This is a genomic window from Paenibacillus naphthalenovorans (genome assembly GCF_001465255.1).
Lineage (GTDB): Bacteria > Bacillota > Bacilli > Paenibacillales > NBRC-103111 > Paenibacillus_G > Paenibacillus_G naphthalenovorans.
In genome coordinates, this window is sequence record NZ_CP013652.1 from 4,270,001 (window position 1) to 4,731,373 (window position 461,373).

A 461,373-nucleotide genomic window follows, 5' to 3' on the forward strand; every position below is an offset into this window, starting at 1 on the left:
ACCAAAGGATTCATTCAAAAGCTGTTCCAATACCAAATATGGAGAGGCTCCACTCTTATGATAACGATTGGTTTTCATTGCGTGAAAGACATCGGTGATGGCCACAATTTTTGAATATAAATGAATCTTATCACCGCGAACACCCAAGGGATATCCGGATCCATCTTCACGTTCATGATGCTGCAGTGCGCAAAGCTTCACTCCATCGTTAATGGCAGGTACGCTTTTTAACAGATTATAGCCGATAATCGTGTGCTTTTTCATATCTTCTCTTTCAGCAGCATTCAGCGCGCTCGGTTTGAACAAAATCCCCGCGTCCACCTTCGCATTCCCGATATCGTGCAATAATCCGCCCAGCGCTACCGGCATCAAATCTTTAGAAGACAAACCGTGCCACTTGGCCAAATTGTAGGAAGTAAGGCTGACCATAATACTGTTATGATAAATAAAATCACTCAATTGAAAATGTCTTGGACTGAATGTGAGCACATTGTAATCATCAATATGCTGGATCAGCTTTTCCAATGTCGTGCGTATCTCCAGTATCGGCAAGTTTTGACCGCCGGCGTTCGCAATATTATAAACACGCCGCATCAGCTGCAGCATTTTTTCATAATGTTCGTAAAAAGACAAGACCGTCCCTTGTTGTTTTTCATCCAAAGCGGTTTCGTCCGATGAGCTAACGGCTTGTCCATTCTTGGATTCGATTTGAACAGCAGGAATTAAAAACGCTCGAAGTACTTCCAAATCGTGCTCCGAGATGATTTTTCCTTTGCGAAGAAGAACGTTGTTATATTTGGTTAGCACATCTTCAGAGAGTTTCTCGCCGGATTTTAACTGGGAAACGGGGACAGTAGCCATGGAATTCCCTCACTTTACCTTCAGCTCCGCTGAAAAATTATCTTTGTATATATTTTAAACGAAAAAGAATGGGGATGTAAGCCCCATTCTTTAACCCTTGAAGCATAAGACGGTCATTCTTCTGCCGTAATGTCCGGCGTCTCGCCGTCTTCTTCTGTTTCAGGCTGATCTTCATTCTTCTCTACCCGCGCTACGGTGGACACTTCATCCTCATCACGGATATTGATCAGTTTAACCCCTTGTGTATTACGTCCCATCATGGAAATACCCGACATGCTTGTGCGGATAATCGTTCCGAGCGCAGTGATGACCATAAGATCCTCGTCTTCCCGAACAACCTTCAAGCCGACGACCGGGCCGTTCTTTGACGTCACATTGAGTGTTTTTATGCCTTTACCGCCGCGGGACTGCATCCGGTACTCTTCAACCGGAGTCCGTTTACCGTAGCCTTTGGACGTTACGATAAGCACGCTGTTATCCTCTTGAACGACGTCCATATCAATAACGACATCATGATCATCCAGATGAATACCTTTCACTCCGGTAGCCCCCCGACCCATCGGGCGAACATCCTGTTCCGGGAAATGAATGGACATCCCTTGCTTCGTACCCATAATAATCGATTGATTTCCATCCGTCAGCCTCACTCCGATCAGGTCATCGTCTTCACGGAGCGTGATGGCGATCAACCCGCCCTTACGAATATTGGAGTAGTCTTCCAGAGGCGTTTTCTTCACCAAACCGTTCTTGGTTGCAAAGAACAAATATTTATCGGATTCGAAGCTTTCCACAGGAATGACGGCATTTACCGTTTCTCCCTGCTCGATCTGAATCAGATTGATGATCGGCGTTCCTCTGGCCGTACGGCTGAGATCCGGAATTTCATAAGCTTTTAGACGATATACCTTTCCTTTGTTCGTGAAGAACATCAGATAATGGTGTGTATTCGTTACGAACAAATGTTCTACGAAGTCATTATCTTTCGTATCCATACCGATAACGCCCTTACCTCCGCGTCTCTGACTGCGGTAGGTAGTCACCGGCAAACGCTTGATATAGCCAGTATGCGATATCGTAATCACGACTTCGGATTGAGGAATCAGATCTTCATCCTCGATGCTTTCTTCACCGATCGTAATCTCCGAGCGGCGTTCATCACCGAATTTTTCCTTAATTTCATTCAGCTCTTCGCTGATGATATTCAATACCAACTGTTCGTCAGCCAGGATGGCTTTGTACTCGGCAATTTTCTTGAGCAATTCAGCATACTCTTCTTCGATTTTCTCGCGCTCCAAGCCGGTTAAACGCTGCAGACGCATATCGAGAATCGCCTGTGCCTGTTCAAAGCTAAGGCCGAAGCGGTTGATCAGGCCCTCACGGGCATCTTCCGTCGTGCGGGATGAACGGATCAGCGTAATCACTTCATCCAGATGATCCAGCGCAATGCGCAAGCCCTCCAAGATATGCGCACGGGCTTCCGCTTTGCGAAGGTCAAATTCCGTCCGGCGGCGAATGACTTCTTTTTGGTGCTGCAGATAATGGTAAAGCATATCACGAAGATTAAGCACCTTCGGTTCACCGTTTACCAGTGCAAGCATAATGATACCGAAATTGGACTGCATGGCCGTTTGCTTGTACAAATTGTTCAGTACGACATTCGGATTAACGTCACGGCGCAGCTCAATAACGATACGCATTCCGTTGCGGTCCGATTCGTCCCGCAAATCGGTAATGCCGTCGATTTTTTTCTCGCGGACCAGTTCGGCGATTTTTTCGATTAAACGAGCTTTGACGACTTGATAGGGCAGTTCATGAACGATGATTCGCGCTTTGCCGCCGGTTTCCTCGATGGTCGCTCTGGCTCGCATCGTTACGGAACCGCGGCCGGTGGTGTATGCATGTTTAATTCCTTCACGCCCCATAATAAAACCGCCGGTAGGAAAATCGGGTCCTTTGATCGATTGCATCAGATCGAGCGGTGTCACGTCCGGATTTTCAATGAGCTGCTGAACGCCGTTGATGACTTCCGTAAGGTTGTGGGGCGGAATATTGGTTGCCATCCCTACGGCGATACCGGACAATCCGTTGACGAGCAGGTTGGGAAAGCGTGCCGGCAATACGGCGGGTTCCTGCTCCTCACCGTCATAGTTCGGCACAAAATCGATCGTTTCTTTGTTGATGTCGCGAAGCATTTCCATCGCGATTTTGGACAGCCGCGCCTCCGTATAACGCATAGCCGCGGCAGCGTCGCCGTCAATCGAGCCGAAATTTCCGTGGCCATCGACAAGCATATAGCGCAACGAAAAATCCTGCGCCATGCGCACCATGGTTTCATATACGGCAGAGTCACCGTGCGGATGGTATTTACCGATGACCTCGCCAACGATTCTGGCCGATTTCTTATAGGGTTTGTCAGGTGACATGCCCAGCTCCGACATGGCATACAGAATACGCCGATGCACCGGCTTAAGACCGTCTCTGACATCCGGCAGAGCGCGGCTGACAATAATGCTCATCGCGTAATCCATAAAGGAAGTGCGCATTTCCGAGCCGATATCTATTTCTCTAACCTGTGAACGGGATTCTTCCGACAAGATTTTTTACCTCCTACGGTTCATGGCGATGAATTAAATATCCAAGTTTTTGACGTATTTCGCATGCTGCTGAATAAATTCACGCCGCGGCTCAACGTTGTCGCCCATCAGCGTATCGAAGACCAGGTCCGCTTCGATCGCGTCTTGAATGCTTACCTGCAGCAAGGTACGGCTCTCCGGGTCCATCGTCGTCTCCCACAGCTGGCCCGGATTCATTTCTCCAAGCCCCTTGTACCGCTGTACATTCACTTTAGCGCCTTCCCCAAATTCAGCCATAATGGCTTCCCGCTGTTTGTCATTGTAGGCATAACGCACCGTTTTGTTCCGCTCAAGCTTGTAAAGCGGCGGCTGTGCGATGTAGACATATCCAACCTCGATCAGTCTCCGCATGTAGCGGTAGAAGAAGGTGAGAAGCAGCGTCCGAATGTGCGCTCCATCGACGTCGGCATCCGTCATAATAATGATTTTATGGTACCGCGCTTTTGAAATGTCGAAATCATCGCCGATCCCTGTGCCAAGCGCCGTAATGATCGCGCGAATTTCCGCATTGGATAAAATTTTGTCCAGCCGCGCTTTTTCCACGTTGAGAATCTTGCCGCGTAGCGGCAGGATCGCCTGAAAATGCCGGTCGCGTCCTTGCTTGGCCGAGCCGCCGGCGGAGTCCCCTTCGACGATGTACACTTCGCTGATGGAAGTATCCTTAGAAGAACAATCGGCCAGCTTGCCAGGCAAAGAGCTCACTTCAAGGGCGCTTTTGCGGCGCGTCAGCTCTCTCGCTTTTCTTGCCGCTTCGCGGGCTCTTTGCGCCTGTACGCCTTTTTCTACGATTTTTTTTGCAATGGACGGATTCTCATCCAGGAACTCCTGGAGCTTCTCCGCAAAAAGCGATTCCACGATACCGCGAACCTCGCTGTTCCCGAGCTTCGTCTTCGTCTGGCCCTCAAATTGCGGATCCGGAATCTTGACCGAAATAATGGCTGTCAAGCCTTCGCGCACGTCATCGCCGGACAGATTGGCATCGTTATCCTTAATCGCATTGTTTTTACGGGCATAATCGTTTAAAACTCGTGTAAGCGCACTTTTGAATCCGGATTCGTGTGTACCGCCCTCATGCGTATTGATATTATTCGCAAACGAATAAATGTTCTCCGTATAGCTGTCGTTATACTGAAGGGCGACTTCGACATGAATATTGTCTTTATCTCCTTCGACGTAGATCGGAGGCTGGTGCAAAGCTTCCCGCGTACGGTTCAAATATTCAACAAAGGAGACGATCCCTCCTTCGTATTTGAACGTGTGGGACTCATTCGAACGCTCATCCGTCAGCGTAATTTCGATCCCTTTATTCAAGAATGCAAGCTCCCGGATACGGGATTGAAGCGTATCGAAATCGTATTCGGTTGTTTCCGTGAATATTTCTTCATCGGGCCAGAACGTCACCTGCGTTCCGGTTTCCTCCGTCTCCCCGATAATCCTTACGTCATACTGGGGAATGCCGCAGCTGAATTCTTGTTCATGGATTTTACCGTCGCGTTTCACCCGGACAATCAATTTCTTGGACAAAGCGTTCACGACGGATACGCCTACACCGTGCAAACCGCCGGATACTTTGTAACCCTCACCGCCGAATTTGCCGCCTGCATGAAGCACGGTAAGCACGACCTCCAAGGTCGGACGCTTGAGCTTCGGATGCTCCCCGACCGGGATGCCGCGCCCGTTATCAATAACCGTTACGCTGTTGTCCCGATGAACAATCACATCAATTTTCGTGCAATATCCGGCTAGTGCTTCGTCGATACTATTATCGACGACTTCCCATACCAAGTGATGAAGGCCTCGGCTACTCGTGGATCCGATGTACATCCCCGGTCGTTTGCGAACCGCCTCTAGACCTTCAAGCACCTGAATTTGACTTTCATCATAGCTTGTACCTGGATTTACAGACATGCAGACACCCACTTTTCCGTAGTAAAAAGAGTAAATCTCTCCTGAACATGCGCTGTCAAGGAGGAAATCTCATTTATTATGTTCAACTAGCTGATGAAATCGCGGAGCGACATGGTCTCTAGTTCGTTAACAAATGATGCGCCCGTTTTTTCAAAGTCATGGACGATATCGGAGAGTAATAGACTTTTGTATGTGTCACAACAAGGGATTTGCTTTCCTCGTCGCCAATCACTTCCACGCGCTTTTCCTTATTGGCATAGGTGACAAATTGCTTGGATATTTTGGAAGATTTCTCGATCGACAGGTCAAAAATGGCGACAAGCTCCGATGCGCGAATAATTTTTTCGCCGCCCAAATGAATGAACATGCTGACCCACTCCTTCCCGGCAAAACGATGGCAATCCATTTATGTTAAGCTTCCGTCTCGAACATGGATGACAGAAGCGTTTTCCAGTTTTGACAAATCTATGCTTTCAATGCCGGTTGTCGTAATGAAGGTTTGCACCTTCCGTTGGAACGTCTCAATAAGCTGGGTTTGACGATATCGGTCAAGCTCTGACAACACATCATCGAGCAAAAGCAGGGGATATTCCCCGACTTCTTCGCAGATGAGCTCGATTTCGGCCAGTTTAAGCGAAAGGGCCGTTGTTCGCTGCTGCCCCTGGGAACCGAACGTTTGTACCTCTTTATCATTAATGTAAAAGCGGAGATCGTCGCGGTGCGGTCCTGCCAGCGTGACGCCGCGGCGGATTTCCTGATCCTTCACCTGTGATAACTTTATCATAAATCGGTCAAATAAGACAGCTTCTTCTTCTTCAAGAGCGTTGGCAAAGGCACTGTCATACTCAATTCGAAGCCGTTCCATGCCATTGGTGATGCCGGCATGTATCTTTTCCGCCCATATTTGCAGCTTCTTTATAAAGCTTTGACGTTTTTTCATTATTTTAATACCAAATTGAGCAAGCTGCTCATTCCAAACTTCAAGAAGGGGAGCGTCGCCGGAGGATGAGAACAGCTGCTTCAAGTAATTGTTCCGCTGCTGCAGTACTTTGTTGTACTGGGAGAGATCGTATAAATACGCAGGATGCACCTGTCCGATTTCCATATCGAGAAAACGTCGGCGGACGCTTGGAGACCCTTTGACGATCTCTAAATCCTCAGGCGCAAACATGACAACGTTCAAAGCTCCTATAAAGTGGCTAAGTCTTTTTTGCTCCAGCCCATTGATTTTGGCACGTTTGCCTTGCTGCGATATGATCAGATCCAATTGCAGCGTACCATACCGTTTTTCAATCTCCGCATGTAAACTGGCCTTTTTTTCGTTCCAGCGAATCAGCTCTTTATCCTGGTTGGTCCGATGGCTCTTGGTAAGCGCGAGCACGAAAATCGATTCCAGCAAATTCGTTTTTCCCTGTGCATTCGGTCCAACGATGATGTTCACCATCCGGTCGGTTTGGAATTCGACCTGCTCGTAATTGCGATAATGCTGCACTAACAGCCTTTTTAATTGCAAGACGGTTCCTCCTGAGTGCTTTGCGTAGCAAAGCCTGCTTCATAAGCAATCGCGGGGCTTTGCCGAACAAAGCCTTCTGCCAAAGTCGGCGGTTATGTCGGCCCATCGACCTGAAACTCGCCGCAGCCCGCCACCTTAATGATATCGCCCGGAACCAGCTTGCGGCCCCGTCGATGTTCCGGTTCTCCATTGACAAAGATTTCGGTTTCCTGAAGAAAACTTTTGGCCTGACCTCCGGTAGAAATGCAATCGGCCAGCTTCAAAAATTGACCAAGGGTTATATAGTCCGTGCTTATGCCCACTTTTTTCATACGGATTATCCTTCTTTCTAGCCCGTAGTCCGGTAGGGCAGGATCAGCTGCAGCAGGCTGGAGTTCTCATTCGGCCTGATGATAATCGGCTGCATAGCGCCGGTAAAGCCGATATGAATCTGTTCGCTGTCCATGACCTTTAAGGCATCGAGCATATATTTGGAGTTAAAGGAAATGCGCAGCAGTTCCCCCTTCATGCTTGAAGTCATCAACTCTTCGGTCACTTTTCCAAGCTCAGAAGAGGTAGAAGAAATCTCGATTGATTGGTCCTCAAGCATCATCAGCTTGACGATGTTGCTTTTGTCCTCTCTGGATAGGAGGTAGGCGCGGTCAATCGCATCGATCAATTCATTCGTATTGACGACAATTTCCGTTTGATAGAATTGCGGAATGAGCTTCGACGTATCCGGATATGTCCCTTCTAGAATCCGGGTATAAAACAAGATGGAATTGATTTGGAACAGCACTTGATTTTCGGCAAAAACGACATCGATCAGCGTGTTCTGGTCCGGTAATATTTTGGCAAGCTCGTTTAACGTTTTTCCGGAAATGGTTACATTGTTAAGCGTCATGCCTTCTTCCGTATCGATATTCGTTTCGCGGCTCGCTAACCGGTGACGGTCACATGCGGTGAATTTCAGTTTTCCGTCTGTAATGGTCCATAAAATTCCAGTGAGCACGGGAGTAGCTTCATTCGTTGAAACGGCAAACGAAGTTTGCTTGATCATCGTTTTCAGCAGGTCGCTAGGAATTTGGATCCGTTTATTCTCCTCGATGCCGGGCATAATCGGATATTCCTCCGGATCGAGACCCACAAGCTGAATTTCCGATGAACCCGAACGAATCGTCGTTTGAAAATGGTCTTTAACCTCAATTTCTACCTGCTGCGCCGGCAGTTTACGTATAATCTCCACAAAAAATTTGGAAGGAAGGACAACGCTGCCGGATTGTTTAAGATCAATGACCTGTATTTCATTATCCTCGGCAGGAATAAAGCTTTGGATCGAAATATCGGTATCGCTGGCTGTCAGTATCATTCCGCTGGAATCGACGTCTATTTTGATCCCGTTTAAGATGGGAATGGTCGTTCTGCTTGAGATGGCTTTAGAAACGTGACCGATGGATTCATTCAAATATTGCTTCAGTACCGTTAATTTCATGTATGTCACTCCTACTGGTTCTAATCGGGAAACGATGGGCATATACTTCTATATTACATTTTTTTTTTAATTAGTAATAGTAGTAGGGAGCCGGGATATGTGGATATGTGAGTGAATAAGGCAAAAAGAAGGCCTATCCACATGTGTATAAGATTGTGCATAGGCCTTCTTTTATGCAGCTGTGGATAAGACGTTCATCGCATCGTTTCCCGTTTACATCGTTACGTTTCTGATTTTTTCTGTAATGTTCTGAATGATTTTGAATAATTCCTGATCTACTTTCAGTGCTTCGCTTATTTTCTCATGCGCATGAATAACCGTCGTATGATCTCGTCCACCGAATGCCTCCCCGATCTTCGGCAGTGAGAAATCCGTCATCTCCCGAGCCAGGTACATGGCAATTTGTCTTGGAAAAGCTACGGTTTTGGTCCGTTTACGCGCTTTGAAATCCTCGATTTTCATGCCGTAGAATTCGCCGACCTTTTGTTGGATATCCTGTATCGTAATCACTCTTGGACGGCTGCTTGGAATAATGTCCTTCAGCGCTTCGGCGGCCAAATGCGATGTAATGTCCTCGTTAATTAAAGAAGAGTAAGCCACCACACGGATTAATGCGCCTTCCAGCTCCCGAATGTTCGAATCGATCTGATTGGCGATGTAAACCATGGCTTCATTGGGAATGTCGAGATTTTCAGCTTTCGCCTTTTTGCGCAATATCGCAATCCGCGTCTCCAGGTCCGGAGGCTGAATATCGGTGATCAGACCCCATTCAAAGCGTGAGCGGAGACGCTCTTCAAGCGTCGGAATCTCCTTGGGCGGCCGATCGCTGGAAATGATGATCTGCTTGCGTTCTTCATGCAAAGCGTTGAACGTGTGGAAAAATTCCTCTTGCGTTTGTTCTTTTCCGGCTAGGAACTGAATATCATCTATAAGCAGTACATCGATATTGCGGTATTTGTTGCGGAAGCTTTCGCCGCGGTTGTCACGGATGGCATTGATGAATTCGTTCGTGAATTTCTCGGACGAGATATAGAGCACGCGTGCACTGGGGTTATGCTCAAGAACATAGTGGCCGATGGCATGCATAAGGTGCGTTTTGCCTAATCCCACGCCTCCATACAGAAACAGCGGATTATACGCTTTGGCCGGCGCTTCCGCAACCGCGAGCGATGCCGCGTGGGCAAACCGGTTTCCTGCACCGATGACGAACGTATCGAACGTATATTTCGGGTTCATCATATGACTGAACGTTTCCTCCGGAGCAGAGGCTTGATGTGCTTTGGCCGGAGCAGCAGCCGATGCTGCTGATATGCTGGGCGGTTCAGGCTGTTCTTCGGATTCAATGATGAATTTGAGCTCGACTTGTTTGCCGGTATAATCGTAAACCGCTTCTTTAATATGTTTGGTATAGCGGTTTTCCAGCCAGTCGCGCGCGAAATTGTTCGGGGTACAAATCGTTACCGTGGTATCGTTAAATACGACAGCTCTTGTGGAGGTAAGCCACGTTTCGTAGCTCGGTTTGCTCACCCTTTTTTGCAATATGGATAATACTTGCTGCCACTGGTCGTTAGGATGGCTTTCCACAATCTATTCACTCCCTTAAAAAAATAACCGGTGTGGCGTAAGCCGCGACCCTGTAGAAAAAAAGCGGTGAGTTGTCGAAACTATCCACAATATGCAGAAAGTCGATAACCCAATTATACATAAGCCGTGTAAATTGTTCACAAAGATATCCACAGGCTGTTGATAAAGTTGTTGAAAAGTAATCGTATCCACAACAGAAAACATATTCATGATATCAAAAAAGACCCTGATAAGCAACGAAATGTTAAGATTTATCCACATACCCTACAACTTGTATGTATGACTTATCAACAGCACTATATATTGTTTATAATGTGTTCATAATTCGACAAAATCGGAGAAATTCCGATTATTTTTATTCACAAGTGGATAACCGGTTGGATTTTTATTTATTCTATATGTTAGTCATTGACGGCGGATGGACCGAAACTTTCCTGGCAGATGTTGTTTGAAGGCAGTGAGGGGATCCGAGTTGACTTTTATTGTGAAAATGTGCTTTAATGTTTAAAGGTATTTTTGGGATTGGAACAAATCCTTCGAGGAGGTGCACGATAGATGAAACCGACATATAAACCGAACGTCCGTAAACACAAGAAAGTACATGGCTTCCGTAAGAGAATGAGCACGAAGAATGGTCGCAAAGTACTTGCAGCTCGCCGTCAAAAAGGAAGAAAAGTATTGAGCGCATAAGGGCGTAAGACCACTGATAGGTGGTCTTTTTTGTTATTATGGACCGGAATCGTCTGATTTGGATAATGATCATGTGAGTTTGCCGCTATTGGGGCTGATAATGGAGCGTGCGTTCGTGGAGAAAAAGAACCGACTGACGAAAAGAGAATATTTCGATAAAGTTTATCGCCACGGCAAGTCGACTGCGAACCACCAATTTGTACTTTATTATAAAGCCCGCCCGGAGCAGGAAACCTTTCGTCTTGGGGTGTCGGTCAGCAAAAAGCTCGGAAACGCCGTCGTCCGAAACCGTATCCGGCGTATGTTGAAAGAGATTGTAAGGCTTAACGCAGCCCGAATTCCGGGGGGATACGATCTGATCATCATCGCTCGTAAGCCGGCTGCCGAGATGGATTACCATGATATGGAGAAAAGTGTGCTTCATGTGCTCAAACGCGCGTCTCTTCTGGTTCGTAAAGAGAGATGATACGCAGCGATTAGTTTCTTTGTGCCTGAAGATATGATATAGTTTAGAATGGAAAAGATGAAGCTGGGAGGATATGATTTTGACGCGTCGATTATTGAAATACATTCCGCTTTTATTCGTATTTTTACTGCTTGCGGGATGCAGCCCGGCGAATGCGCCGATTGACCGGGAAAACAGCTTTTGGGACAAGTGGTTTGTCGGTCCTCTCTCGGATGGGCTGGATTGGTTTGCACACATGCTTTGGGGCTCTTACGGGTTGTCCATTCTTGTTGTAACGATTATTATCCGGTTCATCATATTACCGCTTACGCTAAAACAATATCGCAGTTCGAAACGGATGCAGGAATTGCAGCCCGAGTTGAAGAAGATTAAAGACAAATACAAAGACGACGCCAAAAAACAGCAGGAAGAAACGATGAAGCTGTTTCAAAAGGAAGGCGTGAATCCGCTTGCCGGATGTTTTCCGATTCTCATACAGATGCCGATCCTGATTGCTTTGTATGCCGCGATCATGCGCAATGGACATATCGGTGAACATACTTTCCTTTGGATGCAGCTTGGAACGAAGGATCCTTATTATATATTGCCTCTGCTTGCAGCGGTCACGACATATTTGCAACAAAAAATGATGTCTTCGCAGACGCCTCCGCAGATGCAAAGCCTGATGATTATATTCCCGGTGCTTATCTTTGTCATGGCGATGAATTTTGCGTCGGCCCTCCCGTTATACTGGGTTTACAGTAACATTTTCACGATCGTTCAAACTTATTTCATATATAAGCCGGGTAAAGCACAACCAGCTGTAGCAACGGCAGAAGCTAAACCGAAATCGAAAAAGAAAAAATAATTTCATTACTCTTCAGTTAAGGGTGATCGGATGACGAAGAAAATCGTGGTAACAGGTAAAACGATCGATGAAGCAGTAAATAACGGGCTTCAGCAGCTGGGGACAACCGAGAACCGAGTCCATGTGAATGTGCTGGAGCAGCCTGCCAAAGGTTTGTTCGGACTCTTCGGGGCTAAGGAGGCGAAGGTAGAATTGACTTTGCTTCCGGATGCGATCGAAGAAGCGGTCTTGTTCCTTGAGGATGTGTTTCGTTCCATGAAGCTTGATGTTCGGATTGAGCAAAAACAGGACAAGGAAGTTACGGAGCTGCACCTGCACGGCTCGGAGCTCGGCATGCTGATCGGGCGGCGAGGGCAGACGCTTGATGCGCTGCAATATCTGGTCAACATTGTAGCCAACCGGTACTCTGACCGGCATTTGCGCATTGTGCTGGATGCCGAGCAATTCCGTGAGCGAAGGAAAAAAACACTGCAGGAGCTTGCCGATCGTTTGGCCGATCGCGTCATCCGTACCAGAAAAGAAGTCGTTCTCGAACCGATGTCTCCTCAGGAACGTAAAATCATTCATTCGCAGCTTCAACATCATCCGAAAGTCCGCACGTTCAGCCGGGGAGATGAGCCCAATCGCCGTGTCGTGATTGTTTTACGCTGATTACCACATGCAATGATGTCATGTTCGTATGACTTCATTGCTTTTTCTTTAGTATTGAAGCTTACAAATAATTGAGGTGCAACCATGATTCAGGATACCATAGCGGCGATTGCCACTCCGATGGGGGAAGGGGGGATCGCGGTCATTCGCGTCAGCGGAGACCAAGCCGTTCGGATCAGTGAACGTATTTTTAAAGGAAAAAAGAAGCTTAGCGAAGTACCTTCGCATACGGTACATTACGGTCATATTGTGGACCCGGACACCGGGGCAAGAACGGAGGAAGCGCTGGTAACGGTGATGCGGGCTCCGAGATCCTTCACCAAAGAGGATGTAGTGGAGATCAGCTGCCATGGGGGATTCGTCTCCGTGCGGAAAGTGCTGGACCTGCTTCTGGGGAACGGGGCTCGGCTGGCAGAGCCGGGGGAATTCACAAAACGTGCTTTTCTCAATGGGAGAATTGATTTGTCCCAGGCCGAGGCGGTTATCGATTTAATCCGGGCGAAATCCGATCGTGCCTTCCGAATCGCTTTGAAGCAGTCCGAAGGAACCTTATCGAAGAGAATCAAAGAGCTTCGTCATCGTTTGGTTGAGCTGATGGCTCATATCGAAGTGAATATCGACTATCCCGAGCATGACGTAGAAGAAATGACGAACGCCTATATTAAAAACAAGTGTTCGGAGGCGATGACGGATATCGACGGGCTGCTGAGTACAGCGGAACAGGGAAAAATTTTGCGCGAGGGCCTTGTTACGGCGATCGTCGGGCGCCCCAATGTAGGAAAATCGTCGCTGCTTAATGCTCTGGCACAAGAAGAGAGGGCTATTGTTACCGATATTGCGGGTACGACAAGAGATGTTGTGGAAGAATATGTGCATGTAGGTGGTATTCCGCTAAAACTGCTCGATACGGCCGGGATCCGCGAAACATCGGATATTGTTGAGAAAATTGGCGTGGAGAAATCCCGTCAGGCGCTGGCCGATGCCGATCTCATTCTGCTGGTGTTCAATGGGGCGGAGCGATTGCAGCCGGATGAGCTGCAGTTGATCGAACAGCTGAAGGGACGTCAGGTGATCGCAATTATCAACAAGCTTGACCTGCCTCAGCAGCTGGAACAGCATATACTGGTCGATGCGTTCGGCGAAGAGCGGGTCGTCCGGATGTCGCTGTTGTCGGATCAAGGCATCGCCGATTTGGAGAAAGCCATCGCAGGGTTATTCTTCAGCGGTCAGGTTGAATCCAGCGATTTGACTTATGTAAGCAACGCGCGGCATATTCATTTGCTGAAACAGGCCCGGACAGCTCTTTCGGAAGCTTATTCAGCCGCGGAATCGTTCGTGCCGATCGATATGATTCAGATTGATATTCGAAACGCCTGGGAGCACCTGGGGGAAATTATAGGAGATTCCGTGAGCGATTCTTTGATAGATCAGATTTTTTCACAGTTTTGCTTAGGTAAATAAGATCACTTGTTAGGAGGTCGGATCGATGAGTTATGTAGCGGGAGAATATGATGTTATTGTTATCGGTGCAGGCCATGCAGGCGTCGAGGCGGCCTTGGCGGCAGCGCGTATGGGATGTGAAACGCTGGTGCTGACGATTAATCTGGATATGATTGCGTTTATGCCCTGCAATCCCTCGATCGGCGGACCGGCCAAGGGCCATGTTGTGCGCGAGATTGATGCCCTTGGAGGCGAAATGGGCCGCAACATTGATAAGACCTATATTCAAATGCGGATGCTGAATACCGGGAAGGGTCCAGCAGTTCATGCTTTGCGCGCGCAAGCCGATAAATTTCTGTATCAGCATACCATGAAAGAAACGTTGGAGAAACAAGAACGGTTAACGCTTCGCCAGGGGATGGTGGAGGAACTGATTGTCGAGGACGGGGTATGCAAGGGAGTCATCACCAAGACTGGAGCACGGTATCTGGGCAAGGCAGTTGTATTGACGACAGGAACGTACCTTCGCGGCAAAATCATCATGGGCGAGCTGATGTATGAGAGCGGTCCGAACAATCAGCAGCCGGCCGTTAAGTTGTCGGAGAGTCTGCGCAAACACGGACTGGAGCTGGTCCGGTTTAAAACCGGTACGCCGCCGCGGGTGCATAAGGACACCATTGATTTTTCAAAAACCGAAATTCAGCCGGGGGATGAAAAACCTAAATTTTTCTCTTATGAAACGACGGAAGAGGTTCCAAATCAACTGCCGTGCTGGTTAACGTATACATCTGCAGAGACACATCAAATTATTAACGATAATTTGCATCGCGCTCCAATGTTTTCTGGAGCGATTGAAGGCACGGGTCCAAGATATTGTCCGTCGATTGAAGACAAAATTGTGCGTTTCAGCGACAAACCGAAGCATCAAATCTTCCTGGAGCCGGAAGGAAGGAACACCAAAGAATATTACGTGCAGGGTCTGTCGACAAGTATGCCCGAGGATGTTCAGCTTAGAATTCTGCGTTCAATCCCTGGCCTGGAAAAGGTAGAGATGATGCGGACGGGCTACGCGATTGAATATGATGCGGTGATTCCGACGCAGTTATATCCGTCTCTTGAGACAAAGGTAGTGAAGGGGCTTTTCACCGCTGGACAAATCAACGGTACGTCCGGTTATGAAGAAGCGGCGGGGCAGGGAATTATGGCTGGAATTAATGCCGCCCGTAAGGTTCAAGGTAAAGAACCTGTGATCCTTGATCGTTCCCAAGCTTATATCGGCGTTTTGATCGATGATCTGGTAACGAAGGGAACCAATGAACCTTACCGATTGTTGACTTCCCGCGCGGAGTACCGGCTTCTTCTTCGTCATGACAATGCCGATCTGCGTCTGACTCCCATTGGGTATGAGATCGGACTCATATCCCAAACGCGCTATGAACGGTTCCAAGACAAGGTGAAGAAGGTTGAGGAAGAGATCGAACGCCTCAAAACGACGAAAGTGAAGCCGACACCGGAGGTACAGCAGATGCTCACCTCATTAGGGAGTGCCGTTTTGAATAACTCTGTCGACATGCTTTCGCTGCTTCGTCGTCCGGAGGTTACTTATGAGCATCTTCATGCGCTCTCGCCGGCTCCTTATGAACTGACGGAAGATATGAAAGAGCAGGTCGAAATCCAGGTCAAATACAGCGGTTATATCGAAAAGCAATTGGCTCATGTAGAACGGCTGCGTAAAATGGAGAAAAAACGGATTCCGGAAGATATCATTTATGAAGAAGTCCATGGCCTTGCAACAGAAGCGAAGCAGAAGCTGGCCAAAATCCGGCCGATATCGATCGGGCAAGCTTCTCGAATTTCCGGCGTGACGCCTGCGGATATTTCTATCCTACTGGTTTATTTGGAGCAATATAACAAAGTACTCGCAGCCAGAGGATAACTATGGATAATATATTGAATAATTTTACAGATTTGCTAAATAATAGAGGAATCCGGTTATCGGAGTCTCAGCTTCATCAATTTGAGCTTTATTACAGGGAGCTGGTGAATTGGAACGAGCGAATGAACCTGACCGGTATAATCGAGAGGGAACAGGTATATATTAAACATTTTTACGATTCTCTCTCTGTTGCTTTTTTTGTTCCTATGTCGGATCATTTGAAGATAGCCGATATCGGTTCAGGAGCAGGATTTCCCAGTATTCCCTTGAAAATTGCTTTTCCCCATCTACGGGTCACCATAGTGGATTCTTTAAACAAGCGGATTCACTTTTTAAATCATGTAACGTCTTTTTTAGGGTTATCCGACGTTCAATGTGTGCATGCTCGGGCCGAAGACGCGGCCCGTCTCCCCATACATCGTGACCAGTATGATTTAGTTACGGCAAGAGCAGTGGCACGTATGGCCGTGCTTAATGAATTTTGTTTGCCTTTTGTTTCGGTCGGAGGATTATTTGTGGCAATGAAAGGGCAGGGGGTCCAAGACGAAATAGAGGAAGCCTCTTTCAGCTTAAGAGAACTGAGGGGTCAATGGCTGAACACTCATCGTTTTGAGCTTCCTGTTGAAGAGTCAACCAGACATATCGTGCTTATTACAAAAACGGGTCCGACGCCGAAAAAATACCCCAGAAAAGCAGGTACACCGTTAAAATCTCCTTTGATTTAATTTTGTTTCACGTGGAACATTTTAACGGATGTCTTTTCAGGGATAGGCTAAAGTTCTTTGTCGGTACTAGCAGGAGTTTAGACTTTTCTGGAGAATTAATTAATAAAGGGATATTATATATATCGGTTAAAAAGATCGGGTGGTTATCGTAATGAAGGAACAAATCTCGAAGTTGTTTGGTTTTGCTGATAAGGCGTCAACAAGCGAAGTGAAAAATGTTCCTGTCCATGAGATCGTTCCAAGTCCATACCAGCCTCGAACAATATTCGATGATGAGCGGATTGAAGAACTGTGTCAGACGATTAAAACACACGGCGTAATTCAGCCGATTGTAGTTCGGATGCGGAACAATATGTTTGAATTGATTGCGGGAGAACGTCGTTTGCGAGCCGTGAAAAAATTGGGTTTAGAAACGATCCCTGCCATCATACGTGATTTTAATGATTCGCAAGCGGCTTCTATAGCTTTAATTGAAAATCTTCAGCGTGAAGGTTTAACAGCTATTGAGGAGGCCATTGCTTATCAGCAATTAATTGATTTGCACAGTTTGACACAGGAAAGCTTGGCTCAAAGGCTGGGGAAAAGTCAGTCCACCATTGCCAATAAAATCAGACTTTTGCAATTGAGTGAACCGGTGAAGCAAGCGTTAATTGAACGTAAAGTGACGGAGCGGCATGCCAGAGCTTTGCTTTCTTTGGATCAAGAAGAACTTCAGGTTAAAGTGCTGGAAGACATCATTTCTAAAGAATTAAATGTGAAACAGACAGAAGCGAGAATTGCTTTTTTGAAGGAATCGGCTAAAGTAAAAAGCAAAGCCAAGAGGGTTTCGTATTCTAAAGATGTGAGATTGGCGCTGAATACAATCAGGCAATCCGTTGATATGGTTTCATCTTCCGGTTTAACGATAAATACTACGGAACAAGATCATGAAGATCATTACGAAATTGTCATTCGGATACCAAAACGCTAAAATAAATTATACATTTTTTATTCATCGTGCTGTTCTTAATTATAGTTCACTCCGTTGAATTCATAATCAAAGGATTGGCCTCATTAGGAGGCTTGTTTATCTCTTTAGGCATTTTGCTGAACATATCATTGGGGAGTTTCTAAGCTTCTCTAATGATTCTTTTTTTTGAAATTGCGTCAAGTCGTGTCGATCTATTTACATTTATTTTGGAACCGTCTTAAAAGAAATGAAAAATTCGAATTTTTTCTAGTGTATTTATTCATTATTGTTTCGTGAAATGGAATTCGAAAAAGTTTTGAATCATTTAAGTTTTTAATTATATGAGGTGAACTCATTGGCTAAAATTATCGCCATAACCAACCAAAAGGGCGGGGTTGGCAAAACTACAACGTCTGTTAACTTAGGAGCTTCTCTGGCATCTTTGGGAAAAAAAGTATTGTTGGTTGATATTGACCCTCAGGGCAATACGACAAGCGGTATTGGGATCAACAAAGCGGATGCCGTATATTGCATTTATGATGTTCTGATTAATGATGTACATCCCAAAGATGCCATGTGTGATACGGCAATTGAAAATTTGAAAATTATTCCTGCTACTATACAGCTTGCCGGCGCGGAAATAGAGCTTGTTCCAACCATATCAAGAGAAGTTCGTTTAAAAAAATCGCTTCAGCTAGTGAAACACATGTTTGATTACATATTGATCGATTGTCCGCCATCTTTAGGTATTTTAACTGTAAATTCATTAACGGCTGCCGATTCGGTCATTATTCCAATTCAATGCGAGTACTATGCTTTGGAGGGACTAAGTCAGCTTTTGAACACTGTGCGCCTTGTACAGAAGCATCTTAACACGACATTGCAAATTGAAGGCGTTCTTTTAACGATGTTTGACGCCAGAACCAATTTGGGGATGCAGGTTATTGAAGAAGTGAAGAAATACTTTCAGCAGAAAGTATATCAGACGATTATTCCCCGTAATGTGAGATTAAGTGAAGCTCCGAGCCATGGTCAGTCCATCATTACTTATGATCCGAAATCAAAGGGTGCAGAGGTATATATGGAGTTGGCAAAGGAAGTGATTGCACTGTGAGTAAGCGATTAGGTACGGGACTGGGAAAAGGGTTGGATGCGTTACTGCCCTCACTTAACATCAATGAAGATGATAAGGTTGTTGAAATTCCACTTGGTCAATTAAGACCGAATCCATATCAGCCGAGAAAAAACTTTAATGATGAATCGATTCAAGAGTTGGCTGCATCGATCAAAGAGCATGGAGTCATTCAACCCATTATTGTAAGAAGCGTTTTAAAGGGATTTGAAATCATTGCGGGCGAACGACGGTATCGTGCTTCACAAGCCAGCGGGTTGGCGACGATCCCGGCCGTTGTCAGAAAATTTACCGATCAGCAAGTTATGGAAATTGCTTTAATAGAAAATGTACAGCGTGAAGATTTGAATGCGATGGAAGTGGCCGTTGCATATCAAGCTTTGATCGATCAGTTTAATATGACGCAAGAAGAGCTGTCAGTGAAGGTCGGAAAGAGTCGTTCACACATTGCCAATTTTCTCCGGTTATTGCAGCTGCCAGAAGAAGTCAAGCAATATGTTTCACGTGGAACATTATCGATGGGTCATGCAAAGGCTATTGTAGGATTAAAAGATAAAAAGATCGTCAAAGCCTTGGCGGATACAACTATTAAAGAACAGTGGAGTGTACGCCAATTAGAAGAAGAAGTTAAAAAGCTGGAAGAAAATACGGAGAAAAAAACCAAATTAAAACCGAAACGCAAGGATCCTTATATTAATCAGCTGGAAGAAAGCTTGAGGGAAACTTATCGCACTACAGTGAAAATCAAACATAATAACAATAAAGGTAAGATTGAAATTTTATATTATTCAAAAGATGATTTGGATCGCCTGTTGGAAATGCTGCAAGGGAAAAGTTCATGAAGCTATTTTGTATAGCATACCTGAGTTATATACCTGATTTTCTCAGGTGATTCGGGTATGCTATCTTTATGAAAATGAAAAGGTGGGGTGATTGAAATTGTCGATAATATATTTGGATCATGCAGCTTCCTCTTGGCCAAAACCCCCGGAGGTATTAAAAGCAATGTACGACAATATGGAACACTTTGCTGCGAACCCGGGCCGGGGCAGTCATGAAATGGCTGTAAAAGCAAGCCGCACTCTGTTTGAAGGACGCAAGCAATTAGCCAAACTTTTTCATATTAAAAATCCGAACGATATTGCCTATGCACTAAATACAACCATGGCTCTCAACTTGGCCTTAAAGGGATTTCTTCATGAGGGAGATCATGTCATTTGTACTGCTGTAGAGCATAACTCCGTCAGAAGACCATTGGAATATTTGAAAAAAACAAAAAACATAAACATTTCTTACATTAAAACAGATCAGAAAGGGCATCTGGCAATTGATGATCTGGTTTCGGAAATAAATGGTAATACAAAGTTGGTTGTTTGCAGTCACAGCTCTAACCTGCTTGGAAGCATACTGCCTGTATCAGAAATAGGAGAACTGTGCAGAGACAGAGGAATCAAGCTATTAGTGGATGCTGCGCAAACAGCAGGGATATTAGAAATTGATGTGGAAAAAATGGGGATTGATATGTTGGCTTTTCCCGGCCACAAAGGACTTCTTGGACCGCAAGGAACGGGCGGGTTGTATATCCATCCCGATATTGATTTGGATCCGCTGCTGCATGGGGGGACGGGGAGCCAATCGGAAGCCATTGATCAGCCTACCGTACGGCCGGATCGATATGAGGCAGGGACACAAAATACGGTGGGGATAGCGGGACTCATTGAGGGCGTGAAATACATACAAAAGGAAACGGTTGAAAGCATTCATAAGAAGGAATGGCAGCTGACTCAAAGAATGATGTCAGGGCTATTGGAAATTGATGGCGTTACTGTATTAGGTCCTGAAGTGGGGCAAAATAAAACCGGTATCGTTTCGTTTACCGTAGGAAATGCGGATTCCTCTGAGATTGCTTTTATTTTGGATCAATCGTTTCAAATTGCCGTTCGGGCAGGATATCATTGTACGCCTATGGCCCATGAGATGGCCGGGACCATGGAACGTGGAGCGGTTCGGGCGAGTGTAGGCTGTTTTACAACGAATGAAGAAGTCGATCAATTCGTTTATGCGATCAAGGAAATCGTGAAATATACCAACTAAGAGTGTGGATGTGGGGGCCATCACATGGGGGAACTTGGAGCAAGTATTCCGTTAGAAGCTGTATTAGCATTTGTGGGAATCATCATATTGTTTTTTAGTATTATCGTTGTTTCCTTATGGGCGAAGCTGAATAAACTCCGCAAAAGATACGAACGTATGCTGAACGGAGCGGAGGCTGTCAATGTTGAACAAATATTAATTGACCTGCAGCAAAAGTTAAATGACCAAGAGGCCAGGAATAATGAAATTGATGAAAAAATCAAACAAATCAGACAACATATGCGTCATATGAAATCACATATCGGATTTTGCCGTTACAATGCTTTCGCGGAACGAGGAAGTGATCTAAGTTTCTCCATAGCGATCCTGGATGATCAGAGGGATGGGGTAGTGCTTACGGGAATACACAGCCGGGAACAAACTTATATGTATGCTAAGCCGATAGAGCAAGGACAGTCCAAGTATACGTTGTCCCCGGAAGAAATCGAAGCCATTAATCGATGCGGACTAAAGGTGTAGGTTTCCACCGCAGTTTACTGGTTAGAGCGGTGTAGAATGATTTGGCTATGATGTCGGACATATTCATGACCAAGCTTAGTCGCGTATTCTGAAGCACGAAATATTCCATAAAACCGCCGACGTTAACAATACCGGTAATATGCATATTTCCTACAGGAGGAAGCTCTTTATTGACGCCGGCACCGGGCTTGACCGGACCTTGCCCGATCTGGATGCAGCCCACGCTTGTTAATTGACCAAGACAAGCATCGACGGCAATAATATACGGATTATTAAAGTGTTGGTTTATGGTGGTGAGCGTTTCGCTTAGGTTCATTGCATGAACCGGATGATCCAACGTTCCAAATAAATGAAGGCCTTCTATCGCATACTTTTTTAATTGAGTTCCCACGAGTGGACCTAATGAATCGCCGGTGGAACGATCCGTGCCGACACAAACCAGAACGATAGGCTGATGGGGAGGCACTTGTTGGAGAAAAGCAAAAAGGCGTTCGGAGAGCAATTCGATGCTGTTTGATTCCGAATGCATTACCTTAAGAATTTCATTGTTTGTTGTCTTTTGCGCATCTCTATGAAAAGGAATTTTCATATTTACGCCTCCCATTAAGAGTTCATACACAAAAATCAGGGCAAAAACTGTTACTAGTATACGGTTAATAGGAATGAATTATACGTAGGTCTGAAAAAAACGGAAAAGGCGGGAGAGCGTTGCTGTTGATGGCTTTTGATTCAACTCAACAAGCGTTAAGAGCGGAGATGCTGCTCGATTATGCCGGCATTGAGAATGATATGTGTCCGACTCCGAAAGAAATAACGGCCGGGTGTGCCCTATCTTTGGAATTTCCGGATGAATGTTTACATCAAGTAGCGGACATTATCCGCCAAGAAAATGTAGAGATCAGGGGCATTTATTTTAAAAACGGTGATAAATATGTTACGATAGATCTGTAAGGTGGGAAGGAAATGAACCAATCTAATCCTGAAGTTCAAACGGAGGAAATAACATTAGAAAATTTACCGCAAATATGGAAAAAACTTCGAACGGAATTGACGGACTATATTTCCAATCCTGAAGTATGGACTGGATTACTGTTTACCTTATTGAAGGTAATTCTGATTTATATAGCCGCTCGGGTCATTATTAAAATCGCTAATAAGGCTTTAGAGCATATGTTGAGAGAAAGATCGCGGGGTCCGATCCAATTCGACCAGAGAAGAACCAAAACGATCGGTAAATTAGCTGCGAATATCATTACTTATGTGGTCAATTTCATCATGATCCTGATGATATTGAGTCAATTTAATGTAAACTTGGGTCCTGTGCTGGCCGGTGCAGGCGTTGTCGGACTTGCCATCGGTTTCGGAGCCCAGAGCTTGGTGAAGGATGTCATTACCGGCTTTTTTATTATATTTGAGGATCAATTTGCCGTCGGAGATGTCATACAAACAGGAACCTACAAAGGAACAGTCGAAGAAATCGGCTTGAGAGTAACCCGGATCAAAAGTTGGACGGGAGAGGTTCATATTATTCCTAATGGAACAATTAATCAGGTAACAAACTTTTCGATTAATAATTCACTTGCAGTAATCGATGTAAATGTTGCCTATGAAACGGATATCGATACCGCTTTGAAGGTATTAAAGGAAGTTGCAAATGCCTTTTATGAACATAGCGTGGATATGGTGAAGGCTCCTGACGTGCTTGGTGTTCATATGATAGGGACTTCAGATATTACATTGAGACTGACTGCCGAATGTAAACCCAACACTCATTTTGCGGTGATGCGCCAATTGAATGCGGAAATCAAAAAGGCATTCGAGTCACACGGGATCGATATCCCTTATCCGAGACTCGTCACTTATCATCGGACGGAAAAGGCGGAATCTTAATGGAAAAGAAACAATATCAGCTTGGTGATGTAGTACAGATGAAGAAACCTCACCCATGCGGCACGAACGAAATGGAAATTATCCGGATGGGCATGGATATCCGGATCAAGTGCGTCGGGTGTAAACATAGTGTGCTCGTACCCAGGGCGAAGTTTGAGAGCAAATTAAAAAAGGTGCTTAGGTCTGCCGCTGTATCAGAAGAGGCTGGAGCGGACGGTACGGAAGCAGGACAATAGGTAAAGAAACCAGCAAACAAAGGCTTTGATAATCTGCTTAATTAGGTATTGCATTTATAAGAGGGGCTGTGATATTATATTACTTGTCCCTTTTGGAATGCGGAAAGGTACCCAAGTGGCCCAAGGGGGCTGACTCGAAATCAGCTAGGCGGCGCAAGCCGTGCGTGGGTTCGAATCCCACTCTTTCCGCCATACATACAATAACCAAACGACCGATGACGGTCGTTTTTTTTGTTGGCGGAAAGGGGAGAGAACCCGAGGGGTTCATCGGAGCATAAGCATCGGCAGGAATACATCGCAGTCGGCCGGTAAAGCGGAATATAAAAAAGAATATTGCGGCCTATCAACGGCCTCAAAAACGTTTGTATACATGTTGAGAACGTGAAGCAGCGAGTTAATTAAGTTATCAACAGGACAATATCAGTTCGTCTAACCCAAAAGTTAATCACATGTTGATAAGTTTTGCTTTGCCGGATATGCCGGGGTTATCCACATATCCCATAACCTGCTGCTGCAAATGAGTGGTATATAGCTCAAGGGCTTCATTTTAATAGTGTAGAAAAAAATTGCAGCCATAACCAAAAGACCCGGCCATGTTTCCAACATGGATAGGGTCTATGCCTGGAAGGCCTATTGACTGCGGGATTGGCGGTAAATCGAGAAGCGGTCAATGACGTAACCCATGACGGTCCACGACAAAGTCGTGAGAAAATAGAGAAGCAGGGGATTTACGTCCGTATAAGTGAAGATAGGGTAAAACCAGGCCGGCACGCTGAGAGAGTAAAACAGTAAATAAATCGGGTCGTATTCGTGTCCGATATAATGGATCAGGCAGAGCGCGGCACCGATAATGGTAAGAATAAGGGTATATTTATATCGCATATCGTAATCTCCTTTTGAGTTGTCATTTACATGAAGTTATTGGTTCCCCGACGCGCCTTCCGATTCCGCGGCGGTCGGGGAGAGGGGGTCAGCCCCGAAACACTTTTTTCCACTTTCGGTTATGATTGGTGGTTTCGGGGAAGCGTTCCCCTTTTTTTAATGTGATCATTTTGGGATTGTTAATGCCCATATGGAAGGCATTTTCGCCAACTTCCATATACTCGCCGTCGTTCGGCGCCCTGTCGCCAGGACGGAATTGCGACCATTCACCCATGGCGGGTCACCTCCTGTTGTTGGTGTATTGTTAGATTTTCCACAAAACGACTTTAGCATTAGGGTTAATAATTACCATCCTGCCCTGTTAAAACAACATGATCGTGTGATGGTTTCTCTTGCTTTGGCATTCTATTTTTGCTATAGTATTATGGTGCGAGTTTAGGAAAACATTCTCGCTCCTTGCTTCTGACGGTACAAGCCGAATCAGAGGCCTTTTAGTCCAAAAGGAGGTGGCAACATGCGCAAATACGAAGTGATGTATATTATCCGTCCTGATCTGGAACAAGAAGCGGTTCAGGCTACGGTGGAGAAGTTCCAAAACATCATCAACAACGGTGGCGAAATTACGAAGCACGATCTGATGGGTAAGCGCCGTCTTGCGTATGAGATCAACAAGCATCGTGACGGTCATTATGTGTTGGTTCAATTCAACGCTAATAGTGAAGTCGTCAGCGAGCTTGACCGTGTATTGAAGATTTCCGACGAAGTCATTCGATACCTGATCGTCAAAGACGTAGCTTAAGGCTCCAGTGCCGTAATTGAGTTTGTTGACAACGGACAACGTAAATCACGGCTGTACGTTGCAACGGATCCGGGAGGGAAATACATGCTGAATCGTGTGATTCTGATCGGAAGACTGACACGTGACCCTGAACTGCGCTATACGCCCGCAGGTGTGGCTGTAACCCAGTTTACACTTGCAGTTGACCGACCTTTCTCAAATAATCAAGGCCAAAGAGAAGCGGATTTTATTCCGGTCGTAACTTGGCGCCAACTCGCGGAGACTTGTGCGAATTATCTTCGCAAAGGTCGTTTGGCAGCAGTGGAAGGCCGTATTCAGGTACGCAGCTATGATAACAATGAAGGACGTCGCGTTTATGTGACGGAAGTCATTGCGGACAATGTGCGCTTTCTGGAGTCGGCTAACAGCGGCAATCGCGATGAGGGTATGGGAATGGGTGCCGGCAGCGGCGGCGATGGAGGCGGCTACCGTGGAGGTTACGGCGGAGGACGCAGCCAACAGCAGGATCCTTTCCAGGATGACGGAAAACCGATTGATATTTCTGATGATGATTTGCCGTTTTAAGAGGCTTGGAACGGTAGGAAAACCCACGTAGAAAGGATGGAGAAACATGGCATTCGAAAAAAGAGAACGCTCTGAAGACCGCGGCGAACGCGGCGAAAGAAAGTTCAGCGGCCGTGGCAAAAAAGGCGGCAAGCGCCGTAAAGTTTGTTACTTCACCGTAAACAAAATCAAGCACATTGATTATAAAGATATTGAAACGCTCAAGAAGTTTATCAGCGAGCGCGGCAAGATTCTTCCTCGCCGTGTAACCGGTACTTCCGCCAAGTATCAGCGTGCACTGACGATCGCAATCAAGCGTGCGCGTCAAATTGCTCTGCTGCCGTACACGACGGAGTAATGTTATCTAAATAAGACAATCGGGGTAACCCGGTTGTCTTTTTATTTGGGCGTGCAAACGAAAAAAACGTGAAGTAAAAGTCCATGAGGATGGTTCCTGCAAGCGGTGATTATTTTTCTTCCCGGGGCATATCATGATATGATGGAAAGGTGAGAATCGCAGGACCTTTTAGATAGAGAAAGGAAGGGAGCAGCGTTGAACATCGCATTTTTTTTGGTGCCCAAGGATGACGTTATTTATTTATCTCCTCATTCCACCATACGTCAAGCACTCGAGCGAATGGAGTATCACCGGTATTCGGCCGTTCCTCTGATTGATGAGAATGGAAAATATGTCGGAACCATTACCGAAGGGGATTTATTATGGAAGCTCAAGCGTTCCCCTGAGATCGGATTTGAGAACGCACACAAAGTGCAGTTGAAGGAAGTACCTCAGCATATGGTAATAAAACCGGTCCGGATCGACCAGCAGATGGTAGATTTGATTACGCTGGTCACGAACCAGAACTATGTTCCTGTCATAGACGATAATGAAGTGTTTATAGGCATTATCCGCAGAAGGGAAATTATTGATTATTGTTTTAAGCTTTGGCAGTCCGAACAACGGGTCTAAAAGTGTGGTATAATTAACTAAAGCTTCATGGTAAGGAGAGAATCAGCTTGTCTAATATCGATAGAGACGTTGATTTGGCCAAACGGGCCAAAATTATCGAATGGCTGAAAACTGAGCTTGTGGATCAAATGGCACACCTGCTTAAAGGCATATGGGAAGGCAGTCATCACAGAATCGTTGACGGTCTGGCCAGTCTCATTGCCTATTGTTATATTCTCGGCCGCCGACTTGGCATCTCTCTACGCAATTTGGATGAGGTTATTCTGGACAAAATGAAGAAGCACCGTGAGGAAGGTCATCAATTGGAAGAATGGTACGGAGACATTTCCGCTTTGGAAGAACATTTGCGTAAGAGGTGAAAGGCTTGGAAGAACCACAGAAAAAGCGAATGTTCGGATGGGGATTCGCTTATATTTTTTTGCTCTTAACGATTTTTTTACCTCCGTTAAGTTTGATTACGGCTGCACTATTGATGGTGCCTGTGCTGGTCATGTATGTGAAGTTAGGTAATAAGCAGTTCTTGGCGCATTACACCATCTGCTTGGCAGTTGTATATTTAATTACATCGCTGCTTTTGGCCGGTTCTCTTGGAGCACTGCTTGTGTCGATATCGCTTTTCTTTCTGCCCCCGGTCATCCAGATGGGCAACTTGTATAAAAAAAGCGCCCCGGCACGAACCGTCCTTACGGCAGGTACGGTGACGCTCCTTGCGCAGCTGCTGCTTACCCTTGTTGTGACACAACTGTTTGGTCTCAATCCGGTCGGCAAACTAAAGCAGTTTATGATGGATAGTGTGAAGACGCTTCCTGTGGAACTGCAGAATATGATGGGAGTCGATCCGGATACGCTGATCCATATGATGGTGCTGATGCTGCCGCTGTACATGATCGGGTTTTCGCTTTTTTACGTGGTGGTGTCCCATGCTCTGGCCCGCAGGGTGCTTGTACGCTCGGGAGAATCCATTCCTGCCTTTAAGCCGATCAAGGATTGGATGCTTCCAAAATCGTTTGTCTGGTTTTATTTGATCGCGCTGATCATGGAAATGTTCGTAAGCGATACGAAATCGATGTCTTACACCGTGCTCTTGAACCTACTTCCGCTGCTGACGTTCCTGTTTTCCATTCAGGCGATATCCTTCTTGTTCTATGTAGCGCATGTGATGCATTGGAACAAGACCTTACCGATTGTTGGAATTCTGCTGCTGCTGCTTTTTCCGCCGGTATCTTTTTTGTTCAGTTTGCTTGGAGTATTCGATGTGGCGTTTCCGATCCGTGATCGTATTATGACTCGTAAGTGACTTTATAGGGATTAGGAGCGAATGAAATGCCGAAGTTCCTGTTGAAGCGATGGCATGGGATGCATATCGTATGGATTTTTGCCTTGCTGGCCGCGTTGACCTTAATTCTTTTTATATACCAATGGGTCATTGCTCTCATAGCCTTGATTTTGTGCTGCGTTCTCGGGTATTACACACTGAAGGCGGAGCAAGCGTTCCGTAAGGACTTAAACCGCTATGTGGCCACGTTATCGCATCGGGTCAAGCGGGCAGGAAGCGAGGTTATCCATGGGCTGCCGTTTGGCATTGTGCTTTATAATGAGGAAAAAATCATTGAGTGGCACAATCCTTTCGTGGCTCACATGCTGGGTGAAGATTCACTGATCGGGAAATCCTTGTTTGAGCTGTTTCCGGCACTTAAGAATCGCAAGGAAAAAGAATTAAAACTCGAAATGGCCATGAACAATAACATCTACGAAGTGCAGATCAATCCGGAAGAACGGCTGCTCTATTTGACCGATATTACACAGCTCAAATCGCTTCAGCTCCGCTATGACGAGGAAAAGCTGGCTCTTGGCATCGTGATGCTGGATAACCTGGATGAAGCGACGCAGGGTCTTGACGACCAGACACGCAGCATCATGATGGCTAAAGTGACCGGTGAAATTACGGAATGGGCGCAAAAACATAACGTTTATCTCCGCCGTACTGCGTCAGACCGGTATTTAGTCCTGATGGATCAAAAAGGGTTGAAGGCGCTGGAGCAATCCCGGTTCGAGATTCTGGACGACGTTCGGGATATCACGATCGAGCATAAGCTGCCGCTGACGTTAAGCATCGGCATCGCTTCCGGCACTTCGTCCATAACCGAGCTTGGGCATTGGGCCCAAACAAGCTTGGATATGGCTCTCGGTCGGGGCGGCGACCAGGCGGCTGTGAAGGTAGGCGAGCGGTTGTCGTTCTACGGAGGACGCTCCAATGCGCTCGAAAAGCGGACACGTGTCAGGGCTCGGGTAATTTCCCATGCGCTTCGGGATTTGATCAAGGATTGCGACAAGGTCATCATCATGGGACACAAATACCCGGATATGGACGCGATTGGGGCGGCCATCGGCGTGTTGAAGATGGCGCATGTCAGCAATAAAGAAGGCTACATTGTGCTGGAGGGAGTGAATCCTTCGATCCAGAAGCTGATGGAGATGATCTACGAGGATGAGACGCTGAACCGCTGGTTTATTACTCCGGAGCAGGCGCTGCAGATTACGAACTCACGGTCTTTGGCCGTTGTTGTAGATACGCACCGGGCGGTGATGACGCCGGAGCCGCGGCTGCTGCAGATGACGCAGCGGAAGGTAGTCGTAGACCATCACCGCAGGAGCGAGGATTTTATTCAAGACGCTACACTGGTTTATATGGAGCCCTATGCGTCTTCCACATGCGAACTGGTGACAGAGCTGCTCCAATATTTTCATGAGCGGCTTACCATGGGCATACTTGATGCGACGGCGCTGCTCGCCGGGATTGTCGTCGATACGAAAAGCTTCAGTCTCCGCACGGGGGCACGGACGTTCGAGGCGGCGTCCTTCTTACGGCGCAACGGGGCCGATTCCTTGTTGATACAGCAGCTGTTGAAGGAAGATTTGGAATACTTCATTCAGAAAGCCGAGGTCATCAAGAACGCGGTCGTCATCTTCGACCATATTGCGCTTGCGGTGAATGAGCCGGGACGTAAATATTCACAGTTGCTCATCGCCCAAGTTGCTGATACATTGTTAACTATGACGGGTATTATGGCCTCGTTTGTGATCAGCGAACGCCCGGACGGTCTGATCGGGATCAGCGCAAGGTCGCTCGGACAGATGAACGTCCAGTTGGTTATGGAACGGATGGGCGGCGGCGGTCATTTGACGAATGCGGCAACCCAGATTGAAGGCACAGTGGCGGAAGCCACACAGCGGCTCAAGCAAGTGTTAAGCGAGATACACGCAGAGGAGGGGCTGTTTGAATGAAAGTCATATTGTTGAAAGATGTGAAGGGCCAAGGAAAAAAAGGGGAAGTTAAAGAGGTTTCCGAGGGCTATGCCAATAATTTCTTGTTTAAACAAAACCTGGCCGCTCCGGCTACCGAGGGATCCATGAAGGTGCTGGAGCAGCAGAAGAAAGCCGAGGAACGCAGGAAAGCGCAGGAGAAGGCTGATGCGCAGGAGCTGGCCCGGAAATTGGAAGAGCTGACGGTGCAGTTGAAGGCAAAATCCGGTGCGGACGGCCGGTTGTTCGGCGCCGTTTCGAATAAGCAGGTGGCCGAAGCGCTGGACAAGCAAGGGATCAAGCTGGATAAGCGGAAGATCGTTATGGACGAACCGATCCGCACGCTGGGCGTGACAGAGGTTGTCGTCAAGCTGCATCCGGAAGTAAGCGCGAAGCTGAAAGTGCACGTAGTGGAAGAATAGGAAAAAAGCCTGATTCGGCAAAGGAATGGATAACGGACGTGAATGTCCGTTATTTCCCTTGTTATCCATGATGAGAAGCTTGAATATCAGGAGGAGATCAGGTGAACGAGAGTTTATTTATGGATCGTATCCCTCCACAAAATATAGAAGCCGAGCAGGCGGTGCTCGGCGCTATTTTGCTTGATGGAGACGCGCTGGTTACGGCGATGGAGCGGGTGACAAGCGACGATTTCTACCGCGGGGCACACCAGCGGATTTATGAGGCCATGATCGAGATTGCCGAGGCCAATGAGCCTGTCGATCTGATTACGCTGACCGCCCGGCTGCAGGATAAGAAGCAGCTGGAGGAGGTCGGCGGCATCAGCTATCTGTCGGAGCTCGCCAATGCGGTGCCTACGGCAGCCAACGTCGATTATTATGCGCAGATTGTAGAAGAAAAGTCGATGCTGCGTCGTTTAATCCGGGCGGCTACGCAGATTGTTACGAACGGGTACTCCGGGGAAGACGAAGTGGGGACGCTGCTCAGCGATGCGGAGCAGCGCATCATGGAGATTTCACAGGCCCGCTCCGGCTCCGGCTTCATTGCGATCAAGGATGTGCTGATGGAGGTCTTCGACAAGGTAGAGTTCCTCTTCAATCAAAAGGGGGGGACAACCGGGATCCGCTCCGGATTTACCGACTTGGACAAGATGACCTCAGGTTTTCAACGGTCAGACCTGATTATCGTTGCGGCCCGTCCTTCCGTAGGAAAGACGGCGTTTGCTTTGAATATAGCGCAGAATGTCGGGGTGCGGGAAAAAGAGACGGTCGCCATTTTTAGTTTGGAGATGGGCGCGGCTCAGCTCGTGCAGCGGATGATTTGTGCGGAGGCGAATGTGGATGCCGGACGAATGCGGACGGGTTTCCTGGAGCCGGACGATTGGGAGAAGCTGACAATGGCCATCGGATCGCTGTCGGAGGCCAACATCTATATTGACGACTCCCCGTCCGTTACCGTAGCCGATATTCGGGCAAAGTGCCGCCGCCTGAAAAAGGAGAAGGGTCTTGGCATGATCTTGATCGACTATCTCCAGCTCATTCACGGGCGCGGCAAAGGCGATAACCGCCAGCAGGAGGTCTCGGAAATTTCCCGTACGCTGAAGCAGATTGCGCGTGAACTGGACGTTCCGGTCATCGCGCTTTCGCAGTTGAGCCGGGGGGTGGAGCAGCGGCAGGATAAGCGGCCGATGATGTCGGACCTCCGGGAATCGGGATCGATCGAGCAGGACGCCGATATTGTGGCATTCCTGTACCGTGACGACTACTACGATAAAGAGTCGGAGAAGAAAAATATTATTGAGATTATTATTGCAAAGCAGCGTAACGGACCGGTCGGGACGGTGGAGCTTGCCTTTCTGAAAAATTACAATAAATTCGTAAATCTTGATCGAACCCATCAGGAGCCGGCGATGGCCCGGTAAGATTTGCGCCGGCCTGGCTTGTTGCACGGGGAACATTTTTTGTTTTAAAGAAAAGGAAAAGAATATGCGGACTACAGATAGGCATCCCGATTGGAATGCCGCTGTAGACCTGCTACATATGAATAAATTCCGAACAATGGGCAACAGACTATGTTCATTGTTCGTTTTTGTTGACTTTGCAGAGCGGTACTGCTAAACTAATCAATGGTGTATTGTGCCTTTAGGGCAAATAACAGGTGGTTTCCACCTCACGGGGGTAAGTGAATATGTCAACGGTAGTAGTTGTCGGAACCCAATGGGGAGACGAAGGGAAAGGGAAGATTACCGACTTTCTTGCAGAGTCTGCCGAGGTTGTCGCCCGTTATCAGGGGGGCAATAACGCGGGACATACGATTCTTATTAATGATAAAAAGTATAAGCTTACGATGATTCCATCGGGCATTTTTTATGCAGATAAAATATGTGTCATCGGCAACGGTATGGTTATCAATCCAGGCGCGCTGCTCGAGGAAATTCAATATATTCATGATAACGGCTTTACGACGGACAATCTGCGCATCAGCGATCGTGCCCATTTGATTATGCCTTACCACCTTTTGTTAGACGGTTTAGAGGAAGAACGCAAAGGCGAGAACAAAATCGGGACGACACGTAAGGGGATCGGCCCTTGTTACATGGATAAAGCAGCACGCAACGGGATCCGCATTGCCGATTTGATGGATGCGGAGGAGTTTACCCGGAAGGTCCGCCAAATGGTGAAGGAGAAAAACGAATTGATCGAACAGGTGTACGGATCTAAAGGTCTTGATGCCGATTCGATCATTCAGGAATATCTCGGTTATGCGGAGAAAATCCGTCCTTATGTTACCGATACGTCGGTAGTTCTGAACGATCTGATCGACGAAGGCAAAAAGGTGCTTTTCGAAGGCGCGCAGGGTGTCATGCTGGATATCGACCAAGGAACATATCCATATGTCACCTCTTCGAATCCTTCTGCGGGCGGCGTCTGCATCGGATCCGGAGTGGGTCCGTCCAAAATTCAGCACATTATCGGCGTAGCCAAATCTTACACTACACGCGTTGGAGACGGTCCTTTCCCGACCGAACAGATAAATGCAACCGGTGATTGGATTCGCGAACGCGGCAATGAATATGGTACGGTTACCGGAAGACCGCGCCGCGTCGGTTGGTTCGATAGCGTCGTTGTTCGTCATGCCCGCCGGGTGAGCGGAATTACGGGCTTATCCTTAAATTCGCTCGATGTGCTGTCCGGTCTGGACAAGGTGAAGATTTGCACGGCTTACAGATACCGCGGTGAAATCATCGAGCATTATCCGGCCAGTCTGAAGGTGTTGGCTGAATGCGAAGCCGTGTATGAGGAACTCCCGGGCTGGAACGAGGATCTGTCTGATGTCCGCAAGCTCGAGGATTTGCCGGAGAACGCAAGACGGTATGTCGAGCGGGTGTCTGAGCTGACCGGCATCCCCATTGCGATTTTCTCCGTTGGACGCAATCGTGAGCAAACCAACCTGGTGAAGCCCATTTTCTAATTGGAATCCGATCTTATAAAAAACATGGCCCTGTTCTCCTGATGACGGAGAGCGGGGTTTTTTTGCATATGTGCGGACAGCCCGATTGATTTCCCAGAAAAAGGTCAATACTGGAACTATGAACAACAGGCTGATGGGAGATGGGAAGAGTAATGAAATGGATGAGCTGGTTGCTGAAGCTAGGAGTCAGCGCAGCGGTCACTTCTTTATGCTGCGTGGTGGTGACCTTTCTCGCCGTGAATGCCTATGTGGATGTATTGTTGGACCAATATCAGATTCAACGTCCGGGAAATCAAAAGATCGAGTGGAACCGGTTTGTGAACCGTTTTACCGCGCAGTTGGGGTTCGGGACGAACGAGGCGGCTACCCCGCAGCAGCCCAGGGATCTGGCCGTTTCTGCCGATCCAGGCTCGACTTCTTCCGAAACCGGGTCGGAAAAAAGCGGAGGGGCAGACCATGATGGCAAGGCAAGCAAAGACACGGCTGACCCTTATCCGGTTCCGGAGGACGCGGTAGCTGTATGGAGCCGTCAATCCGGTCAGACGGAGCTGCCGGAAGAGGAAAGAAGAATTGTTGTCTCAAGTGAAGAGTTTGCCAAGAAGAAGGATCAATTGTCCGAAGCAAACAAAGCGAAAATTTTTTCTCTGCTGGTCCCCCGGGTACCGCAAGAGGAGATGCAGAGGATTTCCGTTATTCTGGAAGACGGAATCACCGCGGCAGAGCTGAAGGAACTGGAGGAGCTGCTTCAGAGGCATTTAAAGCCGGAGGAGTATCAACAGCTGCAATCTTTAATTGGAGCGCCCTGACCCCGGTTTTTGGGCTTCTGATGCGGCATCTGAAAATAGGGCATGGCAAAAGACTGACCTCATGATCGTTGAAGGTCAGTTTTTTCGTCTTCGTTAGAACCAGCATACGCCGCCATATTTGCGGATGGTATCCTCAGCTTGCCGCCTCCGTGACGATTCCACGATAACCTGCAGCTTGGCTGCGGTTTCAGAGATCGACGTACCGATTCTCCCAAGGAGAGTGATATCAGGCTGCTCGCCTTTCGGGTGTAAAGCACCCGGTTCGAGCTTGAGATTAATGACGCCTTGCTTTAAAAGTGCCTCTGCGGCTTTTTCCATATCGTGTGGATTGCGGAAAGCCGCAATGATATTTTCCATTGTTTTACTTCACACTCCTGTCAGAATTTTTTCTGAAAATAAGGGATCACATGGGGTTTGGTTGAAATAAATAGACGGGGTATGGTAAATTTATAAAGGAGTTTGGGCACTTTGGTTGTTGTCCCTGATTTTAGGTGTTTTTATGTGCTAGGGTCTCAAGAAAGCAGTAGTTCCGTGTTATGTAGCACGGATGCCTATCCAATGCGGCAAAAAACAGCTTAAAAGGAGAAGAAGATGACAGTTTTCAAGATGATGGATCAATTCAAGGGTCTGGTAAAAAAGCTTCAACGCCAGAAGGCTGAGAATGGATCCGAGGGCTTGGCTGAGAGCTTAAGGGTCGAACCGGTGACAAAGGAACAAGGAACAACCACTCCTATCCCATTAAAAAACCGTATTATTAAACATAAAAGATTGGTTATTAAGTCCGCAGCCGTATTAAGTTTAATCGCTGCCGTCATCTGGAGCGGAAACCAATACGTGCAGGCGAATATGAAGGATTATTATCATGTGTATGCGAATGGGGACTCGATCGGAACCATATCCGATCCGGCGAAGGTCGAACAATTCAAGCAGAAGAAGCGGGAGCAGCTGACCAAGAGCGATGCGGACATCCAGATGGTCGTAAAGGAACCCAGACTCGAATTTACTCCCGAGAGGGTTTTTGGAACACCGGCAGAGGATGAAGCTGTTCTTAAGCAATTGGAACGTTATTTTTCGGCCTATCCTGTAGGCGTTCAATTGTTGGTGGACGGCAAGCCCGTAGGTATTGTAAAAGACGAAGCGACGGCCAAGCAAGTGCTGGAGCAGCTAAAAGCTAATGTCATTGCCTCTCTGCAGCAGAAAAAAGAACCGGGGAAGGTCGGCATATTGTCCGCTTCATCTGCCGGCGACGCTCCAGTAACTACGGAATTGCAGAAAGCGGATTTCGTTCAGGATGTAGAGATGAAACAATTGGAAATTAATCCTGACCAGCTCATGAAGCCGGACGAGCTTCTGAATAAGCTGGCGACGGGCAACGCGCGGCCTACAAAATATACGGTTGTAGACGGCGACTGCGTATCGTGTATCGCCAAGAAGCTGAATATTCCAAAGCAAGTGATATACCAGAACAACCCCTGGATTTATAATGATATGATCAAAGTCGGAGAGCAGCTGGATCTTACCGTGATGAACCCGACACTGTCCGTGCGGACAATAGAGAAGGTTGTGGAAAATCAGGAGATTCAACACGAGACGGAATACAAGCAGGACGACAGCATGCGGCTCGGAGAGACGAAGGTGCTTTCGGAAGGAAAGAACGGCATGAAGAAAGTGACCCTTCAACTGACGAAGGTCAACGGACTGATGGAAGAAGAAAGCGTATTAAGCGAGGAAATCGTCCAGCAGCCGGTGAAGGCCGTCGTGAAAAGAGGCACCAAGGTTGTATTAGGGGAAGGCACGGGCAAGTTTGCGTGGCCGGTCGTTTCGGCTACGATTACCAGTACGTTCGGGAAACGCTGGGGCGCTTTTCATAAGGGGATTGACCTGACGGGCAACCGCAGTATTCTCGCCTCCGATAACGGCAAGGTTGAGTTTGCAGGTGTGAAAGACGGTTACGGCAATATGATCATCATTAATCATATGAACGGGTATCGTACGGTGTATGCGCATCTAAGCAAGATTGAGACAAGCAGCGGCAAAATTGTGGAGAAAGGCGAAAAGATTGGAACGATGGGCAGTACCGGGGACTCTACAGGGGTGCATCTGCATTTTGAAATTCTGCTCAATCAATCGCCGCAAAATCCGCTTAAATATTTAAACCGCTAAGGATGCAAGCGGCACATAGATCAAGGGACATGGAGAAAGCAGGGCGGGAGGCCTTGCGCGCCATGTCTCTTTTTGCTTCAAGTTGTGGTAAAATAGTAGAATAGCTTCCATGAACAGCTGTTAGTCTTTGACAGGCGGTGAAGGAACGAATGGCGAAAATACTCGTTGTAGACGACGAACAACCGATTGCGGATATACTGAAGTTTAATTTGGAAAAAGAGGGCCATGAGGTCATCTGCGCTTACGACGGCGGAACGGCGGTGGATCTGGCTTACACCGAAGAACCGGATTTGATCCTGCTGGATTTGATGCTGCCGGTGAAGGACGGTATGGATGTGTGCCGGGAGGTACGGGCGAAGCTGAATACCCCGATCATCATGCTGACAGCCAAGGACAATGAGATTGATAAGGTGTTGGGTCTTGAGCTTGGCGCAGACGATTATGTGACCAAGCCTTTTGGAACGCGCGAGCTGCTTGCCCGGGTGAAAGCACACCTGCGCAGACAGACCAAGGTATCGTCCGTACCTGTGTCCCAGTCTCCGGAGGAAGAGCAACCACGGCAGGGCTTCCGAATCCTCAGCTTGTTCATCGATACCGACATGTATGTCGTTTATAAGGACGGTGTACCGCTCGATCTTACTCATCGGGAGTTCGAACTTGTGCAGTACATGGCCAAGAACAGCGGCAAGGTCATGACGCGCGAGCACCTGCTGCAGGCCGTGTGGGGCTTTGAGTATTTCGGGGATGTACGTACGGTTGACGTGACGATCCGCCGGCTCAGAGAGAAGCTGGAGGACGATCCGAGCCGTCCGGAATATATTATCACCCGGCGGGGGCTTGGCTACATGATGCGCAATCCGAAAACAATCGCCGGCAGCTACTAGGCGGGGGCGGTCCTGATGCAGAAAAATCGCATCCGCTTTTTTCAATCGATTCAAGCCAAGCTGATTATTATTTACGTTTTGCTGATTTTGATCGCGATGCAGCTCATCGGCGTGTATTTTATCCGTACGCTGGAAAGCTCGCTCAAAAACGAATTTATGGATAACCGCAATAAGCAGGCGCAGCTGCTTGCGCAATATGCGGAGACGTATTTGAGCGAAAGCCAAGATAACAAAAACACGGAAGCCTTGAAGAGGTCGTACGCGGATTTAAACGAGTTCGTCAACCGGTTGTTTGTGATCAGCAATGCGGAAATCCAGGTGATTGATGCGGGCGGTGTAGTCCTTACTACCTCGTTAGCCAGCAATCAATCGGTGATAGGCAATAAAAATACGCAAACCGAGGTCACCCGGGCGCTGCAGGGCATTAAGGACAACCAGCGCATGTTTACGGATTTTGACGGGGTCCGCAAGGTGGTCATCGCCAAACCGATCGGCTCGGGGGTAAGGGTGCTCGGAGCGGTGTATATCATTGCTTCGATGGAAGAGGTATACGATACGATGAACCGGATTAACCGTTTCTTCATATCGGGTACGCTCATCGCGCTTGCGCTGACGGCGCTGCTTGGAGTCATCCTGTCGGCGACGATTACCAATCCGATTAAGGCGATTACGAGACAGGCTACGGCGGTGGCGGAAGGCCGGTTTGACTTTGACGAGCAGATTCGGGTCATGGGTCAAGACGAGATCGGCCAGCTCGGAACGACGTTTAATATTATGGTGAAACGGCTTCGGGAGGCCTTGCTGCTGAACGAAGAGGAAAAAGAGAAGCTGGCCTCGATTTTGTCCAATATGAATGATGGACTGATTGCAACCGATGACCATGGGCGCGTGATTGTGATCAACCGCAGGGCCAAACAAATATTGAAGGTGAACGAGGATACGACGTTGGGGATGCATTTGGGAGAGCTGCTGAATCTAACCCCGGAGACGGCCCAGATGAAGGAAGAAAACGGAAACCGGTTGATGATGCTGCAATTGGTTCACGAACCGGAGGAAGAGCCGGTGTTTGTGCGCGTGACGTTCACCACCATTTACAGTAAAGGAAAAGGCGCGGCCGGAACGATAGCCGTCCTGCAGGATGTCACCGAACAGGAGAAGCTGGAGCAGTCGCGCAGGGAGTTTGTGGCCAATGTGTCTCATGAGCTAAGAACGCCGCTGACGACGATCAAAAGCTATCTGGAGGCCTTGGAGGACGGCGCCATCGAGGAGCCGCAGCTGGCGGCCAAATTCGTAGGCGTGGCGCGTAATGAGACCGAGCGGATGATTCGGCTCGTAACGGACCTGCTGCAGCTGTCCCGGCTCGATTCGAAACAGGCGATCATCAGTAAGGAAACGACGGATGTGGCTGAGATGCTGGAGGAAATGACGGATCGGTTTTCTTTTCAGCTGGAGCAGCGGTCGATTTCTGTTGATTTGGAAGTGGAGCAGGGTGTGGGTGAGATTATGCTCGATCGGGACCGTATAGACCAGGTGCTGGATAACCTCGTATCGAATGCGATTAAATATACACCGGACGGCGGGCATATCCGGATTCAAGCTACAAGACCGGTACAGTCGGTGCTGGAAATCTCTATACAGGATAACGGCATCGGGATTCCCCGGAAAGATTTGAGCCGGATTTTTGAGCGGTTTTACCGGGTAGATAAGGCACGATCGCGCAGTATGGGGGGGACGGGTCTCGGCTTGTCGATTGCCCGAGAAATAGTGAAAGCCCACGGCGGAACGATTCATTTGGACTCTGAACTCGGCCAGGGGACGCGGATTACGTTCACACTTCCGTATCAACAGGAGGAGGCGACCGGATGATAGAGCAGTTGAAGACGGCGGTACTGACCCTATTGGTTCTGGCAAGTCTGGTGCAAAGCTACTTCCTTGCTTACAGTTATCCGAAGTTTGATCCGCTGATGCCTCCGGATGAATACGTGAAGACCGACATGCTGGGAACGCAGGCCTCGATTGAGGAGATGCTGTTTTCGGATCAATTGGTGCTGCACCTGGGCAATGGGCAGCATACGGTGCTCTATCCCAATACGCAGCAGTATAACGATGTATGGGAGAATGTAAAGCAGCGTTTCATGGAGGATTTCCGTAAGACGAATGCGCTGCAATTAGGCTTGGATTTGGAGGAAGTGGGCAGCAAACAGCAGGGAGTGGAAATCCGCTTCCGTGACGGGCTGCCTATGAATGTGCTTCAACGGGTGATGCAGCTTAAAGGGGACTTGATTAATGAGAGTGACCTGATTACGCGGATATGGATTTTTGCCAAGGATGCCAACGAGGTTCGTACCATTCTTTTTACCGATACGCCGAACACCTTGTACGAGGTCACGAGGGCGGATTTTACGGTGAAGGATATCGAGCGTTTTGTCACCGTCGACCCTGATTTCATTCCGTATCGCAAGGCAGCCGCTGGCGATTTTTATTTACCGACAAAGCCGCTGCCGATGACAGGGTATCAAATGGGCTTTACGCAATTCACAGCAGATCAGCTGAAGCGAACCTTTTTCGTTGATCCGAGCGTAACACGGAATTTGACGGAGCGGGACGGATCGGAGATCCACACCGATGGCAAGAGAGGATTGCAGCTCAAAAATGAACAGCACTGGATGACCTATTCCGATCCTGTGGCGCCGGCGGACAGTAAATTGAATATTCTCGATAATCTGCTTTCGGCGGTGCAGTTTATTAACCAGCATGGAGGATGGAACGGAACGTATGCGGTGCAAAAGGTGCCTCAGCAGATGCTTTCAAACCATCAGGCCTTTGTTTTTCGCCAATATTATGGATCGTATCCGATCATAAATACGGGCAACGAAAATATGGGGTTTATGAAAATATCGCTGCAAAAAGGGATTGTCGCGAGCTATGAACGTTCGATTATAACCCCCGATACGAAGGAGGTTATCCGCAAAGAAGTTCAGCTTGCCGGCGGTGAACCCCTTGAGCAAAAGCTTGCGCAGTTTACCGGTACAAAGCAGGTGTACTCGGTATTTCCCGGTTACCGGCCCGTTATAAGGGAGCAAACGATGGAGCTGGTGCCTGCATGGGCGGTCGAGCTTCGCGATGGGACGTATGAGTTTCTAGAATAGGGGGAACAACGGATGGATTGGAGCCGGGCCAAAACGATATTGATTATGTCCTTTCTGCTGCTCAATATAGTGTTGGGCATCCAGCTCTGGTCCAGCCGTGCCGACATTCTTGAACTGGAGGCGAACCAGAGCGCGACGGCGGAGGAGCTTCAGCGGCTGGTGAAAAGCAAAAATATTCAAGTGCCCGCGGACATCCCGAAAGAACTGCCGAGGCTAAAGGAAATTGTGGTCAAATTCGACGAGAACCTGACGCCGGAGGAGCCGATTCCGCTTAAAACGCACTTCAAATTCGACCCTCTGATCAACAAGGGGTCCTTCAAGGATGTGCTCGGCCGGACCGGGATTGCGCATGCCGGAGAGTACCAGTTCGATCCAATGACAAGCCTTGGGGGAACCTATGTATTCCATCAGATGTACCGTTCACTTCCGATGTTCGAGGTGCAGCTGGAGCTGATCGAGGAAAACGGGCAGGTGACTGCCTATCGGCAGGGCTATGTGGAGGTGCAGTCCGAAGATGACCAGAAGGAACAAAAGGTCATTTCACCCTATATTGCACTTCGCAGCATGATAGAGAATTATTTGCCGTCGGGTTCTGTCATTACCGGCGTGAGGCTGGGGTATCACGGACAGGTTTACAATTCGCAAACGATGTATATGGTGCCGTCCTGGCGGGTATCGCTCGCCAACGGGGATGTTTATTTTGTTCATGCATTTAACGGTGCGGTGGAAGAACCGCAGCAAAACAATAAGTAAGCGATTGGGAGTTATGGGGATGGGAATGCGTTTTTGTATGCTGGGCAGCGGTTCTACGGGGAACGCCATGGTGGTGGCTGCCGACGAAGGCAAGGTGTTGATCGATGCGGGGCTAAGTGCAAAGAAGGTGGAGCAGCTTATGCAGGAGCGGGGAATGTCGCCGCAGGAGCTGGATGCCATTCTGGTGACGCACGAGCACGCAGATCATATTAAGGGGCTCGGGGCGATCGCGCGCAAGTATGATTTGCCGATTTATGCCAACGAGAAAACGTGGGAAGCTCTCGACAAACAGATCGGCGAGATTGCCGAAGCGAACAAATGCGTTATGCAGACAGGAGAAATTCGCGAATTCGGCTCTCTGCAGATTGAGTCTTACGCCATTTCGCACGATGCCGCAGAGCCTGTGGGCTACTGCTTTTATCATGGGGAAGAAAAGTTAAGTCTGGCAACCGACCTCGGCTATATGAGTTCAAAGGTGAAAGAGAAGATTGAAGATAGCGATGTGCTGATCCTGGAAGCGAATCACGATATCGAGATGCTGCGAATGGGCCGTTATCCCTGGAACATTAAACGTCGTATTCTAAGCGATGTAGGGCATTTATCCAATGAAGCGGCAGGCAGCGGACTGGTGGATGTGGTGACGGCGAAGACGAAGCGGGTATACCTTGCTCATCTGAGCCGGGACCACAATATGATGGATTTGGCCAGGCTGACCGTGAATAATATGGTAGAAGAGCGTCTGGAGCCGGATGATCACCGGGCTAAGCTGATGGATACATATCACGACCGTCCCACGGCCTGGGACCGGCTCAGCGAGGAGTAACCCTCTTCATCCTTCAAAACATTGGATCTGGCGGATCGCTGCGGCATCTTGAATTTCCAAAGCCTGTGCTTTGGCGGAAATCTCCTCCGCAGAGAGTATCCTTTTCTCCATGAGCAGTTCAATGACGGCGCTGAGCAGAAGGGAGTTGCGGTAATGTTCTTCCTTCAGGTCGGCTAATTGACCGATCCATGCGATTTCTTCGAGATGGGAATACATACGGCTGCTGGTCATAGGGCTTAACCTCTCTTATTTTCGGGGATGAAAGACTCATGTTCTTATTCTAGTCCAGTGTGAAGGAAAACATTCCTATTTTTTTAGATTCTCAGAATTCGAGATTTTAAGGTACAATAGTTGAAGCAAAAGATGCGGCTGGGATGATGGCTGAAAAGGTCTGGGATTCGCTGCATCACATCTATGTATGGGAATTGAGGGGGCGGCTGCGGTGAGTTTATTTGACGACGATTTCTATTCAACTAAGGTGTCATACAAGGAATCCTTGCGTTATTCCGCGGGCCGTCTGCCCAAAGGGTGGCTTGGCTGGCTGCTCCCGGCTATCGTCGGAGCGGCAGTTACGGCCGTGCTGTTTGTGCTTTTCGGCGGCGGCTCGTCGAACGATCCGGTGCAGCCGCAAGCGTTGGCTGCCTTTGCTCCCGTCCCGGGGAATGTCGCAGTCGGAGAAGAGAATGACCGGGAAATCAGCGATACGGTTGTAAGCGCCGCGGAGAGAGTATCTCCTACCGTAGTGAGCATCCTGGGTACCCGCCGGGAAGGGGAGAAGGAGCGGGGGAGTTCCATGGGGCTCGGCTCCGGCGTGATGTTCGAACGGGCTGGGGATAAAGTACGCATCGTAACAAACAACCATGTGGTTGACGGCTTTACGAAACTGGATGTCGTGACCATTACCGGTGAGAAAAGGGAGGCAGTCTTGGTCGGCAGCGATCAGATCACGGACTTGGCGGTACTGGAGATCGATGGGAGCGGGATTAAGCAGGTGGCGGAGTTTGGCGATTCCGACGCGCTGCGGGCAGGGGAGACCGCTATCGCGGTAGGCAATCCGCTAGGTCTTGGCTATGCTCCAACCGTTACGAAGGGCATTATCAGCTGGCCGAAGCGGACGATCCCGGTAGCTCTTGGCCGTGAAGGCGAGTTCGATTGGGAGATGGAGGTCATCCAGACCGACGCGGCGATCAATCAAGGCAACAGCGGCGGCGCGCTGGTCAATCTGTCCGGCAAGGTCGTTGGCATTAATACGCTGAAGGTTGCCGATATGGGCGTAGAGGGTCTCGGGTTCGCAATCCCGATTAATCAGGCGAAGACAGTGATTCAGGCGCTGATTACAGATCAAAAGATTAAACGCCCTTATATGGGGGTCGTCACCCAGGATCTCCATTTGTTCGCCGGGACCGAGGACTTGAAGATTCCATCGGATGTCAAGCGCGGCGTCATCGTACTGGAGGTCACTGGACCGGCCAAGGTTGCGGGACTCAAAAGCGGAGACGTGATCGTAGAGCTTGACGGTAAGCCGGTGGACGGAACATTGGCTCTGCGCAAATACATATACGGTTATAAGCAGGTGGGTGATAAGCTCGATGTTACCTTTTACCGCGGAGCCAAGAAGAACACCTTGAAGCTGAAGCTGGAGGAGCTGCAGAATCGGTAAGCCATGAGCAGAGTTATCCGCTTGTTAGACCGGTATACATTGAGGTAAACTAGAAAAACATAAGATGATCAATTGTCTGAAGCATTCACGGCTGTTCGGGTTTGTGGGCAAAAGAAAAAGGGGTTTGACGATGTACGTGGTTTGTAAAGATCATTTGGAGCTGGCGATCGATATGTTCGTTGATGAATTCGAGGACGCGCCGGATATTGTCGATTTGGAGGAAGTCCATTTTACGGACTGGACACCCCCGGCGCATTGCGAGCGCTGTTCCGCGCCGGGGCGGTTTTTGGTGGTATAGATGAAAAGAGGCTTATGCCGGAGATGTCGGAAGGCTCGCTTAGGTTAAGCGGTCTTCTTTTTTTGTTTTGTTGGATCGTGAGGAGGATGGATTGGAGTTGAACATTCAAATGATTGCGGTGGGCAAGCTCAAGGAATCGTACCTGAAGCAGGGTATAGCGGAGTATGTAAAGCGGCTTGGCCCCTATGCCAAGCTGCAGATCGTCGAGGTGCCCGACGAGAAGGCGCCGGAGTCCATGAGCGCCGCAGAGGAGGCGCAGGTCAAACAGCGTGAAGGCGAGCGGATCCTTGCGCAGCTGCGGAGCGACGCCTATGTTGTGGCGCTCGCTATCGAGGGCCGTCTGCTTTCGAGCGAGGAGTTCGCGCGGCACGTGCAGGACCTGGCTACATACGGGCGCAGCAGCGTCGCTTTCGTGATCGGCGGTTCGCTTGGCCTCGCTCCCGATGTGCTTGCCCGAGCCGACCTGAAGCTTTCGTTCGGGCGCATGACGCTGCCCCACCAGCTGATGCGTCTTGTGCTGGTGGAGCAGATTTACAGGGCTTTTAAAGTGATGCGGAGAGAACCTTACCATAAATGACGGCTAAATTTTTCGTATGGAAGAGCGTAGAGGCGCGGAAAGAGGCTGGAGCGGGTAAGGTGGAATATGAGATAGATGAGGCCCGATTAGCTTGTTTAGAGGCTAATACGGGCCTTTTAAATAACACGAACAGGGATTCCAGATGACGAACCTTGGCGTGGCAAATCAACAATTCCGCCGCGTGATGATTCGGATGTTCGGAGGGGTGGCGTAGGGCCTAAGCGAAGTAGGCGGTTCCCTTATGAAACATCACCATCTCTAGCGTCGCGTACAACAATCGCTTTCACTATTTACACCACTATATACGCAGTAGGATATTGACCGGAGTGGGATGACCAAACGAAGACAAAATTGTACCTGGAGGGGAGACTTTGCTTGTAGAAAGCATAAGTCCCTTCGCCGTTTTAAAAAAATGCCTTTATCGTATCCGTAGGTCTCCTGTAACCTTTTTGTTTTGTGATACGCCTATAGAATGAACGCGCGTATCAAACAAAAAGAGGGAGAATCGGTGAACAGGTTCGTTTTCGCCTTATTGGGGCTTTTTCTCTTGGCTCAAACGGTGGCTGGGGTAGTTCAAGAATCCATCCATCCTGTCTATTACCGTGATAAAGCCATCGTGTTGTTGTACCATGATGTCGTGGAAAGTTTTGAACCCGGAAAGCAGAATCATTCTACCGTGACCATCGACCAATTTAGAGAGCACTTGCGTATGTTGAAAGAGAAAGGATTCCGGATCATTACAATGGATGCGTTTGTCCGATTCATGCTAGACGGAAAGCCAGTGCCGGCCAACGCGGTTGTGCTCACCTTTGATGACGGGTATGAATCATTTTACAACGTAGCCTTTCCCGTTTTGCAGGAGTTTGGCGTTACCGCAAGCAATTTTGTGGTAGGCGTTTCATCGGATTTGTTCAATCCGGATGCGGAGCCCCACTTAACTTGGGATCAAATGCGTGAACTCAAAGAGAAAGGCATGGGAATTTACAGCCACACTTATAATCTGGACCGTTATGTTCAGACCGACCTTCAGGGTCAAGTTGGACCGGCTCTAACCTCTCAGTTATATTTGGAGCAGAAAAAGAGACAAGAGGATGAAAGTGAGTATCGTAATAGGATATCCACAGATATGAAGTTCATGGAAAAAAGGCTGCAGCAAGAACTGGGTTTCCAGCCGAAGCTTTTGGCTTTTCCATTCGGTGCTTATAATACGGCAGTCGTAGAGGAGGGAGGAAGGGTGGGAATCGAGTTGTTTTTTACAATTGAGGAAGGTATGAACGTGCCCGACAGTCGGTTCGTACGAAGAATCAACGCAGGTGAGCCCTATATGACTGCAGAAGCGTTATGGCATTATATAAAAAATATTTTTGAAAAGCACCAAAATGAAGAACCAAAAACCGATTATAGACGCCTATATAATAGTTGAACAGAAATGAAAGGCGGTACTTTATGGAATCCCAAAGTGAACATCGATTACTTGAAGAAATTCGAAGCGGTAAAAAGGAAGCTTTCGCTAAACTGGTGGAACCATTAATTCCAAAAGCTTATCATACCGCTTTGGCCATTTTGCGCTCACCGCATTTGGCGGAGGAAGCCGTACAAAATGCGATGATCGAAGCGTACCAATCGATCAAGGCAGGCAAGGAAATCCGACATTTTAATGGCTGGTTCAGCCGCGTTATAGCAAACAGGGCATTGGATCTTGTAAGAAAGGAAAACCGATTTGATGGTTTGGATATTGAATCGGTTATCGTAAACGACACTTCCTCATCACCTGTAGAAAAAATACTTCGAAAAGAGCAATCAAGTGAGATTTTGGAAGCGGTCATGTCCTTGGATATACAGCAGCGAACGGTCATTGTCCTTTATTATTTTCAAGAAATGAAAATCGATGAGATTGCGAATGTGTTGCATGTTAATGAGGGAACTGTCAAAACCCGGCTTCATCGTGCGAGAATCCGACTTAGCAAATTAGTATCGTTTCCGGACTTAAATACAAAGGTGGCTCAACTATGAAAAATGAATTGCAGTTCAAATCAGAGTTGCAACAGTCCTTATCCAAAGTTGCCGTTCCGAATTCCCTATATCGTTTCGCAAAAGAAGTCTCCGATATTTATGAGAGGGAGCGGGAAACTTCTGTGATCAAAAGTAGACCCAACGGGCGGCACAAGCTCAATCTTTTTTCGATTTTGTCGAAGTCTGCGGCGGCTATTGCCATCTTAACCGGTACATTTTCTGTGGGTGTATCCATGTCCCCCGCATTTGCCGCTTATATGAAAGAAGTCCCCGGATTTGATATTGCTGTTGATTGGCTCAATCACTTAAGAGGTCAAGATGGAGTTCAAGTAGCTATTGAAAACGGGTACACGCCTATTGAGGCGAAAACCGCGCAATTTGGCGGGACCACCGTAACGATAAGTGATATCTATTTAACCGACGAGGAACTATTGTTTAAGGCATTCATTCGCACAAACGAATATGACGTAAGGGATGGCAGAAGCAACGTTCATATTGAAGTCGCTCCGATCAATTTACGAGGTGGTGGTTCAACTACGGGCACCACGATTGCCGAAACAACGGATGAAAGCAAAGGACCGGTCCTTCAAGTTTCTTATAAATTTCAGCTACCGGAAAATGCGGCGCGAGAGTTTCTGGCAAAGGAAAAAGAGCTTCAATTTGAAGTGAGGAAGCTTATTTTAAACCGAGAGATTAAACGTGCGGATATCGAGCAAATGGGAATGATTGCTGTTCCAGTCGATCAAAATAAACTGCTTCATAATAAAGTGTACGAACCCAATCAATCGCTTCCAATTGCGGTCTTCGACCCCGATCTGAAGGAATTCATTTTGGAAAAGTTGACCATTCAACCGACAACGATGAATGCGATTCTTTACGATAAAAATGGCTTGACTTTGGATTTCCCGAGAGAAGAGGGGATGGCTCCGTATCTGAAAGATGAGAAGGGAAATGTATACAAGTACGATCCGTCCGGTCCCGCCCTGATGCTGGAGGATGGCAAACAACAGTTGCCGTTTTCGTCGTCAATATTTTTCGAAAAAGATACGGCGGCATTGCAATTGCATATCGGTACGGTTTCGGTAACCGAAAAAGATCCGAGCGGCACCTTCGAACTCTCAAAGAATGATACTTTTCCCAAAACCGTGCAATTTAAAAAAAGACTTATCGTTATTGAGGGAGCGGAGTTCAAAAACGGATACATCCATCTAAAAATTAAAAAGGAATACCCTGATCAAAAGATTTTAGATGGCGTAAGGTTCTATATTCCGGATTATTACGCCAAAATGGAAAAAAATAAGGAAATTGGTATAAACTTGGATGCCTTGAGTGAGGAGTTCAAGATAGAAGGATGGGAGAGGGCTGAAAGCAGCGATATAGGTTTGCCATACCTTGACCTTTATATCCCCGCACCTATGCTGGATAGCTATACGATCTCATTGCAGCGTGTGAACGCCAAAGTTGCTGTCAATCAAGATTACTTGATAAAATTAAAATAATAATATTCGGGAGTACTGAATATTTTAAAAGCGACCCCCAGTTCCATATTAAATGGTCTGGGGGTTTTATTGTTTTAGATCGCAAAACTGTGAAGATTTAGCCGTTATAGCGTGTAAGGTGAACCGTATCATCGCTAAGGGTAAAATATTAAGGGACTTCATCAAGTCCCTGAGGCTGTCAGTATGTGTTTGATTCAGGCTGTCCAATACGAAGGATTCCAGAGGGGCAATATAATCTAATTGTTGGGCGACCGCTAGACGGCTAAGCAATGTTGCGGAGTCCTTTTGTAATGCATCGATAGTAAAGTCGAAAAAGAAGATTAATCTTGGTGATCTGCCGCCCGACTCTTCTTGGTGCCTGCGAACAATGACGACCTCATTTTCATTGTGACTAGTTCCTTATCCATGTTGTCGTACCCCAGCACTCTTCCTCCATTGAACTTGCCTTCCATTGCCCGCTTTTCCATTCCCAGCCTCAATCGGAATTCCAGAGATATATTACGAATGCCTCTTTCCACGTCATTTATATAGCTGAAGATAAGGCCTGATTGTTCAGCCAACTGTTCTCGCGTCATTCCTCTGAGTTTACGTACCCTACGAATTTGTTCACCTACCGTTTGCTTGAAATCCATTAAGTATCACCTCAACTTCATCTTAGCAGAGTGTGATTGGGACGATTATCCTATGACAGTGACAATTGAACTACACATAGATGGGCAGCTTGTTGTATAATGTCCTCGTATAGCGACTTCCAAGATTCTACATTTTTTGATAGGGGGTATCACAAAACAGAAAGACACTGAACAAATTGCTCCATGTTACCTATAACGGTCAGGACACTCCAAAGAAAAGGGGAAACAAAAGCAATGAAGAAAATGACAACTCTGCTTATCACCTTTGTATTACTGTTTGGTACAGTCGGCGCGGCGTCAGCGGCACTGCCTGAATACGGAGAGGAGTGGCAAAATGCACCTGCCAATTCGCCGACCGTGTCATTTACTGACCTTCCACCGACGCATTGGGCGTACAAGTACATAGCTGAAATGGTCAACAGAAAAGTGATCGATGGCTATCCTGACAAAAAGTTCCGTCCAGACAACACCATCATACGTGCTGAATTCGCCAAGATCATGCTGACCGCTTCAGGAATTCAAGCGAAAAAGGTGAATTATTCATCGTTTTCTGATATTCCGGTTACAAATTGGGCATCTCCTTTTGTGGAAGCCGTCAAGGACTACATGAGCGGATACCGTACTGCGAGCGGGGAGTATATCTTCAATCCTGCGTCACCTGCATTACGGGAGGATATCACGGTTGCCCTTGTGAAGCTCAAAGGATACGATATGAGCCGCTTGCCCGACCATAGCACGATCCAAGCTATGTTTAAGGACTATGATGGTATCTCCGAGTCTGCTAAGGATTACGTAGCCATCGCAGTTGAAAATGGGCTGGTTTCCGGGTTCCCGGATGAAACGTTCCGTCCGCAAGCAACAGTTACCCGGGCTGAAGCTACGGTAATGCTTTGGCGGGCCTTCCAGTTTGGAAATGACAACAAAACCATAGGCGGCGAACAAACGACCACACCGTCTGTACCGCCGGTAACTCAACCGGGTCAAACACCGAACCCAACATCGCCAACAACAAATCCGTCAACACCAAGCAACCCGCAACAACCATCACAGGCGGTGAAATTCAGTGTAGATACTTTAGTTGGCGGTAACGGTCAAGGGGATGTGGACGGGCCTGTACGCATGGCGAAAATCAACGTTGTCGACAGTATGGTTGTCGATAAGAATAACAACGTCTTTTTCTTGGACAGTCAAAAGAAGAAGATTCGCAAATTCAACAGTTCCAATGGAACGGTCGAAACGTACAAGACGATTAACCATGAGTTCAACTGGGATCTCAAGAATGGAAGTCAGGTGACTCACTTCGATTACACAAATTTGACGCCAATGAAACTGGCTTATAACTATGCAAACGATAAGCTGTATTTGGCATCAAATGTTTACCTGCCATCCAAATATGGAACCGATGCTGTTATCTATGATATTTCAACCGGCATCAACATGGCCGCTTATGGGCAAAAGTCCGGACGCTATTATGACTTCATTGCATTCCCAGATAACAACTCTGTTATTTATGGTATAACCGGGGCTCATGAATCGAGCATCTTTCAGGGGCAACTTTCCGCTCAGGCAGACCTTCTCGCCAGCAGTTCAACATACAACGACATTGATGTGTCTGACTATTATGGCTATGCTCCGGTTGCCACGGCATTTGCGACAGACAACAAAGTATTTGTTTTCGGTCGAAGCAAGCTCTATAGTGTTCAGTTATTTCCCCTCAAGGTGGATAAAGTCGTTGATTATGATAATACCCAATATGACAGCGTCACGGCTCACGAGGGCAAATTTTATTTGACCAGCGGAGCTACCATCTACGAATTGAGTACAGATGGAAATATGTCTACCTTTGTAGATGGAAATGACCTTATCTACAATGATGGCCTGCCCATTAAAAGGATCGATCTGATAAGCTTCGATAATAACGGCGATGTCATCCTCTATGATAAAGAAAGCAATGCGATCCGGCGTATCAACCTGTAAAATTCCGCATCATTACAAAGGAGGGAGCCGCGTGCTCCCTCTGCTTTTTTAGTCTGGATTCATGGAGGAAACCGTTTGAACAACAGCTACTACTGCAAGAAATGCCGAATGGATCACGAAATCACGAGTACTATCGGCGTCCGGCATCTGCATCATAATCTCACCGAGAAAGAGATCGCTAATTTCATTAATATCGCCACAACCATCCCTACGTATGAGGTAGCCCGTTACGGAATCCCAAATGTGTTCGAGGGAACCGATGCATTTGTACGTGAAGTAAAAATCACTCAGACGCTTCAGGAGAAATTTCCGAATGTGGATGCATTTAAGACAACCGATGGATTGAAAGAGTGGCTTGAAGAGCAGTTGCAGGGAAGCAATAACGCTGCCGCTAATGCTCTAAGCCGTATTCAAGGGGACGCTGCTGGCGAAGTCGATTTCATCCGTGAAATGCAAGGCAATATCCGCAGTATATTCACGAAAACCGACTTTCCGCGTAATGCGGATGGCAGAATCGTCAGCAACAACCCCGGCATCGATGCAATAGAGTACAACCGCCTGACCGGGGAGATCATCAACGAGTACCAAGTCAAGACGCTTCGTTCCGCAGACAGCATCAACGAGACGTTGAAGGATTTTCTGAACAACGACCATTACAAACCGACCACTGTCCTTGTTGGCCCACAGGAATTGATTGATCGTGCCCATGAACTGGGCATTCCGAATCCGACAAAGGTGATGGGTACGCTTCAAGACAATCTGGACTCAGCCAATGAGTTGAGCAATAAAATCCTGAACGAGCAGCTTGCCGTTGGGATGACACCGGGTTCGGTTGCAGGTGAAATGATTAGCGGGGCGGCAATCGGAGCAGTTATTTCCGTAACGGTATCCGGCCTCGTCACTTACTTGCAGTATAAATCGGGGAAGATGACATTTGACGAGATGAAGATGAAAATGGCAAAGGACGGTCTAAAAGGGACCATAACCGGAGGTGCGTTGGCAAGCTTATCGTTGTTCATTCCGGGCGGTATCATCGGTGCTGGCGTCGGTTTCGTCGTTGGTGTAACACTTCGCCGGTTGCTGGATGAAGCATACGGCGATGGTATGTTTGGCGGAGTGCTGGAAACAACAAGAGCCGTACATGCTAATGTGAAACTCTTGAACAACGGTACGGTTTACGTCGCACAGCTTACCGAGATGAACGGATATACATTGGCAAAGGCTCTCTCCACCGTTGATGATATGATTGCCGACCGCATGCAGGCCGACAACATCTACACCAAGTTGGAGCGGGACAACGACAATAGGATGCGAATCGACTACAGTCAACAGGCAGACAGCATTCTATCCCGATTGGATAGCATGCGAAACCGTCTGCAAGGAGGACGATAACCTGTGACGCAAATGAATGAAAAAGCAGTTAGCCTCCCAAGCAAACGGCAGGTTAATGAAGTTGTTAAAGAAAACCCGCGGCTGGTTGATCAAAACCAGGTAAAGTCCATTGTTCAACAATCCCTTTCTCAGCTCTCATCTATTGAGCACCGGCTGGATCGGCTTGAAAATCAGGGAGTGATCGGGCGTGTCATTGGATCGATTACCGGTTCCACAAACAAAGAAATGATATCGCTCATGAGGGATTTGACACAAGCCCAACAGACAACAATCAAGCTGGTGCTGACGTTGGCCGTCTACCATGCACAAAATGTCGCGGTCATGGATGAAATCCTGGATGAGTTGGACAAGGCCAAGAGCGTCCATACGCGGACTGCATCGCATATTGAGTTTCTGTACGATCAAGTGCAGATGATCCGGGATACGCATCGACCGCAGAAAAAGCAATTGGCTGGAAGGTGGGCTATGTTTGCGGCAGGGTTGCTTGTATCGGTTATCGTGGCGACATATTTATTCTGGAATTAATAATATTAATATGCTGCGTGTTAGAATGATCAAGGAGCCCATTTTTTGGGCTCCTGTTTCATGTTAGACATATCTATGGTAAAGCAGAGATTGAAGTAGCAGTGGAAAGTAAAGATTTATGTCGCAATAACATGACTGACAATTATTCTTGACAAAAGTACTGACAGTACTGCATATAAGCTTTTGTTTTTGAATAAAATTTACTTTTTGTCCGCTTTCATCCTCATTGCTTGTTTGTCTATGTTTTGCGCAACCTCGATCAATTGGTTTATGGGTTGGGTTCCGGCTAAAATAAGTGTAAACCCATTTCGCTGCCAAGTTATATAGCTGGTGCGATCATCCGGATTCTTTGTACTGAATTGATAAGAAAGAACATCCGCTTCCAGTCCGTTTAAATCCGTCGTTGATTTGATAACAGGATTTACACTACTTCCTTCAAACTGTGGAAGGTTGACCGCATTAGGAACGACGTCTAAAAGCATCCCCGATCTGTTAAAGGCATGGATTTCATAGCCTATTCCATTATAATCTGTAACCCGGATGCTCCCCTCTTGATCAGGAATCCGTGGTATTTCCATCCCAATATATTGCTCCAATTCGGAGTAAGCAATAAATTGCTTGATATTTGGGCCCATTTTATCTATAACGTCAAACGGACCATGATTGCCAAAATGAAACTGCGAACCTCGAAGCAAATGTGGGTCTTCAGGTTGTTTTGAAACATCTTCATAGGTCGCGGAGTATATAAAATGTAAACCTGGTATTTTCATTAGGATCGAAGCCATTGCGGGCGAAGCAAATCCGGAATAAATGATGCAGGAGAAAACAATGGATGCTGCCGCCGTGGTTTGTACCCAGCCCCACTTTAATCTCTTCTTCGTCTCTGTTTTCGCTTCATTCATTTGTTCAGGCAAGCGTGTTAATACTTCGTCTATACCATTACTGAAAAACTCGGGGACGGAGTTTTTCCTTTTTTGCCTCATATGTCTCAACGCTTGATCGATATTATATTCGTTCATTCACAAAACCTCTTTCGTTGTAGTGATCGCTCATGAATTGGGATAATCTTTTTCGTGCGCGATTAAGCCTGGATTTTATTGTTCCCTCCCTCTGTTCCAAAATCTCGGCGATAGCCTTAATCGATAAATCTTCCATATAGTGTAAGAGGATGACAGTCCGATGATCTTCTTCCAAGCTGTTGATTGCTTCCTGCAGTTCAATACGGTTTTCGAAACGTTGATCGGCTGCAGGTTCGACTATTTCCCCTATGGGGATTACTTTTTTACGTGATCGGGCGATGTTCATACATTCCCGAATAAGGATGCGAATCAACCATGTTTTAAAGAAGCGAGGATGGTTCAATGTTGGAAGCGAAACATACGCTTTGATGATCGCCTCCTGCGCTGCGTCTAATTTTTCCTGATCAGATTTCAATATCGACGATGCTATGCGATACAGATTTCCCTCCATATTTTTTATCAATCTCGTAAAAGCATCTCGATCACCTTGCTGAGCTTTCCTTAAGTCTTCTTCCATCCAGGATTTCACCCCCTTGAAGTTATTTTCATCTATTTGAGTCCGTAACTATGGGGAAAGGTTCCCACATCCGTTTAATTTAGATCAACTTTTTTTCATTTTTTATTGAATTCTATGAGCACTCGTGATGTCAATTATTGTTAATTATTATTCTCTAGTAGACAGAAATGAGAATTCGTTTTATGCTAATTTAGTATTTTAGTAAACATCTAGAGAACAGGAGAACTATCATGAGAAAGATACCAGCATCCCAGTCTTCTCCTAAGGCAGGGCTAAGCGAACGGTTTACTTCCACCGGGTTTATTTTGGCGGCAATCGGAAGCTCGGTAGGTTTGGGGAATATGTGGAAGTTTCCCTATATTACAGGACAATACGGTGGAGCCGCATTTTTCCTATTGTTTATCATTTGTCTCATTGTAGCAGGACTGCCGATTTTGCTTGCAGAGTTGACGATCGGCCGCGGAGGAAGGGGCAATGCATCCACTTCCTTGTTTAACCTGTCAGGCAAAAAATATTGGGGCATCCTCGGACTGTTCCCTGTCATAACGGCTTTTCTGGTCATGTCTTATTATGCCGTTGTAGTCGGATGGACATTGCATTATACAGTAGAATCGTTCACGGGCTTGCTGTTTCAATCGGGCGTCGACTATAAAGAGAAATTCGAATCCTTTGCCGGCGGATATATGCCGTTGTTTTGGCAAGCCGTAGTTATGCTGCTCACGGGGTGGATTATAGCCAAAGGCATTTCCGGTGGAATTGAAAAGTTTAATAAGATTTTGATTCCAGGCTTTTTGCTGATTTTGCTTATTCTTATGGTTCGATCCCTTACGCTTCCGGGGGCAGAAGAGGGGGTAAGCTTTTTCTTAAAGCCCGATTTTACAAAACTTAATGCGGAATCGGCGCTAGTGGCACTGGGGCATGCATTCTTCTCCTTATCACTCGGATTCGGCTGTATGCTCACTTACGGGTCTTATGTCAAGAAAGAGCAATCCCTGGGTGCCGCTACGCTAGCTGTTGGATTTGGCGATTTGTTTTACGCGTTGATTGCTGGCCTGGTTATTTTTCCTACCGTTTTCTCCTATGGGCTTCAGCCCGGCGAAGGTGTAGGATTGGTCTTTATGGCACTGCCTGTGGCTTTTTCGCAAATGCCGTTTGGATTTTTCTTTGGGGGCTTATTTTTCCTGCTGCTGGCTATTGCTGCACTAACCTCTGCGGTCTCTATATTAGAAGTGCCCGTAGCATACGTTATGCGCAAATGGCAGCTGAGCCGTAAAAAAGCTTCGGTGTATACATCAATCATCTGTTTTTTAGTGGGTATTCCGTCAACCCTTTCCGTTGCGGGAATCCTCGCCCCATTCCAAATTGGAGGCAAAACGATTTTCAATTTGGTCGATTTTACTACCTCATATATATTAATGCCGCTGGGCGGTCTTATCATTACATTGTTTACCGGGTATGCATGGAAACGTGCAGGTGAGGAAGCGGGACTGTCGGGTATCTGGTATAAGCTATGGATGTTCTTGCTGCGTGTAGTGTCTCCGATCCTGATTGTGCTCATTTTCCTGTATTCGGTAGGGCTGATTTCCTTAAAATAACTATATATGAACAAGAAAAGGGGAACAGGTATACTGTTCCCCAATCATTTAAGTAAAGCCTATTTTCATTCCAGGCTTAATTATAAAGCTTTGCGAAGAAGCTCCTCAAATCCTTTTTGTGTAGGAACCCTTGGATTGTTTCGGACAAGACGCGCGATGGTTAAAGCGGTTTGAGCAATATGCGGAATGTCTTCCTCGCGGATACCGATCTGGGACAGCTTTGTAGGCAGACCGATTGCGCGCAAGGTGTCCAATACCGCAGAGGATGCTTTTTCCGCGATCTCCCGGTCCGTTAATCCGTCCACATTCACATGAAACGCTCTTGCGATATTGGCCATTTTTTCAGGTTCAACATCGCCGTTGAAATCCATGACATATGGCAGAAGGAGCCCCGTCACTTCGCCGTGAGGCGATTTGACCAGACCGCCGATCGGATAAGCCAGCGCATGGGCTGCAGCTGTCCCGGCATTCGAGAAAGCCAAGCCTGCGAGCAGGCTGCCAAGAAGCATATTCGATCTGGCTTCTACGTTGCTGCCCTGCTGTACGGCGACGGTTAAATTGCCGGCAATGAGGCGAATGGCTTCCATGGCCAGCGCATCACTGATCGGAATGGAGCCTTGGAACAAGATGCTGCCTTCCGCTTGAATATACTTATGGTTTTTGGCTGTATAAGCCTCAATGGCATGCGATAAGGCATCGATTCCGGCACACGCCGTTACGTATGGGGGAAGCCCAAGCGTTAATTCGGGATCCAGCAAGGCGACAGCCGGGCGAAGGTAATTGTCGGAAACGCCTACCTTAAGATTGTTGTCCGTATCGGTAAGTACCGCAACGGATGTGACTTCGGAGCCCGTTCCTGCTGTCGTTGGTATGGCAACTAAAGGAGCAATCGGCCCCGGAACCAGATTCTCTCCAACGTAATCCAGCGGATGTCCGCCGTGAGCCATCAATAAGGCCACCACTTTCGCCAGATCAATGCTGCTGCCTCCGCCAAGAGCGATAACGGCATCGGGATTCAATTGATCCTTGGCGAATGCGAAACACTCTAATACCGAGCTTACCGGAGGTTCCGGTACAGCTTTGTCATACACGACGATCGTATAACCGGCGTCTTGCAAAATAGAAATGACTTTATCGGCAATGCCCGCTTGCTTGATTCCCGGGTCGGTAACCAGCAGAACGCGGTTTGCTTTAAGACGCTTCAACACTCTGTCCAATTCACGGATGGCACCATTACCAAATACGATTTGTCCCGTTGAGAAATACTCCCAGACGTTTCTCATGTTCATACCCCATTATCTATTAAGATATAATAATCATTCCGGCTGCTTATTGCATATGAATAACAACAATCTTCTCATCCGTCATTTCTTGAACCGCATGATGAGGGCCTTCTTTTCCGGTTCCGCTGTCCTTGACACCGCCATAAGGCATAACATCCGCACGATAAGTGGAAACGTCATTGATGATTACGCCGCCGAACTCCAGTTCATGAGCGGCACGCATGGCCAATTGAAGATCATTGGTGAAGAACCCGGCCTGAAGTCCGAAGCGGGAATCATTGACCTGACGGAATGCATCGTCAATGTCCTCGTAAGGCACAATACTGATGACAGGCGCGAATACCTCTTGGCACATCACTTTCATGTCAGGGGTGGTGTTCGTTAAGATGGTAGGCTGTAAAACAGCTCCCTCCCGTGTGCCTCCGAAAGCGATCTTGGCGCCTTGCGCCACCGCTTCTTTAATCCAGGATTCAGCACGAATCGCTTCTCTCTCGGCAATCATCGGGCCGATATCGGTTGAAGGGTCTTTCGGATCGCCGACCTTCAGCTTTTGGGCAACTTGGATGGCTTTGTCTACAAACTCGTTAAATACGTCTTGGTGAACATAGACGCGCTGAACCGAAATACATGCCTGACCGGCATTGGAATAGCCGCGTGTGACGCAGAGCTCCGCCGCTCTTTGCAGATCAGGGGCGTCCCGATGCACGATGTTGGGAGAGTTGTTGCCAAGCTCTAACGTCACTTTGCGGATGCCTGTCGCGCTCTTGATATGACGTCCGACACCCGGGCTGCCCGTAAAGGTGTACATTGCGATGCGCTCATCTTCCAACAAATATTGGCCCATTTCCGAGCCTAGGCCGTTGACCACATTTAAGAAACCTGCGGGAAGTCCGGCTTCCGTCAAAATTTCAGCCAATTTGCAAGCGATGATGGGCGTCATCTCCGCCGGCTTTAATACAATGGTATTTCCGGCTGCAATGGCCGGCCCTACTTTATGGACAGTCAAATTGAACGGAAAATTAAAAGGAGTAATCGCACAGACTACGCCTACCGGAACCCGAATGCTGAAAGCCATTTTTTGGTCATTGCCGGGCTGTCCCAAAGGAATGCCTGTACCGGCAATGCGCTTGGCTTCTTCCGCCGATGCGATGAGCGTTTGGGTGCCTCTGTCGATTTCGGCAAGCGCGTCTTTCAGCACTTTTCCTACCTCGCGCACCATCACAAGCGCCAATTCTTCCTTACGGTCTTGAATGATGCCGGCGGCTTTCATCAAGATATCGTAACGTTGGGTAGGGCTCAGTTTACGGGAACGGAACGTTTCGAGTGCAGATTCAACAGCTTTATTTACGGTTTCTTTCGATGCATTCCCTACGGTGGCTATCGCTTCTCCCGTGTACTTGTCGTAAACCGTAAAGTTGTTCTCATCATGGATCCATGTTCCGTTAATGTAATGACCGTAAGTTTCCATGTTCTCTCTCCTCCTCAGGCATGAGTAAAATCTGTTTTTGGAAAATAACCTGTCGAATCGAAGCTCATCTCTTCCGGTTCCCCGAGCACCTCAATGTGAGGCTGATTGAGAATTTCCGGCAAAAGCGGTTCCGAAACGTATAGATATTCCAAATGAAGCGTATTTGGAATGCGGACAATTCTGGCCCGCTCCGGTTCTACGCCCCAATTGGAGCGGAGTGCAGTCTTCAATGCCTCACGGTCGTTGTCGAGCACAATCGGCACGGCCGCCCGGGTCAAAAATGTGCTGGTGATGACATTCTCGTTCATCTTTTGAAAATCAATTTGATCAAACAATCGTTTGGTCGTTACATCCGCAAGCCCGATGCCCAGCGCATTGCCATGCGACTCCTCGCTGACATCGCTCGCGATAATATATTTGATACGCGGACTGCTGGGCTCAGGAACGCCCAAAATCCGGATACGTCCGATAATGTTCGTATCCATTCCGGTTCCGCTGTAGTTTTTTCCAATTTCATCAACAATAAGAACATCGATATCCTCAACAGGAAGCTTAGGCATTAAAGCGGCGGATTGCCGAAGCAGCTCTGATTCACGCTGCGGGATAAGCGGCGTCGGGATCGCTTCAATGATAGCGGTTTGTTCAAAGGCATTTTCTACAATGCCCACGCCGCACACAATATTCACTTTTTGGAGCATCACCTTGGCGACTTCTGGCATGATGTCGCGAATGCCATGCACGCCATAGCTGTGAATCAGCAGCGCTTGCTTGTGCTTGCCCATACCAATCGCAGCCATTTTCATCAGACCGCTCTCAATGCCGATCGGTGATTTGAAATCGGTATGCACCTTGATTCTTCCCATGAGCAGGACGCCGTCAGCTTCTACAGCATATTTATCTACATAGACCGGCATCCCTTGGGGAGTTTCACCTACCTGGACCACTTCCATGGAAGACAGAATAGGCGCGCCGCAGAAGTCCTCGGTGACTCCTAAGCTTTCCAGCACTTCGACTTGGCCTTCCGCTGTTGCGCCGCCGTGACTTCCCATCGTTGGAATAATGAAGGGGATTGCACCGATCTTCTTCAGCTCTTGAACCGCCGCTTTCACGATGGTCGAGATATTGGCAATTCCCCGACTTCCCACGGTAATCGCAATGCGTTGGTCCGGCTTGATTTTTTCAGCCAGGCCGACCTTTGCGAATTCCTGCGCGATGGTCGCATCAATGTCGGTTACAACAGGTCCGGTAAATCGCTGCTTAATCTTCACCCATTTTGGAAACAGCATGGTTTAGACAGCACCTTTCTAATCCGAATAGTGTATTCTATCTCTCTACCCAAAATAACCAGACTTTGCGCTTATTTAAATAGTTGAGGCAAGAGTAGTGAAATTTTTGGAACATAAGTAATGATTAATATATCCACGACAAGCACGAACAAGAAAGGAACCAACGGTCTCATAATTTGTTCCAATCGTATACCTGCAATTTGACAAGCGACAAACAGATTCACGCCGACAGGTGGTGTAACCATACCCATAGCCAGGTTGACGATCATGATCATACCGAAATGAACGGGATCGACTCCAAGTGCGATCGCTACAGGTGTCAACAGCGGGGCCAGGATAATGATCGCTGCGGAAGTTTCAAAGAACATACCCACAAACCAAAGCAAGAGGTTGACCAGGAACAGGAAAACAATCGGGCTGCTGGAGATGGAAGTGAAGAACTCTCCAATTTGCTGCGGAATCTGTTCACGGGTCAAGATCCATCCGAACATACCGGCATTGGCAATGATGACCATGATGATCGCAGTCGTAATGGACGACTTGGCGAAGATATTCACAAGATCCTTCCATTTAACTTCCTTATAAATAAATACTCCTACGATAAACGCATAGGCAACGGCGACAACGGACGCTTCCGTCGGTGTAAACAATCCGCCGTAAATTCCCCCGAGAATGATGACAGGCATAAGAAGTGCGAGCAAAGCTTCTTTGAAGGCTTGGACTTTCATCGCCATGGTGATTCCCGATTTTCCTTTATAGCCTTTACGCTTGGCAATAAACCAGCAGGTGAGGATCAGGGAGAACGAAATCATAATCCCGGGTATAAAACCGGCCAAGAACAAATCGCCAATGGATACACCTGCGGAAATACCAAACAGAATCATTGGAATAGAAGGAGGAATGATAACCCCTAATTCACCGGATACCGCTTGAGTAGCGGAAGCAAACCGGATATCATAGCCGCGCTGCACCATGGCCGGAATCAGAATCGACCCGATGGCTGCAGTCGTAGCCGCACTGGAACCGGAAATGGCGGAGAAGAACATGGCCGTTACGACGGTTACAACCGCCAGACCGCCCGTCATGCCCCCAACGAGGGAGTTAGCCAGGTTGACCAATCGACGTGAGATTCCGCCGGTTTCCATAAGAGAGCCGGCTAAAATAAAGAAAGGGATAGCCATTAGCGGAAAAACGTCCAATGCCGCAAACATCCGCTGAACCAGAACAAGCAAAGGCATGTTGCCGTCGCTAAGAACAGCGATCGTAGAAGCAAGTCCTAATGACAGTGCTACAGGCACGCTGAGCAGCAGTAAAATCAATAAAGAAACAAGCATAATCAGCGCCATACGTTATTCACTCCCCGAAAATACTTCTTTTTGTTGTCCTGCTTTCCCCTTAATCGTTTCCAACAGCACAGCTATTGCGTTTAAGAGCATGAATATACCGCTAACGGGAAGTGCCGCATAAGGAATCGACATCGGGATACGCAGGCTTGGGGATTCTTGCGCCGAAACATGACCCAGCATCTCGAATCCGTAATAGACGAGAATAAAAAAGAAAATCATGGTAATCACTGTAACCAGAACGCGGACAATCCGCTTCAAGGTCGGATTCAAGCGTTCAACAATGGCCTCCACGCCGATTAATGCGCTGTAACGAACCGCCAAGGCCGTACCCAAAAACACAAGCCAGATCATGCAGTAACGCGCCAGCTCCTCCGACCAGTCGGGCATTTCAACATCAATATATTTACCTGCAAAGCGAATGACGACCTGGAATACGACAGCAACCGACATCACGGCCAACAGCAGCGCGCACAGGTAGCGCAACAGCTTATTCAATCCGTCTATATATTTAATGATCGTAGTCATACGTTCACATCCTGTCCTTATCTGTGGGATGGTGAATGGCGGATGAGATTCTCATCCGCCACGGTGGCTCTCTTGATAGCTTATTTTACATCCTGAATTTTTTTGATTAAATCACCGAACTGCGGCTGATACTTGTCATATACCGGCTTCACGGCATCTACAAAAGGCTGAATGTCCGGCTTTTCGTTAATCGTCATACCTTTTTGAGCCAACTCTGTGAGGTATTGCTTCTCCATGTCTTGTACTACTTGACGCTCGTATTTTCCTGCTTCCAAAGCGGCCTCGCTAAGCGCTTTCTGCTGCTCCGGCGTCAGCCCGTTAAATGTGTTTTTGGAAACCATCAGCAGCGACGGAGAGTAAAAATGGCGAGTCAACGTCAGATGATGTTGCACTTCATTAAACCGGGAGGTGTAAATAACCGGAACCGGGTTTTCCTGTGCGTCGATGACACCCTGCTGAAGCGCGGTGAACAGCTCCGTAAAGGACATTGGTGTCGGTTGGGCGCCAAAAGCTTTAAAGGTATCGCTGTGAATAGGATTTTCCTGAATACGGATTTTAATGCCTTTCAGATCTTCAGGCTTGGTAATGGCAGCGTTTTTATTTGTGACACTACGGAAGCCATTCTCCCACCAGGCCAGTGTTGTTACGCTCGGCAGTTTCTCTTCCACTTTCTTACGCAGATCTTGTCCAATTTCCCCGTCGAATACTTTATGTGCATGATCGGCGTCGCGGAACAAGAACGGCAAATCTACAACGCTAATTTCCGGAACGAAACCGTTCATCGGAGCCGTCGAAGTCAATACCATATCGAGGCTGCCCACATTCAAGCCTTCAATCATATCGCGCTCGCCGCCAAGCGATCCGTTAGGGAAGATCTGAAGCGTAAGCTCGCCGTTGGATTTTTGCTCAACCAGCTCTTTAAACTTTTCCATCCCTTTTTGATAATGGGACGTATCCGCCAGCGTATGTCCGATTTTCAGAGAAACCTTTTTCGCTCCTCCTTCTGTGGAGCCTTGCGATTGTCCGCCTCCGCCGCATGCCGTTAAGGTGAGGACAGAGGCAAGTGTCAAAACAGATATTAGTTTTTTCATGATATACCCCCTGATACAATGTTTTGAAGAAATCGTTTTCAATAATAAAATACACGAAATTGTTGAATATTACAATACCTAAATTTCAAAAAAAGTGATGTAAAATAAAACGATTTTATATTTTGCATCATTATTTTTTCAAAATAAAACAATTTCAAGGAATTATTATCCAATATTATTTGAATCCATCCAGCCGTTATTAAACCAAATACAGGATTCATTACCCATTTGTGCAATAAAGCAACATGATCCAAAAACAAAAAAGTCACCCTTCCGTTTAAGGTGATATTTCACCTGACGGTTTCAAGTGACATGGTAAAACTTTGCTTATTATGCTATCAATGCTTGTCCCTTATCCATCGGCTTTTTCAATTTCCTTGATTTTACGCCACAATGTCGAACGATTAATGCCGAGCCGTTTGGCTACCGCCGTTTGGTTATAATCCTCCTCCTCCAGAACCCTGGAAATGATTTCCTTCTCCAATTGATCTAATGTTTTGCCCGCAATATCAATCCCCTGAACATGTGGATGGTGGTTTGCGTTCATATCCATTTCCTCTAAAAAAGGCAGCACTTCTTTCAGTTCGATGAAAGGGCCGGATGTAAATACACACATTCTTTCCACCATATGCTTTAATTCCAACACGTTGCCCGGCCATGAAGCATGGGTTAATCTGTCCAAAACCTCTTCCCGGCAGCCTACAATTTGTTTTCCGAATTTCGGATTGGCCGATACGATAAACCAGCGCACCAATTCCCGGATATCTTCTCTCCGTTCCCTTAAAGGAGGGATAACAATCGTTCCTCCATTCAAAAGATGGTATAAATCCTCACGGAAACGGCGTACTTCCACCAGCTCATGCAGGGACTCGGAGTGGGCGGCAATGATACGGACATCAATAGGGATCGTTTTGCCGCCGTTTTGACGGGCCACCTTCTTTTCCAGCAAAACGTTAATCAGCTTGGCCTGCAGTGGGAGCGATAATTTTCCGATGGCATCCATAAATACCGTTCCGCCATGCGCAAGCTCAAAAATCCCCGGCGTCTGCTCTTCGTGATCGCCCAGGAGTTCAAGCTCCATGTTTTTTTCATTGAAGGCTTCGCAATTGATAAATAAAAACGGCTGGTTTTTGCGACCGCTTTCATTATGAATTGCTTGAGCCAGACTGTGCTTGCCTGTTCCCGGTTCACCGTAAATCAAAAGAGGTGTGTCTGATTTGCAAAATCGCTTGGCCGTGCGGATCACCTCTTTCATAGCCGGGGAACTGGCAACGAGGTGATTGAAATGCTTGGTAGCCCGCGAGCTTTTGAGCGATTGCTTTTGACGAACCAGGCTCTCCGTTTCCTGGATATCGCTTACCGTCTGCAGAATCGTCAGCTCGCTTGGCGGGTTCCCCTGAACGGCTAAAGGCCCTTTGTTCAAAATGATGGTTTCCCCGTTCACTTCGATAATTTCCTTGGTACCGGGTCCGTTTGTCGCATCACAGGGGGCGCCTAGTGCAGGATGAATCGACTTCAGCTTTTGTGCCGTCGCTTGCTCTTTCGTAAGATCAAGCAGCTTTTCCGCTTTATCGTTCAGCACCTGAACCTTGCCTTGTTTATCTGTCACCAGAATTCCGTCAGGATAGTCCCGTATAATCGATTCGTATAATTGGCGGAGAGTCCTCTCTTTGGCCGTATAGTAAGCGACCTTCTCCGCTTCTTTGAGCGCCTCTTCCACCGATTCTCTTCCGGAGGTGATCAAGATGGCCTTCAGACCGAATTGGGATGCGGTATAAGTAGATATCTGGTCCCCTATAATGACTTGGATGTTTTGCTCTATGGCCGATCGGATCTGGTCTTCAATTTCCGTTTCCGTACTGATCGGAAAGAAAGTAAGATCCATTTCGAGCAGCTTTCCAACCTCGTCCGCACCTTGAATCGTATTGTGATAGCTCATGACCCCGATTTTTTCGGGATACCCCTTGATCAGCGTGAGCGTCCGCAAAATATCATAGCCTGAAATTTTCACATCTACTACGGGAAGCTGACAATGCTCCTGGAGCAGCAGGGCTGTAGCCCCTCTGCTGATAATCACGTCAAATCCCTTATTCTCGTACTCCTTGGCGATGGCCAGGCCTTTGTATAAATCGCCCATTTCCACATGAATATTTTTATGCAGGTCCTCATTGACTTCCAGAAACAATTCCTTTAATCCTTGATAAGGTGCTATTACTAAGATTTTGTTCATAGGAGGACCTCCGGATCGATGTGTTGCATTTTAGTACACTCATTGTAGCCCAACTCCTACAAGGTTTCAACACTGAAAATAAAACTTGCCGCTGGCAAACAGTAACCAGAATCGTACTGTCGGCAGCGGCAAGTTTTTTATTTTACAGTAAAGCCTTTAACTTGAACAAATCGGGCTTGGGTTTAGAGAGGGGGTCCGGGTTTTGGGCATTTACGGGTATAGGAGGCGCTGGGCGGCGCAGCTCGGTTTGAATCCCCTTTAGGACGGCTTGAATGATGTGATTGACGGCTTTATTCATCTCCGTCTCATCCGCAGCAGGCGATGGCCGTTTTTCCTTTTCCTGCACCGCATCCAGGATGTAGTCTATCCCTTTTGACTTGATATAGTAATTGAGCAAGGTATATTGCTCCTCCTGCCCGTTCAGTTGGCGCTCGGCCTTTTCAATAAAAGCCTCTTTGCAAAATCGCGTCAGACGACGGTTTTTCAGCAGTTGTCTATAAAAGGTCATTAAACGATCAGCTTTGCCCTTGCTTTCAAGGTCACTGGAATTCAAATGAAAAACAATAGATCCAGCCTTGGCCACGTTGATCAGCTCCTGATTAGGACGGCCTGCCGATTCTGGCTTTCCACCGCGTCTTCATTAGTTTTGGAAAGCAATAATCCGAATTTCCAGAACCCCCGGGCATTGGATAATTGATAATCCTCAATTACGGTGATGTCTTTAATAAAATCTTTAAACCAAGGATGCAGTACCTTTACACCACCGCCTGTTAAAATCACCATGTCAAATTTGCTTCGGTTTCTCCAACGGATTTGAAGCTCATTGATGATGTATTCAGCGGTTTCACGGACAATTTTTTCTTTCATGTCCTGAATAGGAATCGTCAGGCGTTTGGAAGCCTGGTAGATGGAGCGGTCGAACTGCATCTCAACACTTTTTGGCGTGGCGAAGGCATCAGGGCTTTGGGCATTGATGTAATCGGCGAGACGTTGATAAATTTCATGAACGCCTACGGGGATGGTATGCCGGTCTTCGGGGATCGCCCTCAAGGAATCGATTCCGTCAATATCCGTCGTACCGGAACCGATGTCTACAATGCCGATATAAGAGGTTGCGATTTCTTTTCTGTCAATCAGTCCTTCTTCGTCAATGTATAAGTCCAGTATACTTCCAAGCGGCTGAGGCAGAATCTTGCATTCCTTCACATGAATGATCTTCTGTTGGCCGTTCATCAGGATATTGTGTTTACCCTTGAATACACGGGCAAGCTCCTGTTCCCGCTTCGTGCCTTTTTCTCTTGAAGGACATCCGGTAACCAGAAAGACGTCGAATGACCCTTCTTCATTGATCAAGCTGGCTAAGCCGAATTGACTCAGCAACTTGTAATATTTTTGGGCATACCGGTCTTCGCTGGTATAGGTGGACAGGAATTTACCTTTGGTTGCATTCACCTCCTGCCCCCACATATATTGTTCACCTTCATACAAGCTTGACTCAAACTCGTTATATTGGATATCGCCTACGCCTGTGGAATCCTCTCTTCTCACGCTCTCTTTCGTCAGAAAGCCGCTCGGAAGAACCAGCCCGTTCACATCCTTGCTGTATCCCTTAAAATACCCGTTTCCATGATCAATTCCCATTACTATAAGATTGCTCAAGTATATCCCTCCATATCCTTATGTTTGGGTGAAAATCCAATATACAAAATAATATGGCGACGGGGGCAAGGATGTGACAAATACCTAAGCATTGCCGTGAAGCCAAATGTGTAATAAAATATAACATATGAAACCGAAAGGTTTCGTATTCTTTAGAAAACGGCCGAATGGAAAATCGGCGATCGATCCTGGAGGTAAGATGATGGAAAATAAAAGCCCGAATACACTGCCGGACATCCGGCAGACGCAGCTGTTGAATGCTCCGATTCAAAAAGTGTGGGATGCCGTCGCCACATCGGAGGGCCTTGCCGCCTGGTTTATGCCTAATGATTTTCAACCTGTAGTCGGACATGAGTTTCATTTGGAAGCGGGGCCCTTCGGAAAATCCCCTTGTAAAGTGACCGAAATCGATCCGCCTCACCGTCTGTCTTTTGAATGGGGCAAAGATTGGCTTCTTACGTTCGAATTAATCGAAAAAGACGGTCAAACCGAAGTTACACTGATTCATTCCGGCTGGGATGCGGACAAGGTTACCGAATTCGGACAAGCACATGCGATGGTTCGCGAACGGATGGGTCATGGCTGGATCGGCCTTCTTCAAAAGCTCGGCCAGTACGTCGAGGGTTAAGATGACGGCACCGGCACCGAAGCATGACGTTTTTCAAGCGATCGCCGATCCGACCCGGCGTAAGCTGCTCCAACTGCTTGTCGATCGGGAGATGCCTGTGACAGTCATCAGCGGATACTTTCCGATGAGCCGGACGGCGGTGTCCAAGCATCTGCGCGTTCTGGCCGATGCGGGACTCGTCAAAGAGAGAAAGGTCGGACGGGAGACCCGATACCGGCTTGATCCGGATCCCCTGCTCGAGTTGAAGCGTTGGCTGGCTTACTATGAACGGTTCTGGGAAAATAAACTCATGGCCTTGAAGCATTATGTTGAATCGGATGAAAGGGACGGAGACGTTCCTGCTGGGGCGCTTGGAGCAGTTGAACTTCAGACAAAGGAATAATTTCCATACCAAAAAGAGAGGAGCTCGGCGCTGCCTCTCTTTTTGGTTGACGTCCCATATTCACAGCCATGATGTGTTTAGTTAGTTTCCGTTCATGACCTCGGCGAGGATTTCATAGGACCGCAAACGGGCCTGGTGATCATAAATCTGGCCCGTCACAATCAATTCATCGGCCTGTGTGAGTTTAAGATAACGGTTCAACTGCTCCCGAACCGTATCTTTATTCCCGGCAACGGTATAGCTCAGCTGACTTTGAACGATCGCTTTTTCTTGAGCGGTCCACAACGGCTCCATGCTTTCCACCGGCGGATTTAATTGGCCCGGGCGGCCGCGGATGAGATTGAGAAATTGCTGCTGCTGGGAGGTCGCCAGTCTCTGGGCCTCTTCCACCGAATCAGCGGCGAAGACGTTAATGCCGATCATGGCGTAAGGCTCTTCCAACGCTTCCGAAGGACGGAAATGGCTGCGGTAGAGCTCCAGGGCCTGCAGGATGTAATCCGGCGCAAAATGGCTGGCAAAGGCGAAAGGCAGACCAAGCTGTCCAGCTAACTGTGCGCTGAAACCGCTGGAGCCAAGCAGCCAGATCGGGATATTCAGTCCTTCGCCGGGAACGGCTCGCACACCCATCGGGCGATTGCCCAGCGAGGGGTTCAGGTAACTGCGAAGCTCGCTCAGCTGCTCGGGAAAATCGTGACCATCGCTTCCCAGTCCCCGCCGCAGTGCACGCGCTGCAAGCTGATCTGAACCAGGGGCTCTCCCCAATCCAAGATCAATGCGTCCCGGGTATAAGGATTCCAGCGTCCCGAACTGTTCGGCGATGACTAACGGGGCGTGATTAGACAGCATGATTCCTCCGGAGCCCACGCGGATTTTCTCCGTACCTGCAGCTACATGCCCGATAACGACCGATGTAGCCGAGCTGGCGATCCCTGTCATGTTGTGATGTTCCGCAAGCCAGTACCGGTGGTAACCCCACTTTTCGGCATGACGCGCAAGGTCGAGTGTATTTTTAAAGGATTCTGCCGCTGTGCCGCCAACGACGATAGGGGCAAGATCCAAAATGGAAACAGGAATTTCATGAATTTGTTTAACTGTAGAACTGCCTTTAACCATGGCGGGTTCCCCTTCCGTCCGGAAATATAGCATCGTAACGATGAATTCCAGGTGTATAGTAAATTCTTACAGTATATTTCCTCACATCAATAGATAGTTATTCATATATTTATATTTTTAGATATGGAAACCGAATATATACATGGAGAATTTCTGTAAGAAACCCAGCCATGTATAATAGGTATTTCATCTATAATTGTTCCTGAATATAACCGGCCAACACTTGAAAAGCCCGTTCGTTTCTTCTGTAATATGTCCATTGGCCGTGACGTGTCGCTTCCAACAGACCGGCTCTCTGAAGCATCAGCAGATATTGGGAAACCGTCGATTGCGATAATCCGGCCTTTTCTTGAATATGACCGACACAAACCCCGATTTTTTTACTATCACCGCCTTCTTGCGAGGGAAAGTGCTTCTCCGGTTCCTTTAGCCAATGGAGTATTTGCAGGCGCGTTTCGTTCGATAAAGCTTTAAACACTATTATTGGGTTCATGACACCTATTATATCGCGAGTTCTCGATATGTCAATGTTCATAAAAGGAGGCGGGGTTCAGTTGTGCACAGGTGTCATTGACAGAATTACATGTCGGAACTATAATTGCTATAGCAAATAAATGGGGGTCTGTCCTTGAATAATATTGATCATTCGTTAGGCTTTATCATCAATCATGCCGGCCGCAGATTAAGTCAGCTGCTTTCGCTTCATTATCAGCCGTACGACATCACCACGGAGCAGTGGACGGTATTAAACCGGTTGTCGGAGCGGGATGGAATCACTCAAAAGGACTTGGCCCATAGAGCGGAAAAGGACCAGACCAACATCACGCGAATACTGGACCAACTGGAGCGCAAGGGCCTCGTCGAAAGAAGGCCGAACGCCGTCGACCGGAGATCCTTTTTAACGTTCATTACAGACAAGGGGAGATCGTTAAATCAAGTGCTGCTGCCTATTGAAAGTCGGGTAGTCAGCTCCGTTCTGGACGGACTGTCGGAGGAAGATGTTGAACGGCTTAGGGCGGCGTTGATCCAAATTACCAAGAATGCGAACAGAACCATTAACGAGTTGGAGGAAACGCTTTGAACAGGGAAAGAGACTTATGGAATCGTGATTTTGTTGCTGTATGCCTCAGCAGCTTTTTTTTATTTATGACTTTTTACATTTTGGCGGTTACGCTTCCGATCTTTGTCACGGATTCATTAAAGGGAGGACAGGAGCAAATCGGGCTTGTGATGACGGTTTTTGTCATTGCGGCGGTGATTTTCCGGCCTTTGGCAGGCAAATGGACCGACGAGTTGAATAAGCGCAAAATCGTCATGCTGTCGCTTCTGCTTTTTATGGGTTGTACGGCTGTATATACGATCATCGATAATTACTATGCGCTGCTTGCCTTGCGTTTTATACACGGCATTGGATTCGGAATCGCTGCGACGGCGACGGGGGCGATTGCCGTTGGATTGGTTCCCGACCGCCGTAAAGGGGAGGGGATCGGCTATTTTAGCTTGTTTATGAGCCTGGCGATGGTCATCGGGCCCTTCCTGGGGCTGACGATTATAGAGCGCTACAATGCGTTTATTTTATTTGTTTTTTGTGTCATTCTCGCCTTATTGTCGTGTATCTTCGGGTTCGTTGTCCGGGTCCCGGGACAGGAGGGGCGGAAGACGGCAGAGCGAGCCACAGGCTGGAGGAAATGGTTCGAACCGAGGGCGCTGCCCATTTCTTTGGCCGGAAGTACGTTGGCTTTTTCCTACGGAGCGATTACCACTTTTATCTCCGTTTATGCCAAGGATCTGGGAATGGGGCCTTTGGCAAGCTATTTCTTTATCATTTTTGCTGCGATAATTGTTTTATCCCGTCCGTTTACAGGAAAAATATTCGATCGATTAGGCGCGCACGTGCTGGTTTACCCGGGGTTACTGCTGTTTACGCTAGGCATGATCGGGTTAAGCCTGGCTCAAACACCGTTTGTGTTTTTGGTTACAGGCGGCATCATCGGGCTCGGATTCGGCGCGCTTATCCCGAGCTTCCAAACCATAGCGGTTCAATCATCGCCGAACCATCGGCGAGGCGTGGCCACGGGCACCTACTTTGTGCTGTTTGATACCGGTTACGGCCTGGGCGCTTATCTGCTGGGCATCATAGCAGCCAGTACAAGCTATCATACGATGTATTTCATCGCGGGCCTTATCGTTGCTTGTACGGGGGCCATTTATTATGGCCTGCACCACCGGAAGTTCGCCGTTATGAAATCTTCCGGTGCGGTGGATAAAAAGGCGATTTGAACTGGATATCTGTTTACATCAAGAGGTGCCGGAATGAATTTTACGATTGTCATCTTATGTTTAATATGGGGATTTAACTGGGTTATTATGAAGCAGGCGAATTCGGTTTTTCCCCCGGTGTTGTTTGCAGGCTACAGGTTTGGGCTGGGCGCGGCAGTGCTCCTGGCCTTTTATGTTTATAAAAGGGTTCCGCTGCCGGATAAAAAGGATTGGAAATGGATTATCGCTTGCGGTCTCCTCCATACGACTTACTTCAATATAGCGATACAACTTTCTTTGAATGAGATGAGCGCGGGATTAACCTCCGTTCTGACGTACAGCATGCCGCTTTGGCTAACGGTGATGGCTCATTTTTGGATCCCGGGAGAACGGTTGACCCTCTCCAAAATGGCGGGAGTGCTCCTGGGCATAGCCGGATTGTTGTTGGCCCTCGATGTGCATTGGGGAGGGGGATTTGGCTCTTTTCTTCTGGCCTTGTCGTCGGGGATGGCATGGGCGGTATCCACGGTCATTATGAAGCGGAAGCTGGTTCATTGCGATAATATGCAGTTTACGACATGGCAGATGGCTGTGGGGGCCGTCGGGCTTTACCTGTATTCCTTGTGCTTTGAGCATGGCGAAAGCCGCTGGGGGATCATGCCTGTCATTTATATTGTTTTTGCGGGAGTGATCGCGTCGGCGCTTGCGTTTATACTTTGGTTTCGTATTTTGTCTACACTGGAAGCGAGCAAAGCGTCGATCTCGCTGCTGATGGTTCCGGTTATCGGAGTTTTATCAGGCTATCTTGTGCTGAACGAAAGTCTTAACCCTGCAACCCTGGGCGGAATCGTCTGTATTCTTGCCGGGGTATGGCTTGTTCATGCCCAAAAACCGGAGCTGCGCAAAAAAAATACAATGGTGAATTTTCCTGCGGAAAATGATACACTTTAAACGGCTGAAGCACTTTAGGTACCCGAACAAAGGGAGGGGCTTACAGTGCTTTACTGGTTTAAGGCATGGCGTTATGGTATGAAAATCAAGCGGGTTGGAGGATCTGGTTTGCTATGAAGATCAAGATTTTACTGCTGGCCCCCTATCGAGGATTGAAAGAATTAGCTTTAAGCCTTGCGTCGGAACAGACGGATTTGGATATTACGGTAAAAGAAGGCGACCTTGAAGAAGCCTTGGCCATATATAAGCATCTGGAAAACGAGAAATTCGACATCATTATCAGCCGGGGAGGAACGGCGAATCTTCTTCGGGACCATGTGCCCCAGCCCGTGGTTGAAATTCCCTTGTCGGGCTTCGATCTCCTTCGTACGCTAACCTTGGTCAAAGACTATAAGGGGAAGCTCGAAATGGTGGCTTTTCCGAATATTTGCGATGACGTGATTGCCGTCTCCCACTTGATGGGGATTGATATTCCTTATACAGTGATCCATGAAGAATTGCAGGTGGAGGGGATTATCCGGCAAGCCAAAAAAAAGGGCGTTCAAGTGATCGTAGGAGATACCGTCACCATACGGTTGGCGAAGAAGCACGGATTGCAGGGCGTCTTGATTACATCGGGAAGAGAGTCTGTCATCGAGGCCTTTCATCATGCCAAACAGGTATATCAGGTGCTGCTACAGGCGAATAAGAAATACCGGGCTTACGAAGCGCTGCTCCATGAGCTGGAAGAAGGGATTGCGATGGCAGACGAGCAGGGGAGGATCAGCTTTTCCAATCCCGGCTTTCGCCGTTTCATGCAGCTGTTCGGAGAACCCGGGGAAACGGCCAATCCCTCTTTAGTAGAATTGTTTCCGGATTGGATGTCCATGGTGCAGACCGTCAATGAAAATAAAAAAGCGATCTCCTACGTAAACATTGGAGGACGGCAGCTGCAGTGGACCTTGGGGATTTTTGAAGAGGACAGGCATCGGCGTCTTTATTATGTAAGAATAAAATCACTCCGGGATGCAGAGGACGAACTGGAGATCAAGTATGCGCAGCCTCCCGTCCATTCGTTTACCCAGATTCTAGGGTCGGCCAGGGAAGGCAAGAAGGCCATTGAGCAAGCGAAGAAAGCCGCCGCCGAGCATCTGATTACGTTGTACGGAGAAGAGGGGACGGGCAAAAAATATATAGCAGGGGCCATTCACGGATCACTGGAACCCAAGAACGATTGGTTTATTGAATTGACTGTCAAGGAGGGCACCCCCGGTGCGCTTTCCAGATTAACAGATGCGCTGTCCGGGATTGAAAACGGAACGGTTTATCTCAAAGGGTTGGAAAAGTTCGATGAGCTCAGTCAAGCCGCCATTAGCCGATGGCTGGAGCGGCAGCCCAACAAGGTTATCATGTCCTTTAAGGAATCACCCGAGGTCATGTTGGACAAAGGGGCCGTAGGCCAAGAGCTGTATGAGCTGATTTCAAAACACTCTGTTTATATTCCGTCCCTGCGCGAAAGGATGGAAGATCTGGATGAGTATATCCGTTATTTTATTGGAAAATGCAATGAAAAGTACGGAAAACAAATCGTCGGCATCCGCAACGATGTGCTGGAAAGGATGTCTGAATATGCTTGGAAAGGAAACCTCGAAGAGCTTGAACAAATGGTCGATTCTTTCGTGAGAATTTCGAAAGGGCATTATATTGAAAATGATGTGCTGTCCCTGATTCCATCAGATACCGGAAAAAGCGCGTCCCGCAGCGGCACGGTGGAAATCGATATTCATCAAACGCTGGAGGAAATCGAGCAGGAGATTATTCAACGCGTGCTTGCGGAGGAAAAGATGAACCAATCCAGAGCGGCCAAACGGTTAGGCATCACGAGAGCTACCTTATGGAGAAAGCTGAAGGAGACAAAAAACGGGTAAGAGTGTTTTAATTTTAAACACTTTTGCCCGTTTTTTTATAAAATCAAAAGTTTATATTGATTTACTATGCATTAACTATTATGATTTAGAATAGTAAGAGTTAGAAAATAAAAGCGATTTTACAGGAATGTGTATAAATTTTAAACAGTCCGTGTTTAAAAGAGGTGAATGTGTTGAAATTAGCGATGATTGCCGATGATCTGACAGGAGCCAATGATAGCGGAGTGCAGTTGGCCAGATACGGTTTGAATACGTCGGTATTGTTCGAGCTGGATGAAACGGCCTTCGATCAGGACGCGGTTGTCATTGATACGGATAGCCGATGGCTGCCTCAAAGCCAGGCGTATGACAAAGTAAAAAAAGCGTCACAGGTGCTTAAATCGGGCAGCTTTGATGTAATTTACAAAAAAGTGGATTCTACCCTGAGAGGAAATCTGGGTACGGAGATCGATGCTTTATACGACGTTTTTCATCCGGATTTTGTCGTCATTGCACCGGCGTATCCGAGGAATGGCAGAACGACCGTCAAAGGTATTCACTACCTTTATGGAAAGCCCTTGGGCGAGACGGAAATCGCAAGGGACCCGAAAACCCCTGTCCGTGATTCCTATATCCCGAGCATTGTGCAGGGTCAATCGGAGCGGCCGGTGGCTCTGGTCACTTATGAGGAGCTGCGATCCGGCTTTGAACAGGTGCAGGCCAAGCTAAAGCAATGTCGGGGGGATCAGATCCGGTATATCGTATTTGACGCCGAACGGGAAGAAGATTTGCGGCTTATTGTTCAACTGATGTCCCGAAGCGGCCACTCCGTTTGCTGGGTAGGCTCTGCAGGGCTGGCTAATTATTTGCCGGAGGTCTACGGGCTGCATCCGAAGCGGATTGAGCTGGATATCCCGCGGGATCCAAAGCCGGTGCTGCTTGTGGCCGGCAGTGTAAGTTCAACGACCCGGAAACAGCTGGATATTGTCCTTGAGCAGCCTCATATTAAAGGTATTGAAATGCGTTCCTCTTTACTTGTCGCTGATGAGGCGTCCCGTGAGGCGGAAATGCAAAGAGTATATGAGCAAGCCAAGCGGGCGCTCGAGGATCAGGTGGATATTGCTTTATTTTCCTCCGGAAGGCCTGAAGATATTGAAGAGGCCCAGCGGCTGGGAAAAAAGAACGGAATGGACGAAAGTGCAGTGAGCAATTCGATATCCGCCGCGCTGGGAACGGTCACTTCCCGTCTCACCGAAGCCTGCGAAGTAAAAGGCTTGGTGTTAACCGGAGGGGATACGGCAAAGCAAGTTTGTATGCAGCTTGGTGTGACCGGATTTCATCTCATAGCCGAAGTGGAAACCGGTATTCCGCTCGGCCGAACGATCGGGTCCAGGCCCATGTATGCCATCACCAAAGCGGGGGCGTTCGGAACGGATTTATCGCTGCTTAACTCCATACAAAAGCTCAAGGGGGAATAAATCGTATGAAACCAGTAATTGGCATAACGATGGGTGATGCGTCCGGTATCGGTCCGGAAATTATCGTGAAAGCGCTGCAATCGGCTCAGGTATACGAGCAGTGCAAGCCGGTTGTCATAGGCGATTATAAAATTCTGGAACGCGCCAGAAATATCGTGCAGGCCGATGTGAAGATTCATAAAATCAGTCAGCTTAGCGAGGCCCTGTTTCAGCATGGCACGATAGACTGCGTCGATCTGGATCTGTTGCTTGAAGACCTGCCGTTCGGGCAAGTATCGAGCGAGGCGGGCAACGCAGCCTTCCAATTTATTAAAAAGGCCGTGGAACTCGCGCAAGCAAAGGAAATTCATGCCATCTGTACCGCGCCGCTGAATAAAGAAGCCCTTCATAAGGGAGGACATCTGTATCCGGGACATACCGAAATTCTGGCTGAATTAACCGGCACGGAGGACTACTCCATGCTGCTGTCCTCTCCGAATTTGAAAGTCATTCATCTCACCACCCATGTGGGATTGATTAAAGCGATCGAGATGATTAATCCGGAAAGAACGTATACGGTCATCAAGCTGGCTCATGAGACGCTTACCCGTGCGGGGAAGATCCGGCCGAGCATTGCGGTATGCGGGATTAATCCTCATGCCGGCGAGAACGGATTGTTCGGAAACGGGGAAGAAGAAGAGAAGCTGATTCCGGGCATTGAGAAAGCCAAGGCAGAGGGCATCAACGTCACGGGGCCGTACCCGGCGGATACGTTATTTTTCCGTGCGGTCCGCGGGGATTTCGATATCGTGGTTGCCTGCTACCATGACCAAGGCCATGGTCCGATCAAGGTATTGGGATTGGAAGAGGGAGTCAATATCACGGTCGGATTAAAGGGCGGGATCATTCGCACCTCTGTAGATCATGGAACCGCCTTTGATATCGCCGGTAAAAATATTGCCGACGAGCGGAGCATGCTGGCCGCCATACGGGATGCCATTGAGCTGGCACCTAAAGATCTGCAATAAGAATAGGAAAGAGCCTGTGATCCTTGATAGGAAAGCAGGCTCTTTCTTGACCGCCGGTTCACATATAGCGTATCATGAATATAATTGGATAAAGCGTGGGGGTCCGAGGAATCGGGCTGAGAGTACGGCTAGTCCGCCGTTAACCATTTGAACCTGTTGGGTCATGCCAGCGTAGGGAGAGGTGAGAGACACACTTTGCTATGGGCAAGGTGTGTTTTTGTTAGTAGAAAGCAGGGGGGATCAAGGTGGTCTACCTGGAGTTTCAAGGCGTTAGTCACAACTATAACGGAGAGCAGCAGGTCATTCATGGCCTGCATCTGCAGGTGCAGGAAGGGGAGTTCGTTTCCCTGGTCGGCAGAAGCGGCTGCGGCAAGACGACCTTGTTAAAGATGGCGGCGGGCCTGCTCGCGCCTGACGAAGGGACGGTCCGGATCGCGGACAAGCCGGTCACGGAGCCGCAAACCCAAGTTGGCGTTGTCTTTCAAGCGCCTACTTTACTGGAGTGGCAGACGGTAAGGGATAATGTCCTGCTGCCGGTGTCTTTGGTCCGCAAGCCGACCCGAGCCGACCGGGAGGCCGCGGACGCCTTTTTGGAACGCATGGGCCTGGCTCAGCATGCCGATAAGTATCCCGCCGAGCTGTCCGGCGGTCAGCAAAGCCGTGTGGGCATTGCCCGGGCTTTGATGCGAAACCCGTCCTTGCTGCTGATGGACGAGCCTTTCGCCGCATTGGACGCTTTGACAAGGGAGTCTTTGCAGGAGGACCTTCTCCAGCTGTGCAGGAGCAGGAAGATGACGGTCCTTTTTATCACCCATGACATTACGGAAGCCGTGTATTTATCGGATCGCGTCATTGTTCTTCATGGAGGAGGCATTGCCGGGGAGTACTCCGTGCCATTACCCGATTTACGCCATTATGAGATGCGCTATGACGGCGAATTTAACCGGGTGTGTCTGGCGGTGAGACAGGCGATGGAAGGAGGGGAGCGGAAGTGATTCGGAATGCTGTCCTGCCGGTCGGGCTTTTGGTGCTGATGATCGCCGCGTGGGAGGGCTTTGTCCGCTCCAGCGGGGTCTCGGAGTTGGTACTGCCTGCCCCGTCTGTCATAGCCGATACCTTGTGGACGGGCCTGGTCACGGGATATTTTACGAAGCATATCGGCCAAACGCTGCTGGAAATTGTGCTCGGCTTGCTGCTGGGCGGCTTGTTCGGGGTTCTTTGCGGGATCGCGATGGGCGAATGGGCGTGGCTAAGACGGCTTTTATCCCCTTATATCGTGGCCAGTCAAGCGGTGCCCAAGCTGGCGCTGGCGCCGCTGTTTATGATCTGGTTCGGATTCGGGACCACCCCCAAAGTTGTCATCACGGCGCTAATTTCCTTTTTTCCTTTGCTGGAAAGCACCGTTACCGCTATTCACTACGTAGATCCGTTGAAGCGGGACTTGTTCCGGGTGCTGGGAGCCTCCCGGTGGCAGACGTTGATCCGGCTCAAGCTGCCGGCGGGATTGCCCGGTATGTTCTCAGGGCTTCGCGTCGCTGTGGTACTGGCTGTAGTCGGGGCGGTGGTCGGCGAATTTATCGGGGGAAACCAGGGCCTCGGGGCTTTGATCATCGCCTCCCAGGGGATGATGGACACGCCTCTGATGTTCGCTGTACTGCTGCTGCTCACCGTGCTCGGAATGATTTTATATCAGATCATTATTGTTCTGGAGAGGGTCAAGTTAAAACCGTATAAAAGGGAGAAAGACAAATGAAAAAATATACTATCGCAGCAATCCTGATGTTGGCGGGGAGCCTGCTGTTATCGGCATGCGGGACCCCATCGTCGAATGAAACCGGTTCGGCTCAACCGGCCGCCGGGACGCCGGCGCAAACGCAAAAGGTGATCATGGCCAGCTGGAGCAAGCCGATCACCGAACAAACGAATCTTTATTATGCGGAGGAGCAAGGCTGGTTTAAGGAAAAGGGCATTGACTTTACGTTTGTTCCGGGCGCCGGAGGCGGAGATGCGATTAAGAACATCCTGTCCAAGCAGGCCGACATTGCGTTTACAGACCCGGGTTCCTTGTACTTTGCTTTGGATAAAGGCGAGAAGCTGCGCGTCATTTATAACATTTATCCTCAAAATGTATTTAATATCGTTTCTTTAAAGGATAAGAACATCCGGGAACCTAAGGATCTCAAAGGGAAAAAAATCGGCGTATACAGTTTATCCAGCGGCACCCGCCATAACCTGCTGGTTGTTCTCCATCAGGCGGGCCTGACGGAGAAGGATGTCACGATCGTGGAAACCGGAGTATCCAATTTCGCTCCTCTGATCCAAGGGCAGGTAGACGCAACGGCAGCCACCGATACCGGTCTGGCCGATGCGATGCTGAAAGGACTCGGAGATGTGAATGTCATCAACGTGAAGGACTACCTGAATGTACCGAGCGACGTGTTCGTTGTGACCGAGGAGACCTTCCAGCAGAAGAAAGAAATGCTGAGGAGCTTTCTTGAGGTCTATAAGAAAAGCGCCGAATGGATGATTCAGAATCCTGACGCGGCGGCTGAACTGGCTTTGACGAAAGCGATCGACGGAAAAGATAAGCAGCGCAACGGAGAAATCATCAAGCTGCGCAATGAATCGACGGTATCCGAAGATACGGACAAAAACGGACTTGGATGGCTGGATGCGTCTATTCTGCAGGAAGGCGCCGACGTATATAAGAAGCTGGGTTTGATCCAAAATGACTTGAAGCTCAGCGACATCGTGACCAATGACCTGGTTCCGAAGAAGTAATCGCCGCAGATGTGAGCGGTATCGGGCTTTACAATAATGGGAGTGGTGCTATAGGGAGGGGGAATCCAAATTGAAGGCGGAATCGAGAGAAATCGTACAACATATTCTGGGGTATATCGGACGCTTTTCGGCAGGCGATGTGACGGAGGCTGAATCGGAGGCTTCGTTTCAGGAAGCGGCTTTAAAGCTGTTTCGCTATCAGTTTCAACACAATGCAGCGTACAAGAAATATTGCCAGGCCCGGCGTAAATCCCCGTTAACGGTTAGGGATTGGCGGGAGATTCCGCCGATCCCGATTCAGGCGTTTAAAGAGCTGACGCTATCCTGCGAGCCGGCGGAGGAAGCGGAAGCCGTATTCATGACCAGCGGAACGACGAATGCGGACAAGCGGGGCAAGCATTATCATCCGACCTTGGAAGTATGGGATGCATCGATGGTCCCTCCTTTCAAGCATTATGTGCTTCCGGACCGTGACCGGATCACGGTATTGGTGCTGTCTCCCGCGGCCGATTTGAACCGCAATTCGTCCCTCTCCCGTTATTTGACGAAGGCTGTGGAGCATTACGGCACATCCGGCAGCCGTTATTTTTACTCGCAGGAGAACGGTTTGGATATGGAAGGGGTTCTGGCGTCACTTCAGGAGTGTACGGCTCGTAACGAACCGGTGCTTCTGATCGGGGCTACTTTTGCTTATGTGCATTTGCTGGATTACTGTGCAGACCATTCATTTCAAGTCGAGCTTCCGCAGGGCAGCCGCCTGTTTGATACAGGCGGTCTGAAAGGGCAGTCCCGGGAGATCACGGCGGAGGAGCTGTACCGGAAGATCGAAGATCATTTCGGGCTGAATCGCGAGTCCTGTGTGAATATGTACGGGATGACGGAGCTCAGCTCGCAAATCTATGATCAAACGATACGCAGCCGCGTACTGACGGGCCGTGCCGTACATGAGAAGGCGAATCCCCCCTGGATTCGGACGCTTGTTCTTAACCCCGACACATTGGAGCCGGCTCCAGACGGGGAAACCGGTGTTCTGGCCCACTATGATCTGGGCAATTGGAACTCGGCATTCGCTGTTCTCACGGAGGACATGGGGTATAAGAACGAACGCGGGCTTGTCCTGCTGGGACGGATCAAAGGCTCGGAGGCCCGCGGGTGCTCCATAGCCATCGATCAGCTGATGAGTTCCCATAAGAAGCAGGTGAAAGCATGAACTCAAGTGAGGCGGTGACCGTAAGACCTGCGTACAAAGTCCCAAGCGGCATCCGGCCGGGTTCGTTTACGGAGCGGCTTTACGATGGTCCGCAGGGAACGCTGGTTCTTCAATACCCGGATTTGACACCGGAGTTGATGGCGGACATTACCCGGGAACTATCCGTACGGCGGAGGGAATATTTGGCCCGCTTAAGAACGGAACAGATTGTTGAGCGATTGGACCTGGCCGTTCGCCAATGGCTGGACCCGGACTATGAGCTCCGCCGGTTGGCGGAGGCTTGGCTGCCGGTGATTACGGGCTACGACGGGGAAATGATTCGGCTCGAACTCAAACGCTTCTTCCGGACCTTTCGCCGGAAGGAGCTGCTTCGCTTTCTGGACGTGGAATTCGATGCCTCGGAGGTGCTTGATGAGTTCCGGCCGATGAAAAACGGCGGAATGAGCCGGGCGTACGGGCCTGAGCTGTTATTTCACGTCTTTTCCGGCAATGTGCCCGGGCTTCCGATCTGGAGCCTGGTCATGGGAATCTTGTTGAAATCGGCGAATCTGGGCAAGACGTCCTCGGCCGAGCCGCTGATGGCTGTGCTGTTTGCGGAATCGTTGGCGGAAGTGGACCCCGCACTCGCGGACTGCCTGGCCGTGCTGCCGTGGAAGGGCGGCAATGAAGTGCTGGAGCGGCCTGTCATCGAGGCGGCTGAGGCGGTCGTCGCTTACGGCTCGCAGGAAACGGTGGAAAAGCTGCGGTCGCGAGTGCCGGGGACCAAGCGCTTTGTCAGCTACGGCCATAAGGTCAGCTTCGCGATGATCGGGCAGGAGGCGCTGACCCCAGACCGCTATCGCGAAATCGCCCGGAGGCTGGCGGAGGACGCATCGATCTATGATCAGCAGGGCTGCCTGGCTCCGCACAGTGTATTCGTCGAAGAAGGCGGTGCGGTATCGCCGCGGCAGTTCGGGCAGCTGCTCGCCTCCGAGATGGAACGCTATCACGAGAAGAAGCCCCGGGCCGTGCTGTCGGACGAGGAATCGATGGCTATTCACGCGGTGAGACAGCGGTTTGAAATGATGAGTTTGCGGGGAGAACCCGCAGCGGTCTATACGAGTCGGACCGGAACGGATTGGACCGTCATTTATCACGGGCGGCCCGGCTTCGAGGCTTCCCCATTGAACCGGACGATTCATGTGTTTGCGTGCGAGTCCCTGGAGTCGGCCGCCGAACAGATCCGGCCTTACCGGGAGGTTTTGCAGACGGTGGGCCTCGCTGTCGGTCCGGACCGGTTAGAAGCGGTGGCAGGGCTGCTTGGCATGTACGGCGCCACCCGCATCTGCGCGGTCGGGGAGATGTCGCGGACGCCCTCGGGCTGGCACCATGACGGACGCTTGAATCTGCTCGATTTGGTCCGCTGGGTTGATTTGGAGAGAAGCGTGGAGCAGGATGCCGAACGGTATGATCCCGATGTGGAGTAGGGGGGATAGGAATGGACTTTGCGGGAAAAACGGTTTTGGTCACAGGCGCAAGCCGGGGCATCGGCGCAAGTATTGCCAAGGCGTTCGGTGCTCTGGGCGCTTTGGTTATCGTCAACTATAAAAGCAATGAAAAGTCGGCCTCGGAAGTGGCGGAGCACATCCGGCAGACGGGAGGAGAGGCCGTGGCGCTGCAGGCCGATGTCACGGACGGGGCGGCGGTGCAGCGGATGGTCTCCGAAGCGGTGGAGGCTTTCGGCGGAATCGACATCGTTGTCAATAATGCGCTCAGCCATTACAGCTTCAACCCGAAGCAGCGCGCAACGGCATGGAATATCGAATGGGACGACTATCAAAGACAACTGGACGGCAGCCTCGGCGGGGCGTTTCATGTTTGCAAGGCGGTGATTCCCCACATGAAGGAACGAAACGGCGGCCGGATCGTGAATATGGTCACCAATCTGATTGATTTTCCGGTTGTCCCGTATCATGATTACACAACGGCCAAATCGGCCCTGCTTGGTTACAGCCGCAATCTGGCTGCAGAGCTTGGAGCTTTCGGAATTACGGTCAACTGTGTGGCGCCCGGACTGACGTACCCCACCGACTCAAGCCGGGAGACGAAGGAAGATGTCAAGAATGCGATCATCCGTCTGACGCCGATGGGACGGTTGGCTTCTCCGAATGATATTACAGGAGCCGTTTTGTTTTTTTCCTCGGAGTGGGCGGCCTTTATCACAGGACAATGCTTAAGGGTAGACGGCGGATTGACGATGCATTGATCAAAATGAGGAACGAGTAAGGAGGTTCATATGGTGGACATTCAACAAGCGGTCGCTGTGTTGGAAAAGGTACGGGAAAAGAGCCCGTTGGTACACAATATTACCAATATCGTTGTGACGAACTTCACCGCCAACGGGCTGCTCGCCTTAGGCGCTTCTCCCGTCATGGCTTATGCCAGGGAAGAAGTGGCGGATATGGCCAAAATAGCCGGGGCGCTGGTATTGAATATGGGCACGCCGAATGAAGAGGTTGTTCATGCGATGCAGGTTGCCGGCCAATCGGCGAATGAGCACCGGGTACCTGTGGTATTCGATCCGGTAGGAGCGGGAGCCACCCCTTATCGAACGGCAACGGCACGCCGAATCATGAAGGACATCAAGGTCTCAATTCTTAGGGGGAACGCCGCCGAAGTGGCCAATGTCATTGGGGAAGCGCGGAGCATCAAGGGCGTCGATGCCCTGGAGGCGGGAGGCGATGCAGCGGAGCTTGCCCGTCAAGCGGCCCGGACGCTGGGGGTCGTCGTGGTCGTTACCGGGAAGGACGATATGGTAAGTGACGGAAAGATCGTCTATAAAGTCAGCAACGGTACCCCTTTGCTTACCAGGGTCACCGGGACGGGCTGTTTGCTAACCTCGGTGATCGGCGCATTCGCGGCCGTCGAAAAGGATCTGACATTGGCCGCGGCAGCCGCCCTGGCTTATTACGGAGTGGCCGCAGAGAAGGCTGTCGAGGTGTCCGGAGCCGATCGCCCGGGCACTTTTCAGACCGAATTTCTAAATCAGCTGCACCTGACGGATGGGGCCGCGCTGCGTGAACATGCGGCGATTCACGTAGAGTAGGTGCCGTACGTGACCAAGGAAACCGAGAATGCCAAATCCTGTCCGCTTTGCGGTATTTGCAAAGCCTGTCTTGATGCATTGAAGGGAAAATGACAGGCGAATAATTGGATATATCGTATGGCACAGGCCCTGCCGGTTGTCGGATGGTTTACCGCGGTTTGAAGTCATTCATCCGTGATCCGGCACTAGCGGGGCCGCTGCATAAAAAAATATTTTTAGTCATTGACAAAAGCTGCAAGTGTGTTATATAGTTCATTTAAAGCGTTTTCAAATCATTTATATAAAACTATGTTTTATAATATAAAACAAATTGCGGCAAAATCTCTTGACGATGAGCAGCACTATCCCGTGAAGCCTTTGTATTTTGACTTGATATCTTGGGACTCACGCATGTCTCTATATAAACAGGAAATAAAACATAGTTTTATAATATAAAACTAACATAACAAATTTAACCGCTTTCATCCCGGTTATTTGCTGGAAATCAAACTAACCCGATTTCCAGAAATAATAAATGATCCAACTTTGTAAAAGGGGAGTGTCATTTATGAGCGTAAAAAGAGGGTTTAAAATGACAGCTGTTCTGCTTCTGGCCGCTTCCGTTGTGCTTGCCGGCTGCGGCAGTTCCAATCAGGGTACCGGTTCCGGCACGGGAGCATCAGGGGGCTCGGGTCAGGCAGCGAAAACGATCAAAGTTGCGAATTACTTTGCCCCCGAGCATCCGCAGAACGTTGCACTTCGCGAGAAATTTAAGCCGCTGGTCGAGACCAATTCGAATGGCACACTCAAGGTTGAAATTTATGACAACAACAAGCTTGGCGCCGAGAAGGAATTTTACAACGGAGTTCGCAGCGGAACGATCGAGATGGGAATTCCGGGGCTGATTATGCAGTCCGATATCGAGAAAATGCAGGTTGGCGAATGGCCGTTTTTGTTTGAAAATTTCGCCCATGCCAAGAAAGTGTTTGACGGTCCGATCGGACAAGAGATGGCGGAAGATATGGAAAGCAAGCACGGCGTGAAAGTGCTCGCCTGGAGCGCTAACGGGTTCCGGATGTTCTCCAGCACCAAGCCGCTTAACAGCATTGAGGATTTCAAAGGCTTCCGTCTCCGTATGCCGAACATTCCGAACTATATCGCACTGGGCCAAGCTTTGAAAGCCAACGTATCGCCGCTGCCGATATCGGAGGTGTTTACCGCACTTGAGCAAAAGGTTGTGGACGGTCAGGATAATCCGATCGCTACCTTACGCGCATCCGGCTGGTACGAAGTTCAAAAGTATGTTTTGGAATCCAACCACATGTTCAGTCCTAATATGTATATCATCAACAAGAAATTCTGGGATGCACTGACGCCTGAACAGCAGAAGGTCATCCAGGATGCATCCAAAGTAGCGGCGGACCATGAGTGGAAGCTGCTTGAAGACAGCTTTGAGGAGGATAAGAAATTCCTGCAGGAAAAGGGCTTGCAGTTCATTACGCCGGATGACAGCTTCAAGAAGGCGATGCAGGATGCCGCAGCTCCATTGTACGAGGAATTCTACAAGAAATACCCGTGGGGTAAGGACATGGTAGAAAAGATTAAGGCGGCAGCGCAGTAACGCTGGTAAGAAGTAAGCGCAAACAGGCCCGGACCGACCATCTGGCGACTTGGAATGCCCCGACAACACGTTTTCTCGATTACAACAGAGGAGGGAGTATCCGCGTGAAAAATGTAGGAAAAGTGGTTGAAAATCTGTTTAACGGTTTCATTGCTTTGGCGCTATCGCTCATGGCTATCCTGGTTTTTGGAAATGTCGTGCTGCGCTATTTGTTTAACTCCGGCATTACATGGTCCGAGGAAATGGCCCGATTTTTATTCATATGGCTTGTGCTTCTCGGCGCAGTTATTGCATTCAAGGAAAATTCCCATCTGGGTGTCGATATGCTGGTCAAAAGATTATCGAAGCCGCTGAAAAAGATAGTATTCATCATCAGTAATGTGATTTTGCTGGCCGTTATCTACCTGGTGGTCGAAGGGAGCTGGAAAATTACGCTGCTTAACGCCGGCAGTACGGCACCGGCGACAGGCTTGCCGCTAACGTTGATTTACGGAACGGGTATTATCATGGGTATAGGTATGGGGCTGATCATCATTTTTAAGCTGTACCGTGTGCTATTCGCTAATGAGGATGTCAATAAATACATGCAAATCCACGAATCTGAGGAAATCATTACGCATGTGAACACCTCTGGAAATAAGGAGGTCCCAAGATGATCGTTACCGTATTTCTCGGATCTCTGCTGGGCGCTATGGCGCTTGGCATCCCGATCGCCTTTTCGCTGCTCGTCAGCGGGATGGTGCTAATGTATACGATGGATATTTTCGACAGTCAGATTATGGCCCAGAACCTGATTGACGGCGCCGACAATTTCCCGCTGCTCGCGATTCCGTTCTTTATCCTGGCGGGGGAGCTGATGAATGCGGGAGGTATTTCCAAGCGCATCATTAACTTCGCTATGGCTCTCGTCGGTCATATCAAAGGCGGCCTCGGTTACGTTGCGATTATCGGAAGCGTCATGTTCGCAGGACTATCCGGTTCCGCTGTAGCCGATACGGCTGCACTCGGAGCGATTTTAATTCCAATGATGGTGGCGGCAGGGTATAACAAAAACCGGTCCGCCGGGTTGATCGCCGCCGGCGGGATCATTGCGCCGACCATTCCGCCAAGCATCCCTATGATCATTTTTGGCGTGACCAGCGGTGTTTCGATTACCAAATTGTTTATGGCCGGTATTGTTCCCGGTTTATTGCTTGGCGTCGGTTTGACCATTGCCTGGTATTTGATCGTACGCAAAGATAACTACAAAGTATTCCCGAAAAAATCCGCGAAGGAAATTTTGAAGGCCTCGGTCCAAGCGATATGGGCGCTTATTTTGCCGGTCATTATTATCGTCGGTTTGCGCGGTGGAGCCTTTACACCGACGGAAGCCGCCGTCGTTGCCGCCTTTTATGCGCTGTTCGTCGGTCTCGTCGTCTATCGCGAGCTGAAGCTGAAGGATTTGTACCAGGTTTTGGTGGCGGCAGGCAAAACGACCAGCGTCGTGATGTTCCTGGCTGCTGCTGCGCTGGTTTCCTCCTGGCTGATTACCGTAGCCAATATTCCCAACGAGCTGACGAACATGCTTAGCCCGTTAATGGATAATCAATTGCTTTTATTGATGATGATTAATCTTGTCGTTTTCCTGGTTGGAACGGCGATGGATTTGACGCCTACGATTTTGATCCTGACGCCGGTGCTTATGCCGATTATCGATGCTGCAGGAATCGATCCGGTGCTTTTCGGACTTTTGTTTGTCCTCAACTGCTCCATTGGATTGCTTACTCCGCCGGTAGGAACCGTACTGAACGTAGCGGCCGGGGTCGGAAAGCTCAGTATGGAAGATATTATGAGGGGCGTTTGGCCATTCTTACTGGTTGAAGTGATTATTCTGCTTCTTCTCACCCTGTTCCCGCAAATTGTACTTGTACCGCTTGATTGGTTTACTTGATAGAGGAGGACACAAGAGATGAAAAAATGGAAAGTTGTCGTTACCGATTGGGAATACGCAGATCTGCGGTTTGAGGAAAACGTGCTGCTTCGCCACGACTCCATCAAATTGGTTTCCGCCCAATGCAAAACCGAGGAAGACGTGATCGAAGCATGCCGTGACGCCGATGCGCTCATCAACCAATACGCGCCGATCGGCCGCAAGGTGATCGAGGCGCTCGAGAAATGCAAGGTGATCACCCGCTACGGAGTCGGCGTGAACACGATTGATCTCGATGCGGCTACGGAAAAAGGAATTTGCGTTGCCAACGTGCCGGATTACTGTATGGATGAAGTGGCCGACCATGCGCTGGCGCTGCTTCTGAGCTGGACCCGAAAAATCACGCTGGCCAACCATCATGTGAAAAACGGCAAATGGGATTTCAAAGTCACACAGCCGATTTATCGTCTTCGCGGAAGAACGATCGGTTTAGTCGGCTTCGGCAAAATCCCTCAGATGCTGGCGGAAAAAGTAAAGCCGCTCGGCTTGAAGGTCCTGGCTTATGATCCTTATTTTCCGAAGCATTTGGCTGAAGAGAAGGGGGTTGCGCTGGTCGAGCTGGATGAGCTGTGCGCCCAATCCGATTTTATCTCCGTGCATGCCCCGCTTATGGAAGCCACGCGCGGGATGATCGGGGAGCAGCAATTTGCCCGGATGAAGAAGGATGCCATTATTATTAATACTTCCCGCGGACCGGTCATTCACGAGAAAGCGCTGGTCGACGCCCTGACCAAAGGGCAGATTGCCGGAGCAGCGCTGGATGTGGTGGAAGAAGAGCCGATTCCTAAGGATCATCCGCTTCTCTCGATGGATAACGTCATCCTTACGCCTCATGCGGCATGGTATTCCGAAGAAGCGGCGGCGGAGATGCGCTCCAAAGCGGCTATGGGCGTAGTCGACGTATTGATTGCCGGCGAATATCCGAAGTACCTGGTGAACCAAAAGGTGAAAGAGCGGGTAGAGCTGAAGCCTTCCCGGCCGGAGCAGCGCTACCAGAGCCTTTAACCCGATAAACAAAAAATAAGAATGGGGGAATCAAACATGAATTGGTTCAAAAAAGCGATGATCGGCATTACACTGCCCAGCCTGCTTGTCGTTAGCGCCTGCGGCGGCGGGGGATCGGCGACCCAGGAAGCGGGCGGTCAGGCGGGGGGAGCGCCGGCCAAACAAACGCGTACCCTCAAAGCGGGAATCGGTTTGAATGAGGATCATCCGCAGGGCCAAGGGCTTAAGAAATTTGCCGAGCTGGTGGAACAGAAGAGCGGTGGCAGCATGAAGGTGCAGACTTACTTTGCAGCTCAACTGGGCGATGATTTAAAAATGACGAATGCGTTAAAATCCGGAACGCAGGAGATCACCATTCCATCCACTTCACCGCTCACCTCGATGGTGAAAGAATTCGGCGTGTTTGACTATCCGTTCGTGTTTAATAACGAGCAAGAAGCGGATGCCGTGCTTGATGGACCCGTAGGGAAAAAATTACTCGATATGCTGCCGCAGCAGGGACTTATCGGATTAACTTATTGGGAGAACGGGTTCCGCAATTTGACCAACAGCAAGAGACCGGTTGCTGCGCCGGAGGATTTTCAGGGACTGAAGATCCGTACCCTTCAAAGTAAAGTGCATATAGAAGCATTTAGTGCTCTAGGGGCAAATCCGACACCGATGCCGTTCTCCGAAGTATTCAGCGCATTGGAGGGGAAAACCGTCGACGGCCAGGAAAATCCGCTGCCGACGATCGAATCCAACAAGTTCTATGAAGTGCAGAAATACTTGAGCTTGACGAATCACGTCTATACGCCGTTTGTATTTCTGGTCAGCAAGAAGTTCTGGGACGGTCTGACACCGGATGAACAAAAGATTTTGCAAGAAGCATCCATAGAAGCGGGTAAATTCCAACGTGAAAAGAACCGGGAGCAAAATAAGCAATCGCTGGAAAACCTGAAGTCTAAGGGCATAGAAGTAAATGAGGTGAAACCGGAAGACCGGGAGAAGATGCAGGAAATCGTCAAGCCTGTCCTCGATAAATTTTCCAAAGACTTAGGTGAAGCTTTGGTCAAAGAAATGTACGATGAAGTGAATAAAGTGCGCGGGAAATAAGACGCAACCCAAGTGATGATTCTTCTTAAGCAGCCGCCTTACTTGGATAACGGCTGAAACGGAAGAGGCACCAATTAATTCAAGGATGGACATGGTCAAGGTGGGGGGAGCTGGAACAACGGTCTCCCCATCTGTATTGCTTCCCGAAACCAGGGACAACAACGGAAGGAATGGTTATGGGATCGGAACCGTCTTCCATGAATGCAGCGCCGTTAAGCCACAGGCCGGGATCCATGGAAAGATGGTTTGGATAAGAACATGAATACGTTTATAAAGGGGATGCGACTCTTGCAAAAAACTCGTGATGTCATTGAACAGCTTGGGTTCCCGCGTGGTGACCTTCATGATCTGCCGTCCTCCACAAAGACATTTCCGGATGGCGCCCAATACCGGATTGAAATTCCCAGCGTGGAAGGGCCAGCTTCCTTTGAGGCGGTTATCGAAGCCTGCAAGCAATATGATGTGTTGATTCATCGCGTGTCTCAAGGCAGCGGCATCATGCTGCTGACGGATGACGAACTGAAGCAAATGGCGGAAATCGGCAAGCGCGAAAACTTGGAGGTCAGCTTGTTTGTAGGACCTCGCGGTACGTGGGATACCACTGCAATGCCTTGGGCGAGTGCCGGCAAGGTCATCGGTCTTCGCGTGGAAAGCATGGATCAGCTCGTTTATTCGATCGAGGATATCAAGCGTGCGTGCGATGCGGGCATTCGCGGCATTCTCGTAGCGGATGAAGGGCTGCTTTGGCTTGTCAATGAGTTCAAAAAGAAGGGCGAGCTGCCGGAAGATTTGGTCGTGAAAATTTCCGTGCAAATGGCGCAGGCGAACCCGGTTTCCATTAAACTGATCGAAAGCATAGGGGCGGATACCTACAACGTACCGACCGATCTTACCCTGGCCCGCCTTGCTGCGATTCGTCAGGCCGTTGATATTCCGATTGATATTTATGTTGAAGTTCCGGACGATATCGGCGGATTTATCCGGCATTACGAAATTCCGGAAATCATCCGTGTGGCTGCTCCCGTCTATATTAAGTTCGGATTGCGCAACTCGCCTAACATTTATCCTTCCGGCACCCATTTGGAGCAAACCTCGATTGCGCTGTGCAAAGAGCGCGTGAGACGCGCAAAAATCGGAACGGATATGATCAAACGGTACAGTCCCGAATTGCGAACATCGGAAAAAGGCGCCGCCGGCTTGGGTGTCCCTGTGAAGAAGTAAACAAATGAAAGGTTTCCGTAAAAAGGGTGAATAAACATGCCGATGATTCAAGCTGTAGAACGGGCACTTTTGATTTTGGATTTGTTCGATGAGTATGATACCGAGTTGAAAATCACTGAAATCAGCGACCGCATGGTTCTGCACAAGAGTACCGTTCATTCTCTCTTAAAAACGCTTCAGGTTCATCGCTATATTGAACAAAACCCCGAGAACGGAAAATACCGTTTGGGCATGAAGCTGCTCGAGAGAGGGACCATCGTCATGCATAATCTCGATATTCGGAACGTTGTAAGAAAGCACCTGATCCACTTATCGAACATCACGGGCCAGACGACGAATTTGGTCATTCTGGACGGCAAAGAGGGCGTGTACATCGATAAAGTCGAAGGTTCGAAGGCGATCATCCGTTATTCGCGTATCGGCAAACGAATTCCAATCCACTGCAGTGCGGTTGGCAAGGTGCTCGTCGCCTATAAAGAGCCGAAGGAGTTAAAGCAATTACTGAAAGGTTATGTTTACAGGCAGCATACCGCGAAAACCATTATGAGCGAATCTTATTTTATGCAAGAGCTTGAAAAGGTACGTGGACAGGGCTACTCCGTAGACAATGAAGAAAATGAGCCGGGAGTGCGCTGCATTGCCGTTCCGGTAAGGGATCATTCGGGGCAGGTGATCGCTGCGATCAGTATGTCAACGCTCGTTGCACGCGTGAGCGATGCGGAGTTGATGGAGCACGTACAATCCCTGCAGCAGGCTGCGGAGGAAATTTCAGAACAGATGGGATTCGGCATTCCTTCATTTCATGGCAAGGAAGTGCTCTAGGGATATGAAGGAGTTCACTATATACCAACTTGGGAGGCATATTTCATGCGTATAATTCGATTTTTAAATGAGTCTGATGTACCTACGGTTGCTGCTTTAACGGATGAGAATCAAGTGTTTGCGCTGCCGTATCAAGGTTTTATAGAGCTGGTGGATGCCGCTAATGCACAGGGAACGACCCCGCTGAAGCTCGTTTTGCGTGAGATCGAAAACGGCAGCCCGCTGCCAACGGCGTTCGAGAACCTTCGTCTGCTGGTGCCGATTGAAGCCCCTGAAGTATGGGCATCCGGCGTCACCTATGCCCGGAGCAAGGAAGCGAGAAATTATGAGGCTACCGGCGGCAAGCTGGATTCAACGACGTTCTACGATAAAGTATACGATGCGGAGCGTCCGGAAATTTTCTTCAAATCGACTGCCGCAAGGACCGTGGGGCCCAATGACGATGTTTACCTGCGCAGCGATTCGAACTGGCAAATTCCGGAGACCGAGCTCGGCCTTGTCATTGACAGCAAAGGTACGATTCTCGGCTATACCGTCGGTAACGATATGAGCTGCCGTGACATCGAAGGGGAGAATCCGCTCTATCTTCCGCAGGCGAAGCTTTGGAAAAGATCGTGCTCCATCGGACCGTCGATCCGTTTGGCGGAAACGGTGGAGGATCCGTACAAGTTCGAAATTGCCTGCCGGATTTACCGTAACAATGAGAAGGTTGTAGATGGTACGGCAAGCACCGGGCAGTTAAAGAGAAAGCTCGAAGAGCTGGTTTCCTTCCTGATCAGAGATAATGAAATCTTTGACGGCACTATCCTTCTTACCGGAACCTGCATCGTCCCCCCCAATGAGTTCACGTTGCAGGATGGCGACCGCATTGAGAATGAAATCTCCGGTATCGGTGTACTGACGAACTTCGTAAAACGCCCATAAGCGGAGTGGAGGGATCGGAATGGAGCCGACACAGGCCAAATACAAGGTCATTATGATGAAGCCGCAGGACAACGTCGCTGTCGCTTTGGAGAATGTACCGGCTGGAGCGCTTCTTCAGGTCACATGTCAGGATAAGACCTTTGAAGTCGAGCTCAGGCAGGCGATCGAGTTCGGCCACAAATTCGCCGTCTTACCGATCAGCTCGGGTCAGGATATCCTCAAATACGGCGAGGTCATCGGCGTTGCCGTCAAAGATATTCAAGCCGGCGAGCATGTGCATGTGCATAACCTGGAAGGCAAACGAGGAAGAGGTGATAAGCTTGGCCAATCAACCTGAACCGACATTTTGGGGATACCGTCGTCCGGACGGACGTGTAGGCGTACGCAACCATGTGCTGATATTACCTACCATTACTTGCGCCACTCAAGCGGCGAAGCAAATTACGGAGCTTGTGCAGGGCACGGTATCCTTCATTCATCAGCATGGCTGCGCCCAGGTCGGCGTCGATTATGAACAAACCTTCCGAACCTACGTGGGCATGGGGACCAATCCTAACGTTTACGGCGTTGTCGTACTTGGACTGGGCTGCGAAACGCATCAAGCGCGCAGCGTTGCCGGTGAAATTGCCAAGAGCGGCAAGCCTGTCGAGCTTGTATCGATCCAGGACCACGGAGGCACCCTGTCTGCCATCGCCCAGGGCGCAAAAATCGCGGCACAAATGGTGCAGGACGCCTCTGAGCTCATGCGCGAGCCGTTTCCGTTCAGCGAGCTTATCGTCGGTACCGAATGCGGCGGCTCAGATGCCTGTTCCGGCTTATCCGCGAACCCGGCGGTCGGATTCGTCAGCGACCGGATTGTCGATTGCGGAGGCACTTCGATTCTGGCGGAAACGACGGAACTGATCGGCGCCGAGCATTTGCTTGCGAATCGTGCCGTTGACGACAAAGTGGCGAAGCGGGTCTATGAAGTCATTCAGGCCATGGAAAACCGCGCCTTTACGATGGGCGTGGATATCCGTACCGGCAATCCGAGTCCGGGCAATATCCGCGGAGGGCTGAGCTCTCTTGAGGAAAAATCGCTCGGAGCGGCGAATAAAGCAGGAACCCGGCCGCTTCAGGAGCTGATCGATTATGCCGAGCGGCCGACCCGCAAGGGACTGGTTTGGATGGATACGCCAGGCCATGATATCGAGCAGTTAACAGGAATGGTCGCCGGCGGAGCGCAAATCGTGCTGTTTACTACAGGAAGAGGGACGCCAACAGGTTCTCCGATCGCACCAACGATCAAAATATCCACGAACTCGGCGATCTTCAATAAAATGCGCGAGAATATCGATATTAACGCAGGGACGATTATTGAAGGCACGGAAACGATCGACTCGGTCGGCCAGCGGATTATGGATCAAATTGCCAAGGTGTGCTCCGGAAAGCTGACCAAAGCGGAAATATTAAAGCAGCATGATTTCGGGATCTGGCGCATCGGACCTACATTCTAAATTTGTTATTCGGAAGGAGTAAATAGACCATGACCGTACAAACAGAAGCCAAAACCTATTTGAACTATATCGATGGAGAGTGGGTTGCCGCCTCCACGGGCAAGACGGACGCGAGCATTAACCCCGCGAACAAGCATGAAATTGTCGGCTACATTCAAAAATCCGGCAAAGAAGACCTGGATCGTGCCGTAGCTGCTGCGAAAAAGGCCTTCGCGCAGTGGAGAAAGCTGTCCGGCCCGGCGCGCGGAGAGTACCTGTATAAGATGGCGAATGCTTTGGAAAGACGCCTCGATGAAGTAGCGGAAACCATGACAAGGGAAATGGGCAAGACGTTCCCGGAAGCCAAGGGCGAAACCGCCCGCGGTATAGCGATTTTGCGTTATTATGCCGGTGAGGGCATGCGTAAGAACGGTGACGTTATCCCGTCTACGGATGCGGAAGCTTTGATGTTCACTACACGCGTTCCGCTTGGAGTTGTAGGCGTCATCACGCCTTGGAACTTCCCTGTGGCCATCCCGATTTGGAAAATGGCGCCGGCGCTCGTATATGGAAATACCGTAGTGCTCAAGCCGGCCCAGGAAACGGCTGTCACTGCGGCGAAAGTGATCGAGTGCATGGCGGAAGCAGGACTGCCCGCAGGTGTCTTGAATCTGGTTACAGGCAACGGTTCCGTTATCGGTCAGGGCATTATCGATCACCCCGATATTAACGGCATTACCTTCACCGGTTCCGACAACGTGGGTAAATTGGTCGGACAGGGTGCGCTTGCACGCGGTGCCAAATATCAGCTGGAGATGGGCGGTAAAAACCCGGTCATCGTGGCGGCGGATGCGGATTTGGATCTTGCGGTGGATGCGACCGTCAGCGGAGGTCTTCGCTCTACCGGTCAAAAATGTACGGCCACCAGCCGTGTTATCGTTCAAAGCGCCGTATATGAGGAATTCAAACAAAAGCTTCTGGCCAAAGTGAAGGAAATCAAAGTCGGTCACGGGCTGCAAAGCGATACATGGATGGGCCCTTGCGCCAGCCAAAGCCAATTGGATACCGTTCTTTCTTATATTCAAAAAGGAAAGGAAGAAGGGGCCACTCTTCTTTACGGCGGCAGCCGACCTGAAGGAGAAGGCTTGGAGCATGGCTTCTATGTACAGCCAACGGTATTTGAGAACGTCAAGACTAACATGACCATCGCGCAGGAAGAAATTTTCGGACCTGTGCTTGCTTTGATCAAGGTAGATACCATTGAGGAAGCGATAGAGATCGCCAATGACGTGAAGTTCGGTCTCAGCGCGTCCATCTTTACCCGCGATATCGCGAACATGCTCAATTTCATCAAGGATATCGATGCGGGCCTCGTCCGTATCAATGCGGAAAGCGCGGGCGTAGAACTGCAGGCTCCGTTCGGCGGAATGAAACAATCGAGCTCCCATTCCCGTGAACAGGGTCAAGCGGCAATCGAATTTTTCACTTCCATCAAAACGGTATTTGTTAAACCATAAAAAGCTCTCATAGGTACAGCAATAGAGGACCGGGTTTGCGATTGAAAAGCGAATCCGGTCCTCTTTTTCTCATAGGTAAAGCCGTTTAGCTAAAGTCATTTGCAGCCCGAAGAGAAATCTCCCGAAAAAATGTTAACGTGAACAATTTTGTATTGTAATTGCGTGATAAAAGAAGTACTATTAAAGCACACGTGAACATTAATCTAAAAAGGGCAGAGGTGGAATGTTTATGAAAACATTTTTGGATGAAAATTTCTTGTTAAACAACGAAACGGCAGTCCATTTATACAATCATTATGCAAAAGAAATGCCGATTATCGACTATCACTGCCATTTGAGCCCTCAGGAAATATATGAGAACAAAACGTTTAAAAATATAACGGAAGTATGGTTGAACGGAGATCACTACAAATGGAGAGTCATGAGAGCTAACGGTATAGAGGAGAAGTATATTACCGGCGATGCTAGCGACTATGATAAATTCCTGGCGTGGGCCAAAACCGTACCGATGACGATTGGAAATCCGCTTTTCCAATGGTCCCATCTGGAGCTCCGGCGCTTTTTCGGCATCCATGACTTGATTAATGAAAAGAATGCGCCGTTGATTTGGGAGAAGGTAAACGCTCTGCTCCAAGGGGAAGGCTTCGGCGCAAGAGATCTGATTACCAAGTCCAATGTCAAAGTGGTTTGCACGACGGACGACCCAACCGATTCCTTGGAATATCATATCAAACTGAAGGAAGAGAACGATTTTGACGTGGCCGTACTGCCTGCTTTCCGGCCGGATAAGGGGCTGGAAATCAACCGGGCTACGTTTGTGCCTTGGATTGAGAAGCTTGGGCAAGTAACCGGACAGCCGATTTCCAGCTACGATCAATTTTTGGCAGCTCTCGATGCAAGGGCCAGATTTTTCCACAGCGTGGGCTGTACGGTTTCCGACCATGCGTTGGACTATGTAGCTTATGCCGAGACGACCAAAGAAGAAGCGGCAGAGATTTTTGCTTATGCCTTGCAGGGAAGAGCGGTTAGCTTAGAGGAAGAAAAAAAGTTTAAGACATATACATTGATTTTCTTGGGCAAAATTTATGCAGAGCTGGGCTGGGCCACTCAGTTCCACATTAATGCATCAAGAAACAACAACTCGCGGATGTTTGAGAAGCTGGGCCCGGACACAGGCTTCGATTCCATCAACGACAGCGCACTTGCTTATCCGTTAGGAAAATTGCTCGATGCTTTGGACAAAGAAAACGCCCTGCATAAAACGATCTTGTACTCTTTGAACCCTAAGGACAATTATGTGCTGGCCACGGTAATGGGAGCCTTCCAGAACGGCGGGATTCCAGGGAAAATGCAGCTGGGCTCCGCCTGGTGGTTCAACGATACGAAGGACGGCATGCTCGAGCAGATGAAAACGTTGGCTAACGTCGGACTGCTGAGCCGTTTTGTCGGGATGCTTACCGACTCCAGAAGCTTCTTGTCCTATACAAGGCATGAATACTTTAGACGATTGGTTTGCAACCTGATTGGCGAATGGGTTGAGAATGGAGAGGTTCCGAATGATATGGAGCTTCTGGGCAGTATTGTTCAAGGCATTTCCTATAATAATGCCAAGGACTATTTTAACTTCAAGATCAAGGCATAAATGGAAATATCCTGTTGAACAGGCCAACTCTCGCGGGTGGCCTGTTTCTTTGCATGGGATGAATATAACGAGGGATTGCCGTGTTTAGGGGGGAAGTTCTTGTGAAAGGTTTGGAGCAAGAAGCTTTAGATCTGCTGCCGTTTGGCATGATGTTTATGGATCGGGACAAGCGGATTGTACTTATGAATCGTTATGCCGCCGATCGCTTTTCACTTAAGTCTGACAAGGATATATTTTTGCAGGATGTACTCCAGGATTTGAGCATGGAGCCTTCCGATCCAAAAAGAAGTATGCAATTTAAGCTGGGGGATGAAGCGTTTGCCGCTCAGCGTTTTCCCTTTTTTCTACAGGGTCAAGGGGAAGGAGAAGTATTGGTTTTTCAGCGGGCGTCCGAGTTACAGGAGATCGTCGAGGAGCTGGATTTTTATAAAAATCTGAATTTCGATTTAAAGGCGATTTTTGATATTTCTTATGATGTGATTTATGTATCTGATGGCCAGGGGATTACCCTTAGGGTTAGTTCCGCGTGCGAAACGTTATGGGGCTACAAGGAAGAAGAACTGGTGGGAAAAAGCGTATATGAGTTAGAAAGAGAGGGAGTGTATTACCCTTCCATTACCCGTCTCGTTCTGGAAAAGCAGGAAAAGGTATCGATGATTCAAACGACCAAGACAGGCCGCCGCTTGAAGGTAGTCGGCACCCCGATTAAAGATGATGAGGGACGTATTATTCGTGTTGTCAATGCCTCCAGGGATATTACGGAGATTAGTCAGCTTCAAGCCGAGATTGAATTGCTTAAGCAATTAACGGAAAGCTACCGGAAAGAAATTATGGACCTGCGCTCCAAGAAGGAATTTGAGAAGGAAATGATCTACCGGAGCGAACAGATGAGAAAAGTGGTTTCTTTCTCGCAAAAGGTAGCCAAGGTGGATTCAAGCGTACTGCTGTTAGGTGAATCGGGAATCGGCAAAGAAGTGCTGGCTTCTTATATCCATAAATGGAGTCACCGTCATGAAGGACCGTTCATTACCGTTCATTGCGGGGCCATTCCGCCGCTGTTACTGGAGACCGAATTGTTTGGTGACGAGAGTGCGGCGGAAGTGAAACTAGGCTGCTTGGAAATGGCACATGAAGGAACCTTATTTTTGAATGAAGTGGATGAAATTCCACCGGCTCTGCAAGTGAAATTGCTTCGAGCCATCCAGGAAAAAAGGATTACGCGGATGGGAGGGAGCACTTCCGTTGAGATTAATGTAAGAATCATTTCCGCTACGGCACAGGACATCGAGCAGAAGGTACAGTCCGGACAATTCCGAAAAGATCTGTATTACCAGTTGAATGTTGTTCCCATTGCGATTCCTCCGCTGCGCGAGCGGAAAGAGGACGTTATTCCCTTAATCCTTTATTTCACAGACCAGTTAAACCGAAAATACGGGCTGAAGAAGAAATTTAATCCGCTCGTTTTAAAAAAAATGCAGGAATACGCTTGGCCGGGAAATGTCCGCGAACTGCAAAATATGACCGAAAGACTGTTTGTCACAACGGAGGACGAATGGATTCATGAGGAGCATTTGCCTGACCATGTGAACGTCAATGTCAAAGAACATAAAGGTATCCAGATTCATCAGATTATGCCCTTAAAGGATGCTGTTGAATTATTGGAAAAAGAATTGCTGCAATTGGCTCAAAAGCGGTATCATTCGACCACGAGAATCGCTGAAGTGTTAGGAGTAAATCAATCTACGGTAAGCAGAAAGTTAAGTCGGTGGAAGGGAAAGCAATGAATTATGCATCTTTGCATATATGGTTATGCATTAATGCATAAAAAAGAAGGAAGCGATGGATATGGCTAAATATCCTGAATTTATAAGCTTTCTACTAAAATGACTATGCGATGCTGCATAGTTATTTGTTTTTCAACCTATTGTTTAACTCCAAGAGCCTTGTTATAAATGAAAGGTAAAGCGACACTGGGCTTACGTCGAAAGCGTTTGCAGACCAATGTTGTTTAATAAGACAAGGAGTGAGAGGATTGAAGTACCGGTATTTGATTTTTAGCATGATCGTATTTATGACGGTTATTAACTACATTGACCGTGGAGCGATTTCGTACGCCCAAGCCGCGATTATCGCAGAATTCGGTCTTAATCCAAAGTCATGGGGTGAAATCCTGGGTTACTTTGGCTACGGTTACATGATCGGGGCGCTGTTCGGCGGGATGCTGGCCGATAAGAAGGGGCCGAAGTTTGTTTGGATTGCGGCGGGGCTGGCTTGGTCTGTTTTTGAGATTGGGACCGCTTATGCCGGTTATATCGGAATGACCCTTTTAGGCGGTTCCGCCATTGCCGGCTTTGCTCTGTTTCGGGTGTTGTTCGGTCTGTCCGAGGGGCCGCTTTTTTCTACCATCAATCGCACGATGGCCAACTGGGCCGCTCCCAAAGAAAGAGGATTTGCCGCTTCGCTCGGATTGCTCGGCTCGCCGCTGGGGGCTTTGCTGACAGCCCCGGTAGCTGTCGGATTGCTTTCCATTATGGACTGGAAAAAGATGTTCCTCGTTTTGGGTATCATCGGAATCATTTGGGTCGTGATTTGGATGAAGATGTTTACCGACAATCCGGAGGATCATCCGAAAGTATCCAAGGAGGAGTTGGCTGAAATCCGGTCCACCGACGGTTTGTTGAAAACCGAGCAGGTCGTAAATCAAGGACCGAAGGTACATGTCCCATGGTATCATTTCTTTAAAAGTCCGACGTTGGTCATGAACGCCATCGGATATTTCGCCTTCCAATACGTCAATTTCTTGATTTTGACCTGGACACCTAAGTATTTGCAGGACACCTTTGATTTTAAATTATCTTCTTTGTGGTATTTAGGGATGATCCCTTGGATCGGCGCCTGCGTCACCGTATTGCTCGGGGGGAAAATTTCCGACGCTCTTCGCCGGAAAACAGGCAGCTTGCGCATCGCCCGTTCCGGTTTGGCGGTTGTTTCCCTTCTTCTTACGGCGATCTGCTTTATGATGATTCCGACTGTAAACAGTGTAGGGGCCGTGCTTGCTCTGATGGCCATCGGGAATGCGTTTAACTTTTTGCCTAATTCCGTGTATTGGACCGTTATTATCGATACGGAACCTACCCGAGCGGGGACCTTTGGAGGAGTTACTCACTTTATCACGAATATAGCTACTATTGTCGCTCCTACGTTAACAGGTGTACTGGTTGCGTCAAGCGGGTATACGGCTATGTTTGTAGCGGCAGCCGTTGCAGCAGGAATAGGGATGGTGGCCATGATCTTTGTGAAACCCGGCAAAAGGGAAAAAACAGCTTAATCGACGAATATTTCACATTCCAAGGCAGCCCCCGACTAGGGGGTGCCAATCCAAGGTGAGAGGAGATTCCAAATGTCCGATTCTAATCTGTTAAAGCTCGATATCGCGACGCTTTCGAAGAAGCTTCGCAGCAAGGAAATATCTCCGAAAGACATTGTCACCCCATTGCTAAAAAGGATAGATGCCCTCAATCCGGTGCTCAATGCTTTCATTACGGTAACGGCGGAGGAGGCGCTTGTACAGGCCGAACAAGCCGAGGCCGAAATCGCGGCAGGTCAATACAGAGGACCGCTGCACGGAATTCCCGTCGGATTAAAGGATCTGATTTATACCAAAGGCATAAAAACCACCATGGGCTCCGCGATTTACAAAGATTTTATACCCGATGCGGATGCCAGTGTGGTCCGGAAGCTAAAGCAGGCCGGTGCCATTGTGATCGGAAAACTCAACACGCATGAATTTGCCTATGGACCTACGGGCGATATTTCTTATTTTGGCCCGGTGCGCAACCCCTATGATACGTCCAAAATGACCGGAGGGTCCAGCAGCGGCGCCGGTGCGGCCGTCGCTTCAGCACTCTGCTTCGGAGCTTTAGGAACCGATACCGGGGGCTCTATCCGGATTCCTTCTTCGGCATGCGGGATTGTCGGAATGAAGCCTACCTTTGGGAGAGTAAGCAAACACGGAGTATATCCGTTGGCCTACACGCTGGACCATATCGGACCGATGACACGGACCGTTCAGGATAATGCGGAGCTGCTAGGCATCTTGGCCGGTTACGATCCTGAGGACCCGTTTTCGGTGGAGCGAGCGGGAGAAGATTTTACCCGTTATATCGGGGAACCGATTCGAGGCAAGGTGATCGGTATTCCATCGACCTTCTATTACGACCTGATTGATGATGAAATCCGCGCCAAAATAGACGACGCCATCAATCTGTTGAGAACCCTGGGCGCAGAAATCCGAACGGTGGATATTCCGGTTCTTTCCGAAGTGTCATGGGCACAGCTGAAAACGATACAAAGCGAAGCTTATGCGGTTCACGAAGAGCACTTCAATTCTTCCGCGGAAAAATATCATCCGGAAGTGTTGGAACGGCTGCAGGTAAGCGCAGAAGCCAAGGGGTATGAATACGTGAAGGCTCAGGACATTCGCCGTCGCGCTCAGGAGTCCTTTCGTCATGTTTTCGAGGATGTGGATGTGCTGGTTACGCCAACCCTCCCCATCCTGCCTCCGAATATCGGACAGAAGGAAATCCGGATCAACGGACAGGACGAGCCGGTTCGTGCCTCCCTTCTCCGCTTAACAGGACCAACCAATTTGACGGGACTGCCCAGCCTTTCGGTTCCATGCGGTTTTTCAAAGACGGGCTTACCGATCGGGATGCAGTTCATCGGAAGGCCTTTCGATGAGGCGTCATTATATCAATTCGCTGCCGCTTTTGAAAAGGAAGCCGCCATCCCTGCATTACGATGGGAAATTAAATAAGCAGCCCGGGGGGATGCATTCATAAGGGCAGAGTAAGGTAAGCATGCCACTGAAAAAGCTTTGCAAGGCGGAGAATTTGTAGAAGTACGGCTAAACCAATGGAGAAGGGACCGCCCCGATGTCTATTTTAGACGGAGGAGCGGTCCCTTTGCTGTCTTTGATGATGTCCATTCCCTTTCGCTTAAAAGATTGTAGGGCCGGAAGGCTATGCGGGAGGTTCCCCCTTGTTGCCATACTCGATGGCCTTCTCCCAGGTTACTGCAACACGTGTGATATCTTCTTCATTAAGATCATTACCTATCTGTACTTCAATGAATACGAGCGGCGTAATGGCCTTCACTGTATGTTTGGCCCCGCAGGGGATTTGAATCACGTCGCCGGTTTGAATGGTGGAGAGTCGGCCCTCCAAAATCAGCTCACCGGATCCGGAAATGACGGTCCATACTTCTCTTCTTTTTTGGTGAGAATGATAGCTCATATTTTTGCCTGCATGCATCTCGATCTTTTTAATCAGAGTTTCCGTTTCCTTTTCTGTTTTCGAGTAGTCCAATACCCGACAGGTTCCCCATCTTCTTTCATCATACATAGGCCGTCGCAGGATGCTATTGACTTGCTGCTTGATTCGATTGGCGTTGGTTTTACTGGCGACAAGAATACCATCGGCGCTTGCGGCTACAATAATATCGGATACATCGATCACATGAACGGGAAAGGAGAGCTCATTGACCAGTTGGGTATTCACAGAGTCATCTGACACCTGGCCTAAACCGACGACGCTGCTGCCAAGATGATTCGCTAATGTATCCCAGCTGCCCAAATCGTTCCAGGTCCCGCCGTAGGGGATCACTACCGTATGACCGGTTTTTTCCACAACTTCATGATCAAAGCTAAGCTCGGGCAATTGTTCATACCGATCAAGCCATTCCTCATATTCAACGGGCAGACCTCGGCTGCTTAAGTAAGAAAGCATAAACCGTAGGGAAAAGGCGAAAACACCGCAGTTCCATAGAGCGTTCTTTTGAATCAGGAAGCTTGCATGGTTTGCATCCGGTTTCTCCACGAATTGGGCAACGGGATAGTATTCCGCCTTGTTTTGGATCTTCGGCACAATGTATCCATATTGACTGGAGGCGTGAGTAGGGGTGGTTCCAAGAAGGGCGAGATCTGCTTGGGATTGGCTGAGGATATGCGGCATCTGATGAAAAATATGGAAAAAGGACTCCTCAACGAATAAATCAACAGGAATAATACAGACGGTTTCATCTGCATCGGCATGCACTTTGGAATGAAAATAAGCTGCGGCTAAAGCGACTGCCGTGAAAGTTCCTCTTTTGTGAGGTTCGCTAATGATAGGAACGCGGTCGCCAATATGATTTATGGTAATTTCAATTTGGCTTTGATGAGTAACGATCGATGTGTATGGAAGCAATCCGGCTGACTCCAATTGTCTGCAAATCCTTTGGATCATGGATTCCTTGACCCCGTCTGGAGATTCCAGCAGCTTAAGAAATATCTTCGATCGGATTTCATTGGAGAGCGGCCAGAGTCTTTTCCCGGAACCACCGGATAGCAAAACAATTCGCAAGACTATTCCTCCTTACAGGAAGCCTTTAGGATCTTCGTTGTTTTTTGAACAATAAAAAAAGTATACATTGTTTTCAGCGGTGCCGAAATCTTTTTTTAGTACAAGTAAACCTGCCTTATAATGGCGGTCGCTCATCCATGGACGAATAGACGTTTTCTTCTTATTCGGATCACCTTTTCGATAGCTTGTTTTAATGTGAATCCGGCACGGAGCCAAGATTGATTAAGCATATCCCTTCTGCCTTGCCTTCCCTTCTGTCTACAAAGACCCGGGTTTCGATACGCCAATCTCATTTGTCTTTTTAGGCTCTGAATATCCGCTTCCGCCCAGCGTTGTCCTTTTTGTGCGAACAAATGGCGGAAAGTAGGTGATATGGAGTGCCGGCTATTCATGCTGATCGCCGGAGGTCTAAGCTGATAACGGATGAAAAATGAATTTCCGGAATGCAAGAAGTCCATGTGTCCGCCCCATCCGGTAGCGATAACGGGAACACCGCTGGACAGCGATTCAAGAAAAGGTAAGCCTACGCCTTCCCCTCGGGAAGGCAATACAAAGACATTCCCCAGAGTATATATCCCTTTCATCTGATGCTGCCTCAGACGATGTGTGATAATGGAAACCGGAGCAGTTTTTTTGCGGATTCGAAGCATTTTTTTGTAATTGCGAATTTTATTTTTAATCCATTCTTCCTTTTCAACCCGGCTGTATCCATTCGTTTTGATTACTAAAGCGACTCGATCGGCGGAAGAAAACTCTTCCCAGTAGGCTCTTAATAAAGCCTCGGGATTTTTACGGTGTTGGAAACCAAATATGGAAACAAATATGAACCTTCCTGACAGCTGTTTTAACAGCAGCTTCTTATTCTTCGGCTTAAAAATATGGATATGCACTCCATGCGGGACAATAAATAGGGGTACCTTCACGCCGCTATTTCTCATGGCGACCTTATTATGAAGCGAAGGGACGAAAACGGCATCAAACTGATTGATATTAGGCAGCCAGCAGCACGGTATTTTGGTTGTTTCCCATACGGTATTCAAAATGATGTAATCGTAACGTTTTCTTTCCTTTTTCAGGTTAATGGTATTTGGCGGATAATGATATATTAAAACCTTGGGTTTGTTTTTGGCGTATGGCTTTTGTGCGAATTTCGCAAGCAAGGTATTTGTTCTGTTTGGTGTTCTGGTCAACTGATGCGTTTTCACATCCACTTTCACATCCACGCCTCGCCGCTGCAAAGCAAGAACATACTCTCTGCTTGCTATTCCAAGACCGCTGGCTCTACTTACAGGCCCTCTCCATACCACTTGATAAGCAGTCATTGTACCAGTCCCTTAGGTTTTCTTGAATACCACTTCCGCTTGTGGAAGGAGATGGACCTGAATTTCTTAGCCAGCTTCTTGATCTTGGACGGGGATAACTGTGAAGCATTCATATTTAAACTTTTGTTCAAAGCCTTCTTAAGTATGAGCTGGCCGGGGGATCTGGAGTAGAGGAAGTTCCCATACGTTTCAAATTCGGAAAAAGCAAACGGTTTGGACTTGTCGCTTTGGCGTATAATCGCCCGGTACCAGCTTGTATGATGTCTGGCTTCAATAGCCTTCTTCAGCTTGGCAAGCTTTGATTTATCAAACAGCATATAGTGGGTGACAAATGAGACGGGCGAAGAGGCCTTGGTTCCCAATAGCTTTTTGTAGGTTTTGAAATATTCATTCTGGCTCCAATTTCGGCAGTAAAACACGGTTTTGCCACCGGTTCTAAACCTGTGGGGACGAATCAGTACCGTATCGGCATCGATGACCAAGTAAAATTTTTGGGAACCTAAGGAATCGCCGCCGAGCTTTAATAGCTGCTGGTAAAGCCAGCCCGACTTATCCCATTTCCTGGAACGGTAATGAATATGCTTTTTGGTAATCGGCAGGACGGCAGTCTCATTGATAAATCGGCACCCTTTATGGCGGCATATGTTTTTGATTTTTTGGCTGTTTGGAGAAACGATCATAATGCTGCCTATAGGATGCTTTACATGCTTTCTGATGGCATCAATCACATAAGGGAGTGTACCCGAATCCTTCTCAATCGCCGGGATGAGCACATCGATTTTGGTTTTGCTTTTGGGCGGGTTCTGAGTTGGAAGTCCCATCTCTTCATCTCCATTTGCTTGATACTGTAGTAAATGATCTCCACTATAATATGTCTTTTTTAAGGGAATGGTTTGGGCAAAAGGGACGGCGTGAGGTATATATGGAAATGAAAGTGCCGCTTCTAGACAAAATATCCAATCCATATTTTATTGACAGGGTCTCATGCAAATAGTATGATTTATTCAATCTGAACCATTATACAATTACGGGTATGATCGACATGAACATAAGCGGAAGCGATGTACGTCGTATGGGTGACGCCTTTTTCGATCGAAAAAGGTGTTTTTGCTTGGGGGGGACGATATGATTCAACTTATTGATTTGCATAAAGAGTATAAGACGAAAAAAGGAATGGTCCTCGGTGTCGATCGTGTCAATTTAACTATCCGCAAAGGGGATATTTTCGGCATTGTCGGTTACAGTGGAGCCGGTAAAAGCTCGGTGCTCCGGTGTATCAACCTGCTGGAGAAGCCTACCTCGGGCAAAGTGGTGGTCGATGGCGTGGATCTGACGTCGCTTTCGAAGGAAGAGCTAAGAGTCGCCCGCCAAAAAATCGGGATGATCTTCCAGCACTTTCATTTGATCACCAGCAAAACGGTGTTCGAGAACGTGGCTTTCGCGCTTAAAGCTGCGGGGAAACCGCCATCTTTGATCGACAAGCGGGTCACCGAGCTCTTGCAGCTGGTAGGACTGGCTGACAAAGCGGAGCATTACCCGGCCCAGCTCAGCGGCGGCCAGAAGCAAAGGGTAGGTATAGCGCGGGCATTAGCCAATGATCCTCAGGTGCTGCTGTGCGACGAGCCGACCTCCGCTCTCGATCCGACCACAACCCAATCCATTTTGTCGCTGCTTCGCGATATCAATAAAACCTTAGGCCTGACTATCGTACTCATCACGCATGAAATGGAAGTGGTGAAGGATTTATGTCATCACGTCGCCATCATGCAGGACGGAAAAATTATTGAAGAAGGCTCGGTTTATGAGATTTTTGCCAATCCGGTTCAACCGTTGACCCGGGAATTTATTGCCAACACGCTGGAGTTCAAACTGCCCCGGAAATTATGGGACAAGCTCGATCCGGCCGGGAAAGTGGTCAAAGTATTATTTCGCGATGAAGCGGCTGAACAAGCGATTATTTATGACATGCTGAAAGCGAGCGGAATCAAGGCGAACATCCTGCATGGCAAGATTGAATATATCGGGGACAAGCCTCTGGGCACGTTTATTATGGAAGTGACAGGAGAACCCCTGGAGATCGACAACGCGCTGCAATATCTGGTGGATCGATCCTGCGGAGTGGAGGTGGTAGACCGTGTCGAGTAGCGAATTCCTTCAATTGTTGCCCGATATGCTCAAGGCCTTTTATGAGACCTTGTACATGGTCGGCATCTCGCTCGGCGTCGCCATCGTGTTGGGTATACCGATAGGAATACTGCTTTTTGTCAGTGACCGGGGATTGTTCTCCGAGAATCGTACGCTCAATGTGGTGGTAGGATTTGTGGCGAATATGATTCGTTCCATTCCGTTTTTGATCCTGCTCGTACTGCTCCTGCCGTTCACGCATTGGATTCTCGGGACGACCATCGGCCCGACAGCGGCGGCGGTTCCGTTATCGGTGGCGGCCATTCCTTTCTATGCACGGCTGGTAGAGGCATCGCTGCGGGAAGTAAACAAAGGCGTTATCGAAGCTGCGGTGGCGATGGGCGCAAAGCCGTGGCTTATTATCCGTGAAGTGCTGCTGCCCGAAGCCAAATCGGGAATTATTTCGGGATTGACGATCACGGCAATCAGCCTGATCGGCTTCTCCGCTATGGCCGGTACGGTCGGCGGTGGAGGGATTGGCGACCTGGCCATTCGTTTCGGGTATTACCGGTACGATAATCAAGTGTTGTTTACAACGGTTATTTTGCTGATCGTGTTAGTTCAAATCATTCAACATATCGGGGATTGGGCCGCACGTAAAGTAGATAAGCGTTGAGATAAATATGATTTCAAAGGGGGAAGGGAAACCATGAGAAAGCATGCTGTACTCATGATGATTCTGGCATTGGTTTTATCTTTGCTTGCAGGCTGCGGAACCAAAGATGCCGGGAGTGACAATGGCGCCGATGCGCCTAAGCAAGAGCAGAAAAAAGCATTAAAGATCGGAGCAACGGCCGGCCCTTACAGCGATATGGTCGGTAAAGCGATTAAGCCGATTATGGAAAGCAAAGGCTACACGATTGAAGTTGTGGAGTTTAACGATTACGTTCAGCCGAACAAGGCGCTTGCCAACGGCTCGATTGATGCCAACCTGTTCCAGCACATTATTTATTTGAAAAAATTTGCATCGGACAATGGTTTGGATCTCAAAGAAGTGATCAGTGTACCGACGGCTCCAATGGGACTGTATTCCAACAAGTTTAAATCGCTTGATGATATCAAAGAAGGCAGCACGTTAACGGTCGCCAACGATCCGGCCAACCTGGCCCGCACGCTGCTTATGCTTCAGGATATCGGATTGGTTACCATCAAAAAGGATGCCGATCCGTCGAAAATATCCGAAAAGGATATCGACCAAAACCCGAAGAAGCTTGTTATTAAACCGCTTGAAGCCGCTCAATTGCCGCGTACTGTAGATAGCGCCGATTTGGCTGCGGTACCGGGCAACTTTGCACTTGCCGCCAAGATGGATCTGACCGCTGCTTTGAAATTGGAGAACATGGCGGAAAACTACCGCAACGTACTGGTTGTGAATACGAAAGATGTCGAAACTCAATTCGCCCAAGATCTGAAAGCTGCGATTCAATCGCCGGAGTTTGAGAAAACGATCGACGAACAATTCAAAGGCTTCTCCAAGCCGGAATGGATGACAAAGAAGTAATAAAAATTAAGGCTCTCCGCTGAGGGGGCCTTATTTTTTGCCGTCGGGATGCGCAAAAATTTGGAAAATATGAATTTAAAAATCGACAATTTTTTTGTATAATATTTGTAAATACATATTCAACCAGGTAGCGCTGTCTTTCCCATTCTTGTAGCTTTTTTTTACAATGAGGTGCTGACATGAACGGAAATTCAATCATGCAATTAACAAAAAAGTTACAAGTATCAAACGGCGGGCATATTTTATACTTTTACGATGATTTGCAGCATTATCTAAATAATGCGCTTTCATATATTGTCACCGGTCTGGAACACGATCATCATATTCTGTTTATTGACTCCGAAGAGAAAAATCGTCTGATTGAGGAAAAGCTGAAGCAGATTCTATCGAATGAACAACGGTGTAAGGTGCATTTTTATGACCGATGCGTTTTTTATGGGGCGCACGGAGATTTTAACAGTCAAACCATCGTGAATCAATTCGGTGAAATGCTGCAGCCTTTTTTGAGTAAGCATATTTCTATACGAACGTGGGCCCATGTAGATTGGAAGGAACAAGAAGGTATTGCAGATTTGCTTGAGAAGCACGAAGTGATAGCTGACAGCAATGTTTACGGAATGGGATTGTTATCCATCTGTGCCTATGATGCGAAAAGTGTACCTGCGTCACTTCTTATGAAGTTAATGAGAAGCCACGAGTACCTGATGACGGACAATGAACTGATTCGTTCCAATTTATATAAGAATACAGATGAAACGGTGATATTTCCTTCCCTTTCGGTTCAGTCCGAAATGCAATCCGAAATGGATTTATATAAGCAAAAGCTGGATTTTGTTCATGTGGTGTCCCACGAAGTCCGCAATCCGCTGACGATTATCAAAGCGTATGCTTCGATGGTGCTTAAATCGGAGTCTCATCTAAGTCCGGGCAGCATAGAAAAGATGAAATCGATTGCCGACTGCGTGGATATTATAGATAATGAAATTTCATATATCATCTATACGGAACAGATGTTATCAAACGACTTATTATGGAATAAAGAAATGATCTGGCTTTTGCCGAGTATACAAGAAGTCATCGATTTTATGAGTATTAAAGCGAGAACGCAAGAGATTCAGCTTGTTTATACACTGGATCTGAAAGGAAACGAAAAGCTTTTCAACAATACCATCGGATTTAAATTAATATTGTCGAATTTATTGAGCAACGCGATAAAGTATAGTCATGAGCATTCCAAAGTCATATTCTCGGCCGTCAGTGACGGGAAGAAAGTAGTGATGAAGATTAAGGATCATGGTGTGGGCATGCATGAACACCAGCTTCAAAATTTGTTTCAAAAATACGGGAAATTCAATCAAGAAAAAAGCGGTCAAGGGATTGGTCTTTACATGGTAAAGAAGCTTCTGGATCATTTTGAAGGCACGATCCATATCCAGAGTACATACAATCAAGGTACGGAAGTAAGGGTTGAGCTGCCGTTAGCCGAATCATAAAGTCATGAGTGGGATCACTCTTTTACAGCCTGTAGACAGCATTCCTCACGGAATGGGATTCTACGGGCTGTTTTTTTATTTTACGCAGATAGAAAAAAATAATTTTGGGTAAATTTCCAAAATATTGATTGACAAAAGAAGGATAAAAGAATACAATTAATACTAACATACTAATAGTTAGATGTTAACTATTAGTAAGTAAAAATAGGGAGGTTGTTACAATGGCTAAAACAAAATGGATTGTCGACCCTACGCACAGCAGTATCGATTTTACGATCAGACACATGATGATTGCGAAGGTAAAGGGGACCTTCCATACCTTTGAAGCGAATATTGAAGCCGACCCCACAGATCTGACAACCGCTGACGTTCAATTTAGTATCGATTTAAGCAGTATTGACACCCGGAATGATGATCGTGATGCGCATTTGCGTACAGCTGATTTTTTTGATATCGAGAAGTATCCGAAACTGACCTTCCAATCTACCCAAATCACGAAAACAGGTGACGGGGAATACAATGTGACCGGCAATCTGAACCTTCATGGCGTCACTCGCCCTGAAACATTCTCCGTTACATTTGAGGGTCAGGGCAAAGATCCTTGGGGAAATGAGAAAGCCGGATTCAGCGGTCAAGGCAGCCTGAAGCGCAGCGACTACGGCTTAACCTGGAACGCGGCATTGGAAACAGGAGGCGTGCTCGTCGGAGACGAGGTTAAAGTTTCGATTGAGATTGAAGCGTCGAAACAAGCCTGACATGGATATATAAACAGCATGCCGGATCCCTGTGAATCAAGGGCACCCTATCGGGTGTCTTTTCACATACCGGCGGGGAAAGGCCGATGGCCCAGACAGTTGCTTTTTGAAATAAACTGTGGTAAAGTTAGAGAAATTGGAAATTTGAAACCGCAATTCACATATTGAAAAGGGGATCATTTTGAAGATGGAACTTTTTTCAATATGTGAATTTTTTTTAAAGAAAAAAGGAACATGTTAAATTATCTATTGGAGGTTTTTCACAATGCAAACAGGTACAGTAAAATGGTTTAACGCAGAGAAAGGTTTTGGCTTTATCGAAGTTGAAGGGGGAAACGATGTATTCGTACATTTCAGCGCGATTCAAGGCGATGGCTTCAAGACGCTTGACGAAGGCCAACGCGTGGAATTCAACGTTGTACAAGGCAACCGCGGTCCTCAAGCCGAAAATGTTGTAAAGCTGTAAAGCACATACCGTCTTAGCCATAAGACAGCAACCACAGGGATCGTCTCCAGAAAGGCGGTTCCTTTCGTGCTGTCATAAAGCGAAAGCCCTTATCGATAACGATAAGGGCTTCGTCTTTGCCGGGATTTAACCTAATCCCAGACCTTCTGCGATTCTCGCTCCGTAATCGGGGTCGGCTTTGCGGAAATGCCCGATTTGCCGCAGTTGAATCTCCGGTTTCACAGGCTTCATCGCAGTGACAATGTTGTCGATCAGATCCGCTTGTTCGCTCTCGCTCAATAAACGATACAAATCGCCGGCTTGCGTGTAATGATCATCGCGATCATACGGGTAGCTGTCGACCGCACCGGATACCGGCAGCGGCGGAGCTTTGGCTTCCGGAACCTCTTTCGGGCCGTTAAAGCTGTTGGGCTCGTAGTTGACCGAACTGCCGCCGTTGTCGTCGAATCTCATCGCCCCATCCCGCTGATAGTTGTCTGCAGGGCTTATCGGACGGTTTACCGGTAACAGATTATGGTTTGCTCCCACGCGGTACCGGTGCGCGTCGGAATAGGCAAACAGCCGGCCCTGCAGCATTTTGTCCGGGGAGAAACTGATACCGGGCACCACATTTCCAGGCGACAGCGTTGCTTGCTCCACTTCCGCGAAATAGTTTTTCGGATTCCGGTTCAATACGATGCGTCCGACCGGGATCAAAGGATAATCCTTCTGGGACCACACCTTGGTCACATCGAACGGGTCGAAACGGTACGTATCTGCATCCTGCAGAGGCATAATTTGAACGTACAGCGTCCAGGACGGATAATCCCCTTTTTCGATCGCTTCAAACAGATCCCGGGTTGCGTAATCCGGGTCCTCGCCGGCGATGCGGACGGCTTCCTCCCGGCGAAAATTCTGAATGCCCTGATCGGTCTTGAAATGGTATTTTACCCAGACGGCTTCGCCCTGCTCATTAATCCATTGGAACGTATGGCTGCCGAACATGTGCATATGACGATACGATTTGGGTGTGCCGCGGTTGGAGAACAAAATGGTCACTTGATGCAGCGATTCCGGGGAAAGAGACCAGAAATCCCAGATCGCGTTCGGGTCTTTAAGATTGGTTTGGGGATTGCGTTTCTGCGTATGGATAAAGTCCGGAAACTTCAGAGGATCGCGAATAAAAAAAACAGGCGTATTGTTGCCGACCAGATCATAATTGCCGTCTTCGGTATAGAATTTGATAGCCGTACCGCGAGGATCGCGTTCGGTATCCGCGGCGCCTTTTTCGCCGGCGACCGTTGAGAAGCGGATGAAAACCGGTGTTTGCTTGCCAACCTCGGATAAGAATTTGGCCTTGGTCCACTGATTCACGGCATGCGTGACTTCAAAATAGCCGAAAGCGCCTGCACCTTTCGCGTGGACGACCCGCTCCGGAATGCGTTCGCGGTTAAAATGAGCCAACTTTTCGAGTAAGTGCACATCTTGGATCACTACAGGCCCGCGTTGGCCGGCCGTTTGCGAATTCTGATTATCCGCGACAGGGCTTCCACTGGATGTCGTTAACTTTTTTTTGCCCATATCATCAACCTCCTCTTCAAATGTCTAATTGATGTGTGATGGTCATGTTGTGCATATTCTGCACGGCGGTTCGAAATTGCTCGATCCATCAAGGCCGGCGAGCGTGTGGAGCCGGAAAGAACACTCACGGCGGGAAAAGCCCGGAGGAATGAGGAATCCCATGCATTTTATTTGTATTAGCCATATATACTGGATTATGACTACTTCCTAGGATGATAGGGCGGGTGATGCGCATTGCTTCATATTGTCGCTTGTATTAAACAGGTGCCGGATACGAAAATCATCAAGATGAATCCGAAGACCAATACCATGGATCGTGCCAGCGCGCCGGCGATCCTCAATCCCTATGACGCTCATGCGGTGGAGGAGGCGGTTCGGCTCAAGGCAAAGTACGGGGGAACGGTCTCGGTGCTGACCATGGGGCCGCCGCCGGCGGTGAAGGCGATTAAAAAATGCATCGAAATCGGAGCGGACGAGGGCTATATGATCTCCGACCGCGCGTTTGCCGGCGCCGATACGCTGGCGACCAGCTATGCGCTGACGAAAGCTTTGGACAAAATCGCCAAGCTCCGGCCGATCGACCTGATCCTGTGCGGTAAAATGACCATAGACGGAGACACGGGTCAAGTGGGTCCCGGGATTGCCAGGAGACTCGATATTCCCCCGCTCACCTCGGTCAAGAAGATCGTGGAGGTGCGGCGGGAACAAGGATATTTGATCGTACACCGTAAGCTGGAGGACGGCTATGAGGTTGTCCGATCGACATTGCCCTGTCTGCTTTCCGTGGAAAAAGAGATTAACGAAGTTCCTTATTCTCCGCTGCCTAACGTGCTTCGGGCGGCACGCTATCAACCGCAAATATGGTCGGTGGGCGATCTGGACGATGTTGACCGGACTCAGCTTGGATTAAAAGGGTCGCCGACGATTGTTTCCTCCGTGTGGGCGCCCCAAAAGCCCCAAGGGGGGACCATTCTGGAGGGTGGACCGAAGGAACAGGTGAAGGGATTGCTCGGCATTTTGATGGAAAAGAAAGAATTGTTCCAAGCAAGGGGTGAAGCTTGATGAGCTTCGAGGACTACCGGGGTGTCTGGGTGTATATCGAGGTGAAGGAAGGCCAGGTCGCTCCGGTTTCGCTTGAATTGTTGGGGGCGGGGAGAAGGCTGGCGGATAAACGGAGAACGGAACTGGCCGGGGTCGTCATCGGCGAAGGCGTGAAGCCCTTGGCAGAAACGGTATTTGCATACGGTGCGGATACGCTCTATGTATACGATGACCCGATTTATAAGCATTACCGTACGGAACCGTACATGAAAGCCTTGCTCGCGTGCACGCAGAAGTACAAACCGGAAATTATTCTGTACGGCGCCACCTCGACCGGAAAGGATCTGGCGAGCGCGGTGGCTACGGATCTGCCTACGGGACTTACCGCCGATTCCACCATGCTGGATGTGGAAGAAGACACCGGTCTGCTGCTGGCCAGCCGTCCTGCTTTCGGAGGCAACATCATGGCGACAATATTGTGCAAGAAGTACCGGCCTCAAATGGCTACCGTTCGCCCGAAAGTTATGAAAGCGCTATTCCCGGAGCCTGGCCGAACGGGAACGCTGGTAGAAGAATCGATTCCGCTGCAGGAAGAAGAGGTTCGCACCAAAGTGTTGGAGATCGTTCGGGAAACAGCCCGCAGAGTGCGCATCGATGAAGCGGATATTGTGGTAGCCGGGGGAAAGGGAATGGGAGGACCCGCAGGATTTCAGCTGATACATAAGCTGGCCGAAGTTTTGGGAGCCGCCGTAGGGGCCAGCCGGGATGTGGTCGAAGCGGGATGGATCGGGCATCATCATCAAGTAGGGCAGACCGGTGTAACAGTCACGCCGAAAATCTACTTTGCCGTCGGCATTTCGGGGGCCATCCAGCATATCGTGGGCATGCAAAATTCCGGATTAATCATAGCGATCAATAAGGATCCGAATGCTGCGATATTCCAGAACTGCCATTACGGGATTGTAGGCGATGCGTTCGAGATCTTGCCCCTGCTGATTGAAGAGTACACAACGGCCTTGGGTGGAAAGGAGGACGGGTATGTCCGAAAAATTTGAATGCATCGTCGTCGGTGCCGGCCCTGCGGGAATTGCCTGTGCCTATGAGCTGGCCAAGGCCGGAGTGAAGGTGCTGCTGTTGGAGCGAGGCGAATATCCGGGCTCGAAAAATGTGATGGGCGGCGTGCTGTACCGGCAGATGATGGAGGATGTCATCCCGGAATTTTATAAAGAAGCTCCGCTGGAGCGGCCTATCGTCGAGCAGCGGTTTATGATGATGGATAAGGAATCGGCCCTTACCTTCGGTTATAAAGGAATGGAATGGGGACAGGAGCCTTATAACAACTTTACCGTGCTTCGGGCCAAATTCGATCAATGGTTCGCTCAGAAGGCGGTGGATCAGGGCGCACTGCTCGTGAACGAGACGGTGGTGCTGGAATGCATCGTAGAGGACGGCCGCGTGGTGGGCGTGCGTACGGACCGTCCGGACGGGGACCTGTATGCGGATGTCGTGATCCTGGCGGACGGAGTGAACTCCTTGTTGGCGAAGTCGCTCGGGTTTCACAGAGAATTCAGGCCGGACGAAGTGGCGTTGGCTACCATGGAGATTATTAAGCTGGACCGCAAAATCATTGAAGACCGCTTTAACCTGGAGCAGGATCAAGGGTGTACCATCGAGCTGTTCGGCGATGCCACCAAAGGGATCCTGGGCACAGGATTTCTGTATACCAATAAAGATACGCTCAGCATAGGCGTCGGCACTTTACTCTCGGGACTCATCAAGCATAAAATAAAACCATACGAGCTGCTGGAATATGTCAAACATCATCCGATGATTCGTCCGTACCTCCAAGGGGGCGAACCCCAGGAATATTTGGCCCATCTGATCCCCGAAGGCGGTTATTATTCCATGCCTAAGGTTGTCGGAGACGGCGTCCTTGTCGTGGGTGATGCCGCACAGCTTGTCAATGCGATTCACCGGGAAGGATCGAACATGGCGATGACCTCCGGCCGTTTGGCTGCCGAAACGGTCGTGAAGGCCAAAGAAGAGGGAGATTATTCCGAGCGCGTGCTCGATCATTACCGCAAGCGGCTGATGGACAGCTTCGTCGGTCAGGATTTGAAAAAATATAAAGACGCCACTCACCATTTCGACCGCTTTCCCCAATATTTCGATCAATATATTCCCATGATGAATCGAGCGGCCAGCCAAATGTTTACCGTAGACGGTTCCTCCAAGAAAGAGAAGCAGAGGAAGATATGGAATGAGATCGGCCCGGTCAAAGAGAAGCTCAAAATCGCCCGCGACCTATACCGGGCATGGAAGGTGATGAAGTGAGTCATGAGTGAGCAGGCCAAAGCCGCAACGATAGAGGAGAAGCAGTATCTCCTTCGTTTTAACGCCGATACGAAATCTCATCTTCATGTGTTGAATGCGGAGGTTTGTTTAACCGATTGCCCCGATAAAATATGCACGATCTTCTGCCCTGCCGAAGTGTATAAATGGGAGGAGATCCGGATGCATGTCGGCTACGAGGGCTGTCACGAATGCGGCAGCTGCAGAATCGGCTGTCCTCATCAGAATATCAAATGGGAATACCCGAAAGGCGGCCATGGGATCGTCTTTCGATTGGGGTGAAGCCTATGTTTGAGATCGGCGATTGCGTTGTTTTTTCCCTGGACCGGGCAAGGGGCATTATTATGGAGGCGAACGATGATGTATACCACGTCGTGTGGGAGGATTTTTTCTCCAGCTGGGAGAAAGGCGAGCTGCTCTCCAAAATAGCTCTTAGGTTGGATGACGATCAAGGTGCAGATAGAAATCGTGAGTGAACATACGGAGTAAACCATAACCAGGTGCCCTTGCGGTGGTACCGGGTCACCGCTTTGCCGTTCAGCCGGTGTGCCTTAGTATGTTAATTCTTCTTGAAGCCAACCTAAGAGTACTACCATATTACTGCGAAGAGGGATCATATGAGTTATTTATGGTTGGTTTTCGCTTTATTATCGGCCATAACCGCCGCGCTGGTCAGTATTTTCGGCAAGATCGGGCTGCAGTCGGTGGAAGCCAACACGGCAACGGCGGTCAGGGCCGTCATTATGGCGGTATTTTTAGTGGCCGTGGTTGCGTTTCAAGGCAATATCGGTAAAATCCCGTCTCTTTTCGAAGACAAAAAAACGCTGCTGTTCATCGTGCTGAGCGGAGCCGCCGGTGCCGCTTCCTGGTTGTTTTATTTTTGGGCTTTAAAGCTCGGTAAAGTTTCGCAAGTCGCCCCGGTCGATAAATTAAGCGTGGTCATTGCGACGATAGCGGCCGTTGTGTTTCTGGGGGAACGCCTCAGCTGGATCAGCGGAATCGGCATAAGTCTCATTGCCATCGGCGTCATTCTGATCGCATTCAGCTGAAGGTATAATATAAGAAAAACAAAGGACACCCGCCCCGGTGTCCTTTGTCTGTCTATTCCGCTGCGACTTTCTCGAGTACTTTGATCAGCTCGGCGGGCGGGTAAGCTCCGGAGAGGGAGTACTTGTTATTGAATACAAAGAAAGGTACGCCGGTAACGCCGATTTGTCTGGCTGCTGTCTGGTCATGCGTTACCTTGTCGCTTCCTTTCCCCTGTTCGAGCTGTTCCCGCAGATGGACCGGATCATGACCGAGGGAAGCGGCGATGCCAAGCAGAATATCTAGCTGGGCTATGTCCTGGCCCTGTTCGAAGTAAGCGTTCATGATGGCATCGATCATAGCCTCCTGCTCGGAGGCGGGCAACAGGGCCGTCAGCCGATGGGCCAGCTTGGTGTTCGGCATGCGGGTCACCTGATCGAAACGAAATGTCACCCCCACCGCTTCCCCCGCCTGGGTCACACGATCGGTCATTTGCTTCAAGGAAGCGGCATTGCCGCCCATTTTTCTGATCATAGCGTCCTGAAAGGGAAGTCCCTCGGCCGGCAGCGTCGAATCCAACTCAAAAGCCCTAAAATGGATCTCCACCTCGTCTTTAGGACCCCATGCAGCCAGAGCATCCTGTAAATTTTTCTTGCCGATTCGGCACCATGGACATACCATGTCGGAAAAGACATCGATTTGTATCATCGATATTTACCTCCAGTCAGTCACTTACTTTGTTATAGTATGATCGATTTGCCGGCGAAAGGCAACCATGGATCATTTACCATCGGATATTTTTGTTTTTATCTGTAACAAAAACAGAGATCAATCGTTATAACTCTTGCGAAAGGGGGAGAGGCATGCAGAAGGATTCGTTTACAGAGCTGTTCCGGATGTTTCAGCCCTCTCTCTATCGCTATTTATACCGCATGTGCGGGTCTAAAGAGGTGGCCGAAGAGCTGCTTCAGGAGACGTTTTATCGGGCCATGCTCTCGCTTCGGCTGGAGGATATGAGATTGGCCCGGGCCTGGTTATATAAAGTAGCCCGAAATCTGTTTATCGACTGGGTACGCAAGCGGAAGGGGGAGGCGGAGATGCTGCAGGCCATAGAGATTCACGCTTCCGGCACTAGCCCGATGCCTACTCCTGAAGAGGCTTTGCAGCTGCAGGAGCAGCGGAGAAAAATGACCGGGGTCATGCGTAAGCTGCCCGAGCATTACCGGACGATTCTTTATTTGAGGGAAATGGAAGGCTTCTCCTATCAGGAGCTGGCCGAGACTTTGGATCTCAGCATGAGTCAAGTCAAAGTCATGCTGCACCGCAGCAGGGATAAATTCAGGGAACTGGCGGATCAATGGGAAAGGGGAAATGGACATGAGTGAACAGCGCTTTACTAACGAAGAAAAGCTGCTGCATAACTGGGAATCCGATGCCAACGAACCGGATTCCCCGGCCTGGGATGAGAAAAAGTTCAAGCGCATGATCTGGCGCACCCGGTTTACCGTCGTAAGGAGCGTGGTCTCCACACTGCTGGGGATTTTCTTGCTGGTATGGATTTATATGATGCTCGTAACGAGTTATTATCACAGCAGCGGGAAAAGCGACCAATTTATCCGCTATGTCACTACCTTGGTAGAAACGCATGAACCGGGTTTAAAAGTGGAGAAAGGCGGTCATTGGAACGCAGAGCTGACGCCTTTTCTGACGAAAAAAGCCACGCTGAAGCTGTTTAAGCAGGTGGGTGAATGGCAGATCATCGCAGGGGAAGTTACGGCCACCCAAACGCTTTTCGGTGACGTAACCTATTCGATCAATGAAAATGTAACCTATTTAAGAACACCCAGCCGGTTTTCTTTCGCCGTCCCGCCCGATCTGATTGCCGGTGACCCCAGCCGCACACAGGCTCCCTCCAACCGTTCGGTTTGGGAGCAGCTCAAGCATATCGAGGACGGTTATGTAGCGGAGTTGGCTTTTTCCACGGTTGTGGGGATGGATCCCGAGGAGCTTCTCAAGCGGCTTTCCAACTATCAAGTGCGGGTTCTCAGCATGCCGGTTTATGCGGGAGAGCTGAAGGGAGATCTGAAGAATATTCCCCATTCGACCTCAAATGAACTCCATTTCGTGCCCCATCTTACGTTAAGGCCTTTTGTAAAGTATCAAGAAGAGGGAAACGGGATGAGCTGGGCCGGTTGGCTGGAGAATGCGGACACCCTCAAGCAATCCGTCGATCAAATGCTCAAAGATATCGAATGGCTGAGACAGGAGAGAAGCTACCGGGAGTCCGAAAACGACGGGAAGCGGTTGGACTACCTGAAAGAGAACGGAGTGAAAGTATATGGCGCCGTTGTTACAGGACCGGTGCGCGAGCTGGAGAAGCTGAAGCAGGAGCAGGACCTGTTTTATTTTCAATTGGGAAGGATCGAAATTTGGAACTGGGAGGAACACACATCGTAACAGAGGCCCATAGGTTAAATCCCCGTACACAAAGGCATCAAGTCTGGCGGTGTGTTATCGACACCTTTACATTTTTCCATATGTAAATAATTGCAATTTTACAGGACTTAAGTGCCAAGCAAGAGGGTTAACGGATGGGTATGCGGAGTGAAAACATATCCATTGGCCTGCTTATCTTTCCTTCTACAAGGAAACACATAACTTTCTGTTTTTTGTGGAACATTACCCCTTAGCCGATGACCGCATAAGAAAAACCATCGCCTAAGGAGTGAAATGGTTACATGAAGCGTTATGTCTCTTTCCTCGCCGCATTCGTTGTGCTTTTGTGTTTGATTTTACCCCATTCGGCCGAAGCCAATGCGAACAAACCTTATCACTTCGGGTTTAAGAAGAGCAGGAACCATGAGCTTCCATCGATTCAGGAAGAGGGGTTCCGGTCCATTGTCCAGAAGCATGATGCCATTTTTTTGGGCGATACGAAGCAAAAGGAGCTTTATCTTACGTTTGATAACGGCTATGAGAACGGGTATACGAGCAGGATTTTGGATGTACTCAAGGAGAAGCAGGTACCGGCCATCTTCTTTGTGACGGGACATTATATTCAAGACCAGCCCGAGCTGTTGAAGCGAATGGTGCAGGAGGGCCACCTCATAGGCAATCATTCCTGGAGCCATCCCGACCTTACACAGGTATCCGACCAGAAGCTGAAGGAAGAACTGGATCGTGTCAAAACGAAAGTAGCGGAGCTGACCTCCCAAAAGGAAATGCCGTATTTGCGCCCGCCGCGGGGGGTTTTTAGCGAACGGATGCTTGCGGCCAGCAAAGGATACGGGTATACCAACGTGTTTTGGTCGATTGCTTATAAGGACTGGGATCCGAAGCTGCAAAGAGGATGGGCTTACGCATACGAAAGCATCATGTCGCAGCTGCATCCCGGTGCGGTCATCCTGCTTCACTCTGTATCGAAAGACAACGCGGAGGCGTTAGCCAAAATTATTGACGATGCCCGGAAGCAAGGATATGAATTCAAGAGCCTGGACCAGCTGCAGACGAAAAATTATTAATTTATCCGTAACCCTCACATCGATGTGGGGGTTTATTTTGTATTCATACCGAAATCTGCTTTTGATGGAACCGTTTGCGGTGACTATAAAATAATGGGTTGACAGTAGGGTTTATTCTTGCTAGAATCCAAGTTGCAAATAAATGATAATGATTATCAGTACCAACTTTAAAAAGGGGAGTGTAATGATGTTAAAGAAACACCGGAGATTCTTATCATCCGCAATAACGGCTATTCTGAGCGTCGGGCTTTTGGCAGGATGTGGAACGGCATCACAAGGCGGACAGCAAGCTGCGCAGCCGCAAGAGCCGAATAGCGGAGCTTCCGAATCGAAGACGGAACAAGTCGTCAATCTTTATACGGCAAGACATTATGAAGTGGACGACGTTCTTTATGCTCAATTTACGGAGAAAACCGGTATTAAAGTCAATGTCGTCAAAGGCAAGGCGGAAGAATTGATTGAACGGTTAAAGCGTGAGGGAGAGAGCACTTCCGCCGATTTGTTCATCACAGTGGACGGCGGAGTGCTGAATAACGCCAAGCTGAACGGAGTGCTGCAGCCTGTAAAGTCGGATGTCATTGAGGCTAATGTTCCTGCACAGCTCCGGGATAAAGACAACGAGTGGATCGGTCTGTCGACGCGGGCCCGTGTGATCGTATACTCCAAAGATCGGGTTAAACCGGAGCAGCTCTCTACATACGAAGATTTGGCTACCGATAAGTGGAAAGGAAAAGTGCTCGTGCGTTCCTCCACAAGCTTGTATAACCAATCGCTGCTTGCTTCCCTGATCGAGTTGAACGGGGAGCAGAAAGCGGAAGAGTGGGCTAAAGGCATCGTCGCTAACCTCGGCCGTGCGCCGGAAGGCGGGGACCGTGACCAAGCAAAAGCCATTGCTGCGGGAACCGGAGATGTAGCCATTATGAACACTTATTACTTTGGACAGATGCTGAACTCCAAAGATACGGAAGAAGTGAAGGTTGCACAGCAGCTCGGCGTGTTCTTCCCTAACCAAAGCACGACCGGCACGCATCTGAATATCAGTGGAGTGGGTCTTGCAAAGCACAGCAAAAATAAAGAAAATGCCGTGAAGCTGATCGAGTTCTTGACCGATACGGAAGCGCAGGAACTGATGTCCAAGGAGAACTTTGAATTCCCGGTAAACCCCAAGGCGGAGAAACCGGAGCTTCTGAAATCTTGGGGAGAGTTTAAGGCCCAGCAAATTGACTTTGCCAAGCTGGGAGAACATAATAAAAAGGCAGTTGAGATTTCTAATAAAGTAGGTTGGAAATAAAAATGCGCTTTAGAGCAGCTATACGCAATATAAAACAACATACAAACGGCTGGCTTTATGCCAGCCTTCTGGGGGCAGTGGTCGTTCTGCTGCCCATTTTTACTATATTCGTGTCGCTGTTCCAACCGCCAAACGAAAACTGGCAGCACATCAAGCAGTATTTACTGCAGGACTATGTGTTCCAGACCGTTTGGCTTGTGTTGTTTACTTGTCTGTTTACCGTGCTGCTTGGGGTAACGTTGGCTTGGCTGATCGCGGCTTATGATTTTCCGCTCAGACGCTTTTTTCGCTGGGCGCTTGTGCTGCCGCTGGCCGTTCCTCCGTACATTGCGGCGTACACCTACAGCACGATGTTGAGCTATACCGGCATTGTCCAAACCACGCTGCGCAATGAATTCGGGGTGATGCCAAACCCGGAGTGGTTTGGCATCATGTCGATGAGAGGCGCCATTTTCATATTTACGATGTTCTTGTTTCCATACGTATACATGATTACCAGATCCTATCTGGAGCATCAGAGCGGCTCTTATATTGAGAATGCCGCTCTGCTCGGGAGAAAACCTTTTTCCATATTTCTCTTTATCGTGCTGCCGATTTCCCGGCCTGCCATCGTCGGCGGTGTCATACTTGTCGTATTCGAAGTGCTTAGCGATTATGGCGTATCGAGCTATTACGGTATCCAGACCATCTCCGTGGCGATATTTCAGACCTGGTTCGGAATGTACGATGTCGACTCTGCCGTCCGTTTGGCCGCATGGCTGATGGCGGGGGTCGTCGGGATATTCGTGGTGGAACGGCTGCTCCGCCATCAGCGGAGCTTCGCGGCTTCCACCAGTAAATCGAGACCGCTTACACCCAAGAAGCTGAAAGGTATCCGCGCTGCGGCTGCTTTCATGTTCTGCGGGCTTATGTTTGCGTGCTCCTTCCTTATCCCTGTCATTCAATTGATCGTATGGGCCGCCTGGAGCTATGACGATGTGCTTACCCCGGCTTTTTTCGAATTGACGTATAACACGATAGGCCTTGCTTTGACGGCCACGGCGATCATTATGGTGTTCTCAGTGATTACAGCCAATGTAGTTCGTCAGCAATCGAATGTGCTGACCTATGTGCTGGCCCGGTCGGTGACGTCCGGCTATTCCGTTCCCGGAGCGATTATTGCCATCGGCGTACTGGCGCTGTTTATCGGCCTTGATCAATGGCTGGCCCCGCTATATGCCCGCATGGGCCTGGGGAAAGCGCCGCTTGTGCTCAGCATGTCCTTGGTTATGCTGGTTGTCGCTTATGTGGTCCGCTTTATGGCCACCGGATACAATGCGGTCGAGGCCGGTTTTGAGAAGATCGGGATGAAATATACGGAAGCCTCAAGGCTGCTCGGCCTGGGGATGACGAAGACCTTTTTCAAGGTGGATGCCCCGCTGATCAAGGGCGCCTTGTTCAGCGGCGTTATTCTAACGTTCGTGGAAATTATGAAAGAATTACCGTTAGCCTTGCTGCTTAGACCGTTTAACTTTGAAACGCTGGCGACCAAGACCTATCAATACGCAAGCGACGAACGCATCTATGAAGCTTCCATACCCTCTTTGTTTATTATCGGTGTCAGTATGGTCTCTGTTATCGTATTTCATCAATTAGGGAAGAGGTTGAATTCATGAAGATCGTGAATATTGGTAAACTTTCATTTTCCTATTCCTCCAAACAGAAGCCAGTGATTGACCGCTTCTCCTTCGATATGGAAAAAGGGGAGATCGTCGGGATTTTGGGGCCTAGCGGGAGTGGAAAAAGTACGCTGCTGCGGCTTGTTGCCGGGTTGGAGTCGCCAACCGGTGGAAGCATTGCGATTTCCGGGCGTACCGTGGTGGACGATACCTCCTTCATACCTCCTGAAAACCGCGGCGTCGGCATGGTGTTTCAGGATTATGCATTGTTTCCGCATATGACCGTAGCAGGCAACATCGAATTTGGCCTGCATCGTCTGTCGAAGAAAGAACGTGCCGCGCGGCTTGCAGAAATGCTGGAGCTGGTGCAGCTATCAGGCTTTGAGAAGCGTTATCCCCACGAATTAAGCGGGGGCCAGCAGCAGCGTGTAGCCTTGGCAAGGGCTCTTGCCCCGCGTCCTTCCATTCTTCTGATGGATGAACCGTTCAGCAACCTGGATGCAGACCTTAAAGTCTCTATCCGCAGCGAGCTTAGAGATATCCTGAGAAAAGCGGAGATGACCTGTTTGTTCGTAAGTCACGACCACCAGGACGTTGATGCGATTTGTGATCGTACGGTGATGATGGTTTCTTAATCAAGGGTTGCCCGTTGCATTAGACCAACGGGGATAGTATAGTTGTATTAACTATACTGAGGTGAAGCGACACGAGATGAATTGGATGGAGACGATTACAAGTTTGGATTGGCATGATGTGGAACATTGGCTAAAGCAATATGAAGCCTTAGGGCCGCTTCCCGGTATTCTAGCCCCTATGGCAGAATCCTTTCTCCCCGCTTTGCCTCTGGTGGCTATCTTGATTGCCAATGTGAATGCCTATGGATTAGGCGAAGGCGTATTGCTGTCCTGGATCGGAGTAGTGTGCGGAAGCATCAGCGTGTTTGCAATCTTCCGTAAATTTGGTGGCAGGCTTCGCGGTTGGATCGAGCGGAAGCATCCCAGGTCGGAGAAATTAGTGCATTGGCTGGAGCAGCACGGGTTTACCCCCATTTTCCTGCTCGCATGCTTCCCGTTTACACCATCCTCTCTTGTGAACATAATAGCGGGGCTCTCCAAGGTTCCCATGCATACCTTTGTCTTGGCTACGGCTTTGGGCAAAGGCGTCATGATCTTTCTCGTATCGTTTGCCGGCCATAATTTGGACAGCCTGCTCAAACATCCCCTGAAAATAGCGCTGATTTTTCTTGTGTTCTTTATCATTTGGCTGTTCGGGCGTAAGCTGGAATCCAAATATTTTAAATGAAAGCACCGCTCTCTTCTGAAGCTGTCTGTTCAGGGGAGGGCGTTTTTTGTTAGGGAACCAACTTCCAGCATAGCTGTGCGTTTGGTGTTTACAGTATGAACGCGCAAAATTAGAGGTAGCGGTCTTGACGGCGGCATGATAACCTGAAGGAAAACAGAGGCAGAGGTGAAAGGAATGGGATTTTTCGACGGGCTCATGGGGAACGCATCGGAATTGAATGCGGTTGATCTCCAGAAAGAATACGCACGAATATTGGCCAAAGGCGAAACGATTGAGAAGGGGTATAAGGTCATACGCGATCTGTTCATTTTTACGAACAAACGTCTGATTCTGGTGGATAAGCAGGGCTTGACCGGAAGAAAGATGGAGTACCATTCCGTTCCTTATCGGAGCATCACGCACTTCAGCATTGAAACCGCGGGGAGCTTTGATCTGGATGCCGAACTGAAAATCTGGATTTCCGGGAATGCGACACCCATCCAGAAGCAGTTTAACAAGAGCTTGAATATCTATGAGCTGCAGAGCGTGTTGGCCGCTTACGTGCTGGAATAGACAATACGACGGGATCTAAAGCGATAGACAAAATGGGAATAATGATGGAAAGCCGGCAGCAGGGGGATTAAGGTTGCCATGATCGGGTGCCGCAACGATTCGTGCTAAAGCTCTGATGGCAGCTCATGCGTTCCGCCGCACCAAGTCAGAATAGGCCTGACGGGCCCTCGAACGAATGTTTGTTCCACGTGGAAAACGTAAAGGTCATACGAAAGGGGTATACCACCGGTGATCCGCAAAAAACGGTACTGTACATCCTTATTATCATCGCCTTTCTCGATATGATCAGTCAGCTGCCCGTGATTAGTTCTTGGGCTCAGAGTCTCGGAGCAGATCCGTTCATGATCGGATTAGCCGTAGGCGTTTATTCGCTTACGAATATGATCGGTAATGCTGCCGCTCAAGGCGGACGCGCTCGCTCTCCGCGAGCAGGCTGCAGGGCTGCTGCTAAGCACCTTCGGCGTGGTGGCGATCGGCGTGTTCCTGCTGCCGACCAACCGGATATTCGACCGGGTACCGCCGCTTTCCACCTTGCTGGCCGGGATGCTGACGATTGCCGCGGCCCTGCTTGGACTTTCACTGGCCGGCCGGGAGGAGAGCCTTTTCGCAGTTATGGCGATATACGGTATCGGCTTTGCCTTCATGTTTCCTTCTATGAACGCTCTTTTGACCGGTCACGTCCCCGAAGGAGATCGAGGGAAGGCCTTCGGGCTGGGGCCTGTTTCTGCACTTGACCCCCGGAACCAGCAAAGCTCCGCCTTCCGTCTTCCGGCTTATCACGGGAAGAGCGGCCTGCAACGTGGAAAGAAGACCGCCAAGGCATAGGTATTACCCGCTGTTCCAGCCCGGCTGGACGACCTTTGCGGTTTCTCCTATAATGGGCTTACACGTAAAATGAAAGCGTTGGCATCACGACGGGCGCTTAGCAAAGGATAGGTGCTGAACCATGTCGCGTAACAAATGGGCGATCGGCGTGTACGCGCTGTTTATCGTATTTTTATTGCTGCTCTGGCAGTTCATTCAGACCAGCTTGGCCATTCAATCCGTTGTCGGACAAATGGAGAGCGGGGCGTCGGCTGAACGGTCGGGTCCGCATCTGGTGCTTATTTCACAAGAGCTGGACAATCCGTATTGGCGGACGGTGGAGCGGGGCGCCCGGGATGCGGCATCGAAGCTGGGGGCGGATATCGAATATATCGGGCCTTATCGCAACAACCCGCAGGAACAGAAAAATCTGCTCGAGAAGGTGATCGCAGCCAAGGCCGACGGCATCCTCGCGCAGGGCATGGCCGACAGCGATTATATCGGCTTGATTAATCGGGCGGTAGCTCACGGCATCCCGGTGGTGACGGTGGATACGGATGCGCCGGAAAGCGCCAGGCTTACATATGTCGGGACGGATAACTATCTATCCGGACGTTTGCTGGGTGAAGCGGTAGTCAAGACGGCAGGAACGCGGGGAGAGATCGGCGTCATCATCGGCAGTCAAGAAGCGGCCAATCAGCGCTTGAGGCTGGAGGGATTTCTTTCCGTCATCGAAGCTTACCCGGAGCTCAAGGTGGTGGAAGTCCGCGCATCCAATATCTCGCGGATTCAGGCGGCACAACAGGCGGAGGATCTGATGAGAAGCTATCCGAATTTAACGATCATGGCCGGAACGAGCGCGCTGGATGCGATCGGTATTCTACAGGCCAAAAAGAAGAGCGGCCGGGAAGGACTGCTCATTTTCGGTTTTGACGATTTGGAAGAAACGCAGCAGGCGATCAGGCGCGGTGATATTCAAGCGACGGTCGTACAGAAGCCGTATCGGATGGGGTACGACGCCGTGAAGCTGATGCTTGAGCATAAGCAGGGGGCTGCGTTGCCGCGGGAGCATTATACCGAAACGGGACTCTTGACTCGGGAGGATTTGGGCGGGGAGGATTCGCAATGAGTATCCGCCGAAAGCTGTTCGTCTTTATCCCGCTGATTGTTGTGCTGATTAACTCGGTGTCTTTTTTCATCTTCCAAAGCGGCAAAACGGTTCAGGAAAGCTACAATCTCATGATGGAACGGATTTTATTATATAAGCAGGTCGCACAAGGAACGGAAGAAAATTTAAGCGCCCTGAGCTCTTACTTGATTGAGCCGAGCACGGGCAACCGGGATATCGTGGCCGATCGGAGAGAGCGCCTGCAGCAGCTGCAAGCGCTTCTGACGGCAAGCCGAAACGAGCTGAATCCGTTGGGGCTCACCAATTACACCAATTTGCTGGAAACCTTCATTCATCAGGAAACATCGGTTGTGCAATCTTTGGAAGGAGGGACGCTGTCCTCCTATGTTTCTCTTTATGAGCAGGCGGAGAAAACGGCCGGCTTTATCCAGCAGGAAGGGCAGCATCTAGTTGACTTGGAGCTTACCCATTACCAGCCCTATTACCAGAGTATTCTTAAACTTACGAATCATATCAACAGCCTGGGATTTGCGATCTTTCTCGTGGGAACCCTCTTGAGTATCTTGTTTGCCATCTGGCTGTCGCAAAGCATTACGGAGCCGATCGGCCGGCTGGTGCAGACGGCCAAGCAGATCTCGAGGGGAAACCTCAATGTGGAGCCGCCGGCATCGCAAACCGACGATGAGATCGGCATTCTGACCGGGACGTTTCGGCACATGCTGTACAATCTCAAGGAGCTGATCGCCCGGGATAAGGAGCGGCTGGAGATGGACCGGCTTGTCAAGGAATTGGAGATCAAGGCGCTGCAGAGCCAGATCAATCCGCATTTTTTGTTTAATACGCTGAACAGTTTGTCCAAGCTGGCGTTGATTGAGGGAGCGGACCGGACCAGCGATTTAATTGTGTCCGTATCCCATTTGCTCCGCTACAATTTGCGCAAGCTCGACCAGCCGGTAACCCTCCGGGATGAGGTAGAGCATGCAAAGGAGTATTTTACCATCCAAGGTTCAAGGTTTCGCGATAGAGTACGCTTTGTAACGGAGATTGAGGAGGCCGCGCTGGGCCAGCTGATTCCATGTCTAACGCTGCAGCCGCTCATTGAGAATGCGTTCGTGCACGGGATTGAGAATATGGAGGAAGGTGCGGAGATTGCCCTTCGCATTTGGACAATACCGTATCAACGCCAAGTGATCGTACGGGTGGAGGATAACGGGGTCGGCATGCCGGAGGAGACCCGGATCGCGCTGATGCGGCAGGACGAGCAGCCGGTAAAAACCGCGGGGAGCATGTCGGGGGAACCGCCGACTGAGAAGAAGGCATCGACGGGCCTTGGAACGCATAATGTGTTTAAGCGGATCCGCCTTTTTTATGGCCGAGATGATTTGGTAAGCATTCTGGGGAATACAAGACAGGGACAGGGCACGGTGGTGGAGTTAAGGCTGCCTATGCTTACGGAGGAGGTTAAGCCGGATGTACAGATTGCTGATCGCCGATGATGAAGCGTTGGAACGCGAGGGGCTGGAGCTGATTGTAAAGCGCTTTATGCCGGACATATTCGATATCGCGCATGCGGAGAACGGACGGACAGCCATTCAACGGGCGGATGAAATCAGGCCTGATATTGTATTTATGGATATTAAGATGCCGGGCATTCAAGGTCTGGAGGCGATCAGGGAGATCAAATCGCGGCATCCGCAGGCAAAGTTCGTGCTCGTGACGGCGTACGATAATTTCGCTTATGCGAAAGAGGCGATCTCACTTGGTGTAAAGGAGTACCTCCTCAAACCGATGAGGCGGGATCAGATCGCAGATATTTTGGGGAAGCTGACGGAAGAAATCGCAGCAGAACACAAAAAGCGGGAGGAAGAGCTGCGCCTGAGCGAACGGGCGATGGAGTTCATGCCGCTTGCAGAGAAGGAAATTGCGCTGTCCTTGATGCTCGATCCCTTGTATGACCACCATCTGGAACCTCTGTTTGGGCTGCTGGATTTGCGCGTGGTATGCGGATGCGCCTGCGTGATTTCGCTGCCGGTAAAGGAAGATGGGACGATCGATACTCCAGAGGGTATGAGCAGCGAGCAGCTGTATGAAGCGGTGCGGAGCCGGGCCAAAGCGACGGTGCCGCATGCTGTCGCCGGTCCTGTAGTGGGCAGATGGATCGCCTTGTTTCTTGTGAACGGGGATGAGAGCAAGCCGTTCTTCACCTTCCGTACCGAATCCCTGCAGTGGGGCAAGGAGCTGAGCAGCTTTATTACCGGGCAGCTAATGATCGGCGCCAGGCTCGGTCTGGGAACCGTAAAACCGGGTATCGAAGGTTTGCGCGTCTCGTTTAGGGAAGCGCTGTATGCGGCAGCTGCGGAAGGATCCGAGCGGCTGCAGCCGTTCGACCGGTTGCCCGAAGAGGCGGCCGGAGCGGCCAAGGGGTTGGAAGTCACCGTTTTTCCGCGAGGGGACGACATGAACCGGCAGCTGGACCAGCTTCAGGAGGAGAGGGGAAGGCGGGCCGGATCGGTATTGGACCGGGTGCTTGATTATATAAGGAAGCATTACCGGGAGGACATTTCATTGGAGCAGGCAGCCGATCATGCGGGTTTGAATCCATTTTACCTCAGCAAGCTGTTCAAGCTGCAGACGGGAGAGACGTTTATTGACCATATTACCCGTTTGCGGATCGGCAAGGCCAAGGAACTGCTCGCGGATGAACAGTACAGTTTAAAGGAAATCTGTTATCAGGTCGGCTATCATGACCCGAACTATTTTAGCCGCGCCTTCAAGAGAGCGACAGGGGTTTCCCCGTCGCAGTATCGGCAGCAAAAAGAGCTGTCGGCCGGCGCTGATCAAGCTTGACCAAATCAAAGCGGGATAAAGTCCATTTCTATAGGGAAATGGATTTTTTTGCTGTAGTGCCAAAAAAATACTAGAAAATGAAAATTGATAGTTAGCGTTTTCATCCGGAATTAAAACAATCCAGATTCATGCCAAAGAAATGCTGGCTTTAACCGGTGTGTAAGCGGGGTCTCCTTGATATGATGTAAGCGCATACCATCCATCGTGAAACTCCATATAGAGCGCTAAACGGTTTTAACTCAGATCAAAGGGGAGATTACAAATGAAAAGAAATACGGTAAAGGTTCTTTCCGTCTTGACAGCCGGTGGCCTGCTGCTTGCGGCCTGCAGCTCCGGAACGCCGAATCCGCAGGGACAGGAGACGCCGCCGAAGCCGTCCGAACCTGCCAAAACTGATGCAAAGAAGCAGGTGGAGATTTTCAGCTGGTGGACCGGAGCGGGCGAGGAAGCCGGACTGAAGGGGCTTATTCAGCTGTATAAGGAGAAAAACCCGGACATTGAAGTCATCAATGCCGCCGTCTCCGGCGGAGCGGGTACGAATGCCAAAGCCGTTTTGGCAAGCCGGATGCAGGGCGGAGATCCCCCGGGTACGTTCCAGGTTCATGGAGGCGCGGAGCTGAATGCCGGATGGGTCGCCGCAGGCAAAATGGAGCCGCTGAACGATCTGTTTGATCAGGAAGGCTGGAAGGATAAGTTTCCGAAGGAACTGATCGAGCTGGTCAGCAAAGACGGCCAAATTTACTCCGTTCCTGTGAATATTCACCGGGGCAACGTGCTCTTTTATAACAAAAAGGTGCTCGATCAGCATGGCCTGAAGGCTCCGACAACGTTCGAGGAGTTCTTCCGGGTCGCGGATACGCTCCAAGCCAAAGGGGTCACCCCGCTGGCGCTTGGAGATAAGGAGCCGTGGACGGCATCGCATCTTTTTGAGACGGTGCTTCTCGGCTCCCTCGGTCCCGACGGCTACAAGAAACTGTGGACCGGTGAACTGAGCTTTGAGGATGCATCGGTCAAGAAAGCCGCGGAAACCTTCAAAAAAATGATCGGTTACGTCAATAAAGACCATGCGGCGCGCAACTGGCAGGATGCAGCCCAGCTCGTAGCGAAGGGCGAGGCGGCCATGAACGTCATGGGCGACTGGGTGAAGGGGTACTTCACTACGGATCTCAAGCTGAAACCGAATGAGGATTTCGGGTGGGCGCCCACACCGGATTCGGAGGGAAGCTTTATGGTCATCACGGATACGTTCGGGCTGCCGAAGGGTGTGAAGGATCCGGAATCGATCAAATCGTTCCTGAAGGTACTAGGGTCTGTCGAAGGGCAGGATGTGTTCAATCCGCTCAAAGGGTCCATTCCGGGGCGGATCGATGCGGATGTCACCAAATACGACGTGTACGGGCAACAAACGATTGAAGATTTCAAGACAAGCAAGCTGGCGCCGAGCATGGCTCACGGGTCCGCCGCTCCTGAGGGCTTCGTGACACAGGCTAATCAGGCCATGACGATTTTTGTTACGAGGGGCGATGTCGATCAATTTACGAAGTCGCTTCAGCAGGCTGCAGCCGCAAGCGGTATCAAAAAGTAACACGGAATTTACCCGGTGGCGCGGGCGGCGGCAAGACCGTTGTCCGGCTGTTCCGGGTCTGGTTTGGGGAGGTGAATGACAAATGAATACATCAGCCTCGGAGCGGTGGATCCCTGTGCTCATGATCCTGCCCTCAGCTATAGCCATTGCTGTGTTTGTATATGGTTTTATCGCATGGACCGGCTACGTTTCGTTTACCGATTGGAATACACTGGTGAAGAACCTGAGCTTCGCGGGTCTGAAAAACTATTCATTTTTGTTTCAGGATTTCCGGTTTCAGTCAGATTTGCGCAATACGCTGGCGTTTACGATCTTGTTTATTACAGCAACGATGGGCATCGGACTTTTGCTGGCTCTCCTGATCGATCAGAAAATTAAAGCGGAGGTGCTGTTCCGAAACATTTTCATTTTCCCAATGGCGCTGTCGTTTGTTGTTACCGGCGTTGTCTGGCAGTGGCTGCTCAACCCGTCCACGGGCTTGAACCTGATTTTGCAGTCGTTGGGCGTAACGAATGTGCCGGATTGGTATATCAGCACCAGGATCGTACCAGCGATTTCCATTGGACAAATCGAATTCGGCCTGCCGCTTGCGCTTATTGCCGTCGCCATTGCTACGGTCTGGCAGATGTCCGGATTCACGATGGCGATGTATTTGGCGGGGCTGCGCGCAATCCCGGACGACTTAAGGGAGGCGGCTCGGGTAGACGGGGCAAAGGAACGGGAAATCTGGTTTCAGATCATTCTGCCTCAATTGAAGCCGATTACGGTAAGCGTCATCATTATTCTAGGGCATATTTCGCTCAAAATCTTCGATCTCGTCTATGCGATGACCGGACCGGGCGCGATGTTCGTTACGGATGTGCCTGGCGTATATATGTTTGAGACGACGTTCCGGGGCAATCATTACGCCCAGGGCGCAGCCATATCGATGATTATGCTTGTGCTGGTGTCGCTGCTCATTGTACCTTACCTGATGGCCAGTATGCGAAAGGAGGAGTCGGCATGACGACCGCTCTGAACGCGAGACGCTGGGGGCTGTATATGCTGCTCGTTCTGCTGGCGCTCTTTTATCTGCTTCCGGTGTATGTGATGGTCACCACCAGCATCAAAGGAATGGACGAGATTACGCTCGACCAGATGTGGAAGCTTCCTTCCGGGGTTTACTTTGAGGGATATCGCGAAGCATTCAGCAAGCTGGCGCCGAATCTGTGGAACAGCCTGCTGCTCGCCGTGCCTGCCACGGTGCTCTCTGCACTGCTCGGAGCGCTGAACGGCTATGTGTTGAGCAAATGGAAGTTCCGCGGCAGCGACACATTGTTTACACTGATGCTGTTCGGGATGTTCATCCCGTATCAGAGTATTCTGATTCCGCTCATTCAATTTCTGCAGACGATCGGCCTGTACAACTCGATTCCCGGTCTGGTTTTGGTGCATGTCGTATACGGACTGCCGATTTGTACACTCATCCTGAGGAACTTCTACGCGGGCATTCCGACCGAGCTCCTTGAAGCGGCTAAAATCGACGGCAACGGATTTTTCGGTATTTTCCGCTACATCATATTTCCGCTTTCCATTACAGGATTTGTGGTCGTTGGCATTTGGCAGTTCACCAACATCTGGAATGAGTTTCTGTTTGCAGTTTCGCTTACGACCCAAAAGCAGCAGCCGATCATGGTCGCTCTGCAGAATCTGTCCGGCAGTCAGGTGGTGCAGTGGAACGTCCAAATGGCCGGCGCACTTTTGGCCGCTCTGCCGACCCTGCTGGTTTACGTGTTTCTTGGCAAATATTTCATCCGCGGCTTACTCGCGGGATCGATCAAAGGCTAAAAGAGAAATGCCCGCAGAGCACTTGCTGCCTATGCTCTGCGGGCATTTTGCTTATTTCACCTGAAACGAGCTTTTCAGCGATACGATTCGGTTGAATACCAGCTTATCGGTTGTCGTATGTTTCGGGTCTACATTGAAGTAGCCGTGGCGGAACATCTGGAACTTATCATAAGGCTTCGCGTTTTTCATGTTGTCCTCCACATAACCGTGGAGGATCTCCAATGAATTCGGGTTCACCTTGTCAAGGAATGATTCGCTCTCTTCCATGTTGTAGTCGAGAATAAGCGGCTCATACAAACGGAATTCCGCCGGCTTAGCGCTTGTAGCCTCAACCCAGTGGATCGTCCCCTTCACCTTGCGGCCGGTAAACCCGCTGCCGCTTTTGGTCTCGGGATCGTAGGTACAGCGCAGCTCAACCACGTTGCCGTCGGCATCCTTGATCACTTCTTCGCACTTGATGAAGTAAGCGTGCTTCAGGCGTACTTCATTGCCGGGGAACAGACGGTGATACCCCTTCGGCGGCTCCTCCATGAAGTCGTCCCGCTCGATGTAAATCTCACGGGAGAACGGGATCTGGCGCGTCCCCATCGCTTCGTTCTCCGGGTTGATCTCTGCATCCAGCATCTCCACTTGACCTTCCGGATAGTTGGTGATGACGACTTTTAACGGCTGCAGCACGGCCATCGTGCGCGGCGCCTTCAGCTTCAGGTCCTCACGGATAAAATGCTCCAGCAGTTTATCGTCCACCACGCTGTTGTTCGTCTTGACCACGCCGACTTCGCGGCATAACTCACGAATCGCCTCCGGTGTATAACCTTTGCGGCGCAGGCCGGAAATCGTCGGCATCCGGGGGTCGTCCCAGCCGTCCACGAGCTTCTCGTCCACAAGCTGCTTGAGCTTTCTTTTGCTCATGACGGTATTGGTCAGATTCAACCGGCCGAATTCATATTGTTGAGGCACACATTCCATTTCACATTCACGGACGACCCAATCATACAAGGGGCGATGGTCGGCAAACTCCATTGTGCAGATGGAATGAGTGACGCCCTCGATCGCATCCTCCAGCGGATGGGCATAATCGTACATCGGATAAATGCACCATTTGTCACCGGTGTTGTGATGATGAGCGTGCGAAATCCGGTACAGCACCGGGTCCCTCATGTTGATATTCGGCGAGGCCATGTCGATTTTGGCGCGGAGCACCTTCTCGCCGTTCTGGAATTCGCCCTTGCGCATCCGCTCGAACAGGTCGAGATTTTCCTCCACGCTGCGGTTCCGGTACGGGCTTTCTTTGCCGGGCTCGGTGAGCGTGCCGCGGGTTTCGCGGATTTGCTCGGCCGTCAGGTCGCATACATACGCCTTGCCCTTACGGATCAGCAGGACGGCGCGATTGTACATTTCTTCGAAAAAATCGGAGGCGAAAAACAACTTCTCCCAGTCAAAGCCGAGCCACTTTACATCTTCTTTGATCGATTCGACATACTCCGTATCTTCCTTCAGCGGATTCGTATCGTCAAAGCGCAGATGCGTCCTGCCGCCGAATTCGTCCGCCAGCTCGAAATTCAAGCAGATCGATTTGGCGTGTCCGATATGCAGATAGCCGTTGGGCTCCGGAGGAAACCGGGTCACGATTTCTTTTACTCTCCCCGCCTTTAAGTCTTCGGCCATAATCGTTTTAATATAATTGGAGGATGAAGCAGATACAGGTTTTGTTGTTTCCACAGATATCAACCTTTCTAACATGAATAACTGCAAAAATCTATTAACATCTATAATACACAAAATGAACCGCAATTATAATGGTTTTTAAGCACGAATCTATGAATTTAGGGTGCGGCAGACATATAGGGCGGCGAATTTGTACAATGACTTCAGGCCTCCCGGCCTTTCTTGCACACGCGTCTTTTGCGGTAAAGCAGCCGTCAAAATGGCGTACCTGTATGGAAATGGACTCGTCTGCTTGGCTCATGGACCGGCTTCGCAAGCTTGTGACCCGGACAAGGACAAGATACAATAACGATAACGGGTTTGGAGGTGAGCGAATGATTCGAATCGGACTTGCCGGCTGGGGGGATCATGATGAGCTTTACGAACGGAGTGTCGGGGCAAGGGATAAATTGAAGGTATACAGCCGTTATTTTTCCGTGGTGGAGGTGGACAGCTCCTTTTATGCCATACAGTCGGAAAGCACCTACGAACGGTGGGTAAACGATACCCCGTCCGATTTTTCGTTTGTTATCAAGGCCTATCAAGGCATGACCGGCCATCTTCGCGGTCCGAGCCGATTCTCCGACTCGAAGACGATGTTCGAAGCGTTCTGCAGCTCGATCCGTCCCGTGCAAGAGTCGGGCAAGCTGAAAGCGGTGCTGTTCCAGTATCCGCCATGGTTCGACTGCACGAGGATGAACGTGGAGCAGCTCCGGGAAACAAGAAAGCGGATGGATGACCTGCCCGTTGCTTTGGAATTCCGTCATCAAAGCTGGTTTTACGACGATATGAAGGAGAAAACCTTGTCCTTTATGGAGCGGGAGGGCTGGATTCACAGCATTTGTGACGAACCGCAGGCGGGGGTCGGATCTGTTCCGACCGTGTTGCATCCTACTGATCCGAATCTCACCATCGTCCGTATGCATGGCCGCAACGCAGAAGGCTGGAACCAGGGAGGCAGCCCCAATTGGCGGGAGGTGCGTTACTTATACCGGTACAATGAGGCGGAGCTGCTGGAGTGGAAAGGCCATTTGGAGCGGCTGCAGCAGCAGACGGCCGAGGTGTGCGTCATCTTCAACAACAACTCGGGAGGAGACGCGGCACACAATGCAGCCCAATTGATGAGACTGCTGGATCAGCCGACGAAACCGTTTGCGCCTCAGCAATTGGACTTGTTCTGAATCATTTCGCGCCTGACTCACCCCGTTGTCGCTGGATGCCGGGCGCGAAATGTTACGATTGACAAATCAGGGAAGCAGATTCATAATGAACATATGAATAATTGTTCATATATAAGTAAAACAAACCCATGTTATGGCATATAATAATAGAACTTGCTGATTTGCGCAGTCAGGGGGAATGCATCTTGTCTCAATCAAGCAGTCATCATCACGGACACCATCACCAACACGATCACCATGACCACCACGGCCATCATCACCATCACCATCGTCATGATCATGCCCGCGATGGCAATAAGAAAGGGCTCATCCTCGCCTTGATCATTACCACGAGCATCATGCTTCTCGAGTTTTTCGGAGGGCTTGTGACGGGAAGTCTGGCGCTGCTCTCCGACGCCGGCCATATGCTGAGCGATGCGGGATCGCTGCTTCTCAGTCTGGTAGCGATCAGCTTTGCGGCGAGACCGGCCACCTCCGGCAAAACCTATGGCTTTTACCGGGTCGAGATTCTAGCGGCGCTGTTCAATGGCGTGACATTGTTCGTTATTGCCTTTTTTATTATACAAGAAGCCTATGGCCGATTTTTGGCCCCTCCTGAAATCGCCAGCGGATCGATGATGCTGATCGCCTCCGCGGGCCTGGCCGCCAACCTGCTGAGTGCCTGGGCCTTGATGCGTAAAGGCGACGTCCGCAACAACGTCAATCTGCGCAGCGCGTATCTGCACGTGATCGGAGACGCCTTGGGCTCTGTAGGCGCCATGGCCGCGGGGTTGGTGATGCTGCTGTTCGGCTGGTATGTAGCTGATCCGATCATCAGCGTGCTGGTCGCGCTGCTGATTTTGAAGAGCGCATGGGGAGTCATTCGGCATGCGGTTCACATTCTAATGGAAGGGGCGCCTGCCCGTTTGAATTCGAAAGAGGTACAAAAGACCTTGGAGACCATAGACGGCGTGATCGATGTGCACGACCTGCATATATGGACCATTACCTCCGGGCTGGATTCACTAAGCTGCCATCTGCGTATCGAGGACGGCCGGGACAGCCAGCACATTCTGCAAAGCGCGATACAAATCATTGCATCCCGATTCCATATTCATCATACGACCATACAAGTAGAGGCTTCAGGAATTCTTCATGAGAGATGCGAGTATGAAAAAGGGGGAGGCCACTGATGGCCCGTGAATTCGACGTCTTTGTGGTTGGTTAGGGTCAGGCATGACCTTTGAAAGGCCGGAGATCGCTCCACCGCCAAGACCAACCATGGCCTTTTTTACGTAAACGGGTGATCTTATCGACGGGACCTTTTCTTAAGCCGTTCATTCCGGCATTCGCCGCACGCCGCCAAGGGTATATTTTTCAAGTACATACTTCCTCCTGACGAACCCTGCCCAACTTCGGGAAAAGGCTTCTTCATTCGCATAAATTTCACCGTTTCTTCCCACATTAACACCAACCCGATGCGACCGTTCCTTAAGACCCGGTTGCAGGAACTGAGGGAGAAAGGAGGACCCGCGAATGTCCCGTTACGATTCCAGCTTGCAGTCGCAAAATCCGATTTCGCAAGCACAAAACTCGGTGGAGAAGGCGCATAATGCCGTAAAGCAGGCAGAGTCGCATCCGTCCGGGCAGATGATTGAACAGGCCGAGGCAGCCGTGGAGAAGGCGCAACGGTCGATCGAGCAGGCGTCGCTCAGCCATAATCAAGAGCCGGTACAGCTGGCCGCCGACATGCTGGCTGAGGATGAAAGCTCTTTACACAGTTTGAAGCCAATAGAGGAGTAGCCGATGAAGCCGGGAACCGCCCGGCTTTTTTCTTTTACTTCATGCTCATAGGTCAGCTGCGGTTATCTCTGATCCGGACGTATGTACCCATTACTTCCAGGTTGTGCGGATGGCCTGTACAAGCTTTGGCGGTATCGTGTGTTTCATCGCTTTTCCGGCACCTTCTATGCTACAATGACAGTAATTGGAATAGGCTGGAGTCCTGACGGGCACACCTTGTCTATATTAATCTCCGACGAAGCGTGTTGTCTTTTATGATTATTCTCCTGCGGATGGTCGAATTTCCAGCTGCTGCACGTGGGTCACGGAGGAGCAGCTCGCCGAACAGCCTCATGCCGCAGGGTGTTTCGCTTCAAACTCGGAGTGAAAGGGAGACCAACATTCTGTTATGGCGGATCATCTAGCGAAACCGTCGGAAGAGGAAAAAGCTTGCGGGAAACGGCAGCGGTGGATCGAACTCGTCGAATCGGAGCTTTTGCCCGGGCTGACGCTGACCAGCGAGCAGCCGCACAATCCGGTTGTCGTCCACAGGTACCCGAAGCCGTGGCGGCTGGTCGGGGCGGGGAATTATGCAGGGGTGTTTGCGCACCCCTCATATCCTGACCGCGTGGTGAAGGTGTATGCACCGGGACGTGAAGGCCTGGAAGAGGAAGCGGAGGTGTACAGGCGGCTTGGAAAACATCCGGCGTTCTCCGAATGCTTACACGTGGGAGATGTCTATCTGGTGCTTCGCCGGTTGAGCGGCGTTACGCTGTATGATTGCGTCCGGCGCGCCATCCCGATTCCACGGCAGGTGATTGAAGATATCGACGACGCTTTGGCGTATGCCGTACAGAAGGGGCTCTATCCGCACGATGTTCACGGCAAGAATGTCATGATGAAAGACGGCCGGGGCATCGTGGTGGATGTCTCGGATTTTTTGCGCAAGGAGCCTTGTTCCATGTGGAACGACCTAAAAAAGGCATACGATCTGTTGTACATTCCGCCGCTTCGCCGGGTGCCGATTCCTGAATTCATATTAAACGCCGTCCGGATCGGATACCGGATGTGGAAAAAGCCGGCTCGTAATTAGGCGGACGAAACCGCGGCGGATTGGCCGCTTGTGAAATGACAATTTTCCTTTTTTGGCAGGAAAAACAAACTTGTCGGCGAAATGGTAATGAGGCGCCGATACGGCATCCGTCAATGGACGGAAGACGGGTCATTCTAAAAAGCGGGGCCAAACGGTTCGTAACAACCGTATATGAAAGCCTGCTACATGAACATGCGGCGTTCCGCACAAGATAATACGTAGTACCGTTCGTAAGCATACCTTATGCTTGTGAAATTGAAAATTTCAAGGAGGATCCCCCGATGTCCAAAAACTTAAACGAAGTGTTAAACACACAGATTGCGAACTGGAGCTTGCTGTATATCAAGCTGCACAATTACCATTGGTATGTCAAAGGCCCTCAGTTTTTCACGCTGCACGTAAAATTTGAGGAATTATATACCGAAGCTGCGCTGCATGTGGACAATCTGGCCGAGCGTCTGCTTGCGCTCAAGGGCCAGCCGGTAGCTACCATGCGTGAAATTTTGGAACTGGCGACCGTACACGAGGCAACAGGGAACGAGAATGCGGAGCAGATGGTCCGCGCTATCGCCAATGACTTCAACACGGTGGCCGCGGAGCTGAAGGAAGGAATGGCGATTGCCGAGGCGGCGGACGATGAAACGACAGGCGATATGCTGCTTGCCATTCACAGCTCGCTGGAAAAGCATACGTGGATGCTGGAATCGTTTTTGGGCAAATAAGGAGATCAAGCCAAGCGAACCTCTTCGGTCAGACGGGTTCGCTTTTTTGTGCTTCGTTTGGGTATAATGGAAACAAAAGGGATGGAGGGAAACTCATATGTTCGGACGATCATCGGTCATTTTCTTAGGATTAGCATGCGTGCTTGCTTTTAGCGGCTGCGATGCCGCCCGCCAAACCGCTCCTTCGCCGGTAAACGAAAATCCCGCTGCTCCAAACGATTCGGCATCATCTCCCATTCCGTATAAACAGGAAATTATCGCCACCGGATTGGATATCCCATGGGAGATTGAATTTGCACCGGACGGCCGTATCTTTTTTACGGAGCGCGGAGGTTCGCTGCGGCTGATCGATCAGGGAAAGCTCGTCGACGAGCCGGTGTTCCGCTTTGACGACAAGCTGTACACCCAAGGGGAAGCGGGACTGCTCGGACTTGCGCTGGACCCGAAATTTAACGAGAACCATTATATGTATGCCTATCACACGTACATGAATGGAAATCAACCGCTCAACCGGGTTGTCCGGCTGAAGGAGAGCGGAGGCAAAGCGACTCTCGACAAGGTGCTGCTGGACGGCATGCCGGGCAACCGGATTCATGACGGCGGACGCATTAAATTTGGGCCGGACGGATTACTTTATGTGACGAACGGAGATGCTGCCTCCCCATCCGTGGCGCAGGATATTGGTGTACCCGCGGGCAAAATCCTCCGTATTCACCCTGACGGTTCAATTCCGGCGGACAATCCGTTCCCGGGCTCGCCGGTGTACAGTTTCGGTCACCGCAACCCGCAAGGTCTGGCGTGGCATCCGGAGACAGGACAGCTGTACAGCTCGGAGCACGGACAATCGGCGCACGATGAGATCAATCGGATTGAGCCGGGTGCCAATTACGGATGGCCATTGGTTCAAGGCGATGAAACCGAGGCAAAGCCGGACAACAACCATACGGACAAGGCAGGTCCCGGACCGCTGATGAAGCCCATACTGCACAGCCATACCGTCACTTGGGCGCCGTCAGGTATGACGTTTATCAGTCAAGGGCCTTGGAAAGGCCATTTGCTTGTTGCGAATCTTCGCGGCACGCAGGTGCTGCATGTGGTTCTGACGGAGGATGGCAAGGGCGTGCATGCCTCGGATGCTTTGCTCAAAGGGGAGTTTGGGCGCATTCGCACAGTAACCGAAGCGCCGGACGGTTCAATCTATATTTTGACCAATAACCGCGATGGCCGAGGGAATCCGAAGGACGACGATGATAAAATCGTTCGCTTCATTCCCGCTTTCAATAAATAAACGGATGAGGATTGTGACTTAACCATGCAAGAAGAGCTGTTGGAGCTAATCAAAAGACTGCTGGGTGAACGCTTGCTGATTCAAGCGACGCTCAGCCAGGTGCGCCGCCGCGACCCGAGCGGTAACGGGTGCACGAAGGTGACGGTCAAGCCGGTGGAGCTAAAAGGTGAGCTGAACTACCAGTTCAGCTCATTTTGCGGTCCGAAGGTGTTTCATGACAACCTGCGCCCGGAAGAAGCGGAAGCAAGGTTTGCCGAGCTGTTCGCGGAGCAATTCCGCCAAGGGCTTCTGCAGACCGGGGAGGCGGATTACCAGGTGCTGATCAGCAAAAAAGGCAAGACCGGCATTCTGAAGAAACCGCCGACCAAGCAAGCGGTCGCAGCCATCACCCATAACAGGAAAAAGAATTATGTCATCGAAGAAGGGGAGCCCGTTCCCTTTCTTGTCGAGCTTGGCATCATGAATGCAGAGGGAAAGGTGTTGGCGAAGAAATACGATAAATTCCGTCAAATCAACCGTTTTTTGGAGATGATTGCTGACGTACTGCCTCATCTGCCGCAAGGGAGGACCTTGCATATGGTGGACTTCGGCTGCGGCAAATCGTATTTGACCTTCGCTCTCTACCATTACTTGAAGGTGATGCAGGGGATCGATCTGCGGGTTGTTGGCCTGGATCTTAAAGAAGATGTCATCAGCAGCTGCAGCGCGCTTGCCCAACGGCTCAGCTATGACGGCTTGCGGTTTTTGGTAGGCGACATCGCCCAATATGACGGGCTGCAGCAGGTGGATATGGTGGTGACGCTGCATGCCTGCGATACGGCGACCGATGCGGCGCTGGAGAAGGCGGTCCGCTGGGGCGCTTCGGTGATTTTGTCGGTGCCCTGCTGCCAGCATGAGCTGTTCCGGCAGGTCCGCAGCGAGGTGCTGGGGCCGCTGCTTCAGCACGGAATCTTGAAGGAACGTTTCTCGGCGCTGGCTACGGATGCGATTCGCGCCAAGCTGCTGGAGCTTCTCGGCTACCGGACACAGCTGCTTGAGTTTATCGATATGGAACACACGCCGAAAAATATTCTCATTCGCGCGGTCCGCAGCGAGAAGCCGCTGCCGCCTGCGGAGCAGGCCAAGCTGGCGGAGAGCTATATCGCCTTCCGTAACTTTCTTCAGGCGGATCTTTATTTGGAGCGTGCGATGAAGCCGGAGCTGGCAGCCTTGCTGAAGTCATAGCCGGGTGGGCGGAGAAAAGGATCATCCGCTTCCGGCTGCTTGTATTACAATAAGACAATCCTACAAAGCATTCATTCAAGAATGCATAAAATCGAGGTGCCGGGTTTTGGGGTATTTATTGCTGCTGCTGGCGACGCTGTCATGGAGCTTTGTCGGCATTTTGGTTAAATCAACGACCGGTTTTGTGGATAGTACAACCATTGCCTTTGCCCGGTTTGCGTTTGGCATTGTGTTTTTGGGAGGTCTGCTGCTCCTGAAGGACCGCGCCTTGAAGCTGAGATTTAACATGAAGTGGATATGGATCGGGGCGGCAGGGAAATGCTGCAATTATTTATTTGAAAATATCGCCTTATCGATCGGTTATTCTTACGGCAATATTCTGATCGGACCGATTCAGACGGTCATTTTGCTGGTGCTGTCGGCTTTCTGGTTTAAGGAACACGTATCGGTCAGAGGGTGGATCGCCGCGGCGCTTTGTATTGTCGGCGTCCTGTTGATCAGCTGGAACGGCCTCTCGTTATCCGAATTGCTCCAAGGCGGGATGGTGACCACGCTGTTGTATGGGCTTGCTGCTCTCGGTACGGCGTTTCACGTGCTGAGCCAAAAGGTGCTGATCAAGGAGATGGATGCAGGGAATATGAATTTCTCTGTCTTTCTGGTGTGCACGGTTCTGCTGGCGCTTCCGCTGCCCTGGACCTTTTCCTGGTCAGGCGAATTCAGCGTTTACGGCCTGCTGGCTCTGGTGCTGCTTGGGGTCATTACGGGGCTTGGCTTCTATTGGTTCTCACTCGCGCTCAAGCTGGTTTCTTTCCCCATTGCGGTCATCGTCAGCAACAGCTGGGTGCTCTTTTCGATTTTGTGGGCCTATTTGTTTTACCATGATCCGATTACGATCTATGTGATCGGCGGCGGAGGACTTTTTGTCGCCGGGCTGGTGCTGCTGAATTTGCCTCTTCGTTCGGCGGTGGAACGCCAGATATCCAGGAAAATGGCGGGGCCAAGCGGAGGGGCGGATGTAAGATGAAGGAGACTAATCAGCCTCGGGGGCCGCTTTTGACGGGATTTCCCCCGGTGGCCGATGAACGGTGCCGAATCCTGATAATCGGTTCCATGCCGGGGAAGGCGTCGCTTGACGTGGGGCAGTATTACGGGCATCCGCGCAATCATTTTTGGAGGCTTCTCTATACGCTGCTGGACGGTGGCGCCCCGGAGCCTTCTTATGAGGCCCGGATTCGGTTCGCTTTATCGCGCCGGGTGGCGCTTTGGGACGTGCTGCGGTCATGCGAACGCCAAGGCAGTCTTGATGCGGCGATCCGTCGGCCGGAAGCTAACGATTTTGAACGTTTTTATCAGCGCTGCCCGTATATTCGATTTGTTTTCTTTAACGGGAGCGCTTCGGAGCAGTTGTATCGGCGTTATGTGAAGCCTGTGGAGAAGGACGCCGCGCTTCGGTGCTACAGGCTGCTGCCGTCGTCGAGTCCGGCCCGGGCAATGACGTTCAGCGCCAAGCTGGAGGCGTGGCAGCCGCTTCGGGAGGCTTGGTTAAGTGGAGCGGAAGGATAAAAGCAGGACGAACACCCGGATCGGCTATCCCACCCGGGTGTTCGACGCTTATTCTTTTTCTTTTTGCGTGGCGCCAATCAAATTTTTCGTGGTTTTGACGTCCTCTACCGTATCGTTCACAAATTCCATGCTTTGATTTTCTGCTTCTGTAGATGCCGTTCCCTCATAGTTGCCTTGGTGCTTTTTGTTCTCCGACATGCGAGCGTCCTCCTTTCGCTTACCTGCTGCTGATTTCATGATTTAACGTGCTCCTCAATCTGGGAAAATATACTTCGGACCCGGTATCCCTTCCTTCCCGCATGGGAAAAAGGCTTCACGGGATACTAATCCGGAGACTTCGGTAAGGAGGTAGAAGACAATGGCGCGCGATAACATCCGGGTGCCTTTCGGTTACGAACCGCCTGATCCGCGGAATAAGGAACGAGGAAGTCTTTGGGTATACGATAGTTTCGAGGAATTTACGGAGCGGGATCTGGAGAAGGTTTGGGAGCTGGCCGACCGGCGAAACCTGGCCAAGACCGTATTTTACCCTCTTCATGAAGAGACGCTCCGCAGAATGGTCAAAGGCGCCTTCACGCCGCACTATCGCAGGGTGGATGCGCTCCAGGCCTTGCTTGATGCCGCCGGGACCGATCTGGATTATGTGATCGAGCGGTTTGAAAACAAACGTAAAAAATACACTCCGGTCGACACAGCCTTCCGTTTCCTCGAAGATAAATACGATGGGCCTTTCTTCGTATATGTTACTGGCGACACGGCGAATTTGCTGGCCTCTTATGATTCATTCGAAGCCTGGATCAGAAAGCTCCGCCTCTTGATATCTGGTAAGGAAGTCGGAGGAATCCAGCCGCGTTTGCTCCAGTACGAGCATCGCTGGGAATGGGTGTAAACGGATGGCCTGAAAATTGGCGGAACATGCGAACCTTATGGTGACTCTTCAACAATGACATCGATCGGTAATGGGTTTTATGAGGCCATTTTGAAGAAGGAGGGGGAACCATGGGGGGAAGAAAAAAAATCGCATGGATGGTGATCGCCGGTTTGCTGATCATCAGCTTGATCAGCGGCGCGGCTTGGATCGGTGACCAGCCGGTTTCGGCGGAAATTTCGGAGCAGGTCAAGGGCCAATTCGTTTGTCTGGACGAAGGAAACCGTAGAATCACTGTGGCCTATGAGGACATGGAGAGAACGTATCCGCTTGCAGCGGATGTGTGGGTATACCGGAATTCGCAAAAGGCGACGTTGGCGGAACTGAAGCAGGGCGATACACTGGACATCATCTTTAACAGTAAAAATCAAGCGGCTTATATCAAAGCGGCGGATCAAAGCACGGATGCAGAAGCGGCTCCTGCCGTGCCTGCAGATGCCGGTCCGGCTCCGTCCGCACAAGCAGCACCTTCGGTGGAAGCAGCTTCGCCTGCGGAAACAAAACCTGACAGTAGCGGGGGGTCTGCGCCTTCATCGGATGTGAACGCCGGTGTCTCTGCCGTGCCGCCGGCTGCTCAGCCTTCTGCAGGCAGCACACACGTTCCAATGGAGCAGGATCTCTATGCCTGGCCGTGGAAAGAGCTGGAGCTTGAACTGAAAAGCAAGGAGCTGGAGCTCAACCTGGAGCACGAGCCGAAGGGCAAAGAAGCAGAAGCGGAACTGCAGATCAAAATGAAGGATCGCTCGGTGATCCGCATGAAAGGCGCGGAGGCAGAGCACGTGCTGTTAATGTTGATGCAGGGGCTGCCCGAGGATAAAGCCGCTTGGGTGCAGGCGTTGAAGCAGCGTTTAGCAGCGGAGTTCAAACTGCGGGATGTCTCTTCCGCCAAATGGAAGCTGGATATTCAATGGAAAGACGATACCGGTGCCGTGATAATCCCTCCGGCCGAACATCCGAAATCGGAGCTCAAAGGCAAAGGAAAGGAGAAGGAGCACAACAAGGGAAAAGGGCATGACAAAGACCGCGGCAAGCACGATGACGACGATGATGACCACGACGACGATTAAAAGGTCAACATGCCTTCATCAGACACGTAGAAGGACCTGACGCTGTTCCGTCAGGTCCTTTTTTTGGTACGCCCAGCATGGGCGTCATGTTAGGGTGAGTGTCCCGAACGGGGGCTGGCGAGCGCCTACCGTAGCTGAGGGCAAGACCCTCTATGTCACGCCCCCTCCTACTCGATTGAATGATTACTCCTCGGGCGTACGGTCAAGATACAACCGAATGACCGAGGTGGAATCCCCATGCTCGATTTCCTCGCGGGAAGCTTTCTCCTCCAAAGGATCGTGAGTGTTTAAGCCCGGCGCAATGGTCGGTTCGTTATGTCTGTGTTCCGGCGTTATACGGGATTTGCGGCTTTCAGGCATGAGAATCTCCCTCTTCCGACTTGGAATAAGCGATCAGGGTAATGGCTTGTCCGGTCAGCCCGGAAAGCTTGGACTCGGCCTCCTGAATGATGCTGACCGTCTCCGATTCTGATGTTTTCGGCAAACGGGCGACTTGATAAGATTTGGTTTCGATTTTCATCGTCAAGCTCCTTCTATCGGCATTCGGATAATGTGAACTTTTCTTATCCTCTCCGATGAGAGAGTCATTCATGCATTGGTAGATCGGACCCGGAAGCTGTGATATATTGGAAGTACTGCAAAAATCGAAGGAACGGAAGGGTGGGGAAATCCGATGAGCCTCCAATGGAACCGCATGGCCGTGATGACCAGCATAGTGCTCGCCGTGCTGATTTCATCGATAGATACGACCATTATGAATACGACGATGCCGTTAATCGCCGAAGAGCTTGGAAATGTAAAGCTGTATGCGTGGAGCTTCGCTTCCTATATGATTATCTGTACGATCGTAACGCCGCTCAGCGGACGGATCTCCGATATATTCGGGAGGAAAAAAGTACTGGCCGTTGGGATCTTAATCTTTTTGGTAGGCTCCATCCTGTGCGGAATGGCATCCTCCATGCTGGAGTTGGTTCTGTACCGCGGCGTCCAAGGGCTGGGGGCCGGAGCGATGATTGCCTTTCCGGCTATTATTGCGGGCGATTTGTTCTCAGTGGAAGCGCGGGGCAAAATCCAGGCGCTTTTTACAGGTATGTGGGGATTATCGGCTGTATTGGCGCCCCTCCTGGGCAGTTTGTTTATCGAGCGATTAACATGGCGCTGGATTTTCTATATCAACATCCCGATTTGTCTGGCCTCTTTATTGCTGCTGATTCCATATCGGGAAGTATACCAGGCCCGCAAAAGCACAATCAATTATACAGGATCGCTTTTGTTCGGGTTGGGGATCGGACTTCTCCTTCTCAACACGGTGGTTGCGGAAGGCTATCTGCTGTATACCGTCCTGGGCCTGCTGTTCATGGCGCTTTTCATATGGAATGAGCGAAGGCATCCGTCCCCGATCGTACCGGTGGAGCTGATGCGAAACGGGACGGTAGCGTGGATGAATCTGAATGCCTTTTTGACCTGTGCAGCTTTATTCGGCGCTTCGAGCTACATTCCATATTATTTGCAGCACCAGGGATATTCGGTCTTTATGAGCGGGCTGGCGCTCATCGGCATGTCCGTTGGGTGGAGCCTCATGGGGGTGCCTGCAGGCAAATGGATACTGAAATTCGGCTACCGGCCGCTGCTCGTGATCGGGAATGCCCTTTTGGTTCTGTCGGGTCTGCTTTTGCTGTTTTTACCGGATCAGGGGGGCTTCTGGTTCGTTAATGGCGCCTTGCTGCTGCAGGGGATGGCCTTCGGCTTGCTGGTTACCGTTTCCGTCATCGGCTCCCAGCAGCTTGTCGATTCCCATCAGAAGGGAATTTCCACCTCGCTGCAGGTGTTTGCCCGTAATATCGGGACAGCGGCGGGAGTAACGATCATGGGGGCGCTCCTGACGAATGCTCCCGAATTTATGACCGGGATACACCGGCTGTTCCTTTATGGCTTCATTGTCGCGCTGGTCGCACTAGCTTCCACTCTTTTTCTGTTTATGAAGCACGAAAACGCAGGTATGCCTGCCAAAAAGCCCGGCGAACTCTAAGTTAATCGTCGCTCTTTCGATCTTTCCTTTCTTCCTTAGCTCTTCTTTCTTCGCGTTTGGGCTTGCGATCTTCTTCGTCACGGTACATATTTTGCCGCTTGGATGGCTTGGCTTGCAGTTGGGCTTGCTGTGCGGCAAGCACTTCATCCGGGACAGGGAACGGGGTGACCGGCACATCCTTTAACGCCCGGGTCATGATTTCACGAAAGAGCACCGCTGGCACCGCACCGCCCGAGGTCGTCAGGTAATGATTCTGATCGGTCTTGTCGTACCCGAGCCAGATCGCGGCGGTCAGCTCGGGTGTAAATCCTACGAACCATGCATCTTTCGCCCCGTTGCCGCCAATCCTTGCAAATTCAGGGGTATCCGGCAGCTGGGTCGTGCCTGTCTTCCCCGCCGTGGGGCGTCCGTCAAGAAGCGCAGCCGCTTGGCCCGTTCCGACGGCTACGGCTTCCTGCAGAAGCTGCGTCATCGTATAAGCATGGACGGGAGCCGTGAGCATTGTCCTCTGCGGTACGGCTTCGACCAAGGGATGCCCGTCCTTGGTTGTGATCCGTGTGATGGCGTGGGCCCGTTCCATCACCCCTTGATTGGCGATGGCGCCGTAGGCCTGTGCCATCTGCAGGGGGGAGACGCCCGCGGACAGACCGCCGAGAGCCAGGCTCAAGTTGCGGTCTTTCTCCGGCAGGTCGATGCCGGCCCGGCGTACATAGTCCAGCCCCGCATCGATCCCGATTTCGTTCAGGAGCCAGACGGGAGGGATGTTCCACGAGCGCAGTACGGCCTCCCGCAATGTAACCTGCCCGCGCGTCTGTCCATCCCAGTTGCTGGGCCGGTAGCCTCCGATGTCGAGCCGGCCATCGTAAAGCAGCGAGTCGGGAGTGTACCCGCGTTCGAGCGCAGGGCCGTAAACAGCCAGCGGCTTGAACGTAGAGCCTGGCTGGCGCTTCAGCTTCGTAGCGCGGTTGAAGCCGCGGTATACCTGATCCCCGCGTGCCCCGACGATGGCCCGAATGCCGCCGGTACGATGATCGAGCACGACGACTCCGCTTTGAACAGGCCGATCCCCCGGACCTGCGGGAAACAGCGCATCGGTGCGATACACTTCTTCGGCAGCCTGCTGCACCTTCACATCCATTGTCGTATGAATGCGGAGTCCCAGCGTCAGTATTTGCTGCTCCGTGAAGCCGTACAGCCTCTCCGCTTCATCCATCACATAATCGACGAAGGAGGGATATCGTCCCTTGAGCGATTCTCCATTGTCGGGTTTGAGCGCAATCGGCTGATTGACGGTTTGCGCGTAAGTCGCTTCGTCAATGGTCCCCTGTTCCAGCATCAAGGAAAGAACCAGATTGCGGCGTTCCAAGGCTTTATCCGGATTTTTGACAGGCGAGTAGAGCGTCGGCGCCTTCGGCAGCCCGGCGAGCAGAGCCGATTCCGCCAGTGTCAGTTCTTTAACCGGCTTGCCGAAATATTGCCGGGCCGCTCCTTCCACGCCCCAGCGTCCTTCTCCATAATAGATGCTGTTTAAGTACAGCTCCAAGATTTCATCCTTGCTGTAGGCAAAATTGATTTTGATGGCGTAGCCCAATTCTTTCACTTTCCGGCTGAGCGTTTTATCCGAATCCAGGAACAGGTTTTTGGCCAGCTGCTGTGTAATCGTGCTGCCGCCTTCCTTCAGGGAGCCCGACTGCAGATCGCGGATCAGCGCCCTCCCGATCGACCAGAGATCGAATCCCGCGTGTTCATAGAAGCGGCGATCTTCCACGGCGATCACGGCGTTTTTCAGGTCTGCCGGAATCTCCTCAAGCGGCACAGGGATGATGCGCGAGGAGGAAAGCTGGGAAACCGGCTGTTCGCCGGCATCCATCACGAAGCTCGGCTCGGGAAGCGGATGCTCGAGCTTGCTGATGTCCAAGCCGCGAACCCACAATGCGAACAGACCGATGAAGGATGTACCGGCCAAAAACAGCAGCAGAGCACTCCACAGCAGCATCCGGCGCTTGACCCTCCACTTCCCGGATTTTGCGACTTTAGACGGTGCTTCTGTTTCCGGTCCAGCGATATCCGTCTTGTTCTGCTTTTGTTCCGGTTTCACGGCAGGTCCCTGGGAACTGCTAGCCCCCTGCGATTTTCCGGCTGTTTTGCCCCAAGCGGCACGTGCGGCCTGAAGCGCCTGCTTATGGTTCCTTTCAGGGGAACCGGACGGATTATGCCTCACACCGGATGGCTTTTGGAGGGAGGCCGACGGTTTGGATTCTTTAGGGTTCCGGCTCAACCAGCCATTTATCGGTGAACGTTTCATTCCATCTATACCCCTTTCTATCTCTGCTAACCTATTCGCAGCCACCCCCCTATTTAAGCTGGTGGACGGGCTGAAAAACGGAAAACCGTGACACGGGTTTCGGAAATTTGATACGGGAAACCGGCATGATATAATAAAGCAATGAAAAATGCCAATGATATGCGGAAGTAGGGTTTTCATGCGAATTAACAAGTTTATAAGCGAAACGGGTTTTTGTTCCCGTCGTGAAGTGGATAAATTGATCGAAGCGAAGCGCGTGACCATTAACGGCAAGCTGGCGGAGCTGGGAACTCAAGTAAACGAGGGCGATGAAGTACGGATTGACGGGAAAAGAGTGGGTGCTAAAAAGAAGCATGTGTACATCGCACTAAACAAGCCGGTGGGCATTACCAGTACGACGGAGCGGCATATCCGAGGCAATATCGTGGATTTCGTGGGGCATCGGGAGCGGATTTTTCCGATCGGGCGGCTCGATAAGGATTCCGAAGGGCTTATTTTGCTGACCAATGACGGGGATATCGTCAATAAAATTTTGCGTTCGGAATACGAGCACGAAAAAGAATATATCGTTACGGTGGATAAGCCGATCACGCCGATGTTTGTTCAGGGCATGTCCGGCGGCGTCCGCATTCTCGGAACCGTGACTAAGCCGTGTCGGATCACACGTCTGGACGATCGTACGTTCCGCATTATTTTGACCCAAGGACTCAACCGGCAGATCAGGCGGATGTGCGCGGCTTTCGGATATGAGGTGCGAAAGCTGAAGAGGGTGCGTATCATGAATATCAAGCTTGGCGATTTGCCGTTAGGGCGGTGGCGCGATCTCAAGCCTGATGAGCTGGAAGCTTTGTTTCGTCAGATCGGGCATGAAGCTCATACGTGACGGATTCAGGCACCTGAATTTTGTAATCTGTCTTGGGAGGCAAGCGGCGACAAGACGCCGTTTACTTCCACGATGCGGCTCAACAAGCCGATTTCGAGTCCCGGAAGCGTTAGGTGCCGGGGCTCTTTTCAACAATAAAGATTTTTCCCCGGCCAGTGTCTTCTCACCTAAACCAGTTGTTGACGACCCCGACTAAATCCCCGTTTCCATAATTTACAATCTAAGATAAAATAAAATATAACATTGTCCAAGCCGGATGAATGGCCTGTCAACCTTGAGGTATCGGATGAAGCACCGCATTGCGGTATTCCGTAGGCGAAGCCTGATAATGCCGTTTAAACTGCTTGGAGAAATATAACGGATCCTGGAAGCCGACCGACGAGGCGATCTGTTCGACGGTAAGCTCTGGCCGTTCCCGAAGCAGGTGGCGCGCCTTATCCAGCCGCAACCGCAGCAGAAACGTTACGGGGGTCAGCCCGGTATGCTTTTTGAACAACGTCGACAAATACGCGCGGTTGTAGCCCAGCGTTTCGGCCATCAGCTCGATGGTGATCGGCTCGGCATACTGGGCGGTCAAATATTGCAGCGCCTGTTGTACCGTCTGCTCTCCGCCTGTGGTTTGTCTGGGCATGCTCGCCTGCTGCGGACGAAGGGCTTCGGCGTACTCCGCGAACAGCAGATGAAGCAACCCGTTCGCCCGGAGATTGGCGCCGGCGCTGCGGGATTGAAAGGCAAGCTGAATCTGGCGATACAACGCGCCGATCTTTCGCCTGCGACCGGTATGGACGATGGGGGCAAGCGAGCTGAGGCCGATGTCTTGCAGCATCATGGACGCTTGGGGACCCTCAAAGGCAATCCAGCAATAATGCCAAGGCTCATCCCAATCCGCCGCGTAATGAATCAGCTGGCCCGGCTCGATCAGGAAGCTGTCCCCTGCGCCGAGCTGATAGGTTCGTCCCATACAAGCATATGTTCCTTTCCCGGACAAGATGTGATGAATAAGATAATAGTCGACGACCTTCGGACCCGGTTTGTGCCCGGGCCTGGTTTGGCTGTTGCCGGAGAACAGCACCGTCAGCGGGCTGCCTTCCGTCGGAGTCTCCGGGTTCGAAACGACGTAATAGCTATAGGTCCGTTTGGCTGATGAGGAAACGGGCATTAGAAGGGCTGCCTCCTTTGCTGTGGATTGAAATGTATTCCGCAGTATGCAAACGATCCATGTTTGCATGGCGCACGGCGGAGCGTTCCGATCCGCTTCGGTCAAGCCGTCAGCGGAAAGGGGGTACAACACGCTCCGGAACCTCTTATTTATGGTTACATTATACCATGTCATGGGCAGCGGACCCGCAATAATCTAACATTTATCCATATCAAGCTTACATCCTTCCATAGTGTCGGCGGAAGCGTCCGCGTTATACTTGAGGCATAGATTGATCAGAACAACAATGGATTTTTCCAATATACTATGGTAAACGAGGTGAAGCCCTCATGACAGAAATCCAAGCATTGAAGGAGCAGTTCGTAAAGCTTTACGGGGCTGGAGATTCCCGTCCGATTCGGGTGTTTCATGCCCCGGGGCGCGTGAATCTGATCGGTGAGCATACGGATTACAACGGGGGCTGCGTATTGCCTGCGGCACTTACCTTCGGGACGACGATGCTGATTCGCAAGCGGGCCGACGGGCAAGTGGGTTTGGCTTCGATGAATTTCCCTCTCCGCAAACATATTTCCATTCAAGGTTTGGTATACAACCAGGAAGACGGCTGGATCAATTATCCCAAAGGGATTATTCGTGGGCTGCAAGAGAAGGGCGTAGCTGTCGGAGGGTATGATATCCTTTACAGCGGTGCGATTCCGAACGGGTCCGGCTTGTCTTCCTCGGCTTCCATCGAAGTGGTGACGGCTTACGGTCTGCTGTCCATGGAAGAACAGCCCGCGGACAAGGTTGACATTGCTCTTTTGTCGCAGAAGGCCGAAAATACGTTTGTTGGCGTGCAGTGCGGGATCATGGATCAATTCGCAGTGGCCATGGGGAAGAAGGATCACGCGATTCTGCTGATGTGCGATACGCTGGAATATCGGCATGTGCCTTTTGAAACCGGCGTCTATAGGCTGGTGATCGGCAACACCAATAAGAAACGCGGGCTCGTCGATTCCAAATATAACGAAAGGCGCACCCAATGTGAGCTGGCGGTACGTGATTTGCAAGCGCTGCATCCGGGACTAACGCTGCTCGGACAGCTGTCGTTGGAACAATTTGAGGAGGCCAAGCATCTCATTGAGGATGAAACCGTGAAGAAACGGGCACAGCACGTAGTGGAAGAAATCGACCGTGTGCAGCAGTCCATTAAGGTGTTGGAACAAGGTGATTTGGAAGCGTTCGGGGGACTCATGACGGATTCCCATCGCTCCCTGCAAGACTTGTACGAGGTGACGGGCCCGGAGCTTGATACGATGGTGGAGTCGGCGCTTCAGGTTCCAGGCGTGCTCGGGTCGCGAATGACCGGTGCCGGCTTCGGAGGCTGTACCGTATCCCTTGTGCATCAGGACAGCGTAGAGCGGTTCATCGAAGAGGTCGGCCGCGAATATTTGAGAAAAACCGGCTTGCATCCGGACTTCTATGTATGTGACATTGGAGATGGAGTCAAGGAAATATAGAAGAGAGTCGCCCATGGGGAGACGGAAGGAGAGAAACATGGCTATTTTGGTTACTGGTGGAGCGGGCTACATCGGTTCGCATACGGTGGCGGAGCTGCTGGCAAAAGAAGAAGAGGTCGTGGTGGTCGATAATTTGCAGCAAGGGCATCGCGATGCGGTGCTCGGCGGAAAACTGTATGTGGGAGACATTCGTGATGCGGAGTTTTTGGATTCGGTATTTAGAGAAAATGACATTGATGCGGTGATTCACTTCGCAGCAAATTCGCTTGTCAGCGAAAGCATGCAGAAGCCTGGTAAATATTATCACAATAATGTTTACGGGACTTTATGCCTCCTGGAAAAAATGAACGAATATGGCGTGAAAAAAATCGTCTTTTCATCTACTGCAGCCACCTACGGAGAGCCGGAAAACATCCCGATTCTCGAAACCGATCGAACGCTTCCGACCAACACTTACGGGGAAACGAAGCTGGCGATGGAAAAAATGATGCATTGGTTCGATACGGCCCACGGGATCAAATATGTATCCCTGCGTTATTTTAATGCCGCAGGTGCGCATGAAGGGGGCCAAATCGGAGAGGACCACACGCCAGAGACGCATCTGATTCCGATTATTCTGCAGGTGGCGTTGGGTCAGCGGCCCCACATTTCCATCTTTGGTGATGACTATGCGACGCCCGACGGCACGTGCATCCGTGATTATATTCACGTCAGCGACCTGGCGGATGCGCATATCCTCGCGGTGGAGAAGCTGCGTCGGGGCGGGGAAAGCAGCGTATACAATCTCGGTAATGGCCGAGGCTTCTCTGTGAAGGAAGTTATCGATATCGCACGTGAAGTGACGGGGCACCCGATTCCTGCCGTCATGGAAGCGCGCCGCGCCGGAGATCCGGCCATTCTGGTCGCTTCCTCGGAACGTATGAAAGCCGAGCTGGGGTGGAAGCCGAAACGGGACATCCTTACGCAAATCATTGCCTCTGCGTGGAAATGGCATCGGACACATCCGAACGGCTACGGCAAATAAGACTGGAAGTGGGGACCACAGCTTAGAAGGGGGAGGGATGACAATGGAATATAACCAAACGGAAACGGGCTGCAGCACTTCCGATCGAAAGGCGGCTTACCTGGTGGAACGCTTGCTTCAGTTCGGATTGGCGCAGAAGCTGCTTGAGCCGCTGGATGTTTACGCGGCGCGCAACGGATTGCTCGATTTGCTTCGCATTGCCGAGCCTTATACGGGAGAGCTGAGGGAGCCTGCCGCAGACAGTCCTGCAGAGCTGCTTGAACCGCTGCTGGATTACGCGGCCGAAACGGGGATATTGGAAGAAAACCATACGACGCTGCGCGATTTAATGGATTCCCGTATCATGGGCCAACTGATGCCGCGGCAGTCGGAGCTGGCAGAGCGGTTTTGGACTATAGCGAGGAGGGACGGAGTAGAGCGGGCGACGGACTTTTTCTATAAGCTGTGTATCGATTCCAACTATATTCGTATGGACCGGATCCGTAAAAATCTGTATTGGCTTGCACCGACGGAGTATGGAGACCTGGAAATCACCGTTAATCTCTCCAAGCCGGAGATGGACCCCAAAACCATCGCGATGCTCAAAAATGCCCCTCAAAGCCATTATCCCCGGTGCCTGCTCTGTGTAGAGAACGTGGGTTATGCGGGAAGGTTGAATCACCCTGCCAGGCAGAATTTGCGGGTTATTCCGCTTGAGCTGTTGGGTGAAACGTGGTATTTCCAATATTCGCCTTATGTGTATTATCATGAGCACAGTATTATTTTCGACGGGTTGCACCGGCCGATGAAAATGACAAAGATGACCCTCGGGCGGCTGCTTGACTTCGTTGACCGGTTTCCACACTATTTTATCGGCTCGAATGCCGATCTGCCGATCGTGGGCGGATCGATTCTGAATCACGACCATTTTCAAGGCGGCCGTCACCGATTTCCGATGGAACGGGCGGAGGTGGAGGAAAGCTTCAGCCATCCGGACTTTGCAGGAGTGAAGCTCGGCATCGTCCATTGGCCCATGTCGGTCATCCGCCTCTCAAGCCGTGACCGGGAGCTTCTGCTGAAGCTTGCCGCTATGGTTTTGGAGCGCTGGAAGGAATATAGCGATCCCTCACAAGACATCAAAGCCTACTCCGAGCAAGAGGGGACGAAGGTGCCGCACAATACCGTGACTCCCATTGCCCGCAAAAATGCAAGCGGCGATTACGAGCTGGATCTTGTGCTGCGCAACAACCGAACCAGTGCGGAGCATCCGGAAGGTATTTTCCACCCGCATCGGGAACTGCATCATATTAAGAAGGAAAACATCGGCTTGATTGAGGTCATGGGTCTGGCGGTGCTGCCGGGACGTTTAAAGGACGAACTGGAACTGGCAGCAAGATTGCTGACCGGAGAGACAGCGTTGGACGAGCGGATGATGCTGGACCCCGGGCATCCGCTGCACAAGCATAAAGCTTGGCTGAAGGAACTGGTTGAACGCTACGGCACGGCATTGCCGGACGAGAAGGCTGCAGAAGTGCTTCGGAACGAAGTGGGCCGCAAATTTTTGAATGTGCTCCAGGATGCGGGCGTATATAAGCTGGATGCGCATGGCCGTCAAGGCTTCCGCCGTTTCCTGAGGCACTTGGGAGTCCAATAGGGAGGTTTGATGCCTGACCGCTCATGGAAACGGTCAGGATTTTTGCGTTTGTTATGTGAAAAAACGATCAACTTTTAATTGACTGTGGCAATGTAACCGTAAACGTTGAACCTGTTCCTGGTGCTCCTGATACTTGAATATCACCGGTATGAAGATCGATGATTTTTTTCACGATCGACAAACCGAGTCCGTTTCCCTTAACGGAAGGATCGCGGGATTTATCCACTTTATGGAACGGTTTAAAGATATCTGCACGTTCTTCCTCAGGAATCCCAATGCCATTATCGGTTATAGAGACGGTGATCAGATGGTTATTCTTACCGGCTTCAATCCGAATCGTTCCACGGACCGGCGTGAATTTAATGCTATTATTCAGTAAATTGATCCACACCTGGTTGAGCTGATCTTCATCCGCTTGTACCGTAATAGCCTCTAATTGAACATCCATTTCAATGTCTTTGGCTGTCCATTGAGGCTCCAACGCAATGACGACCTTTCGAAGCTGCTCATCCAGTCGGTACGTACTTCGCTTCAACGGATGAAGTTCCTGCTGTAAATAGGATAGTTGAAGCAAATTTTGACTTAATCGCGATAATCTCTCGCATTCCTGTTCGATGATGGTCAAATAATGGATTCGGCTTTCCTCACTCAATTTCTTCTGCTTTAACGCTTTGCTAAAACCTGAAATCGAAGTTAAAGGCGATTGAATTTCATGCGAGACGTTGGATACGAAATCTTGCCGCATTTGATCCAGCTTCGCAAGCTCTTGTGCCATTTCAGTAAAGCTAACGCTCAAAGCACCAATTTCATCCTTCCGTTTTGTTTGCAGCTCAACATCGAACTTTCCTTTTGCCATAAGCTTTGTTGCTTCTGTCAAACGAAGAATCGGGTGGACGATATAACGGGCAGCGACGATAATAAGAAAACTCCCGAAAAACAAGATAATAATATACATGAGATGAATGGAATTCATGATCTCGTCTTCGATCGGATTCTTCTCCACGGTTACAAATAAACCGTAAGGCTCCCCATTGACCTGAAATGGAAGTCCGATGACCGGAAAATGAGGGACGTGTGCATTCTGGTGCTCACTGGTATCGATATGGCGGACGATATCGCCTGAAAGCACGCGTTCAATTTGAGCAGAATCCATTAGCAAGGATATCTTGTTTCTATCAAGGAGGGGGGTACCGTCCTTATTGTACAGTTGAAGAAGGTTACCCGAAAGGCCAGAAAGGCTTTGCATGAAAGGAATCAAATCGGCGGATGATGTTGTCTGGTAAGAATGTATGATCTTCTCCCCGTTCAGGATGAGCGTTTTTTCTATTAGCTTTTGAATGCGGCCTTCATACAAAAAGGACGAAACAACAAATGCCGTAACCAGGCTCAACATCACAATGCCGACAAAGACAAATACAACGCGGGTATAGAGCGATTTAATCTTTGTACACCTCCAGCCGATAACCCAAGCCGCGAATGGTCACAATGCGGAATTGAGACTCAAATTCGGCAAACCGTTCCCTTAGCCTCTTGATGTGAACATCCACCGTCCGTTCATCCCCTTCATAATCCACGCCCCAAATGTCCTCAATCAAATGTTCCCGCGTAAACAACTGCCCGGCATAGCTGCCCAGTTTGTAAAGCAGTTCAAATTCTTTCATCGGAATGGTGACGGTCCTCCCGCCGTTGTAGATCACCTGATAACTATTGCGGTCTAAAGAAACGTCACCCAATTGAATCACACTGGAAGTAGAAATACGATACCGCTTGAGCAGCGCCTTCACCCGAAGAACCAGCTCGACCGGGTCGAACGGTTTCGCCAAGTAATCATCCGTTCCAAGCATAAATCCTTTGATTCGATCTGCCGACTGCCCCCTCGCGGTAACCATCAATATCGGTATATCCCCATATTCACGGAGCTTCCGGCATAGGACCCATCCATCCATTTTCGGCATCATAATATCCAAAATCACCAGGTCAACTCGATGATTTTCGGCATACTCCAACGCCTCCGCTCCGTTCGATTTTTCTACGAGCTCAAACCCCTCATCTTCCAAGTACAAACGTATCAATTCCCGGATGTGAGCTTCATCATCTACCACTAATAACCTTGGCAAATTTAATTCTCCCCTTTGATTTCTACCACAAAAGGAAATGCTCTCACTTTTCCATGTTGTTTAAACTCAGCCCATATTTTATAGATGCCCGGCTGCTTGAACTCTGTTTCAAAAACCGGATCCTCATGATTGGCCGGATGAACATGAAGAAACTTCTGTGCAGTTTCATCAAGAATGACAACATGCCCCATCGCTCCCAAATAAGGAGTTAAATTGGTTTTATCGAAATCAAATGCTAACGTTACAGGCTTATTGACATCAAAAGAACTCATATTCAGTGTTACGGTTTCTCCGTCGATATGCTGAGTAAGCGTATTGTCCGGCTTAAGCTCCTCGTTGTTCGTTGATCCGCTTGGAGTGCCGACTACAAACGGAATCGGTTCTGCATGAAATGCTAAATTTTTCGGTTTAATATCAATAAAGGCTTTATAAAATCCTTCAGGCAGCATATTTCCAATTCTAAACTCGCCATTGCCCGACTGTTCGGGGTGCACGTGATAATACTTCTGCAGACGTTCATCCACAATGATCAGATGAAGAAGCTTCTCATGATTTACTTCTAAATCGTTAACTGGGTTTCCTGCTTTATCCTTCAAAAAAATCTTTATTTCATTTTCATCAGATTGAACAAACGTAATTACCTCGCTATGATCCTCATGCTGTGAATGACTTCCATGTTCATGGCTGCTTCCATCCTCTTCGCCATGATTTTCATCGTATTGATGCTCTTGTGCAGATGCAGGTTTTGAATCATCAGCGATAAACTCATCATATATGGTAAAGCCACCTATCATGACTGCCACATAAAGAATTGACGTTATGACCCATTTATCAAATATGACCCATTTACCCATTTCAACCAACCCTCGCAATCATTATTTTGGTCAGTCCGTTGAATGAACTTACGCTATGGACACCATATTGTTTATGCGGAAACCTTTAATCGCGGCGGTAAAATGCCGTGGAAGTGAGGGGAATCCGATTTAGCAGTGGTGTGACTTTCCCCTCCATGCTTCCGCGAAAATTTTAAAAAAGGTGAAGGGCATTTCTATTTCTTCTTCATGATGAACCGTCTGTCAATATAAAAAGCTGCCAACACGGATATGACAACGGTCAAAAGCAGGTTCGCATAAGTTTCAAGAGGAAACGGCTTGCCTTCAAGATGGATATCATTCGCACGATATTCCATTCGTTTCACCGCATGTCTGGCCGTTTGAAGGTCCTCTTGCCGGGCTAAATCTTCAAGTTGGACTTCGAACATAAATCGATCCGGGGAATCGCTATGGACGAGCTGAAGCTCCGTGGTCTTCCCTCTTTCGTTCCAGTTTTTAATATCCTCCGCAGCCAGCGATTTGGCTTGTGTTCCCGAAACGATCATTTTATCCAATTGCGGGGCATTCGACATCGTGTATCTGGATAGCAGGTTCAAACCGTGTTTCGTCACAATGGGGGCATCCGCGCTTGAAACGGAAAGGACCTTTGTCGTTCCGGTGTCTGAATAGATATCAAATACGGAAGCCAGTGCCATTTCCTCCATACCGTCATACAGCAGCACGCCTGCCTTTTTCTTGTTCCACTGAAAAGCGTTATTCAATACATAGGTTGCATAGCGCAGATCGATGTAAAATGGTTCGACCTTTGGATTTTGAAGGAAGTGATAAGAAGGATAATTCAATTCTTTCGCTATTTTGGCCGCCATCGGATCGCCCAGTTTTTGTGAGATGACATAGAGGACGGCATCGATTCCTGATGAAATACCTGCTGAGGATATCACATGATCATCATTAGTAACATAACGCAGATCCCTTTTCCAGTTCACTTCAGGATATTTCTTTGAAAGAATCCACATCGTTTGCCAGTGAGATGCCGCTGACTTTCCATTTAATAATCCAGTAGCGGCAAGATTGTCCGCGCCCGCGCAAATGCTCAATAAAGTGGTTTCCTTGTGTTGTTGTATCCATTCACGGACGGGTTGATAGTTCTTTTGGTCAAGCATGGTCATGTAAGGGATCGCGATAATGTCAGGACTTTTACCCAGCAGTTCATCCATTTCTTTAAAAGAGTAGTGCGGCACCACATCCAAGCCGCCAGTCAGTGACTTCACCTGATTGTCCGCAGCAACGGCAAACACATTGTATGCGCCAGTCATAGAAAACAATTGATACGGAGTCATGAAATCCAATCCTTCCGTGGTTTCATTCCCCAGCAAGACGGCAACCGTAGGTTTATTGGGATCATATTCGGGTTGCTTTATTCCTTGCAAAGAAGGAACGGGCTCTTGGCGAACCGAACCGTAAAAATCTTTTTGAGAACGAAAATATCCGAACGCTCCGACCCCTCCCACAAACACAACGAAACTACATAAATAAACGACGAAACGCAATAATAACTTCTTCATTTGATTTCCTCCTCGATGATTAAGGTCTTTCATTTACAATACCGGAGTAGGGTATAACGACATGTAAAAACGACCGATTTGACATCACTCTTAGACAGAGGCTCACCATCCCATTTTAACCAACGTAACAATGACAAAAGTCATCGAAACCACGAAAGAAATGGATGTCATGACGATCATTTTTTTATTTTTCCATCCGTCTCTAACGATTTGATAAACCAACCAGAGCAAGGTTCCAAGTGTTAATACAATCATCGCACGCCGAAATAAAATCATGTCTTCCATGCTCAACATGGTGGTTGCGGATCCTCCAATAACCAGAAAGATGAGCGCATGAAACCAGTGTTGGGTAGCTAGAAAAGATATCACCACCGGCAAAAATACGGATACCTTCTTTCCCGGTTTCATCTTATTACAGCAAGCTTTCATTCATTTTTTCCTCCTGTTCATATTTTTAAATTAACTTCGCTATGGATGATACTATAAATCAGATTTGTGAACTCATTATGAACTGAGCCATAGAAATTAAGATCAGTCAATGCGGAAACGGACCGCATGAATCCATCATTTAAGAATACTTTCTTTCAAAGTCCATAATATTTAATCATTGAGTAAAATGGAGGTGTAACTATGTCCAATGGATTCGTTATGCGTTCTTTAGACGAAGTCCGGTTTTGGTCACGTATAATGAAGGAACATTCGCTTTTTCTGAAATTAGGGTTTCGTTGCGATGACACCCAGTTAATACATGAGGCGAATCAGTTTTACGCGGTGTTTGAGGAAATTGAAAGAAGGTCAAACGCATTCACATCTGAAACAGACCCTGAAGTAATAAAAAGATTCAATGTAGAAGTGCACAATGCGGCTTCCCGCATATGGGCTTTTAAAAGAAAAGTGTTAGGATTAATTTTAAGCTGCCAACTTCCAGGAGCCAATAACTTTCCATTGTTGGTCGATCACATTAGTAGAGAAGCATTTTACTTTAGAAACCGATTGGAAGAACTGAATACGGGAAGATTAGACCCTTTACCAGATGCAATCATTAATGAAAATGTATTTTTCTTAAGGATAATGGCTGACCATGCAAAATTTATTGGACATTTACTGGACCCCTCTGAACGGCAGTTAGTTGAACAATCACGTAACTTTAGTCATGATTTCGACCAATTGCTCTTTCAAGCCAGAGATTTGGAATCCATGCGACCTCAATCCCAGACAGTTCCTTTACTAGACCAATTCCTTGATCAGAATCGAATTTCCGTTAAATCTCTTCGCGATTTTAAAAAGACTGCTAAAGAATTAATTGAGTCTTGTCGTATAAAGAGTATTATCCATCCCCTGCTGGCAGACCATGTATTTCGGGAAGCTGAGCGATTCCTTATTATTATAGATATGTTAGAAAGTAGTTTGACAAAAACATCTGCGGGATAAAACATAAAGAGTAATCAACACGATTCAGAACGGGAGCAACCTGTTCGTGGAATTTCCCGGTTATTCGGACTACGGGCACCTTCCAGTCGTCGGCATAGCCGGTCTGACTGTTCTTCGATTGAAGCTTTTGAAACGAACTTTAAGCTTAATGCTCATCCGAATGCTTATCCGGTATACTTTGCAGAAAGCGCTTGCGTAGATGAGTCAGAAGTGACTTCAACGATTTTCAGGTTATTGAAACAAAGGCTTAATCGCATCAGTGCAACTTCGGCCTGCTCACGAGTCATCGGTTCTCCAAGTATTTTACCTTTGTAGCTGATGGCGTAACGCATTCGTTAACCTCCATTATTGAACGGATCCCGGTTCTCCGGGATTTTGTTCTGGTTGACTCTACGTCATTATACGTAGGATTGGCGCAACAAGAATGCATCATCACGGTTGCGCTTCTTGAAACCGGCTTGTACATGTACATACCATCCGATCTGTCCGGATGCGCTCCGGTTCTTCTACATCCCAATCCATCCAATTATAACATGAGAAGTATAGATTAGGGTAATCGCCGGGGAAAATTGGCATATTAAATCCATATCCATTGGAATTATCAGCAGGAGAGTGGATGAATTGCATTTTCGATTTGCCTTAATGATCGGCACGGCGATTGCCGCGGGGCTCGCGCTCCATGCTGTGGAAGGGGCGGCTTTGATCCAGCCGCAGGAACGGATCATGACGTTCGCCGTTCTCAGCGACATCCATGTGCAGAACTGGGACAAACGTGCCCTGCAAACATTCGGACAAGCACTCGACGATCTTCACCATACCGTTCCCCAGGCTGAGGCGCTCATTATCAACGGGGATTTGGGCAACGGGAATCCGGAGGATTACCGTACACTTCGCCAAATGTTGGATAAGCATCCCCATCCGCGGCGGATTTTTTATACTATCGGCAATCATGAGTTTTACCGCATGTGGCATGATCGGCTGGGACGCTGGAGCCCGGACACATTCCCCAACGGGGAGACGGAAGCCGCTGCCAGCCAACGATTTTTGAGTTTTATCGGGGAGCCGAAAGTTTACTATGAACGGGAGGTTAGGGGCTTCCGGTTTCTGTTTCTTGGAACGGAGCGCTATAGACAGTCCGACCCGTCGGTGCAAGAAGATGCTTTTCTATCCGCCGGCCAGTTGCAATGGTTAGAAGCGAAATTAAAGGAAGCCGCCTCCGTCAGGAAACCGATATTCGTCTTCCTGCATCAACCCCTTCCGGATACCGTGTCCGGGAGCGGACGGGAAGGGAGCGGAAGAGGCGTAGTTCAGCATCGGAAGCTCAAGGCGCTGTTGTCTTCCTATCCTCAGGTGCTTCTGTTTTCGGGACATTCCCACCGGGAACTGGCGCAGCCGCGTACCGTCGTGCGCGATCACTTTGTGATGGCGAACAGCTCCTCTGTCCGCGATCCGTCGCACGAAGCCGGACCCTACGCGCCTGAAGCGGGAAAGAGCGAAGGGCTCATCGTTGAAGTGTATCCGGATCGCGTATGTATCCGGGGCCGTGATTTCGGCCATCGGAGCTGGGTGCCGGAGGCGGTCTACACGGTTCAATGAAGTTGGGCTTGATGCAGCAACAGAAGGGCGGAAGGACCGGCTGTCCGGTCCTCCCGGGTTTACTTTTCGACCCACTCACTGCGCAGCGAGAACAGATCCTTGAGATCCTCCGTCGATAACTCGGTGATCCACTGCTCCCCGCTGCCAACGATTTGCTGGCTGAGCTCCATCTTTTTATCGATCATCTCGTCAATGCGCTCCTCCAGCGTGCCCAGCGTGACGAATTTGTGCACCTGCACATGGCGGGTCTGGCCGATCCGGAAAGCCCGGTCGGTCGCTTGATTCTCTACCGCGGGGTTCCACCAACGGTCAAAGTGAAACACGTGGTTGGCGGCCGTGAGGTTGAGCCCTGTGCCTCCGGCTTTCAGCGAGAGCAGGAAAATGCCTGAATCCGGGGAGTCCGGCTCCGCTTCATTTTGGAATACCTCGATCATCCGGTCACGCTCCGCTTTGGAACTCCCGCCGTGCAGGAACGGGACCTTGCCGCCGAATTCTTCTTCGAACACCCGCTGCAGCAGCAGACCGCTCTCTACAAACTGGGTGAAGATAAGACATTTGTCCCCTTCCTGCCGCAGCTCCTGAACCATCTCCAGCAGCCTTTCGACTTTGTTGGAACGTCCGCGCCATGGCGACCGGGCCGACTCTTTGGCGAGCAATGCGGGATGGTTGCAGATTTGCTTCAGCTTGGTCAGGGCTGTTAAAATCATGCCCCGGCGTTGCATCGGCGAAAGCGTATCGATGCGCTCGAACATGTCGCGAATGTAGTTTTCATAAAGCGTAGCTTGTTCCGTAGTTAGAGAGACATAGGTTTTATACTCGTATTTTTCCGGCAAATCAAGCTGAATCGAAGGATCCTTCTTCACCCGCCGCAAAAGGAACGGGCGGATGAGCCGCTGTACCTTAGCGATGAGCTCTTGATCCTGGGTCCGTTCGATGGCTCCGACATACCGCTGTGTAAAATCACGCAGCGTTCCAAGGTAACCGGGGTTCAAAAAATCAAAAATCGACCACAGCTCGGTCAGCCGGTTCTCGATGGGTGTACCGGTCAGAGCGATCCGGTGCTGTCCCGTCAGCTTGCGTATGGATGATGCCTGTTTCGTGTAGGCGTTCTTGATGTTCTGCGCCTCGTCCAGACATATGGATTCCCAATGCAAGGAGGAGAGCTCCGCTTCATCCAAGTGTGCCAGCGTATAAGTCGTCAGCACAAGATCGCTGCCGCGGCAGCTTTCGGCGAAACGTTCTCCCTTGGCGCGTCCCGGACCATAGTGCAGATGAACCCGCAGGTCGGGAGCGAAGCGCTGCAGCTCCTTCTGCCAGTTGCCTAGCACCGAGGTGGGGCAAATCAGCAGGGAGGGTGAAGGATCCGTCGTTCCCTCGCTCAGCCGTTTCTCCCGCAGAAGGAGCAGGTAGGTGATCATTTGAATCGTTTTGCCCAGCCCCATATCGTCGGCCAGGCATCCGCCCAGGCCGCATTCCCTCAAGAACATAAGCCACGAAATACCCTCGACCTGATAAGGCCTTAAGGTGCCGCGGAAGCTGTCGGGCGGCTCGGTGAGCGGCGGCCGCTTGGCATGATTCAGAAGATCGACCAGCTCCTGAAGCTGATCGTTGAGCTCGACCTCCATCTTCAAAGAGCGGTGGAATTGCTTGTCTTCCTCGCCGTCGCTCGTACCCAGCAGGTGCAGCTCCAGCACATCCCGAAAGGAAAGGCCCTGCTTCTTCTGCACCTGATGCATTACGCTTTGCAGCTGTGCGAGATGAACGGGATCGAGCTGTACCCACTGGCCGCGGATTTGCACCAGCCTGCGGTTTTGTTCCAGCAGCTCGCGAAATTCTTCTTCCGTCAGCTCGATGTCGCCCAGGGCGATTTTCCAGTCGAACTGCATAAGCTGATTGAGGCCGAACATCGGCTGGGGGCCGGTCCCCACCGACGACTTGATTTTCGCCTTGAGGCGGGGACGCCACTTGCGGATGCGCTCCCACCACGCCGGCAGGAATACGGAGTAGCCTGCCTCCACCAGACGAATGCTGCCATTCACTAGCAGTTCCCAGGCCTCGTCCGGCGTGAGCAGGCTGCGTATGCCTTCCTCGCCTTCGGCGAGAAAGGGGACCATGCGCCGCCACTTGGCGGCATCGCGAACGGCACGTCCGAGGTGTCTGCGCCAAGCCTCGGGCACACCGGCGGCCGCTTCCCCGTCCGTCTCCGCGGTGGCCCAAGCTTTGAGAACCGAAGGGTCCGCCTCGTACTGCACGTTTTGGTCCCCCCGGTCCTGCAGCACGACGCGCAGCGGCCAGGCGCCGCCGGCAGTTGCAGGCTCCTCAAGCTTCAGGCATGTTCGAAAAGGCGTGCCGTCAGACTGCCAGCCAATGGAGATGAGCCAATCCTCCTCGTCCATCCACAAATCGGCGGCCGATTTGCTGCGGGAGAGCAGAGGAAATGAGCGCTCCAGCCGCTCAAGATTTTGACGCATGACCCCGTCTGCTTCGATCCAGGCGGGAATGAGCTGATCCATCCAAAGCTCCGCTGCGGGAGAGGCAGCCAGAGCGGCCGCTTCTTCATCCAGCAACAGCTTCCAGCCGAGCGTCCCGGCTTTCCACTTGGCAAAATCGGGCATAAAGCGGCCTTGCGTCAGCGCCTCTTTGACGGCCGGCGCCAGCCGCATCAGCTCATCCAGCTCGCGGCTGTAGTTCAGCCGCTGATGCATAACGGTGCTTGGAGCGGCCCAATAGTCCAGCGCCTCCAGCGTCGGAAGCAGCACACCTTCCAGATTCATCCATTCGATGACCTCAATGAACGTGCCGTAGAAGGAAGGAGCATGCCAGGCAAACAACCAGTCCCGCAGGTCGTAAGCGTCGCAGATGCCGCCGTTGTGACGGGTACCCCACAGGAAGAATCCGCCCTGAGGCGCCCATCGCACATTTACGCTGATGCTTCCCGTATCGATCATGGTATCCATTTTCCTTTCCTCAACTCTTCTTGTAATGCGCGAAGGCGAGAGTATTTTACGGCCAGCCGGTAGATGTAATCCTCCCAATCGTTCAGACGGTCCAGCTTTTTATATAGATTGTTCAGCTTTTTGAGCAATTTGGTTGCGGACTTGTAAGCGGTGCGGTTCTTCCCGGCAATGCACCGTTCCACCGCTTGGTGATACAGCGGCAGTACCAGTGCCGGGTTCTGCTTCTCTACGGATTGCAGATCGACGGAGTACAGGTCATTCGGGGAAACGCGGTTGGCCAACTGCAAATCGATCCAGGCTTTATACCGCCGGCCCTTCAGCAGATATGCCGAATAGAAGTTGTACGTGCGCGGCAGCAGCGCTACCATGACGGACACCCATTCCGCATCGTCGGATTGCCGCCCTACGGCTTCCATCCAATACTGGCAAAACTGCCGTAATTCCTCCTGCTGGGCGCGCTGTACCACCGGCAGCAGCCATCGCAGCCATGCCAGCATGCGTTCCCATGCCTGCTCTTTATGGCAGTGGTGCAAATAAAAGAAGAAATCCCGCGCCTCACGTTTGCTGAGCTGCTCCATCTGCCGCCTGGCGGCTTCGTCATCCCCCGCGATGACGGCAAAATGCGCGTCCGCCATCAGCAGCGCATCCTTACGCTTTGGCATCAGGTCCTTTGCTTGCAGCATATGCTGCAGTCGAGTCTGTTCCTCCGCGATCCATGAAGAGAGGTTTGCCATCCGCCACCAAACGCTGCGGTACACGGTGGGCCACGAAACAGGGGACTCCTTCCCGGACAGAGCGGACTCCGAAATCAGATGCAGCGTTTCTTTCCACTCCGCGGAATAGCTTTGCGTCAAGGCTTCCACATCCAGCGTCGGCGTAAGGCGGAGCAGCTCTTCCTGACACTTTCGTCCGATCGTTCTGCACCCGGTTTCAATATAGTAAGAAAGATACGATGCTTTCGTCTCTTGGTAAAACTGCTCGATCTTCCGCATGATGAACAGCAGCAAATGCAGATCATAGAGCTCCTTAAGGGGAGATTTCCAACCCTCGCCGTAGGGGGCAAGCTTTTCTTTGGCCGCGTTGTGGAACAGCTCGATCGAATGCTGCTGAGACAGCGAGAAGCCGTAAAACTGCTGGTCAAAAAAACGCTGCCATTGCACGGGGCTTTGTTCTTCTGTGGGTGGCTCAAGCCGATCCTGCTGACGTTTATCCGCCGTACGGCCGCCTGACCGGATCTGCTGCTGTCGGCTGCGAATCATAATGGCCTGCTTCAGCTGTTGAAGGAGAAGCTCGGGCCGCGCGTAAGAAGCATACAGAGTAAAGACGACCGCAGCAATATGCTCGCAGTTCCTTACGGTTGAACAACTGCATTCGCTTTTGCTGAAATGGTCGATGTCGATGATGACCTCGCAATTTGGCTCGAGCACCAAGGCATGCACTTCCACGCCGTGCTTCAGCTCGAGTCCGGCCACACGGCCTTTGTGGAAATATTCCCATCCCCGCTCGAGCCGGTCCAGTTCATAATCGCTCTGCAGATGCCTTGTCAGCTCGTGTATTCGATTTTTAGGGATCTGCAGCTTGAGCATGTTTCGCCCTCCGCCTGTTTTGTCTATCCTTATAGTGTATCAGATTTTGCATATGAATGCGTAGAAAATTGGTCGAGACCCGAGTTTTTGTTGGTCCGTCACTGGTTGCGGGCACAAGGGATTTGTGAGTACAATGAGGCAAAAGCGAATTTACCGCTGGAAGGACAGGTGGCCATGGGCATTAAATTCGGAAGGGAATACAACGACATCATCAATGATTTTACCGATGCACTGCGGGGAGTGGAAGGCTGCTGCGAATTTCTGGAGATGCCGGCGGACGATTGGGACGCCATGAGCGAGGAGGAACAGAAGGAATGCATGAAGACGTTGGCGGATGATCTGTTCTATGGACTGGGAGTAGAGGCGCAAATGAGCATAGGCGATTGTATGGTCACGCATGACCCCAAACGGCACTTGATCCGCATTGACCAAGGAGAAACGCTTACGACGGTCATCTATTTGGTATAGGAGGGATGGGCATGCACAGGAGATTAACGGAAGAGGAAGTGCAAGTCGGCCTGAACCGGACGGAAGGCTGGGCGTTGGAAGAGAACGGGAAATGGATCGCAAGGAAGTACCGCTTCGCGTCTTTCATGGACGGCATCGGGTTCGTGGATGAAGTGGCCCGGATTGCCGAGGAACTGAACCATCATCCGATGATTTCCATCGATTATCGGCTGGTGACGCTTCGCCTCACCTCGTGGAACGCCGGGGGACTGACGGAGCTTGACTTTACCAGCGCCCGGAGGTACGACGAAGCTTATGCGGGTTTTCGGAAATGAATCTGTTCTCATGCATCCTTATGCGGACCATACCATGCAGTGGAACTCTTCCATGCCGGTAGGGGTCATCCGTTGGTAGGTGTCCGTAATGATAAAACCGGCGCGGGTATACACACGGATCGCTCTTTCATTCCAAGTCATCACTTCAAGGTCGATTTGATTTTGTGGAGCCAACCGTTGGGCTTCCTGTACAATCGCTCTTACAAAATGAATTCCGTTGCCGCAGCCGCATAAATCGGGACGCATGCCCAGACCCAACCGGGTAACGCCCACCATAGGAAAAAACTGCACAAATCCGCTCAGCTCACCGCTTGCGTCCAGAACGGCACGGTACTGGTTCACTCGAATTTCAGCATCGGCGAATTCCTCTTGATCGGAAAGCATAAGCTCCCATGGCCGGAAATGGTAGGTATGGTATGGCGGAGGATAAACCCAGCTGCAGATGTCGCGGCAGTGCGCCTCCGTGAGCGGGGCAATATAAAAAATCCGGGGCTCGTTGGGTATCACTTTCTTTTCAGCTTCTCCCTTCGGGTGTATACTGTTAATATACAGCATATCACCCCATTAAAGGAAGTGATTGGATCTTGAAGCATGTAGTCAGTCAAGAATGGTTGTTTGAGCACGGCATCCAGGACCATATCGTGATCGCGGACTGCCGCTTTATATTAGGCCAGCCTGAGGCCGGAAAACAAAGCTATGATATCGATCATATTTGCGGAGCGTTTTATTTTGATCTCGAACGTGATTTGTCCGGTCCAAAAGAGAAGCACGGAGGGCGCCATCCGCTTCCCGATCCCGGGAAGCTTGCCGCCAAGCTTGGCCGGGCGGGTATCCACGAGCATTCCGTCGTTGTCGCTTACGACGATCAAGGCGGTGCGATGGCCTCGCGGTTTTGGTGGTTGTTGAAATATCTTGGTCATGACGAAGTCTATATTTTGGATAAGGGCTACTCGGCATGGAAGGAAGCAGGGTATCCCGTAACGGAGGAGCTGCCTGTGGAGCAGCAGGCCGTATTCACGCCGAAGGTACGCAGCGAGATGCTGGTGAATGTGGAGCAGGTGAAGAACCGGTTGAAGCGTCCAGGTACGGTGCTCGTGGATTCTCGCGAAGAGAAACGTTACCTTGGCCTCGAGGAAACGATCGATCCGGTGGCCGGACATATTCCGGGAGCGAAGCAGTATTTCTGGAAAGAAGGATTGCAAGCTTCAGGGGGATGGAAGGATGCTTCGGAGCAAAAGGCCAGGTTCGCAGACTTGCGCAACGCCGATGAGCTTATCGTCTATTGCGGCTCCGGTGTGACGGCGTGTCCGAACGTGCTGGCGCTTAGCGAGGCCGGATTCGACAATGTCAAGCTGTACGCAGGCAGCTGGAGCGATTGGATCAGCTATAAGGACAATCCGGTGGCGACAGGAAAAGAGTAGGAAATGGGGATTCCGTGTCAGACACGGTTGGAGGACTACGATCATTTGCCGTTGGCATGCTGATCCGGTCCTCCTTGTTTTTTCATCCGGGGCTGTGTATGATACACCGGCACTCTTATCTTATATTTCCGATCAAAGCGTCCCTGTCAAAAGCTTTCGCCTTTTCTCTTCACGGTCCTTATCGCTGAGTTTGGGACATGTAAAGCAGTAATTCCCGCATGCTTTTTCCGTTTTGTAGTATAGGCAGCACGCGGCTTTCACCCGGAGTAAACGATCCGGATCAGCAGGAGACTCGACCATTTTAAAATTAAGATCCAGCAGATTGGTTTTTTTCTCGAAAATCCGGGGTCCGATGCGGTGTACCAGAACGGCAAAATCGTCCTTAATCCGGCTTCTCGTCTCTTCATCCTCCGCTTCCCCGATCATCACGTCAATCGTATAATACAGCCGGGTGACCAATTGGGCCCACAGCTGAGCCGTTGGAATGCCGGCGGCTTCGGAGACGGAGGCGATGAGAGGCTTCACCTGCCCGATATACCAATGATGAAAAATCGCACTCAGCCATTCTTCTCTGTTATCGGCAGGGCAGGGCGTGCCGACGCAGGAATCCGCTCTGAAAGCCAGCGCAGGACCATCGGAGTGATGGCGGAGCTGCAGCTCCAATTGATCCAGATGCAGGTTCAAGGCCGCTTGATGGCAAGAAACGGTATACTGCAGAGCAGAACAGACTTGAGTAACCCAAGCGATGAAAAACATGCCGCCTACGTCGATATGCGATCCCTTCAAAGCTTCCGTATAGATGCGAATAAACCGGGACATCTCCTCCAGTCTCAACAGGCTGCCCAGACGGAATCGGTGTTCTGCTCCGGCGATTCCGGTTTCGGATAGTCCAAACCGCTGTTCAAGCACTTGGTTGACCGGTTCCTGAAGAGTCATGATCCGGCGCTCCTTTCTGGCACATCAGGCGAATGATTTGGGGGACAGTCCCCGATCCCAATGAGAATTATAATCATTATCATTAGGGAAATCAATAGAAATCACAGCATTCGGAACAGATCGGATGCAGGAGGCTTCCGCATGGTTTCTGCAAAATAGAAAGCCCTGCAGGCTTGTCCGTCCGTTTCGTCCGTTTTTGCGAACGATCGGATCGGGCCAAACACTGAGGGCTTCCGAAGCTGCATTGCGAATCCGTTGACCAAATCAATTGGCGTCGGTCATGAGTTGTTTGTACTGCTCGTCCGACAAAATACGCCGGGCTGTCACATAACGATTGGCGTAGTAAGATTCGCTCATTTCAGTAATCGTAACGCCTTTGTTCGTAGCCGAGTGGTAGAACTTGCCGCCTCCCACATATACGCCGACATGAGAAATGCCTTTACCGTCGGTGTTGTAGAACACGAGGTCGCCGGGACGGAGCTGATCTGCGGCTACCCATTGGCCGGCTTGGGCTTGGCCTTTGGAGGAATGGGGAAGTTCTATACCGAACTTGTCGAACACCCAAGAAGTATAGCCGGAGCAATCAAAGCCGTTTGTCGTATTGCCTGCCCATTTGTAAGGCGAGCCTAAACCCGCGTTTACCGCTGCGCTTAGTGGGGTTTCAGCAAATGCGCTGCCCACGGAAACACTGCAAAACATAGCTAACGAAAGTGCAAAACCTACAAGCTTCTTTTTCAAAAAAAGTTTCCCCTTCCGGTGCCTACGAGGTTAGCTGAAGGGTTCGGTTGAAGGTTCCCTATGATCACTGACGTTGTTTGTCGAGATCAATTCACCCGGTTATGGATCCCCCGTTTTCCTAAACAGAAATTCGGCAAAATTTTCTTTTTTTTGATTTCGGATAAACATATTCGAGGAAAACTGCACTTTTCCTTCTTTTGTAACAAAATTGACACATTTAAGCGGTTTAAATTGAAAATTTTGTTTAATTGAATCGGGGATATAACAACACAAAGACACCGGTCCATGGCGGACCGGTGCTTCTGCGGTCTTATTAGGATATCAGCTACGCTTTCTCCGTCCAAAGCGCATATTGTGTGCTGATGGCCCATACTTTAATAAACATTTGAACCAGCCGATAGGCTTGTAATCCGATCAGGGCCAGAAAGCCGGCCCAGAAAAACGAGGCCGCCATCACCGCGGCGGACACGGCCAAAGCGATTCCTGCTACGGATAAAGAAATCAGCATAATGGCGGGCAGATGGCGAATCACAAACAGCAGGGTGTAAATGGCCGACCTGCCATCGGTTTTTCCGATCTGAAGGAACAAAAAGACGAGCTGGAGCACAAACCAATAGGCGATGTAGCCGGCCAGCGCCGGCGCCAGCGCTTTCCCGAAGGAAATATATGAAGTCTGATGCCCGTACAGCTCTATTGTATAAGGAACCAGCCAGTAGAGCGGAGAGAGCAGCAGCGCCAGTTGGATGAAGTAGAGGCCGAAGAAGGGAAGAGACAGCTTTCGAATCCCCTCCACGAACCGGTAGCCTGCGTTCATGTCCCGATGTTGAAGCGAGTAATATACCCCCGCATTAAGCAGCGGATGCACCAGCATTCTTAATCCCAGGAGGCAGATGCCCCACCACAGAAACGGCTCCAGCAGGTCCGTCTTCATGATCTGAAAATGACCTTCGATCCAGAACAGCTGCGAAGCTGTGACGGGCAGGTCGCTCCCCGGATAACGATGGAGAAGGGGGAGGACGACGGATTGAATCAGCTTATACAGCGCGACGCCCCAGATGAGATTGTATATAAAGAGGGTAAAGACGGCAAAAGGCTGCTGCCAGGCCAAGGTCCAGCCTGCTTTGATCCGGTTCCACATATTCCTCGCTCACCTCACCATGCGACCCAGCCAAACAAGGTCTCCAAAATTTTCACAACACTTACGTTCCATCGCACCGACAGCTTCTTATCGACTTCCGTTTTCATAAAGCCGTTGATCCGCTTGTTCTCCAGCACGATAGAGTGCTCCGGGTCTATGGCCGCCCACGACAGCGGAGCCGTGTGATTCAGCTTCATGATGACTTCGCTGTCGGCGCCGTTCCATGTTTTATCGAGTTGTGTTCCATCGGCAAATTGAAAACGGACCGGGACATTTTGGTAGGTGCCTCCAAGCTTGCGCAGCTGCACGCTGTTCTCATAGTAGGTTTGGCCATTTTCTGTCACCTGCTGCACTTTGATGCCGGTTACGGCGTAGTCGACCATCATGCCGTTATAAACGTATTGATCAAAAAACGGCTGCCAACTGGTTTTCGTCACATCTTCTACGACTTGTTGAAAATCCGACGTAGTCGGGTGCTTGAATTTCCAGCGCTGGAAATACGTTCGCATGATCTTGTCCATGGTCTCTGCTCCGACCTGACGTTCCATGGCCTTCAGCACCAGCTTGGCGCGGGTATATACATTCTCGGCATAGTGATGGTGTCCGTCATAGCTCCAGGCATTCTTCAGCAGCGCCGCCGGATTGGTGATGTAGCTCGACTCCACGAGCAGATTCGGGCGAACGCCGTATTCCGCTTCCATTAACTTGTCTTCCACATAAGAGGTAAAGCCTTCGTCGAGCCACGCCTCTTCAAATTCATTGCTGGCGACCATGCCGTAAAAAAATTGGTGGCCGATTTCATGCACCACAACCCGTTCCAGCTCCAGACTCGGGTTCTCTTCGGCTGCTCCCCATGCGGTAATCAGCGTAGGGTATTCCATTCCTCCGGCTCCGTTGCCCTCCTCCGGCGGCACGACGATCGACAGCGTGTTGTAAGGATAACTGCCGTACCACTGAGAGTATCGGGCGAGCGCTTTTTTGGCGGCTGTCATATAACGGGCCTTCAGATGCTCATGCTTCGGATCCAGATACAGCTTGATGCGGACGCCGGGCAGATGAGGAGTGGCGTAGGGTTCTTCATGGTATATAAAATGCGGCGAAGCGGCCCAGGCAAAATCATGCACATCGTCGGAGTAAAACGAGTAGGTTTTCGTTTTGCCGTCATCGGAGACGGGTTTGGTCGGGAAGCCGGTGGCCGCTACCTTATAGGCGGAAGGCACCTTGATTCTAACGTCGAATATGCCAAAGTCCGCGTAAAACTCCGAATTCCCGTGATACTGGTGCAAATTCCAGCCCTCATCTGTCCGACCGCGGGTGCCTTTGGGCTCGTATACGGCGATTTTGGGAAACCACTGGCCGGCCATCACAAAATCGTTCGCATAGCCCATTCTGGCGAAAACCTGCGGCAGCTTCACGGAAAATTGGGTCAGCAGATCTACACTTCCGCCCGGCATGACGGGCTTTGGAAGCGGTACCCTGATCAGGGTGTTGTCGTCCTTGTTGCCGTCATCCGGCTGGACATACTCCATCCGGTCGATCAGCTCCATCTCGGCTCCGTCAAGCGTTCGAATGGAGCTGACCGTCATGCTGCCAAAGCTGTCTTCCTTGCGGACATCGTCCCGCAGCTTCCCGCCGGATTCCTTCATGAACGTCGTTTTCTTGGACTCGAACGCATTGGGATACAAGTGAAAATAAAGCTCCTGCACCGGGCGACTTCCCGGGTTTTTCCAAGTCATCGACGAGGTGCCTTTAATCAGCTTGCCATCGGCATCCAGTTCTACGTTGAGATGATACTCGACGATGCGGTTGGATAATGGCTTCGGCGCCGGTTTCTCTACAGGCTTGACCGGCAAGCTGGGAGGTGCGGGAGGAGGGGCCGCCGGTTCGTTCACTCGTCCGCTAACCGGCTCCGCATGTGCTGTCGGCAAAAAAATGCCCGTAGATGAGCCGTCCGCTTGTCCCCTGGCTTGAGGCCATGCCGGCGCCTCAACGATGGAGTGCCCCGCGGTTGACCTTATGGGCTTCAGGTTGAGCGGATCCACCCCCCCTTCAGCAGGGAACACGGCAGGGTAAGCGGCTTCGGCGGAAAGCTTCCAACCGGCGGAAGGAGTTCCCGACCGGAAGTCGGACGACAGCAGGGCATTCGTCAGCAGTGTGACACCGCAGGCGAAGATTGTAAGTAAGCCCCATGATACAATGGGGCTGCCGATTCGTTTTTTCATCCATATTCACCCCGTTGACAAGCATCTACAGCATGTATATGTTTGTGGGACGAGGATTATTTCTGCCTTTTTTCCTTTACGGGTTTTTCCCGGGCATTTGCGTTTGGGAACGGAGCGGCTTCGATTTATTTACATGCTCCGGTACTTTGGCTACAATAATAACGAGTGAGATTGAACTATGCGGAACTTTGAATTATAGGATAGGGATGGTGTGCCTTGTGGATATAAATGAAAAGAAAAAACTGCCTTCACTTAATATTGTCAGCAATAAGGAAACGAAGCACCGCGGCTTTGGCCAAGGCTCGATCGACCTGAGCCAATTATCCTGCGTCATTATTGACGAGGGAGAAGCCTATATCGATCAGGGGGCGCTGCATGCCAAGAGCAAAATAGAAAAAGGGATCAAGTTTACCACGAACAAGGATGAGGTTCCCAACGGACGCCCCTGCTGGATCGTTTGGGTGGCAGTGGATTTCAAGGAGGACGGCAAATACTATGCAGGGGTCACTTCCTGCGAGATGACGGTAGATCCGGAGGCGCGCAAAGGCTGGAAAGTGCTCGCCGATCATGTGAACCGGATGGATTATGCTCTAAAGCGCCGCATTATGCTCGATAATCTCGGGGAACGGGAAAAAGCCGCTCTCAAGAAACTGATGATCGAGAACGACCCCGGCATGTGGGAACGCTCCGAAGCGGAACTCAAAGAAGCGCTTGCGTAAAATTTGTACATTATGTGACGGTCATTGAACGGCCTGACATAACGATGTATACTAATGCCTAGTATATGCACCATATACTAGGACAGCAAAAAGGCAGACCTTTGGTCTGCCTTTTTGTGTTGTGTACGCCCAGCAATGGGCGTCATCTCTAGGGTGAGAGTCCCGAACGGGGGCTGGCGAGCGCCTACCGTTAGCCAAGGGCAAGGATGTCCGCCGCGAGGCGGAATCTGAAGGAAGCCGGAGGCAAAAGCACGGGCCAAGGTACACGAACCCAATTTGAGGCAGTGTTAGTCGGATGAGCCTCCACACCAAGGCAAAATCCAAAGCCGCCAAGGGCTGACGCTGTAGACTTGGGTGGTCGCGGGAAAGGAGAGAGGAAACCGATGCGTTCGCGCGAAGAGCACAGACAGCCGAATATCTCGCAAGAGAGCTTCCGACAAAGGGTAGCGGTGAAGCCGCAAGGGTATGTCGGGGTGCCGAGTCCTTCGCCGGCACAAGTCGCCCCTTCCTCTCGCGAAGACCAGAACGAACTGCTGGAGAGGGTGCTCGAAAAGGATACCTTCGGCTCGCTTACAAACGAGTCGTCCAAAACGGAGGAGCGCCCGGAGTGGACGGAAGAAGGTACGCCGCAAGGCGGTCCCTTAAGTCCGCTCTTGGCCAACATCCTGCTGGATGACCTAGACAAAGAACTAACCAAACGCGGGTTGCGGTTTGTCCGTTATGGGTGCGAACTCGTCTCCGCGAGCTTCGGGCGCTTGGGGCGCCTGAATGGGCAGCTCTCATGATGGCTAATTCCCGCCGGGGTGCTTGAAAAATGTCCCGGAACACAAACAATGCCCTCCCGGCTTCCTACTGGGAAGCAAGAGGGCTGAGAAGTTTAGTTTGCTTTCTCGTTATCTGGAACTTTGTTAACCTTCGGAACCGCCGTATGCGGACCCGCATGTACGGTGGTATGAGAGGACGGGGGTTAGTCGCCCTCTCCTACTCGATTTGCGCAGCTGCCGGCGGCCTTTCAGCACGGAAGATAACGTCCTTTGGTTGATTATTGGTTGACCAAGTCCAATATAAGATTTATACTAAATCTAAATATAAAATAAAGGAATGAACCCCTATGAATAAAATCAATTTGACTGCACAGCGCAAAGCGGTTCTTGAGGCTGTCCAATATGACGATGGACACCCGACGGCCGCGGAGGTGATGGAGAGACTGAGAGAGCAAGGCCAGCAGTTCGCCTATGCTACGGTTTATAACTCCCTCAAGTATTTGACGGATGTAGGGCTGCTTCGCGAGCTTAAATTGGGAGAAGCGGCAAGCCGTTATGATGCAAGAGTGGACGATCACCATCATATTGTTTGCAAACAGTGCGGACGAGTGGACGAGGTACTGAGTCCGACGCCGGACGAATGGATTACGGCGGTGGAGAAAGCGACGAATTACAAAGTCAGCAATTCCCATGTTGTCTTTGAGGGGGTATGCGGTACATGCGCACAGCACAAAGTGTAAATCTGTTCCAAAATTTCGAGATTACGGATCAAAGCCGATTGCGGGAGGAGGATTCTTGGATGCTGGGGAACGTATGCACCCGTACGCAAAGAGTGATTGTCATCAGCCCGTTTCCGAATCGGTTGGGCGAACTGATTGGCAGGCTGGCTTCGGACTGCTTCGATATTCTGGTGTTCCACCGTTACGATCCCTTGATGATGAAGGAGCTTAACGTAAATACCATCATCTATGATTTGACATCGTCTCAAGACGTGGAGCGGGACGCGCAGCACGCCGTTTCTTTATTTTCGCAATCGCTCCGGCAGCCCCGGCTTCTTTTTTTGGTGAACGGGCAGACGGCGGCAGCTGCTTCAGCAGATTCGGCAGCCGAATTTATCAGCTGGCCTGCCGGCGATATCCGGGAAACCGTGCGGCGCATAAGCGAAGCGGTTCCGGAATCCGGGTTCACGCCCGACGTTTCCTCCGGCCGGAGTGTGTTCAAGGATTTGACGGTCGATTCCAGAAAAATGGCGGTTTACCGGGGGCAGGTACGGCTTGATTTGACGAAAACGGAATATGAGCTTCTGCAGCTTTTCCTTCAATCGGAGGGTGCGGTGCTTTCACGGGAAGATATTTTGAATCAGCTATGGGGGAGCTCGTATTTCGGCGGCAGCAACGTGGTTGACGTTCATGTGAAAAGCTTAAGGAAAAAGCTGGGCGACTCGGCTGGAGAAGCCAAGTACATCTCTACGGTAAGAGGTGTGGGGTACCGGTTGGCGGATGAGTGAGCGGCAGATTCGCCTTCATCATTTTTTCATGTAATTTTCATTTGAATATCATGATTTGGCGGTCAGCGCATGTTATGATCATATCAAGATTTAAACCAAGTCTAAATTTAAATACAAGGAGTTGCTTGATATGCATAACAGACTGACTACCAATCAAGGCGCGCCGGTAGGTGATAACCAGAATTCGAGAACAGCCGGACAACGGGGTCCGACACTGCTGGAGGACTACCATTTGCTCGAAAAGCTGGCTCACTTTGACCGCGAACGTATTCCGGAGCGTGTCGTTCATGCCCGCGGCGCAGGTGCTCACGGGGTATTCCGGACGGAGGCCAGCATGAAGGCGTACACGAAGGCTCACTTCCTGCAGGAGGTGGGGCAGGAGACGCCGGTGTTCGTCCGTTTTTCCACGGTTATCCACGGTACAGGCTCACCGGAAACGGCTCGCGACCCGCGTGGATTTGCTGTCAAGTTTTACACAGAGGAAGGCAACTATGATTTGGTAGGGAACCATCTGCCGGTGTTCTTTATCCGCGATGCGATTAAATTCCCGGACATGGTCCATTCCTTAAAGCCCGCCCCGGACACGAACGTTCAAGATCCGGAGAGGTATTGGGATTTTATGACCTTGTCTCCTGAGTCCACACATATGATGACCTGGGTGTTCTCCGACAACGGGACCCCGGCCAACTATCGGCAAATGAACGGCTTTGGCGTTCACGCCTTCAAGTGGGTGAATGCGGAAGGCAAGGTCATTTATGTTAAATATCATTGGAAGTCGCTTCAGGGTGTCGTGAATTTGTCGGCTGACGAGGCGCGCGAAGTGCAGGGCAGAGACTTTAACCACGCTACCCGGGATTTGTTCGATAACATTGAAAAGGGGAATTTCCCGCAGTGGGAGCTCCATGTTCAGATGATGCCGGTTGAGCATTTGGACCGCTTTGCGTTTGACCCGCTGGATGCGACGAAGGTATGGCCGGAGGATATGTACCCTCTGCACAAGGTCGGCACCATGACGTTGAACCGGAATCCGCAAAACTATTTTGCGGAGGTGGAGCAGTCCGCATTCGCTCCGAGCGCGCTGGTTCCCGGGATCGAGCCGTCGGAAGATAAGCTGCTTCAAGGCAGACTGTTCTCTTATCCGGATACCCAGCGGTACCGTCTGGGCGCCAATTATCTGCAAATTCCGGTCAATTGTCCGTACGCTCCGGTAAGAAATCATCAGCGCGACGGCTTCATGAACGTGAAGCAGGATCCGAGCCCGGTTAACTACGAGCCGAACAGCTTCGAGGAAAGTCCGAAGGAGGCTCCGGAGTATGTGGAAAGCCGTTCGCCGCTTTATGGTGTCGCAGGACGTCAGCGCATCGATAAAACGGACGATTTCACACAGGCGGGCGAACTTTACCGCAGCTTCTCCGATCAGGAGCGCGATCATTTGCTCAGCAATCTGGTCAATGATTTGAAGCAAACCAATGAAAAGATTCAACTCCGTGCCGTATGCAACTTCTTCCGCGCGGACCGGGAGTACGGCATGAGACTTGCGCAAGGACTGGGCCTCGACATCAGCGAATTTATGCCGAAAAACTAGCTTGGAAAAAAATAAATCAAAAGAGGGGGAGAAAATAAGTATGCAGCTAACCTTACACGAAACGCTCAACAGACAAATCGCCAATTGGTCCGTCTTGTTCGTTAAGCTTCATAATTATCATTGGTATGTGAAGGGACAGCAATTTTTTACGCTTCATACCAAATTCGAAGAGCTCTATACGGAAGCGGCGGCACATGTGGATGCTCTCGCCGAACGTCTGCTCTCGCTCGGGGGCCTGCCCGTCGCCACAATGAAGGGCTGCCTGGAGCTGGCTTCCGTCGGGGACGCCACGGGCAAAGAGACTGCCGAACAGATGGTCAAATCGATCGTTGACGATTTTGAGACCATGGTCGGTGAGCTGAAAACGGGGATGAAGCTGGCCGAATCGGAAAAAGACGAAACGACCGGCGATCTGCTCCTCGGCATTCATTCCAGTCTTGAGAAGCATGTGTGGATGTTGAATTCGTTTTTGGGCAAATAAGAGACATGATTGGAGGAAGGGGCGCTTGACGCCCCTCTTTTTCAGCTTCGATGATGGTTCTACGTACGCTTTAGTGAGTTGAAGGCTGTCTTGAGAGGCAATCCCCCAAGCGCTTCATGTCGTACTTGCGGCCGGCGTACGCAGCCCGCTTGCTTCCCATTCTGCTCCCGGTGCTAGCTGTTCCACCAACGCTTCAGGTCTTCCCACCACGTGCCGTTTTGTTTTCTTTTCGCCGGTTCGGAATTCTGGTCTCCGTCATTCCGGGCCGGCTGCTGCGTGCAGTATTCCGTTGGCTCCGTGCCTTGAACGAACGCTTCCATCCGTGAATCGGGACAGCTCTCGTTGGCCAGCTTGCCGGTCGCCGGATCGATGTAGACATTCACGACGCCTTCGGGGATCGGGAACAGCTTCGGGGGCACCGACTCCAGCGTCCGTTCCGTGAACTCGGCGAAGATCGGCGCCGCGAGGTGAGATTCGACCGCGCTGATGTTGCGGTCCTTATCATAGCCGACCCATACGGCCGTCGACAGCTCCGGCGTGTAGCCGACAAGCCATGCGTCCGTATTCGTCGTGCCGGTTTTGCCGGCAACGGGGCGCTTCAGCACGCTTGATACACGGCTGCCCGTGCCGCCTTGGTCGAAGACGCCCTCCATCAGCTTGGTCAGCACGTAGGTGTACGCGGGCTCAATGACCGTCTCCTGCTTTGGCGCGGCCTCATAGAGCACGCGTCCGCGCCGGTCTTCAATGCGCAGAATCGCTGTCGGCTCGACGCGAACGCCTTGCCCGGCCAAGATGCCGAAGGCTGAAGCCATTTCGAACGGGCTGACCGGAAAAGTGCCGAGCGCCAAAGACGGCATCGGCTTCATCGGACTTGTGATGCCCATCCGTCTTGCCATCTCAATGACGCGTTCGGGTCCTGTTTCCAACACCGTATGCACGGCAAAAATATTGTCTGATTTGGCAATCGCCGTACGCAAATCAATCCAGTCGAAGTATTTATTGCCAAAATTGCTGGGCGTGTAGGTTTGCCGTCCCTGATCGTAGGTGAATGTCGTCGGTTCGCTGAGATACCGGGTGACCGGTGAAAAATGCTTTTCCTTCAGCGCCGTTAAATACACGATCGGCTTGAAAGACGACCCCGGCTGCCGCGTATTCGCGAACACGCGGTTATATTGGTTCTCCCCGTAATTGCGCCCGCCGACCATCGCCTTGACATAACCGTTGCGGGGATCGATCGCGACAAGAGCCGTCTGAATCTCCGGGAAGTCCTTCAGCTGCTCCGTGACGACGTCTTCCGCAATCTTTTGCGCTTTCAGATCCAGGGATGTATAGATGCGAAGTCCGCTTTCCTCGAACTCTTTTTCCTCCATACCGAGCAATTCCGTGCCCAGCCTCCGCACATAGTCGTGAAAATAAGGCGCCGTCACAGGCTTTTTGTTTGCCAGCGGCAGGATGTTCAGCTTTTCCCGCGCCGCTTCATCCGCCTGCTTCTGCGTAATATAGCCGGCCTCGACCATGGTTTGCAGCACCGTTTTTTGCCGGTTCATCGCATTTTGCAAATCATAATAGGGGGAATAATAGCGCGGGCCCTTCGGTATCCCTGCCAGCAGGGCGCTTTCGGCAAGGGACAGCTCGGATGCGTTCTTGCCGAAAAACAGCTGGGAAGCCGCTTGAATGCCGTATGTAGAGTGCCCGTAATAAATTTGGTTCAAATATTGCTCCAAAATTTGATCCTTGCTCATTTGAAGCTCCATTTGTACGGCATAGTAGGTTTCCTTGATTTTGCGCGTCCATGTTCTCTCATGTGTTAAATACAGGTTCCGCGCCAGCTGTTGGGTAATGGTGCCTGCTCCCTGGACCTTGGACATATGCTGCAGGTTTACCCAGGCGGCCCTGGCTATGCCTTTGGGATCGAAGCCGAAGTGGCCGTAAAAGTTCCGGTCCTCAATCGCCAGCGTCGCTTCAATTACCTTCGGGGACATCTCCTTCAGGGAAATCATCTGGCGGTTTTTGCTCCCGCCGTACGCTTCGATCATGGTGCCGTGCACATCGTACATTTCGGAAGCCATCGCCATTTTCGATACGGGAAGCGACTGCGAACGCATGAACAGTATGAGAACCAGCAAAGCGGCTGCGCTCAACATCAGACAAGTAAAAGAAAATGATATCCACTTCTTCAATCGTTTCCCCAAGCGTTCCAAGGGATCGGTTTCTGCGGCCGTCCGTTTACTCCGCTCTTCGCTCATGTCATTCGCTCCTTTCCCGGGAAAATAAGTTCTATTATCCAGTATGGAAAAACATAGAAAACCCTATTCATGCGAATGTAACAGAAACGTTAAATTTTTTTAAAAATCGTTCGGATTCCCGGCGTTCGTATTTGCATTTTCGGGTAGATCCACTATAATACAATTTGACATGCAAGAGACCGGCTGAAACATACCAAAATAACAGTTGTCCGCCCGTCCTGCGGTTTCTCCATTGGGATGGAAGCCGATGAATATGCGCTTTTGCGAAAGGTGGAATTACATATGGAATTATGGTACACAGAAAAACAAACCGATAACTTCGGCATTACGGCAAAAATCAGCAAGACTCACGTTACGGAAAAAACGGATTTTCAAGATCTTGCGATGATCGAAACGGCCGAATGGGGCACGATGCTCGTGTTGGACGGAATGGTCATGACTACCGTGAAGGACGAGTTCGTTTATCATGAGATGGTGGCGCATCCGGCGCTCAATACGCATCCGAATCCGAAACATGTTCTGGTCGTCGGCGGCGGCGACGGCGGCGTCATCCGCGAAGTGCTGAAGCATCCGGAAGTGGAAAAAGCGGTTCTCGTTGAAATCGACGGCAAAGTCATCGAGTATTCCAAGAAGTATCTGCCTTCGATCGCCGGCGCACTGGACAACCCGCGCGTAGAAGTGATCGTGAACGACGGCTACATGCATATTCACGACCATAAGAACACCTATGATGTGATCATGGTGGACTCCACCGAGCCGGTTGGCCCGGCCGTATCGCTGTTTACACAAGGGTTTTATAAAGGAATTTACGATGCGCTCAAGGAAGACGGTATTTTTGTTGCGCAAACGGACAACCCTTGGTTCAAGGCGGACCTGATCCAAAGCGTCAATCGCGACGTAAAAGAGATTTTCCCGATTGTGCGCGTATACTGTGCCAATATTCCGACTTACCCGAGCGGCCTTTGGACGTTCACAATGGGCAGTAAAAAATATGATCCGCTTGCTGTCGATGAAACGAAGATTCCGGAGATCGATACGAAATATTACACTCCGCGCCTGCATAAAGCGGCCTTCGCGCTCCCGAAGTTTGTGGAAGATTTAACGAAGTAACCGCCAAACCAAGGAGGTCTGAATCTATGAAACTCGATCAAAAATATTCCGGTAACGTCTTTATTCTCAGCTCGGACGACTATGCGGCGTCCCGGGCGGTCATCTACGGCATGCCGATGGACTATACGGTCAGCTTCCGTCCCGGTTCCCGGTTCGGCCCTTCGCGCATTCGCGAGGTGTCGATCGGTCTGGAGGAGTACAGTCCGTATTTGGATAAAAGCCTTGAAGATATCACTTATTTTGATGCAGGGGACCTCCTGCTTCCATTCGGTAACGCGGGACGCAGCCTGGAGATCATCGGCGAGTATGTGCGCGGCCTGCTGGCTGACGGTAAATTTCCGCTTGGCCTCGGCGGCGAGCATCTCGTATCCTGGCCTGTCATCCGGGAAGTGTACGCCAAGTACCCGGATCTCGCTTTGATTCACATCGACGCCCATGCCGATCTGCGCGAGCAGTACGAAGGCGAGCCGCTGTCCCACTCGACGCCGATCCGCAAAGCGGCTGCACTGATGGGCGGCAGGAACATTTATCAGTTCGGCATCCGCTCGGGCTCCCGTGAGGAGTTCCGGTTCGGCCGCGAAAACATTAATTTCTACCCGTTCGAGGTGCTTGAGCCGCTGAAGAAAGTGCTGCCGGAGCTTGCCGGACGTCCTGTCTATTTGACGATCGACATTGATGTGCTGGATCCGATGTGCGCCCCGGGCACGGGAACCGCGGAAGCGGGCGGCATTACGTCGAAGGAGCTGCTTGCCGCGATTCACGCGATGGCCGCTTCGGAGCTGAATTTCGTCGGCGCCGACATCGTCGAGGTTGCCCCGGCTTACGATCCGACGGAGCAAACCCAGATCGTCGCCAGCAAGCTGATCCGCGAAATGCTGCTCGGCTTGGTGAAATAACATCCAGATGAATAAAACCGGTCTTTTCGTCTTACTTTCAGGCGAAGGGCCGGTTTTTTGTCTGATGTATGCTGGGGCCCCGGCCTGCTTAAGCTTGGCGCAGCGTGAGCACCGTAAGCTCCGGGCGGCACAGGAAGCGGATGGGGTGCTGAGAGACGCCGATGCCCCGGTTTACGTATAATTGCAGCTTGTGATCGCCGATCGTGTATCCGCCGATCACATACTTCTTGCCGTACTTGGGGGTCACGACATGCCCCAGCAGCGGGATCCGTACTTGGCCGCCGTGGGTATGGCCCGACAGCTGTAAATCCACCTGGTGGTCAACGGCGACGTCGGCAAAGTCGGGGCAGTGCGCCAGCAGCATGACGAAGTCTTTCGGCTTGGCCAGGCGTGTCGCCTCTTTCACATCGGGTTTCCCCATCCACATGTCTTCTACGCCCGCGATCCACATCGTGCTTCCTCCGTGTTGTACGGCCGCCAAATCATTTCGAAGCATGCGGAATCCGCCCTCGGTCAGGAGCCCGGCTACTTCGGCGGATTCATTGAAATAATCATGGTTTCCGAGCACTGAAAACTTGCCGAGCGCCGCCTTCATGTTCGCCAAGGCCTCCGCATAACGTACCCCGTCCTTGCCGATCTCGTAATCGACCAAATCGCCGGTGAAGCAGATGATATCAGGCTGGAGTCCGTTGATCGTTTCCGCCAGCCGGAACAGCTCATCCGTATCGTAATGGAAGCCCAGATGGACATCGCTGAATTGGACAATTCGGATGCCGTCCATTCCCTGAGGCAATCTCGGCAAAGACAGCGTGACTTTGTTCACTTCAAGCCAGCGGCGTTCGGCATATCGGGCATATCCATAGGCGGTCGGCGGTAGGGCTATGATACCTGCTGCTGTTAGGGCCGCCTTCTTGAGGAATGTTCTTCGGGATAGTTTTCTTTTCGCCTTCCTTGTGCTCAAATCCATGAATGAACACATCCTCCGGGAATTATGGAATCAACATGCGAAAGCAGATACAAAAGTATCGCTTTAACCCTATTTGACGTAAAATAAACGGAGCAGGTTTCAAAAGCAGTAATTACGGGAGAGGATCGTTGAGATGACGGACAAGCACACATCGGCAGCCCACAGGCGCCGGGTCGACATTATATTAGAAAGCTTTGCCGCGGGAGAACGCATCGTGCGGCGTATGGATGGGGACTTGTTTCTGAAAGGGGAACAGGTGTACGTTCGTTACGATGAACCGCCCGAAGCGGAAATGGGCCGAACCGTTACTATGGTCAAGGCAGGACAAGGAGAGCTGCGCATCGTACGTCATGGCGATATCCGGCTTGAACAAACCTTTATCCCCGGGAAGCGGCATACAGGGTACTTGCAAACCCCGCAAGGCCGAATCGAACTGGAAACGGAAACCCTCAGTCTGGATGTACGGCAGGAAGGCCCACCGGACAGCTTGGACGACATAAGCGCTCCGGGCGGTCCGCTGACCATTGCCTGGAGCTATAAGCTGTCTGTGATGGGCGAAGATGGCGGGGAATACCGTCTCTTGCTTCGTGCCGTACCGCAGAAGGATTCGGATCCCGGATCCGGCCGGGCCTGCTGACCTGTCAGGATGATTTGTCTACGGCCTGTACCGCGCGGAAGGCATGAATTTCTTTCACGCTGCTGATTTTTTTTCCGGATTTGATAATAAATCGGGCGTTTTTCCTTAAAATTCTCTTTACGGCGAGCGGCCTCAGTCCCGGTCGCCGCGCAAGCATGAGGGCGATCACGCCCGACACGTGCGAGGTCGCCATCGAAGTGCCGCTCAGCTCGTGGTATTTGCCTCGCGGCCAGGTGGAATAGATTTTCTCGCCGGGAGCATAAATATCAATTTGTTTGCCTACATTGCTAAAAGGTGCAATTCGTCCTTTGCGCGTTGTGGCGCCGACGGCAATAACCTGCCGAAGCCGCGCAGGGTAGTCGACTTCCGCTTGCTTGCCTTCGTTGCCTGAAGAGGCGACGATGATGACGCCCGCCCGGTAAGCGCTGAGGACGGCAGCCTCCAACGCTCTGCTGTACGTTTTCATGCCGAAGCTCATGTTAATCAGTTGAATGCCGTTCGAGACGCACCATTCAATCCCGCTGACAATGTCCGAGACGAAGGCACCCCCTTGGTGATCAAACGCTTTTACCGGATGAATGAGCGCGCCGGGCGCCACGCCGATCATTCCTTTGTTCTGGGTATAAGCGGCAATGGTTCCTGCGATATGCGTCCCATGGCCGTTATCGTCTATAGGAAGCAAATGGCGGTTCAAAATATTCACGCCCCGGGAGAGGCAATGGCGAAGATCGGGATGGGAATAATCCGCTCCGGTATCGATGATGCCGATGCGGACTCGTTCGCCCCGGGATTTCCTCCAGGTCTGGGGTGCGCGGATATGCTTTATTCCCCAAGGAATGACTGTTTTCTCGGCTGACCTGCCGCCTTCGGAGGGCGATAACGTTCTGGCCATAGACATATTCCAAAAGCTGTGTACTTTTGCGCGGTTGTCTTCTTCGACAAAATGGATAAAAGGAACGGAACTGAGCTTTTCCGTCGAACGCAAAGTACACGAGATACCGCGAATCAGCCTGAGCGGCTGAATGTGTCGAAGCAGGGGCAGGGATTTGCGCTGCCGGCTGATGAGCCGGGCAAAAGCAGCGTAATCGCGCCCATGAGCAAAGCGGATAATATGCCGCTTCTCGGCGTTCTTCGAATCGACCACCGCCTCATGAAGCCACGCAACAAATGCTGAAGGATTCATAATCTTCCTCCCCCCTTTAGCTGGCGAGCGTTCCTTAGTTATCGTATGTAAGAGGGTATCCTCCCGTATGAGCGCATAACCTTATGCCAAATAAATAGGTTGTAGGCATGTGTCAAAGCGCATGGGGCTACATACGATATCAAGGGGGAGTGTCTGGTGTTCCCTCTTCTAGGGTCAGAGGAGCAAGGGAAGGCTCAAGAGTCCGGCTTTGGTCCTTTGGGGATACAGTCAGGAACGAAGGATTCCGCTTAATGGGCCGTCCGGCACAGGATCGGGTTACGGCATACGGCGTAATCCTTTGTTTCATTTCGCTAAAACCCCGTCAACCAGTTGCATTTTTGGATAAAATAAGGTTTACTAATTGAAGATAGTGGATATTGTAGTGATAAAGTTGCCGACTGTGAGCGGCCACGCTTCTCTGTAACAGTTGCAAGCGCATATAAATGTCGGAAAGGATGTGCCCCGAAATGAGTGCTCAGAACCTGCTTAAAATCGGTACGGAGCAAGCCAAGGAAATGCCTATGGTGGATCTCGCCTTTGAATTGCTGAAGGCGGCGAATACGCCGTTTTACTATCGGGATCTGATGATGGAAATCGCCAAAATAAAAGGTCTGTCCGATGACGAGGTAATGCAGGTCATCGCCCAGCTATATACCGAGATCAACATTGACGGTCGTTTTGCATGTGTAGGCACCAACCTGTGGGGCCTGAAGCGTTGGTATCCCGTGGAGAAATCCGAGGATGCTGTGGGCAGCGGCAAACGTCCGCGCATCATTAACGATGAAGACGATGACTTGGATGATGAGGATTTGTTCGCTGAAGAAGAAGATACGTTTGCTGAAGAAGACTATGACAGCTACGATTCTCCTCGCGACGACTACGACTCGGAGGATGAGGTGGAGGAAGAGACCGAATTCTTCGAAGAAGAGGAGGCCGACGAAGAAGTCCTGGATGAAGTGGAACTCGATGAGGAAGTTTCCGATCTGGAGGATGACCTCGACGATCTGGAAGAAGATTTCGAAAGTGCAGACGACGATAAAAATGACAAATAATAGCTGCGCCTCCTTTCTCCTTGACAGGTTGACCCGATCAGAGTAAACTATTTTCTGGGCTTTGGATGAACATTACGGACCATGAGGTCCTTTTGGATAAAAGTGCCCCGCCGGAGCGGGGGCTTTTTCTTTTTTTTAGGCAAGCTAAACTTGGGAGGTATTACATAATGACAAAGTATATTTTCGTGACCGGAGGCGTTGTTTCTTCGCTTGGTAAAGGCATTACGGCGGCGTCGCTCGGAAGATTGCTCAAGAACCGCGGGCTAAAGGTCACGATTCAGAAATTCGATCCGTATATTAACGTCGACCCGGGAACAATGAGTCCTTATCAGCATGGGGAAGTATTCGTAACGGACGATGGTGCGGAGACAGACCTCGACCTTGGCCATTATGAACGTTTCATCGATATCAATCTGTCCAAGAACAGCAACGTCACGACAGGCAAAGTGTACTCCTCCGTCATCGCAAAAGAACGCCGCGGAGAATATTTGGGGGGCACGGTGCAAGTCATCCCTCACATCACAAACGAGATCAAGGAGCGGGTGTTCCGGGCCGGGCGCGAAGCTCAATCGGATGTAGTCATCACAGAGATCGGGGGTACGGTAGGCGATATCGAGAGCCTCCCGTTCCTCGAAGCCATTCGTCAAATAAAAAGCGACATCGGCCGGGATAACGTGATGTATATTCACGTCACACTGATTCCGTATCTGAAGGCGGCAGGAGAGGTCAAAACAAAGCCGACTCAGCACAGCGTAAAAGAACTCCGCGGCATCGGCATTCAACCTCAAGTTATCGTCTGCCGCACGGAGCACCCGCTGGCTGAAGACATGAAGCGGAAGCTGGCGTTGTTCTGTGATATCGACCCGGGCGCCGTTATCGAAGCGCGCGATGCAGAAACGTTATATGAGGTTCCGATGATGTTTCGCGAGCAGGGGCTTGACGACATCGTGGTGAATCATTTGAAGCTGTCCGCGAACGAGCCGGATATGACGGAATGGGAAAACCTGATCAAACGCGTTAAATCGCCTAAAGAAACGACCGAAATCGCCATTGTCGGTAAATACGTAGCGCTTCATGACGCTTATCTGAGCATTGTCGAGGCGCTGGGCCATGCCGGTATCGATTGCAACACTGAAGTGAAAATCCGCTGGGTGAATGCGGAAGAAGTGTACGACCACAACGTCGGCGAGCTGTTGGGCGGCGTTCAGGGAATTCTGGTTCCCGGCGGTTTTGGAGACCGCGGCATCGAGGGCAAAGTGACGGCGATTCGTTATGCCCGCGAGAACAAAATTCCGTTCTTCGGCATCTGTCTCGGCATGCAGGTGGCCGTCGTCGAGTATGCCCGTTCGGTGCTCAAGCTTGAGGGTGCGAACAGCTCGGAAATTCACCCTACGACGCCTTATCCGGTCATCGATCTGCTGCCTGAGCAGAAGGATATTGAGGATTTGGGCGGAACGATGCGGCTTGGATTGTATCCTTGCAAGCTCAAAGAAGGATCGCTCGCGATGCGCTGCTATGGTGACGAGCTTGTATACGAACGTCATCGTCACCGGTACGAGTTTAATAATGAATACCGTGAAACGCTTGAAGCCGCAGGCCTGCATATTTCGGGAACCAGTCCTGACGGCCGCTTGGTGGAAATCATTGAATGTCCGGACCACCCTTGGTTTTTGGCGGTGCAGTTCCATCCGGAGTTTACTTCGAGACCGAACCGTCCGCAGCCGCTGTTTAAGCATTTTGTACAAGCGGCTTACACTCACGGGCGATAATCTTGATATGTCGGGAGTGCCCTGCTTTCCGTAATGGATAGGCAGACAGCCGAATAACGATAGCCTTCGACTCGGAGAAACGGACGGAGGCTGTAATGTCTGCTTAATTTGTAAAACTTTTCAAAATTTTTTGGTGGAGACAGCAGGAATCGCGTTTCCGGTATAGAATATTTTGTTAGGTGTACAAATCAGGACGGAATTTCCCAAATGCATTGGGAAAACGAAAATGGGAGGGTACTCACTTGAAGAAGAAACTGCTCATCGTTGATGACCAGAATGGTATCCGTATATTGCTGATGGAGGTATTCAGCAGTGAAGGGTACGAGACATATCAGGCATCCAATGGTAAGTTGGCGCTTGAGATCGTAAGAAACGTGTCGCCCGATCTTGTTCTTTTGGATATGAAGATTCCCGGAATGGACGGTCTTGATATCTTGAAGCACATCAAGAGCATTGACGCTTCGATTAAAGTCATCATGATGACGGCTTACGGGGAGCTGGACATGATTAAAGAAGCTACTGATCTTGGAGCGATTATGCACTTTACGAAGCCGTTCGATATCGATGAGCTCCGTCAAGCCGTTAATCAGCATCTTCGTTCCTCGAATAACAGTTCGTACGCCGTGGGATCCTGAAAAGGGTCTCTTTTTTTAAAAACAAGATTAGACAAGTCCACTGCGGAGGAAACTAAATCTGCAAGAATAGATGTTCCAAACCTCGGATGTTTCTTCACCGAAAGCCTTCTTCCGTATGCCGATCATCGTATGGCCTATTGCTGATATCACTGCGTTTGTTCCCGTTTTCATACCGTTCATACGCTGAGGGAGCCGGGTCACGGGATTCTCGTTTGTCCATTTGTATGGTATAATGGGCCAGTATGACTTTAGAACGGTATACAAGCCGGAAAGTTCAAATTATACTTAGAAGGAGAGAAATACTATGCCACTTGTTTCCATGAATGAATTTTTACCTAAAGCCAAGGCAAATAAATTTGCCGTAGGCCAGTTTAACATGAATAATCTGGAATTCGCTCAAGCGATTACGGAGGCGGCTGAAGAATTAAAATCGCCTTTCATTTTTGGCGTTTCCGAAGGCGCCCTGAAATATATGGGGATCGAATATACAGTGGCATTGGCTGAAGCTGCAGCGAAGAAATCGGGACTTCCCATCGCGCTGCATTTGGATCACGGCAGCAGCTTTGAAGTAGCCATGAAATGTATCCGTGCAGGCTTCAGCTCCGTTATGTTTGATGGTTCGCACTATTCATTTGAGGAAAATATTCGTTTGACCAAAGAAGTGGTGAAAGCAGCTCATGCGATGGGGGTATCCGTTGAAGGAGAGCTTGGGACCATCGGCGGTGTAGAAGACGATATCAGTGTGGATGAGGCTGACGCTGCTTTGGCTAAACCGGAAGAAGCGATCCGTTTTTACGAGGAAACCGGTGTCGATTGCTTGGCCATTGCCGTAGGTACGGCACACGGAATGTACGCGGGAGAGCCGAATATCCGCTTTGACATCATCGACAAGGTGGCGAGCGCGATTCCGGTACCGGTTGTACTGCACGGCGGCTCCGGCGTTCCGGATGAGATGATTCGCAAAGCCATTGCTGCAGGTGTAGGCAAGATCAATGTCAACACCGAGAATCAGGTGGCTTGTACGCAAACGATCCGCGAAGTGCTGAACAAAGACGCAAAAGTGTACGATCCTCGTAAATACCTCACTCCTGCTCGCAAGGCCATGGTTGAAGTGGTCAAATCCAAAATCCAGCTGTTCGGAAGTGCCAACCAAGCTTAAGGATACAGCGGGAAATACACTGGTTTAGGTGTGTTTCCCTTCTGTTTTTTTACCCTTATCAGTGTATTTGCTTGATCACCTTACATGTGGTGAAGTAGGAGGAAAAACAACGAAATGGAAAAACTGATGATTGCCGGCGGGCGCCCGCTGCGGGGAACGGTCCAAATCAGCGGAGCCAAGAATAGCGCGATCGCGCTTATACCGGCTGCCATTTTATCGGAATCCGCCGTAACGCTTGACAATTTGCCTGAATTGAGTGACGTTGCGATTTATACGGAGATTCTGGAGGAACTTGGCGCAACGGTCGACTGGAATCATGATAGAATGGTCATCGATCCAAGTCGGCTGATTTCCAGGCCGATGCCTAACGGTAATGTTAAAAAACTTAGAGCATCATATTATTTAATGGGAGCACTGTTGGGTCGATTTCGGGAAGCGACGATCGGCATGCCTGGGGGCTGTAATTTTGAACCGCGGCCAATCGACCAGCATATCAAAGGCTTTGAAGCATTGGGGGCATCGGTTACGAACGAAAATGGGGCTCTGCATATCAAGGCAAAGGAATTGCACGGAGCCAAAATATATCTGGATGTCGTCAGCGTAGGGGCGACGATCAATATCATGCTGGCGGCATCGCGTGCCAAAGGCGTTACAACGATTGAAAATGCGGCAAAAGAGCCTGAAATTATAGACGTAGCGACACTTTTGAACTCGATGGGAGCTAAAATCAAAGGCGCAGGGACCGAGACGATACGGATTGAAGGCGTGGATGCGCTTTACGGCTGCAGGCACTCCATTATTCCGGACCGGATTCAGGCGGGAACTTATATGATTGCCGCCGCTGCGACACGTGGCGACGTCATTGTGGACAACGTCATTCCTAAGCATTTGGAGGCCATTACGGCCAAATTGCAGGAGATGGGCGTGCATATTTACGAAATGGACGAATCGATTCGCGTCGTAGGACAGACGGATTATGAAAGTGTTGATGTCAAGGCGCTGGTATATCCGGGCTTTGCAACGGATCTTCAGTCTCCTATGAGCAGTCTGCTTACGCAAACCAAGGGTGTCAGCATTCTGACGGACTATGTGTACAGCAACCGATTCAAGCATATCCCTGAACTCCATCGCATGGGCGCGCGTATTAAAGTAGAAGGACGATCGGCCATTATCGAAGGAGGCCCGCTTACGGCGGCTAAGGTGAAAGCGACCGATCTTCGCGCAGGAGCAGCGCTTGTGATCGCTGGGCTGATCGTTCCGGACGGCATTACAGAGATCACCGGCGTGGAGTATATCGATCGGGGCTACGATCATCTCGTGACCAATCTATCAAATCTGGGGGCCGAAGTTTGGCGGCAGCACGAATGAAGAAGCGGTATACTTTTCTTTCAAATTGGGTATGGCTATAATAGATCATTTGCAAAGTTTGAAAATTTAATAGTTTGGTGGTTGGATATGTATGGATATGCATCTGGCGCAATTGGAAGCGCTGAAGCTCACGGAATTATACAAGCTGGCTAAAAAGCATCAAATTCCGTATTACGGGCAGATGAAAAAAAAGGAACTTATTTTTGCGATTTTACGTGCTCAGGCCGAGCAAAGCGGCTTGATGTTTATGCAGGGCGTGCTGGACGTCCTACAGGAAGGGTTCGGATTTCTACGTCCGATCAACTATTTGCCCAGCAGTGAGGATATTTATATTTCCGCTTCTCAGATTCGCAGATTTGATCTTCGCTCCGGCGACATGGTTTCAGGGAAGTGCCGGCCTCCCAAAGAGAACGAACGGTATTTTGGTTTGCTGCACGTGGAAGCCGTGAACGGCGAGGATCCGGAAACAGCGGCGGAACGCCTTCACTTCCCGGCGTTGACACCTCTTTATCCGCAAAAGAGACTAATCTTGGAAACCTCCCCTACCAAACTTTCTACCCGATTGATGGATCTGTTAACTCCCGTAGGTTTTGGACAGCGGGGATTGATCGTTGCTCCTCCGAAAGCAGGAAAAACGCTGCTGCTTAAAGAAATTGCCAACAGCATCTCAACGAATCATCCGGATGTAGAACTGTTCGTGCTTCTGATTGACGAGCGTCCAGAGGAAGTGACGGATATGCAGCGTTCGGTAAAAGGCGAAGTCATCGCATCTACGTTTGACGAGGTTCCGGAAAACCATATCAAGGTGGCCGAACTGGTGCTCGAGCGCGCCCAGAGGCTGGTAGAGCACAAGAAAGACGTTGTCATTCTGCTTGACAGCATTACGCGTCTGGCTCGCGCCTACAACCTTGTCGTTCCGCCGACAGGACGTACGCTTTCCGGGGGGATTGACCCCGGCGCATTCCACCGCCCGAAGCGTTTTTTCGGCGCCGCCCGCAACATCGAGGAAGGCGGCAGCCTGACCATTCTCGCTACTGCGCTTATTGAGACGGGTTCGCGCATGGATGACGTCATCTATGAAGAGTTTAAGGGGACCGGTAATTTGGAGCTGCACCTTGACCGTAAGCTGGCGGAACGTCGGATTTTCCCGGCGATCGACATTCGCCGCTCCGGAACGCGCCGCGAAGAGATGCTCCTGACCAAAGAGGAGCTTGATAAAGTGTGGGCGATCCGCAAAGGCATGAATGATTCCCACGATTATATTGAAGCTTTCTTTAAGAGGTTTGGCGAAACAAAAACAAATCAAGAGTTTCTGGAAACGCTGGAGCCTAACGGAGGCGGTCCTCAATCCGGCGGCAGTGGCGGTGCTTCCCGGCGGGTTAAGCATTCCGTCTCGTAGGAGGGTAGGTTCATGAATTTGGTTTATGCCGATCGTGATGGCAACGTCTACGATCATCCGGATTTTACGGGTCTTGGACGCAGCGGCGATACGGTGATGGAGATGCTGGAAGAAGAGCTCATTCCGCTGCCGGAAGGAGCCACCCTCGTCAGTTTGCCGGACACTCGCCCCATCGGCATCCACGTGCGAACGGGCGAAATGCAAATCGTGCCTGGAGAAGTATCGGCCGTCGGCGCTTTACTGCCGCAGGGCTTTACCCGTCTGCTGCTGCCCGGTTATGTGAAGGCGGATAAGAATAAGGTGCTTCCTTTGTTCGGCTATACCGCGGTCGTTTGGAAGGACGGCGGGTTTTATGTAGCGGCCGAGGCGAGTGACGATCCTGAGCGTTGGAATCCCCGGAATTGTGACCCGGACGAGCTGGAACTGCAAGTGCAGCGCATTCTGGGGCAGTATAAAGATAACCGGCTTTATCAGCACTTATCCAATTGTGCGCTCGGATACGAATGTTTAACGGCTTCGAACACGTTCCTGAATCGTTGGGAAGGCGCTGTTCCGGTCTCTTTCTCCTGTAATGCCGGCTGTTTCGGCTGTATTTCCGAACAGCCTGAGGACAGCGGTTTTCCTGCGCCTCAGACACGAATGAACTTCAAGCCTACCGTCGAGGAAATCATACAGGTGATGCTGGAGCATCTTAAGACTCCGGAGAGCATCATCAGCTTCGGGCAAGGTTGCGAAGGCGAACCGTCGACCCAGGCCAAAATGATTATCGAAGCGATCCGGGAAGTCCGGCGCCAAACGAGTACGGGTTTTATTAACATCAATACGAATGCCGGCCTGACGGACCATATCCGCGGTATTGTCGACGCGGGCCTGGATTTGATGAGGGTCAGCACGATCAGTGCTCTGGACGATCATTATAATGCTTACTACAAGCCCCGCGGCTACACGCTGAAAAACGTGGAAAAATCGCTTCGTTATGCGGCGGATCACGGGGTCGTCACTTCGATTAACTATTTGATTTTCCCGGGTGTGACGGATCGTGAGGAAGAGATGGAAGCCATGATCGATTTCGTTCGCCGAACCGGTCTTAAGCTGATTCAATTGCGGAATTTGAACATCGATCCGGAAAGCTATTTGGAGCTTATCCCGAAGCCGCGCGGTGAGCGTTACGGGATGAAGCAGATGCTGGATATTTTTCGGGAGGAGCTTCCCGGCGTCGTGCTCGGCTCCTATACGCATATCCCGCAGGAACTGGCTGACAAGCGTAAGAAACACTTGCAACACGGATAGCTCCATGGTATAATCCGATCATGTGTGCTAAAAGATAACTCTGATTCACATGGTGTTTCAGGGCAAAAGAGGTGAAAGAGTAATGAAAGAAGCTATTCATCCGACATACTATCAAACGACGGTTACTTGCGCATGCGGTAATACGTTTGAAACGGGATCCATCAAGCAAAACCTCCGTGTGGAGATTTGCTCCGCTTGCCATCCGTTCTTTACCGGTAAGCAGAAATTCGTGGATGCCGGCGGTCGCGTAGATAAATTCAAGAAGAAATACGGCATTTAATTTTTGTCAGATTCTATACAGCATGAACCGTGCCTCCTGTGGCTATTCTAAGATTACGTATCTTAGTGCTGCAGGAGGTGTTTTTTTATGAAGAAAAGAATCTTTTTCCTTGCCGCGGTATGGCTGCTGGCGGTTTCTGTTACGACGGCTTGCGGAGGAGCCGCCAATACTCGGCAGGAAGTGAGGACGCATAGCAAAGACGGTTTGCTGGGGATTACGGAAGTGAATCCTAACATGCCGTTAAGCAAGACCTACCGGACATACTCCGATGATGTTCGTGTGATGGAGGCTGCTATTAAAGAGCGGTTCCCGATGGTTACGAACACAACGATCACTCTTAATGGGCCTGTAGCCCATGTACTGCTCAATGTGCCTGCCGGAACAAGCGCGGAAGAAATTGCCCGGATCAAGCACGAGGCACAGGCTGTTTTGGCCGCTGCCTCTCCGAGATACAATATAGATGCTGACGTTTCTGCCAAATAACTCCCTCCAGGTTGATATTTTTGATGGGATCGACTATACTTATCTATGCCGTGCTAGACGGGGAGGTAGCGGTGCCCTGTAACCCGCAATCCGCTGTAGCGGGGTCGAACGCCTAATCGCGGTATTGCGATGTGAGGGTTGGGTTTTAAAGTCGGTGTTGAGAGTCGGGTCCTTCGCAATGGATGCCCGTGAACCCGGTCAGGTCCGGAAGGAAGCAGCCGTAAGCGGGATGGTTCATGTGCCGAAGGGTGGCCTAACTTGAGTCGATGATAAAAATTCCACTTGGATCGTAATATCAAGGTAGGTGCACGGTTTTTCTTTTCTTAATGTACAGTAAAATACAGTGAACAAAGGAAATACACCGTATGGGAAGCCTCTTAGGCTTATCCATTCGGTGTTTTTTTGCGTCGGCCGCTCATTATTTTCTCCCCGGAATGCTCGAGTAAGAAGTTTTCTTAAAAAAGGGGAGGAAAATGAAAAAAATAGGAGAATTGTATACTAAAGTTAACTGGGCCGGCAAGAACGTACAAACCATACGGCGTTGTGCGATGGGCTTTCGTAGAGAAAAACAGGGGGGAGAGAATTGCGTTGCAGCATGAATTAAATTTGCTCCAGCGATTTGCGGGTACGTTCTTAAAAGATGTCAATTTGGGAGTTATGCTGATCAATACGGATTTTGAGCTTATTGATATTAGCGACATGGCCTGTCGTGTACTCGGTTTAGACAGAGAACAGGTTCTCCAGTTGCCAATGGAACAGGTGTTTGCTGATTTGCCGGCAGAACACCAACTGGTGCAAAGAAGCATTTTGGATGGCATGGTCGTACGCAATCACGCTCTGTCATGGACTAATAACCAGGAAAGGTACGAGCTGCTTGTCGATTCGAATGTGTTAAGAGATGAGGAAAGCCGGGTCGTAGGGGCTTACATCATTTTTAAAGACGTTACGAATCTTCGTTCCCTGGAGGAACAGGTACAGCGAAGCGACCGCTTGGCCATGATCGGCCAGATAGCAGCGGGTACCGCGCATGAAATCCGGAATCCGCTAACTTCCATTAAAGGGTTCCTTCAGGTTATTCGAAAAACGCTTCAGGATCAGGGGTTGGAGAAGGAAAGCGGTTATACGGAAGTGATGCTGCAGGAAATCAACCGGATTAATGAACTGGTCAACGAATTTTTGCTGCTGAGTAAACCGAAGAACGTTACATACGATAAGGTCGATGTGTCTCAAGTGCTGCGTGACATTTTGCCGATCATCAACAATGAAGCGATTTTGCATCGGGTTGTTGTACAGTACGAAGCCATGTACGACCTTCCTCTGGTTGTTGCCGATCGTGAAATGCTCAAGCAGGTGTTTCTTAACATATGTAAGAACGGAATCGAAGCTATGGGAGATGGAGGTTTTTTAACGATAACGGAAAAGGCGGATGTGGAGGAACGGAAAGTCAATATCATTATCCATGATACGGGTCCCGGAATTCCGATGTATGTGGTGGATAAAATATTCGATCCGTTTTTTACAACGAAAGTGGAAGGAACGGGTCTGGGTTTATCCGTCTGCCAGCGCATCATCCATGATATAGGGGGGCATATCCGAGTTTCCTCCAAAGGCTTCGGAACCACGTTTACTGTGAGCATTCCTTTCCCGTAAGGCTATGAACTTCAAACCTGCTCTTAAGTGTAGTATAATGGACTGAATAAACGAACATTTGGAGAGGGCAAGATGGCACATATCGCCTTATACCGAACATGGAGGCCCCAATCCTTTAAGGATATGGTAGGCCAGAAGCATATTGTCCAAACCTTACAAAATTCGCTTCGCGAAGGACGTTTCAGTCACGCTTATTTATTCAGCGGTCCCCGTGGGACGGGCAAGACCAGTGCGGCCAAAATATTGGCTAAAGCCGTTAACTGCCAGAACGGTCCGGCAGTGGAGCCTTGCAATCAATGTGAGGCCTGCCTACGGATTACCGAAGGAGCCGTAATGGATGTCGTGGAAATTGATGCGGCTTCCAACCGCGGGGTCGAGGAAATACGCGACATTCGCGATAAGGTAAAATATGCGCCTACCGAGGTACGTCAAAAGGTGTACATCATTGACGAGGTGCATATGCTGACTACAGAGGCTTTCAATGCGCTGCTCAAGACATTGGAAGAACCGCCCGGCCATGTGATGTTTATTTTGGCAACGACGGAACCGCATCGTATTCCTGCAACGATTATATCCCGCTGTCAGCGGTTTGATTTCCGCCGCGTAGCGCTTGATGAACAAGTGGAGCGTCTTCGCGAGGTTTGTTCGAACGAACAAATAGAGATCGATGAGGACGCGTTGGCATTCATTGCCCGGCTCTCCGATGGAGGCATGCGCGATGCGCTCAGTTTGTTGGACCAGATCATCGCTTTTTCCGGACAGCGGGTAAGTTACGAGGACGTGCTTTCCATTACGGGGGGGATGGCGTCCGATCAATTCGAGAAGCTCGTTACCGCCATTCAGGACAAAGACTTCGGCGCTGCGCTGCGATTGATCGATGACTTTATGCAAGAAGGCAAAAGTGCGGACAAGTGTATGGAAAACTTGATTTACTACTTCCGTGACTTGCTGATGGTGAAGATGGTGCCGGGGTCAGGGGCGGTCACGGAACGCATCGTGGATGTGAAGAGGTTTTCCGAGGTGGCTCAGCGGTTTACAAGCGAAAGTCTGATTGCCATGATCGATACGCTTAACTATTATCAGACGGAAATGAAATATTCCGTGCAGCCTCAGACGCTGCTTGAAGTGGCCGTAATGAAGCTTTGTACTCAGGTTGGCGGTCCGGTTGCGGGTTCGGGTTCCGCTTCCGTTGTGCAGGCTGCGCCTGAACGGCAAGACGGTCTGGTTGTCCAGTTAATGGGCCGCATTCAGCGGTTGGAAGACCAGCTTGCCCAACTGATGAAACAGGGAATCGCTCCTGCCGGAGGCAGTCCTGCGCCAAGCGGCAGAGCGGGATTAGGCGGCACTGGCCGACAAGCCTCTGCGCCGGCTGTAGTGAAGAAAATCGAAAAGCTGGATGCTTTCCTGCAAGGGAGAGAAGATGCCGCTTTCCGAGGCGTGCTGCAGCAGTGGAGTCAAGTGCTCGGTCGGGTGAAGGAGCTCAAAATTACCGTGCACGCTTGGCTGGTAGACGGGGAGCCGGTTTCCATCCATGACGGCCGATTGTTAGTCGCATTCAAAAGCGCCATGCATCGGGAAACGACGGAAAAGCCTGCGAACAAACAATTGATCGAGCAGGTCATGAATGAAGTGCTCGGCCAGCCGTACCGGCTTGTCACGGTGATGATGAAGGACTGGAAAGCCGCATCCGATCAGGCTGGGGGTGCCGAAGCGCCGAAAGAGGAGCTGCAGCTCGTTGCAGAGGATGAACAATCCGGCGGCGGCAGGGAAGCATGGATTGATGAGGCCATACAATTGTTTGGCGAAGAATTGGTAAAAATAAAAGAAGACTAATATGTGAACGCGAGGAGTGTATTTCATAATGAACAATATGAACCAAATGATGAAGCAAGTGAAAAAAATGCAGGAGCAAATGCTGAAGGCCCAGGAAGAGCTGGCGAACAAAACGTTCGAGGGCACGGCCGGCGGCGGTGTGGTTAGCGTAACGGTCAACGGACATAAAAAGGTAACTTCCGTTGTGATCAAGCCGGAAGCTGTGGACCCGGACGATGTTGAAATGCTGCAGGATTTGGTGCTTGCCGCTACGAATGACGCCATGCTGAAAGCGGAAGAATCGGCCGGTAAAGAAATGTCCAAACTAACCGGCGGTCTTAACATTCCGGGATTATTCTAAACGGAGACCGGATCATCATTAGCCGCGCGAGGCTAAAGAGGCCTCTAAGTTTAACGTGTGAGGAGCTAATCGCTTGTTTTATCCCGAACCATTAGCCAAGCTGATCGATTCGTTCTCCCGGCTTCCGGGCGTCGGACCCAAGACGGCGGGGCGCCTGGCGTTTCATGTGCTGCGAATGAAGGAAGACGATGTCATCGATTTTGCCAAAGCACTCGTAAATGTCAAAAGGAATCTGCACTATTGTTCGGTCTGCTGTAATATTACCGACACGGATCCGTGCCGTATTTGTCAGGACAAGAGCCGCGACGCCTCAACGATTTGCGTGGTGCAGGAGCCCAAAGATTTGGTAGCCATGGAGCGGACGAAAGAGTACAACGGGTATTATCATGTTCTTCATGGAGCGATTTCGCCTATGGAAGGCATCGGGCCTGACGAGATCCGGATTGCCGATTTATTGAAACGCTTAAGCGATGAGCGTGTTCAGGAGCTTATTCTGGCCACGAATCCGAATATTGAAGGTGAAGCAACCGCAATGTACTTGTCTCGGCTGGTCCGTTCCTTTGGGCTGAAAGTGACACGAATTGCACACGGTCTGCCGGTCGGCGGGGATTTGGAGTATGCCGACGAAGTCACATTAACCAAAGCGCTTGAAGGGCGCAGGGAATTACTATGAAATAGATTGTTTCTCCAAGAGGTCCTGCCCGGGTTACGGCTGATTGAGCCGCGTTGCCGGGGAGGGCTTTTTTTGGTTCTATTCGGGTTCTGTTCTTTATATGTATGTAATGTATGGGACGAACCTGGAGAAACCAAGGAGGCGGAGATATGAAGCAGTGGATATTGAAACTGTGGAAAAGAAAGGAGAGGAAAAGAGAAGACGCGATACAAAACGATAGGCTTTTGCTTGTACAGGAAATACGCAAAGCGCATCTGGAATGGGAAACGGCGCAGAAGCGGTTTGATTACGTTATAGAAAAGGAACAGATCGATTACGCCGTGTTTGCTTTGGAGACTGCCGAAAAAAGGTTTGAGATGCTGATCAGGCAAGCCAAAAATATGAGAATCTCACCGAATGAAGTATGGTCCAGCTTTGTATTGGAGGAGTCTTCATGAAGCCTTATATATTGTGGGGGGTTTTTCTCCTGTCCGGCGGGTTGCTTGGTTTCTTATTGATGAGAAATCGGTTTGCTTTTCAGTGGCTGGGCAAAATATGCCTGCATCTTGCTTTTGCTTGCATCATGTTGTATATTGTTAATCTGTTCAGTTCGTATACCCACCTGGAACTTCCGCTTAATACGGTAACTGTGGGTATGGTCAGCATTCTTGGGCTTCCGGGACTGGCTGTTCTTGCCGCTTTGAAGCTGTGGGTATTGTGAGACAGACGGAAATAATATTCCGCAAAAAAAAAAGCTTGCATTGAATTGGGCCGATATGATATATTAATCAAGTCGCCGCTAAATAGGTGACAACAAACGACAAAAGATTTCAATCGATTTTGTCGAAAGAAATTGCCCTTTGAAAACTGAACAACGAGTGAGTGTAAAGATAGAGAATCGAGAGATTCTCGCCAGTAGTAGATGTATGAGCTAATCAGATTTTCTTTGATGGAGAGTTTGATCCTGGCTCAGGACGAACGCTGGCGGCGTGCCTAATACATGCAAGTCGAGCGCTAGGGGTGCTCCCTTACGGGAGCCCCCTGGAGCGGCGGACGGGTGAGTAACACGTAGGCAACCTGCCTGTAAGACCGGGATAACTACCGGAAACGGTAGCTAAGACCGGATAGGTGGTTTCTCCGCATGGAGGGATCAAGAAACACGGTGCAAGCTGTGGCTTACAGATGGGCCTGCGGCGCATTAGCTAGTTGGTGGGGTAACGGCTCACCAAGGCGACGATGCGTAGCCGACCTGAGAGGGTGATCGGCCACACTGGGACTGAGACACGGCCCAGACTCCTACGGGAGGCAGCAGTAGGGAATCTTCCGCAATGGACGCAAGTCTGACGGAGCAACGCCGCGTGAGTGAAGAAGGTTTTCGGATCGTAAAGCTCTGTTGCCAAGGAAGAACGCCTTGGGGAGTCACTGCCCTGAGGGTGACGGTACTTGAGAAGAAAGCCCCGGCTAACTACGTGCCAGCAGCCGCGGTAATACGTAGGGGGCAAGCGTTGTCCGGAATTATTGGGCGTAAAGCGCGCGCAGGCGGCCGTTTAAGTTTGGTGTATAAGCCCGGGGCTCAACCCCGGATCGCACCGAAAACTGGGTGGCTTGAGTGCAGGAGAGGAAAGCGGAATTCCACGTGTAGCGGTGAAATGCGTAGAGATGTGGAGGAACACCAGTGGCGAAGGCGGCTTTCTGGACTGTAACTGACGCTGAGGCGCGAAAGCGTGGGGAGCAAACAGGATTAGATACCCTGGTAGTCCACGCCGTAAACGATGAGTGCTAGGTGTTAGGGGTTTCGATACCCTTGGTGCCGAAGTCAACACAATAAGCACTCCGCCTGGGGAGTACGCTCGCAAGAGTGAAACTCAAAGGAATTGACGGGGACCCGCACAAGCAGTGGAGTATGTGGTTTAATTCGAAGCAACGCGAAGAACCTTACCAGGTCTTGACATCCCTTTGACCGGTACAGAGATGTACCTTTCCTTCGGGACAGAGGAGACAGGTGGTGCATGGTTGTCGTCAGCTCGTGTCGTGAGATGTTGGGTTAAGTCCCGCAACGAGCGCAACCCTTGAGCTTAGTTGCCAGCATTAAGTTGGGCACTCTAAGTTGACTGCCGGTGACAAACCGGAGGAAGGTGGGGATGACGTCAAATCATCATGCCCCTTATGACCTGGGCTACACACGTACTACAATGGCCGGTACAACGGGAAGCGAAGGAGCGATCCGGAGCGAATCCTTATAAGCCGGTCTCAGTTCGGATTGCAGGCTGCAACTCGCCTGCATGAAGTCGGAATTGCTAGTAATCGCGGATCAGCATGCCGCGGTGAATACGTTCCCGGGTCTTGTACACACCGCCCGTCACACCACGAGAGTTTACAACACCCGAAGTCGGTGGGGTAACCGCAAGGAGCCAGCCGCCGAAGGTGGGGTAGATGATTGGGGTGAAGTCGTAACAAGGTAGCCGTATCGGAAGGTGCGGCTGGATCACCTCCTTTCTATGGAGTCCATGTTACCTGCGGGGTAACGGACAATAAGCAAGAAGCACTCACTCGTGTTCAGTTTTGAAAGGTGCAATGCCTTTCGATCGTTTGGTGATGATGGCGGAAGGGAACCACACGTACCCATACCGAACACGACCGTTAAGCCTTCCAGCGTCGATGGTACTTGGACCGCAGGGTCCCGGGAGAGTAGAACGTCGCCAAGCGAATCCACTTTAAGTGGATTTTTTAATCCTATAGAGTAGTAAGGGCCCTTAGCTCAGCTGGTTAGAGCGCACCCCTGATAAGGGTGAGGTCGGTGGTTCGAGTCCACTAGGGCCCACCATTAAACTTCATAATGGTGTCATGGGGCCATAGCTCAGCTGGGAGAGCGCCTGCCTTGCAAGCAGGAGGTCAGCGGTTCGATCCCGCTTGGCTCCACCATTCAATGTTTGTTCCTTGAAAACTGGATATCGAAACGAAGCAAAATGCTGAATCATCCCGCTGCGATTTTCGTAAGAAAATCGTCAGCAGCCGATACGTAAGTGTCGGTACCGAATAACCAAATTGGTTAAGCTAATAAGAGCACACGGAGGATGCCTAGGCGCCAGGAGCCGATGAAGGACGTGGCGAACGACGAAATGCCTCGGGGAGCCGTAAGCAGGCTTTGATCCGGGGATGTCCGAATGGGGAAACCTGCGTATCGTAATAGATACGTACCATGCAGTGAATACATAGCTGCATTGGAGGCAGACGAGGGGAACTGAAACATCTAAGTACCCTCAGGAAAAGAAAACAAAAGTGATTCCGTCAGTAGCGGCGAGCGAAAGCGGATTAGCCCAAACCAGGGGGCTTGCCCCCTGGGGTTGTGGGACGTCAACGTGGGTTGAGCAGAGTAGGTGAAGCGGTCTGGAAAGGCCGGCCAGAGAAGGTAACAGCCCTGTAGCCGAAATTCTGCGAAAACCCTAGACGGATCCCGAGTACCGCGAGACACGTGAAACCTCGTGGGAATCCGGCAGGACCATCTGCCAAGGCTAAATACTCCCTGGCGACCGATAGTGAAGCAGTACCGTGAGGGAAAGGTGAAAAGAACCGCGGGAGCGGAGTGAAAGAGAACCTGAAACCGTGTGCTTACAAGAAGTCAGAGCTCGTTAAAGGGTGATGGCGTGCCTTTTGTAGAATGAACCGGCGAGTTACGTTTGCAAGCGAGGTTAAGGTGAGAAGCCGAAGCCGCAGCGAAAGCGAGTCTGAACAGGGCGAATGAGTTTGCAGGCGTAGACCCGAAACCGTGTGATCTACCCCTGTCCAGGGTGAAGGTGCGGTAACACGCACTGGAGGCCCGAACCCACGAATGTTGAAAAATTCGGGGATGAGGTGGGGGTAGCGGAGAAATTCCAATCGAACTCGGAGATAGCTGGTTCTCCCCGAAATAGCTTTAGGGCTAGCCTCGGGAGATGCGTCGTGGAGGTAAAGCACTGATTGGGTGCGGGGCCCGCCAAGGGTTACCAAGTCCAGTCAAACTCTGAATGCCACAGACGTTAACCCGGGAGTCAGACAGTGAGTGCTAAGATCCATTGTCAAGAGGGAAACAGCCCAGATCATCAGCTAAGGTCCCCAAGTGTGTGTTAAGTGGGAAAGGATGTGGAGTTGCGCAGACAACCAGGATGTTGGCTTAGAAGCAGCCACCATTCAAAGAGTGCGTAATAGCTCACTGGTCGAGTGACTCTGCGCCGAAAATGTAACGGGGCTAAACACACCACCGAAGCTATGGCTAGATATGAAAATATCTGGGGTAGGGGAGCGTTGTAACAGCGTTGAAGGTTGATCGTGAGGACAGCTGGAGCGGTTACAAGTGAGAATGCCGGTATGAGTAACGAAAAGATCAGTGAGAATCTGATCCGCCGAAAGCCTAAGGGTTCCTGAGGAAGGTTCGTCCGCTCAGGGTAAGTCGGGACCTAAGGCGAGGCCGAAAGGCGTAGTCGAAGGACAACAGGTTGAAATTCCTGTACCACCGTGAACCGTTATGAGCGATGGGGTGACGCAGAAGGATAGTGACGCGAGCTGATGGATGCTCGTCCAAGCAGTGAGGCTGGTGTGCAGGCAAATCCGCACATCGAAAGGCTGGGCTGTGATGGGGAGGGAAAATTGGAGTACCGAAGGTCATGAGTTCAGGCTGCCAAGAAAAGCCTCTAGCCAGGGAGAAGGTGCCCGTACCGCAAACCGACACAGGTAGGCGAGCAGAGGATGCTAAGGCGCGCGGAAGAACTCTCGTTAAGGAACTCGGCAAAATGACCCCGTAACTTCGGGAGAAGGGGTGCCCCGGTAGGGTGAATAGCCCGAGGGGGCCGCAGTGAAAAGGCCCAAGCGACTGTTTAGCAAAAACACAGGTCTGTGCGAAGCCGCAAGGCGAAGTATACGGGCTGACGCCTGCCCGGTGCTGGAAGGTTAAGGGGAGCGGTTAGGGTAAGACCGAAGCTGTGAACCGAAGCCCCAGTAAACGGCGGCCGTAACTATAACGGTCCTAAGGTAGCGAAATTCCTTGTCAGGTAAATTCTGACCCGCACGAATGGCGTAACGACTTGGGCGCTGTCTCGACGAGAGATCCGGTGAAATTTTAATACCTGTGAAGATGCAGGTTACCCGCGACAAGACGGAAAGACCCCATGGAGCTTTACTGCAGCTTGATATTGGACTTTGGTACGATCTGTACAGGATAGGTGGGAGCCTGGGAAGCATGAGCGCCAGCTTGTGTGGAGGCGACGTTGGGATACCACCCTGATCGTATCGGAGTTCTAACCTGGTGCCCTAAGCGGGTATGGGGACAGTGTCAGGTGGGCAGTTTGACTGGGGCGGTCGCCTCCTAAAGCGTAACGGAGGCGCCCCAAGGTTCCCTCAGAATGGTTGGAAATCATTCGCAGAGTGCAAAGGCAAAAGGGAGCTTGACTGCGAGACAAACAGGTCGAGCAGGGACGAAAGTCGGGCTTAGTGATCCGGTGGTACCGAATGGAAGGGCCATCGCTCAACGGATAAAAGCTACCCTGGGGATAACAGGCTTATCTCCCCCAAGAGTCCACATCGACGGGGAGGTTTGGCACCTCGATGTCGGCTCATCGCATCCTGGGGCTGAAGTAGGTCCCAAGGGTTGGGCTGTTCGCCCATTAAAGCGGTACGCGAGCTGGGTTCAGAACGTCGTGAGACAGTTCGGTCCCTATCTGTCGCGGGCGTAGGAAATTTGAGAGGAGCTGTCCTTAGTACGAGAGGACCGGGATGGACGTACCGCTGGTGTACCAGTTGTCTCGCCAGAGGCACGGCTGGATAGCCAAGTACGGAAGGGATAAGCGCTGAAAGCATCTAAGCGTGAAGCCCCCCTCAAGATGAGATTTCCCAGTATGTAAGACCCCTTGTAGACGACGAGGTAGATAGGTTCGGGGTGGAAGCACGGCAACGTGTGGAGCTGACGAATACTAATCGGTCGAGGGCTTATCCAAAAAGCACATGAAGATGATCAGCGGCTTGGTTTCGATCCAGTTTTCAGGGCGCAAGCGAAAAGCCATCGTTCAAATCACGAACGTTGGCTTTTTTTAATTCACTTATATCCAAAGGCCTAATGATATGGCTAAGGCGAACATCCCGCTATTGGGCATAGCAGGACGTGTCGTTATCATTAAGTTTCAAGTACCCGTTGGATCGATGTTTACGAAGCAGGAATAGCAGAAGGAGACGGGGAAGCAATAGCCAGATATGGATGAACAGCAGGTAAACCAAATACATAGGTGACATCCAGGGATAGAAGCATCCTATAATAATAAACACGATCCACAATGTGTGCAGATGAAGCCGGCAGGCTTTGGCCAATGCAATATAGCTGTCGGGGACGTATCCCAGCCAAGGGAATCGCATAGACCACTTCCAAGTTTTGGGCGCATGTCTTTCTTTGGTCCGGAGCAGCAATTGAATGATAAAAGCGTGAAGGACGGGGACAACGACAATACCTGACAAGACGGCTGCGGGGTGAATCAGAAAAAAAGACAGCAGCGGAATAATGGCCGCAACAGGCCAGAACATATATGCAAAAAAAGGTTTATAATGTATCCTTTTGAGCAGACGATAGTGATAGATGGTTGAATCTTTGGACAAGCTTCTTTCATTAGGTTTATTGTAAGTATTCAAGGTCTGCATCCACCTGTCTATCGTATAATAGATCCAATACATATATCGGTAAGCTATAGTTAAATTATAAGGCAATACGCACAGGATAAGCATCGTTTACATAAAAATACTTCAGGACGGTTTATTCTTGAGAGAATCGGACATACTGATAGATAAAAGAATAGAGGTGATTGAAATGGGCGATGCGCTGCAGCACGAATGTACAGGACCCTGCATCATCTGCGGACTCTCTAAGGAACAAGGCATCATGATTATATCCGAATTTATATGTGACGATTGTGAGAAAGAGATGGTCAGAACGGATGTAAGCGACCCTAAATATCCTTTTTTCATACATCAGATGAAACAAATTATTTATAAAAAAAATGCGTGAACCTTTGCGCGAACCGGCTCATTTTATCTTGAACAAGGATGGAAGCGGGCTTTTTTGTTTGGTACAATACGTGTATTATCGGTTTGTGAAATGAGGATGTTCATGGGATTACATCATAGAGCACCGCTCTTCGAGAAGCTTGCCGCACATGCGCAAAGAAACGCGGTAAGCCTTCATGTACCTGGCCACAAATCCAGGTCAAAGGCATATTCAGGCGCTTGGGGACATTACGGCAGCGTACTGAACATCGATCTGACGGAAATTCCCGGACTGGATGATCTGCACCATCCGGAAGAGGCGATCAAAGAAGCTCAAGAATTGGCCGCGAATTGCTTTGGAGCGGAAGAAACGTTATTTCTTGTGGGCGGAAGTACGGCTGGAAATCTGGCGATGATCATGTCCGCATGCCGCCCCGGGGATCTTCTGCTCGTGCAGAGAGATGTACACAAATCGGTCATTCACGGGCTTACGCTGGCGGGAGCGCAGGCCGTTTTTATTACGCCCCAATGCGAGCGGCATTCCGGATTGACCATCGGACTTCGTGTCCCAGACGTGGAAGAAGCTCTGAAGCGCTATCCTGAGGCGAAAGGGCTGTTTGTTACGAATCCAAGCTATTACGGAATGGCGGCAGACCTTACTTCTCTGGCTCAGCTGCTGCATGGCCAAGGAAAGCTTCTGCTCGTAGATGAAGCGCATGGCGCTCATTTTGGCTTTCATCCGGCTTTGCCGTCATCGGCGCTGGCCGCGGGCGCGGATGCGGTGGTGCAGTCTACTCACAAAATGCTGACTGCCATGACCATGGGGGCCATGCTGCATGTGCAGGGTGAACGGCTTAACCGTCGTTTACTTCGGAAAGCGCTCGCCATTGTGCAGAGTTCGAGTCCTTCTTATCCGATTATGGCGAGTCTTGATGTAAGCCGGCGGTTGTTGGCGGAGCAGGGGACGGAGCTTCTGGAGCACGGACTTCAGATAATGAACGAGATTCGCAAGCGCCTCGCCGCGCAGCCACGTTGGAAGCTGTGGACGATGCCGGAGAGCCTACGATCCGGGAACAGCTATAAACAGGATCCTTTCAAAATCGTGCTCAGCGATGCAAAAAATAGACTTTCAGGCTATTCCTTAAAGGAGCAGTTGGAGCTTCGTGGCTGTTATCCTGAATTGGCCGACCCGGAGCATGTGCTATGTGTATTCAGTATAGCCAGTACGCTCCGCGACGGGGAGCGTCTTATAGAAGCGCTCGCCGACATCGACAAGGCCGCAGGAGACTCTCCTTCATCGGAATTGGTTTGTACCAATGCGGAGAGCGAGGTATTGGAGGGGAGCATCTCTGAGCCTGTGTCTTTCGGTTGGGGACAGGAACATCATCATTCTTGTGAGGTTGACATGCTGCCGGTGGCCGAATGTGCAGGCCGTAGAGCGGCGGAAATGATCGTTCCCTACCCTCCGGGTATTCCGGTGTTGTATCCGGGAGAGAGGATTACGAAACAAGTGGCGGCCTACTTGGAGCGGCTTACGGTTTTCGGTTCCCGGTTTCACGGGTATGATGTGGCAAAATCCGGAAGAGTGCCGGTATATCAAGCTGGGGAATAAGGAGACGGGAACGTGAGACAAGGTTTTTTTATAACGGTGGAAGGCGGCGAGGGGGCCGGGAAAACCTCGGCGATCGGCGTGATTATAGATCAGGCAGCGGAGCATGGCTATGAGGTGGTATCGACTCGTGAACCGGGGGGAATTCCTATCGCGGAACATATCCGAGCGGTGATATTGGACAAAAGCCACACGGCTATGGATGCCCGTACCGAGGCGCTGCTTTATGCGGCGGCACGACGTCAGCATTTGACAGAAAAGGTCATTCCGGCTCTCCAAGCAGGTAAGGTGGTCATATGCGACCGGTTTATCGACAGCAGTTTGGCTTACCAAGGGTATGCCCGGGGGCTCGGAATAGATGATGTGCTGGCGATTAATCGATTCGCGATCGGAGAGTGGATGCCGGACCTTACTTTATTCATGGATGTGAGTCCGGAAACGGGGCTTGCCCGGATTCATGCAGATCAAGGGCGGGAGATCAACCGGCTTGATTTGGAATCCATGTCTTTTCACCATAAGGTCAGGGAAGGTTATCTGCAACTGCTGGAGCGATTTCCGGATCGGATGATAAGATTGGATGCAGAGCAAGAGCTGGATGCCGTACACCGCGAGCTGAAACAAATCGTGAACCAATATCTCCCCAGAAGAGTATAATAAAACTGAAATAATATAAAATCGAGCCTATATTATATAATAGAAGGAATTGTTCAACCTCTTGTCTAATTATAAATGTAGGGACGCGGATCATTCATTTGGCAAAGGAGGCTGGATGTATGAAATTGGTTATAGCCGTTGTGCAGGACAAAGACAGCAATCGCTTGTCCAACGCATTGATTAAAGAAGGCTTTCGCGCTACGAAATTGGCAAGTACAGGCGGATTCTTACGTGCGGGAAACACGACGTTCATCATCGGTACGGAAGACGAACGGGTGAATGAAGCGCTGCAGATCATTAAAGAGAACTGCAAGATCAGGGAACAGGTGGTCACCCCGGTATCTCCGATGGGAGGAACAACGGATTCATACATTCCTTTCCCGGTCGAAGTTCAGGTGGGCGGAGCCGCGGTATTCGTGCTTCCGGTCGAACAATTTGAGCATTTTTAAGGAAAAAGGATGCGGACGATGTGAAAATTAACCCGGGCTGGCGGCCTTTCGGTAAAGAAATTATACGAAGCGAGAACAATTCGTCTCAGCAGCTTCAGCAAAAGTCGTTTAGCGATATGATGCAGCAGCAGGACCAAAGAGCTACCCGGGAGCAGCTTCAACGTATTTTGCAGCAAATTGAACACCAGGGGCAGCGGCTTGCCAAATCGATGACCGTCCGCGAGCTGCGGCAGTATAAGCTGCTGGTCAAGCAGTTTCTTGAGGAAACCGCGCGCCGCGGCGTACAGCTCCGTGAGACGCGAGGGTGGGATCGGCGAGGCAGAGGTAAACGGTATAAGCTTCTGGAGGAAATTGATCGGGAACTGCTTGGATTGGCCGAGGAGATGCTGGATAGTGAGCAAGGACGTATTGAGTTGCTCCGCAAAGTCGGTGAAATTCGCGGCATCCTGATCAATTTGTCTTTTTAGATCGGGGCTGCTCATCATAATGGCCTTGATAGAGGTTTTCTTATAACGGAAAGGAATAGAGACAGTCATGTCTTTTCAATCCATAGCAGGACAGGAACGTGTAAAACGTATTTTACAAAACAGTCTTCGAACGGATAAAATATCGCATGCCTATATTTTCACGGGGCCGTCCGGAACGGGACGAAGGGCGATGGCCAAAGCTTTTGCGCAAGCAATTTATTGTAAGGTGCTGCCCGATGATGCCTGCGGTGAATGCTTGGACTGCCGCAAGGTACTGCATGGAAATCATCCTGATTTGCACGAGGTGAAGCCGGAGGGGGCCTCAATTAAGATTGAGCAAATCCGGGAGCTTCAAAAGCAATTCGCTTACCGTGCCTCGGCTTCCGGAATCAAGATGTATATTATTGAGGAAGCCGAAAAAATGACGGTTCAGGCTGCGAACAGCTTGCTTAAATTTTTGGAAGAACCCGCATCCCAGGTTGTGGCCATTCTGATCACGGATAACGGACAAGCCCTGCTTCCGACAATCCGCTCCAGATCACAATGGATTCCCTTTGTGCCAATCGGCCGGAGTGAAATGCAAAAGGCGCTGCTTCAAGAAGGGCACCCGGCTGTCCTGGTGCAAGCCGCTGTGCATATGGCGGCGGGAACGGAAGCGGCTCGCGGGTTGATTCAAGGAAATGGGTTTGCAGAACTTCGAAATCTAGTGATACAATTAGTAAGGGAAAGTTTGACCCGGCTGCCCGCCGCTCTGCTGACCGCACAGCAGAAGCTGACGAGGGGCGAATTTTCCGAACAACTGCCAAAATTTATGGATATGCTTATTTTGTGGCTCAAGGATATGGTACAGCTTAGCTTGGGCAATAAGGACGGACTGATTTATTCCGATCAGGCCGATTGGATGTCGAAGCAAGCTTTGTCTTACCCGATCGAGCATTGGATCTACTGTCTCGAGCAGGCGGTAGAGACGCAGAAACGATTGCGGTTTCATGCCAATCCCCAGCTGGCGCTGGAAAATATATTTATGAAGCTTAAGGGGGTGTAGGATTGTTCTCCGTAGTAGGTGTTCGCTTCAAAAAAGCGGGTAAAATTTATTACTTTGACCCAAGTGATCTTCCGGTCGACCAAGATAGCGCCGTGATCGTAGAAACGGCTCGCGGTGTTGAATACGGTAAGGTTGTGATCGGTCGCAGGACGGTTGGAGAGTCCGATGTGGTTCTTCCGCTGAAGAAGGTTATCCGCATCGCTGACCATCAGGATGCCAAGCTGGTAGAGGATAACAAGCAGGCGGCCAATAATGCATTTACTATTTGCCAGGAAAAGATTAAGGATCATCAGCTTCGTATGAAACTGGTGGATGTTGAATATACATTTGACCGAAACAAAATAATTTTTTATTTTACGGCGGAAGGACGAGTTGATTTCCGAGAGCTGGTGAAGGATTTGGCCGGGATTTTCCGGACACGCATCGAGCTTCGCCAGATCGGTGTCAGGGACGAAGCCAAAATGCTGGGCGGCATCGGACCATGCGGACGCATCCTGTGCTGCTCTTCTTTCTTGGGGGATTTTGAGCCGGTATCGATCAAAATGGCTAAAGATCAAAACTTATCGCTCAACCCGACGAAAATATCCGGTCTTTGCGGACGATTAATGTGCTGCTTGAAATATGAGCATGATAATTATGAAAGTGCCAAGGACGACCTGCCCCGTGTCGGCAGTGAAGTGATTACATCGTTCGGAAACGGAAGGCTGATCTCCTTAAATGTATCCGAACGTATGGCTAAAGTACAGATTTTTGAACTCAAAAAAGTGATGGATCTTCCTTTGGATGATGTGGTGGAGCAGCTCTAAGCTATTCGCTGCTTCCGCGGCTTGAGGTGAAGAAAGAGTGAATAAAAGGGATATATTCGTACAAATCGAACAGTTGGAAGAGCAAACGGGTGTTGTGCATTCCGAGCTCGGATCTTTGAAGCGGCAAATTATTGAGCTGCTTGAGGAAAACAAGCGGCTGAGCATTGAGAATCAGCAGCTGCGCAAGCTGTTAAAGAAAGAGACGGAGCCGATCACTCCTGCTCTTCTGGCGGTAGGTAAAGTCGCTGACGCAAGTACGGATCCTGCGGCCGCCTCCGTTTTAGTCAAGGAGCCTACCGGTGAAGGCTATGACAATCTGGCCCGCATCTATCATGAAGGATTCCACATTTGTAACGTGAATTACGGGCATTTGCGAACGGAAGGCGATTGTCTGTTTTGCATGTCATTTTTGAATAAATAAAAGCGAACCGTAGGGAGGATGGACTTCTCTACGGTTTTTTTGAAGGAAAGAGGAATTTTGTGTTGGAACAAGTACCGGTATATGAATATGAAAGGGTCGACGATTTATTAACCCAACAACTGAAAATCATTCAAAGCGATGAAGTATTCAGCTTCTCCATGGATGCAGTTCTGTTGGCGAGGTTTTGTTCTGTTCCGCATACGGGCAGCATTGTCGATCTGTGTTCAGGCAATGGGGTTATACCGCTGCTGCTGACGACGCGAACCCGTGGATCGATTATCGGGGTGGAGATTCAAGAGCGTCTGGCCGATATGGGGAAACGGAATGTGCTGCTCAACGGATTGGAAAAACAAATTACGATGATCCATGGTGATTTGCGTGATGCCCCTGATCAGCTTGGCCATGGGCAATTTGATCTGGTGACCGTGAATCCGCCTTATCTGCCCGTTCCCAATGGGGAACAGAATGTGAATGCTCATGTCGCCGCAGCCCGGCACGAGGTGTACTGCACACTGGATGATGTCGTGCGGGTAAGCAGCCGGCTCGTTCGCAGCGGCGGTCGGGTAGCGATGGTGCATAGGCCAAGCCGGTTGGTTGATATTTGCTGCACTATGCGAAAATACCGGTTGGAACCCAAACGCATACGTTTTGTTCATCCGCGGGCAAACGCGGAGGCCAACATGGTGCTGATCGAAGCGCTGCGTGATGGCAAGCCGGAAGTGCGCATGCTTCCGCCGCTGATTGTGTACAAGAACGAAAAGGAATACACCGACGAACTGTTCGAAGTGTACTATGGCCGTCGAGATAAACTTGCTTATACAGAGAACATATATAATAGAAGGAATAGATCAACTTGAACATTCAAAAGAGTTACCATGATGCTGGAGAGCAGCGCGGAAAACTGTATTTGGTTGGGACGCCGATCGGAAATCTGGAGGATATGACGTACCGGGCGGTTCGCGTACTGCGGGAAGTTCAATGGATTGCCGCTGAAGATACCCGGCAAACCCGTAAGCTGCTTACGCATTTCGACATTGCTACGCGGATGGTCAGCTACCACGAACACAATAAGCATGCGAGCGGACCGGAGCTGGTGCGGCTAATGCAGGCGGGCGATTCCATCGCGCTGGTCAGTGATGCAGGGCTTCCGGCCATTTGCGATCCCGGGGCAGATTTGGTAAGGCTTGCGATTGACGCTGAAATCGACGTTATCCCGGTTCCCGGTGCTAATGCGGCTCTCTCCGCGCTCATCATGTCCGGGTTACCGACTGAGCGCTTTACCTTTGTCGGTTTTCTGCCGCGAGACAAGAAGCCGCTGGAAAAGGAGCTTAAAGCGCTAAAGCGTGAGCCGGGCACGGTACTCTGCTATGAATCGCCTCATCGGCTGGTAAAAACGTTAACCGCCATGTCGGAAATCCTTGGCGAGGACCATGAAATTTGTCTTATCCGGGAACTAACCAAAAAGTATGAGGAAGCCGTCCGCGGTACGATCCGGGAATGCTTGGCTCATTTGGACGAGCACCCGCCCCAAGGCGAGTATTGCCTTGTTATTCGCGGCAGCAACGGCGAAAGCTCTGCTGAGTCGGATGATGATGCCGCATGGTGGACTGGCTTGACGCCGCAGGAGCATGTAGCGCGGTACGAGGCTGAGGGCTTCGCCCATAAGGAAGCGCTGAGACGCGCCGCCCAAGACCGCGGCGTCCCCAAGCGCGAGCTATACAATCTGCTTCACCAGGGCAACTGATTTTTGGTTTTGCTTTTTGGTTTGTGGGTTTTGTTGTTGTGGTTGACCTTGCCTTTGATCTTGCGATGCTGCCTTGGCAGCGAGCTCACTTTGCCCGAACAAGAGCTGTTGAGGCTTGCCCCGGGTGCGTCCCCACGGCGGTCAGTCGCTCCAAAAAACACCCAAAGTCCGCACATGCACTCCAACGGAAGAACGCCGCAATCAAGCGTGTGCCCGATCACCTCATCCAAGAGGTGATTCCGAACGTTAGCGCTCCTCCCGCCCAAACGTCCATCAAGGCGCCGAGCGAGGTCCAGGGGCAGCCGCCCATGGGTCCCCCTTGGAAGGAGGATTTAGGGGGTTGATTAAAAAAAGAACCCTAATTCGAGGAAACCACGAATCGGGGTTATAGAGGAGATATGAAAAAGGTTAGAATTACCTTAGATAAAATTGCTATCTTCATTATACCTTATTTTTTTTATTTTGTCACAGGTATTGGCATTTCAGATAAACATTCATGACAGACAATTTTCCCTTTGAAATAAGAGACGTTCTCAGCATTGCCGCAGAAGATACAGGCCGGCTCATATTTCTTCAACATAATGCGCTCTCCGTCTACGTAAATTTCAAGAGCATCTTTTTCGCCAATGCCTAACGTTCTGCGAAGTTCGATAGGAATAACGACACGACCCAGCTCATCAACTTTTCTTACGATACCTGTAGATTTCATCATAATAAAAATTCCCCTCTCCAAGAAGTATAAGTAAGAAGCATTTTGGAAGAAAATTAATCGTCATGATTCGACATAATTCTTTACGAATATGATACCAACCATTCCAAAAATAGTCAACTAAAAATTGAGTCAATTTCATGTTATTTTATGGAATATGACTCTGTATTTGTTATATCTTAAAGAAAAAATCGAGTAAAATGTGAGATATCACACATTTTTGCAAAGTGTATTGTCACAAAAAATACGATTTTTCATTATTTTATTTCACCGTTTACATAGAAAAAAAAGTAAGGATTGGAAAATAAAATCGACATAATTCGACAAAATTATCAAATATACTGATTTGTTTGTCGAATAATAGTTCATTGATCAAGGAGGAAAGCTATGAGCACGCCGATGAAAGAAGAAAAGGTGTTCAAGGATCCGGTACATAAGTATATTTATGTGCAAGACCAAACGATTTGGGATCTGATCAATACAAAAGAATTTCAAAGGCTGCGCCGTATCCGTCAGCTTGGCACATGCTTTTTGACCTTTCACGGTGCAGAACACAGCCGGTTTTCTCATTCGCTTGGTGTTTATGAAGTCACACGCAGGATTATATCCCAGTTTGAACGGAATCAGTATGAGGATTGGCCCAAAGAGGAACGACTGCTGTGCCTGTGCGCTGCTTTGCTGCATGATGTTGGACACGGTCCGTTCTCCCATTCCATTGAAAAGACGTTCGGGAGCCACCATGAAGAATGGTCGTGCCGCATTGTTCTGGGGGATACGGAAGTCAATCAAGTGCTGCGGCGCGTATCTCCGGCATTCCCTCGGCAAGTGGCTGACGTCATCTCCAAAACGTATCACAGAGAAATCGTCGTCAGTCTTGTATCCAGCCAGCTGGACGCCGACCGGATGGATTATTTGATTCGGGACGCTTATTTTACCGGGGTGAATTACGGTACCTTTGATTTAGATCGGATTCTTCGGGTCATGCGCCCGTACCAGGGACATATTGTAGTCAAAGAGAGCGGCATGCATGCTGTGGAAGATTATTTGATGTCACGATATCAAATGTATTGGCAGGTTTATTTTCATCCGGTAACCCGCAGCGCGGAAGTGGTGCTCCACAGTATTTTCCAAAGAGCCAAAAAGCTTTATGAGGAGGGATACCGGTTCCAGTTTATGATTGCTCCGCTGCATAAGCTGTTTCAGCAGCAGTTGACGGTAGACGAATATTACTTCTTGGACGAAGCGTTCATGCAAACCGTCTTGATGCAGTGGTCCCTGGAGAAAGACCCGATTCTCTCCGATCTGTGCTCCCGGTTTTTGCAGCGGCGTTTGTTCAAATATATAACGCTCGAGCGTATCGACACTCAACTGATGGAACGCCTGGGAAGCTTGCTGCAAAGCTTTGGAATCGATCCGGATTATTACCTGAAAATTGATTTCCCGTCGGATCTGTCGTATGATGTGTACCGTCCCGGAGAGCAGGATGAGAAGCTGCCTATCTTGCTGCTGGATTCCAAAAACACATTATCGGAGATCTCCTGCAAATCGGAGATTGTCCGCTCGATCAGCGGTATTCATATGGGGAAATACCATTTGTATTACCCTCATGAGCTGCTGTTGAACCATCTGCAGGAACTGGACGCTGATGTTCGCATCCTGTTAGGTCTGTCCTGAACATTGTCGCAATGGCGAAGAAAGGGGTATGTTCATATGCTGATCGACACGCATGTGCATCTAAACGTACAGGCATTCGATGAAGATCGACACGAAGTGATTCAAAGAGCAAGAGAGAACGGAATTAGTCACATGATCAATGTCGGATTTAACAGGGAAACCATTCCCAGCTCCATCGCTTTGGCAGAACAGTATGACTTTATCTATTCGACCGTGGGTTGGCATCCGACAGACGCAAAGGATATGACCCCGGACGATTTGGAATGGATCGAATCGCTTTGCCGCCATGAGAAGGTGGTAGCCATAGGAGAAATCGGGCTGGATTACTATTGGGATACGTCTCCAAAGGATGTACAAGCCCGTGTGTTTCGTGAGCAAATCCGGCTCGCACGTAAGCTCGGCATGCCGATTGTCATCCATAACCGGGATGCGCATCACGATGTTGTGCAAATTTTGCGCGAAGAAAAGGCGGCGGAGGTTGGCGGTGTGATGCATTGTTACTCCGGGAGCTGGGAAACAGCCAAAATGTGCCTTGACATGAATTTCTATATCTCGTTTGGAGGACCGGTCACGTTTAAGAATGCAAAACAGCCCAAGGAGGTGCTGGAAAAAGTTCCGCTCGATCGGCTGCTTATTGAAACGGACGCGCCTTACCTTGCTCCTCATCCGTATCGGGGCAAGCGGAATGAATCGTCTTACGTTCGTCTTGTAGCTGAGACGGCGGCCCAAATCAAGGGCATTTCACTGGAAGAATTGGCCGGGATTACCTCGAGGAATGCCATATCCATTTTCGGTATAAAGTGAATTTTTACACAAAAGGACACATGTCTTTTTTTATACAAAACAAGATAATCGAAGAAAACAAAACAAAAAACTGTGACCAATGGAGAAAAAGATGGTTTTGGTTTAAAAATTAATAAAAAACAATGATAATTGAGTAAAATCCGAGATTTTTTTCAAAGTTTGTATACTTTACAATTCCAGCCTTCACATCGTACACTCAATATTAACTTCATACGATTGCCAAAATTCCAACATCGCTGAGTTCCGTAAGGGAACGGGGGAACCGCATCGCGGATGTCACAGCGCTACGCTGTTGATGAACGTGGTGTTTATAGGGGTGAATCTTGGGGCAGGCAGCTGCTTCCGAGTAGGGCGACTCTCAAGTCCGAATCCGTCAGCTAACCTCGTAAGCGTTAAGAGAGAGGTAACGATTGTCGTCGGCTTAACTTTTCATTTTGAGGAAAATGAGAAAAGTCACGGGAAGGTTCCTCTTCTCCGCTGACTTTTTTTTGTATTCCCCCGTCATTGGGATAACGATCCAAGCCGGTTCATAAAAAATAAGATTCCAGGAGGTGGCCTTAGGCAAGTACGGTTCTGATAGCCGTTGAAGCAAACGTTGGTAATTGGAGAAGAATATACTTTACCATAGTCGCGTCAGATCTAATCATGCATAACACTCGGATGGCGGGGCTTTAAGGAGGACCGAACAAGTGGGCGTTGTGACACCTGAACAAACCCATGAAAGACGATCATCCAGCTTGTCCTTCGCATTGCGATGGAAGCATGAAAACTTGCGTATGATATCGATCATTGCACTCATATTATTCGCTATGACTTTCATGTTTTTAATCATGTATTACGGTACGTCAATCAAAAGCGTATCGGTTGTTGTAGACGGAAAAGAGCAAACTTTCCAAACTAGAGAATCAGTTCTGCAGCATATACTGGATGAGCAAGGCATCTCTGTCGGTGAACACGACCGTGTGTCGCATTCTCTGGATGATTCGGTGGAATCGGGAGATCGAATTATTATCGAGAAAGCCAAGCCGGTACAATTGACAGACGGTGGGCAAACCAAGACCGTATATACGACAGGAAAGACGGTCAAACAGCTATTTGACGATCAGAAGATCAAGCTCAGTGAACTTGATAAAGTGACTCCCGCTTTGAATGCGGCAATAAACGAAAATAGTGAAGTCAAGATCGTCCGTGTCAAGAAAAATGTTGAGGAAATCAAAGAACCGATCGCTTTCGAAACGGTAAAAAAGACGGAGCCGAAGCTGATCAGAGGCAAAGAACAGGTTATTCAAGAAGGACAAGAGGGCGTTCTGCTCAAGAAGAAAGAAAAAGTCTATGAAGACGGTGTGCTCGTATCCGAACAAATCGTTGACGAAAAGATTCAAACCCAAAGTGTGCAAAAAATTATTGCGGTGGGAACGAAGAATCCCGTAGTAACACTCTCTTCGTCTTCGCCAACCTTGGAACAGGTGACCAGAAACGGCGTGAAGTTCGACGTTAAACAGGTCATCAATAACGTGAAGCTCACTGCGTATAGCGCGGGACCGGCCTCGACAGGCAAGGATCCGGATCATCCGCAGTATGGAATCACGGCATCAGGTACGAGAGTAACGGAAGGTCGCACGATTGCAGTCGATCCAAAGGTCATTCCGATAGGCTGGTGGGTTTATATTGAAGGTCTGGGCTTCCGCAGAGCGGAAGACACCGGCAGCGCAGTCAAAGGAAATAAAATCGACGTTTATTTCGACAGCCATGATTATGCTTTGCGCTTCGGAACAAAACATGGCGCAACCGTATATGTCATCGGTCCAAAGAAGCCGTCGGCTGATTAAGGATGGGCAATTAGGGCAGACTCATCATATATAGAACAGATGAAGAAGAGGTACGGCTAACGTCCCTCTTCTTTTCTCTTGCTGCGAAAGTAGGTACGGACGAATTCCATGATCAAAGAGATTATTGTTGTTGAAGGCAAAGACGATACGGTTGCGATTAAACGGGCCGTCGAAGCGGAAACGATCGAAACCGGCGGTTCCGCAATCAATAAAGAGGTGCTGGAGCGTATCCGGTTGGCGCAGGAACGCAGAGGCGTAATCATTTTCACGGACCCTGATCATGCAGGGGAGAGGATACGTAAAATCATCGCCAGGGAAGTCCCCGGCTGCAAGCATGCGTTCCTGACGCAGGAGGCGGCCACCAGCCGCGGCGACATTGGGGTGGAGAACGCATCGGTGGAAGCGATTCGTTCCGCGCTTGTGAATGTACGCACGGATTATATGGCCCAAGGTACGGAAATCGGCTGGAACGATCTGCTGGAGGCCGGTCTGATCGTTCACCCGGCGGCTGCCGCCAGAAGGCTTGAGATGGGCAAGCGGCTTGGTATCGGTTATTGTAACGGAAAACAGTTTTATCATCGCTGCCGCATGTTTCAAATTACAAAAGAAGAATTCGAGGCGGCGCGGCGGCATTTGGATGAAGAAGAGGGTGCAGCGTTATGAGTACCAATCGCTTTACAGATACGGCGGATGCGGGACAAGCGTCTGTGGAGGACATCGCCTCGCCGAAAAAAACCAAAGAGCTGATGCAGAAGTTCGGCTTTACCTTGAAGAAAAGCTTAGGTCAAAACTTTCTTATTGATTACAATATTTTGCATAAAATCGTTTCTGCAGCGGACTTGACCCCTCAAAAAGGGGCGCTGGAAATCGGTCCCGGGATCGGAGCCCTAACGCAGCAGCTGGGCAAGGCGGCAGGACGGGTCGTGGCCATTGAGATCGACCAAAGACTACTGCCGATGCTTGAGGAGACATTATCCCCTTATCCTCATACGACCGTTGTCCACGGCGATGTGCTGAAGGTTGATCTGAAGGAGCTGTTCGAGCAGCATTTTCAGGGCGTCTCGCAAGTTAGCGTTGTCGCCAACCTCCCTTACTATGTGACCACTCCCATTATTATGAAGCTGCTCGAAGAAAAGCTGCCTCTGGAGAATATCGTCGTCATGATTCAGAAGGAAGTGGCCGACCGGATGGCTGCGAAGCCGGGAGGTAAAGATTACGGCAGTCTCAGTATTGCGGTACAGTATTATTGTATCCCCGAAGTCGTAACGATCGTCCCGCGCACCGTGTTTATCCCTCAGCCGAATGTGGATTCGGCGGTCATTCGGTTGAAAGTAAGACAGACGCCTCCTGTGGATGTGGAAGACGAGGCCTTTTTCTTTGACGTGGTCCAAGCCAGCTTCGTGCAGCGGCGCAAAACGATATATAACAATCTAGCGGCGAAATATTTCACCAAAGAAACGAAAAGCGAGCTGGAAGTCATCCTGCAACAATCAGGCATCGATCCCTCCCGCCGCGGGGAAACATTGTCTATGGAAGAATATGCCGTACTGAGCCGGAATCTTGCCAGAGCGTTAAGTTCCCGTTAACTCCTCCATAGGGGTTATAGGCAATTCACCTGCACCATTTGCCTATATTCGCCATACGATAGACGAGGAGGCGATGCAGCCATGAAACAGGGAGACCTCGTCACTCGTAAGTCGTATGGCGGTGACATAGTTTTCAAAATCCAAGAAATCAGGCAGCAGCAGGCGGTGCTCCGCGGAGTAGAGCTGCGGCTTTTGGCCGATGCTCCGCTTCCGGATTTGGAACCCATGCCTCAGCTCGATCCTTTTCAATATTTGGGTTTGATCCGTCCGAAATGGTTGGATGCCATGAGGCGCACGAATGCATCGCAATCTCAAGCAAGCCCGAACGCGGGGGATAGCAGCACAGCTCCGGGTGCGGCGCCCAAGTCACGTCCGACTTATTTTGACGTGCCGGGTAAAGTGCTGCATCTGGATGGCGATCCAGTTTATCTGCGCAAATGCATGGTCTTATACGGAGAGCTCCGGGTACCGGCCGAAGGATTCTATGTGACGGAAGCCCATATGGCTGATGCGCTCTACCGCCTGCTGCCCCAAATCCAGCCCGATATTGTAGTGGTGACCGGACATGACGGCCTTCTGAAGCACCGGAGTAGAGGGGACATTACCTCGCTTAGCAGTTACAAAAATTCGCATAATTTCGTGAATGCGGTGCACGCAGCAAGGCAATATGAAAAAAACCGTGACGCATTGACGATTATCGCCGGTGCGTGCCAATCCCATTTTGAAGCGCTGCTGCAAGCCGGAGCCAATTATGCCAGTTCCCCCGCCCGTGTGCTGATTCATGCTCTTGACCCGTTGTGCATCGCGGCTAAAGTGGCTTTTACGCCCATTCGCGATACGGTGAATATCGTAGATGTCATTGGGCTCACACACAGTGGTTTGGAGGGGCTCGGCGGCATAGAATCACGAGGCAGCTATCGCCGGGGCGTGCCCAAAATTCAACACGCAAATCAGACTTAAGCGCCGAAAGGTGCTTTTTTTCTTTTTCAATTCTCCAATCCATCCAGAATAATTTTTGACAATTCTGTGAATGAAAGTAAAGGTGATTTATGTTTTTCTGCAGAAACCAAGGAAAAAAAGTCATTGACAACACGTTTGTATGGCTGATATAATATTCAGCTTAAATTGACATACTACCTTTGTTGCGTTATAATTAAATAGGAAAGAGGTGGTAGTGATCAATGGCTAAAAATACGCTGTTGGATATCAAACGCAGTTTGGAACCTCATGTCGGACAAAAGATCATGTTAAAAGCAAATGGCGGTCGCCGCAAGACCATCGAAAGATCCGGTGTATTGGAGGAAACCTATCCTTCCGTATTTATTGTGAAGCTGGATCAGGAACACCAGACCTTCAAGCGCGTTTCTTACAGCTACGCAGACATTTTGACGGAATCGGTTGAAGTGACAGTGCAAGGCGATGACGGAGAAGTGCGGATTACAATACAACAATAATACATAAACGGTTGGCTTGCTCGAGCGGTCAGCCGTTTTTGCTTGTGTACTTCATAAGACGGTGCTGCCGTCGATAAAGTTGCATGATTTCCTGGAATCGGCGCATACTAGCTTTTACTAACTTCAAATCAACAGCGAAGGAGGTAAGGTTATGGGGCGCAGAAATCGCAGAGGGGTTATGTCCGATGCTTTCAAATATGAACTTGCCAAAGATCTCGGCTTCTACGAAACCGTACAGCGAGAAGGCTGGGGCGGCATAAGAACGAAGGATGCGGGCAATATGGTAAAGCGGGCAATCCAAATTGCGGAGGGAACGTTGCAAAAGCAGAACCCGATCCCGGTTGGAAACGTAGGGATGGCTCCCGGACAAGGTACGATTCCCGCGCAGGGGGCGATAGCGTCGCCGTTTCAGGAATCCCTAGCGCCAAGGTACGGCGGCGTGCAGCCAACTGTACAGACGCCGGTGTATTCCCCGTACTCCAGGCCGTAATTGCACCATTAAAGAAAGCTAGAGCAGCCAAGAGGCCGCTTTAGCTTTTTTTTGTGCCGTTTTTGGTATAGTATTAGGAGAAGAACGGTAAGCCCGTATAGACAGACAGTTGTAAAGAAGGTGTCCTATGAAGGTATTCGAGAAAGCCCCGGCAAAAATCAATTTGTCCCTGGATGTATTATATAAGCGTGAAGATGGCTATCATGAAGTGGAGATGGTTATGACCATGGTCGATCTGGCGGACCGGATCGAAATGCAGGAGCTGCCGCGCGACACGATCATCATATCGAGTCAAGCCGGGTACATACCGCTGGATGAAAAAAATCTCGCTTTTCAAGCCGCTCGTCTGATCAAAGAGCGATATGACGTTAAGCAAGGAGTATATATTCATTTGGATAAGAAAATCCCGGTAGCTGCGGGACTTGCCGGCGGGAGCAGCGATGCCGCGGCTACCTTGCGTGGGCTGAATCGGTTGTGGAGGCTTGGCATAGGGATGAAAGAACTGCAGAAGCTCGGGGAAGAGCTCGGTTCGGATGTGCCATTCTGTGTAACCGGAGGAACAGCGATTGCACGGGGACGCGGCGAAAAGCTGGAGCCGATCGAATCACCCCCGCAGTGTTGGGTTATTCTGGCTAAGCCCCCGATCAACGTGTCTACATCGGAAATATACGGCAAGCTGCAGGTCGGCGCCATCCGGAAGCATCCTTCCACTGCGGGAGTGCTTGAGGCGATCCGGGAGAAGCGGTTCGAACAGCTGTGCGGGGAGCTCGGCAATGTGCTGGAGGAAATTACGCTGGAGCTTTACCCGGAGGTGCGGCAGCTGAAAGAAGTAATGGCTAAACTGGGGGCTGACGGCGTATTGATGTCGGGGAGCGGTCCTACCGTTTTTGGACTGGTTTCGAAAGAAGCCAAGGTTCCTCGCATTTATAACGGGCTAAGAGGCTTTTGCAAAGATGTTTATGCTGTAAGACTGCTGACTTGAACAAGATGATAATGTCACTTTGGTGTCATTATATTTTTCGCGATGTGCTTGTATAAATACGTATAAAAATGTTATATTTTCATTATATTATTCGGATTTTATTATAACATGCGTCGTAAATTAGGGGGTGCACCAGTGAAAAAAATGAAAAGAAGCGCAAGATTGGTGGAAATGACCCAATACTTGCTAATTCGCCCCCATACGTTGATTCCTTTGACGACTTTCGCTGACCGCTACAACTCCGCCAAATCTTCTATTAGCGAAGACTTGGCCATCATTAAGGAAGTGTTTGAAGAAGAAGGTCTTGGGGAACTGCAGACGCTTGCAGGCGCGGCAGGGGGTGTCAAGTTCATCCCGAAAGTATCAAGAGACCATTCCCTGCAGTTTATCAACCAGCTGTGCAGACAGCTTGAGCAGCCGGAGAGAATACTGCCAGGCGGATATTTATACATGTCCGACATCATGGGACAGCCGATGGTCTTGAACGAAGTGGGCAAAATGTTCGCATCCGTTTTTGCGGGCAAAGACATCGACGTGGTCATGACTGTGGAAACCAAGGGTATTCCATTGGCTTACTCGACGGCCACATATTTAAATTTGCCGGTCGTCATCGTACGCCGGGACAATAAAGTAACCGAGGGTTCAGCCGTAAGCATCAACTATGTCTCGGGGTCGAACAAGCGGATTCAAACGATGTCCTTATCGCGGCGAGCGCTCAAGGAAGAATCCAAAGTATTAATAATCGATGACTTCATGAGGGTCGGCGGTACGATTCACGGTATGATGGATCTGCTGCAGGAGTTTAAAGCTACGGTGAAGGGCGTGGGCGTTTTTGTAGAGTCGGGTGAAGTGGAGGAGCATCTGGTGGAAGATTACGTTTCTTTGGCCAAGCTGTCCGCGGTAGATCCGAAGACAAAACAAATCACAGTCGAGCCGGGCAACTATTTTCGTGAAGGCGATACCTTTGATGAGGAGTGATCAATCAATGACGAACATAAGTATCATTTCAACAGACCAGGCGCCAGCCGCTATCGGTCCTTACTCGCAAGCGGTTCGGGTCGGATCGCTTCTATTTACTTCAGGCCAGATTCCGCTCGGATCGGACGGCCAATTGGTCCCCGGAGGCGTAGAAGAGCAGACCCATCAAGTATTCCGCAATTTAAGCGCAGTGCTTGCGGCAGCCGGAGCGACTTTCCGGGATGTCGTGAAGGCAACCGTTTTCATCAAAGATATGAATCAATTTGCCCAGATCAATGAAATTTACGCTTCGTATTTCGGAGACCATAAGCCGGCTCGCTCGACGGTAGAAGTGGCGCGGCTTCCGAAGGATGTTTTTGTCGAAATCGAGCTTATTGCAGCGTTAAATGTCGAATAATTTTAAAAAGACAAATTATTTATAAAAAAGCGGAAAAATTTTGAATGGAAAGCAGGAATTTGCCCTAAAATGTGGAATTTATACCTCAAGTCAACAAGATGGAAAAAGGTGGTGAACTAGAGGTGCAAATAACTGACGTCAGACTTCGTCGGGTAAACTCCGAGGGCAGAATGAAAGCCATTGCTTCCATTACCATCGATAACGAATTTGTAGTTCATGACATTCGTGTGATTGACGGTAACAACGGCATGTTCGTAGCTATGCCGAGCAAGAGGACGCCGGATGGGGAATTCAGGGATATCGCGCATCCGATTTCCTCTTCCACTCGTGAGAAGATTCAATCGGCGGTACTGACAGAATATGAACGGGCCGCAGCGGATGAAGAAGTAATTGAAGAAGGGGCATAAACCGATGTTCTTAAAGAGCCTGTGGGCTCTTTTTTCTTTTTCCTCATGAAACGGGTGTACGGAGATTGCATTTTGAAGACCCCGACCCGTATACTAACATAGAATGATTAACTTGAACGAAGGGGATGGAAAGCTTGAACATCATGGGAGTCGTGCTCGCCGCAGGGCAGGGCAAGAGGATGAAATCAAAGCTATATAAAGTGCTGCACCCGGTGTGCGGAAAGCCTATGGTCGGTCATGTGGTCACCACACTGGAACATATAAATACTTCGCGTACGGTAGTCGTCGTAGGCCACGGCGCCGAAGCGGTTCAAGCGTATTTGGGGAATCGCGTGGAATATGCATTGCAAGAGAAGCAGCTCGGAACAGGTCACGCCGTCCTGCAGGCCAAACCGCTGCTTGAGGGCGAAGACGGGATCACCATCGTCATCTGTGGAGATACGCCGCTGGTTTCTGCAGAAACGCTGCAGGACATGATTCGGACTCATCAGGAGAAGGGGACGGCCGCTACCATTTTGACAGCGGTGATCGACGAGCCTCGCGGATACGGCCGAATCATTCGGGATGCACAGGGGCATGTCAGCGGAATTGTCGAAGAGAAGGATTGCAATGACGAGCAGCGCAGGGTTAAGGAAATCAACACAGGCACCTATTGCTTCGATAACCGGAAACTGTTCGACGCTCTCGCCTCAGTTAAGAATGACAATGCCCAGAACGAATACTATCTCACCGATGTGATCAGTATTCTGGTCAGTCGTGGTGAAAAAATCGAAGGCTGCGTGATGAAGGATATCCGGGAGTCCATCGGTGTCAACGATCGGCTGGCTCTGTCGCAGGCGGAAGCGGACATGCGTCAGATCATTAACCGGCGCCATATGCTCGGAGGGGTTACGATCATTGACCCTTCGAATACGTATATCGAAGCGGATGTGCAAATCGGTGCGGACACCGTCATTTTACCGGGTACGATCCTTAGGGGCAAAACAGTGATCGGAGAGGACTGTGTCATTGGGCCTCAGGCCGATATCACAGACAGCACCCTCGCCAACGGCATCACGGTCAAGCATTCGGTGCTGCAGGAAGCGGTGATCGGCGCCGGAACGACCGTCGGGCCTTACGCTTACTTACGACCGGGTTCGAATTTGGGCGAAGACGTGAAAATCGGGGACTTTGTTGAGATTAAGAATGCCAGACTGGCTGACGGAGTCAAGGTATCTCATTTGAGTTACGTCGGGGACGCGGTGATTGGACGGAATGTGAACTTTGGCTGCGGCGCGATTACCGTAAACTATGACGGCTATAACAAACAGCTGACCGAGGTGGAGGACGACGCCTTTATCGGCAGCAACGTCAATCTTGTGGCTCCGGTCAAAATCGGCAAAGGCGCTTACGTCGTTGCAGGCTCGACCATCACCGATGATGTCGAAGCGGGGGATCTTGCCATTGCCAGAGAACGGCAGGTAAACAAGCCGGGTTACGCCGAGAAGCTTCACGCCAAATTTGCGGCCAAGAAAGAGCAGCTGAAGAAGAACCGTCCGTAATCGAACTTCATCGGCAGGACGTATTTCCCTTTCTATGTTTCGAACCTCCTTCAAATGGGTAAATTAGTAGAAGCTTGGGTTTGCCCAGATTGAAGGAGGTTTAACTATGGCAGCAACATTGAAAGCGGAAGCTCGTACAGGCCGAACGAAGGGTGATCTCAACCGGCTGCGTGCGCAAGGAAAAGTACCCGGTATCGTTTACGGAAAAAAAGTGACGCAAACGCCGATCGCCATCGATCAAAAAGAACTGTTTACCCTGTTGAAAACGAATCCGAACGGCATTATCGAGATGGATGTTCCGGGATTCGGCAGACAGCCGGTGATGATCAATGAAGTGCAGCGCGATGTGTTCACCCGTCAGCCGCTGCATGTCGATTTCCATCAAATCAATATGGACGAGCCCGTCACCACGACGGTCCGCCTTGAATTTATCGGAGACCCGGTTGGCGTCAAGGCCGGGGGTATTCTGCAAATCCAGCATCATGAGATTGAGATCCGCTGCTTGCCGCAGCATATCCCGAGTGAAGTAGAAGTAGATATATCCGGTTTGGACGTTGGCGAGAATATCCTCGTGTCCCAGTTAAAACTGCCTGCCGACGTCGAAGTAAAAACCGATGAGAACGATGTGCTTGCAACGATTCTTCTGCCTCAGAAGGAAGCCGAGGAGGAGCCGGCCGCCGACGAGCCTGCAGCCAAGGTCGAGGGAGCTTTCGAGAAAGAAGAAAAGGAAGCCGAGAAAACGGTATAATGTTGAACGTTCGGACGTACGGTCCGTATGTTTTTTAGAGGAAGCGTGTTGATGGGCGAGTCGATCGACACGCTTTTCCATTATGCTCGAATGATAGGAGCTTCTACCGATTCGGGGAAAAGGTTGATGAACGGGGTCATGTGAAAGTTGGCTTGGGGCGCTTTTTCGGGTATGATTAACTCGTAGGGGTTACATGGATGGTTTTGAAAGGAGCAGTTGGCTTGAAATGGTTCGTAGGCCTCGGCAATCCGGGGCGGCAATACGAAATGACGCGGCACAACATCGGCTTTATGGCGCTGGACCGATTCGCCGACAAGCACGGAATCCAAATCTCGCAGAACAAATGCAAGGGCCTGATGGGAGAAGGAATGGTGGCCGGGGAGAAGGTCGTTCTCCTTAAACCGCAGACGTATATGAATCTGTCGGGAGAGTCCGTGCGGGCATTTATGGATTTCTACAAGGCGTCCCCGGACGACCTGATTGTGGTATATGACGATTTGGATACGCCGTACGGGAGTATCCGTTTGAGGTATCAAGGCAGTGCAGGGGGCCACAACGGAATCAAATCCATCATACAGCATCTGGGCTCCCAGAAATTCAATCGTATCCGAATGGGCATTTCGCGTCCGGCACCCGGCCGGGATATTGCCGATTACGTATTAAGTCCTTTTAGCAAAGAAGAATGGCAAAGCATGCCTCAGGTGCTGGATAGAACCTGCGAGGCCATGGAATATGTATTGGAGCATACATTCGAGAAGACGATGGCGAAATTTAACGGTTAGGTTGTTAAGCATTCAAGCTCCAGCGACCCCAGGCTAAAATCCTCCATTCTTGGTCATACTAAGTATGATGTCAGCGGATTGCCGATTGTACCGGTGACCGTTGTCCGTAGAGAAGCGCTTTGCCCGGCAAAGCGGAGAGGAGGAAAGCCGCATGACCGTGAAATACATATGCCGTCATTGCCAAACATCCATCGGGGAGATTCGTCAGGAAGAAGTGAGCGAGTATCAGTTGGGCTTTCATTTCTTGACCCCTGAAGAGCGGAGAGATATAATATCGTATAACCCAAATGGGGATGTCACCGTCAAGGTGGTTTGCGATTATTGCAAAGAAGCGCTGGAGGCCAATCCGGAGCTCTCGCTCCTCGCGAATCCTCTGCAGTAGGGGCTATTCGCGTCCGGCTGTCCGGCATGATGTACATGAATCGGGCCTAAAGCGAGTGCGCTATAGGCTTTTTAGTGTTACGCGGTTGAGAGGGGTGTCCTGTTTTGCAGGCTTTAATTCGGGCGTTCGCCGCGGATCTTGATTTTCAATCCGTGGTTGCCGGCATTCGCACGGGGATGAGGGAGCAGTTAATCGCCGGATTAACTGGTTCCTCGCGTCAGGTTATGCTCGCTTCGCTTTATGAGGAGCTGGAGCGGCCTTTATTTGTCGTGACGCACAATATGTTTTCTGCACAAAAAATGTACGAGGATTTAGCCGAACTGCTGCCTGGGGACCGGGTGCTTTTGTTCCCTGCCCAGGAGTTGCTTGCCGCTGAGGCGGCAATCGCGAGCCCCGAGATGCTGGCACAGCGAGTGGATGCGCTGTCCCGTCTGGCTGGAGATTTCCGCGGCATCGTCGTAGTGCCTTATGCGGGGATGCGTAGGCTGCTTCCAAGCCGGGATTCCATCGTTCAGGCTCAGTTCCGCATTGAAGTAGGGCAGACCGTGGAGCTGGACCAGCTGGTAAGCCGCATGGTCGAGCTGGGATATGAACGGGTGGAGCGGGTTGAAAACAAGGGAGAGATGAGCGTTCGCGGGGGAATTCTCGATTTGTATCCCCTCACATCGCCTCATCCGTATCGGATCGAGCTGTTCGATATTGAAGTCGACTCCATTCGTTCGTTCGATGCGGGAGACCAGAGGTCCATCGATAAAGTGAACGAACTGACCATTCTGCCCTGCCGCGAGATCGTGGCCGATCGTAACCGGTTACAATCAGCGGCGCAGCATGCCTACGAGCTGCTTCAGGAGCAGATCGGCAAAATGACGGACCGGGCCGCCAAAGACAAGCTGCTTGAAGGCATGGGACACGAAATCGAGCTGCTTCGGGAAGGACAGCACTTTCAAGGGATATTCAAATATGTCTCCCTCCTGTTTCCGGAACGGCAAACGCTGCTGGATTACATGCCGAAGGATTCGATTATCATTGTAGACGAACCCTCGAGGCTGCTGGAGACGGCAAAGCAGCTTGAGAAGGATGAGGCCGAATGGACGACCTCGTCGCTGCAGGACGGCGAATGCATCCCGGCGCTGGCCTTGTCCAAGCCTTATGAGACGCTGCTTCTTCGCAAAGCTTATCCAACGCTGTACATGTCGCTGTTCCTACGTCAGGTACAGCAGGTGACGCCGCAGAATATCGTCAATTTCATGTGCCGGTTGATGCAAAACTTCCACGGCCAGATGAATCTGCTCAAAAGCGAAATGGAACGCTGGAAAAAATCCGGCGCCCAGGTGATGATGGTGGCCAGCGGGGCTGAACGGATTGAGCGAATCAAGCGGGTGCTGGCCGATTATCACATTGAAGAGCCGCAGATTGTGGACGGCAGCCTGCAGACCGGTTTTGAGCTGCCCAGCATTCATCTTGTCGTTATTACCGAAGCCGAAATGTTCACCCAAAAGCAGCGCAAGGCCCGCAAGGTAGACAAAAAGATTGAGAACGCCGAACGCATCAAAAGCTACCAGGAGCTTAAGGTGGGGGATTATGTCGTCCATGTCAACCACGGGATCGGGAAATTCGTAGGCATCGGAACGCTTGAGGTTGGCGGGATTCATAAAGATTATCTGCACATTATGTATGCCGGCGGCGACAAGCTGTCGGTACCGATTGATCAAATCGACCATGTCCAGAAGTACGTAGGCGCCGAGGAAGGCAAAGAGCCGAAAGTGTATAAGCTGGGCGGGACCGACTGGAACCGGGTCAAGAGCAAGGCAAGGGCATCCGTGCAGGATATTGCGGACGATCTGATCAAGCTTTATGCCGAACGCCAGGCGACTCCCGGATACGCATTCTCCAAAGACAGCGCCTATCAGCAGGAGTTCGAAGGGATGTTCCCGTACGAGGAAACAGCAGACCAGCTCCGTGCCATTGAGGAGATCAAGAGGGATATGGAGAAGCCCCGGCCGATGGATCGGCTGCTGTGCGGCGACGTTGGCTACGGCAAGACGGAGGTGGCGATCCGCGCAGCGTTCAAAGCGGCGATCGACGGGAAGCAAGTAGCGGTTCTGGTACCGACGACCATTCTGGCCCAGCAGCATTACGAGACGTTCAGGGAACGCTTCTCGGGTTATCCGTTTAACATTCACGTATTGAGCAGATTCCGTTCCAAGAAGGAACAAACGGAGACGATGAAGGGCATAAAGAACGGTACCGTGGACATCGTGATCGGCACCCACAGGCTGCTGTCCAAGGATATCCAATTCAAAGATTTGGGTCTGCTTATCGTCGACGAGGAGCAGCGCTTCGGTGTTTCGCACAAGGAAAAGCTGAAGCGGCTCAAAACGAACGTGGACGTGCTGACCTTGACAGCGACGCCGATCCCGCGCACGCTCCATATGTCGATGCTTGGGGTAAGGGACTTGTCGGTCATTGAGACGCCCCCGGAAAACCGTTTCCCGGTACAGACCTACGTCGTAGAGTACAGCGCTTCTTTGGTACGTGAGGCGATCGAGCGGGAGCTTGCCCGTGAAGGCCAGGTATACTATTTGTACAACCGTGTACAGGGAATTACCCAAATGGCTGAACAAATCTCGATGCTCGTTCCCGATGCGCGGGTGACCGTAGCTCACGGCCAAATGTCGGAGCAGGAGCTGGAGAAGACCATCCTGGATTTTCTTGACGGAGAATATGACGTTCTTGTCAGCACGAGCATCATTGAAACCGGAGTCGACATTCCAAACGTGAACACGCTCATTGTCCATGATGCCGATAAGATGGGGCTTTCGCAGCTGTACCAGCTGCGCGGTCGGGTCGGACGTTCCAACCGGATCGCCTACGCCTATTTTACTTATCAGCGGGACAAAGTGCTGACGGAGGTAGCGGAAAAACGTCTTCAAGCCATCAAGGAGTTTACGGAGCTGGGTTCCGGGTTTAAAATTGCCATGAGAGATCTTTCCATTCGCGGCGCCGGTAATTTGCTCGGTGCCGAACAGCACGGCTTTATCGCATCGGTTGGATTCGACCTGTATTCCCAGATGCTAGGAGAAGAAATTAATAAGCGGAAGAAGGAAATGGGCGGCGAAACGACGCCCGAAGAAAAGGTTTGGTCAACGCAGCTTGATATTCAGTTGGATGCCTATATTCCCGGCGATTACATTTATGACAGCGTGCAGAAAATTGAAATTTACAAAAAAGTGGCGGCTGTGCAAACCTTGGATGAAGCGATGGAGCTGGAGGATGAACTCGTGGACCGGTTCGGCGATTTGCCGCAGGCGGTGGTCAATCTGCTCAAGGCGGCCCGCCTGAAGGTCTACGGCGCGATGTATGGGATCGAAACGATCTCGCAGAAAGGTTTGGATTACGAGCTTCGGATTCACCCTGGACAAAACGACAATTTGGACGGGCAGAAGCTGCACCAATTGTCAGGCGAATTCGAGAATCGGATCAAACTGATCGGCGGGCAGCAAATCATTATCGAGCTGAAGGGCAAAGGGTTAAAACCAGAAGAATCCATCGATTTGCTGGAAAGGTTTCTGGTACAATACAAGCGTGTTTTGAAATCGAAGGGAGAGCTGCAGAATGTGGCAAAATAAAGGGAACCCGTTGCAAAAAGGGCTTTTGGCTCTTTTCGCACTCATATTGATTATTGGTGTAACGGCAGGATGCGGAAAGAAAGACGAGGGCGGCTCCACCGCGGCGCCGGAAGGCAATCCTGATGAAGTGCTTGTCACGTACAAAGACGGCGGCCAGGTGACACGCGGGGAATTTGAAACATTTATGAACGTCAATTTGCTTTTTAACCAGCAGTATGCGCAGTATAAAGATGAGCCGGCGTTTCAGCATGACATGATGAATCAATTGGTTGCGTTCAAGATTCTGGCGTCCCGTGCGGACGACAAAGCGAAAGCGGAAGCCGACAAGCAGTCGCAGCAGCAGCTTGAACAGCTTAAAAGCTTTATGGGTATGCAGGAAGGCGGCATGGAAAAGCTGCTGAAGGATAACAACATTACGGAAAAGGACTTGGATGAATTCGTGCATCAGAGCATTCAAGTTTTCGTGTCGGAAGAGAGCAAAATTCCGGATGCGGATCTCAAAGCGGCTTATGACCAGAAGCTGACGCAGGACAAGAACGCCTACGATATCGCTACGGTTAGCCATATTCTCATCGGCATTAATGATCCGGCGACGGGGAAAGAGACTCGTACGAAGGAAGAAGCCTTAAAGCGGGCGAAAGAAGTAAAGGACAAGCTGACGCAGGGCGGCGACTTTGCCGCGCTGGCCAAGGAATATTCGGAAGATCCGGGCTCCAAGGATAAGGGGGGGACCTATACGGATATGCCTCTTTCTCAATGGGTGCCTGAATTCAAACAGGCTGCTATCGAGCTTCCGATCGGCCAGATCAGCGATCCGGTAGAAACGACATTCGGTTACCATATCATGAAGGTTGAATCCCGCAAAACCAAAACGTTTGATGAAGTAAAGCCGGACTTACGCTCTGAAGCGGCGCAAAACAAGGTGCATGAATTTATGGAGAAAGAGCTTCCTGGGCTTATTGAGACGAACAATCTGCCTAAGCCGGAAGAGTCTAAGCCCGCAGAAACGCCGGGTACGCAAGCTCCGCAACCGGACGCTCCTCAATCCGATGCTCCAAAGACGGAAAACGGCAAGTAAGATTTACCAGGGCACCCGTATGGATGCCCTGTTTTGTTTTCATTTTTTTGGACATAATGTAAACAGCGGCGGACATTCTTACATAATGAACCGATGACCGCAAGGATCAAGCGCCAGGTATCATGCATAACCACTTGGGAATCGAAGAATACTAAGATTAGTTCAATTCCCTCCATTGGCATAAATTAGAGTCCAGTCTGTATCTAACTCTCAGGAAAGCGAGGCATCTAGAATTATGAAAGCAACTGGAATCGTTCGTCGTATAGACGATCTTGGCAGGGTCGTCATCCCCAAGGAGATTCGCCGTACGCTGCGGATTCGGGAAGGGGATCCTCTCGAAATCTTTGTAGACCGCGACGGAGAAGTGATTCTTAAGAAATACTCTCCTATCGGTGAACTGGGTGATTTTGCAAAAGAATATGCCGAGTCCTTATATGAAAGTACAGGCCACATTACGATGATATCGGACCGCGATACCATGATTGCCGTAGCCGGCGGTTCCAAGAAGGAATATTTGGACAAGCCGATCGGTTCTCTCGTTGAACAATGCATGGAAAACCGCAAGGCTTCGATAGAAAGCAGCAGCGGGTCATATGAAATTTCCAAGGATGTAAATGAAACTTACAGCTCGTATGTGATTGCTCCGATTGTGGCGGGCGGAGACCCGATCGGAGCGGTGATTCTGGTCAGCAAGGATGAAAGTGTGAAAATGGGCCAAATGGAGCTCAAAATGGCGGAAACGGCTGCGGGCTTCCTCGCCAAGCAAATGGAACAATGATGTGCGGCTGAAGATCAACCGCAAAAAAGCGAAAGCAGGGCTTCCTGATGGCATCCTCTTGAAGGGATATCGGGAAGCTTTTTTGCTTGGTTTTGGAAAATGGGCGGCAAGTGCGGTATAATGTTGGCGTTAAGACGGACGCTAAGCCAAGCTTTAGTGCGGTACGGCAAGAAGGAGAGGGAGAGCATCGGAGGAAAGGAGACGAACAAGGCGTTCGGGCCGGAGGGGCGGACCGATGGGGAACGCGCGGGCTCGGTGCTGCTAAAAGGCGCTGCTTTGTTGGGGATGGCCGCCGTCATCTCCAAGCTGATCGGAACGCTGCAGAAAATTCCGCTTCAGAATTTGGCCGGCGATGCGGTATTTGGCATTTATAACGCGGTTTATCCGCTCTATATTTTAATTTTGTTTTTGGCGACGGCCGGTTTTCCGCTGGTGATATCGAAATTTGTATCTGAGTATGCGGCCGCCCGCCGCTTCGACGAAGCGCGCCGTGTGCTTCGTGTGGCCTTGGTTGCGCTGATGGCGACGGGAATTTGTTTCTTCCTGCTGCTGTATTCCGGAGCCGATACGATCGCGCGATGGATAGGTGCTTCGCAAACCGTCGAGGCGATTCGCAGCGTGTCGTTTGCACTGTTGATCGTACCGGTCATGTCCTGCCTGCGCGGCTACTATCAAGGATTTCAAAATATGGTTCCGACCGCTTGGTCGCAGGTTGCCGAACAAACGGTGCGGGTGGGTACGATGCTGATCCTGCTTATCGTGCTCATGCATCTGGGTTATGGACCGGAAAGGATTGCCGCAGGCGCCACGTTTGGTTCTGTGACAGGTGCGATGGCGGGTTTGGCGGTCATGCTGTTTTTTTGGCGGAGGGATCGCGAAACGCTGGGGAGTACGGGTGCGGTCGGCGGTTCTTCCCTCTTCGGCGCTTGGCAATGGAAGCGGGATTGGGCGCTGATGAAACGGTTGACGGTCTACGCGATTCCGCTCTGCCTCGGCGCCATTGCGGTTCCGATTTTGACACTTGTGGATTCCTTCACGCTGCCCAGGCTCCTTCGAATTTCAGGCTATGACGAAACCGGGGCGCTTTATCAATTCGGGCTTTATCATCACGGCCTGCCTCTGGTGCAACTGGTTGCCATGATTGCGTCTTCCATGTCGGCGGCGCTGGTGCCGGCGATGGCGGAAGCCAGACAGCGGGGAGATCTGGCGGCAGCGCGCAGCAGGGCGGAGATATCGCTGCGGTTCACCTGGATGATCGGGCTCGCCGCCTCGTTCGGTCTGGCCGTGCTGGCGGAGCCGCTGAACGTAATGTTCTTCAAAAGCGCCGATGGTACGGCGGCGATGGCGATCCTTTCGTTCACCGCGCTGTTCTCGGTGATCAATATTGTCGCCGGCAGCGTGCTGCAAGGGCTTGGCGCCGTGCGTGCGCCGGCGCTGTATCTGCTGCTTGCTGCCGGCGTGAAGGTCGCGGCGAACGCGCTGCTTGTGCCGCGCTTCGGCATCGCCGGCGCCGCGGCAGCCGCGGTGGCCGCCTACGCGCTCGCCGGCGGCCTCACGCTCGCGCACGCGCTGCGCGCCGCCGGCATCACGGCCCCGGGCGGCCGCGCCGTCATAAAGCCGCTGCTGGCGGTCGGCTTTATGACGCTCGGCCTGCTGGCCGTGACGCACGGCGCTCCGCCGCTGCTTGCACGGCTGCCTGTGGCCCTGCCCGAGCGGGGCATGGCCGCGATCATCGCGCTTAGCGGCGTCGCGCTGGGGGCGCTGGCTTTCGCGTTCGCGCTGCTGCGTCTGGGCGCGGTGAGCGCCGCGGAGCTGGCTCAGGTGCCCAAGCTTGGGGGCAAGCCCCTAGCGCTGCTGCGCAGACTCCGGCTGCTCCCCTAGAGCGGAGCGCCGCATCAAAACCTAAGGAGGCGCTTGCGCATGTCTATGCAACCGCAAATTACCGTTGTCGGCCTCGGAACCGGCGACCCGAATCAACTGACGCTCGGCGTCTGGAGAAAGCTCGAATCCACCGGCACGACGGGCGGAGCGCTGTATCTGCGCACCAAGGAGCATCCGATGGTCTCGATGCTTGATCACCACGGGCTGCGCTATGAGACGTTCGACGCCGTATATGAAGCCAATGAGGCGTTCGACACGGTGTACGAAACGATCGCCTCTACGCTGATCGCCCGGGCGAAGACTCCAGGGGCGGGGGAAGTGCTGTACGCCGTCCCCGGACATCCGATGGTCGCCGAGCGGACGGTGCAGCTGCTTCGCGAGCGTTGTCCGGCCGAAGGCGTGCTGCTCGGGTTCATGGGCGGCGAGAGCTTTCTCGATCAGGCCTTTCTGAGGCTCGGCTTTGATCCCATCGAGGGCTTTCAGCTGCTTGACGGTACCTCGCTTCAGGCAAGCTCCCTGAATCCGCAGCTGCATACCTTGATCGGACAAGTGTATGATGTCTATACGGCCTCGGATGTGAAGCTGACGCTGATGGAACTGTACCCGGACGACTATCCGGTAACCGTTGGCCATTCGCTTGGCGTGACAGGGGAGGAGCGCGTTCGTGAGGTGCCTTTGTATGAGCTTGACCGTGTAGAAGGTTACGGCAACTTGTCATTGGTGTGGGTGCCGCGGACGGATCGGGACGATGTGCGCAGCCGCACCTTCTCCCGCCTGCACGAAATCGTGCACATTCTGCGAAGCCCGGAAGGGTGTCCGTGGGACCGGGAGCAAACGCACAAGTCGCTGCGCAAAAACTTGATTGAAGAGGCCTACGAAGTACTGGAAACGATCGACGACGACGATCCAGATCATATGTGCGAAGAATTAGGCGACTTGCTGCTGCAAATCATGTTGCATTCGCAAATTGAAGCGGAGGCCGGCTCCTTCACCGTATTCGATGTGATTCAGGAGCTCAACGAAAAGCTGATCCGCCGTCATCCTCACGTATTCGGCTCCATGCAGGCGGAGGATGCGGACGAAGCGCTAAGCAACTGGCAGCAGATCAAAGACGAAGAAAAACGCCGTAAAGGCATAAACCCTGACGAGCAATCGGTGCTGTCGGGCGTGCCGCGCGATCTGCCGGGGCTGATGAAGGCGTATAAGCTTCAGAAGAAAGCCGCCGGCGTTGGCTTTGATTGGAGCGCTTTGGAAGAGGTGCTGCCGATTGTGGAATCGGAGTTGGTCGAAGTGAAGGAAGCGATCGAACGGTTCGGTAAAGCGGAGCAGCAGGAGGAGATTGGTGACTTGCTGTTTGCCGTCGTGAATCTTGCACGTTTTTTGAAGGTGGATCCCGAGGAAGCCATGGCCGACGCCAACCGAAAATTTTTCGACAGATTCAGCTATATTGAATCGCAGCTGCGTTTAAAGGGCAAGACATTTGACCAAACTGATTTGCAGGAGATGGAATCTCTTTGGCAGGAAGCAAAAAAAGTTCTAAAAAAATAAGCATCTTTGCAGGAATTTCCTATGCAAGCAAAGAATACATAAGCTTAGCGTCATTCAAAGAGGAGGATATTTACTCATGAACAAAACCGATTTGATCAACAACATCGCTGAAAAAAGCGGCCTTACAAAAAAAGACGTGGAATCTGTATTAAACAGTTTTCTTGGCGAAGTAACAGAAGCTTTGTCGAATGGTGACAAGGTTCAGTTAATTGGTTTCGGCACATTTGAAACTCGCAAACGTTCCGGACGCACGGGCCGCAACCCGCAAACCGGTAAAGAGATTACAATTCCAGAATCCAAGGTTCCAGCCTTTAAAGCAGGCAACAAGCTTAAAGAAGCGGTGAAATAATGCGGCTTGACAAGTTTCTCAAGCTCTCCCGTTTAATTAAGCGCCGTACGGTCGCTAAGGACGTATCCGAACAGGGCCGCGTCTGGATTAACGGAAGGGAAGCCAAACCCAGCAGCACGGTGAAGGTAGGCGACGAACTGACGATTCAATTCGGGCAGAAGCTGGTCACCGTTCGCGTGGAACTGCTGTCCGAGTCAACCCGCAAGGAAGACGCGGCCAAGATGTACACGCTGCTGAAAGAAGAAATGAACAAACGTGATTCGGACTTTTTGTTGTGATCCGATTTCGATCAAGAAGAGACTGAGCGGATGCTCGGTCTCTTTTTAGTCTGGCGGTAATTTCCGGTCACAGGCGGATCCTGCAGGATGGCGCATCGGATTCCGATTGGGAGTTCTAAACCTCGGACGACCCCCATACGTTTATAGTAAGCATGCTTTGGGCAGGCCAAAGTGATGAGGAGGGGGACGTGCCATGGCAGAATTGCCGGGGAAGGTAAAGCGCCAGGAGATTAAAATGCTCAACCGCAAGCTGCTGGAAGTATCCGGAGTGCTGAATGTGGAAAGCTTCGACAGCGAGGAGTTTTTGCTGGAAACCGAGTGCGGCTATCTGATGATCAAAGGCCAAAATTTACATATCAAAAATTTAAGTCTCGAGCAGGGCCTGGTCGCGATTGAAGGGTATGTCAACGAGCTGGCGTATGTGGATGCAAACTCCCAGGGGAAAACCAAGGGATTTTTCGGTAAACTGTTTAAGTGACGCTGCAGATTCAATTTGTGACGCTGGGCATGATGTCTGCAGGAGGGCTCGCGCTGGGAGTGCTGTTCGACATGTACCGGGTGCTTGCTGGCCAGCTGAAAGTACCCTCTTGGATGAAAGCCGTCCTGGATCTCCTGTATTGGTTCATCGGCACGCTGATCGTGTTCAGGCTTCTTTATGAGAGCAACTGGGGCGAGGTTCGCCCGTTTATTTTTCTTGGTCTTGGCATCGGCATCGTTTTATATTTTTTGGTGTTTAGCCGTGCGGTCATCTGGGTGATTCGGTTATTGATCCGCATTGTGCTGGCCGCCGTTCGCATTGGAAAGCAGTTGATCCGGGTGTTTATTGTCAAGCCGGCGATCGGATTATACCGGTTTTTGATCATCTTTTTAGGATTTTTGCTCGCGGTGGCTATTTTCCTTTATAAAACTGTGATACAATTATGCTATCCTGTGCGGAAATTGCTTGTATGGCTGGTGAGGCCGATTGGCCGATGGATTCGCGCCCGAATTCCGGTTCCCGCATGGATGAAGCAAATGATAACAACTGTCGCAGCCTGGCTGCAAAAATTCAGATAAGAGTTTCGCTCTTATCGTAACCTGGGAGGATACAAGGTTCATGCAGGCAGCTTCTAAAGCAAAACATAGTGAGCCGCAAAACAAAGGCTCGTATCGCCGACGCCGTTTTGTGATGCTGGTGCTGGCATGCTTTTTGAGTTGGGCCGGCATTACCCTTTGGAACCAGGCTGACAAAATCAGTGACCGGAAAGAGAAGGTTAGCGCCCTTGAGCAGGAACTGACCAAGACGCAGCAGGTCTATGACAGCCTGCAGCGCGAAATCGAAAGGCTCAATGACCCGGAATACGTAGAGCAAAAAATCCGTAAAGAGCTTCATTATGTAAAGCAAGGAGAAACGTTGTTTTATACCCCGAAGCCGCCACAGAAATAACCTAGCAAATGATGGTCTACGCCTTGTGTTGACCGTATTTTCTCCATAAGTTATAATCTGCGTAGCTTCATTATTGTTTTTTTTGCATTGCTAACTATTTAAGGGAGGATCAGTTTACTTTATGGCAATTGAAGTGGGCAGCAAGCTGCAAGGAAAAGTAACAGGCATTACTCACTTTGGGGCGTTCGTCGAGCTTTCCGAGGGGGTTACCGGCCTTGTACACATCTCGGAGATTGCGGACAACTATGTCAAGGATGTCAACGATCATCTCAAGCTGAACGATATCGTTACCGTGAAAGTGATTAATGTCGACAAAGACGGCAAAATCGGTTTATCCATCAAGCAAACGGTGGATCGTCCGGTAGATGCTGCTCCGCCGACAAGGCCCGCTCGTTTTGAAAGACAAGGAGGAGACCGCGGAGGCTTTAACCGAGGAGACCGTGGGGATCGTGGAGGCCGTGGTGGTAAACCTCCCGCAACCAGGCTTTCCTTTGAAGATAAAATGGCTCGCTTCCTGAAAGACAGCGAAGACCGCATTTCTTCCCTTAAGAAGAACACCGAGGGTAAGCGCGGCGGTCGCGGCGCACGCCGAGACTAGCAGGAAACGATATTTCGAAGCTGTTCGACTGGCCAAGTCCGAACGGCTTTTTTGCATACGGAGGAAATATTTTACGGGTCGAATATTTCGCGCATCGGGACTTGACAAGCCCTTGCCGGCTATTATATACTCATGCTTGTTGCGGCGGCGTAGCTCAGCTGGCTAGAGCGTACGGTTCATACCCGTAAGGTCGGGGGTTCGATCCCCTCCGCCGCTATAAGTGCTCAGAACCGCTTCCATAGAAACTGTGGGAGCGGTTCTTTTTTTTGTGCAATATTCCAATATTTGTCGGATATTCCATTTCAGCTCCCCGAATCGACAGGTTGTAACGCAAAGAGTGCTTGTCCGCGGCGAACACAAAGGGGAACAAGACTGAATTTCTTCTCCAAACCATTTTGAAAGCCCTAACAAATACAGGTAGGACAACGCCTGAACGAAATTCGCGGACAGACTTCTTTTTGTCGGAAAAAACTTTGAATCTACCAACTCATTCTGACAAACTTTCCACAACGCACCACGTATACTAGGTACCACTAATAGTTTATGGGTGGTGTAATCATATTATGCACAAACGTCAAATTTTTTCCAAAGCGGGAACGGCATGGTCCGGGTGGATGCAGCGCTCGATGAAGTCCGTTTCCAGAGTCACCGTAGAAAACAGGCTTGTCCAGTCGCTTGTCGGTAAGAGATGGTCCATTCTGCTTCTTGTGATGGCGTTCCTGCTGGGCCGCGCAATGATTCTGGAACAGCTTGCGCCGTTTGCCGTCGCTTATTTTGCCGTGATGTATTTCTTGAGGCGGGAGCTGCTCTTTTGGTCCGGCCTGTTCCTGACAGCCGGCAGCCTGTTCTCTGTAGAGCCTATGAATGCGGGCTATCTTGCGGCCTCCATGATCGTGTTTCTTCTCATACAAAGAGGAGTGGAACGGTTCGAACGATCGGACATTTCATACGCGCCGGTCATCGTGTTTGCATCCATCTTCTTTGTGCAGTTGTTTTCACACCTCGCTTCCGCTGAGCTCACGTGGTATACCTTAATGATGACGGCCATCGAATCGATGCTCAGCTTGATTTTGACTCATATCTTTTTGCAGGCCGTACCGGTATTTACCTTATCCAGAAAAAATTACAGTTTAAAAAATGAAGAGGTGATCTGTCTTATTATTCTGCTTGCGTCCGTCATGACGGGGACGGTCGGCTGGTTAATTGGTCCGGTAACGCTGGAGCATGTGCTGTCCCGGTATTTGATCCTCCTGTTCGCGCTTGTCGGGGGAGCGCCTTTGGGGGCTTCGGTGGGAGTGATCTCCGGACTCATTCTTAGCTTGGCCAGCTCCAGTGCAATCTACCAGATGAGCCTGCTCGCTTTTGCCGGGATGCTGGCGGGCTTGCTCCGGGAAGGCGGCAGGCTGGCGGTAGCGCTTGGCATGCTGCTTGGTTCCTCCATCTTATCCGTTTATCTGGGGACCCAAGCTCAGGTGCTAAACTCAACCTGGGAATCGGTCGCGGCGGTGGCGTTGTTCCTGCTGACTCCCAAGGGAGTGATACAGACGTTGGCCAAATATGTGCCGGGGACCCAAGAGAATTTAAAGTCACAGCATGATTATGCCCGCAGGGTCCGCGATGTAACGGCAAACCGCGTTGAACAGTTCTCCGAAGTATTCCGCCAGCTGTCGCGCAGCTTCAAGCAAATTACGGTGGATGCCCAGCCGCTGCACAAAGAGGAAGAAGTCGGGCACTTCATGAATTCCGTGGCCGAAAAATCATGTGCATCGTGCTGGAAACGACAGCAGTGCTGGGACGGCAAATTTTATCAAACGTATAAATTTATGACCGACATGATGACCGAGGTAGAGCTGCGCGAGAACATGACACGCAAAGACATCCTACCCGAATGGAAAAAGCTGTGCATTAAACCGGATCAGGTGCTGGAGGTGATGAAACAACAGTATGGCCAGTATAAGAATGACCAGCATTGGAAAAAGCAAATCATCGACAGCCGTCAGCTTGTGGCGGAACAGCTATCGGGCGTTTCTCAGGTCATGGAAGATCTGGCCAAGGAAATCAAGCGGGAAGGACAAGAACTCTTCATGCAGGAGGAGCAGATCCGCAGCGCATTGGAAGAACTGGGCCTGTCCATTCACAGCATCGATATCATCAGTCTGGATGAAGGGAACGTGGAGATTGAAATTATCCATCAATATACGAAAGGATTTGATGAATGTCGTAAAATTATTGCTCCCCTGCTTTCGGATATTCTCGGGGAAAACATTGCAGTCAAGAACGAGCAGCTGCTCGAGCAAAAAGGAGGGTACAGCGCCGTACTGCTCGGGTCAGCCAAGGAATACGAAGTGGAGACGGGGATCGCCGGAGCGGCGAAAGGAGGGGATTTGCTGTCCGGAGACAGCTTTAGCACGGTAGAGCTGGGCAACGGCAAATTTGCGGTGGCGCTCAGTGACGGAATGGGCAATGGCGAGCGGGCGCGGGCGGAGAGCAGCACGGCGCTCTCGATTTTGCAGCAGTTGCTGCAATCCGGCATGGACGAGAAGCTGGCGATCAAATCACTCAATTCCATTCTGATGCTGCGCTCGTCGGATGAGGTATTTGCGACAGTGGATGTGGCCTTGATCGATCAGTACAGCGCGAATACGACATTTATGAAGATTGGCTCCACGCCAAGTTTCATCAAACGGGGGAATGATGTGATTGCCGTTACGGCGAACAATTTGCCTGTAGGCATTGTGCAGGACATGGACATCGATCTCGTGAGCGTGTCTTTGAAGCATGGGGATATTTTGATTATGGTGACCGACGGCATTTACGATGCGCCCGGCCACGCCGTCAACAAAGAAATGTGGATGAAGCGAATGATCTCGGAAATCGAGGCGGACAGCCCGCAGGAATTTGCGGATGTTTTGCTCGAGCGTGTGGTAAGGTACCATCACGGAGATATCTATGATGATATGACGGTGGTTGTGGCACGGATTGATAAATTCCAACCGGAATGGGCTACCTTCTCCTGGCCGGGAATGCAGCGCGTCGAACGTCCGAAGACGGTTAGTTAATAGATAGATTTTCTAAGGGACATCCGTTCTTTAGGTATGGCGGATTGCTGTGCCAATGAACAGGGATGTTCCTTTTTGTCGGAAACCAAGTTTAGAATCCTCCCTACTGGTAAAGATATGTAATAGAGTAGAAGGAGGACAGAAAGATGAAGCAGATTATTCTCATCACAGACGGTTGTTCGAATGTTGGAATCAGTCCGGTTGTAGCGGCGGCCCATGCCAAGGCGGAAGGGATTATTGTTCATGTGGTTGGCGTGCTGCATGCCGGCGATACAGACGATTCGGCTGCGGCGGAAATCGCGGAAATTGCCAAGGCGGGTGGCGGGATGAGCCGCATGGTTCAGCCTTCACAGCTGTCCCCGACGGTGCAAATGATGACGCGCAAGACAGTTGCGCAAACGATTCAGCAGGTCGTAGGACAAGAGCTTCGCAGCATCCTGGGACATTCCAGGCTTGAAGCGCTGCCGCCGGAACAGCGCTCCGAGGTCGTCCGGGTCATCGACGATTTAACGGAGACGACGAGCCTGCAGGTCGCGCTGTTGATCGATGCGAGCGCCAGCATGAAGCCCAAGCTTCAGGCCGTAAAAGAAGCCATAGCGGATCTCCAGCTTAGCTTGCAGTCCCGAATCGGCCAAAGCCGGATTGCCGTTTTCCATTTTCCGGGGAACGTATCGGGGGACCAAGAGATTGTCATGGATTTGGATTGGACCAACGAGCTTGCAAATCTGAACCGGTTGTTTTATAAATTAAACATGAAGGGAACGACACCCACAGGTCCCGCACTGCTGAAAGTGGTTCAATCTATGAACCGGAATGCCGATGATAACAAAGAGAACGCGGGTTATACAGCCGGGAGCCTCTCTATAACGAGCGGAACTGTGATAACAAACGAGGAAGGGATACTCCGTGACTACGTTGTTTGAACCCGCAGTACCTGTGGGAGCCTGGATTCAGGGCAAGTGGAACAAAAACCAGTACCGGGTCGAGCGGCTGCTTGGCGAGGGGGCGAACGGAAAGGTGTTTCTCGTGAGCCGGCGCAAGCGGCTTTACGCGCTCAAAATAGGCTTTGATCCGGCGGATCATCAATCGGAAGTGAATGCGCTCAAGGCGTTAACGAAATCATCGACTTCCTTTCAGGATATGCTCGTGGAAGCGGATGATTTTTCACAGGAGGGTATGGATTATCCTTTCTGTGTGATGCGTTATATCAAAGGAAAGTCTCTTACAGAGTTTATTAAACAATATGGAACCGATTGGATTCCTCTGATTGGCTTGAATTTGCTGCGCAAGTTATCGGAGCTTCACTCAAGCGGCTTTGTCTTCGGAGATCTGAAGGCGGAGAACATGATCATTACCGGGTACGGAGAAGTGGAACTGATCGACTTCGGAGGGGTGACGGCCAAAGGCCGGTCGGTTAAACAGTTTACGGAAGTGTATGACCGGGGGTTTTGGAACAACGGATCGCGAACGGCGGATGAAGGATATGATTTATTTTCTTTTGCAGTGCTGCTCCTCCAAGTGACCGACCGGGAGAGGTTTCAAAGCGTGACATCCATCCTGCCGCAAACCCGGAACGTAGAATGGCTGATTGAGCTTTTGCAGGGGTGTCCCCCATTGGCGCAGGCAGCCCCCTTGCTCCGCAAAGCGCTTACGGGACGGTACGACAGCTCAAAGCAGATGCTGGCCGATTGGCGGGCCCGCAGTCTGGGAAATGGAACCGTCCATAAAAAGCCGGTAAATGGGGATTGGATTAAGCTGTGCTTTGCCGCCTCATTAATTGTATTCGGCGCAACGTTGTATTTGGTTTGGCCATAGGGGCAATACATAAGAGAGCGGGATAACAAGAAGAAACGGGCTATTGGGGAAATGAGAGGGACATAGGGATGGAGACGGCACAATCATTATCCGCTAAGATAGAGCGGTACATACGAGACGAAACGCTGATTGAACCGGGAGATGGGGTTGTCGTAGCGGTATCGGGAGGGCCCGATTCCGTAGCGCTGCTTCATCTTTTGTTTGCGTTGTCCGATCGATACGGATGGAGGCTCGTCGTAGCCCATGTAAACCATGGCTTTCGGGGGTTGGAATCCGATCGGGAAGCGGAGCTCGTGAGTGAACTGGCACAGCGCCTTGGCCTTCCTTTGGCTTCCACCTATATCGATATGCCGCGTTATATAGAAGAAACAGGGCTGAATACACAAGCGGCCGCCAGGGAAAAACGCTATGCTTTCTTGCTGGATACGGCTGCACGCTATCAGGCTCGGCGCATCGCGCTTGCGCACCATGCGGACGATCAGGCGGAAACCGTTATGATGCGTATGCTGCGGGGAACAGGGCCATCCGGCTTGGCCGGTATCCCTATCAGGCGCAAAGAAAAAAATGATGTGGAACTTATTCGTCCCTTACTGCGTATATACAAATCAGAGCTGCTGCATTACTGTTCCGCGCAGGGCTTACCTTACTGCACAGACAGCAGCAATCTGCAGACCAAATATTTTCGCAATCAAATACGATTGGATGTGCTGCCTTTTCTTTCCCGCTACAATGACCAGCTTCCTTCCGCTTTAAACCGACTGGCTGAAATGATGGCCGGAGAGGACGATTACCTGGAGGCGGAAACGCTCAGGCTCTACAAGGCTCATGTAAGCCGGAAGAACGATGCCTGGTTCTGGAGTGCGGAGTGGTTTAGCGGGGTACATGTTGCTTTACAAAGGCGTTTGATTAAACTAATATTAAGTTATCTTGCTTCCGATCCGGAATCCATCGATTTCCTGAAAATCGAGCAGATGCGGATAGCCGCGCTTAGTAAGCAGCCGACGAATTTCAGGCGAGTCATCGGACAAAACATTACGCTCAGCAGGGAATATGATCAAATCGCTGTACATACGATGGTGTTATCACCTTTACCTTATGTCTACGAGATCAAGAAGAACCAGCCGGAGCTGCTGATCCCCGAGACGGGGGTTCGGGCGGAGTTTCGATGGCTTATAGGGACGACGGAAAAGCCGCAGACAAGAGATATGTATTCGGCTTGCTTCGATGTGGATGAACTGGCCTTCCCTGTCATTTTTCGAAGCCGTCGTCCCGGAGATCGTATGCGTCCTCTGGGACTAAATGGATCGAAAAAGGTAAAGGATTTGTTCATTGACGGCAAGCTCCCGTTGAGCTTGAGGGAGAAGATCCCGATTGTAACGGATGCCAAAGGGCGCATTCTATGGCTGCCCGGAGTTCGGCGGTCAGGGCATGCGTTGGCCGGCAAAGAAACGAAACACGTGGTATGTATGAAGCTTGATATTGATTTTACTTAAGAAGTAGGAGGATCTCTTTTGCAAAACGACGTCCAGGAAGTACTATACTCTGAGCAGCAAATTCAAGACAAAGTGAAGGAAATGGGCGAATTGATCAGCCGCGATTTCGAAGGGCGCAACCCTCTCGTCATCTGCGTGCTCAAGGGTGCTTTCATTTTCATGGCTGACTTGGTAAAACAGATAACGATACCGCTCGAAATCGATTTCATGGCGGTGTCCAGCTACGGAGCCTCTACCAAATCGTCGGGTGTAGTCAAAATCATCAAGGATCTCGACATCTCTGTAGAAGGCCGTCACGTAATCATTGTTGAGGATATTATCGACAGCGGGTTGACGTTAAGCTATCTGATCGATGTGTTGGAAAGACGCAATGCGAAATCGATCACGGTCGCCGCTTTATTTGATAAGCCTGCGCGTAGAACGGTGGATTTGGATGCAGACTATAAAGGTTATGTTATTCCGGATGCGTTCGTGGTGGGCTATGGTCTGGACTACGGCGAGAAGTACCGGAATCTGCCGTATGTAGGCATATTGAAGCCGGAAGTGTACTCCCATTAGCATTTCTTGAGAAGCCAAGACTTGCTGTGGTACAATATACAAAGTTGCCGTTTGCCTGAGAGGAGGTAGGGAATGAATCGCATTATTCGCAATACAGGCTTTTATCTGCTCATTTTTTTGGTTACCGTCGGAATCGTTCATTTTATCAGCACTCAGAATGAGCAACAAGACATCATCAGCTACGATCAACTCCGACAGACCTTAACGGAAAAGAATGTCGAATCGATCATCGTCAAGTACGATGCTCAAACGTATTTAGTTCGGGGGACATATAAAAATGCGCCATCGTCGAATAATAAAAATTTCGAATCCCGTGCGCCGTATGACCCACAAATCTTCCGTTTGATTGAATCCAGCGACATTCCCCCGGGGAACGTTTACATCGAGAGAATGGAAGGGGACAATGTTTGGATCAGTTTCCTCACCTCCATCATCCCGTTCGTGATCATCTTCATTCTGTTCTTCTTCTTGCTGAATCAAGCCCAAGGTGGCGGCGGTAAGGTGATGAACTTCGGCAAGAGCAAAGCAAGGCTTTATAATGAAGAGAAAAAACGCGTCACTTTCGAGGACGTCGCCGGAGCCGATGAAGAGAAGCAAGAATTGGTAGAAGTGGTGGAATTTCTGAAGGATCCCCGCAAATTTGCGGCAGTGGGTGCCCGCATTCCGAAAGGGGTTCTGTTGAACGGGCCTCCGGGTACAGGGAAGACGCTGCTTGCCAGAGCTGTGGCCGGTGAAGCCGGTGTGCCGTTCTTTAGCATCAGCGGTTCCGATTTCGTCGAAATGTTCGTCGGTGTCGGTGCATCCCGCGTGCGCGATTTGTTCGAGAATGCAAAAAAGAACGCCCCTTGTATTATTTTTATAGATGAGATCGATGCCGTGGGTCGCCAGCGCGGAGCCGGTTTGGGCGGTGGGCATGACGAACGCGAGCAGACGCTCAATCAGCTGTTGGTTGAGATGGACGGTTTTGGCGCAAACGAAGGGATTATTATTATCGCTGCGACAAACCGTCCGGATATTCTCGATCCGGCCCTTCTCCGTCCGGGTCGTTTCGACCGCCAGATTACAGTAGATCGTCCGGATTTGAAAGGCCGTGAAGCCGTCCTGAAGGTACACGCCCGCAACAAACCGCTGAATAAGGACGTGAAGCTGGATCAACTGTCCCGCTATACGACCGGATTTACCGGTGCGGATCTTGAGAATCTGCTTAATGAGGCAGCGTTGATCGCAGCCCGCCGCAACCGGAAGGATATCTCGATGTCTGAGATCGAGGAGGCTTTCGACCGTGTCATCGTCGGGACGCAGAAGAAAAGCCGGCTGATCAGCGAGCGGGAGAAGAGAATGGTCGCTTACCACGAGGCGGGCCACACCATTGTAGGTCTTCATGTGGAGAATGCCGATGTGGTGCATAAGGTCACGATCATTCCGCGCGGCCGCGCAGGCGGTTACGTGATGATGCTGCCGAAGGAAGGCGAAGACAAAATGATGCAGACGAAGTCCGAGCTGCTCGATAAAGTCACCGGACTTCTGGCAGGCCGGGTATCCGAGGAGCTGTTCATCGGAGAAATCGGAACCGGCGCTTATAGCGACTTCCAACGAGCTACCGGCATTATTCGCCGCATGATTACGGAATTCGGGATGAGCGACAAGCTTGGTCCGATGCAGTTCGGCACATCGCAGGGTCAGGTCTTCCTGGGCCGCGATTTTGGGCACGAGCAAAACTATAGCGATGCGATTGCTTATGAAATTGACCAGGAGATGCAAGCGATGACCCGCGCTTGCTATGAACGGGCCAAAGAAATTCTTACCCAATATAAAGACCAGGTTCGTCTTGTAGCGGAAACCTTGATCGAGAGGGAAACCCTTGAGAAGGATCAAATTAAAGAGCTGATCGAAAAAGGTTCGCTGCCGCCTTTGGAGAAAGACGGCTCCTCTGAAGCCAAATCCGAGGAAGTGAAAGTGAACATCCAAAGTCAGCCCTCGCAGGAAAGCAAAGAAAGTCAATCGGATTTGGATAAAATATATTCCAAAGACCCAGATAAAGATAAATAACCATACGCTAAACCGGTGCTGGAAACAGCACCGGTTTTTGTATTTTACAGGGTCCATGACGGCTTTTTGCGAAACTGGACTTATGACCGGGTACGGATGAACAGGGGTTCCGGAATTGTGGATTTTTTCCGGGTTTTTCAGGTGATTTAAACATTGACATAGCTTTATCAGTTGTGTAAATTAGGTGTAAATCTTTATAAGCTTTGTGAACATTTTCACCAGACTGCTCTAGTCAATGAATGAATTTTTCATACCGGCTGCAGGGGCTGAGAAAAGGATGGTACCTCATGGAAGCATTAGCATTGGAGCGAAAAAAGGAGCAGCAGCAAGAGCTGAAGGAACGAATCGCCCAGTTGAAAAAAGAGCGTAATGCCATTATTCTTGCTCATTATTATCAACGGGATGAAATCCAGGAAGTGGCTGATTTTCGGGGCGATTCTTTCTTATTGGCGCAGAAGGCCGCATCTACCGATGCCGACGTTATTGTATTTTGCGGCGTGCATTTTATGGGAGAGAGCGCAAAGATTCTGGCTCCGAACAAAACAGTGCTCATTCCCGATGAAAGGGCCGGCTGTCCGATGGCGGACATGGTCAATGTGAATGGCCTTCGGGAGTTGAAGAAAAAGCATCCGAATGCCAAGGTCGTTGCGTATATCAACACATCGGCCGAGGTTAAAGCGGAGACGGATATTTGCTGTACGTCGGCGAATGCGATCAAGGTGATCAATTCGGTCGATTCCGATGAAATCATCTGGGTTCCGGATAAAAATCTGGGGGATTACGTTTCCAAATTTACGGACAAAAAAATGATTATTTGGGAAGGATATTGCAACACACATGACATGTTGACCGTCAAAGATGTAGAGGAAATGAAAGCGCAGTATCCGAATGCTCAATTTGTGGTTCATCCGGAATGCCGTCCGGAGGTCGTAAAGCTTGGCGATTTTGTCGGCAGCACAACGGCGATCATTAAATACTGCAAAGAATCCGACTGCCAGGAATTTATCGTCGGCACAGAGGATGGAACCGGTTACCAGCTGCGAATGGACAGTCCGAACAAGAAATTCCATTTTGCCACGAAGTATTTGGTTTGTCCTAATATGAAAGTCAACAATTTGAAAAAGGTGGTCAAATGTTTGGAGACGAACAGCCCCCAAATTTATGTGCCACAACACGTGGCCGATCAGGCCAGAGCATCCTTGGAGCGCATGTTGCAGGTCAAGTAGCATGCGCTACTTCTCTTCTTGGACGGGTGGGGTTGGGAATCAATGATACCGCGGTACTTGGTTAATTTTGATTTGGAGAAGCTTCCTCATGTTTATACGGATGTCATCGTGATCGGCGCAGGAATCGCCGGTCTTTTTACCGCTCTGAAAGCATCGGAAAAGCATAAGGTATTGATGGTGACGAAAAAATCGCTGCTGGACAGCAATACCCGGTATGCTCAAGGGGGAATCGCGGCGGTTATATCGGATGAGGATTCTCCTGCCTATCACCGGCAGGATACGCTCATTGCCGGAGCGGGGCTGTGTTCTTCGGCCGCGGTGGATGTGCTGGTTCATGAAGGTCCTGCAGGCGTTACGGATTTGATCCGTATGGGTACCGAATTCGATATGGAGGACGGCCGTTTTGCCTTAACTAAGGAAGGGGCGCACAGCCAACGGCGTATTCTGCACGCTCAGGGCGACGCAACCGGCGCTGAGATCGTACGAGCCCTTTCGGAGAAAACGAAGCAGGAGAAGAACATTGAGATCTGGGATGATCATTTTGTTATCGATTTGATCACCGATGAAGGAACGTGTTACGGTGCGTTGGTGCAAAGGCCGGACGGACAAAAGGTGTTCGTGGGCGCCAATGCGACGATTCTTTGCACCGGCGGGGCCGGACAGCTGTTTCGTTACACGACGAACCCCGAGATTGCCACAGGCGATGGCATTGCCATCGCTTATCGTGCAGGAGCGGACATACGCGACGTAGAATTTATACAATTCCATCCGACGGCATTATGTTACCCGGGGGCGCCGAGGTTTTTGATCTCGGAGGCCGTAAGGGGAGAAGGCGCGGTACTTCGCAACATCAAAGGAGAGCGTTTTATGGAGCGGTACCATCCCCAATTGGAGCTGGCTCCGCGGGACATTGTCGCACGTGCCATTGTCAGTGAGATGGAGGAGACGAAGTCCACATTCGTTTACATCGACTTTACCCACGAATCACATGAAACCGTGAAGAACCGTTTTCCGACCATCTATGATTTCTGTCTGAATTACGGGTTAGACTTGTCATCGGACTGGATTCCGGTTGCGCCGGCGGCCCATTACATGATGGGCGGAGTAGCGACGGACTTATACGGAGAAACCACCGTGAAGCGGTTGTTCGCATGCGGGGAGGTATCCTCAACCGGTGTTCACGGTGGCAATCGGCTTGCCAGCAACTCCTTGTCCGAGGCGATTGTTTTCGGGCGGCGGATCGTAGAACGGATTGATCAGCTGTCTCCTTTAGAAACGGTACCGCCCGTCCGGGAGCAGCGGCCCTTAAAAGATAACGCGATTCAGCCGGTGGTGGAGAAGAAGCTGAAGCTTCAGAAGCTGATGCTTCGCTATGCAGGTCTAAAGCGGCATGCGAAAGGATTGGCCAAGGGTTACGAAGAGCTTAGGCGTCACCTGTCCTTTTTGGACAGCTGCCTGTCCAAGCGGGAGGAGTACGAGTTTGCCAATCTCCTCATATGCGGGCTGCTCACAACCCAGGCTGCATTGATTAGGGAGGAAAGCCGCGGGGGACACTACAGAGAAGATTTCCCTGAAAGGGACGACCTGGTATGGCGCAAGCATACCGTGTTCAACCGCGTGAACGGAATCAAGGAAGGGAGAAGCGATGATGTTTGAGTTGAATCAAACCGTTCTGAATGAAAGTCTTAAGCGATGGCTGGAAGAAGACATCGGCATGGGCGATGTCACGACGATGACCACCATCCCTTCCGATTCAATGTCCAAAGGGATCATTCATGTGAAGGATAACGGTATTGTGGCAGGCCTTCCCGTCGCGAAGGCGGTTTTTGCTCTGGTTGATCCTCAGCTTCGGTTTGAGGCTAAAGCGAGCGATGGGGACGCCGTCTCCAAAGGAACCGTCATTGCGGAGGTTAGCGGAAGTACCCGCAGCATTCTGCTGGGGGAACGGCTAGCGCTCAATTTGCTGCAGCGCATGTCGGGTATTGCCACCCGAACAAACCAGTTTGTCGAACGGCTGGAAGGGCGTCCCTCGCGGCTGGTCGATACGCGCAAAACGACTCCGGGCCACCGCATGCTGGAGAAATATGCGGTTCGCGTTGGCGGAGGGCATAACCACCGGTTCGGTTTATACGACGCGGTGATGATCAAGGACAATCATATCAAGGGTGCCGGAGGCATCGCGAAGGCGATTCAATCCGCCCGGGCCCGCATTCCCCACACGATGAAGATTGAAGTCGAAGTGGAGAATTTCGTGCAGCTGAACGAAGCGTTAGGCGCGGAGCCGGATATCATCATGTTGGATAATATGGGGCTGGAACAAATGAGGGAAGCGGTGCTGTTCATTAAACAACGGGCTCCGCATATCATTGTAGAAGCGTCAGGAAATGTATCGTTGGACAATGTGCGTGAGATCGCTGAGACCGGGGTCGATGTGATTTCCGTGGGCAGGCTGACTTACTCTGTCCAGTCACTGGATATCAGCCTGGATTTGAATGAACAGAAGGGGAAGAAGGAGGATCGTGCATGATTCTGGTGGTGGACGTAGGCAACACGAATATCGTAGTCGGTATTTACGAGGGCAGGCAGCTGCTGCATCACTGGCGGCTCAGCACGAATCGGTCGGCCACCACGGACGAATACGGAATGATGATGGTGAATCTGTTCCGCCATGCGGATATTCGCCTGGAGCAGGTAGAAGGGATTATCATTTCTTCGGTCGTACCGCCGCTTATGTTTGTGCTGGAGCAATTATGTTTAAAATATTTAAAGAAAACGCCTCTGGTCGTAGGGCCGGGGATCAAGACCGGTCTGAATATCCGCTATGAGAATCCAAAAGAGGTGGGAGCGGACCGGATTGTGAATGCCGTGGCAGCCATCGAGCTGTATGGTTCCCCCTGTATTGTGGTCGATTTTGGAACGGCCACCACGTTTGATTATATTGATGAAGGCGGACAATATGTCGGAGGCGCCGTTGCGCCAGGGATTGGAATTTCGACCGAAGCCCTGTATCAGCGAGCGGCCAAGTTGCCCCGCATTGAGCTGACCAAACCCAAAAGCGTGGTAGGAAGAAACACCGTTGCTTCCATGCAGGCGGGCATTATTTACGGCTTTGCAGGTCAGGTGGATGGCATCGTGGACCGGATCAGGCAGGAATTCGGTTCAGAGCCGAAGGTTGTTGCGACCGGCGGCTTGGCGGAGTTAATTTCAAGCGAATCCCGTACCATTGAGCTGGTGGACCCTTTGCTTACACTGCAGGGGCTGCAAATCATTTATGAACGAAATGTCGGGTAAATTTTTATGTGTAACAAAGCCATATTTGGTAGATAGAGAAGGAGCGGCATTATGCAGGATTATTTGATCAGGGCAACGGCGTATGAAGGAAAAGTACGGGCGTTTGCCGTGAAAACGACCGGGATTGTAGAAGAGCTCCGGCGGAGGCATCTTACAACGCCTACCGCTACAGCAGCATTGGGGCGCACGGCAACGGCAGCTCTCATGATGGGTGTGATGCTGAAAGGTGAAGAAAAGCTGACGGTGCAAGTAAAAGGCGGCGGCCCCATCGGCCAGATCGTCGCGGATGCGAATGCCAAAGGTGAAGTGCGCGGGTATGTAGACAATCCGGGTGTTGATTTGCCGCTGAATTCCATCGGCAAGCTTGATGTGGCCGGGGCCGTCGGTACCGATGGTTTTTTGTATATAACCAAAGATCTTGGCTTGAAAGAGCCTTACCGCGGAAGCGTACCGATCGTTTCCGGGGAATTGGCTGAAGATTTCACCTATTATTTTGTTAAATCGGAACAGACCCCGTCGGCTGTCGCTTTAGGGGTGCTGGTGGATGTCGACTATACCGTAAAAACGGCAGGCGGCTTCATCATCCAACTGCTTCCAGGGCTTAAAGACGAGGAAATCGATCAAATCGAGAAAGAGCTTGGCGCTCTTCCCCCCATTACTAAGCTGCTGGACCGGGGAGATTCATTGGAATCCATTCTGGAAACCTTGCTTCCCGGGGCCAAAGTGCTTGAACGCAGTGATGATGTCCGATTCCAGTGCAAATGCTCGCGTGAACGTGTAAAGCAGACCCTGATCAGTATGGGGCGCTATGAGATAGAGCAAATACTGGAAGAGGATGGGCAGGCGGAAGTGGTGTGCCATTTTTGCAATGAAAAGTATCATTTCGGCGAAGATGATTTGAAAGTCCTGATTCAGGCCTTGTAAGCCAGGAGAACGATCGGGCGGAGGCGCTCTGTCCGACTATATAGAGAGCGACAATACGAGGGGATAGGATATGCGAAACGTTAAGGTATTATGGGGATTGATCGTTGTTTTGCTGACCGCTGTTGTTATCCTCTCCTCCGTACTGATGGCCCAAACCTTACAACCACCCGATTCAGACAAACATCCGGACCAATCTCAGAATGGCGGAGAGACACGCATTGTCGCCACAGTCGGAACCAAGAACATCACCATCGGAGAAGTAGAGGAGCAGCTGATCCAAAAGTATGGAAATCAGCAGCTGAACCAAATGATAGATCAGGAAGTTATACGTGCCGAAGCTGAGACGCAGGGGATTGTGGTGAGCGAAAGCGAGATTCAGCAGGAACTGGAACGAATGCAGCAGGGCTATGACAGTGAAAGCCAGTTTTACGAATTGATGAAAGAGCAGTTGGGATTTACCCCCGAGGCTTTAAAGAAGGATGTATACAATAAATTGCTGGGTGACAAAATTACGATTCAAGGCATCGTCATTACGGATCAAGAAGTAGAAGCTTACATGCTTGCTCATCAAGAAGAGTTTAAGCCGCGTGTACAGCTTAAGCTGCAGCATATTGTATCCGCGAATCGGGAACAGGCGCAAAGAGCGCTGGACGACTTGGCCAAGGGCCAGAGCTTTGCCCAAGTGGCCAGAGAGCGTTCGCTTGACGATGCTACGCGGGATAGCGGAGGAGATTTAGGGTGGCTTGATGATGACGATCCGTTCATCCATCCGGCTGTAATGAAAGCGGCCATTTCGCTAAAACCGGGAGAAGTCAGCAAACCGGTGGAGGCCGATGGGCGGTATGTGATTGTTCGTGTGGCGGATCGAAAGGAGCAGTCAAAGGGCAGCCCGGAAGTTCTGCGCGAACAAGTGCGCAAGGAGCTTGCTTTACGCGAAGCTCCGCCTTTAAAGGAAACGCTGGAGAACCTACGGAAGAAGTGGAATGTGACGATTCGCGAGTCATTTTAAAAGATCGAATCCTCAAAAAATGTGTATTGACAACCTCCTTAAGGGTTGATAAGATAAAGACATAATACCTAGCAAAATACTCGGATATTTGATGCGAACTTGAGGAGGAGAACGGAATGGCCAAACTAGTACAAAATGTAACTGAATTAATCGGGGATACGCCGCTTGTGAAATTGAACCGCGTCGTACCGGAAGGAAGCGCGGAAATTTACGTTAAGCTCGAATTTCAAAACCCGGGTGCAAGTGTAAAGGACCGGATTGCCATTAGCATGATCAATGTAGCAGAGCAAGAGGGGCTCATTAAGCCGGGGGATACCATTGTGGAGCCGACCAGCGGCAACACGGGGATCGGTTTGGCGATGGTTGCTGCGGCCAAAGGGTACAAAGCGATTCTGGTTATGCCTGAAACCATGTCTATTGAAAGACGCAACCTGCTCCGGGCTTACGGCGCTCAACTGGTACTGACACCTGGAGCAGAAGGCATGAAGGGTGCGATTAAGCGCGCGGAAGAGATTGTTGCCGAGAACCCTGGCTACTTTATGCCACAGCAATTTAAGAATCAAGCGAACGTCAAAATCCACCGCGAAACAACGGGTCCGGAAATCGTGGAAGCGATCAAATCCCACGACGGTAAGCTGGATGCCTTTATCGCAGGGATCGGAACGGGAGGAACGATTACAGGCGCCGGCAGCGTTCTGAAGGAAAACTTCCCGAACATTAAGATTTATGCCGTTGAGCCTGCGGCATCTCCTGTATTGTCCGGAGGCAAGCCGGGTCCGCACAAGATTCAAGGTATCGGGGCCGGATTCGTGCCTGATATCCTGAATACGGAAGTGTACGACGGAGTGATTACGGTTGAGAACGAAGAAGCGTTCGAAACGTCCCGCCGTGTGGCCAAAGAAGAAGGCATTCTGGGTGGTATCTCCTCCGGGGCAGCGATTTTCGCCGCACTGAAAGTGGCGAAGGAGCTTGGCGCGGGCAAGCGTGTTGTAGCGGTTATTCCAAGTAACGGCGAGCGCTATCTGTCTACACCGCTGTATCAATTCGAAGACTAAAAGGGCATCATACGCCTGCTCGGCTTGGCTGAGCGGGCTTTTTTTTATTTGGCTTTTCAAGTATACTAATCCCAATATCTTATTGAGACGATGGAAAGGGGGCCGGATGGCAATGATTTTGACTTCATATGAGCAGTGGCAGCAATGGGCACGCAGCCACTCCGTGCTTCCTTATATCAGGAGCTTTCCTTTGGATGAAACGCGGCCCTTGTCTTGGGCGGAGGCCTGGGAACAGGCGGGGCCGGAATCCTTTGTGCTGGAGAGCGGCAAAGGGGGCCGTTACAGCTTTTTCGGCCTAAAGCCGGCTTCTTCCATCCGTGGAACGGAGGGAGCCGCGACGGTGATCGGGGAGGATGGCAGCGAATCGCGATGGTACGGTTCTCCACTGGAGCTCGTGAAGCGATGGATGGCGCCCTTTCACTCGCCTGTCGTCGAAGGCGCCCCCAAGTGGGTAGGCGGCTGTCTCGGCTTCTGGGGATATGATGTTGTTCGCACGATTGAACGGCTGCCGGCGCGTGCCAAAGCCGATTTGCCTATACCCGATTACGCCTTTATGCGGGTAGACGAGCTGTGGATCATCGATCATGAGGAGCAGATGCTGTACTGCTCGGTGAACACCTACTGTCCCGCTGAGCACAGGGGAGAGGCCGAATGGCTTCTCCGCCGCTATCTTGAGGCGGAGCAAGCGGCGGAGCATATGAAACGCGTATGGGACCGAATTATATCCTTAAATTCAAATCCGGAGGCGCTGGAGAGGCTTGACGAGCGGAGGCGTACAATGGAAGAGGACGATCTTCAGGTAGACGTTGAGGCCATTCCCGGGCTTACGGCGGATTTTCCCAAAGAAGATTATATCTGTGCCGTCCGCCGCATTCGCGATTATATCGGTGCGGGAGACGTCTTTCAGGTCAATTTGTCGGTGCGCCAACACAAGAAGCTGGAAGCGGCGCCGGAGGAGATTTACGAATGGCTCCGGCTTGTGAATCCTTCTCCTTATATGGGCATGCTTCGTTTCGGCGATTTTCATCTCGTTTCCGGCTCTCCGGAGCTTCTTGTACAGCTGGACAGGGGAACGGTTCGTACCCGTCCCATCGCAGGAACCCGTCCAAGGGGAGCTACCGCTGAAGAAGACCGGCGGCTGGCGGATGAGCTGATCCACAATGAGAAGGAACGGGCGGAGCATATTATGCTGGTCGACTTGGAGCGCAACGACGTTGGGCGAATATCCGCTTTCGGTACCGTACGGGTTAAAGATTTTATGGTCATCGAATATTACTCTCATGTCATGCACATCGTGTCTCAAGTAGAGGGACGGTTGGCGGAGGGGCGGGACGCCTTTGACGTTATTGCCGCAACCTTCCCGGGCGGCACGATTACAGGCGCACCGAAAATCCGGACGATGGAAATTATAGAAGAGCTTGAACCTGTGAGGAGAGGGCCCTATACTGGTTCGATCGGCTGGATTGACTACAACGGGGATATGGAATTTAATATCGTCATCCGAACGTTGGTTGCTGCCGGAGGCATCGGCTACGTACAGGCCGGAGCAGGGATTGTGATCGACTCCGTCCCGGAAAAAGAGTACACGGAATCCATCAATAAAGCGAAAGCCATGTGGAAGGCGATTCAATACAGCGAACGGAAACCAATATACCAAGGGAGGGCGAAACCATGATATTAGTTATCGATAATTATGATTCGTTTACGTACAATCTGGTTCAATACTTAGGCGAGCTGGGAGAAAAGGTAGAGGTGCGCCGCAACGACGAGATCGATCTTGCAGGTATAGAGGCGCTGAAGCCGGACCATATTCTCATTTCCCCGGGACCCTGCACACCGAATGAAGCGGGGATCAGTCTTAGTCTGATCGAGCATTTCAAAGGGAAAATTCCGATACTCGGCGTCTGCCTCGGCCATCAATCGATCGGACAAGTGTTCGGCGGAGAGGTGATTCGTGCACAGCGGCTGATGCACGGTAAAACGTCGGCCATCTACCATGACGGCAAAGGGGTATTCAAGGGCCTTCCCTCTCCTTTTACCGCGACGCGTTATCATTCGCTGATCGTCAAGAAGGAAACACTGCCGGACTGCCTGGAAATCAGTGCACACACGGCGGAAGGCGAGATTATGGGGCTCCGCCATAAAGAATACCCGATTGAAGGGGTGCAATTTCATCCGGAATCGATTATTACAGACCACGGGCACCAAATGCTTCGGAACTTTTTGAAAGAAACGGCAGTGGGCCAGGCGTGATTATCGATGTAAACGGCGAATGCATAGAAGAAAGCCAGGCTGTGGTCTCCGTATACGACCACGGCTTTCTTTACGGCCTGGGTTTGTTCGAGACGTTTCGAACATACGGAGGCCATCCCTTTTTACTGGAATGGCACTTGGAGCGTCTGGCTTCAGGCTGCAGGGAGCTTGATATAGACTATGAACCGGATTTGGAAGCGTGGAGCCGAAGGATTTCCAGACTTCTGGAAGTGAATCAGCTTCCCGATGCTTATTTTCGTTTGACGGTAACGGCCGGGATGGGAGCGCTCGGTTTGCCCTCAGGGACCTACGAAAAGCCGGAAGAAGTACTTTATGTAAAGCCTCTGCCTCCTGTGGATCCGGCTGTTTATCATGAGGGGAAAGCGTTGCAGCTGCTCCGGCTGCGGCGCAATACGCCGGAAGGTGTGGTCAGGCTAAAATCGCTGCATTATATGAATAACGTGTTGGCCAAAAAAGAAATGAAACGATATCCTTGGGCGGCCGGGGCGGAGGGATTATTTCTGGACACGCGAGGCCGCCTGTGCGAGGGCATCGTGAGCAATATATTTTTCGTACGGCATGGGGGGCTGTATACACCTGCGGTGGAAACCGGACTGCTGCCGGGGATTACCAGGCGATTTGTCATGGCTGCAGCCCAACGTGAAGGAATAGACGTATCGGAAGGCCTGTACGATTGGGCTGATCTGCTTGAAGCCGATGAGGTGTTCGTGACCAATTCCGTACAAGAGCTTGTTCCCGTCACGACATTGTTCGACGAAACCGGCGCGGCTCATCGTGTGGGCCTGGGAACAGCCGGGCCGATAACACAGCAGCTGCTTCAAGTCTACAGGAAAGCGGCGGCAAGGAGGAATGACCGTGTTTAAAAACGAACGTGATCAGAATGACCGCACATGGATTATGGGAATATTGAACGTCACCCCGGATTCATTCTCGGACGGCGGGCGCTACATCGATCCGTCCGCAGCGGTGGATCGCGCAGAGCACATGCTTCAGGAAGGCGCAGACATCCTCGATATCGGCGGTGAGTCCACGCGGCCCGGGTTTGATCCCGTACCTCTGGAAGAGGAGCTGCGCCGGGTGATACCGGTGATTAAAGCGATCAGGCAAGCGGGCATTACCGCACCGATTTCCATCGATACGTACAAGGCGGAAACAGCCAGACGGGCTTTGGAAGCGGGGGCTAACATCATCAACGATATTTGGGGTTTGCAAAAGGATGCCGCGATGGCTGAAGTTGCCGTTGAATACGGATGTCCGATCATTCTAATGCATAATCGCACCGAAGCGGTATATGCTAACTTTATCCAAGATGTCATAGATGACTTGCGTCTAACGGTTGAGAGGGCACAAGCCGCAGGAATCCGCGAGGATCAAATTATTCTTGATCCGGGTATCGGTTTTGCCAAATCATATGAACAAAATTTGCAGCTGATGAACTATTTGGACCGGATCGTAGCTCTGGGCTATCCGGTACTGCTCGGCACATCCCGCAAAAGCATGATCCGCCATACGCTGAATCTTCCTCCGGGCGATGTGGTCGAAGGTACGGCGGCAACGGTTGCGCTGGGCATTGCCCAGGGATGCCGCATCATGCGGGTTCACGATGTACAGGCCATGAAACGGGTAGCGTTGATGACCGACGCGATCCTGCGCCAGCGTTAAGAAACAAAGAACTTCTCCGGATAAGAGGAGGCAAGAGGTAATGAAGGACAGATTGATATTAAAAGGAATGTCCTTTTTCGGGCACCACGGCGTTTTTCCCGAAGAAAACAAGCTGGGCCAACGCTTCTATGTAGATACGGAGCTTTACTTTCCGCTCGATAAGGCCGGTCGTTCCGATCAGCTTGAAGATACGGTGAACTATGCTGAAATATACGAATTCATTAAACAAATTGTCGAGCAGAAGACATTCAAGCTGATTGAGGCTTTAGCCGAAGATATTGCATCTGAACTTTTGCAAACTTATACTAGTATAAATGAAATTACCGTTCGCGTGGTGAAGCCCCACCCGCCTTTTGCCATTGTTTTTGACGGTGTAACGGTTGAAATTCACAGAAAGCGGGCTCCTATTCAATGAATTCACACAACACAGGCACATGTGGGTCTTCCGTATACGCCTATATCGGTTTGGGCTCCAACATGGGAGACAGGGAGAGGTTTTTGCGGGAAGCCGTGCGGCTCTTGCAGGACACCCCAGGAGTACAAGTAACCGGTGAATCGGGATTATATGAGACCGATCCGGTCGGGTATGTGGATCAGGCCCTTTTTTTAAATCAGGTAGTAGAGATTAGCACGACGCTGGAGCCCCAACCGTTGTTTGAACGCATGTTGGACATCGAGCTGCAGCTGCACCGCAAGCGGGATATCCGATGGGGGCCCCGAACGATCGATTTGGATTTGCTGCTGTTCGGAGATCGTTCTCAAGACTGTCCCGATTTAATTTTGCCGCATCCGCGCATGATGGAACGTGCCTTTGTGCTTGTGCCGCTCGTTGAAGTGATGTCGCTTCGGGACCCGGTACGGGCGGAACAATGGACCAGGCGGCTTGATCGGATGGAAGGAAAGGAAGGCGTCAGATTGTGGAAAAAAATGCATTAGCTCAGCGCATCCGCGCTTTTCGTAAATTAAAGGGGTATACGCAGAACGAATTGGCGCAGAAGCTCGAAGTATCAATTGCCGTACTCGGTTCGATCGAGCGTGGAACCCGCAAAGCCGATCCAAAAATGATTCGCAAAATATCCGAAGCGCTCGGTATCGATCCGGAAGAGTTGTCTTCCCCGACGGGCTAAAAACATATTATTCTTAATCCAATTGGAAAGGAGACAGACTCATGCTAACCATAGGTAATGTTACTGCACCGAACAACGTGGTATTGGCCCCTATGGCAGGGGTGTGTAATCCGGCCTTTCGCTTGATCGCCAAAGAGTTCGGTACCGGCCTTGTATGTGCCGAAATGGTGAGCGATAAGGCGATTCTGCACGGCAATCACCGCACCATGGAAATGCTGTACGTCGATGAGCGCGAAAAACCGCTCAGTTTGCAAATTTTTGGTGGAGATACGGAAACGCTGCTGGAGGCGGCAAAATTTGTCGATCAGAACACAAACGCCGATATTATAGATATCAACATGGGCTGTCCTGTCCCCAAAATCACAAAATGTGACGCGGGGGCGCGATGGTTGCTGGATCCCGGTAAAATCGAGCAAATGGTTTCTACCGTATCGAAGGCGGTAAGTAAACCGCTCACGGTAAAAATGCGGATTGGTTGGGATGACGATCATATCTATGCCGTACAGAATGCCAAGGCCGTGGAGAACGGCGGGGGTGCTGCGGTGTCCGTACACGGGAGAACCCGGGTACAAATGTATACGGGTCACGCCAACTGGGATATCATTAAAGAGGTGAAAGAGGCCGTATCGATTCCAGTCATCGGCAACGGAGATATTTTTACCCCGGAAGATGCCAAGCGAATGCTGGATCATACCGGTGTGGACGGCGTGATGATCGGACGGGCGGCTTTGGGCAACCCATGGATGCTGTACCGCACCATCCAGTATCTTACCCGCGGGGAGCTTCCTGATGAACCTAGCCCGCAGGAAAAAATCCGCATTGCCGTCCTGCATTTGGATCGGTTGATTGCTTTAAAGGGCGAAGCGGTGGCGGTCAAAGAAATGCGTAAACATTTGGCATGGTACCTAAAAGGACTTCATGGCGGAGCACGAATCAAAGATGCCATTATGGAGCAGACGAAGCGGGATGAGATGGTCCGGCTTTTGGAGGATTATGCTGAATCGCTTGAGGATCGGACGGCAATTACCCACTAAACAAAAGTGAAAATGGACGATAACGGGATGCTTGGTTTACATTGACATTTGATTGGGGTTGAAATATAATCAGTCAATAGTAAATGGCGGCAGGCCAAGGACGTGAGTAGCAGCTGCGTTCATTTAGTAATTATAAGTGAATTCATACTCGATGGAGCTCGAAATATGAAAATCTTTCACACGACGGGAGATAAATAACAATGGCCGAAAAGGAAGTCATTCTCACGCAGGAAGGTTTGAAGAAGCTCGAAGAAGAGCTGGAGCATCTGAAATCCGTTAAGCGCCGCGAGGTGGCAGAACGGATTAAAATAGCAATCGGTTATGGGGATATCAGCGAGAACTCCGAATACGAGGATGCCAAGAATGAACAGGCGTTTGTAGAAGGCCGGATCATTACTTTGGAGAAAATGCTGCGCAACGCGCGAATCATTAACAATGATGAAGTCGATACCGATGCGGTGAACGTCGGGTCCATCGTCATTCTGAAGGACCTCGAATTCGGAGACATTGTGGAATATTCCATTGTAGGTACGGCGGAATCCGATCCCTTCCAGAATAAAATATCCAATGAAAGCCCTGTGGGCAAAGCCATTCTTGGCAAACGCAAAGGGGCTATCGTTGACGTAAACGTACCTGCTGGCGTCATCCAATATGAAATCGTAGACATTAAGAAGTAATTTGGGATAGAAAAGCTTCCTTGGGAGGCTTTTTTTCCTATCGAATGAGTATTTCCGTTTATTTCAAGAATCAAGGAGCTGGAAACATGACTGTGGAATTGGAATTGAACGAGCTGCTGAAAATCCGCCGTAATAAATTGGACGAGCTGCGCGGCATGGGAATCGACCCATTTGGTCAAAAATTCGAAAGAACTCATCATGCGGGTGACATCTTCAAAGCTTATGAGGACAAGACGCAAGAAGAGCTTGAAGCGCTGTCCGCCGAAGTGAGCATTGCCGGACGGATCATGCAGAAGCGGGAAATGGGCAAAGCGGGCTTTGCGCATCTTCAGGACATTACGGGTAAAATTCAAATTTATGTCCGTGCCGATGCGGTAGGCGAAACGAAATATCGTGCCTACAATCTGCTGGATATCGGTGATTTGATCGGGATCCGGGGGACGGTATTTAAGACCAAGACCGGAGAACTGTCTGTTAAAGCCAAATCGGTGGAGATACTCTCCAAGTCGCTCCTGCCCCTCCCGGAAAAATACCACGGTTTGAAGGATGTCGAGCTCCGTTACCGCCAGCGTTACGTCGATCTGATTATGAATCAGGACGTTCAGCAAACCTTTATTACACGGTCCAAAATCATTCAATCGATGCGCCGTTATTTGGATTCACGCGGCTATTTGGAAGTGGAAACGCCGACATTGCACGCCATTGCCGGCGGTGCGGCCGCGCGCCCTTTCATTACGCACCATAATGCGCTGGACATGCAGCTTTACATGCGAATTGCGATTGAGCTTCATTTGAAGCGGCTGATTGTAGGCGGCATGGAGAAGGTGTATGAAATCGGACGCGTATATCGTAACGAAGGGATTTCTACAAGGCACAACCCGGAATTTACGATGATCGAGCTGTATGAGGCTTATGCGGATTATAAAGACATCATGAAGCTGACCGAGGAAATGATTGCGCATATCGCTCAGGAAGTATTGGGCACAACCAAGATCACGTACCAAGGCCAGGAAATTGATTTATCTCCTCCTTGGAGACGAGTCTCTATGGTAGAGGCGATTAAAGAAGTCGTAGGCGTTGATTTCAGCGCCGATATAAGTGATGAGGAAGCCCATAGGCTCGCAAAGGAGCATAAGGTGCCGGTAGAGCCAATGATGACCTACGGCCATATCGTAAATCAGTTCTTCGAGACATTCGTAGAACAGACCTTAATCCAGCCTACATTTGTTACGGGCCATCCTGTGGCGATTTCTCCGCTGGCGAAAAAGAATGATCAGGATCCGCGGTTTACTGACCGTTTCGAGCTGTTTATTGTTGCCCGTGAGCACGCCAACGCATTCACCGAGCTCAACGATCCGATCGATCAGCGCGAGCGCTTTGAAGCCCAGCTGGCGGAACGGGAGCAAGGTAATGACGAAGCGCACGAGATGGACGAGGATTTTATTCGTGCGCTGGAATACGGTATGCCGCCTACAGGCGGGTTAGGCATCGGCATCGACCGATTGGTCATGCTGCTGACCGATGCGCCATCCATCCGCGACGTACTGCTGTTCCCGCTGATGCGGGAGCGTCAAGGCGAATAAAAGGAACTCAGAGGTTACCTCCGCAGTGTACTGCGGAGGTATTTTTATGCGGGCAAATCTACCAGTTGCATCGGTTTGAACAATTTGTTATATTATCTCTTGCCGCTTCTATGGCGCGTGTTGTTGAAGATGATAGAGACAACCGCGAAATGGATGCAGCGAAAAAATAATGCTTGCATTCAGCTAGGCGGATATGATATATTAATCAAGTCGCTTTCGACGAGGTTGAAAAAACAGAGTCGAAAAACGGCGCATAAAATTGCCCTTTGAAAACTGAACAACGAGTGAGTGTAAAGATAGAGAATCGAAAGATTCTCGCCAGTAGTAGATGTATGAGCTAATCAGCTTTTCTTTCATGGAGAGTTTGATCCTGGCTCAGGACGAACGCTGGCGGCGTGCCTAATACATGCAAGTCGAGCGCTGGGGGTTCTCCCTTAGGGGAGACCTCCTGGAGCGGCGGACGGGTGAGTAACACGTAGGCAACCTGCCTGTAAGACCGGGATAACTACCGGAAACGGTAGCTAAGACCGGATAGGTGATTTCTCCGCATGGAGGGATCAAGAAACACGGTGCAAGCTGTGGCTTACAGATGGGCCTGCGGCGCATTAGCTAGTTGGTGGGGTAACGGCTCACCAAGGCGACGATGCGTAGCCGACCTGAGAGGGTGATCGGCCACACTGGGACTGAGACACGGCCCAGACTCCTACGGGAGGCAGCAGTAGGGAATCTTCCGCAATGGACGCAAGTCTGACGGAGCAACGCCGCGTGAGTGAAGAAGGTTTTCGGATCGTAAAGCTCTGTTGCCAAGGAAGAACGCCTTGGGGAGTCACTGCCCTGAGGGTGACGGTACTTGAGAAGAAAGCCCCGGCTAACTACGTGCCAGCAGCCGCGGTAATACGTAGGGGGCAAGCGTTGTCCGGAATTATTGGGCGTAAAGCGCGCGCAGGCGGCCGCTTAAGTTTGGTGTATAAGCCCGGGGCTCAACCCCGGATCGCACCGAAAACTGGGTGGCTTGAGTGCAGGAGAGGAAAGCGGAATTCCACGTGTAGCGGTGAAATGCGTAGAGATGTGGAGGAACACCAGTGGCGAAGGCGGCTTTCTGGACTGTAACTGACGCTGAGGCGCGAAAGCGTGGGGAGCAAACAGGATTAGATACCCTGGTAGTCCACGCCGTAAACGATGAGTGCTAGGTGTTAGGGGTTTCGATACCCTTGGTGCCGAAGTCAACACAATAAGCACTCCGCCTGGGGAGTACGCTCGCAAGAGTGAAACTCAAAGGAATTGACGGGGACCCGCACAAGCAGTGGAGTATGTGGTTTAATTCGAAGCAACGCGAAGAACCTTACCAGGTCTTGACATCCCTTTGACCGGTACAGAGATGTACCTTTCCTTCGGGACAGAGGAGACAGGTGGTGCATGGTTGTCGTCAGCTCGTGTCGTGAGATGTTGGGTTAAGTCCCGCAACGAGCGCAACCCTTGAGCTTAGTTGCCAGCATTAAGTTGGGCACTCTAAGTTGACTGCCGGTGACAAACCGGAGGAAGGTGGGGATGACGTCAAATCATCATGCCCCTTATGACCTGGGCTACACACGTACTACAATGGCCGGTACAACGGGAAGCGAAGGAGCGATCCGGAGCAAATCCTTATAAGCCGGTCTCAGTTCGGATTGCAGGCTGCAACTCGCCTGCATGAAGTCGGAATTGCTAGTAATCGCGGATCAGCATGCCGCGGTGAATACGTTCCCGGGTCTTGTACACACCGCCCGTCACACCACGAGAGTTTACAACACCCGAAGTCGGTGGGGTAACCGCAAGGAGCCAGCCGCCGAAGGTGGGGTAGATGATTGGGGTGAAGTCGTAACAAGGTAGCCGTATCGGAAGGTGCGGCTGGATCACCTCCTTTCTATGGAGTCCATGCTGACGGTAGGTCAGCGGACAAATCTGCAACGTAAGTTGCAACGGCACTCACTCGTGTTCAGTTTTGAAAGGTGCAATGCCTTTCGAAGCTTAGCGTGTTCTTGGCAAAAGTTGATGGTTGCATCGGCAAGCCGGAGCATGGTAAGATACCTTTCCTGCCGGTAAAACGGCAGCGGAAATACGTTTGTTCCTTGAAAACTGGATATCGAAACGAAGCAAAATGCTGAATCATCCCGCTGCGATTTTCGTAAGAAAATCGTCAGCAGCCGATACGTAAGTGTCGGTACCGAATAACCAAATTGGTTAAGCTAATAAGAGCACACGGAGGATGCCTAGGCGCCAGGAGCCGATGAAGGACGTGGCGAACGACGAAATGCCTCGGGGAGCCGTAAGCAGGCTTTGATCCGGGGATGTCCGAATGGGGAAACCTGCGTATCGTAATAGATACGTACCATGCAGTGAATACATAGCTGCATTGGAGGCAGACGAGGGGAACTGAAACATCTAAGTACCCTCAGGAAAAGAAAACAAAAGTGATTCCGTCAGTAGCGGCGAGCGAAAGCGGATTAGCCCAAACCAGGGGGCTTGCCCCCTGGGGTTGTGGGACGTCAACGTGGGTTGAGCAGAGTAGGTGAAGCGGTCTGGAAAGGCCGGCCGGAGAAGGTAACAGCCCTGTAGCCGAAATTCTGCGAAAGCCCTAGACGGATCCCGAGTACCGCGAGACACGTGAAACCTCGTGGGAATCCGGCAGGACCATCTGCCAAGGCTAAATACTCCCTGGCGACCGATAGTGAAGCAGTACCGTGAGGGAAAGGTGAAAAGAACCGCGGGAGCGGAGTGAAAGAGAACCTGAAACCGTGTGCTTACAAGAAGTCAGAGCTCGTTAATGAGTGATGGCGTGCCTTTTGTAGAATGAACCGGCGAGTTACGTTTGCAAGCGAGGTTAAGGTGAGAAGCCGAAGCCGCAGCGAAAGCGAGTCTGAATAGGGCGAATGAGTTTGCAGGCGTAGACCCGAAACCGTGTGATCTACCCCTGTCCAGGGTGAAGGTGCGGTAACACGCACTGGAGGCCCGAACCCACGAATGTTGAAAAATTCGGGGATGAGGTGGGGGTAGCGGAGAAATTCCAATCGAACTCGGAGATAGCTGGTTCTCCCCGAAATAGCTTTAGGGCTAGCCTCGGGAGATGCGTCGTGGAGGTAAAGCACTGATTGGGTGCGGGGCCCGCCAAGGGTTACCAAGTCCAGTCAAACTCTGAATGCCACAGACGTTAACCCGGGAGTCAGACAGTGAGTGCTAAGATCCATTGTCAAGAGGGAAACAGCCCAGATCATCAGCTAAGGTCCCCAAGTGTGTGTTAAGTGGGAAAGGATGTGGAGTTGCGCAGACAACCAGGATGTTGGCTTAGAAGCAGCCACCATTCAAAGAGTGCGTAATAGCTCACTGGTCGAGTGACTCTGCGCCGAAAATGTAACGGGGCTAAACACACCACCGAAGCTATGGGTCCAGTAATGGGCAGTAGGGGAGCGTTGTAATCGGGTTGAAGTCAGACCGTGAGGACTGGTGGACTGGTTACAAGTGAGAATGCCGGTATGAGTAACGAAAAGATCAGTGAGAATCTGATCCGCCGAAAGCCTAAGGGTTCCTGAGGAAGGTTCGTCCGCTCAGGGTAAGTCGGGACCTAAGGCGAGGCCGAAAGGCGTAGTCGAAGGACAACAGGTTGAAATTCCTGTACCACCGTGAACCGTTATGAGCGATGGGGTGACGCAGAAGGATAGTGACGCGAGCTGATGGATGCTCGTCCAAGCAGTGAGGCTGGTGTGCAGGCAAATCCGCACATCGAAAGGCTGGGCTGTGATGGGGAGGGAAAATTGGAGTACCGAAGGTCATGAGTTCAGGCTGCCAAGAAAAGCCTCTAGCCAGGGAGAAGGTGCCCGTACCGCAAACCGACACAGGTAGGCGAGCAGAGGATGCTAAGGCGCGCGGAAGAACTCTCGTTAAGGAACTCGGCAAAATGACCCCGTAACTTCGGGAGAAGGGGTGCCCCGGTAGGGTGAATAGCCCGAGGGGGCCGCAGTGAAAAGGCCCAAGCGACTGTTTAGCAAAAACACAGGTCTGTGCGAAGCCGCAAGGCGAAGTATACGGGCTGACGCCTGCCCGGTGCTGGAAGGTTAAGGGGAGCGGTTAGGGTAAGACCGAAGCTGTGAACCGAAGCCCCAGTAAACGGCGGCCGTAACTATAACGGTCCTAAGGTAGCGAAATTCCTTGTCAGGTAAATTCTGACCCGCACGAATGGCGTAACGACTTGGGCGCTGTCTCGACGAGAGATCCGGTGAAATTTTAATACCTGTGAAGATGCAGGTTACCCGCGACAAGACGGAAAGACCCCATGGAGCTTTACTGCAGCTTGATATTGGACTTTGGTACGATCTGTACAGGATAGGTGGGAGCCAGAGAAGCATGAGCGCCAGCTTGTGTGGAGGCGACGTTGGGATACCACCCTGATCGTATCGGAGTTCTAACCTGGTGCCCTAAGCGGGTATGGGGACAGTGTCAGGTGGGCAGTTTGACTGGGGCGGTCGCCTCCTAAAGCGTAACGGAGGCGCCCCAAGGTTCCCTCAGAATGGTTGGAAATCATTCGCAGAGTGCAAAGGCAAAAGGGAGCTTGACTGCGAGACAAACAGGTCGAGCAGGGACGAAAGTCGGGCTTAGTGATCCGGTGGTACCGAATGGAAGGGCCATCGCTCAACGGATAAAAGCTACCCTGGGGATAACAGGCTTATCTCCCCCAAGAGTCCACATCGACGGGGAGGTTTGGCACCTCGATGTCGGCTCATCGCATCCTGGGGCTGAAGTAGGTCCCAAGGGTTGGGCTGTTCGCCCATTAAAGCGGTACGCGAGCTGGGTTCAGAACGTCGTGAGACAGTTCGGTCCCTATCTGTCGCGGGCGTAGGAAATTTGAGAGGAGCTGTCCTTAGTACGAGAGGACCGGGATGGACGTACCGCTGGTGTACCAGTTGTCTCGCCAGAGGCACGGCTGGATAGCCAAGTACGGAAGGGATAAGCGCTGAAAGCATCTAAGCGTGAAGCCCCCCTCAAGATGAGATTTCCCAGTAAGTAAGACCCCTTGTAGACGACGAGGTAGATAGGTTCGGGGTGGAAGCACGGCAACGTGTGGAGCTGACGAATACTAATCGGTCGAGGGCTTATCCAAAAAGCACATGAAGATGATCAGCGGCTTGGTTTCGATCCAGTTTTCAGGGCGCAAGCCGCCTTGAAAGTGAAAATGCGATGTTTCCTGGCAGAAACATCAATACGTTTGGTGATGATGGCGGAAGGGAACCACGCGTACCCATACCGAACACGACCGTTAAGCCTTCCAGCGTCGATGGTACTTGGACCGCAGGGTCCTGGGAGAGTAGAACGTCGCCAAGCAATGAAAGAGCCTCTTTGGATTTATAATCCGAAGAGGCTCTTTCCTGTTGTGTGATGCATAAAATAAGCACATCTTTTCAATTTGAAATGCTTTTGCGGTATATGAAATAAACGATGGGGTGTTTTTTAAAAATAAGCGCACGGTATTATTTAAAGACATAATCTTAGGGAAAGAATACATAATAAGCATAGGAACCGAAACCGTTGTTGCTTAAACGAAGTTAAACAAATGTGATATCGGAGCATCTCGCTGTAGGCTCAGTCTGGAGCACTGCGGGGTGTTGCATTATTGTAAAAATCTGATATAATGTTTTTAAAGTCAAAGAAAGTCAAAGTCAATAATTGAGATTTTCAATGGCTTTCACACAACATTTTACGAACTGGCTTTACTTCTGCCTTTGGAGGTCGAACGGATGCGAAATGTTTCAGAAGTTATCGAACAGTATCTGAAGCAAATTTTGCAGCAGAGCCCGGGCGGCGTGATTGAGATCCAGCGTAATGATCTTGCCGATCAGTTCAACTGTGTTCCATCACAAATCAACTATGTCATCAGTACCCGTTTTACTTTGGAAAAAGGGTACATTGTGGAAAGTAAACGAGGCGGCGGCGGGTACATTCGAATTCAGAAGATTAAACTGCATTCTCATGGCCCCGTGCTTGACCATATTTTTCGAACGATCGGCTCGCATATGGATCAATCCGCTTCGGAAGGTCTGTTGTACCAGCTAGAGGAGGGCGGCTTCATTTCCGAAAGGGAAGCGGCCATCATGAAGGCAGCTATGGCAAGAGAGGTGCTCACCTTGAAACTGCCTCTTCGCGACGAGATTCGGGCGAAGCTTCTTAAAGCCATGCTGATCTCCTTACTTAGCAAATGAGGAGGGAACCGAATGTTATGTCAAGAATGTGGTAAAAAACAAGCAACGCTGCATTTTACTAAAATTTTGAATGGCGAGAAGACGGAATTTCACATTTGTGAAACGTGTGCCAGGGAAAAGGGAGAGCTGATACCGGGAACCCCGAATGGCTTTTCCATTCACAATCTGTTGAGCGGATTACTTGACTTTGAACCCTCAACAACGCCCGGCACGCTGGCGAATAAAGTTCAACCGAGCCGCTGCGAGCATTGCGGGCTTACTTATAGTCAATTTAGTAAAGTAGGACGATTCGGCTGCAGCGAATGCTACAAATATTTCGGTGAGAAGCTCGATCCCCTTTTCAAAAGAGTCCACGGAAATATCATTCACACCGGCAAGGTTCCAAAACGATCTGGCGGGTTGATTAAATATAGGCGCGAAATCGATCGGCTCAAAAAGGAGCTGCTGTTATCCGTTGAAAATGAAGAATTTGAGCAAGCGGCCAAGCTTCGGGATCAGATTCGGGAATTAGAAAAGAAAGTAGCCGAAGGCTGAGATAATGACAGGTTGTTGGGGGGAATGCTTATGACAGAGGCGAGCCGGTTTACAAAGCATGCTCTGAGCGATTGGATGAAGGCGGATGGCCCAGATTCGGATATCGTGATGAGCAGCAGAATTCGCATTGCCCGGAATTTACGGGCCTACCCATTTCCTATGTTGGCGACGAACCAACAGTCAAAAGAGGTTTTGGATCAAGTAGCTCAGGCGCTTCATAATGATGAATTGAATACGATCAGCAAGTTTACGCTGCTTCCGCTCTCGGAATTGAATGATTTGGAAAAACGGGTGCTGGTTGAAAAGCATCTGATCAGTCCGGCCCTGGCTAACGAGTCACGGAACGGTGCGGTTATTTTGAGCGATAATGAATCGATCAGCATCATGGTGAATGAAGAAGACCATCTGCGAATACAATGCCTGTGCCCCGGTTTTCAAATTAAAGAAGCGTGGGAGATGGCTAATGAAATCGACGATGCTTTCGAGGTGCAGCTGAACTACGCATTTGATGAGAAAAGAGGGTACATGACGAGCTGCCCGACAAATGTCGGAACCGGTATTCGCGCGTCGGTTATGATTCACCTTCCGGCGTTGGTGCTGACTCAGCAGATCAATCGAATTTTGTCGGCTATCACACAGGTAGGCTTGGCGGTTCGGGGTCTGTATGGTGAAGGCAGCGAGGCTCTGGGCAATCTGTTCCAAATATCCAACCAGATTACGCTCGGGCAATCGGAAGAGGAAATTATCGACAATCTTTACAGCGTAGTCAGACAGATCATCGAGCATGAACGGGCGGCCAGACAGAAGTTGGTACATGAAACCAAAGCCAAAATTATCGATCGAGTCAGCCGTTCCTATGGAATTCTTTCCTATGCGGCGATTATGGACTCCAAAGAAGCGACGCAGCGGTTGTCAGATGTTCGGCTCGGCATTGATTTACAATTTATCAAGAATGTGTCACCAAACGTACTGAATGAGCTTCTCGTGATGACCCAACCGGGTTTTTTACAGCAATTAGCAGGAGAAAAGCTAACCCCTGAAGAAAGAGACATTAGAAGGGCCCAGCTGATCCGGGACAAATTATCACAATCGGATTGAAGCCCGGCCGAGTTCATGTTAATGTGGAAACCATATTCCCTTACTAATTTTTGGAGGTGTTACACATGATGTTTGGCAGATTTACAGAACGTGCGCAGAAAGTACTGTCTTTGGCTCAGGAAGAAGCCGTTCGTTTGGGTCATAACAATATTGGAACGGAGCATATTTTGCTCGGTTTGATTCGCGAAGGCGAAGGAATTGCGGCCAAGGCGCTGATCGCGTTGGGGCTTGGTTTGGAGAAAATTCAGGACGAAGTCGAATCGCTGATCGGCAGAGGACAAGAGCAGCCGACGAATATCGCTTATACCCCTCGAGCCAAAAAGGTTATTGAGCTGTCCATGGATGAGGCGCGAAAACTCGGGCATACGTATGTCGGAACGGAGCATATTCTGCTCGGATTGATTCGCGAAGGCGAAGGTGTTGCAGCGCGAGTGCTGGGCAATTTGGGCGTAAGCTTGAATAAAGCCCGCCAACAAGTGCTCCAACTTCTTGGCAGCAGCGAGGTGGTCTCGCCGAACCATGGTAGCCCTGCTAATGTAAATACACCGACTTTGGACGGTTTGGCGCGTGATTTGACCGCCTATGCCAAAGAAGGCAACCTCGATCCGGTTATCGGCCGGAGCAAGGAAATCGAGCGCGTCATTCAGGTGCTCAGCCGCAGAACGAAGAACAATCCGGTCCTGATCGGGGAACCGGGGGTTGGTAAAACCGCTATTGCGGAAGGCCTGGCCCAGAAAATTGTAGCCAATGAGATTCCCGAGACTTTGCGTGACAAACGCGTGATGACTTTGGATATGGGATCTGTCGTAGCCGGTACCAAATACCGCGGCGAATTCGAAGACCGTCTGAAAAAAATCATGGATGAAATTCGTCAAGCCGGCAACATCATTCTTTTCATTGATGAGCTGCATACGCTTATCGGTGCAGGCGGAGCGGAAGGCGCAATCGATGCCTCCAATATCCTGAAGCCGGCGCTGGCCCGCGGCGAACTGCAGTGCATCGGAGCGACGACGCTGGATGAATATCGCAAATATATCGAGAAGGATGCCGCTTTGGAAAGACGCTTCCAGCCGATTACGGTGGATCAGCCTTCTCCGGAAGAGGCGATTCAAATTCTCCATGGGCTTCGTGACCGGTATGAAGCACACCATCGTGTAAAAATTACAGATGAAGCGATTGAGCAAGCCGTGAAGCTCTCCGATCGTTACATCACGGACCGCTTCCTCCCGGACAAAGCGATTGATTTGATTGATGAGGCAAGCTCAAAAGTAAGGCTTCGCTCTTACACCGTTCCGCCGGATCTGAAAAAGCTCGAAAGCCGTTTGGAAGACATCCGCAAGGAGAAGGATGCTGCCGTACAGAGCCAGGAATTCGAGAAAGCAGCCGCGCTTCGTGACACGGAGCAGAAGATGAGAGAAGAGCTCGATGCCACAAAGAACGAATGGAAGGAAAAACAAGGCCGCACCGACTCCGAGGTGACGCCGGAAGATATCGCCCAAGTGGTGGCCAGCTGGACCGGCATCCCGGTGGTGAAGCTGGCTGAAGAAGAAACCGAGCGTCTGCTCAAAATGGAATCCATTCTGCACGATCGGGTGATCGGACAGGATGAAGCGGTGAAAGCCGTGAGCCGCGCAATCCGTCGTGCAAGAGCGGGGCTGAAGGATCCGAAGCGTCCGATGGGTTCATTTATATTCCTTGGGCCGACAGGGGTCGGTAAAACGGAATTGGCCCGCGCTTTGGCGGAGTCGCTGTTCGGCGATGAAAACGCGGTGATCCGGATTGACATGTCCGAGTACATGGAGAAGCATTCCACTTCCCGTTTGGTTGGAGCGCCTCCGGGATATGTCGGATATGAGGAAGGCGGACAGCTTACGGAGAAAGTACGCCGCAAGCCGTACTCTGTCGTTCTTTTGGATGAAATTGAGAAGGCCCATCCGGAAGTGTTTAATATCTTGCTTCAAGTGCTTGAAGACGGACGTTTAACGGACTCCAAGGGCCGTACAGTGGATTTCCGCAACACGCTGATTATCATGACATCCAACGTCGGGGCGGATTTGATTAAGAAAAACTCGACGCTGGGCTTTACTGCGGCACAAGATTCGGGCAGAGATTACGCAAACATGAAGGACAAAGTCATGGGCGAACTGAAGAAGAGCTTCCGTCCGGAGTTCTTGAACCGGATCGACGAAATCATCGTATTCCACTCCCTGGACGAAAAGCATATCGGCGAAATCGTATCGTTGATGGCCGAAGAACTGCGTAAACGTCTGAAGGAGCAGGAAGTGGATTTCGTACTGACCGATGCGGCCAAGGCATTCCTTGCCAAAGAAGGCTACGATCCGGCATTTGGTGCAAGGCCTCTACGCAGAGCGATTCAAAAGCATATTGAAGATCGTTTGTCTGAAGAATTGCTCCGCGGCAACATCAGTAAGGGCGATACGCTTACGATTGATGAGAAAGAAGGCGAGTTGATTGTGGAGCGCAATCAAGGCGTCGCTTCACAAGCATAATGAAAAAATCCGGCTGCCGTTTTCCGGCTGGTCGGATTTTTCTTTATACGGAATGAACTGGGAGGGTTTTCAAGGGTGTTGCATCATGGTAAACTTTGTTTTGTAGTACTATAAGCGCGTTTGGGCTTGAAGAAGCAGGATTAGGAGGCGCAATGGCCAAAGCAAAAACAAAGTTTTTTTGTCAGCAGTGCGGCTACGAAACGCCGAAATGGTTCGGCAAATGCCCTGGCTGCGGAGCTTGGAATACATTTGTGGAAGAAGTGGAGACTTCCGGCAAGAGCAGGGGGCTTCATTTATCTTTTTCCGATAAGAAAGAAAAAGCTGTTTCCATCATAAACATAGAAAGCAGTCAGGAAGAGCGCATTATCACGGATAACCGGGAGTTAAACCGTGTGTTGGGAGGAGGCGTCGTACCAGGATCCCTTATTCTGGTAGGGGGCGATCCTGGAATTGGCAAATCGACACTTCTGCTGCAGGCTTCCTACGCATTGACGCAGCAAAATCTCAAAGTGCTGTATATTTCCGGCGAAGAATCCGTCAGGCAGACGAAGCTCCGAGCCGACCGGCTTCAAGCGGTCTCCGGTTTGTTGTTTGTACTTAGTGAAACGAACGTGGAGTATATCGAGGCGGCGATTGATGAGATGGAGCCGGATTTTGTCGTCATTGATTCCATTCAGACGGTATATCATCCCGCTGTGGCTTCGGCACCCGGCAGCGTATCTCAGGTCAGAGAATGCACGGGGCATTTTATGCGCATCGCTAAAGGGAGAGGCATTGCCACCGTGCTTGTGGGCCATGTTACTAAGGAGGGGTCGATTGCCGGGCCGCGACTTCTCGAGCATATGGTCGATTGCGTGCTTTATTTTGAAGGGGAGCGGCATCACTCGTATCGTCTTCTGCGTGCCGTAAAGAACCGGTTCGGTTCGACGAATGAGATCGGTATTTTTGAAATGCGGGAGAGCGGATTAGTCGAGGTGAGCAACCCTTCGGAGCTGTTCTTGTCGGAACGGCCGATGGGTGTATCCGGTTCAACCGTGGTTGCGAGCATGGAGGGAACCAGGCCGGTTCTGGTTGAACTGCAGGCGCTCGTATCGACCACAAATTTCCCTTCTCCCCGGAGGATGGCCACCGGCTATGATCACAACAGGTTGTCGCTGATCATCGCTGTGCTGGAGAAACGGATGGGTCTGTTCTTGCAGAATCAGGACGCTTACCTCAATATCGCAGGCGGAGTCAAGCTCGACGAACCGGCAGTAGACCTTGCTGTGGCGGTGAGCATTGCCTCAAGCTTCCGCGATCAGCCTACACAGCCGTTCGACGTTGTCTTCGGCGAGGTGGGCCTGACCGGTGAGGTCCGCGGCGTTTCCCGAGTAGATCAGCGGGTGCGCGAAGCGCAGAAGCTCGGCTTCAAGCGGGTCATTCTCCCGCACAAAAGTCTGAAGGGGTGGACGCCGCCCGCAGGAATTGAAATCATCGGTGTGAATACTGTAGCCGAAGCGCTATCAGCAGCTTTAGTATAACCGTCAGGAGGGACACCTTTGAGCAAGGAAGAAGCGAAACGCGACGTGATGAGCCAACTGCTGCAGTTGGTAGCGCCGGGAACCCCTTTTCGGGAAGGGCTCGAAAATGTGCTGCGAGCCAAAACCGGCGGTCTGATCGTCGTAGGATACAGTCCGGAAGTGATGGAAATTGTGGACGGAGGATTTTCCATCAACTGCGACTTTTCCCCAAACTATTTATATGAGTTGGCCAAAATGGACGGCGCCATCATTCTCAGCGAAGATCTCAAACGCATACTTTATGCCAATACACAGCTGATTCCGGATTCATCCATCCCATCCACCGAAACGGGGATCCGTCACCGGACAGCAGAGCGCGTCGCGAAGCAGACTTCCAAGCTGGTAGTGTCGATTTCGCAGCGGCGAAACGTCATCACGCTGTATCAAGGAAATTTGCGGTATGCCTTAAAAGATATTGGTGTGATTTTGACCAAGGCGAATCAGGCGATTCAAACGTTGGAAAAATATAAATCTGTACTCGATCAGGATTTGACGAACCTTGGCGCTTCGGAATTTGAAGAGCTCGTGACGCTACATGATGTAACGGGAGTTATACAACGTATCGAGATGGTGCTGCGTATTAAGGCGGAAATCAATCGCTACATCAACGAGCTGGGGAACGAAGGCCGTCTGATCAGTATGCAGCTGCATGAATTGGTCGGTAATACGGAATACGAAGCCTTTTTGCTGATTAAAGATTATGTCAAGGATCCCAGCGACGAAAAGGTTAAAGAAGTCTTGAACTCGCTCAAACGGCTGGCCACCGACGAAATGCTGGATCATTCCCACATTGCCCGAGTGCTTGGATTCCCGCATGCGACCAACAGTGCGGAGGAAATCGTATCCCCGCGGGGGTATCGGGTATTGAATAAAATCCCGAGGCTGCCGTCGGTGATCATTCATAATCTGATCGAGCGCTTCGAACAGCTTCCTCATCTGATGATGGCCACGATCGAGGAACTGGACGAAGTGGACGGAATCGGAGAAGTAAGGGCCCGAACGATAAAAGAAGGCCTAAAACGAATTCAAGATCAGGTACTCATTGACAGGCATATCTAACTTGCATACAATCATAAGGTACCTTAGTATAATTGAATTGGGTTAGGTTTTTTTTGAATAGGGCACAGTATAACCAGAGGTGGATTAATCATGATAACGAAATCCCTCCCGAATTTGTTTACCGTCGGGAACTTGTTTCTCGGCATCATTTCGATCATTATGGTGTTTAACAATAAACCCGAGCTGGCGGCTATTATGGTGCTTGTGGCTATGCTGCTTGACGGTTTGGACGGACGGGTGGCCCGTGCGCTCAATGTTCAAAGCGAATTCGGCAAGGAACTGGATTCGCTGTCCGATGTCATCTCGTTTGGGGTGGCTCCGGCGTTCATTATGTATGTTATGGCCTTTACCGAGATGAACGCGGCAGGGGCGTGGATTGTCACGGCGATTTTCCCCATTTGCGGAGCGCTGCGGTTGGCTCGCTTCAACGTGATTGCCGGTACGCCCGGCTACTTTATCGGTTTGCCCATACCGGCTGCCGGCGGTGTTCTTTGTACGCTTGCTCTGTTTCACAATGAGCTGAGCACCATGGTGCTTGTCTTGGCCACACTTCTCCTGTCCTATCTGATGGTCAGCACGGTGAAATATCCGAACTTCAAGAAGGTGGGCATTCCAAAAGCGGCGATATGGGTAACCCCGATCGTGGTGATCATCGCCGTTGTCATTGCCGTTCAATTTCCGGGCACACTGTCCAAGATCATCTTTGTACCGCTGCTCCTGTATGCACTGTACGGCCTAAAAAAAAACGTTGACCGTCTTTTCGTCTTTCTCCGCCTGAAGAAAAAGAAAACGAATACGATGGAAGAACCGGAATCCAAAACAACGACAATTTAACGAAGAGATGTCCGTGAAAATGAAAAGCATTTATTTTCCTTATGGAAATAAATGCTTTTTTGTTTTTTTCTTACGGAACGATTAGGCAGGAAACTTTTGGTTCATAATTGTAACGTAAGGGATTATGCAACCGATTTTGATGGAGGTGAAGTCTATGATGAAAAAATGGTTCCAGCTTCTATTCGCAGTTATTGGCGGTACGCTTGGATTACAATGGAGTGATACGATAGGTAAACCATTATTTGAAGTCATAGGTACAGTAACGGGTATTCATGAAATAAAAGGGCAGGGAGCATGGATGTTTGGGGTGGGAGCACTCTTCTTTTATTCGATGAGCTCCTGGGCGCTAAATTCTCTGCTTAAGGTCATGGTTCAGGGGGAAGAACGCGCGGCGAATATGCCGGCGGCCGATATGCTTGCCGGGGCGGCGGGAATGGTGATGGGATTGTTGGTCTCTTCCGTTCTGCTGAATCCTTTGGCGCGTGCGGGTATATTCAATCCGCTGCTGCATATGCTGTGTATCGCGATTTTCTCGTATGCGGGATACCGGATGGGGATCTTGAAGAAAGAAGAGTTGTTAGCCGCACTCGATAAGCGGCGGTCGGATCGGAGACGCGGCGCTTCAGGCGAAGCCAAAGAGTTTGAGGAGCATAAAATTCTGGATACGAGCGTCATTATCGACGGCCGGATTGCAGATATCTGCAAGACGGGGTTTATTGAAGGTACGCTGGTCATTCCGGAATTCGTGCTGGAGGAGCTTCAGCATATTGCCGATTCCTCCGATCTGTTGAAAAGAAACCGCGGACGTCGGGGGCTTGATATTTTGAACAAGATTCAAAAGGAGCTCGACGTGAAGGTGCTGATCTATGAAGGGGATTTTGAAGAGATTTCCGAGGTGGACAGCAAATTGGTCAAGCTGGCGAAATTGCTTCAAGGCAAAGTGATCACGAACGATTTCAACCTGAATAAAGTATGCGAGCTTCAGGGCGTGTCGGTTCTGAACATCAACGATTTGGCCAATGCGGTGAAACCGGTCGTACTGCCGGGAGAGGAAATTCTCGTGCAGGTAATCAAGGACGGCAAAGAGCACGGTCAAGGCGTCGCTTATTTGGATGACGGCACGATGATTGTGGTCGAAGGCGGGCGTGACTTTATCGGCACGACACTGGATGTTCTGGTGACGAGTGTTCTGCAAACTTCAGCCGGACGAATGATTTTTGCTAAGCCCAAGCTATTGGAAAAAGCGCTCTAACGCGGTATGATAGTGTAGATGCGCTAATCGGGCCCATGTCTTGCCGGAAACGGCAGCTTTCGCGAAAGCAGGGCCCTGAAGCCGATATGTTGTGGCAGGTGGACAAGTTGACGATCAGACTTGGAGTAGTCGTTGTCGCTGCGGGCAAGGGCTCGCGGATGGGCACAAAAGAAAGCAAGCAGTATTTGCTGATTGATCATAAGCCGATTCTCGTACATACGCTGGAGCTGTTTGAACGCTTCGCTCCGGTAAGCAGCGTTGCGCTCGTTACCGGAGCGGACGATGTGCCGCGCTGCGGTCAGTTTGTCAGGGAGTACGGACTGGGCAAAGTAAAGCATATTATACAGGGTGGAAAAGAACGGCAGGATTCCGTTTATCAGGGCTTGCAGGCCTTGAAAGGGACTGTCGATTGGGTCATGGTACACGACGGCGTCAGGCCGTTCACGGCAGTTGAGCACCTCACCGCCTGTCTGCATCAAGCGATGAAGACGGAGGCGGCAGTGCTTGCCGTGCCCGTGAAGGACACGATCAAAGTCGTGGACGGCTCGGGGGTGATCCAATCCACTCCTGACCGGAGCAGCTTGTGGGCGATCCAAACGCCGCAGGCTTTTCGTTTTTCCGTGCTGCTGGAGGCGCACGAACGCGCCCGGCAAGAAGGGTTTACAGGGACGGACGATGCCATGCTGGTGGAGCGGATGGGGATCCGCGTGTCGGTAGTGGAAGCCGACTATTACAATATTAAAATCACGACTCCCGAGGATCTGCCTTGGGCGGAGTGGATTATTCGCAATGTCAGGGGAGAGAAGAAATGATGATTCGGGTAGGACAAGGCTTTGATGTACACCAGTTGGTGGAAGGGCGCAAGTGCATCATCGGCGGAGTGGAAATCCCGTACGAGAAGGGACTGCTCGGGCATTCGGACGCGGACGTGCTGCTGCATGCGGTGAGTGATGCCATTCTGGGAGCGCTCGGGCTTGGGGATATCGGCAAGCACTATCCCGATACGGATGCCGCCTTTAAAGATGCGGACAGCTATAAGCTGTTGGTAGACATATGGGGGAAGGCGAAGGAAGCGGGATACCGTTTGGGAAATGTGGATTGCACCATCATCGCGCAAAAACCGAAGATGGCTCCGTATATTCCGGCGATGGCGGAGCGCATCGCTCAGGCGCTGGAGGCGGAGACGAGCCAAGTCAATGTGAAAGCAACGACGACCGAGCAGCTTGGATTTACGGGACGCGGAGAAGGAATAGCGGCACAAGCGGTTGTTTGTCTTGTCCAAGGTGTGCTATCATAACATATTATTTTGACGGTTGATCGGCTTGCAGGCATCGTTCGGTCTGAAGGAACGCCTGCGGAGCAGGGGAGGAGAACAACGTATGGCAAAGTTTCGTGTGAGGTATGCGCCGAGCCCGACAGGGCACTTGCATATCGGGGGAGCGCGTACGGCGCTGTTTAACTATTTGATCGCCCGTAAGGAAGGCGGACAGTTCGTGATCCGTTTCGAAGATACGGATCAAACCCGGCATGTGGAAACCGGAGTGGACAGCCAACTGAACGGATTGAAGTGGCTGGGTATTGAATGGGACGAGAGCGTGGATGTAGGAGGACCGTATGGGCCGTATCGCCAAACCGAACGGCTGGACCTGTACCGGCCTTTTATTGACCGGCTGCTGCAGGAAGGCAACGCCTACTACTGTTACTGTACGGAAGCGGAGCTGGAGGAGGAGCGGGCTAAGCAGGAGGCTGCGGGCCAGATGCCGATGTATTCGGGCAAATGCCGCCATCTGACGCCGGAGCAGGCGGAGGCCTACAAAGCGGAAGGCCGCAAGCCGTCGATCCGCTTCCGTGTGCCGGAGAACCGGACGATTGCTTTCGAGGATCGGATTCGCGAGCGCGTCGAATTCGATACGAACGGCATCGGCGATTTCATTATCGTCCGCCCCGACGGCATCCCGACGTATAACTTTGCGGTCATTCTGGATGACCACCTGATGGACATCACCCTAGTTATTCGCGGGGAAGAGCACCTGACCAATACGCCGCGGCAGATCATGATGTATGAAGCGCTTGGCCTTCCTGTGCCGGAATTCGCGCATTTGGCGCTGATCCTGAATCAGGACCGCAAAAAAATGAGCAAACGGGACGAATCGATCATCCAATTTATCGAGCAGTATAGGGATCTGGGTTATTTGCCGGAAGCGGTGATGAACTTTATCGCGCTCCTAGGCTGGTCTCCGAAAGGGGAGGAAGAAATCTTCACAAGGGAAGAGCTGATTGCAGGATTCGATCTCGACCGGTTGTCCAAGAGTCCTGCGGTATTCGATATGGATAAGCTCAATTGGATGAGCAACGTCTACATCAAAAAGGCGGATACCGAGCGTATTGCAGAGCTGGCACTGCCCCATCTTCAAAAAGCAGGCAGACTGCCACAGGAGTTGACGGACGAGCAGCGGCAGTGGGCTCACTCCCTGATCGGGCTGTATCAGGAGCAGCTGCGCTATGCCGCTGAGATTGTTGATTTGTCGGAGCTGTTCTTCCGCGAGGAGGTCAGCTATGATGAAGAAGCTAAAGCGATGCTTGCGGAAGAGCATGCACCCGTCGTATTGCACAGCTTCTTAACCCAGGTGGAACAGGCGTCAGAGTTTGATGTCGATGCTCTAAAGGCGATGCTGAAAGCTGTCCAAACGGAAACCGGCTATAAAGGGAAGCAGCTCTTTATGACGGTGAGAGTGGCCCTGACGGGTCAAATGCATGGGCCCGATCTGAATAGGACCTTGTATTTGTTGGGCAAAGAAAAGGTGATTCAACGGGTGAAGAAGTTATTGTAAAACTTCCGTTTTTTCGATATACTATAGAGATCATTGATATTGCTTTAACTTCATACTTAGTGGCGACGAACGGGAAAGTACGGAAAAATGCGGGATTCTCAGAGAGGACAACCGGTGTGGGGGCATGCCGGCTGCGAGTTGTCCAATCCTCTTTATCCGGAAGTGCACCCGGGAGCTGTAAAGACGATCTGCCTGCGAGCGCTCCGGCTGCAGCGGCAGGGTAGCCTTTACCGTGACGTTCACGATACGAACGATACGAGATGGATAAGCTTCCCGGCCAATCATGGTTGCCGGGAAGAGGATTTATACTTATCCAAGCAGAGTGGAACCGCGGTATTTGAACGCCTCTGCAGCCGAAATCGGCTGCGGAGGCGTTTTTTGCGCGACGTTCTTTCTTTCGCTTGGGGGATTAGGAAAGGGAAGCGGTGAAACGATATGTTCGAACGGATGAAAGAAGACATCAATACGATCTTTGAGAACGACCCCGCGGCCAGGGGATGGTTTGAGGTCGTCTTTACTTATGCCGGTTTGCATGCGCTTTGGGCGCATCGGGTCGCGCATTGGTTTTATAAAAAAAGATGGTATACGCTGGCCCGCGTGATTTCTCAGATCAGCAGGTTTATGACGGGCATTGAGATTCACCCGGGTGCGGTTATCGGACGGAGATTTTTTATCGACCACGGCATGGGCGTCGTCATTGGAGAAACCTGCGAAATCGGCGATGACGTACTGTTGTATCATGGTGTAACGCTGGGGGGTACAGGCAAAGAGCGAGGGAAGCGCCATCCGACCATCGGCAATAATGTGGTCATTTCGGCCGGAGCCAAGGTGTTGGGTTCATTCACGGTAGGAGACAACTCCCGCATCGGCTCGAACGCGGTAGTGTTGAGCGAAGTGCCGCCGAACAGCACCGTAGTGGGAATTCCGGGACGCATCGTCAAGAGGGATGGCGTTCGTATCGGTCGGTTGGAGCATGATAAGCTTCCCGATCCGATCATCGATATGTTCAAACAGCTGCAGGAACAGGTTGACGAGCTGAAGGCGGCGCAGCAAAGGGAGCAGAAAAGGGAACCAGTGAAAACAAAGATCGGAGGAAACGATTGAGCATGTCGCTTAAGATTTATAACACGATGACACGTACGAAAGAAAACTTTATACCGCTGGAACCGGGTAAAGTAAAAATGTATGTGTGCGGTCCGACCGTATATGATTATATTCACATTGGGAATGCCAGACCGGTTATTTTTTTCGATGTGGTTCGCCGTTATCTGGAGTCGGTAGGTTATGATGTGACGTTCATTGTGAATTTTACCGATGTGGATGACAAGCTGATCAAGAAGGCCGCGGAGATGGGCACCACCGTTCCGGAGGTGGCGGACTTGTTTGTTCAAAAGTATTATGAGGATACGGCGGGTCTGGGCGTTCGCAAAGCGACGGCGCATCCCCGCGTGACGGAGAACATGGCGGACATCATCGAGTTCATTTCGGGGCTGGTAGCAAATGATTACGCCTACGAATCCGGAGGAGACGTTTATTTTCGGACGTCCAAATTTACCGAGTACGGCAAGCTTTCCCACCAAAACCTGGAGGAGCTGCAGTACGGCATTCGGGTAGACGTGGACGAGCGCAAGGAGAATCCTCAAGATTTCGTGCTTTGGAAGGCTGCGAAACCGGGTGAAATTAGTTGGTCAAGCCCCTGGGGTGAAGGCCGCCCGGGATGGCATATCGAATGCTCGGCGTTGGTTCGTAAATATTTGGGCGAAACGATCGATATTCACGGTGGAGGCCAGGACCTGACTTTTCCGCACCATGAATGTGAAATCGCTCAATCCGAGGGATTAACCGGCCGCCGGATGGCCAATTATTGGATGCATAACGGATTTGTGAATATCAACAATGAAAAAATGTCCAAATCGCTTGGAAACGGCATTCAAGTGCATCAACTGCTCAAGGAGATGCCGGGCCAGGTGATTCGTTATTTTATGCTCTCCGGCCATTACCGCAATCCGTTGAATTTCAGCGACGATGCGGTGGAGCAAGCAAAGGGCAGCTTAGCCCGTTTGGACAACTGTATCGCCGCTTTGAAGCACCGGCTGCAATCCGCGGAAGCGGGGGAGGCCGACGCTGCGGTCGTGGAGGCGGTCCGTGCGGCCAAGGAGCAATTTGAAGCGAAGATGAACGATGATTTCAATACGCCGGATGCAATTACGGCGGTGTTTGAGCTTGTCAGTGCCGCGAATAATTATTTGCAATCGGGGCGGGTAACGTCCGGCTCCCTGGAGTTGTTCGTACAGCAGTTTGCAGCTATGGACGGCGTGTTGGGTCTATTGGCCCCGGAGGCAGAGGAATTATTGGATGAAGAGGTGGAACGGCTCATTACAGAAAGGACCGAAGCGCGAAAAGCGAAAAATTGGGCCCGCGCCGATGAAATCCGGGATCTGCTGACAGAACGCGGCATTCAACTGGAAGATACGCCTCAAGGCATCCGCTGGCGGCGGAAGTAGGGCGAGTTTATGAAATGGGACGAAATGTCGGATCAGGAGATCAAGAGCCATTTATTTTCCTTCCCGCCCGCCCGCGAACCGGGTCAGCTTCATCCGCTGGTGCTGGCGTATATGGGAGACGCCATTTACGAGGTGTTCGTGCGGCAGTATGTGGTGGCGCAAACGAATCATAAGCCTAACTACTTGCATCGGACGGCTACCCGGTATGTTTCGGCAAAATCGCAGGCGAAATCGCTGCAGCGTTGGCTGCCGCATCTCACGGAAGAGGAACAGGATGTCGTCAAGCGGGGGCGCAATGCCAAGTCCGGGACAACCGCGAAGAATGCGGATGTGTTGGAATATCGGCACAGCACCGCGTTTGAATGCCTGATCGGCTATTTGTATTACACGCAGCAATGGGAGCGGCTTCAGTATTTGATGTTGCTGTCGTTGGAGCAGGATAAATAACATTCGAAGAAGGAAAGGGGGCCTTGGGCATGGAAGAAGAATTTATCGGAGGAAAGCATTCCGTACTTGAAGCGCTGCGTTCCGGGCGGACGATCAACAAAATTTGGATTGCCGAGCAGGCGCAAAAACAGCTCGCCCAGCCGATTATTGCCGAAGCGAAGCGCAGCGGGGTGGTTGTGCAGCTGGCTGACAAGCGGAAGCTGGATCAAATGGCCTCGGGCCTGCAGCATCAAGGAATCGTCGCGCAAGTGGCGGCATATGCATACGTCGAAGTCGAGGATTTGCTTGCGAGAGCGGAGGAGCGCGGTGAGATGCCGTTCTTGCTTTTGCTTGATGAAATAGAAGATCCGCATAACCTTGGCTCCATTCTGCGTACAGCGGACTGTACCGGCGTGCACGGGGTCATTATCCCCAAAAGACGTTCCGTGGGATTGACGGCTGCCGTCTCGAAAACATCCGCGGGTGCAGTAGAGTATGTTCCGGTAGCGCGTGTGACGAATCTGGCGCAGACCATCGAGCTGCTAAAGGAGCGCGGGGTATGGGTGGCCGGAGCGGATGTCGGGGCCGAGCAGCCCGTATACCAGACGAATCTGAACCTGCCTCTGGCGATTGTGATCGGTAATGAAGGTAAAGGGATCGGCCGGTTGATTAAGGAAAAATGCGATTTTCTGCTTAAACTCCCGATGTTCGGTCAAATTAATTCGCTGAATGCCTCTGTCGCCGCATCGGTCTTCATGTATGAAGTCGTCCGGCAGCGGACGGCAGCCCGCTAGCGCGCTTACCAGCAGGGCGATGCTGCATGATACAGGAAATCTTAATCGTAGACGGATACAACATCATTGGCGACTGGCCTGAGCTTAAGGCGCTGAAAGAAATCAGGCTGGAAGAAGCGCGGGACAGGTTGATTGAGATGATGGCGGAATATCAATCGTTCTCGGGCATGAAGGTGATCGTTGTTTTTGACGCGTATTATGTGCCGGGACTTGGCGGTAAGTATGTTCAGAGTAAGCTTCCGGTTTATTACACCAAAGAAAAGGAAACGGCGGACGAACTGATCGAACGATTGGTTACGGAGCATATCGGACGGCGAAAGCAAGTATATGTGGCGACTTCGGATATGACGGAGCAGCATGTTATTTTCGGTAAAGGAGCCTTCCGCATTCCGGCCGGCGAGCTTCTCGTGAAGCTGCGGCAAGCGCGGGCCGAGATCCGGCGAAAAATTGAGGATGAAGCCGCGGGGAAGCGTAATACCTTTGATAAGAGGCTCAGTGAAGATGTTCGGGCGATGTTCGAAAAGTGGCGGCGGGAGAAGTAGTTTTGCAAATCTAGCAAGTAAAGCTTTTTCTAACGGGAATCCGGTTGACGATGGTAGATTACATAATGTATACTAGTCCTATCTTTCAAGCGTTGGGCCGGAGGGATTGTAGTGAGTGTCGACTTCAAAGAGTTGAGAATGGACGAATACGACCTCAAGGCAGACGAAGATCTTGTCGAAGCGGTCCGTGAAGGAAATAGCGATGCACTGGAGTACTTGATCAACAAGTATAAAAACTTTGTCCGCGCCAAAGCACGTTCTTATTTTTTGATCGGCGCTGACAGGGAAGACATCGTGCAGGAAGGTATGATCGGTCTCTATAAATCGATCCGCGATTTCCGCGGAGAAAAGCTCGCCTCTTTTAAAGCCTTTGCCGAACTCTGTATTACCCGCCAAATCATCACAGCGATCAAAACCGCCACGCGCCAAAAGCATATTCCTCTGAATTCTTACGTTTCGCTGGACAAGCCCATTTATGATGAAGATTCCGACCGTACACTGCTTGATGTGATCTGCGGTTCCCGGGTATCCGATCCGGAGGAGCTGATCATCAATCAAGAGGAGTTTAGCGGACTTGAAGACAAGATGGGCGAGATTTTAAGTGATCTCGAACGTAGAGTGCTGATGCTGTATTTGGACGGACGCTCCTATCAGGAGATTGCTGTTGATTTAGACCGCCATGTCAAATCGATTGACAACGCGCTTCAACGGGTAAAACGCAAGCTCGAAAGGTATTTGGAAGTACGCGATGCATAATGATTAAAGCGCCTTTTGCTTTTGTGGAGGTGCTTTTTTGCAATAAAAATAAAAACGTCCGGCAAAACTGAACAATTTCCTTTCCGCGCAAGAAAAGCGGCTGTACAAACCGCAAATGGTTCTTCACCGAAAGGGCTTCGTTCGGAAGCTTTTTTATACCCTTATCATAGAACAAATGTTCCTGAAATGCAAGGGATCCCTTTATATAAATCGGTTTAGGATTCGTTTAAGATCCGGGGCCTTGGTTAATAATGGATGTGGACGGGGACGGACAGCCAAGTGAATACATTCCTTGACACAAGCTATGTCGTGTGCTAAAGTATTTGGGTGGCCTTAATTGAAAGGCGTTTTTTTGCTGATCATATAAGGCTGTAAATCTTGAGGCTGGTCCGTAGGAGGTGTACATCATGCGGGTGATCATCACTTTAGCGTGCACAAACTGCAAGCAAAGAAACTATACATCCACTAAAAATAAGCGCAACCATCCCGACCGCATGGAGTTGAAGAAATATTGCAAGTTTTGCAATGAACAGACAGCTCATCGCGAAACGCGCTAGTTTTTTGGAGGTGTAGTTGTGTCCTTTTTGGCTAAATTGAAGCAGGGATTCGGCAATACATTTTCTTTTTTTGCGGACAGCTGGTCCGAGCTGAAAAAAGTAAAATGGCCTAGCCGTAAAGAGCTGATTAGCTACACGCTGGTCGTATTATTTACGGTCACCTTTATAACGGTGTACTTCTACGTTCTGGACCTGGGAATTTCAGAGCTGCTTCGCCTCGTGTTTCAATAATCTGGGCTGGTGGGTGGCACTATGGAAATGGAAAAAAGATGGTACGTCGTACATACCTATTCCGGGTATGAAAACAAGGTGAAGGCAAATTTGGAAAAGCGCGTCGAATCCATGGATATGAAGGACAAGATTTTTCGTGTGCTCGTTCCCATGGAAGAAGAGCTTGTGAATAAAGACGGCAAGAAGAAAACGGTTATGCGTAAAGTATATCCAGGGTATGTCCTCGTGGAGATGATCCAGACGGACGATTCGTGGTATGTCGTGCGCAACACTCCTGGGGTTACCGGGTTTGTCGGATCGACCGGTTCGGGTTCGAAGCCGACGCCGCTGCTTCCCGAGGAAGTGGATGCGATTCTCAAGCACATGGGTATGGAAGAGCCGAAGCCGAAGATCGATTTCGAGCTCAAAGAAACCGTACGCGTAAAAGTTGGGCCGTTTGCCAATTTTGTCGGTTCCGTAGAAGAAATTCTGCTCGACAAAAGCAAGCTGAAGGTTCATGTCAACATGTTCGGCAGAGAGACGCCGTTGGAGCTTGACTATAATCAGGTGGAAAAGCTTTAACCGTTGTAAGCGAAATTCTGCCATACTACGGGCGAGGAGGTGTACACAACAATGGCAAAAAAGGTTATTAAAATGGTGAAATTGCAGGTCCCTGCAGGAAAAGCGAATCCGGCTCCGCCGATCGGTCCTGCTCTTGGTCAAGCCGGCGTTAATATCATGGCGTTCTGTAAAGAATTTAATGCTCGCACGGCCGATCAAGCAGGTCTCATCATTCCGGTAGAAATTACGGTATTCGAGGACCGTTCCTTCACGTTCGTTACCAAAACGCCTCCAGCTGCCGTATTGCTGCGGGTGGCTGCAGGGATCGAAAAAGGTTCCGGCGAACCGAACAAGAAGAAAGTTGCAACCGTTAATCGTGCGAAAATTCGTGAAATTGCCGAGCAAAAAATGCCTGACCTGAACGCGGCATCCATCGAGGCTGCTATGCGTATGGTGGAAGGTACGGCTCGCAGCATGGGCGTTGCAATCGTAGACTAATCCATGCTTCCGGCTCCCGGTTATAACGGAGGAGCCAACCAAGTGGGAGGATATTCCGCTAATACCACATAGGAGGATAAGACAGTGGCTAAACACGGCAAGAAATACTTGGAAGCTGCCAAGCAAATCGACGCTGACGCTTTTTACGAGCCGCTCGAGGCGATCGAGCTCGTGAAGAAGACAGCGCGCGCCAAATTCGACGAAACCGTTGAAGTGGCTGTACGTTTGGGCGTAGACCCTAGAAAACAAGACCAAGCCGTTCGCGGTGTGGTTGTATTGCCTCACGGCACAGGTAAAACAAAACGCGTTCTTGTATTCGCCAAAGGCGAAAAAGCCAAAGAAGCGGAAGCGGCAGGAGCCGATTTCGTTGGCGATCAAGACATGATCAACAAGATCCAGCAAGGCTGGTTCGACTTCGATGTCTGCGTAGCTACGCCAGACATGATGAGCGAAGTGGGTAAGCTCGGCCGTATCTTGGGTGGTAAAGGTTTGATGCCGAATCCGAAAGCGGGTACCGTTACGTTCGACGTGGCGAAAGCCGTTCAGGAGATCAAGGCTGGTAAAATCGAATACCGTCTGGATAAAGCCGGACAAATTCACGCGCCGATCGGAAAAGTTTCCTTCGAAGCCGAGAAGCTTGCTGAAAATTTCAAAGCTTTGATTGATGCGCTGAACAGAGCGAAACCGGCCGCAGCTAAAGGGGTATACCTGAAGAACATCGCGGTATCCTCGACAATGGGTCCGAGCGCTCGTGTGAACGCTGCAGCTCTTAGATAGGAGTAGCCTTGGTATTTGACTTTCCAGGTCATCCATGCTAACCTGTTCTAAGTCTAACAAACGAATATGCTTACCGTAGACAGCAGGTGCTCCTACCCATGGGCTTAATTTCCTGCCGAGGTGTTATGATATAAATTCGGTATTCTTTGCTTAACAGCTCAAGAATATGTGAATCATCATGCCTTCGCTTTCGTCTGCGAAGGCATTTTCGCTTTTATGCGGACCTTGCCTTGGCGGAGATGGCGAGAAACGGAATGAGCGGCCTCGGGCGGACTTTGTTTACGAGTTAAGTTTACGAAGCAGTTTTCTCACGAAAACTTATAGCTTATGCTTACGATGCAAGCTTTCCTGCAGAAAGCTCTTAGGAGGTGCAAAAATGGCAAACGCAAAAATTATCGAGCAAAAAGCTCAACAGGTTACGGTTGTAGCCGAAAAGCTGAAAGAAAGCTCTTGTTCCATCGTTGCCGATTACCGCGGCTTGAACGTTGCCCAAGTAACGGAGCTTCGCAAACAATTGCGTGAAGCTGGTGTGGAATTCCAAGTGTTGAAAAATACTTTGGTACGCCGTGCTACGGCGAATGCGGAACTGTCTGAACTGGATGAGTATTTGACTGGTCCTACTGCGATCGCATTCAGCAAAGAAGATGTCGTGGCTCCGGCTAAAATTTTGGCGGAGTTCGCTAAGAAGAACGAAAACCTGAACATTAAAGCAGGCGTTGTAGAAGGTAAAGTGGTTGATATCAACCAAATCAAGGCGCTGGCTGAGCTTCCGTCCAGAGAAGGTCTTCTGTCCATGTTGCTCAGCGTGCTTCAAGCTCCGATTCGCAACTTCGCCCTTGCGGTTAAGGCTGTATCCGATAAGCAAGAAGGCGGCGCACAAGAAGCGTAATCTTTTTAAAAAAACGATCTAAATATAAACGGAGGTTTAAACCATGAGCAAAGAGCAAATTTTGGAAGCCATTAAAGGCATGACAGTATTGGAACTGAACGATCTGGTTAAAGCAATCGAAGAAGAGTTTGGCGTAACGGCGGCTGCTCCTGTGGCAGTAGTAGCAGGCGGCGGCGCTGCAGAAGCGCAAGAGCAATCCGAATTCGACGTTATCCTGGCAAGCGCAGGCGCGTCCAAAATCAACGTAATCAAAGTGGTTCGCGAAATTACAGGCCTTGGCTTGAAAGAAGCAAAAGACCTCGTAGACGGCGCACCGAAGCCGTTGAAAGAAAAAGTTTCCAAGGAAGAAGCTGAATCCATCAAAGCTAAGCTGGAAGAAGCAGGCGCTTCCGTAGAAGTGAAGTAATTTCAAAGGTCAAGCACCCCTTGAAGAGGCGATTCTCTCAAGGGGTTTTCCTTTTCAATACAGCAAACAGGGAGGTGGCCGAACGTGTCGGAACATTACTATTCCAGAAAACCCAGCGTTGAACATGACCTGCACACCATTGAAGAGACGATGCGTGGACGCAGGTTCATTTTTGTAACGGATGCCGGGGTGTTCTCAAAAAAGGGGGTTGATTACGGATCGAAGCTGCTCGTGGAAACGGTGGCGCTTCCCGTCGATGCCCGGATTCTTGATGTGGGCTGCGGTTACGGGCCGATTGGACTGACGGCTGCCGTGCTGGCGCACAAGGGTACGGTCACCATGGTGGACATCAATGAACGCGCTGTTGCGTTAGCCAAGCACAATGCCGATCGGAACGGCCTGGGCAATGTAGAAATACTGCAAAGTGACCTGTTATCGGAGTTGAAGGGCCGGTCGTTTGATGTGGTGCTGACCAATCCTCCGATCCGGGCCGGCAAAGAAACGGTTCACCGTATTTTCGAGCAGGCGCATGAAGCACTTGTACCGGGCGGCGCTCTTTGGGTCGTTATTCAGAAGAAACAAGGCGCCCCGTCGGCTTATAGCAAATTGGAGTCTCTCTATAGCCGTGTAGAACAGGTGGAACGGAGTAAAGGCTACTGGATTATCAAGGCTGCGAAATGATTTTGATGCGCTGGAAAAATGTTGACTTGAATTTTGGGATGTGATATTATATTAAAATGTCAGTATTATGGTCATGCTTTTTCTCTTTAGTTTACTAAAATGTCAAGATATTTTTTTCATGCTGGGATGAATAAGATTTTATCATTTGACGTATAATGTTTAAATTTTAGGTAAACCCTACAAGGTGTGAAGAAAATTATGGTAAAATGGGGAAAAAGTCACCTGTTCGTTGTACGATTCGTGCATCGTAATAACAAGCTTCCTTAAGAAGTTTATCTTCGTGCAGTATTTACTCGAGAAGGCTTCCCAAAGAGGCTTTTATTTTGTTCTATTGAGTAGACATGAGGGGTGAATCTAAGTTGGCGGGACATCTTGTTCAATTAGGTCGACGTAAACGCAGGTCGTACGCGCGGATTCATGAGGTGTTGGAAGTTCCAAACCTGATTGAAATCCAACAAAAATCATATCAGTGGTTTTTGGATGAAGGGTTGCGTGAAATGTTTCAAGATATTTCCCCAATCCAAGATTTTACGGGGAATTTGGTGTTGGAATTTATCGACTACAGCTTGGGAGAGCCAAAGTATTCAGTGGATGAATCCAAAGAACGCGACGTCACCTTCGCTGCACCGCTTCGTGTGAAAGTACGTTTGATCAATAAAGAGACTGGCGAAGTCAAGGAGCAGGAAGTCTTTATGGGCGATTTCCCTCTGATGACCGAAACGGGTACTTTTATTATCAACGGCGCTGAACGGGTTATTGTCAGTCAGCTGGTTCGTTCCCCGAGCGTCTATTTTAGTACGAAAGTCGATAAAAACGGTAAAAAGGCTTATACCGCTACCGTGATTCCGAACCGCGGCGCTTGGCTTGAATTGGAAACGGATGCGAAGGATATCATCTATGTGCGTATTGACCGTACAAGAAAAATCCCTGTAACCGTACTGCTTCGTGCACTCGGCTTCGGTACCGACGCGGAAATCATAGACCTGCTTGGTGACGATGAATATATCCGCAATACGTTGGACAAGGATAACACCGATTCGACGGACAAGGCGTTGATTGAAATTTACGAGCGTCTTCGCCCGGGCGAGCCGCCGACGCTGGATAATGCGAGAAGCTTGCTGATCGCCAGATTCTTCGATCCGAAGCGTTACGATCTTGCCAATGTTGGACGGTACAAAATCAACAAAAAGCTGCATATCAAAAATCGTCTGTTCAATCAACGTCTGGCTGAGACCCTTGTTAATCCGGAAACAGGCGAGATTATTGCAGAAGCTGGACAACAGCTTGACCGCCGTTTGCTCGACACGATTATTCCTTATCTGGAAGACAACGTCGGCTTCAAAGAATATTCGGTCGCTAACGGCGTAACTGAAACAGATAAGATTACGCTGCAGCACATTAACGTCTACTCCCCGATTGAAGACGGGAAAGTGGTTAAAGTCATCGCCAACGGGAAAATTGACAAGTCGGTGAAGAACATTACGCCGGCTGATATCATTGCATCGATCAACTATTTCATTAACTTGCTGCATGGGATCGGCAGCACCGATGATATCGATCATCTGGGTAACCGTCGCTTGCGTTCCGTGGGAGAGCTTTTGCAGAACCAGTTCCGCATTGGCCTGTCCCGGATGGAGCGCGTGGTACGCGAGCGGATGTCGATTCAGGATGTGAACACGATCACCCCGCAGCAATTGATCAATATACGTCCGGTCATCGCTTCGATCAAGGAGTTCTTCGGAAGCTCCCAGCTGTCGCAGTTTATGGACCAGACGAACCCGCTTGCCGAACTGACGCACAAACGCCGCCTGTCCGCTCTTGGACCCGGTGGTTTGACGCGGGAACGCGCAGGTTTTGAAGTGCGGGACGTCCATCACTCCCACTATGGGCGGATGTGTCCGATTGAGACGCCGGAAGGACCGAACATCGGTTTGATTAACTCACTTTCCACGTTCGCGCGTGTGAATGAATTCGGCTTTATTGAAGCGCCCTACCGGCGTGTTGACCCGAATACCGGCATAGTTACGGATGAGATCGCTTATTTGACGGCCGATGAAGAAGATAATTACGTGGTCGCGCAGGCGAATGCCGAGTTGACCGAGGACGGCAGATTTGCGAATGATAACGTCATTGTCCGTTACAAGGACGATATTCTGACGCTTCCTAAAGAGCGTGTCGATTACATGGACGTTTCCCCTAAGCAAGTTGTATCGGTAGCGACGGCGCTTATTCCATTTTTGGAAAACGACGACTCCAACCGTGCTCTCATGGGTTCGAACATGCAGCGTCAAGCCGTTCCGCTTCTTATCCCTAAGGCGCCGCTTGTCGGTACGGGGATGGAGCATAAGGCGGCCAAGGACTCGGGTGTATGCGTCGTTTCCAAGGTGAACGGTGTGGTAGAACGGGTGACGGCTAACGAGATCTGGGTACGCCGTCAGGAAGTAGTGGACGGCCGCCTGGTGAACGGAGACATCGTTAAACATAAATTGCACAAGTTTTTGCGCTCCAATCAAGGAACATGTATTAACCAACGTCCGATTTGCCATAAAGGCGAGCAAGTGCGCGTAGGAGATATCCTCGCCGATGGTCCGTCGACGGAGATGGGCGAGCTTGCGCTCGGGCGGAACGTAGTGGTTGCCTTTATGACATGGGAAGGCTACAACTACGAGGATGCGATATTGCTTAGTGAAAAACTGGTGAAGGAAGACGTCTATACTTCCATTCACATTGAAGAATATGAGTCTGAAGCCCGGGATACGAAGCTCGGACCGGAGGAAATCACCCGTGATATTCCGAACGTCGGGGAAGATGCGCTGAAAAATCTCGATGAGCGCGGAATTATCCGCGTCGGTGCCGAGATCGCGGCAGGCGACATTCTGGTGGGCAAAGTAACGCCAAAAGGGGTTACGGAGCTGACCGCGGAAGAACGTTTGCTTCATGCGATTTTCGGTGAAAAAGCCCGTGAAGTTCGCGATACTTCGCTTCGTGTGCCGCACGGTACCGATGGTATCGTAGTCGACGTGAAAGTATTTACCCGTGAGAACGGCGACGAACTGCCTCCTGGCGTAAACCAGCTGGTGCGCGTCTACATCGCCCAGAAGCGGAAAATTTCCGAAGGCGACAAGATGGCGGGACGTCACGGAAACAAAGGGGTTATCGCACGGATTTTACCGGAAGAGGACATGCCGTTCCTGCCGGACGGCACGCCGGTTGAAGTTGTGCTGAACCCGCTTGGCGTTCCTTCCCGGATGAACATCGGACAGGTGCTGGAAGTTCACTTGGGGATGGCTGCCAAGTATCTCGGTATCCATACGGCAACGCCGGTATTCGACGGTGCTAATGAATACGACGTGTTCGATACGATGGAAGAGGCCGGCATGCAGCGTAACGGCAAGACGATCCTGTACGACGGCAGAACCGGTGAACCGTTTGAGCGAGAGGTAACGGTAGGCGTCATGTATATGATCAAGCTGGCTCACATGGTCGATGATAAAATCCATGCGCGTTCGACAGGGCCGTACTCGCTCGTTACGCAGCAGCCGCTGGGCGGTAAAGCTCAGTTCGGCGGACAGCGGTTTGGCGAGATGGAGGTATGGGCGCTCGAGGCTTATGGTGCAGCCTATACCCTGCAGGAGATTTTGACTGTGAAATCCGACGACGTGGTAGGACGCGTCAAAACGTATGAGTCGATTGTTAAAGGTGAGAATGTTCCGGAGCCTGGCGTACCGGAATCCTTCAAGGTATTGATCAAAGAGCTTCAAAGCTTGGGTATGGATGTGAAAATCTTGTCCGAGAATGAAGAAGAGATCGAAATGAAGGAAATCGACGATGAGGATGAGGTAACAAGCGATAAGCTTAACCTTAACCTTGAAGGCGCGGAAATGGGAGTCGAGTAATCTATTGGGCCAGGCGTAAGCCACGGGTGTATGAAGCGTACAGACAGCACATTCTTACAACGGATGCTTCCGGTGTAGATTTGCCCACACAAACTTGGAGGAGGGTTGCTCCTTGATCGACGTCAACAATTTTGAATTCATGAAAATCGGATTGGCTTCCCCCGACAAAATCCGTTCATGGTCCAGAGGCGAAGTGAAAAAGCCGGAGACGATCAACTACAGGACGCTGAAACCTGAAAAAGAAGGCTTGTTCTGTGAGAAAATATTTGGTCCGACCAAGGATTGGGAATGTCATTGCGGTAAATATAAACGGGTTCGTTACAAAGGCGTTGTCTGTGACCGCTGCGGCGTAGAAGTTACGCGTCAAAAAGTGCGCCGCGAGCGCATGGGTCACATCGAGCTTGCAGCACCGGTTTCACATATCTGGTATTTCAAAGGAATTCCAAGCCGTATGGGGCTTGCGCTCGACATGTCTCCGCGGTCTCTGGAAGAGATCATCTACTTTGCTTCCTATGTCGTAACTGATCCTGGAGATACGCCGCTGGAGAAAAAACAGCTGCTCTCCGAGAAGGAATACCGCAGCTATCGGGAAAAATACGGCTATGCATTCCAAGCCGGTATGGGCGCGGAAGCGGTGAAGAAGCTGCTTCAAGACATCGACATCGAGAAAGAAGTCGATATGCTGAAGGAAGAGCTGAAAACCGCTCAAGGTCAACGCCGTAACCGTGCCATTAAACGTCTTGAGGTTATGGAAGCATTCCGTAACTCCAAAAATATGCCGGAGTGGATGGTGCTCGACGTACTGCCGGTTATCCCTCCGGAGCTTCGTCCGATGGTTCAGCTTGACGGGGGGCGCTTTGCGACCTCTGACTTGAACGATTTATACCGCCGTGTCATCAACCGGAACAACCGTCTGAAACGTCTGCTTGATCTGGGCGCTCCTGATATTATCGTGCAGAACGAAAAGCGGATGCTTCAGGAAGCGGTTGACGCGCTTATTGATAACGGCCGCCGCGGCCGTCCCGTAACGGGACCGGGTAATCGTCCGCTCAAATCCCTCAGCCACATGCTGAAGGGTAAACAGGGGCGTTTCCGTCAAAACCTGCTGGGTAAGCGGGTTGACTACTCCGGCCGTTCCGTTATCGTGGTGGGACCGAGTCTCAAAATGTATCAGTGCGGACTTCCAAAGGAAATGGCATTGGAATTGTTTAAGCCTTTCGTCATGAAAGAGCTTGTGAATAAAGGTCTTGCGCATAACATTAAGAGCGCAAAACGCAAAGTGGAACGCGTTAGTCCTGAAGTATGGGATGTTCTTGAGGAAGTCATCAAGGAACACCCGGTTCTGCTGAACCGTGCTCCCACGCTTCACCGTTTGGGCATTCAGGCGTTCGAGCCGATTCTGGTTGAAGGCCGGGCGATCAAGCTGCATCCGCTTGTTTGTACGGCATATAACGCCGACTTTGACGGAGACCAGATGGCCGTTCACGTTCCGTTGTCTGCAGAAGCCCAGGCGGAAGCCCGCGTGCTGATGCTCGCAGCAGGCAATATTCTCAACCCAAAAGACGGCAAACCGGTTGTTACGCCGTCGCAGGACATGGTTTTGGGAAGCTTCTACTTAACGACGGAAAACAAGGAAGCCAAAGGCTCCGGTACGATTATTCGTTCGATTGAAGAAGCCGTGTCGCTCTACCACCGCGGAGATGCGGCTCTGCATGCGCGCGTGGCGATTCCGGCCAAGGCTTTGAAAAAAACCAGCTTTACGCCGGAACAAGAAAAGGCCATGCTGATCACAACGATCGGTAAAATTATCTTCAATGAGATTTATCCGCCGGACTTCCCATACATTAATGAAGCGACGAAAGCGAATTTGCTGAACGGACCTTCAAACGATTATTTCGTGTTCGAGAAAGGCGTGGATCTTCGCAAGAAAATGGCGGAGCTGCCTGAAACGAAAGCGGTCGGAAAAGATTACCTTGGCACGATCATTGCAGAATGCTTCCGCCGTTACCATACGACACAAACGTCGATCACGCTGGATAATATCAAGCAGCTTGGATTTACTTACTCTACGCGTGCCGGTATCACCATTGCCGTAGCGGATGTGACGGTTCCGAAGGAGAAAGATGAAATCCTTAGAGAATCCGACGAAAAAGTTCGTGTGGTTACGAATCAATATCGCCGCGGTTTAATTACAGACGATGAACGCTACGACCGCGTTATCGCGATCTGGAGCAAGGCCAAGGATGAAATTACCGATATTTTGATGAAGTCGCTTGATAAATATAATTCCATCAATATGATGGTGGAATCCAAAGCACGGGGTAACAAATCGCAAATTACCCAGCTTGGCGGAATGCGCGGTCTGATGGCTAACCCGTCCGGTAAAATCATCGAGCTTCCGATCAAGTCCAATTTCCGCGAAGGGTTGACCGTATTGGAGTACTTTATCTCCACTCACGGTGCACGGAAAGGTTTGGCCGATACCGCACTTCGTACGGCGGACTCGGGTTACTTGACCCGCCGTCTGGTAGACGTGGCTCAAGACGTAATTGTTCGTGAAGAAGATTGCGGTACGGATAAAGGGTTCCTCGTCAGCAGAATCCAGGATGGTAAAGAAGTCATCGAAGATCTGTATGACCGAATCGAAGGACGGTACTCCTTTGAAACGATTCGTCATCCGCAAACAGGTGAGATTATTATTAACCGTAACGAGCTGATTGAAGCACATATTGCCGACCAAATTATAGCAGCCGGTATTGAGAAGGTACAAATCCGTTCCGTACTCAGCTGCCGTTCCAGACATGGCGTCTGCAAAAAGTGCTACGGCCGTAATCTGGCGACCGGCAAACATGTAGAAATCGGCGAAGCGGTAGGTATTATCGCGGCGCAATCCATCGGTGAACCAGGAACGCAGCTTACCATGCGTACGTTCCATACCGGGGGCGTTGCGGGCGACGACATCACGCAAGGTTTGCCGCGGATTCAGGAGCTCTTCGAAGCTCGTAATCCAAAAGGGCAAGCGATAATTTCTGAAATTGACGGTGTGATTAAAGAAATCCGTGAAGCGAAGGATCGTCGTGAGATTGAGGTTCAAGGCGAAGCTGAATCGAAAGTATATTCCGTACCTTACGGCTCCCGGATTCGCGTCACAGTGAACCAGACCGTAGAGGCCGGAGATGAGCTGACGGAAGGCTCGATCGATCCGAAGGAAATGCTGCGCATTAAAGGGATCCGCGGCGTGCAGAACTACATTTTACAGGAAGTTCAGCGCGTATACCGGAACCAAGGGGTGGAAATCAACGACAAGCACGTCGAAGTGATGATCCGCCAAATGCTGCGTAAAATTCGCATCGTCGATGCCGGAAATACGACTCTGCTTCCGGGATCCTTTGTGGACATTCATGAGTACGAAGAAGCGAACAAAGTGGCGCTTTTCGCCAATGAGGAACCTGCTGTTGCCAAACCGGTGCTTCTGGGTATTACCAAAGCATCGCTCGAAACAGATTCCTTCCTCTCTGCGGCATCGTTCCAGGAAACGACTCGTGTCCTGACGGATGCGGCGATTAAAGGAAAAGTCGACCAGCTGCTCGGTTTGAAGGAGAATGTGATCATCGGTAAACTGATACCGGCAGGTACGGGGATGGCAAGATACCGTAACATCCGCATTACAGATCCGAACGCAGAGCCAAGGGATGAAGAGTTGACTGAAGCAGAAGCGGTAACCGTAGAGTAACGAAGAAGACCCGGCGCTTGCCTTCAAAGTATGGATTGTAAAATCTTTTTGAAGGCAAGCGTCCATTCTTGACACGGTAAAACCGAGATGCTAATATATCAAAGTGTGCCATTTTCTAAGCCTAGTCACCTGTCCTTTTGGAGGATATGATCTATGTCTTATGATAAAGTGAAACAGGCAGCAAAGCTGATTATAGGCACGAAACAAGTTACGAAAATGGTAGAGGCGGGACATGCCGCCGAAGTTTTCGTTGCCAGAGATGCAGATCCGCGAATTACGATAAAAATAGTTAACCTCTGCAAGATGATGGGGGTTAAAGTGACATACGTGGACTCCATGACCATGTTAGGTAAAGCGTGTGGAATCGAAGTAGGCGCAGCTATGGCTGCGGTAGTGAATGAATGATGCAGTAATGTTTTTGCCTGAGAATCCGTAAGGGTTTAAGGTAAAAACTTTTACTTTGTTCATTTACGATTCGCCTGGATCTGTGGGCTTGAAAAGAAAGAACCATTCATATTAAAGGAGGTGGCCAATATGCCAACAATTAACCAGCTCGTTCGTAAAGGACGCCAAGCGAAAGTTGTAAAATCCAAATCCCCGGCTCTTCAAAGAGGTTTCAACGCCTTGAAAAGAGAAGCGACGAATCTGAGTTCTCCTCAGAAACGTGGCGTCTGCACTCGTGTAGGTACGATGACCCCGAAGAAACCAAACTCTGCTCTTCGTAAGTATGCGCGTGTTCGCTTGACGAACCGTGTAGAGGTTACTGCCTACATTCCGGGTATCGGACACAACCTGCAGGAGCACAGCGTTGTTCTGATTCGCGGCGGTCGTGTTAAGGACCTTCCAGGGGTACGTTACCACATCGTTCGCGGCGCACTCGATACTTCCGGTGTAGCCAACCGCAAGCAAGCACGTTCCAAGTACGGCGCAAAACGCCCGAAAGAGAAAAAGTAATACAGCTTTTATAAATTGAATGATTTTAGAAGAAAGGGGGATAACTATGCCTCGTAAAGGTCCAGTTACTCGCAGAGACGTATTGCCAGATCCGATTTATAACAGCAAGCTCGTTACCCGCTTGATCAACCGCATTATGATTGATGGTAAAAGAGGAACAGCTCAAACAATCCTTTATAATGCTTTCAATCTGATTAAAGAACGTACGGGTAAAGAACCTATGGAAGTATTTGAACAAGCGATCAAAAACATTATGCCGGTTCTTGAAGTTAAAGCTCGCCGTGTTGGGGGTGCCAACTATCAAGTTCCTGTAGAGGTAAGACCTGATCGCCGTACGACTTTAGGTCTTCGCTGGCTTGTAAACTATTCCCGCCTGCGCGGTGAAAAAACGATGGAAGAAAGACTGGCTCAAGAAATCATCGATGCCAGCAACAACACAGGCGCTTCCGTGAAAAAACGCGAAGATACGCACAAAATGGCAGAAGCCAACAAGGCGTTTGCACATTATCGTTGGTAAAATTAAATTCCTTTTTATAGGAAGGAGACGTTCCTGATGGCAAGAGAGTTCTCCTTGAAAGATACGCGTAACATCGGGATCATGGCGCATATTGATGCCGGCAAGACCACCACGACGGAACGCATCCTGTTCTACACTGGCCGCGTGCACAAAATCGGTGAAGTTCACGAGGGTGCTGCTACGATGGACTGGATGGAGCAGGAGCAGGAGCGCGGAATCACCATTACTTCCGCTGCTACGACCGCTCAATGGAAAGGCCACCGCATCAATATTATCGACACCCCGGGACACGTTGACTTCACTGTAGAAGTTGAACGCTCCCTGCGCGTATTGGACGGAGCAGTAGGCGTATTCAGCGCCAAAGAAGGCGTTGAGCCGCAGTCGGAGACAGTTTGGAGACAAGCGGACCGTTATGGCGTTCCCCGGATCGCCTATGTCAATAAAATGGATATCATCGGTGCGGATTACCTGCAGGTTATCCAATCGATGCGCGATAAGCTTGGCGCGAACGCAGTTGCCATTCAGCTGCCGATTGGGGCTGAAAATGATTTCAAAGGCGTTATCGACCTTATCGAGCGTAAAGCTTATATCTACAAAGACGATCTGGGTAAAGAACCTGACCAGGTTGAAGTCCCTGCTGAATACAAGGATAAAGTGGAAGAGCTTCGTCTTGAGCTTGTAGAGAAGGTAGCGGAGCTTGACGAAGAACTGATGATGAAATATCTGGAAGGCGAAGAACTGACGGTCGAAGAAATTAAAGGGGCGCTCCGTAAAGGGGTTGTCGGCGTTAAAATCTTCCCGGTTGTCTGTGGATCGTCTTACCGGAATAAAGGCGTACAGTTAATGCTGGATGCCGTTATTGACTATCTCCCGTCTCCAATCGATGTGCCGAACATCAAAGGTACGCTCGAGGACGGATCGGAAGTCGTACGTAAATCTTCTGATGACGAACCGTTTGCCGCTCTGGCATTCAAAATCATGACAGACCCGTTTGTCGGCAAATTAACGTTCTTCCGTGTGTACTCAGGGGTTCTGAACTCCGGTTCTTACGTATTGAACGCGACAAAAGGCAAACGCGAACGGATCGGCCGTATTCTTCAGATGCATGCGAACAGCCGTCAGGAAATCAGCGAGGTTTATGCGGGTGACATTGCGGCTGCCGTAGGCTTGAAGGATACTGTGACCGGGGATACGCTGTGTGATGAGAAGCATCCGGTTATTCTGGAATCCATGAACTTCCCGGAACCGGTTATTCAGCTGGCTGTTGAACCGAAAACAAAAGCCGACCAAGACAAAATGGGTATTGCGCTGGCCAAATTGTCTGAAGAAGATCCGACTTTCCGTGCGCATACGGATGAAGAAACCGGCCAAACGATCATCTCCGGTATGGGTGAGCTTCACCTTGAGATTATCGTCGACCGCATGCTTCGCGAGTTCAAGGTAGAAACCAATGTGGGTAAACCGCAGGTTGCCTACCGCGAAACGTTCCGTCAACCGGCTAAGGTTGAAGGTAAATTCGTTCGCCAATCCGGCGGCCGTGGTCAATACGGACATTGTTGGGTTGAGTTCGAACCGCTGGAGCCGGGTACCGGATTCCAGTTTGAAAGCAAAATTGTCGGTGGTGCGATTCCTAAAGAATTCATCCCTCCGATTCAAGCCGGTATTGAAGAAGCTATGAAAAATGGTGTATACGCAGGCTTCCCTCTCGTGGATATCAAAGCAACTGTCGTTGACGGTTCTTACCACGATGTGGACTCCAGCGAAATGGCGTTTAAAATTGCTGGCTCCATGGCACTCAAAGCTGCCGGAGAAAAATGCCGTCCGGTATTGCTTGAGCCGATCATGAAGGTAGAGGTTACCGTGCCGGAAGAGTACATGGGCGACGTTATGGGCGACCTGAACTCCCGCCGCGGAAGAATCGAAGGTATGGATTCCCGCTTCGGCGCGCAAATTATCCGTGCCAAAGTGCCTCTTTCCGAAATGTTTGGTTACTCTACGACGCTGCGCTCCCGTACACAAGGCCGGGGTGTATACTCGATGGAAATTTCGCACTATGAAGAAGTGCCTAAGTCGATTGCCGAAGAAATCGTTGCAAAGAACAAAGGCGCTTAATATAATTACTATATTTAAGGAGGCTATTCACTCATGGCTAAAGCAAAATTTGAGCGTACAAAACCGCACGTTAATATTGGCACCATCGGTCACGTTGACCATGGTAAAACAACTCTGACTGCCGCAATCACTACCGTATTGTCCAAAAAATACGGCGGTGCCGCTGTAGCTTTCGATCAAATCGACAAAGCACCGGAAGAGCGCGAACGCGGTATCACGATTTCGACTGCACACGTTGAATACGAAACGCCTAACCGTCACTATGCACACGTTGACTGCCCAGGCCACGCTGACTATGTTAAAAACATGATCACGGGTGCTGCGCAAATGGACGGCGCGATCCTGGTTGTATCCGCAGCAGACGGTCCGATGCCGCAAACTCGCGAGCACATCCTGCTGTCCCGTCAGGTAGGCGTACCTTACATCGTGGTATTCCTGAACAAATGTGACATGGTTGAAGACGAAGAGCTTCTTGAACTGGTTGAAATGGAAGTTCGCGACCTGCTGAACGAATACGAGTTCCCAGGCGACGAAACTCCAATCATCCGCGGCGCTGCTCGTGAAGCCCTGCAAAACCCAGACGGTCCTTGGGCTGACAAAATCATTGAGCTGTTCGAGCAAATCGACAACTACATCCCTACGCCTGAGCGCGACACTGATAAACCTTTCTTGATGCCGGTAGAGGACGTGTTCACGATCACTGGTCGTGGTACTGTTGCTACAGGCCGTGTAGAGCGTGGTGTGGTTAAAGTCGGTGACGAGGTTGAAATCATCGGTTTGGCTGAAGAAACTCGCAAATCCGTTGTTACGGGCGTAGAAATGTTCCGTAAGCTTCTGGATTCCGCACAAGCTGGTGACAACATCGGTGCACTGCTTCGCGGTGTAGACCGTAAAGACATCGAGCGTGGACAAGTTTTGGCAAAGCCGGGTTCCGTTAAACCGCACACGAACTTCACCGCTCAAATCTACGTTCTGACGAAAGAAGAAGGTGGACGTCACAAACCTTTCTTCAGCGGTTACCGTCCGCAGTTCTACTTCCGTACAACGGACGTAACAGGTATCATCAACCTGCCGGAAGGTTCCGAGATGGTTATGCCTGGTGACAACATCACTGTTACCGTAGAACTGATCTCGCCGATCGCTATCGAAGAAGGAACTCGCTTTGCGATCCGTGAAGGCGGCCGTACAGTTGGTGCCGGCGCCGTTGCAACCATCAGCAAGTAATTTCGGTGATCCGAATCCTATAGATTTACGTACTGTTCCGAAGCAAGACCAAAGCAATTTGTACTGTTCCGAAGCAACCCTTCATCTATATAGATGAAGGGTTTTAATTTTTTAGGCATCCGCAGCATTTTTTTCTTGCTTTTCATAATGAAATTTAATATAATAGTGAACGTTGGTCTGTGACGTTGCGATGATGTGAGAGGTTGCTGACACGCCCGGCCCCTTTGCCATAGGGACGGCGTCAGGAGATTTTCACGGAGTATGTCCGATACTAAATTGGGCGAAAGAAGGAGGGAATACTATGGCAAAGCAAAAGATTCGTATTCGTTTGAAGGCGTATGATCACAGAATTCTGGATCAATCTGCCGAAAAAATCGTGGACACTGCAAAACGTTCCGGTGCAGGGGTATCTGGTCCGATTCCGCTTCCTACCGAGAAGCAAATCATCACGATTCTTCGTGCGGTTCACAAGTACAAAGATTCTCGTGAACAGTTCGAGATGCGTACACATAAACGTTTGATCGATATCGTCAATCCGACGCCGCAAACGGTTGATGCATTGATGCGTTTGGATCTGCCGTCCGGTGTGGACATCGAAATCAAACTGTAATATATACACTGTGGTTATAAAACAACAGGCTAAAGAGGAAAAGAGGTGTCAACGATGACTAAAGGTATCTTAGGTAAAAAGATTGGGATGACTCAAGTATTTACTCCTGAAGGATTGGTTGTTCCGGTTACCGTTATTGAAGCAGGTCCTTGCACGGTGCTGCAAAAGAAGGACGTAGAGAACGACGGTTACGAAGCCATCCAAATCGGTTTTGCCGACAAGAAAGAAAAGAATGCGAACAAACCTGAGTTGGGCCACGCGAAAAAAGCCGGCACAACACCTAAGCGCTACGTGAAAGAAATTCGCAATGTACAGATCTCTGAGTATGAAGTTGGCCAGGAGATCAAGGCTGACATCTTCGCAGAAGGCGAATTCGTTGACGTAACGGGTACATCTAAAGGAAAAGGATTCCAAGGCGTTATCAAAAGACATAACCAATCCAGAGGTCCGATGGCGCACGGCTCGCGTTATCATCGCGGTCCGGGTTCGATGGGCTCGATCCAGGCTAACCGTGTTCCAAAAGGTAAAAACCTTCCGGGTCACATGGGTACAGAGACGGTTACCATTCAAAAGCTTGAAGTGGTTAAAGTCGATGCGGAACGGAATGTACTTCTAGTTAAAGGCTCCATTCCAGGTCCTAAAAACAGCTATGTTACCGTGAAATCTTCAGTGAAGAAGTAAGAAAGCGGGAAAGGAGGATAACAAATGCCAAAAGTAGCAGTGTATAACGTTAGTGGTTCTCAAGTAGGCGAAGTGGAACTGGCCGACAGCGTGTTCGGAATCGAGCCGCACGTTCATGTATTGAACGAAGCGGTATTGATGCAGCGGGCATCCCTTCGTGCCGGAACTCATAAAACTAAAGGTCGCTCCGAAGTGCGCGGCGGCGGTCGCAAACCTTGGAAGCAAAAAGGTACAGGTCGTGCGCGTCAAGGCAGCATCCGCTCTCCACAATGGAAAGGCGGCGGTACCGTATTCGGACCGACACCACGCAGCTATGCTTACAAGCTGCCTAAGAAAGTTCGCCGTTTGGCGATTAAATCCGCGTTGTCTTCCAAGGTGAAGGCGAGCGAAATTATCGTGCTGGATCAATTGCAACTGGCTCAGCCGAAAACGAAAGAATTTGTATCCATTTTGAATAACCTTAAAGTAGATCGTAAGGCTTTGGTTGTGACGGCTGCATATGACGAGAACGTAGCATTGTCCGCACGCAACATTCCTGGAGTTAAATTTGTGGCTGCCGAAGGAATCAACGTGCTTGATGTTATGGTCTATGACAAGCTGATCATTACGAAGGATGCGGTGCAAAAGGTAGAGGAGGTGTTTGCGTAATGAAGAACCCTCACGATATTATTAAAAGCCCGATCATTACTGAACGTTCCAGCGAAATGATGGCGGATAAGAAATATGTATTCGAAGTGGATCTCCGTTCGAATAAAACGGAAATCAAGCAAGCGATCGAACAAATTTTCAAAGTGAAAGTTGCGAATGTCAATACGCTCAGAGTACCGGCGAAGCCAAAGCGCTACGGCCGCTATTCCGGATATACGTCCGAATGGAAAAAAGCGATCGTGACACTCAGCGCAGACAGCAAAGAGCTGGAATTCTTTGAATCGGTATAAGATGAATTCTTGAAGTAAGGAGGGAACCCACGTGCCTATCAAAAAATATAAACCAACGTCTCCTGCAAGACGTGCGATGTCGGTTTCTACATTTGAAGAAATCACAACATCGACTCCGGAGAAGTCGCTTTTGGCTCCTTTGAGCAAAAAAGCGGGACGCAACAACCAAGGTAAAATTACGGTTCGTCACCAAGGCGGCGGACATAAGCGTAAATACCGTATTATCGACTTTAAACGGAACAAAGATGGAATACCCGGTAACGTTGCTACAATCGAGTATGATCCGAACCGTTCCGCTAACATTGCATTGATTCATTATGTGGATGGCGAGAAGCGTTATATCCTCGCTCCGAAAGGCCTTAAAGTAGGCGATCAAATCGTATCCGGTCCGACAGCGGACATCAAGATCGGCAATGCATTGCCGATGGAGAACATCCCTGTAGGTACGGTGATTCACAATATCGAATTGAAGCCCGGAAAAGGCGGCCAACTGGTTCGCGCAGCCGGTACGGAAGCGCAGCTGCTTGGTAAAGAGGATCAATACGTTATTGTTCGTTTGTCCAGTGGTGAAATGAGAAGAATTTTGAAAGTGTGCCGCGCAACGGTAGGTTCCGTAGGTAACGAAGATCACGAGCTCGTGAAAATCGGTAAAGCCGGACGTTCCCGTTGGTTGGGTAAAAGACCGGAAGTTCGCGGTTCCGTTATGAACCCGAATGATCACCCGCACGGTGGTGGTGAAGGTCGTTCCCCGATCGGCCGCAAATCCCCGATGTCTCCTTGGGGCAAGCCGACACTCGGATATAAAACACGGAAGAAGAACAAAGCTTCCAATCAATATATTATTCGTCGCCGCACGAAATAATTCGGTTTTTCAGTTCGGTTAAAGAAGGGAGGAATGAAGCATGGGTCGCAGTTTGAAAAAAGGTCCATTTGTTGACGGTTATCTTTTGAAGAAAGTGGAAGCAATGAATGGTGAGGGTGTTAAAAAGCAAGTAATCAAAACTTGGTCCCGCCGTTCCACAATTTTCCCGCAATTCATCGGCCACACCTTTGCTGTATATGACGGCAGAAAGCATGTGCCGGTATATGTGACGGAAGATATGGTCGGACATAAGCTTGGTGAATTTGCTCCAACCCGTACTTACAAAGGTCACGCGGGTGACGATAAGAAGACGGGCAAGCGCTAATAGATGAACGTGAATTCGATTGAGTTGTGAATGAGAGGAGGTACTTCCATGCAACAAGCTAAAGCCATTGCAAGATATGTTCGTGTTGCTCCCCGCAAAGTTCAATTGGTTGTCGACTTGATCCGCGGCAAGAAAGTAGGCGAAGCGATCGCTATTTTGCGTCATACGCCAAAGTCCGCTTCCCCGATCGTGGAGAAGCTGTTGAACTCGGCTATTGCCAATGCGGAGCACAACTACTCTTTGGACGTAAACAACCTGGTGGTTGAGCAGGCTTATGTGAACCAGGGACCAACTTTGAAAAGATTCCGTCCTCGCGCTATGGGTCGTGCGAGCCGCATCAATAAACGTACCAGCCACATTACAGTAGTGGTATCTGAGAAATAAGGAGGGATAACGTGTGGGTCAAAAAGTAAACCCGGTAGGACTTAGAATTGGTATTATTCGCGACTGGGAATCCAAGTGGTATGCTGGAAAAGATTTCGGCGATCTGCTTATGGAGGACGTAAAAATCCGCGAATATTTGAAAACAAAACTGAAAGATTCCGCTGTTTCCCGTATTGAAATCGAACGTGCGGCAAACCGCGTGAACGTAACCATTCATACAGCTAAGCCTGGCATGGTTATCGGTAAAGGCGGATCGGAAGTCGAGGTTATCCGCGGCTACCTGTCCAAGCTGACTAACGGCAAGAAAGTTCATATTAACATTTCGGAAGTTAAAAATTCGGATCTGGATGCGATTCTTGTAGCTGAAAGCATTGCACAACAACTGGAGCGCCGCGTATCGTTCCGTCGTGCATTGAAACAAGCGATTCAAAGATCGATGAGAGCCGGAGCCAAAGGTATTAAAACATCGGTTAGCGGTCGTTTAGGCGGAGCGGAAATCGCCAGAACCGAAGGATATAGCGAGGGTACAGTTCCTCTTCATACATTGCGTGCGGATATCGATTATGGTACGGCGGAAGCTCACACCACTTACGGTCGGATCGGCGTAAAAGTATGGGTCTATCGCGGCGAGGTTCTTCCAACGGCTAAGAAAAAGGCTGCTACGGAAGGAGGCAACTAATCATGTTAATTCCTAAACGTGTAAAACACCGCAAAGAGCACCGCGGGAAAATGCGCGGCCGTGCAAAAGGCGGAACGGAAGTTCATTTTGGTGAATATGGTTTGCAGGCGTTGGAACCGGCTTGGGTAACCAACCGTCAAATCGAGGCTGCACGTATTGCCATGACCCGTTACATTAGACGGGGCGGTAAGGTTTGGATCAAAATCTTCCCTGCCAAACCAATCACTCAAAAGCCGCTTGAAGTCCGGATGGGTAGCGGTAAAGGTAACGTAGAAAAATGGGTTGCTGTCGTTAAACCGGGTAAGGTTCTGTTTGAACTTGCCGGCGTAAGCGAAGAAGTCGCTCGTGAAGCTATGCGTCTCGCCTCTCACAAGCTGCCAATCAAGACGAAGTTTGTGAAAAGAGAAGAACTGGGTGGTGAAGCAAATGAAAGCTAGTGAATTTCGCAACTTAACCACTGCTGAGATCGAACAAAAAATTTCCGGATTTAAAGAGCAGCTCTTTAACCTCCGTTTTCAACTAGCTACAGGTCAACTGGAAAATCCCGTACAAATTCAAAAAGTCCGCAAAGATATTGCTCGGGCAAAGACGGTTTTGCGTGAAAGAGAATTGGGAATCACTAGTTAATGAATGAGAGAGGAGGATTTTAACATGGCTGAACGCAACGAGCGTAAAACGCAGCAGGGTAAAGTCGTCAGCGACAAAATGGACAAAACCATCGTTGTCGCCGTTGAAACTTATAAGAAGCACGACCTTTACCACAAGCGCATCAAATACACGAAGAAGTTCAAAGCTCATGACGAAAACAATGAAGCCAAAATCGGCGATATTGTTGAAATCATGGAAACCCGTCCGCTCTCCAAAGACAAACGCTGGAGATTGGTCAAAGTGGTCGAAAAAGCGGTTATCGTTTAATATAAGCATTCGGCATCAATTCCGGAAGGAGGGAATTACACAATGATTCAACCATTTACACGATTGAAAGTAGCTGACAATTCTGGTGCAAAATCGCTGATGTGTATCCGCGTGTTGGGTGGTACCGGTCGTCGTACCGCTAACATCGGTGATCTGATCGTTTGCTCTGTGAAAGAAGCAACACCAGGGGGCGTTGTCAAAAAAGGTGATGTGGTTAAAGCTGTAGTTGTACGTACGAGACGCGGTGCGCGCCGTAAGGACGGATCCTACATCAGCTTTGACGAGAATGCAGCGGTTATCGTAAAAGAAGACAAGAGCCCGCGTGGTACTCGTATCTTTGGACCGGTAGCTCGTGAACTTCGTGACAGAGACTTCATGAAAATCGTATCTCTGGCTCCAGAAGTTATCTAATTGTCGTTCATTGACATTCAATTCGGATGCTTACGAAGTGGTTTTCTAACGAAAGCCTAAGCAGACGCTTACGAGGAAGGCATTCTTCCGAATGCCCTTAGGAGGTGGAAACATAATGCCAAAACAACCGAAGAAACTCGAGTCCCATAACAACAAACTTCATGTCAAAAAAGAAGACAAAGTGTTCGTTATTAGCGGTAAAGATAAAGGAAAAACGGGTCGCGTGATCGCTGCTTATCCTCGCGAGAACCGCGTGTTGGTCGAAGGTGTAAACTTGATCAAGAAGCATGCCAAGCCATCCCAACAAAACCCGCAAGGCGGCATCCTTACACAGGAAGCTCCTATTCACGTATCCAACGTGATGCTGGTCGATCCAAAAACAGGCGAGCCTACACGTGTTGGCTACAAAGTGCTTGATAACGGCAAAAAAGTTCGCGTTGCGAAAAAATCCGGCGAGATTATCGATTAATATCTGGTAAGAAAGGAGGCACTCGGATTCATGGCTGCAAGATTGAAGGATCGTTTTCTGAACGAAATTACTCCTGCTCTGATGCAAAAATTTAATTACACCACGGTGATGCAGGTTCCTAAAATTGAGAAAGTAGTTATCAATATGGGCGTTGGCGAGGCGGTTTCCAACTCTAAAGTGCTCGATACTGCTGTACAAGATCTGCAATTGATCTCCGGTCAAAAGCCGGTGATCACAAAAGCGAAAAAATCAATCGCAGGCTTTAAACTGCGTGAAAATATGCCGATCGGCGTGAAAGTAACATTGCGCGGCGAGCGTATGTACCACTTCTTGGACAAATTGTTTAACGTTGCTCTTCCGCGCGTGCGCGACTTCCGCGGCGTATCTACCAAAGCATTTGACGGCCGCGGCAACTATACGCTCGGATTGAAAGAACAGTTGATTTTCCCGGAAATTGAATACGACAAAGTAGACAAGGTCCGCGGCATGGATATCGTCATTGTAACAACAGCTAAAACGGATGAAGAGTCCCGTGAATTGTTAACACAATTAGGCATGCCGTTTTCCAAATAATCAGGACAGGCACCCGAGTGCCGGATCCCAACGGAAACCCCAGGAGGTGTAAACTGAAGTGGCAAAAACTTCGATGAAGGTCAAACAGCAGCGTCCTCCTAAATTTAAGGTGCAGGCCTATACGCGCTGCGAACGCTGCGGTCGTCCGCATTCCGTGCTTCGGAAATTTAAAATTTGCCGGATTTGCTTCCGCGAATTGGCATACAAAGGCCAGATTCCTGGCGTGAAGAAAGCAAGCTGGTAAAACTCATAGTTTCGGGAAGGAGGTTTCAACACATGGTTATGTCCGATCCAATTGCAGATATGCTTACACGCATTCGCAACGCTAACGTCGTTCGTCATGAGACTGTGGAAATTCCGGCTTCGAAGATCAAAAGAGAAATTGCTGAGATCCTCAAGAAGGAAGGCTTCATTCGTGACGCTGAATATATCGAAGACAACAAGCAAGGTATTATCCGCGTATTCTTGAAATACGGCCCTAACAACGAGCGCGTTATCACTGGTCTGAAAAGAATCAGCAAGCCAGGCCTGCGCGTTTATGCGAAGAGCCAAGAGGTGCCTCGCGTACTGGGCGGCTTGGGTATCGCCATCCTGTCCACATCCAAAGGTGTGATGACGGACAAGGAAGCTCGTCAATCCAAAGCCGGCGGAGAAGTTATCTGCTACGTTTGGTAATTAAGATTTTGAATGAATGGAGGTGCAGAACATGTCCCGTATTGGTCGCAAACCAATCACGATCCCAAGCGGAGTAAACGTGACTATTGATAACACATTGATTACGGTAAAAGGACCTAAAGGCACTTTGAGCCGTGAACTGCATAGAGATATGAAGATCAACGTTGAGGGCAATGTCATTACAGTAGAGCGCCCTTCAGATAATAAATTGCACCGTTCTCTCCATGGTACGACGCGCAGTGTTGTGCAAAACATGGTGAGCGGAGTAACGGACGGATTTGCTAAAAGTCTCGAGTTGGTTGGCGTAGGATACCGTGCGAACAAATCCGGCAACAAGCTGGTGTTGAACGTAGGTTACTCGCACCCGGTAGAAATCGAGCCGGAAAACGGCATCGAATTCGAAGTTCCTTCGAATACGAAAGTCATCGTTAAAGGAATCGATAAAGAGCTGGTAGGTGCAACTGCCGCTAAAGTCCGTTCTGTTCGTGAGCCTGAGCCGTATAAAGGTAAAGGTATCAAGTACGAAGGCGAACGTATTCTTCGTAAAGAAGGTAAAGCCGGTAAGAAGAAATAAGGCCGCGTAATGGACACTGCGTGCTAATGTTTCTGATCCAACTCGAAAGGAGTGACACAAGAATGATTACCAAAGTCGATAAAAATAAAGCGCGTTTGAAAAGACATCTTCGCGTGCGCAAGAAAATTCAAGGAACGGCTGAGCGTCCTCGTCTCAACATTTTCCGTTCCTCCAAGCATATGTATGCCCAATTGATCGACGACGTTAAAGGCGTTACACTTGCCTCCGCTTCCACGCAAGACAAGGAGCTCAGAGAGGGCATCCGTAACGGCGGCAACATCGAAGCGGCTACGAAGGTTGGAGCATTGATCGCTGAACGCGCCAAAAAAGTCGGTGTCGATAAAGTGGTTTTCGACCGCGGCGGATATTTGTATCACGGTCGTGTCAAAGCACTTGCAGACGCTGCTCGTGAAGCAGGTCTTGAATTCTAATCTAAATTTACACATAAGGAGGTAAAGGACTTGCGTATTGATCCCAATACTTTAGAGCTGACTGAAAAAGTCGTTCATATTAACCGCGTTGCTAAAGTAGTAAAAGGCGGTCGCCGCTTCAGCTTCAGCGCACTCGTGGTTGTAGGCGACGGCAAAGGTTGGGTAGGCGCTGGAATCGGTAAAGCTTCCGAGGTACCTGACGCGATCCGTAAAGGTATTGAAGATGCAAAGAAAAACCTGATTCACGTTCCTATCGTCGGAACTACAATTCCTCATCTGGTGACCGGACACTTCGGCGCAGGTAAAGTTCTGCTTAAACCTGCTTCCAAAGGTACAGGAGTGATCGCGGGCGGCCCGGTTCGTGCCGTGCTCGAACTGGCTGGCGTAGGCGACATTTTGACGAAGTCCCTCGGATCTTCGAACTCCATTAACATGGTCAACGCTACCTTGGAAGGTTTGGGTCGTCTGAAGCGTGCGGAAGACGTGGCTAAGCTTCGCGGTAAAACCGTTGAAGAACTCTTAGGTTAGGAGGGATACCATGGCTAAGCAATTGCAAATCACCCTCAAGCGCAGCCTGATCGGTCGTCCTGAGACTCAGCGTCGTACAGTTACGGCACTTGGGCTCCGCAAGCTGAATCAAACTGTAACCCAAGCAGACAATGCCGCGATTCGCGGAATGGTAAACCAAGTCAATCACTTGGTGGAAGTTAAAGAAATCGAAGCTTAATAGACTACCATATAGCTAGAGGAGGTGCGAACGATGAAATTGCATGAGCTTACTTCTGCTCCTGGTTCACGCAGTTCCCGCAAGCGCGTAGGACGCGGTGTGGGCAGCGGTATGGGAAAAACGGCAACTCGTGGTCATAAAGGTCAAAATGCGCGTTCCGGCGGCGGTGTTCGTCCAGGATTTGAGGGCGGTCAAAATCCGCTTTATCGTCGCTTGCCAAAACGTGGATTCAACAACTATTTCCGTAAGGAATTTGCTGTTGTCAACGTTGAGGATTTGAACAAATTCGCAGCGGGTACGGAAGTTACTCCGGAGACTTTACTTGAATCCGGCATCGTGAAAAATCCAAGAGACGGTATCAAAATCCTGGGTAACGGTGAAATCACGGTTAAATTGAACGTTAAGGCCAACAAATTCTCCCAATCTGCGGTAGAAAAAATTCAGGCTGCAGGCGGTCAAACCGAGGTGATTTAATGTTTCGTACCATATCCAATATTATGAAAGTAGAGGATCTGCGCAAACGTATCATCTTCACCTTACTTGTGCTGATCGTCTACAGGATTGGTGCTTTTATTCCGGTACCTAACATCAACACGGACATTCTGAAGCTCCAAGACCAAGCCAGCCAAGGCGGCGTGTTCGGGTTGCTTAATACTTTTTCCGGCGGCGCTCTGTTCCAATTCTCCATCTTTGCGATGGGGATTATGCCTTATATCACGGCATCGATTATTGTGCAGCTGCTCTCTATGGATGTCATTCCCAGATTTGCACAATGGGCGAAAGAAGGAGAAGCAGGCCGAAAAAAGTTAGGGCAGATTACCCGTTACGGGACCATCGTGCTGGGCATCATTCAAGCGTTCGGACTTGCGATCGGTTTTAATCGTCTGTACACCGGACTGGTTATCAATCCGACATTTGCGACCTATGCTTTGATTGCTATCGTTCTCACGGCGGGCACTGCTTTTCTGATGTGGTTAGGGGAACAAATCACCGAGAATGGCATTGGAAATGGTATTTCCATTATCATCTTTGCAGGCATCGTAGCTGCCATTCCGACAAGTATACAGCAAATTTATCAAACGCAATTTGTTGATGCCGGCGGGGCGCTCTTCCTTAACTTAGTGAAACTCGTGATTATTGCGCTCGTGGTCATTGCATTGATTGCCGGTGTGATTTTCGTCCAGCAGGGCGTGCGTAAAATCCCTGTACAATATGCTAAGCGAGTGGTCGGGCGCAAAATGTTCGGAGGCCAATCGACGCATATTCCGCTCAAAGTTAACGCGGCGGGTGTCATTCCGGTTATCTTCGCGCTTTCGCTTTTGGTGTTTCCTCCGACAATTGCAAGCTTCTGGAGAGGCAATCCGGTTGCCGATTGGATTATCACGAATATGAGTTATACACATCCGCTTGGGATGGTGTTGTATGTTTTACTGATCATCGGATTCACTTACTTCTACACCTTTGTACAGATTAACCCAGTACAAATGGCGGACCAGATGAAGAAGAACGGCGGCTATATCCCGGGAATTCGACCAGGCAAAACGACATCGGCTTACCTGACGCGGGTAATGACAAGAATCACTTTGTCCGGGGCGCTTTTCCTGGCTGCCATTTCCATTCTTCCAATCATCTTTGGTGCATTGGCCGACTTGCCTCAATCCGTGCAGATTGGCGGCACATCCTTGCTGATCGTCGTCGGTGTAGGATTGGAAACGATGAAGCAAATCGAAAGCCAGTTAATCAAACGCCATTACAAAGGTTTCATTAACAAATAGTGAATAGGTACTGATAGCTGTTTTTCAAAGCTATCGGCACCTATTGTGCTGTTAGCATCAAATGATGCGAGTAGGGGAGGAAATCGTGATGAACATCATCTTTATGGGGCCTCCTGGTGCAGGTAAAGGTACCCAGGCGGAACGAATCGTTGACGAGTTTCAGATCCCGCATATTTCAACCGGTGATGCATTCAGGCTGGCGATGAAGCAGGAGACGCCGCTCGGGGTTGAAGCGAAGAAATATGTTGACCAGGGTTTGCTTGTCCCGGATGAAATTACGATCGGGATTGTTCGTGAAAGACTTGGGCAGCCTGACTGCAGTAAAGGATTTTTGCTTGACGGTTTTCCCCGGACCATCTCTCAAGCGGAGGCGCTGGATGGTATCGCGATATCGCTGGGTAAAAGTATCGAGCATGTGATTAACCTGAAAGTGGACCGGGATTTATTGCTTGCCCGTCTGACGGGTCGTAGAATTTGTAAATCTTGTGGAGCTACGTATCATATCTTGTTTAACCCTCCTGCACGTGAAAATGTTTGCGACAAATGTTCAGGTGAATTGTATCAACGTTCGGATGACAACGAAGAAAAAGTAGGGACTCGTTTGGACGAGTATATCAATAAAACCGCTCCGCTTTTGGAGTACTATCGTAACAAGGGAATATTGCGTGAGGTTAACGGTGAGCAAGAGATAAATACGGTTACTGCACAAATCAGTTCACTATTGCGAGGGCAAGCGTAATGATCATTTGTAAATCTGAAGCTGAATTGGAATTGATGCGGGAGGCTGGGCGGATTGTTGCGGAAACTCACCTGCTGCTTCAAAAACACATTCAGCCCGATATTACAACCAAAGAGCTCGATCAAATCGCTGAGGATTATATCCGAAGTCAGGGCGCAATTCCGTCTTTTAAAGGTTACAATGGTTTTTCCGGAAGTATCTGTGCTTCAGTCAACGATGAATTGGTTCACGGCATACCCGGCAAAAGAAAGCTGAAGAATGGCGATATTATTAGTATCGACATCGGTGCGCAGTATAAGGGCTACCATGGAGATTCCGCTTGGACTTACGGTGTCGGGACGATCTCCGACACGGCAAGGAAGCTTCTGGAGGTGACCGAAAGGTCGCTCTACGCAGGAATTGCCGAAGCCAAACCGGATGTCCGGCTGTACACGATATCTAACGCTATTCAGAGGTGCATTGAGAGTGAAGGTTTTTCGGTTGTCCGGGAGTATGTAGGACATGGGATTGGTACCGAGCTTCACGAGGAGCCTCAAATTCCGAACTACGGCCCGGCCGGTCACGGCCCGCGGCTAAAGCCCGGTATGGTGCTTGCGATCGAACCAATGGTCAATGTAGGGGAACGATATGTTCGAACCTTGGAAGACAATTGGACGGTCGTCACGGTGGATGGCACACTGTGCGCTCATTTCGAGCATACCATAGCGATTACGGCAGACGGTTACGAAATTTTGACGCTTCTCGGTAAGTAGGCTTTACCATGGAACCATCGAATATGCCTGTCATCGGACAAATCGTAAGGGTGAATCGGGGGCGTGATTCCGGGAAGTACGCCGTCATTATCGGCGTCGTAGACCAACGATACGTGTGGATTGCGGACGGCGGAAAACGGAAATTCGATGAACCCAAGAAGAAAAATATCATTCATCTTGATCTCCTGCCGGCGGTCAGTTCGGAAGTAGCTGATAGTCTGCGTGAGACCGGACGTGTCACGAATGGCAAATTACGTTTTGCACTCTACAGCTATGTGGACAATTTATCTGAAGAAGCGCTAGAGAAAGGAGAATGACTGTGGCCAAAGAAGATGTAATTGAAGTTGAAGGTACAGTGATTGAACCTCTTCCGAATGCAATGTTTAAAGTGGAACTGGAGAACGGTCATAAGATACTTGCTCATGTATCCGGGAAAATAAGAATGCACTTTATCCGGATCCTGCCTGGTGATAAAGTGACGGTCGAACTCTCGCCTTATGATTTGACCAGAGGCCGTATAACCTATCGTTTTAAATAAATGTAATCTTACGAAGTAAGTTTTTCTCTTGAAAAACGCTGCTTATGCTTACGAAGAAAGTTTTTCTAACGAAAAACTCTTAGGAGGTAACCACCATGAAGGTTAGACCATCGGTCAAGCCGATTTGCGAAAAATGCAAAGTCATTCGCCGCAAAGGGAACGTTATGGTAATCTGTGAAAATCCGAAGCACAAACAAAAACAAGGTTAAGGAGGTGCAGGTATAAATGGCACGTATTGCTGGTGTAGACTTACCTCGTGACAAACGGGTAATCATCGCTTTGACTTACATTTTCGGTATCGGTAACACTACCGCTCAGAAGATTGTTGCTCAAACTGGTATTAATCCCGACACTCGCGTTCGCGATCTAACGGAGGATGAAGTAAGCAAAATCCGTGATGTGATCGACAAAACGTTGAAAGTGGAAGGCGACCTGCGTCGTGAAATCGCATTGAACATTAAGCGTCTCATCGAGATCGGCTGCTATCGTGGCGTTCGTCATCGCCGCGGCTTGCCTGTTCGCGGTCAACGGACGAAAACAAACGCTCGTACGCGTAAAGGACCTCGTCGTACTGTAGCTAATAAGAAAAAATAGTAAAGGAGGTAACGCATAAATGGCTAAACCAAAAAAAGTTGTTCGTACCAAACGTCGTGACCGGAAAAATATCGACTCCGGAGTGGCACATATCCGCTCCACGTTTAACAATACGATTGTCACTATTACTGACCCGCACGGAAACGCGATTTCTTGGGCTAGTGCCGGTAATCTTGGCTTTAAAGGCTCGCGTAAAAGCACTCCGTTTGCCGCTCAAATGGCTGCCGAGTCCGCTGCGAAGGCTGCTATGGAGCATGGGATGAAAGCCGTTGAGGTTATGGTTAAAGGACCAGGCGCAGGCCGTGAAGCTGCGATTCGTTCCCTTCAAGCCGCAGGGCTCGAAGTTAACCTGATCAAAGACGTAACTCCGATTCCTCATAACGGTTGCCGTCCTCCAAAACGCCGTCGTGTCTAATTCAGGATTGCTAAGTACAAGTGGTATATTTATCCAAAAGGTGAGAATACTATTTGGATAGGCATACTGCACGTCTTATACGTCTTAAGTTATCCAGAGGGAAACGACGTTTGAAGGAGGGTTAACCAATGATCGAAATCGAAAAGCCGAAAATAGAAACCGTACATTCGAGCGAAGACGGCACCTACGGGAAGTTTGTAGTTGAGCCTTTGGAAAGAGGCTACGGGACTACGCTGGGCAACTCTCTTCGCAGAATCCTGCTTTCGTCTTTACCGGGTGCGGCCGTATCATCCGTGCAAATCGACGGCGTTCTGCATGAGTTCTCCACGATTCCAGGTGTTGTGGAAGATGTTACGGAGATCATCCTTAACCTGAAGGGGCTATCGTTAAAGATTCATTCTGACGAGGAGAAGGTTCTTGAGATCGATGCCGAAGGTGAAGGTACTGTTGTGGCTGGCGATATTCGCGGCGATAGCGATGTGGAAATTCTGAATCCGGATTTGCACATTGCTACGCTTGCCTCCGACGCCCGGCTTCATATGAGAATTCATGCGAACCGCGGCCGGGGATACGTACCGGCGGATAAGAACAAGCGCGAGGACCAACTGATCGGCGTGATTCCGATTGATTCGATCTATACTCCGATCACCCGTGTCAATTACAGCGTGGAAAATACCCGCGTCGGTCAAGTCACCAACTATGATAAGCTAACCCTCGAAGTCTGGACCGATGGAAGTATCAGACCCGAAGAAGCCGTGAGCTTGGGCGCAAAAATTTTGACGGAGCATCTGATGCTCTTTGTCGGATTGACCGATGAAGCCAAAGATGCCGAGATTATGGTAGAGAAGGAAGAGGACAAGAAAGAGAAGGTTCTCGAGATGACTATCGAGGAACTGGACCTTTCTGTGCGCTCTTACAACTGCCTGAAGCGTGCGGGTATAAATACGGTGCAGGAATTGATCACGAAAACGGAAGAAGATATGATGAAGGTTCGTAACTTGGGTCGTAAATCGTTGGAGGAAGTTCAGGAGAAGCTGGAAGAGCTTGGTCTTGGACTCCGTATGGAAGATTAATTCTCAAGCAAGCGAACGGTATTAATTCAACAGAAGGAGGTTGCACACATGGCATACCAAAAGTTGGGTCGTGACTCCAGTGCGCGTAAAGCTTTGTTTCGTGACCTGGTAACCGACTTATTCATACATGAACGTATTCAAACGACGGAAGCGAAAGCGAAAGAACTTCGTTCGATCGCAGAGAAGCTGATCACTTTGGCCAAGCGCGGAGATCTGCATGCGCGTCGTCAAGTAGCTGCTTTCGTTCGCCGTGAAGCAGCGAACGACAATCAAGATGCCATTCAGAAGCTTTTCTCCGATTTGGCTCCTCGCTACGCAGAACGTCAAGGTGGGTATACCCGCATTTTGAAGCTGGGACCTCGCCGCGGCGATGCAGCACCGATGGTTTACTTGGAACTTGTAGACCGGGCTTAAGAGAAAAAAGGATGGGAAAGGGTGGACGGGATCTTAGGATTCTGATGAAACCCTTTTTTTTGTAGTCAGGTAACGGTGAACGGAAATACGCACGGGAGGCTTGGCCGTGAGGAACATTTGCATGACCGTCAGCTATGACGGTACCGCGTACAATGGATTTCAAACGCAGCCGGGGAAAAATACGGTTCAGGACCAGCTTGAGCATGCATTGCTGCGATTGACAGGCGAGGAACTGAAAATTATCGCATCAGGCCGGACGGATGCAGGGGTTCATGCAAAGGGTCAAGTCATTAATTTCCATACTCATTCCCGCATACCCGTTGAACGCTTTTGCCTTGCGATGAATTCATGGCTTCCGCGGGATATCCTTGTATGGGATGCAAAGCAGGTAGAGGATGGGTTTCACGCCAGGAAATCGGCAAAGCGAAAGACATATCGATATACGATACGCTGCGGCAAATATATCGATATATTCAGGAGTCACTTTGAGGTACATCATCCGGCCCCCCTCTGTGTCGAATCGATGCGTGACGGCTTAAAGCAGTTGATAGGGGAACATGATTTTACTTCTTTTTGTTCAACTAAAACGGTGGCTCAAAGCCATGTCAGGACGATTTATGATGCCTGGATCGAATGTGAGCCGATGGATACGGAGCTGCAGTCATTCGCTATGCATATCTATTTGACCGGTAATGGTTTTTTGTACAACATGGTACGAATTATCGTAGGAACGCTCATCGATATCGGAGAAGGCAAACGGTCAAGCTCTGAGATTCGAAGCATTCTGGAGGCCAAAGATCGTTCATTGGCAGGACCCACTGCAATGCCGCACGGTTTGATGTTATGGAAAGTTTTTTATGGTGAAGAGCCATTGCGGCCTTGATTACTGCAGCTAAATGTAGTAGAATATCTAATGGTGTTTCTTGACTGGCTAACCCACGGCCCCGGGTCATGCAAACGACCATCCGACTATTAAACCTATGAACATTAAAACGAATGTGATGAAGATAGATTTAGGAGGAACATTTCATGCGTACCACATATATGGCGAAGCCAAATGAAGTTGAACGCAAATGGTACATCATCGACGCTACGGACAAGACGCTTGGACGTCTGGCCAGCGAAGCGGCAAGTATCCTGCGCGGCAAGCATAAGCCTCAATTCACTCCGCATGTTGACACCGGCGATTTCGTCATTATCATCAATGCAGAGAAAATCAACCTGACAGGTAAGAAACTGCAAAATAAAAAGTACTACCGTCACTCCTTGTATCCAGGCGGTTTGAAAGTAACCACCGCTGGAGATATGCTGAAGAACAAACCGGAGCGTATGCTGGAATTGGCAATTCACGGTATGCTTCCGAAGAATCGTTTGGGCAACCGTATTAAGCTGAAGCTTAAAGTATATGCCGGTTCGGAGCATCCGCATCAAGCACAACAACCTGAAGTTTGGGAACTTCGCGGTTAATAAAGGGAGGACTGTCTTGTGGCACAAGTACAATATTATGGCACCGGCCGTCGTAAGCATTCGGTAGCACGCGTACGCTTGGTACCGGGTGAAGGCCGTATCATTATTAATAAGCGTAATTTGGACGATTACTTTGGTTTGGAGACTTTGAAACTGATCGTAAAGCAGCCTCTGAACCTCACGGATACGTTGAACAAGTATGATGTATTGGTATTGGCGCATGGCGGCGGTATTTCCGGACAAGCCGGAGCCATCCGTCACGGTATTTCCCGCGCTCTGCTCAAAGTGGACCCCGAATATCGCGGTACTTTGAAAAAAGCCGGCTTCCTGACTCGTGACCCACGGATGAAAGAGCGTAAGAAATACGGCTTGAAAGCTGCTCGTCGCGCTCCTCAATTCTCGAAACGTTAATATTTAACGTTGTAAGAAAAACCTCTCCATTTCACGGAGAGGTTTTTTGTATGATGATAAATATCCGGTTAACCCGGTCGTGGACGGTTGACGGATTGTGTTTCGGCTCGTAGTCCCAATCTTTACGCTCTACGCGGCGTGGATAGGAGATGTGAATGCCGGACAATTTCAATTCATTGACGAGAGCCTTTCGGATCTCCTTGCATGCCGTCCAATAGTGATCGTCTTTAACCAAGCTTGTAACGGTATATTTAGCTCCAAGAGCATTATTTTCTACATCCGGAATACCATATAGCTGCGGCTGCTCAACGGCCTGACCTTTGTCATCTAACAGGAACATCTGCGGCATCGTTGCGATAAGGCGTGTCGAAATAGCATGAACGGCTTTTTCAATGACCGCCGAGTCTGATTGGTCCTCAAAAATAATAAAAACCCGGTAATCAAGTCCTTCACCAAAGTCTGGGCACGGAAGCCTACGGCCAATCCGATCACCCCGGCACCGACAATAATGGGGCCTACTTCCAAACCTACATTACTTAGACACATAAGGACGGCGATAATAAACAACGCATATCTGGGAAAGAGAGCAGCAGCGATTCAAGCAGCAGATTAGGCTCCCAAAAACTCCAGCTCCAATACTTCTCCAGAGAATCAACGGTTTCATAAGACAAGTCGTATCATACCTCCCAGTATAGAAATCTCTTCTAAATGTACTTGAATCAACCAATGGGCTCAAACTTCTTTTCACCGAAAAGGTCATAAGGCAATAAAATAGGATAAACGCCCATCGTAAAGAAAAATTTAATTTGACAAAAAGTCATGAAGAGTTATAATAAAATTCAAATACAATAAAGCGCATTAACATACTCGGAATTATTTTATAGGAGGTACTTATATTATGAATTTATTTGAAAAAGAAGAACTCATTCGTCAAGCCGCTGAAGAATATGAGAACAAGAGCCCTGAGGAACTTTTAGCCTTTGCGGTGGAAAGATTCCCGAATATTACGCTTGCCTGTAGTTTCGGGGCGGAAGATGTCGTACTTGTCGACCTGCTCCAAAAGATTAGTCCGAAAACCGATATTTTCTATCTTGATACGAATGTGCATTTTAAAGAAACGTATGACACCCGTGACCGTCTGCAGCAGCGTTATGGCGTAGAATTTGTACAAGTACTTCCAAAGCTCACCCTGGAAGAGCAAGCGCAGCAATACGGTGAAGAATTGTGGAAGAACGATCCGACGCAATGCTGCAATATTCGTAAGGTGGATCCGCTCACCGATATACTTAAAAATTATGATGCATGGATTACGGGAATTCGCCGTGATCAAGCTCCTACACGTGCCAACGCCAAAAAAGTAGAGTACGATGTGAAGTTCGGACTGGTCAAATTCAACCCGCTGGCAAGCTGGACATCCGAGGATGTATGGAATTATATCCGGAACAACAATATTATTTATAACCCGCTGCATGACCGCAACTACCCAAGTATCGGATGCGAGCACTGCACACGTCCGGTAGCACCAGGTGAAGACCCGAGAGCTGGTCGCTGGGCGGGCTTTGAGAAGACGGAATGCGGACTTCATAAATAAAACAGAATTCTCGGACATAGGAGGAACGTAAAAAATGGGAGAAACCATTCGGCCGCACGGAGGAACATTAATTAACCGTATTGTAGAGGGAGAGCAAAGAGATCGACTGCTGGAGCATGCCAAAGACTTGTTTCCACTAAGAATCAATGCGTGGACGATTTCAGATCTGGATTTGATCGGCGTAGGCGCATTTTCCCCATTGACAGGGTTTATGGGTAAACAGGATTACCATTCCGTCGTAGAACGAATGAGGCTCGCAGACGGAACGGTATGGAGCCTGCCGATTACACTGGGTGTTGAAGATGAGGTCGCGAAAGATCTGGAGCTAGGCCAGGAGGCCGCGCTTGTTGGAGAGAAGGATGGCGTCATTTACGGCATTATCCGAGTGGAGAGCATCTATCAGGTAGACCAGAAGCATGAAGCCGTCAAGGTTTTTAAAACCGACGATACGGAGCATCCGGGCGTGCAAAAGCTGTATACGAAGCCTGCCACTTATGTCGGAGGACCCGTACAGGTTCTAAACCGTCCAAAGCCGGAGAAGTTCGAGGAGTTTTATTTTGATCCGGCTGAGACTCGCAAAATCTTTTCTGACAAGGGATGGAAGACGGTAGTAGGCTTTCAAACGCGTAATCCGGTTCACCGTGCCCACGAATATATCCAAAAAAGCGCGATGGAAATCGTGGATGCGCTGTTCTTGAATCCTCTTGTCGGCGAAACCAAATCTGATGATATTTCGGCTGACGTACGGATGCGCAGTTACCTTGTACTGCTTGACAACTACTATCCGAAGGATCGTGTCTTTTTGGGCGTGTTCCCTGCCGCTATGCGTTATGCGGGACCTCGTGAAGCCATTTTCCATGCGATAGTCCGCAAAAACTACGGCTGCACGCATTTCATCGTAGGGCGCGATCATGCAGGTGTAGGTGATTATTACGGTACTTATGAAGCGCAGGAAATTTTCAGCAACTTCACGGCTGAAGAGCTCGGCATTACACCATTGTTCTTCGAACACAGCTTTTTCTGCACCAAATGCGGCAATATGGCCTCGAGCAAAACTTGCCCGCACGGCAAGGAAGACCACCTTCATTTGTCGGGAACAAAAGTACGTGCGCTGCTGCGCGAAGGTCAATGCCCTCCCCCGCAATTCACCCGTCCGGAAGTGGCCGAAGTGCTCATAGAAGGTATGAAAGAGCCTGAATATCAGGTATAAGCGGCTGGTCTAATTGTCCACCTCGTCCCATAAGATGAAAGTGAGTCTATGGGATGCGAGGTGGATTTTTCATGTTCCGAAGAAGAAAGAGGGTTGTGATCTGGCTGACCATGCACAGCGGAATCAAAATTGTCATGTCCGCCATATTGGTCGCTCTTATGCTATTCATGTTGACATATGAGCTTCCTTCGACCAAAACATGGACCTACTGGACAATGCCTCTTTCAGGTAAGATCATAGCTTTGGATGCAGGGCACGGCGGACCGGATGGGGGAGCCCGCAGTAAAGACGGACTGGATGAAAAGGACGTGAATCTGGCCATCGCCAAGTATTTGCGGGATTATTTGCAGCAGGCGGGAGCGCTGGTCGTGATGACACGCGAGGATGACAGGGATTTGGCGGATCCGTCGACCAGAGGCTACAGCCGCCGCAAAACGGAGGACCTGTTGAAACGGGCGGAGTTCATCTCACAGTCAAAGACGGACTTATTTTTAAGCATTCACTTAAACAGCATACCGTCGGCCAAATGGTCAGGTGCGCAAACGTTTTTTTACCCGAATCATAGGGATAATGCTGCATTGGCTGCCTTAATTCAAGACGAAATGAAGAAAAACTTGAAGAATACCGATCGGGTGGCGAAGCAAGCAGATAAAGAGATTTATTTACTGAAAACACTCCAGATGCCCAGTGCTTTAGTGGAGGTGGGGTTCTTGTCCAACCCTGCGGAAGCGGCTTTGTTGAGAGATCCGGCGTATCAGAAAAAAGTGGCTGCCGCCATCTATCAAGGGATACTGCGCTACTATTCCGGGGAAAAAGTGGGATCGGATTGATTTTGTGGTATAATAAGCAATAACGTACATCATAATTAACGGCCGAGGTGACGATGTGGTAACCAAAGAACAGTTGCTGGCTTCATTGAGCCAGTTGAAGGATCCTGAATATGGCATAAGTTTAGCCGATTTGAATTTTGTCCGAGATGTCATGATCAAGGGAAACCATGTGTCCGCTACGGTCTTGCTTTCCAATGAAAGTGATGAAAATAAGCAGCGGCTGCAGCAAGAAATTACGGCGGCTTTCAAAAAAATCGGTACGGAGCAGGTGCACCTCCGTTTTCGTCCGCTTTCCGATTTCGAACGCAGCGAAGCGGCACGCAAAGTTCAGCAGACGGGCGTTGCGGCTGGGTCGCAAGCGGCCGCTCCCGGTGCTGCCAAGGCTGGCGTGAACGTGTTGGACCCGCAATCGGGTGTGAAATTTATCGCCGTTGCAAGCGGTAAAGGCGGTGTTGGCAAATCGACCGTTACGGTGAACCTGGCTGTTGCATTAGCGAGACTTGGCAAGAAGGTCGGGTTGGTGGATGCCGATATCTACGGCTTCAGTGTCCCTGACATGATGGGAATCGAAGAGCGGCCTCAGGCTGTGGAGAACCGTATTGCTCCAGTTGAGCGTTTCGGGGTGAAAGTCATTTCGATGGGCTTCTTTGTGGAAGAGAATACGCCGGTCATATGGCGCGGGCCAATGCTTGGCAAGATGCTTCGCAACTTTTTTAGCGAGGTCGATTGGGGAGAGCTGGATTATATTCTTCTCGACTTGCCGCCAGGTACGGGAGACGTTGCTCTTGATGTTCACCAGATGATTCCTCACAGTAAAGAAATCATCGTTACAACACCTCATGCCACTGCCGCATTCGTAGCAGCCAGAGCAGGAGCGATGGCTCTTCACACCAATCATGAAATCCTCGGTGTGGTTGAGAATATGTCGTATTATGCCTGCAGTCAATGCGGAAATAAGGATTATGTGTTCGGCCGTGGCGGCGGAGCGAAACTTGCAGAGGAGCTGCATACAAGCCTCCTTGCCCAAATCCCGCTCGGCGTACCGGATAATCATGTATCGGAGCCGGATTATTCGCCTTCGGTTTACAAAGCGGATACCGAAACCGGGCAAATCTACAAAGATGTGGCAGAGCAAGTGATTCGTCAGTTAGAAGGAACAAGACAGGCCTAAACCAAGGCCTGTCTTTATTTCATTTTTTAGCTTCCTTGCTGACCGCCCTGTTGACTTCCTCCATCGCTATTTCCTCCACCGCCTCCTGAGGATTGTTGTCCTTGCTTAGGGGCAGATTCTTCCTGAAGAACCTTTTTCATTAAATTCATCAATTCCAGACGGAACAAGGGACTTTGAAGAGACTCTTGAATGACGGCTTTCATTTGAGTTCGATAGGGTGTACTTTTTATGGTTTCCAGCAGCAAATTCTCAAAATCGGGGCTTTTCATGGCATCCATCATTTGTTTTTGATATTCCGGATCCTTCATTAGATCTTTTTGAAGCTGCTTCATATTCTTTTCGATGGCTTTTGCAAACTGTCCGGCAAATCTTGGATCGGTGATCATTTTTTGAAGAAACTGGCTATTCTCCGTATCGACCAGTACATCTTTCACAGCCAATTGCAATTGCTGTGTATCGCCTGCAGAAAGGATTTGAAGCTTGCTGTTCTGTTGAATTGTAGCTTCCTGAATAGCCTTTCGACCGTCTTCGGTCTTCAGTATGTCGAGTACCATGGATTTGGTATCCTTATAGGTAGCACCGCCGTTGCCGGATGAAGCTTGAATCTCGGAACCGCAAGCCGTTAAGACGCCGACGATCAAAAGAACGGGAACTACACGGATCCATCGAGCGATCATTAGTCAGGGCTCCTTTCTTATTATTTTAGCCATAGTATTTGTAACGGATGGCGGGATTAACACAATTGTCGTTAGCTTTTTATTGTGAAGGTTGGTACAATTAACTGTTGAGATGACATATTGGAGGGTAACGGTTGTGACAATAAGAAAATGGTTTTACCTGTTTTGGACCACTCTTTTGGTTGGAGCGGTCACTGCCATCGTCACAGGGCTTGTTTTGCAATTTTCGGATCAGCAAGTGGCTCTTGGCGGCAAAGAAATCGGATTCAGTATGTTAACCATGTTTCTTGGCGGTTCTACGATCAGCGTTCTTAGCCAGATGGGCTTTTTTGCATATCTTATTATTCGCTACCTGTTTATGGGAATGTTTCGCCGCAAATGGACTTGGGATATGCTTCAAGTCATCATCATTGTGATTGTACTGTTTGATTTGGTGTATTTGCGGTATGCGCAAAGCGATGGGCAATCGGCATGGGTGGGATACTTGGTGTTCCCTGTCATTCTTACAATCGCCTCAGTGATTGTATCTTGGTGGAAGGCAAGGCTTACGAATCAAAGCGCTTGGATTCCCACGTTGTTTTTCATGATAGCGGTCACGGCGATTGAAGCCATTCCGTCGCTTCGCTTGGATAATCCCGCCTCCACGGTATTTATGTTGGTTCCGCTGTTTGCATGCAATGCATGGCAAATTTTAATTTTATCCAAAGTACTGCAAACAAATAAAGAGCCGCTATAACGGCTCTTATGTTATTTGTAAGTTTTATTTTAATGAATTTGCTTCAGGAGGGTATCCTCTACCGGTGGCTTGTTATCCACTTGCGCCAGTTTCATGAGCTGGCTGACCGTGACAAATTCAAAGCCCTTTTCTCGAAGCTGGTCAATAATAACCGGTAGGGCCTCATGAGTTTGCTTTGAGGAATCGCTGGCATGCAGCAGTATGATATCTCCCGGATGAGCTTTGCTTACTACGCGGTTGATGATGTTGTTTACCCCTGGATTTTGCCAATCCATGGAATCGGTATCCCACTGGACGACAGAATAGTTCAATTCTTCAGCAATTCGGAGCACGCGCTTATCGAAATCGCCGTTCGGCAATCGAATCAGCTGAGGAGAGGTGCCGGTGACTTCACTCAATATCTGGTGTGCCGTTCGAATTTGTGCACGGATCTCTTCATCGTTCAAACTGCTGTAATTGACGTGTTTATGCCCGTGGCTGCCAATTTCCCAACCGCCTTTCACAATTTTATTGACAATTTCCGGATGTTCCTTGCTCCATGGTGAAGACAGGAAGAAAGTGGCGTTCTTAACACCTTTATCTTCCAGTATTTTGAGAATAGGCTCGGTCCGTTTATCCCCCCAACTAATATCGAAGGTCAGCGCCACGACTTTTTTGTCGGTTACTACGCTGTACACGGCGGATGGCTTTTGTGAAAACACGGAAACATTCTCGCTTTCCGAGTAAATAATACCGGCAGCGAACAGGCTCGCAACCGTAATGATCAGCGCTTGTTTTATCTTTTTGCCGCTGAAGACATAAAAATAATTCACATGCTTGGCCTCCTTTGCTCATCCTCGAATCGAAAAGGCTTGTTTAATCAAGTATTAGTAACAATGTATGCTCGTACCAATAACTTATGCTTAAATACGGAGGGATCACAGATGAAATGGAATCATGCCATAGAACAATTAAAATTAATGAAGCATTATTTTATAGCTTCCGTTCTGGTGTTTCTGGCAGGGATGCTGATGGGTGCTTTGTACTCGGAACAATTTCAAGCCTTTATTAACACTCAATTGGAAGCGTTGAAACGAATTACAGACACGTTAGCGGAGAAACCGAATCAGCAGTGGTCGTTGTTTTGGTTGATCTTTTGGAATAATGCATCCAAATCGCTGCTTGTCATAGTCATGGGCGTACTTTTTGGAATATTCCCTTTATTTTTTCTGATTGTAAATGGACTTGTACTCGGCTATGTAGCTGTAGCGGCGGGACAAAAAGAATCCTGGCTCTTTGTAATCAAGGCGATTGTTCCGCACGGGATTTTGGAGCTTCCCGCTATTATTATTGCATGTGCTTTAGGGCTCCGGCTTGGAATGCTGTTGCTCAAAATGTTCCTGTCGATCTTCAGTCCTTCACGTTCCCTGCAAGCAAGAGAACAACTTCGTGCATTCGTCAAAGCGTTAGTTCCGATTAGCGTGATGCTTGTTATTGTCTTGTTCGTCGCCGCATTAATCGAAAGTACATTCACGTTGTGGCTTGTACAGGTATAAATACAATGTGTGTCCGCTCATAAATATTCCAAAAACTGTGCATAACAATAAAACGAGCAAGATGTTTTGAAGATCACGGTATGCAGTGGGAGTCCGGCCTTTCAGGTTCATTGCGTACTTCTGCTGCCGTCTTGTTTGTGTTTCCTGAATTTTAAGTCGAGAGGGGTTAACGCTGCCGCATGTTGGGCTTCTTATTCAATGAACGGGAATGCAAAGAGTTGAATTATGTTCTGCGTAAGGAACTGGACGAAATGCTTTTTGATTTGAATGATCAAAGAATCGATACGGATATTAAAAAAGCGATTGAATCCAGATATAAAGTAATCTTTCGTATGTATGCGCGATTAGCCTCTCCTAAAGAAATTTCGAAGTACGCCAGGAATCGCATGTATCATTAAAATCGTATGTAATCATAAAATAGGTATCAAATGACTTGACTTCAGAGGATGAGATGTGATATTTTATTACTCGTTCTCGTTATACCGAACAAGCTGTTCCAACAAAAAAATAAAAAAGCTTGCAATCGGATAGGTGAATGTGTTATATTATAAAAGTCGCCGCTAAACGAGGTGACAATAAACGACAAGCTTTAAAAGGCTTGTACAGCAAGGTTTTATTCGTGAAATTGCCCTTTGAAAACTGAACAACGAGTGAGTGTAAAGATAGAGAATCGAAAGATTCTCGCCAGTAGTAGATGATGAGCTAATCAGCTTTTCTTTATTGGAGAGTTTGATCCTGGCTCAGGACGAACGCTGGCGGCGTGCCTAATACATGCAAGTCGAGCGCTAGGGGTTCTCCCTTAGGGGAGACCTCCTGGAGCGGCGGACGGGTGAGTAACACGTAGGCAACCTGCCTGTAAGACCGGGATAACTACCGGAAACGGTAGCTAAGACCGGATAGGTGGTTTCTCCGCATGGAGGGATCAAGAAACACGGTGCAAGCTGTGGCTTACAGATGGGCCTGCGGCGCATTAGCTAGTTGGTGGGGTAACGGCTCACCAAGGCGACGATGCGTAGCCGACCTGAGAGGGTGATCGGCCACACTGGGACTGAGACACGGCCCAGACTCCTACGGGAGGCAGCAGTAGGGAATCTTCCGCAATGGACGCAAGTCTGACGGAGCAACGCCGCGTGAGTGAAGAAGGTTTTCGGATCGTAAAGCTCTGTTGCCAAGGAAGAACGCCTTGGGGAGTCACTGCCCTGAGGGTGACGGTACTTGAGAAGAAAGCCCCGGCTAACTACGTGCCAGCAGCCGCGGTAATACGTAGGGGGCAAGCGTTGTCCGGAATTATTGGGCGTAAAGCGCGCGCAGGCGGCCGCTTAAGTTTGGTGTATAAGCCCGGGGCTCAACCCCGGATCGCACCGAAAACTGGGTGGCTTGAGTGCAGGAGAGGAAAGCGGAATTCCACGTGTAGCGGTGAAATGCGTAGAGATGTGGAGGAACACCAGTGGCGAAGGCGGCTTTCTGGACTGTAACTGACGCTGAGGCGCGAAAGCGTGGGGAGCAAACAGGATTAGATACCCTGGTAGTCCACGCCGTAAACGATGAGTGCTAGGTGTTAGGGGTTTCGATACCCTTGGTGCCGAAGTCAACACAATAAGCACTCCGCCTGGGGAGTACGCTCGCAAGAGTGAAACTCAAAGGAATTGACGGGGACCCGCACAAGCAGTGGAGTATGTGGTTTAATTCGAAGCAACGCGAAGAACCTTACCAGGTCTTGACATCCCTCTGACCGGTACAGAGATGTACCTTTCCTTCGGGACAGAGGAGACAGGTGGTGCATGGTTGTCGTCAGCTCGTGTCGTGAGATGTTGGGTTAAGTCCCGCAACGAGCGCAACCCTTGAGCTTAGTTGCCAGCATTAAGTTGGGCACTCTAAGTTGACTGCCGGTGACAAACCGGAGGAAGGTGGGGATGACGTCAAATCATCATGCCCCTTATGACCTGGGCTACACACGTACTACAATGGCCGGTACAACGGGAAGCGAAGGAGCGATCCGGAGCGAATCCTTATAAGCCGGTCTCAGTTCGGATTGCAGGCTGCAACTCGCCTGCATGAAGTCGGAATTGCTAGTAATCGCGGATCAGCATGCCGCGGTGAATACGTTCCCGGGTCTTGTACACACCGCCCGTCACACCACGAGAGTTTACAACACCCGAAGTCGGTGGGGTAACCGCAAGGAGCCAGCCGCCGAAGGTGGGGTAGATGATTGGGGTGAAGTCGTAACAAGGTAGCCGTATCGGAAGGTGCGGCTGGATCACCTCCTTTCTATGGAGTCCATGCTGACGGTAGGTCAGCGGACAAATCTGCAACGTAAGTTGCAACGGCACTCACTCGTGTTCAGTTTTGAAAGGTGCAATGCCTTTCAAAACCGTTTGTTCCTTGAAAACTGGATATCGAAACAAAGCAAAATGCTGAATCATCCCGCTGCGATTTTTGTAAGAAAATCGTCAGCAGCCGATACGTAAGTGTCGGTACCGAATAACCAAATTGGTTAAGCTAATAAGAGCACACGGAGGATGCCTAGGCGCTAGGAGCCGATGAAGGACGTGGCGAACGACGAAATGCCTCGGGGAGCCGTAAGCAGGCTTTGATCCGGGGATGTCCGAATGGGGAAACCTGCGTATCGTAATAGATACGTACCATGCAGTGAATACATAGCTGCATTGGAGGCAGACGAGGGGAACTGAAACATCTAAGTACCCTCAGGAAAAGAAAACAAAAGTGATTCCGTCAGTAGCGGCGAGCGAAAGCGGATTAGCCCAAACCAGGGGGCAAGCCCCCTGGGGTTGTGGGACGTCAACGTGGGTTGAGCAGAGTAGGTGAAGCGGTCTGGAAAGGCCGGCCGGAGAAGGTAACAGCCCTGTAGCCGAAATTCTGCGAAAGCCCTAGACGGATCCCGAGTACCGCGAGACACGTGAAACCTCGTGGGAATCCGGCAGGACCATCTGCCAAGGCTAAATACTCCCTGGCGACCGATAGTGAAGCAGTACCGTGAGGGAAAGGTGAAAAGAACCGCGGGAGCGGAGTGAAAGAGAACCTGAAACCGTGTGCTTACAAGAAGTCAGAGCCCGTTAAAGGGTGATGGCGTGCCTTTTGTAGAATGAACCGGCGAGTTACGTTTGCAAGCGAGGTTAAGGTGAGAAGCCGAAGCCGCAGCGAAAGCGAGTCTGAATAGGGCGAATGAGTTTGCAGGCGTAGACCCGAAACCGTGTGATCTACCCCTGTCCAGGGTGAAGGTGCGGTAACACGCACTGGAGGCCCGAACCCACGAATGTTGAAAAATTCGGGGATGAGGTGGGGGTAGCGGAGAAATTCCAATCGAACTCGGAGATAGCTGGTTCTCCCCGAAATAGCTTTAGGGCTAGCCTCGGGAGATGCGTCGTGGAGGTAAAGCACTGATTGGGTGCGGGGCCCGCCAAGGGTTACCAAGTCCAGTCAAACTCTGAATGCCACAGACGTTAACCCGGGAGTCAGACAGTGAGTGCTAAGATCCATTGTCAAGAGGGAAACAGCCCAGATCATCAGCTAAGGTCCCCAAGTGTGTGTTAAGTGGGAAAGGATGTGGAGTTGCGCAGACAACCAGGATGTTGGCTTAGAAGCAGCCACCATTCAAAGAGTGCGTAATAGCTCACTGGTCGAGTGACTCTGCGCCGAAAATGTAACGGGGCTAAACACACCACCGAAGCTATGGCTAGATATGAAAATATCTGGGGTAGGGGAGCGTTGTAACAGCGTTGAAGGTTGATCGTGAGGACAGCTGGAGCGGTTACAAGTGAGAATGCCGGTATGAGTAACGAAAAGATCAGTGAGAATCTGATCCGCCGAAAGCCTAAGGGTTCCTGAGGAAGGTTCGTCCACTCAGGGTAAGTCGGGACCTAAGGCGAGGCCGAAAGGCGTAGTCGAAGGACAACAGGTTGAAATTCCTGTACCACCGTGAACCGTTATGAGCGATGGGGTGACGCAGAAGGATAGTGACGCGAGCTGATGGATGCTCGTCCAAGCAGTGAGGCTGGTGTGCAGGCAAATCCGCACATCGAAAGGCTGGGCTGTGATGGGGAGGGAAAATTGGAGTACCGAAGGTCATGAGTTCAGGCTGCCAAGAAAAGCCTCTAGCCAGGGAGAAGGTGCCCGTACCGCAAACCGACACAGGTAGGCGAGCAGAGGATGCTAAGGCGCGCGGAAGAACTCTCGTTAAGGAACTCGGCAAAATGACCCCGTAACTTCGGGAGAAGGGGTGCCCCGGTAGGGTGAATAGCCCGAGGGGGCCGCAGTGAAAAGGCCCAAGCGACTGTTTAGCAAAAACACAGGTCTGTGCGAAGCCGCAAGGCGAAGTATACGGGCTGACGCCTGCCCGGTGCTGGAAGGTTAAGGGGAGCGGTTAGGGTAAGACCGAAGCTGTGAACCGAAGCCCCAGTAAACGGCGGCCGTAACTATAACGGTCCTAAGGTAGCGAAATTCCTTGTCAGGTAAATTCTGACCCGCACGAATGGCGTAACGACTTGGGCGCTGTCTCGACGAGAGATCCGGTGAAATTTTAATACCTGTGAAGATGCAGGTTACCCGCGACAAGACGGAAAGACCCCATGGAGCTTTACTGCAGCTTGATATTGGACTTTGGTACGATCTGTACAGGATAGGTGGGAGCCAGGGAAGCATGAGCGCCAGCTTGTGTGGAGGCGACGTTGGGATACCACCCTGATCGTATCGGAGTTCTAACCTGGTGCCCTAAGCGGGTATGGGGACAGTGTCAGGTGGGCAGTTTGACTGGGGCGGTCGCCTCCTAAAGCGTAACGGAGGCGCCCCAAGGTTCCCTCAGAATGGTTGGAAATCATTCGCAGAGTGCAAAGGCAAAAGGGAGCTTGACTGCGAGACAAACAGGTCGAGCAGGGACGAAAGTCGGGCTTAGTGATCCGGTGGTACCGAATGGAAGGGCCATCGCTCAACGGATAAAAGCTACCCTGGGGATAACAGGCTTATCTCCCCCAAGAGTCCACATCGACGGGGAGGTTTGGCACCTCGATGTCGGCTCATCGCATCCTGGGGCTGAAGTAGGTCCCAAGGGTTGGGCTGTTCGCCCATTAAAGCGGTACGCGAGCTGGGTTCAGAACGTCGTGAGACAGTTCGGTCCCTATCTGTCGCGGGCGCAGGAAATTTGAGAGGAGCTGTCCTTAGTACGAGAGGACCGGGATGGACGTACCGCTGGTGTACCAGTTGTCTCGCCAGAGGCACGGCTGGATAGCCAAGTACGGAAGGGATAAGCGCTGAAAGCATCTAAGCGTGAAGCCCCCCTCAAGATGAGATTTCCCAGTACGTAAGACCCCTTGTAGACGACGAGGTAGATAGGTTCGGGGTGGAAGCACGGCAACGTGTGGAGCTGACGAATACTAATCGGTCGAGGGCTTATCCAAAAAGCACATGAAGATGATCAGCGGCTTGGTTTCGATCCAGTTTTCAGGGCGCAAGCCTTGAAGTTGCAATGCCAGTTTTGCTAAAGCAAAACACTTCGTTTGGTGATGATGGCGGAAGGGAACCACGCGTACCCATACCGAACACGACCGTTAAGCCTTCCAGCGTCGATGGTACTTGGACCGCAGGGTCCCGGGAGAGTAGAACGTCGCCAAGCGAATATTCCCTGATAGCTCAGTTGGTAGAGCACTCGACTGTTAATCGAGTTGTCACAGGTTCGAGTCCTGTTCGGGGAGCCAAACTTGCTTCCATAGCTCAGTAGGTAGAGTGCATCCATGGTAAGGATGAGGTCACCGGTTCGATCCCGGTTGGAAGCTCCATACATAGGGCCCGTTGGTCAAGGGGTTAAGACACCTCCCTTTCACGGAGGTAACAGGGGTTCGAATCCCCTACGGGTCATCCCGTGGAGGCTTAGCTCAGCTGGGAGAGCATCTGCCTTACAAGCAGAGGGTCGGCGGTTCGATCCCGTCAGCCTCCACCATCATATGCCGCTGTAGCTCAATTGGTAGAGCAACTGACTTGTAATCAGTAGGTTGGGGGTTCAAGTCCTCTCGGCGGCACCAGAGATGAATGATCTACATATTGGGGATTAGCCAAGCGGTAAGGCAACGGACTTTGACTCCGTCATGCCTAGGTTCGAATCCTAGATCCCCAGCCATTTATGAGCCATTAGCTCAGTTGGTAGAGCACCTGACTTTTAATCAGGGTGTCGTAGGTTCGAGTCCTACATGGCTCACGTTGTAAAACGCGCGTATGGCGGAATTGGCAGACGCACCAGACTTAGGATCTGGCGGGAGACCGTGGGGGTTCAAGTCCCTCTACGCGCATCCGAAACATAAAGACCCTTGGAACAAAACTTCCAAGGGTCTTTTTATATTGTTCTCAAGAACGCCGCTGCTGCCCCTTGACAATCTCCTTGCTACATCCGTATCCACAGACTTTCTGCACTATGCCCAGAAGGGAATGAGGACTTGACGTGGCTCATACGGTATAAGGTATCAAAAAGAAATTGACAGATGGCATAAGTATGTTATAATGTGAAATATAGAAACAAACTAATATATTAGATATTAGTTGAAGACAGTAAACCTCTTTGGTAGAAATTTGACGGGGATCTTGGAGTAGTGCTGCCAAATCAAAGCCTCTGATAAGGAATACTAAGGGAAACGAATAATCAAATACAACAGGATGGGAGTGTAAACATGGGCTCAAATCAAGTGGCCATCGTAACTGGCGGTTCGTCAGGACTTGGATTATCCGTTGTTCAGCGATTTGCCGAAAAAGGCTTGACCGTGGCGATCGTCGATATTGCAGTGGAAAGCGGAGAAGCGCAGAAAAACAGATTAAGAGCTGAAGGCTATGATGTTCATTTCTTCCCGGCCGACGTATCTGATCAAGAGGGTGCCAGAGTAGTCGCAGAGAAAGTCGTTAAAGCATTGGGCAGTATTCATATTCTGATCAATGCGGCGGGAATCATCAGACGCTCACCCAATGTAAAGGTAACAGACCAGGAGCTTAAAGGTGTCCTCAATGTTAACTTAAATGGAACCGTTTACATGTGCCAAGCGGTTCAACCTTATATGGCTCAAGGCGGAGGCGGTGCCATTGTTAATTTTGCTTCGATGCTTGCCCATTACGGAAGCAAGAATTTGCTGTCGTACGCTGCCTCGAAAGGAGGAATCGTTCAAATTACGAAATGCTTGGCGGTGGATTGGGCTGAATATAATATTCGCGTCAACGCTGTAAGTCCTGGTTATATCGAGACACCATTGTCATCCGGCGCAACGAGGGATCCCGTATTTAAGGACAGAATTCTTTCGAGAACCCCGCAAAGACGTTTTGGGTTACCGCAAGAGGTTGCTGCTGCAATCGATTTTTTGAGCTCCAAGGACGCAAGCTTTATTACGGGTGCCGTTCTTCCTGTAGACGGCGGACTCCTCGCCGGAGATCCATCTTTATTCCCGCCTGCCTAATATTTTTATAAATAATAAACAAATGGAGGAAAGAAAAAATGACACAAACACAAACTTTAAATGACTTTACAAAAATGGTTGGATTACCGGATCAGGCCATTGATATTAACGAGATCCCTTGGGTTCCCCAAACCGATCGTGTATGGTTTAAACCGGTTCGTTTTGATTTGTCTACCGGACGTTGGATTAACTTATTGAGAGTATTGCCAGGCGGAATAGTAAACCGTCATCGTCATACCGGCGGGCAGGTCATGGCCTATACCATCCAGGGCCAATGGAGGTATTTGGAAAGAACGTGGGTCGCTAAGCCAGGTACATTCGTTTATGAGCCGCCGGGCGACATTCACACGCTTGTCGTTGATGGAGAGGAAGAAATGATCACGCTCTTCATATTGGAAGGAACGATTCAATATTTGGATGATGAAGATCAAGTATATTATCAAGACGATGTGTTTACGAAATTGAAGCTTTACAAAGAATACTGTCAAAAACACAATATTCCGGAAATCAACTTGCTGTACTAAATCGACCCGAGCCTCGAATGCTTGAATTATCGGAAAAGCCGTGATCAGCGGCATGCAAGTTAAAAGCAAAAGTATCTATCGGCTCGTTGCGATGGGTACTTTTGTTTTTCAAGCCATATACACGCTTTAGATCGGGTTCTTGTACAACAATTGTAAAATGAAGGATGGGGAACTACTAATGAAGAAAATAATTAATCCAAGGCCGCAAATTGATGAAGCAAAAATTAAACCTTTTCGTGATATGGCCGATGTGTTATCGTTATCCTGTGTGGTCGGAGATGCGATGCAGCGCAATCAGGTCATGAGGCATGATATGAAACCGAAAGCGGCAAATAAGAAAATCATTGGACCTGCCATTACGGTCAAATTAACCGCCGGCGATATTGTCGATTGCCTGGAAGTATTTGAGGTTGTAAAACCGGGCGATGTGATCGTCATTGATGCTTTTGGGGAAACTGAAACCTCCATATGGGGAGGATTGATGTCCGGCCTGGCACGAAACGCGGGTGTGGCAGGTGCGGTCATTGACGGCAGCTGCCGAGATACGGATGAATCCAGAATGCTCGATTTTCCCATTACCGCGAAGGTTTCCAGTCCAAGAGCCGCACACACGGCGTATTCCGGTAGAAAAGAGCCGATCGAAATTAATGTTCCCATAAGCTGCGGCGGTGTCATTGTTCACCCTGGCGATTTGATTGTAGCCGACGAGATCGGCGTTGCTGTCGTCCCTTATGACCGGTTGGAAGAGGTATATGCTTTGGCGCGTGAGCAGGCTGACAAGGAAATAGCGACCAGAGAAGAGATACTGAAAGGAGCGACTGTGGAAGAGTTACTTCGAAAATTCGGGAGAATTTAACGTAAAGGTTGGTTGCTGATGTTTAGAATAACGATTGATACGGGAACAACCAATACCCGTGTAGTTTTATGGAAGGCGTATGATGCCGTGGACTCGGCAACGGCTGAAACGGGAGTGAGAAATACCGTACTTAACGGCAGTAACGAAGCATTGAAAACAACGATCGGTGAATTGATTAACAAGCTGTTACAAGCCAACAATCTGGATGTAAGCGATGTAGATATCATTGCCGCGTCGGGGATGATCACATCCAATGTTGGGCTGGTGGAAGTGCCGCATATTCCCGCACCTGCAGGGATGGATCTGCTTTCAAAACATATGGTTTGCAAACGGTTTCCTGAAATCGTGGATAAGGATATCTGGTTTGTCCCCGGAGTTAAAAGCATTTCGAATTCATCTGACACAACAGAGGATCGTGTTACTGATATTATGCGGGGAGAGGAGGTTGAAACCTTTGCATTGGTGGAAAAACTAAATGTAACCGGACCGGCGCTTTTTATTTTACCTGGATCGCATACGAAATTTGTTTTCCTGGATGCTCAAAAACGGATAACGGAAAGTCTTACGACGCTTACGGGTGAACTGCTTATGGCTATATCGAATCATACGATCATAGCCAATGCAGTTAATAAATCTTATGCAGCTGCTCTGCTTCCGGATCGGGTGATTGAAGGATATCAGCGGGCTAAACAAGCGGGCCTTGGTCGGGCAGCATTTTCCATACGTGTATTGGACCAATTCTCAGAACTTAGTGTGAACGAGAAAGCCAATATGCTGATGGGGGTAGTTTTTGCCGAAGATCTTCGGGCCATTCTTAATCATCAGGCGATCTTTGCTTCGCAGAAAATACCAGTTTATATAGCTGGAAAAGAGATCGTAAGGGATACTCTCGCGCTGCTTTTCAGCGTGGAGAAATACGAGGGAGAGGTCATTCCTGTAGATTCTCAAACGATGCATCATTTGGCAGGATACGGTGTACTTCGTGTTGCGGAATATGGCGGGTTAATTACTTGATCAGGTCAATGAACATTTTGCACAGGAGCAGAATTTACAATTTACGTTGCTAGATGTAAAATGGCACTTAGAAATCATAAAGATAACGGGTGTATGTTTCGATAAACGGAACATGCACCTTGACTAGAGGGTGATAACTTGATCATATTTGATAACAGCAACCTGCATGAGCGTGTATATGTTTACTTAAGGGATAAGATACTAAATAATGAATTGAAGCCGGGGTCCAAAATCATTTATGAAGATATTATCAAGGAGCTTGGGGTAAGTCGAACACCGCTGCGGGATGCCATCAATAGACTAAAGCAGGACGGGCTTATTGATGTCAAACCGCGTTCGGGATCTTATGTCAATCTGCCTAATGTAAAGGATATTGAAGATTTGTATGATGTAAGAAAAGCTTTGGAACTCAAAGCCCTTACCATTGCGGCACGCACCATGTCAAAAGCTCAAATTCAATTACTGATCGATGAAGCGGACAGAGCTGAGGAATCCATCCGGAAAGGGGATATGAAACCCTTTTTTGAAGCCGACAGGAATCTTCATCGCACGATTATTCAACATTCCAATAACCAATTGCTGGTCTCGATTATGAGCACATTGGAATTAAAGATTAAATGGTATGGGGTCATTATTACCAAAAATTCGGACAGACCTCGGCAGGCGAACGAAATGCACAAGAAGATTTTGCAGGCTTTGTTCGATTCAAACATCGAAGAAGCCATACATCTAATGGATGTGCATATCGACGAGATTAAGCATCATACCATTGAGGATTATTCGTGATGGAGCAAGGAGGACGAATTTCAAGCAGGGATCGTACGATCACGTTTCCTTATCCAGTATGATCATGATTCATCCTCCGGTTCGCAGGGGGCGTGCTTGGAGCATGTTCCGATTTGCCTCATATAAAACCGGTTCTTTTTTCTCAAAATTGAAGTTAAAAATGGAACAAAAAAAGTTTGACAGATTTGTGATATGTGTTATAATTTGAAATATCGACAGAATCTAATATATTAGATATTAGATTCCTGATTGCCCAAAATGGAATCGTTTACAATAAAACGGTTTCTCGGCATGCAAACAACAGGAGGTTGAGACGTATGGAAGCGTCTGCGACGAAGAAAGCTTCTAAGTTCAATCACGGGATTATCGATTGCGATGTGCATCAGTGTGTCAAAAGCTATGACGATTTGAAGCCTTATATGCCGCGGGTATGGTGGGATCGATTGAAGGCCCACAATGCGACATTGCCTTTTCTCTTGTACCGTCCGATCCCCTTGGAACGCAGCGATGCAGCACCCGGCAACGGACTTCCTCCGGGCTCCGACCCCGAATTCGCGAAGGCCGATTTACTGGATCGCTACAATATAGAAAGAGCGATTCTGACAGGCAACCTGTTGTCCATCTCGGCGCACAACAATCCGGATTACGCCGCGGCGCTGGCCTCCGCATTCAACGACTACACGATGGATACGTGGCTTCCAAGCGATGAGCGCTGGTTGGGGTCGATTGTCATCGCAACGCAAGACCCGCTGCTCGCCGCCAAAGAAATCGATCGTCTGGGGTCGCATCCGAGAGTAGTTCAAGTGCTTATGACGTCCGGATCACGCGAGCCTTACGGACAGCGACGCTACTATCCGATCTACGAAGCGGCGGTACGCAACAACCTGGTGATCGGGATTCACGGCGGCGGGGAAGGAGACGGCATCAACCCGCCGACAACGGCAGCAGGGTACCCGACGACGAACTTTGAGCGCCACAACATCCTGGCGATCCACCACATGTCGCAGTTGAACAGCCTTGTTTGTGAAGGCGTTTTCGAAACGTTCCCGACGTTGAAGGTGGCTTTCATCGAGGGCGGCTTGGGATGGCTGCCGCATCTGATGTGGCGGATGGACAAAAACTTCCGTGCGATGCGCAGCGAAGTGCCGTGGTTGAAGTACAAGCCGAGCGAATATATTTTGAAGCATGTCCGCTTGACGACCCAGCCGATCGAAGAGCCGGACAACAGGGAACTGGTTCAAATGCTCCAATTGATGCGAGCCGAAAAAACGGTAATGTTCTCGACGGACTATCCGCACTGGGACAACGACGCTCCATTATTCGTGCTGAACAAGCTGCCTGAAGAGATGCGCCGGCGGGTAGCGTATGAGAACGCCGCCGAGATGTATCAGCTGCAGGAAAGAGGCTTGCTGGCAGGAGGTGTAGCGAAATGACGAAGTATGATGCCGTCGGAGTAGAAGAGCTTGAAGCCGGAGCATGCAAGATTGTAACGATTGCGGGAAAAAGCATCGGCGTATACTATAACGGCAAAGAATATTATGCGATCCGCAATGTGTGTCCTCACCAGCAGGTCGAGCTGTGTAAAGGGAAGTTCACGGGAACGACGCTGGAATCCAGGCCGCATGAATACATTTACGGAAGAGAAGGCGAGATTCTGACCTGTCCCTGGCATGCATGGGAGTTTGACGTGAAGACGGGGAAGGCGCTGGTCGACCCGGACCGGTACAGAGTGAAAGTGTACGAGGTATCGGTTGAAAATAACAGAGTATGGGTACATGTGGATTAATGGTGTTTTTAGCTGATCATCATTCTCGTTAATTCTCTCGATAACTATAAATTTATGGGTCATATAGTATGGGATTCTGGGAGCTGAAACATGATAACGCTTAAATTGGATCCGGAAGGGGATTCACTCAGTGAACGCGTTTATCTGTCTTTAAGACAAGCGCTCTTAAAGGGAGAACTTTATCCCGGTTTCCGGTTGGTCGTTTTAGATATCGCCAATTCTCTAGGGATAAGTCAAGCTCCGGTCAGAGAGGCCATGGAACGGCTGAAACAAGAAGGCTTGCTCATCAGCAAGCATAACAAAGGTTCATTCGTATCCGATATTACGCAGAAGAAAATCGAGGACATCTATGAAATGCGGGAGCTGATTGAAGGCTTTGCCGTAAAGAGAGCGCTGCCAACATTGAAATCAAGCGACATCGATTATTTGAACCGATTGTATTCGGAAATGAAAAGGTGTGCCCAAGAGGATGATGTATTCCGATTGATCGAATATGACATGCGCTTTCATGGTTTGTTCTACGAACGCTGCGGCAATGAAGTCCTGTCTCAGCAATGGAATCAGATCCATGTTCAAATCAAGAGATTCATAGCGGTTGCGACGCAAATCTATTTCCCTAACTTGGAAGCGGTTGCAGACAGCCATATTCCGCTTCTCCGTTCTCTGGAAAACGGCGACGTTCATGAAGCGGAAGCCATCTTTAGCGATCATATCAAAGTATGGTGGCGGACGAAAAAATGAGTTGTCCAATAAAATCGGATAAAGGAGTGAGAAGGATTGCCAGAATCCCAGCAGTATTATGATACGCTGCAAGAAAAGCTGTACTCCGCCGTTATTTCTGATATCCTGGATGCTCACGGCTACAGAAATCAGACCATGCATCCGGATATTCGGCCGCTGACTCCGGATATGGTTATCGTGGGACGAGCCAAAACGGTGCAGGTGGCTGATGTGCACCGGATTCCGGAAAAGCCTTATGAGAAACAGATTCAGGTTCTGGATGCGATTCAACCGGGCGAGATTTTTGTAGGAGCGGTCAACGGCTCTAAACGCTCAGCCTTTTTTGGAGAACTGATGTCAACAGCGACACAGGTTGCCGGCGGCAGAGGAGCCATCATCGACGGGATGGTCAGAGACGCCAAAAAAATTCTGGAATTAGGATTCCCCGTATTTTCTATAGGATTTCGGCCTACCGATTCCCTGGGGCGAAATGAAGTGATCGAGTACGACGTTACGATCGAATGCGGCGGAGTTACCGTTCAGCCGGGAGATCTCATTTTTGGCGATATGGATGGCGTTGTCGTGATTCCAAAGGCAATAGAAAAGCTGGTCATAGAGCAGGCGCTGGATAAAGTCAGCGGAGAAAATCTGGTTCGCGACAAAATTCGTGAAGGCATGAAAGTTTCAGAAGTGTTTCAAACCTATGGTATTTTATAAAACAAATGAAAACTAGGGGGATATACGATGAACAAAACAATGAAACTTGGAACGGTTGGATTACTTCTTGGAGCGACAATACTGGCTTCAGCCTGTGGCAATCAAGCATCTACGCCAGCAGGGGGATCCGATGCAGCGGAAACACCTAAAAAAGAAGCTGTGAAGTTCCCTACAAAGCCGATCGAGCTTATCGTACCTTTCGCTGCCGGCGGAGGAACGGATCTGGTGGGCCGTGCTATAGCCGAAGCACTGAAGCCTTTGCTTGGACAAGATGTCGTGGTTGTCAATAAGACCGGCGGATCCGGTTCAGTCGGAATGAATGAAGTCGCTCAAGCCAAGGCCGACGGGTACAAAATGGTCATGGCGACACGGGAGATTGTCTCGAATCCGCTGCTCGGTCTTGCGCCATTTAAAACGACCGATTTCAAGTTTGTAGGGAACATTAACAGAGACCCCGCCATGATTGTCGTCTCCTCCAAATCGAAATACAAAACGTTTGAGGACCTGATTAACGATATCAAAGCCAACCCTGGAAAATTAAATTTCGCTTCATCCTCTACACCTAGCTTATATGGTATTCCATTTGCCGAAGCTGCCAATTTGGATTTTATTACGATTCCTTTCCAAGGTTCGGCCCAGGCGATTGTCGAGGTATTGGGCGGCAGAGCTGAATTCGGAATTTACAACCCGGGCGAAGTCAAATCCCAAATCGAAAGTGGAGATTTACGCCCGCTCGCAGTAATGAACGACAAGCGGCTTGAAGGATTCTTCAAGGATGTGCCGACTGTAAAGGAAAAAGGAATTAATGTCGATTGGGCCGGAACTTACCGCGGGATTGCCGTACCTAAAGATACGCCGGATGAAGTTGTAAAAGTGTTGGAAGAAGCGCTTGGCAAAGCAGTGAAGGATCAAAAGTTTGTTGAATTCATGAATAAACAAAATCTGTTTATTGATTATTTAAATTCAGCAGAATTCCAGGAAATGATTAAGAAGGATACGGTAGCATTGGATGCCATTGTACAGGTAGTGAACAAGCAAAAGAAATAATCATGAGGAATGGGGGCGGAGCATGATCTGGTCAATTCTCCCGCCCCTTTCGAATGCTTTGACCCTGTACTTTTGAGAAAGGGTGTGTAAGATTGAAAAACGCGGGTATGTGGGCGGCTTTACTTCTGCTCGGATTTTCAGGATTTATGTTTTGGCAGTCTTTATCTTATCCTTATTATACTCCTGCGGGCCCTGGGCCTGGTTTTCTTCCAAGATGGATATGCATCGCTTTAATCGTGCTCTCTATTTTGTATCTGTGGGAATCGATTAAGAAAAGCGTGATTTATTTTTCGGAAATTTTACCAAAAGGAAGGCCTTTAGCCAGTGTGCTTGTTGCATTAGGTTCCTTGCTCGTATTTATTGTCATTGTAGATTTTACGGGGTTTGTCATTTCTGCTGTCGTGTTATTGTTTATCTCTTTGGTTCGGGAATATAAGTGGTATTCGGCACTAGGCATTTCGATTGTCACTTCACTATTTGTTTTTTATGTGTTTTATACGCTGTTGGGTGTTCCACTGCCTGTGAACGCACTCGGATGGTAAGGAGGAAATAATTTGGAGTCGTTTGCACAACTAATCATGGGATTTGAGACAGCTCTGAGTTGGTGGAATCTGCTGTACTGTTTAATTGGAGTTACCATCGGAATGCTGGTTGGCGTCCTGCCTGGTTTAGGGCCGACAACCGCTACGGCACTTTTGCTGCCGATCACTTTCTCGATGGAGCCCGTGTCGGCCATCATCATGCTGGCGGGGATTTATTACGGTTCCCTGTATGGCGGCACCATCACTTCAGTCCTGATTAATACACCAGGTGAAGCGGCCTCGGTAATCACCTGTCTCGACGGTCATCCGCTTGCCAAACAAGGTAGGGCTGGAACCGCGTTGGGCGTTGCCGGTATCGGTTCCTTTATCGGAGGGATTTTCACGACGCTGGGGCTCGTATTTGTTGCGCCTCCACTCGCCGCAATGGCATTGGAATTCGGTCCTCCGGAATTTTTCGCGCTTATTTTGGTTGGCCTGGTCATGGTCATTGGTTTAATGGGAAAATCATTGGTTCGCGGATTGATATCCGCCCTTCTGGGTTTAATCCTATCCTTGGTTGGTATGGATACGATTTCAGGGGCCGTGCGTTTTGATTTGGGGCAGCCCTTTTTAATGAGCGGTTTGGATTTTGTGACCATCACCATGGGTTTATTCGGAATTTCCGAGGTCCTTTCCGGGATGGAAAACATGTCAAAAGCGGAGAAGCCCGCCAAGGTAAAGGGACTTCTTCCCAAACGGGAAGAATGGCCGGCTACGTTAAAGGCGATTGGCCGTGGTACAGGAATTGGATTTTTAACAGGTCTCATTCCAGGCTCCAACTCCGTTATACCTGCAATCCTGTCTTATTCTTTAGAAAAAAAGCTTGCCAAGGACCCTTCAAGGTTCGGTAAAGGCGCCATTGAAGGCGTTGCAGGGCCGGAGACAGCGAACAATGCTTACTGCGGCTCGGCCATGATTCCATTGTTCACACTGGGAATTCCGAGTTCACCAACGATTGCAATTCTTTTTGGAGCTTTTATCATGCACGGCCTTACGCCAGGGCCTACTTTATTCCAAACCAACCCGGACATCGTTTGGGCGATTATTGCCAGTATGTTCATCGGGAATACGATTCTTCTGATCATGAACCTGCCGATGGCGGGGATGTGGGCGAAGATTGCCATGGTTCCCGGGAAATTGCTTTATCCTATGATTATTGTCGTTTCCGTAATCGGAGCCTATAGCGTAAACAACAGCCTTTGGGACGTAGGGATCATGTTTGTGTTCGGTGTTGTCGGATACTTTATGAAAAAACTGGAAATTCCTTTGGCGCCTCTCGTATTGACTTTTGTTCTGGGTAAAATGCTGGAGACTTCTTTGCTGCAGTCGTTAATCTTTTTCAAGGGTGACTTTATGGGTTTCTTCCAACGCCCTATCGCAGGCACGTTACTGGTAATTTCAGCGGTGATTTTGATCTTTAGCATTTATTCCAGCGTTAGAAACAAAAGAGGCTTCCTTGCGGATGACGTTGAAGCGTAATCCATTCATTCCTTCATATGATGAATATTTTAGTTAATATGATGAAATAGATGAGTATATCGACGAGCCCAGACCTTTATCAGGTACTGGGTTCGTTTCGTTAGGCGGCCGGATTAATTGTCCTTAAGCAGAGAGGTGATCCGGTTTGTCGCTTCTTGGATGGCTGCGATCATCTCCGGTTCCCTTTTCTCCTGAGCCGTGACGAACGGGATACAGATGCTCATACTGGCAATCATTTGGCCGGTGGAATCATAGATAGGAGCGGCAAAACATTTGCAGGCTTCATAGGATTCGGCATCATCAATGCTGTAGCCTCTCTTTCTTATTCGTTCCAGTTCGGCAATGAGCTCATCCACGCTGGTGATCGTATTAGCGGTTAATTTTTCAAATGGGTACCCTTCATACAGCAATCTGATCTGCTCATTGGAGTGGGCGGACAAAAGCATTTTGCCAACGGCTGTAATATAGGCGCTTTGGGCCCGGCCGACCTCCATATGATAGCGCAGGGGATTGGTCGATTCCTCAAAAGCAATGTAGACGATATCCAAGCCGTCCAGAACAGCCAGGTGGACATTTTCGTTAAATTTGCTTTTGATTTGCTTCATAATGGGCTTGGCTATCGGAACTAAAGGAGTGGCAGACATCATATTGGAAAATTGATAAAATTTGGAGCCCAAAAAAAGCTTGCGGGATTCGTCCATTTTTAAGTACCTGCGCTGCAGCATCGTATGTACCAGCGCATGGATGCTGCTGTCGGCGATATTAAGCTTTTTGCCTAACTCCCGAATATGAAGCCCGTCACTGTGCTTTACCAACGCCTCTAGTATATCAAACACCCGATCTGCAGATTTGACCGGTGTGAAAGGCTTGTTTTTCATCGGACAACCCCCAAAAGTACATGATGTTACCCTGATTATAGCATAGCCGGCCCGGTCTAAGTATATGTTCATCTCATGATATTGTCGTTTAATAGGGTATATTTTTTATCATATACGAAAAGAGATTCCCTGTATATGAAATTTAAGGAAATTTTTCGTTTGACAAGAAAACGGATACAAAGTAACATATTACATATATAGAAAAATAAATATCTCATATGTGAAAATTTTCGACTTCAACCATCGATAATGAGGGGAAAGTGATGCCGGCAGACGTGAGTTCCACTGATTTGAAAGCGATTCCAAAAGATGCGGGTGGTAAAGCTTACATGGTTAATGATTAATCTATTGAGGGAGTGATCATGAATGGCACAAGTTGAAGTCAAAGCACCGGAAAAAAAGGTTCGAATGAAACGCTCGATGATTGACTGCGATGTCCATCATCTTGCCCCGGTATCTGCGGTAAAAGACCATTTGCCGAGGTTTTACCGTGATCAGATTGATTTGTGGGGATGGAGGCTTCCGGGTCCGATCTATTTAAACGGCGGGGTTCAGGGGTTAACCGTTGACTCGACTCCTCCGGACGGCACCAACCCTCTTGGCGGTCGCGGTGACCTGGAATATTTGAGGTCGCAGCACCTGGATCCGTTCAACGTCGAATACGGCATATTAACCGGAAGCGATTACTCATTCCAAGCTTCACCCGATCCCGATTATGCGGCAGCGATCTGTTCCGCGCTTAATGATTATACGATAGAGCATTGGACTTCAAAGGACAAAAGGCTGAAGGCCTCTTTGTTTATTGCAAAGCAGGATCCGCTGCTGGCAGCCAAAGAGATCGACCGGATCGGTTCGCATCCGGACATGGTTCAGGTTATCGTGGCGAACGGTGCTGAGAAGCCCTATGGAAACCGTTTTTACCATCCGATTTATGAGGCTTGTGTGCGGCATAATTTGCCGTTCAACATCCATGTGCTTACCGAAGGGCTAGGCATCAACACAGGACCGACAGGTGCCGGTTATGTGACCTACTACCCCGAGTATAGGGCTGCAAGACCGCAGGTCATGATGGCGCACCTGGCCAGCTTTATCTTTGAAGGGGTGTTCGAGAAATTCCCGACATTGAAGGTTGTGCTTCAAGAGGCCGGTGCGTTCTGGATTGCACCGTTCTTATGGAAGCTGGATTCCGATTGGAAAAGTCTCCGTTTCCAAACGCCATGGGTGAAAAAAGCGCCCAGCGAATATTTTCGCAGCAACGTCAGAGTGACCTCCCAGCCGATCGAGATGCCGCCGAGCACAGAGCTGTTCCAGCAAATGATGAAGGCAATTTATGCCGATGAATGCTTAATGTTCTGCAGCGATTTTCCGCATTGGGATTTTGATTCTCCGCTGTTGACATTCCCTAAATTGGATGATGCGCTATGGGAAAGAATCTTCTATCAGAATGCAGCGGACTTATATGAACTTCCCGCACGAAGAAGCGATCAAGGAGGAGCAGAGGGATGAAACGGTTTCTGGCAGGAAAGGTATCCGAAATTCCTGAGGGTTCAAAGAAAATAATTCAGGCCGAAGGACGCAGCGTCGGCGTTTATAATATAGCGGGGCAATATTATGCGCTGCGCAACACCTGCCCGCATCAGGGAGCTGAGCTTTGTTCCGGTATTACGGCATCGTATATTACTTCTTCCGGTCCGGGAGATTTTGTTTACGAACGCGAAGGCGAGATCGTCCGCTGCCCTTGGCACCAATGGGAATTCGATATTAAGACGGGCTGTATGATCACGGATCCGAAGATGAGGACGAAAACATATGATGTCACCGTGGAACGGTACGATGTCTCCGTTGAGGAGAATCAGGTGTATGTCCATCTGTAGGAGACTGTACTTGTACATAAAGCCGGGCTTGGAGCCTGGCTTTCTATGTAAGCGAGAAGATTATCCATATGGGATGGAGGTAATATTTTTATGAAGAAGAGAGGAATGGCTCTGGGGTTAGCAGCTGTAATGGCATTGAGCACGCTATTGGCCGGATGCGGAACCGGCAGCACCCAAGCCACCGGCACGCAAGGAGCAGGCGGCACGGCCAAAACCGTTGAGCTGAAATTTGGTCATGTACTATCCCAGGATAGCCACTTTCAGGTGATGGCCGACAAGATGGCGGAGCTGGCTGCAGCAAAGTCCAATGGTACCATTAAAATTACGGTGTTCCCTCAATCTCAGTTAGGCGGGGACTCGAAGATGATTCAGTCCATGCGTACAGGAGTTCAAGCATTGTCGATTACGAATCAGGCCTCGCTGGTAAATACGGTTCCGGAATTGACGATTTTCGATCTGCCTTACTTGTTTGACAGCATAGATCAAGCGAATAAAGTGCTTAACGGCCCCGTAGGTCAAAAATATCTGGATTTGCTCCCGCAGCATGGACTTATCGGGTTGGGGTATATGAGTGTAGTGGAACGCAACGTATTTGCCAACAAAGCGATCCATAAGCCCGGGGACATGAAATCATTAAAGCTCAGAACGATGCAGGCCCCGGGGCACATCAAAGCTTATGAGCTGCTGGGGACACAACCGACGCCGATGGCTTATTCCGAAGTGTATTTGTCCCTGCAGCAAGGGGTGGTAGACGGAGGAGATACGCCTCCCGACCAATTTATTATGGATAAATTTATTGAAGTAGCCAAGTTCTATAACATGACCAAGATTCATTACTTGCCTCTGATTTTGACGATGTCCAAAATGCAATGGGATAAGATGAGTCCGGAACAACAAAAGACCGTTCAAGAAGCGGCCAAAGAAGCATTGGCCTTCCAAACCGAATACTACAAAAAAGAATACCATGATTCGCTCGAAAAGATGAAGGCGGCCGGGGTTAAGGTCATCGAAACCGATGTCAACGCTTTGAAGGAACAAACCAGTAAGGCTTACGATGTGATTTTGAAGGATATTCCGAACGGAAAACAGCTTTTGGAAGAAATTGAAGCTGCAAAGAAACAATAATTGGTTATGGGGGCTGAAATGGCCCCCATCTGTACCCTTCAAGCCGACAATAGAAAGGGGTTGATTTTGTGCTGCTCATCAAATTCGTTGATAAGTTAAATAAAGTGATGGAATGCCTTGCCGGATTCGCATTGGCACTGATGACTGCCGTTGTATTTGTGCAGGTATTCGTTCGATTTGTACTTGGCGAATTGGGCATTCAGGCATCGGTGCCATGGACGGAGGAATTGGCAAGATATCTCATGATTTGGGCCATTTTTATCGGTGCAGCCGTTGCTGCGCGTAGAGTCGATTCGCTAGCTGTGGAAATCTTGATTCAGGTCGTTCCGCCGTCAGCGGGAAAAATATTGAAACTCACTGCCTATCTATTCGTTCTTGTTTTTTATGTGTGCATTTTCTTTGTTGGCTTAGAAATGGCACAATTCGGATTCTCAGAAAAGGCTCCCGTCTTGAAAGTGCCGATGGTTTACGTATACTCGGCGATGTCCATAGGCGCAGCTTTGACGATTTTGAATACGGTCACATCTTTAATCGATATTTACGTTAACAAAAAGGATATTCTGGATACATCAGATGAAGAAATAAACGCAGAAGTCGAGGCGGCAATAGAAGATTACAAGAAGAACAGAAAGGAGATCGCCGTATGATTTCGTTATTGTTCATTTCCTTTATTGTTTTTCTGTTCATCAGCCTTCCGATTGCTGTTTGTTTGGGCTTTGCTTCCTTAGTGGCTTTATATTTGAAAGGGATTCCTCTGATTACAGTGGCTCAATCCGTATTTGAAAGCTTGGACTCCTTTGCTCTGATGGCGGTTCCCTTCTTCATATTGGCGGGTAACCTGATGCAGACTGGCGGCATGTCCAGACGATTAATTAACCTGGCGAATGTTCTGGTCGGTTGGTTCAGGGGCGGTCTGGGATCGGTAGCTGTGTTAACCTCCATGTTTTTTGCGACCATTTCAGGCTCCTCGTCTGCAACAACGGCAGCAGTGGGTTCAACACTAATACCGGCGATGGAGAATAAGGGGTATCCGAAGAACTTCGCCACGGCTACATGTGCCGCTTCCGGTGAGCTTGGAGTCATCATTCCTCCGTCCATTCCCATGGTCGTTTATGGTTTAGTAGCGAACGTTTCGGTTGGCAGTTTATTTTTGGGCGGATTTATTCCAGGTATTATGATTGGTCTTTCCCTCATTCTGGTCATTATCATTGTTGCGAGAGTGAAAGGCTTTGACGTTGTCAATCGAACAAACAAACGTCAATGGTTGAAAGATTTGTGGAAAGCATTTCTGGATTCGGCGTTAGCCCTCCTCATGCCCTTCATTATTCTCGGGGGGATCTATAAAGGCTGGTTTACACCCACAGAGGCTTCTGTCATTGCGGTGGTTTACGGTTTTGTCATAGGGATGTTCGTTTATCGCGAGATTAAATGGAAAGATTTAATGCCCATTTTTTCCAGATCGATTCTTGCGACCGCAGTCATCATGATGATTGTAGGCTATGCATCGATTTTCGGTTACATCTTAACCGTTGAAGAGGTCCCGCAAAGGCTGGGTAAAGCGATAGCCGAATTTTCGGATAATCCTATTGTCTTTTTGTTGTTGGTCAATATCTTCTTATTTGTTGCGGGAACGATCATGGAAGCGTTAATCACCATTATTATTGTAGCCCCTATTCTGGCTCCGATTGCTATACAATTTGGAATCGATCCTGTTCACTTCGGGATTATTATGGTGGTTAACGTTGCGATCGGCATGTTAACTCCGCCGGTAGCCGTAAATCTGGTGGTGGCCTGTCAAATTGCCAAATTGAAAATGAGCCAATTGACTCGTCCTGTATTGTTATACCTGGGCATTTTAACTTTAGATGTTCTAATCATCAGCTACGTTCCCATACTATCTACCTGGCTTCCTTCATTTATGTAGTGTCGGGTAAACAGCGTAAGGGGAATGCGGTATCATGATCTGCTTAACCGGGTGAAACAAATAAATAAATACGTGGGGAGAAAATGATGATGAAAGCTGCGTTTTATGAAGGAAACAGAACGATTCGGGTAGGAGAAGGCCTCAGTGTGCCGCCTCGCACAGGGGAAGTGCAAATTGAGGTTTCGCATGCCGGCATTTGCGGAACGGATCTGCATATTTTTCACGGCCATATGGACAAAAGAGTAAGCTTTCCTCATGTTATGGGTCATGAGATGTCGGGGGTGATTCATGCGTTAGGAGAGGGCGTTACCGGTTATGGCGTTGGAGACCGTGTGACGGTGATGCCTCTAAGCCCATGCGGTCAGTGTCCAGCCTGTTCAGCCGGACACAACCACATCTGCCAGAACTTGAAATTTCTCGGCATTGAAACGCCCGGAGCCTTTCAAAGCTTGTGGACGGTACCTGCCTTTACCCTGCACCGTCTTCCGGATAGCTTATCCTTAGAGCATGGGGCCATGATCGAACCGCTGGCTGTGGCATGTCACGATGTAAGAATCGGTGAAGTAACAAGCGGGGAATATATTGTCGTGCTTGGCGGAGGGCCGATCGGCATGCTGATTGCTCTGGTAGCCAGAGAAGCGGGAGCCAAAGTATTAATATCGGAAATCAATCCGTTTCGTCTGGAATTAGCCAAAGCGCTCGGTTTGGATACGATCAATCCAAAAGAAGCAGACATTGTCGAATATGTCAATAAACAAACGGGAATGGCAGGAGCCGACGTCGTGTTCGAAGTCACCTCATCGGCAGCCGGAGCGGAAGTCATGACCCGACTGCCCCGTACGCGTGGCCGCATTGTAGTGGTGGGGATTTTTACACAGCCGCCGAAAGTGGACCTCCACCGGTTTTTCTGGCGGGAGTTAAAAATGTCCGGAGCAAGAGTGTATGAGCATGAGGATTTTGAAAAAGCGATACAGCTGTCCGCATCCGGTCAATTGCCGCTGGATCGTTTGATTACTGAAATTTATCCTCTGGAGCGGTTGGAGGAAGGATTCAGGCAAATGGAAAGCGGAAGCAGCGTAATGAAAATTTTACTGAAGTGCTCCTGATTTTGATCTTATACGACTAGGGGGATAACCGGTATGAAAAAAACATCGGCCATCATTGCAACAGGCTCTCTTCTTCTGATGACTCTGTTCGCTTCAGGCTGCGGAAATCAATACGTGAATTCGAGTTCGGCGGAAACGAAGCCGGAAAAGAAAGAAGAAAAAAAGACCATTAATTATCCTGCGAAGCCGATTGAAATCATAGTTCCTTTTGCTGCAGGAGGCGGGACGGATATCATGTGGCGCGCTCTGGCTGAATCGATGAAGACGGTGCTTGGCCAGGATGTCGTTATTGTGAATAAAACCGGCGGATCCGGTGCGGTAGGCATGAATGAAGGGCTTCAAGCGAAGCCCGACGGATACAAATTAACGGCGGCAAACCGTGAAATTGCAGCCCTTCCTGTGCTCGGTCTGGCCCCGTTTAAAACATTCGATTTTAAGTTTATCGGTAAGGTCAATACGGATCCCGCCATGGTGGTTGTTTCTTCCAAATCAAAATATCAAACATTTGAAGAGTTGGTTGCCGATATCAAAGCCAATCCGGGAAAGCTGAATTTCGCCTCCTCCTCCACACCAAGCTATTACGGCATTCCATTTGCCGAAGCTGCCGATCTGGATTTTGTCACGATTCCTTTCCAAGGCACGGGGCAGGCCATTATAGAGGTTTTGGGCGGAAGAGCCGAATTCGGAATTTATGGGATCGGTGAAGTAAAAAATCACATCGAAAGCGGGGGATTGCGTCCGTTGGCCCTTATGGCGGATAAACGAGCCGAAGGTTATTTTAAAGATGTGCCGACCATGAAGGAAAAAGGGATCAACGTGATTGCCCATGCCTATCGCGGTCTTGCCGCACCAGGCGGTACACCCGACGAAATCATAAAGATCCTGGAAGATGCTCTCGCCAAGGCAGTGAAGGATCCCAAATTTATTGCGTTCATGAATAAACAAAACCTGTTCATTGACTATCAGAATGGAGCAGACTTTAAAAAGATGCTTGAACAAGATCTGAAAGATTTGGAAGTGGTCGCAGAGGTCGTAAAAAGGCAGAAATAATATAGAAAAAGTGAATTGACAGATGGGTTGATTGTGCTATAATGTGAAGTATTAACTGATATATTAGATATCAGTTAATATACAACAGGATTTAGAATGTTGAAGAGATGGAAAGCGGGGATCAAAGATCTGTTGAAGGATGTGACCTACAGAAAAAACTATAACGAGTAGAGCTGGATGGCACGAAAATGGAACCGTTTACATCTTGTTGGAGTCTGTATTGTAAGGAATTTACATGCATTCATGTTGGCCTGATGGGGCCATTTCAAGCATGGATGTACGCGGTTTGTGGTCGAAGGCTGGATTCAAAAACAACAGGAGGTTGAGACGTATGGAAGCGTCTGCGACGAAGAAAGCTTCTAAGTTCAATCACGGGATTATCGATTGCGATGTGCATCAGTGTGTCAAAAGCTATGACGATTTGAAGCCTTATATGCCGCGGGTATGGTGGGATCGATTGAAGGCCCACAATGCGACATTGCCTTTTCTCTTGTACCGTCCGATCCCCTTGGAACGCAGCGATGCAGCACCCGGCAACGGACTTCCTCCGGGCTCCGACCCCGAATTCGCGAAGGCCGATTTACTGGATCGCTACAATATAGAAAGAGCGATTCTGACAGGCAACCTGTTGTCCATCTCGGCGCACAACAATCCGGATTACGCCGCGGCGCTGGCCTCCGCATTCAACGACTACACGATGGATACGTGGCTTCCAAGCGATGAGCGCTGGTTGGGGTCGATTGTCATCGCAACGCAAGACCCGCTGCTCGCCGCCAAAGAAATCGATCGTCTGGGGTCGCATCCGAGAGTAGTTCAAGTGCTTATGACATCCGGATCACGCGAGCCTTACGGACAGCGACGCTACTATCCGATCTACGAAGCGGCGGTACGCAACAACCTGGTGATCGGGATTCACGGCGGCGGGGAAGGAGACGGCATCAACCCGCCGACAACGGCAGCAGGGTACCCGACGACGAACTTTGAGCGCCACAACATCCTGGCGATCCACCACATGTCGCAGTTGAACAGCCTTGTTTGTGAAGGCGTTTTCGAAACGTTCCCGACGTTGAAGGTGGCTTTCATCGAGGGCGGCTTGGGATGGCTGCCGCATCTGATGTGGCGGATGGACAAAAACTTCCGTGCGATGCGCAGCGAAGTGCCGTGGTTGAAGTACAAGCCGAGCGAATATATTTTGAAGCATGTCCGCTTGACGACCCAGCCGATCGAAGAGCCGGACAACAGGGAACTGGTTCAAATGCTCCAATTGATGCGAGCCGAAAAAACGGTAATGTTCTCGACGGACTATCCGCATTGGGACAACGACGCTCCATTATTCGTGTTGAACAAGCTGCCTGAAGAGATGCGCCGGCGGGTAGCGTATGAGAACGCCGCCGAGATGTATCAGCTGCAGGAAAGAGGCTTGCTGGCAGGAGGTGTAGCGAAATGACGAAGTATGATGCCGTCGGAGTAGAAGAGCTTGAAGCCGGAGCATGCAAGATTGTAACGATTGCGGGAAAAAGCATCGGCGTATACTATAACGGCAAAGAATATTATGCGATCCGCAATGTGTGTCCTCACCAGCAGGTCGAGCTGTGTAAAGGGAAGTTCACGGGAACGACGCTGGAATCCAGGCCGCATGAATACATTTACGGAAGAGAAGGCGAGATTCTGACCTGTCCCTGGCATGCATGGGAGTTTGACGTGAAGACGGGGAAGGCACTGGTCGACCCGGACCGGTACAGAGTGAAAGTGTACGAGGTATCGGTTGAAAATAACAGAGTATGGGTGCATGTGGATTAACCGTTATTATACAGTACGCCCTTAGACAGATCGTCTGTCTAAGGGTATTTTCCGTTTCCTCTCGTCCTGTAAACAGCAATCCATAAACGGCTTTTTCAGGCGTTCTTTTTCACCTGCGGGATTGAATAATCGCCGTTTTTTTCATATTCGGTTCTCTCCTTGTAAAGAATAATGGTATTCTATCCAAGGGCTGTTCGTTTATTGGATTGTCCGTCTCTACAGGTTTGTTCGCAGCGTTTAAAAAAAATCAAAAAAACATTTGCATTTCTCTTCAGAAAATGATATATTAATTCTTGTCGCTGTTGAGGGATGGCCAAGCAATCCCGCCAGTCAGTGCGGAAGTGGCTCAGGGGTAGAGCATCGCCTTGCCAAGGCGAGGGTCGCGGGTTCGAATCCCGTCTTCCGCTCCAATAATGAATATGTGCCCTTAGCTCAGCTGGATAGAGCGTTTGACTACGAATCAAAAGGTCGGGAGTTCGAATCTCTCAGGGCACGTAGTAAAACAAGGGCTGCAAGCAGCCTCATAGCTAACGGGACGTAGCTCAGCTTGGTAGAGCACCTGGTTTGGGACCAGGGGGTCGCATGTTCAAATCGTGTCGTCCCGACCATCAATCGATGCGGGTGTAGTTCAATGGTAGAACTCCAGCCTTCCAAGCTGGTAGCGTGGGTTCGATTCCCATCACCCGCTTACGTAATGCAAAAAGCTTCTGACACTTCAAGTGCCGGAAGCTTTTTGCATTTTTTAATATTTTCATCGACAATTGTGAGAAATATCGCTTTCATTTCAGAAAATTTGCAGGAAATTTCTCGAAAAAATATGTTGATAATTACTAAAATACAGAATATAATATCAGTAAAGATGAGAAGAAATATAAAAATTTTCACTGCTGGGGGAACCTATGAAAGTTACGCTAAAGGACATCGCTGAAAAGGTCAATGTTTCCATATCCACGGTTTCAAGGGTATTAAATGATGGCCCGCATGGGGTTGAGGATGCGATGCATTTGCGTATTCTCCAGGTTGCCGAAGATTTAGGTTACCGGCGGGTGAAAAAAACTGAGCAAATTCGCAAGAAAATTTCAGAAAAGCAAATCGGTCTCATTATTAACAAAATGAAAGATAAATACCATGACCCCTATTTTTCTGAGTTGATTTACGGAGTAGAACGGGAATTGCTGGATCAGGGGTATACCTTGGGCTTTACATACGACGCTCAGGATCTGAACAATATGAGTGTGGTGGATGAAATTCAAGCAAACGATTACGGAATCATTTGCATTGCGACCACGACCGAGCTTTTAGAGTTGTTATCCAAAAAAGTGCAATACATCATCAGTGTCGGGGGTACCCCTGAATTGGATATCGATTATGTCACCGTTGATTTTGAGAAGGGAGCAAGACAGAGTGTAGATCATCTGCTCCGTTTGGGGCATAAGAAGATCGCTTATATCGGTTCAAGCTCATTCCAAAACAGCGTCTCGCTGGAAAAAGAACAGCGGTTTCTGGGGTACAAGAATGCCTTGGAGGAACAAGGGATTGCACTTCATAAAGAATGGATCGCAGATGGGCAATTTACGATTGGCGGCGGATACGAGGCGATGAAACAAATTCTTATGGCCAAGGATCGTCCTACGGCTTTGTTTACGGCCAGTGATCAGATGGCTCTGGGAGCCTATCGGGCCATACAGGAAGCGGGATTAACGATCCCCGGAGATATAGCCGTCACCTCCTTTGATGATATCGAAATGTCTCAGTTTATGCATCCGCCGTTGACCACGGTTAAAGTGGATAAAGAAGAACTGGGCCGAATTGCCGTCAAGTTGTTCATTCAGCGGATCGAAGGCTCTTTGCCGCTGCCGATGGCGAGCTATCTTCCAACGAAGTTGATCGTTCGTGAAAGCTGCGGATTTTCATCTAAATAGCTGCATTTAGCTTGAAAGGGGTGATGAAACCGTTATTATCCGTTTGGCTGGACATAAGGGTTTGCTTTGCTCGCATTACGCTTTGGTGTAAAGTCTTAAGGGTTGACTAATGAAGTGAAAGGTGAGGGGACAGATGAAAACAACTTTTCGCAAATTGGTTTATGGCGGGTTAACTGCGGCCCTGTCTGCGGCTATGCTGGCTGGTTGTGCGGCCGAGAAAACACCCGCTTCACAGAGTGACGGGAATTCGAAAACCAACGGGCAGGCTTCAGGCAGTAAAGAAACGATTGAATTTGTTTATTGGGCAAGTGCAGGTGGTGAAGAGGAAGGCTTTAGAAGTTTAATTGCCGATTTCGAAGCCAAGCACCCTGATATCAAAGTCAATGCGCAGCAGGTTCCGTCTCCGAGTCAGGGGGATTATTACACGAAAATCCAAACGAGAATCGCCGGGAACAGCTCACCGGATGTGTTCCGGGTCCAATACCAGAAGATAGGGGAGTTTGCCGGCCAAGATGCCTTATTAGATGTAACGGATACGTTCGCCAAGGATAAGGAGAATTTTAATCAAAGTCTTTTGACAGCGGTTACATTCGGGGATAAGATCTACGGTCTTCCTCATCAAACGGATACATTAGCCGTTTTTTATAATAAAACCTATCTGGATAAGCTGGGCATCAAAGCCCCGGACAAAATAGAGGAAGCCTGGACCTGGGAACAGCTTTTGGATGTGGCCAAGAAGCTGCAGGATCAAAAGCTGGCTACCTATGGTATCGCTGTCAACTGGTCTGCCTCATCGGCTTATCGTACATTGCCGTATTTCTTCCAGAATGGAGCATCCCTTGTAACGGAAGATTTGAAGAAAGGAAATATAGACACGCCCGAAGCCATCGAGACGTTCAAGTTCCTGCAGACCATGTTCAAAAACTATATGTCTCAAGGCAACAGCATGAAGGGAACCGATGATTATAACCTTCTGTTTACAACGGGAAAAGCCGGTTTACTGATCAACGGGAACTGGATGATTCCGAGGTGGGAGAAGGAAATGAAAGATTACGAATGGGGAGTTACCTTTATGCCTCGCAAGAAGTCTATGGCTTCCGACTTGGGCGGCAATGCGTTAGCGATCCCGGTGAACAGCAAGCATCCTGAAGCGGCCAAGAAGTTCCTGGCCTTTATGGGTGAGAAAGAAAACATGAAGAAGTTCGTTGAGAAGGGCTTGTTCCTGCCCGGCCGAACGGATATCGAGGGTCCGTTTAACTACAGTGTTAAAGACCCGTCGATGATGAACAAGTTTATTGAACAATCCAAAACGGTACCTAAAGCGATGGCCAACACGGTGACTCTCAACAGCTTCGCGAAGCTCAATCAAGCGCTGGCAGACTCGTTGGAAGGTTTATTCGCACAGGGAGTATCTCCTGAGCAAACGGCTCAAACGTTGAATAAGAAGGTCAATGATATTTTAAGCGGTAAATAGTTTATGAAGTAAATATTCAATAGGGGGGCTAACGGTGCCTGGTCTGATGAGTTGGTATCAAAAACGTTCGATAAAAATAGCACCTTACCTATTTATTGCGCCGAACATACTCTTGTTCCTTGTGTTTATGATTTTTCCGATCTTATTCACCTTTTACATCAGTTTTCACAAGTGGACGATTTTGGGGAAGCCGGATTTTGTGGGCTTGGGCAACTACTATCAGTTATTGACGGACAACGTTTTTTGGATCTCGCTTTGGAATACGCTCTATTATACGCTAGGCACCGTTCCCTTTAGCATGGCTTTAGGTTTGGCCGGGGCGATTTTGCTCAACCGCAAGATTCCTCTGCGTGCTTTCTTTCGCGGCGTGTTTTTCGCTCCTGTCGTTGTTTCCTTGGTGGCTACCGGCTTGATCTGGTCATGGATGTATAATCCGAATTACGGCCTGTTTAATCATCTGCTGCAATTTGTTGGAATTGAGGGTGTCAACTGGCTTTCTTCTACTACCTGGGCTATGCCCGCTGTGATCATTACGACGCTTTGGGTACGAACAGGCTATTGTCTGGTGATTTACTTGGCAGGCTTGCAGGCCATTCCCGAATCCTTATATGAAGCAGCGGAAATCGACGGCGCGAACGCATGGCAGAAGTTTTGGTATGTAACCTTACCTTTGTTAAAACATACTACGACGTTCGTACTGGTCATTTCCGTGATTTACGGGTTTATGGTATTTGATCTGATCTATACGATGACCAATGGCGGCCCCGGTCATTCGACCACGGTGATTGTGCAATATATTTACCAGAAAGCATTCGTTGAAGGAGACATGGGATACGGGTCAGCGCTCGGTGCGGTTCTGTTCCTTATTATGATGGTTCTGGTTGCGATTCAATTAAGATTAGGGAGGGAGAAAGGATGAAAGCGCATGAAGTGACCGGCCTCAAGAAAAGGTCCATCCTGACTCAGTCGATTCCTAAGCTGAACCGGAATGCTGTGAAAACCAGTGCGATCTTTTTGATTCTTTGCGCGGCCTCCGTCTTATTTTTGCTTCCTTTTATCTGGATGCTTTCCACAGCATTAAAAACGCCGGCAGAAGCGGCTGGAAGCAGGATTCATATCATTCCCGAGAAGCTGATGTGGAGCAATTTCGGGGATGCGCTGAATGCCGCTCCGTTCATGGGCTACGTAGGGAACAGCTTGATTGTGGCGGTCTTCGCCGTCATCATGACGGTTTTCATTAACTGTCTTGCGGGGTATGCCTTTGCCAAATATCAATTTGTCGGCAAAACGATTCTTTTTATGATGGTCATAAGCACCTTGATGATTCCCACGCAAATTATTATGGTGCCCAATTTCTATATCTTGAAGCAATTGGATTGGATCAATACTTACGCAGGACTCATCGTTCCGCGGGGCGCGGAGGCGTTCGGCCTTTTCCTGGCCAGGCAGTACATCATGAACATCCCCGACTCCCTCGTCGAAGCGGCGCGAATTGACGGCGCGGGTGAGTTCAAAATTTTTAACCGGATCATCTTGCCCAACGTGAAGCCCTTGATCGCCGTACTGGTCATTTTCACCTTCATGTGGAGATGGAACGATCTGATTTGGCCGCTGATCGCAGTCTCCGAGAAGAGCATGTACACCGTCCAGCTGGGCCTGGCTATGGTCAAAGGGGAGCATTACATCGATTGGACGATGACCATGTGTCTGACACTGCTTTCCATTATCCCGATCATGATCGTATTCCTGCTGTTCCAGCGCTATTTTGTCCAGGGAATGGTCAGTTCGGGAACAAAAGAATAATTAAACATAGGAGAGAGAATATCATTTCATGGGAGGAACCAACATGCCTAAGATAACAATTATTGGAGCGGGAAGCGTAGTTTTTGCAAAACGGTTGATTTCTGATATTTTATCGTATCCGGAGCTTTCGAACAGTACCTTCAGTTTAACCGATATCCACCCGGTTCGCCTGCAGACTGCGGAGAAAATGGCCAAAAAATTGGTGGAACAGTTTGGCAATCAGGCGCGGGTGGAAGCTACGCTCGATCGCAGGGCAGCCTTAACGGGTGCGGATTATGTACTGAACCTTATCCAGGTGGGCATGCATGAGGCGACGTTAAAGGATTTTGAAATTCCTAAAAAATATGGTGTAAAACAGACCATTGCCGATACGCTGGGGATTGGCGGCGTGTTCAGAGCATTGCGTACAGCTCCGGTCATGCTTGATTTCTGCCGTGAAATGGAAGAGGTTTGTCCTGATGCCCTTTTGCTGAACTATACGAACCCCATGGCCATGCTTATGCTGGCTGTGGCGAAGGCGAGATCCGTCAAGGCGGTCGGGCTTTGCCACAGCGTCCAGAATACGGCGGATGATTTGGCTTCCTATCTTAACATTCCGGTAGAAGAGCTGGATTACAAGGTGGCCGGCATTAACCATATGGCCTGGTTCCTGGAGCTCAAGTGGAAGGGAGAGGATTTGTATCCGAAGCTCTTTCAAGCGATGGAAAACGAGGAGATATTCGCAAAAGACAAGGTTCGCTTTGAAATGATGCGGCGGCTGAACTATTTTGTGACCGAATCCAGTGAGCATATGTCCGAATATACGCCTTATTTCAATAAGCGGGATGATTTGATCCAGCGTTTTGATATTCCGATTGACGAGTATATCCGCCGTAGTGAGCGAAACCTGCAGCGGTTTGAGGAAACCAGGCGGAAGATTGAAAACGGCGAATCGTTCGAGACGGAAAAAAGCCATGAATACGGCGCTCCGATCATTCACTCGATTGAAACGGGAACCGACCGTGTCATTTGGGGGAATGTCCTGAACACCAACCTCATCACTAACCTGCCGCAAAATGCATGCGTGGAAGTGCCCTGCCTTGTGAATAAGGGAGGAGTTCAGCCTTGCCATGTGGGGGACCTTCCGCCGCAGCTGGCAGCCATCAACATGACCAATATTAACGTTCAGCAGCTGACGGTTGAGGCTGTGCTTACAGGCAATGTGGATTATGTGTATCAGGCGGCTATGTTGGATCCGCATACCTCGTCCGTATTGTCTTTAGATGAAATCTGGGATATGACCAAAGAATTGTTGGACGCCCACGCGGATTTGCTGCCTCAGTTTACAAAGGGGCGGAATGTTGTGTTGAATCCGTCCGTGTCCAAGGTAGGAAGCGTCTGATCATCAAAGCTGCAAAGGGCTGCTCCTTTAAAAGGAGCGGCTCTTTATTTTATCTCCGAAGCATCGGTTCTGCGCCGTCGATGTAAAGTTTGGCGGCTGAAACAAGGAAAGATTCCTGCCGGCCGGAAACAGCATCGGATCCGCAATCTGCTCCGGGAAGCCCGGGGTTATACAGCAGATGAATTTTTCCTTGTTTCCCATCTATTGCAAGGCATCCCGGCCATGAGGCGATGATTTGAGCTTGCCGCATTCGAATTACCGAATATTCGTACTACATGGTTGAGCCCGGATGTGATAAAATAGTGGCTATGACTTGCATTGGTAGGATGGAGGGTACTCATGTCGGAATCAGCTAGTTTAATCAACAAAAACACGTCCAACAATCTGCTGCGCAGAGACGTACGGTTTCTCGGGCATATTTTGGGCGAAATGCTTGTGCATCAGGGCGGCAATGAGCTGTTTACTATTGTAGAGAAAATCAGAGAGATGAGTAAATCGCTTCGCGCCCAATATTCACCGGAAATGTATGCCGAACTTAAAAACACGATGAACGGCCTGGCGCCGGAAATCCGGTATCAGGTGATCCGCGCATTTGCTATTTATTTCCAGTTGGTTAATATTGCCGAACAAAACCACCGTATTCGCCGTAAGCGTGACTATGAGCGTACGGCGGGAGAAAGCGTGCAGCCCGGATCGATAGAGGATTCGATTCGTGAGCTGAAAAATCTTGGCATCAGCTTTGCCGAAGTGCAGGAGATGATTCAGGGCATCTCGCTGGAGCTTGTCATGACCGCGCATCCGACGGAAGCGACCCGCCGCGCGGTGCTCGATATTCATAAGCGCATTGCCAACGACGTTATGGAGCTGGACAACCCGAACCTGACGTTCCGCGAACGGGAGCAGCTGCGGGAGAAGCTTCTCGGTGAGGTCATCACCCTCTGGCAGACGGATGAGCTGCGGGACCGTAAACCTACGGTTATTGACGAAGTCAAGTACGGCCTTTATTATTTTGACGAAACCTTGTTCGACGTGCTTCCTCAAGTGTATCAGGAGCTGGAGCGCTGTCTGCACAAATATTATCCGGAAGAGTCGTGGTACGTGCCGACGTTCCTGAAATTCGGCTCCTGGATCGGCGGCGATCGCGACGGCAATCCGTCGGTTACCTCCAAGATTACGTGGCAGACGCTCACGATGCACCGGAATCTGGTCTTGAAGAAATATGAAGAGCAGCTGACCGGACTCATGCGGCACATGAGCTTCAGCAAGAATATCGTCGAGGTGACGAAAGAGCTGCTGGATTCCATTGAAAAGGACCGCAGCAACGTCATTCTTCCTCCAGATGTGGTATGGCGCAACGAGAAAGAGCCTTATCGCATTAAAGTAAAGTATATGATTCAGAAAATCCGAAATACGGCCGATCCGAACGTCGGAGAAGGGCAAAAATACAACAATCCGTCTGAGTTCATGGAAGATCTGCTGGTGATAGAACGCAGCCTGCGCAATCACTATGCCGATTTTATCGCCGATACGTATGTACGGACGATCATTCGTCAAGTCGAATTGTTCGGCTTCCACCTTGTTACGTTAGATATAAGGCAGCACAGCAAGGAGCATGAATCGGCCATGACGGAGATATTGGCCAAAATGAGCATTTGTCCGGATTACGGAGCTTTGACGGAAGAGCAAAAAATCGAGCTGCTGACAGGCATCCTGAACGATCCCAGACCGATTACATCACCGTACCTTCACTATACCGAATCGACACAGGAGTGCCTGGACGTGTATCGCGTGATCCGCAAAGCCCAGCAGGAATTCGGCCGGAGCTGCATCTCCAGTTACTTGATCAGTATGACCCAGGGGGCCAGCGATCTTCTGGAAGTGCTCGTCTTCGGTAAAGAAGCGGGGTTGTATCAGCATGAAGAGGACGGTTCGATTACCTGCACGCTGCAGTCCGTTCCCCTGTTCGAAACGATCGACGACCTGCATGCGGCCCCGGAAATTATGACGACGCTGTTCCAAATTCCTGCGTACCGCAACAGCTTGAACAGCACGAACCACCTGCAGGAAATCATGCTCGGTTATTCCGACAGCAACAAGGACGGCGGTGTGATTACCGCCAACTGGGAACTGCGCGTGGCGCTGCGCAGCATTACGGCCGCGGCCAAGCCGTTCGGCGTGAAGCTGAAGTTTTTCCATGGCCGCGGAGGTGCGCTCGGCCGCGGGGGAATGCCGCTTAACCGCAGTATCCTGGCGCAGCCTGCAGATACGGTCGGCGGCGGCATCAAGATTACGGAGCAGGGCGAGGTGCTTTCTTCGCGTTATTCGATGAAAGGCATCGCGTACCGCAGTCTGGAGCAAGCGACATCCGCGCTGATTACGAGCGCTTTGTGGGCAAAGAACCCGCAAATCAACGATGCCGAGCAAGGCTGGGAAGAAATTATGTCCAGGATTTCCGAGAAGGCGCAGCAGAAGTATCAGGATTTGATCTTCCGCGATCCGGATTTCCTGACGTTCTTCAAGGAAACGACGCCCCTTCCGGAGATTGGCGAGCTGAACATCGGTTCCCGTCCGTCCAAACGCAAGAACAGCGACCGTTTTGAGGATCTGAGGGCCATCCCGTGGGTTTTCGCGTGGACGCAGAGCCGGTATTTGCTTCCGGCCTGGTACGCTTCCGGTTACGGTTTGAACAGCTTCTATCAAGAAAATCCGGACAATCTGAAAATCATGCAGGATATGTATCAGCATTGGTCATTCTTCCGCTCGCTGATCGACAACCTTCAGATGGCGCTGGCCAAGGCGGACCTTGTGATTGCCAAAGAATACAGCAGCTTGATTCACGATCAGGGCATCGCTGAACGTATTTTCAATCTGATTCAAGACGAGTACCGTCAAACCTCGGAGCTCATTTTGAAAATTACCGGTCAACAGGAAATTCTCGACAACGTACCGGTGATTCAGGAGTCGATCCGCTTGCGCAACCCATACGTCGATCCGCTCAGCTATATGCAGGTAGGCCTCTTGTCGGAGCTTCGTTCGCTGCGGGAGCAGGGGGATGCCGATTCGCTGCTGCGTGAGGTGCTGTTGACGATCAACGGCATTGCCGCAGGCCTTCGCAATACGGGCTGATGACGTCGGCGCATACAAAATCCGGGACTTGGCATGGCCAAGCCTCCCGGATTTTTTAATCCCGCCGGAATGGATCGGATGATCCGGCACATCCGGCTACTTTTTGATACCCGAGCCTTTTTTGGATAGAATAAAAACGATTTTCATCATTATGGAACAAAGCCCGCCTGATTCTGCGGCCGTGTTCCATGGCTCATTTCCGTTTGACCGCCGCTCGATTCCGACCAAAATTCCCGAATCTGCAGCATTCTTTCACTTTCTTTTGCAGGAGACTGTACAGCGGGGCGAAGGATTTGGTATGCTTTTTACAATAGCAAGGATCGTGATTTGGAGAGAATAGCATGGTCTTTGAAGAATCCGAATTTTGACGCAGGTGGAACAGGGTCCGATTCGGAGTTGGAGGTAGGTTGGTGAATCAATTGGACACCCGGCTCGCCAAGCTGGCCCGTCAGGGAGACCGGGCGGCTTTTGCCGAATTGGTGGAGCTATATAAAGAAAAAATTTATCATCTCGCTTACCGCATGCTGCAAAATCGGCATGAGGCGGAGGAGATTGTACAAGAGACGTTCCTGAGGGTATACACGAATCTGGACCGGTTTGACGAGGAGCAGAAATTTTCCACATGGATTTACCGGATTGGTACGAATCTTTGCATTGACCGGCTTCGCAAACGAAAGGTCAATTATTCTCTGGATGCGGAGATGGGCGAAGGGGAAGGAAACGATTGGTATTCTACCCTGCCCAGCCGCGAAGAGACGCCGGACCAGCAGGTGCTGTTGTCGGAGACTCGCTCCCAGATTCGCGACAGTATAGAGACGCTGCCTGAGAAATATAAGGCGGTCGTCATATTACGGTATTTGCAGGATCTGTCCCTGCAGGAGATCAGCGAAGTCCTTTCGATGCCGGTGACGACCATCAAAACACGCTTGCACCGGGGCAGGGAATTTTTAAGAAAAAAATTGGAGCAGGTATTATAAATTTTGAAACATATGCGTTGCTCGTGCGTAATGTATTGCACAAGCTGCGTAGGAAAGATGAAAGGAGTGGCTTATAATGGATTGCAAGGAAGCCCTCCCTTTGCTGCACGAGTATTTGGACGGGGGATTAGACCGGAGGGAGTCGGCCAAGCTGAAGGAGCATTTGCTGGTTTGCGAAGCATGCCGGCGGCGTCTTCAACAGTACGAGAAGGTAGAAGCGCTTGTCCACGCCTGGCCTCCACAGCCGGTGCCGGAAGGGCTTACGGAACGGGTGATGCAAGTCCTGCCTCCCGTTCGCGAACAACATCCTTGGTATCAATGGATACGCAGGCATCCGGCGGTATCGGTGGCGGCTGTGTTTTTTCTCGTAATGATGTCGGTCTTTGTTTCCACATGGAACGATGATAAAGAACTGCTTGTCAAAGGATCAGACCTGCAATCGGTCGTCATCCAAGGGAGCACGGTCTATGTCCCCTTAGGGAAGAAAGTGGCGGGGGATCTAACGGTCGAGAACGGAGAACTCAAGGTTGACGGCGATATTGAAGGCAATATCGTTGTCATCGACGGGTCAGTTAACCTGGCCTCAACGGCGCACATCTCCGGACAAATTAAAGAAATTGACGAAGCGTTTAGCTGGATACTTTATAAAATGAATCAATGGTTCACTCTCGTATCGGGATCGAAATAGTTCATCGGTCCCAATTGTTATAAATCCTTCCTTACCGATGGTCAAAAGGGAGGGTTTTTTGCTGTAAATATGGTATGATTTAAGGAAGGGGACAATAATAGAAAGAAATCACCGCGGCAGGTTGGGGGCACACGCGATGGAGTGGATTACAGACATAGGTATTACAGATATTATAGATATATTGATTGTCAGCTATGTGATTTACCAGTTAATTCTGTTGGTCAGAGGAACACGGGCGATTCAACTGCTCAAAGGGATTCTCGTCGTCGTGGTGACTTGGGCGCTCAGTTCCTGGTTCAAGCTGAATACGCTTCAGTGGATGATGAATCAGATATTCACATTCGGGCTCGTCGGCGTCATTATCATCTTCCAGCCGGAGCTTCGCCGGGCGCTTGAACAGCTCGGACGAGGCAAACTTTTCAGCCGTACGAACGTTGAGGAGCAGGATATCAACCGGCAGATCAACGAGGTGCTGAGAGCGGTACAATATATGGCGCAGCGGAAAATCGGGGCGCTGATTGTGTTCGAACGGGAAACCGGACTGAACGATTATGTGGAATCGGGCATTCAACTCGAATCGCAGATCAGCTCGGAGCTGCTTATTAATATTTTCATACCTAACACGCCGCTGCATGACGGGGCTGTCATTATCAGCAAATCCAGGCTGATGGCTGCCGGCTGCTATTTGCCGTTGTCGGAGAATCCATTTATCAGCAAAGAGCTCGGCACTCGTCACCGGGCGGCGATTGGCATGAGTGAAGTATCTGATGCGATGTGCGTGATAGTATCCGAAGAAACGGGTCAAGTATCGCTGGCCTTGAATGGCCATGTCCTGCGGGACATTAAAGAGGATGCGCTGCTGGCCAAGCTGTTCGAGGAATTAAAGCCGAAGATGAAAATCAAGGAAAAGAGCTCCATTTGGAAATGGAGGCGACGGTAAGATGGACCAATGGTTACGCAACACGAACGTCGTAAAGGTAGTGGCCCTCGTCATCGGTATTTTGCTGTGGGCGGTCGTACGAATGGACGGCAGCTCCATTCCCGGATCGACAGGGACGGGAACGGTGGAAGAAACGATTGGGAATGTAGCGGTCACGCCCAAGTATAATGAAGATCAATTTTTTATTGAGGATATCTCCCCGGCGCAAGTTACGGTGACGATAGCAGGGAGAAGCTCTACGTTGAAGCGTGTCTTGAATTCGGCCAATTATTCGGTGGAGCTGGATTTAACGAACACCGGCAAAGGGGAGCATATGGTTCCGCTAACTCCGGTAGGGTTCCCATCCAGTGTATCGGTCAAAATCACACCGGCATATGCTAAAGTGGTTGTCGATGAGAAGAAAAACAAATCGATGCCGGTGACGGTCCAGGTTACGGGGACGCCGGCGGTCGGTTTGAAGGCGGGACAGCCGGTGGTTAAACCGAAGCAGGTCACCGTAGGTGTGCCAAGCCGTATCTATGAGGCCGTGGAGTCGGTCCGGGCCGATGTGGATGTAGATAAGGCGGATTCACCGGTCACGGCCCAGGCGAAGCTGGTTGCTTATGACAAGGACGGTAAAGCGATCGAGGAGGCCATCATCAATCCTGCGGTAGTGGAAGTGGAAGTGCCTATTACAAGTCCGTTCAAGCTGGTGCCGCTGCAAGTGAAGCTGGTAGGTGAACCGCCGCCGGGCTTTGCGGTATCGGGTATTCGCCAAAGCATCGACAAGGTTACGGTGTACGGAGCTCAGGACATGCTGGATCGGCTGGAGTTCTACGAAGGGCCGCAGGTGGATCTTTCCGGGCTGAAAGAGGATAAAGAATTCACACTGCCGATTCCGCTTCGGGGCGATGTAAAGCAGATTGATCCCGGTGAGGTGACGGTGAGCGTCAGCATTGTGCCGTCCCAAACCAAAATATTGGAGTCGATTCCGCTGTCGATCATCGGTCAAAACGACGGCTTTCATACGAGTGTGCTGATTCCTCAATCAGGGCGATTGAATCTTACGGTCGAGGGAGCGCCGGACTGGATTGAAAAGCTGAAGCCCCAGGATGTGCAGGGCATTGTGGATGTGAGCAATTTGCCTCCGGGCCGGCATGAGGTACCGGTGACATGGAACTTGCCGACCTTTGTAAAGAAAGGGTCTCAGGAATATCTCAGAGCGACGGTGGAAATCAGTGCCAGGGAGGGCGATGCCTCCGCTCCTTCCGGCACCGCGAATCCTTCATCTTCACCGTAACGGTCATAGGATTTGACCCGCATACAAGGATTAGTGGATAATAAAAGGATCATTGGTTTTTTTAGTGACAGAGTAAACTTGCGGAGCTGAACCGTTTTTATTGCAAGAAAACCTGCCTCTGATCGCGGTTGCTTATCCAGTGAATGGCTTCGTTTAAGGTTTTCTTATGAAAAGGTTATTGTACTTGAGGAGAGATAAACTATGGGGAAATATTTTGGGACGGACGGCGTACGAGGGGTCGCCAATCAGGGATTGACGCCGGAGCTTGCATATAAAATCGGCCGCTGCGGCGGCTTTGTTCTTGCCGGGAGAGTGGAAAAACCGAATGTCGTGATCGGCCGAGATACGCGGATTTCCGGCCCGATGCTGGAGGCCGCGCTAGTGGCAGGGCTGCTGTCGATCGGCGCAAACGTCATCCGTCTTGGTGTCGTGACGACGCCGGCGGTTGCTTATTTGACCCGGACGCTGAAAGCGGACGCGGGAGTTATGATTTCGGCCAGCCATAATCCGGTTGAGGATAATGGCATCAAGTTCTTCGGGGCCGATGGCTTTAAGCTGTCCGATGAGACGGAGCTTGAGATCGAACGGTTGATGGATGCGGAGCTTGACGAGCTTCCGCGGCCGGTAGGCGGCGAGATTGGAACGGTTCTGGACAACGATCAGGCTAAATACATGTACCTGGATTACGTAAAATCGACGGTCGATTCTTCCTTCAAAGGCTGCCGCATCGTACTCGATTGCGCTCACGGGGCGGCCTATGAGCTTGCTCCCAAGGTATTTGAGGAACTGGGAGCCGAGGTGATCTCCATCGGCGCGGAGCCGGACGGACGCAATATTAACGAAGGCTTCGGTTCGACGCATCCTGAAAAGCTCCAGAAGCTTGTGGTGGAGCGGGGCGCTCATATCGGGCTTGCCTTCGACGGCGATGCGGACCGCCTGATCGCTATTGATGAGAATGGCGAGGAAGTAGACGGCGACTATATTCTGAGCATTTGCGGACAAGCGATGAATCAGGCGGGCAAGCTGCGTCAGCAAACGATTGTGACTACGGTGATGAGCAATATCGGCTTCTTCAAGGGCATCGAGTCGCTTGGCATGAAGGCGGCCAAGACGGCTGTCGGAGACCGCTACGTCATGGAGGAAATGCGCAAAGGCGGCTATAATCTCGGCGGAGAACAGTCCGGGCACGTTATTTTCCTCGACTACAATACGACGGGAGACGGTATTTTGACTGCCCTTCAGTTGATGGATACGGTCGTGAAGTCAGGCAAAAAGTTGAGCGAGCTGAAGCAAATTATGCGCAAGTACCCGCAAACGCTGGTGAATGTACGTGTAGCCGACAAAAGCAAGCTGAAGGACAATGCCGCTGTGGAATTGGCGATACGCAAAGTCGAGGAAGAACTCGGCGACAACGGGCGCGTACTGGTCCGCCCATCTGGCACCGAATCCCTGATCCGCGTCATGGCGGAAGGACCGGACAAGGAGCAGGTGGAAGCTTACGTCCAGCAAATTGCCGAAGTGATTCAGCGGGAGTTGGCTTAATTCTTCTTTTTGCAGGAAATTTGAGTGCGTTAGCCCCCCAGCCTTACGGTTTCGGGATCAGCTCCCGAATTGTGAGGCTGGGATTCTATATAAGGGCATAGTGCCGAAATAATTAATGAAAACACCATGAAAAATAGAGGTTGCACATCGATGGCAAAATGAATAAGATGGGATTATATTTATTCTGAAGAGAAAGGTGGGTAGTATATTTTGTCATACGAAGCGCCAGAACTGAGCGGCTGTTTCTGATGGTTTAAGTTTCTGCGAATCCGGTCCTTCCAGTCTCGGGTACTGCCGGGATCCGTACATTTTTTTCTTGGACAGCGCGGAAAGCAAAAGCATATCAGGGGGCGGCTCAGTTGACGAGGTGAAGGTGTTCGAAGGATTCGGCGGGGGCCTTCCGGTGATGATCCATACCGTAAGTCGAAATGCAAAACGTCCGGGCGACCGGGCGGACAAGAGTTCGACGGGATCAAGAATGATTATGTGTTGTATACTGTAGGAGGTACTTATTCTATGTGTGGTATTGTTGGTTATGTAGGGAATCGTAATTCTCAAAATATATTGATTGAAGGATTAAAGAAATTGGAGTATCGCGGGTATGACTCAGCCGGTGTAGCCGTCTATACATCCGAAGGGCTTCAGGTCAAAAAATCGAAGGGCCGTCTGGCCAATCTGGAATCCAAGCTCGGAGAAACGCCGCTGAACGGAACGATCGGGATCGGACATACCCGTTGGGCGACGCACGGCAAACCGTCGGATGTCAACTCGCATCCCCATACGGACAATTCTCTTAAGTTTTCCGTAGTGCATAACGGGATTATCGAGAACTACATGGTGCTCAAAGAGGAGCTGGCGGCGCAAGGTCACGTATTCGTATCCGAAACGGATACAGAAGTGATTTCTCACCTGATTGCAAGCCTGTATGAAGGCGACATTGTCAAAGCCGTGCAAAAAGCGGTCAGCCGGATGAAAGGCGCTTATGCACTTGGGGTATTGACAGAGCATGAACCGGATAAGCTGGTTGCGGTTCGTTTATCCAGCCCGCTCATCATTGGTGTGGGTGAAGGTGAGAACTTTATCGGCTCCGATATTCCGGCGATCCTCGAATATACGCGAAATGTGTATATTTTGAATGATGGAGAAATGGCTGTTCTGACAAGAGACGGTGTCGAATTAATGACGATTGAGGGGAATTTTATTTCCCGGGAATTATTTCATGTCGATTGGGATATCGTCACCGCGGAAAAAGCCGGATACGACCACTTTATGTTGAAAGAGATCCACGAGCAGCCTAAAGCTTACCGTGACACCATGGGCTCCAGATTGGATCCGTCCGGCAAAAAAGTTGTACTGAATGAAGTCGGAATGACGCCGCAGCAGATCAAGGCAATTCGTCACGTTCATATTGTGGCCTGCGGAACGGCTTACCATGCAGGACTTGTCGGCAAATCGGTAATTGAGAAGCTGGCGCGTATTCCGGTGGAAACGGACGTAGCTTCCGAGTACCGTTACCGTGCTCCGATCATTACTCCGGAAACGTTGGTTATCGTTGTGAGCCAATCCGGGGAAACGGCAGACACGCTTGCTGCGCTCCGTGAAGCCAAACGCTGCGGTGCGCGTGTGCTGGCCATCACTAACGTAGTGGGCAGCTCGGTTGCCCGTGAAGCGGATGATGTCATTACCACTTGGGCCGGCCCGGAAATCGCCGTAGCCTCGACCAAGGCCTATACATCGCAGTTGATCGCTTTCTATTTGCTCGGATTGTACCTTGCTCAAACACTGGGTTCGCAAGACGATGCCTACATCGCGGAAGTCATCGCCGAGTTGAAAGAGCTGCCTGAGAAGGTGGAGCGTATTCTCGCTCAATCGGAGGCCATCAAGAATGTGGCGGAGCAAATCGCCACGCACGACAACCTGTTCTTCATCGGCCGCGGCCTCGATTATGCTGTAGCTCTGGAAGGCTCCCTGAAGCTGAAGGAGATTTCTTATATTCACTCCGAAGCTTATGCAGCCGGAGAGTTGAAGCACGGAACGCTGGCCCTGATCGAAGAAGGCATCCCGGTCATCGCGCTGGCGACACAGGAGGACCTGTTCGAAAAGACGGTAAGCAACATAAAAGAAGTTACGGCCCGCGGCGCGCATGTATTCGGCATCCATTCGGAAGGGCATTACGAGCTTGCCAAGGCAGTCGATGAAGTGTTCGCCATTCCCGCAACGTTGCCTCTGTTAACCCCGGCATTGTCCGTTGTGCCGCTGCAGCTGCTGAGCTACTATGCCTCACTGGCCCGCGGCAACGATGTCGACAAGCCACGGAATTTGGCAAAGAGCGTGACGGTGGAGTAGTTAGCGATATTGGGTAGTTTTTGTAGACAGCTAATAAATCCCGTCCTGGGGCAATAAAAACTGTCCAGAGACAATAAAAAATGTCCAAGAAGCCGAGCGGTGTTAGGGTTCATGCCTGATCACCTGTTCGGCTTCATCTTTTGGAAAGGGGTAGGGGGAGAGGGTGAAAGGGAAAAGGGGTTGATAAATCAGGCTTGGTCCCAATATACCCTCCCCCTTTGTCCTTTCCCTTATCCCTGCCCCCTCGTTCCTTCAAATATTTCTCTGGACATTTCCCAACGTTCCGTTTTCGTGCTCCCTTTCAACTTCCACTACCTAATTTCTTCCAATTTTGCGGACACTTTTTATTTTCTCCCCATTTTGTACCAACTGGTTCCTCAAATCCCGAAAACCCTTGTGCGGCAAGGGATTGGAGGCTTTGGTGGGGCTAAAGTGGGATGGACATGAATTATTTTCTCTTGACATAGTAGGGAAATCAAAATGGGATGTTCACGTTCGTTCGGTTTGATTGCTTAAGGGGACAGTCGATAAGGGAGCGTTTTAGATGAATGTCCATAATAAAAGCATGGTTAAAAATGTGATACAATTTCCTGTAAGGGAGAAGAAACAAATTATTGGTTCTAAACTGTCCAATAAATATGCGATGTAACTGATGCTTAGAAAATTAAGGGAGGATGTATCATGACCAAACATCAGATTTATACAATGAGTGTCGCAAGAGTCTATCCCCATTATATTTCGAAAGCAGAGAAAAAAGGGCGTACAAAATCAGAAGTTGATCAAATCATCCGTTGGTTGACTGGATATAGCCAGGAAGAGTTAGAAGTTCATTTGGAAAAACAGACAGACTTTGAGACCTTCTTTGCGGAAGCTCCCCAATTGAATCCTTCACGGGCTTTGATCAAAGGTGTAGTTTGCGGCGTTCGAGTGGAAGATATCGAAGAACCAACAATGCGGGAAATTCGCTATTTGGATAAGCTAATCGATGAGTTAGCAAGGGGAAAAGCGATGGAGAAGATTTTGCGGAAATAATAAGGTGCCCTAAGATTTTATGCAATTATCAACACTGGAAATTTATAATCATCTTCTTGGCGTTGGGTATTATAGCAATGTGTTGAACGCTTATCCAACCACCTTTTATCCAATCATCTACCCTTATGCCACGGGAGCCGTTGGTATCCTTCTGTTGCTCAAAGGAATGGGTAAGCACCATGAACTTGTCACCTTTATCCTACTACCCAATTATCATCACAAACCCATCCGCATATGACATAGAAGTTCTTCAAAAAACAGGAGGGGACTTCTATGTTTTTGTTTCCAGAGCACCAGGAGAGGTACGATCAATTCTTGAAACAGGATGGGACGCACCCAAAAGACAGGGAAAGGCAGGCATTATTTTATATTTTTGCTGGTTACAAGTACTTGGGAGATAGGATTGAACATTTTTACGACCTCGAAGGTCGGATGATCCGTCCAGAGGCATTTCAAGTGGTCGATTTGACGAGCGGTTCAAGAGCGTTGGCGGAGTTGGCATTACAACTACGAATGCGGAACTATCGCCGATCTGTTTGCGAACCTGGACGAACGAAACAGGCGATTGGCGGTTGAGGGGGATCAAGCTCAGGTTTGGGTTATAGTGTAAACCGTTTCAGCGAGTGAGCCCAAATACAGCATTGTTAAAAATTAAAGATACGCTCGACCAGCCCCTTGCTTCCCTCATTCGCTTACCTATCACGAATATTAAGACTTAAGGAATCTATAATAAACCGTCGATACTTAAAAATGGTGAGCAATTTCGTTCAACTTTTGAGATTCAGGAGGAGAAAAAGATGGCGAAAGAACTGTTGATGGCATCACTTCGCATGGAGAGAAACCCTATGGCGATTTCGATTACCGACCCTTCAAAGCTGGGAATTGATCTCAAAATGCTTAAGAAATTGGACGATCATATTGAATTTGATCCGATGCATGTTGTTTCGAAATTTAAGAGGGAAACATTAGATCGGCTTGCAGAACAAATCATAACTGATTTTGAAAGCAGGGGGGCAGTTGAATCTCAAGAAGATGAAAACAGGGAAGAAGTTGTTGCTCACCGTGTTGTCAATATGACGAAAACCATGTAATGTACTGCAATGTACCGGGATGCAATGAAGAAGAATGGAATAAAATTAAAAAAATGATTCCTTCCAAAGCACAGTTCCGAGACAGTTTCAAAATCAGTTTGGATAGAGCACCATTTGTTCTCACAAGCGATGATCTTGGAGAGGGCTACAGGAGTGAATTCTTTGGAAAAACTCTACACCTTTCACAACCGAAGCGAAAGCATTTATTCATAAAGAAATTGAGTTGCTCGACGAGTTGAATGTCAACGATAATTCCGATGCGAACGAGGTTATCGGATATTTTAAAGAAATCAAGGATTTAATCTTGGAGGGCAGGAGTCTGGGAGGACGATCAAAAGGGATTGTGCGATTGATCAAGGAAAAAATTGTGAAGGTGGCTGTTGAGCAGGATCTTTTAAAAATGATCGATTTGTAAACGTTTCTATTCAGGAGCTATTGAAGACTCCTCTTTTTCTTTTTGCACGATGGTATACTGGAGATAAAGGGAGCAGGCTAATTGTTTGATCAGCTCATCCTTAAATGAAATTGCAAAAGGGGGCAGTGTACTTGGACATGATACCCAAGGCTGAGCCGCAGAAAATTCCATTTCAGGTATTTGAAAAATCCATACCAAACGAAGGGAAATGGGAATTGATCGATGGAGAGCTTTTTTTCATCCTTAAACATGTTTTCAAACTCTTCCAAATTAGCCCAACGCAGTTAAAACAAGTTTTACAGTTGTACTTTCTGCTACTCCAGTTAATTCTAATCTTCGGATTGTTCTTTCACTTACACCAGAGATTTCTGCTAATTGTGCTTGAGTTATTAATTTTTAACCCTATGTGCATTTTATAATTCCGCTCTTTTTTGTGTATTTGTCTCAATTATATATCCAGGCTCAACCCAGTTTAAGGTCAGATATAGGACAATTATAGGTGATTTACAGGACAACAGGTGTTTTTTAATCATTACAGTTACTCAGCCTATGGCGTCTTGCTTCGAATGGAGAGTATTACAATGATCGTCAATGACTGGCTCCTTTTCCCTTTAATTGCTCAGTCGGCTGACATCAATTCATAAAATATGCATAAACGTTCAACTCAAATCGGTCTAATTTTGCCGTTATTATAATTGGAATCCAAGCAGATGCATAAGTTGTATGCATGAATTTATGAATGAATTATAGAAGTGGTTCATAAAACCTGCATAAGATTTATGAAAAGTTAAGGCATCTAGGTGCTTATCTTAGACGAAAAGAGGTTTTTACCATTGTATGACAAGGAAATCACGTCACAAGATATAGATAAAATATTAAAACTTTATGCAAAGTCAAAGGAATTAGTGGGTGCGGATCCACTTGACGGAAGATTGCAAGAATTTACTCATGAACTGCTTCAAACACTGTTTGAGACGGGTTTTCTGATGGTGTTTAACTGGCATGAGTGGCTTGACAGGAATGAAGCTTTTAAGGATTTAAACAAGGATATCCACGAAGAAATCAATTTTGCGGATTTGGAAACCTTATCAAAGTTGATGACTAGCTACGTAAGAGGCGACAGATTTAACGAAGGATTGTTGGAACATATTGTAGCGGATGGCAAACTGCAATGCATTCTCGAAAGATTACGGGAGATAAAAGAACAGCTAGAAGCGGACAAGTAATCAGCAAATACAAAAAAATGCTGTCTTTAACCAGCATGTCGATATAATCGTATTCACAATAAAAGCATTTGGTCATAACATAAATCAATCTTATGCAAATAAATGGGAACCATCTGTGAGAGAAGTTGGGCCTTCATATAAAATTCTCTTTCCAATGTGAAGATTTGATGACATCTGATATCCGCGGAATTGCGTAACTGTGAGACAAACCAAGCCTCAACCCTTGCCGGAAGCCGGGTTAAGCCTTGGTTTTTGTGTATTCAATGGCTCTTGTGGACGGACTCTTCATTTTTTACCAGCTTTTTAATAGCTTATAAATATTATATAATAGTAAATAAATATATTAATCTATTAATAATAGTGATACACTATAATCAGGTTATAATTGATCCAGAAAAGATGTGTCACTAAGCCGCGCCCTGGCTTGTTGTGGCGCCTAAGCAGGAGTGCTTACATCCTTTCTGCAAAACGTAGGGTATAAGGACGGTTAAAATGAGCAACAGACAAATGAAAACAGACGTTATCTTAATTGGTGCCGGAATCATGAGTGCTACTTTAGGGTCACTGCTGAAAGAATTAGTACCGGATTGGGACATTACAGTGTTTGAAAGGCGTGCAAACGCAGGAGAGGAAAGCTCCAACGAATGGAATAATGCGGGAACGGGGCATGCCGCACTGTGCGAGCTTAACTACACCGTCGAAAAACCGGACGGATCCATAGACATTAGCAAAGCGATAAAGGTTAACGAAGAGTTTCAGGTTTCAAAGCAGTTCTGGTCCTATCTGGTAAACAGCAATCTGATACGTGATCCGCGGGACTTTATCATGCCAGTCCCTCATATGAGTTTTGTACAAGGGGAACATGATGTACATTTTTTGAAAAAACGTTTTGATGCGCTGTCTAGCAATCCGCTGTTTCAAGGGATGGAATATTCCGATGACCCGGGAAAACTGATGGAATGGATTCCGCTTATGATGAAAGACCGGACATTGAATAAACCTATAGCGGCTACAAGAATCGAATCCGGGACGGATGTTAACTTTGGCGCTTTAACGCGCATATTGTTTGCCCACTTAAAAAATAAAAATGTCGATATAAAATTCAACCATCATGTTGATGATATTAAACGTACTGGGGACGGCTCGTGGGAATTGAAAGTGCGAAATGTCGATAGCGGTACCGTCGAACGCCATACGGCAAAATTCGTCTTTATCGGCGGCGGGGGAGGAAGCCTGCATTTGCTGCAAAAATCCGGTATTCCTGAAGGAAAAGGTATCGGAGGATTTCCGGTAAGCGGACTATTTATGGTGTGTCAGAACCCGGATATTGTAGCGCAGCATCATGCAAAAGTATACGGCAAAGCTTCGGTCGGCGCTCCTCCAATGTCCGTTCCGCATCTTGACACAAGATTTATCGACAACAAAGAATCGCTGTTATTTGGACCGTTTGCCGGCTTCTCGCCAAAGTTTTTAAAATTCGGTTCCATGCTTGATTTGGTAACTTCCGTAAAACCGCATAATCTCGTAACGATGATGGCGGCAGGCGTAAAAAACGCTTCATTGACAACATACCTGATCAAGCAGGTGATGTTATCGAAAGAACAGCGCATGGAAGCATTACGGGAATTTATCCCGAACGCCAAAAGCGAGGACTGGGATTTGCTGGTAGCTGGCCAGCGTGTGCAAATTATCAAAGATACGGCTGCCGGCAAAGGAACGCTTCAATTTGGTACGGAAGTGATTAGTGCCGCTGATGGCTCGATAGCTGCATTGCTCGGTGCTTCTCCGGGTGCTTCTACCGCCGTTTCCGTCATGCTTGAGGTCATAAAAAAATGCTTCCCGCAGCATTTAAAAACGTGGGAGCCGAAAATAAAGGAAATGATTCCTTCTTATGGCGTGTCACTAATGAAAAACCCGGAACTTATTCACGAAATTCATACTTCAACAGCACGGACGCTTGGATTAAGCGAAAACTTGCCGTTACAGGCAAGCAACCCGAACCATACCATAAATAACGAAGTTTTGATTTGAGATTCATTTGCCGGTCCGTTATAGCCGTTAAGCTGTGGGGAAATGATGGTAATAAAGCAGCGTCAGTCAAGGACTTTATTTTCCTCCTTGGCCGCCGCTGCTTTTTTTCTTATGTCTGACGCAGTCTAATCCCCGCCACCGCCGTCTCCGCCGTCGTCGCTGTCACTGGAGGAGTTATGGTCATCCCGGCCGTCCCAACTGTACCCCCCGCTATCCCCGCCACCGCCACCGCCGTCTCCGCATGCGGGCGCCGTTTTTACGCCGTTCCAGGAACGGACCAAGGCATATTCGATCGCCGCCAGAAGGTCCGGCTGGAACAGGGGAGAGGCGCGATATAAGATTTCCTCCGCTCTTCAGAAATTTCTTTCCTCCGCCACCGGACGCTGGCCCATACGGCTCCCCCGCCCACAAAGATAATCAGCAACAGTAGAGAATCCCACATTTTCACATCTGCAATGTACAAATAGAGAAGGAGCCCGAAGTGTATGGCAGCCAATACGGGAATCCACACTTTTCTGGCGGGATACACCCCGAAGCCGGCGATGGTATCCGGCTTTCTCTTCCAGCAGCAGCCGCAGCCAGCGGCCAAAAGCCCTGCCAAGGCGGCGGGAGCGCTGGATGTATTTGCTCTCTTAAGCCTTTTGCTTTCGTTCCGTCTTGGTAGGTCCCGCCAGATGCTCGAGCGAGAGCACGGAGGTGCCGCGGAACAGCCATCCCAGAAGGTGCCGGTCCGCCGCATCCAACCGGCTCCGGTCGCCTTTGAAGGTAAACTGCAGCAGCCCCTTTGGAGCATTCGGGTCCTCTTGAAATCGTTGTCCCGCCGCTGCCCGGCTGACTCCGATGTGTTCCCGCCGATTTTGCGCAAGGAAAGTCCAATCTAACTCGCCGCCGTCTGCGTATTTCACGGCCGCCTTGTCGATCCGATAGCGGTAATACAGCTGCCTCGTTTCATTCTTTGCCCGAAAGTCGACATAATACGTGCCGCGGCGGGGGTTTCAGTCGACGTTCAGCCGGTTCAGTCCGACGTATCCGAAATCGCTGAGAACCCGGTCGGAAGGGGGAGTATAAGCTTCGAAGAGTTCTATATTTTCCCCGCCGTACGCATCCATATGCCGAGGAATCCAGTCGTAATCGCCGTGTACGGTATACGTGTATAATTCCTCCACATACAGATCCACGTCCGGCATGATGTCCGCCATGATCTCAACCTTATCGATGGTGTAAGATGATGTTTTGCCGCACCGGGAAGCAGCAATAACGAAAGCAGTAGTGAGAAAAGGAGCAGTGTTATCCGGTATGTACTCTTCATCGCCGTCCTCCAAGTTGTGCAGGATGTCATTATCCTGTATTACGTAAAGGAGGCTATTCATGTTTCGGCTAACTGGCATATTTTATATTTGCAGCGCCGGCAGCTTGAGGGAGGGATGATACTTTCGATGGTTCAATATGACATACTTTGTCATATTGATGCTCTATAATGGAGGAATAATCAACGAAAGGAGTACCAGATCATGAAACCTTTAGATGGAAAAGTGGCTTTGGTCGCAGGTGCAACACGCGGCGCCGGCCGAGGAATTGCTATCGAATTAGGAGCGGCTGGAGCGACCGTTTATGTGACCGGACGCACGACACGAACACAACGATCCGAGTACAATCGTCCTGAAACCATTGAAGAAACCGCTGAGCTTGTAAATCATGCGGGTGGTAGAGGGATCGCGGTTCAAGTGGATCATCTCGATCCCGATCAGGTTCAAGCTCTAATTGCACGCATAGAGAGCGAACAGGGGCGACTGGACATCCTGGTTAACGATGTGTGGGGAGCTGAGTATTTGGCACAGTGGAACGTACCCGTATGGGAGCACTCCCTTGAAAGGGGACTTCGCATGCTTCGGCTTGCGATGGATACCCATATCATTACAAGCCACTTTGCATTACCCCTGTTAATCCGAAACAGGAACGGACTGGTCATTGAGGTAACGGACGGCACGGCAGAATACAACGACAAAAACTACCGATTATCCCTGTTCTACGATCTGGCCAAGACGTCTGTCATTCGAATGGCCAAATCTTTAGCCTATGAACTTTTACCATATCAATGCACCGCCATAGCAGTGACTCCGGGTTGGATGCGTTCTGAATTGATGCTTGATCACTATGGTGTTACAGAAGAGAACTGGCGTGATGCCGTAGTGAAGGAACCTCATTTCATCATCTCGGAAACGCCGCGTTTTGTAGGGCGTGCCGTTGCCGCATTAGCCGGAGATCCGGAGGTTGCCCGATGGAACGGTCAATCTGTGTCAAGCGGCAAGCTCGCACAAGTGTATGGTTTTTATGATCTTGACGGATCGCAGCCAGACTGCTGGCGGTATCTCGTAGAAGTGGTGGATGCAGGGAAACCGGCGAATGCTACCGGGTACCGCTAATACAGCTGATCAGAAGTTGACGGTTTTGCAGGTGTCCAGGAAGCCATGCATGATCAGGACTTGATCTGGTCTCGTGCCCGGCTTCTTATTTTGGAAATAATAACTCATTTGGTAAAAAATTCTTCGAAAATGTGATACCATAAAAAGGACTAAAGAAGGGAGTGATTTATTGTGAGCAGATCCATTCCGGAGATTACATTGAATGACGGAGTAAAAATACCCGTTATCGGTTTGGGTACATATTCACTAAAGGGCACCGCTGGTGTCAACGCGATCGTAGGCGCCATAGATATGGGTTATCGGCTCCTGGATTCCGCTTATAATTATGAAAACGAAGGAACCGTAGGGGAAGCCATCAGGCGCAGTTCCGTTCCGAGGGAGCAATTCATCATCACTTCCAAATTGCCGGGTCGCTATCACTCGTATGACAAAGCGGTTACGGCCATTCAAGAATCGTTGTATCGCGCAAATCTTGATTATTATGATTTATATCTGATTCATTGGCCGAATCCCAAACAAGATCATTATGTGGAAGCCTGGCAAGCGTTAATTGACGCTAAAAAATGGGGGCTTGTCCGTTCGATCGGCCTCAGCAATTTTTTACCGGAGCATATTGAACGTTTAATCAAAGAAACCGGCATTAAGCCAAGCGTCAACCAAATCGAGCTGCACCCGTTTTTCAATCAAGCCGATCAACGAAAATGGCACGAAGAAAACAGCATTGTAACCGAATCGTGGAGCCCATTAGCGAGAGCAAATGACATTTTAAAGCATGAAACCGTTCAAAAAATAGCTCATCATCATAACAAATCTGTGTCGCAAGTCATCTTACGTTGGCATTACCAGCTCGGGGCCATCTCCATTCCCAGATCTTCATCCCCTGCGCGGCAGCTTGAAAATATCTCCATATTCGACTTTTCTCTGGATGATAAAGAAATGAGCATAATAGCAGAATTAACCCGCCCCGATGGCCGGATTGCGAATCAAGACCCGGCTGTGTATGAAGAATTTTAAAGGAAAAGGGCGTGACCGGACCGGCCGTGCAAAGGCCGGGGCTTCCGGTGCACGTCCCATAAAAATAAGCCGGGGATGAACCGGCTTATTTATTTTTATACTTAATCATTGAGCCCGGTTAAACACGGAAAGATCGGCAGGATGGGTGATAGACATATGGATCTTGGTTTATTAATTATTAATTTCAAGTTACTTGACAAAAGTAAGTTATAAAAATATAATCTGAACATAACGCAAGAAATGAATTAGGACCTGCTGGGCGTCGGCTTGCCGGGCTGTCAAGATCGGCTGCCGTTTTTTCTGATCATGATCAAGGAGATGTTTAATGATGGACTCAATAATGAAATCAAGTTCAGTCGAAGAAATCGTGAAAATGAGAAGGTCCGCCAATAACTTCGACAGTAATGTGAAGATACCCAGAAGAGAAATTGAAGAGATGTTTGAATTAGCTAAATTCGCACCATCCGCATTCAACTTGCAGCACGCCCATTATGTGGTAGTGGATGAGCCTGAGCTCAAATTAAAAGTGAAGGAAGCAGCATACGGTCAGCATAAAGTGGGGACCGCTTCAGCCGCTATCATTGTACTAGGGGATTTAGAAGCTTACACTGATGCCGAACGGATCTATGAAGGCATGCTTCATTTGGGGATGATGGATGAGCTTACATACCGACAAACCATTGATTCCATTTATGCAGCCTATCAAAACTTAGAATTTCGTAAAGAAGAAGCCATTCGTAACGCCTCGTTATCCGCAATGCAATTTATGCTTATTGCGAAATCAAAGGGGTGGGACACTTGTCCGATGATTGGCTTTAACTCCGAGCAAGTAAGGGCAGTATTAAACATTCCGGATCGATATCACATCGCTATGATGATAACCATAGGTAAAGAAAAGACGAATCACCCTAGACCTAGAGGCTACCGTAAACCGGTCGGCGAATTTGTGCATTTTAGTGCTTTCTCTTCATAAGCTGGACGCGGATCGGGGTAAGCACGGTAACCGATGTAAGGTGGAAGGGTGAGGAGGGGTCGACTCGTCATGGAAAAAAAGCAACCGATGCTGCAGACCGCAAGCCGCCTTTTGAAATGTGGAGCGGATCTGACAAAAAGATAGAGTATGCCCCCAGAGTATGCCCCCCCTTTATTACCCATTACGGCAAGGTCGCGTGAAATGGATTCCCGCCAATCGTTTATTCCTTTGCTTCGATTCGGGCAAGCTCCTTACGTACGATTGGCGCGACCCTGGTGCCGAGCAATTCGATGGCGCGCATGACTTCGCGGTGCGGCAACGTACCGACATTCACATGCAGAAAGAAACGGGTAACCCCCAAGTTTTTGCGCAGCAGAATAATCTTTTCCGCCACGTATTCGGGATCGCCCACGTAGAGGGCGCCTCGTAGACTGCGTGCGGCATCAAAGGTTGCCCGGGTGTACGGCTGCCCCCAACCCCGCTCACGCCCGATAACGTTCATTTGGGCTTGTGTGGGAGGGAAGAATACATCGGCAGCCTGCTCGGTGGTTTCTCCGACAAATCCGTGCGAATGAGTCGCAATCGGCAGCTTGTCAGGATCGTGCCCGGCTTTCGCTGCGGCCTTTTTATAGAGGTCGACTAACGGCGCGAAACTCTCAGGCATTCCGCCGATGATGGCGAATACGATCGGAAGACCCAGCATTCCCGCCCGAACCGCAGACTGCGGAGTCCCGCCGCTTGCGATCCACACAGGCAGCGGGTTCTGAACGGACCGGGGGTAGACGCCAAGGTTATGAATAGCGGGACGATGACCGCCGCGCCAGGATACCTTCTCCGAGGAGCGGATCGCAAGCAGCAGCTCCAGCTTTTCTTCGAACAATTCGTCATAATCGTCCAGGCTGTATCCAAAGAGCGGAAAAGATTCAATGAACGACCCCCGGCCAGCCATTATTTCCGCCCGGCCGTTGGAAATGCCGTCAAGGGTGGAGAAAGCTTGATACACGCGAACCGGGTCGTCTGAGGACAGCACGGTAACAGCGCTCGTAAGCTTGATCCGCTTGGTCATGGCGGCCGCTGCCGCCAATACAACGGCGGGCGCGGAGCCGGCGTAATCGGGCCGATGATGCTCTCCGATTCCATAGACATCCAGGCCGACCTGATCGGCCAGTACGATCTCCTCAACCGCATTGCGCAGCCGCTCGGCATGGCTGATGACCTCTCCCGTCACCGGGTCGGGTGTTGTCTCCAAAAAAGTACTGATTCCTATTTCCATATGGATCGCCGAATCGGCCATGTGGATTCGCCTCCTTTATATTACCTATAGTTTACTCATTTATTTATAGCTTCTCAAATGCCAGCTTCACCCGTTATCCATCGGCATACAAATACGACTTTACGTCATGGCCGACAAATGCTTTCCAAATGATAAGGTTATAGGGGTAAGTCCAATCTATCTCATAGCCCCCAAACATCTCATGAAGCCGGTTGCTGTTGAAAATAATAGAGCCCTTTTGGTCAAAAGCGACCCCGTCCACCCATAGCATTCGGTCATCGGACACAAAATCATGGAATCTATGACTGGAAGGTGTATAGATGCCGATTCCCTTTCCTTCCAGCATGGTGTAGAACACATTTCCTTTATTATCCGCGTGCATCCCGTCGGTGGTCGTGCGCTTGCTGCCAATGGCCCGTACGGCACTGCGGATTTCTTTCAACGGCGTGGTAAAGTTTCTTAACAGCGAGGTATCGATTGCATATAGATTGCGCCCCGTGACCGGGCAGTAATACAACGTGGTACGGTCCGCGGATAAGGCGATGCCGTCGGCTCCGATTCGAAGAGGAGTATCCTTGAAGACCGGCTTATAGTCAATTTGAAAATGAAAACCGGGAAAATCCTGAGTGCTGTAAATCAAGGAAGGAAAACCGCTCCTGGAGGCTTTCCCGAGTTGGGAATGGAATCAAGCGGGCAATTTGGAGGAACTCTTCTTTTTATAATAAAAACATATATTCCCAATTCGAAAGGAATGGACATGAAAACCAAGCTAATAAATTTTGTCATATGATATAAACTTACATTGTTTCATCCTTCACTAACTCCAAAAAATGTTTTAGCGTTAATGGCATATGTTTATCTGCCTTACGACGGCAAAGGTATACGGGGCGTTTAACGTCAATTCCTTGTACCTTTGTCCGCCCGATCTCTTTCCTGTCCAGATGATCCTGCACTGCAAGAGAAGGTGCCAGCATAACCCCGTATCCGGCAATAACAGCACGGATGGATTCATTAAACCCGTGTAATTGTAACCCGATATAGGGCGGTTTTACGCCATGTATTTTAAAAAGAGAAAAAAGAATTTCTCTTGTAGAACTGCCCGTTTCCCTCATAATAAAAGGTTCTTGAACTAAATCGGATAACATCACCTCTTTTCCATCATATTTGTGGCCTTTCGGGACAATAAACCAATAATGGATGTCCATGATATGGGAAAGTGCGATATCCGGCTCCGTCCATTTTTCTTTCACCACAAAAGCGACATCCGTTTGGTAATGAAGGAGCTTATCGATCGCCTGTTCGGAATTCCCGCTGTATACATTTACATGCACAAGTGGAAATTGATTCTTGAATTTAGCCAGCCATGCCGGCAATAAAAAATTGGCAGGCAAATAAGTTGAGGATAGGCGAAGTTCTTCTTGCTCCCCCTTTTTGTATTGTTCCAATTTTTTTTCAATATCTGCTTCCATATCAAAAAGCCTCTCGGCCTGTTTAAAAAGGAATTCCCCTGCTTCTGTCAATTCAATTCCTCTACCTTTTGGAACCATTAAAGTTAACCCTGTTTCTTTCTCTAAATTGCGTATTTGCATGGTTACGGCCGGCTGGCTGATTAATAAAGCTTTGGCCGCCTCCGTTACACTCTTTTTAGAAGCTACCGAACAGTATATACGTAAAGCATGGAGGTTCATTTGGTATAACCCTTTCATAATTCTAATTTATGAATCGGCAAAAAATATATATTAGATTTATTAATTACTATTATATAACATATTTTGAAAGAGGGATTAAAAGGGGTCGAAAATAATGGCATTAGCGGGAATTTCTTTGAATTGGGGTTATATAGAATGATTGATGTGAACACCATCAGTTTGGTTGTAATCGGCTTAGGAGCCTCGTTTCTTGGCACACTCGCAGGGGGGGCCGGCTTCATTACTGTGCCAGCCATGATGCTAACCGGTATTCCTATTTAAACCAGTATTGCAACCAATAAATTTTCATCCGGCATTGCAGCGGCATCAAGCGTATTCTACCTTCTGCACCATAAACAAATGAAAGCCATGTCCATAATCTGTATCTTTTTACTGGCCTTTTCAGGCGGCATTGGCGGGGCTTTATTGACAGCTCATCTACAGGAGAAGACCATGAACGTACTTGCGTTCTTTTTACTATGTGCTGCTTTGGCCGTTAATTTAAAAAACAAAAAATGGGATTCTAACCCGGAATCCCAGCAATACTCGATAAATAAAAGAAATATTTATTTTCCTATATTGATTGCCGCTTATGATGGCGGTTTTGGTCCGGGTTCTTCTACTTTCAGTATTCTTTATTTTATGGAAAATAATAGCAGCTATATAAAAGCGGCCCAGTTGACAAGAGTTTTTATCTTCGGAAGCTGTGCCGGAGGATTTATCGTATTTTATCAAACCGGATTTATTCAATGGCCATACGCCATCGCCATGGCGCTTGGATCCACTGTCGGCTCTCAAATGGGTATTATGATTTTACCTAAAATCCGTACCAAAACAGCAAAATATTTGATCAATCTAATGATTTGTTTGCTTATTGCACAGACGTTCATCAAGATCATTTAAAATGTTATTTGAAAAAGCTTGGCGGCAAAACCGAGTCCCTGATTTATCATATTGAGAGGAAAAAGAAATGCTGTCCGCTTTTCTGAGTGAGGCTTTTTAGTCGGAGGCCGCATTCCTTTGCTTAGTTTTTGGGTCTTTTGTGTATTTGGTTTTGGATTATGATAACGGGAGGAATGGCATATGTCCCATTACCGAGAGTTTTACACCAGTCCTGTTATACGATTCATTGCCGTAATGAGTTTGCTTGGTGCCTTATTAACTTGCCTGCATTTCGATGGTTATGTGACCATCCTCGCGCTGTTCTTTGGCGCCCTGGTCTATGCCTTTGCGGAGTACGTCGTGCACCGATATTTGCCCAAGCTCGTACCTGCATTATACTGGAGGCATGTCGAACATCATAAACACCCCCAAGAACTAAAGTACTTATTTAGTCCGGTCTACCATGATGTTCTAATCTACAGCGCCTACATTCCTTTGGTATGGTTGTAATCCATTGATTTATGGATATAAAAAATTATCCGTGACTTTTGGAAAGTGACAGACAAATTGTGACCGAGAAAAGTCGCAGCGGGAAAGCCTTGATTTCCGGTTTTCCCGCTGCGGACTGACCCATGCTTCATGGCTATAAAAACGTCAATTTGGTCATACTTATTTCAGGAGGTGAGATAAATATGGCTAAAGACGTGCTATGCGAAGTAAATTCCTGTAAGTATTGGGCTAATGGCAACAAGTGCAATGCCTCTGCTATTTACGTGGTAAGCCACAGAGGAAAACAAGCGTCCAATTCGGAAGAAACGGATTGCAAAACATTTGAACCGAAGATTTAATGATTGAAGGGGGCAGAGGCAACTGCCTCCTTTTTAAAAGGATAACCAAAAATGATAATCATTATCACTACCCTCCGAAGATGACGTCCGCGCCAGAAGTTTCCCTTTCCCCGAGCATTGTTTTTCATCCATTTCCAGAAAGAATTTTCCCCGAATCGCCAAGATATGTTCATTTTCATCCCATGAGAGATATGCTATATTACAAAGTTGATCCCGATTCATGTTAACGCTTATCGCGAAGAGGAGGATACCCTGCATGCTTCGGCGGATAAAGTCGCCCCTGACCTCAATTCGGGGAAAGATCATACTTTCCTTTATCCTGCTCATCTTGATTCCCATCACCATTATCATATATAACGTATACGTTTCCAGCCAAGAGGTCGTGCGCCGCGAAGTCAATCAGAGCCGTCAGGAAGCGGTGCGCCATACGGCAAGCAGCATCGACGGGACAGCCGAGCGGATGCTCAACGCCTCTCATTTGATCGTCAATGATCCCGAGGTGGCGGCTTATTTGCAGACGAGCCACCGTCAGGGCTGGATGACCGATTATCCGTCTTTCCAGCAATTTACGTCGGTTCACAAAAAGCTGATGAATATTCGCGACATTCTGCTGGACAGTAATGCCGTGGTCGCTTTGCTGGACTTTGGCGGACATGTTTTGTCTACGGCGGCCGGCTTCGAGGAGCCGGCGTTGTACGAACAGCTCCGAAAGGAAGCCTGGGTTCAGGAGACTCTTCGATTGGAAGGCTGGCCTTATTGGCAGCTTGCGTATCAAGGAACGCTGCTTCCTCCGCCGCAGGCTGGGGCAGAGAACTCGCTGTTCGTCATGTCCCGGTTGATTAAAGACAGCTCGAACGGTAAAGCGGCGGGTCTGTTGTTGATTGGGCTGCCATCCCCGATGGAGACGAGCGCCCTTCCGGCGAAAACGACCGGGACAGACCGGGTGACGCTGCTGATCAAGAAGGATGGGCAGCTGCTCGATCAGCGGGGGCCTGTGCTGCCGCAGGAGGTCGTGAATCTGGCCCTTCGGGCGAATGCGCTTTCCCCGCAGGAAGAGTATCGGAGCGTTCAAGCCGATGGACAGCGCTTTGCGCTGAATGGGGCGTTCATGCCTCATTTGGGGTGGACCGTGGTGCAGTTGGCCCCTGAGGAGGAGCTGCAATCGAGCCTGGGTCAGATCAAAAATCAATCACTGCTTTGGCTGCTTATCTGGTTCTTGATTTTCACGTGTGCATTTGCAGTTGTGATGTTGCAATTTGCCAAGCGGATCGGAAGGCTGCTGCATTCGATGGACCGGGTTGGACAAGGGGACTTCTCCTCCCGGGTGTCTGTTCGCGGGTCGGACGAGGTATCTCAGCTCGGCCTGCGCTTCAATGAGATGGTCGGACGGCTCGAAGAGCTGATCCTGAGGCTTTCCGAAGAGCAGCGGCGCAAGGAAGAAGCGAGATTTCAAGCGCTTCAGGCGCAGATCAACCCTCATTTCCTGTTCAATACGCTGAATTCCATCAAGTGGTCAGCGATGCTTTCCGGGGCGCAGCACGTCAGCCAGATGATCACAAAGCTCGGCAAACTGCTTGAAATCTCGATGAGAGCAGGCCGTGAGCGAACGACGCTGCAAGAAGAGCTGAGCCATTTGGAGATGTATATGGATTTGCAAAAGCTGCGCTTCCACGATAATATCCGCGTTCACGTCGAGGTGCCGGAGCGGCTCATGTCTTGCGAAATTCTGCAATTTACCCTGCAGCCGATTGTGGAGAACAGTATCATTCACGGTAATCGCAGCCCGCTGGAGGTTTCCATTACCGCGCATGAGGAAGGGGACAAGCTGGTGCTGACAATTTCCGATAACGGACAAGGGATGGAGCCTGACCAGCTTGAACGCGTATTCACCGACGGAGCGCCGTCCCATGCCAAATCGACCGGCATCGGCATCCGGAATGTGAACGAGCGGATTGCGATGCATTTTGGACCCGGATATGGGCTCCGCTTAAGCAGTGTACCCGGTGAAGGAACAACCGTAACGGTGACTCTTCCGCTTGCAAAGGAGGCGACGCAGCATGATTAACGTATTGATTGCAGACGACGAAATTTTGGTCCGGATCGGATTGAAAACCATCATTCCCTGGGAAGAGAACGGGTTTCGGCTCGTCGGGGAAGCCTCGGACGGGAATGAAGCATTGGCCGTAATGGAGCGGACCCCTTGCGATATCGTGCTGACGGACATTCGGATGCCCGGTTGTGACGGGCTGGAGCTGATCGAACGGATCAAGGAAAAGTATCCCGCGGCCAAGTGCTTAATTCTTTCCAGCCATAACGATTTTGAATACGTCCAGAAGGCACTGCGGCTGGGCGCTGTCGATTATATCCTGAAGCTGGCCATGGAGCCCGAGGAGCTCTTGGCCAAGCTGATCCGGCTGAAGGAAGAGATTGAGGCGCAGCGGGTGTCGGCCTCGGCGGCGACGCGGCTGGAGATGCAGGCACACTTGTACGGCAAGGAAGTGAAGGAAAAACGGATGAGGGATCTGCTGACCAAACAGTGCACGCCGGGAGAAATCCGGGCGACCTTCGAGGAATTCCACATTCCGCCGTTCACCCCCCCTTACCGTATTGTTAACCTTCAGCTGGACGCGTATGAAGAGGTGCTGGAGGAAAATAATTTCCAGTCCGAGAAGCTGCTGTCTTATACCGTGGCCAACATTTTGACCGAAATTTTGCGCAAATACGATGAAGGCGAGCTGGTGGAAATCGAGGGAGGCCGGTTTGCGGTCATCACCGATTATATGGAAGCCGACATGCTGCTGGAAATGCAGGAGGCGGTTCGTACGTTTCTGAAGCTTTCGGTAAGTGTGGGCTACTCCGATTCGCTGATGTCGACCGATGAGCTGCACACCGGCTACCTCCAAGCCAAAACAGCCCTGGAGCACCGGTTTTACCGGGGGATGGGCGGTATCATTGCCTTCGATTCGCTGCACTATGCGAGTCCCTTGGAGACACATGTTCCATGGACGCAGGCGCAATGGATTCAGCTGATTGAAAAGCAGGACGAAGCCGGCGTACTTGCGCTGCTGGACCGCTGGACGGACAGCCTGCGCGAAGGGCCTTTCCGGAGTCCGGATATGCTGCGCGAGGAATGGGTGGAGCTCGTCCATATTTTCGGTCACGGATTGCGTCCGTTAAAAGGCGATTTGTACGCCGTGCCTCCGTACCGGAACCGGTACCCGCTGCACGCCGTTCGCCAGATTGAAACGCTGGAGGAGCTGTACACGTGGTTTTGCGGATGGATAGGCGGTTATTTTCAATATTACAAGACACTGGCTACGCAGCAGTGGAGACCGGAGATTGCGGCCGTCGTCCGGCGAATTCGCGAGCATTACAACGAACCGCTGAAGGTATCGGAGCTGGCTAAGGAAATCGGGTTTACGGAAAACTATTTAAGCGTGCTGTTTAAACGGGAAACCGGGGAAACCATCATGGACTTCATAACCCGGATCCGGATGGATAAAGCGAGGGAGCTGCTGAAGAATCAGCACTACAAAGTATATGAAATTGCGGAGAAGGTCGGGTATACCGATACGAACTATTTCAGCAAGCTGTTTAAAAAAGTGGAAGGCATTCATCCGCTGGAATACCGCAAGACGGTGCTGGGCCGCAAATAAGCAGCAACCAAGAATGAGACGGTTTTTAGCAGGAATCACCCCTTCTGCCGCAGGTCCATCTTTGTTAAGCTGAGGTCGAAAGCTAAAGCATACACCATGGAGGGGTAATCAAGCTATGAAAAAATGGGTTATGGGTACGGCTGCCGTTGTCATGTCCGCGTCCTTAATTGTTAGCGGTTGCGCAAGCCAACCCGATACGCAAGCAAACAGCGGCGCAGACAGCGAGAAGAAAGCAGTGAAACTGCGCATGTGGGGCGCCGTTCCGGAAGAGAACGGTCCGAAAGCCGTTATTGACAAGTGGAACCAAAGCCATCCGGATATTCAAATGGAATATGTTCGTTACGTCAATGACGATTCCGGCAATACGAAGCTGGATACGGCGTTGATGACGCAATCCGACGCACCGGACATTTTCATCAGCTACGGGGAGGCCAACCTGAACCGCCGTCTGAATGCGGGCATGACAGCTCCGCTTGACGAGCTGATCCAAAAAGAAGGCTTCAATGTCGAAGAGATCATCGGCATGGAGAACATCCAGAAATTTAAGGATCAAATCCACTATTTGCCGGCTAACAAAATTATCGACATGATCGTCATCAATAAGAAGGCTCTGGATGAAGCCGGTGTCAAGGTCCCTGTCGAGTGGACCTGGGACGAGTACGTAGCGCTGGCTCAAAAGCTGACTAAGGACGGAATGAAGGGCAGCTTCATCACGCCGGGCTCCGACCTGTTTATCAGCAAATTTGCGCTTGCGACGGTACAGCCGAAGGATGCTTTCTATACGGCGGACGGTATGTCCAACTTCAACCATCCGGCAGTGAAAAAAGGCTTGGAGCTGCAGAAACTGTTGTATGACCAGGGAGCCATGGTATCTTGGGCGGAAGGCGTAGCGAACAAGCTCGATCCGGCAAATGAGCTTCTGACGGGCAAAGCCGCAATGGTTTACGGCGGCACGTACATGCTCCGCACGATCAAGGACACGGCCAAATATCCGCGCGACTTCGCGGTAGCCTTCGCGCCTACTCCGCAGTTTGAGAAGGGAACGAATGTCAACAACGGCGGTGTGAACGATTTTATGTCCATCAACAAGAACAGCGCCAACAAGGAGGCAGCGTTCAAGTTCATGGCCTGGTACCTGCAGGAAGGCAATATGGATATGGTTGCCGGCGGACGCATTCCGACCAACAAGAAAGCGGATTTTAACAAAATCACTGAGCTGATTATCGGACAGGATGAGAAAATTATTGATAAAGAATCGTTGACGGCACTGATCAAGGGCGACCTGACCTTTGCTACGCGGTTCAACTCGGTTGCATTCCCGCAGCTGAACACGATTCTCCGCGAAGAATCCGAAAAGTACTTCATGAATGTGCAGGACATTAACAAAACGATGGAAGCCCTGAAAACCCGCGCCGACAAGGCCATTCAATCGGAGAAAAAATAAGGCTGCGCCCCGTGGGCGCGCCGATGAACGCCTCTATCTTAGGATAGGGGCGTTTTTTGTCATGATGTGAACCAAGAATCACCCTTAAAGTGCAAAGCTTTCGCCATTCTGTCCGGCGGCGGGGTCACTTACAATGAGAGCATCAAGAAAAGAGGGTGACTTCATGTGAAAAGTAGATTTAACCAACAAAAACTCAAGGAGAATTTGGCGGGCTATCTGTTCATCCTGCCCAATTTTCTAGGGGTCTTTTTATTTGTCGTGTTTCCGCTTTTGTTCAGTCTGGTCATGGTCTTTATTGATTGGGATTACATGATGGGCTTCTCGGGGATCGAATGGGTCGGCTTGGCTCACTTCAAAAAGCTGATGACCGACGAGTATTTCCTGCAGTCCCTGAAAAATAACTTCATCTTTACTGCGGTGACGGTACCTTCGGCGATGGCCATCGGTCTTGTGATTGCGGTCATTCTGAACAAATTCGTCTATTTGAAAAATTTCCTCCGCGTTTTGTTCTTCCTTCCTTATGTCAGCAGTATCGTAGCGATCTCGATCGTCTGGAGCGTGATGTACAATCCGACGAACGGGCCGATTAACGGAACGCTTCGTTCGCTAGACATCGAGAACTTGCCCGGCTGGCTCGCCAGTCCCGATTGGGCGCTGCCGGCGATCATCATCATGGTCGTATGGACGTACACGGGCTATACGATGGTGCTCTACATGGCCGGCCTTCAAGGAGTGCCCAAGGATTTGTACGAAGCGGCTTCGATCGACGGGGCTACGGGCATGAAAAGCTTCTTCAAAATCACGGTTCCGATGCTGAAGCCTACGAGCTTCCTGATCGCCGTGACGCTGATTATCTCTACCTTCCAGGTATTCGCCGCCGTGGCCGTGATGACCAAGGGGGGGCCGCTGAATTCGACGATGGTGCTCGCCTATTATATTTACATCCAGGCCTTCCAGTATTACGAAATGGGCTACGCCGCCGCCATGTCCTGGGTCTTGTTCCTGATTATCTTCGTGATCACCATATTGCAATGGCGGGAACAGAAAAAATGGCAAGATCAGTTCTAACCACTTCCATTAACCGGTAAAGGAGCGCACATCCCATGAATACGACATTAAAAATGAGAGAGGTCGGCCTGAAGCTGGTCATGACGGTGATCTTCACGGCGCTGGCCGTGATCATGATCACGCCTTTTCTGTGGATGATCTCATCTTCCTTCAAGCTGCCGGCCGATATGTTTAAGTACCCGATCGATTGGATTCCGGAACGATTCGTGCTCGACAACTATAAGGAGGTTTGGTTCGGCAAATACCCGTTCCTGCTCTACTATTGGAACTCCATCAAAATTACCGCGCTCACGGTAGGGGGATGCCTTATTACAAGCGCGCTCGCCGGGTTTGCCTTCGCCAAGCTGAGATTTAAAGGACGTGATTTGTTGTTCGTCCTTTACCTGGCTACGATGATTATTCCCAGCCAGATTTTGTTGGTGCCGCGGTTTATCCTGTTCGATAAGCTGGGCATGCTCAATACGCACATGTCGCTGATTCTGCCGGGCATGTTCACGGTACTGGGCACATTCATCATGCGCCAATTTTTCAGCACGCTGCCCAATGAATTGCTGGAGGCTGCGAAGGTGGACGGCGCCGGCTACTGGCGTATGTTCTGGCAAATTTCGCTGCCGCTGACCAAACCCGCTCTGGTGACCCTGCTGATCCTTACGTTCACTTGGCACTGGAACGAGTACGAGAATCCGCTTATTTTTCTTAGGGACAACCACCTGTACACGATCCCGCTCGCGCTCACGAACTACGTGGACGAGAACAGTACGAACTATACCTTAATTATGGCTGCCTCTGTTTCCGCGCTGTTGCCGCTGATCGCCATTGTGTCGATTTTTCAGAAATGGTTTATCGAAGGGATCGCCAGCACGGGAATTAAAGGATAAGGCATACGAAAAGGAGTTGTTTTTCAATGCAAACGATCGAAACGGATATTGTCGTCGTCGGCGGAGGGCCGGCAGGAATCAACGCGGCCATTGCAGCCGGACGCAGCGGAGCGCGGACGATGATCATCGAGAGATACGGATTTTTGGGAGGGATGTCGACGATCGCGCTCGTGTATCCCTGGATGACCTATCATACAATGGACGGAAAGCAGGTCATCGCCGGGATCGCCCAGGAAATCATCGACCGGTTGATGGCACTGAACGCCTCTCCGGGGCACGTTCGGGATACGTGCGGGTTCGTCAGCACGATTACCCCGTATGATCCGGAAATCTATAAGGTGCTTGTACTGGATATGCTTCGCGAGGCCGGCGTGAAGGTGCTGCTTCACAGCTTTGTGGACGACGTGACGGTGAAGAATGATCGGATCGAATCGGTTCGGCTGACCACAAAGTCCGGCAAGATCGATGTGAAAGCGAAAATGTTCATTGACACGAGCGGGGACGCGGATGTCGCTTATCTGGCCGGCGCGCCGATTCTGAAAGGCCGGGATGAAGATCAGCTCACCCAGCCGATGACGATGAAGTTCCGTATGCGCGGCGTCGATTTGGCCAAGGTAAAGCAATACATGATTGAGCATCCGGAGGAGTTTTACAAGAAAACGCCGATCGATGAGCTGGATCAGCTGCCGCTGACGGCAGTTCAAGGCTTCTACAAGCACTGGAAGGAAGCGGCGCTGCCGATCAACCGGGATCAGGTTCTCTTCTTTACCGGCCCGGGCGAAGACGAGGTGCTGGTCAATACGACGCGCGTGCAGGGGCTGGACGGAACCCGCGTGGAGGATTTGACGGAAGCGGAGGAGCTCGGCCGCAAGCAAGTGCTGATGGTAGCCGATTTTATGGTAAAGCATCTTCCGGGGTTTGAGAAAGCATCGATCTCGCAGGTCGGCGCGCAGATCGGGATTCGCGAGACGCGGCGTCTGGACGGCGTGTACAGCCTGCAAATCTCGGATGTGACGGAAGGCCGCCGGTTCGAGGACTGCATTGCCCGCAGCGGCTATCCGATCGATATCCACGATCCGAAGAACAAAGGCGTCACCGCGGCCTGGATCGCTGGCGACGGCGCTTATGATATTCCTTACCGCTGTCTGCTGGCCAAAGGGGTTTCGAATTTGCTTGCGGGAGGCCGCTGCATCTCCACTTCGCACGAAGCGCTGGCGACGACGCGTCTTTCCCCAAGCTGCATGGCCACGGGGCAGGCGGCCGGAACCGCAGCCGGTATGGCGGTGAAGCGGGGCGTCAGTCCGCATGAATTGAATGTGAAGGATCTGCAGCAGCAGCTTCGCCAGGACGGAGTCCTGTTAGACTAAAGAAGAACATAGAGGAGACAGCGAGAAACCGATGCGAACAGGTCATATCATTTATCCTTACGAGCCGTGGACGATCACGGAAAGCTCTTTCGATACGGAGACGAATCAACGGGACGAGACGGTGTTTGCCGTCGGCAACGGATATATCGGCATGAGAGGCAACTTCGAGGAGGGCTACGACGGTCCGAAGGGGACCTCGCTTCACGGCACCTACTTGAACGGATTTTATGATTCCTCCCCGATCGCTTACAGCAAGGGGCGCCAGTACGGCTTTGCGAAATACCATCAGACCATGCTGAACGTGACGGACGGCAAAATCATCGAGCTTTATGTGGACGGACAAAAATTCAGCCTGTTTACAGGCAAGCATGAGCAGTATGAACGTAAACTGGATATGCGCAAGGGCACGATGACCCGTACGGTCGTATGGGAAACCGCCGCCGGCAAACGAGTCCGGATTCGGACGGAACGGTTCGCTTCCTTCACGAATAAGCATCTCGCGGTGATCCGCTATGAAGTGACGCCGCTTAATTTTTCCGGGGAGCTTCTGCTCGTTTCGGCGATCAACGGGGAGGTGACGAACCAGATAGCCTCCGGGGACCCGCGTGCCGGCTCGGCCTTCGGCGGACAAGTGCTGCAGACGAAGGAATCGTATGAGAACCATACGTTCGCGGCTCTGCTGCAGCAGACGCAGATGACGAGGTTCTCGCTTGTTTGCGGTGTTGAGCATCAATTGAGCCATCCGTACCGGCTGGATACCCGGCTGGAAGGGCAGCGGCTGGAGAAGCGGTTCCGCGTGGCGGCGGAGGCCAACAAGACGGTCGTGCTGGAAAAGTATATCACGTACTATTCCTCCAAGGATTACCCGGAAGCGGAGCTGCTGGAGAAGGCGACCCGGGAACTGGAGGATGCCAAGAAGGCCAAATTCGACGCGATCGCCCAAGCGCACCGCGAGGTTTTGGATGCGTTCTGGAAAACGGCCGATATCCTCGTAGAAGGCGACGAGGCGCTGCAGCAGGCGCTTCGCTTCAACGCTTTCCACCTGCTGCAGTCGGTAGGCCGCGACGGCAGGACGAATATCGGCGCGAAGGGGATCACCGGCGAAGGCTATGACGGCCATTACTTCTGGGATACCGAGACGTATATCCTGCCGTTCTTCCTGTACACGAAGCCGGACATCGCCAAGCAGCTGCTGCGCTACCGGCATCATATATTGCCGAAGGCCAAAGATCGCGCCGCGGAAATGTCCCAGGCCGGAGCGCTTTACGCTTGGCGCACCATCGACGGCGAGGAGACATCGGCCTACTATGCGGCAAGCACCGCCCAGTATCATATTAATGCGGACATCGCCTATGCGCTCAAGAAGTATGTGGAAGCGACCGGCGACTTGGAATTTTTATATCACGAAGGGGCCGAAATGCTGTTCGAAACGTCGCGCTTCTTTGCGGATGCGGGCGATTGGATCGAAGGACGCGGCTTCTGCATCAACGGCGTAACCGGCCCGGATGAATACACGACCGTCATTGACAATAACACGTACACCAATGTTATGGTGAAGGACCAACTGGAATATGCCGTGAAGGTAGCGGCGGAACTGCGTGCGCAGCAGCCGGAACGCTGGACCCAACTACAGCAGGCGATGGGGCTCACGGAAGAAGAAGTGGAAGGCTGGGCCAAGGCCGCCGAGCATATGTACGTGCACCGGGACAAGGGGCTGATCGGGCAGGACGATACCTTCCTGACCAAAGCGAAATGGGATTTCGCAGGCACGCCGAAAGAAAACTATCCATTAATGCTGCATTATCATGCGCTCGTGATCAACCGGCACCAGGTGCTGAAGCAGGCCGACCTGGTGATGGCCTTGTTCCTCCAGGGGAACCGGTTCACGACTTGGGAGAAGCAGCGGAATTACAAGTACTACGAGCCGTTAACGACACACGATTCGTCGCTGTCCGCTTGCATTCACGGCATTGTGGGCGCTGAGCTCGGGTATGTGGACGAAGCGTACGATTACTTCATGCAGACGGCGCGGGTTGATCTGGACGATTACCACTTGAACGCGAAGGACGGTATTCATACCGCTTCGATGGCCGGAAGCTGGTTAATGATCGTCAACGGTTTTGCCGGCATGAGACAATATGACGGAGAGCTGTATTTTGAACCGGTCATTCCGCCGAATTGGCCAAGCTACACGTTTCGCATGGTGTACCGCGGAAGCGTGCTGGCCATTAGCGTCCGGAAAGACCAAACGACCTACGAGCTGGTCGATGGCGTCCCTCTGACGATCCGCCACTTGGGGAAATCGGTGCGTGTGGATCGGAAGGTTTCCTTGCCTAACCGGCAGCTGGAAGCCGTTATTTTCGATCTAGACGGTGTGCTGACCGATACGGCGGAGTTCCACTACCAAGCCTGGAAAGAGCTCGCCGACGAGCTTGGCATTCCGTTCGACCGGACGTATAACGAGAAGCTGAAGGGCGTCGACCGGAAAGCGTCGCTCGAGCTGATCCTGCAGCAAGCGAACCGCACGTTCTCCGAGACGGAGAAGGAACAGTTCATGGCCCGCAAAAACAGCCGGTACCAGGAGCTCATCCGCACGATCCGGCCGGAGCACCTGCTGCCGGGCATCCCCCGGCTGCTTGCGGAATTGAAGAGCAACGGGATCAAGATGGCGGTCGCTTCGGCAAGCCGGAACGCGCAGACCATCCTGCAAGCTCTGGCCATCACGGATTATTTCGACCACATCGTCGATGCCGGGGCATTGGAACGCGGCAAGCCTGATCCCGAAGTATTCCTGAAAGCCGCCGAGGCGCTCGGGGTGCGGCCGAAGAACTGCATCGGCATCGAGGACGCCTTCTCGGGCCTTGAAGCTGTGAATGCGGCGAATATGGTATCCGTCGGCGTCGGCCATCCCGAGACGCTGGCTATTGCGGATACGGTGGTCGCCTCCACCGAGCAGCTCACCTGGAGCCGGTTGAAAGAAATTTACGAAACAAGCGCTTAAGCCGCGCTCCCCAGCAGGGCTTAGGGCAATCCCATACAAAAACGGACATTTTGAGCCTCCACACTGGAGGCTCTTTTTTATAGGGCCAGTCCGTTAGCTTATTTAACGGACTAAGTAGTAAAGGACAATAACAATCCGGCACTCGATAAACGTACAAGAGCAGCTCATTGGATATACCGTTGATGAAATCATATAATGATAGAAAACATAGTCCCGCCAACCCCCGCGTTTCCCCCGAGAAATGCATCGTCAGAGCTGCGGCGTTTGCCGTTCGGACATACAGAAAAAGGAGTGAATGGACGCTATGATTGAGCACATACGCATGAATAATGTGCAGCGTTTTACCGGATACGGCACGCTCTACGATGAGAATCGGCCCACGGCCCCCCAAGAGGTCGTCAAGCTGGTGACCACGTACTTGCGCCGCAAGCCGCAAACGGTAGTGGACGTGGGCTGCGGCACAGGCCTTTCTACTTTTTTATGGTTGAATGAGGCGGAGCGCGTCATCGGCGTTGAACCGAGCGACGATATGCGAGCGGTAGCTTTGGCCAAATGGGAAGCGATTGGAAAACCGGACAAGCTGCAATTTGTCAAGGGATTTTCCCATCAATTGGCATTGCCTTCAGCATCCGCCGACATCGTCACCTGCTCGCAATCGTTTCATTGGATGGAACCGCAAAGCACACTCCGCGAGTTCGCCCGCGTGCTCCGTCCGGGCGGTGTGTTCGCCGCTTACGATTGCGACTGGCCCCCGGCGTTCGACTGGAAGATCGAAGAGCAGTACTTGAGGCTCGCTGCCCTGGGCGATGCACGTATGGCGGAGTTGGCGCCGGATGAGCAGCAAGCGCGCAAATGGAACAAAAATGAGCATCTGCAGCGCATTCGCGAGTCGGGCTTATTCCGATATTCCAGGGAAATCGTCTTTCATCATTGGGAAATGTGCGATGCCGCCCGCTACGCGAATATCGCCTTTAGCCTGGGCGGCCTGCAAACCGCTTTAAAGCTGGGCGCGGACGAGCTGCATGCGGAGGTTGCCGCATTCCGCGAGCTGGTGGCGCAGGCGTTTGCCGACGAAGAACGGCCGGTTTTATTCTGTTACCGGATGCGACTGGGCATTGTGTAGCGCACGCAGCCGGACACCCGCTGAGCGGGGGTGACGGGCATCGCACTGAATCCCGCCAATTCATCTATATCCGATCCTATTTCCTTCATCTGACAAAGACCGCGGGCAGCTTGACTCCGCTTGTCTCCGCGGTCTCTTTTCTCTGTTTGAACTTTTATCTCCCATCATGCCGGGGGGTGTTCCGCTGAGTTTGCTGCAGTCTCGAACCGCAGCCCCAGACTGACGAATGCCGCGATCAAGATGATACCCGCGGACAGGCAGTATACAGGGACGAGGGTATAAGTCTTCATCAGGAATCCTGCCATCGCCGAACCGGCCACTATGCCTGCCATGAGCAGCGGCGTAATCGCTCCGTTCACGCGTCCGATGTAGGCTTCCTCCACCATTTTTATCATGAGCGCACCGAGAACAGTTTGCATGAACGCCATCATGACGCCGACCAGGAAGCGCATCGCTGCGGTGAGCGGCACCCACACGGATAAGGCTTCGATCACGATCGACAGCGACAGAAACGCGATCCCGGTAAATGCAACGCCCCGCGGGTTCAGCTTCGTGCCGCCGACCGCCGCAGCCGCGCCGCCGATCAGCATTCCCGCGCCGGATAGTGCATAGAACCACTGGATGTTCTCTTTATCCAGTCCCAGCCGTTCCGTTACGATGTAGATGTCCAGCGGCTGGATAATGCCTGAGCCGAGCCCGATGCAGGCAAACATCAGTGCAATGACGACCAGATTACGGCTGCCGCGGACATAGCGGATCCCCTCCTTGATGTCCTCCAGGATCGGTACGGTCCGGCGCTCCGGATTGCGCGGGGAAGGCGGAAGCGCGAGCTGGATCGCGGCGGCCGCGAGGAACAGACCGATCAGTATGACAAGCGAATTCGTGATGCCCAGCAGCGAATAGAGGAGCGTGCCGATGATCGGCCCGACGATGATGAACAGCGACATGAGACTTTGGGTAATGCCGATCGCCGCCCCCACCAGTTCCTCCGGCACATGCCGTTTGAACATGATGGCCGAAGAGGGTTGGGAGAATTGGCTGACGATGGCCGACACGATCGTTGCCGCGAATACGGCCTGCCAGGAGCCCGCGAGCACGAACAATAAAATGGCCGCTACCGATAGTGCGCTTAGCAGATCGCCGGCGATCATGGTTCGCTTCGGATTCCACCGGTCGGCGAAGGCGCCCCCGATGAACGAGAACAGGAAGATCGGCGCATACTCGAATACCGTAAGCAGCGATACCGCCACGGGATCATTGTTCGTTTGTTCCATGACATAGAAGAGCAGTGCGATATTGCGCACCCAGATCGCAAGCTGCTGCATCAGATCGGCAAGTGCGACGATGCGGAACACGCGGTTCTGAAATAAAGTTGTCATTTTTATCTCTCCCTTGCCTGAACAGATTAAACTGACCGTCCGGTCTAATGAAAGGGTAAAAAAAATTAGCGGTTCTCTATTCCCTTCAGCAGGACGTCAACCGCAGTCCGGTATAACGCGCAAAGCCGTTCGGGCTCATATTCGTAATAAGCGACGCTGATTCCGCCAAGCAGGCCGAACAGGATAAACGTCAGGTCTTCCAGCGGAGCCGGCTTGAATTCCCCGCTCCGGATCCCCTCTTCCAGCAGCTGTTGGAATACCGGATAATGCATCCGCGTAATCTCGATCAGCTTCGCTTTGATCTCCGGGTCTCCGCCTTCGCTGCCCGAGAATTCCTCGGCAGCCTTCAGCAGCGGATTTTGGAAATCGTCGGCGTAATGCTCGGCCAATCGGTACAGTTTCTCTGTGGCCGTCGCGAGCGGCGCCTCCAGCTCCCGCCACTTGTCGAGCCATTCCTGAATCGACAGTTCAAGAATATAAAGGAACAACGCCTCCTTGCTCTTGAAGTGGTAATAGATGCTGCCCTTGCTGGTTTCCGACACATGCCGGATCTCTTCCATCGTCGTGGCGGCGTATCCTTTCTGCTCGAACAGGATCTTGGCCCTGCTTGCGATTTTCCGCTTCGTTTGTTCTCCGTGATCCGTGGATCTCGGCATATCATTCACCTCAGATATTAAACTGACCGTCCGGTCTAATATAGATATAACCAGATCTGCGGGAAAAAAACAAGGGGCTGTGTGGAGGATGAGGTTCCTTTCTGTACCGGATTCCGCCGCATACAAATGATTTCCTTGGGTATAGTAACCATTATGAAATGAGCAGAGTACGGGTTCAGTTTGCCCAATTGCCTTTAGTCTTGGGGGGGATACAACGTGGGAACGGTCGATTGGAGCCGCGGCTTAACGGAAATGACGCTGGCTTTTCATATTTTGTTTGCGACGGTCGGGGTGGGCGTTCCGGTTTTCATTTCCATGGCCGAATGGATAGGTATTCGGAAGAAGGACGTACATTATTCGCTCATGGCCCGAAGATGGGCCCGGGGCTTTGTGATCACGGTGGCCGTCGGTGTCGTCACCGGGACATGCATTGGTCTTCAGCTCAGTTTGCTGTGGCCGGAATTTATGAGATTGGCAGGCAATGTGATTGGTTTGCCGTTGTTTATGGAGACGTTCGCGTTTTTCTTCGAGGCGATATTTCTCGGCATCTATCTCTACACCTGGGACCGATTCTCCAATCCTTATATACACTGGCTGCTCACCCTTCCGATCATCATCGGTTCATCCGGTTCCGCGCTGTTTATTACGACCGTCAATGCGTTTATGAATACGCCGCAAGGATTCACCTTTGAAAACGGGAAGTTGACGAACATCGATCCGCTGGCAGCCATGTTCAATCCAGCCGCTCCGTCAAAGGTGGCGCACGTATTGTCATCCGCTTACCTAACCGCCGCTTTTCTTTTGGCCATGATTGCCGCCTTCGCCATGCTCAGGGGACGAAAGGACGATTATTACCGCAAATCGATTCGCCTGAATATGACGGCCGGCCTTATCCTGGCCGTCGTAACGATTGGAATCGGGGACATCTCCGCCCGGTTTCTGGCCGCGGAGCAGCCGGAGAAGCTCGCTGCTGCCGAGTGGCATTTTGAGAGCGGCAGCAGAGCTCCCCTGATCATCGGAGGCCGATTGAACCCGGCAACGCAAGAGGTGACCGGGGCCATTGAAATCCCTTGGGCGCTCAGTCTGCTCGCAACCCACCATCCTGACGGCCTGGTTGTCGGTTTAAATGAATTTCCAAAAGACGAATGGCCTCCGCTCTATGTCCATTATTTGTTTGATGCCATGGTCGGTATCGGATTTTATTTGCTGGCCGTTCCCGTCCTTTTTCTTGCGCTGTTATGGCTGAAACGGAGGAATGCTTACAATCGCTGGATACTGGTCGGCATTTTAGCTGGAGGTCCGCTATCCTTGCTTGCCATCGAACTCGGATGGTTTTATGCGGAGGTTGGAAGACAGCCATGGATCATGCGGGGATATATGCGCGTATCCGATGCGGCGACCACGAACGCTCACGTTAGCGTTGCATTTTGGCTATTTGCCGGCTTGTATGCCGTGCTGGGTATCGTGTGCCTGTTCGTGCTGGCCCGGTTGTTCCGCAACAAACCGGCCGAGATGGAACTGGAAACACGCCGCATCATCTTGTGAGGAGGTCACAGACATGTCGATCGAACAGCTTGGCATCACCATTCTCTGGAGCTTTCTGTATGGCTACCTGATTGTGGGTTCCATTGATTTTGGGGCGGGATTCTACGCTTATTACAGCCGGGTGAGCGGTGTGGAATCGGTCATCGGGCCCGTGATTTCCAGGTACTTATCCCCGGTCTGGGAAGTGACCAACGTTTTTTTTGTGTTTTTTTTCGTCGGTATCGTCGGCTTCTTTCCGGAAACGGCATTTTATTATGGGACGGCGTTGCTCATTCCCGGCAGCATTGCGCTCATTTTGCTCGCCATTCGGGGGTCGTTCTACGCATTTGCGAATTATGGCGCAAAGAAAAATTCCTTCTACCTGCTCGCTTACGGAGCCACAGGGCTGCTCATACCCGCCTCTTTATCCACGGTGTTCACCATCTCGGAGGGAGGCTTTTTGACCGTTCAGGGAAACCATGTCACCTTGCTGCTGGAGGAGCTGTTTTACAGTGCGTACTCCTGGGCGGTTGTGCTGCTCGCCATGTCAAGCGTGTTGTTCATCAGTTCGACGTTTTTGACCTATTACGCGGCTCGCGCGGAAGATGCGGGAGCGCTCGAACAGATGCGCCGGTTTGCCTTGTGGGGCGGCATTCCGACGATCATTTCCAGCCTGTTTGTCTTTATTGCCCTTCGGAATCATAACCTGGAGCATTTTCAGCGCACGCTGGACGTGTGGTGGCTGTTCGGGCTCTCGCTCATCAGCTTTGCGATTGCGGTTTGGCTGATTTGGCAAAGAAGATACTATGGCGTCGCTTTTGTGATGGTCATGCTGCAGTTCGCCTTCGCTTTTTTCGGTTACGGCATTTCCCATCTTCCTTATTTGCTCTACCCTTATTTGACGCTGTATGGCGGCGTGACGAACCCGGCCATGGGGCGCGCGCTGGTCGTGGCATTTGCTGCCGGTTTTGTCCTGCTTGTCCCGTCGCTCGTTCTGCTGCTTAGGCTGTTTTTGTTCAATGCCCGATATGTGAAGGGGGAGTCGCCGTGAATGTGTTTGATCGTCAGGATAAATGGCTGATGCGCCTCTGCTTTGGCATCGCCTTTCTGCTCCTGCTGTCCATCGTAAGACATTTTGTATAGCCGCATAGGTTGGGACAAATGATCCGAACACTGGGAAAACGAAATCGTTTGATCAGGAAAAATCAATGGTAAATTATGTTCAACATGGAGAAACGAAATTATTGACGGTTGACTTTATGCTTTTATTAAACGAATCCCATAATAAGACGGGTCCTTTTACAATAAAATGAATATAACCAACAAAAAGTTGCCGGATTTTATTAATGAGGATCATAAAGAAATTTCCATACTTCGCGGCAGAAAGATAACGCTAGATCAAAAGGAAAGACATGGATACGGGGCTGGAACATTTGAAATCCCAAACGATTGAGATTTCTGCGGCGGATCGCAATCGCGGTAAAAGGGCGCACATTCTGGGATACTATGTGGAACCCGATCATCCCGCCTTGACCGGACTTTGCCAACCGACCGTCGAACCAAGGCACGAAGCGTCGAGAAGCATGGTGGAGCGATTGGTCCGGGAAGGCTATCAAATCACTTGGGAGCAAGTGAAAAAATATGCCCATACCCTATGCAGACGCTGTCGCCGCGATTGAAGCCATCCTTGCGGCAGGCGGTGTTCCGGTATTGCCCATGGGGGATCTTTTGCGCTGACTTTTTCGCTGCGATATCGAGCTTCGGATTACGCCGTCGTTAATCCCGCTGCAAAACGCTGTTCTTGAATCAACCGTAAATTTCTCCATGATTCGAATGAGGAATGCAAAAACGTCGCCTAAAGCTTAATCAGCTTGCTTACCGGCCGAGTGAAACGCAGGCATCACGCCCTGTTTTTCCTCGGCTTATTTATTCATTTAACGGTAAAATGAACCCGAGCATCCCGCAGCATCATATCGACCTCGTCATGATCACTCCAATAGATTTCGCACCGGATATGCGTGTGATGCTGTCTAATGCAAGTTAAATGATATCGTTTCCAATCATTTGTCAGCCTGAATGCTGGAGACCATACGCTATTTTTGATATCGTAATTTCCCTCTCCCAGCGGATGCAGTTCATGAATGCATAAGTGGATTTCGCGGCCGATGTCTTTGCGGGTTTTCAGATAAGCTTCAAATGTTACGTCTAATCTGGCCCAATCGCTGGCCCACATCATCACCAGGTCGAAATATACACTCGGACTGGCAAATGTCTTTTCCGCATCATTAGCCGCGCAGTACAAGCTTGAAGCGTAATGGGGATCCGCATGAAAATACACGGCTTTATGGGTTGATCTGTGCCTCAGCGAGCAATAATCGGGAAACGGCAATATTTCAGCATACTTTATATCGGGAACAAGCGGTTCAACTTGAGTGAAATCCACGTAAGTATGACGTATTAACAGATCGTCTTCCGCTTTGTCAAACCAGTATATTTCAAATCTCAGGAACGTATCATCCCTTTGTTTTTCATATTTTATTGAATGTTCCGACCAATCTTCACCGGCAACCTTGTTTTCGGCCGCGCCATTGACATACTCCCCCTGAGTTAATTCATGAATGGCGAGCTGCAAGGTGCGATTGGGAATCGTTGATTTCATCGTCACTGTAAACGTACTTGAGGACCTTGCCGGAATATCATGCACATCTTTGATAATGCTTGGATTATCAAGTCTCCCATCCTTGTTGTTTACAGCCAGCGCATTAACCTTATTTTCAACTTCTTTTATTGCATAATTAGGGCATCTGTCAAAAGTAAAGTTCCCGTATGCAGGAGCTTCATCCGTTGCCTTAAATTTAAAATCGCCGTTTAAATTAATCCATTGCACATATCGCTGATGTTCGAGTTCCTTTCTGTGGTTAACAAGCTTTTTGTAAGTTTCAAAATCGGGATGTAAACTATGATCCATATAGTTGTTGTTCCGATCTAGGCTTTTGGCATATTTGTGCTCATAAAATTTTTTGGTTTTCTCCAGAAAGTATACCATTGATCTTAAAATGAATAATTGACCGGTATAGTCCCCGCATCTTTTGCTTAATTCGGAATAAACGGCTATCTGCAGCGTCACTGCAGCGACCATTACAGGATGTACATGGTCTGTATAAAAGTCCATGTTTTCTTCAAAAACTTGTTCGATTTCTCTTGTCACTTCACCGATTTTGTTGATCAACTCGTTTAATTTTCTGCCGGTTACATCCGCTGCGTCGATACCTTCCAGATGTTTAATGATGATTTGAGAGTACTCTTCGTGGTACCAGTCAATTTTACCTTGATATTGATTTAACGAATGTTCAAGAATGTATGTTTTTATATTGTCACCCAGTTCATTAATGTAATTTCGGATTCTGTCGGATATCTCGTTGGTTTGTTTTATTTTTGCGTTATGTTCTAAAACAGCACCGATGATTTCTCCAGAAAGTTTAGTAATGATTTCATCTTTGTCCATCCATAGTCATCTCCTAATATTTGTTAAAACCAATCTCAGTATTCCCTTGTCAAAGAAGTGATATTCTTTATAGTTTGGCTCTGCAAAGATCGGTATGGTTAGCTGACGGAACAATACGTACAGACGGAATCCATTTGGCGAATGGGGAAAGACCAGATGGCATAACGTCCATTTATCAACGACCTGCAAAATGCGAGTTAAAATTCGATGCTTAACGAATCCGAGCCGCCACTCTGCTTGCGGTGCGAACGCAGCCCGGATAAAGAAGGCCTTTCACTGCGATGCGAGTCGGTTTAGGAATGAAAAGAGATGAAAAGAAGGGATAATGATGCAAGTCCGATTGACTTTATTAAATGATAATGATAATCTTTATCAATATAAGCTGTGTTCTTTGATAATCGAGGTGGTTTGTTTTGAAAACATTGGAAAAAATAGAAACCTTCCTTGTGCTTGCGCAATGCCGGTCGTTTATGGAGACGGCCAAGCGCCTTTATTGCTCGCAGCCGACCATCAGCAACCATATCCAGCAGTTGGAAGAGCAGTTCCAGTGCAAGCTGTTCCACCGATCGGGAAAAAACGTCCAATTAACGAGGCAGGGAGAAATTTTCCTGCAGTATGCCAAGCAGATCACGCAGTTGGTCGAAGAAGCAGCGGTCAAAATGAAGGATGCGGAAAGACAAGATATATTAGCCATCTACGTCAGCAGTTATATCGGGGCGTATTTTTTTTCGGACATTTTGAGCAGCTTTCATCAGGAATACCCGAAGCAGGCGCTGGAGGTGCATACCCACTGCTATACGGAGCTGAGAAGCGCGCTGCAACAGGGGCGGACGAATTTTGCATTGATGCCCGTCTACCCGGAAGATGATTACATTCATGCCAATTTTGACGTGCACGTATTGTTTCATGATGAGTTTCCTCTGGTTGTCCCTCCCAATCATCCGTTAACAGGCAGAAAGGTCGTATACTCCCGGGATCTGCGCAACGAGACGCTGCTGCTGCCGCGAAGTCATTATCTCCAGGAATATATTATTACCGAGCTTGAACGGCAGCGGGTCAAGGTGCGATTTTTGCAAATGAGCAATTTTGACATGATCAAGCAGGCCGTCAAATCGCATCTGGGCCTTGCTTTTCTGCCGTTTAAAGCCGTTGAAGCCGAAGTGGCTAAGGGCGAGCTTGCGTTCAAAAGCGTTGCCTCCCTGCCGATTAGGCGGAATAACGGCATTGTGATCCGCAAACAGACCCCCCTTACCGAAACGGAATTTACGTTTTGTCATGAGGTCAAGCGATATTTCGGCGTTCAGTAAAAGAGACGCGCGCTCCGGACCGAATAAACATTCGGGTACGATTCGTCCGGAGCCGACGCTATCGTTAAAGCGGGAACCGCCGCTCATGACCGGAGAGAGAACCGGGCCTAGCGTGGTCTGTTAGAGCAGCAGAGGGGCGGTAGAGTGACCCAATCATAGGCGATAGAGAAGGAAGGCGGAACGTTTACGGGCCGCCTTTGAGGCCGTGCCATTACGGCTTCATACATTTATGGAAATACAAGCTTAAGAGCGGTCGGAATCCGTATCTTTTGCTCTTGGTGCACAAGGTGTGAGTTTGGACAAAGGCTTGGCCGGCGGTCAGGTTTTCTTGTCGTTTAGGAAATTTGTCATCGTCGGATTGTAATGAAGCCTTGGGGTTCGAGCGACCGCCCCGCAACGCCGATACGCGCGCCTGGGGCTCCGTTTTGGAATCATTGATGAGCTAGATGCCCCTTGGTTGTTCGACACACTTTTCTTTGAAGCCCCGCCGCTTTCTGCCGTCGATCTGATTCGTTTTTTTAATCGATGTATTGAAAAAAATAATACGAGTGGCTGAGGACCATAAACGACGTGATAATTCGATTCAACCCCTTTTTAGTTGATATTGATATTCATTATCACTTGAACTATGATGATTTTGTTATCGCCCATACATCATTATTTATAAAAATACAGGAGGGTTCGCTGCATGTTATCTCGTCGTCACTTCATACGTCCGGTCATGGCCGGTCTTGTTGCGCTGTCCGTGCTTATGGCCGGATGCCAATCCAAGACGGCTGAATCTGTTGATCCGAAGGGGGCTGAGGCCAAGCCCGTCGAGCAGAGCATTCCCGAATTGAAAATCGCCGTACCGGGCGATGTCGGTCCGCTCAATTTGTATTTGAGCTCAGGCAATGAGAGTTTGCTGGAGCTGGTGTATGACAAGCTGTTCGCGCCTTCGCCGTTCGTCAAGGAACCGCAGCCGTGGCTGGCCGAATCGGCCACACAGGTGGACGACCTCAACTGGGTCGTGAAGCTGCGTTCCGGCATCAAGTGGCATGACGGTCAGCCTTTTACGGCCGAAGATGTTAAGTTCACGTTTGAGTATTACCGGGACGGTCCGTCCAACCGCTACACTCATCATGTCAGCGAGGTTCCCCGCGTGGAAAAGATCGAAGCGGAGGATGCCTCCACCGTGCGTTTCACCTGCGCCTACGCATGCCCGTCGCTGGCAAGCATCACGATGGCCGATTTGCCGATCCTCCCCAAGCATATTTGGGAAAAAGTCGAGAATCCGCGCAAATTTACGGAGCTGCCCGTCGGTACGGGCCCGTACAAGCTGACGGAGTACAAGCCGGATCAATATTATAAATTGGAAGCGAATCCGGATTATTTCAAGGGCCGTCCGCTCGTTGACTCGCTGGTCATGCCGATCATCAAAGATCCGACGGCGATGTTCAACGCGCTGCGTGCCGGTGAAGTAGACGCCGCTTCCCGGGGTGTGCCGCCGGAGCTGCTGGAATCGTTCAAAAAATTGCCGAATATGAAGGTCGCAGGCACGAAGGAGCTGTCGCTGACCGAGGTTCGCATCAACTTCGAAAAAGAGCCGTTTAACGAGCCGAAATTCAGAGAAGCGTTATCGCTGGCCGTTGACCGCAAGGCGATTACGGACACGGTCCTGCTCGGAGAAGGAAGGCCGGGTCTGCAGGGGTATCCGCATCCGGACTCGCCATGGACAAGCCCGACCCTGAGCACACCGTTTGATGCGGACAAAGCCAAAGCGGTGTTGGATCAGTTGAACTATGTGGACCGCAATGGAGACGGCGTTCGGGAAACGCCTGCGGGTCAGGCGCTTGATTTTTCGATCAAAGTCTCGTCGACGGAGCCGGGCTGGATTCGTTCGGCCGAGCTGCTGAAGCAGCAGTTCGCCAATGTGGGCATCAAAACCACCGTTGAGGTGCTCGACTCGGCAACGATCGGAACGCTCGGACAATCGCGCAAATTCGACATGTATGTAGGCAGCATCGGACCGCACGGCGTGGCGGACCCGGACCAGTTCGTCATGTCGCATCGCTCGGGCTATCTATGGTCCAAAGGACTGGCATACCCTGAAATGGACGAGCTGACGAAAAAATGGATGGCCGAAGCCAATATCGACAAACGCAAAGAAATATCGTTTGAGATGCAGGCTCTGTTCAACCGTCAGCCTACCAGCCTCGTTCTGTATTACCCGACGGAAAATTACGCTTACCGCGCGGACAAGTTTGACCGCTGGGTGGAATCCCCCGGCTTCGGCATCATTCATAAATATTCTCTACTGCCGGAAGAAGCCCGGAAAGCGGCAGGGGTGACCAACTAAGGATGAGTGGTCTTATGGGAAACGATACCTCCTCAGGGAGAGCAATCGGGACATCCCACTCCCGCCGGTTCGGACGGAAATGCGTACAGTATATACTGGTTTTGTTTATTGCGTTAACCATCAATTTTGCGCTGCCCCGTCTGGCGCCGGGAGACCCGCTCATTTATTTCATGGGGCAGGAAGTCAACACATTGACGGCCGACCAGCGGCAGCGGATGAATCAAGAGCTTGGACTGGACCGGACGCTTTGGGAGCAGTATACCGATTTTATGGTCGGGGCGGTAAGCCTGGAACTGGGCAGCTCCACGAAATTCGGCAAGCCGGTGAAGGACGTTTTGATGGAACGATTGCCGTGGACTCTTCTTCTGGTTTTGCCGGCTTTTGTACTCAGCGCGCTGATCGGCATGGCTTGCGGAGCGTATGCGGCCTGGAACCGCGGCAAACGGCGGGATGTCGCGCTGCTGACGTCGATGCTTGCTCTTGAATCGCTGCCTGGCTTCTGGCTCGGCATGCTGCTGATCGCCGTATTTGCGGTGAATCTCGGCTGGCTGCCCTCATACGGGGCCGTACCGCTGGTCCATAACGGCGGCGCCGATTATGTCATTGAAGTCATCCGGCGTCTTATTTTACCTGTAACTACGATTACGCTGGCAACGGTAGGCGCCAACTTCCTGCTGACCCGCTCCTCCATGCTCGATACGCTGGGGCAGGATTATATGTTTATGGCGGAAGCCAAAGGGGTCGGCCGGCGAAACCTGATTTACCGGCATGCGCTGCGCAACGCGCTGCTGCCGGTCTATACGCATGTGACGCTGGGTCTGGGCACCTTGGTTAGCGGCGCGGTGGTGGTGGAGACGGTTTTCTCCTATCCGGGGATCGGACGTCTGCTGTACGAAAGTGTGATCGCCCGGGATTTTCCGATGATGCAGGGAGTGTTCCTGCTGATCACCGTCGGTGTCATTGCAGCTAATTTGCTCGCCGATTTGACGTACCCGTTCATCGATCCCAGAGCCCGTTACTTCAAGCCTGGGGAGGGAACGGCATGAACAGAACATTATCAGGAAAGATCGGCGTGGCAGGCTTCATCCTGTTGGCACTTATTGTCGCGCTTGCTGTTTTTGGGCCTCTACTTACGCCTTACAGCGCGGACGAGCAAAGCGGTTCGCCGCTCCAGCCGCCCAGCCGGCAGCATCTGCTCGGCACCAACGACATGGGCCAGGATATTATGGCGGAGCTTGCGGAGGGCGCGCGGGTCTCGCTCACGGTAGGCATCGTATCGGCGCTGCTGGCCGTGCTGATCGGCGCGATCGCCGGACTTATCGCCGGATACGGTTCCGGCTGGCCGGATGCGCTGCTGATGAGAACGGTGGACGTCAGCCTGACGCTTCCGTATTTGCCGCTGATGATCGTGATCGGCGTGTATATGGGACCGAGCGTAATCACACAAATTTTGGTCATCACGCTCGTCATGTGGGCGGGCAAGGCCCGTGAAATTCGTGCGCAGGTGCTGTCGCTGCGAGGCAGAGGGCCGGTGCTGGCTACCAAAACCATGGGCGCCGGACATGCTTATGTGCTGCGCAGGCACATTTTTCCCGGGATCGTTCCGCTGCTCATTCCCCAATTCGTCAGGGCAGTCAATACTTCGATTCTGCTGGAATCTTCCTTAAGCTTTCTGGGGCTTGGCGATCCGCTGTCGAAAAGCTGGGGCAGCATCCTGTTCTACGCCAATGCGAGAAGCGCGTTTTTGACCGATGCCTGGATATGGTGGGTGCTTCCTCCCGGACTGTGCATCGTCGTTACGGTGCTTGCATTCTCCTTTATCGGTTATGTGATGGAGGAGAAGAACAGCCCCCGCTTGCGTTCGCTTCGGCGGGGAGTGTTTTCCGGCTTGGGGGACGGACCAAAGTCTCCGGCGCCAGCCGGCACCCGGACACATGCCGCAGCTTCGCTGCTGGAGGTGGACCGGCTGTCGGTCTCCTACCCGCAAGAAAAAGGCGTAGTCCATGCGATCGACACGGTGAGCTTTGCCATAAACCGGGGTGAAGTGGTGGGGCTTGTCGGCGAGTCGGGCAGCGGGAAGACGACGGTGGCGTCTTCCATCATGCAATTGCTGCAGGAGCCTGCGCTGCGGAACGGCTCGATCCGTTTTGACGGCATCGACTTGACCTCTTTGTCGCCAGGGGAAATGCGTACGCTTCGGGGAAAGCGCATTGCGCTCATTCCGCAGGCGGCGATGAACGCCCTGAATCCGGTCATGAACGTCCGGAGCCAGCTGGCCGAGGCGGTCACCGCTCATCATGCGATGGATAAGCAGAGGCTGCACGAACGGGTGGATCAGGTGCTGGAGCAGGTCGGACTGACGCCTGCCTGGGGAAGAGCTTATCCGCACGAGCTCAGCGGGGGGATGCGCCAACGGGTCGTCATTGCGATGGCGCTGATGAACGAGCCCGAGCTGATTATCGCCGACGAGCCTACCACGGGGCTGGATGTCAAGGTACAGGTCGACATCATCAGGCTGCTCGCCGATTTGCAGCAGCGGCTGGGCTTGTCCATGCTCATCATTTCACATGATTTGCCCGTTGTGCTGAAGCTGGCGGACCGCATTCTGATCATGAAGCAGGGGCACATCGTGGATCAGGGGCCGGCAGACGCCATTGCGGCTGCGCCGTCCCACCCGTACACGAGGCGTCTCATCGACGCCATCCCCCGGTTGCGCACGAAGCGGAGTGTTCCACAAGTCGTGCCATCTTCTTCTTAACGGAGGCTGAAGCGATGACGATACAAGACACTGGCAGCGCGGAGGTGCGCAGAGACGACCTGCTGCACGTAAGCGATTTGCACAAAGCCTATACGGCTCCGGGCGCCGCCTTTCGGCAGGAGGCGGTCGTCAAGGGCGTCAGCTTTTCCATTGCGGAAGGCGAAACGGTCGGCCTGGTCGGCGCCAGCGGTGCGGGTAAAAGCACCATCGGCCGGATGATCGCAGGTCTGGAGCAGCCGGACAGCGGCACGATAAAGGTAATGGGGCAGGACATCCTGGCTTTGAAGGGGAAAGCCAGAAGACAGGCGCTGCGGCCCATTCAAATGATCTTTCAGGACCCCTATGAATCGTTGTCTCCGCGTATGACGATCGAGCAGCTGGTATGCGAGCCGCTCGTCATTCAGAGACTATACTCCGGCGACAAGCGCGCCCGAAGAGAGCTGGTGCGGGAAGCGCTGGCGGAGGTATCGTTATCGCCGGACCGGTACATGGACCGGTACCCGCATGAATTGTCCGGCGGGGAGCGGCAGCGGGTCGGCCTGGCGCGGGCGTTCATCGTCCGCCCCCGGCTGATCGTGGCCGATGAGCCGACCTCGATGCTCGATCCGTCCCTGCGTCTCGATTTGCTGGACGTCATGAAGCGTTTGCGCCAGCGCCATGGGCTGTCGTATTTGTTTATCACCCACGATATCGCGCTGACGCGGCACTTCTGCGACCGGATGCTTGTGCTGGAGCAGGGCGTCATCGTCGAAAGCGGAAGCACCGATGCGGTCATCGACGACCCGCAGCATCCGTTTACGAAGCGCCTGATCGGGGCGCTGCTGGAGCTGACCGGCGTTTGACATGCCCGGCCCGGTATATGGATAACAGTAGAAAGGGGATCCATTGCGGATAACATGAACGATATACTCATGCTGCATTCCGGCAGCCATTTTGTGGATGCACGAATGAACGATTTGTGCTATAAGAACGATCTTGCTTTTTTGGATGTCTATGAGCTGCCGGATGCCGATCTGGAGCCTTATGTCGGGATGGTCATTCCCGGCCTCATCGACCAGGAATTTCTGACTAAGGAGAAAGAATGCATCCGGCGGTTTCTGGACAGCGGCAAAGTGCTTGTATTCAGCGGGCACCTGTTCCGTCCCTGGCTTCCCGGGGGCTCGAACTTCGTGCCCAAAACGATCCGCAGCCACCGCGATTATCACGTATCGATCCATCGGCCGCATCCGATATTCGAAGGCGTGCTCCCGGAGGATATGACCTACAAGCAGGGGGTAGCCGGTTTTTTTGCCAGAGGGCACCATCCGGTTCCCGAAGGAGCGGAGGTGCTGCTGACGCTGCCGGGAGGAGAGCCGATCGTGTATATCGACCGTAACAGCACCCGGGGGACGATACTGGTTCATTCCGGCAACGATTTGCTTGGCTATCACAGCAATGACAACACGTCGGGCCGCATCGGGCCGCAGCTGCTCCGGTGGATCCGGGACGAGCACCGGCAGCTGCAGGAGAAAGGTGTGGCGATATGAGAAAAATAGCCGCATTATACGGGGGGTGCTCGCAGCATCACCGGACGCTCAACGAGCCGAAGTACCGCCGATTTTTCGATGAGCTCATTTACCTTCCCGATCTGGAGACCGCTTCTTTGGACAAGTACGACGTCTTGCTCTGTCCGTCTCAGCTTCATCAGGGCATGGTGGAAAAATCGGCGGCCAAAATCCGGGCGGTCGCGGAGCGGGGAGGGACCGTAGTGGCGTTCGGTCCGCAGTCGCGGCCGTGGATCCCCGGACATCACTGGGAATTCAGGCCGACCAACTTCTGGTGGTGGCTGGACAAGGATGCACGGAGCGGTCTCGTTCAGGCCAACCCCGGGCACAGCCTGTTTCAAGCGATCACGCTGGAAGATGCTACCTGGCATTACCACGGCGTGTTTTGGCCCCCGGAGGGCTCGGACGTCCTGATTGCCCTGGAGGACAACGGCGCGATCCTGTATATCGACAAGGTCAGTACGGCCGGAACATGGATCGTAACGACGCTGGACCCCGATTATCATTTTGGCTCGTATTTCATGCCGGCGACGGAGCGGTTTTTGGACGGCTTCCTGCCCTGGCTTGCCGAAGGAACCTGGTAATGATCCATATTCGGAATGTGACAAAAAGGTATGGGGAACGCACCGTATTGGACGGCGTGAATCTGCATCTTCATGCCGGGGAGTTCGCTTTCCTGCGCGGCCGGTCCGGTTCGGGGAAAAGCACGCTGCTCAAGCTGCTGTACCGGGAGATCGACGATTTCACCGGCGACATTGCCATTGACGGCCAACCGGTCGGGAGCATGCCGAAATACGAGCTGCGCCGCAAAATCGGCGTGATTTTTCAGTCGTTCGAGCTGCTGGAGCGTAAAACGGTGCTGGAGAACGTCGAACTGGCCGGCGAGGTGCTGGGAAGAAGCGAAAAAGACACCCGGGCCCAGGCGCTTCACTTGCTGAAGCGGACGGGGCTGAGCGGCAAGGAGCGGCTGTTTCCCGCCCAGTTGTCCGGCGGGGAGCAGCAGCGGGTGGCCATTGCCCGGGCGCTGCTGGTCCGGCCGGCGATCTTGCTTGCGGACGAGCCAACGGGCAATCTGGATAAGGAAACGGCGGCGGAGATGTTTCATTTGCTCCGGGAACTGCAGCGGGAATACGGCATGACGATGCTTGTCGTAACGCATGCCGACCGGTTCGTGGAAGCAGTTCCCGCGCGGACATTACACATGGAACAAGGGAAAATATATGAGATTGGCAATGGTTAAGTTTATTGTCCGCGATGCGCGGGAAGGCATTCGGCGCAATGCGGGAGCGGCTGCGGCGGCGGCCGCCATGATTTTTATCGCAATGACGATTTCGGGCGCCTTGTTTATGCTCCGTCTCGGGGTCCATGACCTGATGCAGTATTTGGACGCGCAGCTCAGTATGAAGGTGTATGTGGACCCGGCTTTCGAGACGTCGGAGGTTGCGCGCGTGCTGGAGCAAAAAAGCTACGTCAAATCGGTGCGCATCGAGACCAAAGATCAGTTGGTCGAGCGGATGAACGTGTTTTTCCAGGGCCGGGAGCAACTGCTGGAGAGCTTCAAGGAAAGCGACCTGCCGGATGCGGTACGTCTGGAGCTGACCGATACGCGGCACATTTCGCTCATTGCGGAAGAATTGCGCTCGATACGCGGCATCGCTCAGGTCATTTATCCGCAGCAGTTGGCGGAAACGGTGCTGCACGCCTCCGACCGGATCAACCGCTGGGGCTTGCTGCTGCTTTTGTTTTTTGCAGGCGTCTCGTTTTTGACGGTGTTTTTGGCTGTGAATCTCGCTTTGTATCAGCGGCAAAAAGAGATTCGGGTGAAGCTGCTGCTCGGGGCGAAGCCGGCCCATGTGCGGGGGCAATTCGTATTCGAAGGCGGGGTGATCGGCTTGGCCGGAAGTTTGCTGGCGGCGACCGTCCTGGACGGGCTGTACCGCTATACCATGGCGTCTTTGGAGCATCCCTATAACACGATATTCCATGTGGCTCCGGCTGATTTTTATACGATGATGCTCGGCATCGTGGCGGCGGGCACGGCGATCGGCCTGTGCGCCAGCTATGTGTCGACCGGGAAGCTGATGAAGTATGCGTAGGACGGTTGTCGTTCTTGTACTGTTCTTCCTGTTTGCGGCAACCGGCGCGTACGCCCACCTGACCGGCGCTTTTGCCGATTTTCTTGTTTCCGTGCATGACGAAGAGACGATCGCCAAGCTGAAGCTGGAAATGCAGCGCACGAAGAACGACATTGAAGCCATGACGCCTCAGGTCAGGCAAAAGGAGCAGGTGTTCTCCGCCAGGCGGAATAGCGCAGCCGCCCAGCTGCAGTTTTACGACGATTTCGGCATGGAGGCCTGGCTGAGTCTCATGCTGCAGGCGCAGGACCCGGTCGATATTATAGGTGGCCAATGGTTGATGGCGCGAAGCCTGGACCGGTATATGCAGGAGCTGGACCGGCTTTATGCCGAGTATATGCAGGTGAAGACCGCAAAGGAGTCGCTGGAGGGCCATCAGCGTCTGCTTAGGGGCATGGAGCGGCAGCTCCAGGCGCGGGCCCGGTTTATGGCCGACAATTCCGATGCGGCCATAGACCAACTGGCCAATTATTTGGACATTGACTGGATGTCGGAAGTGGAGGAGCCGTTATTGCAAAGTCTGGCTTCGGACCGGGAGCTTGCGGAAAAACAGCTGCCGCAGTGGGCAGTCCCGGGCACAGCCGCAGGCGCTCTCTATAAGCTGGAAGAGCAGTGGCTGAACGATCGGTCGGAGCTTGCGTATTTCTTCCGCGCAGACCATATTTACGCCGTCTATGAAAAGCCGGACCTTCATGTGATGCTGATCGGTCAGCTGCTGAACAAGGAAAACGGTACGGCCGAGCTGCAGTTCGAGGCCGGTTTTTTCAACGGTTTTCTGATGCCTGATACGCTGCTCGAAGAGCTTCGCGGCTTTGCCGTCGGAACCGCCGGGCTGGAGGCTGCGGCGGGAAGTCCGGCTCCGTATTACTGGCAGCAGGCGAACGGGGCGCTGCTGCTGAGAACGAACGAGTAGAACAAAGCTCTCGGAGGATGAAATGAAACGTATTGCGGTAATGATATTCGTACTGATGCTGCTGCTGCCGGCAGCAGTACAGGCGCACATCGTCAATGAAAGCAATCTATACGACGATATCGCGTTTTCCGAAGCGCGGGAAAACATCGTTTATTTGAGCGGGCTCGGCGTCATCCCGTACGAGCACGGCGCGCCCTTGTTCAAGCCGAAGGACAAGCTGTCGCGTTCGGATCTCGCTTATTGGGCCGGTTCGTTTCGCGGCTTGGGGGCGCAGCAATCGGACCCGCAGGCCGTTCGGCAGGCGGTCTTGGCGGAGGGCGGCGTTCCTAGCCTGGATGGGAATGCGACGGTGCGCGATGTCAATCAAGCTTACTTTCAAGGGCGGGCGGAGTTGAACGGGTCGGAGGAGCTGACAAGAGAGCAGTTCGCTTCGCTCATGGCGGCTTATTTGACGACAAAGGTCAACGGACAAACGCTGTTCGAGCAGGCGGGCTATTCGCCCGGTCCGTCCGGGACGGTCGAAGCCGTCGCCATGAAGGAGAGCCAAGGCGCTGACGGCAAGACCGTCAGGACGTATGCCGTCACGATTCAGGGCGTCACGCTCGAGTTAAGCGAACACCCGAGAATCCTGTATGCTCCTGTCGACCCCGGCCTGTGGAAAGGAAAAAGCATCCGGGAATCGTGGGTAATGAACAAGCGTGAAGGCGGACAGCAACTGCAGCTGATTTCGTTTGTCAAGCCGGCGGGGGCGGCTTCGAGCCCGCAGGAGGCCAACAGCGATGAGAAAGGTCAAGCCCATGCGCATCATATGTGTCAGGAAGGCGATTCCGACTGCGTTCCGGCCGGTGAAGGCGCAGGCTTTCCGGTCATTCCTGCGGCGGCAGGGGCAGTGGCGGCCGTGCTCTTATGCTGGTTATTGATCAAAAAAAGAGCTTGAATTCCAACAACAATTAGGAGGATTCATGATGTATGTCATTTATATTCGTGACGGCCGCAAAGGCGAATTTTTAAAAGCGATTCGGTTTGAGGATGTCGAGAAATACCATAGCGGGCAATATTTGATGGCCGTCGCGGTCGGCTTTCTAAGCGTCTACGCGGGGATCAAGGCCTTGTGCGGAGACGAAGCGCCAGAGCGCAAAGACATCTCGATTCTGTCCGGTCACGGCGGTCCGGGGTTCCGCGATGCGTTCGAATATGTCACCCGTGCGGCGTCCCGCGGGGCGCTGACGGTTGACGTCAATTATCCGGTTGCCCAGTATGACCCGCATCGGGCCCAGTCGTACGCATTTGTCTTTTCACTGACCGACGGCCGGTCCGTAGAAGTATCGTTAAAGGAAGGCTTCCTGCCTCTGGAATTTTATGATTTGCTGGAGAAGGGAAGAGCGGGCACACGGACGGAAGCGGATGAGGAAAGGCTAGACGATTTGAAAAAGGAGCTCTGTGACCGGGCGCTGTCGATGCCTCTGGACGATCTGCTGGCCGTTAAACGGCTTTCCTGACCAGAGGAGGTATCCCCTTTTGCCCTTGCCCATGGTCAGAGTACCAGGGGTACCAGGGTACCGGAACGTTCTTTAGGAACGTTAACAGAGACCTGATAAGTTATAACACCAGGCGCAGCTAATGTAAAAGCTGCGTCTTTCTTGATTTACGGCGATGGCACCCGGGAGAAGCGTAGGCCAGGCATGAATGGGTATGAAATGAATAAAAGTCGATTCACTAGGCTATTTCCTATGGCAAGACGGACTGATAGAATAATGGTGTGCAGCAAGACTGAAATCCAGGTAGACGGTAACGCACGCGGAAAACAGCAGCATCAGGGAGGTATGGCGAGTGGAAATCCACCAACTGGAGTATATATTAGCCGTTGAAAAATACAAAAGCTTTAGTCTGGCGGCTGATGAAGTCTGCCTGTCTCAATCTGCGCTTTCCCATTCGATAAGAAAGCTGGAGGAAGAATTGGGCGTCAGAATATTTGAACGTACGACACGCTCTGTCCAGCCGACGCCGGCAGGGGCGCATTTCCTGATTTATGCCAAACGCATATTGGGAGAGATCAAGCGGGCCCGGCAGGTCATGCTGGAATATAACAATTTGGAACGGGGACATATGGTCATCGGCGCCATTCCCAACATCAGTTATTTAGGACTTACGGCGTTAATCGCTTCCTTCCAAAAGGCATACCCCGGCATCCATATCGAGATTCGTGACGGAAACAGTGATGAGCTGATTAAATGGCTGCAGGTATCGGAGATCGATGCCGCCCTTCTTACTCACTTGCATAATGAAAATTATGAAAAAACAATCGATTTCTATCCATTAATGAGCGATCAAGTCGTATTAATTACTCATGCCGCCCACCCCTTGGCCCATAAGAAAATCATTGATTTAGCGGAGGCCTCCAAAGAGAAATTTTTATCTATAAAACCAGGCTATGGGATGAGAAGCTTATGCGAACAAGCGTGTCAGGAAGCCGGTTTCGTGCCTAATATTATGTATGAAAGCAGTCAGGTGGAAACCATTTGCGGGTTGGTGGCGGAAGGGCTTGGCGTAGCATTGTTAACATCGCGGGTAGTCAAATTTATTCGACGTCCCGGAATCGCCATCGTGCGTCTTAAAAAAGAAATCAAAAGAACGACCGCCCTCGCCATACCTCGGGGCCCTGACATCCCTACGGTTCATGCCGCTTTTCGGGACTTCACCATGCAGTGGATCAAACAAAACGCCAAATAGGTCAGCCCGTTTCGGCCTGCTCAAATCAAAGTCATCCCTACCCATTTATGAATTTCATTCATATCTTGAATCGAAAATATCGATTGTATTAATAAGTGGCGTGCTGTACTCTAACTTCAAGGACATTCAATTTATGTAACCAGAAGGGCAGGGTACCGGTTTGCTGAAAGAGGAATTCGAAAAATGGGAGACGGATGTTTTGATCGTCGGTGGGGGAAGCGCCGGGCTGCGTGCCGCTTTGGCCGCAAGGGAAACAGGGGCACGAGTGCTGGTTGTAAATCGTGGCGGTAAAACATATGGCGGGGCTACTTCATATTTAGATAAGTTGATTGAGGTAACCGGGCTTGCTGTGGCTCTTAACAAAGAAGATTCCGATCTTTATTACAAAGAGTTATATGATTTTGGGATGAAAGTAAATTCAAGAGAACTCGTTAGAACCTTCACCGACAATAGTGAAAAAGAATTACGATTTTTGGAATCGATCGGTGTAGAATTTGAACGCCAAGGAAACGAGTACGTCTGGATGCAGATTCCAAGTCATTCCAGGCCTAGAGTGGTTAAGGGCATGAGTGATTTCGGTACCGAAATATTAACGAGATTAGTCAAAGCTTGCGAAGAAAAAGGAGTGCAATTTCTGGCTCATACCGGAATTTATGAGATTATCAAAGATTCCTCCGGGCATCCCAGATGGGCATTAGGCATTCACAAAACGCAAAAATGTACCCAGCCGGTTCAAATCCGTTTTTCCAGTGTTATTATAGCAACAGGAGGGTTTGGAAATCTTTTTTCCTACGCGACGAACCCTCAAGGCAACGCCAGCGGAATGGCCATAGGTCTGGATTTGGGGGCTGCATTAACGAACCTGGAATTCATGCACATTCTTCCCTTATTCGTAAGCCCGATTCGCGGATTCTACATGATCAGTGCGCTATTGTCTCAAGGGAAAATCTTGAATACGGCCAAAGAACCGTTTTCCTCGGGATGGGATCATAGCAGTCAAGAGCCGGATACGGTTACTCAAGGAAATATCACCTTTGAGATTTGCAAGTGGATTGAAAAACAGCAGGAAATGGGCAAAGCTACTTCGGACGGCGGGGTTTATTGGTATGGAACACACCTTATCGATGTGATGAAGCATCGCATTCCCCGTAGTTTGGAGATGTTAAAGGCCCGTAATCTGGATTTAACGTCGCAGCCTGCGATCATAAGTTCCGGATGCCATCAGGCGCTGGGGGGAATAGCTATTAATCCGCAGGGTGAAACCGGGGTAGCCGGATTATTTGCCTGCGGGGAATGTGCCGGAGGGTTCCAAGGGGCTCAGCGTATGATGGGAACCGGAGTGATGGACGCCTTAGTATTCGGCAGCCGGGCAGGGCGGGCAGCTGCTGAAGCGATTGGACAACCTGGAACCAAGCATTGGGTCGTGATGAGCGAAGATGTGAATCGAACGCCTGAATTGACCTGTGATAAAGGGTTTAGACAATTGCATGCCTCCATGGACCGGATCCTCGTAACCAAAAATAAAGAAAAATTGCGTCGTGCCCAAATGGAAGTAGAGTCACTCCAAAAAAGCTTGGAACATTACCCGTTAAACGCCATTCCTTATAAAGATCGATTGCGGTATAGCGAGTTAAAGCATGCTGTATCCATTGCCCAGGCGTTTATTGCTTCCAGCCAGGCCCGGGAAGAAAGCAGAGGCAGCTTTGTAAGAAGCGATTTTCCAGATCAAAGCCAACATTTTGATAAACAGTCGTTTGTTCATCGTATTCAACCCGATCAATTTCAAGTTGCGTTTCATTCATAGACGTTCAACCTATGGAAAGAAGCTTCCTTTACTGTATCGAACCGGATCAAGGCTCTTGATGCCGGTTCCGATCCGTATAATGTCGGGTATCAACGGTAAAGTGTAAGCGCTAACAGATGATCTAGATTTTTTTACTATAAAATGATCTAGGTAAATAAAGAGGGAGGATCGATCAAAATGAAAAAAGCATGGGTTATGGTGATGGTTGCACTGCTTTGCGTTACTGCGGTTCTGGCAGGATGCGGGAATACCGGGGGCTCCAGGCAGCAAACACAAGGCACACCGCCGGAGAATAATGCCGGCGGCAAGCCGGCCGAGCAGGCCAAACCGGTTAAGCTGCAGATCGGGCTGCTGAAATTAACCAGTTCCGCTCCGATTTTTATCGCCATGGAAAAAGGATATTTCAAAGAAGAGAATATTGAAGTGACTCCGCAATGGTTTGAGGCGGCCCAGCCGATTGCCGTAGCGACAGCCTCCGGCAGTGTGGAAGTAGGGGCGACAGGCATTACGGCAAGCTTATACAACATGATTGCAGGCGGACAAAAATTGCTTATCGTAGCAGACAAAGGAAGGGAACAAAAAGGGTATTCCTCCTCCTCCTTGCTGGTTCACAAAGATTCGCAGATTCAAAGCATTAAAGATCTCAAAGGCAAAAAGATCGGCGTGACCCAGACAGGCTCCACCTTCCATTATATGGCGGGACGTTTATTGGAAAAGCACGGACTCAGCTTATCGGACGTCGAAATCACTCCGCTGGGCAAGCTGAACGCGATGAACGACACGTTAAAGAGCAAACAAGTGGATGCGATTCTTACGGCCGAACCGAATATCAGCTATATTTTAAACGAAGGGTACGGGAAAGTGATCGCCAATGTCGGAGACGAAATCGATTATCAAATCTCGGCTATTTTCTTCTCGCAGAAGTTTGCCGACGACAAAGATGCCGCCGTGCGCTTTATGACCGCATACGCCAAGGCAGCCCGTTATTATTATGACGCCGTGCTGGTGAAAAAAGACGGACAACCGGTACCGGGCGCAAACTATGACGAAGTGATCGACATCATAGCCAAGTACACGGATCAGCCTGCGGAGCTGGTTAAACAAGGCCTTCCCTACATGGATCGCGACGGCAGACTGCTGGCCGAAGACATCAAAACCCAAATTGACTGGTATTTCAAAAACAAGATGATTGAAAAATCGATCGACTACAAAACGATTGTGAATACGGAGCTGCTTGAAGAGGGCATTAAGAGGTTAGGGAAGTGACACACCTATGAGAATTGTAATCGACGGCGTGGAAAAAAGGTTTAAAGACACAAAGGGGAAGGAAGTTACCGCATTAACCAATATCAATTTCGTCATTGAACAGCAGGAGTTTGTCGTGCTGGTCGGACCCAGCGGCTGCGGTAAATCTACCCTGTTAAATATTGTAGGAGGGCTGCTCTCTCCAACTGAGGGCAGCGTATATTTTGAAGGCATAAAAGAGGACAAGACACCGAATTTAGGGATTGTGTTTCAGGAAATCGCACTTTTTCCATGGCGGACCGTTTATCAAAATGTCGTATACGGCTTGGAAGAAAGAGGCGTGAGCAAGAAGGAGCAGCGCGAAATAGCGAAGCATTATATTGATATGGTCGGTCTGAGCGGATTCGAATCGGCCTATCCGAAGCAGCTTTCCGGAGGGATGAGGCAGAGAGCGGGGATCGCCCGCGCTCTTGCCATTCAGCCTGATTTGCTGCTGATGGATGAACCGTTCTCCGCTTTGGATGCGCAGACACGCACGCTGATGCAGGAGGAGCTGCTGACGATTTGGAACCAGACGCGGCTGAGCACGCTGTATGTCACCCACAACATAGACGAAGCGGTATATTTGGCTGACCGGGTCATTGTATTGTCGCGTCATCCCGGACAGATCAAAAGCATCATCCATATCGATATGCCCAAGATAGGCCGGAATCAGGAGCAGTTTCGGCTTCAATTCGATGAGTATGCCGATCAAATTTGGCAGCTGATCCGCCATGACGCAGCAGAAGCGCTGAAGGAGGGATAAGGCAGTGGCGGAAACGATAAGAAAATATATAACCAACAAAGTCGCCTTTCTCGAGCAAAGGGTTCCTGTATATGCTCCGGTTTTAGGCATAACCTTCATCGTAGCGGTATGGGAAATCATAGGCCGATCGGGCTTGATTTCTCCCTTGTTTCTTCCGTCTCCTACCAGTATTCTATCCGCAGCATGGGAAATGATCGTGAAGGGAGAGCTTCATCCGAATATTTTGGCCAGTCTGTACCGCATTATCCTGGGTTATCTTCTGGGGGGCAGTATTGGCATCATCGTCGGGCTGCTGCTCGGATTTTCCAAATGGGCGGAATCGGTGGGGACTCCCATCTTGTTCTCTTTTTACCCGATTCCGAAAATCGCCCTTTTGCCGCTGATCATTCTATGGCTCGGCATCGGAGAATTGCCCAAAGTGACGATGATTGCTTTAGGCGTATTTTTCCCGGTGGTGATCAATACGTATTCCGGGGTCAAGAATGTCGATTCGACCCTGATTAAGGCGGCCGTCACGTTTGGCTCGAATCATTTGAACGTCGTACGCAAGGTCATCCTGCCGGGTTCGCTTCCGGTGATTTTTGCCGGATTGAAGCTGGCCGCAGGAACGTCGCTGCTGCTGCTTGTAGCGGCGGAGATGATTGCGGCCAAGGAAGGCATCGGAGCGATGATACTGCACTACGGCAACTTGATGATTACAACCAAGCTCATGGTTGGCGTCGTATTGCTTTCCGTGATCGGGCTGATTTTTAACCGCACCCTGGACTTTTTGGAACGAAAATGTTTACCATGGAAATAAATATAAATCTTTCGCCATATGCCTGATGAAACGATTGTCAGGTAAACGCATCATACATTGACGATTGATGGATATAATGATATATTTTTTTTATTCAAAACCGCTGTTTCATAGGTTAAAATCATATGATTACATTTCAAATAGGCTTACCGGATCACTGGCAGCTCTTAAAATTCCCTGGTTTACATCGGGATTTTTAAGAGCTTTTATTTTTTGTCCGGTACAGCTCCGGGGCATGGTTTGGAATGGAGATACAGCATGATGCAGAAGGAGTAAGCAAATGATGAAATGCGTAATCATGAAGGATATTGGCGGGGCCGATTGCCTGGAAGTGCGGGAGGCGCCGATGCCTGAGCCCAAGCCGGACGAAGCTTTAATTAAGGTGCATGCGGCGGGAATTTGTTATCATGATCTGCTGGACAGATCGGGTAAACTGCATGGCCCGAAGGCCGGGAACATTTTGGGACATGAGGTGTCCGGAGAAGTGGTTGAGCTGGGCAAACAAGCGAAGGGTCTTCAAATCGGACAACAGGTCGTCCTTTTCCACCGCATGTTTTGCGGACACTGCCGGTATTGTCTTGGAGGACGTCAGGATCTATGCAAAATGGGCGGCATTCTTGGCTCCAACCGGCCGGGAGGATACGCCGAGTATGTCTGTGTACCGAGCTGGAATGCCATTCCCCTTCCGCAAGGCCTTTCGCCGGAGGCGGCAGCCTTGGCGGTTTGTCCGATCGGTACCAGTGTCAGAGCCGTCATCTCTGTGGCGGATGTTCGTCCGGGAGATACCGTGCTGGTGACTGGAGCCAGCGGAGGTCTGGGACTGCATCAAATTCAGGTGGCCAAAAGCAGGGGAGCGAACGTCATCGCAATCACCTCATCCTCCGCCAAAGAGAACATCATCAGATCGGTAGGGGCTGATGAAGTGATTGTAAGTCCCGATCTGAAATTTTCCGGAGACGTTTGGAGTCTTACCGCAAAGCAGGGGGTCCAAGCGGTTCTTGAAAACGTGGTGAGCGCTACGTTCGGGGAATCCCTCCGGTGCTTGGCCCCCAACGGAATCGCCGTCGTATTGGGCAATACTGAAATGAGAAAGATCGAAATCGATCCGGGACTGATCATTGGCCGCCGGTTAAGAATAGAAGGGTCTGGAAACCCGACGCTGCAGGATGTCCGGCGTTCACTTCATTTGCTGGATACGGGGCAGGTAAGGCCTGTCATTGATCGAATCGTTCCCTTTACATCCGCCGCCGAAGCACATGCGATATTGGAGCAGCGCAGCGTCTCAGGCCGGATTGTTATGAAAGGATGGTGAGTATGCTTCATTTATCCTATATGTTAAACCGGTTTGCCCGTCAGGCATCTACAAAACCGGCACTTATTGATCAGCATGGCGTAACTTGGACAAGAGAGCAGCTGGTGGCAAGAATCAATCGGGTGGGTAATGCGCTCAAAGGATTGGGGCTAATCCCAGGCGACCGTGTGGGTCTATTGCACGAAGACAGCCGGCAGTATCTCGAAGTGGATTACGGAGTGATGGCGGGAGGGTATGTCCGGGTACCGCTGGACCCCCGTTTGAGCAAAGAGCAAATGGTATCCCAACTGAGGGACGCCGGCGCCCGGGCCATCATAGTCAGTTCCCGGCATACGGAGATGGCGGTAGAGGTTAAACGGGAGCTTGACCATTGTCTCATCTTGTCTACCGGCGGTAAAGCAGGCGAGGTTCTGGACTACGAGGAAGTTCTCAGCCTGGCAAGCCCCTCCATGCCGGAGCGGCTGAACCCTGATGCGCTGGCCAGTCTTAATTATACAGGCGGGACGACGGGACAACCAAAAGCGGTGATGCTGACTCACGCCAACCTGTATCATATTATTTCCAACGCACTTCTGGGCAGGCCCGTTGCAGCCGGCGACGTGTTCCTTAATGTGCGTCCGCTCTGGCCTATTGCAGCCATCAACGTATTGTTCCATCTATTAGGCGGCGCACTCATTGTGCTGGGAGGTCGCTTTGAGGCGGAAACCTTCGGCCGTCTGGTCGGCATGCATCGGGCCAATGCCACCTCCCTGGTTCCAACACAGCTGGTTAGGCTTCTGGATGGAGGCATTGCTCCGACCGAGCTGGCTTCACTGCATACGATCGATATCGGTGCGGGCGCCGTCCAACCCGATGTCTTCCGCTCGTTCCTGGAGCTTTACGGTCCCAAACTAGGCGTGCTGTATGGGCTGACGGAGGCGTCCTGGACGTGCTATTTGTCACCTAAAGAATTTGTCGTGAACAATGAACGTTCCGATCGTTTAATCCGGAGCGCCGGCCGGGAGATGATGGGTTATCGCGTGACGATCCAGGATGAAGACGGTCAGGTTCTGCCTCCGCATACGACCGGCGAGATCGTGATTCAGGGCGCGAATGTGATGCAGGGATATTGGAATCGCCCGGATCTTACCCGGCCGGTTCTGTACAATGGTGAGTTCCATACGGGTGATTTAGGACAATTGGATGATGAAGGTTACCTGTATGTGGTAGGTAGAAAGAAAGAGGTTATACGCAGCGGCGGAAGCTCGATCCTGCCTCAAGAGGTCGAGCATGTGCTGATGAATCATCCCGCCATCCGGGAGGCGGCCGTCGTCGGGGTGCCCGACCGGGAATGGGGAGAGTGCGTGAAAGCTTTTATCGTCCTTCGGCCGGGCCGTCGTGTCACTTATCAAGAGATCGCCGATCACTGCCGTCAACGTCTGGCCAGTTTTATGAAGCCTAAAATCATTGAAGTGGTGGAAAGCCTGCCCAAATCCCATTACGGCAAAGTTTTAAAACATCTGCTGGTTGCCGAGAACGCAAGTGTCAAAGGCGACATACTGCTATGAAATAAACGTTGAAACATAAGAAAAACAGCCTTAGTCCGGAAGGGCTGGACTGTGACCCGCAAGAAGGTCACCGTTCAGGTTCCGAACCAAGGCTGTTTCTTTTTCTGTCAATCAGTAGTTGCCAAGCTCCTTTTGGGCAGCCTCCAGGAAGGAAGTGTTGATCACTTGATTGAGATCAACATCGGTTTTGATTAAACCTTGTGCTTTATACCAATCATAGTCTAACTGAAGCGATTCCTGATTGAGCTTTCCGTAAGGGTCGATTCCGGCGGGAGCCATTTGCTTATACAGTGCGGCATCTTTTACCGTCGTATGTTTCGTTAAGATGCTTACCACTTCATCGTAGCCCTTTTGTTTGAAGAAGGCGTCGTTATAATCCCGGACACCTTTCAGATAGGCCGTCATAAAGCGATTGGCCACGTCAGGGTTATCCTTGGCAAACTTGGAGGAATAAAAGAGTACGCCGGTTTGCGCATTAGGGATGGCATCATGCACACCTTTCCAGTTGACCGCCAGACCGTTGGCTACATAACGAGAAACGAACGGTTCCGGAATGATGCCTACGTCCAGGGAGCCGTTGCCAAAGGCGGTCCCCATGTTCGGAAACGTCATTTCCAGCAGCTCGACGTCATTGAGGGTGAGCCCGCCTTTCTTCAGAGCGGCGGAAAGATGGACGGCATTCGAGCCTGTCTTTGAAACGACGGCGACTTTCTTGCCGCGCAGGTCTTCAAACGTTTTGATTTGGCCGGAATCGATCAGCTCCTTACGGACTAAAAAGTTCACGTAGTTGCTGTCGCTTCCGACATGCCCCTTGTCGGCAACAATCTGAATGTCAAAACCGCGGCTGAGGGCGTTATAAAATCCGGCACTGACCCCGCCGCCGCCTACTTCCAGCTGGCCTGCGGTGAGAGGAGCGATCATATCGGCTCCGGTCTCAAAGGCAACATCCTCCACATCGAGGTTTTGCTGTTTAAAGTAACCTTTCTCCAAAGCAATGTAGATGGGGGCGTCCGCCAATGCTTTTAAAGTTCCGACTCTCACCTTGGCAGGCTCGGCCGATTCGCTTTTCACCGGTGGTTTAGCTTCTTGTTCAGGCGGATTGCTGCTATGATTTGTCGTTGTGGTTGCCGATCCGCAGGCTGATGCCAGCAGCAAACCGGCGAACGATACTCCCAACAGTATTTTTTTGCCCCATTTTTTTCTCATCGTTGTAAAGTCTCCTTTATCCATTGAAGTTTAGTGGTCTTAGTTGCTGCGTCTTTCTGCGAAGGCACGCGCGCGATCCGCAAATCCGGCGGAAGCTTCGATGCCCAAACGCGCTGCATCAATCTCGGCAATGTGCGCCTTGACGGCTTCATTAATCGCCAGGCGGGCCAAATGGGTGGTAGCCTGTATTCCCGGTGTCGGCATGGCGGCTATCTTGACCGCGACTTTTTCCGCTTCCTGCAGTACGTTACCGGCTGTGATCCGGTTGACCAGCCCGTAGCGCAAAGCGTCGGCGGCGGATATCGTTTCGCCTGTAAGCAGCAGTTCCATCGCATACCCCGCAGGAATGATGAACGGCAGCCGAACGGCGCTAATGCCGGAAAGCATGCCGTGCTTTACCTCCGGAAAACCAAGCACCGCATGGTCTGAGGCAATCCGGATATCGCAGTGGCAGGCCAGCGTCAACCCCATGCCGATACAAAAGCCCTGCAGGGCGGCAATAACGGGCTTCTTGAGCGGTGTAACAAAACCTGGCAGTGCCCGTTGAAGGTCTTCGGTGGATATCGTTTTTCCCGTCTTCGACATTTCTTTGATATCGGACCCGGCGCAAAAAGCGCGCAACCCCGCCCCGGATAGCAGGATGACCCGGACTTCCGGGTCTGCCGCCGCCTCATCCCAAATCTCGCCCAGCCGAAGCTTGGCTTCAACGTCCAATGCATTGAGCGAATCCGGCCGGTTGAGGGTGACAAACGCGACACCGTCCTTTCGCTTCTCGTATAGCACTTTGCTGCTCATACTGATCGCTCCTTCTTATACATGTTTTCGCCAAGGCAGTAATTTCGCTTCCAGTTCATCCAGAAGAAGCAGCGTGATAAATCCGAGAATGGCAATGACGATCAATCCGACGTACATCTGCTCCACGGAGAACACTTGCCACGAGCTCCAGATCAAATGGCCGATTCCGGATTTGGCGCCAACAAATTCGGCCGACACGATCAATAGAAGGGCGCTTCCCCAAGCCAGCTTAATGCCGGCAAAAATGACCGGCAGTGCGGCCGGAATCACGACCGTTCGAAATATGGTCAGCCGGCTGGCGCCGAATTCCTTCCCTACTTCCAGATAGATGGCGGGGACGTTCATTGCTCCGGTCATCGTGTTGACGGCCAGAATAAAGAAAACGCCTATGGCGATGATCGCGTATTTGGAGGCTTCGCCCAGTCCAAAAATAAACAGGAGCAGCGGCAGTACCGCAATTTTGGGAATAGGGTAAATGGCCGCGATGATCGGGTAGAGCAAGGCGCGAATCACCGAAGACTGGCCTAGCAGGATTCCAACGATAAGCCCGGGGATTCCGCCCAAGGCGAAACCGATCAGAAGCCGCGATAAGCTTATGGTCACGTCATTAAGGAGCTGCCCGTTTTCAATAAGCTTCCAAAATACTATGGCAATTTGCGTAGGCATGGCAAAAAAACGGGTGTCTATCCATCCCAAACGCGCAAGCAGCTCCCAGAACAGCAGCAAGATAAAGGGCATCGTGATGGAGAGGATGCGGTACAGAATCTTGCGTCTGCGGTTCGCCCGCAGCACTTCGTTACCGAAACGGACAGCTTCGTCATGGTTCACATTGTCCAAACTCATGCTAATCTCTCTTTTCTCCTACGTTGTTTTTCGTTCAACTCTCGATCCGGCTGGCCTTGATCACCTCGTCCTTAAGCAGTTCCCACAGGTCGGAGGTTAATTTGCTGAATTCCGGGGTAGTGGCCAATTTGTGAGATCTGGGACGCGGAAAGTCAACGGTAACCTCCGCCTTGATCCGGCCCGGATGCGCAGAGAAGACGATGATCCGATCACCGAGCAATACGGCTTCCTGAAGGCTGTGTGTAACGTAAACCACGGTTTTTTTATTCTCGTCCCAAATGCGCAGCAGTTCTTCCTGCATCAGGAGTTTGGTCTGTTCATCCAAAGCGGCGAACGGCTCATCCATCAACAGCACTTCCGGATCATTGGCGAATGCCCGGGCGATGCTTACGCGCTGCTTCATGCCGCCGGATAGTTCATGGGGGTAGGCCCGGGCAAACTTGGCGAGTCCAACCTTGCCGATGAATTCCTCCGCCTTGGCTAATGCGGTGCGCCGATCCACCCCGCGTATTTTCAATCCGTAGGCCACGTTGTCGATGACACTCATCCAGGGAAAGATCGAACGTTCCTGAAAGACCATCGAATGCAAGGGGCGGTTCTGATCGGACGCTGCGATCTTGACTTCACCGGAACTTGGGGACTCCAGTCCGGCTAATATACGCAGCAATGTCGTTTTGCCGCACCCGCTGGGACCGACGATCACTACGAATTCACCGTCGCGCACCGTAAGGTTCGTCTCCGTGAGAGCGCTCGTCAACCGGTTGCCGGAAGCAAACACCTTGGCGACGTTGCGGACAGTGATCTTCGCCTCAGGTTTTGGCGGTTCGGGTGCAGGGCGCTGTATTCCGGGGTCTGAGTTTAGATCTGTTGCTGCCATCAAGTCATTCCTCCTAACTTAACTTGGCCCCTTATACTGCTTTGAATGAGTATCCACTAAATTCCAAACCGGATCCGTCAGCGTTTTTTTGGGGTAATCCTTGTATTGATTGGCATAGGCTTGAACGGGATCGCCCCAAAAGAATTGCTCATAAAGCACCCGTCGCACTGCCGGCGGGCTGCCGACCAAGTCCCACGCCAGCTTGATCAGTTTCGTCCGTTCTATGGCGCTGCGATCCGTGCCTTGATAATACTGGCGCAGTAAATGACCGATAGGCCCGTCAAAATCCGCCAGCTTTGCGGGACTCTGTAAAAGCGCGTCACCGCCGATTTGCCGCAGGATTTCGATCGCGCGAGGGTAAAAACGGGTACCCAGATTGCGAGCCATCTGCAGAGGCAGTTCTTCGGGCAGCCAAATATTGTCGTTGCCCGGAGAGGAGCGATGCTCTGCGGCGATAAGCAGGCCTTTAATGGTTTCCACCTGAATAATAAGCTCGCCCATGATTTCCTGAACGTGCAAAAAAGCTTTTCTATCGCTCGCGGATGTAAGAGCGTGGCCCACGGCAGCGATAAATTCGAGATTGCTGAGCAGCCGGACAACGGTTTGATGCTGTCCTAAAGCTGCGGCTGCGGGGTCGCGTTGAATTTTCAGCAAAGCCTCCGGATTATTCTTTATGAACACGCGCTCCCAAGGGACCAGCACATCGTCAAAAATAATAACGGTGTCCATATCCTCAAACCGGGCACTCACGGGATGATCATCCGGTTCATCAGCCACGAAGGATTCCCGGCAAACGATATTCACCCCGGGTGTATTGGCTGCAACGGCAAACATATAACCATGCCGCTTGTCTTCCCGGGAGCGCGGGTCATAAAACGAAACCAGGATTTCATCGACATAAGGAGCGTTCGCCGCTGCCATTCTTGCTCCGCTGACGATGATGCCATCCTCCGTCTCGCGAACGATTCGCAAACCCGGATCGGAAGCTTCATCGAACCTGGACGGGGGTTGCGAATCGTTCCTTAGCGGATCGTGCGCAGCTCCGGTACACAATAGATCATTCTCTTTGATAAACTTGTAATACGACTCGATTTTATTCGCATAGGCATGGCCGATGCCGGAATAATGACGATTGGCGTAATGCCCGGTAAGCAAGGATCGGGCATACTGTGAAAGTCCGTCCATCATACCGAAGGTCGCATCCGCATAAAACTTGAGGGCACTGTGCCGGCGGAGCAGATCTTCTTTCGATCTCGGCACCAGAAAGGCTATATTGGCACGGGATTTGTCCCCGCGATAAGTCAATTGATCGCGCGTATCGGGTTCATTCTGCTTATCCAGCAGTAAGGCGATGTTATGCACGGTTGCCGCGAATGCAGGATGATGCGCCACATTGCCGACCGCCTGGTTTCCCAGCCATACCTTGCGGCCGTCATTTATACGTTCCATATACTGTTTGCCCAAGCTCATGGTTCATTTCTCCTTTCTTCCGTAATGGTCCAAAACCGCTCCAGCCGTTTCTCCAAAGCGGTTTTATCGGATGCAAGGTATTGTAAGGCATACATTCGCGAAGCTTCCCCGGCATACAATCTTTCGTACAGTTCGTGGCGGGAGCCGAGCGGGCTGCCCACAATATCCCACGCTACTTTGAAGAGCTTTATTTTTTGGGATGCGGAAACGGCGGCTCCCCGATAATAGGTTTCCAAATATGCTCTAATCTCCCCGCTGTTTTCAACCGTTGTCGAAGGGGTTTGTGTATAGCCTCCGGCTCCGATTTGCTGCAATATTTCAATCGCTCTCGGATAGTATCTCATCCCAAGGTTTCGCGCGGTTTGCAATGGAATGGGAGAGGGGGTCAGCATGCCGAATTGATCTTTTTGCGTTACAATTTCCGATGCGTGCAGCAGCCCCTTGATGCTTTCGACCTGGACAATTAATTCTCCCAATTTTTCCTGCACGTTCAAAAAGGAATCGACGCCGATCGATTCGGCCAAAGCGATGCCGAGACCGGTAATAAACTCCAGTTTGGACACCAGGCGGACGACGGTTTGATGGAAGGTCAGCGCGTTGCTTTTCAGCGTATTATAGAACTTCCAAACGGCCTCCGGATTGCCGTGCAGCAAAACCCTGTCCCATGGAATGAATACATTATCGAAAACGATGACGGCGTCCATTTCGTCGAATTGGGCGCTTAGGGGGTGTTCATCTATGTCGGTTGATGCGTACGATTCCCGGCATATGATATGAATGCCCTGAGCATTTAACGGGACAATCAGCGCATGAGCATATTCAGGATGCGTATCCTTTACCCGATAGTTCGGGGCAATGATCAAATCGTGGGCGTAAGGCGCGCCAGTGGCAACGGTTTTTGCGCCCTTAATATAGATGCCTTCACTGGTCTCGCGCACAATTCTGAGATGAGCGTCAGGATCGCTTGTCCCTGCGGCATCCTTCGAACGGTCGATTTGCGGATTGCCGAACGCTTGAATCACGAAGCGATCCTCATCTCTTGCTATCTCGTAAAACCGGCGAATTTTCTCCGGATACCGCTCGTCGTACTGGCGAAACATCTCGCTTGTGGCATGCCAGCTGGTAATCAGAGTGCGTCCGAATTCAGACAATCTGCTCATCACGCCAAAGGTGGCATCCGCCCATATCTTGAAAGCTTCTTTTCGCTGCTTTAAATGCTCCGGCGCCGTTGGAATCAGGAAGGCATTATGCACATATTCGCCGGTCTTGGGACTGCGAAATCCGATTTTCTCCCGCATACCGGGTTCGTCGAGCATATTAAACAGCTTTTCAAGCGTCCGTAACGTTCCGGTAAATGCGGGATGAGTCGTTATATCTTCAATTTTCTCACCATTCAGCCAAACGCTCCGCCCATCTTTTAAACTTTGAATGAAATGCTTTCCCCTGGTTGTCGTCATTCTCTTGGCCTCCATCTTCCTTCATTGCCAATGGACATAAAAAAAGACACCCTTGTCAATGATGGTCAATGACAGAGTGTCTCCGGCGGTCCGGTAGAACAGTATTCCAATATATTTACTAGGCATTCTATCATTTCATTTTTCATTCTGTCAATAGTAAATAGATTGTTGATCGGCCGGCCTATCCTGCATGTATTAGTAAACTGCCGGAATGAGATTTATTCATTTTGGTTTTATCTAAAAAGTAGGTTGTAAAAATAAACAAAGTATACTAAAATAACCTTACACGAATACCAACTATATTAATTGGAATTATAGGCAATGGTTAGGCAAGGAGGTGAAACCAAAATTGGGAGCCGGGGTTTTGGTAGAGGTATCCGAGGTGAGTAAAGCATATAAGGCCGCAGGTAAAAACGAACAAATATTGAGCGGCATCTCGCTTCAGGTTAAAGAAGGGGAAATCATCTCTATTCTTGGCCAAAGCGGCTGCGGGAAAAGCACGCTTCTCAATCTGATAGCCGGTTTTGACACGCCCGATAGAGGAACGATCTATACCGCGGGTATCGAAGTGAAAGAACCTGCTAAGCGTTGTGTGATGCTTTTTCAAAATTATGGTTTATTGCCGTGGCGGTCGGTTTTGAAGAATGTCGAGCTGGGATTGCTGGATTTAACGGAAGCCGAAAGAAGGAGCAGAGCGCTTGCTTATCTTAAGCTCGTAGGGTTGGAGGACCGGGCCGATCACTTCCCGCATCAATTGTCGGGGGGGATGCAGCAAAGAGCTGCATTGGCGCGCGCATTGGCGATCCGGCCGCAAATTATTTTAATGGACGAGCCCTTCGCAGCGTTGGATACCTTTACCAGATATTACTTGCAAAATGAGCTTTTGAATATTCATGCCAATGAAAAAACGACCATCCTTTTAGTCACTCACGACATTGATGAAGCGGTATTTTTGTCGGACCGGATATTGATTATGAGTGCCGGCCCCGGACAAATTCGCAAGGAAATACCCATTCATTCCAGCCGGCCAAGGGATAGGGGGCATTCGGATTTTCAGCACTACCGGAAGTTGATTTTGGACGAATTCCGATTGACGGGCCCGCAGGCGAGTGAAGAATATAGTATTTAAAACAGGAGGCATATTCATGAACATCCGCAATAAAGCCGTCATTTTAATTTTACTTGTGGTCATGCTCATCCATCTTGCAGCTTGCGGGAAAACGGAGGGGGATTCCGGCCATTCGTCCGCAGATTCGGATCTGAAGACGATTAAAATCGGATATTTGCCTATCACCCATGCGGCTCCCCTGTACATTGAAGAGGAACTCGGCAAACAACATTTCAAGCATTTTAAATTGGAGCTGGTGAAATTCGGGTCCTGGCCTGATTTGATGGATGCTTTGAATACGGGCAGAATCGACGGCGCTTCCGTATTGGTTGAACTGGCCATGAAAGCGAAGGAGCAGGGCATTGACTTGAAGGCCGTTGCGTTGGGGCATAAAGACGGCAATGTGATTGTGGCCTCCAACGATATCCATCAAGTGGCCGACCTCAAAGGGAAGAAGTTTGCGATTCCCCACAAATTCTCGACACATCATGTTTTGTTCTATGAAATGCTGAAAAAAGCCGGTCTCCAGTACAGTGATGTCGATGTCGTTGAATTGGCCCCGGCGGAAATGCCGGCTGCGCTGGCGGAAGGCAGAATTTCCGGTTACGTTGTCGCCGAACCGTTCGGCGCGAAGTCGGTCGTGATCAAAAAAGGCAAGGCTTTATTCCAATCTGAAGAAATCTGGAAAGATTCCGTGGACTGCGCTCTGGTGATGCGGGGCGAAATTCTTAATAACCACAAAGAAGCGTCGCGGGAATTTATCACCGAATATTTGAAAGCGGGGGAGAAAGCGGAGCTTAAGGATGAAGAGGCCAAACAGATTTTGCGCAAATACATGAATATAGAAAAAGACGTATTAGATTTGTCTCTGCAGTGGATTTCCTACGGGGATCTAAAACTTACGGAGGAAGCCTATGAACAGTTAAGACAATACATGATCGAAATGGGCCTATCCAATAACCCGCCATCCTTTCAAGATTTCGTAGATAATTCATTCATCGACCAGGTGAAGGGATAGTATGAAAAGCTTCAGGACTCTTACAAACGTTTTGGTCAGCATGGTCCTTCTTATCGTGATATGGCAGGCTATCGTTCTAATTGGAGGCTATAACGACTCCCTGCTGCCTGCTCCTTTATCCGTAGGAAAAGCGGTGTTGAAGCTGCTTTTGGATGGAACGTTATGGACCCATTTGCAAGTGAGCTTGCTCCGATTCGCGGCGGGTTATTTTTCCGCCTCCATTACGGCCATCGTGCTGGGGCTTCTGCTGGGCAGGCTGCCTGTTCTGTGGGGGTTTGTCGACCCTATCGTGCAAGTGATCAGACCGGTTTCCCCGATCGCATGGTCTCCGTTTATCGTGCTTTGGTTTGGGATCGGGAACGCACCGGCTATTGTTATCATCTTCCTGGCGGCTTTTTTCCCGGTACTGCTTTCTACGGTGACAGCCGTAAGGAAAATGGATGTGACGTATTTGAAAGTGGCTCAAAATTTGGAGATCGGCCGGTACCATCTGTTCAGTAAAATTATATTGCCCGCTATTTTTCCGTTTATCGCCAATGGCCTGCATATCGCAGTAGGCACATCGTGGATATTTCTGGTATCAGGAGAGATGGTCGGGGCCCAGTCCGGCTTGGGTTTCATGATTGTGGACGCCAGAAATCAGCTGCGGCTGGACTTCGTATTAGCGGGAATTATTTTTATAGGTCTTTGCGGCCTTCTCCTGGATCGAATCATTCGTTTGCTGGAAAGGTGGATGGACAAGCAATGGGGGATCATCAGAGAATCCTGATGCGCTAAATTTCCACCACATCGATATCTTCCACGTTCTTTTGACAATGAGGACAGTAATAGGCCGGTTCGATTTCATGGCTGCAGGCTCGATGGACCAACTTTTTGTAGCATTTCACAAGGTGCTGCCGGCCCCAAAGGATCAACGAATTAAATACGTGCTCCAAGTCCTTTCCGCTATCGGTTAGCGTGTACTTGTACCGGGGCGGGTGATCCGAATAAAGGCTGGAGACGATAAGCCCGGTATCCTCCAGATATTTCAACCGCTCGGACAACATTTTCGAGGAAATGCCGGACAGCGACTTCTTGATTTCGTTAAATGTCGTTCGTCCCACCAAGATGTCATGAATGATCAGAAGAGTCCAGCGGTCGCCGATGATATTCAGGGTTTGCGCAATATTGCACGGTAAATCGTAGCGTTCTTTCATGGTTCAATTCCTCCGGAAGACGTTTTTTCAACGGTTTTCACTAGGTTAATAAAGGATACTAAGTTAATATTATAATCTATATCATCAGGTATTGGAATGCCTCTTGGGTATGGATTCCTATGCAAAATCACAGATTGAGGAGAGAAGATGGATATGGCATTGTATTTGGTAGAATCGGTATTGAATGGAACGGTCAAAGGTCAAGAGCAATTTGAGCAAACGATTACGGGTATTCAGCAGCACTTGGATCCAAAAAACATTGAGCTTATTGAAGTTCAGGTCTCCCGGGACTTTTCCAGAGCCTTTCTCATTTTTGAAAGCGGGAGCCGGCAGGAAGTGAACGAAGGATTGCGCGAACTCGGATTCCCCGTTACGTTAATCAAGCCCGTTCGCCTGGTAGGGCAGGAAGTGGAGAGCGTTAAGCGGAAATCGGATGCCATCAATTATTTGGTCGAGTGGAATCTTCCCGAAGGAATCACGATGGATCAGTATTTGGAGCGTAAGAAAAACAACTCGGTTCATTATGCGGAAGTGCCGGAAGTATCTTTTTCCAGAACTTATGTTTGCGAGGATATGACCAAATGCCTCTGCTTCTATGATGCTCCGGATGAAGACGCTGTAAAGAGGGCAAGAGAGGCCGTGAAAGCTCCTGTTGACAGTATTACGGAAATTCTGCCCAAAGCCAAAGATTAGAACATGCCTGGAAGGAAGTTGACTCGAATGGGGACGACGGAAAGGAAACATGTTATTGAAAGCTGCATCCAAGAGAAACTAAAGCCGGTCGTAAGAAAGATCGATTCGGAGGCTTTCTACCCGCTGGAATTTATTAAGGCATTGGGCAACGCGGGCGTATTTCAATCACGCCTTCCGCAGTCCGAAACCTTATTGCGGGATACCGGTCTCATAGAGGCAACGTCAAAAACTTGCATGACAACCGGGTTTAATCTATGGTGCCACCTGGCGGCTGCCACTTATTTACGCCGAAGCGGCAACCCGTATCTCAGGGAAAGCGTACTTCCCCTGCTTGAGGATGGCCGTTTGCGTGGGGGAACCGGGTTGTCGAATCCGATGAAATATTACGCGGGTCTCGAAAAATTGCATTTGAAAGCAAGGCGGGTGCCGGGAGGATATTCGGTTTCGGGGCAATTGCCGATGGTATCGAACCTGGGGACGGACCATTGGTTCGCAATCATCGCCTCCGTGGGGGAAAGTCAGCGGATTATGGCGTTTGTGCCCTGCCAAAACGAGAATCTGGCGATGAAAGAGAAAATCGGTTATTTGGCCCTGAATGGGAGCGCCACCTATTCCTGCTCCTTCCATGATGTATTCATTCCTGACGAATGGATAATATCCGAACAGGCGGACGACTATGTAAGCCAAATTCGGCCTGTCTTTGTGCTCTACCAAATTCCGTTAGGATTCGGAGTCACGGCCGCGGCGGCGGAATCTATAGAAAAAGCGGCGGACAGACAGGGGGGCTGCAACCGGTATTTGCCCATTCAATCGATAGAAATCAGGGATGAGCTGAATCGATTGAAGGAGCGATTGCACCGCATCTGCACATCCCCGAATGTAGCGGAACAATGGAAGCCATTATTGCAATTACGATTAGAGGTGGTCTCCTTGACCTTGAGAGCCGTTCAGGCCGACATGCTGCATCAAGGAGGATCGGCGTACTTACAGGTCAGCGACCCCTCCAGAAGACTGCGTGAGGCTTACTTTTTGGCGAATTTGACTCCCACGGTGAGGCATCTGGAGAAATTGCTGCAACAAATGTGAAAGGCGAGGCTCGGGATCCAAGGAAGGCGGCTGAAGTCTTGGGAGCCTCCTGGCAGGATGAGGTTTAGATGCGTGTGTCCAGCGGCATGCGCATCTAAACCTCTGTTTTTTTGTCCAAGGTCCAATTGCCGTGTATGACGGAAACTTTAGGACAGCCCACATGCAGTGAGGTATAATAATAATTGAATACCGCAGCGTCATGTTTCATGCGGTTCGAACCCGGGCTTTGGGCTTCGCATCGAGCCGCATAGTTCCGCATAGTAAAAAGGAGTGTATAGGGAAATGGATAAAGTCATGTTTATTGAAATCGGTATGGGGATTGATCTGCATGGGCAAAACGTGACCAAGGCAGCCGTCAGGGCCGTTCAAAATGCCATCCATCATAACTCCATGCCCGGTCTTCGGTCTGTGCTTCCGGATCACGACATTCACAACATGAAGGTAAATGTAAGACTGGCTGTTCCTGCGGACAAGGAGAAGCTGAACCTGGATGTCGTTAGAGCAGAACTGCCTTACGGCGAGGTAACCTTCGAAGTGACCGATGGAGGCATGCTTACATCCAGCGGTGTTGTTCTTGCAGATAAAGAAGATAAAAACGACCTTGTCTATGTGGTTATCGCCTCTGTTGAAGTTGGTTATTAATGATTCTGATAGGGCCTGCCTTCGGACCTGCAGCCGCAGGTCTTTCATTTGCATGATCATAAGCCGGGCGAAGATAAAGATAGACAGGTTCAACGATCGTCCAATCCGGCGCGGCAGTCTGGAACTTCATGATCATGTTCCGGAGTGCCATTTTTTTCTGCGCATATCGCGACCGGTTGTCCGTTGGGAAAAGGATGCCTCTGTGGTATAGTGGAAGAAACAAAAGCGGAAACGGAGCGAACACAGCATGATGCAGGATGTGAATAAGCCGCAGCAGCGAAAGCGTAAGCCAAACAGCGCGCCGGACAAGCGTTACACTACGGCAGCCCCAACGGTGGAGACTAAACCTGCCCAACGAAGTAAACCGCAAGCGGCCCATCGGCCGGGAAACAAGGGGCAAAAGCCGTCCGGTTCATTTGGAGGACCCTCCTCGGCGGAGGATGTGCGAGTGGGGGACCGGATTATTGTCACGATCAAACGGATTGGAATCAACGGTGAAGGTGTCGGTTATTACAGACGCAAGGCCGTATTTGTCAAGGGAGCTCTGCCCGATGAAGTCGTCAAGGCGAAAATTACCAAGATGGAGCCCGGTTATCTGAACGCGGACATTATCGAACTGGAGAAACGGTCCCCCGACCGCCGGAAGCCGCCCTGTCCCGTTTATGAAACCTGCGGAGGCTGCCAGCTGCAGCATATGACCTATGAGGCGCAGCTGAGGGCGAAAGAAGAACTGGTGCGGGAATCGTTCCAGCGCTATGCCGGTCTTCACGAGCTGCCGATGCGGCCGATTCTGGGGATGAGCGACCCGTGGGGCTACCGCAACAAAGCCCAATTGCAGACAGGGCGTGAAGGTGAAAAGATGATTACGGGTCTTTATGCGGCAGGATCGCACCGCTTGGTCGATATCAGCGGGTGTGCTGTACACCACCCTTTGGTTAATCAAGTCATCGATCAGGTGAAGGCGATCTTATCGGAGCTTCAGATCCCTATCTACGATGAGCGTACTCGCGAGGGGGCGGTCCGAACCGTTGTCGCCCGGGTCGGTCAAGCCTCCGGGAATGTACAGCTGACGCTGATTACCGCCACCGACCGCCTGCCGGATTCCAGGCGGCTTGTGCAGCGCATCCGCGAGACGCTGCCCATGGTCACCACGATTGCCCAGAATATCCATAAGGGCAAGTCGCCGCTAGTATTCGGGGAGAAGACCGTCGTGCTTTGGGGACAGGAACGGCTCGAGGAAACGCTCGGCGACGTCCGCTTCTCTTTATCCCCGCGCGCGTTCTTCCAACTCAACCCGGAGCAGACGGTGAAGCTGTATAACGCCGTGCAGGAGGCGGCCTCGCTCAGCGGTTCGGAGCTGGTCGTCGATGCCTACTGCGGTACAGGCACGATCGGCCTGTGGCTGGCCCCCTATGCCCGGGAGGTTCGGGGCATCGAGATTATCCCCGAGGCGGTGCAGGACGCACGGGACAATGCGCGCGCGAGCGGTATCGAGAACGCGCGCTTCTTCGAGGGCCGCGCCGAGCAGCTGCTGCCCGAGTGGGTCAAGCGCGGCATCAGACCCGACGTCGTCGTCGTCGACCCGCCGCGCACCGGCTGCGAGCGCCCGCTGCTGCAAGCCCTTTTGCAAGCCCGGCCGGCGCGGCTGGTGTACGTATCGTGCAACCCTGCCACCTTGGCCAAGGATTGCCAGGTGCTGCTCAGCGGCGGCTACCGCCTTGAGTGGGTGCAGCCGGTGGATATGTTCCCGCATACCGCGCATGTGGAGTGTGTAATAGGAATGCAACGAATCGATACGTAGAAATCCTTTATTTTCAACACTTTGCGCGTTTTATGACTTTCACGGCAGACGGCAGCGACTTCAAAAATAAGGTGCTTAAAGACAAAATTGAGGTTTCGGTCGTTTTGGACCTGGATTTGGACGTCGGGTGTGTAGACATGTTGAATTCATAGGAATAAGTTCACGGATCAGCTTCGAAAATGGAGTAGCTGCAACATATGAATATACAAGAGAACACCCTTTATTGTGGTGTTCTCTTTTTATAATAGATACTATTCAAAAAGCCGGTTGCCCTGAAATATCAGCGCAACCGGCTTTTTGCGTGAAAATAGAAGTGTAGGATGACCAAGGTGATCGCTCTCGTCAATCAGAAAGGCGGCGCGGGTATCTTAGTTCCTTTGATACTGGTAAACAGCAATGATTATTTCAATCAACGCTAGTATAAGTAGAGGAAGGCCAATCGAAAAGGTGGCGATAAACCCCACAAAGCAATGTAATGCGGCAGCGATGAAATGACCTGGTATATATTTTTGGCGGTAAGAAAAGATTTCAATTATGAACCCGGCGAACAATAGAAGCCAGTAATAGGGTGCAGGTATTTGGGTAATCACATCATTATTATTCATAAATAAAGCAATAAATTCGATCAAGGATAAGATTAATACTCCATTGAGAACAAACGCGACTGTTGGGGGAATAGCATGTTTAATATTTTTGCTATAACGCGTAAGCACAATTGAAACTAACAAAATACAAATAGATATAATAGGAAAAGTAACCACGGTACACCCACCCTTCCATCAATTCGTTTTTATCAATAGAATAACATATCGCTATAGGTTAATACGCGTCAATTTAAATAACAGGTAATTCTTGAATATTCAAGAGAACGCCCTTCTTGCGGTGTTCTCTTTTTATATAGATACAATTCAAAAAGCCGGTTGCCCTGAAATATTCAGCGCAACCGGCTTTTTGCGTGAAAGGAGAAGTGTAGGATGACCAAGGTGATCGCCCTCGCCAATCAGAAAGGCGGCGTGGGCAAAACCACAACGGCGGTCAACCTGGGGATTGGTTTGGCAGCCGATGGGAAAAAGGTTTTGCTGGTCGATGCGGACGCGCAAGGCAACCTGACGGATTCGTTAGGTTTCCACGAACCGGATAATTTGTCGGTATCTTTGGCGACATTGCTGGCGAAGACGATGCTGGAAGAATCCTATGAAGCGCGGGAAGGTATTTTGCATCACCATGAAGGCGTTGACCTGATGCCAGGCAATATTGAATTGTCCGCTGTTGAGGTATCGCTCGTCAACACGATGAGCAGAGAAACGATTTTACGCTCGTACATCGACTCCGTTAAAGCCGACTACGACTACGTGCTGATCGATTGCATGCCGAGTCTTGGCATGTTGACCATCAACGCGTTGGCGGCAGCAGATAGCGTTATTATTCCTGTACAAGCGCATTATTTGCCCGCCAAAGGTATGACCCAACTATTGCAGACGATTGCCCGTGTGCGCAGGCAGATCAATCCGAAGTTGGTTTTGGATGGCGTGTTGCTCACGATGGTAGACAGTCGGACGAAATTTGCCAAAGACATTTCCTTTATTCTTCGGCGCGACTACGGTGACAAGCTGCGCGTGTTCAACACCGAAATCCCCTTATCCGTTCGCGCGGCGGAAACAAGCGCCAAGGGGAAAAGCATCTACGTCCATGATCCGGATGGGAAAGCTGCGGAGGCTTATGCTGCCTTCACGAAGGAGGTGCAGAGCATTGGCAGCGAAAGACGACATGCGCGCCAGCATCAAACTGACCACAGTCGCTGATTTATTCTCAACGGAGGAGAGCCGCGCTGATCAACAGCGGGAAAAGGTGATGGAAATACCATTGTCGGAAATCAGCGATTTTCCCGGTCATCCGTTCAAGGTGAAGGCGGATGAAGCGATGCTGGAAATGGCGGACAGCGTGAAGCAATACGGCGTACTGGTTCCCGGCCTGGTTCGTCCGAAGGCGGACGGCGGCTATGAAATGGTAGCCGGACATCGGCGCAAAAAAGCAAGCGAACTGGCAGGCAGAGAAACGATGCCCTGTATCGTCCGCGAACTGGACGACGATCAGGCGACGATCATTATGGTGGACAGCAATTTGCAACGGGAAAATATTTCGCCAAGCGAGAAAGCATTTGCCTATAAGATGAAGCTGGAGGCGATGAATCGGCAAGGACAGCGTACAGATTTAACTCGTTCCCAAGTTGGGAACAAGTTGGACGGGAAAAAATCTAGTGAAGTTTTGGCGGAGCAAGTTGGAGAGAGCAGGAACCAAATATTCAGATATATCCGCCTTACCGAACTGACCCCCTCCATTCTCGAAATGGTGGACGATAAACGAATCGCCTTCAATCCGGCCGTAGAACTTTCTTACTTGTCCGAAGAAGAACAGCAAGCCCTGTACGAAACGATGCAGTCCGAAGACTGCACGCCTTCGCTGGCGCAGGCGCAGCGCATGAAAAAACTGAGCCAGGACGGGCGGCTTAACGTGGATGTCATCTTCTCAATTCTCACGGAGGAGAAGCCGAACCAGAAAGAAAAGATGACCATTCGGCGCGATCGGATCGACCGTTTCTTCCCGAGGGACTTTACCGAAAAGCAAAAGGAAGACCTGATCGTACAACTGTTGGAAAGCTGGTATAAAAAACGGCAACGGGAACAGGAACGTTAGCATGTATCCTGTTCGGCAGGCACTCTCCCCTAGGACGGAGAGCTTTTTTATGCCCATTTTTGGGGAGGCGATTCATGGTGTATTTCACGAAAGGGAGGCGTCGTCAATATGAGCGCCTGATGCAAGAAAGGCCGGGTTTCAACCGCTTTGAAGTTTTGGAGGACGAGGCCGAGCAGCCGCACACGCGAAACAAGAAATCTCGTGAAGCCGGCCAATCAAAGCGAAGCCGGAGAACGAAGAATGACCGCAACTTTCCAGGAAATGAGGACGGACGATGGAAGAAATGAAGCGAATGGTGGACAACTACGAAGTCGTTCAGGCCATCTCCATCGGGAAGGTGGAAGTGCTGCTTGGCATAGACGAAACCAATGCCGAACGTCCGTACATGGTTTGTACCTGCACCCGAAACAATTCTTTGGGTGTCGAGCATTTTTACGCGATTGCGGCCAGCGCAGATTATCTTGAGGCCATGAATGACTTCATTTCCCGTGTGCAATGGGAGTTGGAGGATCTCAAAGAAGAAAGGGCCAGTGTCATGGTGCCCCTAACTCCCCTTACCCAGGCAGAATGTCAGCCGATTCGCGAAGACATGCGCATTGACAACCAGGTTGTCGTCATCCGGCCGGAACGGCTGCGTCCCGAATATCGCACCGCAGTTAATCAGCTTGTGCTGGCGTTAAGCGGTTTTGGCACCTCTGCCTATTCCCGAGGTCGGGCCGTCTATGTGTTAAATCTGTATACCGGAGAAGAGTCTCGCTGGAATCGGGAAGATTTTATCGGCTTAATAACACCGGAGCATATGCCCGCATGGGCGCAAGAAAAGCTGGAGCAGCATCAGGCTGCGACCCAGCAAAAGCAGAAGCTCCGTGACGATGCCCGGTAAAAGTTTCGATAGCAGTTTAAGATTGATTGAGAGGAGACGTGAGCGATGTCGTGGACGTATCGGCACCGCAAGGCACTAATTATCACCGCGATCGCTATAAGCGTTTGTTTACTTGTGGCTGCGGTCATATATTCTCTGAAAAAGCAATCGGAGCAAGAGCAGAATCAGCAGCAAATGAAGGAACACTACGAAAGGCAGATCAAGGAACTGAAAACGATAGAGGAACAATCGCGCAGGAATGTCTGGACCGTGGCACGAACCATTCCGGCCGGAGGCACCGTCACGGCGGAGGATCTCCAGTCCGTCCCGATGCCCGCGAGTCTGGTGCCATCCGGGATGATTACTGAACGGGAAGCGGCCATCGGCAAAAGCGCCAAAATCGAATTGCAGCCCGGAACACCTCTGATGCCATCTATGCTGTACGAGAGCACGCCGATCCCGAAGGATTTGCGGGTGCAAGAATTTCATGTCATTCAACTTCCCTCCAATCTACAAAAGGGACAGTACATCGACGTGCGAATCAACTTCCCGACAGGAGAAGATTATGTCCTGTTAGCGAAGAAGAAAGCGCGGGAGTTGTCAGGAACGGTCATCTGGCTCGAAATGAACGAGAAGGATATTTTGCAAACGTCAAGCGCGATTATCGATGCCTACTTGCAAGGCGCACGGCTGTATGCCCTGCCGTATATCGAGCCGGGATTGCAGGAAGCGGCGGCGGTCAATTATCCCGCAAATCCGAAAGTGCTTGATTTGATGGAACATGATCCGAACCTGCTCGAAAAAGCGACAACCGAGCTTGCCCGCCAACTGCGAACGACACTGGATGACAATCTGAAAGCCATGAGCGAGTCGGACAAACTGCGCGTGACAAGCGGCAGCGTGACGGTTCAGCAGCAACTGCAAAACGAGCGGATTGTTACGCAGCAGGGCAACACGTTACGGGAAACGCCATCCGTGCCGCAACCGTCGGGCACAACGGCTACGAATGATCGCGAACCGCCGGCCGCGCATCCGCTCCCCTCCCCTTCCGGTTCGACAACGACGAATGGGAATCGACCGGAAGCGCCTGCGGAGTCAGCGCCATCTTCACCCTCAGGGGAGTCGCCCGGCACAGATAAACTGGAGAACATTTTTAACCAGTAAAGGAGGCCGTCATGAAAAAAGTCGTGTTTTTCGGCGCGCCGGACAAAAGCCACCTGCTCCTTGTGCTGGGCAAGCTGCTCACGGCGATGGAGCGAAAGGTGCTGATCGTGGATTCCACCCTTGCCCAGTCCATGCAAGGCTATTTGCCGCAAGTAGAATTCGGCGATTCGCTGCGGGAATTTGAAGGCATCGATGTGGCGACCGGGCTCATCACGCGAGCGCAATTGGAACGCTCCCTGCTTCAAGCCGAAGGCGAAGCGGCCTACGATGTCATGCTGCTCGACACCGATCACACGGAATTTGTGAAAGGACGAGAGTTGCCGGGCTATGACAAGCGGGTGTGGTGCAGCAATTATAGTCGGCTCGGCATGCATAAAAACGCGGAGCTGATGCAGCGGCTGTGCCTTCACGAAGCGGAGGGTCAGCCGCTTTCGTTTTACAAACTGATCACCCCTACCTTGCCGATCGCCATACCTGAGTCGTATTTCGATTCGCTGTTGCCGCAGCAGGCTGTACGCTGGGAGGATACCGTGTTCCGCTTTCCGCTGGACGAACGGGACATGTCCGTGGAGCTCGACAACCAGCATCATGGCCGCATCGACATCAGGCAGCTGACTGGAACTTATCGCCGGACCGTGCTCGACATGCTGCAACAGTTGTTTGATTGCGATGCCAAAACGGCCCGGCGGGCATGGGCGCGTGCACGAAAGCGCGCGTGAATCCGGTAAAGTCGCACGAAAGGAGATGAAGCAATGGGTTTTACCGTGGTGTTTTGGAGTCCGATTTCGGGACAAGCCGGTACGACAAGCAACCTGATCGCCTCCGCCGCGCTGCTCGGTCTTGAATATTCTTCGCGTCTTTTGCTGCTTGGGCATTTGCAAAGCGAATATGCAGCCATTGAACGCGGCTTTTATCCAAGGCGGACCTGGATGAACAAAGCGGACGTCTCATCCGATGTAGGAATCGACGCGCTGCTCAGGCTATTGCAAAACCGCAAGCTCGAACCGAAATTGCTTCGGGATTACACGCTGCCGCTGCTCGCCGAGCGCCTCGACATCCTTCCGGGATCGAACAAGCCGGACGTATCGTTTGTTTCGTCGGCACAGGACTGGCTCGTGCCGCTCTTGGAACTGACAAAACGCGCTTACGATCTGGTGTTGCTGGACGGCGGAAGCGGCAATTTGTCGGTGTGGACACAGGCGCTGCTGTGTCAGGCGGATTTGCTGGTCGCCTGTCTGCCGCAAAACATGCTCAAACTGGAGCAAGCTTTTTCGCTGGTGGAGGCGCAGCTTCAGTCCAACCGGAAGCATTTGCTTGTATTCGGACAATATGATCCTCGCTCCGCTTTGACCGTTCAAAATATCAAGCGCCAGTTCCATCGGCGGGAGCCCGCGTACCCGATTGTCCATAATACGGGCTGGCTGGATGCGACCCAACAAGGAGAAGCCGTCCGTTTTCTATTTCGCAACCGGCAGGTGCCGCGCGATCATGAAAACTATCCCTTTATGCAACAGGTGCGGGCATTGGCGCAGGCGATCATCAACAACGTCGGACGAAACAAGCCTCTTTTCGGCGGGAAGGAGGACGATGACCGATGATGTTCGCGCTGAACGCTTTGCTTCTGGCGGGCATCCTCATTGCGATCGGCGTCTTGCTCTATTTGCGTTTGAGCCGCCGCTTGCCGGAGCAGCCGGACGAAAAACCGGTCTATACGCTGGAAGCGATGACCGCGTTCGTGAAAGAGGCGCTGCACGAGATGACGAGCAGCAGCCTGATCGACTTCGGCTTGTCGGAAGAAGAATACCGCCGTCGCAAAAACAAGCGCGCAGAACTGAAGAAGGCGCTGCGGGGCTGCACGTCCGGAGATTTGCGGGACAAGGCGTATGTGAAGCAGGTCATCGCTGATTTGCTCGAGCAGCGCTACCATCTGGACGATAATAACCTGAATCGCCTCCTGCCGTTTGACGATCCGAAAAAATTATCGCCGCAAGATCAGTTCGACATTTTGCTCCATCTGTTTAAGAAACAACATCGATTGAGAGCACTGGACGAACTGATTCAAAAATACGAATTGGATCGCCCCAAACGGAGTATGGAAGACGAAGAGACCGAGTCGTACCGGATTACCGCCGACGAAATCTGCGACATCTACAAGCGGGAAGTACACAAGCTTCCCACCGAGGACAAAACCCAGATCGTTGTGCAGCGGATCTACCAGCAGTACAAAGGGTTTAGCGTCATCGACGAAATCCGTGACATGAAAATCGATGGCGTATCGGGCGGTGTTTCCGGCATCCCGCCCTCGATGTGGGAAGGCGAATGGAGCCTGGAGGAAGAAGCGCTGCTGCGCGAGGTGCCAAGGTCACATGACAGCGTGTGGCTGTTTTATAAAGGGAAATCCATTCATTTAAGCTTTCTGTCCTTCGGCTCGGAGCAAGAACTCCGGCGCGTGTGCCAGAACGTGTACAAACATAATTTTCCCGGCCAATTGTCCGAAGCGAACGGCTTTAAGGTGAACGAAATGGCCGATGGCTCCCGCGTCGTCGTGCTGCGCCCCCGGTTCAGCGAATCGTGGGCTTTTTTTGTGCGCAAATTCGATGTGCAAAACGCAGCGCTGGAACAATTGATTCAGGACGCCAACGCAGAGTTGCCCATTGGACTGATCCGATATCTCGTCATGGGCGAGCGCATCACGGCCATCACCGGCGCACAGGGCAGCGGCAAAACGACGCTCTTGATGGCGATGGTGCGCTACATTCCGGCCATCTTGCCGATCCGGGTGCAGGAAATGAGCTTTGAGCTTCAGCTTCGGAAAATATACCGGGAACGCAACATTTTAAGCTTGCGGGAAACGGAAACGATCTCCGGGCAGGACGGTCTGGACATCCAGAAAAAAACGGACGGCTCGGTCAATATTTTGGGAGAAGTGGCGACCGACCCGGTTGCAGCCTGGATGGTGCAGATGGCGCAGGTCGCTTCGCTGTTCACCTTGTTTACGCATCATGCCAAAACGTTCCGCGATCTCGTCTATTCGCTGCGCAACTCGCTGCTGAAGACAGGGGTGTTTACGAACGAAAAAGTGGCCGAGCAGCAGGTCGTCAGCGTCATCAACTTCGACATTCACCTCAGGCGGGACGCGGACGGACATCGCTACATTGAACGAATTACCGAATGCGTCCCGGTGGAGCAGGAAGCGGGCTACCCGGAGACGTTTCGCCACAAAACGACGACCGAGGAGAAAATGATGGCGTTCATGGAGACGATGCTGGAATATTTCCGCCGCTCGACGGACCGCCCGCTTTATGTCGCGCGGAACGTCATCGAATACCGGGACGGAAGCTATGTCGCCGTTCATCCGTTGTCCGAGCGAAGCCGCAAGGAAATCGCCGCATGCCTCGCCGGGCCGGACCAGGCGGCGTTCGAGGCGTTTTTGGCGGTTCACTGGGGGGATAGCGATGAAAATTGAATGGCTGTCCCTGTTGCTCGGCGCGGCGACGGTGCTGTTCCTCGCGATGGTGGCGATGTTTCAATGGGTATCCCGTCACGGTTCGGACGTGGAGGCCGTTCGGCGGTATGAAGCGCTGCGCAAACCAGGCAAAGCCCGCAAGAAGCAAACGATGTACAGCGTGTTGCAGCAGTTGTATCGCCTATGCGAACGCGTGCCGATCCTGCGCGGTTATTTGCTTCAACTTCGCAAACGAATGACCATTCTCCAGCTTGGCGACGAATGGAAGCTGCGGCTGGAAACGATGAAGACGGCGCTCCTCATATGGGGCGTGCTGCTCGCGGCGGCTGTTCCGCTGGCGCTCGGCGTGCGCGACCCGGCCGCGCTCGGCATGATTGGCATCGGCTTCTGGGTAGGCCACGGAATCCTTTCGGACAATCTGGTCCATCGGCTGGAGACGCGACTGCTCCGGCAACTCCGGCATTTTTTTTCGGATGTGCGTCATCATTATCATCGGCACGGCATGGTGGAAGAAGCCGTTTATGAAGCGGCGGACGGCGCGCCGTATGAGATGGCGCTGCACGGACACGAAATATACGAAGTGCTCACGGCAAGCGACGCCGAGCAGCGGCTGGCGCAGTATATCGAGAGCGCGCCGAACCGCTATTTGCAGGGCTTGGCCGGGCTGTCGCATCTGGTGAAGGAATACGGCGACAAACGAACCGCAACCGGTTCCGTGTACTTGAAGGCGCTTGGGAAGCTTGCGACCGAACTGAATCTGGAACTGCTGCGCCGCGAGCGCCTCAGTTTCCTGTTGCAAGGACTGACCGCCATCGCGCTGTTGCCGCTGCTGTTTACCCGGCCGATCGAAGCTTGGGCCAGCCATTACTTTCCGGCCATGGACGCCTTTTATGCGAGCACGACCGGCTGGATCGTGAAAATCGGCCTGATGGCGGTCGTATGGCTGTCCTACGTTCTGCTGAGGAACATTCAGGAACTGGACGTGAGTCCAAAACCAACCGGCCGGAAAAGATGGGAGAAACGGGTTTACGAATGGCCATGGATGCGCTGGCTTGTGCATCGTTTCGGTCCCGCCCCCGGTTCCCGGGAAGCTGACCGTATGGTCAAGCTGCTTAAAGACACCGCGTCGCCGCTTCGGCTGGAATGGCTCTATGTGCAGCGCATCGTGGCGGCGGGCATGGCTTTTCTGGCTGTGCTCGGGATGTTTATGGCGCTTCATGCCGCAAGCCGGCATCAAATCCTGTATGCGCCGGTAAAGCTGGGCATCCTGTTCGGCCAACTGTCGCCGGAGGAGGAAGCCAAGACGCGCGAGGCGGCGGCGCTCGATCGCCGCATCATCGATCGCGTAAAGGAGGTGAAGCATCGCACCGAAGAAACGGTGATGGCCCTGCTCCGCAGCGAATCGCCGATGACGGGCCAGGACGATCAGCTTCGCGCCGCGGCTCGGCGCATTATGGTCAAGCTCACGAAGCTGGACAATCATTATGTGAAGTGGTGGGAAGCGCTCCTCGCCGCTCTCGCGGGATGGGGCGGCTACGCCATGCCGGTCGGCGTTCGGTTGTTCCAGCGGCGCATGCGGCAGATGGAGATGAAGCATGAAGTGGATCAACTGCATGCCGTCATCGCCATGCTGGCAGATATGGACCGGATGTCGGTCGAGCATCTGCTCATCTGGATGGAACAGTTTGCCCGCGTGTTCAAGGAACCGCTGCAAACCTGCTTGCTCCATTTCGAACAGGGCGCGGATCAGGCGCTGGCGCAGCTGAAAGAGGATGCGCCGTTTGTGCCGTTCGTCCGCACGGTCGAAAAGCTGGAACTGGCTGCGCAAAGTTTGCCGATCCGGGAAGCGTTCGACGACCTGGAGTCGGAACAGGCTTACGCGCAGGAGCAGCGCAAACAGGAGTACGAGCAATTGATCGAGCAAAAGGCAGGCTGGGGAAAATGGATCGGGTTTGCGCCGATGATGGCTCTCATTTTCGGCTATCTGGTCATTCCGCTCGTCATCGTCAGCTTGCACCAGATGTCCGTATACTACGAACAGCTTCAGCGCATTCAGTAAGCGGACATGTTGCGGCGCTTTCCAAACGGGAAGTGCTTTTTTTATTTCCTACACCATTTTGAATTTGAAGGAGAGATCGGTTCATGTCGAACGCGCAAAAAGCACTCGTGATGGCGGCAGGCATTTTTCTTGCCATCGCGCTCATTACCCTCGCCGTCGTATTGTTTATTTCCGCGCAAGACTCCACCAAGGCGGCGCAAAGCAATTTCAGCAATATCCAGACGGAGCTGTCGCAAACGGCGTTTACGGTGTACGACAACACGACGTTGTCGGGCAGTCAGGTGGTCAACGCGCTGCGCAAGTTCAGTGATAAAGAAGAGTTCGGCATCCAGATTGTCACCGGGAAAAATCCGGCAGGTCAGTGGTACGGCAAGGTGATCAACACGGGTGTTCCAATCGACAGTGTGACCTACGGCTCAGTGGTTGGTGAAGCGCCGGGGCAACTGAGCCATGCGCTCGATGAAGCGAATATCAACTACGTCAATCCGAGCGGCAAATTTCGGGCGCAACTGGTGCACGATAGCAGCAACGTCATTCGCGGCATCGTGTTTCGGCAGCAGTAAGCGCCCTTACTGACATCACAACGCTGATGGGGCGTCCTTTCGGGTATAGACGGACGCCCAGTTTTTCCAAGGAGGAAGCCGATGGAACATGCCCCCAGAACGATGCTGGAAATGAGCGTGGCCTGTCTTCTCTTTCTGATGGCCGTAACAAGCGGACTGCTGCTCTTTCAAACCGGGGCCGCGCTGAACGCCACCGCCTATGTGTCGGGAAAGTCGCTGGATCGCAACATGCAGATGACGTTTTCGCCGATTGCCGGCGACGGCACCGTATCCGGCGCAGAGGTAGCGCAATCCATTGCCCGGCTGGAGACGGGAGACGCGGAAATTGTGGTGGACGGCGTTCGATACGCGCCGCCGCTCGATCGGGACCCGTTCGTCCCCGCCGGCATTCGCCTGAATGCCCGGTATACGGCAGTCGCCCAGCGGGATGCGTCCGGGCGGCTGCTGCGTCTCATTTTTGCTTTGCGCTAAGGAGAATGCCATGAACAGTTTCTCGAAAGTTTTCGCGGCGTTCATTGCCGTTCTTTTGCTCTACCTCTACCCCATTTCCGCAGCCTTCGACCAGCAGGACGATATTTCGGAGTTGGTCGTCCTGCGGGCGACGACAACATTTGTGGATGCGGTGCGGGACAAAGGCTTTGTGTCGCCGACCATGTATACGGACTTTATGGAGGCGATTGCGGCAACGGGCAACACCTTCGATGTGCAAATGGAACACGGCAGCAAAAAGTACGTGCCGGTTTATGACGACCCGACAAGGCCGGATACGTTTCGGGGCAGCTACGAAGTGCACTACGACCTATTTTACAACGCGCAGATTTTGCCTGTGCTGTTCCCGAACAGCGCGGCCGCAAAAGACGATCCGGCGAGACGTTACAAGCTGCGGGCCGGCGACACGTTTGCGGTCACCGTCAAAAATACGAACCGGACTCCCGGCACGATCCTGTTCGATTTTCTGAACCAGGCCATCAGTCCGAACGAAAAAATCTTCATTCCTTACGGCGGGGTGGTGCGCAATGAGGCTGATTGAATGGGCCATTGTCGGAGCGCTTATTTTTCTGCCGTTTGCGACCGTGAACCGGATCGAGGTCGAAACGCAGCGGAAGGCGCTACTCTCCGAGCTGCGCTATAACACCGCGCTGGATGCGGCGGTGGATGATGCTGCGCGGATGTTGACCGTCAATGCGAACCAGCAGCGGGAGACGCAATACGAATCGGCCAAGCGGGTGGCGCTGAACAAGGACGAGGCGATTGCCGCTTTTTATCGGACGCTGTACGCAAGCTTCGGCATTGCCGACGATCCCGTTGCGCAAGGCGTGTTGAGTCGGTATATCCCGGCTATTGCGGTGATTGGTTACGACGGCTTCTACGTCTATGCCGAGGAGGAGTGGACGGGAGCCGATGGGCACACGGAACAGAAACCGGTTTGGGGAGCGAAAAAGCCGTATGCTTACGCCGATTCAACGGGCAACAGCCTTTCGTTCACGCTGGATGATTTCGTCCTCGCTTACGATGCGATCAGCCGGAGCTGGCACGAAGGCTTGCGGGCCGACGTCGGGCAGCAGACGAATATTGCGTTATTAAAGGATGCGGAGCGATTTGAGCAGGTGCGCCGGAGCACCATCGTCCGCGCAATTGAAGACGAACTCGCGTACCGGATCAATAAACACAACGAATCGGTTTCCCGATTTGGTCTCTCCTACACGTTTACATTGCCAACGATTTCACAGGAAGATTGGAACAATACCGTGGATGACGTCGGGGTGCTTGCTTTCATCCAGGGCATTCCGATGGGAGGCAAGTTTTACAACAATTACGCCCTCGGCGGAAGCCGCTTGCTCAAGAAGCCGGAGATTGTCGGAGCCAGGAAAGGAAGCATGAAGGTGTATTACCGCAGCACATGCGGCTTTACTTATCCGGTGGAAGAGACGTTTTCCAGCGAAAAAGCGGCCGCGCAAAAAGGCTATATGCCGCTGGACTGTCCGGTCTCGCCATCTTAACGAGACGGCGATGTTTCGGAAAGTGGACACGCCGTCGGATCGGTTCTATGATGAACGTGTCAGTCGAAATCTTCCAAACTTGTCATGACCCCTATCAAGAGAGGAGCAAATGGCGTGAGAAAATGGATAATTGCAGGACTTGCCGCCGCGATGCTTTGCAGCTTGTTCACCGTAACAGCAAGCGCGGCGAGCCGACCTCCGTCTTTTGTCAGCGTCGTTATGGACGGACAAAAAATCTGGTTTCCCGATGCACAAGCATTTGTCGATGAAAACAACCGGACGCTCGTGCCGATTCGATTCATCGCGGAACAGATGGGCGCAAACGTAGGCTGGGAGCCCAAAACGATGACCGTACCGATTGAGCGGGACGACCTGCATATTGTGCTTACGATCGGTGATAGCAAGGCGCTCGTCAACGGCAAAGAGGTGGCTTTCGATTCGCAGGCGATCACCAGCGGCGGCCGGACGTTTGTCCCGCTGCGTTTTGTCAGCGAAGCGCTGGGGGCGGAAGTGAATTGGGATAGCCCAACATCGACCGTCTTTATTTCCACACAAGAAGAAGCCAATGAGAAGTATGATGAATGGGGCCGTCTGATTCGCACAACCCATTTGCCGAAGAACGCGAAAGATTACCCGTACATTCTGGCCGATGTGCCGAATGAAGCCTATGAAATGGCCTATCCCTACTCGCATCCTACGGACAGCAAGGTTTCATCGGTATTGTATTCAACCCTACCGGAATTCAATAAGAAAAACGTGGATATATGGATGAGCCGACTGAAAACGTTTGGTGCACTCTGGCTGAACGTAGATTACAAAACGATTGACAATTCTTGGGCGCAGGCGGTATTTGCCACGAAGGTGCAAAGCTCCAATGCGGAATTGAAATACATCCGGCGGTATGTGGATTGGGTTAAAGAAAACAAGATTCAAATTGAAGGATACCTTGATCCCGAGCCTTCCATGATCTATAAAGACGGGTTTGGAAATAATTATGTACGTTCCAAGTTCAGAATCAAATTCAACTCATTCACGGAAAGTAAAAATTTGCTGTACGATGAGCGGTTCCCCAATGACCGCAAATTCGATAAGCAGGTTTGGTACGAAGGTTACGCGGATATTTCTCTTTCCACGAATGTTGGCGGCGATTGGGGCAGTACATTGAAAGTCGATCCGGGAGCCAGTTTATTCCGCAATTATTTCATCAGAAAGGCGGACTCGGAATAGATGAAGAAAAACAAATTCATAAAATCGGCGTTGAGCGTGCTTCTGGCATGCTCTTTTTTATTTTCGGGTTTTCCTTTCGCAGCGAAAGCCGAAACCCCCAAAGTAAGAACGGAGGCAGGAAAAATCAGCTTTGAAATCACAAGTACGGCTGCAACATCGTCCATTAAATACAGAACCGTGGGTTGGACGGTGCGCCGTGACCAATTATGTACGAATACGGCGCCAAAACAGTGCGGCGATCCGAGAAGCGGCCAACACGCTTCTTTTTTGGATCAGCAAGTACGGCAAGTAGGACAGGAACCGAATCCGCCCATCCCCGGCCAGCCTGTCACGACCTATTACGAAGTCAGCGAGGCGCTCGTCACGGAAGGCATGTGGAAAGCGGGCATGGGCGACATCAAAGACAACGACGACTTATATTTGTATGCCATCATGGTGTCTATCGACGGAAACGGCAACGTGCGCAAAGGGCCCTTTTATACGCTGGACGAGATCAAGAGGGCCGAACCTTGGGCGCATCCGGACGACTTGGACGATTATTTCGGCATTCATGTGCCCTATCGAAGCGCGGAATTTCCGGTCGATGTGATTGCGAAAACCGTAGGCGGCAAAGTCATTCAAAATCCGGAAGTTACGTTTCAAAAGGGCAAGTACAAAGTCGGAGAAACGATCAATCATGAATTTCCCGAAACAATTGAGGACAATGGAAAAACGTATACGATCGTTCGCTCCTATTTATCGCCCAAGCAGGACCCGACGCGGAAAGACTGGCTGCAAGAAAATCCCGAAACGAATCCGAAGGTGCGAATGCGAAGCTTTACGGTGCATCTGGGCGGAACGGACGCGGTTGCCGAATATGCGGAGAACAATCCGGTGAAGGCCATCTATCAAAAAGAAGACGGCACCAAACTCAAAGAAGTGGACAAAGGCGTTTTCGCTACCGGGGATGAGGCGAATCATACGTTTGAAGGACAAATCACTTCCGGCGGTCAGACGTATGAAATCATCCGCTCTTACATTACGAACAATAACAAACCCGA

The 461,373-nt window shown here is 50.3% G+C and carries 451 protein-coding genes, 16 tRNA genes, 9 rRNA genes, 1 other RNA gene, 2 pseudogenes, 2 riboswitches and 1 other annotated feature (2 of these 482 only partly in view); of the genes and pseudogenes, 402 read left to right on the forward strand and 77 right to left on the reverse strand.

Going from position 1 to position 461,373, the window contains the following annotated elements:
- From IJ22_RS20930 to dnaA, 8 genes are all read right to left on the reverse strand, one after another.
- On the reverse strand, positions 1–861 hold the 5' portion of the coding sequence (locus tag IJ22_RS20930; RefSeq protein WP_062410190.1) for an HD-GYP domain-containing protein. The gene continues 210 nt to the left of window position 1, outside the view; 861 of the gene's 1,071 nt are visible here — the first part of the coding sequence; it begins with the start codon at positions 859–861; its stop codon lies beyond the left edge, outside the window.
- 113 nt (positions 862–974) lie between these two features.
- Positions 975–3,455: a DNA gyrase subunit A gene (gyrA, locus tag IJ22_RS20935; RefSeq protein ID WP_062410191.1), complete on the reverse strand. Its 2,481-nt coding sequence runs from the start codon at positions 3,453–3,455 to the stop codon at positions 975–977.
- 33 nt (positions 3,456–3,488) lie between these two features.
- Positions 3,489–5,402, reverse strand: coding sequence for a DNA topoisomerase (ATP-hydrolyzing) subunit B (gene gyrB, locus IJ22_RS20940; RefSeq protein ID WP_062410192.1), 1,914 nt, complete (start codon positions 5,400–5,402; stop codon positions 3,489–3,491).
- Between the two features lie 118 nt (positions 5,403–5,520).
- Positions 5,521–5,769, reverse strand: a complete 249-nt coding sequence (remB, locus tag IJ22_RS20945; RefSeq protein ID WP_062411094.1) for an extracellular matrix regulator RemB — start codon at positions 5,767–5,769, stop codon at positions 5,521–5,523.
- A 39-nt stretch (positions 5,770–5,808) separates the two neighbouring features.
- Complete coding sequence (gene recF, locus IJ22_RS20950) at positions 5,809–6,915, reverse strand: DNA replication/repair protein RecF (protein WP_062410193.1); 1,107 nt, start codon at positions 6,913–6,915, stop codon at positions 5,809–5,811.
- Between the two features lie 92 nt (positions 6,916–7,007).
- Positions 7,008–7,226 carry a S4 domain-containing protein YaaA gene (yaaA, locus tag IJ22_RS20955; RefSeq protein WP_062410194.1) on the reverse strand — a complete coding sequence of 73 codons (219 nt, stop codon included), beginning with the start codon at positions 7,224–7,226 and terminating at the stop codon, positions 7,008–7,010.
- A gap of 17 nt (positions 7,227–7,243) precedes the next feature.
- Positions 7,244–8,386: a DNA polymerase III subunit beta gene (dnaN, locus tag IJ22_RS20960; protein ID WP_062410195.1), complete on the reverse strand. Its 1,143-nt coding sequence runs from the start codon at positions 8,384–8,386 to the stop codon at positions 7,244–7,246.
- A gap of 213 nt (positions 8,387–8,599) precedes the next feature.
- Positions 8,600–9,970 (reverse strand): chromosomal replication initiator protein DnaA, encoded by a 1,371-nt coding sequence (gene dnaA, locus IJ22_RS20965; protein WP_062410196.1) that lies wholly within the window; start codon positions 9,968–9,970, stop codon positions 8,600–8,602.
- Positions 9,971–10,525: 555 nt separating this feature from the next.
- Between dnaA and rpmH the strand changes: the two genes are divergently transcribed.
- The 12 genes from rpmH (at position 10,526) to IJ22_RS21025 (ending at position 21,419) form a co-directional block, all read left to right on the forward strand.
- Entirely contained in the window at positions 10,526–10,660 is a 135-nt protein-coding gene (gene rpmH / locus IJ22_RS20970) for a 50S ribosomal protein L34 (RefSeq protein WP_054816947.1), read from the forward strand.
- A 115-nt stretch (positions 10,661–10,775) separates the two neighbouring features.
- Positions 10,776–11,126 carry a ribonuclease P protein component gene (rnpA, locus tag IJ22_RS20975; RefSeq protein WP_062411095.1) on the forward strand — a complete coding sequence of 117 codons (351 nt, stop codon included), beginning with the start codon at positions 10,776–10,778 and terminating at the stop codon, positions 11,124–11,126.
- 79 nt (positions 11,127–11,205) lie between these two features.
- Positions 11,206–11,973 carry a membrane protein insertase YidC gene (gene yidC, locus IJ22_RS20980; protein ID WP_062411096.1) on the forward strand — a complete coding sequence of 256 codons (768 nt, stop codon included), beginning with the start codon at positions 11,206–11,208 and terminating at the stop codon, positions 11,971–11,973.
- Between the two features lie 30 nt (positions 11,974–12,003).
- A complete protein-coding gene (gene jag, locus IJ22_RS20985; RefSeq protein ID WP_062410197.1) occupies positions 12,004–12,624 on the forward strand; it encodes an RNA-binding cell elongation regulator Jag/EloR in 621 nt (206 codons plus the stop codon).
- Between the two features lie 84 nt (positions 12,625–12,708).
- Positions 12,709–14,085 (forward strand): tRNA uridine-5-carboxymethylaminomethyl(34) synthesis GTPase MnmE, encoded by a 1,377-nt coding sequence (gene mnmE / locus IJ22_RS20990; protein WP_054816948.1) that lies wholly within the window; start codon positions 12,709–12,711, stop codon positions 14,083–14,085.
- A 25-nt stretch (positions 14,086–14,110) separates the two neighbouring features.
- Positions 14,111–16,000 (forward strand): tRNA uridine-5-carboxymethylaminomethyl(34) synthesis enzyme MnmG, encoded by a 1,890-nt coding sequence (gene mnmG / locus IJ22_RS20995; RefSeq protein ID WP_062410198.1) that lies wholly within the window; start codon positions 14,111–14,113, stop codon positions 15,998–16,000.
- Positions 16,001–16,002: 2 nt separating this feature from the next.
- Complete coding sequence (gene rsmG / locus IJ22_RS21000) at positions 16,003–16,725, forward strand: 16S rRNA (guanine(527)-N(7))-methyltransferase RsmG (protein WP_062410199.1); 723 nt, start codon at positions 16,003–16,005, stop codon at positions 16,723–16,725.
- Between the two features lie 151 nt (positions 16,726–16,876).
- Positions 16,877–17,695, forward strand: coding sequence for a nucleoid occlusion protein (noc, locus tag IJ22_RS21005; RefSeq protein WP_062410200.1), 819 nt, complete (start codon positions 16,877–16,879; stop codon positions 17,693–17,695).
- Between the two features lie 334 nt (positions 17,696–18,029).
- The gene (locus tag IJ22_RS21010) at positions 18,030–18,788 is read left to right on the forward strand and encodes a ParA family protein (RefSeq protein WP_062410201.1); all 759 of its coding nucleotides are present in this window, start codon (positions 18,030–18,032) and stop codon (positions 18,786–18,788) included.
- Entirely contained in the window at positions 18,785–19,648 is an 864-nt protein-coding gene (locus tag IJ22_RS21015) for a ParB/RepB/Spo0J family partition protein (RefSeq protein WP_062410202.1), read from the forward strand. The genes IJ22_RS21010 and IJ22_RS21015 overlap by 4 nt, the downstream gene beginning before the upstream one ends.
- A 97-nt stretch (positions 19,649–19,745) precedes the next feature.
- On the forward strand, positions 19,746–20,900 hold the full coding sequence (locus IJ22_RS21020) for an aminotransferase class V-fold PLP-dependent enzyme (protein WP_062411097.1): 1,155 nt from the start codon (positions 19,746–19,748) through the stop codon (positions 20,898–20,900).
- Between the two features lie 24 nt (positions 20,901–20,924).
- Entirely contained in the window at positions 20,925–21,419 is a 495-nt protein-coding gene (locus IJ22_RS21025) for a DUF4446 family protein (RefSeq protein WP_062410203.1), read from the forward strand.
- Here the strand turns inward: IJ22_RS21025 and yyaC are convergent.
- The gene (yyaC, locus tag IJ22_RS21030) at positions 21,394–22,008 is read right to left on the reverse strand and encodes a spore protease YyaC (protein WP_062410204.1); all 615 of its coding nucleotides are present in this window, start codon (positions 22,006–22,008) and stop codon (positions 21,394–21,396) included. The genes IJ22_RS21025 and yyaC overlap by 26 nt on opposite strands.
- A 119-nt stretch (positions 22,009–22,127) precedes the next feature.
- On the opposite strand from yyaC, the gene IJ22_RS21035 reads away from it, so the two are divergent.
- From IJ22_RS21035 to IJ22_RS21050, 4 genes are all read left to right on the forward strand, one after another.
- Positions 22,128–22,370, forward strand: coding sequence for a putative Se/S carrier protein (locus IJ22_RS21035; RefSeq protein ID WP_062410205.1), 243 nt, complete (start codon positions 22,128–22,130; stop codon positions 22,368–22,370).
- 12 nt (positions 22,371–22,382) lie between these two features.
- On the forward strand, positions 22,383–23,309 hold the full coding sequence (locus tag IJ22_RS21040) for a mechanosensitive ion channel family protein (protein ID WP_062410206.1): 927 nt from the start codon (positions 22,383–22,385) through the stop codon (positions 23,307–23,309).
- Positions 23,309–23,545, forward strand: a complete 237-nt coding sequence (locus IJ22_RS21045; RefSeq protein ID WP_054816949.1) for a DUF951 domain-containing protein — start codon at positions 23,309–23,311, stop codon at positions 23,543–23,545. Before IJ22_RS21040 ends, IJ22_RS21045 begins: the two co-directional genes overlap by 1 nt.
- A gap of 101 nt (positions 23,546–23,646) precedes the next feature.
- Positions 23,647–23,737 (forward strand) — tRNA-Ser (locus IJ22_RS21050).
- Between the two features lie 438 nt (positions 23,738–24,175).
- Here IJ22_RS21050 and IJ22_RS21055 read toward each other — a convergent pair.
- Together IJ22_RS21055 and IJ22_RS21060 are read right to left on the reverse strand one after the other, a co-directional pair.
- Positions 24,176–24,427, reverse strand: coding sequence for a hypothetical protein (locus tag IJ22_RS21055; RefSeq protein ID WP_062410207.1), 252 nt, complete (start codon positions 24,425–24,427; stop codon positions 24,176–24,178).
- An 88-nt stretch (positions 24,428–24,515) separates the two neighbouring features.
- A complete protein-coding gene (locus IJ22_RS21060; RefSeq protein WP_062410208.1) occupies positions 24,516–24,701 on the reverse strand; it encodes a YjzC family protein in 186 nt (61 codons plus the stop codon).
- Positions 24,702–24,941: 240 nt separating this feature from the next.
- On the opposite strand from IJ22_RS21060, the gene rpsF reads away from it, so the two are divergent.
- The 11 genes from rpsF to IJ22_RS21115 all read left to right on the forward strand — a co-directional run bounded on the left by rpsF (position 24,942) and on the right by IJ22_RS21115 (position 34,280).
- Positions 24,942–25,226 (forward strand): 30S ribosomal protein S6, encoded by a 285-nt coding sequence (gene rpsF / locus IJ22_RS21065; RefSeq protein WP_054816951.1) that lies wholly within the window; start codon positions 24,942–24,944, stop codon positions 25,224–25,226.
- Positions 25,227–25,310: 84 nt separating this feature from the next.
- Complete coding sequence (gene ssb / locus IJ22_RS21070; protein WP_054816952.1) at positions 25,311–25,790, forward strand: single-stranded DNA-binding protein; 480 nt, start codon at positions 25,311–25,313, stop codon at positions 25,788–25,790.
- 46 nt (positions 25,791–25,836) lie between these two features.
- Complete coding sequence (rpsR, locus tag IJ22_RS21075; protein WP_062410209.1) at positions 25,837–26,127, forward strand: 30S ribosomal protein S18; 291 nt, start codon at positions 25,837–25,839, stop codon at positions 26,125–26,127.
- A 195-nt stretch (positions 26,128–26,322) separates the two neighbouring features.
- Positions 26,323–26,739, forward strand: coding sequence for a CBS domain-containing protein (locus IJ22_RS21080; RefSeq protein ID WP_054816953.1), 417 nt, complete (start codon positions 26,323–26,325; stop codon positions 26,737–26,739).
- A 47-nt stretch (positions 26,740–26,786) separates the two neighbouring features.
- Positions 26,787–27,098, forward strand: a complete 312-nt coding sequence (locus tag IJ22_RS21085; protein ID WP_062410210.1) for a MazG-like family protein — start codon at positions 26,787–26,789, stop codon at positions 27,096–27,098.
- Entirely contained in the window at positions 27,095–28,036 is a 942-nt protein-coding gene (locus IJ22_RS21090) for a DUF2232 domain-containing protein (protein WP_375162516.1), read from the forward strand. The genes IJ22_RS21085 and IJ22_RS21090 overlap by 4 nt, the downstream gene beginning before the upstream one ends.
- A 26-nt stretch (positions 28,037–28,062) precedes the next feature.
- Positions 28,063–30,024 carry a DHH family phosphoesterase gene (locus IJ22_RS21095; RefSeq protein ID WP_062410212.1) on the forward strand — a complete coding sequence of 654 codons (1,962 nt, stop codon included), beginning with the start codon at positions 28,063–28,065 and terminating at the stop codon, positions 30,022–30,024.
- Entirely contained in the window at positions 30,021–30,464 is a 444-nt protein-coding gene (rplI, locus tag IJ22_RS21100; RefSeq protein ID WP_062410213.1) for a 50S ribosomal protein L9, read from the forward strand. The genes IJ22_RS21095 and rplI overlap by 4 nt, the downstream gene beginning before the upstream one ends.
- 119 nt (positions 30,465–30,583) lie before the next feature.
- Positions 30,584–31,924 carry a replicative DNA helicase gene (dnaB, locus tag IJ22_RS21105; RefSeq protein ID WP_082661032.1) on the forward strand — a complete coding sequence of 447 codons (1,341 nt, stop codon included), beginning with the start codon at positions 30,584–30,586 and terminating at the stop codon, positions 31,922–31,924.
- Between the two features lie 266 nt (positions 31,925–32,190).
- Positions 32,191–33,474: an adenylosuccinate synthase gene (locus IJ22_RS21110; RefSeq protein ID WP_054816954.1), complete on the forward strand. Its 1,284-nt coding sequence runs from the start codon at positions 32,191–32,193 to the stop codon at positions 33,472–33,474.
- A gap of 152 nt (positions 33,475–33,626) precedes the next feature.
- Positions 33,627–34,280, forward strand: a complete 654-nt coding sequence (locus tag IJ22_RS21115; RefSeq protein ID WP_054816955.1) for a hypothetical protein — start codon at positions 33,627–33,629, stop codon at positions 34,278–34,280.
- Positions 34,281–34,373: 93 nt separating this feature from the next.
- On the opposite strand, the gene IJ22_RS21120 is transcribed toward IJ22_RS21115, so the two are convergent.
- Positions 34,374–34,637: a hypothetical protein gene (locus IJ22_RS21120; RefSeq protein WP_054816956.1), complete on the reverse strand. Its 264-nt coding sequence runs from the start codon at positions 34,635–34,637 to the stop codon at positions 34,374–34,376.
- A gap of 234 nt (positions 34,638–34,871) precedes the next feature.
- On the opposite strand from IJ22_RS21120, the gene IJ22_RS21125 reads away from it, so the two are divergent.
- The 6 genes from IJ22_RS21125 to IJ22_RS21150 all read left to right on the forward strand — a co-directional run bounded on the left by IJ22_RS21125 (position 34,872) and on the right by IJ22_RS21150 (position 42,052).
- A complete protein-coding gene (locus IJ22_RS21125; protein ID WP_062410215.1) occupies positions 34,872–36,443 on the forward strand; it encodes a M23 family metallopeptidase in 1,572 nt (523 codons plus the stop codon).
- Between the two features lie 149 nt (positions 36,444–36,592).
- Positions 36,593–37,327 carry a response regulator YycF gene (gene yycF / locus IJ22_RS21130; protein WP_054816957.1) on the forward strand — a complete coding sequence of 245 codons (735 nt, stop codon included), beginning with the start codon at positions 36,593–36,595 and terminating at the stop codon, positions 37,325–37,327.
- A 15-nt stretch (positions 37,328–37,342) separates the two neighbouring features.
- On the forward strand, positions 37,343–39,193 hold the full coding sequence (gene walK / locus IJ22_RS21135) for a cell wall metabolism sensor histidine kinase WalK (protein ID WP_054816958.1): 1,851 nt from the start codon (positions 37,343–37,345) through the stop codon (positions 39,191–39,193).
- On the forward strand, positions 39,190–40,476 hold the full coding sequence (locus IJ22_RS21140; protein WP_054816959.1) for a YycH family regulatory protein: 1,287 nt from the start codon (positions 39,190–39,192) through the stop codon (positions 40,474–40,476). Before walK ends, IJ22_RS21140 begins: the two co-directional genes overlap by 4 nt.
- A 12-nt stretch (positions 40,477–40,488) precedes the next feature.
- Positions 40,489–41,229, forward strand: a complete 741-nt coding sequence (yycI, locus tag IJ22_RS21145; protein WP_054816960.1) for a two-component system regulatory protein YycI — start codon at positions 40,489–40,491, stop codon at positions 41,227–41,229.
- Positions 41,230–41,248: 19 nt separating this feature from the next.
- Positions 41,249–42,052 carry an MBL fold metallo-hydrolase gene (locus tag IJ22_RS21150; RefSeq protein ID WP_054817051.1) on the forward strand — a complete coding sequence of 268 codons (804 nt, stop codon included), beginning with the start codon at positions 41,249–41,251 and terminating at the stop codon, positions 42,050–42,052.
- Positions 42,053–42,058: 6 nt separating this feature from the next.
- Here the strand turns inward: IJ22_RS21150 and IJ22_RS21155 are convergent, their stop codons facing one another.
- Positions 42,059–42,283, reverse strand: a complete 225-nt coding sequence (locus IJ22_RS21155; protein WP_062410216.1) for a hypothetical protein — start codon at positions 42,281–42,283, stop codon at positions 42,059–42,061.
- A gap of 211 nt (positions 42,284–42,494) precedes the next feature.
- Here IJ22_RS21155 and IJ22_RS21160 point away from each other — a divergent pair, with 211 nt between their 5' ends.
- The 6 genes from IJ22_RS21160 to IJ22_RS21185 all read left to right on the forward strand — a co-directional run bounded on the left by IJ22_RS21160 (position 42,495) and on the right by IJ22_RS21185 (position 48,099).
- Positions 42,495–43,712, forward strand: coding sequence for a S1C family serine protease (locus IJ22_RS21160; protein WP_235594188.1), 1,218 nt, complete (start codon positions 42,495–42,497; stop codon positions 43,710–43,712).
- A gap of 130 nt (positions 43,713–43,842) precedes the next feature.
- Positions 43,843–44,010, forward strand: a complete 168-nt coding sequence (locus tag IJ22_RS21165) for a CxxH/CxxC protein (protein WP_074729547.1) — start codon at positions 43,843–43,845, stop codon at positions 44,008–44,010.
- 97 nt (positions 44,011–44,107) lie between these two features.
- Positions 44,108–44,587: a 23S rRNA (pseudouridine(1915)-N(3))-methyltransferase RlmH gene (gene rlmH, locus IJ22_RS21170; protein ID WP_054816963.1), complete on the forward strand. Its 480-nt coding sequence runs from the start codon at positions 44,108–44,110 to the stop codon at positions 44,585–44,587.
- 472 nt (positions 44,588–45,059) lie between these two features.
- Positions 45,060–46,010, forward strand: coding sequence for a polysaccharide deacetylase family protein (locus IJ22_RS21175; RefSeq protein WP_145862555.1), 951 nt, complete (start codon positions 45,060–45,062; stop codon positions 46,008–46,010).
- Positions 46,011–46,033: 23 nt separating this feature from the next.
- A complete protein-coding gene (locus IJ22_RS21180; protein WP_062410218.1) occupies positions 46,034–46,600 on the forward strand; it encodes an RNA polymerase sigma factor in 567 nt (188 codons plus the stop codon).
- Entirely contained in the window at positions 46,597–48,099 is a 1,503-nt protein-coding gene (locus tag IJ22_RS21185) for a DUF4179 domain-containing protein (RefSeq protein WP_062410219.1), read from the forward strand. The genes IJ22_RS21180 and IJ22_RS21185 overlap by 4 nt, the downstream gene beginning before the upstream one ends.
- Before the next feature lie 320 nt (positions 48,100–48,419).
- Here the strand turns inward: IJ22_RS21185 and IJ22_RS25850 are convergent, their stop codons facing one another.
- Complete coding sequence (locus tag IJ22_RS25850; protein WP_082660902.1) at positions 48,420–48,731, reverse strand: helix-turn-helix domain-containing protein; 312 nt, start codon at positions 48,729–48,731, stop codon at positions 48,420–48,422.
- A gap of 234 nt (positions 48,732–48,965) precedes the next feature.
- Here IJ22_RS25850 and IJ22_RS21195 point away from each other — a divergent pair, with 234 nt between their 5' ends.
- The 3 genes from IJ22_RS21195 (at position 48,966) to IJ22_RS21205 (ending at position 52,625) form a co-directional block, all read left to right on the forward strand.
- Entirely contained in the window at positions 48,966–50,708 is a 1,743-nt protein-coding gene (locus IJ22_RS21195) for an S-layer homology domain-containing protein (RefSeq protein ID WP_062410220.1), read from the forward strand.
- 75 nt (positions 50,709–50,783) lie between these two features.
- Entirely contained in the window at positions 50,784–52,100 is a 1,317-nt protein-coding gene (locus IJ22_RS21200) for a hypothetical protein (RefSeq protein WP_062410221.1), read from the forward strand.
- A gap of 3 nt (positions 52,101–52,103) precedes the next feature.
- A complete protein-coding gene (locus tag IJ22_RS21205; RefSeq protein WP_062410222.1) occupies positions 52,104–52,625 on the forward strand; it encodes a hypothetical protein in 522 nt (173 codons plus the stop codon).
- A 200-nt stretch (positions 52,626–52,825) separates the two neighbouring features.
- Here IJ22_RS21205 and IJ22_RS21210 read toward each other — a convergent pair whose 3' ends face one another.
- The gene (locus IJ22_RS21210; protein WP_062410223.1) at positions 52,826–53,644 is read right to left on the reverse strand and encodes a DUF4179 domain-containing protein; all 819 of its coding nucleotides are present in this window, start codon (positions 53,642–53,644) and stop codon (positions 52,826–52,828) included.
- Complete coding sequence (locus IJ22_RS21215; protein ID WP_062410224.1) at positions 53,631–54,161, reverse strand: sigma-70 family RNA polymerase sigma factor; 531 nt, start codon at positions 54,159–54,161, stop codon at positions 53,631–53,633. Before IJ22_RS21215 ends, IJ22_RS21210 begins: the two co-directional genes overlap by 14 nt.
- Before the next feature lie 230 nt (positions 54,162–54,391).
- Between IJ22_RS21215 and IJ22_RS21220 the strand changes: the two genes are divergently transcribed.
- Entirely contained in the window at positions 54,392–55,756 is a 1,365-nt protein-coding gene (locus tag IJ22_RS21220) for a sodium-dependent transporter (RefSeq protein ID WP_062410225.1), read from the forward strand.
- Positions 55,757–55,836: 80 nt separating this feature from the next.
- Here the strand turns inward: IJ22_RS21220 and IJ22_RS21225 are convergent, their stop codons facing one another.
- From IJ22_RS21225 to IJ22_RS21270, 9 genes are all read right to left on the reverse strand, one after another.
- Positions 55,837–57,039: a hydroxyacid-oxoacid transhydrogenase gene (locus tag IJ22_RS21225; protein WP_062410226.1), complete on the reverse strand. Its 1,203-nt coding sequence runs from the start codon at positions 57,037–57,039 to the stop codon at positions 55,837–55,839.
- A 46-nt stretch (positions 57,040–57,085) separates the two neighbouring features.
- Positions 57,086–58,507 (reverse strand): aldehyde dehydrogenase family protein, encoded by a 1,422-nt coding sequence (locus IJ22_RS21230; protein WP_062410227.1) that lies wholly within the window; start codon positions 58,505–58,507, stop codon positions 57,086–57,088.
- Positions 58,508–58,521: 14 nt separating this feature from the next.
- Entirely contained in the window at positions 58,522–59,793 is a 1,272-nt protein-coding gene (locus tag IJ22_RS21235; RefSeq protein ID WP_062410228.1) for a nickel pincer cofactor-dependent isomerase, group 22, read from the reverse strand.
- A 71-nt stretch (positions 59,794–59,864) separates the two neighbouring features.
- Positions 59,865–61,139 (reverse strand): TRAP transporter large permease, encoded by a 1,275-nt coding sequence (locus IJ22_RS21240; protein WP_062410229.1) that lies wholly within the window; start codon positions 61,137–61,139, stop codon positions 59,865–59,867.
- Positions 61,140–61,142: 3 nt separating this feature from the next.
- Positions 61,143–61,664, reverse strand: a complete 522-nt coding sequence (locus tag IJ22_RS21245) for a TRAP transporter small permease (RefSeq protein ID WP_062410230.1) — start codon at positions 61,662–61,664, stop codon at positions 61,143–61,145.
- Positions 61,665–61,744: 80 nt separating this feature from the next.
- Positions 61,745–62,755: a TRAP transporter substrate-binding protein gene (locus IJ22_RS21250; RefSeq protein WP_062410231.1), complete on the reverse strand. Its 1,011-nt coding sequence runs from the start codon at positions 62,753–62,755 to the stop codon at positions 61,745–61,747.
- Between the two features lie 352 nt (positions 62,756–63,107).
- Complete coding sequence (locus tag IJ22_RS21260) at positions 63,108–64,985, reverse strand: PrpR N-terminal domain-containing protein (RefSeq protein ID WP_062410233.1); 1,878 nt, start codon at positions 64,983–64,985, stop codon at positions 63,108–63,110.
- Between the two features lie 142 nt (positions 64,986–65,127).
- Positions 65,128–65,568 carry a hypothetical protein gene (locus tag IJ22_RS21265; RefSeq protein WP_062410234.1) on the reverse strand — a complete coding sequence of 147 codons (441 nt, stop codon included), beginning with the start codon at positions 65,566–65,568 and terminating at the stop codon, positions 65,128–65,130.
- 5 nt (positions 65,569–65,573) lie between these two features.
- Positions 65,574–66,644, reverse strand: a complete 1,071-nt coding sequence (locus IJ22_RS21270) for a ParM/StbA family protein (RefSeq protein ID WP_062410235.1) — start codon at positions 66,642–66,644, stop codon at positions 65,574–65,576.
- Between the two features lie 202 nt (positions 66,645–66,846).
- Between IJ22_RS21270 and IJ22_RS21275 the strand changes: the two genes are divergently transcribed.
- Together IJ22_RS21275 and IJ22_RS21280 are read left to right on the forward strand one after the other, a co-directional pair.
- A complete protein-coding gene (locus tag IJ22_RS21275) occupies positions 66,847–67,272 on the forward strand; it encodes an SRPBCC family protein (protein ID WP_054816980.1) in 426 nt (141 codons plus the stop codon).
- A gap of 1 nt (position 67,273) precedes the next feature.
- Positions 67,274–67,654, forward strand: coding sequence for an ArsR/SmtB family transcription factor (locus tag IJ22_RS21280; RefSeq protein ID WP_054816981.1), 381 nt, complete (start codon positions 67,274–67,276; stop codon positions 67,652–67,654).
- Between the two features lie 81 nt (positions 67,655–67,735).
- On the opposite strand, the gene IJ22_RS21285 is transcribed toward IJ22_RS21280, so the two are convergent.
- Both IJ22_RS21285 and IJ22_RS21290 read right to left on the reverse strand, forming a co-directional pair.
- Positions 67,736–68,767 (reverse strand): LLM class flavin-dependent oxidoreductase, encoded by a 1,032-nt coding sequence (locus tag IJ22_RS21285; protein ID WP_062410236.1) that lies wholly within the window; start codon positions 68,765–68,767, stop codon positions 67,736–67,738.
- A gap of 190 nt (positions 68,768–68,957) precedes the next feature.
- Entirely contained in the window at positions 68,958–69,260 is a 303-nt protein-coding gene (locus IJ22_RS21290; protein ID WP_062410237.1) for an ArsR/SmtB family transcription factor, read from the reverse strand.
- A gap of 135 nt (positions 69,261–69,395) precedes the next feature.
- On the opposite strand from IJ22_RS21290, the gene IJ22_RS21295 reads away from it, so the two are divergent.
- The 28 genes from IJ22_RS21295 to IJ22_RS21430 all read left to right on the forward strand — a co-directional run bounded on the left by IJ22_RS21295 (position 69,396) and on the right by IJ22_RS21430 (position 101,510).
- Positions 69,396–69,848 carry a MarR family winged helix-turn-helix transcriptional regulator gene (locus IJ22_RS21295; RefSeq protein ID WP_217437203.1) on the forward strand — a complete coding sequence of 151 codons (453 nt, stop codon included), beginning with the start codon at positions 69,396–69,398 and terminating at the stop codon, positions 69,846–69,848.
- Positions 69,845–71,047, forward strand: coding sequence for an MFS transporter (locus IJ22_RS21300; RefSeq protein ID WP_062410238.1), 1,203 nt, complete (start codon positions 69,845–69,847; stop codon positions 71,045–71,047). The genes IJ22_RS21295 and IJ22_RS21300 overlap by 4 nt, the downstream gene beginning before the upstream one ends.
- A 33-nt stretch (positions 71,048–71,080) precedes the next feature.
- The gene (locus IJ22_RS21305) at positions 71,081–71,977 is read left to right on the forward strand and encodes a DMT family transporter (RefSeq protein ID WP_062410239.1); all 897 of its coding nucleotides are present in this window, start codon (positions 71,081–71,083) and stop codon (positions 71,975–71,977) included.
- Between the two features lie 113 nt (positions 71,978–72,090).
- Positions 72,091–73,884, forward strand: a complete 1,794-nt coding sequence (locus IJ22_RS21310) for a sigma-54-dependent Fis family transcriptional regulator (protein ID WP_062410240.1) — start codon at positions 72,091–72,093, stop codon at positions 73,882–73,884.
- Positions 73,885–74,057: 173 nt separating this feature from the next.
- A complete protein-coding gene (locus IJ22_RS21315) occupies positions 74,058–75,341 on the forward strand; it encodes a four-carbon acid sugar kinase family protein (protein WP_062410241.1) in 1,284 nt (427 codons plus the stop codon).
- A gap of 5 nt (positions 75,342–75,346) precedes the next feature.
- On the forward strand, positions 75,347–76,348 hold the full coding sequence (pdxA, locus tag IJ22_RS21320) for a 4-hydroxythreonine-4-phosphate dehydrogenase PdxA (protein ID WP_054816988.1): 1,002 nt from the start codon (positions 75,347–75,349) through the stop codon (positions 76,346–76,348).
- A 245-nt stretch (positions 76,349–76,593) separates the two neighbouring features.
- Positions 76,594–77,343: an ABC transporter ATP-binding protein gene (locus IJ22_RS21325; protein WP_235594189.1), complete on the forward strand. Its 750-nt coding sequence runs from the start codon at positions 76,594–76,596 to the stop codon at positions 77,341–77,343.
- Entirely contained in the window at positions 77,340–78,101 is a 762-nt protein-coding gene (locus IJ22_RS21330) for an ABC transporter permease (RefSeq protein WP_054816989.1), read from the forward strand. The genes IJ22_RS21325 and IJ22_RS21330 overlap by 4 nt, the downstream gene beginning before the upstream one ends.
- Positions 78,098–79,129 (forward strand): ABC transporter substrate-binding protein, encoded by a 1,032-nt coding sequence (locus IJ22_RS21335; protein ID WP_062410242.1) that lies wholly within the window; start codon positions 78,098–78,100, stop codon positions 79,127–79,129. Before IJ22_RS21330 ends, IJ22_RS21335 begins: the two co-directional genes overlap by 4 nt.
- Positions 79,130–79,199: 70 nt before the next feature.
- On the forward strand, positions 79,200–80,339 hold the full coding sequence (locus IJ22_RS21340) for a LuxE/PaaK family acyltransferase (protein WP_062410243.1): 1,140 nt from the start codon (positions 79,200–79,202) through the stop codon (positions 80,337–80,339).
- Positions 80,336–81,805, forward strand: coding sequence for an acyl-CoA reductase (locus IJ22_RS21345; RefSeq protein WP_062410244.1), 1,470 nt, complete (start codon positions 80,336–80,338; stop codon positions 81,803–81,805). The genes IJ22_RS21340 and IJ22_RS21345 overlap by 4 nt, the downstream gene beginning before the upstream one ends.
- Before the next feature lie 11 nt (positions 81,806–81,816).
- Positions 81,817–82,584: a 3-oxoacyl-ACP reductase gene (locus IJ22_RS21350; protein WP_062410245.1), complete on the forward strand. Its 768-nt coding sequence runs from the start codon at positions 81,817–81,819 to the stop codon at positions 82,582–82,584.
- Positions 82,585–82,614: 30 nt separating this feature from the next.
- Complete coding sequence (gene thiM, locus IJ22_RS21355) at positions 82,615–83,424, forward strand: hydroxyethylthiazole kinase (RefSeq protein WP_171006011.1); 810 nt, start codon at positions 82,615–82,617, stop codon at positions 83,422–83,424.
- 547 nt (positions 83,425–83,971) lie between these two features.
- Positions 83,972–85,024, forward strand: a complete 1,053-nt coding sequence (locus tag IJ22_RS21360; protein ID WP_054816993.1) for a TRAP transporter substrate-binding protein — start codon at positions 83,972–83,974, stop codon at positions 85,022–85,024.
- Between the two features lie 104 nt (positions 85,025–85,128).
- A complete protein-coding gene (locus tag IJ22_RS21365) occupies positions 85,129–85,680 on the forward strand; it encodes a TRAP transporter small permease (RefSeq protein ID WP_054816994.1) in 552 nt (183 codons plus the stop codon).
- Complete coding sequence (locus IJ22_RS21370; RefSeq protein ID WP_062410246.1) at positions 85,677–86,954, forward strand: TRAP transporter large permease; 1,278 nt, start codon at positions 85,677–85,679, stop codon at positions 86,952–86,954. Before IJ22_RS21365 ends, IJ22_RS21370 begins: the two co-directional genes overlap by 4 nt.
- Positions 86,955–86,972: 18 nt before the next feature.
- Positions 86,973–87,998 (forward strand): C-terminal binding protein, encoded by a 1,026-nt coding sequence (locus IJ22_RS21375; protein WP_062410247.1) that lies wholly within the window; start codon positions 86,973–86,975, stop codon positions 87,996–87,998.
- Between the two features lie 36 nt (positions 87,999–88,034).
- Positions 88,035–89,093, forward strand: coding sequence for a TRAP transporter substrate-binding protein (locus tag IJ22_RS21380; RefSeq protein WP_062410248.1), 1,059 nt, complete (start codon positions 88,035–88,037; stop codon positions 89,091–89,093).
- 288 nt (positions 89,094–89,381) lie between these two features.
- Complete coding sequence (locus IJ22_RS21385; RefSeq protein WP_171006010.1) at positions 89,382–90,314, forward strand: U32 family peptidase; 933 nt, start codon at positions 89,382–89,384, stop codon at positions 90,312–90,314.
- A 36-nt stretch (positions 90,315–90,350) separates the two neighbouring features.
- A complete protein-coding gene (locus tag IJ22_RS21390) occupies positions 90,351–91,136 on the forward strand; it encodes an IclR family transcriptional regulator (RefSeq protein ID WP_054816995.1) in 786 nt (261 codons plus the stop codon).
- 45 nt (positions 91,137–91,181) lie between these two features.
- Positions 91,182–92,060 (forward strand): fumarylacetoacetate hydrolase family protein, encoded by an 879-nt coding sequence (locus IJ22_RS21395; RefSeq protein ID WP_054816996.1) that lies wholly within the window; start codon positions 91,182–91,184, stop codon positions 92,058–92,060.
- A 19-nt stretch (positions 92,061–92,079) separates the two neighbouring features.
- Complete coding sequence (locus IJ22_RS21400) at positions 92,080–92,397, forward strand: UxaA family hydrolase (protein WP_062410249.1); 318 nt, start codon at positions 92,080–92,082, stop codon at positions 92,395–92,397.
- A complete protein-coding gene (locus IJ22_RS21405) occupies positions 92,381–93,556 on the forward strand; it encodes a UxaA family hydrolase (RefSeq protein ID WP_054816998.1) in 1,176 nt (391 codons plus the stop codon). The genes IJ22_RS21400 and IJ22_RS21405 overlap by 17 nt, the downstream gene beginning before the upstream one ends.
- A 29-nt stretch (positions 93,557–93,585) precedes the next feature.
- Positions 93,586–95,052 (forward strand): alpha-ketoglutaric semialdehyde dehydrogenase GucD, encoded by a 1,467-nt coding sequence (gene gucD / locus IJ22_RS21410; RefSeq protein ID WP_062410250.1) that lies wholly within the window; start codon positions 93,586–93,588, stop codon positions 95,050–95,052.
- A gap of 229 nt (positions 95,053–95,281) precedes the next feature.
- Entirely contained in the window at positions 95,282–96,694 is a 1,413-nt protein-coding gene (gene uxaC, locus IJ22_RS21415) for a glucuronate isomerase (protein WP_062410251.1), read from the forward strand.
- 101 nt (positions 96,695–96,795) lie between these two features.
- Positions 96,796–98,478, forward strand: coding sequence for a sigma 54-interacting transcriptional regulator (locus tag IJ22_RS21420; protein ID WP_235594190.1), 1,683 nt, complete (start codon positions 96,796–96,798; stop codon positions 98,476–98,478).
- 275 nt (positions 98,479–98,753) lie between these two features.
- Positions 98,754–100,022: an MFS transporter gene (locus tag IJ22_RS21425; protein WP_082661036.1), complete on the forward strand. Its 1,269-nt coding sequence runs from the start codon at positions 98,754–98,756 to the stop codon at positions 100,020–100,022.
- 72 nt (positions 100,023–100,094) lie between these two features.
- The gene (locus IJ22_RS21430; protein WP_062410253.1) at positions 100,095–101,510 is read left to right on the forward strand and encodes an Asp-tRNA(Asn)/Glu-tRNA(Gln) amidotransferase GatCAB subunit A; all 1,416 of its coding nucleotides are present in this window, start codon (positions 100,095–100,097) and stop codon (positions 101,508–101,510) included.
- Positions 101,511–101,715: 205 nt separating this feature from the next.
- On the opposite strand, the gene IJ22_RS21435 is transcribed toward IJ22_RS21430, so the two are convergent.
- From IJ22_RS21435 to IJ22_RS21445, 3 genes are all read right to left on the reverse strand, one after another.
- Positions 101,716–103,095 (reverse strand): sugar phosphate nucleotidyltransferase, encoded by a 1,380-nt coding sequence (locus IJ22_RS21435; protein ID WP_062410254.1) that lies wholly within the window; start codon positions 103,093–103,095, stop codon positions 101,716–101,718.
- 131 nt (positions 103,096–103,226) lie between these two features.
- The gene (locus tag IJ22_RS21440) at positions 103,227–104,417 is read right to left on the reverse strand and encodes a glycosyltransferase family 4 protein (RefSeq protein WP_062410255.1); all 1,191 of its coding nucleotides are present in this window, start codon (positions 104,415–104,417) and stop codon (positions 103,227–103,229) included.
- The gene (locus tag IJ22_RS21445) at positions 104,414–105,238 is read right to left on the reverse strand and encodes a DUF6492 family protein (RefSeq protein WP_062410256.1); all 825 of its coding nucleotides are present in this window, start codon (positions 105,236–105,238) and stop codon (positions 104,414–104,416) included. The genes IJ22_RS21440 and IJ22_RS21445 overlap by 4 nt, the downstream gene beginning before the upstream one ends.
- Positions 105,239–105,542: 304 nt before the next feature.
- Here IJ22_RS21445 and IJ22_RS21450 point away from each other — a divergent pair, with 304 nt between their 5' ends.
- From IJ22_RS21450 to IJ22_RS21475, 6 genes are all read left to right on the forward strand, one after another.
- Positions 105,543–106,562: a methionine ABC transporter ATP-binding protein gene (locus IJ22_RS21450; protein WP_062410257.1), complete on the forward strand. Its 1,020-nt coding sequence runs from the start codon at positions 105,543–105,545 to the stop codon at positions 106,560–106,562.
- A gap of 25 nt (positions 106,563–106,587) precedes the next feature.
- The gene (locus IJ22_RS21455) at positions 106,588–107,217 is read left to right on the forward strand and encodes a methionine ABC transporter permease (RefSeq protein ID WP_054817054.1); all 630 of its coding nucleotides are present in this window, start codon (positions 106,588–106,590) and stop codon (positions 107,215–107,217) included.
- Positions 107,218–107,250: 33 nt separating this feature from the next.
- Positions 107,251–108,102, forward strand: coding sequence for a MetQ/NlpA family ABC transporter substrate-binding protein (locus IJ22_RS21460; RefSeq protein ID WP_062410258.1), 852 nt, complete (start codon positions 107,251–107,253; stop codon positions 108,100–108,102).
- A gap of 179 nt (positions 108,103–108,281) precedes the next feature.
- Positions 108,282–109,595, forward strand: a complete 1,314-nt coding sequence (locus IJ22_RS21465; RefSeq protein WP_062410259.1) for an ATP-binding protein — start codon at positions 108,282–108,284, stop codon at positions 109,593–109,595.
- 221 nt (positions 109,596–109,816) lie between these two features.
- On the forward strand, positions 109,817–110,350 hold the full coding sequence (locus tag IJ22_RS21470) for a YceI family protein (RefSeq protein WP_054817004.1): 534 nt from the start codon (positions 109,817–109,819) through the stop codon (positions 110,348–110,350).
- A gap of 265 nt (positions 110,351–110,615) precedes the next feature.
- Complete coding sequence (locus tag IJ22_RS21475; protein ID WP_054817005.1) at positions 110,616–110,816, forward strand: cold-shock protein; 201 nt, start codon at positions 110,616–110,618, stop codon at positions 110,814–110,816.
- 126 nt (positions 110,817–110,942) lie between these two features.
- Here IJ22_RS21475 and IJ22_RS21480 read toward each other — a convergent pair whose 3' ends face one another.
- Positions 110,943–112,376 carry a catalase gene (locus IJ22_RS21480; RefSeq protein WP_062410260.1) on the reverse strand — a complete coding sequence of 478 codons (1,434 nt, stop codon included), beginning with the start codon at positions 112,374–112,376 and terminating at the stop codon, positions 110,943–110,945.
- 234 nt (positions 112,377–112,610) lie between these two features.
- Between IJ22_RS21480 and IJ22_RS21485 the strand changes: the two genes are divergently transcribed.
- The 6 genes from IJ22_RS21485 to IJ22_RS21510 all read left to right on the forward strand — a co-directional run bounded on the left by IJ22_RS21485 (position 112,611) and on the right by IJ22_RS21510 (position 116,818).
- Positions 112,611–113,438 (forward strand): electron transfer flavoprotein subunit beta/FixA family protein, encoded by an 828-nt coding sequence (locus IJ22_RS21485; protein ID WP_062410261.1) that lies wholly within the window; start codon positions 112,611–112,613, stop codon positions 113,436–113,438.
- Positions 113,438–114,472, forward strand: a complete 1,035-nt coding sequence (locus tag IJ22_RS21490; RefSeq protein WP_062410262.1) for an electron transfer flavoprotein subunit alpha/FixB family protein — start codon at positions 113,438–113,440, stop codon at positions 114,470–114,472. Before IJ22_RS21485 ends, IJ22_RS21490 begins: the two co-directional genes overlap by 1 nt.
- Positions 114,456–115,751 carry an FAD-dependent oxidoreductase gene (locus IJ22_RS21495; RefSeq protein WP_054817007.1) on the forward strand — a complete coding sequence of 432 codons (1,296 nt, stop codon included), beginning with the start codon at positions 114,456–114,458 and terminating at the stop codon, positions 115,749–115,751. Before IJ22_RS21490 ends, IJ22_RS21495 begins: the two co-directional genes overlap by 17 nt.
- Positions 115,752–115,754: 3 nt before the next feature.
- Positions 115,755–116,051: a ferredoxin family protein gene (locus tag IJ22_RS21500; protein WP_062410263.1), complete on the forward strand. Its 297-nt coding sequence runs from the start codon at positions 115,755–115,757 to the stop codon at positions 116,049–116,051.
- A 5-nt stretch (positions 116,052–116,056) separates the two neighbouring features.
- On the forward strand, positions 116,057–116,245 hold the full coding sequence (locus IJ22_RS21505; protein ID WP_054817008.1) for a hypothetical protein: 189 nt from the start codon (positions 116,057–116,059) through the stop codon (positions 116,243–116,245).
- A 141-nt stretch (positions 116,246–116,386) separates the two neighbouring features.
- Positions 116,387–116,818: an EamA family transporter gene (locus IJ22_RS21510; protein WP_062410264.1), complete on the forward strand. Its 432-nt coding sequence runs from the start codon at positions 116,387–116,389 to the stop codon at positions 116,816–116,818.
- A gap of 52 nt (positions 116,819–116,870) precedes the next feature.
- On the opposite strand, the gene IJ22_RS21515 is transcribed toward IJ22_RS21510, so the two are convergent.
- Entirely contained in the window at positions 116,871–117,503 is a 633-nt protein-coding gene (locus IJ22_RS21515) for a DsbA family oxidoreductase (RefSeq protein WP_235594191.1), read from the reverse strand.
- 155 nt (positions 117,504–117,658) lie between these two features.
- On the opposite strand from IJ22_RS21515, the gene IJ22_RS21520 reads away from it, so the two are divergent.
- From IJ22_RS21520 to IJ22_RS21590, 15 genes are all read left to right on the forward strand, one after another.
- Complete coding sequence (locus IJ22_RS21520) at positions 117,659–118,180, forward strand: RNA polymerase sigma factor (RefSeq protein WP_054817009.1); 522 nt, start codon at positions 117,659–117,661, stop codon at positions 118,178–118,180.
- A complete protein-coding gene (locus IJ22_RS21525; RefSeq protein ID WP_054817010.1) occupies positions 118,173–119,252 on the forward strand; it encodes an anti sigma factor C-terminal domain-containing protein in 1,080 nt (359 codons plus the stop codon). Before IJ22_RS21520 ends, IJ22_RS21525 begins: the two co-directional genes overlap by 8 nt.
- Before the next feature lie 281 nt (positions 119,253–119,533).
- The gene (pdaA, locus tag IJ22_RS21530) at positions 119,534–120,316 is read left to right on the forward strand and encodes a delta-lactam-biosynthetic de-N-acetylase (RefSeq protein ID WP_062410265.1); all 783 of its coding nucleotides are present in this window, start codon (positions 119,534–119,536) and stop codon (positions 120,314–120,316) included.
- A gap of 184 nt (positions 120,317–120,500) precedes the next feature.
- The gene (locus IJ22_RS21535) at positions 120,501–121,607 is read left to right on the forward strand and encodes a Fe(3+) ABC transporter substrate-binding protein (RefSeq protein ID WP_418007052.1); all 1,107 of its coding nucleotides are present in this window, start codon (positions 120,501–120,503) and stop codon (positions 121,605–121,607) included.
- Positions 121,608–121,609: 2 nt separating this feature from the next.
- Complete coding sequence (locus tag IJ22_RS21540) at positions 121,610–123,262, forward strand: ABC transporter permease (RefSeq protein ID WP_062410267.1); 1,653 nt, start codon at positions 121,610–121,612, stop codon at positions 123,260–123,262.
- Positions 123,259–123,900, forward strand: a complete 642-nt coding sequence (locus tag IJ22_RS21545) for an ABC transporter ATP-binding protein (protein WP_054817011.1) — start codon at positions 123,259–123,261, stop codon at positions 123,898–123,900. Before IJ22_RS21540 ends, IJ22_RS21545 begins: the two co-directional genes overlap by 4 nt.
- 76 nt (positions 123,901–123,976) lie before the next feature.
- Positions 123,977–124,567, forward strand: a complete 591-nt coding sequence (locus tag IJ22_RS21550) for a TVP38/TMEM64 family protein (RefSeq protein WP_054817012.1) — start codon at positions 123,977–123,979, stop codon at positions 124,565–124,567.
- 174 nt (positions 124,568–124,741) lie between these two features.
- Complete coding sequence (locus IJ22_RS21555; protein ID WP_062410268.1) at positions 124,742–125,119, forward strand: PH domain-containing protein; 378 nt, start codon at positions 124,742–124,744, stop codon at positions 125,117–125,119.
- Positions 125,120–125,509: 390 nt separating this feature from the next.
- Positions 125,510–125,944 (forward strand): MFS transporter, encoded by a 435-nt coding sequence (locus tag IJ22_RS21560; protein ID WP_062410269.1) that lies wholly within the window; start codon positions 125,510–125,512, stop codon positions 125,942–125,944.
- Positions 125,945–126,065: 121 nt separating this feature from the next.
- Positions 126,066–127,052: a sugar-binding protein gene (locus IJ22_RS21565; RefSeq protein WP_054817015.1), complete on the forward strand. Its 987-nt coding sequence runs from the start codon at positions 126,066–126,068 to the stop codon at positions 127,050–127,052.
- Entirely contained in the window at positions 127,049–128,548 is a 1,500-nt protein-coding gene (locus IJ22_RS21570; RefSeq protein ID WP_062410270.1) for a sensor histidine kinase, read from the forward strand. The genes IJ22_RS21565 and IJ22_RS21570 overlap by 4 nt, the downstream gene beginning before the upstream one ends.
- Complete coding sequence (locus tag IJ22_RS21575; RefSeq protein ID WP_062410271.1) at positions 128,523–129,899, forward strand: response regulator transcription factor; 1,377 nt, start codon at positions 128,523–128,525, stop codon at positions 129,897–129,899. The genes IJ22_RS21570 and IJ22_RS21575 overlap by 26 nt, the downstream gene beginning before the upstream one ends.
- A gap of 262 nt (positions 129,900–130,161) precedes the next feature.
- Positions 130,162–131,484, forward strand: coding sequence for an ABC transporter substrate-binding protein (locus IJ22_RS21580; RefSeq protein ID WP_062410272.1), 1,323 nt, complete (start codon positions 130,162–130,164; stop codon positions 131,482–131,484).
- A gap of 82 nt (positions 131,485–131,566) precedes the next feature.
- Positions 131,567–132,490, forward strand: coding sequence for a carbohydrate ABC transporter permease (locus IJ22_RS21585; protein WP_062410273.1), 924 nt, complete (start codon positions 131,567–131,569; stop codon positions 132,488–132,490).
- Positions 132,487–133,311 (forward strand): carbohydrate ABC transporter permease, encoded by an 825-nt coding sequence (locus tag IJ22_RS21590; protein WP_054817018.1) that lies wholly within the window; start codon positions 132,487–132,489, stop codon positions 133,309–133,311. The genes IJ22_RS21585 and IJ22_RS21590 overlap by 4 nt, the downstream gene beginning before the upstream one ends.
- A gap of 51 nt (positions 133,312–133,362) precedes the next feature.
- Here IJ22_RS21590 and IJ22_RS21595 read toward each other — a convergent pair whose 3' ends face one another.
- The gene (locus tag IJ22_RS21595; RefSeq protein ID WP_062411103.1) at positions 133,363–135,054 is read right to left on the reverse strand and encodes a glutamine--tRNA ligase/YqeY domain fusion protein; all 1,692 of its coding nucleotides are present in this window, start codon (positions 135,052–135,054) and stop codon (positions 133,363–133,365) included.
- A gap of 299 nt (positions 135,055–135,353) precedes the next feature.
- Here IJ22_RS21595 and IJ22_RS21600 point away from each other — a divergent pair, with 299 nt between their 5' ends.
- From IJ22_RS21600 to IJ22_RS21640, 9 genes are all read left to right on the forward strand, one after another.
- Positions 135,354–136,199, forward strand: a complete 846-nt coding sequence (locus tag IJ22_RS21600; RefSeq protein WP_062410274.1) for a DUF72 domain-containing protein — start codon at positions 135,354–135,356, stop codon at positions 136,197–136,199.
- A 185-nt stretch (positions 136,200–136,384) separates the two neighbouring features.
- Positions 136,385–137,371: a cation diffusion facilitator family transporter gene (locus IJ22_RS21605; RefSeq protein WP_062410275.1), complete on the forward strand. Its 987-nt coding sequence runs from the start codon at positions 136,385–136,387 to the stop codon at positions 137,369–137,371.
- Between the two features lie 343 nt (positions 137,372–137,714).
- Positions 137,715–137,981 (forward strand): hypothetical protein, encoded by a 267-nt coding sequence (locus tag IJ22_RS21610; RefSeq protein WP_062410276.1) that lies wholly within the window; start codon positions 137,715–137,717, stop codon positions 137,979–137,981.
- Between the two features lie 388 nt (positions 137,982–138,369).
- Positions 138,370–139,053: a serine/threonine protein kinase gene (locus tag IJ22_RS21615; RefSeq protein ID WP_217437425.1), complete on the forward strand. Its 684-nt coding sequence runs from the start codon at positions 138,370–138,372 to the stop codon at positions 139,051–139,053.
- A gap of 281 nt (positions 139,054–139,334) precedes the next feature.
- Positions 139,335–139,775 (forward strand): Dps family protein, encoded by a 441-nt coding sequence (locus IJ22_RS21620; RefSeq protein ID WP_054817020.1) that lies wholly within the window; start codon positions 139,335–139,337, stop codon positions 139,773–139,775.
- A 97-nt stretch (positions 139,776–139,872) separates the two neighbouring features.
- Positions 139,873–141,063, forward strand: coding sequence for a PQQ-dependent sugar dehydrogenase (locus IJ22_RS21625; RefSeq protein WP_062410277.1), 1,191 nt, complete (start codon positions 139,873–139,875; stop codon positions 141,061–141,063).
- A 24-nt stretch (positions 141,064–141,087) separates the two neighbouring features.
- Positions 141,088–142,287, forward strand: a complete 1,200-nt coding sequence (locus IJ22_RS21630; protein ID WP_062410278.1) for a class I SAM-dependent methyltransferase — start codon at positions 141,088–141,090, stop codon at positions 142,285–142,287.
- A 106-nt stretch (positions 142,288–142,393) separates the two neighbouring features.
- On the forward strand, positions 142,394–143,311 hold the full coding sequence (locus IJ22_RS21635; protein ID WP_062411105.1) for a DMT family transporter: 918 nt from the start codon (positions 142,394–142,396) through the stop codon (positions 143,309–143,311).
- Entirely contained in the window at positions 143,308–143,850 is a 543-nt protein-coding gene (locus IJ22_RS21640; protein ID WP_062410279.1) for a DNA-deoxyinosine glycosylase, read from the forward strand. Before IJ22_RS21635 ends, IJ22_RS21640 begins: the two co-directional genes overlap by 4 nt.
- Positions 143,851–143,898: 48 nt before the next feature.
- Here the strand turns inward: IJ22_RS21640 and IJ22_RS26585 are convergent, their stop codons facing one another.
- Entirely contained in the window at positions 143,899–144,048 is a 150-nt protein-coding gene (locus IJ22_RS26585; RefSeq protein ID WP_171006007.1) for a hypothetical protein, read from the reverse strand.
- 160 nt (positions 144,049–144,208) lie between these two features.
- Here IJ22_RS26585 and IJ22_RS21645 point away from each other — a divergent pair, with 160 nt between their 5' ends.
- The gene (locus IJ22_RS21645; RefSeq protein ID WP_062410280.1) at positions 144,209–144,739 is read left to right on the forward strand and encodes a hypothetical protein; all 531 of its coding nucleotides are present in this window, start codon (positions 144,209–144,211) and stop codon (positions 144,737–144,739) included.
- 110 nt (positions 144,740–144,849) lie between these two features.
- Positions 144,850–145,845: a hypothetical protein gene (locus IJ22_RS21650; protein WP_062410281.1), complete on the forward strand. Its 996-nt coding sequence runs from the start codon at positions 144,850–144,852 to the stop codon at positions 145,843–145,845.
- Between the two features lie 183 nt (positions 145,846–146,028).
- Here the strand turns inward: IJ22_RS21650 and IJ22_RS26590 are convergent, their stop codons facing one another.
- Positions 146,029–146,205, reverse strand: coding sequence for a hypothetical protein (locus tag IJ22_RS26590; RefSeq protein ID WP_171006006.1), 177 nt, complete (start codon positions 146,203–146,205; stop codon positions 146,029–146,031).
- Positions 146,198–146,365 carry a hypothetical protein gene (locus IJ22_RS21655; RefSeq protein WP_235594192.1) on the reverse strand — a complete coding sequence of 56 codons (168 nt, stop codon included), beginning with the start codon at positions 146,363–146,365 and terminating at the stop codon, positions 146,198–146,200. The genes IJ22_RS26590 and IJ22_RS21655 overlap by 8 nt, the downstream gene beginning before the upstream one ends.
- 153 nt (positions 146,366–146,518) lie before the next feature.
- Here IJ22_RS21655 and IJ22_RS21660 point away from each other — a divergent pair, with 153 nt between their 5' ends.
- Positions 146,519–147,874, forward strand: a complete 1,356-nt coding sequence (locus IJ22_RS21660) for an MFS transporter (protein ID WP_062410282.1) — start codon at positions 146,519–146,521, stop codon at positions 147,872–147,874.
- Between the two features lies 1 nt (position 147,875).
- On the opposite strand, the gene IJ22_RS21665 is transcribed toward IJ22_RS21660, so the two are convergent.
- Complete coding sequence (locus tag IJ22_RS21665) at positions 147,876–150,179, reverse strand: transglycosylase domain-containing protein (protein WP_235594193.1); 2,304 nt, start codon at positions 150,177–150,179, stop codon at positions 147,876–147,878.
- 178 nt (positions 150,180–150,357) lie between these two features.
- Here IJ22_RS21665 and rluF point away from each other — a divergent pair, with 178 nt between their 5' ends.
- Positions 150,358–151,062 (forward strand): 23S rRNA pseudouridine(2604) synthase RluF, encoded by a 705-nt coding sequence (gene rluF / locus IJ22_RS21670; protein WP_054817023.1) that lies wholly within the window; start codon positions 150,358–150,360, stop codon positions 151,060–151,062.
- A gap of 268 nt (positions 151,063–151,330) precedes the next feature.
- Here the strand turns inward: rluF and IJ22_RS21675 are convergent, their stop codons facing one another.
- Positions 151,331–152,221: an AraC family transcriptional regulator gene (locus tag IJ22_RS21675; RefSeq protein WP_062410283.1), complete on the reverse strand. Its 891-nt coding sequence runs from the start codon at positions 152,219–152,221 to the stop codon at positions 151,331–151,333.
- A gap of 329 nt (positions 152,222–152,550) precedes the next feature.
- Here IJ22_RS21675 and IJ22_RS21680 point away from each other — a divergent pair, with 329 nt between their 5' ends.
- Genes IJ22_RS21680 through IJ22_RS21690 form a run of 3 tightly spaced genes read left to right on the forward strand, consistent with a single transcriptional unit; the run spans position 152,551 to position 156,377 of the window.
- Positions 152,551–153,720, forward strand: coding sequence for a galactokinase (locus IJ22_RS21680; RefSeq protein ID WP_062410284.1), 1,170 nt, complete (start codon positions 152,551–152,553; stop codon positions 153,718–153,720).
- Positions 153,721–153,757: 37 nt separating this feature from the next.
- Entirely contained in the window at positions 153,758–154,744 is a 987-nt protein-coding gene (galE, locus tag IJ22_RS21685) for a UDP-glucose 4-epimerase GalE (RefSeq protein WP_062410285.1), read from the forward strand.
- A gap of 43 nt (positions 154,745–154,787) precedes the next feature.
- Complete coding sequence (locus IJ22_RS21690; protein WP_062410286.1) at positions 154,788–156,377, forward strand: UDP-glucose--hexose-1-phosphate uridylyltransferase; 1,590 nt, start codon at positions 154,788–154,790, stop codon at positions 156,375–156,377.
- Between the two features lie 67 nt (positions 156,378–156,444).
- On the opposite strand, the gene IJ22_RS21695 is transcribed toward IJ22_RS21690, so the two are convergent.
- The 5 genes from IJ22_RS21695 to IJ22_RS21715 all read right to left on the reverse strand — a co-directional run bounded on the left by IJ22_RS21695 (position 156,445) and on the right by IJ22_RS21715 (position 161,321).
- Positions 156,445–157,530 carry a sensor histidine kinase gene (locus tag IJ22_RS21695; protein ID WP_235594194.1) on the reverse strand — a complete coding sequence of 362 codons (1,086 nt, stop codon included), beginning with the start codon at positions 157,528–157,530 and terminating at the stop codon, positions 156,445–156,447.
- Positions 157,531–157,813: 283 nt separating this feature from the next.
- Positions 157,814–158,494, reverse strand: a complete 681-nt coding sequence (locus tag IJ22_RS21700; protein WP_062410288.1) for a response regulator transcription factor — start codon at positions 158,492–158,494, stop codon at positions 157,814–157,816.
- A gap of 2 nt (positions 158,495–158,496) precedes the next feature.
- The gene (locus tag IJ22_RS21705; RefSeq protein WP_062410289.1) at positions 158,497–159,348 is read right to left on the reverse strand and encodes a hypothetical protein; all 852 of its coding nucleotides are present in this window, start codon (positions 159,346–159,348) and stop codon (positions 158,497–158,499) included.
- Positions 159,349–159,542: 194 nt separating this feature from the next.
- Positions 159,543–160,892 (reverse strand): DJ-1/PfpI family protein, encoded by a 1,350-nt coding sequence (locus IJ22_RS21710; RefSeq protein WP_062410290.1) that lies wholly within the window; start codon positions 160,890–160,892, stop codon positions 159,543–159,545.
- 102 nt (positions 160,893–160,994) lie between these two features.
- Entirely contained in the window at positions 160,995–161,321 is a 327-nt protein-coding gene (locus IJ22_RS21715) for a hypothetical protein (RefSeq protein WP_062410291.1), read from the reverse strand.
- 201 nt (positions 161,322–161,522) lie between these two features.
- Here IJ22_RS21715 and IJ22_RS21720 point away from each other — a divergent pair, with 201 nt between their 5' ends.
- Entirely contained in the window at positions 161,523–162,323 is an 801-nt protein-coding gene (locus IJ22_RS21720) for a DUF2935 domain-containing protein (protein WP_062410292.1), read from the forward strand.
- A gap of 164 nt (positions 162,324–162,487) precedes the next feature.
- Here the strand turns inward: IJ22_RS21720 and IJ22_RS26595 are convergent, their stop codons facing one another.
- A complete protein-coding gene (locus IJ22_RS26595; protein WP_171006005.1) occupies positions 162,488–162,655 on the reverse strand; it encodes a hypothetical protein in 168 nt (55 codons plus the stop codon).
- Positions 162,656–162,944: 289 nt separating this feature from the next.
- Between IJ22_RS26595 and IJ22_RS21725 the strand changes: the two genes are divergently transcribed.
- Entirely contained in the window at positions 162,945–163,919 is a 975-nt protein-coding gene (locus tag IJ22_RS21725) for a metallophosphoesterase family protein (RefSeq protein WP_137670987.1), read from the forward strand.
- Positions 163,920–163,978: 59 nt separating this feature from the next.
- On the opposite strand, the gene IJ22_RS21730 is transcribed toward IJ22_RS21725, so the two are convergent.
- Together IJ22_RS21730 and IJ22_RS21735 are read right to left on the reverse strand one after the other, a co-directional pair.
- Positions 163,979–166,867, reverse strand: a complete 2,889-nt coding sequence (locus IJ22_RS21730) for a DEAD/DEAH box helicase (RefSeq protein WP_062411108.1) — start codon at positions 166,865–166,867, stop codon at positions 163,979–163,981.
- On the reverse strand, positions 166,864–168,462 hold the full coding sequence (locus tag IJ22_RS21735; protein WP_062410293.1) for a hypothetical protein: 1,599 nt from the start codon (positions 168,460–168,462) through the stop codon (positions 166,864–166,866). The genes IJ22_RS21730 and IJ22_RS21735 overlap by 4 nt, the downstream gene beginning before the upstream one ends.
- 174 nt (positions 168,463–168,636) lie before the next feature.
- Here IJ22_RS21735 and IJ22_RS21740 point away from each other — a divergent pair, with 174 nt between their 5' ends.
- The gene (locus IJ22_RS21740; RefSeq protein WP_054817031.1) at positions 168,637–168,930 is read left to right on the forward strand and encodes a hypothetical protein; all 294 of its coding nucleotides are present in this window, start codon (positions 168,637–168,639) and stop codon (positions 168,928–168,930) included.
- Positions 168,931–168,941: 11 nt separating this feature from the next.
- A complete protein-coding gene (locus IJ22_RS21745) occupies positions 168,942–169,244 on the forward strand; it encodes a 4a-hydroxytetrahydrobiopterin dehydratase (RefSeq protein ID WP_062410294.1) in 303 nt (100 codons plus the stop codon).
- 18 nt (positions 169,245–169,262) lie between these two features.
- Here the strand turns inward: IJ22_RS21745 and IJ22_RS21750 are convergent, their stop codons facing one another.
- Positions 169,263–169,799: a GNAT family N-acetyltransferase gene (locus IJ22_RS21750; protein WP_082660910.1), complete on the reverse strand. Its 537-nt coding sequence runs from the start codon at positions 169,797–169,799 to the stop codon at positions 169,263–169,265.
- A gap of 29 nt (positions 169,800–169,828) precedes the next feature.
- On the opposite strand from IJ22_RS21750, the gene IJ22_RS21755 reads away from it, so the two are divergent.
- The gene (locus IJ22_RS21755) at positions 169,829–170,665 is read left to right on the forward strand and encodes a sulfurtransferase (protein WP_062410295.1); all 837 of its coding nucleotides are present in this window, start codon (positions 169,829–169,831) and stop codon (positions 170,663–170,665) included.
- 132 nt (positions 170,666–170,797) lie between these two features.
- Here IJ22_RS21755 and IJ22_RS21760 read toward each other — a convergent pair whose 3' ends face one another.
- The 4 genes from IJ22_RS21760 to IJ22_RS21780 form a co-directional block, all read right to left on the reverse strand.
- A complete protein-coding gene (locus IJ22_RS21760; protein WP_062410296.1) occupies positions 170,798–171,601 on the reverse strand; it encodes a hypothetical protein in 804 nt (267 codons plus the stop codon).
- Between the two features lie 264 nt (positions 171,602–171,865).
- Positions 171,866–172,339: a C40 family peptidase gene (locus IJ22_RS21765; RefSeq protein WP_062410297.1), complete on the reverse strand. Its 474-nt coding sequence runs from the start codon at positions 172,337–172,339 to the stop codon at positions 171,866–171,868.
- A gap of 4 nt (positions 172,340–172,343) precedes the next feature.
- A riboswitch (cyclic di-AMP (ydaO/yuaA leader) is annotated at positions 172,344–172,485 on the reverse strand.
- Between the two features lie 179 nt (positions 172,486–172,664).
- On the reverse strand, positions 172,665–173,477 hold the full coding sequence (locus IJ22_RS21775; RefSeq protein WP_062410299.1) for a hypothetical protein: 813 nt from the start codon (positions 173,475–173,477) through the stop codon (positions 172,665–172,667).
- Positions 173,478–173,491: 14 nt separating this feature from the next.
- A complete protein-coding gene (locus IJ22_RS21780; protein WP_062410300.1) occupies positions 173,492–175,699 on the reverse strand; it encodes a M1 family metallopeptidase in 2,208 nt (735 codons plus the stop codon).
- A 206-nt stretch (positions 175,700–175,905) separates the two neighbouring features.
- Between IJ22_RS21780 and IJ22_RS21785 the strand changes: the two genes are divergently transcribed.
- The 6 genes from IJ22_RS21785 to IJ22_RS21810 all read left to right on the forward strand — a co-directional run bounded on the left by IJ22_RS21785 (position 175,906) and on the right by IJ22_RS21810 (position 180,755).
- Positions 175,906–176,418, forward strand: a complete 513-nt coding sequence (locus IJ22_RS21785) for a YwhD family protein (protein ID WP_062410301.1) — start codon at positions 175,906–175,908, stop codon at positions 176,416–176,418.
- 383 nt (positions 176,419–176,801) lie between these two features.
- Positions 176,802–177,203 (forward strand): reverse transcriptase domain-containing protein, encoded by a 402-nt coding sequence (locus IJ22_RS26840; protein ID WP_062410302.1) that lies wholly within the window; start codon positions 176,802–176,804, stop codon positions 177,201–177,203.
- Between the two features lie 326 nt (positions 177,204–177,529).
- Positions 177,530–177,922, forward strand: coding sequence for a Fur family transcriptional regulator (locus IJ22_RS21795; protein ID WP_054817039.1), 393 nt, complete (start codon positions 177,530–177,532; stop codon positions 177,920–177,922).
- Positions 177,901–178,689: a winged helix-turn-helix domain-containing protein gene (locus IJ22_RS21800; RefSeq protein ID WP_054817040.1), complete on the forward strand. Its 789-nt coding sequence runs from the start codon at positions 177,901–177,903 to the stop codon at positions 178,687–178,689. Before IJ22_RS21795 ends, IJ22_RS21800 begins: the two co-directional genes overlap by 22 nt.
- A gap of 130 nt (positions 178,690–178,819) precedes the next feature.
- Positions 178,820–180,274 (forward strand): catalase, encoded by a 1,455-nt coding sequence (locus IJ22_RS21805; protein WP_054817041.1) that lies wholly within the window; start codon positions 178,820–178,822, stop codon positions 180,272–180,274.
- A 40-nt stretch (positions 180,275–180,314) separates the two neighbouring features.
- Positions 180,315–180,755: a Dps family protein gene (locus IJ22_RS21810; RefSeq protein ID WP_062410303.1), complete on the forward strand. Its 441-nt coding sequence runs from the start codon at positions 180,315–180,317 to the stop codon at positions 180,753–180,755.
- Between the two features lie 173 nt (positions 180,756–180,928).
- Here the strand turns inward: IJ22_RS21810 and IJ22_RS21815 are convergent, their stop codons facing one another.
- A complete protein-coding gene (locus tag IJ22_RS21815) occupies positions 180,929–183,001 on the reverse strand; it encodes a transglycosylase domain-containing protein (protein WP_062410304.1) in 2,073 nt (690 codons plus the stop codon).
- A gap of 282 nt (positions 183,002–183,283) precedes the next feature.
- On the opposite strand from IJ22_RS21815, the gene speE reads away from it, so the two are divergent.
- Both speE and speB read left to right on the forward strand, forming a co-directional pair.
- Positions 183,284–184,111: a polyamine aminopropyltransferase gene (gene speE, locus IJ22_RS21820; protein WP_062410305.1), complete on the forward strand. Its 828-nt coding sequence runs from the start codon at positions 183,284–183,286 to the stop codon at positions 184,109–184,111.
- Between the two features lie 26 nt (positions 184,112–184,137).
- Positions 184,138–185,007: an agmatinase gene (gene speB, locus IJ22_RS21825; protein ID WP_062410306.1), complete on the forward strand. Its 870-nt coding sequence runs from the start codon at positions 184,138–184,140 to the stop codon at positions 185,005–185,007.
- Between the two features lie 88 nt (positions 185,008–185,095).
- Here the strand turns inward: speB and IJ22_RS21830 are convergent, their stop codons facing one another.
- Positions 185,096–185,974, reverse strand: coding sequence for a metallophosphoesterase (locus IJ22_RS21830; protein ID WP_062410307.1), 879 nt, complete (start codon positions 185,972–185,974; stop codon positions 185,096–185,098).
- 133 nt (positions 185,975–186,107) lie between these two features.
- Here IJ22_RS21830 and IJ22_RS21835 point away from each other — a divergent pair, with 133 nt between their 5' ends.
- The gene (locus IJ22_RS21835; protein ID WP_074728923.1) at positions 186,108–186,611 is read left to right on the forward strand and encodes a YwiB family protein; all 504 of its coding nucleotides are present in this window, start codon (positions 186,108–186,110) and stop codon (positions 186,609–186,611) included.
- 4 nt (positions 186,612–186,615) lie between these two features.
- Here IJ22_RS21835 and IJ22_RS21840 read toward each other — a convergent pair whose 3' ends face one another.
- Positions 186,616–187,794: a S8 family peptidase gene (locus IJ22_RS21840; protein ID WP_062410308.1), complete on the reverse strand. Its 1,179-nt coding sequence runs from the start codon at positions 187,792–187,794 to the stop codon at positions 186,616–186,618.
- Positions 187,795–188,261: 467 nt separating this feature from the next.
- Between IJ22_RS21840 and rpoE the strand changes: the two genes are divergently transcribed.
- From rpoE to IJ22_RS21945, 21 genes are all read left to right on the forward strand, one after another.
- Positions 188,262–188,846: a DNA-directed RNA polymerase subunit delta gene (rpoE, locus tag IJ22_RS21845; protein ID WP_062410309.1), complete on the forward strand. Its 585-nt coding sequence runs from the start codon at positions 188,262–188,264 to the stop codon at positions 188,844–188,846.
- A gap of 167 nt (positions 188,847–189,013) precedes the next feature.
- Positions 189,014–190,615, forward strand: a complete 1,602-nt coding sequence (locus IJ22_RS21850) for a CTP synthase (protein ID WP_054817042.1) — start codon at positions 189,014–189,016, stop codon at positions 190,613–190,615.
- A 242-nt stretch (positions 190,616–190,857) separates the two neighbouring features.
- Positions 190,858–191,250: a response regulator gene (locus tag IJ22_RS21855; RefSeq protein WP_054817043.1), complete on the forward strand. Its 393-nt coding sequence runs from the start codon at positions 190,858–190,860 to the stop codon at positions 191,248–191,250.
- Between the two features lie 304 nt (positions 191,251–191,554).
- Positions 191,555–192,409, forward strand: a complete 855-nt coding sequence (gene fba / locus IJ22_RS21860; protein ID WP_054817044.1) for a class II fructose-1,6-bisphosphate aldolase — start codon at positions 191,555–191,557, stop codon at positions 192,407–192,409.
- Positions 192,410–192,523: 114 nt separating this feature from the next.
- A complete protein-coding gene (locus IJ22_RS21865) occupies positions 192,524–193,777 on the forward strand; it encodes a UDP-N-acetylglucosamine 1-carboxyvinyltransferase (RefSeq protein ID WP_054817045.1) in 1,254 nt (417 codons plus the stop codon).
- Between the two features lie 91 nt (positions 193,778–193,868).
- On the forward strand, positions 193,869–195,176 hold the full coding sequence (gene rho, locus IJ22_RS21870; protein WP_054817046.1) for a transcription termination factor Rho: 1,308 nt from the start codon (positions 193,869–193,871) through the stop codon (positions 195,174–195,176).
- A 12-nt stretch (positions 195,177–195,188) separates the two neighbouring features.
- Positions 195,189–196,466, forward strand: a complete 1,278-nt coding sequence (locus IJ22_RS21875; RefSeq protein ID WP_062410310.1) for a radical SAM family protein — start codon at positions 195,189–195,191, stop codon at positions 196,464–196,466.
- An 82-nt stretch (positions 196,467–196,548) separates the two neighbouring features.
- The gene (gene rpmE / locus IJ22_RS21880; RefSeq protein ID WP_054817048.1) at positions 196,549–196,746 is read left to right on the forward strand and encodes a 50S ribosomal protein L31; all 198 of its coding nucleotides are present in this window, start codon (positions 196,549–196,551) and stop codon (positions 196,744–196,746) included.
- 87 nt (positions 196,747–196,833) lie between these two features.
- Positions 196,834–197,229, forward strand: coding sequence for a hypothetical protein (locus IJ22_RS21885; protein ID WP_054817049.1), 396 nt, complete (start codon positions 196,834–196,836; stop codon positions 197,227–197,229).
- Positions 197,230–197,277: 48 nt separating this feature from the next.
- An RNA gene (gene ffs / locus IJ22_RS21890) (signal recognition particle sRNA large type) lies at positions 197,278–197,541 on the forward strand.
- Between the two features lie 276 nt (positions 197,542–197,817).
- On the forward strand, positions 197,818–198,879 hold the full coding sequence (locus IJ22_RS21895) for an ATP-binding protein (protein ID WP_062410311.1): 1,062 nt from the start codon (positions 197,818–197,820) through the stop codon (positions 198,877–198,879).
- A gap of 72 nt (positions 198,880–198,951) precedes the next feature.
- Positions 198,952–200,712, forward strand: coding sequence for a DNA polymerase III subunit gamma/tau (dnaX, locus tag IJ22_RS21900; RefSeq protein WP_062410312.1), 1,761 nt, complete (start codon positions 198,952–198,954; stop codon positions 200,710–200,712).
- A 28-nt stretch (positions 200,713–200,740) separates the two neighbouring features.
- Positions 200,741–201,052 carry a YbaB/EbfC family nucleoid-associated protein gene (locus IJ22_RS21905; protein ID WP_062410313.1) on the forward strand — a complete coding sequence of 104 codons (312 nt, stop codon included), beginning with the start codon at positions 200,741–200,743 and terminating at the stop codon, positions 201,050–201,052.
- Positions 201,053–201,125: 73 nt separating this feature from the next.
- The gene (recR, locus tag IJ22_RS21910) at positions 201,126–201,725 is read left to right on the forward strand and encodes a recombination mediator RecR (RefSeq protein WP_062410314.1); all 600 of its coding nucleotides are present in this window, start codon (positions 201,126–201,128) and stop codon (positions 201,723–201,725) included.
- 149 nt (positions 201,726–201,874) lie between these two features.
- Positions 201,875–202,162, forward strand: a complete 288-nt coding sequence (locus IJ22_RS21915; protein WP_062410315.1) for a DUF2508 family protein — start codon at positions 201,875–201,877, stop codon at positions 202,160–202,162.
- Positions 202,159–202,425: a pro-sigmaK processing inhibitor BofA family protein gene (locus IJ22_RS21920; RefSeq protein WP_054817050.1), complete on the forward strand. Its 267-nt coding sequence runs from the start codon at positions 202,159–202,161 to the stop codon at positions 202,423–202,425. Before IJ22_RS21915 ends, IJ22_RS21920 begins: the two co-directional genes overlap by 4 nt.
- Positions 202,426–202,650: 225 nt before the next feature.
- A 16S ribosomal RNA gene (locus tag IJ22_RS21925) occupies positions 202,651–204,200 on the forward strand.
- A 92-nt stretch (positions 204,201–204,292) separates the two neighbouring features.
- Positions 204,293–204,409 (forward strand): 5S ribosomal RNA (gene rrf, locus IJ22_RS21930).
- Between the two features lie 42 nt (positions 204,410–204,451).
- Positions 204,452–204,528, forward strand: a tRNA-Ile gene (locus IJ22_RS21935).
- Positions 204,529–204,550: 22 nt separating this feature from the next.
- Positions 204,551–204,626: transfer RNA gene (locus tag IJ22_RS21940), tRNA-Ala, on the forward strand.
- 125 nt (positions 204,627–204,751) lie between these two features.
- Positions 204,752–207,670 (forward strand): 23S ribosomal RNA (locus IJ22_RS21945).
- The 16S, 23S and 5S rRNA genes sit together here with 2 tRNA genes alongside, the layout of an rRNA operon.
- A gap of 145 nt (positions 207,671–207,815) precedes the next feature.
- On the opposite strand, the gene IJ22_RS21950 is transcribed toward IJ22_RS21945, so the two are convergent.
- Positions 207,816–208,352, reverse strand: a complete 537-nt coding sequence (locus IJ22_RS21950; protein ID WP_062410316.1) for a hypothetical protein — start codon at positions 208,350–208,352, stop codon at positions 207,816–207,818.
- Between the two features lie 175 nt (positions 208,353–208,527).
- On the opposite strand from IJ22_RS21950, the gene IJ22_RS21955 reads away from it, so the two are divergent.
- The 10 genes from IJ22_RS21955 to rsmI all read left to right on the forward strand — a co-directional run bounded on the left by IJ22_RS21955 (position 208,528) and on the right by rsmI (position 215,898).
- Complete coding sequence (locus IJ22_RS21955; protein ID WP_062410317.1) at positions 208,528–208,725, forward strand: sigma factor G inhibitor Gin; 198 nt, start codon at positions 208,528–208,530, stop codon at positions 208,723–208,725.
- Between the two features lie 102 nt (positions 208,726–208,827).
- A complete protein-coding gene (locus tag IJ22_RS21960; RefSeq protein ID WP_269465277.1) occupies positions 208,828–210,315 on the forward strand; it encodes an aminotransferase class I/II-fold pyridoxal phosphate-dependent enzyme in 1,488 nt (495 codons plus the stop codon).
- 12 nt (positions 210,316–210,327) lie between these two features.
- On the forward strand, positions 210,328–210,966 hold the full coding sequence (tmk, locus tag IJ22_RS21965) for a dTMP kinase (RefSeq protein ID WP_062410319.1): 639 nt from the start codon (positions 210,328–210,330) through the stop codon (positions 210,964–210,966).
- 119 nt (positions 210,967–211,085) lie between these two features.
- Positions 211,086–211,415, forward strand: a complete 330-nt coding sequence (locus tag IJ22_RS21970) for a cyclic-di-AMP receptor (protein WP_062410320.1) — start codon at positions 211,086–211,088, stop codon at positions 211,413–211,415.
- Positions 211,416–211,435: 20 nt separating this feature from the next.
- The gene (locus tag IJ22_RS21975; protein ID WP_062410321.1) at positions 211,436–211,882 is read left to right on the forward strand and encodes a YaaR family protein; all 447 of its coding nucleotides are present in this window, start codon (positions 211,436–211,438) and stop codon (positions 211,880–211,882) included.
- A 67-nt stretch (positions 211,883–211,949) separates the two neighbouring features.
- On the forward strand, positions 211,950–212,927 hold the full coding sequence (gene holB, locus IJ22_RS21980; RefSeq protein ID WP_062410322.1) for a DNA polymerase III subunit delta': 978 nt from the start codon (positions 211,950–211,952) through the stop codon (positions 212,925–212,927).
- 2 nt (positions 212,928–212,929) lie between these two features.
- Positions 212,930–213,733 carry a PSP1 domain-containing protein gene (locus tag IJ22_RS21985; RefSeq protein ID WP_062410323.1) on the forward strand — a complete coding sequence of 268 codons (804 nt, stop codon included), beginning with the start codon at positions 212,930–212,932 and terminating at the stop codon, positions 213,731–213,733.
- Positions 213,734–213,770: 37 nt separating this feature from the next.
- Positions 213,771–214,154: an initiation-control protein YabA gene (locus IJ22_RS21990; RefSeq protein WP_054819630.1), complete on the forward strand. Its 384-nt coding sequence runs from the start codon at positions 213,771–213,773 to the stop codon at positions 214,152–214,154.
- 62 nt (positions 214,155–214,216) lie between these two features.
- Positions 214,217–215,011 (forward strand): tRNA1(Val) (adenine(37)-N6)-methyltransferase, encoded by a 795-nt coding sequence (locus tag IJ22_RS21995; protein WP_054819631.1) that lies wholly within the window; start codon positions 214,217–214,219, stop codon positions 215,009–215,011.
- Complete coding sequence (gene rsmI, locus IJ22_RS22000) at positions 215,002–215,898, forward strand: 16S rRNA (cytidine(1402)-2'-O)-methyltransferase (RefSeq protein WP_201023646.1); 897 nt, start codon at positions 215,002–215,004, stop codon at positions 215,896–215,898. The genes IJ22_RS21995 and rsmI overlap by 10 nt, the downstream gene beginning before the upstream one ends.
- Positions 215,899–216,355: 457 nt before the next feature.
- Here the strand turns inward: rsmI and IJ22_RS22010 are convergent, their stop codons facing one another.
- Entirely contained in the window at positions 216,356–216,610 is a 255-nt protein-coding gene (locus IJ22_RS22010) for an AbrB/MazE/SpoVT family DNA-binding domain-containing protein (RefSeq protein WP_010501678.1), read from the reverse strand.
- 384 nt (positions 216,611–216,994) lie between these two features.
- On the opposite strand from IJ22_RS22010, the gene IJ22_RS22015 reads away from it, so the two are divergent.
- From IJ22_RS22015 to rpsI, 121 genes and pseudogenes are all read left to right on the forward strand, one after another.
- Positions 216,995–218,281, forward strand: coding sequence for an HD domain-containing protein (locus IJ22_RS22015; RefSeq protein ID WP_062410326.1), 1,287 nt, complete (start codon positions 216,995–216,997; stop codon positions 218,279–218,281).
- A 36-nt stretch (positions 218,282–218,317) separates the two neighbouring features.
- Positions 218,318–219,085 carry a TatD family hydrolase gene (locus IJ22_RS22020; protein WP_054819633.1) on the forward strand — a complete coding sequence of 256 codons (768 nt, stop codon included), beginning with the start codon at positions 218,318–218,320 and terminating at the stop codon, positions 219,083–219,085.
- 224 nt (positions 219,086–219,309) lie between these two features.
- Positions 219,310–219,493, forward strand: a riboswitch (cyclic di-AMP (ydaO/yuaA leader).
- A gap of 281 nt (positions 219,494–219,774) precedes the next feature.
- Positions 219,775–220,914 (forward strand): resuscitation-promoting factor, encoded by a 1,140-nt coding sequence (locus IJ22_RS22025; RefSeq protein ID WP_062410327.1) that lies wholly within the window; start codon positions 219,775–219,777, stop codon positions 220,912–220,914.
- A 108-nt stretch (positions 220,915–221,022) separates the two neighbouring features.
- Positions 221,023–221,577 (forward strand): ribonuclease M5, encoded by a 555-nt coding sequence (rnmV, locus tag IJ22_RS22030; protein WP_062410328.1) that lies wholly within the window; start codon positions 221,023–221,025, stop codon positions 221,575–221,577.
- Positions 221,574–222,500: a 16S rRNA (adenine(1518)-N(6)/adenine(1519)-N(6))-dimethyltransferase RsmA gene (gene rsmA, locus IJ22_RS22035; RefSeq protein ID WP_062410329.1), complete on the forward strand. Its 927-nt coding sequence runs from the start codon at positions 221,574–221,576 to the stop codon at positions 222,498–222,500. The genes rnmV and rsmA overlap by 4 nt, the downstream gene beginning before the upstream one ends.
- Before the next feature lie 81 nt (positions 222,501–222,581).
- Positions 222,582–223,460, forward strand: a complete 879-nt coding sequence (gene yabG / locus IJ22_RS22040; RefSeq protein ID WP_062410330.1) for a sporulation peptidase YabG — start codon at positions 222,582–222,584, stop codon at positions 223,458–223,460.
- A 221-nt stretch (positions 223,461–223,681) separates the two neighbouring features.
- Complete coding sequence (gene veg / locus IJ22_RS22045) at positions 223,682–223,954, forward strand: biofilm formation stimulator Veg (RefSeq protein WP_054819635.1); 273 nt, start codon at positions 223,682–223,684, stop codon at positions 223,952–223,954.
- A gap of 151 nt (positions 223,955–224,105) precedes the next feature.
- A pseudogene (locus tag IJ22_RS26850) lies at positions 224,106–224,285 on the forward strand (small, acid-soluble spore protein, alpha/beta type); the annotation flags it as partial.
- A gap of 286 nt (positions 224,286–224,571) precedes the next feature.
- Positions 224,572–225,426, forward strand: coding sequence for a 4-(cytidine 5'-diphospho)-2-C-methyl-D-erythritol kinase (ispE, locus tag IJ22_RS22055; RefSeq protein ID WP_062410331.1), 855 nt, complete (start codon positions 224,572–224,574; stop codon positions 225,424–225,426).
- A gap of 135 nt (positions 225,427–225,561) precedes the next feature.
- Complete coding sequence (purR, locus tag IJ22_RS22060) at positions 225,562–226,404, forward strand: pur operon repressor (RefSeq protein WP_062410332.1); 843 nt, start codon at positions 225,562–225,564, stop codon at positions 226,402–226,404.
- A 7-nt stretch (positions 226,405–226,411) separates the two neighbouring features.
- Positions 226,412–226,801, forward strand: coding sequence for a RidA family protein (locus IJ22_RS22065; RefSeq protein WP_054819637.1), 390 nt, complete (start codon positions 226,412–226,414; stop codon positions 226,799–226,801).
- Between the two features lie 122 nt (positions 226,802–226,923).
- Entirely contained in the window at positions 226,924–227,208 is a 285-nt protein-coding gene (spoVG, locus tag IJ22_RS22070) for a septation regulator SpoVG (protein ID WP_054819642.1), read from the forward strand.
- Between the two features lie 134 nt (positions 227,209–227,342).
- The gene (glmU, locus tag IJ22_RS22075) at positions 227,343–228,749 is read left to right on the forward strand and encodes a bifunctional UDP-N-acetylglucosamine diphosphorylase/glucosamine-1-phosphate N-acetyltransferase GlmU (protein ID WP_062410333.1); all 1,407 of its coding nucleotides are present in this window, start codon (positions 227,343–227,345) and stop codon (positions 228,747–228,749) included.
- 106 nt (positions 228,750–228,855) lie between these two features.
- Positions 228,856–229,497 (forward strand): 50S ribosomal protein L25, encoded by a 642-nt coding sequence (locus IJ22_RS22080; protein WP_062410334.1) that lies wholly within the window; start codon positions 228,856–228,858, stop codon positions 229,495–229,497.
- Positions 229,498–229,718: 221 nt separating this feature from the next.
- On the forward strand, positions 229,719–230,279 hold the full coding sequence (pth, locus tag IJ22_RS22085; RefSeq protein ID WP_054819644.1) for an aminoacyl-tRNA hydrolase: 561 nt from the start codon (positions 229,719–229,721) through the stop codon (positions 230,277–230,279).
- Positions 230,280–230,430: 151 nt separating this feature from the next.
- Positions 230,431–230,661, forward strand: coding sequence for an anti-sigma-F factor Fin (locus IJ22_RS22090; protein ID WP_062410335.1), 231 nt, complete (start codon positions 230,431–230,433; stop codon positions 230,659–230,661).
- A 104-nt stretch (positions 230,662–230,765) separates the two neighbouring features.
- Complete coding sequence (gene mfd / locus IJ22_RS22095; RefSeq protein ID WP_062410336.1) at positions 230,766–234,290, forward strand: transcription-repair coupling factor; 3,525 nt, start codon at positions 230,766–230,768, stop codon at positions 234,288–234,290.
- Positions 234,277–235,368: a peptidylprolyl isomerase gene (locus tag IJ22_RS22100; RefSeq protein WP_062410337.1), complete on the forward strand. Its 1,092-nt coding sequence runs from the start codon at positions 234,277–234,279 to the stop codon at positions 235,366–235,368. The genes mfd and IJ22_RS22100 overlap by 14 nt, the downstream gene beginning before the upstream one ends.
- Positions 235,369–235,603: 235 nt before the next feature.
- The gene (spoVT, locus tag IJ22_RS22105; RefSeq protein ID WP_054819640.1) at positions 235,604–236,146 is read left to right on the forward strand and encodes a stage V sporulation protein T; all 543 of its coding nucleotides are present in this window, start codon (positions 235,604–235,606) and stop codon (positions 236,144–236,146) included.
- Positions 236,147–236,266: 120 nt separating this feature from the next.
- Entirely contained in the window at positions 236,267–238,027 is a 1,761-nt protein-coding gene (locus IJ22_RS22110) for a putative polysaccharide biosynthesis protein (RefSeq protein WP_062410338.1), read from the forward strand.
- A 45-nt stretch (positions 238,028–238,072) separates the two neighbouring features.
- Positions 238,073–239,575: a bifunctional methyltransferase/pyrophosphohydrolase YabN gene (yabN, locus tag IJ22_RS22115; protein ID WP_062411110.1), complete on the forward strand. Its 1,503-nt coding sequence runs from the start codon at positions 238,073–238,075 to the stop codon at positions 239,573–239,575.
- Positions 239,576–239,651: 76 nt separating this feature from the next.
- On the forward strand, positions 239,652–239,924 hold the full coding sequence (locus IJ22_RS22120; RefSeq protein ID WP_010501443.1) for an HU family DNA-binding protein: 273 nt from the start codon (positions 239,652–239,654) through the stop codon (positions 239,922–239,924).
- Complete coding sequence (locus tag IJ22_RS22125) at positions 239,924–240,202, forward strand: RNA-binding S4 domain-containing protein (RefSeq protein ID WP_054819661.1); 279 nt, start codon at positions 239,924–239,926, stop codon at positions 240,200–240,202. Before IJ22_RS22120 ends, IJ22_RS22125 begins: the two co-directional genes overlap by 1 nt.
- A gap of 193 nt (positions 240,203–240,395) precedes the next feature.
- Complete coding sequence (gene yabP / locus IJ22_RS22130; protein WP_062410339.1) at positions 240,396–240,680, forward strand: sporulation protein YabP; 285 nt, start codon at positions 240,396–240,398, stop codon at positions 240,678–240,680.
- The gene (yabQ, locus tag IJ22_RS22135; protein WP_062410340.1) at positions 240,677–241,258 is read left to right on the forward strand and encodes a spore cortex biosynthesis protein YabQ; all 582 of its coding nucleotides are present in this window, start codon (positions 240,677–240,679) and stop codon (positions 241,256–241,258) included. The genes yabP and yabQ overlap by 4 nt, the downstream gene beginning before the upstream one ends.
- Positions 241,259–241,298: 40 nt before the next feature.
- Entirely contained in the window at positions 241,299–241,628 is a 330-nt protein-coding gene (locus tag IJ22_RS22140; RefSeq protein WP_062410341.1) for an FtsB family cell division protein, read from the forward strand.
- 121 nt (positions 241,629–241,749) lie between these two features.
- Positions 241,750–242,226 carry a S1 domain-containing RNA-binding protein gene (locus IJ22_RS22145; RefSeq protein ID WP_054819659.1) on the forward strand — a complete coding sequence of 159 codons (477 nt, stop codon included), beginning with the start codon at positions 241,750–241,752 and terminating at the stop codon, positions 242,224–242,226.
- Between the two features lie 143 nt (positions 242,227–242,369).
- Positions 242,370–242,443, forward strand: a tRNA-Met gene (locus IJ22_RS22150).
- Between the two features lie 346 nt (positions 242,444–242,789).
- Entirely contained in the window at positions 242,790–245,285 is a 2,496-nt protein-coding gene (gene spoIIE, locus IJ22_RS22155) for a stage II sporulation protein E (RefSeq protein ID WP_062410342.1), read from the forward strand.
- A 146-nt stretch (positions 245,286–245,431) separates the two neighbouring features.
- Complete coding sequence (locus IJ22_RS22160) at positions 245,432–246,208, forward strand: vWA domain-containing protein (protein WP_062410343.1); 777 nt, start codon at positions 245,432–245,434, stop codon at positions 246,206–246,208.
- On the forward strand, positions 246,192–247,100 hold the full coding sequence (locus tag IJ22_RS22165; RefSeq protein ID WP_054819657.1) for a serine/threonine protein kinase: 909 nt from the start codon (positions 246,192–246,194) through the stop codon (positions 247,098–247,100). The genes IJ22_RS22160 and IJ22_RS22165 overlap by 17 nt, the downstream gene beginning before the upstream one ends.
- Positions 247,101–247,168: 68 nt before the next feature.
- Complete coding sequence (gene tilS, locus IJ22_RS22170; protein WP_062410344.1) at positions 247,169–248,593, forward strand: tRNA lysidine(34) synthetase TilS; 1,425 nt, start codon at positions 247,169–247,171, stop codon at positions 248,591–248,593.
- Positions 248,594–248,611: 18 nt separating this feature from the next.
- Complete coding sequence (hpt, locus tag IJ22_RS22175; protein WP_054819654.1) at positions 248,612–249,151, forward strand: hypoxanthine phosphoribosyltransferase; 540 nt, start codon at positions 248,612–248,614, stop codon at positions 249,149–249,151.
- A 72-nt stretch (positions 249,152–249,223) separates the two neighbouring features.
- The gene (gene ftsH / locus IJ22_RS22180; protein WP_062410345.1) at positions 249,224–251,200 is read left to right on the forward strand and encodes an ATP-dependent zinc metalloprotease FtsH; all 1,977 of its coding nucleotides are present in this window, start codon (positions 249,224–249,226) and stop codon (positions 251,198–251,200) included.
- A gap of 287 nt (positions 251,201–251,487) precedes the next feature.
- Complete coding sequence (gene nadA, locus IJ22_RS22185) at positions 251,488–252,426, forward strand: quinolinate synthase NadA (protein ID WP_062410346.1); 939 nt, start codon at positions 251,488–251,490, stop codon at positions 252,424–252,426.
- A 42-nt stretch (positions 252,427–252,468) separates the two neighbouring features.
- On the forward strand, positions 252,469–254,082 hold the full coding sequence (gene nadB, locus IJ22_RS22190) for an L-aspartate oxidase (RefSeq protein WP_062410347.1): 1,614 nt from the start codon (positions 252,469–252,471) through the stop codon (positions 254,080–254,082).
- Positions 254,075–254,953: a carboxylating nicotinate-nucleotide diphosphorylase gene (gene nadC, locus IJ22_RS22195; RefSeq protein ID WP_062411111.1), complete on the forward strand. Its 879-nt coding sequence runs from the start codon at positions 254,075–254,077 to the stop codon at positions 254,951–254,953. The genes nadB and nadC overlap by 8 nt, the downstream gene beginning before the upstream one ends.
- The gene (locus tag IJ22_RS22200; RefSeq protein WP_062410348.1) at positions 254,950–255,717 is read left to right on the forward strand and encodes a type III pantothenate kinase; all 768 of its coding nucleotides are present in this window, start codon (positions 254,950–254,952) and stop codon (positions 255,715–255,717) included. The genes nadC and IJ22_RS22200 overlap by 4 nt, the downstream gene beginning before the upstream one ends.
- Before the next feature lie 51 nt (positions 255,718–255,768).
- Positions 255,769–256,641, forward strand: a complete 873-nt coding sequence (gene hslO, locus IJ22_RS22205) for an Hsp33 family molecular chaperone HslO (RefSeq protein WP_062410349.1) — start codon at positions 255,769–255,771, stop codon at positions 256,639–256,641.
- Between the two features lie 70 nt (positions 256,642–256,711).
- A complete protein-coding gene (locus IJ22_RS22210; RefSeq protein WP_054819652.1) occupies positions 256,712–257,650 on the forward strand; it encodes a peptidyl-prolyl cis-trans isomerase in 939 nt (312 codons plus the stop codon).
- A gap of 116 nt (positions 257,651–257,766) precedes the next feature.
- Positions 257,767–258,705 carry a cysteine synthase A gene (cysK, locus tag IJ22_RS22215; protein ID WP_062410350.1) on the forward strand — a complete coding sequence of 313 codons (939 nt, stop codon included), beginning with the start codon at positions 257,767–257,769 and terminating at the stop codon, positions 258,703–258,705.
- 112 nt (positions 258,706–258,817) lie between these two features.
- Positions 258,818–260,380: an anthranilate synthase component I family protein gene (locus tag IJ22_RS22220; RefSeq protein WP_062410351.1), complete on the forward strand. Its 1,563-nt coding sequence runs from the start codon at positions 258,818–258,820 to the stop codon at positions 260,378–260,380.
- A complete protein-coding gene (pabA, locus tag IJ22_RS22225; RefSeq protein ID WP_062410352.1) occupies positions 260,377–260,958 on the forward strand; it encodes an aminodeoxychorismate/anthranilate synthase component II in 582 nt (193 codons plus the stop codon). Before IJ22_RS22220 ends, pabA begins: the two co-directional genes overlap by 4 nt.
- Entirely contained in the window at positions 260,955–261,842 is an 888-nt protein-coding gene (pabC, locus tag IJ22_RS22230) for an aminodeoxychorismate lyase (RefSeq protein WP_062410353.1), read from the forward strand. The genes pabA and pabC overlap by 4 nt, the downstream gene beginning before the upstream one ends.
- A gap of 34 nt (positions 261,843–261,876) precedes the next feature.
- On the forward strand, positions 261,877–262,641 hold the full coding sequence (gene folP / locus IJ22_RS22235) for a dihydropteroate synthase (RefSeq protein ID WP_235594373.1): 765 nt from the start codon (positions 261,877–261,879) through the stop codon (positions 262,639–262,641).
- Positions 262,642–262,681: 40 nt separating this feature from the next.
- On the forward strand, positions 262,682–263,056 hold the full coding sequence (folB, locus tag IJ22_RS22240) for a dihydroneopterin aldolase (RefSeq protein WP_054819648.1): 375 nt from the start codon (positions 262,682–262,684) through the stop codon (positions 263,054–263,056).
- Entirely contained in the window at positions 263,053–263,577 is a 525-nt protein-coding gene (folK, locus tag IJ22_RS22245) for a 2-amino-4-hydroxy-6-hydroxymethyldihydropteridine diphosphokinase (protein ID WP_062410355.1), read from the forward strand. The genes folB and folK overlap by 4 nt, the downstream gene beginning before the upstream one ends.
- Complete coding sequence (locus IJ22_RS22250) at positions 263,559–263,768, forward strand: helix-turn-helix domain-containing protein (RefSeq protein WP_062410356.1); 210 nt, start codon at positions 263,559–263,561, stop codon at positions 263,766–263,768. Before folK ends, IJ22_RS22250 begins: the two co-directional genes overlap by 19 nt.
- A 41-nt stretch (positions 263,769–263,809) precedes the next feature.
- Positions 263,810–264,802: a tRNA dihydrouridine synthase DusB gene (dusB, locus tag IJ22_RS22255; RefSeq protein ID WP_054819646.1), complete on the forward strand. Its 993-nt coding sequence runs from the start codon at positions 263,810–263,812 to the stop codon at positions 264,800–264,802.
- A gap of 200 nt (positions 264,803–265,002) precedes the next feature.
- Complete coding sequence (greA, locus tag IJ22_RS22260; RefSeq protein WP_054819645.1) at positions 265,003–265,479, forward strand: transcription elongation factor GreA; 477 nt, start codon at positions 265,003–265,005, stop codon at positions 265,477–265,479.
- Positions 265,480–265,565: 86 nt separating this feature from the next.
- The gene (gene lysS / locus IJ22_RS22265; RefSeq protein ID WP_062411112.1) at positions 265,566–267,062 is read left to right on the forward strand and encodes a lysine--tRNA ligase; all 1,497 of its coding nucleotides are present in this window, start codon (positions 265,566–265,568) and stop codon (positions 267,060–267,062) included.
- Between the two features lie 352 nt (positions 267,063–267,414).
- Positions 267,415–268,965, forward strand: a 16S ribosomal RNA gene (locus tag IJ22_RS22270).
- Positions 268,966–269,280: 315 nt separating this feature from the next.
- Positions 269,281–272,193 (forward strand): 23S ribosomal RNA (locus IJ22_RS22275).
- A gap of 104 nt (positions 272,194–272,297) precedes the next feature.
- Positions 272,298–272,414 (forward strand): 5S ribosomal RNA (rrf, locus tag IJ22_RS22280).
- A 413-nt stretch (positions 272,415–272,827) separates the two neighbouring features.
- A complete protein-coding gene (locus IJ22_RS22285) occupies positions 272,828–273,289 on the forward strand; it encodes a CtsR family transcriptional regulator (protein WP_062410357.1) in 462 nt (153 codons plus the stop codon).
- 12 nt (positions 273,290–273,301) lie between these two features.
- Complete coding sequence (locus tag IJ22_RS22290) at positions 273,302–273,823, forward strand: protein-arginine kinase activator protein McsA (RefSeq protein WP_062410358.1); 522 nt, start codon at positions 273,302–273,304, stop codon at positions 273,821–273,823.
- 30 nt (positions 273,824–273,853) lie between these two features.
- Complete coding sequence (locus IJ22_RS22295) at positions 273,854–274,921, forward strand: protein-arginine kinase McsB (protein WP_062410359.1); 1,068 nt, start codon at positions 273,854–273,856, stop codon at positions 274,919–274,921.
- Between the two features lie 65 nt (positions 274,922–274,986).
- Positions 274,987–277,431 (forward strand): ATP-dependent protease ATP-binding subunit ClpC, encoded by a 2,445-nt coding sequence (clpC, locus tag IJ22_RS22300; RefSeq protein ID WP_054818694.1) that lies wholly within the window; start codon positions 274,987–274,989, stop codon positions 277,429–277,431.
- A gap of 152 nt (positions 277,432–277,583) precedes the next feature.
- Positions 277,584–278,951, forward strand: coding sequence for a DNA repair protein RadA (gene radA / locus IJ22_RS22305; protein ID WP_062410360.1), 1,368 nt, complete (start codon positions 277,584–277,586; stop codon positions 278,949–278,951).
- 18 nt (positions 278,952–278,969) lie between these two features.
- Positions 278,970–280,049 (forward strand): DNA integrity scanning diadenylate cyclase DisA, encoded by a 1,080-nt coding sequence (gene disA, locus IJ22_RS22310; protein WP_256380575.1) that lies wholly within the window; start codon positions 278,970–278,972, stop codon positions 280,047–280,049.
- A 90-nt stretch (positions 280,050–280,139) separates the two neighbouring features.
- A complete protein-coding gene (pssA, locus tag IJ22_RS22315) occupies positions 280,140–280,883 on the forward strand; it encodes a CDP-diacylglycerol--serine O-phosphatidyltransferase (protein ID WP_062410361.1) in 744 nt (247 codons plus the stop codon).
- A gap of 154 nt (positions 280,884–281,037) precedes the next feature.
- Positions 281,038–282,135 (forward strand): PIN/TRAM domain-containing protein, encoded by a 1,098-nt coding sequence (locus tag IJ22_RS22320; protein WP_054818697.1) that lies wholly within the window; start codon positions 281,038–281,040, stop codon positions 282,133–282,135.
- A gap of 107 nt (positions 282,136–282,242) precedes the next feature.
- Positions 282,243–282,947, forward strand: coding sequence for a 2-C-methyl-D-erythritol 4-phosphate cytidylyltransferase (gene ispD / locus IJ22_RS22325; RefSeq protein WP_137671169.1), 705 nt, complete (start codon positions 282,243–282,245; stop codon positions 282,945–282,947).
- Positions 282,947–283,432: a 2-C-methyl-D-erythritol 2,4-cyclodiphosphate synthase gene (ispF, locus tag IJ22_RS22330; protein WP_054818698.1), complete on the forward strand. Its 486-nt coding sequence runs from the start codon at positions 282,947–282,949 to the stop codon at positions 283,430–283,432. The genes ispD and ispF overlap by 1 nt, the downstream gene beginning before the upstream one ends.
- An 82-nt stretch (positions 283,433–283,514) precedes the next feature.
- On the forward strand, positions 283,515–284,966 hold the full coding sequence (gene gltX, locus IJ22_RS22335) for a glutamate--tRNA ligase (protein ID WP_062410362.1): 1,452 nt from the start codon (positions 283,515–283,517) through the stop codon (positions 284,964–284,966).
- 87 nt (positions 284,967–285,053) lie between these two features.
- Positions 285,054–285,395 carry a hypothetical protein gene (locus IJ22_RS22340; RefSeq protein ID WP_137671167.1) on the forward strand — a complete coding sequence of 114 codons (342 nt, stop codon included), beginning with the start codon at positions 285,054–285,056 and terminating at the stop codon, positions 285,393–285,395.
- Between the two features lie 6 nt (positions 285,396–285,401).
- Complete coding sequence (cysE, locus tag IJ22_RS22345) at positions 285,402–286,070, forward strand: serine O-acetyltransferase (RefSeq protein ID WP_062410364.1); 669 nt, start codon at positions 285,402–285,404, stop codon at positions 286,068–286,070.
- Positions 286,071–286,072: 2 nt separating this feature from the next.
- Positions 286,073–287,470 carry a cysteine--tRNA ligase gene (gene cysS / locus IJ22_RS22350; protein WP_062410365.1) on the forward strand — a complete coding sequence of 466 codons (1,398 nt, stop codon included), beginning with the start codon at positions 286,073–286,075 and terminating at the stop codon, positions 287,468–287,470.
- Between the two features lie 9 nt (positions 287,471–287,479).
- On the forward strand, positions 287,480–287,917 hold the full coding sequence (locus IJ22_RS22355) for a Mini-ribonuclease 3 (protein ID WP_054818700.1): 438 nt from the start codon (positions 287,480–287,482) through the stop codon (positions 287,915–287,917).
- Positions 287,918–287,946: 29 nt separating this feature from the next.
- Positions 287,947–288,690, forward strand: coding sequence for a 23S rRNA (guanosine(2251)-2'-O)-methyltransferase RlmB (gene rlmB, locus IJ22_RS22360; RefSeq protein WP_054818740.1), 744 nt, complete (start codon positions 287,947–287,949; stop codon positions 288,688–288,690).
- 26 nt (positions 288,691–288,716) lie between these two features.
- Complete coding sequence (locus IJ22_RS22365; protein WP_062410366.1) at positions 288,717–289,232, forward strand: NYN domain-containing protein; 516 nt, start codon at positions 288,717–288,719, stop codon at positions 289,230–289,232.
- Positions 289,233–289,343: 111 nt separating this feature from the next.
- Entirely contained in the window at positions 289,344–289,988 is a 645-nt protein-coding gene (gene sigH, locus IJ22_RS22370) for an RNA polymerase sporulation sigma factor SigH (RefSeq protein WP_054818701.1), read from the forward strand.
- Between the two features lie 407 nt (positions 289,989–290,395).
- On the forward strand, positions 290,396–290,545 hold the full coding sequence (gene rpmG / locus IJ22_RS22375) for a 50S ribosomal protein L33 (RefSeq protein ID WP_025851018.1): 150 nt from the start codon (positions 290,396–290,398) through the stop codon (positions 290,543–290,545).
- Positions 290,546–290,563: 18 nt separating this feature from the next.
- Positions 290,564–290,776, forward strand: coding sequence for a preprotein translocase subunit SecE (gene secE, locus IJ22_RS22380; RefSeq protein WP_062410367.1), 213 nt, complete (start codon positions 290,564–290,566; stop codon positions 290,774–290,776).
- A gap of 27 nt (positions 290,777–290,803) precedes the next feature.
- Positions 290,804–291,337: a transcription termination/antitermination protein NusG gene (gene nusG, locus IJ22_RS22385; protein ID WP_054818741.1), complete on the forward strand. Its 534-nt coding sequence runs from the start codon at positions 290,804–290,806 to the stop codon at positions 291,335–291,337.
- 51 nt (positions 291,338–291,388) lie between these two features.
- Positions 291,389–291,814 carry a 50S ribosomal protein L11 gene (gene rplK, locus IJ22_RS22390; RefSeq protein ID WP_062410368.1) on the forward strand — a complete coding sequence of 142 codons (426 nt, stop codon included), beginning with the start codon at positions 291,389–291,391 and terminating at the stop codon, positions 291,812–291,814.
- Positions 291,815–291,898: 84 nt separating this feature from the next.
- Positions 291,899–292,591, forward strand: a complete 693-nt coding sequence (gene rplA, locus IJ22_RS22395) for a 50S ribosomal protein L1 (protein ID WP_062410369.1) — start codon at positions 291,899–291,901, stop codon at positions 292,589–292,591.
- Positions 292,592–292,646: 55 nt separating this feature from the next.
- Positions 292,647–292,811: a sequence feature (ribosomal protein L10 leader region), on the forward strand.
- Positions 292,812–292,967: 156 nt separating this feature from the next.
- Positions 292,968–293,480 carry a 50S ribosomal protein L10 gene (rplJ, locus tag IJ22_RS22400; RefSeq protein ID WP_054818704.1) on the forward strand — a complete coding sequence of 171 codons (513 nt, stop codon included), beginning with the start codon at positions 292,968–292,970 and terminating at the stop codon, positions 293,478–293,480.
- Between the two features lie 43 nt (positions 293,481–293,523).
- Positions 293,524–293,886: a 50S ribosomal protein L7/L12 gene (gene rplL, locus IJ22_RS22405; protein ID WP_054818705.1), complete on the forward strand. Its 363-nt coding sequence runs from the start codon at positions 293,524–293,526 to the stop codon at positions 293,884–293,886.
- Positions 293,887–293,970: 84 nt separating this feature from the next.
- Positions 293,971–294,567: a class I SAM-dependent methyltransferase gene (locus IJ22_RS22410; RefSeq protein WP_062410370.1), complete on the forward strand. Its 597-nt coding sequence runs from the start codon at positions 293,971–293,973 to the stop codon at positions 294,565–294,567.
- A gap of 341 nt (positions 294,568–294,908) precedes the next feature.
- Positions 294,909–298,463 (forward strand): DNA-directed RNA polymerase subunit beta, encoded by a 3,555-nt coding sequence (rpoB, locus tag IJ22_RS22415; RefSeq protein ID WP_171006031.1) that lies wholly within the window; start codon positions 294,909–294,911, stop codon positions 298,461–298,463.
- Positions 298,464–298,575: 112 nt separating this feature from the next.
- Positions 298,576–302,196, forward strand: a complete 3,621-nt coding sequence (gene rpoC / locus IJ22_RS22420) for a DNA-directed RNA polymerase subunit beta' (protein WP_062410372.1) — start codon at positions 298,576–298,578, stop codon at positions 302,194–302,196.
- 153 nt (positions 302,197–302,349) lie between these two features.
- Positions 302,350–302,601, forward strand: coding sequence for a ribosomal L7Ae/L30e/S12e/Gadd45 family protein (locus IJ22_RS22425; RefSeq protein WP_054818706.1), 252 nt, complete (start codon positions 302,350–302,352; stop codon positions 302,599–302,601).
- A gap of 129 nt (positions 302,602–302,730) precedes the next feature.
- Positions 302,731–303,150, forward strand: coding sequence for a 30S ribosomal protein S12 (rpsL, locus tag IJ22_RS22430; protein WP_054818707.1), 420 nt, complete (start codon positions 302,731–302,733; stop codon positions 303,148–303,150).
- Positions 303,151–303,196: 46 nt separating this feature from the next.
- Positions 303,197–303,667, forward strand: a complete 471-nt coding sequence (gene rpsG / locus IJ22_RS22435) for a 30S ribosomal protein S7 (RefSeq protein ID WP_054818708.1) — start codon at positions 303,197–303,199, stop codon at positions 303,665–303,667.
- A 36-nt stretch (positions 303,668–303,703) separates the two neighbouring features.
- Entirely contained in the window at positions 303,704–305,779 is a 2,076-nt protein-coding gene (gene fusA, locus IJ22_RS22440; RefSeq protein WP_054818709.1) for an elongation factor G, read from the forward strand.
- A gap of 33 nt (positions 305,780–305,812) precedes the next feature.
- A complete protein-coding gene (tuf, locus tag IJ22_RS22445) occupies positions 305,813–307,003 on the forward strand; it encodes an elongation factor Tu (protein ID WP_054818710.1) in 1,191 nt (396 codons plus the stop codon).
- Between the two features lie 301 nt (positions 307,004–307,304).
- Positions 307,305–307,613 carry a 30S ribosomal protein S10 gene (gene rpsJ / locus IJ22_RS22450; RefSeq protein WP_062410373.1) on the forward strand — a complete coding sequence of 103 codons (309 nt, stop codon included), beginning with the start codon at positions 307,305–307,307 and terminating at the stop codon, positions 307,611–307,613.
- Between the two features lie 54 nt (positions 307,614–307,667).
- Positions 307,668–308,294, forward strand: coding sequence for a 50S ribosomal protein L3 (gene rplC / locus IJ22_RS22455; RefSeq protein ID WP_054818711.1), 627 nt, complete (start codon positions 307,668–307,670; stop codon positions 308,292–308,294).
- 24 nt (positions 308,295–308,318) lie between these two features.
- Positions 308,319–308,942: a 50S ribosomal protein L4 gene (gene rplD / locus IJ22_RS22460; protein WP_054818712.1), complete on the forward strand. Its 624-nt coding sequence runs from the start codon at positions 308,319–308,321 to the stop codon at positions 308,940–308,942.
- Positions 308,942–309,232, forward strand: coding sequence for a 50S ribosomal protein L23 (gene rplW / locus IJ22_RS22465; RefSeq protein WP_054818713.1), 291 nt, complete (start codon positions 308,942–308,944; stop codon positions 309,230–309,232). Before rplD ends, rplW begins: the two co-directional genes overlap by 1 nt.
- Positions 309,233–309,263: 31 nt before the next feature.
- Positions 309,264–310,094, forward strand: a complete 831-nt coding sequence (gene rplB / locus IJ22_RS22470; protein ID WP_062410374.1) for a 50S ribosomal protein L2 — start codon at positions 309,264–309,266, stop codon at positions 310,092–310,094.
- Between the two features lie 40 nt (positions 310,095–310,134).
- Positions 310,135–310,419, forward strand: a complete 285-nt coding sequence (gene rpsS / locus IJ22_RS22475) for a 30S ribosomal protein S19 (RefSeq protein ID WP_054818715.1) — start codon at positions 310,135–310,137, stop codon at positions 310,417–310,419.
- A gap of 48 nt (positions 310,420–310,467) precedes the next feature.
- Entirely contained in the window at positions 310,468–310,803 is a 336-nt protein-coding gene (gene rplV / locus IJ22_RS22480; protein ID WP_054818716.1) for a 50S ribosomal protein L22, read from the forward strand.
- Between the two features lie 13 nt (positions 310,804–310,816).
- On the forward strand, positions 310,817–311,482 hold the full coding sequence (rpsC, locus tag IJ22_RS22485) for a 30S ribosomal protein S3 (RefSeq protein WP_054818717.1): 666 nt from the start codon (positions 310,817–310,819) through the stop codon (positions 311,480–311,482).
- A gap of 2 nt (positions 311,483–311,484) precedes the next feature.
- A complete protein-coding gene (gene rplP, locus IJ22_RS22490; protein ID WP_062410375.1) occupies positions 311,485–311,919 on the forward strand; it encodes a 50S ribosomal protein L16 in 435 nt (144 codons plus the stop codon).
- Positions 311,909–312,109: a 50S ribosomal protein L29 gene (rpmC, locus tag IJ22_RS22495; protein WP_062410376.1), complete on the forward strand. Its 201-nt coding sequence runs from the start codon at positions 311,909–311,911 to the stop codon at positions 312,107–312,109. The genes rplP and rpmC overlap by 11 nt, the downstream gene beginning before the upstream one ends.
- 24 nt (positions 312,110–312,133) lie before the next feature.
- Positions 312,134–312,397 carry a 30S ribosomal protein S17 gene (rpsQ, locus tag IJ22_RS22500; RefSeq protein ID WP_054818719.1) on the forward strand — a complete coding sequence of 88 codons (264 nt, stop codon included), beginning with the start codon at positions 312,134–312,136 and terminating at the stop codon, positions 312,395–312,397.
- 42 nt (positions 312,398–312,439) lie between these two features.
- Positions 312,440–312,808 (forward strand): 50S ribosomal protein L14, encoded by a 369-nt coding sequence (gene rplN / locus IJ22_RS22505; RefSeq protein ID WP_054818720.1) that lies wholly within the window; start codon positions 312,440–312,442, stop codon positions 312,806–312,808.
- A 115-nt stretch (positions 312,809–312,923) separates the two neighbouring features.
- Complete coding sequence (gene rplX, locus IJ22_RS22510) at positions 312,924–313,277, forward strand: 50S ribosomal protein L24 (RefSeq protein WP_062410377.1); 354 nt, start codon at positions 312,924–312,926, stop codon at positions 313,275–313,277.
- A 30-nt stretch (positions 313,278–313,307) separates the two neighbouring features.
- Positions 313,308–313,850, forward strand: a complete 543-nt coding sequence (rplE, locus tag IJ22_RS22515) for a 50S ribosomal protein L5 (RefSeq protein WP_054818721.1) — start codon at positions 313,308–313,310, stop codon at positions 313,848–313,850.
- 58 nt (positions 313,851–313,908) lie between these two features.
- Positions 313,909–314,094 carry a type Z 30S ribosomal protein S14 gene (locus tag IJ22_RS22520; RefSeq protein WP_026326663.1) on the forward strand — a complete coding sequence of 62 codons (186 nt, stop codon included), beginning with the start codon at positions 313,909–313,911 and terminating at the stop codon, positions 314,092–314,094.
- Positions 314,095–314,126: 32 nt separating this feature from the next.
- Complete coding sequence (gene rpsH / locus IJ22_RS22525) at positions 314,127–314,525, forward strand: 30S ribosomal protein S8 (RefSeq protein WP_054818722.1); 399 nt, start codon at positions 314,127–314,129, stop codon at positions 314,523–314,525.
- Positions 314,526–314,556: 31 nt separating this feature from the next.
- Entirely contained in the window at positions 314,557–315,099 is a 543-nt protein-coding gene (gene rplF / locus IJ22_RS22530) for a 50S ribosomal protein L6 (RefSeq protein WP_054818723.1), read from the forward strand.
- A gap of 62 nt (positions 315,100–315,161) precedes the next feature.
- Positions 315,162–315,530 (forward strand): 50S ribosomal protein L18, encoded by a 369-nt coding sequence (gene rplR, locus IJ22_RS22535; RefSeq protein WP_062410378.1) that lies wholly within the window; start codon positions 315,162–315,164, stop codon positions 315,528–315,530.
- Between the two features lie 30 nt (positions 315,531–315,560).
- Positions 315,561–316,058 carry a 30S ribosomal protein S5 gene (gene rpsE / locus IJ22_RS22540; RefSeq protein ID WP_054818725.1) on the forward strand — a complete coding sequence of 166 codons (498 nt, stop codon included), beginning with the start codon at positions 315,561–315,563 and terminating at the stop codon, positions 316,056–316,058.
- Between the two features lie 10 nt (positions 316,059–316,068).
- Complete coding sequence (rpmD, locus tag IJ22_RS22545; protein WP_054818726.1) at positions 316,069–316,257, forward strand: 50S ribosomal protein L30; 189 nt, start codon at positions 316,069–316,071, stop codon at positions 316,255–316,257.
- Positions 316,258–316,290: 33 nt separating this feature from the next.
- Positions 316,291–316,731, forward strand: coding sequence for a 50S ribosomal protein L15 (gene rplO / locus IJ22_RS22550; RefSeq protein WP_054818727.1), 441 nt, complete (start codon positions 316,291–316,293; stop codon positions 316,729–316,731).
- Positions 316,731–318,032, forward strand: a complete 1,302-nt coding sequence (secY, locus tag IJ22_RS22555) for a preprotein translocase subunit SecY (protein ID WP_054818728.1) — start codon at positions 316,731–316,733, stop codon at positions 318,030–318,032. The genes rplO and secY overlap by 1 nt, the downstream gene beginning before the upstream one ends.
- Positions 318,033–318,120: 88 nt before the next feature.
- Entirely contained in the window at positions 318,121–318,771 is a 651-nt protein-coding gene (locus IJ22_RS22560; protein ID WP_062410379.1) for an adenylate kinase, read from the forward strand.
- Positions 318,771–319,523 carry a type I methionyl aminopeptidase gene (map, locus tag IJ22_RS22565; RefSeq protein ID WP_062410380.1) on the forward strand — a complete coding sequence of 251 codons (753 nt, stop codon included), beginning with the start codon at positions 318,771–318,773 and terminating at the stop codon, positions 319,521–319,523. The genes IJ22_RS22560 and map overlap by 1 nt, the downstream gene beginning before the upstream one ends.
- Positions 319,524–319,531: 8 nt before the next feature.
- Complete coding sequence (locus IJ22_RS22570) at positions 319,532–319,840, forward strand: KOW domain-containing RNA-binding protein (RefSeq protein ID WP_054818730.1); 309 nt, start codon at positions 319,532–319,534, stop codon at positions 319,838–319,840.
- Between the two features lie 2 nt (positions 319,841–319,842).
- Positions 319,843–320,061, forward strand: coding sequence for a translation initiation factor IF-1 (gene infA, locus IJ22_RS22575; protein ID WP_009676800.1), 219 nt, complete (start codon positions 319,843–319,845; stop codon positions 320,059–320,061).
- A gap of 95 nt (positions 320,062–320,156) precedes the next feature.
- Positions 320,157–320,270, forward strand: a complete 114-nt coding sequence (gene rpmJ / locus IJ22_RS22580) for a 50S ribosomal protein L36 (RefSeq protein ID WP_003333770.1) — start codon at positions 320,157–320,159, stop codon at positions 320,268–320,270.
- Positions 320,271–320,286: 16 nt separating this feature from the next.
- A complete protein-coding gene (gene rpsM, locus IJ22_RS22585; protein WP_062410381.1) occupies positions 320,287–320,655 on the forward strand; it encodes a 30S ribosomal protein S13 in 369 nt (122 codons plus the stop codon).
- A 19-nt stretch (positions 320,656–320,674) separates the two neighbouring features.
- Complete coding sequence (rpsK, locus tag IJ22_RS22590) at positions 320,675–321,070, forward strand: 30S ribosomal protein S11 (protein ID WP_013921137.1); 396 nt, start codon at positions 320,675–320,677, stop codon at positions 321,068–321,070.
- Between the two features lie 128 nt (positions 321,071–321,198).
- Positions 321,199–322,143 carry a DNA-directed RNA polymerase subunit alpha gene (locus IJ22_RS22595; protein WP_054818731.1) on the forward strand — a complete coding sequence of 315 codons (945 nt, stop codon included), beginning with the start codon at positions 321,199–321,201 and terminating at the stop codon, positions 322,141–322,143.
- 48 nt (positions 322,144–322,191) lie between these two features.
- Positions 322,192–322,557 (forward strand): 50S ribosomal protein L17, encoded by a 366-nt coding sequence (gene rplQ / locus IJ22_RS22600; RefSeq protein WP_054818732.1) that lies wholly within the window; start codon positions 322,192–322,194, stop codon positions 322,555–322,557.
- Positions 322,558–322,663: 106 nt separating this feature from the next.
- Complete coding sequence (gene truA, locus IJ22_RS22605; protein WP_062410382.1) at positions 322,664–323,440, forward strand: tRNA pseudouridine(38-40) synthase TruA; 777 nt, start codon at positions 322,664–322,666, stop codon at positions 323,438–323,440.
- Positions 323,441–323,586: 146 nt separating this feature from the next.
- On the forward strand, positions 323,587–324,024 hold the full coding sequence (rplM, locus tag IJ22_RS22610; protein WP_054818733.1) for a 50S ribosomal protein L13: 438 nt from the start codon (positions 323,587–323,589) through the stop codon (positions 324,022–324,024).
- A gap of 18 nt (positions 324,025–324,042) precedes the next feature.
- The gene (rpsI, locus tag IJ22_RS22615) at positions 324,043–324,435 is read left to right on the forward strand and encodes a 30S ribosomal protein S9 (RefSeq protein WP_062410383.1); all 393 of its coding nucleotides are present in this window, start codon (positions 324,043–324,045) and stop codon (positions 324,433–324,435) included.
- 31 nt (positions 324,436–324,466) lie between these two features.
- On the opposite strand, the gene IJ22_RS27085 is transcribed toward rpsI, so the two are convergent.
- Both IJ22_RS27085 and IJ22_RS27090 read right to left on the reverse strand, forming a co-directional pair.
- Positions 324,467–324,775, reverse strand: a complete 309-nt coding sequence (locus IJ22_RS27085) for a hypothetical protein (protein ID WP_062410384.1) — start codon at positions 324,773–324,775, stop codon at positions 324,467–324,469.
- A complete protein-coding gene (locus IJ22_RS27090) occupies positions 324,763–324,981 on the reverse strand; it encodes a hypothetical protein (protein ID WP_335338478.1) in 219 nt (72 codons plus the stop codon). Before IJ22_RS27090 ends, IJ22_RS27085 begins: the two co-directional genes overlap by 13 nt.
- 352 nt (positions 324,982–325,333) lie before the next feature.
- On the opposite strand from IJ22_RS27090, the gene IJ22_RS22625 reads away from it, so the two are divergent.
- The 4 genes from IJ22_RS22625 to IJ22_RS22640 all read left to right on the forward strand — a co-directional run bounded on the left by IJ22_RS22625 (position 325,334) and on the right by IJ22_RS22640 (position 329,237).
- Positions 325,334–326,026: a phosphoadenylyl-sulfate reductase gene (locus IJ22_RS22625; RefSeq protein ID WP_062410385.1), complete on the forward strand. Its 693-nt coding sequence runs from the start codon at positions 325,334–325,336 to the stop codon at positions 326,024–326,026.
- Between the two features lie 34 nt (positions 326,027–326,060).
- A complete protein-coding gene (gene sat / locus IJ22_RS22630) occupies positions 326,061–327,236 on the forward strand; it encodes a sulfate adenylyltransferase (protein ID WP_062410386.1) in 1,176 nt (391 codons plus the stop codon).
- Between the two features lie 71 nt (positions 327,237–327,307).
- Positions 327,308–328,066: an N-acetylmuramoyl-L-alanine amidase CwlD gene (cwlD, locus tag IJ22_RS22635; protein WP_062410387.1), complete on the forward strand. Its 759-nt coding sequence runs from the start codon at positions 327,308–327,310 to the stop codon at positions 328,064–328,066.
- Between the two features lie 55 nt (positions 328,067–328,121).
- Positions 328,122–329,237 carry an Mrp/NBP35 family ATP-binding protein gene (locus IJ22_RS22640; protein WP_062410388.1) on the forward strand — a complete coding sequence of 372 codons (1,116 nt, stop codon included), beginning with the start codon at positions 328,122–328,124 and terminating at the stop codon, positions 329,235–329,237.
- Positions 329,238–329,263: 26 nt separating this feature from the next.
- On the opposite strand, the gene gerD is transcribed toward IJ22_RS22640, so the two are convergent.
- Complete coding sequence (gene gerD / locus IJ22_RS22645; protein ID WP_054818736.1) at positions 329,264–329,914, reverse strand: spore germination lipoprotein GerD; 651 nt, start codon at positions 329,912–329,914, stop codon at positions 329,264–329,266.
- A 136-nt stretch (positions 329,915–330,050) separates the two neighbouring features.
- Here gerD and IJ22_RS22650 point away from each other — a divergent pair, with 136 nt between their 5' ends.
- The gene (locus IJ22_RS22650) at positions 330,051–330,650 is read left to right on the forward strand and encodes a KinB-signaling pathway activation protein (RefSeq protein ID WP_062410389.1); all 600 of its coding nucleotides are present in this window, start codon (positions 330,051–330,053) and stop codon (positions 330,648–330,650) included.
- Positions 330,651–330,679: 29 nt separating this feature from the next.
- On the opposite strand, the gene pdaB is transcribed toward IJ22_RS22650, so the two are convergent.
- A complete protein-coding gene (gene pdaB / locus IJ22_RS22655; protein WP_062410390.1) occupies positions 330,680–331,462 on the reverse strand; it encodes a polysaccharide deacetylase family sporulation protein PdaB in 783 nt (260 codons plus the stop codon).
- Between the two features lie 111 nt (positions 331,463–331,573).
- Between pdaB and IJ22_RS22660 the strand changes: the two genes are divergently transcribed.
- The 25 genes from IJ22_RS22660 to IJ22_RS22785 all read left to right on the forward strand — a co-directional run bounded on the left by IJ22_RS22660 (position 331,574) and on the right by IJ22_RS22785 (position 349,137).
- Entirely contained in the window at positions 331,574–332,185 is a 612-nt protein-coding gene (locus IJ22_RS22660) for a stage II sporulation protein M (protein WP_062410391.1), read from the forward strand.
- 179 nt (positions 332,186–332,364) lie between these two features.
- Positions 332,365–332,583: a hypothetical protein gene (locus IJ22_RS22665; RefSeq protein ID WP_054818738.1), complete on the forward strand. Its 219-nt coding sequence runs from the start codon at positions 332,365–332,367 to the stop codon at positions 332,581–332,583.
- Between the two features lie 319 nt (positions 332,584–332,902).
- Positions 332,903–334,453: ribosomal RNA gene (locus IJ22_RS22670) — 16S ribosomal RNA — on the forward strand.
- Between the two features lie 224 nt (positions 334,454–334,677).
- A 23S ribosomal RNA gene (locus IJ22_RS22680) occupies positions 334,678–337,596 on the forward strand.
- A 98-nt stretch (positions 337,597–337,694) separates the two neighbouring features.
- Positions 337,695–337,811: ribosomal RNA gene (rrf, locus tag IJ22_RS22685) — 5S ribosomal RNA — on the forward strand.
- Between the two features lie 6 nt (positions 337,812–337,817).
- Positions 337,818–337,893, forward strand: a tRNA-Asn gene (locus IJ22_RS22690).
- Positions 337,894–337,898: 5 nt separating this feature from the next.
- Positions 337,899–337,974: transfer RNA gene (locus tag IJ22_RS22695), tRNA-Thr, on the forward strand.
- A 7-nt stretch (positions 337,975–337,981) separates the two neighbouring features.
- A tRNA-Glu gene (locus tag IJ22_RS22700) sits at positions 337,982–338,053 on the forward strand.
- Between the two features lie 6 nt (positions 338,054–338,059).
- Positions 338,060–338,135, forward strand: a tRNA-Val gene (locus IJ22_RS22705).
- 6 nt (positions 338,136–338,141) lie between these two features.
- Positions 338,142–338,217, forward strand: a tRNA-Thr gene (locus IJ22_RS22710).
- Positions 338,218–338,237: 20 nt separating this feature from the next.
- Positions 338,238–338,312, forward strand: a tRNA-Gln gene (locus tag IJ22_RS22715).
- Positions 338,313–338,317: 5 nt separating this feature from the next.
- Positions 338,318–338,390, forward strand: a tRNA-Lys gene (locus tag IJ22_RS22720).
- 11 nt (positions 338,391–338,401) lie between these two features.
- Positions 338,402–338,481 (forward strand) — tRNA-Leu (locus tag IJ22_RS22725).
- A gap of 375 nt (positions 338,482–338,856) precedes the next feature.
- Positions 338,857–339,627, forward strand: a complete 771-nt coding sequence (locus tag IJ22_RS22730; RefSeq protein WP_062410393.1) for an SDR family NAD(P)-dependent oxidoreductase — start codon at positions 338,857–338,859, stop codon at positions 339,625–339,627.
- A gap of 38 nt (positions 339,628–339,665) precedes the next feature.
- A complete protein-coding gene (locus IJ22_RS22735; RefSeq protein WP_054820296.1) occupies positions 339,666–340,151 on the forward strand; it encodes a 2,4'-dihydroxyacetophenone dioxygenase family protein in 486 nt (161 codons plus the stop codon).
- A 178-nt stretch (positions 340,152–340,329) separates the two neighbouring features.
- Positions 340,330–341,007: an RraA family protein gene (locus IJ22_RS22740; protein ID WP_062410394.1), complete on the forward strand. Its 678-nt coding sequence runs from the start codon at positions 340,330–340,332 to the stop codon at positions 341,005–341,007.
- An 18-nt stretch (positions 341,008–341,025) separates the two neighbouring features.
- Positions 341,026–342,021, forward strand: a complete 996-nt coding sequence (locus tag IJ22_RS22745) for a 2-dehydro-3-deoxygalactonokinase (RefSeq protein WP_062410395.1) — start codon at positions 341,026–341,028, stop codon at positions 342,019–342,021.
- 138 nt (positions 342,022–342,159) lie between these two features.
- A complete protein-coding gene (locus tag IJ22_RS22750; protein WP_062410396.1) occupies positions 342,160–342,807 on the forward strand; it encodes a GntR family transcriptional regulator in 648 nt (215 codons plus the stop codon).
- Positions 342,808–343,124: 317 nt separating this feature from the next.
- Positions 343,125–344,240 carry an amidohydrolase family protein gene (locus tag IJ22_RS22755; protein ID WP_062410397.1) on the forward strand — a complete coding sequence of 372 codons (1,116 nt, stop codon included), beginning with the start codon at positions 343,125–343,127 and terminating at the stop codon, positions 344,238–344,240.
- Positions 344,237–344,593 carry a Rieske (2Fe-2S) protein gene (locus IJ22_RS22760; protein ID WP_062410398.1) on the forward strand — a complete coding sequence of 119 codons (357 nt, stop codon included), beginning with the start codon at positions 344,237–344,239 and terminating at the stop codon, positions 344,591–344,593. Before IJ22_RS22755 ends, IJ22_RS22760 begins: the two co-directional genes overlap by 4 nt.
- A gap of 90 nt (positions 344,594–344,683) precedes the next feature.
- On the forward strand, positions 344,684–345,334 hold the full coding sequence (locus IJ22_RS22765; RefSeq protein WP_054820101.1) for a GntR family transcriptional regulator: 651 nt from the start codon (positions 344,684–344,686) through the stop codon (positions 345,332–345,334).
- Between the two features lie 36 nt (positions 345,335–345,370).
- Entirely contained in the window at positions 345,371–346,030 is a 660-nt protein-coding gene (locus IJ22_RS22770) for an RraA family protein (protein WP_062410399.1), read from the forward strand.
- A 27-nt stretch (positions 346,031–346,057) separates the two neighbouring features.
- A complete protein-coding gene (locus IJ22_RS22775) occupies positions 346,058–347,077 on the forward strand; it encodes a tripartite tricarboxylate transporter substrate binding protein (protein WP_054820104.1) in 1,020 nt (339 codons plus the stop codon).
- Positions 347,078–347,169: 92 nt separating this feature from the next.
- The gene (locus tag IJ22_RS22780) at positions 347,170–347,619 is read left to right on the forward strand and encodes a tripartite tricarboxylate transporter TctB family protein (RefSeq protein WP_062410400.1); all 450 of its coding nucleotides are present in this window, start codon (positions 347,170–347,172) and stop codon (positions 347,617–347,619) included.
- A 12-nt stretch (positions 347,620–347,631) separates the two neighbouring features.
- A complete protein-coding gene (locus IJ22_RS22785) occupies positions 347,632–349,137 on the forward strand; it encodes a tripartite tricarboxylate transporter permease (RefSeq protein ID WP_235594198.1) in 1,506 nt (501 codons plus the stop codon).
- A gap of 113 nt (positions 349,138–349,250) precedes the next feature.
- Here IJ22_RS22785 and IJ22_RS22790 read toward each other — a convergent pair whose 3' ends face one another.
- On the reverse strand, positions 349,251–350,015 hold the full coding sequence (locus IJ22_RS22790) for an IclR family transcriptional regulator (RefSeq protein ID WP_062410402.1): 765 nt from the start codon (positions 350,013–350,015) through the stop codon (positions 349,251–349,253).
- A 366-nt stretch (positions 350,016–350,381) separates the two neighbouring features.
- On the opposite strand from IJ22_RS22790, the gene IJ22_RS22795 reads away from it, so the two are divergent.
- From IJ22_RS22795 to IJ22_RS22965, 31 genes are all read left to right on the forward strand, one after another.
- Positions 350,382–351,521 carry an amidohydrolase family protein gene (locus IJ22_RS22795; protein WP_062410403.1) on the forward strand — a complete coding sequence of 380 codons (1,140 nt, stop codon included), beginning with the start codon at positions 350,382–350,384 and terminating at the stop codon, positions 351,519–351,521.
- The gene (locus IJ22_RS22800) at positions 351,518–351,889 is read left to right on the forward strand and encodes a Rieske (2Fe-2S) protein (RefSeq protein WP_062410404.1); all 372 of its coding nucleotides are present in this window, start codon (positions 351,518–351,520) and stop codon (positions 351,887–351,889) included. Before IJ22_RS22795 ends, IJ22_RS22800 begins: the two co-directional genes overlap by 4 nt.
- A 90-nt stretch (positions 351,890–351,979) precedes the next feature.
- Entirely contained in the window at positions 351,980–353,014 is a 1,035-nt protein-coding gene (locus IJ22_RS22805) for a TRAP transporter substrate-binding protein (RefSeq protein ID WP_062410405.1), read from the forward strand.
- Positions 353,015–353,082: 68 nt separating this feature from the next.
- Complete coding sequence (locus IJ22_RS22810) at positions 353,083–353,661, forward strand: TRAP transporter small permease (RefSeq protein WP_062410406.1); 579 nt, start codon at positions 353,083–353,085, stop codon at positions 353,659–353,661.
- Positions 353,658–354,938, forward strand: coding sequence for a TRAP transporter large permease (locus tag IJ22_RS22815; protein WP_062410407.1), 1,281 nt, complete (start codon positions 353,658–353,660; stop codon positions 354,936–354,938). The genes IJ22_RS22810 and IJ22_RS22815 overlap by 4 nt, the downstream gene beginning before the upstream one ends.
- 83 nt (positions 354,939–355,021) lie before the next feature.
- Complete coding sequence (locus tag IJ22_RS22820; protein ID WP_235594199.1) at positions 355,022–356,044, forward strand: zinc-dependent alcohol dehydrogenase; 1,023 nt, start codon at positions 355,022–355,024, stop codon at positions 356,042–356,044.
- Between the two features lie 33 nt (positions 356,045–356,077).
- Entirely contained in the window at positions 356,078–357,094 is a 1,017-nt protein-coding gene (locus IJ22_RS22825; RefSeq protein WP_062410409.1) for a tripartite tricarboxylate transporter substrate binding protein, read from the forward strand.
- A 331-nt stretch (positions 357,095–357,425) separates the two neighbouring features.
- The gene (locus IJ22_RS22830) at positions 357,426–358,541 is read left to right on the forward strand and encodes an amidohydrolase family protein (RefSeq protein ID WP_062410397.1); all 1,116 of its coding nucleotides are present in this window, start codon (positions 357,426–357,428) and stop codon (positions 358,539–358,541) included.
- Entirely contained in the window at positions 358,538–358,894 is a 357-nt protein-coding gene (locus tag IJ22_RS22835) for a Rieske (2Fe-2S) protein (protein WP_062410398.1), read from the forward strand. Before IJ22_RS22830 ends, IJ22_RS22835 begins: the two co-directional genes overlap by 4 nt.
- 335 nt (positions 358,895–359,229) lie before the next feature.
- Positions 359,230–359,304 (forward strand) — tRNA-Gly (locus IJ22_RS22840).
- Positions 359,305–359,315: 11 nt separating this feature from the next.
- Positions 359,316–359,389: transfer RNA gene (locus IJ22_RS22845), tRNA-Arg, on the forward strand.
- Between the two features lie 36 nt (positions 359,390–359,425).
- Positions 359,426–359,502, forward strand: a tRNA-Pro gene (locus tag IJ22_RS22850).
- Between the two features lie 9 nt (positions 359,503–359,511).
- A tRNA-Gly gene (locus tag IJ22_RS22855) sits at positions 359,512–359,582 on the forward strand.
- 211 nt (positions 359,583–359,793) lie between these two features.
- A complete protein-coding gene (locus IJ22_RS22865; protein WP_062410411.1) occupies positions 359,794–360,816 on the forward strand; it encodes a LacI family DNA-binding transcriptional regulator in 1,023 nt (340 codons plus the stop codon).
- A gap of 133 nt (positions 360,817–360,949) precedes the next feature.
- Positions 360,950–362,290 carry an ABC transporter substrate-binding protein gene (locus IJ22_RS22870; protein ID WP_062410412.1) on the forward strand — a complete coding sequence of 447 codons (1,341 nt, stop codon included), beginning with the start codon at positions 360,950–360,952 and terminating at the stop codon, positions 362,288–362,290.
- 46 nt (positions 362,291–362,336) lie between these two features.
- On the forward strand, positions 362,337–363,209 hold the full coding sequence (locus IJ22_RS22875) for a carbohydrate ABC transporter permease (protein WP_062411114.1): 873 nt from the start codon (positions 362,337–362,339) through the stop codon (positions 363,207–363,209).
- Complete coding sequence (locus IJ22_RS22880; protein WP_082660916.1) at positions 363,206–364,093, forward strand: carbohydrate ABC transporter permease; 888 nt, start codon at positions 363,206–363,208, stop codon at positions 364,091–364,093. Before IJ22_RS22875 ends, IJ22_RS22880 begins: the two co-directional genes overlap by 4 nt.
- Before the next feature lie 43 nt (positions 364,094–364,136).
- On the forward strand, positions 364,137–365,474 hold the full coding sequence (gene melA, locus IJ22_RS22885; protein WP_062410413.1) for an alpha-glucosidase/alpha-galactosidase: 1,338 nt from the start codon (positions 364,137–364,139) through the stop codon (positions 365,472–365,474).
- A gap of 339 nt (positions 365,475–365,813) precedes the next feature.
- Positions 365,814–368,600, forward strand: coding sequence for a phosphoenolpyruvate carboxylase (gene ppc / locus IJ22_RS22890; RefSeq protein ID WP_062410414.1), 2,787 nt, complete (start codon positions 365,814–365,816; stop codon positions 368,598–368,600).
- Between the two features lie 410 nt (positions 368,601–369,010).
- Positions 369,011–369,577 (forward strand): RNA polymerase sigma factor SigW, encoded by a 567-nt coding sequence (sigW, locus tag IJ22_RS22900; protein ID WP_062410416.1) that lies wholly within the window; start codon positions 369,011–369,013, stop codon positions 369,575–369,577.
- A 76-nt stretch (positions 369,578–369,653) separates the two neighbouring features.
- Positions 369,654–370,265 (forward strand): zf-HC2 domain-containing protein, encoded by a 612-nt coding sequence (locus tag IJ22_RS22905; RefSeq protein WP_054819463.1) that lies wholly within the window; start codon positions 369,654–369,656, stop codon positions 370,263–370,265.
- A 136-nt stretch (positions 370,266–370,401) separates the two neighbouring features.
- Complete coding sequence (gene cdaA / locus IJ22_RS22910; RefSeq protein ID WP_054819462.1) at positions 370,402–371,205, forward strand: diadenylate cyclase CdaA; 804 nt, start codon at positions 370,402–370,404, stop codon at positions 371,203–371,205.
- 1 nt (position 371,206) lies between these two features.
- A complete protein-coding gene (locus IJ22_RS22915; RefSeq protein ID WP_062410417.1) occupies positions 371,207–372,484 on the forward strand; it encodes a CdaR family protein in 1,278 nt (425 codons plus the stop codon).
- Positions 372,485–372,685: 201 nt separating this feature from the next.
- Positions 372,686–374,026, forward strand: coding sequence for a phosphoglucosamine mutase (glmM, locus tag IJ22_RS22920; protein ID WP_062410418.1), 1,341 nt, complete (start codon positions 372,686–372,688; stop codon positions 374,024–374,026).
- 516 nt (positions 374,027–374,542) lie between these two features.
- On the forward strand, positions 374,543–376,372 hold the full coding sequence (gene glmS, locus IJ22_RS22925; RefSeq protein WP_062410419.1) for a glutamine--fructose-6-phosphate transaminase (isomerizing): 1,830 nt from the start codon (positions 374,543–374,545) through the stop codon (positions 376,370–376,372).
- A 681-nt stretch (positions 376,373–377,053) separates the two neighbouring features.
- Positions 377,054–377,404 carry a DUF2200 domain-containing protein gene (locus IJ22_RS22935; protein WP_062410421.1) on the forward strand — a complete coding sequence of 117 codons (351 nt, stop codon included), beginning with the start codon at positions 377,054–377,056 and terminating at the stop codon, positions 377,402–377,404.
- 273 nt (positions 377,405–377,677) lie between these two features.
- Complete coding sequence (locus IJ22_RS22940) at positions 377,678–377,980, forward strand: DUF6075 family protein (protein ID WP_062410422.1); 303 nt, start codon at positions 377,678–377,680, stop codon at positions 377,978–377,980.
- Between the two features lie 221 nt (positions 377,981–378,201).
- The gene (locus IJ22_RS22945) at positions 378,202–378,495 is read left to right on the forward strand and encodes a hypothetical protein (protein WP_062410423.1); all 294 of its coding nucleotides are present in this window, start codon (positions 378,202–378,204) and stop codon (positions 378,493–378,495) included.
- Positions 378,496–378,730: 235 nt separating this feature from the next.
- On the forward strand, positions 378,731–378,910 hold the full coding sequence (locus IJ22_RS22950; RefSeq protein WP_145862558.1) for a hypothetical protein: 180 nt from the start codon (positions 378,731–378,733) through the stop codon (positions 378,908–378,910).
- Between the two features lie 833 nt (positions 378,911–379,743).
- Complete coding sequence (locus IJ22_RS22960; RefSeq protein WP_062410426.1) at positions 379,744–380,136, forward strand: DUF6508 domain-containing protein; 393 nt, start codon at positions 379,744–379,746, stop codon at positions 380,134–380,136.
- A 492-nt stretch (positions 380,137–380,628) separates the two neighbouring features.
- Positions 380,629–382,167 carry a malate:quinone oxidoreductase gene (locus tag IJ22_RS22965; RefSeq protein ID WP_082660917.1) on the forward strand — a complete coding sequence of 513 codons (1,539 nt, stop codon included), beginning with the start codon at positions 380,629–380,631 and terminating at the stop codon, positions 382,165–382,167.
- A gap of 125 nt (positions 382,168–382,292) precedes the next feature.
- Here the strand turns inward: IJ22_RS22965 and IJ22_RS26405 are convergent, their stop codons facing one another.
- The gene (locus IJ22_RS26405) at positions 382,293–382,448 is read right to left on the reverse strand and encodes a hypothetical protein (RefSeq protein ID WP_160327401.1); all 156 of its coding nucleotides are present in this window, start codon (positions 382,446–382,448) and stop codon (positions 382,293–382,295) included.
- Positions 382,449–382,652: 204 nt separating this feature from the next.
- On the opposite strand from IJ22_RS26405, the gene IJ22_RS22970 reads away from it, so the two are divergent.
- Positions 382,653–383,048, forward strand: a complete 396-nt coding sequence (locus IJ22_RS22970) for a hypothetical protein (protein ID WP_062410427.1) — start codon at positions 382,653–382,655, stop codon at positions 383,046–383,048.
- A gap of 114 nt (positions 383,049–383,162) precedes the next feature.
- On the opposite strand, the gene IJ22_RS26140 is transcribed toward IJ22_RS22970, so the two are convergent.
- Positions 383,163–383,366, reverse strand: a complete 204-nt coding sequence (locus IJ22_RS26140) for a hypothetical protein (RefSeq protein WP_145862560.1) — start codon at positions 383,364–383,366, stop codon at positions 383,163–383,165.
- 312 nt (positions 383,367–383,678) lie between these two features.
- Here IJ22_RS26140 and IJ22_RS22980 point away from each other — a divergent pair, with 312 nt between their 5' ends.
- The 3 genes from IJ22_RS22980 (at position 383,679) to IJ22_RS22990 (ending at position 386,577) form a co-directional block, all read left to right on the forward strand.
- Positions 383,679–384,590, forward strand: coding sequence for an SDR family oxidoreductase (locus IJ22_RS22980; protein ID WP_062410429.1), 912 nt, complete (start codon positions 383,679–383,681; stop codon positions 384,588–384,590).
- Between the two features lie 171 nt (positions 384,591–384,761).
- On the forward strand, positions 384,762–385,604 hold the full coding sequence (locus tag IJ22_RS22985) for an aldo/keto reductase (protein WP_062410430.1): 843 nt from the start codon (positions 384,762–384,764) through the stop codon (positions 385,602–385,604).
- A gap of 325 nt (positions 385,605–385,929) precedes the next feature.
- Complete coding sequence (locus IJ22_RS22990; protein ID WP_082660918.1) at positions 385,930–386,577, forward strand: nitroreductase family protein; 648 nt, start codon at positions 385,930–385,932, stop codon at positions 386,575–386,577.
- Between the two features lie 220 nt (positions 386,578–386,797).
- On the opposite strand, the gene IJ22_RS22995 is transcribed toward IJ22_RS22990, so the two are convergent.
- The 3 genes and pseudogenes from IJ22_RS22995 to IJ22_RS23005 all read right to left on the reverse strand — a co-directional run bounded on the left by IJ22_RS22995 (position 386,798) and on the right by IJ22_RS23005 (position 389,538).
- Positions 386,798–387,850, reverse strand: a complete 1,053-nt coding sequence (locus IJ22_RS22995; protein ID WP_062411117.1) for an LLM class flavin-dependent oxidoreductase — start codon at positions 387,848–387,850, stop codon at positions 386,798–386,800.
- Positions 387,851–387,944: 94 nt separating this feature from the next.
- Positions 387,945–388,484: pseudogene (locus IJ22_RS23000) on the reverse strand (L-dopachrome tautomerase-related protein); the annotation flags it as partial.
- Between the two features lie 163 nt (positions 388,485–388,647).
- Positions 388,648–389,538, reverse strand: a complete 891-nt coding sequence (locus tag IJ22_RS23005) for a LysR family transcriptional regulator (protein ID WP_062410431.1) — start codon at positions 389,536–389,538, stop codon at positions 388,648–388,650.
- 288 nt (positions 389,539–389,826) lie between these two features.
- Between IJ22_RS23005 and IJ22_RS23010 the strand changes: the two genes are divergently transcribed.
- The 11 genes from IJ22_RS23010 (at position 389,827) to IJ22_RS23060 (ending at position 403,805) form a co-directional block, all read left to right on the forward strand.
- A complete protein-coding gene (locus IJ22_RS23010; protein ID WP_256380606.1) occupies positions 389,827–390,441 on the forward strand; it encodes a sulfite exporter TauE/SafE family protein in 615 nt (204 codons plus the stop codon).
- A 180-nt stretch (positions 390,442–390,621) separates the two neighbouring features.
- The gene (locus tag IJ22_RS23015) at positions 390,622–390,930 is read left to right on the forward strand and encodes a sterol desaturase family protein (protein WP_062410432.1); all 309 of its coding nucleotides are present in this window, start codon (positions 390,622–390,624) and stop codon (positions 390,928–390,930) included.
- A 182-nt stretch (positions 390,931–391,112) separates the two neighbouring features.
- Entirely contained in the window at positions 391,113–391,268 is a 156-nt protein-coding gene (locus tag IJ22_RS25870) for a DUF1540 domain-containing protein (protein ID WP_074729463.1), read from the forward strand.
- A 256-nt stretch (positions 391,269–391,524) separates the two neighbouring features.
- A complete protein-coding gene (locus tag IJ22_RS23025; RefSeq protein WP_062410434.1) occupies positions 391,525–393,333 on the forward strand; it encodes a sensor histidine kinase in 1,809 nt (602 codons plus the stop codon).
- Entirely contained in the window at positions 393,326–394,924 is a 1,599-nt protein-coding gene (locus IJ22_RS23030) for a response regulator transcription factor (protein WP_062410435.1), read from the forward strand. Before IJ22_RS23025 ends, IJ22_RS23030 begins: the two co-directional genes overlap by 8 nt.
- 115 nt (positions 394,925–395,039) lie before the next feature.
- Entirely contained in the window at positions 395,040–396,368 is a 1,329-nt protein-coding gene (locus tag IJ22_RS23035; RefSeq protein ID WP_062410436.1) for an ABC transporter substrate-binding protein, read from the forward strand.
- Between the two features lie 165 nt (positions 396,369–396,533).
- Positions 396,534–397,436, forward strand: a complete 903-nt coding sequence (locus IJ22_RS23040; protein WP_062410437.1) for a carbohydrate ABC transporter permease — start codon at positions 396,534–396,536, stop codon at positions 397,434–397,436.
- A 35-nt stretch (positions 397,437–397,471) separates the two neighbouring features.
- Entirely contained in the window at positions 397,472–398,314 is an 843-nt protein-coding gene (locus IJ22_RS23045; RefSeq protein WP_082660920.1) for a carbohydrate ABC transporter permease, read from the forward strand.
- A gap of 26 nt (positions 398,315–398,340) precedes the next feature.
- Positions 398,341–399,681, forward strand: coding sequence for an FAD-dependent oxidoreductase (locus tag IJ22_RS23050; RefSeq protein ID WP_062410438.1), 1,341 nt, complete (start codon positions 398,341–398,343; stop codon positions 399,679–399,681).
- Between the two features lie 31 nt (positions 399,682–399,712).
- Positions 399,713–402,682 carry a beta-phosphoglucomutase gene (pgmB, locus tag IJ22_RS23055; protein WP_062410439.1) on the forward strand — a complete coding sequence of 990 codons (2,970 nt, stop codon included), beginning with the start codon at positions 399,713–399,715 and terminating at the stop codon, positions 402,680–402,682.
- Between the two features lie 304 nt (positions 402,683–402,986).
- Entirely contained in the window at positions 402,987–403,805 is an 819-nt protein-coding gene (locus tag IJ22_RS23060; RefSeq protein WP_082660921.1) for a class I SAM-dependent methyltransferase, read from the forward strand.
- Between the two features lie 164 nt (positions 403,806–403,969).
- On the opposite strand, the gene IJ22_RS23065 is transcribed toward IJ22_RS23060, so the two are convergent.
- Positions 403,970–405,184 carry an MFS transporter gene (locus IJ22_RS23065; protein ID WP_062410441.1) on the reverse strand — a complete coding sequence of 405 codons (1,215 nt, stop codon included), beginning with the start codon at positions 405,182–405,184 and terminating at the stop codon, positions 403,970–403,972.
- Positions 405,185–405,249: 65 nt separating this feature from the next.
- Positions 405,250–405,840, reverse strand: coding sequence for a TetR/AcrR family transcriptional regulator (locus IJ22_RS23070; RefSeq protein ID WP_062410442.1), 591 nt, complete (start codon positions 405,838–405,840; stop codon positions 405,250–405,252).
- A gap of 216 nt (positions 405,841–406,056) precedes the next feature.
- Between IJ22_RS23070 and IJ22_RS23075 the strand changes: the two genes are divergently transcribed.
- The 4 genes from IJ22_RS23075 (at position 406,057) to IJ22_RS27095 (ending at position 409,230) form a co-directional block, all read left to right on the forward strand.
- Positions 406,057–407,385, forward strand: coding sequence for a cytochrome ubiquinol oxidase subunit I (locus IJ22_RS23075; protein WP_074729459.1), 1,329 nt, complete (start codon positions 406,057–406,059; stop codon positions 407,383–407,385).
- Between the two features lie 13 nt (positions 407,386–407,398).
- The gene (locus IJ22_RS23080; protein WP_062410443.1) at positions 407,399–408,415 is read left to right on the forward strand and encodes a cytochrome d ubiquinol oxidase subunit II; all 1,017 of its coding nucleotides are present in this window, start codon (positions 407,399–407,401) and stop codon (positions 408,413–408,415) included.
- A gap of 361 nt (positions 408,416–408,776) precedes the next feature.
- Positions 408,777–409,043 (forward strand): hypothetical protein, encoded by a 267-nt coding sequence (locus IJ22_RS23085; RefSeq protein WP_054818620.1) that lies wholly within the window; start codon positions 408,777–408,779, stop codon positions 409,041–409,043.
- 73 nt (positions 409,044–409,116) lie between these two features.
- Positions 409,117–409,230: a DUF6886 family protein gene (locus IJ22_RS27095; protein ID WP_335338491.1), complete on the forward strand. Its 114-nt coding sequence runs from the start codon at positions 409,117–409,119 to the stop codon at positions 409,228–409,230.
- A gap of 64 nt (positions 409,231–409,294) precedes the next feature.
- On the opposite strand, the gene IJ22_RS23090 is transcribed toward IJ22_RS27095, so the two are convergent.
- On the reverse strand, positions 409,295–410,869 hold the full coding sequence (locus IJ22_RS23090) for a hypothetical protein (RefSeq protein ID WP_062410444.1): 1,575 nt from the start codon (positions 410,867–410,869) through the stop codon (positions 409,295–409,297).
- Positions 410,870–411,282: 413 nt separating this feature from the next.
- On the opposite strand from IJ22_RS23090, the gene IJ22_RS23095 reads away from it, so the two are divergent.
- The 19 genes from IJ22_RS23095 (at position 411,283) to IJ22_RS23185 (ending at position 432,106) form a co-directional block, all read left to right on the forward strand.
- The gene (locus tag IJ22_RS23095) at positions 411,283–412,176 is read left to right on the forward strand and encodes a LysR family transcriptional regulator (protein WP_062410445.1); all 894 of its coding nucleotides are present in this window, start codon (positions 411,283–411,285) and stop codon (positions 412,174–412,176) included.
- 688 nt (positions 412,177–412,864) lie between these two features.
- Positions 412,865–414,514, forward strand: a complete 1,650-nt coding sequence (locus IJ22_RS23100; protein WP_062410446.1) for an ABC transporter substrate-binding protein — start codon at positions 412,865–412,867, stop codon at positions 414,512–414,514.
- A 14-nt stretch (positions 414,515–414,528) separates the two neighbouring features.
- Entirely contained in the window at positions 414,529–415,560 is a 1,032-nt protein-coding gene (locus tag IJ22_RS23105) for an ABC transporter permease (RefSeq protein WP_062410447.1), read from the forward strand.
- The gene (locus IJ22_RS23110; protein WP_074729457.1) at positions 415,557–417,272 is read left to right on the forward strand and encodes a dipeptide/oligopeptide/nickel ABC transporter permease/ATP-binding protein; all 1,716 of its coding nucleotides are present in this window, start codon (positions 415,557–415,559) and stop codon (positions 417,270–417,272) included. The genes IJ22_RS23105 and IJ22_RS23110 overlap by 4 nt, the downstream gene beginning before the upstream one ends.
- A 14-nt stretch (positions 417,273–417,286) precedes the next feature.
- A complete protein-coding gene (locus IJ22_RS23115; RefSeq protein WP_062410448.1) occupies positions 417,287–418,114 on the forward strand; it encodes an ABC transporter ATP-binding protein in 828 nt (275 codons plus the stop codon).
- Positions 418,115–418,168: 54 nt separating this feature from the next.
- Positions 418,169–418,798, forward strand: a complete 630-nt coding sequence (locus IJ22_RS23120) for a hypothetical protein (RefSeq protein WP_062410449.1) — start codon at positions 418,169–418,171, stop codon at positions 418,796–418,798.
- Positions 418,795–419,400 carry a hypothetical protein gene (locus IJ22_RS23125; protein ID WP_062410450.1) on the forward strand — a complete coding sequence of 202 codons (606 nt, stop codon included), beginning with the start codon at positions 418,795–418,797 and terminating at the stop codon, positions 419,398–419,400. The genes IJ22_RS23120 and IJ22_RS23125 overlap by 4 nt, the downstream gene beginning before the upstream one ends.
- Positions 419,400–420,056 (forward strand): cell division ATP-binding protein FtsE, encoded by a 657-nt coding sequence (locus IJ22_RS23130; RefSeq protein WP_062410451.1) that lies wholly within the window; start codon positions 419,400–419,402, stop codon positions 420,054–420,056. Before IJ22_RS23125 ends, IJ22_RS23130 begins: the two co-directional genes overlap by 1 nt.
- A complete protein-coding gene (locus tag IJ22_RS23135) occupies positions 420,049–420,912 on the forward strand; it encodes a cell division protein FtsX (protein WP_235594200.1) in 864 nt (287 codons plus the stop codon). Before IJ22_RS23130 ends, IJ22_RS23135 begins: the two co-directional genes overlap by 8 nt.
- Positions 420,905–421,864: a hypothetical protein gene (locus IJ22_RS23140; RefSeq protein WP_062410453.1), complete on the forward strand. Its 960-nt coding sequence runs from the start codon at positions 420,905–420,907 to the stop codon at positions 421,862–421,864. The genes IJ22_RS23135 and IJ22_RS23140 overlap by 8 nt, the downstream gene beginning before the upstream one ends.
- A gap of 22 nt (positions 421,865–421,886) precedes the next feature.
- Positions 421,887–422,801, forward strand: a complete 915-nt coding sequence (locus IJ22_RS23145; RefSeq protein ID WP_062410454.1) for a hypothetical protein — start codon at positions 421,887–421,889, stop codon at positions 422,799–422,801.
- A 25-nt stretch (positions 422,802–422,826) separates the two neighbouring features.
- Complete coding sequence (locus tag IJ22_RS23150; protein WP_235594201.1) at positions 422,827–423,363, forward strand: hypothetical protein; 537 nt, start codon at positions 422,827–422,829, stop codon at positions 423,361–423,363.
- 331 nt (positions 423,364–423,694) lie between these two features.
- Positions 423,695–424,594, forward strand: coding sequence for a LysR family transcriptional regulator (locus tag IJ22_RS23155; RefSeq protein WP_062410455.1), 900 nt, complete (start codon positions 423,695–423,697; stop codon positions 424,592–424,594).
- Positions 424,595–424,754: 160 nt separating this feature from the next.
- Complete coding sequence (locus tag IJ22_RS23160) at positions 424,755–426,398, forward strand: FAD-dependent oxidoreductase (protein ID WP_062410456.1); 1,644 nt, start codon at positions 424,755–424,757, stop codon at positions 426,396–426,398.
- A gap of 177 nt (positions 426,399–426,575) precedes the next feature.
- Positions 426,576–427,664, forward strand: a complete 1,089-nt coding sequence (locus tag IJ22_RS23165; RefSeq protein ID WP_062410457.1) for an ABC transporter substrate-binding protein — start codon at positions 426,576–426,578, stop codon at positions 427,662–427,664.
- A gap of 7 nt (positions 427,665–427,671) precedes the next feature.
- A complete protein-coding gene (locus IJ22_RS23170) occupies positions 427,672–428,448 on the forward strand; it encodes an ABC transporter ATP-binding protein (RefSeq protein WP_062410458.1) in 777 nt (258 codons plus the stop codon).
- Between the two features lie 4 nt (positions 428,449–428,452).
- Positions 428,453–429,247, forward strand: coding sequence for an ABC transporter permease (locus IJ22_RS23175; protein WP_054818633.1), 795 nt, complete (start codon positions 428,453–428,455; stop codon positions 429,245–429,247).
- A 280-nt stretch (positions 429,248–429,527) separates the two neighbouring features.
- The gene (locus IJ22_RS23180; RefSeq protein WP_201023569.1) at positions 429,528–430,559 is read left to right on the forward strand and encodes an alcohol dehydrogenase catalytic domain-containing protein; all 1,032 of its coding nucleotides are present in this window, start codon (positions 429,528–429,530) and stop codon (positions 430,557–430,559) included.
- A gap of 2 nt (positions 430,560–430,561) precedes the next feature.
- Complete coding sequence (locus IJ22_RS23185) at positions 430,562–432,106, forward strand: class I adenylate-forming enzyme family protein (protein ID WP_062410459.1); 1,545 nt, start codon at positions 430,562–430,564, stop codon at positions 432,104–432,106.
- 111 nt (positions 432,107–432,217) lie between these two features.
- Here IJ22_RS23185 and IJ22_RS23190 read toward each other — a convergent pair whose 3' ends face one another.
- The 6 genes from IJ22_RS23190 to IJ22_RS23215 are packed head-to-tail and all read right to left on the reverse strand — an operon-like array spanning position 432,218 to position 438,754.
- Positions 432,218–433,312: an ABC transporter substrate-binding protein gene (locus tag IJ22_RS23190; RefSeq protein ID WP_062410460.1), complete on the reverse strand. Its 1,095-nt coding sequence runs from the start codon at positions 433,310–433,312 to the stop codon at positions 432,218–432,220.
- 39 nt (positions 433,313–433,351) lie between these two features.
- A complete protein-coding gene (locus IJ22_RS23195) occupies positions 433,352–434,107 on the reverse strand; it encodes an enoyl-CoA hydratase/isomerase family protein (protein WP_062410461.1) in 756 nt (251 codons plus the stop codon).
- A gap of 15 nt (positions 434,108–434,122) precedes the next feature.
- The gene (locus IJ22_RS23200; RefSeq protein WP_062410462.1) at positions 434,123–434,950 is read right to left on the reverse strand and encodes an ABC transporter permease; all 828 of its coding nucleotides are present in this window, start codon (positions 434,948–434,950) and stop codon (positions 434,123–434,125) included.
- Between the two features lie 34 nt (positions 434,951–434,984).
- On the reverse strand, positions 434,985–435,827 hold the full coding sequence (locus IJ22_RS23205; RefSeq protein WP_082660924.1) for an ABC transporter ATP-binding protein: 843 nt from the start codon (positions 435,825–435,827) through the stop codon (positions 434,985–434,987).
- An 18-nt stretch (positions 435,828–435,845) separates the two neighbouring features.
- On the reverse strand, positions 435,846–437,297 hold the full coding sequence (locus IJ22_RS23210; protein ID WP_062410463.1) for a 4-hydroxyphenylacetate 3-hydroxylase N-terminal domain-containing protein: 1,452 nt from the start codon (positions 437,295–437,297) through the stop codon (positions 435,846–435,848).
- Positions 437,294–438,754 (reverse strand): 4-hydroxyphenylacetate 3-hydroxylase family protein, encoded by a 1,461-nt coding sequence (locus tag IJ22_RS23215; RefSeq protein WP_062410464.1) that lies wholly within the window; start codon positions 438,752–438,754, stop codon positions 437,294–437,296. Before IJ22_RS23215 ends, IJ22_RS23210 begins: the two co-directional genes overlap by 4 nt.
- A gap of 349 nt (positions 438,755–439,103) precedes the next feature.
- Between IJ22_RS23215 and IJ22_RS23220 the strand changes: the two genes are divergently transcribed.
- Genes IJ22_RS23220 through IJ22_RS23230 form a run of 3 tightly spaced genes read left to right on the forward strand, consistent with a single transcriptional unit; the run spans position 439,104 to position 441,649 of the window.
- Positions 439,104–439,883, forward strand: a complete 780-nt coding sequence (locus IJ22_RS23220; RefSeq protein ID WP_062410465.1) for an ABC transporter ATP-binding protein — start codon at positions 439,104–439,106, stop codon at positions 439,881–439,883.
- A gap of 16 nt (positions 439,884–439,899) precedes the next feature.
- Positions 439,900–440,880 (forward strand): ABC transporter substrate-binding protein, encoded by a 981-nt coding sequence (locus tag IJ22_RS23225; RefSeq protein WP_062410466.1) that lies wholly within the window; start codon positions 439,900–439,902, stop codon positions 440,878–440,880.
- A 1-nt stretch (position 440,881) separates the two neighbouring features.
- On the forward strand, positions 440,882–441,649 hold the full coding sequence (locus IJ22_RS23230; protein WP_062410467.1) for an ABC transporter permease: 768 nt from the start codon (positions 440,882–440,884) through the stop codon (positions 441,647–441,649).
- Positions 441,650–441,653: 4 nt separating this feature from the next.
- Here IJ22_RS23230 and IJ22_RS23235 read toward each other — a convergent pair whose 3' ends face one another.
- Entirely contained in the window at positions 441,654–442,076 is a 423-nt protein-coding gene (locus IJ22_RS23235; RefSeq protein ID WP_054818644.1) for a winged helix-turn-helix transcriptional regulator, read from the reverse strand.
- Between the two features lie 153 nt (positions 442,077–442,229).
- On the opposite strand from IJ22_RS23235, the gene IJ22_RS23240 reads away from it, so the two are divergent.
- From IJ22_RS23240 to rlmD, 4 genes are all read left to right on the forward strand, one after another.
- Entirely contained in the window at positions 442,230–442,769 is a 540-nt protein-coding gene (locus IJ22_RS23240; protein WP_062410468.1) for a DUF4242 domain-containing protein, read from the forward strand.
- Positions 442,770–442,796: 27 nt separating this feature from the next.
- On the forward strand, positions 442,797–443,855 hold the full coding sequence (locus IJ22_RS23245; RefSeq protein ID WP_062410469.1) for an acyl-CoA dehydrogenase family protein: 1,059 nt from the start codon (positions 442,797–442,799) through the stop codon (positions 443,853–443,855).
- A 282-nt stretch (positions 443,856–444,137) separates the two neighbouring features.
- Positions 444,138–444,497, forward strand: a complete 360-nt coding sequence (locus IJ22_RS23250; protein ID WP_054818646.1) for a Lin0512 family protein — start codon at positions 444,138–444,140, stop codon at positions 444,495–444,497.
- A gap of 247 nt (positions 444,498–444,744) precedes the next feature.
- On the forward strand, positions 444,745–446,298 hold the full coding sequence (gene rlmD / locus IJ22_RS23255; protein ID WP_082660925.1) for a 23S rRNA (uracil(1939)-C(5))-methyltransferase RlmD: 1,554 nt from the start codon (positions 444,745–444,747) through the stop codon (positions 446,296–446,298).
- A 368-nt stretch (positions 446,299–446,666) separates the two neighbouring features.
- On the opposite strand, the gene IJ22_RS23260 is transcribed toward rlmD, so the two are convergent.
- Entirely contained in the window at positions 446,667–447,059 is a 393-nt protein-coding gene (locus IJ22_RS23260) for a hypothetical protein (RefSeq protein ID WP_062410470.1), read from the reverse strand.
- A gap of 213 nt (positions 447,060–447,272) precedes the next feature.
- On the opposite strand from IJ22_RS23260, the gene IJ22_RS23265 reads away from it, so the two are divergent.
- The 14 genes from IJ22_RS23265 to IJ22_RS23335 all read left to right on the forward strand — a co-directional run.
- Positions 447,273–448,100 carry a ParA family protein gene (locus IJ22_RS23265; RefSeq protein WP_062410471.1) on the forward strand — a complete coding sequence of 276 codons (828 nt, stop codon included), beginning with the start codon at positions 447,273–447,275 and terminating at the stop codon, positions 448,098–448,100.
- Positions 448,048–448,992 (forward strand): ParB/RepB/Spo0J family partition protein, encoded by a 945-nt coding sequence (locus tag IJ22_RS23270; protein ID WP_432806744.1) that lies wholly within the window; start codon positions 448,048–448,050, stop codon positions 448,990–448,992. The genes IJ22_RS23265 and IJ22_RS23270 overlap by 53 nt, the downstream gene beginning before the upstream one ends.
- Before the next feature lie 274 nt (positions 448,993–449,266).
- Entirely contained in the window at positions 449,267–449,875 is a 609-nt protein-coding gene (locus IJ22_RS23280) for a hypothetical protein (RefSeq protein WP_062410473.1), read from the forward strand.
- Between the two features lie 45 nt (positions 449,876–449,920).
- Positions 449,921–451,018, forward strand: a complete 1,098-nt coding sequence (locus IJ22_RS23285; RefSeq protein ID WP_062410474.1) for an SAF domain-containing protein — start codon at positions 449,921–449,923, stop codon at positions 451,016–451,018.
- 11 nt (positions 451,019–451,029) lie between these two features.
- Complete coding sequence (locus IJ22_RS23290; protein WP_062410475.1) at positions 451,030–451,737, forward strand: hypothetical protein; 708 nt, start codon at positions 451,030–451,032, stop codon at positions 451,735–451,737.
- Between the two features lie 33 nt (positions 451,738–451,770).
- Complete coding sequence (locus IJ22_RS23295; protein ID WP_062410476.1) at positions 451,771–452,616, forward strand: ParA family protein; 846 nt, start codon at positions 451,771–451,773, stop codon at positions 452,614–452,616.
- Positions 452,613–454,484: an ATPase, T2SS/T4P/T4SS family gene (locus IJ22_RS23300; protein WP_062410477.1), complete on the forward strand. Its 1,872-nt coding sequence runs from the start codon at positions 452,613–452,615 to the stop codon at positions 454,482–454,484. Before IJ22_RS23295 ends, IJ22_RS23300 begins: the two co-directional genes overlap by 4 nt.
- Positions 454,474–456,543 carry a hypothetical protein gene (locus IJ22_RS23305; protein ID WP_062410478.1) on the forward strand — a complete coding sequence of 690 codons (2,070 nt, stop codon included), beginning with the start codon at positions 454,474–454,476 and terminating at the stop codon, positions 456,541–456,543. Before IJ22_RS23300 ends, IJ22_RS23305 begins: the two co-directional genes overlap by 11 nt.
- A gap of 83 nt (positions 456,544–456,626) precedes the next feature.
- Positions 456,627–457,106, forward strand: coding sequence for a hypothetical protein (locus IJ22_RS23310; protein ID WP_041052829.1), 480 nt, complete (start codon positions 456,627–456,629; stop codon positions 457,104–457,106).
- Between the two features lie 81 nt (positions 457,107–457,187).
- Positions 457,188–457,577 carry a hypothetical protein gene (locus IJ22_RS23315; protein ID WP_062410479.1) on the forward strand — a complete coding sequence of 130 codons (390 nt, stop codon included), beginning with the start codon at positions 457,188–457,190 and terminating at the stop codon, positions 457,575–457,577.
- Positions 457,578–457,587: 10 nt separating this feature from the next.
- On the forward strand, positions 457,588–458,136 hold the full coding sequence (locus tag IJ22_RS23320; RefSeq protein WP_062410480.1) for a hypothetical protein: 549 nt from the start codon (positions 457,588–457,590) through the stop codon (positions 458,134–458,136).
- Positions 458,123–459,106: a hypothetical protein gene (locus IJ22_RS23325; RefSeq protein WP_062410481.1), complete on the forward strand. Its 984-nt coding sequence runs from the start codon at positions 458,123–458,125 to the stop codon at positions 459,104–459,106. Before IJ22_RS23320 ends, IJ22_RS23325 begins: the two co-directional genes overlap by 14 nt.
- A 114-nt stretch (positions 459,107–459,220) precedes the next feature.
- Entirely contained in the window at positions 459,221–460,333 is a 1,113-nt protein-coding gene (locus IJ22_RS23330) for a copper amine oxidase N-terminal domain-containing protein (protein ID WP_062410482.1), read from the forward strand.
- A protein-coding gene (locus tag IJ22_RS23335) for a DUF5704 domain-containing protein (protein WP_235594203.1) crosses the window boundary here: on the forward strand, positions 460,334–461,373 show its 5' portion. The gene runs 2,785 nt beyond the window's last position; only the first 1,040 of its 3,825 coding nucleotides appear in the window; its start codon is at positions 460,334–460,336; the stop codon falls past the right edge of the window.

Bases quoted from the DNA above. Each gene is read 5' to 3' on its own strand.
- IJ22_RS22570 (WP_054818730.1), top strand. From the start codon at position 319,532: ATGGAACCATCGAATATGCCTGTCATCGGACAAATCGTAAGGGTGAAT.
- IJ22_RS22905 (WP_054819463.1), top strand. From the start codon at position 369,654: ATGGATTGCAAGGAAGCCCTCCCTTTGCTGCACGAGTATTTGGACGGG.
- IJ22_RS21195 (WP_062410220.1), top strand. From the start codon at position 48,966: ATGAAGAAAATGACAACTCTGCTTATCACCTTTGTATTACTGTTTGGT.
- uxaC (WP_062410251.1), top strand. From the start codon at position 95,282: ATGAAAACATTTTTGGATGAAAATTTCTTGTTAAACAACGAAACGGCA.
- IJ22_RS21220 (WP_062410225.1), top strand. From the start codon at position 54,392: ATGAGAAAGATACCAGCATCCCAGTCTTCTCCTAAGGCAGGGCTAAGC.
- IJ22_RS21290 (WP_062410237.1), bottom strand. From the start codon at position 69,260: ATGAACCCAATAATAGTGTTTAAAGCTTTATCGAACGAAACGCGCCTG.
- IJ22_RS21575 (WP_062410271.1), top strand. From the start codon at position 128,523: ATGTACAGATTGCTGATCGCCGATGATGAAGCGTTGGAACGCGAGGGG.
- IJ22_RS21590 (WP_054817018.1), top strand. From the start codon at position 132,487: ATGACGACCGCTCTGAACGCGAGACGCTGGGGGCTGTATATGCTGCTC.
- IJ22_RS21615 (WP_217437425.1), top strand. From the start codon at position 138,370: ATGGCGGATCATCTAGCGAAACCGTCGGAAGAGGAAAAAGCTTGCGGG.
- IJ22_RS23085 (WP_054818620.1), top strand. From the start codon at position 408,777: ATGGATACGGGGCTGGAACATTTGAAATCCCAAACGATTGAGATTTCT.
- spoVT (WP_054819640.1), top strand. From the start codon at position 235,604: ATGAAAGCAACTGGAATCGTTCGTCGTATAGACGATCTTGGCAGGGTC.
- dnaX (WP_062410312.1), top strand. From the start codon at position 198,952: ATGGCACATATCGCCTTATACCGAACATGGAGGCCCCAATCCTTTAAG.
- rpmE (WP_054817048.1), top strand. From the start codon at position 196,549: ATGAAAGAAGCTATTCATCCGACATACTATCAAACGACGGTTACTTGC.
- thiM (WP_171006011.1), top strand. From the start codon at position 82,615: ATGGTGGACATTCAACAAGCGGTCGCTGTGTTGGAAAAGGTACGGGAA.
- speB (WP_062410306.1), top strand. From the start codon at position 184,138: ATGAAACTCGATCAAAAATATTCCGGTAACGTCTTTATTCTCAGCTCG.
- IJ22_RS21110 (WP_054816954.1), top strand. From the start codon at position 32,191: ATGTCAACGGTAGTAGTTGTCGGAACCCAATGGGGAGACGAAGGGAAA.
- IJ22_RS21210 (WP_062410223.1), bottom strand. From the start codon at position 53,644: ATGAACGAATATAATATCGATCAAGCGTTGAGACATATGAGGCAAAAA.
- IJ22_RS21380 (WP_062410248.1), top strand. From the start codon at position 88,035: ATGAATTGGTTCAAAAAAGCGATGATCGGCATTACACTGCCCAGCCTG.
- IJ22_RS21740 (WP_054817031.1), top strand. From the start codon at position 168,637: ATGGGCATTAAATTCGGAAGGGAATACAACGACATCATCAATGATTTT.
- IJ22_RS23005 (WP_062410431.1), bottom strand. From the start codon at position 389,538: ATGAACCTCCATGCTTTACGTATATACTGTTCGGTAGCTTCTAAAAAG.
- folK (WP_062410355.1), top strand. From the start codon at position 263,053: ATGAATTCACACAACACAGGCACATGTGGGTCTTCCGTATACGCCTAT.
- IJ22_RS21310 (WP_062410240.1), top strand. From the start codon at position 72,091: ATGAAGATCAAGATTTTACTGCTGGCCCCCTATCGAGGATTGAAAGAA.
- IJ22_RS21580 (WP_062410272.1), top strand. From the start codon at position 130,162: ATGAAAAGAAATACGGTAAAGGTTCTTTCCGTCTTGACAGCCGGTGGC.
- IJ22_RS21710 (WP_062410290.1), bottom strand. From the start codon at position 160,892: ATGAAGAAGTTATTATTGCGTTTCGTCGTTTATTTATGTAGTTTCGTT.
- IJ22_RS23105 (WP_062410447.1), top strand. From the start codon at position 414,529: ATGGGAAACGATACCTCCTCAGGGAGAGCAATCGGGACATCCCACTCC.
- IJ22_RS22760 (WP_062410398.1), top strand. From the start codon at position 344,237: ATGACGAAGTATGATGCCGTCGGAGTAGAAGAGCTTGAAGCCGGAGCA.
- folB (WP_054819648.1), top strand. From the start codon at position 262,682: ATGAAGGACAGATTGATATTAAAAGGAATGTCCTTTTTCGGGCACCAC.
- IJ22_RS21865 (WP_054817045.1), top strand. From the start codon at position 192,524: ATGGAAAAACTGATGATTGCCGGCGGGCGCCCGCTGCGGGGAACGGTC.
- IJ22_RS21060 (WP_062410208.1), bottom strand. From the start codon at position 24,701: ATGGGTGAATGGTCGCAATTCCGTCCTGGCGACAGGGCGCCGAACGAC.
- IJ22_RS21400 (WP_062410249.1), top strand. From the start codon at position 92,080: ATGGAGCCGACACAGGCCAAATACAAGGTCATTATGATGAAGCCGCAG.
- IJ22_RS21455 (WP_054817054.1), top strand. From the start codon at position 106,588: ATGCTCAAGGCCTTTTATGAGACCTTGTACATGGTCGGCATCTCGCTC.
- rpsJ (WP_062410373.1), top strand. From the start codon at position 307,305: ATGGCAAAGCAAAAGATTCGTATTCGTTTGAAGGCGTATGATCACAGA.
- IJ22_RS22755 (WP_062410397.1), top strand. From the start codon at position 343,125: ATGGAAGCGTCTGCGACGAAGAAAGCTTCTAAGTTCAATCACGGGATT.
- mnmE (WP_054816948.1), top strand. From the start codon at position 12,709: ATGATTCAGGATACCATAGCGGCGATTGCCACTCCGATGGGGGAAGGG.
- IJ22_RS23295 (WP_062410476.1), top strand. From the start codon at position 451,771: ATGGGTTTTACCGTGGTGTTTTGGAGTCCGATTTCGGGACAAGCCGGT.
- IJ22_RS21780 (WP_062410300.1), bottom strand. From the start codon at position 175,699: ATGAAAAAACGAATCGGCAGCCCCATTGTATCATGGGGCTTACTTACA.
- IJ22_RS23145 (WP_062410454.1), top strand. From the start codon at position 421,887: ATGAAACGTATTGCGGTAATGATATTCGTACTGATGCTGCTGCTGCCG.
- IJ22_RS21730 (WP_062411108.1), bottom strand. From the start codon at position 166,867: ATGATCGATACGGGAAGCATCAGCGTAAATGTGCGATGGGCGCCTCAG.
- rpsL (WP_054818707.1), top strand. From the start codon at position 302,731: ATGCCAACAATTAACCAGCTCGTTCGTAAAGGACGCCAAGCGAAAGTT.
- IJ22_RS22425 (WP_054818706.1), top strand. From the start codon at position 302,350: ATGTCTTATGATAAAGTGAAACAGGCAGCAAAGCTGATTATAGGCACG.
- IJ22_RS23115 (WP_062410448.1), top strand. From the start codon at position 417,287: ATGACGATACAAGACACTGGCAGCGCGGAGGTGCGCAGAGACGACCTG.
- IJ22_RS22730 (WP_062410393.1), top strand. From the start codon at position 338,857: ATGGGCTCAAATCAAGTGGCCATCGTAACTGGCGGTTCGTCAGGACTT.
- IJ22_RS23150 (WP_235594201.1), top strand. From the start codon at position 422,827: ATGATGTATGTCATTTATATTCGTGACGGCCGCAAAGGCGAATTTTTA.
- IJ22_RS23285 (WP_062410474.1), top strand. From the start codon at position 449,921: ATGTCGTGGACGTATCGGCACCGCAAGGCACTAATTATCACCGCGATC.
- IJ22_RS21275 (WP_054816980.1), top strand. From the start codon at position 66,847: ATGGAAAATAAAAGCCCGAATACACTGCCGGACATCCGGCAGACGCAG.
- rpsG (WP_054818708.1), top strand. From the start codon at position 303,197: ATGCCTCGTAAAGGTCCAGTTACTCGCAGAGACGTATTGCCAGATCCG.
- IJ22_RS22065 (WP_054819637.1), top strand. From the start codon at position 226,412: ATGACGAACATAAGTATCATTTCAACAGACCAGGCGCCAGCCGCTATC.
- IJ22_RS21665 (WP_235594193.1), bottom strand. From the start codon at position 150,179: ATGAAACGTTCACCGATAAATGGCTGGTTGAGCCGGAACCCTAAAGAA.
- holB (WP_062410322.1), top strand. From the start codon at position 211,950: ATGTCTTTTCAATCCATAGCAGGACAGGAACGTGTAAAACGTATTTTA.
- IJ22_RS23130 (WP_062410451.1), top strand. From the start codon at position 419,400: ATGATCCATATTCGGAATGTGACAAAAAGGTATGGGGAACGCACCGTA.
- nusG (WP_054818741.1), top strand. From the start codon at position 290,804: ATGGAAAAAAGATGGTACGTCGTACATACCTATTCCGGGTATGAAAAC.
- IJ22_RS21520 (WP_054817009.1), top strand. From the start codon at position 117,659: ATGCAGAAGGATTCGTTTACAGAGCTGTTCCGGATGTTTCAGCCCTCT.
- walK (WP_054816958.1), top strand. From the start codon at position 37,343: ATGCAGAAAAATCGCATCCGCTTTTTTCAATCGATTCAAGCCAAGCTG.
- IJ22_RS21625 (WP_062410277.1), top strand. From the start codon at position 139,873: ATGTTCGGACGATCATCGGTCATTTTCTTAGGATTAGCATGCGTGCTT.
- IJ22_RS21345 (WP_062410244.1), top strand. From the start codon at position 80,336: ATGAACTCAAGTGAGGCGGTGACCGTAAGACCTGCGTACAAAGTCCCA.
- IJ22_RS23165 (WP_062410457.1), top strand. From the start codon at position 426,576: ATGAAAAAAGCATGGGTTATGGTGATGGTTGCACTGCTTTGCGTTACT.
- IJ22_RS21920 (WP_054817050.1), top strand. From the start codon at position 202,159: ATGAAGCCTTATATATTGTGGGGGGTTTTTCTCCTGTCCGGCGGGTTG.
- IJ22_RS23315 (WP_062410479.1), top strand. From the start codon at position 457,188: ATGGAACATGCCCCCAGAACGATGCTGGAAATGAGCGTGGCCTGTCTT.
- yaaA (WP_062410194.1), bottom strand. From the start codon at position 7,226: ATGAAAAAAGTGGGCATAAGCACGGACTATATAACCCTTGGTCAATTT.
- IJ22_RS26840 (WP_062410302.1), top strand. From the start codon at position 176,802: ATGCGTTCGCGCGAAGAGCACAGACAGCCGAATATCTCGCAAGAGAGC.
- IJ22_RS22010 (WP_010501678.1), bottom strand. From the start codon at position 216,610: ATGATGAAATCTACAGGTATCGTAAGAAAAGTTGATGAGCTGGGTCGT.
- IJ22_RS23100 (WP_062410446.1), top strand. From the start codon at position 412,865: ATGTTATCTCGTCGTCACTTCATACGTCCGGTCATGGCCGGTCTTGTT.
- cysK (WP_062410350.1), top strand. From the start codon at position 257,767: ATGGCCAAACTAGTACAAAATGTAACTGAATTAATCGGGGATACGCCG.
- IJ22_RS21175 (WP_145862555.1), top strand. From the start codon at position 45,060: ATGAACGCGCGTATCAAACAAAAAGAGGGAGAATCGGTGAACAGGTTC.
- IJ22_RS21555 (WP_062410268.1), top strand. From the start codon at position 124,742: ATGGGATTTTTCGACGGGCTCATGGGGAACGCATCGGAATTGAATGCG.
- IJ22_RS21500 (WP_062410263.1), top strand. From the start codon at position 115,755: ATGAGTGAGCAGGCCAAAGCCGCAACGATAGAGGAGAAGCAGTATCTC.
- IJ22_RS21360 (WP_054816993.1), top strand. From the start codon at position 83,972: ATGAGCGTAAAAAGAGGGTTTAAAATGACAGCTGTTCTGCTTCTGGCC.
- IJ22_RS27085 (WP_062410384.1), bottom strand. From the start codon at position 324,775: ATGTTCCTGTTAGATGACAAAGGTCAGGCCGTTGAGCAGCCGCAGCTA.
- IJ22_RS23320 (WP_062410480.1), top strand. From the start codon at position 457,588: ATGAACAGTTTCTCGAAAGTTTTCGCGGCGTTCATTGCCGTTCTTTTG.
- IJ22_RS21055 (WP_062410207.1), bottom strand. From the start codon at position 24,427: ATGCGATATAAATATACCCTTATTCTTACCATTATCGGTGCCGCGCTC.
- IJ22_RS21505 (WP_054817008.1), top strand. From the start codon at position 116,057: ATGTTTGAGATCGGCGATTGCGTTGTTTTTTCCCTGGACCGGGCAAGG.
- clpC (WP_054818694.1), top strand. From the start codon at position 274,987: ATGATGTTTGGCAGATTTACAGAACGTGCGCAGAAAGTACTGTCTTTG.
- ispE (WP_062410331.1), top strand. From the start codon at position 224,572: ATGAAGGTATTCGAGAAAGCCCCGGCAAAAATCAATTTGTCCCTGGAT.
- IJ22_RS22320 (WP_054818697.1), top strand. From the start codon at position 281,038: ATGATGAAAAAATGGTTCCAGCTTCTATTCGCAGTTATTGGCGGTACG.
- rplV (WP_054818716.1), top strand. From the start codon at position 310,468: ATGCAACAAGCTAAAGCCATTGCAAGATATGTTCGTGTTGCTCCCCGC.
- IJ22_RS23070 (WP_062410442.1), bottom strand. From the start codon at position 405,840: ATGCCGAGATCCACGGATCACGGAGAACAAACGAAGCGGAAAATCGCA.
- IJ22_RS23050 (WP_062410438.1), top strand. From the start codon at position 398,341: ATGCAAACGATCGAAACGGATATTGTCGTCGTCGGCGGAGGGCCGGCA.
- IJ22_RS21260 (WP_062410233.1), bottom strand. From the start codon at position 64,985: ATGAACAAAATCTTAGTAATAGCACCTTATCAAGGATTAAAGGAATTG.
- IJ22_RS21335 (WP_062410242.1), top strand. From the start codon at position 78,098: ATGAAAAAATATACTATCGCAGCAATCCTGATGTTGGCGGGGAGCCTG.
- rsmG (WP_062410199.1), top strand. From the start codon at position 16,003: ATGGATAATATATTGAATAATTTTACAGATTTGCTAAATAATAGAGGA.
- sat (WP_062410386.1), top strand. From the start codon at position 326,061: ATGGGAGAAACCATTCGGCCGCACGGAGGAACATTAATTAACCGTATT.
- rpmJ (WP_003333770.1), top strand. From the start codon at position 320,157: ATGAAGGTTAGACCATCGGTCAAGCCGATTTGCGAAAAATGCAAAGTC.
- IJ22_RS23325 (WP_062410481.1), top strand. From the start codon at position 458,123: ATGAGGCTGATTGAATGGGCCATTGTCGGAGCGCTTATTTTTCTGCCG.
- IJ22_RS21535 (WP_418007052.1), top strand. From the start codon at position 120,501: ATGATGTTAAAGAAACACCGGAGATTCTTATCATCCGCAATAACGGCT.
- IJ22_RS22665 (WP_054818738.1), top strand. From the start codon at position 332,365: ATGTTGGGCTTCTTATTCAATGAACGGGAATGCAAAGAGTTGAATTAT.
- rplO (WP_054818727.1), top strand. From the start codon at position 316,291: ATGAAATTGCATGAGCTTACTTCTGCTCCTGGTTCACGCAGTTCCCGC.
- pabA (WP_062410352.1), top strand. From the start codon at position 260,377: ATGATATTAGTTATCGATAATTATGATTCGTTTACGTACAATCTGGTT.
- IJ22_RS23205 (WP_082660924.1), bottom strand. From the start codon at position 435,827: ATGGCAGCAACAGATCTAAACTCAGACCCCGGAATACAGCGCCCTGCA.
- tuf (WP_054818710.1), top strand. From the start codon at position 305,813: ATGGCTAAAGCAAAATTTGAGCGTACAAAACCGCACGTTAATATTGGC.
- IJ22_RS21460 (WP_062410258.1), top strand. From the start codon at position 107,251: ATGAGAAAGCATGCTGTACTCATGATGATTCTGGCATTGGTTTTATCT.
- IJ22_RS21450 (WP_062410257.1), top strand. From the start codon at position 105,543: ATGATTCAACTTATTGATTTGCATAAAGAGTATAAGACGAAAAAAGGA.
- IJ22_RS21545 (WP_054817011.1), top strand. From the start codon at position 123,259: ATGAAGATCGTGAATATTGGTAAACTTTCATTTTCCTATTCCTCCAAA.
- IJ22_RS21430 (WP_062410253.1), top strand. From the start codon at position 100,095: ATGTCCGATTCTAATCTGTTAAAGCTCGATATCGCGACGCTTTCGAAG.
- IJ22_RS22355 (WP_054818700.1), top strand. From the start codon at position 287,480: ATGAAATGGGACGAAATGTCGGATCAGGAGATCAAGAGCCATTTATTT.
- IJ22_RS22285 (WP_062410357.1), top strand. From the start codon at position 272,828: ATGCGAAATGTTTCAGAAGTTATCGAACAGTATCTGAAGCAAATTTTG.
- IJ22_RS23210 (WP_062410463.1), bottom strand. From the start codon at position 437,297: ATGAGCTTGGGCAAACAGTATATGGAACGTATAAATGACGGCCGCAAG.
- IJ22_RS21440 (WP_062410255.1), bottom strand. From the start codon at position 104,417: ATGACTGCTTATCAAGTGGTATGGAGAGGGCCTGTAAGTAGAGCCAGC.
- IJ22_RS21655 (WP_235594192.1), bottom strand. From the start codon at position 146,365: ATGAAAATCGAAACCAAATCTTATCAAGTCGCCCGTTTGCCGAAAACA.
- IJ22_RS23290 (WP_062410475.1), top strand. From the start codon at position 451,030: ATGAAAAAAGTCGTGTTTTTCGGCGCGCCGGACAAAAGCCACCTGCTC.
- rpsS (WP_054818715.1), top strand. From the start codon at position 310,135: ATGGGTCGCAGTTTGAAAAAAGGTCCATTTGTTGACGGTTATCTTTTG.
- IJ22_RS21875 (WP_062410310.1), top strand. From the start codon at position 195,189: ATGAATTTGGTTTATGCCGATCGTGATGGCAACGTCTACGATCATCCG.
- IJ22_RS22595 (WP_054818731.1), top strand. From the start codon at position 321,199: ATGATCGAAATCGAAAAGCCGAAAATAGAAACCGTACATTCGAGCGAA.
- IJ22_RS21660 (WP_062410282.1), top strand. From the start codon at position 146,519: ATGAGCCTCCAATGGAACCGCATGGCCGTGATGACCAGCATAGTGCTC.
- IJ22_RS21120 (WP_054816956.1), bottom strand. From the start codon at position 34,637: ATGGAAAATATCATTGCGGCTTTCCGCAATCCACACGATATGGAAAAA.
- remB (WP_062411094.1), bottom strand. From the start codon at position 5,769: ATGTTCATTCATTTGGGCGGCGAAAAAATTATTCGCGCATCGGAGCTT.
- IJ22_RS21370 (WP_062410246.1), top strand. From the start codon at position 85,677: ATGATCGTTACCGTATTTCTCGGATCTCTGCTGGGCGCTATGGCGCTT.
- IJ22_RS22965 (WP_082660917.1), top strand. From the start codon at position 380,629: ATGAGCAACAGACAAATGAAAACAGACGTTATCTTAATTGGTGCCGGA.
- rplJ (WP_054818704.1), top strand. From the start codon at position 292,968: ATGGCAAACGCAAAAATTATCGAGCAAAAAGCTCAACAGGTTACGGTT.
- rplL (WP_054818705.1), top strand. From the start codon at position 293,524: ATGAGCAAAGAGCAAATTTTGGAAGCCATTAAAGGCATGACAGTATTG.
- IJ22_RS21150 (WP_054817051.1), top strand. From the start codon at position 41,249: ATGGGAATGCGTTTTTGTATGCTGGGCAGCGGTTCTACGGGGAACGCC.
- yycF (WP_054816957.1), top strand. From the start codon at position 36,593: ATGGCGAAAATACTCGTTGTAGACGACGAACAACCGATTGCGGATATA.
- IJ22_RS22990 (WP_082660918.1), top strand. From the start codon at position 385,930: ATGATGGACTCAATAATGAAATCAAGTTCAGTCGAAGAAATCGTGAAA.
- IJ22_RS22625 (WP_062410385.1), top strand. From the start codon at position 325,334: ATGAATTTATTTGAAAAAGAAGAACTCATTCGTCAAGCCGCTGAAGAA.
- fusA (WP_054818709.1), top strand. From the start codon at position 303,704: ATGGCAAGAGAGTTCTCCTTGAAAGATACGCGTAACATCGGGATCATG.
- IJ22_RS21745 (WP_062410294.1), top strand. From the start codon at position 168,942: ATGCACAGGAGATTAACGGAAGAGGAAGTGCAAGTCGGCCTGAACCGG.
- IJ22_RS21805 (WP_054817041.1), top strand. From the start codon at position 178,820: ATGCATAACAGACTGACTACCAATCAAGGCGCGCCGGTAGGTGATAAC.
- IJ22_RS22020 (WP_054819633.1), top strand. From the start codon at position 218,318: ATGCTGATCGACACGCATGTGCATCTAAACGTACAGGCATTCGATGAA.
- rpsF (WP_054816951.1), top strand. From the start codon at position 24,942: ATGCGCAAATACGAAGTGATGTATATTATCCGTCCTGATCTGGAACAA.
- IJ22_RS21510 (WP_062410264.1), top strand. From the start codon at position 116,387: ATGAGTTATTTATGGTTGGTTTTCGCTTTATTATCGGCCATAACCGCC.
- IJ22_RS21375 (WP_062410247.1), top strand. From the start codon at position 86,973: ATGAAAAAATGGAAAGTTGTCGTTACCGATTGGGAATACGCAGATCTG.
- IJ22_RS23025 (WP_062410434.1), top strand. From the start codon at position 391,525: ATGCTTCGGCGGATAAAGTCGCCCCTGACCTCAATTCGGGGAAAGATC.
- IJ22_RS26595 (WP_171006005.1), bottom strand. From the start codon at position 162,655: ATGCGTTACGCCATCAGCTACAAAGGTAAAATACTTGGAGAACCGATG.
- IJ22_RS25870 (WP_074729463.1), top strand. From the start codon at position 391,113: ATGGCTAAAGACGTGCTATGCGAAGTAAATTCCTGTAAGTATTGGGCT.
- IJ22_RS21595 (WP_062411103.1), bottom strand. From the start codon at position 135,054: ATGTTAGAAAGGTTGATATCTGTGGAAACAACAAAACCTGTATCTGCT.
- IJ22_RS22790 (WP_062410402.1), bottom strand. From the start codon at position 350,015: ATGAAAAACAAGCCTTTCACACCGGTCAAATCTGCAGATCGGGTGTTT.
- IJ22_RS23225 (WP_062410466.1), top strand. From the start codon at position 439,900: ATGAACATCCGCAATAAAGCCGTCATTTTAATTTTACTTGTGGTCATG.
- rplN (WP_054818720.1), top strand. From the start codon at position 312,440: ATGATTCAACCATTTACACGATTGAAAGTAGCTGACAATTCTGGTGCA.
- galE (WP_062410285.1), top strand. From the start codon at position 153,758: ATGGCTATTTTGGTTACTGGTGGAGCGGGCTACATCGGTTCGCATACG.
- yycI (WP_054816960.1), top strand. From the start codon at position 40,489: ATGGATTGGAGCCGGGCCAAAACGATATTGATTATGTCCTTTCTGCTG.
- rplW (WP_054818713.1), top strand. From the start codon at position 308,942: ATGAAGAACCCTCACGATATTATTAAAAGCCCGATCATTACTGAACGT.
- dnaN (WP_062410195.1), bottom strand. From the start codon at position 8,386: ATGAAATTAACGGTACTGAAGCAATATTTGAATGAATCCATCGGTCAC.
- IJ22_RS23200 (WP_062410462.1), bottom strand. From the start codon at position 434,950: ATGAGTTTGGACAATGTGAACCATGACGAAGCTGTCCGTTTCGGTAAC.
- IJ22_RS22160 (WP_062410343.1), top strand. From the start codon at position 245,432: ATGAAGCAGATTATTCTCATCACAGACGGTTGTTCGAATGTTGGAATC.
- pssA (WP_062410361.1), top strand. From the start codon at position 280,140: ATGATAACGAAATCCCTCCCGAATTTGTTTACCGTCGGGAACTTGTTT.
- IJ22_RS22090 (WP_062410335.1), top strand. From the start codon at position 230,431: ATGACCGTGAAATACATATGCCGTCATTGCCAAACATCCATCGGGGAG.
- IJ22_RS21560 (WP_062410269.1), top strand. From the start codon at position 125,510: ATGCTGCCGCTCAAGGCGGACGCGCTCGCTCTCCGCGAGCAGGCTGCA.
- hslO (WP_062410349.1), top strand. From the start codon at position 255,769: ATGCAGGATTATTTGATCAGGGCAACGGCGTATGAAGGAAAAGTACGG.
- IJ22_RS22560 (WP_062410379.1), top strand. From the start codon at position 318,121: ATGAACATCATCTTTATGGGGCCTCCTGGTGCAGGTAAAGGTACCCAG.
- IJ22_RS21650 (WP_062410281.1), top strand. From the start codon at position 144,850: ATGGGGGGAAGAAAAAAAATCGCATGGATGGTGATCGCCGGTTTGCTG.
- IJ22_RS22295 (WP_062410359.1), top strand. From the start codon at position 273,854: ATGACAGAGGCGAGCCGGTTTACAAAGCATGCTCTGAGCGATTGGATG.
- IJ22_RS21905 (WP_062410313.1), top strand. From the start codon at position 200,741: ATGAACAATATGAACCAAATGATGAAGCAAGTGAAAAAAATGCAGGAG.
- rsmA (WP_062410329.1), top strand. From the start codon at position 221,574: ATGAGTACCAATCGCTTTACAGATACGGCGGATGCGGGACAAGCGTCT.
- rpmG (WP_025851018.1), top strand. From the start codon at position 290,396: ATGCGGGTGATCATCACTTTAGCGTGCACAAACTGCAAGCAAAGAAAC.
- IJ22_RS21465 (WP_062410259.1), top strand. From the start codon at position 108,282: ATGAACGGAAATTCAATCATGCAATTAACAAAAAAGTTACAAGTATCA.
- IJ22_RS23090 (WP_062410444.1), bottom strand. From the start codon at position 410,869: ATGGACAAAGATGAAATCATTACTAAACTTTCTGGAGAAATCATCGGT.
- IJ22_RS23240 (WP_062410468.1), top strand. From the start codon at position 442,230: ATGGCATTGTATTTGGTAGAATCGGTATTGAATGGAACGGTCAAAGGT.
- IJ22_RS23265 (WP_062410471.1), top strand. From the start codon at position 447,273: ATGACCAAGGTGATCGCCCTCGCCAATCAGAAAGGCGGCGTGGGCAAA.
- cysE (WP_062410364.1), top strand. From the start codon at position 285,402: ATGTTCGAACGGATGAAAGAAGACATCAATACGATCTTTGAGAACGAC.
- IJ22_RS22940 (WP_062410422.1), top strand. From the start codon at position 377,678: ATGTTTTTGTTTCCAGAGCACCAGGAGAGGTACGATCAATTCTTGAAA.
- rplF (WP_054818723.1), top strand. From the start codon at position 314,557: ATGTCCCGTATTGGTCGCAAACCAATCACGATCCCAAGCGGAGTAAAC.
- IJ22_RS22080 (WP_062410334.1), top strand. From the start codon at position 228,856: ATGGCAGCAACATTGAAAGCGGAAGCTCGTACAGGCCGAACGAAGGGT.
- IJ22_RS21350 (WP_062410245.1), top strand. From the start codon at position 81,817: ATGGACTTTGCGGGAAAAACGGTTTTGGTCACAGGCGCAAGCCGGGGC.
- IJ22_RS21235 (WP_062410228.1), bottom strand. From the start codon at position 59,793: ATGCTGTTTCCAAAATGGGTGAAGATTAAGCAGCGATTTACCGGACCT.
- fba (WP_054817044.1), top strand. From the start codon at position 191,555: ATGCCACTTGTTTCCATGAATGAATTTTTACCTAAAGCCAAGGCAAAT.
- IJ22_RS21760 (WP_062410296.1), bottom strand. From the start codon at position 171,601: ATGACTCTTCAGGAACCGGTCAACCAAGTGCTTGAACAGCGGTTTGGA.
- IJ22_RS23045 (WP_082660920.1), top strand. From the start codon at position 397,472: ATGAATACGACATTAAAAATGAGAGAGGTCGGCCTGAAGCTGGTCATG.
- IJ22_RS22100 (WP_062410337.1), top strand. From the start codon at position 234,277: ATGTGGCAAAATAAAGGGAACCCGTTGCAAAAAGGGCTTTTGGCTCTT.
- IJ22_RS21515 (WP_235594191.1), bottom strand. From the start codon at position 117,503: ATGATACAAATCGATGTCTTTTCCGACATGGTATGTCCATGGTGCCGA.
- IJ22_RS21970 (WP_062410320.1), top strand. From the start codon at position 211,086: ATGAAATTGGTTATAGCCGTTGTGCAGGACAAAGACAGCAATCGCTTG.
- melA (WP_062410413.1), top strand. From the start codon at position 364,137: ATGCCTAAGATAACAATTATTGGAGCGGGAAGCGTAGTTTTTGCAAAA.
- IJ22_RS22290 (WP_062410358.1), top strand. From the start codon at position 273,302: ATGTTATGTCAAGAATGTGGTAAAAAACAAGCAACGCTGCATTTTACT.
- IJ22_RS22935 (WP_062410421.1), top strand. From the start codon at position 377,054: ATGACCAAACATCAGATTTATACAATGAGTGTCGCAAGAGTCTATCCC.
- IJ22_RS21810 (WP_062410303.1), top strand. From the start codon at position 180,315: ATGCAGCTAACCTTACACGAAACGCTCAACAGACAAATCGCCAATTGG.
- IJ22_RS21245 (WP_062410230.1), bottom strand. From the start codon at position 61,664: ATGACTACGATCATTAAATATATAGACGGATTGAATAAGCTGTTGCGC.
- IJ22_RS21240 (WP_062410229.1), bottom strand. From the start codon at position 61,139: ATGGCGCTGATTATGCTTGTTTCTTTATTGATTTTACTGCTGCTCAGC.
- rplR (WP_062410378.1), top strand. From the start codon at position 315,162: ATGATTACCAAAGTCGATAAAAATAAAGCGCGTTTGAAAAGACATCTT.
- IJ22_RS22825 (WP_062410409.1), top strand. From the start codon at position 356,078: ATGAAAAAAACATCGGCCATCATTGCAACAGGCTCTCTTCTTCTGATG.
- IJ22_RS21185 (WP_062410219.1), top strand. From the start codon at position 46,597: ATGAAAAATGAATTGCAGTTCAAATCAGAGTTGCAACAGTCCTTATCC.
- IJ22_RS21540 (WP_062410267.1), top strand. From the start codon at position 121,610: ATGCGCTTTAGAGCAGCTATACGCAATATAAAACAACATACAAACGGC.
- greA (WP_054819645.1), top strand. From the start codon at position 265,003: ATGGCCGAAAAGGAAGTCATTCTCACGCAGGAAGGTTTGAAGAAGCTC.
- yabN (WP_062411110.1), top strand. From the start codon at position 238,073: ATGCAACCGCAAATTACCGTTGTCGGCCTCGGAACCGGCGACCCGAAT.
- IJ22_RS21525 (WP_054817010.1), top strand. From the start codon at position 118,173: ATGAGTGAACAGCGCTTTACTAACGAAGAAAAGCTGCTGCATAACTGG.
- IJ22_RS22125 (WP_054819661.1), top strand. From the start codon at position 239,924: ATGCGGCTTGACAAGTTTCTCAAGCTCTCCCGTTTAATTAAGCGCCGT.
- rlmB (WP_054818740.1), top strand. From the start codon at position 287,947: ATGGAAGAAGAATTTATCGGAGGAAAGCATTCCGTACTTGAAGCGCTG.
- rpmH (WP_054816947.1), top strand. From the start codon at position 10,526: ATGAAACCGACATATAAACCGAACGTCCGTAAACACAAGAAAGTACAT.
- IJ22_RS22915 (WP_062410417.1), top strand. From the start codon at position 371,207: ATGGACCAATGGTTACGCAACACGAACGTCGTAAAGGTAGTGGCCCTC.
- IJ22_RS21600 (WP_062410274.1), top strand. From the start codon at position 135,354: ATGATTCGAATCGGACTTGCCGGCTGGGGGGATCATGATGAGCTTTAC.
- IJ22_RS21955 (WP_062410317.1), top strand. From the start codon at position 208,528: ATGGGCGATGCGCTGCAGCACGAATGTACAGGACCCTGCATCATCTGC.
- IJ22_RS21960 (WP_269465277.1), top strand. From the start codon at position 208,828: ATGGGATTACATCATAGAGCACCGCTCTTCGAGAAGCTTGCCGCACAT.
- cwlD (WP_062410387.1), top strand. From the start codon at position 327,308: ATGTTCCGAAGAAGAAAGAGGGTTGTGATCTGGCTGACCATGCACAGC.
- IJ22_RS21830 (WP_062410307.1), bottom strand. From the start codon at position 185,974: ATGGATTTGAGCACAAGGAAGGCGAAAAGAAAACTATCCCGAAGAACA.
- IJ22_RS21570 (WP_062410270.1), top strand. From the start codon at position 127,049: ATGAGTATCCGCCGAAAGCTGTTCGTCTTTATCCCGCTGATTGTTGTG.
- IJ22_RS21475 (WP_054817005.1), top strand. From the start codon at position 110,616: ATGCAAACAGGTACAGTAAAATGGTTTAACGCAGAGAAAGGTTTTGGC.
- IJ22_RS21695 (WP_235594194.1), bottom strand. From the start codon at position 157,530: ATGGATTCTGCTCAAATTGAACGCGTGCTTTCAGGCGATATCGTCCGC.
- IJ22_RS23235 (WP_054818644.1), bottom strand. From the start codon at position 442,076: ATGAAAGAACGCTACGATTTACCGTGCAATATTGCGCAAACCCTGAAT.
- IJ22_RS27090 (WP_335338478.1), bottom strand. From the start codon at position 324,981: ATGTGTCTAAGTAATGTAGGTTTGGAAGTAGGCCCCATTATTGTCGGT.
- IJ22_RS22995 (WP_062411117.1), bottom strand. From the start codon at position 387,850: ATGGAAATAGGAATCAGTACTTTTTTGGAGACAACACCCGACCCGGTG.
- IJ22_RS21610 (WP_062410276.1), top strand. From the start codon at position 137,715: ATGTCCCGTTACGATTCCAGCTTGCAGTCGCAAAATCCGATTTCGCAA.
- IJ22_RS21045 (WP_054816949.1), top strand. From the start codon at position 23,309: ATGGAAAAGAAACAATATCAGCTTGGTGATGTAGTACAGATGAAGAAA.
- IJ22_RS22110 (WP_062410338.1), top strand. From the start codon at position 236,267: ATGTTGGCGTTAAGACGGACGCTAAGCCAAGCTTTAGTGCGGTACGGC.
- IJ22_RS21095 (WP_062410212.1), top strand. From the start codon at position 28,063: ATGCCGAAGTTCCTGTTGAAGCGATGGCATGGGATGCATATCGTATGG.
- nadC (WP_062411111.1), top strand. From the start codon at position 254,075: ATGTTTGAGTTGAATCAAACCGTTCTGAATGAAAGTCTTAAGCGATGG.
- jag (WP_062410197.1), top strand. From the start codon at position 12,004: ATGACGAAGAAAATCGTGGTAACAGGTAAAACGATCGATGAAGCAGTA.
- IJ22_RS22660 (WP_062410391.1), top strand. From the start codon at position 331,574: ATGAAATGGAATCATGCCATAGAACAATTAAAATTAATGAAGCATTAT.
- IJ22_RS22820 (WP_235594199.1), top strand. From the start codon at position 355,022: ATGATGATGAAAGCTGCGTTTTATGAAGGAAACAGAACGATTCGGGTA.
- IJ22_RS23030 (WP_062410435.1), top strand. From the start codon at position 393,326: ATGATTAACGTATTGATTGCAGACGACGAAATTTTGGTCCGGATCGGA.
- rpoE (WP_062410309.1), top strand. From the start codon at position 188,262: ATGAGTGCTCAGAACCTGCTTAAAATCGGTACGGAGCAAGCCAAGGAA.
- IJ22_RS22830 (WP_062410397.1), top strand. From the start codon at position 357,426: ATGGAAGCGTCTGCGACGAAGAAAGCTTCTAAGTTCAATCACGGGATT.
- IJ22_RS21165 (WP_074729547.1), top strand. From the start codon at position 43,843: ATGTACGTGGTTTGTAAAGATCATTTGGAGCTGGCGATCGATATGTTC.
- pgmB (WP_062410439.1), top strand. From the start codon at position 399,713: ATGCGAACAGGTCATATCATTTATCCTTACGAGCCGTGGACGATCACG.
- IJ22_RS23190 (WP_062410460.1), bottom strand. From the start codon at position 433,312: ATGAGAAAAAAATGGGGCAAAAAAATACTGTTGGGAGTATCGTTCGCC.
- rlmD (WP_082660925.1), top strand. From the start codon at position 444,745: ATGATGCAGGATGTGAATAAGCCGCAGCAGCGAAAGCGTAAGCCAAAC.
- yyaC (WP_062410204.1), bottom strand. From the start codon at position 22,008: ATGAAAATTCCTTTTCATAGAGATGCGCAAAAGACAACAAACAATGAA.
- IJ22_RS22815 (WP_062410407.1), top strand. From the start codon at position 353,658: ATGATTTCGTTATTGTTCATTTCCTTTATTGTTTTTCTGTTCATCAGC.
- IJ22_RS21395 (WP_054816996.1), top strand. From the start codon at position 91,182: ATGCGTATAATTCGATTTTTAAATGAGTCTGATGTACCTACGGTTGCT.
- rplE (WP_054818721.1), top strand. From the start codon at position 313,308: ATGGCTGCAAGATTGAAGGATCGTTTTCTGAACGAAATTACTCCTGCT.
- IJ22_RS22805 (WP_062410405.1), top strand. From the start codon at position 351,980: ATGAAGAAGAGAGGAATGGCTCTGGGGTTAGCAGCTGTAATGGCATTG.
- IJ22_RS23015 (WP_062410432.1), top strand. From the start codon at position 390,622: ATGTCCCATTACCGAGAGTTTTACACCAGTCCTGTTATACGATTCATT.
- IJ22_RS21915 (WP_062410315.1), top strand. From the start codon at position 201,875: ATGAAGCAGTGGATATTGAAACTGTGGAAAAGAAAGGAGAGGAAAAGA.
- dnaB (WP_082661032.1), top strand. From the start codon at position 30,584: ATGGATCGTATCCCTCCACAAAATATAGAAGCCGAGCAGGCGGTGCTC.
- glmM (WP_062410418.1), top strand. From the start codon at position 372,686: ATGGGGAAATATTTTGGGACGGACGGCGTACGAGGGGTCGCCAATCAG.
- IJ22_RS22765 (WP_054820101.1), top strand. From the start codon at position 344,684: ATGATAACGCTTAAATTGGATCCGGAAGGGGATTCACTCAGTGAACGC.
- mnmG (WP_062410198.1), top strand. From the start codon at position 14,111: ATGAGTTATGTAGCGGGAGAATATGATGTTATTGTTATCGGTGCAGGC.
- rplI (WP_062410213.1), top strand. From the start codon at position 30,021: ATGAAAGTCATATTGTTGAAAGATGTGAAGGGCCAAGGAAAAAAAGGG.
- IJ22_RS21125 (WP_062410215.1), top strand. From the start codon at position 34,872: ATGACAGTTTTCAAGATGATGGATCAATTCAAGGGTCTGGTAAAAAAG.
- IJ22_RS21775 (WP_062410299.1), bottom strand. From the start codon at position 173,477: ATGTGGAACCGGATCAAAGCAGGCTGGACCTTGGCCTGGCAGCAGCCT.
- secY (WP_054818728.1), top strand. From the start codon at position 316,731: ATGTTTCGTACCATATCCAATATTATGAAAGTAGAGGATCTGCGCAAA.
- IJ22_RS21645 (WP_062410280.1), top strand. From the start codon at position 144,209: ATGGCGCGCGATAACATCCGGGTGCCTTTCGGTTACGAACCGCCTGAT.
- IJ22_RS21115 (WP_054816955.1), top strand. From the start codon at position 33,627: ATGAAATGGATGAGCTGGTTGCTGAAGCTAGGAGTCAGCGCAGCGGTC.
- IJ22_RS22835 (WP_062410398.1), top strand. From the start codon at position 358,538: ATGACGAAGTATGATGCCGTCGGAGTAGAAGAGCTTGAAGCCGGAGCA.
- IJ22_RS21785 (WP_062410301.1), top strand. From the start codon at position 175,906: ATGGTGTGCCTTGTGGATATAAATGAAAAGAAAAAACTGCCTTCACTT.
- yabP (WP_062410339.1), top strand. From the start codon at position 240,396: ATGGCAGAATTGCCGGGGAAGGTAAAGCGCCAGGAGATTAAAATGCTC.
- cdaA (WP_054819462.1), top strand. From the start codon at position 370,402: ATGGAGTGGATTACAGACATAGGTATTACAGATATTATAGATATATTG.
- IJ22_RS21835 (WP_074728923.1), top strand. From the start codon at position 186,108: ATGACGGACAAGCACACATCGGCAGCCCACAGGCGCCGGGTCGACATT.
- IJ22_RS22015 (WP_062410326.1), top strand. From the start codon at position 216,995: ATGAGCACGCCGATGAAAGAAGAAAAGGTGTTCAAGGATCCGGTACAT.
- IJ22_RS23250 (WP_054818646.1), top strand. From the start codon at position 444,138: ATGGATAAAGTCATGTTTATTGAAATCGGTATGGGGATTGATCTGCAT.
- IJ22_RS21550 (WP_054817012.1), top strand. From the start codon at position 123,977: ATGAATTGGATGGAGACGATTACAAGTTTGGATTGGCATGATGTGGAA.
- IJ22_RS23180 (WP_201023569.1), top strand. From the start codon at position 429,528: ATGATGAAATGCGTAATCATGAAGGATATTGGCGGGGCCGATTGCCTG.
- IJ22_RS26140 (WP_145862560.1), bottom strand. From the start codon at position 383,366: ATGGCGGACATCATGCCGGACGTGGATCTGTATGTGGAGGAATTATAC.
- IJ22_RS22145 (WP_054819659.1), top strand. From the start codon at position 241,750: ATGGCAATTGAAGTGGGCAGCAAGCTGCAAGGAAAAGTAACAGGCATT.
- rplM (WP_054818733.1), top strand. From the start codon at position 323,587: ATGCGTACCACATATATGGCGAAGCCAAATGAAGTTGAACGCAAATGG.
- IJ22_RS23280 (WP_062410473.1), top strand. From the start codon at position 449,267: ATGGAAGAAATGAAGCGAATGGTGGACAACTACGAAGTCGTTCAGGCC.
- rplC (WP_054818711.1), top strand. From the start codon at position 307,668: ATGACTAAAGGTATCTTAGGTAAAAAGATTGGGATGACTCAAGTATTT.
- gerD (WP_054818736.1), bottom strand. From the start codon at position 329,914: ATGATCGCTCGATGGATCCGTGTAGTTCCCGTTCTTTTGATCGTCGGC.
- nadB (WP_062410347.1), top strand. From the start codon at position 252,469: ATGATACCGCGGTACTTGGTTAATTTTGATTTGGAGAAGCTTCCTCAT.
- rplK (WP_062410368.1), top strand. From the start codon at position 291,389: ATGGCAAAAAAGGTTATTAAAATGGTGAAATTGCAGGTCCCTGCAGGA.
- IJ22_RS22945 (WP_062410423.1), top strand. From the start codon at position 378,202: ATGGCGAAAGAACTGTTGATGGCATCACTTCGCATGGAGAGAAACCCT.
- IJ22_RS26585 (WP_171006007.1), bottom strand. From the start codon at position 144,048: ATGTCGGAGAACAAAAAGCACCAAGGCAACTATGAGGGAACGGCATCT.
- IJ22_RS21285 (WP_062410236.1), bottom strand. From the start codon at position 68,767: ATGGTTAAAGGCAGTTCTACAGTTAAACAAATTCATGAAATTCCTGTT.
- gucD (WP_062410250.1), top strand. From the start codon at position 93,586: ATGACCGTACAAACAGAAGCCAAAACCTATTTGAACTATATCGATGGA.
- IJ22_RS21630 (WP_062410278.1), top strand. From the start codon at position 141,088: ATGCAAGAAGAGCTGTTGGAGCTAATCAAAAGACTGCTGGGTGAACGC.
- IJ22_RS21885 (WP_054817049.1), top strand. From the start codon at position 196,834: ATGAAGAAAAGAATCTTTTTCCTTGCCGCGGTATGGCTGCTGGCGGTT.
- gltX (WP_062410362.1), top strand. From the start codon at position 283,515: ATGGCAAAGTTTCGTGTGAGGTATGCGCCGAGCCCGACAGGGCACTTG.
- IJ22_RS21230 (WP_062410227.1), bottom strand. From the start codon at position 58,507: ATGGAAACTTACGGTCATTACATTAACGGAACATGGATCCATGATGAG.
- rpmC (WP_062410376.1), top strand. From the start codon at position 311,909: ATGAAAGCTAGTGAATTTCGCAACTTAACCACTGCTGAGATCGAACAA.
- IJ22_RS23080 (WP_062410443.1), top strand. From the start codon at position 407,399: ATGTCGATCGAACAGCTTGGCATCACCATTCTCTGGAGCTTTCTGTAT.
- rluF (WP_054817023.1), top strand. From the start codon at position 150,358: ATGCGAATTAACAAGTTTATAAGCGAAACGGGTTTTTGTTCCCGTCGT.
- IJ22_RS26590 (WP_171006006.1), bottom strand. From the start codon at position 146,205: ATGCCTGAAAGCCGCAAATCCCGTATAACGCCGGAACACAGACATAAC.
- IJ22_RS23125 (WP_062410450.1), top strand. From the start codon at position 418,795: ATGAGAAAAATAGCCGCATTATACGGGGGGTGCTCGCAGCATCACCGG.
- rplD (WP_054818712.1), top strand. From the start codon at position 308,319: ATGCCAAAAGTAGCAGTGTATAACGTTAGTGGTTCTCAAGTAGGCGAA.
- IJ22_RS23120 (WP_062410449.1), top strand. From the start codon at position 418,169: ATGAACGATATACTCATGCTGCATTCCGGCAGCCATTTTGTGGATGCA.
- IJ22_RS23140 (WP_062410453.1), top strand. From the start codon at position 420,905: ATGCGTAGGACGGTTGTCGTTCTTGTACTGTTCTTCCTGTTTGCGGCA.
- gyrB (WP_062410192.1), bottom strand. From the start codon at position 5,402: ATGTCTGTAAATCCAGGTACAAGCTATGATGAAAGTCAAATTCAGGTG.
- IJ22_RS21800 (WP_054817040.1), top strand. From the start codon at position 177,901: ATGCGCACAGCACAAAGTGTAAATCTGTTCCAAAATTTCGAGATTACG.
- ispF (WP_054818698.1), top strand. From the start codon at position 282,947: ATGATTCGGGTAGGACAAGGCTTTGATGTACACCAGTTGGTGGAAGGG.
- IJ22_RS21305 (WP_062410239.1), top strand. From the start codon at position 71,081: ATGAATTTTACGATTGTCATCTTATGTTTAATATGGGGATTTAACTGG.
- map (WP_062410380.1), top strand. From the start codon at position 318,771: ATGATCATTTGTAAATCTGAAGCTGAATTGGAATTGATGCGGGAGGCT.
- rpsR (WP_062410209.1), top strand. From the start codon at position 25,837: ATGGCATTCGAAAAAAGAGAACGCTCTGAAGACCGCGGCGAACGCGGC.
- IJ22_RS21850 (WP_054817042.1), top strand. From the start codon at position 189,014: ATGACAAAGTATATTTTCGTGACCGGAGGCGTTGTTTCTTCGCTTGGT.
- IJ22_RS22120 (WP_010501443.1), top strand. From the start codon at position 239,652: ATGAACAAAACCGATTTGATCAACAACATCGCTGAAAAAAGCGGCCTT.
- ppc (WP_062410414.1), top strand. From the start codon at position 365,814: ATGTCGGAATCAGCTAGTTTAATCAACAAAAACACGTCCAACAATCTG.
- IJ22_RS22740 (WP_062410394.1), top strand. From the start codon at position 340,330: ATGAAGAAAATAATTAATCCAAGGCCGCAAATTGATGAAGCAAAAATT.
- IJ22_RS22875 (WP_062411114.1), top strand. From the start codon at position 362,337: ATGAGTTGGTATCAAAAACGTTCGATAAAAATAGCACCTTACCTATTT.
- IJ22_RS21180 (WP_062410218.1), top strand. From the start codon at position 46,034: ATGGAATCCCAAAGTGAACATCGATTACTTGAAGAAATTCGAAGCGGT.
- glmS (WP_062410419.1), top strand. From the start codon at position 374,543: ATGTGTGGTATTGTTGGTTATGTAGGGAATCGTAATTCTCAAAATATA.
- IJ22_RS21750 (WP_082660910.1), bottom strand. From the start codon at position 169,799: ATGCTGTATATTAACAGTATACACCCGAAGGGAGAAGCTGAAAAGAAA.
- IJ22_RS21040 (WP_062410206.1), top strand. From the start codon at position 22,383: ATGAACCAATCTAATCCTGAAGTTCAAACGGAGGAAATAACATTAGAA.
- rnmV (WP_062410328.1), top strand. From the start codon at position 221,023: ATGATCAAAGAGATTATTGTTGTTGAAGGCAAAGACGATACGGTTGCG.
- IJ22_RS21565 (WP_054817015.1), top strand. From the start codon at position 126,066: ATGTCGCGTAACAAATGGGCGATCGGCGTGTACGCGCTGTTTATCGTA.
- IJ22_RS21490 (WP_062410262.1), top strand. From the start codon at position 113,438: ATGAGCTTCGAGGACTACCGGGGTGTCTGGGTGTATATCGAGGTGAAG.
- IJ22_RS22735 (WP_054820296.1), top strand. From the start codon at position 339,666: ATGACACAAACACAAACTTTAAATGACTTTACAAAAATGGTTGGATTA.
- ssb (WP_054816952.1), top strand. From the start codon at position 25,311: ATGCTGAATCGTGTGATTCTGATCGGAAGACTGACACGTGACCCTGAA.
- IJ22_RS21640 (WP_062410279.1), top strand. From the start codon at position 143,308: ATGAAGGAGACTAATCAGCCTCGGGGGCCGCTTTTGACGGGATTTCCC.
- IJ22_RS23305 (WP_062410478.1), top strand. From the start codon at position 454,474: ATGAAAATTGAATGGCTGTCCCTGTTGCTCGGCGCGGCGACGGTGCTG.
- tilS (WP_062410344.1), top strand. From the start codon at position 247,169: ATGGAGACGGCACAATCATTATCCGCTAAGATAGAGCGGTACATACGA.
- IJ22_RS21795 (WP_054817039.1), top strand. From the start codon at position 177,530: ATGAATAAAATCAATTTGACTGCACAGCGCAAAGCGGTTCTTGAGGCT.
- rpsQ (WP_054818719.1), top strand. From the start codon at position 312,134: ATGGCTGAACGCAACGAGCGTAAAACGCAGCAGGGTAAAGTCGTCAGC.
- IJ22_RS22340 (WP_137671167.1), top strand. From the start codon at position 285,054: ATGCGGGATTCTCAGAGAGGACAACCGGTGTGGGGGCATGCCGGCTGC.
- yabG (WP_062410330.1), top strand. From the start codon at position 222,582: ATGAAACAGGGAGACCTCGTCACTCGTAAGTCGTATGGCGGTGACATA.
- IJ22_RS22365 (WP_062410366.1), top strand. From the start codon at position 288,717: ATGATACAGGAAATCTTAATCGTAGACGGATACAACATCATTGGCGAC.
- IJ22_RS21705 (WP_062410289.1), bottom strand. From the start codon at position 159,348: ATGGGTAAATGGGTCATATTTGATAAATGGGTCATAACGTCAATTCTT.
- rplQ (WP_054818732.1), top strand. From the start codon at position 322,192: ATGGCATACCAAAAGTTGGGTCGTGACTCCAGTGCGCGTAAAGCTTTG.
- IJ22_RS22865 (WP_062410411.1), top strand. From the start codon at position 359,794: ATGAAAGTTACGCTAAAGGACATCGCTGAAAAGGTCAATGTTTCCATA.
- IJ22_RS23170 (WP_062410458.1), top strand. From the start codon at position 427,672: ATGAGAATTGTAATCGACGGCGTGGAAAAAAGGTTTAAAGACACAAAG.
- IJ22_RS21225 (WP_062410226.1), bottom strand. From the start codon at position 57,039: ATGAGAAACGTCTGGGAGTATTTCTCAACGGGACAAATCGTATTTGGT.
- IJ22_RS23300 (WP_062410477.1), top strand. From the start codon at position 452,613: ATGATGTTCGCGCTGAACGCTTTGCTTCTGGCGGGCATCCTCATTGCG.
- IJ22_RS22980 (WP_062410429.1), top strand. From the start codon at position 383,679: ATGAAACCTTTAGATGGAAAAGTGGCTTTGGTCGCAGGTGCAACACGC.
- nadA (WP_062410346.1), top strand. From the start codon at position 251,488: ATGGAAGCATTAGCATTGGAGCGAAAAAAGGAGCAGCAGCAAGAGCTG.
- IJ22_RS21495 (WP_054817007.1), top strand. From the start codon at position 114,456: ATGTCCGAAAAATTTGAATGCATCGTCGTCGGTGCCGGCCCTGCGGGA.
- IJ22_RS22200 (WP_062410348.1), top strand. From the start codon at position 254,950: ATGATTCTGGTGGTGGACGTAGGCAACACGAATATCGTAGTCGGTATT.
- IJ22_RS23230 (WP_062410467.1), top strand. From the start codon at position 440,882: ATGAAAAGCTTCAGGACTCTTACAAACGTTTTGGTCAGCATGGTCCTT.
- IJ22_RS21425 (WP_082661036.1), top strand. From the start codon at position 98,754: ATGATCGTATTTATGACGGTTATTAACTACATTGACCGTGGAGCGATT.
- rplX (WP_062410377.1), top strand. From the start codon at position 312,924: ATGCCAAAACAACCGAAGAAACTCGAGTCCCATAACAACAAACTTCAT.
- IJ22_RS23245 (WP_062410469.1), top strand. From the start codon at position 442,797: ATGGGGACGACGGAAAGGAAACATGTTATTGAAAGCTGCATCCAAGAG.
- IJ22_RS21680 (WP_062410284.1), top strand. From the start codon at position 152,551: ATGACAGAAATCCAAGCATTGAAGGAGCAGTTCGTAAAGCTTTACGGG.
- IJ22_RS22210 (WP_054819652.1), top strand. From the start codon at position 256,712: ATGCGAAACGTTAAGGTATTATGGGGATTGATCGTTGTTTTGCTGACC.
- IJ22_RS21215 (WP_062410224.1), bottom strand. From the start codon at position 54,161: ATGGAAGAAGACTTAAGGAAAGCTCAGCAAGGTGATCGAGATGCTTTT.
- IJ22_RS22880 (WP_082660916.1), top strand. From the start codon at position 363,206: ATGAAAGCGCATGAAGTGACCGGCCTCAAGAAAAGGTCCATCCTGACT.
- ftsH (WP_062410345.1), top strand. From the start codon at position 249,224: ATGAATCGCATTATTCGCAATACAGGCTTTTATCTGCTCATTTTTTTG.
- IJ22_RS23215 (WP_062410464.1), bottom strand. From the start codon at position 438,754: ATGACGACAACCAGGGGAAAGCATTTCATTCAAAGTTTAAAAGATGGG.
- IJ22_RS22775 (WP_054820104.1), top strand. From the start codon at position 346,058: ATGAACAAAACAATGAAACTTGGAACGGTTGGATTACTTCTTGGAGCG.
- folP (WP_235594373.1), top strand. From the start codon at position 261,877: ATGGGAATATTGAACGTCACCCCGGATTCATTCTCGGACGGCGGGCGC.
- IJ22_RS22220 (WP_062410351.1), top strand. From the start codon at position 258,818: ATGATTTTGACTTCATATGAGCAGTGGCAGCAATGGGCACGCAGCCAC.
- rpsK (WP_013921137.1), top strand. From the start codon at position 320,675: ATGGCTAAACCAAAAAAAGTTGTTCGTACCAAACGTCGTGACCGGAAA.
- pdxA (WP_054816988.1), top strand. From the start codon at position 75,347: ATGAAACCAGTAATTGGCATAACGATGGGTGATGCGTCCGGTATCGGT.
- IJ22_RS23185 (WP_062410459.1), top strand. From the start codon at position 430,562: ATGCTTCATTTATCCTATATGTTAAACCGGTTTGCCCGTCAGGCATCT.
- rpmD (WP_054818726.1), top strand. From the start codon at position 316,069: ATGGCTAAGCAATTGCAAATCACCCTCAAGCGCAGCCTGATCGGTCGT.
- rpsH (WP_054818722.1), top strand. From the start codon at position 314,127: ATGGTTATGTCCGATCCAATTGCAGATATGCTTACACGCATTCGCAAC.
- IJ22_RS23135 (WP_235594200.1), top strand. From the start codon at position 420,049: ATGGTTAAGTTTATTGTCCGCGATGCGCGGGAAGGCATTCGGCGCAAT.
- IJ22_RS22970 (WP_062410427.1), top strand. From the start codon at position 382,653: ATGGCAGCCAATACGGGAATCCACACTTTTCTGGCGGGATACACCCCG.
- IJ22_RS21690 (WP_062410286.1), top strand. From the start codon at position 154,788: ATGGAATATAACCAAACGGAAACGGGCTGCAGCACTTCCGATCGAAAG.
- IJ22_RS21585 (WP_062410273.1), top strand. From the start codon at position 131,567: ATGAATACATCAGCCTCGGAGCGGTGGATCCCTGTGCTCATGATCCTG.
- radA (WP_062410360.1), top strand. From the start codon at position 277,584: ATGGCCAAAGCAAAAACAAAGTTTTTTTGTCAGCAGTGCGGCTACGAA.
- IJ22_RS21470 (WP_054817004.1), top strand. From the start codon at position 109,817: ATGGCTAAAACAAAATGGATTGTCGACCCTACGCACAGCAGTATCGAT.
- cysS (WP_062410365.1), top strand. From the start codon at position 286,073: ATGTCGCTTAAGATTTATAACACGATGACACGTACGAAAGAAAACTTT.
- IJ22_RS21675 (WP_062410283.1), bottom strand. From the start codon at position 152,221: ATGCCCGTTTCCTCATCAGCCAAACGGACCTATAGCTATTACGTCGTT.
- IJ22_RS21620 (WP_054817020.1), top strand. From the start codon at position 139,335: ATGTCCAAAAACTTAAACGAAGTGTTAAACACACAGATTGCGAACTGG.
- rplP (WP_062410375.1), top strand. From the start codon at position 311,485: ATGTTAATTCCTAAACGTGTAAAACACCGCAAAGAGCACCGCGGGAAA.
- IJ22_RS21480 (WP_062410260.1), bottom strand. From the start codon at position 112,376: ATGGGCAAAAAAAAGTTAACGACATCCAGTGGAAGCCCTGTCGCGGAT.
- IJ22_RS21140 (WP_054816959.1), top strand. From the start codon at position 39,190: ATGATAGAGCAGTTGAAGACGGCGGTACTGACCCTATTGGTTCTGGCA.
- noc (WP_062410200.1), top strand. From the start codon at position 16,877: ATGAAGGAACAAATCTCGAAGTTGTTTGGTTTTGCTGATAAGGCGTCA.
- IJ22_RS21815 (WP_062410304.1), bottom strand. From the start codon at position 183,001: ATGAGCGAAGAGCGGAGTAAACGGACGGCCGCAGAAACCGATCCCTTG.
- rpsM (WP_062410381.1), top strand. From the start codon at position 320,287: ATGGCACGTATTGCTGGTGTAGACTTACCTCGTGACAAACGGGTAATC.
- rpoB (WP_171006031.1), top strand. From the start codon at position 294,909: ATGAGGGGTGAATCTAAGTTGGCGGGACATCTTGTTCAATTAGGTCGA.
- IJ22_RS22795 (WP_062410403.1), top strand. From the start codon at position 350,382: ATGGCACAAGTTGAAGTCAAAGCACCGGAAAAAAAGGTTCGAATGAAA.
- rho (WP_054817046.1), top strand. From the start codon at position 193,869: ATGGATATGCATCTGGCGCAATTGGAAGCGCTGAAGCTCACGGAATTA.
- IJ22_RS21155 (WP_062410216.1), bottom strand. From the start codon at position 42,283: ATGACCAGCAGCCGTATGTATTCCCATCTCGAAGAAATCGCATGGATC.
- IJ22_RS21735 (WP_062410293.1), bottom strand. From the start codon at position 168,462: ATGCTCAAGCTGCAGATCCCTAAAAATCGAATACACGAGCTGACAAGG.
- IJ22_RS21840 (WP_062410308.1), bottom strand. From the start codon at position 187,794: ATGAATCCTTCAGCATTTGTTGCGTGGCTTCATGAGGCGGTGGTCGAT.
- lysS (WP_062411112.1), top strand. From the start codon at position 265,566: ATGACTGTGGAATTGGAATTGAACGAGCTGCTGAAAATCCGCCGTAAT.
- dusB (WP_054819646.1), top strand. From the start codon at position 263,810: ATGCTAACCATAGGTAATGTTACTGCACCGAACAACGTGGTATTGGCC.
- IJ22_RS22140 (WP_062410341.1), top strand. From the start codon at position 241,299: ATGCAGGCAGCTTCTAAAGCAAAACATAGTGAGCCGCAAAACAAAGGC.
- pdaA (WP_062410265.1), top strand. From the start codon at position 119,534: ATGAAGCGTTATGTCTCTTTCCTCGCCGCATTCGTTGTGCTTTTGTGT.
- IJ22_RS23060 (WP_082660921.1), top strand. From the start codon at position 402,987: ATGATTGAGCACATACGCATGAATAATGTGCAGCGTTTTACCGGATAC.
- IJ22_RS23065 (WP_062410441.1), bottom strand. From the start codon at position 405,184: ATGACAACTTTATTTCAGAACCGCGTGTTCCGCATCGTCGCACTTGCC.
- IJ22_RS23195 (WP_062410461.1), bottom strand. From the start codon at position 434,107: ATGAGCAGCAAAGTGCTATACGAGAAGCGAAAGGACGGTGTCGCGTTT.
- IJ22_RS23310 (WP_041052829.1), top strand. From the start codon at position 456,627: ATGTCGAACGCGCAAAAAGCACTCGTGATGGCGGCAGGCATTTTTCTT.
- IJ22_RS22745 (WP_062410395.1), top strand. From the start codon at position 341,026: ATGTTTAGAATAACGATTGATACGGGAACAACCAATACCCGTGTAGTT.
- IJ22_RS23035 (WP_062410436.1), top strand. From the start codon at position 395,040: ATGAAAAAATGGGTTATGGGTACGGCTGCCGTTGTCATGTCCGCGTCC.
- IJ22_RS21250 (WP_062410231.1), bottom strand. From the start codon at position 62,755: ATGAAAAAACTAATATCTGTTTTGACACTTGCCTCTGTCCTCACCTTA.
- IJ22_RS21025 (WP_062410203.1), top strand. From the start codon at position 20,925: ATGGGGGAACTTGGAGCAAGTATTCCGTTAGAAGCTGTATTAGCATTT.
- IJ22_RS21280 (WP_054816981.1), top strand. From the start codon at position 67,274: ATGACGGCACCGGCACCGAAGCATGACGTTTTTCAAGCGATCGCCGAT.
- IJ22_RS21390 (WP_054816995.1), top strand. From the start codon at position 90,351: ATGCCGATGATTCAAGCTGTAGAACGGGCACTTTTGATTTTGGATTTG.
- IJ22_RS22870 (WP_062410412.1), top strand. From the start codon at position 360,950: ATGAAAACAACTTTTCGCAAATTGGTTTATGGCGGGTTAACTGCGGCC.
- IJ22_RS21720 (WP_062410292.1), top strand. From the start codon at position 161,523: ATGTCCAATGGATTCGTTATGCGTTCTTTAGACGAAGTCCGGTTTTGG.
- IJ22_RS22800 (WP_062410404.1), top strand. From the start codon at position 351,518: ATGAAACGGTTTCTGGCAGGAAAGGTATCCGAAATTCCTGAGGGTTCA.
- veg (WP_054819635.1), top strand. From the start codon at position 223,682: ATGGCTAAAAATACGCTGTTGGATATCAAACGCAGTTTGGAACCTCAT.
- IJ22_RS25850 (WP_082660902.1), bottom strand. From the start codon at position 48,731: ATGGATTTCAAGCAAACGGTAGGTGAACAAATTCGTAGGGTACGTAAA.
- IJ22_RS23110 (WP_074729457.1), top strand. From the start codon at position 415,557: ATGAACAGAACATTATCAGGAAAGATCGGCGTGGCAGGCTTCATCCTG.
- speE (WP_062410305.1), top strand. From the start codon at position 183,284: ATGGAATTATGGTACACAGAAAAACAAACCGATAACTTCGGCATTACG.
- spoIIE (WP_062410342.1), top strand. From the start codon at position 242,790: ATGCACAAACGTCAAATTTTTTCCAAAGCGGGAACGGCATGGTCCGGG.
- IJ22_RS21445 (WP_062410256.1), bottom strand. From the start codon at position 105,238: ATGGGACTTCCAACTCAGAACCCGCCCAAAAGCAAAACCAAAATCGAT.
- IJ22_RS21715 (WP_062410291.1), bottom strand. From the start codon at position 161,321: ATGAAAGCTTGCTGTAATAAGATGAAACCGGGAAAGAAGGTATCCGTA.